Consider the following 461373-nt stretch of genomic DNA (forward strand, 5'->3'; position numbering starts at 1 on the left):
CAATTCCTTGAAAAAGAAGCGAAGAATCTTCAAATGCCCATCGTCGAGCAGAGCAACGCCACACCCCTGGGGACCTGGCTGAAATATTCTCAATTAGAAAAGAAATATGTGGCCGGCAAAATTAAGTTCATCCAACAACATGTCTCGACACCGGAAGCCATTTCACTCGACCTGCTTTGGGATGGCGATGGGCAGAATGACAATGCGGCTCTCACCGTGTTTCGACATCTGGATAATGCGACCGTCGTGAAAGGGTTTGTCGGCGAGGAGCCCAAGACGATGGTGTTACTGGGGTATCCCTTGCTTGAGCGGATTCATTATCTGTTGGTTGCAGGGTATGACGTGTATGGCAATATCGGTCACCAGTTAAATTCCCGCCTGTACATGGATTTTTTGCGAATGGAGGGGGAGCTGGATTTTCTCACCCTGCTCCCGGAACGGACGAGAACCCAGGAATGGAAATACTGGTATCGAGATGCCGGGGATAAGGTCGAAGATTTTGGTGCGGTATATTTCAACAGCATCAATCGTCAGACAGGAATTCAGTATCGCACGGCAGACCATAAATTAGAATTAATCGGGATGGTGCGCGAACGGCTCGCGCCGGTCTTGCACAGGCCCTATGCGATTGAGAATTCTGGTAATGACCACGTCCGTCAACAGCTGGAGAAGTTATCCCACCTCCAAGGAACAGCCGTGTCCTGGTTGCCCCAAAACGCCATCTTATCAATTGGCGGGTCCCATGCTCAGGTGGTGACCCTCATCCATGATAACGGGATGAGCAATGTGTCCCATCTGCTCTTTGAACAAGAACGGCGTTTGCCGGAAGAAGATACCTTAACGGTGGTGCGAGGGTTTTTGGGTGCCTATCCCAACGCTTTTTACCAGGTCGACGAATCCACACTCGAAGAGTTTGTCAGCGCCGTGGAACATCTCGGTAGTGAGGAGGATTATCAAGCTCTGCTCAATCGGTTCGGTGTCAGACGAAGTGATCCTGATTTTTGGAAGCATAGTGATGCCATACAAGCTGCCTATAAAAACGAGTCACCCGTTGAAGCAGGGTTGCTTGACTACAGTCGTCTGGAAAACAGGTAAGACGTGGCGAGGGGATGATCATGCGTTCAACGATGAAGACCACCCCCGGACAGGGAAAAAACAACTCTCGGTTGAGAAGAAGCGTTGTCTAAAAGTTAAAGAGTAACCATGACGATCCAGCGCATAGGTGCTTCACCCCGGCGACCGTGATCGTGGAATTCTTGCCTCTTATCCCCTTAGTTTTTGTGGTGATCGGGAAACTGGAGAGAGGTTTACTGAATATCTTTTTGATATTCGCGTATCCCGCGTTCCTCGTCTAACCGTTGTCGAAGTTTCCTTGCCCAGTAGTCAAATATTTCCAGCACGGGTCCCAGGGAATCCTTTTCGCGCGTCAGGAGAACCTCTGAGCTCATCCGTTTTTCAACATAAGCAACCAACCGTTCCTGGCTCTGTGTATCCAATATCTCGGCCTCAATCGCGGCCTCTCCCTCCAGGGCATTCATGCCGGAAATTTTTTCGGCACCCTGGATCAGGAAATCGTTGGCCAGGGGAAGCAGCGGGATCGATGATTCCAGTGCCGGGCGCTCCAACATCACATCCGTCAAGGCTGCGCGGAGGCGCAGGACCCCGGGACCGGGATCTTTCACGATCACATAGCCTCCTGCCAGTGCGCGGCTCATGCTTTCCTGGAATGCCAGAGCCAATCTCCAGGCGGTTAACCCATCAAGGCCACCATACTCAGAATGTTGGCTGGGAAAGATCACCAGGGGATCCAGCATGATGGTGTTGTAGTCTTTGAAATTGACGCCTGGCTTCCGGTAGGTCCAGGCACCGCTGTCATCCGGGGAAGGACGGAGGCTGTTGTAATCAGTTAAAAAACCGGAAAAATCCAATGATTGGGTTTTTTGCGCACAACCGGGCAGACTGAGGACCACGCAGAAGAGAAAACTCAGCCTCTGTATTTTTGAAAAGGTGTTCACTCTGGTATCCTACATTTCCTTTTGAGATTGAAAGTTGACGAGTATATCTCGTCTATTCCATAAAGACCATATCAAGGCCACATTTCCACTCAACTCCATTTAGAAAAAGAGGGTATCTCATGATGAGAGCATGGCTGGTGGTTTGTGCTGGAAGTCTGTTCCTCTATGGATGCACTGACGTGAAGTATGTCAAGGCCGGTGCCACAGAAGCGGATCTAGAGGCGGATCAAATCGATTGCCGCAGTCACATCCTGATGCCGCCCCCCGGCCCTGGCATTCCCAGTGGTCAAATGGGGAAACCAGGGGTCAGCCAAGGGTTCATCACTCGATCGGCCGAGCAGTCGGCACAACAAGAAGTTGACCAGTGTTTGCGAGCTAAGGGATGGGAGCTGGAACCCCAACCCAAGTAAGTTGCTGAGAGGATGTAAGCGTAATATGGCTGTCGTTGTGAAGAACGACTCGTGACAAAAATTTCACTCAAAAATACGTAAGGATGTAACGAGACTATGAATTCAGCATTGCATGATAAGACCATTGCGAAGGAATTGAAGATCACCGACAAGCAGGTCACGGCCACGGTGAGTCTGCTGGATGATGGCGCCACCGTGCCGTTTCTTTCACGGTACCGCAAAGAAGTCACCGGCGGGTTGGATGAGGTTGTCATTACCTCCATTCGGGACCGCGTGGCGCAGCTTCGAGAATTGGATAAACGTCGGGACGTCATCCTGGCCTCGCTCGAGGAACAAGGCAAGCTGACCGATGTGCTGCAAGAGCAGGTGCAGGCGGCCACGACCATGACCGAATTGGAAGACATCTATTTACCCTTCCGCCCCAAGCGCCGCACCAGAGCCATGATCGCCAAAGAGCGAGGATTGGAACCGTTGGCGTTGAGCCTCTGGGCACAAGATGCCCAATTGAATGTCGAAGCGGAAGCGCAGAAATTTCTGAATCCGGAATTGAGCGTCGAGACGGTGGAGGACGCGTTGGCCGGTGCGCGCGATATCATGGCCGAATGGATCAGCGAAGATCTGCAGGCTCGCGCTTCCATGCGTGCCCTGTATCTGGAACAAGGGACTTTCAAGACCACGGCCGTGCGCGGAAAGGATGTGCAAGGCAGCAAGTATCGGGATTATGTTGAATGGGAAGAACCGGTGGCCAAGGCGCCATCCCATCGTGTCCTGGCCATGCGGCGTGGCGAGGTGGAAGGATTTCTGACCTTTCGTGTGCTGGTGCCGGAAGCCGAAGCCCTCTCAATTCTGCATCGCCTTTTTGTGAAAGGAAAGGGGCCCGCATCGGAACAGGTCATCCTGGCCGTCAAAGATAGCTTTACCAGGCTCCTGGCCCTTTCAATGGAAACCGAAGCCCGCCTGGTCACCAAAACCCGCGCCGATCAAACGGCCATAGAAGTGTTTGCCCAAAATGTGCAGCAACTGCTCATGGCGCCACCTCTGGGACAGAAGACCGTCCTGGCCATTGATCCGGGATTTCGCACCGGATGTAAAATGGTCTGTTTGGACCGACAGGGCACCTTGCGTCATACGGAGACCATCTTTCCGCATCTGGGAACAGGCGGAGCCGCTAAGGCGGGAGACACGGTGGTGGAATTGTGTCAGCGTTTTCAGGTTGAGGCGATCGCGGTGGGCAATGGGACGGCCGGGAGGGAGACCGAAACATTCCTGCGCGCGCTCAAATTGCCATCCGCCATCCCGATCGTCATGGTCAACGAAAGCGGCGCTTCCGTTTATTCCGCGTCTCCGGTCGCCCGGGAGGAATTTCCCGATCACGATGTGACGGTGCGCGGCGCGGTCTCGATCGGGCGGCGGCTGATGGATCCCTTAGCCGAACTGGTGAAAATCGATCCCAAGGCCATCGGCGTCGGGCAATACCAACATGATGTCGATCAGAGCATCTTAAAGCAACGGCTCCAGGATGTGGTGATCAGTTGCGTCAATCGGGTAGGGGTGGACGTCAATATGGCCAGCCCGCAACTGCTCACGGCCGTCTCCGGCGTCGGGCCACAGCTCGCCACGAATATCGTGGCCTATCGACAGGAGCATGGTCCGTTTGCGAGCCGGACGGCATTAAAGAAGGTCCCCCGCCTGGGAGCCAAAGCGTTTGAACAAGCCGCAGGATTTTTACGCATCACCGATGGGGAGCATCCGCTTGATGCCAGTGCCGTGCATCCTGAACGGTATGCCGTGGTCAACGCGATGGCGAAAGATTTAGGCTGCACCGTCAAGGATCTCATGAGGGATCCTGCCAGACAACGCACGATCGATCTCACTCGATACATCACGGAGGAAGTGGGCAAGCCGACCTTGACGGATATCCTCACCGAATTGGCCAAACCCGGCCGTGATCCCCGTCAACAATTTGAAGCCGTGAAATTTGATGAAGGGGTGCAATCCATCGAGCAGGTTAAGCCGGGCATGATCATGTCCGGGGTGGTGACCAATGTCACGGCCTTTGGCGCGTTCGTCGACATCGGCGTGCATCAGGATGGGCTCGTGCATATCAGTCAACTCGCCAACAAATTTGTCAGCGATCCCAACACGGTGGTGCAGGTCAACCAACAAGTCAAAGTCACCGTGCTGGAAGTCGACATTCCCCGCAAGCGCATTTCCCTTTCCATGAAGGCGGCCTCAAACGGGAAGCCCTGAGTCGCGAGGGTCATTTCGCTAAGCCATGTGGCTGTGAGCTGGCCCCAGATTCTTCGTTGCACTCAGAGTTGGCGGCCCTTCTCTTCAGTCAGACCAGACGGGGCGTCAATGGTTTTGGGTCCTTTTGCCGAAACAAAAGGACTTCGTCCTTCGGGGACGAAACCCCGCATCGATCAGTCCTTACAATTTATTCCAGGCGTTCGTTGAAGGTAATCCAACTTCTTTCCGTCATTATGCCTGCGCTCTTCCCTCTTTGATGGAAATTTCTCAAAAAACTTCCCTATGTTTTCCGACGCCTGCCGGTTGGCCCAATGGAGGGACGCTCTTAGCAGCTGGCGGACCTTGTCTGAGCCTTGCGAGTTGGGCCGCTCTTCGGAGTTGGCGTCCCTCCTCTTCAATGAGGCCAAACGGGGCGTCAATGGTTTTGACTACTTTTGCCGAAACAAAAGTGGTTCGGCTGCCGGGCCGAAACATGGCATCTAAAAGACAACTTCCATCCATCTTTGCCGGGAGAACCCCTCAAAAACCCGCAAAGAAAAGTAAGTCATTGCGAACAATCAGGAAGGTGGGAAGGGGCCGGGTGTATCTGCGATTGGAAGGCTAACCCTATCCACTCTCAAACTCTCGCAGAAGAATCACCAAAGAAACGTGGAATGTTTTTGAAGGACAGGGAATTTAAAGGAAATCTTGCGGTAGGGAAGGATGGAAGATCTCGTCACATTATATGAAGGCTTTGATGGGAGGGTAGATGGTTCAAGTCTGATCGTTCCGTAGTTGGGTGAGTAGTTTTTCTATAGCCGCAGAGATGCCAGGGACTTTGTTCTGGGTCACATCCCAAATGATATGAACATTTAATCCAAAGTAGCCATGCGCAATCACATCTCGAAAGGCGGCAGCCTTGGACAATTCAACCTCGGGCATCATCTTGTGGATTTCCGGCGGCAAGTGCTTAGCAGCCTCACCGATAATTTCCAAATTGCGAACCACTGCATCGAAGACCAACTCATTGCTTTGAAATGTTTCCAGTGTCATACCGTTGGTGTAACGGCCCACTTTTTTGGAGGCTTCAAGTATATCTTCCAGAAAAAACGTCCAATCACGCGACACGAATCAAATCCTTTTCAATAAGAGGTCGCATACGTGGCTTCACGGTATCCTCAATAACCAAATCAACACTAGTATGAAAAAGATCCTCCAAATAAAACTTGAGATCCATATAGGCATCGAAGGTGGGGGAGGACTGAAACTCCACGAGAACATCAATGTCGCTACCCTCGTGCATCTCATCACGAGCAGCCGAACCAAAGATGCCCAATTTCTTGATGCCAAATCGGCGTACGATTTCCTCGCGGCCATTTGTTAATAACGAGAGAAGATTCGTGTGGTTCATATCATTGCCTCCATATAAAACCAGGTTCCCTGCCTGCCGAAAAATGATGCAAAGGCATCCCGACAATAATCAAAGTCCTAAAACCGTGTATCGTCATCGTTCTCAGGGAACCTTACCAAAAACGGTTCAGCTTAGCATTAGCCCATCTTTTCGAGCAGAACTTCCGCATGTTTCGGATGGCAAACTCACTCTATCCTAACATCCATCTTTCTCTATGGGTGCCATTCCCGCCTTTAAATAGCGGAACTGCATCGGCTCTTCTCCGTCCTGCCGGCTATTTTCTACAAAATATGTATCCCTGTTTCAGATCAAAGACGAAAGAGCCATTGGTAGGCGAAATTGAAAGAAGGCTTACCTAACCGACCACCTTCCGGTCGGCCAACCGGGTTAACGCCAGAATCGACAGGCAAATTGTTGACCCGACGCCTTCCGGCTGGCCCTAGGAAGGGGCGCTCTTAGTATTTAGCGGACCTTGTTTGAGCCTGGCGAGTTGGTCCGCTTTTCTCAGGATTGGCGGCCCTTCTGTTCAGTCAGACCAGACGGGGCGTCAATGGTTTTGGGTCCTTTTGCCGAAACAAAAGGACCTCGTCCTTCGGGGACGAAACCCCGCATCGATCAGTCCTTACAATTTATTCCAGGCGTTCGTTGAAGGTAATCCAACTTCTTTCCGTCATTATGCCTGCGCTCTTCCCTCTTTGATGGAAATTTCTCAAAAAACTTCCCATGTTTTCCGACGCCTGCCGGTTGGCCCAAGGGAGGGACGCTCTTGGCAGCTAGCGGACCTTGTCTGAGCGGAGCGAATTGGGCCGCTCTTTAGAGTTGGCGTCCCTCCTCTTAATGAGGCCAAACGGGGCGTCAATGGTTTTGACTACTTTTGCCGAAACAAAAGTGGTTCGGCTGCCGGGCCGAAACCCGGCATCTAATCAGTTTGAACAATCAGAAAGGTGGGAAGGGGCCGGGAGTATGTGTAAAGGGAAGGTCTGCCTCCAGGCAGATAAAAGACGAAACGACCGTCACAGGCTCAACCTGGATCATAATAGCCATACACGCGGTTTAACACTTCCGACAGGATCGCTTCATGCTGCGCCTCGGCTTCATCCCAGGTGGAACAGCGGCGGCACGTTTGATCAAGGGCGCCACCAAACACCATTGTTTCAAACAGGAGAGGGGGGCCGGCGAAGAACTGGTGATCAATCCCAAGGAAAACGGTAGACACCTCAATGTCGGCGATCTGTGTATGACTCACAACCCGATCAGCCGTTTCCACCCATTCGCCAAATTCCTTGGCACCAGAGGCCAAAACGACTTCTTGATTACGTAAAATATAGAATCGCATGTCAGCGCTCCAGATCATATTCCACGTCGCCGTGGTCTCTTCCTCGAAAGCACACCCGATATGATGCCAATTTCTGGTCTTCTACATCAACATTCATCTTTGAAATGAAGGTTGCCCCCAGTCAGACTCTAAAAGAAATGGAAGCCAGGTTGCGTCTCATGAGGAATCGATGACAATATTGGTCTCGGTTTTTTAGAATGCCGGAATCATGTTGATCAGGCCCGGCTGTGGCTTGATGACCGTATGTACTCACTCACGAATAGGATGGCACATGACTGAAGAAACGAAGCCCGTGTTTACCATAGAGAAAATCTATGTCAAGGATTTGTCCTTAGAAGTTCCCCATGCACCCGGCATTTTTCTGGAGCGTGACGCCCCACAAATACATATCGAGTTGAAGACGCAACATACCCGTGGGGAAGAGGGCTTGTATGATGCATCCTTGACGGTCACGGTCACGGCCAAGGTGAAGGATAAGGTCATGTTTATCGTGGAAGCGGAACAAGCCGGGATTTTCCGGATTCGCCATGTCCCGGAAACGGAACTGGGCCCGGTGTTAGGCATCGGATGTGCGAATATTCTCTTTCCCTATGTTCGTGAGACGGTCTCTGATGCGGTGACACGGGGAGGCTTCCCGACCGTCATGCTCAACCCGGTGAATTTTGAGGCCCTCTACCACCAACAGCAGCAACAAAAGACTCAAACCGATTCCGTGGCCACGACTCACTGAGTCAGCTTCTACGGCGAAGTGCTTTCTTGAGGGGAGGGGGCAATAGCGTATTTGATCGCCAATCACGAACGGCATGGATTTCTGCAGGAAGAGTTACTAAAGTCAGCCAGTAAAGATGTCATATTGCAAGACCCTAGGAATTGGCTCCCGTGATGGGATCGGTGGGATACGGTAATTTCATGCGAGCCACGACTGACACAGCGCAAAAAAACGATTCCGGCGACCGAAATTAAGCGCAGGGGACTTTCGGTCATTGACAAAGCCTTGAAGAAGGGGCCGGTGCATGTGCTCAAGAACAACGAACCCGCCTATGTCATCATGGCAGAAGATCAATATCGGGAACTGGCGAAGCGGTATCATAAGTCGTACCTGAACCGAATTCGCCGCTCATTGAAGGATCTTAAGCAAGGGCGTGTCCGTCCCCATACAGCCCAAACTCTCATCGACGAACTTCACCTCGAAGCCTAATGTATACGCTGGCCACGACCAGCTATTTTGATCGGCGTGTGGCCAAGTTCACGCGAACTCACCCCGCACAGAAAAAGCCACTCGCCAAAGTTTTCAGAGGATTAGAAGCCAATCTGTTTCAACCTTCTCTTCGCCTACATGCTCTCAAAGGGGAATTGGAAGGACGGCATGCCGTCAGCTTGACTCATGCCTACCGTATTACTTTGACATGACGAATTACCAGAAATGAAATTGTCTTGCTCGATATTGGAACCCATGATGGGGTCTATCGATAAAATGTTCACATGGCCACGAAGGAAAAACCCTCGCAGTTATTGTCCGTCCGTGGGTTTGCCTTGGTACGCTTGCATGTTGATCCGACGCCTGCCGGCTGCCCCAAAGGAGGGACGCTCTTAGTATTCCGCGGACCTTGTTTGAGCCTTGCGAGTTGGGCCGCTCTTCAGAGTTGGCGTCCCACCTCTGAAATGAGGCCAGACGGGGCGTCAATGGTTTTGGCCACTTTTGCCGAAACAAAAGTGGCTCGGCTGCCGGGCCGAAACCCGGCGCATAATTGTTCCCAAATTAATGATCAAGAGAATTAATCCTTAGAGACATCGCAGTGGGCGACTTCAAAGGGTGGCTATTGAAAGAGTTCGTCGGGTTCCATCTTGTGACGATAATGCAGTTGAAGGCCATTCAAGAAATTCCGCAAAATTTGGTCCTGGCATTTGCGATAGTGCTTATGATCAGGTCTGCGAAAAAATGCACTCAGCTCATGCTTGCTTATACGAAAATCAGCCAGAGCCAATATCGACAATATGGCATCGGCTTGTAAATTGAAGGCGATCTTCAGTTTAACGAAAATAATATTATTGTTGAGCCGTTGTTCCGGTTCAGCCTGCGCGCCATCTTTTTTGCCACGCCTATCGTTAATCAAACCATTGAGAAACGTGGCGAACATGATGTCAGGACATTCGACAAAATCCGGATCATCATCTTTTTTTAACCACGCACTCACCTCTGTTCGTGTCACGGTCTGGTTGGCCTGAGCAAAAACATCAATCATTTTGGAATCACTAAAATCCAGGATGTAGCGAATTCGACGAAGGCAATAATTATTGTTCATGTCTGAGTTTCCTTGACTTCATGGTTCACTGTCCCACGAATTGGTGAGAGTTGGATTCGAAATTTTCATCAGCGAACGTGATCGTCTCACCAGTCAGAATGTTCTTTCGTGTTTGAGTATGATTTTCCCATTGAGCAGGACTTACCCCGCAGAGACCATGGCCTTCGCTTCGTCTTCACTGCCTACCATACCTTCAAATTTCAAGATTTGATAGAGTGCAATGGGCTCCCGAGAAAGTTCAACGACTCGAACGCCAAGCGGCTCTCCCTCAACCAAAAGCAGGTTTATTTCTGGGTCAGGATGAGGCGACCAAAGAAACTCGAAAAGAAAAATTCTCTCCCACTTCAACACCATGACGGCCAATAGAGGTGGGGGAGGGAGTGATGTATGAATACAAGACCTAACCCTAATAAAGTCAGTACTCATGCCTGACCCCGCAATCTAGGCTCGGCCTACGGGATGCTGAATCCTGTTTTCTACTCTATCCAACCACTTACAGACCAAGCGCCGCCAAATCCCGCTTTAGCGCAGCCTCCAGTTTTGTCATAGTGTCGACCATCTCTGATTGAATCGTCGGCCATTCGGACTCCGGGCTGCGGTAGCCTCCGTTCTCAAGAACGTGCTTGATCCGGCAGGCGCGTTTGGCCTCGAGACGTTCCCACAAAAGTGTCCCACCGAATGCTTTTTCAATTTCGTCTTTGCGGGCGTGGAGTTGGTCAAAGATGCGTTTGTTTTCCCCTGCCTCGCCGCGATCGATGTAAAGTTCAGCGAGGCCGTATTCCTGGACGATCACATAATTGAAGCCGAGCCCGCGGATGCCCGAGCTTGCTCCGAGCCAATGGTAGGCCCCCGGTTTAATGTTGGCGTGTCGCGTGTGTCTGTTGTGGGCAATGGCCACCAATCCCTGCCAGAATTTTAGGCGCAGTTCGTAGCGTTCTGCCCGTTTCTTTCGTCCCACCTGCCCCTTCTCTCGGAGTTGAACTTGATATTCATTCGCCTCCGGCAGCGGGATGATCTGCTGAACATCGATCAGCCGCTTCTCGCCATCCTGATAGGGGCGCAGCCGAACGCACCGGATGTCGATGTCCCGCTCGCGCAGCCAGAGCACGGCGGTGGTGAGTTCCTTCCCAAAATCTTCGGAAACCAGCATGATGCGCACATCAGGCGCGAATGCTTCTTCGTCTGGTTCCTCCCAGCCCAGAAAAGTGAGCATGCGGGTGCGTGCTTCTTCTGTCGGCTCTCCGATCCTGGCCAGAAATTCTCCATGGATCGACTCGGCACGTTCAAACGTCATCGCCGAAACCATACTGGCATAGCGGATGGCTTGGAGTTCCATGTGTCCGCCGTCATTCGTCCGCTTCAGTTCGATCACTACGAGATTCGCCTGTGTGTCAATTGCGAGCAAGTCGATGCGGCGGCGGCTGTCGTCCCAATCGCTGAACTCCTCCGTGAGCACGTAGAAATCGTCTCCCAGCACTTCGATCTGCGTCCGTAGCAATCGTTGGAGGTCATCGCGTTCGCGCAATTTGAGGTCGGCAAACGACGCTTGGCTGAGCGGGCGGAACGCATCAGAAGTCATTTCGTAAAGTGGCAAGGTAGGTGTCCTAATTTAAAATCTGCTTGGTCTGCCCCGCCGACCGGTGCTGGACGCGGGCGAGACAGAAACTTTGTTGTTTCTGGGGAGGCGGTGAGGTCGGCAATGAGGGCGGAGAGGAGGTGCGCGGCGGTGGCGAGGGTGGTGGTGAGTTGGATTTCTAGTTGGTCGCAGACGGCCATGAGTTCATCCACTTTGGCAACGATACGGAGTTGTTCGGGGAGGTCATCAAACTCCGAAGAGTACAACAAACGGCGCGTATCACGAGTGAAAAAATATGAAGCCAACAGGAAAGTTTTTTCCAACCACTTTCGATTATTAGGATCCCAATCCTCAGGTGTTTAAGGCATCACGAATTTTGCTTTTAACAAGTGTCCAGTCTTCGGTTTTGTTTCTTTGTATTCGCTTCGCTAGTTTCCGTTTTAGGTTTAACTTTGATATGTTTAATGTATATTCTTTATATAAGTCATCAATTAACCGCTTTCCACTTGCTTTTTTAATCCATTCTTTATCCCACAAAGGCAGCAGTTCTTCGTGCTGTTTTTCGCACATTTCTAAAAATTCTTTTTTCCAGTTGGATTCCTCAAAATCTTGTATTTCTGTCTTTAGCCCGGAAAGCCTATTTGATAAGGTTTGAGCCATTTCCTCAAATGTTTTGCCTGCAATATCATTCATTCTAAGTCCAGCACCTTCGGGTGATTTCTTGTCAAATATTTCTTTCGCTACGACTTCATTTAGCTGTTTCATTGCTATTCTCTTAACATTATTAGTAAATGTACCGCGTGATCCAAGATCTGAAACGCCCAACTCAATTAGTTCATCGTATAGCTCTTTTTGCCCTATCAGATAATTTTCTAAACAGTATCTATCCCATTGAAGAATTTTCACCATTGGACTGCTAACAATATTCGTAAGTATTCGATCAAAATCGAAAATAAAACAATTTCTCTTATCCAGTTCACCTTTTTTTTCAGCCCGTTGAAGCGTTTCGATTTCCCTCTCGACTCCGGATCTTCCTCCCAAACTTGTGATTTTGAACCCGTTAATAAGCTCAAAAAAGCCATCTTCTATTAGGAGGGCATCGTGGTCACCTTCGACAAAGATATTTCCCTTCGAAAAAAGACTGTCCGCTGCAGAAGTTCCTAAGCGGCTTAGAGCACTGAAAATTTCATGGTTATCTTTCTCGTATATTTTAGTGGCATCATTATGTGATCTTAGATGATGGACTGTGCAATCTTCTCTATCAAAAGCTGCGCCAAGTATCTCCCCAGAATGCGTGCAAAGAAGAACTTGAATATCATTGTTTTTGATGATTTCATCTGCTATGAAAGAAATAATATTTTTGCATACTGCAGGATTTAGATGCAGCTCTGGTTCGTCTAAAAGAGCGATGCCCCCTGAAGCAAGAGTTCGACGAAGTAACATAAATGTGAGTATTAGACCTTTCTCTCCACTACTCATACCATCAATGTCGAAAACTTTACCTGAAGATAGTTCTTGAATTGCTACCTTTAAAGTTCCCACCGGAGTTATTGATATATGGGAAAGTTCTTTTCCTGGTAGGAGCTTGCCGAGAACTAACCTAAAGTCTTCCGTAATTTCGTTTTGATTTACACCAGCAAGAAATAGGTTATTTACAATTGTCTGTTTTAGACGCTGGTATTTGGTTGATGCTAGGCCTAGGTGAGATTGAATCTGGGTGTTTGCTTCAGCGGACCCAATTTGGATGTTTGTTTCTCCAGAAGGAAATGCTCTGTCTGCAGGGAAGTAGCTAAACAATGCTTTATGAGGGGGGTGCCTTTTTTCAAGTAGGCTAACCATTGTTTGATTTAATTGATTCTCACCGCGAATACCCTGCCTACTTGGATCGATCGTCAATTTAATTGGAAAGGCAATGGGTGTTTGAAATTTCAATACTTCACTTTCAACTCCCTGCGTAATTTGATCAAGTCGTTTCTTCCCTTCTTCAGAGGAGAGAAATTGGGTTAGAGCTAATTGACCTTCATCTTCATTTCTACCCAACTGCCCTCGAAGGATCTCTAAACCTAACTGTTGTTTCGCTGCTAAAAGATAATGAGACTCTTCGGCATTGAGTTCTACTGTCATATTTATTTCAATAGGTATTTTCTCATCTCGAGCGAGGGAAGAAAACTCTAAATAATTATTTAGTTGTGGGTGTGGAGACATTGCCCCGAGGGAAACAAGAACTTGTTGCCCTTCTTGATAATAACGAGGCATAAGCAGGGATTTCACAAGCCGAATTGCTTCCAGAATTGTCGTTTTGCCAATGGCATTTGGACCGACAATGACGTTAGTCGGTTTGTCGAACTCAAAACTAACATCACTTAGGCCGCGTAAGTTTACCACCTTTAGCTTTTGGATCTTCATGTCGGTACCAACGAGTTAGAGGTCTGGTGTTGTAAAAACAGTTTCGGGGAAAATTGGAACTTGCTGATCGGTAACCTGAACTTCATATTTTTTGTTAGTGATACGATGTATGCTAATTATTGCACTTCCCGCCCATGCTACCCAACTCGTTGAAAAATGTACAGAAATTTTGTTCAAAAAATTCTGTCGGTGCGTGTTGATGTGCGGCGTTGTGTTGGGCACAGATCCTTGGCTGGAACTCAGGATGACAATGCAGGGGAGAAGGAATGATTCATAGGAAGATGGGTGCTCGAGTATTCGCAACGATAAGGACGGAACGAAGAGGGATTTCCCCTGATGGAAATCAGAGAAAGAAATTTGATTATGTTTCCTTTCAGAAATAAAGACAGCATTTGATTTCACATTTTCTCCGCGAAAATTCGAGGGCGATTGATCTATATTCTAGAACCTAGAATTGAGGAAATTTCTTTTGAAGTTCCGTTGATTTTATGGTGGCTTTAGTTTGGAATCGCGAGGTGGCATTGAGATTTCAATAGCTGGATTGCCGGGTCTCGTCCCATAGGTGTTAAGCTAAGCCTTGCCCTTGCCCTCTGTAGAGTTTCGGATCGAAGCCCACTTCGAGCATGTCCAGCGTGCTCATCCGTGAGCGCTGTCGATGTTTTCGACAGTGCCTGAGCAGCGACTCAAGCTCTTGGGACAGATAGCCCATGGCGTGGGCCTCCGACCACATGACGAATTGCGCGAGGAGAAACGCGCGTTCCTGGAGCCGCTTGTAGAGCTTCGCCAGGCTGATCTCTTGGCGTGAGGTATTCCACCGGGCGGTGTTGGCGACCGCATGCAGCCGCTGCACCCACACCGCGGCAATCAATTTGCCGTAAAGCTCGCATCGCAAGCGATGAACATTGCCGGTGGCCGACTGATGCACACGCAGAATGGATTTAAATTGTTTGAACAGCAACTCGATCTGCCACCGGAGCGTATACAAGGCCCGGACCATGTCCAAGGGCACCCAGGGCTCCGGCACATTGGTGATCAAGAGCGTCCAGTCGCACATGGCCACATGCCGTGGACTGCCGGTCCGGCCTTGTCGGCGGGCGTGGGCCTTGAACCGCCGGCGTCGGGCCTGGGCCACCTGGGCGGTCACGCGCAGGCAGACCAGCCGACAGGCGCGCGTTTGATTCTTGCCCTGCCCCAGGCACACCAGGCGTTCCTCCGTCGTCCCCGGGGCGGCCCGTAAGACCTGGCCGAGGTCAAGCGGCTCGCCCGTCTGGCCATCGTGCACCGTGGTGTCGAGGAACAAGCGCGTCAGAAAGAAGGCGCCTTTCCTCATCATGGCGTTGACGGTCGCCAGCTTGAAGTAGCCCTGATCGAAGAGCACCAGGTCGGTCGTGTTGACCAGAGCGGGCAGGTGGTCGGTGTAGCGATTATCCGGCACGGTACCGGCGGTGTCCGCCAGAAAGGTCAGTTCGCCCTGCTTATAGTCATACGCCGTTTGAAGCTTGCAATTGGCGGTGGAGGCGTTGCCCCCCGAGCCGGGGAAGATCGCGCCCAGTTGCTCGCTGACATCCCAACTCGAGCTATCCACGAGCAGGACGCGAGCAAACGGCTGGAGCAGGTTCGTGCGGATCGGCACCGGCTGCAGTTTGTGTCGAAGCACGGTGTGCAGACAGTGGCGGAGAAAGACGGCCGCTGAGGCCGTAAAGCGTTGATGTAAGGCTTCGCGACTGATGCGCGAGGAGAGCGCCGCGACCATCCCCTCCAAGGACGGATGCATCATCCCCAGTTGGCCCAGCGTCAGCAGGACGAGAAAGTCATAGGGCGTGAGCCGCCCGTGGCGTTGCTGAAATCCCGTGTGTTTGGCCAGTCGAGTGATCTCGTTTTTTTTAACCCCGCAAACAACTTCGGCAGCCCCCTCATGCTGACGCCCCCCTGAAGCCCTGGCTGCGAGCCAGGCCGAGACACGCCTGGACCCAGGCCGTGGTTAACACCTTAAAGCGCTGATAGCGCTTGAGTCGCCGCCGTACCTCGCCCAGGTCCTCCTTCTGGACGAAGAGCGTGGAGCTCTTGCCCGCCACAGTAAAACTGAGCTGATAGTAGGGCCCATGCTTCTTGGGATTGGAGGGAGCTTTGCACCGGCAGCCCGGTGTCCCGCACACATTCCACTGCTCACTCAGGCTCCCCGGCAAAACCGGGCCCAAGGTGGCCAGCTGCCGTTGAATCCGTTGCAGGGTCTGCTCTTCTCGCGTCATCGGTGCCTCCTCTTAGTTTCTCATTAAACCCGATAGCTCTATAATGCTATCGGTAATATAGCACAAAAAAAGCGCAAGGCAAGCGGAGGAACAAGGAACATCTTTGGCTTAGCTTAACAGCTATGGGTCTCGTCCCGGCAGACGAGGTCCTTTTGTTTCGGCAAAAGGACCCAAAACCATTGACGCCCCGTCTGGCCTCATTGGAGGGGAGGGACGCTAATTGGAGAAGAGCGGCCCAACTCGCCTGGCTCAAACAAGGTCCGCAACGGATAAGAGCGTCCCCCCCCTGGGGCCAGCCGGCAGGCGTCGGATCAAAATTGAAGCGTACCGAGGCAAAACCACAGAGGGCGGACCAACTCGCGGAGTTTATCCTGAGCCTTCGCCGAAGGGCTCGGACACTGCCCGCCTTTTTTCCGGTGCCGGTTGCACCGCTCGGCCATACCACCAGGCCGGGGGAGCTGAGAGAGTAAGGGTGAATTAATTCCCATGGCTCACACAAGGTCCGCAACGGATAAGAGCGTCCCTCCCTGGGGCCAGCCGGCAGGCGTCGGATGAACGGTACGCCTGTTGATTTGAGCGACAGTTCGGTTGGCCGACCTGCAGGTGGTGGGTCAGATGTGAAGAAGGGTGCGTGATGACGGATGAGGAATGGTTGCTGGTGAAAATTGCGATGAGACGGCGAGCTAGAGAAGTTCCCGGAACTGTTCGGAGGATATTTCCGCCGCGTCCAGGATCTGTTTTAATGTGCCCGGTTTGATGACATGCTGGCGAGGAATGATGACGATATGTTTATCGTCGGTCATGGAAATGTGCTTGCCTTCTCGAAGGAGGTAAAATCCTGCACGCTTGAGGACTCTCACGACGCGTTCATGAGAGACCTGCGGGAGTTTGGTCATACCGTGACTTCGACGGTCCGCAGCTTCTTTTGTCGTTTTAAATCTTCAATACTTTCGAGGTAGGTCTTAATGGCATCCTTGATATTATCCAGGGCTTCTTCCTCAGTCTCCCCTTGTGAAACACACCCTTTTAACGTGGGACAATAGACGACATACCCCCCGGCTTCAGGGTCTTGTTCGATAACGATTGGATATTCCATGCTGACCTCCCCATTGATAGCACTGTTGATGTGGCTAAAGTATACCAGAAGTTGCCTTCCGGGTAATTGCAGGCCAAGTTTTGATCTTTCAACTGGGTCATTCATGTGAGTCTGGAGCCTGGCGATGTTCTGCACATATTTCCATCAGCACCATCTTCTCCTTAGCAACTCTCTGTCAGATGTCATTTCTTTGACCGAGAGTCCTGTCAGCAATCGCAGGAATGAGGGATAGGTGGATACCGGGGGTTCGCCCCCGTACGACGAGCCACTTTTGTTTCGGCAAAAGTAGCCAAAACCATTGACGCCCCGTCTGGTCACATTGGAGGGGAGGGACGCTAATTGGAGAAGAGCGGCCCAACTCGCCGGGCTCAAACAAGGTCCGCAACGGATAAGAGCGTCCCTCCCTGGGGCCAGCCGGTAGGCGTCGGATCAAAATTGAAGCGTACCGAGGCAAAACCACGGAGGGCGGACCAACTCGCGGAGTTTATCCTGAGCCTTCGCCGAAGGGCTCGGACACTGCCCGCCTTTTTCCCGTGGCCGGTTGCACCGCTCGGCCATACCACCAGGCCGGGGGAGCTGAGAGAGTAAGGGTGAATTAATTCCCATGGCTCAAACACGGTCCGCTGGCTGCTAGGAGCGTCCCTCCCTGGGACCAGCCGGCAGGCGTCGGAATGTAGGGAAGAATATATTTGGCACTTCCTTGAAAAAAAAGGAGGACTACAGGAAGGATGGAGGGGAAGAAGTGGATCGGAAGGATGGGGTTTATTCGTAGACTTGAAGATGTAGTTTAATTGCAGCTTTTTGAAGAGCACCATCAGCAGTCCACATGCCACACCCTGTTAGTTGAGCGGAAGCCAGGAGATGACAGTCGACCCATCCCAGTCCTGCTCCATACAATTTTTGAGATTCCAGTAAGTGAAGGACTTCGTCATCGTCGGCTATTTGAGCCTTAGAAAGCGCCTGGAGTAACGCTAAGATTTCGGAACGATTTTTTAACATTCCGCACGCCAGTTCTCCAATGACAGCGGAATGGGTTAGGACCAAACTTTCCTGGAGGAAGGATATCAGACGGGGACTTCCTGCTCTGAGATGGTTCACCCAGATGGAGGTGTCGACGAGAATCATGGCTTGGGGATTGATCGCCGTCGCGGAGGCAACTTCAGTTGCCTTTCTGATCCTCCAAGTTGGGCCAAGCGGTGGGCTGCCTCTTTGGAAATAAGCGCCTCAAGCCCTAACCGAACTAATGCGGTTTTTTCCTCAATACCGGTTAATTTCGAGGCTTTTTCTAGCAGGTCATTGTCAATGTTTAAAGTCGTTCTCATATGTATGAATATGCACTATTTATGCATATAAGTCAATGACGCTTTTGATTGTCGACAGAAGGGGATTGTTGCCCCATGAATGATGTCGGGCATGATGTGAAGGTTTGGTCAATGCCGGGTTTCGGCCCGGCAGCCGAGCCACTTTTGTTTCGGCAAAAGTAGCCAAAACCATTGACGCCCCGTCTGGCCTTATTGAAGGGGAGGGACGCCACCCTTTAGAAGAGCGGACCAACTCGCAAGGCTCACACAAGGTCCGCCAAATGCGAAGAGCGTCCCTCCCTAGGGCCTGCCGGCAGGCGTCGGAACATGGGAGAAGAACCGTTGCGAGACTTTTATGCAAGAGTGAGGAGCGGAGGAAGGATGACGCGAGGAATGGGTGGTGGGGTTTCGGACCGGCAGGCGAGGTCAAGGGATTCGGGGTTTCGCCCCCGTGCGGCGAGGTCCTTTTGTTTCGGCAAAAGGACCCAAAACCATTGACGCCCCGTCTGGCCTTACTAAAAGTGGAGGGACGCCAACATTTAGAAGAGCGGCCCAACTCGCAAGGCTCAAACAAGGTCCGCTAGCTGCTAAGAGCGTCCCTCCTTTGGGCCAGCCGGCAGGCGTCGGCTCCAAATTAAAGCGTACCGAGGCAAACACACAGACGGTGGCCCAACTCGCAAGGCTCAAACAAGGTCCGCTGGCTGCTAAGAGCGTCCCTTCTTTGGGCCAACCGGCAGGCGTCGACCCTATAAGACGAACCTTTCAGGGGCTCGTAGGAAAAGTGGCTTGCATGAATGACCGGGGGCGAAGATTAATGCCGGGACGGGACCTGGCTATTTTTTGATAAGGGATGTTTTTTCCTGGTTCGCCATTTACGGATTTTCCCGTCGATATGGTAAATTTCCATAACGGCGATTGGTTGAAATTACTTTGAACAGGAGTTTGGTATGTCGGCACTTTTTCAACCCCTTAACCTTGGGGCGATTCTTCTCAAACATCGGGTGGTGATGGCGCCCCTGACCCGGCTTCGCAGTCAGCAACCGGATGACGTTCCCCACGGGCTGAATGCGGAATATTATGGGCAACGGGCGAGCGACGGCGGGCTCATTATCACCGAGGCGACGGATACTTCTGAACAGGCCCGTGGCTATCCCGGTGCGCCGGGGATTTATACTGCGGATCAGGTGAGGGGCTGGCAAGGGGTGACCGAGGCGGTGCATGCCAAGCAGGGCTTTATCTTTTCACAGATTTGGCACACCGGACGTATTTCCCACAGTTCAATGCAGCCAGGCGGACGGCTGCCCGGCGCTCCCTCGGCTGTTGTTGCGGCCGGCAATCATATGGACCGGCAGGGCAATGTCGTCCCCTTCGAAACCCCTCGCGCGCTGACCCTTGGGGAAATTGAAGAGATTATCGGTGATTTCCGCAAGGCGGCCGAGCATGCGCTGGCGGCGGGATTTGACGGTGTCGAGATTCATTCCGCTAATGGCTATCTTATTGATCAATTTCTCCAGGATCATACGAACCGGCGGGAGGATGCCTATGGCGGGTCCATTGAAAATCGCACGCAGTTTCTGCTTGAGATTGTTGAACAGGTGACGGGGGTGTTCGGCCACGACCGCGTCGGGGTGAGGATTGCGCCGTGGGGTGTGTCGGCCGACATCCGCGATAGTGATCCGCAGGCGCTGTTTTCACATGTCTCGGTGGAGCTTGGTAAAAGAAAGCTGGCGTATCTGCACATCGTGGAACCCCGTGCGAATCAGCGCAGCGATACGAATGCGCTTGATCCCAATGCTCCCGATGCCTCTTCCCGTTTTAAGGGTTTATTCGGCGGACCGGTCATTGCCGCCGGTGGCTTTACTCAGGAAACTGCTGAATCCGTGATTCACGCCCGCCATGCCGATGCCGTGGCGTTTGGCCGGTTATTTATCGCCAATCCGGATCTTCCCGATCGCTTTCGTATGGGCGGTCCTCTTAATCCCTATGACCGCGCTACCTTCTATGGGGGAGATGCCCGGGGATATACGGATTATCCGTATCTTGATACCGCAACGCCTGATTCCTCTCCGAAAACGGTTACTCCCCAATAGACATTTTTCTCACGGTTGGAGGGAGGAGATGCCGGGGGTCGTCCCGGCAGCCGAGCCACTTTTGTTTCGGCAAAAGTGGCCAAAACCATTCTCACCCAGGTCGGCCCCATAAAATCGTGCTGACGTGAGAGCTGGGAGGGCGGCCCAACTCGCAAGGCTCAAACAAGGTCCGCCTCACAAATAAAACGTCAGCCCGGGTAGCCGACCTGAAGGTGAGGAGGCGGGGATTGGTATGTGGAAAATGGTGTCTGTTCGATGATGGATGTCGGGGTGATGTGAAGGTTTGATGGGTGTCGGGGTTTCGTCCCCGAACGACGAGCCACTTTTGTTTCGGCAAAAGTGGCCAAAACCAATCTCACCCAGGTCGGCCCCATAAAATCTTGCTGATGTGGGAGCAGGGAGGGCGGCCCAACTCGCAGGGCTCAAACAAGGTCCGCCTCACAAATTAAACGTCAGCCCGGGTAGCCGACCTGAAGGTGAGGAGGAGGAAGTTTAGAGGGATGCCCGATGATGGATGTCGGGAATGACGGAGGCGGAGCATGGGCTTCGATTAGGAAATGGCAGGATTGGGGAGGAATTGATTGATAGGACTCGCTCAACTTTTCGCCCTGTCTGTCTTCAACCCTGCTCTCATGTTTATGCCGGAGATGGTGGTTTGGCATCCTCTTTCCCAGCCCTGAGCTGGCTAAATGTCTCTTTACCCAAATACCGCTCCAGCTTTTCACTGAGATCGGTTGAAAGACTCTTCATTTCGGCTATTCGACGGAGTTGTGCTTCCATTTTGTTTTGTAAATCCAATCGATGTTGCCGGAACTTCTCGAATGCCCCAATCATTCTTGAGGCCACTTGGGGATTTTTAGCATCCAGTTCCATGAGAAAGTCCGCGACAAAGGCATACCCTGATCCGTCTTCGGCATGAAAACCTTTGGGGTTGCCATGCGAAAAGGTCCCATACAACGCTCGCATTCTGTTCGGGGTGGGGTGTGTAAAGGCCTCATGTCCTGTCAGGTCTTTTACGATCTGGAGAATATTATCGTTCTGTGATCTCGCGAATGCCCCCATCCACTTATCGACGACTAACGCATCATTGGCAAATTGATTGTAAAAATGTTGGGTCACGTCGTCTCGATAGGATTGCGCCTCATCCATATTGATGATGATCGACATAGCCGCATAGCGGTCGGTCATATTGTTGGCCTGGTTATATTGCTTCACGGCCAGCTTGGCCACGTCTGCGTCTCCTGAATGCGACACATACGCGAGCGCGGTGTTTTGCAGACTACGGCGGCCGGCATCCGCACGATCATAGGCCTTACCGGGATCATAGGTGGTGTGGTAAATCTCGAGAAACTTATCGTGAAGCTCACGGCCGATTGTTTCCAGAAATGTTTTTCGTACTTTAAGAATCGCTTGCGGATTAATCACCGTCCGGTTAGGAGCCAGTTCCTGATAGACGGGCAGGCTGAGAGCCAGGCTCATGAGTTCCTGGTCCATATCTGTTCGTTGCAAAATCCTACGAAATGAATCCAGGACATCTTCGCCAACGAGGATGTCTTCTCCGCGTTCGTCACGATCAATTTGATCCATGAGTTTGGTGGTGAGGAATCGATTGCCTGCTTCCCACTGATTGAATCCATCACGGTCATGCACCATCAGATGTCGCAATTGGTCGTCTGTATACGGAGCCTCCAGATTGACCGGAGCGGAAAAATGGCGGAAAAGCGAAGGGACAGAGTCAGATGGGATATTCTCGAAGGTAAATGTCTGTTTCGCTTGCGTGAGCTCCAGCATTCCTTGACTGACATCCTCGCCATCGGGTCCTACCAATCCATATTTCACGGGAATGTGTCTGGGTTGACCGTTTGATTGATTCTGTATGGTTGGGACAATCTGTTCGAGCGTGAGGATGAACATTTGCTTCGCCTGATCCCATGACCAATCGGCTTTCACTGTGGGTGTGCCTGCCTGGGTGTACCAGAGCATGAACTGGCTGAGGTCCCGACCGGAGGCCTCTTCCATACAATGCACCCAATCCTCAACCGTGACCGCTTGCCCGTCGAACCGTTCAAAATACCTATCCGACGCTTTACGGAAATCTTCCTTGCCCAATAGGGTATGCAACATCCTATTGAGCTCCGCACCTTTGCTGTAGACGGTAGCGGTGTAAAAGTTATTGATGGTGACAAATTGATTGGGTCGCGGTGGATGGGCCATCGGCCCGGCATCTTCGGGGAATTGACTCATCCGTAGGCTTCGGACGTTATCGATACGATTCACCGCTTGCGAACCCATATCCCCGGAAAATTCCTGATCCCTAAAGACCGTCAAGCCTTCTTTTAAACACAACTGAAACCAGTCCCGGCATGTCACCCGGTTCCCGGTCCAATTGTGAAAGTATTCGTGGGCAATCACCCCTTCCACGCCTTGATAATCGGCATCGGTCGCCGTAGAAGGATGCGCCAATACATACTTCGTGTTGAAAATATTCAGGGACTTGTTTTCCATCGCACCCATATTGAAATCGTCAACCGCCACAATATTGAACAGGTCAAGATCATATTCACGACCATACACCTCTTCGTCCCATGTCATCGCACGTTTCAGGGAGGCCATGGCATGATCAAGTTTATCGAGGTCTTTTTCATCCGCATAAATACACAACACCACTTGACGCCCGCTGGCTGTCACGAAGGTATCGTCAATGCACGCGAGGTCACCCCCGACAAGGGCAAATAAATAACTGGGTTTGGGGAAAGGATCTTCCCACACCGCATAATGCCGTTGACCATCCATTGGCCCATGATCGACGAGGTTCCCGTTAGAAAGGAGAACCGGGGCCGCAATCTGATCAGCAATAATCTTCGTGGTGTATGTCGCCATATTATCCGAGCGGTCGGGGAAAAAGGTGATTCGCCGGAACCCTTCGGCCTCACATTGCGTGCACCAGTTGCCGCCTGATTTATACAGGCCTTCAAGGGCGGTGTTCTGTTCGGGGTGAATTCTGACATGCGTTTCGAGTGTAAAGGCGTCACCTTTGGGTTGGAGTGAAAGGGACTTTTGATCAACGATGTAGCCTTCGGTCAAATTGGCCTTCTTGGGGATCGCAAGGCCATTGAGTTTCACCTCCAGCAATTCCAGTTCTTCGCCATCAAGGACCAACGGGTGATCATGACTGCCATTTTTCTTCACCTGTAACTTGGCGCTGACCAACGTTTCTCCATCGCGTAGATCAAACGTCAGATCAACATGTGTGACCCAATAATCAGGTTGCGTATAGTCTTTCAGGTATGTCACGGCATTTACTTCAGACACGGCATCATCTCCTATTGTTCATCATCCTCAATATCCGGCTATGGCCAGAGGCTTCATTGTTAACATACCTCACCGCATACGCAAGAGGATAGGCTCACTGTCTTACGCTCTCGCGGTTTCCAAAATGAGTAAGACGAAGTAAGAAGTCGGATGCCTGGCCCTGAAGGTTCGGTGGGACCGCTTCATATGTTCTGCTTTCCACTGGTGGTGGGTAGACAAGGAAGGGTGGTGCAGATTATCGAAAGGTCTGAGCGAATGCTGTAGTTGTCGTCATGGCTTCGCTGGGTCTTCCATTTTTCTTAGGATGATCATGTACTACCGGGCGGGGTGTTAGATAGATGTCGAAGCGGTGTTTTTTTGTTTTGATCGAGGTCTGGGGTTTGATTCCGGCGAGATAATCGGCATAGGCCGGGCGTTTGACGACTACCCGGTTGGTGGCAATCGTGAGGGCTACCTTCAGTAATTCATCGGCATCTCTATCCTGCCCGACGATATCCTGGACAATTCGCATGTCTTTTTTGACGAGCGCCGATTTGTCTTTGAGGGGAAACATGGGATCGACATAAATGACCTCGGGTGCAAACGGGACATGGAGCAAGGCTTGTCGGCTATCCCCACAAGTGAGGGATAGCCTGTCTTTGATGAGCGCGCCAATTTTCTCATCTTCTACGGCACGACGTAATCCGTCTTCCAGGAGTGTGCCGATCATTTCCGATCGCTCGATCATATGCACGCGGCATCCCATCGTCGCCAGCACAAAGGCATCACGCCCCAACCCGGCGGTGGCATCCACAATTGTCGGTCGTTTGCCTTTTTTGATGCCGACCGCTTTACTGATGGCCTCGCCACCGGCGTGGCCATATTTTCTTCGATACGCGGTTTTGCCGGACACAAAATCAATGACCACCGGGGTCAGATCCGGTTCATCCTGATCGATCAATTGCCATTGTTGATCGTGTAATTGAAGACAATACTTCATCTGTTTTCTAGGAATTTCTTTGGCAATGATTTCAGTAGGGAGGATGGGTAGGGGAGTTAACCGAAGAGTCGCGCCGTCATCACGCTGATTTACATGTGTATGTCCGGGTTCATACTTTGGTGTATGACTCTGACGATCACAATACGCTTTTTTCCCGTCTTATAAAAAATGGAGTGGGGGCCACATTCGAACCGGAACAATTCCGGCACAATTTCACTGCAATCCTGTCCCAATGTTGGACTATCGGCCACCTGCATCAGGCAATCTCTGAGGGAAAGGAAATATTCATCCGCCACGTGTTGCCCGAATTGCTGGATCGAAAATTCGTAGGTTCTCTGGAGGTCCTGGTCTGCCTTTTTCGAAAGTTGATACTCACTCATTGTCTACACGTCGTTTTTTGACATCGTTCATAATGTCCTCAACCTTCCGTCGGCTCACACCGCTACGCTCTCCTTCGAGAAGTGTTTTTCGTAACACCTCGATTTTTTCTTGATCCCGCCGGATCAGATTGCGCACGTAATCGCTGGCGTTGGCATATTTTCCCGTCTCAATTTGGCCCTGCACCCAGTCCTTCATGGGATCGGGAACCGACACATTCATTGTTGCCATTTCTTATCCTCCACGTTTCATTCTGGCATAGATGGCCAATCCGTTCCAACCAGTGACACCATGGGTGAGGTGATTCGCAATTGAGAGACAGATTCATTCCTGCCAGAGACTTCAGAAATGGCAAAATGGGCGAGCGATCGGACCGTAAAGACCTGTGCCAAGGCGAACGGATGGGGATGTCGTGAAGGGCTCAGGAGGACACAGGGGGGCGTCAGGGTTACTCGATCGGAATACGGTTTTTGTTCTGCACAAGCCATTGGTCGAATGTTTGCAAGTCCGGATTCAGTCTTCGGCTGAGGTCCGGATCGCGTGCCCCGCAAAACTGTGATTCGAACTCTTGCTTGAACTGAAACATGTTGGCCAAGTCATCCGCGCCGGGAAATCCGAACGTAGCATAGACGGCCGGTTCCACTGATTGATACTGCACCTTCTGTCCGATGGCGCGCGTGAGTGCCGCCGCCATTTGGTCGCCTGTCAAATGCTCGCCGGCAATCCCGACCGTTTTTCCGATCAATTCCCCGCCTTTCTTCAGGATGCCCAGTGCGCCCTTTCCGATATCTTCCGCTGCGACACCGGGAAGTTTTTTGTTTCCCATCGGCAGGGTGATCCTGAGGATTCCGTCCTGACCCGTCTTGGGGCCCATGCCAAAGTTAATCAGGTTCTCCCAATAGAATGAGGTCAGATAAAAGGTTGTCGGCACCCCGCGTTTCAAAAACTCGTCATTCGCCTCACCCTTCGCGTCGAAGTGGGGGACCTTGTACTTTCCCATCAGGGTCGGCATGCGGGTATCTTCGAGCGGAATCCACTGTCTGGTGTCTTCCAGCGTGGACCAGATGACGTGGGACACTCCGGCCTGTTGGGCCGCGTGCGCTTGCGCCTTGGCCTGAGCCAACTCCTTCTCCGGGGAACCATGCTCCCAAAAACTCGTGAGACAGAATGCGCCGTAGGCACCCTCAAAAGCCCGTTTCAAGCTCTCAGGATCGTCTAAGTCGGTCGCCACCACCTCCACCCCCAGGGTTGCGAGAGCTTTGGCCTTGTCCGAATGAATGTCCCGCGTCAACGCGCGAGCAATGAAGCCACTATTCTGGTCATGCACGATTGCACGGACTAAACCGCCACCTTGCGCACCCGTGGCGCCCACCACGGCAATAATTTTTTTGTCTGGCATATTGGATCCCTTCTTATGAGATTAGACGATCGCAATAGATATTTGCTTCACCGATTCAAACCGATCAATTCCGCCAGAGCCTCACCTGCGCAGAATGAAGGGGAATTATACCTCTCGGAACCGTCGTCCGGAAAATCTCAAAAGTCCCGGAAGGGTGTGTTTCTTCTCGCACCTTTTCCCGGCTGGTACGGGAGGTGGAGGCATGTCAGAAGGAAAGTCAAGCGTGGGTTACAAGGTGGTTTCTTGCCCGTCGTCTTTAAAAAATGATCTCCGTGTAATTATTTCTTCTTTTTATCGTTTATTTTTGAATATATCCTCATGGATCAAGAGGCCTATATAGTACATGAAAGACTATCTCGCCTTGCGCATCGCTAAACGATCTGACAGGAACCATTCTTCTTCAGAAGAATCGCGCCGTGGATACCTGTTCACCTCTTCTGCGGGGTGGAGGGAGCCGCTCGGTGACTTGGTAATTTTCCGCCAAAAGATATCAAGAGGTGAGAACCGAAAGGCCCATGAATTAGGTCTAACACATTATTGCGTATTGCAATATCAATCGTTAAGTAAAAGGATTATGCTTGATTGGAGCAAGACGGAATATTATTAACCGGAAAATACGTCGTGGCGTACGGGCCATCGGGGCGTTCTCGATGCTGCTTCGCCTTCCAGAATGTGGTTGATTCCCTATGAACATGGCTATTTTCATTCCCCTCCTTCCGCTGCTCGCCGCCATGCTGATCGGATGGCAGGGCAAACGACTGCAGTCCCATGTTGCCTTGATCGGGATCGTGGCCACGGCCGGGTCCAGCCTGTTCTCTTTTCTGACCCTCTACCACGTCAGTACGCAGGGTCCTATTCACCTCACCTTCTGGTCCTGGGGGCAGGAAGCCGCTCCTTCCCTGACCGTGGGGATGTTGGTCGATCGGCTGACGGCGGTGATGATGGTGCTCATCTCCAGTGTCAGCACAGTCATTCATCTGTATTCCCGCCGCTATCTAGAGGGTGATCCCGGGTACCAGCGGTTTTTCGGATTACTCGGGTTAATGACGTTCACCATCCTCTCATTGGTGGCCAGCCCGAATTTCCTGGTGTTATTTCTGTTTTGGCAACTCTTGAGTTGGGTGTTGTATCTCCTCCTGGCCTTCAATGTTTCTCATGCCCTGGCTTCCGAGTATGCGCGAAAAACCTTATTGGTTCATCGAATTGGAGATGTCAGTTTTCTTTGTGGCCTCCTGCTGATTTATCAATATTTTGGTACGTTCGAATTTGCCGCCGTGTTTCAACAGGCGGCTTCTGATCCTCCCATGATTCGGTTGTGGGCCGGTTCCTCCCTTGAACTCAACATTGTTCCGGTTATCGCCCTGCTGATTTTTGTGGGCGCGATGGCTAAATCCGCGCAATTTCCTCTCCACGTCTGGCTTCCGGATACGATGGATTCCCCGACGCCGGTCTCTGCCCTCATGCATGCCGGGATCATCAATGCCGGAGGGTTTCTCCTGAACCGGTTGGCCCCATTGTACGCACTCTCACCCACGACGCTTCATCTCGTGTTCATCGTGGGGGCCGGCACCGTCCTGCTCGGCGCCTCGATGATGTTGGTTCAGAATGACATCAAAAAAACGTTGGGGTTCTCCACGATGGGACAAATGGGCTATATGATTATGGAATGCGGCCTGGGAGCGTTTGCCCTGGCCATCTTCCATCTCATTGCCCATGGGTTTTTCAAGGCCACCCTGTTTCTGGCTTCGGGCAGTCTCATTCAAGCCGCGCGACATGAACCGAAATTTCCCCCCTCCTCCGATCATCGACCGACCAAGCTGCCGACCGGGCTGACCTGGATGACCGGGCTGAGCGTCACGCTGCTCATGCCGTTGTTCATTCTTCTGGTGGCCCATGGCGTGTTAGAGGTTCCACTTCAGGATGCTCATGGGGCGGTGATTTTTCTCTTTTTCGGATGGGTAACGGCTTCCCAGGCCATTTTCAGTCTCTATCGCCTGCAGGCCGTGGCCTCCTGGAAGGTCGCCGGTGCGATGATCGGGACGTTGTTTTTTATCGGATTCGTGTATTTATGGGCGGGCGAAACATTCACGCATTTTCTGTATCCGGATCCGGGCGTGGCCAACGGATTTTTCCAGGCCGCCGCCTTCCCGCCACAGGTGTTCGATGGGATGATCCTGGTGGCGACGCTGGTGGTGCTGTTTGGCTGGCTGATTATGTATACCACGGCTCGTGGACAAAAAATTCTCAATCCGCATTGGGTGCTCTCGATACGGCAGACCGGTTGGGTTCTCTTCATCAACCGGTGTTATGTGGATGGCCTGTTTAAAAAGCTGGGCTCTGCCCTGCTTCGGTTGGCGGAGAAAGTGGCCTATCGGTATTAGTCTTCGTCTTGGTCAAATGAGAATGTCTTGTGAAGATGTACCTTGTAAATGACTGGTGTCCGCCTTTCTCTTTCGTCCCGGATCTTTTGATGGTGGGGAATTAATATGGAGCGAACCGTGCCAGCGGGGTTGTGGGGAATCGGGTTGGCCGCCATTCTGGTAGCCGGGGGAGTCTTGACCGTATTGGGATGGGACACCGGATCCGATCCCTCCGGCCGTCTCCTTGCCGCCGCCATTCTTCTTGCCTGTTTCTGTGGCCTCCTTGGTCAACAAGGCTCATCACGTGTTTCCGATGATGTGGGGCCCATCCTCCTGCTGGGCGGACTGGGCCTGGGCGGAGTGCTCGGTATGGAGCCGTTCAACCGGATCTTTGTCATCGGCCTTCTCGCCTATACGGGCTTTTTTCTGGCGCGACACATGGCTGCTTCTCTTCAAAAGTCCCTGGCTCTGGTGCATGTTTCGTTAGCCCTGATGCTGGCTGTGCTGGCGATCTTCATGGAGGAAGGACGCGGCGTTGTCGGAGTGCTGTTTCTGGTCCTCACCTTTTTGCCTCTCGTGCCTTTTCATCTGCCCTTTTTGGGTATCCTCCGGTCGTCCCGCGAATCTCTCGGCAGTGTCTGGCTTGTGGTCTGGCTGGCTGCGGGGCTGTCCCAGCTTCAGGACCTGGAGGCCATGCTGATACTCCATGTGGAATGGAAGGGCGTGTTGCCGGTGCTTGCGCTGGTAAGCTCCCTCTATGCCTCCCTGAAAGCGATGGGACATCGCCTCCCTCGTGAAGGCCTGGCCTATGCCACGATCACCTTCCTCGCGTTACTGTGGGGGTTGAGTGGTGAGTTTTCTCATATAGCAGAATGGGGGCTTCCCTTCGGGATGGCGGTCGCATTGTTGATGAGTGCGCTGTTGTGTGCATATGCCTTTTTACACGAACGATACGGGGCCCATCCTCTGAACACTCTGCAAGGGTTGGGTGCCGGGTTGCCGCGTTTTCGGGGCATCTTCACGTTTTTAATTTCTCTGATTATGCTGTTGCCGGTGCTGCCGGTAGTGGCCGCATTCAAGAATATTCCGCCCGACGCCCCTGAGGCACATTTTCTGTTCCCGGTTTGGCTGTTGTTGTTCACGGTGTGGCTTTCAGTCAGTTGGGTCTTTACCACGATGCTGCATCAAACCGCGTTCGGAAAGCCCCGATCCGATGTTCCCCATCGTGATTTATCGGTCTATGAACTCTGGACATTGCTCCTGTTGATGGTCACGGCAAGCATGTGCGGAATGATGGCTTAATACGGTTGAATGTCTGATGCAACACACCAAGGGATGGAGACGATGACAGATTCCACGGCACAGGAAGTCGAGTCATTTAAAGAAATCGAGCGCATCGAGGTCAGGTCGCTGATTCATTTAGCGAGTGAAGCGATTTCCCAGTTCTGGCCCATGCAGACCTTCATTCACCACAATCCGCTTCATGGCCTGGAACATCTACCCATCCACCGGGCGATTGCGGAGGCCGGAACGTTTTTGGGAGGACGGGGATATTTACCCAATCAGGAATATCGTGACCTCTATCGGCAGGGCCGGTTTTTGGAGGAGGCGATTACCGATACCGTTGCACCGTTTGCCGGCAATCATTTTGTCACGATCGGCACGCGGAACATTTCCCACCTCGAAATCTTGCGGATGCTCCTGATTCATGGGACCGGCGCCGTCCCCCATGATGTCCGGAATGCCGTCTTTCTCAATGCGTGTAAAGACCCCCGTGTGAGGGAATTGTTTCTCCGGCTTCAGCCCCGTGGCACGCATGGGGACGCTCACCTGTCCTTCCGCCACCAGACAGATCAGGCCGGAAAGAATCTGGGGACACAGGAGACGTTGGCCGCATGGTGCGATCGGATGTGTGACACGTCCCTTCAGGAAGAGATCAATCAGGAACTCATCAAGTGGTGTGCGGGGTTCCTGGATCAAGGGCACGCTCCCTGGCCCATGCCCATGCGGGAAAAGACGTTTTATGGGAGTTGGAAGGCTTTGGCTCAGCGGGAGGGCTCCGGGTTCCTGCTGGGCATTCCGGATTGGACCAGCAAACTGCAACACCTTCCCGACCGGCCGGAAGATGCCGTCCTCGCCTGTCTCCAGTCCATGGGTGTTCCTCACGATCTCTGGAGCAATGTGTTTACCCTGCACCTGGCCCAGCTTCCGGGGTGGACCGGGTTTTTGAAGTGGCGTGCCGACCAGGTTGACCATGAATGGCAGGCGGCCTTTCCCATCGATCTGGTTCAATATCTGGCGGTTCGTCTCTTTTACGAGCGTGAGTTGGTGCAGCGGGTGTGTCAGGATCGCCTCCGACTTCCGGGCACCTATACGGCTATCCTGTCCTCCATGGAGCATTTCCCTTTTGGCTATGGTCTCTACCGGATGTTTCGTGCCGGAAGGCTGGATCCGGAAATATTTCCCAAATTGGACGAGACTCTATTCAATGCAACCCCGCTTCCCTTGCAAACGCTTGATGGCGTGGGACGTGAAGCGGACGCCAAATGGGGATCGGTCCAACAGGATTTAACGGCCAAAGGAGACACGTTGCTTCTTTGCCATCTGGCCGGATCACTGGGAGTTCCGCTGAATGACCTGGTGGAATGTCCGCCTGAAGTCCTGGATACGCTGCTGGATTGGACCGCCAATTTTCCCGACTCCACGCATGGGCCCCTCTGGCTCCAGGCTTTTGAGATGAGCTATGTGAAAGGCTTCGTCAGGGGCCTTTCTCCCAATTTGGCCATTGTGCATGAAAGTGATTCCAAGAAGGACAAACCCACGTTTTCCAGACCGCCGGCCCAGGCGATGTTTTGTATTGATGTGCGATCTGAGGGGTTCCGACGGCATCTTGAAGAAGCGGGGGGGAATGAAACGTTCGGATTCGCCGGATTTTTCGGCCTTCCCATCTGTTTTCAGAGTTTCGGGAGTGAACAGGAAACCGATCAATGTCCGGTCCTGCTCAAACCCAAGCATGTGGTCAGGGAAATTCCCCGTGCCTCTCAGGGAAAAGCGGCTGAACGATTTCTCGAACGTCAGACTCTGGCCAAGACCGGACATGCCCTGCTTCATGATTTGAAAGAAAATGTGATTACCCCGTATGTGATGGTCGAGGCGATCGGCTGGTTTTTCGGGTTCAGACTCTTCGGCCAGACGATTGCTCCGGCCTGGTACCGGAGGTTCACCTCCTGGTTGAAGCAATGGTTTGCAATTCCGATTGCCACCACATTAACCGTGGACAAACTGTCCAGGGAGGAGGCTGAAGAAATTGTGGCGTCCGAACATCGGGCGACAATTTATCGTCTCTTAATCGAACGCTACGGTCGTCTGGGTCTGGCCGTTCCGCACGATCAAGTGGATCGACTTCGTAGGCAGGCCTTGTATCAGCTTGAAATGGATAGCACGGAGGAAGATTCTCTAGACCGGTTGTTAGGATGGAACGCCAGCGGCCATGAACAGTTTCTGGGAGAGTTGCGAAAGGACTCCGGCATTCATCACCGGGCGGTCAGCCGACGTATGCACCGGATTACCCAGAAAGGGTTTACGACAAATGAACAGGCCTATTATGTGGAAACCGCTTTGCGGATTATCGGGTTTACCACAGGCTTTGCCAGACTGGTCTTGATCTGTGCCCATGGGAGCGAATCGGAGAACAATCCCTATGAGTCGGCTCTGGACTGCGGGGCTTGCGGCGGCAACCACGGCATCTCCAACGCGCGGGCTTTTGCGGCCATGGCCAATAAGCCTCTTGTCCGGCAGCTTCTTGCCCAGAAAGACATCCATATTCCGCCAGACACCCATTTTTTACCGGGACAACATAATACCACCACCGACGAAGTGGAGTTGGAAGATTTGGAGGACGTTCCCGCCACTCACCGGAAAGACCTTCAGCGCCTCCAACACGATCTGGAGCAAGCGGGACGCCGAAACAGTCAGGAACGATTGGGCCGCTTACCGGACGAGAGCGGCACGCCGTCGTTGCCAAAAAGTCTCAGTCTGGCCAAACGACGAAGTTCGGATTGGTCCCAGGTGAGGCCTGAATGGGGCTTGTCGAGACATTCGACATTCATCATCGGCCGGCGGTTATTGACGCGGGGCTTGAATCTGGAAGGACGGGCATTTTTGCATTCCTACGATTACCTCCAGGACCCCACGGGAAAATATCTAGAGATTATTATGACGGCCCCGTTGATTGTGGGCAATTGGATCAACATGGAACATTATTTTTCCACTGTGGATCCCGAGGTATACGGAGCGGGGAGTAAGGTGTACCATAATGTCGTCGGCCGGATCGGGGTGATGTATGGTTCCCAGAGTGACTTGCGCATAGGACTACCCTTGCAGACGGTGTATGATGGTCCCAAGCCTTACCACGAACCGATGCGGCTCTTTGGCATCATTGAAGCGCCTTTGGAACGCATATCTCTCATCATTTCGAGGCACCAACTTTTGCAAAATTTAATCGGAAATCAGTGGATCAATCTGGTGGCCCTCGACCCGGTCACCATGGAGTTCTTTCTGTACCATTCACCGGAGGAGTGGCGGATTATTCTTTAATTCCCTTTTAGAAGGAGTGCGACGTTATGAGCATCAGGCTATACCCCATGAAAGAGATCAAAATCATTCTTGAAGGAGAACATATCCGTTTTGTTACCGATGTGCTGGATCGAATCAAGGCCAGCGGGTATACCGTCTTCAGTGATGTTTCAGGTAAGGGGCACAGCGGATACCATAAGGGTCACCTGATGTTTAATGATACGAGCAGTTTGCAAATGGTCCTGACTGTGGTGCCTGAGGATAAGGTCGAGCCTATCCTCTCGGCGCTGAAGCCCTTCCTCGAGCGGCATTCGGGAAGTTTGTTTGTGCTCGATGCCAGTGTCTTGAGACCCGATCATTTTGAATCCACCAATTCCTAATTCTCCGGGATACTCTAATGTGAAGCATATGGTGGATATGACAACATCCTCCCGCCGGTGCAAATAGAAGACGACAATAACGTATGTCACGCTGGTAGGAGGTATCCTGATTTCCCAAAGATGTGTTATTGAAGGCAGCAAGGTTTGGACGATGGTAGCCTGTGCTCGCATGTATGGTATTTCCTGTTTGCCATGAATCAGTAGAACTGTTGGTCCTGCTAAAGCTTTACATAACATCGAAACCCTCACTCACCCATTTTCCTATCAAATTAATAGCAATCTGTTAAATTTCGGAATGCGGCACGTTCCCTCTGCTGCTGATATTCCGGCCGGGTTGTGGAGTGTCTAAAACGTGCGATGGCTGTGGTTGTCTGCACCGGGTTTCGATTGTTGCAGGGGCTGTTGAAAAAAGCCGCCAGCGGCGTTCTCGCCATTTTTCCGTGCTCACGTACTGGAAGTACGCTCTGCGCGCAAAAATGACTGCGGCCTTCCCTTCGGCATGACTCAGGGCAGGACTGGACGAACCCTTCGAAAACCTCAGAACATGCTTTTTTGAATCGCCCCGAGGCCTCTCATATGCAACGTGTCTGTTGGTCAATAGACCCTTGGAAATTATAATTATTCAACACTTCTTTGTTTCATTTAAGATGACAAGGATATAACGGTCTTGTCCCCGCCGAAGCCGGGAAAAAACGGGTCCGTTTCTTCCCGGCTGCCTGATGCCCCTCAAGATGGCTTACGAGGTTCAGTTCTCAGGCGACCACATGCGGAGCCGGAGGCTGTTGGTGACGACACTGACGGAACTGAAGGCCATGGCCGCACCGGCCAGAATGGGACTAAGCATAATGCCCCAGATGGGAAAAAGTATGCCGGCCGCAACCGGAATGCCCACAACATTATAGATAAAGGCCCAGAACAAATTTTGCTTCATGGTCTTCATGGTCTGCCGGGCCAACTCGATGGCGGATCCGACCGCATGCAGATCATTCCGCATGAGCGTGACATCGCTGGCCTCGATGGCAATATCGGATCCCGCTCCCATAGCGATGCCGATATCCGCTTGGGCGAGGGCGGGTGCGTCGTTCATTCCATCACCGACCATGGCCACGACTTCTCCTGCCGATTGGAGCCGCGTAATTTCAGCCACCTTTCCTTCGGGTAAGACGCCCGCCACTACCCGTGTGATTACGGCCATTCGTGCCACCGCTTCTGCCGTGCGTTGGTGATCGCCCGTGAGCATCGTGACTTGATACCCCAGCCGGTGCAGGCGGTCCACCACCTCGCGAGAAGAGGCTTTCAGCGGGTCGGCAATGGCTATTAAGGCCTCCACCGTACCGTCGATCGCCACATACACGGGTGTTTTTCCTTCTCTGGCGAATCGCTCGACATCCTGTTGGATGGCGCTGGTCCGGATGTCCAACTCAGACATGAGTGCGAGATTCCCTACTGCGACCTTTCGTCCTTCAACTATGCCTACGGCGCCTCGCCCGGTCATCGCTTGAAACGCGTGCACCGGAAATAAGGAGTATTTCCTGGTTGCGGCATGTCGCACGATGGCTTGCCCAAGTGGATGTTCCGACGAACTTTCCACTGAGGCCACCAGACGAAGGATCTCTTGTTCGGTGTATTTCGTGCCGGGGGCGGAGAGAATTTCGGTGACGGCCGGTTGTCCTTCGGTGAGCGTACCGGTTTTGTCCATGACGATGGTCGTGACCTGGCTTGCCCGTTGGAGCGCTTCTCCACCTTTAATGAGTACGCCCAGTTCGGCTCCTTTTCCGGTGGCCACCATGACGGCTGTGGGGACCGCCAATCCCATCGCACAGGGGCAGGCGATGATCAGTACTGACACCGAGGCGACCAGGGCGCGTATGGCGGGGGCGGTATCCGCCATGACAAACCACACCATAAATGTGGCAATCGCCAACGACAGGACTACGGGAACAAAAATCCCGCTGACACGGTCGGCCAGTTTTTGAATCGGCGCGCGTGACCCCTGGGCCTCGCGCATGAGTTGTACTATGCGAGAGAGGACACTGTCTGTGCCTAAGGTTGTGGCGTGATATTGAAACGCGCCGGTGGTATTCATGGTTCCTCCGATCAGGCGATCGCCGGGTTTTTTGTCGACGGGCATGGATTCTCCCGTCAGCATCGATTCGTCGACCGAGCTGGTTCCGGCGAGCATGGTGCCATCCACGGGTATGCGTTCTCCGGGACGGACCAGCACGGTGTCCCCGGTGTGCATGTCTTCCACCGGAATCTGTCGTTCCCGGCCGTCCCGGATGATCCGGGCGGTTCGTGGTTGAAGGGTCATGAGTTTTCGCAAGGCTGCTGATGTTTGGCGCTTGGCTCTTGATTCAAGCGCATTTCCCGTCAGGATCAACGCAATGATCATGATGACGGCCTCATAGTAGAGTTCCGGTGCCATCCCCCGGGTGAGAAAGACCTCTGGCGCGAGAGTAGCCAGGAGAGAAAAGAGAAAGGCCGCGCCGGTGCCAACGGCCACTAAGGTATTCATGTCGGCGGAATGGTGGCGGAAGGCCGCCCAGGCTCGCGTATAAAAATGTCTGCCTGCCCAGGTCATGACGAAGATGGTCATGGCGAGCAGGATTACCGAGAGCCAGGCCGTATCGAGTGCATAGAGGTCGGGTACAAATGATGTGAGGACGGGTGTCATCCATTCCATGATCCATTGCATGAACGGATCGGTCGCCCCACCGTGCGCATGTGAGAGTCCGGAACTCATGAGTGGCATGGAGAGCACCATGGCGACCACCCCGAGTATTCCGCTGACAATGGCCTTGTTGCGAAATGATCGAAATTCCTCCGCTTGCGTCTGTTCCTGTCTGGCCTGCTCATACCGGTCCGTGTGGTCCGGCGGCTTAATCTCCGCTTCATACCCGGTCTGTGTAATGGCCTGTCTAACCAAATCCGCGGTGGTGGTGTCAGGATCGTAGGTCACCTCCGCCGTTTTCAACATCAGATTGACTGAGGCCTGAAGGACGCCGGGTTTCTTATCCAGCGCGCGTTGCACGCGGATTTGGCAGGCGGCGCAGGTCATCCCGCCGACCGAGAGACTCACTTTCCGGGTTTGGGCCATGTCAGGCGGTTCGTCTCGTTTCCTCATGGGAGGATGCGATCGTGTTCTCTCTGTTTTTGCGATGACGGTGTTCATGTCGGTTTCCCTATTCTGTACGCTCGATGCTGATGGGTAAGATTTTTGAAACGAATATTCAGCCATTTAAATAATACGCACTTCCTCGGTTGGCCCCTCATCCCACTGTCACCTTGAGCAACCCTCTCATCCTGGATGAAACGAAGGATCTCGCTCAGCTTAAATGTCATCGGCTGCGCACAGATCCTTCGCCAGAGACTCAGGATGACACAATCAGCAGGACGAGGAGTTCATTTCCCGGTTACCGCATGGATAATTGCCTGGGTTCTTCGGTTTTCTGAATTTGCTTGCCCGCTATGGCCTGGGCCATGAAGAAGTACCAATTGACCCAGACAATCGCGGTCAGTCCACCGATGATGACGATCCATTCGATGGTGCTCATACGACCTCCACACTGAGCCGGGCTTTATAGCCTTCCTCCTCGAGCGTGTGAACAATTTCTTCTGGTGTGATGGTTTGAGGATAAAAGCCAAGGGTGGCCTCGCCAATTTTCACCTGATCAACCTTCACACCCTTCAGGTTTGAAAGGATGTTGGTGATGCCTTGAACACAATGACCGCAGCTCATGCCTTGAATCGCGAGTGTGAGATCTTCCATGGGAACCTCCGTTTGGTGAAATATGTTTGTGTGTGGTGCGTGTCACGTTCTTTGTCCGACACGCCCGTTTGCTTATATAGACGGAGCCCGGATGGAATTCTTACAGTGGGTGGAGTGTTGAAAGCTCAAACGGGAAGAAAATTGAAAAAACAAAGTTGAAGAGGGGAGTGGTAGATATAGGGAGAAGGGGAATTGGGGCTTATTCGCAGGTGCAATTCAAGCAGCCATGCTTACTGCAAATCCCGCAGGAATCTTCCAAGGACTTTCGCAAGGCATGACGCGCTCGATGCAAACGGACCGTGAGGTTATTCGTGGTGATTTGTAAATCCTTAGCGACGGACTTCAGGGATTCTCCGGACAAATCAATCCGACGAATGATGGCGGCATATTCGGGCTTGAGGGTCAATACGAGTCGATCCAGACAGGCACAAATCGTCGGTTGGAGTTCATCCAGCGAAGGGACCTGATGGGTGCCCAGTGTCTCGGTCTCGACAAGAAATGCTTGAAACCTTTTGGTGTCCGTTTCTTTGCTTCGATAATAATCAATCAGCGCATGTCGAAGGATTTGGTAGAACCAGGGGATGATCCGGTCCATCTGTTTGATGGAATGGAAATGGGCCAAAGCTTTCATGAAGCATTGTTGCAGGAGGTCTTCGGCGAAAACAGGATTGCCGAGTCGGCGGGTCAGGAAGGCGTGAAAGGCCTGGCGATGATCAGTGAGCTGCTTCATCACCTCATCGAGGAGGGGATGGTGCCGGGCATCTTTCCCCATTTCAGATGTGGCTTCGGTTCCCATTTGGCGCTCCAGGTCTTCGATCAATCCCGGCGGATTGGACCATATCATGCCCGGCCGGCATTCGGGAAGAACGGTACTTTTAATGGAAGTGATGATTTAAAAAAATAGAGTCCCGCTTACGACCGGCGGGAATGATGACTCAAAAGGGAAAAGGAGAAGGATAGTTGTTCATTCAAAATCGTGAGCGGGTTTGAATGTGTAAGGAAGGCTGGCTTTACCCTGGCCACATTTTCATGATTGACACGGACGACGAACTTCCCAGGCGAGAGGCTCCGGCATTGACCAATGCCACAGCCGAAATCAGGTCGCGTATCCCGCCGGCAGCCTTAACCCCTAACCGTTGTCCGACAATGCCCCGCAGAAAACCCACGCCTTCAATCGTGGCTCCGCTGCCGGTGAATCCTGTGGATGTTTTTACAAAGTCGGCCCCGGCCTTCTCTACCAGTTGGCACCCTATTTGTTGTTCTTCCTTATTTAAGAGTGACGTTTCGAGAATAACCTTGACCAGGATTTTTGAAGAGTGGGCACGCCGTGCGATGTTCACGACCCCCTGTATATCGTCCAGGACGGCTCCATGATTGCCTGCTCGAAGCAAGCCAAGCTGGATGACCATATCCAATTCATGCGCCCCGGCTTCAATCGCCAGTTTGGCCTCATAGGCTTTCACGTCCGGAAGCGTGTTGCCGTGAGGAAAGCCAATGACCGTGGCAATTCGGACCGGAGATCCCGTAAGACACCGCGTGGCAAACGGAACCCACAGCGGGGCGATGCACACCGCCCCGAAGCCGAACGTCATGGCTTCTTCGCAGAGCTGTCGGATCTGGTCTTTGGTGGTTTCTGGCTTTAAGGCGGTATGGTCAATGATTTTAGTGAATTCGTCGCGGGTCATCCTGCAGGCTCCGATGAGATATTCGAGAGGTTGCGGTGTCCCCTCCGAGAATTCGTATGACCTGACCGTGCCGTATCGGTACCCGGATCAGACAACACATATGAGCTGACTGGGCACGGATTACAATGTTTTGCGAATGTTGTCGTAGCCTTTTTTCAGTTCGTCCAGCACTAGTCCCAGGCCGGAGGACACGGATTCGGTGGTCTGACTAGCTTCCTTTTTGACCGCTTCCATCTTGCTCTTGACCTCTTCCCACCGTGTTTCAAGTTTCGCCCATTCATCACGCGCATCGGCTTTGGCCAGGTGGAGTTTCACCTGAACTTCGTCACGCTGACGTTTCAGGTCATCAGCAATTTTTTGAAGCTGTTCTAATGAGTCTGCCATGAACGTCTCCTTTCATTATTCGAACCGTATGAATAATTCTATTCTAGATTAACAAGAAATTAGCCTAAGAGTGTACCCCGTCACATAGGTGAAAGGGACCAACGTTAATCAGCCTTCTACCTGTGATGTGCAGGAAGGCAGGAAACTGGGGGATTTCCAGGCATAGGCGGGGGTGCGTGGCGCCTGGTCCTGTGAAGCGGGAGATTATGTTGGGTCGAGTAACGGGTGACCGGTGCGAGTGGATATTTAATAAGGATCGTTCTGCGCGATCGTGTCCTCAGTCTTCACTTCGTAAGGAACGATATCGCAGGTGCAGCCGTTGACCTTTCGATCCACATACATGGACCAATGACCATCCCGGTTTACATCATGCCAGTAGAATAAGGGCCATTCTTTGGTTTCGACGACCGAATTCCAATGTTCATTATATTCCGAGATGAGGATTTGACGGGCGGTTTTGTAATCCACGATTCCGTCTTTTTGAAGTGAATATTCCCGCATGTAGAGGCCGGTTACAATATTGATATCCTCGTCGACCAGGTAGGCCTCGTCCGGTTCGGGTGGCGGCATTTCTGCTTCGGCTATTTCTCCTCCAACGAGAACAAGAGCTAATCCGATGGCGCATGCTTGAATGGGGATTGTCGTTCGCATGACATCCTCCTTGGCTAGAGGCCCTTTGCCCGACTACCTTGGTGAGTGTGAGCTTCCTAATCCCTTGTTTGGAGCAACTGTTATGCCAAAGAAGAAGTGAGTAATTGTTTTGTTTCGAGGGAAACCAACCTCTTGAGTTGTAAGGAATTAGAATGGTGACGGGGCGATTGAGGGCAGAATGCACTCGTCAAGATTATGCCTTTAGGTTATCCATTTATGCACAATAGTATCAATATTTGACATCTATTGATGGCTTTCACCAGGCGTAAGCTTCGGGAGCCGGACCCCCAGGTCCGGGGAAGATCGTATCGAGCTTTTTTAACACATCCTTGGAAAGAGTGAATTCGGTGGTGCGCATGGTGCCTTTTAACTGGTCCATGGTTCGAGGACCAATGATGGGTGCCGTGACGGCTGGTTGATGAAGGAGCCAGGCCAAGGCGACATGTGCAGGCGCTTCGCCTAGTTCCCGACACAGGGTTTCGTAGGCTTCCAATCGTGGACGGTATTTTTCCACGTTCTTCCGCAGATCCTCATCGGCCCGTCGTCCGCTCGTCGCCGGTTCAAGCGCCCCGGCCAGCAGGCCGCGCGCGACCGGACTCCAGGGAATCAAACCGATGCCGTAGGCTTCACAGGCCGGAATGACCTCAAGCTCAATCATGCGGTCATTCAGGTTGTACAAACTTTGCTCGGCCACCAATCCCAGGAAATTCCGGTGCCTGGCCATTTCCTGCGCTTGGGCCAGATGCCATCCGGCAAAGTTACTACTCCCCACGTATAATACTTTTCCCTCGCGCATGAGTTGTTCCATGGCCTGCCAGATTTCCTCCCATGGAGTATTCCGGTCCACATGGTGCATCTGATACAGGTCAATATAATCGGTTTGGAGCCGCCCCAAACTTGCTTCACACGCCCGCTTGATATGGAGTGCGGATAAACGGGATTGGTTGGGCCAGTCTCCCATCCGCCCGAACACTTTGGTGGCCAGCACGATTTTTTCCCGGCGGTTGCCTCCTTGTGCAAACCAACGCCCGATAATCTGTTCGGTAATCCCTTCCCCCACCTCCCAACCATATACGTCTGCGGTATCGAAAAAATTGATGCCGAGTTCCAATGCCGTATCCATGATGTGTCCACTGTCGGCTTCTGTGGTTTCCGGACCAAAATTCATTGTGCCCAAACACAACCGACTGACTTTTAATCCTGATCGACCAAGATGGACATATTTCATTCAGCCACTCCTCATGAAAGATTTGGGAAACCGGGAAAAAGTTCTTTCACACCCTACCAAGAATACCGAAACTTCTTCCAGAAGATGAGGACCACCAGCTGTGGAAGGGATGCGGTGTCGGGTGCACGGTCCACCCAAGACGTCCCTCCTGTCGATTTTGAATTGGTTTACCATTTGGCGTAAGATGAACCCACCCTTCACGATTGTTGTGGGAAGTCCCATACAAGCAGGAGGTCCTGCAGCGTCATGTCGATTCAATACAGCATCGACAGCACCGATCATATCCGGTTTATCAATGAGGCCTGGTTGCAGTTCGCCTGCCAAAATGACGGAGCACACCTGAGTCGTGCCTATGTCATCGGAAAGTCGCTTTGGGAGTTCATCGATGGGGAAGATAACAGACAGATTCATCGGTTGATTTTGAATACGGTTAGGGCCACACAAAGAGTTCAGGAAATCAAATTCCGCTGTGATTCTTCAGTCTGTCGCCGATATTTTCTCCTTACCGTGTCTCCTCTCCCTGAGGGCGAACTGATGTTCTCAACACATCCCCTTCGTGAGGACTCACGGAGCCCCGTTCCCTTACTTGACCCTGATGTGAAGAGGGGAAGGCAATATCTCAGGATCTGTAGTTGGTGTATCAAAGCTTGCCTCTCGAATCAGAATTGGGTGGAACTGGAAGAAGCTCTTTCCCGTCTTGATCTTCTAGGTGGCGGAATCATGCCAAATCTGACGCACGGGGTTTGCCCCGACTGTCAGGGTACCATTGAGAAGGAGTTGAAAAACCCGAAGTGACCAGGTAGAACAGTGCTGGCTCTGTTCATTGCCATGGAATCCCGTGTGCTCGAAAAAATCTGACATGGTGGTGTATAGTCGTTTAGCGTATTCATGGACAAAAGGACGCAAGTCTCTGTGCCCCGTTGTTCTTTGTGAGATTCATTTTTGGTTAATTGGAGGGTAGTATGGCCGTAAAAAAGAAGTCGATCCGTCAAGCACCTAACAAACGCACTCCTTCTTCCAACAAAAAACAGACGCCTTCTCGCAAAAAAACACCAGCTTCCTCCAAGAAAGGATCAGCCTCCTCCAAAAAAGGGACAGCCACTCGAAAAAAAGTGGGTGCCTCCAGGAAATCGCAACAGCCTCAACGCGCCCGTTCTTCTCGGGCACCGGGAGGCCTGGCCAAAACAATTGAGTCTCTCAATGAACGCCTTGATATTATGCTACCTGAAGTGATGTTCAGGATTGCCGCGATTGAGCACCTCTTAGTGAAGAATCAATTATGCCTGTATGATGAACTGACCAATGCGAGGCAATTTATTCAAGAACAGGAACATACCTAATCGGCATGTCCAGAGCAGGGGCCACTTTCGAATCAGCATGAGAGGCCCGGCCGGCATTTATCCCATGATAAAGAAGGAAAAATTATGAGCGTCGATATTCGTGAAACCATCGGGCATAATATGCAGCGCGATCTTGAAGGTGTAAGCGAAGACACCTCTGTGGTGAATGCGGTGAGTCTTATGGCGGCCAGACGGATTGGGAGTCTCGTTGTCCATCCGGCAGGGCAGGAATCTCAGCAAAAAAAAATTATCGGGCTCATTTCAGAGACCGACCTTATCCGCCTGGTCATAGCCAAGGATCTGACTCCGGCCGGAACGAACGTGGGGCAGATTATGGCAAGCCCGTTACTCTCCATTCCCTCTGATCGAACGATGCTGGATGCCAGCCATTTCATGGAGAAAAATGGGATTCGGCATCTTTGTGTGACAGAAGGAGAAGGGGTTGTCGGGCTGATTTCCGTTCGCGATCTGGTGAAACATTTTGTATATGCTGAGAAAGGGCCGATTCGCGATCTTGATGATGTGTACCGGCCCCTCAGTGTGCTGATGCGGCGTGACATTGAAACGATCGATCGGGAAGCGACACTCATCACCGTCGCCCAGCGTATGACCGACAAGCGGATTGGTGCCCTCATGGTCACGCAGGCCGGCGAGATGGTGGGGATTGTCACGGAGCGTGATCTGGTCTATAAGGGTTTGGCTCAGAACCGGAATCTGACTCAGGCCAGGGCAGGTTCCGTGATGACGCAAGCGCTGATCGATATTGATATCAACCGGACTGTGCATGATGCCAGCGATCTTATGGCCGAAAAAAATATTCGGCATCTGCCCATTACGGAAAACCATGCCATTGTGGGAATTTTGTCTGTGAGGGATCTGATGCGAATGATTTCCGTCAGGGATCGCCCAAGATTTCTCAATCAGCCATCATAATGCTCCTTCCCTCTGGCAGGATTGATTTGACCAAAGAAAGGAGCGCAACCATGGGAAGCACCAAAGGGTATGCGGCGTTGCAAGCCGGCGCCACACTCGAACCGTTTAGCTTTGACCGGCGACCGGTCGGATCGAATGACGTTCTGATCAAGATCGACTATTGCGGAGTCTGCCATTCCGACATTCATCAGGCGCGTGACGAATGGGGCGGATCAATTTTTCCCATGGTCCCGGGCCATGAGATTGTCGGGACCGTGACGATTGTGGGAAAAGACGTCAGGAAGGTTCGGCAAGGTGAGAGGGTCGGAGTAGGATGTTTTGTCGACTCATGTCGCACCTGTCCGGCATGCACCCAGGGTGTAGAACAATATTGTGAACCGGGAATGATTCCGACCTATAACGGGCTGGATAAAAACGGTCACCCCACCTATGGCGGGTATTCCCACCACATCGTTGTCAATGAACAGTACGTGCTGAAAATCCCGGAAACTCTCTCGATGGAAGGTGCAGCCCCACTCTTGTGTGCCGGAATTACGACTTACTCTCCGCTGCGACAATGGGGTGTGGGAAAAGGACATAAGCTCGGGGTCGTGGGGTTGGGGGGGCTTGGCCATATGGCTGTGAAATTTGGAAAGGCCCTTGGAGCGGAGGTCACTGTTTTTAGCCGCACCGACCAAAAGCGGGTGGAGGCTGAACGTCTTGGGGCCACAGCATTTGCTGCGACTTCGCAGGAGGGGACGTTTAGGCGTTTGGCGGCTCAGTTTGATTTTGTCATTGATACGGTTTCGGGCCAGCATGATTACAATGCTCATCTCGAATTACTGAAAACCGATGGCACATACATTCTTGTCGGTGCGCCGAGTGAGCCGATTGCCCTTGGGGCGTTTCAGCTTATCATGCGGCGGCGACGTCTGGTGGGCTCCCTGGTTGGCGGGATTCGCGAGACGCAGGACATGCTGAATTTTTGCGGGGAGCATGGCATCACATCTGATGTGGAAGTCATTCCCATCCAACAAATTAATGAAGCCTATGAACGGGTCCTGCGGGGCAACGTCCGTTTCCGTTTCGTCATCGATATGGCATCGTTACCTGATACGCCAGAATGATTTCGTTTATTTTCGTGTTCGTTCTGTCTTATCGTTTTCCACTTCTCAAAGGAAATCTTTGGGAAGTGAGCCCTGGTGTATGATGAGGCCGTAGTGTCCGGCTGTATGAGTGATGATGCGGTCCCATTGGAAATTGTCTGCAATTGTCTACTATTCCGCCTGAAATTCTTGTTTCCCTGCTGCTTGTGAAGCAATACGCGTTGGGAGAGGGAACCTAGCCTTTATCCGCAAACTTTTTCCTTCCACCAAAAAAATGTTTGCGATTAAACGAATCTCTGGTAATCTTGACCATAAGGGAGATTGCCATGATGGGAATGGTGGTGCATCTCGTTTTTCTTCTGATGTTGGTCTGGCCCACGGACAGTTTGGCCCGCCGCGCCTCTTTCACTTCTGAACAAAAAACACAGCTCTCCAGCATTCAAATAATTCGGGTTTCCACCCTGGCGCTGAGCGAAAATGGCTTTGTGTCCTCGGAGATTATCCTCAACGTGGTCCAACGGCGATTCGAAGAGCTCGGATTTCAGGTGGTCACGGATGCCGCCCAACCGCATGATGTGGAATTCCACGTAATCTGTGAAGAACGGAAGCACGAACAAAGCGTTGCACGCTATGGCGGAGATGCTGAGCTGACCCATACGCCGGACCGGCTCTGGTATGGCCCGGCCTGCCAGTTATCTTATCGCCTGGAGAGGAAGGACCTTGGGTGGCACAAAGAAGTGCGTGCCTCCATTCAGGAGGATTCCGTCCTTCCGCGAGAGGCTCAGGTCGTAGACATCGGAGCTTCTGTCTTTGAACAACTCACATGGGAACTTGAAACACTTGATTTTCCGGTTATGCTACTGAGTGAATGGGGACAGACGCATCGACTGGTGGCCTTGCTCACCGATCCTGAGACACCCCAAACCCGTCAAATGGTTATTCTTGATTTGCTCCGTCAGTTCCCTGACCGGGAAGCCCTTCCTTATCTTCTGAAACGAATTGAACAGGGGCATTCCCCTCATGAATCCATTGCCGCTCTGTCCGGGTTGGGCCATGAGGTGGTTCCGCATCTGCAACACCTGTTTGAATGTCAGGACCAACCGGTCCCGATTCGAGCTGCCGCTGCCAAGGGTTTAGGAAGAATTTTGCGAGCAGACGGGGATGCTGAGGTGATGACGATGTTGCTGAAGTATCTGTCCCATGCTGTGTTGGAGATTAGGTCTTCCTCGGATATCGAATTTCCTGTGCTCACGGAAGTCGTGTGGGCTGTCGGGTCCATTCATCATCAACCAACGGTGAAACTGATTGGCACGCTTCAAGACCGGATCTGGCTCATTTACGATAACTCACCGGAGATGAAGAAGCTGCGGGATGTGGTGAGCGTTGTCCACAAATATTTGGACCCCAGTCAGATTTGAAATGGGGAACGGGAGTTGGACCATATGACCACTAGGAGTGGCTGAAGAAACAAGGTAGATTTTAAGACTGTTGAATCATTTTAAATTCCCCTAGTTCCAGCCCTAACTATTTCATTGCTGAGCAATCGAGAGCAATGCGGAGAGTGTTCAAAAAGCCCGTCCAGTAAGGCATCAGCAAGTTAGCGCGCGGAGCGTACACGCAAGTACGTGAGCATGACAACGAGGCGAGAACGCCGCCGGCGGGCCCTTCGGCCCGACTCAGGGCATGTTTTTTAACACTCTCACTTAGGTTGGTGGAAGAAGGGGCCCCGCCCATTGACCTTTAATGCGCTGCACATCCACAAGATTATTCGGCGGACCCAAATCTGCCATGAGCTTGGTGTCAATCCTGCCATGACCCACAAACAATAGTCGGGGTTCACTCACGCCCGGCGCTTTAAACCAATACCATCCGGGACAGTCAGGTGTTGTGTGATTCCAGGTTGGAATCATGTGGCGCAGGTCACGTTCCAGTGTAGCTTGCACCTGGTTCGCGTCATGCTGACCGATTAATGATCGGATGCCTGCATATAGTGCTTCCGCATGAGCGTATAATGTCATTGTCCTGAGAATCCTTTCTTTTAAACCTTTGTGAAAGATCGCCATCCAACATACGTCATTTTCTTTCCGGGACTCAACTGGTTGCATGATCCGGAAAACATGTGACGCCTCTTTCGGCTCAATGGTTTTGCCAATCAAAAATCTGTCATTTCGTTCGTCCTATCTGACAATGGGTAGAGTGCACGGCATGAGCAGAAATTTGAGCAAAGTGCTTCACGGGAACAACCGCATTGGCTTATTGGGAAATCACACAGGAGGCACCATGGATTGGGTACCCGTGATGGGGTATGTCGCGGAGGCATGCACGACCTTATTGTTTCTTCCTCAGGCGATTCAAATCGTAAAAACGAAACGAACCAAAGATTTTTCCCTGAGTATGTATTCAATGTTGACTTCGGGCTTGGTTCTCTGGAGCGTGTAGGGATTGATCAATCCAGATTGGCCATTCGTCATCGCCATTATGGTGGCGCTGTTTCTAGCTGGTTGGATTTTCATCCTCAAGCTCCGGTACGGGTAGAGTGCAAAGATGCGGAAATTTCACCTTGTTTTAGAATGGTGATGGTCGTGATGAGCGTGACCTATGGCGCATCGGCTTTTCCGGCAGGCAGGCTTGCTGATAGGATGAGTTGCTGCCCCTTGTTAATCGCAGGATGCCTTTTTTAATGGTGGCTGATGTGATGCTTGCCGTTGCCGGCGATGTGGTCGTGGTGATTGGGGTCGCGTTCTGGGGCATCCGGCCATCACACAAGGCCTCCTTGGCACCCTCCTTTTTTTTACCCATCCTGGTGGACGCTGAATTCGTACGATGCTCACCCTTTCAGTTTGACCGGTAACACGGCCGGTATATTCTCCGTAAGAAATATTTGGGTTGGTTTCAACGAGAGAAATGATCTTTGGTTGCGAAGTAAATACCGGCATCGTAGAATTTCCTTGCTCGTGCCTTGTTGAGTGGGTATCAGTGTAGGCCCTTCAAGATATTCTGATGTTTCAGGTCTGGGGTACTGAGGTATTGCATCCTTAGGTCACTCGAGTCCTATGGTCAATCGAATTCTCACAACGTTGCCGTCCTTGTTAACCTTTTTCAGTCGCTTCTACCTGTGATGAGTCCTTTCTCTCTAGAACTGTGAGCTTAGCGATATGATGCTGATTCACGGTCTTCATTTCCGCAACCTAAAAGGAGATGTCTTTGGAGGAGTGGTCGCCGCAGTCATCGCGGTCCCTTTAGCCTTGGCATTTGGCGTGGCTTCGGGGGCCGGTGCTGCAGCGGGCCTGTATGGCGCAATCTTTGTAGGATTCTTCGCAGCGTTGTTTGGTGGGACTCCTGCACAGGCTTCAGGGCCAACGGGCCCCATGACGGTGGTGTTTGCGGGTCTCATGATCGAAATGGCCGACAACCTGCAACTGGTGTATACGACCGTAATTTTAGGTGGTGTGGTTCTGATCGCAATGGGGATGTTAGGAATCGGGCGGTATATCCGTCTTATGCCCTATCCAGTCATTTCCGGGTTTATGAGCGGCATTGGGGCCATCATTATTATTTTGCAAATCGGTCCCCTATTTGGGCATGCGGCTAAACCAGGAGGGGTAATTCCCAATGTGATGGGGGTGGTGGAGTTTCTCACACAACCCGTCTTGCATGCGGTCATATTGGGAGGGATCGCCTTGCTCATCACATATCTTACCCCCCCATCTATCGGAGGAGTGGTTCCACCACCGTTATTGGCCCTTTTGCTCTGTACACCAATCGCGATTGGCTTTTTTCCTGATGCACCGGTAATTGGTTCAGTCCCCTCTGATTTTCCGCCATTGCATGTCCCTGCGTTTGAGATCGAGTTCCTGCCTCTCATGCTAGAAGGGGCCTGTGTCTTTGCCCTACTGGGCTCGATTGACAGTTTGCTCACCTCCTTGGTGTGCGACAACATGACCCGCACTCAGCACAACTCCAACCGTGAACTCATTGGCCAGGGAATCGGCAATATGGTGGCAGGTCTTTTTGGTGGCTTGCCTGGTGCCGGTGCGACGATGCGGTCTGTGGCAAATATTCGATCCGGGGGGCGAACCCCAATTTCCGGTGCCCTGATGGGCCTTGTGCTGCTAGCCACCTTGTTGTGGTTGGGTCCGTTGGCCGAAAAAATTCCGCTGGCGGTACTGGCAGGCATACTGCTGAAGGTCGGGGTGGATATTATTGATTGGCGATTCTTGCAACATATCTGGGATGCCCCGAAGACGGATGTGGGAATTATGATTGTGGTCTTTGTGATTACCGTGGCGGTGGATTTAATCACGGCTGTCGCGGTGGGTGTCGTCCTGGCGAGTTTATTTTTTGTTAAGGAAATGTCTGATTTGCAATTGGCCAATATGAAAGTCATCACAGAGGTGCATGATGAATCACCCCTGGGATCTGAAGAAGTTGCCGTTATGGAGGGCAACGCCGGGAAAATATTGCTGATTCATGTGGATGGTCCGATGAGTTTTGGGTCAGCCAAAAACATGGTGCGTCGCTTAGAGACCGTGCCGGGATTGCGAAAGTTTACCAGTTGTGTGTTGGATTTATCGGACGTTTCGGCAATCGATGGGACAGCCGCATTAGCTATTGATGATATGCTGCGTATCGTTCGCGCCCATAAACAGCATTTGTTTTTTGTGGGGATGCAACCTCACGTGACTCAGGCGTTAGAAGGGTTCCGGGTGCTATCCCATATTCGCCCGGATCATCGCTATGCAAAACGATTGGATGCGTTAAAACATGCGGCGCAAGCCGCTGGCTCCACACATTCCGATGATATTTCGTCCAACTAGTAATTGTCAGCTGACGTTTCCACCCCATGGCTGAATAACATTCAATTTGATGGTCTTCCTCGTGTACTCTTTTCCTGATACACAGGTGAGGAGGTGCGATGTGGTCCTGTCCACCTGGAGCCCTGTTTGTTTTTTCTGGATCTATGGGCACTTGAAATTGTGGTTGGCAGAAGTGGAAGAGATCGTTTGAGCGTTGACGAGGGGTGCTGCCTTCCGCCTCGTCAACCCATGATTCTTGGTCTATTGGGCAGGGATGCTCGGAGTTATTTTTTGCCTTTTTTCTCGGCCCGCTTTTCCTTCATGGTTTTCGCTGGTTTCTTTTTGGTTTCTTTGCGTGCGTCCTGGCTCTTGCCCATGGTGTGCTCCTTGTGTTGTTAGTAGTACGGCTTTTCTATGGTGCCGTTCGGAGGCGAATGGTAGCGAACCTGAGAGAAAAAGTATAGATGGCGTGATGTGGAAAGTTGGAATTTAGAAGGAAATAAAAAGCAGGACAGAGGTTCTCGCCCGAGAACTCTCGTGATTGGGAAATGCTCCTGGTGATGATGGAAACATTGGTGGCCCGCATGGTAAAAGATGAAAAGAACTGGGGGGGTATCCGGCCTTGCTTTTGAAAGGAGCGCACGATGGCTGATCAATGGATGCTGCGCGGTGTCGAGTTTTCCAATTGCAACTGTAGCTATGGGTGTGGATGCCAGTTTAATGCCCCCTCGACGAATGGATTTTGCGAGGCAATGGGCTCGGGATATATTGAAGAGGGGTATTTCAATGACACGCGTCTGGATGGATTGAACTACGTCATGCTCTTGCAATGGCCGGGGGAAATTGCACAAGGAAATGGAACGCAGCAGATTTTCATTGATGAACGGGCGAATGCTTTGCAACGCGAAGCCCTCCGGAAAATATTACATGGCGAGGCGACGACCCCGGGGGCTACTCATTTTTTTGTATTCAATAGTACGATGTCCAACGTGTTGGAACCGCAGTTTGTTCCAATTGATCTTTCCATAGATGTGGACGACAGAAAGGCCACGGTGAATGTGCCGGGCTTGGTCGAGTCGACGGGTACGCCCATCTCCAATCCCCATACCGGACGAGACCATCGCGCCAGGATTAATTTACCGGAGGGATTTGAATACACCGTGGCCGAAGTGGGCAATGGGTCGACGAAGGCTCAAGCCGGAATTGCATTGAATCTGTCTAATAGTTATGGGCAATTTAATATTCTTCACATGAATCAGGATGGAGTGATCAGGGCCTGATTGTGGTGGGATGCGTTTATCCTTGTCGGTTACTCCTTCGTCAGTCATCATCGTAGTTTTTTAACTTACCGGTCAGTTGCTGATTGTTGCAGGGGTTCTTATAGTCCATTTCCATGAGCCCCTCTCCTGCGCCTTCATTTTCTTCGTTACCCACGCGTGATCGAATAACGATTTTCTCAGCCCTGATTGGGGTGATTGTTTTAGCTTGGGCGTATGTCCTGTATCTCTGGGCAAAGATGCCCATGATGAATGCTGACGCGCCTGAGGCCATCCTGCAGTTGCATCCTTGGATGCCAATGGACTTTGTGTTTGTGTATGTGATGTGGGCCGTCATGATGGTCGGGATGATGTTGCCGGGTGCCGTCCCGATGACCCTGTTGTATGCAGGCATGGTTCGCAAAGCCGAGCGGCAGAGCACTCACATGGCTCCGACGGGGGCCTTTGTTGGTGGCTACTTGGCTCTATGGAGTGTGTTTAGTGTGGGCGCGACTGTCGTGCAGTGGGGATTGCATGAAACGGCCATGCTTTCACCCATGATGAAGGCCAAAAGTCAGGTCGTAGGAGCCGCGCTATTGATCCTCGCAGGCATCTATCAAATGACCCCCTGGAAGGCTGCCTGCTTAGATCATTGTCGGGCACCTGCTCATTTTATTAGCGAGTATTGGCGACCCGGCGTGTGTGGCGCGTTTCGTTTGGGACTTCATCATGGTGTGTTTTGTCTGGGCTGCTGTTGGGCCTTGATGGGGTTGTTGTTTGTGGGTGGAGTGATGAACGTGCTCTGGATCGCAATGATTACGGTCTTTGTTTTTTTTGAAAAGATATTGCCCCCTGGTATCTGGAGTGGAGGCTTGGGATGGGTCGCCGGGATCGGCTTGATTGTGTGTGGACTGTGGATGTTGATTGTGACCTGAGGGATTGCCCGATATTGGGATGTGCCTGTTCCGGTTGGACTCGATTACTTTCCTGGTGAATCTTGTGTGACCACGGCCACGCCATCTTTGGTGACAGAAAAGCGTTGACTGTCGTGCTCGATATCGTGACCGATGATGGTATCGGGTGGAATGACGACGCCCTTATCGATGATGGCCCGGCGAATACGCGACCGTTCCCCGATTTTAACATTTTCCATAATGACGGAATCGCGGACTTCGGCATGAGCCTCAATGCGAACATTTGGTGAGAGCACACAATTTTGTAGCAGACTTCCGGAGATAATGCAGCCTCCTGAGATAATAGAATCCAGTGCCATGCCTCTGCGCCCTCCCGTGAACTCATCGGCAAAGACAAATTTGGCTGGCGGGTATTGGCCCTGATACGTGCGAATTGGCCAGACCTCATCATAGAGGTTGAGGTGGGGATCAACCCCGACGAGATCCATGTTGGCTTCGTAGTAGGCGTCCAGGGTACCAATGTCCCGCCAGTACTTGACTTGTTTTTTGTTTTTATCTTCAAAATTATAGGCGAAAACTTTTTTGTTGTTCTGAATCATGTTGGGAATGATATTTTTCCCAAAGTCATGGGCCGTGGCCATTTCGGCATCTCTTCGCAGTTCTTCATAGAGATGGTCTGTGCGAAAAAGGTAAATGCCCATGGAAATAAACGCATGTGTTGGATCATCGGGTAAGTGAAACGGGTTGGCCGGCTTTTCTTCAAACCTGGTGACACGGTTGGATGCATCGACCCCGAGGACCCCGAACTGTCGCGCTTCTTCGACTGGCCATTCAAGGGCGCCCACGACGGCATCCGCTTCCGTCTCCTGCATGAATCTGAGCATGTCAGCGTAGTTCATTTTGTAAAGGTGATCGCCGGCCAGCACTAATAAAAACTTCGGGCGTTCCTGTTCCAGCAGAAACAGGTTTTGATGCACCGCGTCGGCTGTGCCCCGGTACCATTCAGCGCTGATACGTTGCTGCGGTGGGATGGAAAAAATGAATTCGCCCAGCTCCGGGTTGAAAATCGACCAACCTCTTCGGATGTGGCGGTCTAATGAGTGGGATTTATATTGAATGAGCACGGAAATTTTGCGAAGTCCTGAATTGAGGCAATTGCTCAAGGTCACGTCGATGATGCGGTATTTACCTCCAAAGGGCACAGCAGGTTTGGCGCGGTGTTGGGTGAGCGGGAGGAGCCGTTCACCGCGGCCACCGGCAAGGATCATGGTATAAATATCAAGCATGGGTGCCATGATATCAAATGGCCCGGATGGAAGGAATGGGTTGCGTTCTGGCTGTTGCTTGGCGTGCAAGCTCCGAGTTGTGAATGAAAGTTGGGTGAGCTTGAAAAGCCTCGAGTCACTTATGCCGGCTTTGCCGGAGTATTCAGAAGTGCCTTGATGGCCGGCTCGAGATCTGAGGGTTTGGTTGCGGGCGCAAAGCGTTCTTTGACGGCACCGGTTTGGTCCACGAGAAATTTGGTGAAGTTCCACTTGATGGCTTCTGATCCGAGTACTCCCGGTGCCTCGGTTTTGAGATGTTTGAAGAGGGGATGGGCATCCGGCCCATTGACGTCAACTTTGGCAAACATGGGAAAGGTTACTCCATACTGTGTTTGGCAGAACGTGAGGATTTCTTCGTTCTTCCCCGGATCCTGACTTCCGAACTGGTTGCAAGGAAATCCAAGAATTTCCAGGCCCTGGGCGTAATATTTCTGATAGAGATCTTCGAGCCCTTGGAATTGAGGGGTGAACCCGCATTTGGAGGCCGTATTGACGATAAGTAGGAGCTTGCCCTTTTTTGCGGCGAGAGTCTCATCCTTTCCTTGAATGCTTTGGCAGGGAATATCGTAAATGGTGCTCATGGGTTTTGTTCCTTTAACATTATGGAGTTCGAGTGCATGAAGTGCTGCTGTCTTTCACTCTACTCAGTTGATTGGCCCGAGATCGTATCATTTGGATAGAGGTTTGACCATGCGATGTTATCGTGAAGGGAAATTTGACACAATATGGATTGTGCTGTAACCTGTGGTCTGTTCATGTCGATTCGGTCCGACGACGGGAACATCCTATAAATTTTCGGGCCCCGCGATCGTATCGCGACCAGATCCTGCTCGGAGCGGACTTCCCACCTACTTCTGCTTCACCCGGTTTTCTGACCCCGTGTATATACGATCCTTGTAACAAAAGGAATAGTTTTATGTCTGCAACTGCGTTGTCACAGTTTGGTGCGCTTGGTGTGTCTGCTACATTGGTTGGGGTTTTAAATAAACTCGGAATAACTGAACCGACTCCGATTCAAATCCAGGCCATTCCTCCGGCTTTGGAAGGTCGGGATGTGCTGGGTTGTGCCCAGACCGGCACCGGAAAGACTGCCGCCTTTGTCATTCCCATCATTGAACGATTGGCAGATGGTCCGAAGGGCCACCCACGGGCGATGATTTTAGCGCCAACCAGGGAATTGGCTTTTCAAATTCAAGAAACAGTTGATAAGTATGGGCGCGTGCGCGGGATTTTTGCAACCACCCTGGTGGGTGGCGCTGATATGCATGCACAGGTCCGTGGGTTACGGCAGCGTCCGGATATCATTGTGGCCACGCCCGGTCGTCTGCTTGACCATATGTGGCAGGGAACGGTTTCCTTTGCCAAGCTTCAGATGGTTGTTCTGGACGAAGCCGATCGGATGCTTGATATGGGGTTTGCCCCTCAGCTCAATCAAATCATTGAGGCGTTACCGGAATCCCGGCAAACCTTACTCTTCTCGGCTACGATGCCAAATAACCTGGCGGATTTGGCGCGGATGTCTCTCAACGATCCGTTTAAAGCCTTGGTGGCGAAATCGGCCACACCGGCTGAAGGGGTGACTCATACCGTGCATCACACGGCCAATTCCGACAAAACATCCCTCCTGCTTTCTATTTTAAAGGAGACAGAAGGATCGGTCCTCGTGTTTACCAGGACCAAACATCGCGCTGACCGGATCGGGGAAACCCTGGAAAAGGTTGGTTGTCGCGTTGCAGTGTTGCATGCCGGCCGACGGCTTCCTCAACGTCGAGCGGCGCTGGAAGGGTTTCGCCGTGGACGTTTTGAAATCTTAGTCGCGACTGATATTGCGGCCCGAGGATTGGACGTGGACGATATTCAACACGTGATCAATTATGATTTGCCCCATGTGCCTGAAGATTATATTCATCGTATTGGTCGGACGGCGCGTAAGAATACCAAAGGTTGGGCCACCAGTTTTGTGACCGGTGAGGATAATCGTTCATTACGAATGATCGAAAAATTGCTGGGGAAGGCGGTTCCCTGTGCCCCAGGAAGCCGGCCGCCGATGCCGCCCGTTGCACAGGAGAGACGTGGGCCTCGGCCAAATTCCGGTGGTAGAGGTTTCGGCGCTCCCCGATCGGGAAGTCCGGCACGGCATGACCGACCGGCTGGTCGCCGACCGCGTCCATCTACCTTAGCTTCCTAAACCATCACACGCAGCCTCTTTATCTTCATAAAGGGCATCGCGGGTTTTTTCTTGAAGCCCGGGTCAGAATGATCCGGGCTTCATCGTTTTTGAATTGTCTCTATTTCTCCCCTTTTCTTTTTTTCTCATTTTAGTCCAGGTTGTGACCCCAGGTTGTTTATGGGGTTTTTGGCTGATTCGACAATGACCTGCGTTACACTTTTCTGTATGGGAATGTGCAGGGGAGTTGCATCGCACTGCGCCGGTGGCGGTTTAAGGCCAAAAGGGAAACGGCCAATCGCGGAAGCACCGCTGCTAACGATCATACCCCTGGTATTGCCGGTTTATGTCGATGAGTAAAGCCTTTTTGTCGGTCCTCTCGTGACCATCGCAACCGACCTGCTCTTCGGTGTGGCATCTGCTCCACGCACAATCGAAATGACGAAGCTCTTCATGCCGGATAACCTGCCGTTTGAGAAGGGCCTGTGTCCTGGATGATTGAAAGATGAGGACGAAGCTATGCATTTTGCACTAGAATTCGCTGGTGGGGAGGTCTTTTTATTTCAATAAAAGGAGGTAGTGACGATGCTATCCTGGATCCCTCGGCTCACTATTGCTCTTTTGTGTATGGGGCTTATGGCGGGTTGTGCTTCCTATTCAACGGGTACGGTCAATCCACATGTGGCGGAAGCGTTAACGCATGCACAGGAAGCTGTCGATCATGGTGGTATGGGGCATGCCGATGTGGTTGTGACGCATGCGGAAGCTTCCCTTCAACATGCGCAGGCCGCTAAAAAAGACATGAATAATCCTCACCTTGATGCGGCCATTGCCGAGTTAGGGGAGGCCATTGCCCATGGTGAAGCCGGGCATGCTGATGTGGCTACCGGTCATGCCAAATCTGCGGTGATACATTTAAACCAAATTAATGGAATGACACCCTCAACAGAAAGCAATGAAATGGTGCCCTCTTCGGGGTATTATTGAAAGGGCTTTCTGCAAGATGTTTCGGGTGGAAGTGATGATGTGTCGGGGAACCAAGAACCCCGCCTGAAGTGGCGGGGTTCTTGGTTGAAATATTCCCTTAATTTTATGGGGCAGCGGCAGTTTTGACGTCCAATATTTTCACGTCAAAGTAGAGTGTTTTTCCCGCTAAGGGATGATTGAAGTCTAAGACGACCACTTGTTCTTTCACTTCCGTCACGGTCGGGGTGACCATTCGCCCTTGGCCATCTTTTCCTTGTAATTTTACTCCGACTTTTCGTGCATCAGTCGGAATTTGATCAATGGGGACTTCCTGGACGGCCTGAGGGTTGATAGGCCCATATCCCTCTTCCGGGGCAACCGTCACCTGCTTACTCTCGCCCGCCTTCATGCCATCCAGGGCTGTTTCCAGTCCAGGAATGATTTGGTGGGATCCCTGAGTAAACGTCAAAGGTTCTCCCCCCACGTTGGTGTCAAGCACCTCTTTGTTCTCCAACGTCAAGGTATACTCCATTGAGACGGACTTTCCTTCGGAAACGGTCATGGGTGAGCCTCCCTCTTGTGAATCCGCCTGTGCAGATGTGGCCATTGCCGAGGCCACCAGCAAGAAGCTACAGACAATCCGAGCCAATACATGCAGTGCCATGAAACTGATCCTCCGCAAAAAATATTGCTGATATAACAGTTGGCTGGAAATGGGGGCGGTTTAAAACGAGATGGGGAACAACCGTTTGCTTCCAGACTGTTGGTGAACGAATGCAATAATCTATCAGAAATATTTTTTCTTGGCTATGTGATCAGGAAATATTCTGCTGCTTGATGAAAAGATGCCTGGGATTCTTGAAAACCTTCAAATTTGTAATCCGGTGAAGACTAGAGAGGCCGATGGTTCAGGGTAGGCTGGCCCTCCTTCTTCGACTATTCCTGGCCTGGCAACCTCGCTATACTAAGCGGAACAGTGTTTTGCTGTGAGATTTTGATTACGGGAAGGATGTTTCGCTTCCTTTAGACTGCTCTCCTGGACCCGAGGAGGAAAGGCCAAAAATGGAACCCAACGAACGGATGGTAAAAGCGAAGCAACAGGTTGCCCAACATCGGCGGGAATTTTCCTGTCGGGAGGTGGATGAACCTCAAGATGAGCGTGTTCCGCCCGGGCAACATGTGGTGAATAATTTTCCAGTCCTTGATTTAGGCTGTAAGCCGGAGATCGTGCTGGCGGAATGGGCCTTAAGTATTGATGGATGCGTGGCCAATCCGTTGACCTGGGATTGGGAGGCCTTTCAACGACAGCCCCAAGTGCAGTTGACTGCTGATTTTCACTGTGTGACGTCCTGGAGCATGTTGGATAATGAGTGGGGAGGTGTGAAATTTCAACATCTGTTGGAATTGGTTCGTCCCTTGCCCGAGGCGAAGTATGTGTTATTCGAAGCCTTTGATGAATATACGACCAATGTGACTCTTAAGGTTTGCAATGATGATGATGTGCTTCTGGCAACTCATTGGAGCGGGAGGCCATTAACCAGGGATCATGGTGGCCCGGTACGCGTGATCATTCCCAAGCTTTATGGATGGAAAGGCGCAAAGTGGGTCAAAAAAATTACGTTTTCCGAACGAGATGAGCGGGGATTCTGGGAAGTGCGCGGGTATTCCAATACCGCTCTTCCCTGGAATGATGATCGGTATGGTTGAAATGCCGTGACGGGAAACCGTGGTAGAGCGCGTCTCATTTTCTCTTCTGTGGACTCTTCATGTAGTTATGCCCGTGCGTGATCCTTTCTGTATTACCAAAATTGAAGCGTGGCCAATCGCCTTGCCGCTCCTGGCACCCTTTGTCGTGGCATCAGGGGCCATGACGGTGGCTCACAATGTCTTTGTCCGCGTCACGCTTCGAAACGGGGCGTACGGTTTTGGGGAAATGGCACCCTTTCCTGATATTTCAGGAGAGGATCAGGCGGGTTGCCTTCGAGTCTTTCCTCTTGCAGCCAGCGAATGCCTGGGACAATCTGTCACTCATTTCAGAAAATTAGCACAGCAGCTTCGTGAGGTGGCCCGCCGGACTCCTGCCGTGCGATGTGGCCTTGAAACGGCCCTCCTTGATGCATTGTGCCGTGGCATGAGTATTCCCTTGTGGGGACTTTGGGGAGGGGCGGATGTGCGACGACAGGAGACCGATGTTACGTTGCCAATTGGACCACTCGACCAGATGGTAGGCACCGCCCAAGCGTGGTTTGCCAGGGGATTCCGGGTATTTAAAATGAAAGTCGGCTTGGAGGTGGATGAGGATATCCGGCGGATGGAGGCAGTGTCTGCCGCATGTCCCGATTCGAAGCTGGTCCTTGATGCGAATCAAGGTTTTTCATTGGAGCAGGCAAGTGAGTGTATAAGAGCAATAGAGCGATTGCATCTACCTGTGATGTTATTCGAGCAACCGGTTGCCCGAGAGGATGTTGAGGGATTCGTGGCCTTGCGACGGAAAGGAGCGATTCCTCTTGCCGCTGATGAATCGGTTCGATCCGTAGAGGATGCGAGAGGATTGATTGAACGAAACGCCGTGGATGTACTGAATCTGAAGATTACGAAATGCGGGGTGGTGGAGTCTATGGATATTGCCGGGTTGGCGCGGGCTTCAGGACTCGGGCTCATGATTGGTGGCATGGTAGAAAGCCGTGTGGCGATGGGCTGCTCCTGGAGTCTGGTGTTGGGCTTGGGAGGGTTTGAATTTTTAGATCTTGATATGCCGCTACTGTTGTCTGGGGATCCAATTCAAGGAGGGTATCAATATGAGGGACCCGTATTGCACCCCTGGGAAGAATCCGGGCTTGGGATGGAGATGAGAGATGAGCCCTCATCGGTGATCGTCGTTGAATAAAAGGAGCGTTGAGCTAAAAGGCCAAGAGTATTACTCAGTGTTACCATTTCTGGGTTGTGCACGAATATCTCTATCGCACGGGCGGCGGTCCCATTGTCAACAGCTTTTCTTTTAATTAGGTAAGGCAAATCTTTTTTGCCGCAAGTCTCAGGACAAGATTGGTATCCCGTCATAACACGAGCAGGTGTTGTTAAGATGCGGTTTCCGCATTCAATCGTTTCTTGCTTGCCAGAATTCTCATTTACTGGGTAGGATTAATTAATGGTCAGATTAGATACGTTGCTTAAACAGGATGGTGAATAATGGGAATCGGTAACCGAATGATGGGATGGAGCAAGACTCTCGGACTTGTGGGGCTGGCGTGGTTCGTCAGCGGAGGGTTCGTGTTTGGTCAGGATCTGGCCTCCTTTGAACAACGTGTGACCCAGCATACGTTAAAGAACGGGTGGACCTTCATAATTGTGGAACGGCCAGTGGCCCCTGTCTTTGCCTTCATGACGCGCGTCAATGTGGGATCGGCTCAGGAAATCATGGGGCAAACGGGACTGGCTCATATGTTTGAACATATGGCGTTTAAAGGAACACCCCACATTGGAACAATCGATTACGACGCAGAAAAGATTGCGCTAGAGGCATTGGAAGAGGCCTACCAGGCTTATCAAACGGAGAAATTTTCTTCCGATCCTGACCCGGAGAGGGTGGATCGCCTGTATGCGGTTTTTAAAAAACGACAACAAGAGGCCTCTGCCTATGTGGTGAAAAATGAGTTCGGCGATATCATTGAACGAGAGGGTGGGGTCGCCTTAAACGCGTTCACCGGTGCTGATGTGACCGGGTATTTTTATGCTCTACCGGCCAATAAGGTTGAACTGTTTGCCTATCTGGAGTCTGAGCGCTTTCTGCACCCGGTCTTTCGAGAGTTTTATGAGGAACGGGACGTGGTCATGGAAGAGCGTCGAATGCGGACGGAAAGCCAACCCTTCGGCCGGTTGCTCGAACAGTTTGTCGCGACGGCCTATATGGCTCACCCGTATCATCATCCGGTGATTGGCTTTGCCAGCGACATCCAATCCTACACGATGACCGACGCGAAGAAGTTTTATGAGGCGCAGTATGTGCCTACAAATTTAGTAACGGCGATCGTCGGGGATGTGAAAGCGGAGACGGTCATTCCGATTCTTGAAAAATATTTCAATCGAATTCCCGCTGCTCCCTCGCCCCCTCCGCTTCGAATCGTTGAGCCTCCGTCCATCGCCGAAAAAATTGTGAAACTGCAGGATCCTTCCCAACCGTTATATGTCGAGGGGTATCATAAACCCCCTGTAACTCATACTGATCAACCGGTGTACGATGCGATCGACGATATTTTGACGAATGGGAGGACGTCCCGGTTGTATCGATCGCTGATACGGGACAAACGCATTGCGGTTTCGGTCGGAGCCTATGGGGAATATCCAGGTGACAAATACCCGCATGTGTGGATGGCCTATGCTGTTCCTGGCCGGGGCGTGACAAATCAGGCCGTGCAACAGGCCTTACGAGAAGAGTTTGACCGGCTTAAAACCCAGGACGTCTCCGATGAGGAGTTGGCTCGATTTCGCACCAGAACGAAAGCCGGGCTAGTCAGGGCCTTGAATAATAACCTCGGCATGGCGATGTACCTGACTGATTATCAGATGTTGTTTGGCGATTGGCGCGAGTTATTCCGGTCCATCGATCGGTTGGATCAGGTGACCAAGAGCGAAATTCGTCGGGTCGCCAACACAATGTTTCAATCCACGAACCGAATCGTGGGCATGATTGAAACGGTTCCTCCTGCTGATAGTCCTCAAGCAGTCACTTCCGGGGAGGGTCAATCATGAATCGCATCATGTCTCAGCAGTCTGCGGTGTGTGGAGTAGGCCGATGGTCAATCCTGAGCGCGGGATTGGTCGTCTTCGTCATGTTTTGTGTACCCGTTTGGGTGCAAGCGCAGGTGACTAAAGTCGAGGAGTTGCATTTTCCACCCTTACCCGAACTGGTCATTCCTGAACCTGAACGCGTGGTTCTGGATAATGGACTGGTGGTATTGCTGATGGAAGACCATGAGTTACCATTGGTGGGTGTGTCAGCCATGATCAGGACAGGATCTCGGTTGGAACCTGAAGCAAAAGTTGGGTTGGCCTCCTTAACGGGAACCGTGCTTCGCACCGGGGGGACAAAAACTCTGAGCGGAGATGCGCTGGATGAGTATTTGGAGGGGAAGGCCGCCGCGATTGAAACACACATTGGGGACTCGTCGGGAACCGCATCGATGGGTTCTCTCACTGAAGATTTTCCGGATGTGTTGAAGATATTCGGGGATGTGTTGCGGTTTCCCGTATTTGATCCTGAGAAGTTAAAAATTGCTCAAAATCAGGTGATGGCGGGGATTTCGCGTCAGAACGATGATCCCGATGAGATTACGTCACGAGAATTTAAAAAGTTAATTTATGGGAAAGAATCACCATATACATGGGAGCCGACTTACGCCTCCGTGGGATCTATCACGCGAGAGGATGTGATCCGGTGGCATTCGACATACTTTCATCCTAATCGCATCATTTTAGGTGTGAGTGGCGATTTCGAACGAGAAAAGACGTTGGCGCTCATTCAATCGATTTTTGGTGATTGGCCCAAAGGCCCAGAGGTATCGGATGCTCAGGTTGGCATTCAGGCAAACGTTCCGGCTGGTGTATTTTATGTTGAAAAAAACGATATGACCCAAGCCAAAATTGCTATGGGACATCTGGGTATTCGTCGGGACGATCCTGATTATTATCCATTGGTGATCGTCAATCAAATTCTTTCGGGGTCATTTGGGGCCCGATTATTTTATAACATCCGGTCCAAGCAAGGGCTGGCCTACGATGTTCATGGGGGCGTCGGGTTACAATGGGACTATCCGGGCATGGCCATTCTTTCGATGTCGACGAAAACAGAAACGACGGCGAAGGGAATTGATGCGTTAATTGCGGAAGCTCGGAATATGGTCGCTGAGCCTCCTACGGATGAAGAAGTGACGAGCGCGAAAGCCAGCATTTTAAATTCCTTTGTCTTTTCAGTGGATTCTCCCACGAAAGTGCTTGGTAAATACCTGACGTACGAATATTATGGGTACCCTTCAACCTGGCTGAGAGAATTTCGCCAGGGCATAGAAAAGGTCACCACGGCTGAAGTCCGAATGGCTGCACACAAACATTTGAGACCTAAGGAGTTTGCCATTTTGGTGGTGGGCCCTCGTGTAGGCACAAAACCGGCATTGGCTCGTTACGAGAAAATTCAAGAATTGGACATTCGCATTCCAGAGCCTTCTGCCGGAATGTAGATGGTCCGCGCTGCATGTAACGGGAGCTGGATGCCTCTTTGGGATCTATGCTGAATTCAGAGAGGTTCTGAGATGCCGATATTGTGGAGGGCCATCATGGTTCGTACGGGCTTATCCTGTGCACTGCTCCTGAGTATTCTGCTCTCTGGTTGCCAGACCAATCCCTATACGAATCGCTCTCAACTCCTCCTGATGCCGTCGGGGCAAATGAGTCAGATGGGGGCTGCCCAGTATAGTGAAGTGTTGCAGGACCCGAAAGTCGTTATTTCCAAAGATCCCAAAGAAATTGAGCCGGTCAAACGGGTCGCGGCTCGTATTATTGAGGCGGCCAAGCGTTCTAAATACGCGGAGGTGGCGAAAGAATTTGATTGGGAAGTGACTGTCATTAGAGATGACAATATGAAAAATGCCTGGGCTTTGCCTGGGGGGAAAATTGCGGTCTATACCGGCATTTTCCCCATGGCCAAAAATGAGGCCGGATTAGCGGCCATTATGGGGCATGAAGTGGTTCATGCATTGGCGGAACATGGAGGTGAACGGATGAGCCAGGGACTGGTGGCTCAATATGGAATGACCACAGCGTCGATTTTACTTTCGACCCAAGGTCAAAATCCGGCGTTAAACGCGTTAGCCATGCAGGCGATGGGGCTTGGGGTGCAGACAGGAGTGCTGTTACCGTTTAGCCGAAAACACGAATCAGAAGCCGATTATATCGGCATCCTGCTTGCCGGCGACGCGGGGTACGACCCACGGGAAGCGATTCACATCTGGGAACGGATGGCAGCGACTTCTGATGGCGCTCCACCGGAATTTTTATCCACCCATCCAGCCCATGAAACCCGGATTGCCGATCTCACGAAATGGATGCCTGAAGCCATGGGTCTGTATGAAAAGGCTGCGAAAGCGCCTGTGGGCAATCTCCCCCCCATTATGCCATCTCCTGCTCAACCTCCTCCACAACAACCAAACGGGGCTCGTCTCCGTCACTAGCTGTGGAAGGTGTCTCTATGGTGCGGCCTCTTCCTGAGAAGCCGGGTAAAAGTAATCCAAGGTACGGAATGATCGTCAGGCCGGGTTTATTTTGGCCAACAGTGGTTGCCTGCATGATGTTGGCCGGCTGTGGGAAAAGTGAGGCGGTGGTGGAAATCGCCCTTCATCCCACAAACTCCAAGATTCTTTACCTCGCTACCAATGACTATATTTATAAATCCCGTGATGAAGGGATGACCTGGCAGAACATGTCTGCGGGTATGACCCATTCTCGCGTCATTGCCCTGGCCATCGATCCCCTGTTCCCAGCCAATATTGTAGCCGGGACTAAAGGTGACGCGGTGTATAAAAGTTATGATGGTGGCCAACGATGGGTGTCACGGCGGACGGGATTGGATGATGTGACGATTTCTTCTGTGGTTCATCAATTGGTCTTTGCTCCGGGTTCCAGTGCCCATGTTTATGCCGCCACCTCGTTAGGGGTGTTTGAATCAGACGATGGGGGAGAAACCTGGAGTAAGCGGATGGAGGGCATGAAAGAAGTGCTCATGGTGGTGGCACTTGACTGCGACCCCCGGCAGCCTCAAACGCTCTATGCCGGAACAAGTGGGGGAGTCTATAAATCCATTGATGGTGCCCGAAGCTGGAGGATGGTCAATAATGGGCTGGTGGCCTCGGACGTCCTGAAATCTTCCAGGGCACTGGGGGTGACTCGCATTAAGGTTGACCCTCGTGAATCCGATACCGTGTATACTGCCACTCTGAATGGATTATACGTCACCAAGGATGGGGGGCAAGTTTGGACTCGCATTGGAGATATCCTCCCCGATCAAATGTTGAGTGACCTCATTCTCGATCATACCCACCCCCATGTCGTGTATGTGACCAATCGTGACGGTGTCTTTAGAAGTGAAGATGGAGGAATAACTTGGGAAGCTCGAAGTGAGGGCTTGACGAATGTTAATATTCGAGCTTTAGCGATGAGCCCGGTCGATTCCGATGTACTCTATGTGGGCACGAATGGAAAAGGACTTTTTCGGACGGTGGACCGTGGATTGTCATGGAAGGCTGTGCCGCTGGTTGTGGAGGAATCCCTGGGAGGTTTATCCTGAAAGGGAGATGATTTGATATCCTTCCTCTTGAAGATTAAGATCATCATTTCATGGGTGAGTGATCGCACTGATTAGATTGATATCTGGCGAAGAGTAAGGAAAGGTAACTGCTGTGGCTTTTTGGGATTCGAAGCAAGGACGAAATCGTGCGGATGCGGTCTGCTCCTTTTGTGGTCGGGCAAAACCTGGAGCAACGAATTTGATACAGGCCCCGACAAAACTGGCTTGTACGCAATGTCAGGCACCAGGATCGGTGTTGATTTGTGCAGATTGCATCCAACAATGTTCCAAGTTTTTATCAGGCCATAACGAAGGTCCCTCCGTCATAGAGCCGCCAGCGGGTCCCTTGCCGACACCTCCTGAAATCAAAGCGGTGCTTGACCAGTATGTGATTGGACAGGACCGTGCCAAAAAGGTTCTGGCGGTTGCCGTCCACAATCATTATAAACGGGTGTTTAGCGGCAAAGACCTGCCTGATGTGGAATTGGAAAAAGGGAATGTAATGTTGATCGGGCCGACGGGAACCGGTAAGACCTTACTGGCGAAAACCTTAGCGAAAATTTTGCATGTGCCCTTTGCCATCGCGGATGCCACTACGGTGACGGAGGCGGGATATGTTGGAGAAGACGTCGAAAATGTGGTCTTGAAGTTATTGCAGTCGTGCGATTTTAATATGGCCAGAGCCCAAGTGGGTATTATCTACATCGATGAAATTGATAAGATTAGCCGGAAATCTGAAAGCGCATCTATTACGCGGGATGTGTCCGGGGAAGGTGTCCAACAAGCATTGCTGAAATTAGTGGAAGGGACGTTATGTAATGTGCCTCCCAAGGGGGGCAGAAAACATCCCGAGCAGGAATTCCTCAGGGTGGATACCTCCAATATTCTCTTTATTTGTGGCGGTGCGTTTGTCGGAGTGGAGGATATTATTGCTCAACGGACCAATCAGAAGCGAATGGGTTTTGGGGCAGTTTCCGCTAATGGTGAGGGACTGACCTCTGATCAATTAATGGGAAAACTCAAGCCTGAGGATCTTTTAAAATATGGACTCATCCCTGAATTTGTGGGCAGATTCCCGATTCTGGCGTCTCTGAATGATTTGCGAGTGGAGGATATGGTTCGGGTTCTCCAGGAACCGAAAAATGCTCTTCTGAAGCAATATCAAGCATTATTTCAATTAGATGGGGTGCAGTTGGATTTTACCCCTGAGGCGGTTCAGGCCATTGCCACAAGGGCCTCGTCTATGAAAACTGGAGCCAGAGGATTGCGTTCCATTCTGGAGGAAGTGATGCTGGATTTGATGTATGATGTTCCAGCCCTGAAAGATATTAAGCGAGTGGTAATCACTGAAGAGGCGATTGATGGCAAGGGTGTTCCCCAATTAATTTCCTGAAAATAATGCTCTTCAATAGTTGTTTCTCGCCTGGGGTCTGTTGCATTCTTTCCCATTCTGACTTATGCTTATCAAAAGAAATTCATCACGACATTCGGGCCACGTGGTGAATGTTTGAGTGACGGGCCCATCACTGATGTTGTTTTGCCAAGGAATCCGCAAGGAGTCTGATTGGAAGTTAGTCCTAAGTCGCCATCTGGTTTGCGTTCTCGGGCCGTTCCTTCCCTTCTCTTCTCTTCGAACCATGCAAAACAATATCGCATTTAGAAGGAGGGACCCCGATGGGTTCAAAGATCTATGTGGGTGGCTTGCCGTATTCCACGGCAGAGCAGGAATTGGCTGACCTTTTTGGGCAGCACGGCGCCGTGACGTCGGCTAAAATTATTACGGACAAATACACCGGGCAGTCTCGGGGATTTGGTTTTGTGGAAATGGCCTCGGATGCTGAAGCCAAGGCCGCGATCGAGGCGCTGAATGGGACCGAAATGGGAGGGCGTACCCTGACGGTCAATGAAGCGAAGCCTCAAGCGCCACGAACGGGATTTGGTGGTGGCGGTGGTGGCGGAAATCGTGGCGGCGGAGGAAACCGTGGTGGCGGTGGAGACCGTTGGTAACGCACTAAGTCACTAAAGGTTACACTTTAATAGAAGCAGGGGATCCGGTATTGGATCCTCTGCTTTTTTTATACCTTGGGTAATGGCCAGGAAACATTGTAGAATGATTTGACAACTGCCGGACAAGATGACTCGGCAACGGTTTAATGTGCATCACGGCTTTCATCTTCCAACTGAAATAGAATGGAAAGATATATACGATGAGCGATTCTTCAGAATTTTCTTCCCCCAAGGATTCTTCTCCGTCAGGTGGTTCCTCATTTTCAAAATCCTCCCGTCAGTCGGGAATTTCGCCGTTAGCACTCATTGACCAATGTTTGGCATCATTGCCGGAAGGGGATCAACGCATTCCCTTGCTCTATCAACTTCGACACCGGCTTGTTGAACAAACGACGGCTTCTCAACAACAGGAAGCCGACATGAAAAAACTCCAGGGGGTGCTTGAAAAGCTGACGGCCCCGGCAAATCGAATCGGGACGTTGTTGGGTCAGCCTGATGATGGCGTAGCCAGAATTATGGTTGGTGGGGCGGAATACTATGCCAATGTCGATCCCAGGCTCGAGCGAGATGGCTTAAAGGTTGGACATCAGATTTTAGTGAATGAGGCATATGTCGTCATCCGGTCTCTTGGGTATGATCGGAGTGGTCCAATTGTGAAAGTTCGAGAGATTTTAGGCGATGGCCGTCTTCGAATTGATCAAGAGGTCGGCAGACAAGGCATTCTCATTCAACGGGCCGAGGAGCTTGCAAGTGCGGACCTGAAGGTTGGCGATGAGGTTCGATTGGACCCGACTCACAAAATTGCCATTGAACGTTTAGAAAATTCACAAGGCCAATCGCATCTTTTAGCGGAGTTACCAACTGTGCGGTGGGAGCATATTGGTGGCCAGCAGGAAGCCATTGGGGCCATTCGCCGGTCAATAGAATATCCGCTCCTGCATGAAGGGTTGTTCTCCCGTTATCAATTCCAGCAACCCAAGGGTTTCCTACTTTATGGCCCACCCGGCTGCGGAAAAACGCTGATCGGCCAGGCTACGGCTGCGAGCCTTGGACAAATCTTAGCGCAAGAACGTGAAACGCCCACGCCTCATGTAGGAACCCAGGGACAGGATTCTCTCTCGCAACTTCCGCCGATTGAAGGTGGCGTGTTTCTGCATGTCAAAGGTCCTGAAGTTTTGAATATGTGGGTCGGGGAATCGGAACGAATCATCCGGGATTTATTTCTCCAAGCTCGCCAACAACGACTGGCCGGAAAGTTACCGTTTATTTTTATCGATGAAGCCGAATCTATTTTAGGGACGAGACGGGCAGTGCGATCCTACAATGTCTCCAACACGCTGGTTCCGATGTTTTGCGCTGAACTCGACGGGATTGAAAGCCTTTCTCAGGTGGTCGTGATTTTGGCCTCGAATCGTCCGGATATGATTGATCCGGCGGTGCTTCGACCTGGAAGAATCGATCGAAAAATCAAAGTTGGCCGACCTGGAAGAAACGATGTTGGGGAAATTTTGCGTGTCTATTTGACCGCTGATCTTCCTTACGACACGAAGAAATCTGCCGGGGGCGGAGAAGATGATGGGACTCCGGTTTCGCGTATCATCGACGGACTGTTAGAGAATCTCTTTCAGCGGAGCCAGGAGAATCGCGTGCTGGCTATCCGGTTGCGTAACGGCCGGCGGGAAATTCTCTACCGGCGGGATTTATTGAGTGGAGCGGTGTTGGCGGGAATCGTCCGGCGTGCCAAAGAACGGGCCATTGAACGGGCGATTCAAGCGGGTGACCAAGAACCATCGGGGCTGACCCTCGATGATTTACTCATTGCCACCAATGAAGAATTCAAGGAGAGTGAAATTTTTCCCCCTGATGATTCAGCTGAGGAATGGTTAAAACTCTTGGATTACCATCCAGACCAGGTTGTTGGAGTGTCGTCCCTTCAGCCTGGAAAAGACGGAGAAGAACATCGGACCTCTCAAATTGTTTAAACCTCCCTTTCTAACAAGCTCTCAAATGGGACATTCTCAGTTGAAAGATCGGAAGATATGAACCCGATTCGCCTGTTTGGCATTGAGACCGAGTATGGGATTGCGAGGGAAGATGTCGAGACCGCGGATCCTGTGGTGGAATCCATGGAGTTGGTGAGGGCCTATCTTGACGGACATTTTACCCGCCGTTGGGATTATCAGGGCGAACATCCCCATGAGGATCAACGGGGGTTTCGTGTCACCGAGTTAGCTCAGGATAAAGAAGAGGACCTGTTTGCGGAGCAGGATGCCCATCGGCCTTTTTCCTTCCATGAAATGAAAAGTGACCTTGTCCTCCCCAATGGCGCACGATTTTATAATGACCATACTCATCCGGAATATTCCACGCCGGAATGCCGGTCTCTTAAGGATATGGTCGCGCATGACCGGGCTGGCGAACGAATCCTTTGGATGGCGGCACAACGCCGAAACAAGGTCCTTGGCGGACCGATGGTCCAGCTGTATAAAAACAACACGGATTTTCATGGGCATAGTTATGGTTGCCATGATAATTATTTGGTCTCGCGCACACTCAATTTCGAGAATTTGGCTCGCGGGCTCATGCCTTTCCTGGTTAGCCGACAATTGATTGCCGGGGCAGGCAAGGTCGGTCGTGAAGCGCAAGAGCGCGGGTTTGTGCCCGGCGGGTTTCAATTGTCCCAACGCGCAGATTTTATGGAGACCGAGTTGGGGGTGGATACCATGCACAACCGCCCCATTCTTAATACACGAGACGAACCCCATGCGAATCGCGAGCGCTATCGACGTCTCCATCTCATCGTGGGCGATGCGAATATGTGTGAGTATGCCACCGCCTTGAAGATAGGTACGACACGGGTGGTGTTAGATATGATTGCGGGTGGGCTCGTGCCGCCCTGTGAATTAGACTCCCCGGTGCAGGCGATTCAGGCGCTGTCGCTGGATTTTGAATTGAACACGCTTGTGAAGCGGAAAACTGGCGGCATGATTTCTGGGCTGGATATTCAACGGGAATATCTAAATTTGGCCAGAAAGTTCTTCATCGAAATGGATGAAGAGACGACCTGGATTCTTTGCGAATGGGAGCATGTGTTAGACCTTCTCGAGCGGGATCGATTGCAGCTTGTGGGGAAAATCGATTGGGTGACAAAATGGTGGTTACTCGAAACCTTTAGCCAGGCCGAGGCCGTCGGCTGGGACGACCCTTGGCTTGCCAGTCTGGATCTGGAATATCATAATCTGGATCCTGATCGCGGCCTGTTCTTCGGGTTGGAATCCGAAGGTCGAACAACCCCGCTATGTCAGGAACAAGAGATTCAGAAAGCCATGAAGCATGGACCACTCGATACGCGTGGGGGGCTCCGTGGATTGTGTGTCCAACGATTTGAAAAAGACATTGCGTCGATACAATGGGAAGGGGTTCATTTTCGTGGCCAAAATGGGGGACTGCATCTTGATCTGCAGGATCACCTTGAGCCGGTGTCAGTGGCTCGCTGTCGGTCTGTAATTGAATATGCCGCGACTCCATTGGATATGATGAAAGCTCTGACAGGGGAGCAGTAACTTTAGGTGGGATTATTCTAATTTTTGGATATTTCACTTCACCTTAGCAGAATATTTAGCAAAAATTTGGAGTGATTTATACTCCCGGTTAGGAATAATACCTCCATGAATTGGTTGGTAATCTTTCTAGCGAACCTACTGATAGCGGGGGAAAGTCGTCCCCGAACTTCACCGGATGAAAAAGGGAATTTTGAGAATTGTTAGTTGATCTAAGAACCAATAAGGGAGTCATGCCTAACTCCTTTAACTTCCTTGAAAGAAATAGAGTTGTTAGACTCACTGATGGTGGGTTCTGGCTTTCTGATGAAAAAAAAGTATACGAGTATCAACGGTTCACCGCACTCATTCAGGATCTTCAGAGAAAAAAGATAAAAATACTTGATGTTGGATGTGGGAAGGGGCGCATACCAAGAAAATTGGCTGAAGATTCACATATCAATGTCGAGTTCGAATATTCTGGTTTTGATGTGGATCGTAATGACATTAATGAAAACATTGCGTTCTTTCAGTCGGATAACCGGTTCACATTTAACCATATTGATTATATGAATAAAATGTACAGCCCAAATGCTTCGACAAAAGAACCCGTTTTTGACTTTTTAGATGATTCATATGATTTGGTTTGGGCATGGAGCGTTTTTTCCCATTTGGACATTAAAGATTTTGAAATGTATATGAACCTTATTTCTGACAAATTGGTAAGAAATGGTTTTGCCTTTTTTACCTGTTTTAGTCGATATGAGGCAAAGCGCAATCCGGAATTTACGCCAAATTATATTTTTTTGGAGAATAGTGATTTACCTGCTAACGGTGGGAAGCAAGATAATAATAATTTAACTGCCGTTTGCTACAACCCCAGTTGGATTGATGAGTTGTTAATGAAGCTAGGATTAGAGGTCATTATGTCCTGCTATCCTGTTTATGGTGGGAATTTTCAAACAGGTATGTATTTACGTAAAGTTTAATGTATGTTGTTCTGGAAAGCATGAAAAGTTCATGTGGAGGATGAGATTTATGGAAAGCACATATGCATATATCCAAACCGGAGGGCTTGAACGAAAAGAGCAGCCAATCGATCCACTCTCAAAGCCATCTGGACCTGGTGATCAGGAATCAGGTCCTAAAAAGCCGGAAACTGATTCTCCTTCCCGTGATAATCTCATGAAGCGCATGCGCAAGGTGGATCCCAAGCAGGCGGAAAAATATCGCCAACGGACCGGGGAATAAGATGGGACAACAGGGAGATTTTATTCAGATTTTACGAGAACGTGGCTATGCGGTTGACGATTTTTGTCAGCCGTTCAATGTCAGCGGGCCATCAGCCCATGTTGATATTACAACCGGTACGACGGTCTTTGCCATCAAGTATGCAGATGGTGTCCTCGTAGCTGGTGACCGGCGGGCAACGGCCGGCAATGTCGTGATGTATGATCGGACTGATAAGGTCTTGGAATTGGATCGTTTTTCGGTCATGGCCATTGCAGGTGTTCCTGCCACCGCGTTTGAAATGGCAAGAATCTTAGAGCATTCTTTTAAGTATTACCGGAGAAGCCAATTGCAGGATTTGAGTTTTGAGGGAAAGTTGCGAGCCTTATCGACATTGTTGAAAAACAATGCGCCTGCGGCGTTGGCAGGAACCGGAACCGTGGCGCCAATTTTTGCGGGGTATGATCAACTTGAGGGATGCGGGAAGATCTTTTTCTACGACATCTTAGGAGCCGAATTCGAGGCGGTAGAATATGCCGTGTCAGGATCAGGATCTTCTACGATTCGGGGGATTTTGTTTTACATGAATCGGTGGGGGAGTGGTCCCGTGGCTGGGATGAATGAAGAAGACGCCCTGACGTTCGTGCTTCGGCTAATGACCAGTGCTGCAGAGTTTGATTCTGCCACCGGTGGAGTGGACGCGCAGGCTCAATTGTACCCCGTCGTCAAACGCATTTCCCCTGAAGGAGTGAGGACCATTCCCGCCGAACGGTTGAAATCGCTGTTTTCAGAAAAGGTGCTGAATCATGTATGAAGAACCCTATCGATGGATTGAAGCTGTCGCCAATCGACGAAATTATCTGGACGATCAATTCACACAAGGCAATCCATTAGTCGGTGTTTCCTTTGCCCAAGGAATTCTGTTGCTGACTTTTAATCGGGGTACGGAAAAGATCTATGAAATTTACGATCGCATTGCGCTAGGAGGCATGGGGCACCCGGCTGATCTGGAGAAATTACGGTATACCCTCTTGGATATGGCCCACGTGGAAGGGTTTCAACGGTCACCCGCGGATGTGACCGCTTCCCGCCTGATGAAAAATGGTCTGGCCCCTGTCATTAAGCAAGCTTTTGAAGAAATTTTCAAGGCACCCTACATTGCCAAAATTTTGCTGGCAGAAGTCGGGGCTACCCAGGATCGCGACCGCTTGCTCAGCATCAATTATGATGGCATGTTTGAGGAGCAACGCGAATTCGGGTTGCTGGCGGCTTCCCCGTCAATCCGTGGGTGTCTTACTCAGGAATGGAAAAACCATAGTCCTCTCTCTTCTTTGCCGTCGGCGGTGGAGGTGAGTCTCCGGCTGTGGGGGATTGCGAGTCACCTCCAAACCTCGACCCCCTCTTCGGATTCAGAAGAGGGGGCAAGCACCTCTTCGGCAGCCACTTCCATGTCCACCATTCCAGACGATGAGGCCATTGCTTCACGAATTCGTGAAACGCTCTCCAAGGAAGCACTGGAATGTGTATTGCTGGATCGGGAGAGCGGGAAGATGGAAACCTATCGTGTTCTGAGTCAGTCGGAATTACAGTCCTTCATTCCTCCCGTGTTCCAGCCTGCCACCTAATCCTGGCAGAGTGAGATTCCTATGCATAATCGAATCTTCGGCATTGAAACCGAATATGGCCTGCTCATTAAGGCCGATCAACCGGACGTGTCTCCTTCCTGGGTCGCACGCCGGATCATTGAATATTTGTTTGGCCAGAAAAAACATGGCGTGATTGATTGGCATTATCGTGGGCATGATGAACCTCCAGGCAATGGAGGCTTTTTGCTCAACGCAGGCCGGATGTATGTCGATATGGGACATCTTGAATATGCCTCGCCGGAATGCCATTCGTTGTGGGATCTCGTGGCTGTGGACCGTGCCGGAGATTGGCTATTGCAGGACTGTCTGGATGAACTAGGGCTTTCTGAGTTGGTGTCGATCATAAAAAATAATATTGATCATGAGACAGACGCGACATTTGGCTGCCATGAAAACTACCTGGTCACGCGAAATTTTCCCTTTACTTATAAAGGATTAGGGTTACTAATGCCTTTTCTGGTGACACGCCAGGTCTTTACCGGCGCCGGCCGAATCGGGATGGCACGTTCCGTGGATGGCTGGATTAACCTGGACGATATTGAAGGGCGTGGGAGAGACCGGTCACGGGGATCAGCGGCAGAGGGGGTGGTCTATCAAATTTCCCAGCGTCCGGATTACATCGTCAACGATTTTTTTGAATGGGTCCAACACAACCGGGCCATTGTAAATACCCGGGATGAGCCCTTGGCCGACCCCGAACGGTTCCGGCGTTTGCATTTGCTCATGGGCGATTCGAACATGGCAGAAGAGGCCACCCTATTGAAAATGGGTACAACCGGATTGGTCCTGCAATTAATCGAAGAAGGGCATGCCCCACAAGGGTTGGATTTCGATGATCCTGTCCAGACCTTGCGAGCCATCTCCCGCGACCCTCAGCAAAAATGGATGGTCACTCTCTCAACCGGCCAGCACCTTTCTGCCTTGGATATCCAGGAGCAATTTTGGGAAGCCGCTGATAAACACTATGCCGGGCAGGATGAGGAAACAGATTGGGTTCTGGCCCATTGGGAATCGGTCGTGAAGGATTTACACAAAGGGTATCAGGAGGTGGTGGGCCGGGTTGATTGGGCCTCCAAGCTCTCGTTGCTGGAAACCTTTCGGGAAGCAGAGAAATTGGAATGGGACGATCCCTGGTTGAAAAGTTTGGATTTGGAATATCACAATGTCGATCCACAGGCAGGGCTGTACCATGGCATGGCAGAAGAAGGCGATGCGCCGCGCTTTACGACGAATGACCTGGTCGAGTTGGCGAAAGGTCATCCACCACGAAATACCCGTGCGTTCGGGCGATCAGAAATCATTCGCCATATCGTTAAGGAAGGGTGGGCGGATTTCTTAGAGAAGGCGACAGGCCATCATGATCCGCGCCGGCCACCTTATGTCATCAATTGGTCGGTTTTGCAACTTCAGGGGAGTCCGGCTTTTGTCATGGCCGATCCCTTTCGCAGCTATGTGCAGGAAAGCCGCGATTATTGCGATGAATGGTCCTCTCGCCCTTCCATGGAATCTCTCCCTAATAAACCAGATATCTAAAGCTCGGACCGAGTATGCCGGTGGCACCATTTAGTCTGCCGTTTATTAAGTGTTGACGCCTTTACTGCATTATTCGACAGTGATAACTTAAACTAAGGGAAGGCAAGCAGGCGAATGTCAAGGGCGTTATCAAAATTTTTTAACGAAATCATATCTAGGCTAGCTGATCCTTCAGGATAGGAACTCCAGGTAATAAAACAATATGTCTTAAATATCGGTTTTTCGTGGTTTAGTGGAGGATAGCGTGATAGATCGTGGCATCCTGACATGTAAGGATCATTTTTCAAATGGCGCCCTATAATTACCACCAATTTATTGGAAGTTTTTAGCCCGTCTCGAAGGTGAGGGCTGTGGCTCATAATTTGCTCTCTTTATCTTTAGGAAAGGATGAAATCCCTAGGTATGGTTCTGTCCAGTTTGGTCTTGAAAGCCATAACATTAAATGTCAATGGAGTTTATAGCCATGGTAGTTTTGACCTCGCACGAATGAAACCAATTTGTGGGAATGTCCCATCCGCACGATGTCAGGAAGTCGAGGCTGCACCAACGATAACTGAGAGCTTTGTTTTTATGAAATGAATTGGGATAGGTTTATTTTGTGATTAAGGGAGGGAGGACCAAATTCTCAGAGAAAATAGGTAGCTGGCAATCTGGATGAAATTTATGGCGCCTGCGTTATGTCCTCAATCGGGCTTTATTTCATTTCCATGAAAACCCGTTGTCTGTCATTGCAGAGAACATTTGGACTCACGTTGAGGAAAGCCAGTGTCGGTGCGGAAAAAATCCTAGGTTTGATCTATGGTGTTCTTGGGGATGCTGATTGTCGATTGTGTATCCCTACCTGCACTCAAATCGGATTTGTTTTGATTTGAGGAAGTGTATTTTTTCTTTCTGTGCTTTCCATATCTGTAAGGCTGTATCCAAAATATATTTACGCATAGGTTTTTTAGTTATGGGGTGTCGGACTCCTCCACTTGTTTCACTCACCTGGATTGGGCTCTGTTTCTCCCTATGGGTAGGCGTTATTTCGTGTGTAGGCTCAATTTCTTTGCACTGAAGAGTTTCTCTGGTTGGGAACGCCATCGGTATTTGATTGAATCAAGAGAGCTCAATTCGTCCCATTGTTCACGATTTCACATAGAAGAAACACTCAAATGAAAATTAGCCCATTTCTGTTTATTTCAGTCTGTTTGCTCACGGTATCCTGCACGTATAAAAAAGAGGCTGAAACTGTCGATACTCATCAGGTGATTTATCCGGTCGTAGAAGACGCGGAATATAGCAGCAAATATGTCGCCCAAATTCAATCGGTGAATTATGTAGAGATACGAAGTAAGATTAGAGGTTATATTGAAAAAATCTATGTTGATGAAGGGCAACCGGTCAAGAAAGGGCAGTTATTGTTTGCCTTGACCAATAACGTATTTGAAAAGGAATTGCAAAAAGCGAACGCGGCGTATCGAAGTGCCTTGGCAGACCTGAAGGTTGCCAAAGTTGAACTAGCAAACGTGACCGTGTTGGTAGAAAAAAATATTGTGTCTAAATCGGAGCTGTATGTTATTCAAGCCAAGGTAGATGCATTGAAAGCCGACGTGGAAGAAGCGATGGCCAACAAAGAGCAGGAAGCATTAAACCTTTCGTTTTCAAAAATACGAGCTCCCTTTGACGGTTTCATTAACCGTATTCCAAATAAAGTAGGAAGTTTGATAGCCGAAGGAGACATCTTAACCTCACTGTCTGATAATCGTGAGGTATTCGCCTATTTCAACCTTTCAGAAGTCGATTATCTTAATTACATTGCTTCTGGAGAACGAGGGACCAAGGTTGTGAGCTTTGAGCTCGCCAATCAAGTCCTTTATGGGTATGAAGGAACGATAGAAATGATTGAAAGTGAATTCGACAGCTCAACAGGGAATATTGCGTTCAGGGCCAGATTCCCCAACCCCGATGGACTATTAAAACAGGGGGCAAATGGGAAGGTCATTGTTCATAAAATACTGGAAAATGCGTTGCTCATTCCTCAAAAATCAACATTTGAAATCCAAGATCAATTGTATGTGTACGTGGTGAATCAAGACAATGTGCTGGAACAAAGGAATATTGTTTCTAAAATGCGACTGCCAAATTTGTACGTGGTGGAATCGGGTTTGTCTGAAGACGAACAGATCCTGTTCGAGGGTGTGGAGAATGTGATGAATGGAGACAAGGTGCACCCTGTTCATGTTGATATTGCCACCGCCATGCTGTGAAGCAGTCAATATTGAGAAACATTAGATACCTATGACTGCAATATTTATTCATCGTCCGGTTCTCTCCATCGTTATATCTCTTTTCATCACATTGCTGGGCTTATTGTCCTTTACCCAACTCCCTGTTACTCAGTTTCCCGATATTACTCCTCCCGAAGTCAATGTGACGTCAAAATTTATTGGTGCGAATGCCGAGGCGGTGGTCAAGGCGGTGGTGACTCCACTTGAGCGAGCCATTAATGGTGTCGCTGGCATGGCCTACATGGCGTCGGTTTCTGGGAATGATGGCACCAGCCTTATCCAGATTATTTTTAAGGCCGGGACCGACCCGGAGATAGCCGCTGTCAACGTTCAGAACAGAGTGGCTTCCGCCTTGGAAGAGTTACCCCCAGAGGCGATTAAGTCCGGAGTGATCGTCGAAAAGGTACAAAACAGTATGTTGTTGTATATCAACATACTCAGTCTGGATCCCACGATAGACGAAAAATTTCTCTACAATTTCACTGATATCAATGTCCTGAAGGAGCTGAAAAGAATTGATGGCGTCGGTTTTGCTGAAATTTTGGGATCAAGGGAATATGCCATGCGTGTGTGGCTAAGGCCCAATAAATTAGTCATGTACAACATTTCAGCTCTCGAGGTTATCGAAAAATTACAGGCCCAGAATGTAGAAGCTGCGCCGGGTAAAATTGGCGAAAGCTCAGGTAGGAATAAGAACGCCCAGGCCCTTCAGTATGTGTTGAAATATACCGGCAAACACAATACAAAAGAAGCTTATGAAGATTTGGTGTTAAGTAGTACGGATGATGGGGAAATTCTGCGGCTAAAAGACGTCGCAGACATTGAATTCGATTCCCAGGATTATGATGTTCTCTCCAAGGAAAACGGACAAGCCTCCGCTGCTATTGTGTTAAAACAGCGCCCCGGAAGTAATGCCAAGGAGGTGATCAATACGATCAAGGAGAAAATGGAGGAAATTAAATCGACGTCATTCCCTCCAGGGATGGATTACAGCCTCAGTTATGATGTTTCTCAGTTTTTGGATGCCTCCATTCATCAAGTCCTGACAACCCTGGTTGAAGCCTTTCTTCTGGTATCCCTGGTGGTGTTTGTCTTTTTGCAGAATGTTCGGCTCACCATCATCCCTATTTTGGCCGTACCGGTATCTCTGGTCGGCACATTTTTCTTCATGCACATGATGGGTTTTTCTCTGAATCTCATTACTCTTTTTGCGTTGGTTCTTGCCATAGGTATTGTGGTCGATAACGCGATTGTGGTGATTGAAGCGGTTCATGCCAAGATGGAGGGTTTAGGAATTGGAGCCCAGCAAGCTACCGAGGAAGCCATGCATGAAATTAGTGGGGCCATTATGGCCATTACCCTTGTCATGTCGGCTGTGTTTTTGCCCGTTGCGTTTATGGATGGACCGACGGGAATTTTTTACAGGCAGTTTTCTTTGACTATGGCCTGCTCTATTGTTCTTTCAGGGATAACCGCGCTCACACTGACCCCCGCGCTTTGTGCCGTGTTTCTTAAAAATACCCACAACAGCGAGCACCCTCAACCATCGCGACTTCAGAAATTATTTGATGGATTCAATCGGTGGTATGACAATCTTTCTGATAACTACAAAAAACTCATTAGCGCGATAGGGAACAGAAGGATTATCACTTTTGGGGTTCTGCTTGGTTTTTCCGTGGGCACCGGTTTGATCGGGGCGTTTGTTCCCTCGGGCTTTATTCCTAATGAAGATCAAGGGACGATTTATGCCAATGTCACCGCTCCAACAGGAGCGACTCTTGAACGCACGGAAAAAGTTGTCGATGAAGTGCAGCAGATTGCCTCAGAATTAGAGGATGTTACTTCAGTCTCAAGTCTTGCCGGGTTCAGCATCCTGTCGGAAGGTACGGGTGCCGTCTACGGAATGAATCTGATCAGTTTGAAAAAATGGAATGAACGAATGGCTTCCGATAATGAAATTATCAGCCTTCTTGAAGAAAAAACCAAACATATTAAAGATGCCAGCATTGAATTTTTTACCCCCCCCCCTGTGCCGGGTTATGGGAATTCCAGCGGTTTTGAAATGCGGTTGTTAGACAAAACCGGTTCGGGCACCCTTGAGGAATTGCAAAAAACGGCTGATTCCTTTGTCGATGACCTTAACAAACGGCCGGAAATCGCTAATGCTTTTACCACCTTCAATGCACGTTTTCCTCAGTTTATGCTTCATATCGATGGCGAGAAGGCGGCTCAAAAGGGAGTCACGGCTGAAAATGCGATGAATACCCTTCAAGCACTGATTGGCAGTGTGTATGCGACCAACTTCATCCGCTTCGGCCAGATGTATAAAGTCATGGTCCAGGCGCTTCCAGAGTTTCGTGCAGAACCTGATGATCTGATGAAGTTATATATCAAAAATGACACAGGGGAAATGGTCCACTTTTCTTCTTTTCTTCGCGTTGAAAAAATTTATGGTCCTGAGCAGGTGACCCGTTACAATATGTACCCCTCAGCCATGATCAATGGTCAGCCTGCCAAAGGGTACAGCAGCGGGCAGGCTATTACCGCCATCAAGGAGGTGGCTGCCAGTAAATTGCCGAAAGGTTTTGGATACGATTGGGCAGGGTCATCACGAGATGAGGCCCAAATGGGCAATCAGGCCATTTACATTTTTCTGATTTGCTTATTATTTGTGTATCTACTCCTCGCCGCACAATATGAGAGTTTTTTACTGCCCATGCCGGTCATTCTTTCCCTACCCGTTGGGATCTTTGGTGCCTTATTTTTCCTGTTAATTATGGGTTTGGAAAATAATATCTACGCTCAAATCGCGATGATCATGTTGATTGGCATTCTCGGTAAAAATGCCATTCTGATCATCGAATTTGCCATATTGCAGCAGAAACGGGGAAAAACCGCCTTTGAAGCAGCGATTGAGGGGGCCGCACTGCGTTTGCGTCCAATCTTGATGACATCATTCGCATTTATTGCCGGGCTCCTTCCATTGATGTTTGCCTCGGGAGCCGGTGAGATCGGAAACAATACCATTGGCTCTGCGGCGGCGGGAGGTATGTTTTTCGGGACCATTTTCGGCGTGATTCTTATCCCGGGCTTATATGTGGTATTTGCAACGATGGGAGAGAGCAAAAATCGAGAGGAAAGATCGAAAACAGGGAAGGCGTCCCGGTTGAGTTTCAAGTCGAGGTTTAAACTTGCCCGCAGGTTAGCCAAACTTCAATAGTCCCCGTTTCGTCAGGGAACTCAGTCCATTCTCAACGAATATTAGAATTTCTTTTCTTATACGCAATGAAACGTCATATGTATTCCAATTTTATCATTTTATTCCTGGTTCTAATTTTTAATGGCTGCACCGGACTGAAGACCGATCTGGCCATTCAGGAAAACGAAATACCAACAAGCTTTAAGGACAAAACAGATACCACGAATATCGCTGACATCCAATGGAAAGATTACTTTGTTGATCCGCTCCTCCATGAATTAATTGAGACTGCCATAGAGAATAACCTTGATTTGCAAATGGCTTTGCAGCGAATTGAAATTTCGCGTTCAAGTGTCCGGGCAGCCACGGGGGCACTGATGCCGACAATGGGTTTGGGTGTAGGAACCGCCATTCGCCGATACGGACTGTACACCATGGACGGGGCAGGGAACGCGACGACCGACTTTAAATCAGGTCAACAAATTCCTGATAACTTGCCGGATCTTTTTGTGGGCTTACAGTCATCATGGGAAGTTGATATTTGGGGGAAGTTGCAAAACCAGCGCAGTTCCGCAATGGCGAAATTTCTGGCCAGTATCGAAGGGACGAGCTTTGTCGTTTCTAATCTCGTAGCGGATGTAGCCATCTATTATAACGAATTGCAGGCTTTGGATAATGAGTTGGACATCATCAGGCAAACCCTCCACACACAGTACGAATCGTTGGAGGTGGTTGAACTGCAGAAGGAAGCCGGCAGGGCAACTGAATTAGCCGTGGAACTATTCAAGGCTCAAGTGCTCAATACCAGTATTTTGGAAAAAGAGGTCCTGCAACAAATTACGATCACCGAAAATCACATAAACTTTTTGTTAGGCCGCTATCCCCAAACTATAGAACGGACCAAAGGCCAATATTTCTCGGAAATTCCACATGAAATTGCATCGGGTGTTCCTTCACAATTATTGGCAAACCGCCCGGATGTTCGTGAAGCCGAATTGCAGATCAAGGGCAGTAATTTCGATTTGAAAGTAGCTAAGGCTGCATTTTTCCCAAGCTTTAACATCACGGCAAGTTTTGGGTTTCAGGCATTCAATCCCGATTTTTTATTTGTGGCCCCTGCCTCAATCGCCTATACCGCCGTAGGCACGTTGGTCGCACCACTTATTAATAGAAACGCGTTACAAGCACAGTTCAATAATGCCGAAGCCAATCAGTTGACTGCCATGTATCACTACCAAAAAACAATTTTGAACGCCTATGTGGAAGTGGCCAATGAGCTCTCTAATATTCATAACTTGCGAAAAATCAATATTCTGAAAAAGAAACAAAACGAAGTGTTGCGACAATCCGTTGAAACATCACACTTACTCTATAGATATGGCCGGGCAACCTACCTGGAGGTCCTCACTGCACAACGGAATACCTTGCAATCCGATCTCGAATTGATCAATTTTGCCAAGCAACTTCGTATCGCGGCAGTAAAAATTTACAAGGCATTAGGCGGTGGATGGAAATAAAATCCCTACTTATTGGAATCTTTCTTGGATTGAGTTGAAAACACGGTAGGGGATGGATATTTTTAATGTCCTTCGACCAGGAAGATGATGCATGAAAATAGAGGCGGTGTTCTTTAGAGCGTTGTTTGGGGTTATGGTCTTTACGGAGTTGGGTTTGGCCGATGTGTTCGAAGTCAAGGAAGCTGTGGAAGGGGTCATTTGCCGAAAGCTGGCCACGGATTATGCGAACGATTCTACCACCCTTACCATACAAGCCATCGCGCAACTACAAATTTGTCTTGCTCAAACATTGAAAAATTCGACCTCGTCTTCGGCATTACCATTACCTCGAAATTTTGACATTCAACCTTCTCGCTCTTCGACAAGTATTGGCGACACCACGCTTCCAACTCCACCAACTCCTCCAACACCTCCAAAGTCCCTGAAAATTCGATGAGGATTGTCTTGTCGCCCTTCTCTTAAAGTACTGTCCAATTAAGCAAGATATATTAAGAAGGCTAATGGAAATGGTCGTGCAGCCTTCTCCCTTTTGCTGTTGTGTCGTACTCGCCCGAAATCAAGCCACCCGTCAGGCCTATTCCTGTCTATATTGACGATGGTTCCGGCCGAATCCTTGAACGGTTCGTAGATCCCTCCACCGGTTTCTGGTGTTGATTAGAGTTGTCTCTGGAATTACTGTCTTAGTAGAAGTAGGTTTGGCGATCTTCTCGAACCTGATCAGGTACCCGTCGCGGCATTCTCTCCTCGATTTCCATATCCGATTAAAAGCGATTTGACCATTTCATAAAAACCACTCACGGCAATCAGGATCGTCTCGTCGCAGAACTCATAATCCGGCTGATGGAGGCCCGGTGCATGCTCACCAATGCCGAGTCCGAAATGCAGGATAGGGCAAATCTCGGCAAAATGCCCAAAGTCCTCCGACCAGCGGAACGGTTTGGGAATTTCAATGGCCACAATTCCTGCATCCAGACACACGCGCTCCAAGGTATCAACCAAGGCATCATCGTTGACGGTCGCTGGAAAATCCTGCACCCACTCGACTTCCGCAAAGAGCAGTTCCGCTGCGGCACAATCGCGAACACACTGTTCAGCTTCGCGTTGCAAGGTTTGAAGGCTCGCCGCAGAAGCTGCACGCAGCGTGGCACACACGGTCGCCTCTCCCGGTGTAAGCCCAAACGACATGAGCCCCAGCTGGGCATGAGTCAACGTGAGCATACGATAGGGATTGTCCGTGATTCTGCTCAATCGGGGGAGTTCAGCGAGTAGCTGTCCGACCGCATTTGCAGGTGACCGAGCTTGTTCAGGCTCGGCCGCGTGGGACGCTTGACCAAGGAGACGAACTCTCATTCCGACAGATGCACTGGCGAATGTCCCCCTTCGATACACGACATGCCCGCTGGGAAAGCCTGGTAGATTATGCATAGTTATGGCGTAGTCCGGCCGGACCTTCTCAAAATTCGGATCATCGATAATCGCCCGTGCGCCTGCCCCTGTTTCCTCTGCGGGCTGGAATAATAGCACCACTCGGCCACAGCTTGGTGGCGTGCGATGAAGCAGGGGTGCCAGGCCCGCCACGATGGCCATATGTCCGTCATGACCGCATCGGTGGGCGATGTTCGCTCCAGGAACGAGCCATTGGTTTTTGTCTGCTTCTTCTACAGGAAGGCCATCCAGTTCACATCGAATCATCACCGTTGGCCCAGGATGTTGTCCCTCATAAACCGCTGCGATTCCATAACCACCGAGATGAGTCAGGATTTTGTCTGGTGCATAGGAATGCAGAAAGTTTGCGATAAGTGTTGAGGTCATGACCTCTGATCCGGCTACTTCCGGGCAAGCCGCAAGGGAACCGCGAAGGGTGACTAAAATGCCTTCAAGTATGTGGTCATGACGAATGTTCTGCATGTTTTTATTCTATGGTGGCAAGGTGTCTCTGTCCACTGGCCCAGATCAGTTGCAGTCGGAGCATTGGCGGAACGCGGGCTTATCGAGCCCATAATGGGGTACAGATTTCCCGGAATCGATCAACCTCTAATCCTTGATTCACTTTGCGAGGTCGAAATGAGAGCGGAAATAGTCGATGGCTTTGTCGAGGCCTTGTTCTAAAGTAATCCGAGGTTCCCACTTAAGCAGGGTTTTGGCCTTCTCGATATTGGGCCGGCGCACTTTGGGGTCGTCGATGGGGAGGGGGTGTTGCGTAATCGTGCTCGATGAGTTGGTGAGTTTGATCACTGTCTCGGCAATATCCATAACCGTGAGCTCATGTGGATTGCCTATGTTAACTGGGTCATGGATAGATCCAAGGTTAGCTTGAGTTAATCCGAACCGTACCGAATCCTGAAATTCTTGATTCTTTCGAAGTTCGTCCGCCGGGGCCTGGAGAAGGGCAACAATTCCTGCGACCAGATCATCAACGTAACAAAAGCTACGGGTCTGAGACCCATCGCCATACACGGTTAACGGATGGCCTTGTAATGCTTGAACGATAAAATTGGACACCACCCGCCCATCCTTTGGGCGCATCCGTGGACCATAGGTATTGAAAATTCTGACAATTCGAGTATCGAGGCCATGGAACCGATGATAGGCGGTGGTTAAGGCCTCGGCAAATCGTTTGGCTTCGTCATACACCCCACGGGGACTAATGGGATTGACATTGCCCCAATAGGTTTCAGGCTGTGGGTTGACCAGTGGATCCCCATACACTTCAGAGGTACTGGCTAGAAGAAATCGCGCCTGTTTCGCTTTGGCTAAGCCCAAGGCTTTGTGCGTGCCTAATGCACCGACTTTCATGGTGGCGATGGGAAATTCCAGATAGTCCTGTGGGCTTGCCGGTGAGGCAAAATGCATGACGGCATCGACTGGTCCGTCGACATGAAGGTAATCGCAGACATTGTAGTGAATAAATGAGAACTCCGGATGGCCCATGAGGGCACTGATATTCTCTGTGCGTCCGGTAAGGAGATTGTCCAGGCAAATGACTGAATGTCCTTGAAGGATAAGCGTTTCACATAAATGACTTCCTAGGAATCCGGCGCCTCCGGTTATGAATATCCGCATGCGATTTCTCCTTCTATACTTCTGAATTTGTGTGAACCAATGAACGGGAGACCTTGTCCGAAGCTGCAAGAGTGTTAGATAATAGGGTAATGTCTATGCCATTTTCAAACCATTCTCCTTTTTCTTTTCCTCTGTCTCGTCGGGCTCTCTTCAAGCTTGGGGGACTGGCTTCCATTGGCTTCGGCCTTCCTGGATGCGATATGGGGTCGATGTTTGCGGTCCCTCCACGAGAGACCACATATTTTACCTCGAACGATAAATTTTATACCGTGAATTTCATGGATGCTTCCTACAACTTTACGCGGGACCTGGATGTGGAGCAATGGAAAATGGTGGTCAAAGGCGCCGTGGAACGCCCTGTGGTTATGAAGTGGCGTGATTTGCTCAACTGGGAATCCTTTGATCAGGCTGTGACCCTGATGTGCATTGATACGCTTCCAGGCGGGAGTAGCTTGGGGACCGCCATGTGGCGAGGAATTTCCCTCAAAAAACTTTTGCAAAACATCGGAGCTGATGAAGACATTGCCAGGGATGTGATTTTTAGAGCGGCTGACGGGTATTCCGACAGCATTCCATTTTCCAGGGCGATGGAAGATGATGTCATGTTGGCCTATCTGATGAATGGGGAAAAGCTTCCCAAGGATCACGGCTTTCCCGTTCGCCTGATTGTTCCAGGTCTCTACGGGATAAAAAATGTGAAGTGGATTACGGAAATCGAAGTCTATAACGGAGACTACCTAGGCTACTGGCAGCAAAAAGGTTGGACGGATGATGGGACTATTCATATTTTTTCCCGCATTGATAGCCCTGGTCATTATCAGTCGTTACAAGGCCTTCGACAACGCTTGCGCGGGATTGCCTACGGGGGACCGGAGAGCATCAGTGAAGTTCAACTGAGTTTTGATCAGGAGAAAACATGGGTGTCTGCGGAAATCGAACCACCCCTGTCTCCGTTAACCTGGGTGATCTGGAATTATGATTGGAGTCCGCCAAAACCTGGCAAGCACATGGTGTCTGTCAGGGCTATCGATACCAAGGGAAAGATCCAAACCTCGGAAATCACGAGACCACAGCCAGCTGGGGCAACGGGATTGCATTCCATTGTTCTGGATGTACTGAACGCTTAAACGGGGTTGTCAGGCTTTTTAGCCGTCGTGCGAATAGAGAGCTCCTGTAGTTGTTCTAGTGTGACGGGGGAGGGGGCTTCGGTCATCAGGCATTGAGCCTTCTGTGTTTTAGGAAACGGGATCACTTCTCGAATCGATTCCGTCTTGCCGAGTAACATCACCAACCGATCAAGTCCCAGCGCGATGCCTCCATGAGGCGGGGCCCCTGATTCCAAGGCATCTAAGAGAAATCCAAATTTTTCACGAGCCTCCGTTTTGGAGATGTTGAGTAAGTCAAAGACTTTTGACTGAACTTGTGGCGCATGAATTCGAATACTCCCTCCCCCTAACTCAAAGCCATTCAACACCAGGTCATAGGCTTGAGTTCGAATCTTGAGGGGATCGGTTTCCAGAAGCGGGATATCATTTGGGTGAGGAGCCGTAAACGGATGGTGCAGCGCGACATACCGTTTGGCGGCATCGTCATATTCAAACATGGGAAAATCCATGACCCACAAGGGTTCCCACCGGTTTCGGTCAATCAATTGAAGCTCCTCTCCCAGCAGTAGGCGAAGGCGTCCTAAGACTTGATGGACGATGGGCGCTTGATCTGCGACAAATATGAGCAGGTCCCCGGATTTGGCCGAGGGGAGCGCTTCACGTAGGGCATGAGTCTTGAAAAATTTGGCGATGGAGGAATCCAGATTGCCCTCATCATTAATTTTGACCCAGGCTAGCCCCTTGGCCCCGAATTCTTTCGCCGTATCAATCAGATTGTCTATCCGGTTTCGGGTGAAGGCGTTTCCCCCAGGAACGATAAGGGCTTTAACGATCCCCCCGTTTTCCACTGCACTCCGAAAGACTTTAAAATCGCAGGTTGTGGAAAATTGACTCAGGTCTTGGAGCTGAAGATCAAAGCGGAGATCCGGTTTGTCTGTTCCATAGCGTCCCATGGCCTCTTCAAAGGACAGCCGAGGCAGCGGGGTGGGGAAATCAATGCTCTTGGTCTCTTTAAAGACAAGTCTGACCATATGTTCGATCAGGTTCATGATATCTTCCTGATCCACGAACGACATTTCGACATCGATTTGCGTAAATTCTGGTTGTCGATCCAGCCTGAGGTCTTCATCGCGGAAGCATCGGGCCAGTTGATAATAACGATCAGTTCCCCCAATCATAAGAATCTGCTTAAAGAGTTGCGGCGATTGGGGAAGTGCAAAAAAATCACCTGGGTTGACTCGACTCGGTACGAGATAATCCCGTGCGCCTTCCGGTGTGCTTTTCGTTAAAATGGGTGTTTCCACTTCTATGAATTGATTGGCGTGAAGGAATTGTCGCACGAGATGTGACACCTGACTGCGGAGTTGAAGAAGTTCTTGCATCTTTGGCCGTCGAAGGTCCAGGTACCGGTTCTTTAAACGAAGGGTCTCTGAGGTGGTGATGGTATCGTCAAGTGCAAAGGGGAGGGGTTTGGCTTCATTGAGAATGATGAGTGCTGTTGTTCGTATTTCTATGGCACCGGTCGGGATGTGGGGGTTGGCTGATCCCTCAGGTCGCAGCGTCACCTCACCTGTGACGGTGATGACGTACTCATTGCGAAGATGATCGGCTAGTTGATGTACCGTGGGCTCCTTTTCTGAATCAAACACGATTTGTGTGAGTCCGTAGCGGTCGCGAAGGTCAATAAACCTCACTCCGCCATGGTCGCGACGGCTAGCCACCCAGCCTGCCAGAGTCACGGTTTGGCCAACGTGATCCAAGGAGAGTTCACCGCAATGATGTGATCGTTTCAACTGTAGGATCCTTTCCAATACCTGTCAGCTTTTGATGGGAGAACATGAAACCAAGAATATGGAAGTTCAGGTTTTAAATTTGAATCGGCTTGGTGATGTGACGCCTGGTCGGCGGGGCCGTGCTTTGCTTGTGGTGTCAGGAGTCGAGATCGTCTTCTTGCGCCTGATGGGTTTGGAGTTTCCCTGGCGCGGCCAAAACTGACCGGCTGGCCCAGATTTAGGGAGCTTTTCCGTTCTTTTGATCGTCTGATCCTTGGATCGGTACAGCCCTGCTTGGTCGGTCGTTCCCGCAGGCGCTGGGGTGCTCCTACTTCTCATGGAATTCGGGTTTGGTGAACGGGGCCGCGAAGGAGCCGTAGGTCCGGATGTAGGGAATTTTTCTGAATGCTTAATAGGCTGACGAGTGGGCAGCCATGGTCGAGTTTTCCCTGTCGTTCCCGCAGGCGCTGGGGTGCTCTTACTTCTCATGGAATTCGGGTTTGGTGAACGGGGCCGTAACTGTCCTGCAGGTCTTGATGTTGGGATTTTTTCGGCCCTCTTTGCCGGCTGGTGGATAGCCAGACGTGGCGATTCAAGTGCGATGAGTAAATGCCGAAGGTCATTCGCTTCCTTATCTGTCAGGTATCGCGTTTGACCTGGAGGAAGGGTTCCAAGGTTCAAAGGTCCAAACTGAACACGTTTTAAGCGGATTACTGGATGGCCAATTTGTTCAAACATGCGTTTGACTTGGTGTTTACGTCCTTCATGAATGGTAATTTCCACCCAAGAATTCGCTGCCGCTTTTCCAGCTTTTTTTACTTTTGCGGGAGCTGTTGGCCCATCTTCTAACATCAGTCCATGTCGAAGTTTTTGAATTTCTGGTTCTTCTAAGATACCCTTGATTTTTACAAGATAGGTTTTATGGACATGATGTGCGGGGTGAAGACAGGCTTGGGCAATATCACCGTTATTGGTGAGCAGCAGTAGGCCTTCACTATCATAGTCCAAACGTCCGACGGGAAATAACCGGATGGAAGGTTTCGGAACCAAGGCTTTGATCGTAGGGCGCCCAGCAGGATCATGCAACGTGGAGATATATCCCAAAGGCTTATTGAGCATGAGAAACATATCAGGAGGGCGGGATTTTAGGTGGCGTCCTTCGACCTTGATATGGTCAATCGCAGGATCGACTTTGGTCCCTAGTGTCATGACCGTTTCCCCGTTGACGGTGACCAGTCCATGTTGGATAAGTTCTTCAGCCTTGCGTCTGGAGGCGAAGCCGGAACGGGCGATGATTTTTTGTAAACGAACTGTTTTCTCTGCCTGAGCCATACCTATTCCCATTCGATCGTTGCCGGGGGTTTTGAGCTAATGTCATACACCACACGGTTGACCCCTTGCACTTCATTGATAATTCGATTGGACATTTTGCCCAATACCTCTGGCGGAATCACTCCCCAGTCCGCAGTCATGCCGTCTGTACTGGTGACGGCACGAATGGCGACCACTGATTCGTAGGTCCGTTGGTCGCCCATGACTCCCACAGTCTGGATTGGCAGTAAAACAGCGAACGATTGCCAGATGGTTCTTGACAGTGCGGCGCGTTCAATTTCATCACGGACAATGGCATCCGCCTCACGAAGAATTGCCAGGCGCTGTGCGGTCACAGAACCGATGATGCGAATTGCTAAGCCCGGACCGGGAAAGGGTTGCCGCCAAACAATGTCCTCTGGCAGACCTAATTCCAATCCCAATTGACGAACTTCATCTTTAAACAATTCTCGAAAAGGTTCAATCAGTTTAAATTTCATGCGTTTCGGTAAGCCACCGACATTATGATGTGTTTTGATCGTTGCCGAGGGCCCTTTCACGCTCAGACTTTCAATCACATCAGGATACAGTGTCCCTTGAACGAGAAATTTGACTGTGCCTAAAGATACTGCTTCCTGTTCGAAAACTTTGATGAATTGACGACCAATGATTTTTCGTTTGCGTTCCGGGTCTGTTGTGCGCCCTAGTGCTGATAGAAAGGTGTCTCCATGGTCAGCAATGCGAACTTTCAGATGATAGGCAGAATCGAACGTGGTTTGTAATTGTGCCACTTCATTCTTTCGCATAAGGCCATTATCAATAAAGATGCAGGTCAATTGGTCTCCAATTGCCCGGTGAGCCAGGACAGCGGCCACTGTGGAATCCACTCCCCCGCTAAGTGCGCAAATGACCTTGTCGCTGCCGACAGTCTGACGGATGTTTGTCAAGGCTTGTTCGATGAATGACCCCATTGTCCAAGTTGGCTCGCAGTGGCAAATATGACGTGCAAAATTTTGAAGAATAGTTGACCCGTGGAGTGTATGGATGACTTCAGGGTGGAACTGGATCCCAAAGAGCTGCTGGGTATTTGGGGAGGACTTCATCGCGGCGATAGGGGCATGGGTCGTGTGGGCAATTACTTGAAATCCTGGTGGAAGTTGTTGAACGGAATCCCCATGAGACATCCACACAGGAAATGCGGTTGCGGGATCAAGGCCAAGAAATAAATTCGTGTTGTCGTCAATGGTCAGATCGGCTCGACCGAATTCACGATGGGGTGTGGGATTGACGGTTCCGCCACATTGATGGGCGAGTAATTGCATACCGTAGCAGATGCCCAGGATGGGTATGGCAAGATCAAAAATTTGGCTGTCTATTTTGGGGGCATGGGCCTGAGTAACGCTGGCCGGTCCTCCGGAAAAAATAATCCCTTTGGGGTGGTAGTTAAGGATGTCCTGAACCGTCGCCTGCGAGGGGAGGATGACAGAGAAAATGTGGAATTCGCGTATCCGCCGTGCGATGAGTTGCGTATACTGCGATCCAAAATCAAGAATGACAATGGTATCGTGTTGCGAGTGCATGAGCCTGCGAGTTAATTTGTCAACGTGGGAACTGACTGACTTAAGGGCAAGACCAGATTTTAGTCAGCCCGATAATTTGGGGCCTCTTTGGTAATCACCACATCATGAACGTGGGCCTCCCGAAGCCCTGCAGAGGTGAGCTGAAGGAACTGAGCATTCTGTTGAAGTTCTTCGATTGTCCGACATCCGCAGTACCCCATTCCTGCCTTCAGCCCTCCGACTAATTGATAGACCATGACCGCGAGATTTCCTTTATAGGGAACTCTGGCTTCAATGCCTTCGGGAACTAATTTGGAAGTTTCGCGGCCTTCTTGAAAGTAGCGATCCTTTCCTCCTCGTTCCATGGCTCCCAGTGATCCCATCCCCCGGTATTCTTTGTAGGTTCGGCCCTGATACAACACGGTTTCACCTGGCGATTCTTCGGTTCCGGCAAAAAGTGATCCGATCATCACGCAAGAGGCCCCGGCCGCGAGGGCCTTGGTGAGATCTCCCGAGTATTTGATGCCTCCATCAGCAATTAAGGGTATTTGGTGTTCTTTGGCGACGGTGGCACAATCGGCCACTGCCGTTAGTTGAGGGACTCCGGCTCCTGATACAATTCTGGTGGTGCAGATTGAGCCTGGCCCGACTCCAACTTTAATGGCATCTGCTCCGGCCTTAATGAGATCCAGCGTGGCAGCAGAAGTTGCGACATTTCCTGCCATCAGCTCCAGGTCCGGATAGCGGGATTTAATGTCTTTGACTTTGTCCAAGACGCTTTGAGAGTGCCCATGAGCGGTATCGACAACGATTAGGTCAATTCCAGCTTTTGTGAGCCGTTCCAGCCGTTCTTCTACATCAGGTCCGACCCCGACGGCCGCGCCAACGCGCAGACGCCCGTGCGCATCTTTGCAGGCAAAAGGATATTTGATTTTTTTCTGAATGTCTTTAATGGTGATCAACCCTTTTAGCTCAAATTGATCATTCACTACCGGAAGTTTTTCAATGCGATGCTCATGAAGGATTGCCTGGGCTTGGTCTAATCCAGTGCCCTCAGGGGCAGTCACTAGGTTGTTTTTCGTCATAACCTGGGAAACTTTGAGATCCAGACGGTTTTCAAAACGAAGGTCTCGATTCGTTAAGATTCCAACCAATTTGCTATCTTTGGTTACAGGGATTCCGGATATGCGATAGGTCGACATGAGATGGTGAGCATCGCGAATAGTATGATCCGGGGAGATGGTAATCGGAGAAAGGATCATCCCGCTTTCTGATTTTTTGACCTTATCGACTTCTGAGGCTTGCACGTCAGGGGAGAGTGCACGGTGAATAATTCCAATCCCCCCTTCCCGCGCTATCGCAATTGCTAATCGCCCTTCGGTGACGGTGTCCATGGCCGCGCTCAGAATGGGGATATTGATACGAATATTTCGAGTGAGTTGGGTGGAGGGATCTACATCAGATGGAATGATATTTGAATGGCGTGGGACCAAAACCACGTCATCAAAAGTGAGCCCTATTCGTAATTGTTTCTCCAACATGAGTTAGGCCTTGTATCCTGTCCCTTGCCGAAATCTGTATACGGAAAAGTCTTTCATCATAATTTTCTTTTAAAAGTCAGTCAATGTCCTTCTTGTTTTTCCAGATGGGATTGGGAGAACACCCAATACCCTTCAGAATCAGCAGCTAACTGTATTCTCAGCCGAGGATTCGGGTGTGGCCTTAAACTGATGCCAACGGGTGCAGGTATTCCCGTTGGCATCTGGTCAATGTGGGTGGTTGTTTCCTGGGGATGTTGCCAGAGCTATGTGGCTATTCCGCTGCTTCAGGAATAAAGGCCATCGTTTCCTCTTCTTGGAAGTGATCTTCGGCTTCCTCTGCCTGCATGAATTCCTGAACTCGCATATTGCCGCTGTCAACGGAATAAATGTGTCCTCTGGAGTCAGCCCCTATTCCATAGGGAAAGTTGAATTGGCCATCCTGGGAGCCGAAGCCACCCCATTGGGTGATAAAGTTACCGTCCCGATCAAACTTTTGGATGCGTTGGTTGCCGGTATCACTGATGAATACGTCACCTGATTCGTCTACCGCCACACCCCAGGGTGATCGGAATTGTCCAGGTTCTTGTGCCTGAGCGCTGCTGGCATGACCAGGTCCAATTCCACCGCCCCACTTGGTGAGTAATTGAGGGAGGACGTTTGAGCTGGTATCAAATTTTTGAATCCGATGATTCCCCATATCGACTATGTAGACAGTTCCATCGGTTTGATCTACCGCAATGCCTCGCGCAAAATAAAACTGCCCGTCCCCATTCCCAAAGCTTCCCCACTGCATGATAAATTCTCCGGTTTCATCAAACTTTTGAATCCGAAAGTTGGCACTATCGACGACATACAGGTACCCGCGGACTCGGTCGACCGCTACACCCCATGGAGCATTAAACTGTCCTTCGCCATTACCACGGGATCCGAGTTTCATCATGTAATGCCCTAATTTCCCATCAAATTTTTGAATCCGATGGTTATTGGTGTCTGCCACATATACATTGCCATTCCCATCACATGCGATACCGGTTGGATTATTGAAACCGCCATTAGCGGCACCGAAACTTCCCCATAGGAGGATGAAATTGCCATTACGGTCGAATTTCTGAACTCGGTTGTTCCCGTTATCAACCACAAATAATGACCCTTGGCGATCAATCGTCAGCCCGTATAGAGGGCTAATAAATTCTCCTCCATGGAGAAGGGAGGCTCCCCGGCCTGGTTTTCCCCACTTTGTGGCGCAAATATACCCAGATGTATTGAGAAGGATATGGGTGCTGGCCGGAACGGAAACGTTATTGTTGGCATCTTTAAACCAAACGTAGACGGTTTTTGTTCCATCTGTTGGAGAGGTGGTAAAAGGAATCGTGGCTCCAAATTTTTGTTCCGGCTCCACCTCAACCCACCCAGGCATGGTCCCGCTTGGAGTCATGGGGTTTTCAGAGATGAAATAGGCAGCCACCCCGCTATCTACGTCTTTAGCTGAGATGGTGGCGACCATGTCGGGACTATTGGTCATGTAAGCGCCATGGTTTATGACGATGTCAGGATTTTGAGGTGCCGAAATGTCGATCAGAACCGGAATAGCGGTCTGTTCCTCAGAAAGCTGGCTTTCTGCTCCTTCTTCAGTGACCGAAGTCATGGCATAAAAATATGGCGTGTCATTTGTGAGACCACTATGAATATAGGGGGTGGTCACGCCTTCAATCTTTGTTGAAGTTTCTGTAGAGACATTGGGTTCCGTACTAAAATAGAGGTTGTAACTGACGGCATTGGGAACTTCGAGCCAACTAAGGATGTTTTCCGTATCCCCCGGCTTAACGGCAAGGTTGATGGGGGCGGTAAGATCGCTGGAAACCCGTTTTTCTTGTTTGCCACGATTGAGTTCTTCTTCTGTTGGGGCAAACTTGGTTAAACGATGGTTGCCGCTGTCTATTACGTATACATATCCCTCTTTGTCTATTGCGATCCCTGACGGGAAATTCAGCTGTCCTTCGGTTAATCCACGATTTCCCCATGAAGTTAGATAGGTTCCGCTAGAATCAAATTTTTGGACACGGTGATTTCCGCTGTCGACAATGTACACATATCCCAACGGGTCGCAGGCGACTCCCCATGGGGCTTTGAATTGGCCAGGGGCATTCCCTTCCTTTCCCCACTTCAGGAGAAAGTTACCGCGTGCATCAAACTTTTGAATCCGATTGTTCCCCTCATCAGCAATATAAATATTCCCTACAAAGTCAACTGCGAGTCCGCGAGGAAAAAAGAACGCCCCGTCATATCCCCCGTCACGGCCCCACTTGAGCACAGGGGATCCGTTTGGCAGGAATTTTTGAATTCTTGCATTGCTGGTATCAGAGACAAACAGGTTGCCTTGGGAATCGGTGGTAACACCCCAAGGGACATCAAATTTCCCGGCTTCCGCCCCTCGCCAGGCAAAACCAAATTTCCCCCATGCGTTGATAATATTACCTTCTGAATCAAATTTTTGGATGCGATTGTTCCCACTGTCGGCCACATACACCTCTCCTTCTGGTGAGGTGGCGATGCCACGTGGGTAATAAAATTTTCCTTCGCTTGAATCGGGTTCGTCCCCCCAACGTGCAAGAAATTTTCCCGATCGGTCAAACTTCTGAATTGAATGATTGTCTGTATCGCCGACATAGATATTTCCGTCTTTATCAATAGCAATGCCGGTTGGTGATTTGAATTCTCCATCGTCGACGCCTTCACATCCGATTTGCATTACGGAGAGATAGGGGGAGGGAATCGACATTACTTCCTCAGACAATAGACTTTCACCCTCTTCTGTGACCACAGAGATTGCATAGTGGTAACAGAAGTTATTGGCTAAGTCGTTATGTTCATAAGGAGATATCGCTCCTTCAATGCAATTGGCTTTTTCTTTTGTAATCCCAACTTTTGGGATAAAATCCTCATGCCCTGCGACTGGTCTGGTCAGTTCATTTGGCTTAATTTGAACGCCTTTGGTGGTCATGAAATAAACGTTGTAATACAGGGCTTCAGGGACAGGATCCCATGTGAGGGTAATACGCGTATGATCAGGGATCGCACGTAAGTTGTCTGGTGCCTGAGGAATATTGGCATCCTGGTTTTGTCCTGCTCCCCAGTCTTCCTCCCCACTTTCTACGGTCAACAACCTGGTTCGAGATAGCGGGTTTTCAAAAAATAAGGCATCGAGAAGTTTTGTCATGCTGTTCCTCTGAAATTGATGAGTCAATTGTGTATAATTTGAAATTTTGCAATAAATACAACGACTTACGAGAAAAGTCTACCAGGAGAAAAATAGCGAAGTCAAGGAAGGCTTAGCAGGCCCATGACCTCCTAACCTTCTTAGATAACAAGTCAATTGTAAGTTATGACAGATCAAGGAATACTCTTACCTTATTATTTTTGAAGAAAAGTTGATCCATAGGGAACCCAAAAACCTCGCCCCCTTCACCACTCAAAAGTAGGTAAGAAGGCGACAGATATTCAACAGTGCAGTGCTTACGAAGGTTGGCCAATTCCTGATTTAGTGACGTTGGCAGCCTGCGGACCCTTTGCTCCTTCTACCAAGTCAAATTCGACGGATTCCCCCTCCTTTAGGGATTTAAATCCGTCTTCTTGAAGAGCGGAATAATGGACAAACACGTCCTGTCCACCTTCAACTTGAATGAATCCAAAACCTTTTCGATCATTAAACCATTTTACCGTTCCCTTACTTCTCATGATGGCCCTCCCCATTAGAGCACTTGTGGATATAGATTATAAAATTTGTGCGTTCCTAAAAAAAAAGCCGAAAAAGGAGTTCATTCCTCTCTCGGCTTCACGGCGTAATATCCTTTTCACTTCTTTAACCATAATACAAAAACGATGATGGTGTAGCACAGTTTAAAGAATCTGTCAATAAATGACAGGAGGAAATTCATTCCCTACTATTTCGCCTGTAGGGTAATTGTTCCAGATTTGGAATTAATGGCCGAGGGGGCCATGTTGGTTATCCGACATTTTTTATCACTTTTTATTCATCCGTATTGTCCAAGATGTTGATCAGACTTCTCGATCGGTACATTTTTTTTGAGTTACTTCCCCCATTTTTGACCAGCCTCACCGGATTGTGTTTCATCATTTTTACGAAGGAAATGCTACGGCTGGTGGATTTAGTGGTATCTCGAGGAATTAGCTTGGCGGGCTTGGGGTCGATTGTTCTGCATTTGCTTCCTTCCTTTTTAGTCCTAACCTTACCAATTGCCTGCTTGATTGCCTCAATTTCGGCATTTAATCGCCTATCGTTTGACAATGAGGTGACTGCCATTCGAGCCGCGGGGGTTAGTTTCTGGCGGATCAACCTTCCTGTGGCGGTCTTTTCCGGAATGGTATTTCTTTTAACGGTGTACCTTTCTCAATGGGGCCAGCCGTGGGCCAAAGTGTCATTGAAGACTTTGGCCCTGAGCGTCATCGAAGATGAGTTGACTCTTGCTGTTGATTCGGGTGTGTTTAATGAACCAATCCCTGGACTCATGGTGTATGTGCCTCACTCAGAGAATGGCTCTGGCCAAAAGGGCGTATTTATTTCGGATCAGCGTAATCCCGACCAACCCTTGATCATTGTGGCGGAGAATTTTCAAATGTTGAAACAGAGCGAACGTCAGCAGTTTGGTATTCGCTTGTTTAGGGGGGCAATCCATCAAATCCCCAAAGATGCCAATAGTTTTCATCGGGTCGCCTTTGATACCTATGATTTTTGGCTATCTTCACCATTTACGTCAGTGAAAGAAAAAACCAAACGGAAAACCTACCAAGACCTCACTCAACAATTGGAAGAATCGGGTGGAACGGATGCCGGTGCCCTTCGTCGATTAATAGAGTTTCATAAAGACACGGCCTTTCCGGTCGCCACCTTTGTGCTGGGTTTATTGGGCGTTCCGGTCGGAATTGTGTCGAAGCGGTCGGGAAAAGCCGGAGGGTTTGCGATTGGGGTTCTCGTGGTCATCGGGTTTTATCTATTAAATGTGCTGGGAGAGTTTCTCGTGACGACTTTGGTGATTTCTCCATTAGCTGGCGCATGGATGCCAAACATCATCCTGGCCTGCCTGACAGGATTCTTACTATTTCAAGCACGAAAGCAATGATCAAGAAATTTTTCAACCAGATTTAGATCATGAAGAAAATTTCTTGGTATGTGTTTGGAAAATTTAGCCGGGTCTTCCTGATGTGTCTTGTAACGGTGTTGACGATTTATCTCGTCGTGGATTTTTTCGAAAAATTAAGAAAATTTTTAAAATATGATGCGGACTTAACGGTTATTTTTAGCTTTTTTGTCTATCGAATCCCTGAAATTGCCTTTTTACTGGCCCCGCTGGCGGCCCTGATGGCCTCAATTTTGACGGTTGGTGGGCTTAACCGGACTCGTGAAATTACGGCGATGCGCAGTTGCGGGTTAAGTTTTTATCAAATTGCCATTCCCTTTTTTGTTTTTGGTGCGCTCGTGAGTGTCGTGGGTCTGAGTTTGACGGCTGTGTTGATTCCTCTGGCCAATATCAAAGCCGAATATGTCCAATCGGTCCTGATTCAAAATAAACCAGAGCCCCTCTCACTCACTCCGGAAGGTTTGTGGCTCAGGGTGGGACGAAATCACCTTTTGCGTATTGATTCGGTGACAGAGGATGGACATCGTTTGAATGGTATTCACCAGTACACACTCGATGATCGCTTCAATCTCAAGGGAATTCTTGAAGGGGAATGGGCAACATTTGTCGATGAGGAATGGGTGATTGAGCATGTGATTCAACGAACATTTCAGGAAGAAGAACGCATGCAAGTGAATGGCATGCCACGGCAGGTGTTGCGCCTCTCTCTCACGCCTGATGATTTTCAGAATTGGCTATCTCAGTCTCCAGAGCACATGTCGTTGTATGAATTGCATGATTATATTCAGAGAGTAATTGAAGATGGCCATAGTCCTCATCGTTTTTTAACTGATTATTGGGCTCGTTTTGCGTACTCCATCGTTCCTCTGGTGATGACATTGCTAGGGATCTCGGTGAGTCTTCGAGGAAGTGGTGTGCGTGGGGTGGGAGTGGCGAAAGGGCTTGGGCAAACTCTGGCAATTGGATTTTTCTTCTGGGCCGCACATTCCGTGGGTATTGTTTTAGGACGCAATGGAGCGGTGTTACCGATCATTGGTAGTTGGATTGCCACAGCCATGTTTTTGGTCATCGGAATTAACCTTTTTTTGAAGCTAAAATGAGGGAATCGCGATTGCCTTGAAGATTGCTCCGACAAATGTGTGATTGAAAATTTCGTCTTTGTTTGCTGGCACCATTAGTGTTTGTTCCTGATGCTGTGCAATGTATGAATTTGTCAATTTCCCTCATGAACACGCAAGGTTTTTTCTTAACTCCCCCTGTCTTGAATCCGATAACACTTGCACAGAGACAGAGCTTGAAGGGTAGAGGAGGCCCCAATGCTTTCAGGCAGACAGTGGATCGGAAATTTCAAAAACTCACCACTTACATAAGGTTGTGATTATCGGATAACAAATTCAACAGGTGACAAGGGCAAACTATCCGTGAGGGTAGGGCGCAAAGCCAAGAAACCCTGAGAGCGTGGTTGTTTTAGGGTTCGTCTGGTTACCGAACTGTGTTGGTAGGTCCATGCGTTCGTTCATGCGCCCATTCCCTGGAATTGGGCGCTTTTTTTTGGTCACAAGGAAAGGCCGAAATATGGACGATGACGCGCAACATTTCACAGAGCCAGCACTTGGCATCAAAGAGCTCGACTCGTCTTGCCTTGGCTCAGTTAGTCAGGACAAACCAGAAAATGGAGAAGCGCAGGACCGGCTTGATCAGGAACATGTTACTCGGATTTTATTGGAGTTTCTCCCGATCATTCGCCGGATGGCTGGAGTTATGGCGTTCAAGAATCCCTTTTCCCTGGATGTCGAGGATTTGACGAGCGCCGGGGCAATGGGTTTGTTGTCCGCGTTAAAGCGCTATGATCCAACACGGGATATCAAATTTAGAACATTTGCCGAATATCGCATCCGTGGCATGATGTTAGATGAAATTCGGGCAATGGATTGGGTTCCTCGGTCTGTTCGATCCCGTCGAGATCAAGTGCGACAAATTGTTGAAGAACATCTTCAGAAAAACGGGACGCCACCGACTTCACAGGAATTGGCTGCGCTATTGGGCGTTCCCATTGATGAAATAGAGGGAGTGGGAGGGTGTGATCCTCGTCTAATTAGTCTGGACGAGCCGGTTGGGCAAGGAGAAGATGAATGTACGCTTCGTGATGTTTTGCCGGATGTTAACCATCTTGACCCTTTTGTGGCCTGTGCGGACGCAGAAATGAAGGCGGCATTATCAGCGGCCCTTGAGACATTATCGGCACGCCAGCAAGAAGTACTTCAGTCCTATTATCACACCGGATTAACGATGAAGGAAATTGGTCACCAAATGGGGCTTACCGAATCTGGCGTCTGTCGGGTGCATTCCGGTGCACTCCGACATTTACGCATAGAGTTGAAACGTATTGAGGATGGGGGACGCAGTCCGACTCGGCCTAAGAATTTGCGAAAAACGCGTGCAGGCAATGACTAGTTAAATGGTGTGCTTATTAAAGAATTCGTGTCCGCCAATTTGGGCCACTTTTCGGTTGACCTGAGCCCAATGGGGGGTCTTGACCAGTTTGGGATTATAAAACAGCACAGCCCCATCCACTACCTTCCGACCGTCTTGCACAAGCCTCCAGGCTAATAAACTTTCTTGCATTTTTCGATTCGTTTGATCAAATTTCACTTCGTTTGGATTCCGCCCGATCCATGGCTCAAACTGTTTGGCACGAAGAACCGTGCCCTTGACCGTGCCATCGCTGTGGTATTTGTGAGTCATCCGGTTCCGAATGACGGCCGCAACGCCTAACTTTCCAGCAAAACTTTCCCCACGGGCTTCCAGGTAGATTGTTAGGGCGGCTAATGTATCGTCGCTGTGGGTGGAATCCTTCGTCTGGGTCATTTCTAGCGGCAATGATGAGCCAGGCGAAGAAGACGAAAGAACCAAAGCGATATCAGCCGAATTTACGTGAGTAGGGGAGACCGGGATTAAGCATAAAAAGAAGGTTTCTAGGCCAATGATGAGGATAAAAGGCAAAAGTCTTTTGTTTTGTTTCATTTTATCCCTTTTTTAGTGGTGATGGGTTTAAATTGTTTGCGCGTTGTTTTTTTAATAAAGGAGCTAAGTTCAATGTAATGCTTTTTGGATAAAATCTTTCGCAAGGTATATGCCATTGAAGTTTTAGATTGTTCAATGGCTCGTTTCTATGGGAGTCTTGTATTGTAGTGGGGAGTTTGGTGTTAGGCCTTTTGGATTTTTATAAATTACAAGTGGCCTTCCCTACAGCATTATGTCGTGGTTCCGGGACATCATAGACAAGGGGAAACGGTTTTTTTTTAAATAGGCATTGGAAACAGGGAGATTTCGGGATTCTCCTACTGATTAAAAATCCGACAATCTTAAAATTGGGTAATTGAATCAGCGGAAAATGGGGTGAACAACCTGGGAATCTATCGAGAATGCTGCATATTCCAAGATTTTAGTGAGGGAGGAGATCATGAGGGCTTTGTCGGCGAGCAAAAGAGCATGGGAACTGATGGTGTGTTTCGGCGTGGGAGTAATTCTTCTGGTTACGTTGCCGCATTCCAATGGTTGGGCTCAGTCAGACCAAATTCCTATCTTGACTAGTAAGCCTCTCGCGCATGCTAAAGTGTTTTTGAGTGCCGGAGATTACCGGCGAGCGGTGGAGGCTTGCCAAAAAAATATTGACCGCAACCCCTCGGTTGAAGCGTATGTTTATTTGGCCTACGTATATCAGGCAATTGATGGTTATTTAGGATCATTAGCGAAGCAGGAGGATTATGTGAAAGTAGAGCAGTTAGCTTTGAATTTGACCGCACGGGACATTCTTGATCTCATTGATCCGCCAAATGTCATGCCTCGTATGGCGCAAGAGCTTATTCATGAAGGTATTCGACAACAATTTGACGTGACAGCAGCGATGGCCAATCGGTTGAGTCGGACACAGACGGAAGAATTATGGGCACAACAAACCCGGTGGCGCGAATTGAATCCTGATTCATGGTGGACCGGCACACCGGATGAATGGCAGTGGTGAATTCGGTTCCTGTCATTTCTGCGAGTGTTAGAGATCCCTCAAATCATAGGGGGTAGCCCTCATTGCTAGCTAAGCCTGTATGAATGAGTTGACAGTCCGACAAGAGCGGTTTTAGGATGCCATCAGAGCTGGGCATTTTGTCGTATTTATCCAAGGAGGCAGTCAGTGTCTGATTTAGTGGCCAAAGCGGATGCAACGAATTGGGATGGGGAAGTGCTGAAATCTTCAGAGGTGGTCATGGTGGATTTCTGGGCGGTCTGGTGTGGACCCTGTCAAATGGTGGCCCCAATCGTCGATGAGCTCGCACAGGAGTATCAAGGCAAGCTTAAAGTCATGAAGCTCAACACCGATGATGCCCCCGAAGTTGCGGGACAATACCAAATCATGAGCATTCCCAGTATCCTCTTTTTTAAGGGTGGCCAAGTTGTCGAAAAAATTGTTGGAGCAAGACCAAAGCAACAATTTAAACAAATCATTGACTCGCTCCTGGCTCAATCTACTTCCCCTGCCTGATCAGTGGGGCCGATGACTCGGTGTTATGCTGACCGAGCTGCGTATTTCCAATTTTGCTCTCATTGATCAACTTCATCTGGAGCTCCCGCCTGGATTTCTTGTCCTGACGGGGGAGACCGGAGCTGGAAAATCTCTCCTCATTGATGCCCTGGTATTACTTACCGGCGGGCGAGCCTCTGCAGAGCATATTCGGTTTGGTGCTGACGAAGCCCTGTTAGAAGCCTGTTTTATTCTTCCCGCGACACATCATCTCACGATCAGGTTACAACGGGACGGATACCTCCTGCCGGATCAACAGGACCTTATCGTTCGTCGGTTGTTGTCGCGGTCAGGAAAGAACCGCAATTTCCTCAATGGGCAACTGGCCCCTCTTCAAACGATTCAAGACATTGGTTCCCAGTTGGTAGATATCCATGGCCAACATGACCAGCAATCACTGCTTTCCGCTAAGACCCAGCTCAAATTGCTGGATGCATTTGGAAATCTTGAGGATGTCGTAGGTCGCTATCAACAGATGCATCGTGAATGGTTTGAGAAAAAGGCGGCTCTAGATGAATACGTAGAGAAGATACGGGATCAAGCCAATAGGCAGGATATCCTTCAATACCAATATGACGAGTTGGTCAAGATGCAGTTGCAGTCTGGAGAAGAAGAGTCTCTAAGCCAGGAATACCATCGATTGAAACATAGCGGTCGATTAGGAGAGTTATCGAATCAAGCTTTTACTGCGTTACATGAAGGAGAACGATCTGTTCTGGATCACCTGGGTGAGGTGACTGAGCGGGTACAAGAACTTGCGAAAATAGATGCGCAAGGTGAACCATGGGTCCCATTGTTGGAAGCAGCGACCGTGGCGTTGCGGGAGGTGACGGATAATCTTCGAGATTATCGGAATCAGATAGAGTATGACCCGGAGCGAATGGATCTGATTGATAGTCGGTTGGCCGGTCTTCAGCGGCTTAAAAAGAAATATGGAAAGCCGATCGAAGATTTAGTGGAACTTACCACTATCCTGAAGCAAGACTTGGCGTTACTCCAAAATGGAGAAGAGCAAGTGGCGCATTTGCAAGCAGAAGTGACCAGTCGATATGAATCGATGAAGGCCTCGGCTGAAGAATTATCGGCCAGGCGGAAAACAGTTGCGAAGCATTTGGTCAAGGAGATCAAGCAGGAATTAGCGGCTCTGAAAATGTCGACAATGGAGGTGCAGGTTAATATTGAGATGGCCAATGGAGATACCGGAATTGGTTTGACAGGAATGGATCGTGTTGAGATGCTCCTGGCTCCCAACCCGGGAGAACCGCTCATGCCATTGGGCCGAATTGCATCGGGTGGAGAATTGTCTCGAATCATGTTGGCCTTAAAAACCGTGTTTGCGGAGAATGATCAGACTCCCGTCGTTATTTTCGATGAAATTGACAGTGGTATAGGCGGGGAAGCGGGAATGGTCATGGGGAGTCGTTTGCGTCAATTGGCGAAATTTCATCAAGTATGTTGTATCACCCATCTCCCACAGATTGCCTCGCAGGCTCATGCACAATTCGTGGTGGAGAAAACAACGCTAGATGACCGAACGCAGACGAAAGTACATGAAGTCACTGGAGTACATCGGGAAACCGAAATCGCTCGCATGTTGGGTGGTGGCACCCTGACCCCAACCATCAGAAAGACCGCCGGTGAAATGCTGGATCGGGGAAGCAGCCCTCACGTAGGCGTCGGTCTCCAAAAGCCAAGAAAGAAACCTGCCAAGACCTAATCTAATTTTGAATGACCCGGTACATTCAGGTAGCCATTCATGAACGGGTGGATAACTTATTCTCTGTCTGAGAGAATTGTTAAGATTCGGGTTTCTCAAAAACCTCATAACCATTCATTGTGAAGCTAACGCATAGTCTCAGCTAAAAGTCCCGTCGGCACAATGGATGAAAAGTCGTTCGTTGGGAAGATCCAATCGATAAAAAGGTGAACGCCATGCCCTACGACATCGACGACCGCGGTCCTCTTAGTATCGTCGACCTCGATCCGTTAAACCGGCAGATTCTGGTCTTTCATCAAGGTAAAGCGTGTTCACTCGATGCCTTAGATGCAGGGTTGGACCGCAAAATGTCGATCAGTGTGAGATGAGGCCGAAGTAATTGTTTTATTATCGTTTCGTGAGAATGCGGTGAAAGGCATGTTAAACTAGGGTCAATGATGGTTTTAAAAAAATGGATCAGCGTAAATGTTGGAGCGTGGAGGAATGAAGGAGATTGCATATGCTCGATCCAACGGTAAATGACATTGATCAACTGTTGACTGAGACGATCCAGACACTCAAGCTTGAGGAGGTTTCCCGTCACTATCGGGATCAGGGTGAGTTTGTGGCTTTGGAGCATTTCATGCCCACTCAGGTAGTTCAGGAGTTTATGCGGGAAGTAGAGCGCGTGCGGCCCCAGATCAATCGTAATTTTATACCAGGGCATAAAAAGGGGGGAAGTGTCAGCTTTTATCTTCTGCAGCAATCAGCTCCCGCAATTCTTGCGTTCTATCAGCATCAGGGTTGGATTAATCTCCTGAGCCAGATTGCCGGAGTTCCGTTAATGCTGTGCCCTGAAGAGGATCCCCATTCCTGTGCGCTGTATTTTTATACCGAGGCAGGAGACCATATTGGGTATCATTATGACACCTCATATTACAAAGGTGAACGATTTACGGTATTACTGGGTTTGCAGGATCAATCGAGCAGTCGACTGGTCTGCCGTCTCCATACCAAGGAACAGGGTCGAGAGGTTAAAGAACTATCCCTCAGGACTGACCCCGGCACATATATTTTCTTTAATGGCGATAAATTGCATCATGCCGTGACGCCGCTTGGGGCTGGGGAAGAGCGGATTGTGCTGACGCTCCAATACGTCACTAATCCCTCAATGGGGCTGGCTCAACGCTGGTTCTCAAATATGAAAGATGCTGTGGGATATTTTGGATGGTCGGCCATGTTTCGAAAACCTCACCGTTAAAGACTGGTTCCATATCCTTCCTCAGTGCAACCCAATCAACACCACGGTTGTATTATCTTCTCCACCTAATTGGTTGGCAGTACCCACAAGTGTACGACATATGGCTTCAGCGTGCGGAGCTTCCTGGCCGACAATCGTTTGAATCTCCTGATCAGTCAGCATTTTGGTGAGCCCGTCCGAACAAAGCAGAATGAGGTCTGAGGGTTCAAGCGGATAGGTTTGAACGGTGGGTTGTGCCTCAGGATCGATTCCCAGGGCTTTGGTCAACACATGACGAAGAGGGTGTGTGCGAACCTGTTCAGGGGTAATGAGGTTAAGGGCCAAACGCTCCTCCATGAGGGTATGATCTTTTGTCCAGAGCGAGAGCGAACCCTGTCTGAAAAGATATGCCCGGCTGTCGCCGGCATGAGCTACACTGGCCTGAAATCCCGTCGGGGAACGACTGATGGCGACCACGACAATGGTTGTCCCCATTCCTTTCAGTCGTTCATTTTCTGCGGCTTCCCGTCGAATCCTTTCATTCGCAGACTCAAGGCCTTGATTCAGCACCGATTCTAATTTTTCAGGTTGAACGTATTCAGAGGTTTCAGTCGCTCGTTGGGTTCGAATGACATCGGGAATAGTTTTAACCGCAATTTGGCTGGCCAATTCTCCCCCAGCATGTCCGCCCATTCCATCTGCCAATACCCATAGTTGTAGGGTGTTGTCGATCGAAAACGCATCCTGGTTGAGTTTTCTCACCAGACCAATATGTGTCAGTCCTATGCCAGTCCACTTGTTAGATGGTTGCGCTGATGTCATAGAGAAGCAATGAATTCCGGGATTCCATGGCGTTGGGCCAGACGGTTGTAAATAAGGTCGGCCAAAGGCTCAAGGTTTTTGCAATCTGCTTCATTATATCGGATAAGTATCTCTCTAGAGGCCGCTTGTCCGAGTTGCCATTCTTCCCACAGACGGACGGCATCCCACCCCGTGAGTCCTTCCAGCGAAGCCGGGCGATAGCAGCCTATTTCCGTCTCAATCGCCTTCAGGCCACCTTTTAAACCAAGGCGTCTGGCCGAAAAACACAAGTCGATATGAGGATGGTCAAGAATCAAGTCTGGGTATTTGGCCTTCAAAAATGGCAGGTCAAAACCTGAGCCAAAGAAGGTTACGAGAACATCGTAGGAGGCAAATTCGGCTTGCAACCGCTCCCCGGATAAGTTTTCTCCCCGAATGAAGGTTGTCATGCGACCTTTTCCGTAAATACCCACCACCGTAATCTCGCCATCGGGCAATGGGATTCCATTTGTCTCAATATCCAGAAACGCAGCCTGAGATCGAAAGTTAGGATAAAGACGCCAGTGGTCGCGCGCTTTCAGGATGTGGGTAAAGAAGCGGGAATTCTGCGCTTTCCACTGTTTTTGCGCCTCCAGAATGGCCTCATCGTACTGCGCTTTCCGAAACGAAGAAATGCGGGGAGCGAAAGTTTTCTCGAGAAAAGCATCCCATGTGCCAATACCATCCCCCCACCAGAGACGTTCGGTAGATTCTCCAATACCAGGTAAAAAAAGAAATGTGGATTGTAACATGTGTCTAAACAGGAAATGGGCTTAATTCTAACCTTGATTTCACCAAGAGGACAAGCTACATTCGAAGCAATCTTTAGATCGTATTTCATTCGAAACCTTAGAGAGAATATATGGAATTTAGTCCACAGAAAATCAAAATGACCATCGGTGGGATACAAGTTATTGCACAACTGAAGCCGAATCGAACCGCACAGGCTGTGGTTGACGCCCTGCCTGTTGAGGTGCCCGTGAATCAATGGGGAGAAGAGTTTTATTGCAACATGCCGGGTGTCAAGGATTATCGGGAGGTGGCCACCACACAGGTGAAAGTCGGTGATGTGGCGTTTTGGGGAATGGGGGGAATGTTGGCAGTCTTTTTTGGGCGTACTCCCATGAGTCTTGGCGATGATCCGGTTCCGGCTGATCGGGTGAATGTTATTGGAAAAGTGATAGGTGATCCGAGAGTGTTGATGGAGGCCACAGGGGCTTCCCTCATGAAAGTGGAACGGCTTCCTGAAGGAACCTGATGCGACTCAATAAAGTTCGCGTGCATCAGATGGCCGTCTCAGTCATTGAACGATTACAGTCGAGTGGATTGTTGGAAATTCACGGAAAATCTGAAGTGGTCATTCAAAAATTGGAATCAGCAATTGTATCCGAGTTGCAGGTGGAAGATCGGTTGAATGCGGATGTCCGGGAAATGTTGAAAAAATTTGAACGGGAGTTTGCGGAAGGTCGAGCGGATTATCAGAAAATGTTTACGATGGTGAAACAAAAGCTCATCAAAGACCGCGGGGTCATTTTATAGGGCAGACGGAAGAATGTGATTAATGCCTGAACGACTGGATTGATGATGAATACTCCCATCCTCAGCGACGAAAAACAGACACATCTTGCACATGTGATTCTGACCAATGTCACAGAAATGTCCGAGGTGAAGATGATCGGCGATACTGCTCACGCCCTTCGTGAAGTGAAGCGTGTGTTGGCCGAGCACATGAAAGCTGAAGAGGAGTTGGTTCAAAAGGTTCGAGGTCGATTGCAATCGTATTCCCGGCCGGTTCCGGAAGGTTCTCAAGAGTGGGATGTCCTTTATCAAAAAACCTACCAGGAAGAATTACGTAAGCGGAACCTAAGCTGAAGAATTGCTCTTTTCCCCCTCCCTCCAGATTTTTAAATTCCTGTGAGTGTGCCCCAATCCTTTTTTAGCCCTGATTCTTATCCCTGGAACTCTCCAGAGGGCCAATGGTATGGTTTGGTAGGGTCACCCTGATGAATGATCGTGAAAAGACGATTCATGCTCTTGGAGCCGCCACTCTCTCCATTTTACCGGGGATCGGCCATCTATACTTAGGTGTCAAACGCGGGAATATTTTCTTGGTCTGTGGGATTCTTTTAATGATCATTTCCAAGCTTTTCTGGCCGACAGGATGGTTAATTTACATGCAATTTGCCATTCTGGCAGGCTTCGATGCGTTTGCTTTTGGTAAACGCGGGAGAGGATTGTTTTGATATCTGCCAGGTATATGGAGATCGTAGAATGAAGCAAGGCGATCGTCACGTGCTTATCTTTGTCCGATTAAGTCTGGCTCTGTGCCTATTGGTGCCCGGGATAGGATTGACGGCCTCGCTGGCTCAGGCCGCGAATGTGTCAGTGACCGATTTACTCACATCTCCAGGAAAGACCATTCAATTACAGGCGCGCTTAACCAATCCTGAGGCAGAAGGGGAAATCGGTTTGCCCGATCAGCCTTTGGAATTTATTGTTCATGGCCGGACAGTTGGGCAGGCGAATACCGACGCGAAAGGGTGGGCACGGCTTGACTTTGCTCCCAGTATGCGGGGGAATTTACCGATCATTGTGAAAGTAGTGACGACATCGAAGGTGGATGCCATCCAAGGGAAAGGGGTCCTCTTATCCTGGGAACGGCGCCGTCCCATATTGCTGATTGACCTGGCGGTGTTAGTGGAAGGAGAGGTGGTCACGGAACCGCCTCCGCCTGAACTTTATAATGATCCCGGGCTCATATTAGGAAATGCCCATCCTGCAGCGGCTTCGGAATTAGGCAAGCTAGCTGAATTCTATTACAACCTTGTGTATCTGGACTTGACCGGGCGAGGGCATCTTGAAGATATTCAGGATTGGGTGCGGGAGCATCAATTCCCTCCAGGAATGATTAGGATCCTTTCGAAGACGCCCACGGCATTGACCGAACTTATACACGATCTAAAAAAAGAGGGTTGGGAAAAAGTGAGTGGTGGCATTGGGCGCACGGCAGATTTTGCGGAAGTTCTCGTTCAAAATAGGTTGCAAACCGTGATTTTGCCCTTGCCACAGACAGAGGACCGGTTTCCACGCAGGGCCATTGTCCTCAATGATTGGTCACGTGTCCGACGGCATCTTTGATGACGACAGTGAGCAAAGAGCCGGGCGATGAATGATCCGGTGAGGAAGGTTTATATTTCTCGATGCATATAACTTTCTGCTCATGTGATAGATCGTAGGGGGAGATGCTCCGTTGAAAGCCGCACGACCTAAAACCCGTTTTGTGTGTCAGGAATGTGGACATCAAGGCGTCCGCTGGAGCGGCCGGTGTCCAGAATGCGCGCAATGGAATTCCTTACGGGAAGAGGTTGATCGAGATCTTTCAACTCTTCAACAGCGAAGTGTCGCTGGGGGAACACCAGAGGCTGTTCCTATCAGCTCCATCGTGCAGACTCAGGAGTTTCGTCTTCAGGCTGGCATTGAAGAATTGAATCGAGTGCTCGGTGGGGGAGTGGTTCCGGGATCGGTTATCTTGATTGGAGGTGATCCTGGAATTGGTAAAACGACACTCCTGCTCCAAACCCTCGCCTCCTTGGGAACGGCCAGACAGGTCGGGTTGTATGTATCGGGAGAAGAATCCCCTCAGCAAATTAAAATGCGGGCGGATCGCATAGGTATTCAATCGCCCAACCTGTATGTCGCTGCCGCGACATCCCTGGAAGAAATTTTCAAAGTGGCTGAGCAGATGAATCCCGGTGTCATCGTCGTGGATTCCATCCAAACAGTCTTTACCCAGGAGCTCACATCAGCGCCGGGTAGTGTCAGCCAGGTTCAGGAGGTGGGCTGTCGTCTGATGTGGTTTGCCAAGCGGACGCATGTCCCTATTTTTATTATCGGGCATGTGACGAAAGAAGGAGTGATTGCCGGGCCAAGGCTTCTGGAGCATATTGTCGATACGGTGTTGTATTTCGAAGGAGATAAAGGACAGAGCTATCGAATTCTTCGGGCGGTGAAAAATCGGTTCGGGCCGACCAATGAAATCGGGGTCTTTGAAATGAAGGATGAGGGACTGACCGAGGTTGGGAATCCCTCAGAACTATTTTTGACGGGGCGAATCGGACATGGCGCCGGGTCTGTGGTCGTGTCCAGCGTGGAAGGCTCTCGACCTTTATTAGTGGAATTGCAGGCTCTGGTAGCGGAGACGACCTACCCTATGCCGAAACGTATGGCCAAAGGTGTAGAAGTGAATCGGGTGTCGTTGTTGTTGGCCGTCCTGGAAAAGCGACTCGGGTTGCACTTTGCCGGATACGATGTGTACGTAAATGTGGTGGGGGGGCTTCGGATCGATGAGCCAACGGTTGACGTGGGCATCGTATGTGCCGTGCTTTCGAGCTTTCGAGAGTTGGCACTGGACTCGCGATTGGTTGTGATGGGAGAAGTCGGGTTAGGCGGAGAAGTTCGGCCGGTACAGCATGCGGACCTGCGCATCCGTGAGGCGATGAAATTGGGGTTTCAGCGTTGTGTGGTGCCTGAACCGAATCTGAACCAATGGAAACCTGTGGCTGGCATGGAAGTCGTGGGGATTCGTGACATTGGCGACATTTGGGAAACGGTTGTCAGTCATGCCTCATAAATGGTACCTGCAGGCGGACTGTATACGATGAAGGCTACAAGTCGATGGGTTCTATTGCCGATGGTGTTGCTCGTAGGATGTGCCGGAATATTACCAGAATCGTTGCGACTGCTCGAAGACGGGCAAGAGCAACAGGTACTTCAAGCCTTGCGTCAAAAGGAATTGACGATTCTCACCCTACGAGGATTATTTCACGGATCAATTTCCGGTTCCGGCGTTCCTCTTTCTCAAAATATTCTTGGAACGGTTTCGTACGTGCGTCCCGATGTTCTGGATCTGAAAGGGTTTATTCGAATGGGCGTGCCCGTGATGGATTTTCATCGCAAGGGGAACGAGTATGAACTGTATTTTCCCGCTGAAGGTAAGGTGGTCACCGGAAAAGTTGATGATACCCAGGAGCGCACAGCATGGGATCACACCGTGATGCTGAGTATTCGTGCCCTGGATGCCGTGTTAGGAAAGATTTCCGGGGGATCAAGTAAAGAGGCCCGTGTGTGGAAAAGCAACGAACGTTATCGCATTGATCTTCCTGAAAACCAATCCTCAGCCACGGGATCTCAAGACGATTTCACCGTCAGGACCTGGGTGGATGCCCAGACCATGGACCTGATATCTATTGAATATCGACGCTCGTTTGATGATATCGTCGTGTCCGTGGAATGTGAAGATTATCGAGAGGTGCAAGTGACCACTACCGAAGAGAGTTCACCTGTTCGATTGCCTTTTCTTGTGCGGGCGACAGATTATCGACCCAGCGGAGGATCCATTACCCTGCACTTCAAGGAATTTATCGTCAATGCGGCCTCGTAGGTGTCCTTATGCGTCAAGTCACCACTAATCAGCAAGGCGGGAGTCAATAAGTTCTATGCTGTTTTTAGCTCTGGAGTCCGCCACCTCTCATCAGAGTGTGGCCGTCTTTCGCGACGAACAGCTGTTGGGCAGTCTGGACTGTGAGTCAGGCCAATCTCTGACTCCGCAACTCATCCCCACAATCGATCGTCTGTTATCTTCGGTCTCTTTGCATTTATCACATCTTGAAGGTTTAGTGGTGTCCATAGGTCCGGGGACTTTCACCGGATTACGAGTCGGCCTGGCGACCATGACGGCCTTTCGGCTGGCTTTACAGATTCCGTTGGTGGGGGTTTCCACACTGGAAGGGCTTGCCTGGAATCATCCTGTTACCGATCTCCCTCTGCTCAGCACTATCGGTATTCGCCAGGGAGTTGTCTATTGGGCACTGTTCCGTTGGGAAAATCAACAGATGGTGTGCGTGGAAGAGTCTCAAATCGGGGACATCATTGATGTCTGCGGTGCCCTGTCCGAACCCACCATTGTGCTTGGAGATGGATGGATGCAGAACCGAGAGACTCTCCTTTTAAAAGGGTTCTCTCTTGTCGAAGCTCCTTCCGAGGTGCAATGGCCATCGGCCAAAGGGACCGGAATGGCAGGACGGGTACTGCTGGAACGAGGCGTTCTCCTTCCTCAAGGTTGTACCCCACAGTATATTCAGCCATCGTATGCAGAGATATCAAAAGCAAAAAGCGTGAATCCCATCAAGTGAGACTTCTTGGGTATCTGTTCGTGCGACCATAGAGGAGTGAAGGATGTTCACAAAGGACCGGGTCGTGGGTACTGATCCATTTCACAATGAGGCCATTCGATTAGCCACATTGGCTGATTTGGATGCATTGGTGAGTCTGGAAGAGGCCTGCTTTGCCGTCCCCTGGTCGAAAAAAAGTTTTGAAGCCGAATTGCACGGGAATTCCTTCAGCCAAATGCTTGTTATCCCAGGGCCGAAGGAACTGCCGGAAATTCCCTTGCTGGCCTACATCTGTGTATGGGTGATCTTTGAAGAAATTCGCTTTTTAAATCTGGCGGTTCACCCTCATTTCCGTGGAAATGGATTGGCTAAGCAGTTAATTCTACAAGCATTATGCATCGGGAGTGCTCAGGGATGTTGTCGGGGGATGTTGGAGGTTCGGGACTCCAATCAGATGGCCAAAAAGCTCTATGAGTTCTTTAAATTTAAGGAATATGGCAGAAGGAGTTCCTACTATACGAATCCTAGCGAGGATGCTATCCTTATGATTCTGGAACCGATTTCAGGGGAAATTTCCGATAAAAATGATTTAGGGGAAATTCAGGTCGAATGCAAATAGGAGACGCTTGCCGGTTCAATCACTACTAACACGGGAGGGCACCGAAAGTGACGGACGAACAAATCGCCGAAAATTTGCGGTCATCCAATGTGGAGTATCAGGAGTTGGAGGAATCCCATCACCGGTTGGATCTGGAACTCCAGCAGTTATTGAAACATCATGTGTTGACTCCTCAGGAAGAAATTCTAAAAAAACATTTACAGAAAGAAAAACTTGGCAAGAAAGATCGAATGGCTGCCCTGATTCGTGAACATCGTGCCTCATGTGATAATGCCAACACACCTGGATAATCCGAACGGCTGCTTCGCACGCTAAGCCCCACTTTCTAATGGCTGCCTTTTCCCCTACCATGGCCATGAATGCGGTGGTGCATCCCCTTCAGCGCCACATTCGTGATATTAAACGCCGATTAATGATCGTGGGAGCCACGATCATGGTGTTTTTTGTTATAGCGTTTTCATACTCTTCTATTCTGATCGATTGGTTTAAACGGCCCTTTGAAGATGATCTGATTTTTTATGCCCCGGCCGAGGCATTATTTGCCTCCATTAAAATTTCTTTTATGGCGGCGGTGATTGCCAGTGTCCCAATCATTCTGTACCAATTTTGGAAATTTATTGAGCCGGCGTTGCTTCAGAAAGAGCAACGATGGGCGGTGCCGCTCTTCTTCCTCGGGTTGGGGTTTTTCCTCTTGGGGTTGGCTTTTTGCAATATGGTGATCCTCCCGTTGGTCATCGACTTTTTTGTGACGTTTGGCATGGATCGAGCCATTACGCCGGAATTAGCCGTCGGAACTTATGTCGACTTTAACGTCAAGTTTCTCCTGGCGTTTGGCTTTGCGTTCGAAATTCCACTGTTGATTTCTCTTCTGTCTCGTGCAGGAGTCATTCAGGCGTCTGTCCTCATGCGGTTCCGCAAACATGCCGCTCTGGTGGCGTTGATTCTTTCGGCCGTGATTACGCCGGATGCGACAATGTTCACCATGTTATTAATGGCCGTTCCCTTGATCCTACTGTATGAGATAGGCATTTGGGGTGCAAAGGTCTTTGGGCGTGTTCCTCAATCGGCAGGGGAAAAGAGTCAAGCAACTGAGGGGGATGAGGGCGTGGACGATGAAGAAAAAGGCTAAACGGATGGGATCAGGTATCCGATCGACACAAGGACAAAAACCTCTATGGAATTGTCTTGTGGGCACAGTTGCTTCGCTCTGGCTTATGGGGTTTTCCGGATTTGGAGACAGTCGTCCTCTGTTATCGTCGGTATATCCGGTCTCGAATATTCCCTCTCTTCATCCTGATGACTCTGAAAATACCCACCAAGGGTTTGCCCCGAGTATTCAAACCCTTGTGGTAACTCCGGACGGAGTGGTCTATGCGGGATCCTTTGGAATGGGGCTGTTTCGGAGCCAGGATAAGGGGAAATCCTGGGACGCGTTGAATCGAGGTTTGACGGACCCATTTTTACTGTGTCTTACGGTGACTCCAGGGAAGCACATCTATGCCGGGACGATGCGTGGTGGGGTCTATCGTCTTGGGCTCAAGGGTACGACTTGGGAGTCCATTGGAACAGGATTACATGAGGCGGAAGTCAAATCATTCCTGGTTCACGGGGATGCCGTATATGCGGGAACAGGAACCGGGGTGTACCGGTGGGTAGAAGCCGAAAAACAGTGGGTCATCGTCGGAGCCGGATTGGATCGAATTCTGGTTCCTGGTCTGGCCATCATGGATGATGGGAAACTTTTCGCCGCGACTTCTGGCAAAGGGCTTTTTCATCTGGAGACTCAACAGGCTTCTCCCGCTAAATGGGTGGACTCCCAATCCATATTTGTCGATCCACGGGAACGGTTGCCACATCGCTATCTTCGAGTCATTGCCGTCAATGAGGCCCAACACATTTTTTTAGGAACACAGGATGGAGGGATCTTCCGGAGTACGGATCGTGGTCAATCCTGGTTGTCACTCAGCCGGAATCTCCCCAATGATTCAATTAGAAGCATTGTCCCCGATCATGAAGATATTATTGTGGCCACGGGAAATGGAATTTTCCGATGGACGACTGATCAGCAACAATGGGTGGGCATGAACACCGGGTTGACTAACCTGGCTATTCAAAGCCTCACGCTATCGGATGCCGGGGAGTTATATGCCGGAACCAGTAGTGGAGCATTTCGAAGTCAAGACGGGGGTGCGCATTGGACGAATATTAGCCAAGGGTTGGGTGTCCAGTTGGTTCCCAAAGGCCCTTATGAATAAATCCAGGTAACGGAAAGGACGGGAGATGAGCGACGCAACTCAGAAAGATCAGACAATCACTATCCATATTCAGGTGAACGGCGATTCCTGGGGTGATATCCACTTAAGGCTTTTTTCGGATGTCGCGCCCAATCATGTTCAGAATATGCTGAAATTAGCCAAAGAAAAGTTTTATGACGGCACGACGTTTCATCGGGTGATTCCCAACTTTATGATTCAAGGGGGAGATCCCAATAGTAAGGAGCAGGATCGTTCACGCCATGGAATGGGTGGCCCGGGCTATCGAGTCGATGCGGAATTTAGCTCCACGCCTCATAAGCGAGGGACGCTATCGATGGCGAGATCGCAAGATCCTAATAGCGCGGGTTCCCAATTTTTTATTTGTGTAGCAGATTCGAGTTTTTTAGATGGTCAATATACTGTGTTTGGTGAGGTGGTGAGTGGAATGGAGACAGTTGATCGAATCGTCAATGCTAAGCGGGATGCCAATGATAATCCTATTGATCGGATTGAAATGACCATGAGTGTCCCTGAAGCGAATGCCTAAGAAGTGGGGGCGGGTCTGGCCTTGGTGTCTCCTTGGTGGATGGCTATTGGCGGGTTGTGTTGCTCCACCGTTCTATTCCTACCTGGTCTACGAAAATCCCACATCGTTTGTTCGACTTGAAGTTTCCCCTTGGGTCGACACTGATGTTCCTCAGACATTGAACGAGCATCCTGCCACCATGTCTCGACATCAAATGATCGAGGCCCTGAGCGGATTGCGGGTGCGTGAGTATCGTTCAGGCCCCATCCGATGGGTCCGTGGCCTTGCGGATCCTGAGCCGGCGTTCTTGAAGGAGGAAATAGAATTGTTAGCCCCACGTTTACTCGATGGACTAGGGTTAGCTGTTCCCCAGGAACTGGTTACGTTTTACATCAGTCATCCGGTGAATGCTACGAAACGGGAAGTGACCTCGGGAGGGATGTATGTCAGAGATGGGCATCTCCACGTCATCATCAGTAATCACCGAACAACGTATGAAATTCCCCCTGCAGGGCTGATCTATGATCGGCGGTATCCGTTGTTTTCTCTGGCTCCCCTTGATGTAGATTTACTTTATGATTCAGAAGAGACGGTGATGCCAAAAGAGAAAAAGTTTTGGGAAACTATTTTGGGGGATGAGCACAGCGGTGAGATCGTTCTCGATCTTTCCCGATTGTCGATGATGAAAATGTAAACGTCTAATCCTGGGTTGTACCGGTAGGGGATGTAAAGAGGCCGAGAGACAACGATAAGCCTTCCTTAATGAGGTTCTGCATAGAGAAGACCAACGATGATGAAAGAGTCTTTCGTAGGCTATGGGACTATTGGTCATCCCGGAGGTATTTCGTTATTCCAATACGATTATGAGAAGAATTGTCCCTAAAAGTCTGAAAGCTTCTGGCCGGGGGGAGGTCTTGCTTCAAGAATCCGTGTGTAATCGCTTGCGAGATATACGAAAAAAACAGGGAATTTCCCAGGTGGAGTTAGCGGCCCTGGTGGGTCTGACACGACAAGCGGTCTATGCCATTGAAGCCAATCAATATTTGCCAAGCACCAATGTTGCTTTACGGTTCGCTCGTGCGTTGAAGTGCCGGGTTGAGGATATTTTTATCCTTTCAAATCAAGAAGAAATGGTCGAAGCTGAATTCATTGGTGCCCCAACGGCGTTGGGGCACCCGACAAGGGTTAAGCTGGCATACGTTGGATCAAGGATACTGGCCAGGCCGATGGCTGAACTGGGTGATGTGTTAAATTTTGTGATGCCAGCAGATGGTGTGGTTGTGGAGCAGACCAAGAGATCGACCAGTCCCAAAAGGCCATATGTACGCGTTCAATTACTGAATCCTCCGGAAGTCATCAAAAAGGGGATTCTCATTGCCGGATGCGACCCGGCGTTATTTCTAGCCGGGGAGCATGTCCGTAAGGTAAACGCCATGGCGGGAATCACGAATTGGACCATGGGAAGCGCGAACGCGCTCCGTGCGCTTCAACGGGAAGAAGTTCACATGGCCGGCTTGCATCTTGTGGATGTGAAATCCGGACAAAGTAATGTTCCTTACCTGAAACGACATATTCCCGGGCAGGATTTTGTCGGAGTGCGATTTGCTTCCTGGGTTCAAGGTCTCTTAATTCAGCAGGGAAATCCCAAACATATTCGTACTGTTGAAGATTTTGGCCAGGGCGGGATTCGTCTCGTCAATCGGGAAGTAGGAGCCGGCGCGAGATTTCTTTTGGATACGCTCCTTCAAAAATCTGGATTAACCGGAGAGATGTTACTGGGGTATGACAATGAAGTGCCGTCTCATCTCGAAGTGGCTCGTCTGATTCGAGATGGCATAGCTGACGTGGGCATTGGAGTGGAAGCCGCAGCGCGTCATTTTGGTCTTGATTTTATTCCGCTTCGAGAAGAACAGTATGACCTGATTATGCGTCGCGAATTTCTTACATCCCACCCCGTGATGTCTCAATTTCTTGATGCCATGGTCAGTCATCCCTTCAGGCGGGAAATCGAATCACTTGGGGGATACACGGTGACCGAAATCGGAAAAATTCTTCATTGGTAATTTCGTGTCTCCTCCAATGTCTCGGGGAGGTCAGGAGATAGGGCACGGTCGCAACATACCACCGTTTTCTCATGGAATTTGATGTATTGGCTGCATTGCCACCATCACGTACTCAGTTTTTACCATATTTCCCAATAGGGGACAGGGGTTAAGGCAATACCTTCTCATTCGGAAAAGCTGCCAGGTTCAGGTGTGTTGGGCTATGGCTCATTGAGGAAATAGGCCTCAAGAGAGTTCGTGGAAAAGTGGCGGTTAGAATTTTACCGTTGAGAAAGTATTAAGGACTGCAGGTCCTGCCATTGAACACTTTACAGGAAGAACCACTTCTGGCTAGTTTCCAGGATTTAACCAATGGGGGAGTAGGGTCTGGTCGCATTTCGACGATCACGTCAATGATATCTCCCACATCCAAAGTTTTCAGTTGAATCTTTCCTTCTTCTTCAACCTGAACCCATTGAATACCAGAATCAGTCGTAATCAAAAATACGCCTTTGTCCGATTCAATTTTCATAATGGGACTGTTGAACTTCTGGAGTGAGGTTGAAGCTTCGGCATACACCTGTGACCCAGGCTGAAAAAAAACAATCAACCCTAGCAGAAAAGCAAGCAGGTGATGGAGGTTTGGCATAAATTTCTCCTGTTGTTACTTTGAGAAGCCTTTCTCATTATCGCAATATTCTTAGCAGAAAGTCTATGGGGGTTTCTATGGGGGTTGCATCAGGAAATTGCAGACATGTTTGTGATGGCCTGAGCTAGGGCATGGTTTGGATGGGAATTTCTGTGGCCTTGGATTCTTGGATTCGGTAGGCTCGAACCACCGGCTGCTCCATATGCTCTAAGGAAATTATCAGGTGAAATGGTTCAGGAAAGTTTAGTTTGGCCCGATAGCTTTCAAACTCCATGGCGATGGTGATATCGGTTTGAGATGGCCTGGCCGGACTAAATGTGTGGGAATGATAAAATCCTAAAAGGTCGAGATTTTTCGAACGAATGTCCCGCTGAGCCATGGCCATTTCTCTCGCGTCCATCTGAAAGGCGATATCCGCTCGCTCCTCCGGCGATAAACGTTGCAGGTCGGACAATTTAGCTCGGTCAAAGCGTGAAAGTTCTTCTTCGGATAACTCAGCCAGAATATTGGTAATGCGATAGTATTCGGTGATTGTGCTTCCGGTTCCTGAAAGAATGCCACAACATTCATGAGGTGCCAATTCCCGCGCATGGGCTATCATGTTGTTGATAATACTTGACGGAATGGAAAGCATGGACCTAGATACTACAGGAAACTTCCTGGTCCACAAGTTTGGTGATGGTGGGATGGGGACCACAGAGAGGGCAGTCTGGAGATTTTGGACGACCGACCTTTCGGAATGTCATATCAAGGGCATCGTAGAGAAGAAGATGTTTTGCCAAACTTTCTCCAAGTCCGAGGACTTCCTTAATAGCCTCGTTGGCTTGCAAGACACCAATGGTCCCGGCTAAGGCCCCTAATACCCCGGCTTCTTGGCAATTCGGCACAAGGCCGGCTGGTGGAGGCTCAGGATATAAACAGCGATAACAGGGAAAGCCTTCATGGGGTTTAATCGTGACTAATTGCCCTTCAAACCGAAAGATACTCCCTGAAATCAGCGTTTTTTTTGCAAAAAAACAGGCATCATTGACGAGAAACCGCGTGGAGAAATTGTCGGATCCGTCTAGAACGATATCGTAGGCCTCAATTAAGGCAAGGATATTGGTGACGCTGACATGTTCAGGGTAAAGATTAAGAGTGATTTCAGGATTGAGGGCTGATAATAATGTCCCGCCGGATTCAACCTTTGGAACACCAATACGGTCGGTTGTATGGAGAATTTGCCGTTGAAGATTGGATAGGTCCACGACATCGCCATCAGTCAGACCTAAGGTTCCGATTCCGGCCGCAGCAAGATACAAAGCTGCCGGAGAACCAAGGCCTCCTGCCCCAATCACCAGGATTTTGGCATCCTGCAATTTTTTCTGTCCTTTGCCGCCCACTTCCGACAGAATAATTTGACGGCTGTAACGCTGGATTTGAGATTCAGTAAATTCCATGGGAAGCGAAATCCTTATTCAACGACGTTCAGTTCAATCGGATCAACCATGCAGCCTTTTTGACGAAGACCCTGAATCGCCCGGTCAATTTCATCGGTTTCTCCAGAAAATTCCACATCCATCCAGCCTGTGGTCTCACGGACATCGGCCCGTCGGATACTGGGCACGACCTGAAATTCCTGCCCGATTTCATACAGGATGGGAGAAGGAATTTTATCCTCGGGATATCGAATGTGAAAGCGTAATTTGGCCATCATGCACCTCCTGCGATTGCGGGAATGATGGAGACTTCATCTCCGTCTTTCAGTGGGGTGTCTTTGCCGGTTAAAAACCGAATATCTTCCTCATTAACATAGATATTGATGAATCGGCGAACCTCTCCCTGTTCATCATAGACGCGTTCCTTAATGCCGGGATGGGCAGAGCCCAGGTTGTCAATTATTTCCGACACCGTGTTCCCCGCTATTTCCACTTCACTTTTTCCCCCGGTCATGGGGCGTAAGGGAGTGGGGATTCTGACCTTAATCATGCTGACTCCTCTATGGCAAAAGTCTTGATAAAGTGACTGAGACTGGGTGGGATGCGGAAGGGGCGTCCGACGGAATCGACGACCGCTTCCTGAGTTTTCAGTCCGTTCCCGGTAATATAGGCCACGGTCACATCATTTTTTTGAATGCGCCCTTGTTTCACTAATTTGCGAAGGACCCCAATGGTGACCCCCCCCGCAGTTTCAGCAAAAATCCCTTCCGTTTGAGCCAGAAGCTTAATGCCTTCCACTATTTCATCATCGGTGACGGCGTCCATGGCCCCTTGGCTTTCCGCAGCGGTTTTTAATGCGTAGTACCCATCCGCCGGATTGCCAATGGCCAGCGATTTGGCAATGGTGTGGGGTTTCACCGGTTTAAAGAAATCACGGCCCTCTCGAAATGCCGTGGCAATGGGAGAGCAGCCTTCTGCTTGCGCCCCGTTCACTTTCGTGTTCACTGAATCGACCAAGCCCAACTTCTCAAATTCTTTGAGGCCTTTCCAAATTTTTGTCAGCAATGATCCGGATGCCATGGGCACCACGACTTGATCAGGAGCCCGCCACCCTAATTGCTCGACAGTTTCAAAGGCCAACGTTTTCGAGCCTTCAGCATAATAGGGGCGGATATTGATGTTGACGAATGCCCAGTGACGTTCTCCCGCGATTTCGCTGCAGAGTCGATTGACATCATCATAATTTCCTTCAATTTCCACGACATTCGGACGATAAATCAGATTGCCCAGCACCTTCGCGGCTTCCAGGTCTCCGGGAATGAACACATAGCATTTCATTCCTGCCGAAGCTGCATGGGCCGATACCGAATTTGCCAGATTGCCGGTTGAGGCACAGGCAACGGTTTCAAATCCCAGTTCCCTGGCCCGAGTTAAGGCGATGGCCACCACGCGATCCTTAAACGACAACGTCGGATGATTGACGCAATCATTTTTAATGTACAGGTTGTCCAGTCCGAGGAAGGCCCCCAGATTTTTGGCATGAACCAGCGGGGTAAATCCGGCATGAAGACCGATGAAATTAGCGCCTTCCACGGGGAGAAGATCCACATATCGCCAAAGGCTGCGAGGACCGGATGTAATTTTTTCACGCGTCATGACCTGTTTGATGACGGCATAATCGTATTTGACTTCCAGTGGGCCAAAGCATAATTCGCATACATGAATATCCTGCGTAGGATATTCTTTCCCGCACTCCCGACACACTAGAGCTAGCATTTTTTTCATAGCATCATCCTCCCCTTTTAAACGGCGGGGTTTATCCGTTGGTTAGCGTTGTAGCCGATGGTTGAAGTTGGCACGCTTCCTGTTCATAGTCGATAAGTTCCGTCAACGAAGGATTTGGGCCGCAAAGTGCACATGAGGGATTCCGTTTGACGCGAATTTCCCGAAACGCAGTGGTGCGTGCGTCAAAATCCAGAATGCGGTTCGTTAAAGGCGTTCCAATGTTGAGGATGAGTTTAATGGCTTCTGTGGCCTGAATCGTTCCAATGAGTCCGGCAACCACCCCGATGATCCCGGCTTCCTGACAAGTAGGGACAACTCCTGCTGGCGGGGGATTTTTGAACACACAACGATAACAGGCGGATTGATTTGGAATAATGGTGAAGACTCGTCCTTCAAACCGGAGAATTCCTCCATGCACAAGAGGTTTGTTCTCCAGGTAACAGGCATCATTAATCAAAAATTTTGCGGGGAAGTTGTCGACCCCATCAATGACGACATCATATTGGCTAATTAATTCTCGAGCATTGCGAGAAGTCATTCGTTCTTCGTGGATGTTGACCTGGACATCAGGGTTTACCGCCTGAATTTTTTCTTTGGCCGAAACGACCTTAGACCGTCCCACATCAGGGGTATGGTGAAGGATTTGTCGTTGAAGGTTGGAGAGATCAACCACATCACTATCAATCAATCCAATGGTGCCAATGCCGGCTGCCGCAAGATAATAGGCCACCGGGGAGCCCAAGCCTCCCGCGCCGACAATAAAGACTTTCGCTTGTGACAGCTTTTTCTGGCCTTTACCGCCCACCTCCGGCAGTAAGATGTGCCGGCTATATCGAGTAATTTGGTCTTCTGTGAAACTCATATGACCTCTGACCTTTTAGGTGCTGAATGTTGGTTCATCCTCGCTATCCGAGGAGAATGAGGTGAGCATGATCAAAAATAATTATTGGGCCAGGGAATCATTCTCCAATAACCCTTTGCAGAGCACATCTCAGTTATCCTTATCTTTTTGAGGGAGAGAAGTTGCCCTCCTCAAATTCTTCCTTCAGGGAAGGGGATCCGTGGAATTGCACTAAATATTAAAATATTTCTCAATGCTCAGATATCGTTCGCCTGTATCGCAGAGAATAGTGACGACATTCTTATTCGGGCCTAAGGCTTCGGCGACCTTTTGAGCGGCAAATATATTGGCCCCTGCAGATATTCCCACCAGGAGCCCTTCCTTCCTGGCAAGTTGCTTCGTGGTTTGGTAAGCTTCTTCATCCGTCACGGTCATAATTTGATCGATGAGGGACCGATTCAGAACTTTAGGAACGAAGCCCGCGCCGATCCCTTGAATCCTGTGCGGCCCGGGTTCTCCTCCCGATAATACGGGGGAACCGGTTGGTTCTACCGCAATCACCTTGACCGAAGGATTGTTTTCTTTAAACAGTTCTCCGCATCCGGTAATCGTTCCGCCGGTTCCTACCGCAGCGACGAATGCATCCACCTTGCCCTCCAAGGCCTCCCAGATTTCCAAGGCCGTTGTCTTGCGATGAATGGCTGGATTAGCCGGGTTAGAAAACTGGTTCGGCATGAAGTATTCGGGATTTTGCTCCAAAATACTTTCTGCTTCTTTAATCGATCCTCGCATCCCTTCTCGGGCGGGAGTCAACACCAACTGCGCGCCATAGGAGGAGAGCAGGCTGGCCCGTTCCAGGCTCATCCCCTCCGGCATAACCAGAATTAATTTATAGCCCCGAACGGCAGACACCAGGGCTAATCCAATGCCGGTATTGCCGCTGGTCGGTTCCACAATGGTGCCACCAGGCTTGAGCAGACCCTTGTTCTCTGCTTCATCAATCATATTCAGGCAGATACGATCCTTGACGCTGCCGCCAGGATTGTAAAACTCCGCCTTCCCATAAATTGTGGCTCCCCCTGCAGGCGAAAGCCGGTTTAATCGCACTAACGGAGTATGCCCAATGCCATCCGTAATATTTCGAAGATATGCAGCACTCACGCGCCACCGCCCATGAAAAATAAAAATTCGAGTTTATCGCCATCCTTAAGAGAAGTCGTTCCCAATTGCTCTTGATCAACCATCTGCGTATTCAGTTCCACAGCAACGAGTTGCGGGTCAATATCTTTGGTTTTCAAGACGTCTAGCACCGTAGAAACCTCCAGGGTTTCGGGTTTACCATTGATCGTCAATTGCATGCCGTGCTCCAAACGTAAGTACTGAAAATCCCTAAACAAAAAACGTAACAAACCCCTACGAAGGGAGTCAAGAAATGGTGCGATTAGGTGACTTGTCGCAAGAGCGGCACCAGATCTTTGGCACGGCCCTGAAAGGACACGTCCACCAAGGAGGAATTGGGCGTCGGATCCAAATTTAATTCGACCACCAGGGCGCCACCATCTTTGGCAACGGGAGCAAAAGAGGCTGCCGGATAGACCACGCCTGAGGTCCCAATAATGAGAAGAATATCACAAGTTCGCAATGCCTGATAACTGCGATTCAAATCTTCCTGATCCAAGGACTCTCCAAACCACACAATATGGGGGCGCAACAACCCCGAACAATCCGTGCAGGTTGGTGGATAGACCAGAGGCAGATCGCGGTTAGACGAAATCCGGTTGCATTGTGTACAACGCACTTTCCAGATATTGCCATGGATTTCCGAAAGACGTTGCGAGCCGGCCAGGGCATGAAGCCCATCGACGTTTTGCGTAATGAGCCAGAAGTGTTCAATTCGTTGTTCAAGTTCAACGAGAGTTTCATGTGCCGCATTCGGGTGTTTGGTTGCGACCAATTCCCGTCGCCAGTTATACCATTCCCAAACAAGTTTGGGGTCCCGGGCAAAGGCCTCCGGTGAAGCCAGTTCTTCAGGGCGGAAATTTTTCCACAAGCCTTCGGGGCCTCGAAACGTCGGCACGCCGCTATCTGCGGAAATTCCCGCACCGGTAAGAACCGTGACCGAACGGGCCATGGCTATCCGGTCACGCACATCAAGAATTGTCATTCCATTAGACATAAAACTGATTCACATTCAGGGAAATATTGACAACGGCCGTGTTAATTTCTCATGTCTATTTCTTCATGATAGTGATGTTTGGCATAGGTACGTGGTTGGGAAAATTCCCACCCTGGCGGTTTCAGGATTCCGCTTTATTCCTTATAGAGGCGGATGGTGACTTTTTGCCCTTTAATTCTGGTCCGGCCAAGAGCCTTGATGATGCCATGGACATGCTCTTCCGGTACTTTAACCAGAGAGAATTGATCGGAGACTTTGATGGGGCCAATCACATTCGAACTGATCCCGGCCTCGTTGGCAATGGCACCGACCAGATCTCCTGTCCGCACTCCTGCCATTCGACCGGCGTTTACGTGCAAGGTCGCCATACTTGTGGATTGACTGTGACGGTCCCGTCTGCCGACCGGTCTGCCACCACCAGCTCCGCCTCTGAGAACTCTAGGAGCATCCGGGTAATCCGATGGACCCCGCCTTGGCCGTCTGGACGTCTGGGTTGTGTCAGATGCCCGGTCCCGTATCGCAGGAATGTCTTCTTCAACTCGATCGCCCGTCTTTGACCCGTAGGCCAATTGAATCGCGGCAGCGGCGACATCCGCCTGGTCAAATTTTTCGGTGAGGGTGTCGACCACGACTCGGAATTGTTCAAAGTCGTTGGCTTTGAGAATGTCTTGAATGGACACGCCAATCTGTTCCAGCCGCTTAGTTTGAAGGTCGGCCACAGTCGGGAGTGTTCCCATGTCGACTTTTGATTTGGTCAGGCGCTCAATGTTTTGCAGCAGCCAGCGTTCGCGTGATTCCACGAGTGTAATGGCTTCACCGGCGCGTCCGGCGCGTCCGGTTCGCCCGATACGATGAACGTAGGCTTCAGGAGAGGACGGAACATCGTAATTCACCACGTGCGATACGTGAGGAATATCCAGCCCTCGGGCCGCCACGTCTGTGGCGACAAGCAATTCCGTTTTCCCGGCGCGGAACGATTGCATCACGCGATCGCGTTGAGCCTGGTTCATACCGCCATGCAGGCCTTCTCCCCGATACCCCCGGCTATTGAGCATAGAGGTCAACTCATCCACCTCCAAGCGTGTTCGGCAAAAGACCAGTGCGGATTTTGGACCGGACATATCCAGGATTCTGGCCAGTGCAGCCACTTTGTGAGGTCTCGCCACGAGGTAGGCGGTCTGATGCACCCGAGGGGCCACCCCGGACTTGACCGGTTCCTTTATGATCTGAATCTCAATGGGATTTCGTAAATGCTGGCGTGCGATGGAGGCAATCCGTGGAGGCATGGTGGCCGAAAACAGTGCGGTCTGCCTGGTCGCAGGCGTTTGTTTCAGAATGGCATCCAGATCTTCGGCGAAGCCCATATTGAGCATTTCATCGGCCTCATCCAGCACCACAATCTGAAGGTCCTTGAGCTGAAGGGTTTTGCGTCGGATATGATCCAGTGCCCGTCCTGGAGTGGCCACGACGATATCGACCCCGCGTTTCAACGCGATAAGCTGTGGGCGGATGGCCTGTCCGCCATAGACGGCGAGGATGGCGATGTGCTGTTGTTTCCCGTAACGCTGAACAGCTTCGCAGACTTGTATAGCCAATTCGCGTGTGGGCACGAGAATAAGGGCGGATGGGTTCGGCTGCTTGGGTGAATGGGCCAGGCGCTGGAGGAGGGGAAGGGTGAATGCAGCGGTTTTTCCAGTTCCGGTTGCGGCACGCCCCAGGAGGTCCTTTCCGGCCAAAAGCGGTGGAATGGCTTCGCGTTGGATAGGGGTGGGCTCTTCATAACCTAACGCTTCGAGCGTGGTCAGCAGCGCCGCTTCAAGGCCGAGGGCCGCAAAGCCGGGTGAGAAGCCCTTCATCGTAGGAGCTGTGGGTGGGTTGGACGTGTCGTGTTTCATGACGGTTTTGCAACCTTTCTGGATGAGGTCCTCATCTGTGTATAGGCCGACTTGAGCCGGTCTGTCGGTATGTGATGTTCGTTAAAGACGAGAGAAAGGGACGGTTCTGATTGAACCGGCTTCCCTGGGCTGGATGGCCTCATCTTAAAGAGACCGGGCCTTCTTACCGTGTCCTACCCCGCGACCCGCTGGTCCTGTCGCGCCGGGCAGCATATGGTCCCTGACCATGATGACGAAACCGTGAAAAGTCACGACTACTTGTGACTCTTTTTGAGGGATGTCTGCCTGTCGTTATGTGGGGTGGTCGCCTAACGAGCGTTTCCTGTCCATAGTTCTTTTACCAGGAAAGGTAAACCAATTCCTAGCTCCCCTCATTAAAAAGGGTCTTTGGTGGGACCAAAAATATAGTGGGAGAGGGGCGATGAGGGATCTTCTGCACGAAAAAGACTTGTGAATCGGGTTGAATTTTGAGAGATTGACGGGTCTCAGCGTTTCCAGCATTTCAAAACAGCAGTCTGTCCCATCTGTCACGCGTAAGGAGGTTGATATGGTGAAGGTTCTTGGTCTTGTGAGCGGGTTGGTGCTGGGCATCCAGACGACGGTTTGTGCAGGCGTGGTTTTCCATGTCGAGACGACCTTTCCCGATCGGGCAGAAATGCCTTCCCGAAACGATGCGATAACGGTCGACGGGAAGAAACTGAAGATGACGATAAATGATGCGGGGAAGACTCAATCCACGGTCATTTATCGAGGCGATCGGGAGGAAATTCTGCTGATCAATCATGGAGATCACACCTGGCGGGCGATGGACAAAGCCACGATGGTCAATCTCGGTCAACAGATCAACCCGGCCATGGAAAAAATGCAGGAAATGTTAAAGAACATGCCACCGGAACGACGTGCCATGATGGAAAAAATGTTTGCGGGGCAGGGGATCAATCCCGCCATGATGGGCGGGAAAGTCGAGATGCAGGTAAAAAAAACCGGCGAAAGCCAAACCGTCAATGGCTACTCCTGTGTGAAATATGAAACCTGGCGGGAAAAGGAAAAAGTTGCAGAACATTGCGTGAGTGATTGGAAGCAGGTTCCCGGCAGCCAGGAAGCCCAAGGCGTGTTTCTTGATATGGCTTCCTTTTCTCAGGAGGTATGGCAAGGGGCATTCAAAGGCGGCGGAGGTCCAGCGTCGTTTTTTGAATCAATTGGAAAGATGGAAGGCTACCCGGTGTTGACGAGAATTTTCTCCAAGGGAACCGTTGTCACAGAAAGCCGGTTGACCGGAGTGGAGGAGAAGTCGGTGACCGCCAAAGAATTTGACCCTCCCAAAGATTATGTCAAAAAAGATTTCTTGCCAAAAAATCTTCCCTCCCATATGGGGCAATAGCAGCGAAGAATTTGGAAGTTAATGAAGCCGATTTGAGAGAAGAATCTCGCTGAGTCTCAGGTTTTTCGACCTGCGATGAGATCTTTCGAAGATCTGAATGCTCGCGGTCCGGTTCGCACCTATCGTGTTTCTTGGGCAAGGGTGTGGGGGATGAGGCCATTGTCCCTGGTGATAGACTTCTCGCTCAAGGAAATCAGCAATACCTAGGGTCGGTACCGTTTTCACAAACGATCGGTTTGGTATCCGGTTTCGCATTCCCGCTCATTCTGGCAGTTTCGGAATATGAAGAAAACTCCTATCGACATTTGGGTGACGGACCCGCTTTCCAGCTTTCTTGGAAGGCAGACCACCAGTGGCATAGTGCTGTTTGTTGCCGCCTTGGTGGCATTGGTTCTGGCTAATTCACCTTTTGCGGATGCCTATCACCATCTTTGGCACAATGAATTCTCAGTCGGTTTCAATGATTTTATTATCAGCAAGACATTGCATCATTGGATCAATGATGGACTGATGGCGGTGTTTTTCTTTGTGATCGGGCTTGAACTGAAACGCGAGATCATGGCGGGTGAACTGAGGAACCCCCGTGATGCTCTTCTCCCTATCATGGCGGGGGTAGGCGGGATGATTGTGCCGGCGTTGATCTACCTGGCGTTCAATCCATCGGGCGACGCGAACGACGGATGGGGCATACCTATGGCGACCGATATCGCCTTCGCGCTCGGCATTATCTCCCTGTTGGGCAACAGGGTTCCCTTGTCGCTTAAAGTGTTTCTCACTGCCCTGGCCATCGCGGACGATCTTGGTGCGGTGCTGGTCATTGCCGTCTTCTATACGTCGCACATCGACGTCATGAGTCTTGTGGTTGGTGCGGGATTCATGATCCTGCTGGTGACGTCCAATCTGCTGGGGGTCCGCAACATCCTGTGGTATGGACTGCTGGGAATCGGTGGCCTATGGATGGCCTTTCTCTTGTCGGGGGTGCATGCCACCATTGCCGCGGTGCTGGCGGCGTTCACCATTCCGGCCAATGTGAAGATCTCCGACAAGGGATTCGTTTCACACATCAAGGCTTTGGGCGACAGATTCGAGGCGGCAACAAGCAATGACGTGACCCTGGTTACCGATGAGCAACTCCATATACTGGAAGACATTCGCGCAGTGGCCAAGGAAGCACTGACTCCGTTGCAACGTCTGGAGCACGCCATGCATCCTTTGGTGGCGTTTGTGGTGATGCCGGTCTTTGCCCTGGCAAATGCGGGAATCAGCTTTCCATCCGACTTCCTGAATCAATTGGCCAATCCGGTCACCTTAGGCGTGGCATCAGGGCTGCTGGGCGGCAAGGTCATCGGCATCATGGGCATGTGCTACATCCTGATACATTTTCAATGGGCCTCCTTTCCGGAGCAGACAGGCTGGAGCCACCTCTTTGGTGCTGCGATGCTGGCCTCGGTGGGATTCACGATGTCGCTGTTTATTACCGAACTGGCTTTCAGCGATGACGCATTAATCCTCCAAGCCAAATTGGGCATCCTGCTGGCCTCTCTGGTGGGTGGGGCTGCAGGATACTATCTGCTGAAGCGGGCAGGGTGATCTTCTGTATCGACCGTGGATGGTGTGTAGCGAGAGGTTGAAAGGAAGACGGGCTTGTATTTCCCGATCCTAAACACGTCGTGAGCATCATTCAGCTATTGAACGAATACCTCATGATTCGGTTAAGCCGTAATGAAATTCTCATTCTGAGTCAGCGCGAAGGATCTGTGCTTAAAGCAAGAAGCCTCAGAACTCATCGAGATTCTTCATGGAGCCCGCCTCAAGCATATCGTAGAAAATAGAACGATTCTTCCCAGAAATCCAATTTCGTCAAACCCCGCACCCTCCAGCTTCAATTACAAGGTCACGCCCACATTGTAGGGCGGGCTGGCACATCCAACCAGGTTTGGATGGTGCTGTTCACTAAGAATGACGTGAATGTTCTGTAGGACCATTTGATTTTATTGAGACCATGAGGATTCGGTCCGCGGCTTTTCATTTGCGAAGAGGGCATCCGAGAGAGAAATCGTCAGGGGCAGTGTGACCAACAGGACATTCCAATTCCTTAAATCTCTCTGATACCGCTTTGCTGAACAGCTACAGTTATTGCTCTGTGTCTCTTTTGCGCCGTTGTCATTTAGGAGGTATGGAAAAATCCGGATTGGATTTCATCGGGTAAAAAAGTGAATATGCGACGTTCCATGAGGTTGCACTTATCTGGTCTGTCCGGCCATCAATGATGAGGTATGAATACCCTCTTAAGAGTTGATGAGGAATGCAAAATCCTCCTGAATTCGATGGCCCGGTTTATTTCTTTCATAAGGCACATTCCGGCAATCAATCACAAGCATAGTCTTTCTTGCTGGCTATTGTGGGAGCAGGTTGAAAGACTGAGGAAAAAGTATGTGAATGAATTCCTAAATAATAGATAATGTTTGGGCGCGTGAGGGAGGATTTTCACTCGACTCCGACCATGAAATAGAATGGGGCTATGCAGGGAAACATTCCATGCTATGGAGTCGGAAACAAATGCCAACATTTGCATTGGTAATATTATAATAGAGCGCAGTTGAAAAATTTATTCTCATGGCAAATACAGCCAGACGAAGAGACAGCCATCATTAGCTGGAAGGAAACGTTCAAGGAATTCTGTCCAGCAAAACTGTAGCCATTTTAACGCACAGCGGGTATATTAAGCCCGTGAGTCTGGAAAAATGGCAAAAATTCCGCTGGAGGCCATTTTCAATTTTCCCACTGACTTGTCTTAAGACTATTTGTTGCCTCTCTTCCACGATTATTTTTCATAAGAGTCTGCATATCGATCAAAGCATAAAGCCGTTCCTGGCCAATGCTGGGATCTCTCAATTTCAAGATTTTGTCGATTACTCTGCCGGGACGCTTGTGTCCCGCCCTTCCAAACGACATGTGCGCAGACTTTCTCTTGAGGTCGCGGGACAGAAAAAGAAGTACTTTCTCAAGCAAAGCGGTTTTCAATCTTTCCATCTGTTAATGAAATCATGGTGCCGACTTCAAGTGCCTCTTTCGGGCACGGCGCGGGAGCTTTTACTTCTGGAGTTATTTCGAGACCAGGGCATTCCGGTGATGAAGGCAGTCGCCTGGGGAGAACGTACGGTTTTGGGCTGGCCTGTGAGGGGTTTTATTTTAGTAGAAGAGGTGGTGGGTAAGGAGTTTGTGGACGTTTACCGGGGAGCATCCCTACGAGTTCGTCGGCGCCTGTTTCGCCTATATGGTGAATTGATGGGGACGCTTCATCGAATAGGAATCGATTCCAAGGTTCGACCCCAAGATCTCAATTGTATTTCCGATAACTATAAAGATTTTCGAAATTGTTTTGTGGTGATTGACCGCGAGCATGGACGACCTTATTTGATGGGACTTTCAATAGAGCAATGCGGAATTCGCTTGGGTGATATCTGGGCCAAGGGAATGTATCGAATCGGACTGGGTGAACGTAGCGAATTGCTGGCGTTTCTCTCCGGCTATTTCACAGGTGCCGGTCAGCGAAGTGTCCGTGAGGCGCGTGGCGCGATCTCTTCGAATCTGGTAACACGGGCGTCTTGTCGAGCGGCTGAAGTTTTGTATCATACCAATCGTTTTGAGACACTGCGAGCGGGATTTCAGGTCCTATACGGTATTGGCCTCGATAGATTCATCCCTTGACTAATTTCCTGAATTGACCAAGAATCTTTTCTCAGCCGATCGCAGCGTCTGCGATGGGAGATAAAATGGAACAGAAGAAGGTTCGTTCACACTGACATTCGCGCAATCGTAATTCGGAGGTACTTTCATGACGACATCCGCGCAGCATCCCTACCACCCCATCATCTACGTCCGCGGCTTTGCCGCCACTTCGAGCGAAATTGAAGAAACGGTGGCCGATCCTTACATGGGGTTCAATATCGGCTCAACCAAGTCGCGCGTGGCATGGACCGGTGACGTCAAGCGTTTTTACTTCGAGTCGCCGCTCGTGAGGCTAATGGGCGATCACGAATATGAGGATGTCTTCGTGGATGGGGACGACCTCGTGGCAGCCGAGCGTGCCGACCATCCCGTTCCATATCGCTCAATAATTATCTACCGCTATTACGATGAAGCCTCGAAGGACTTTGGGGACGGCAAGACGCCGCCTATTGAGCACTTCGCCAAAGGCCTGGGCACTCTTATTCTGCGCCTGCGCGAAAAGGTCTGCGCGAATAAGGATAACAAGGTTACGCCTAAAGACTTCCGGGTCTATCTCGTGGCTCATTCCATGGGAGGGCTGATCTGCCGGGCTTTTCTGCAGAATACGAAACTTGGCTCAGCGGAGGCGCGCAACGCCGTAGACAAAGTCTTTACCTATGCCACGCCTCACAATGGCATTGACATGCGGATCGTGCGTAATGTGCCGGGTTGGCTCTCGTTCGGCGACATCAATAATTTTAATCGCGACAAGATGGCCGGATACCTCGCGGTGCCCAAGGGGGACGACGTTTCGGTCGTCAAAAATTTCCCGCCTGAGCGCATCTTCAACCTGGTCGGAACCGATGCACGCGATTACACCGTGGCCGGCGGCATTTCGTCGTGGGCGGCAGGGGATGCCAGCGACGGGCTGGTGCGTCTCGAAAATGCCACCACGCATGGGCCGGGCTCCGACGGCAAGGATGTGAGTTCGCCGCGCGCGTTCGTGCACCGCAGCCATTCCGGCCACTACGGTATCGTCAACTCCGAGGAAGGCTATCAGAACCTCACGCGGTTCCTGTTTGGTGCACTGCGCGTGGATGGCATTCTGGAGATCGATGACATCACATTGCCCGTGGAAGTGCAAAAAGCGCACGAAGACGGCAAGAAGGTTCGAGCTTCCTACCAGTTCGAAATTGCGGCCAGCGTGCGCGGCTGCCAGTGGCAGATGACACGGCGCGAGGTGCGGGAGAACTCCGCCATCTTCCGCAGCTATGGGGAACTCTTCCCAGGGAAGGACGGAACCAAGCGCAAGCCGGATCGCACGAAGAGTCCACACCTCTTCTCCATTTTTCTGGATCCAAGTAAGAGCGTCAAAGCATCCAAATCGGTCAGCTTTGCCTTCGACATCAAGGTCCTGGTTCCCGATTACGTCGTGGATGGCCTGCTGTTCATGAAACGCCACTATGAGGGTGGTTTTATCTATCGTCAGTTGATTCTGGTCGAGGCCTTTCCCGATAAGGGAAGTCCGAGCGGATGGCGCATCAAGTATGGCTATCAGGACATGAATCCCGGGAAACCCGGCAAAGATGTAGAAACCCGTCCTCTCATCAAGGGAAAACCGAACGCCGGCATTACCTTCGATATCCCAATCGAGCAGAACGCTCGCCCTGGCCTGGTTGGAACTTTACGCATCGAAGCAAGGCCATGGAGCTGAGCCTCTGATGGTGACTATACTTATCTCCAATTGAGATAAGATTCATGGCTGCGAAGGTAAGGAGTTCAATGCCGATTCAATATGCTGTACGAATCGCCGGGGATTACGATTGGGGCCTTTCAAAAAGGTCCAATCAATTCAAAAATAAGCCAAAATGAAGGGTCGGGTCGGGGAAAAACATTAAACGACTTGGACTGAGAGGATCTTAATTTCCTTGCAACTGAGGAAAAGTTTATTTTTTGGATGAGTTTATGTCTCAAGGATGTACCTGGCTCTTTGGTAGGGGGGCCTCAATCGCAAATGGCCTCAAGTGGGAGGTTCCTCAGGATTGGAAGGAAGACCTTATTGCTGAACGGATAACTCGGGAAGCCCACGTGAGAATGATCACCGGGAGGTTGCGCCAAGAGATGATGCGGATTACCGAGTATCCGACTCCGTACACACGTCTACTTGACACTATGGCGAGTAGCACTCTTGATGGAGGACATCATCGATTGATTACGACGAACTGGGACTATCTGCTACAGCGTGACTTGAACAATTGGATCAATGCAAACAATCAGGGCTGTGCGCCTCGATTTCTTAGTACCCATGGCACGGTTTACCATCTAAATGGTTCCGTAGAACCTGGCGATTTCCAGAATCGAAGTCCCTTCCTGTTAGAGACCGACAGTGCGAGCGTGAGGAATAAAACTTACGAAGCAAATAAGGCCTTGAACTATTTGCTTTGGTCAAATCTGATTGTCATTGTTGGAATGTCCTTCGAATGCGACATGGATCGCGGCCTTTTGGCCACCCTAAGAGCGCATGAAGATGACCTGCCAATTGGCTCAGCACTTTTCGTAGTCGTAGAACCAAATAGAGAAATTCTAGGAACCACGTACAAGAAACTCGGGTACTGTTTACCTCGGGCGAATGGTATTCGAGTGAACGCGTATTTCGCAGAATGGATTGATAGTGGTATGCCTGAACTCGAGCAGGAGATCTTTGTTGGAGAGCGCCATGACGCACGCCTTGTCTAATTGGCAGCGTGGATTTTAAATGAAATTTTGACATGGATTCTTTCCCAACAGGATATTAGGTGATGTCCTCTAAATCTTGCAGCCACTAGTGCGGAAAATGTCTGGTGGACGGTTGTGCGAACCGAATACTAATCTGCAGGATTTACTCGCCACACCCGTCCAGGTGGTTAAGATGACAGTTGGGTGAAATTTAGATTTTTCCTTATTGCTTTTTTCCTGTGTGGGTTGGAGGGGTCATGAAGCGCGTGATGACCATTGTCCTGTGTGTGTTGTTAGGGATTTTCTTTGTTGTGGCAGGAGGAGCCAAGCTCATGTGCAGTGAGTCCCAGGTTGAACATTTTGCGCAATGGGGGTATCCCTTCTGGTTTTTGTATTTGATCGGGATCATTGAAGTCGGCGGCGGACTTTGTTTGTTTATCCCGAAGACGCAATGGTATGGCATGGTGGTCCTGAGCATCACCATGGTGGGTGCCGCGCTGACACATTTGAGGGCTGGAGAAATGGGTGCGGTGCCCGTTCCACTTGTGCTGCTCGGTCTTCTGCTCCTGTTGGCTTGGATGACCAGGGAACCGTCCAGGAAGAATGGAGCCAATCAATGGCCTCACCAAAAATGAATTGCCTGAAGCTTCATCAATATTATGACCGCACAAAATTCTTCAAGAAATTTCTTGAGTTGTTTATTCACATTTCAGTAGGGATTCGTTTGTCAGGAACTCTGCTGTGTTGGCTGTGCCTGCATCAAACGTTGGGCTTGCCAAGCTGTGATGTGTTTGAATAACTCGCCGCTGACCCATCAATGCAGGGGCTTTTTGTGCTGCCCCATTGGTGGTTGACCACTCACATTTTTCGGACTCCTTTTTTCTTTCCTAATCTTGACCCTTCAAGCGGTCATTTCCTACCCTCAGTAACAGGCAACATTGACCATTTTTTCCATGTGCAGAGGGAAGAGAATAAGGAGGTCTGATCATGAAACCCACATTTGGACTCGCGCGATCGGTCTTTTTGAGAAAATTCCCGGTAGCTGTCACAGCTATGACCATGATGATACTGGCGTGCACGGTTGGGATACTGCCCGTGCATGCTGGCCAACATCCGCATTCCCAAACGCTCCGTGGCACTGTAGAGGGCAATGGCCATGCGCAACGCGGATATAAGGTCTCGCTTTATGCGGCTGAGGCAGGTGGCCATGGGAAGGGTCAAGTGCTTGGAACGGCTAGAACCGATGGCGACGGGAAATTCAAGATCCGCTACCGGGTGCCGCATGGTCAGCAATTCGTCCTCTTCGTCATTGCTGAATACGGCCCGGTCATGCTGGCCGGTGTCATCGGCACGGGCCACCATGTGTACGACGCCGTGGTGGTCAACGAACGCACGACGGTTGCCACGGGAACCGCTTTCGCTCAGTTCGTCGACGTCTGGAAAATTCACGGTAATACTTACGGCATGATCAACGCCGTGAAGATGGCGGAGAACATGGCCAATCCGGAAACCGGAGACATTGGCGAAGTGCTCTTCAATACACCAAATGGAACCGAGACATCGACATACCCGACCTTCAATTCCCTCACCAACGTAGTTGCGAGTTGCGTCGCGGATAACACCAACTGTTACTCCCTGTTCATGGCGACGACACCGGAGGGAGGACCCGCGCCGACCACGGTGTTGCAAGCCGTCGCCAACATCGCCAAATATCCGTCGTATCCAGGTTATCCGACAGATACGGACGATCCGCTCTATCAGCTGTCGCTATTGGATCCGGTCAATCAGCCGGCATTGATGAAACGTCCAACCAGCTGGCTGTTGTTCATTAAATTCAACGGGGGGCAGCACAACATCTACGATCCATTCAACCTCATGAGCGGCCCTGGCCAAATTGCCTTTGACGAAGGCGGCTTCGCCTGGATCAACGACAACTATCGTCCGACATTCTCAAATGAAATTGCCTGTGCCGGGCAGCGCCTGATTAAAACGTATCCCTGGGGTGAGACCTTCCCCGGATCGCCGTACTTCGGCGGTGGTCTCAGCGGGGCGGGGTTTGGCATCGGGCTGGACCCGCATGGCAAGGTCTGGGTGGGCAATTTCGGATTTGAGGCGCCGGCCTGTGCGGATACCACCGTCGACCCTCTGCCTGACCCGGCATTAAAGATTCCAGCCGCCCATGATAGCGTCTCGGTGTTCCGTCCCGATGGCAGCCCGATCTCCGGCTTCGATGGCTTCACTAAAGGCCATATCTGGTGGCCCCAGGCCACCGTCTCAGACAAAAAGGGGAACATCTGGATTGCTAACTGCGGAAACGACACGGTCACATTCATTCCAAAAGGTAAACCTGGCCATGCGAGGAACATCGCGTTCCCGGGTGGACGAGGAGCAGAAGGCATCTACGCCCCCACTATCCCGGATACGGAGCCGGATTCGGACGCGCCACTTCTCAAACCGTTTGCCATCGCGATCGATCCGAAGGGCCGCGCGTGGGTAACGGCCAACCAGGTCGGATATGTGGCCGATTCCGGCACGGCCGATCCAACCGAGGCGATTGGCGGGGTCTACCGCGTGTCGTCCGATGGCACAGTGGAGATGCTTCCGAACCTCAATGCCAAATCCGAGCCGGTGTTGTCCTGGCCGATGGGAATTTCCGGCGACAGCCAGGGAAACATGTGGGTCTCTAACTCGAATTCGGTGAAAGTGCCCTGTGTCGACCCACTCGATCCTCAGGACGGAATGGATGGTCCTTCAGTCACTCTGTATCCCGCCGATGACAGCGCTCCCTCTACTCATATTGGTGGCGGTCTGACGATTCCCTGGGGCAACGCGGTCGACGGAAATGACACGCTCTGGGTGTTTAATTTTGGACAGAAACCAACCCGCGATGTCGATGAGAACACGGTGTGGCCGGATACGCCGCTCTCGCATTTTTGCGGTGCGGATCCCAGCAAATGTCCCTCGGGTAAAGGCACGGGCGATCCTATCTCACGGGACCCCGGTTACGTCAGTGACGCGTTGGATCGGGTCACAGGTGGTGGTATCGATCCGTCTGGCAATGTCTGGCTCCTGAACAATTGGAAAAAGACCGGTCCTTTCGGGCCGGTCTATAACACCAACCCAGGGGGCAATTCCTTCGTGATCGTTCCCGGCGCGGCCGGACCCGTCAAGACACCATTGATCGGGCCACCGCAATCATTTGATCAGCGAGGCCACAGGAGAGACCACCGCAGAGGCCATCGGAGCCACTCACCTCACCAGGCATATGACCGGGATTGATCATCTCGATGCGTGAAAGCGTTTGAAGGTCACGCGAAACCTTCATTGGTTATCGTCCTGCGTCGGCGCTCTACCCCATTTCATGATGGGGTAGGGCGCCGAAGTTCCAGCCCTCCCTGCCCTTTTCCCCCGTTCACCACCGGTGATGTCATTTCCTGGGGCCACTTGAGGCCTTTCTTTTCTTGGCTCACGACGAGTGCCTCTGTCCTCGCTTTTCAGTGAGGCTACCGAATATGCCCGATTCGAGATGATTTTCGTGAACTCTCACCTCTCATCGTATTTACTCAAATGATATTCCCATGTACAGGACTGTGAGCGTGGGTGGTCACAGACTGGTATAGGGGTTGGGCGAACGGAGGCGGTTTTCCAAAGCCGATCTTCCTAAAACGTTGTGAGTCATGCCACATGTTTCTGAAATGCAGAACGTGAAAAAATTTTTGACAAAAAAAGAGAAAAATGTTACCCAGGCGAAAACTATGCCTCTTTAGGTTGACGTAACCGGTAATTCAAAAAGAACATTCCTCTCACTGTATCTCTCTGGGGAGGCTTTCATGTATAGGCATTTTCTTTTTGGACTCATGATCTTCGGGAGTATGTTTGGTGCGATCAGCGCACTGTCATCTCAGTCGGCAACCGCGCAAGCCACCGACACGTCCCCGGCCGGCATGGTGGCGTACTTTTCGACGCAAAGCGAATGTCCCGATGGCTGGGAGTCGGCGACCTATTTGCAGGGACGTCTCGGCCTGGGGACAACCGATACGGCCGATTGGACGCTCCTCAAGCAAGTGGGCACGGCCCTTGAAAATGAAACAGCCCCGTCCCACGACCATCCGTTTGGCGTGACGCTGAGTCTTCCTCAAAAAACGGTCGATACGGGTTACTGCGGTGGAAGCACCACGGGGGGCGCGAAGAAGGGAGACTATACGGTTAACGGTCCTGCTTTGAGCGGCGACACGGGTCTCCCCCTGTTCCAGATTCTTGCGTGCGAGAAGAAAGACAGTGGACAATCGCCGCCACCGACAGACGACTACGGCACGTCGGCGCTGGCCTTCTTTAATCTCAATTCCTGTCCAACCAACTGGCAGCCGGCGATCGGCTACCCACAGGGCTATCAGGTGACCTGGAGCGGACCACAAAATTATAAGGTGGTGATCACCTTTGACGGCACGGACAGCGATAAGGATGGTGTTCTCAGGGGACGGGGCTCCGACCCGTCGAAGATCGCCGGAGGCAAAACAAACGAACTGAATTTTTGGAACATGGTCGTTTTCCAGAATAATCAGACAAAGGCCACCTATACGTGGAACACACAAAAATCCCGTTCCGACTTCAACTTCAACTATGCCCTTGCCGGTCAAGAAGTGTACGCCTCCGTGCAGTACTCTGAAGAAAACGGTCTGAATGCGGGTATCACGGGATCAGGAGCCACCGACTATAACTTTTTTTCGAATCAAGCAGCCGACGGAATCTGGCTCGTCCAAGCAGGGGAAAATAATCAGGCCGCCAAAGGTCCATTGGGGAACACACAATTCACGGCGCGAGCGTCATCGTCATCCGTCGATGGCTATTTTGTCATGCCCTTCGAAGCGCCGCCCGATGGGACCGTCGGAACCCTGGTTGGCAATCCCTATTCCAACGGTGAAGAGCGTACCCATACGCATACCCTGACCTCAAGCATCAATCTCGATACAAGACAGTATGAGCTCGCGCCCTGGCCCGCTAGTTGCTCAAGCCTGACCAGCGACGGTAAGCACTCGTTTAGCGGTAAGACAGAGGGGGTATTCAATAATGTGCCATACACCCAGCTCCTCCTGTGCGAACGGGAACCGAATTTTTCATCCGCCAATCCGCCGGCTGGTGTTCCAACCAACGTGGTGACGTTCTTCGGTAGTCAAAATTGTCCCTATGGCTGGAAACCGAGCCCGACGGGTAGCGGTCGCTTTCTCGTCGGCCTACCCGACGGCGGAAACGAGGATCAAGCGTTCGGCGGCGGGAATCCGCTGCAAACGCCGGGCGATCGGCCTCAGCATACCCATGGCCTCAAAGGATCGGTGTCGATTTCGGAGCAAAAGGTCGCTCTGGCATCGGGGACCGATTCGCCAGTCTTTGGTCATGACGGGACGTACGACTATAGCGGGTCGACCGACTCAAGCGATTTTGGCCTCCCGTATTTGGCCGTGGCGAATTGCCAGCCATGCGTCGTCAATGATTCCAACCCGGTCTGCCACGAACAGGCGCAGAGCAAGGAATAAGGATTCTCAACCCATACGATTCTGTTTAGCGAAGAGGAGCGGAAATGGCAGTGATCACGAACATCACCATCGGGAGGAATTGCATCGACGATTCTTTTGTTGACCCGGGAAGCGCCGGTCTCCAATGCGCTCACGCGAAATCTGTTTGGGGTGGGGAAAAATCCGGCCAGTTAAAATCTCGCCAGCGAGCTGTGAACGCTCAACGGGACGGGGAGCCGGTCCACTTCTTGGAGAGTATTTTATGCAGACCTTGATGTTTTCGCGTACGGGGCTCATGGTTGTTTCGTGTATTTTGGGCACGGTCAACGCACTGTCACCGCAGTCGGCCAGCGCGCAAGCCACCGACACGTCACCGGCCGGCATGGTGGCATTCTTTCCGCAAAGCCAATGTCCGACTGGATGGGAGCCCGCACCCTACGCACAGGGTCGGCTCCTGCTTGGCGTCACCGACTCCACGATGTACGACCTGGCCAAAACAGTCGGTACGCCCCTGACGAACCTCACAGCCCCGGCCCATCAGCACGACTTCACCGCTTCGGTCAGCCTCCCCGAGAAGCAACTCAATACCGGCGACTGCGGCTCGTTTGAGCACGATACCCAGCATAGGACCGACACTACGCACTACTACACCGTCAAGGGGACGACCCTCAATGGAGGGTCCTCCGACCTTCCGCTGTTCCAAATGCTCGCGTGTGAGAAGAAAGTCAGCGGTCAATCCCCGCCTCCAACCGACGGGTATGGAACCTCAGCGCTGGCCTTTTTCAACCTCCAGTCCTGTCCGGCCAACTGGCAGCCGGCCGTCGGGTATCCCCAAGGGTACCAGGTAACGTGGAACGGACCGCAGAACTACAAAGTCGTGATCACCTTTGACGGGACGGATAGTGACAAGGATGGTGTTTTGCGGGGACGTGGATCCGACCCGTCGACGATCGCAGGAGGCAAAACGAACGAACTGAATTTTTGGAACATGGTCGTTTACCAGAATAATCAGAAAAAGGTCGCGTTCACGTGGAATACACAGAAAGCCCGCCCCGATTTCAACTTCAACTATGTCCTTGCCAGCAAGGAAGTGTACGCCAACGTGCAGTTCTCTGAAGAAAACGGCCTGAACGCAGGTGTCTCTGGGGCAGGAGCCACTCAATATAACTTTTTTTCAAATCAACCAGCCAGCGGAATCTGGTTAGTCCCAGCGGGAAATAATAATCAAGCAGCCAAGGGTCCGTTGGGGAACAATCAATTTACCGAGAGCACGCCTACATCCACCGTTGACGGCTATTTCGTCATGCCATTCGAAGCGCCTCCGGATGGAACCGTCGGAACCCTGGTTGGCAATCCCTACGCGAATGGTGAGCAGCGTTCGCACAGCCATGCTCTCACCTCAAGCATTAGCCTGGACTCGTATCAATTTGAGAAAGGGGTTGGGGTATGCCACGATCTGACCAGCCCCGGCACCCACACGTTTAGCGGATCGACTGTCGCCACATTCAACAATGTCCCCTACACTCAGCTCCTGCTCTGCGAACGGGACCCCACCTTCTCCACACACAATCCACCCACGGTGCCCTCCGACGTCGTGACGTTCTTTGGCACCCAAAATTGTCCCTATCCCTGGAAATCAAGTGCCACGGGATCCGGGCGTTTGCTCGTAGGTCTGCCAGACGGCGGCACCCCGAACGAGGCCTTCGGGAGCGGGAAACCGCTGACGGCTCCCGGCACCAGGGTTCCACATACGCATGGCCTGAAAGGATCGGTCACGCTAGACGACCACGAGAAGGTCGCCCTCGCGATTGGGACCAATTCAGCTCATTTCGGCATGACCGGGACCTACGACTACGGCGGAACCACCGATGCGGGGAACTTCGGCTTGCCCTACCTGACAACTGCAAATTGCCAACCCTGCAGTGGGCCGAACGATGCCAATCCGGTTTGCAGCGAACAGGAGGCGCAGGGAAAGGAATAAAAATTCCCGTCACACGAACTCGGCTTCATCACGGAGGAGGAGAGGACATGACGGCAGCGATCACGAACATCACCATCGGCGTGAATCTCATCGACGATTACCTGTTGACCCAGGAAGCGCCGGTCTCCAATGCGCTCACGCGGAATCTGTTCACGGTCGTGCAAAACCCGGCCAGTCAAGATCCCACCAGCGAACTGCTGACCATCGATGGGGACGGCGATCCAGTGCATTTCTACCCGGACCCTACGTCCCAATCGGGCTGGACAACGGTGAAACTCGGGGCCACGGCACCCGATAACACCGGCCCCTGCAATCGTCTCGTCGGGTTTTATCACCAGGGTACCCTCAACGCCCTCTGCTACTACCCCCTCAAGACGGGGGCCGGAAGCAGCGCGGTGTGGATGCAATCGTCCGTGGCCGGCACGTGGACCCCCGCCTCGTTATCCGCCACGGCGAAGAACTGGATCGGCTACACCTATCAGACGGATCAGTACGTGGACACCGACGGCCATGCCTATTTGTACGGGGTTACGGGCAACGTCACCCCCCACGCCTTCTTTGTCTTGACCTATTCCACCGATCCGCAAACCGGCACTCCACAATGGATGCCGATCGCCGAGCGGTACCCGACACAATTCATCCCGGAAATTTCCGATCCCGACACGGCGGCCTTTCGCCTCACCGAAGGGACGGGCGGCAGCGGGTCGGTCACGGTCCTCTGGGTCGATGGCAGCACCATCTCGCATGAGGACGCGACGGTGACCTGGTCAGAACAGAACAACCAGCAGACGGCCACGTTTACCTGGAGCGAGCAATCGTCCACGTTCAACCCGGGGAAAGGCACGCTGACCGCCGACAACCTCTATGCGCTCCCCGGCGAACTGGGCAGCGGCCAGCTACTGCTCCTCGATGCGACCAACACGCTCTGGCTCGTGGCGAATTTCTATGCGGCGCAACCGTCGATCACCCAGTTGACCGGGCTTGCGAATCAACCGAAGAGCGCGACGGCGGTGGGGGTGGGCGTCGACAGCAGTCAGACCGTGACCATCTTTGCCATCGAACCGGGCAGCAACTATCTGTGGTATCTCCAGCAGACGGGGAGTGGCTCGCTCACCTTCGGCAGTTGGGTGCAGTTGGGCGGCACGCTGCTCACCCTGAACTGCCCGGCCTACATGCGGGCGGGGCCGGAGCTATTCTCGGCCGGGCTCGCGACGGATCCGCAGTCAGGGGCGAGCGCTCCCGCGGTCTTTCACATGGATCAGAACCTGCCCGGCGGGCCCCAGGGCAATGGCGATTCCCCAGGCACACAGGTCTGGTCGACCCGCAAGGTTTCCGCGCCCCCGGCGCCGGCCAACACGACGCCGACTCAAACGGCCACGTATTCCATGGAGTTGGCGGGGTTTGATGCGGGCAACAATCCTGTCGCGGCCGGCACGGTGACGGTGACGGCCGATCAGGCGGTCACCGTGGTCTGGAACAGTTATGCCTATCATATCGGCCCTACCACCCCGCTCACCGTGGAGTTGGACGAAAGCGGGCAGGCCACGGTCCTCTATGAAGCGGTGGGCCTGACGCCGCCGGTCATCACCTTCACGGCGGTGGATGCCAGCAACCACATCACGGGCTCACGGTGGTGCCGGGGTGATGTGGTCCAATACATCCAGGCTCTGGACGGGACGCCGCTGGCGCCGCTGCCGGACTCGGTGGCTCCGCAACTGCAAACGGTGACCGGCACCGATCTGATCAATCAGGGCTTAACGGGGGGCGCCTATTCCCAAACCGACACCGCCAACACGGCGGCACAGGCGATCAATTCCTCCGGAAACTGGATGAGCCAAAACCCGACGGACTCCACGGGGCAGGGGGCCATCGACCTAAACCAGATCAAAACGCCGCATTGGGAGATCGACTTCGCCCATCCGGAGGGCCCGCGGTTCCGTGTGCTCACGGAAGAGGAAGCGCGTGATCTGTTGCGCAACCGGCGGGCCACCGGCCAGTTAGGCTCATCCGGCAGCATCTTCGGAGATGTAGCACATTTCTTTAAGCACGAGTTCGATCAGCTGACCTATTTTGCCGCCACGGTCACCGACGGAGTCCTCAATATCGTCTTCAATGATTTGGAGCCGTTCGTCATCTCGACCATCAAGCAGGCCGGCGCGGCCCTCGAAACCATCTTCTCGAAAATCCGGCAACTGGCGGATGAGATCTACAAGGTGCTTCAGGAGGTCATCGCCTGGTTGAAGATGCTCTTTGATTGGGACGATATTCTCAATACCCATACGGCAATCAAGTACGCCGTCAATCAAACCTTATTCACCAATCTGATGACCGTGGTCGGCGATGCGGAGAACGACCTGTCGAAGTGGTTCTCTTCCCTCAAGTCGGACATCACCAATGTCTTCGACAATATCGAAAGCCACTTCGACAATTCGACCAGCTTCAATAATTTTGCGAACAATGCCCAGACAGGGGCAGCAACAGCCACGAACACCAACGTGCTTGCGGGTACGACGACGCTCAACACCAACCAGCAGCATGCGTCGAAGTGCAATTATGTCTACAGCCGTTCGAAGACCTCCTTCGGAACCATAGGCGCCGTGGCGCCTGCGGGAGTGCCACCCGGCCTGGTCGGGAGCGATCCGACGACGGCCATTATTCAGGCCATTCAAACCAGCATCATGGATCCGACAAACGCCAATGGGCAGTCGCTCTATACGGTCTACTCACAAAGCCTGCTCAATTTCATAACAGACACCTTGAGCGATCCCAGTAATTTTTTGGATCTCATTATTCTCCAATTCCTGGAAGCCGCAAAAGATCTCGTGCTCTTTGTGGTCGATGCCGTGGAGGCGGTCCTGGAAGCCATCCTCAATCTGCTCGAGGATGCGCTCGAGGCATTCCAAAGCATGATCACAGATTCAATCGACATCCCGATCATCACGTGGCTGTGGAAGAATGTGATCACGAACGGCGACGAGTTCACCTTGCTCGATCTGTTCTGCCTGATTCTTGCGGTGCCCGGTACCATCCTCTATAAAATTTTGTATGGGGGCTCAAACGCGTCGCCTCCCTTCACCAGCACAACCCTCGATGAATTGCAGCAAAGCCAGTTAGCTTGGCCGTCCATCCCGGCCCTTTCGGACAGTGGTGTCGAGTGGTCAGCGCCGGTCGGATATACGCCTCCCTCCAAGGAGGTGTTGGAGCCTCTGGGCATTCTCGCGGGACTTTCGTATATCGTCACGGGATGGTGCGCCATGAATATGGATCTCAAAGCGGCTGCGGGGGAGGACGATGCCTCAGCCCGAAACTACTCGATTCTTTCGGTTATTCTTGCGGGCTTTCAGATTGGTTCAACCGCTCCATATTCGGTTTTCGGCAAATCGTCGGGTGATTGGACGCAAGCCGACAGGTGGACACTCAACGCGTGGTTTACCGGGATCTTCCAGGCGTCGTGCGATGCCTGTTTCGTTGCGCTTTCCACGACCCACACGGCAACCGAGTTTGTTGATGGAGCCGGGCCGGTGGGTGACACCGCTATCGGTGTGTGCCAGGAAGCGGTCGGCATTGTGACCTGTATCTACCAAAGCCAATCGGGATCTGGATACTCCGGTTGGGACGCCGCCGGCAACGTCATTGGGCCGATTGACGAGAGTCTGAAGTTTATGCTCGATTGCGGTCCCGAAATCCAGACAGTTCTCATTTGTTTAGATTTGATCCTACCAATCGGAGTGTGTGTGACCACCTGCAAATCAGCCGAAGATGGTTAACCCGGTCCAGATCCGAGTTCCGTAAAGTCGGGGCCTGCTTCGCAGGTTTTCGACATTGCCAGCTCAAGCAACAAGGGTTGTCTGGAACATAACACATCAAGATCTCTATCCATCTTCATCCATTTTTTATCAGGAGGAGCGGACATGACGGCAGCGATCACGAACATCACCATTGGCGTGAATCTCATCGACGATTACCTGTTGACCCAGGAAGCGCCGGTCTCCAATGCGCTCACGCGGAATTTATTTGCGGTGGTGCAGAATCCGGCCAGTCAAGATCCCATCAGCGAACTGCTGACCATTGATGGGGACGGCGATCCAGTGCATTTCTACCCGGACCCTACGTCCCAATCCGGCTGGGCGACGGTGAAACTCGGTGTGACACCGCCCGCCAACACCGGAATCTGTAACCGCATCCTGGGGTTCTACCATCAGGGCACCCTCAACGCCCTCTGCTACTACCCCCTCAAGACGGGGGCCGGAAGCAGCGCGGTGTGGATGCAATCGTCTACTCCAGGCACCTGGGAGCCTGCCTCATTGTCCGGCACGGCGAAGAACTGGATCGGCTACACCTTTCAGACGGATCAGTACGTGGATGCCGACGGCCATGCCTATTTGTACGGGGTCACGGGCAACGTCACGCCCCACTCCTTTTTCGTCCTGACCTACGCCACCAACCCGCAAACCGGCACCCCACAATGGATGCCGATCGCTGAGCGGTACCCGACACAATTCACCCCGGAAATTTCCGATCCCGATACTGCGGCCTTTCGGCTGACGGAAGGGCCCGGCGGCAGCGGTTCGGTCACGGTCCTCTGGGTGGATGGCAGCAATATTTCGCACGAGGAGGCCACCATCACATGGACGCAGCAGACGCCCACGTTCACCTGGACCGGGCAGTCCGGGACGTTCAATCCCAACAAGGGCGCCCTCACGGCCGAAAACCTCTATGCCATTCCCGGCCCGCTCGGCAGCGGCCATCTGCTGCTCCTCGATGCGACCAGCACACTGTGGCTCGTGGCGAATTTCTATGCGGCGCAACCGTCGATCACGCAGTTGACCGGGCTTGCGAGTCAACCGAAGAGCGCGACGGCGGTGGGGGTGGGCGTCGACAGCAGTCAGACCGTGACCATCTTTGGCATCGAACCGGGCAACGATTATCTGTGGTATCTCCAGCAGACGGGGAATGGCTCGCTCACCTTCGGCAGTTGGGTGCAGTTGGGCGGCACGCTGCTCACCCTGAACTGCCCGGCCTACATGCGGGCGGGGCCGGAGCTGTTCTCGGCTGGACTCGCGACGGATCCGCAGTCAGGGGCGAGCGCTCCCGCGGTCTTTCACATGGATCAGAACCTGCCCGGCGGGCCCCAGGGCAATGGCGATTCCCCAGGCACACAGGTCTGGTCGACCCGCAAGGTTTCCGCGCCCCCGGCGCCGGCCAACACGACGCCGACTCAAACGGCCACGTATTCCATGGAGTTGGCGGGGTTTGATTCGGGCAACAATCCTGTCGCGGCCGGCACGGTGACGGTTACGGCCGATCAGGCCGTCACGGTGGTCTGGAACAGTTATGCCTATCATATCGGCCCTACCACCCCGCTCACCGTGGAATTGGACGAAAGCGGGCAGGCCACGGTCCTCTATGAAGCGGTGGGCCTGACGCCGCCGGTCATCACCTTCACGGCGGTGGATGCCAGCAACCACATCACGGGCTCACGGTGGTGCCGGGGTGATGTGATCCAGTACATCCAGGCCCTGGACGGGACGCCGCTCGCGCCGTTGCCGGACTCGGTGGCTCCGCAACTGCAAACGGTGACCGGCACGGACCTGATCAATCAAGGTTTGACGGGAGGGGATTATCAGGAAGCCGGCCCGGCTAACACCGCCGCGCAGGCGATCAATTCCTCCGGAAACTGGATGAACCAAAACCCGACGGACTCCACGGGTCAAGGGACTATCGATCTGAACCAGATCAAAACGCCTCATTGGGAGATCGACTTCGCCCATCCGGAGGGCCCGCGGTTCCGCGTGCTCACGGAAGAGGAAGCGCGTGATCTGTTGCGCAACCGGCGGGCCACCGGCCAGTTAGGCTCATCCGGCAGCATTTTCGGAGATGTAGCACATTTCTTTAAGCACGAGTTCGATCAGCTGACCTATTTTGCCGCCACGGTCACCGACGGAGTCCTGAATATCGTCTTCAATGATTTGGAGCCGTTCGTCATCTCGACCATCAAGCAGGCCGGCGCGGCGCTCGAAACCATCTTCTCGAAAATCCGCCAGCTCGCGGATGAAATCTACAAGGTGCTTCAGGAGGTCATCGCCTGGTTGAAGATGCTCTTCGATTGGGACGATATTCTCAATACGCATTCCGTGTTTAAAGAATGTATGAATCAGACTCTGACAAACCTAAGTGGCTCCATCACTTATGCGCAAACAGTCGTCCAGAAAAACTTTGCGGAGGTGCAGGCAGAAGTAAAGGAAATCTTCACCAATCTCGAGTCGAAATTCGAACTGATCCAAGGGCAGAGCTATAACGACTTCGCGAATAGCGCTTCGGAAAGCCAAAACACCTTGGCCGACCCGAGCACCCAATCGACCCAGCAGCAACATGCCTCGAAATGTAACTACGTCTACAGTCGTTCGACACCCTCATTCACCGGGGCATCGGCCATCTCGCTGAGGGACCTGGGAGGCACCTTGGGCGACAGCGACCCCACGACCGTCATCACGGACGCGGTGAAGCAATACATCTATAGCGGCAATACTTCGGACCAAAACACGCAGCAGTTCAATTCGACCAATGCCACGCTGCAGAATTTTGTTACCGGGAAGATCACTAATCCCAGCAGCCTATTCGACCTCATCATCGTGGACTTGTTGACTGCGGCGGAAGATCTGGTGCTATTTATCATGGACGGCATCGAGTACGTCATCGAAGCGATTCTCTCGGTGGCGGCGTCCGCCATTAAAGCGTTTTCCGACCTGATCAACCAGCCCATCGACATTCCGATCGTCACTTGGCTGTGGAAGAACGTGATCACGAAGGGCGACGAGTTCACCTTGCTCGACCTGGTCTGTCTCATCTTTGCCGTACCGGCGACCATTCTCTACAAGCTTGTCGCCAGCACGCTATTAAATCCGAACGAAGCACCCCAAGCTCCGTTTTCCAGCAGCGACGTCACCACGATCCAGACCACCGGTCTCCCTTGGCCCACCATACCCTCCGAGGGTGTGCCGACAATGGCAGCGCGAACGTCGGACAGCTCTCAATTGTCTGCAAAGATTATGGCCAGTCTGACCGCCACCTCTTCGTTTTTTATGGGCCTTGGCTACCTCATGACCATGGTGAGCGATTACAAAGCCTACCAAAGCCAACAAGAAGGCGCTTTTGTCCCTTCACCCAAGGCCACGTTTTACTCCTACTTGAGCCTATTCTTTCGCTCAATGACATTTGCAACCGGTGCGCCGGGCAGCGTGTTTGCGAAACCCTCCTCCCAGTGGGCCATAGCCGATCGATGGACCGTGGGGCTGTGGAGCACACGGGGAGCGTTGGTCCTGGCGGATCTCGTGTATTGTGCCTTGTCCGTCTACAAGACAGGGGCAAAGTGGGTCCCGGTCTACGGGCCGGCGCTCAAATCCGCTATGGGCGTGCTTCATATTGGTATTGGGGCTGGGGCCAGCTACTATCAGCTGAGCGACAATAACTATAGCGATTGGGTGCCCATTAACAACTTTCTCCGACCGATCCCCAGCTGTTTCAAATTCTTGTTCTACGATCCACCGGAATCAGGGGTGTGGGCTCCGATTCCATGGTTACTCGTCATTGATGCCGTCGCCGGCGTCGGAGCGACCGCCACTCAGATCGGCGCCGCGGTGTATAAATTCCAGAATTCGAACTAGGGTACAGAAAATCAGGAGTGATTGCCTTGATAGGTTCCTGGCTTTGAAGAGGTTGGAAATGATTCTGCTCCCTACTTTCTGAACTTGAAATTGAAGGCCACCTTACCAACGGGACTGGAAATGTGTTACCAATCAAAGTGACACTAGGGGCCGGTGTGCGCGGTTGTGAGGAACACATTTTGTGCTGCGAGGTGTTAGGAGAACTCCGCCCTCTTGGGTAGCTGAAGAGCTGTTTTGCAGAGACGGACCATTTTAAACGCAAGCTATGCGTACTGGAAATGGAAAGCGAAGCCTCTCTTTTCCTGCCAGTTTTTCATACCCCCGCCCCCCATACCACGGCTTTCCTCAAAAATGGCAGCATTGAACAGTGAAGGCTGTTCGACTGACGGTCTGTCTTATTTGAAAGTATTCATGGAAGTCTCATATCCGGTTCCTTAATTCCTACGATGCTGGATGTTGTCCTCTACGAACCCGAAATTCCACCGAACACCGGGAATATCATTCGGTTATGTGCCAACACCGGATTCGGTTTGCATCTGATTCATCCGCTGGGTTTTGAGTTGGATGATAAGCGGGCGCGTCGGGCCGGGTTGGATTATCATGAATTGGCCAGGATGAAGGATTATCCCACTTTGCAAGACTACCTGGACGCTCAAAAGCCCTCACGAATTTTTGCGATCACTACAAAAGGACAGCGCCCCTATCATGACGTGGCCTTCCAACCTGGTGATGCTTTGTACTTTGGCCCCGAGACGCGGGGCCTGCCTGCCCATATCCTGGAAGCCCTTCCTCCGGACCATCGGTTGCGCATTCCCATGCGGCCAGACTCTCGTAGCCTGAATTTGAGCAATGCGGTGGCCGTGGTGGTCTATGAGGCGTGGCGCCAGTTGCAGTTTTATGGCGCCAAGTAAGCTAAAGGTCCGTAGGCGAGAGAGGCTAATTCTGCTAGAGTAGAGCCTTTCATTTTTGGCATTTCTCGGAGGAATCCTGAAACGAAGAATGTTGCTGGGTTCTAGGGCTGTTCGTCCTAGGCACAGACCCTTCGCTTCCAATTCAGGATGACCATGTTGTTGAGATCTCATAAATGCTTAAACTGGCCGCCAGATATCTAAAGTATCACACGAATTTTTATCTATTAAGAAAGGTCATCGGATGAAGGAGATTTTGTTTGTGGGGGCGGGTTCGGTTGGGGGGTATTTCGGTGCGCATCTGTCTCGCCACAATCCGAACGTGTCGTTTCTCCTGCGCCCGCGTTCCAGGGAGGCAGTTGCTAAAAACGGGCTGACCATCCGGAGCGCGATTGGTGAGAGCTTTACCGTGCATCCCAAGGTGGCTTCGGATCCCAAGGAACTGCCCAAACCGGATCTGATTGTGTTGGGGATTAAAGCCTATGACCTGGATGAGGTAATGGATCAGATAGAGCCGGTGCTGAAACCGGATACCACCATTCTGACGTTGCAAAACGGGGTGACGATTGAGGATACCCTGATGGCCCGGTTTGGCCGTGAGCGGATTGTGGGCGGGGTGGCCTTTATCTATTCCAGGATCGCCGAGCCCGGAGTCATTGACCATTATAAAAAAGGGATGCTGGCCATTGGTGAACCGTTGGGGATGGAGACCCCCAGACTTCAAGTCATACTGGAATTATTTAAAGGTGGAGGACTTCCCTGTTTCATCAATCCTGATATCCGGCGCGCGAAATGGGAGAAAATGTGTTGGAATTGTGTGTTTAACCCCTTGACGGTATTGCTGAATGACCGGGTGGCGAAAGCCCTGGATCATCCGGAGTTCCAACCGGTCATCGCGACCATCGTGCGAGAAGTTTCGGCCGTGGCCATGGCGGCGCACCGTGTGCCGTTGGATGAGGATATGCCGCAGAAGGTCGTTAAATGGGCTCAAGAACTTCGTGATATCCATACCTCGATGTATGATGATTGGTTGGCCGGACGGCCCACTGAGATTGATGAGCTGAACGGTTTTATTAGCGAGCAAGGCAAAGCATTTGCCGTGCCCACTCCCATGAATGACATGTTAACGGCCTTCATTAAGGCAATGACTTTATCCAAGCCTTCTGTGGAGGCTACGATAGAGGTAGGCGGGGCCATCATGCAGTCTCTCCAGTTGACGCGAACGACGCTGGCCCAACTTCCTGCGGCGCATCAGATTTCTGAATTGCCCGCATTGATGCCCGGCATGAATATTCGTGGCGTTAAACTTCAAGCGATACTTGATGTTGTGACGATTGATGTGGGAGCCGACCATGTGACCTTTGAGTCGCAGGATGGAAAATTTTCGGCCTGTCTGACGATAAAGCAAGCCGTGGAGTTTGGCATTCTGGTGTATGAAATGGATGGCGCGCCCTTTCCCACCGAACGCGGCGGGCCGTTCCGGCTAGTTACCCCTGGCTTGGGTGACTTGTGCGCCAATGTGAAACAGGTCGGCAGCATGGTCGTTTCCAAAGGCCTGGTTTCTGATAGTCGTCCACCTCAAGTCTGTCCCGAGAAAGAGTAGGTGTGTCTTGATGCAGCCTTCGCACAGTGTTCCCCTTGTCTATAATCTGTTTCCACGCCTGGCCGGTCCTTGTGGTCGCTGGGTTGCTCATGCGGAACGAGCCGCAAGCATGGGATTTAACTGGCTCTTTGTGAATCCCATTCATCTCCCAGGATTTTCGGGGAGTTTATATGCGATCAAGGAATACGATCTCTTGAATCCGGCATTTTTACCGGAAGGGACTCAGGGTCAGCGTCTAGATGTGTTGCGGCCCACGCTTCAAGATATCGCGCAATGTGGCCTGGCGCCTATGGTGGATTTGGTCTTAAACCACACTGCTATCGATTCCTCTTTAGTGTCCCAACACCCCGACTGGTATATGCGGGATGAACACGGAAAAGTTGAAAACCCCTATGCGGTTGATCCGGATGATCCCAGCAAGAAAACGGTGTGGGGCGACTTAGCCGAAATTGACAATCGGCATTCGCCGGACCGTGAGCATCTCTGGGAGTTTTGGGGGCAATTGGTCGACCGGTATCTTGAGCTGGGCTTCCAGGGTTTTCGATGTGATGCGGCCTATAAGGTTCCAGGTGAGTTGTGGAGTTTCCTGATTGATCGGGCGCAACGGGTGAATCCGCAGGCCGTTTTTTGGGCGGAAAATCTGGGCTGTACTCTGGAGCAGACGCGGGCGCTTGGAGACGCGGGGTTTCACTTTTTTTGTAACAGCTCCAAATGGTGGAACTTCAAGGATGCCTGGTGTTTAACCCAGCACCGTGAATTTCAGAATATGCCGTCCATTGGATTTCCCGAGTCCCATGACACCCCGCGCCTGGCGGCTGAGTCTGGAGGGAATGAGGCGGTCCAACGGCAACGCTATGCCTTTGCCGCGCTGTTTTCTACCGGCCTCATGATTCCGATGGGGTATGAATTCGGATTTCAGAAGTCGTTGCATGTGGTGGAGACCACCCCCGATGATTGGGAATCCCCCCGATGGGATTTGCAGGATTTTATCCGTGCCGTAAATCACTGGAAATTAGAAGTGCCGCTTTGGCAGGGGGAGGGGGAGCTGGTTCAACGGTCGATGAGCCACTCCAATCTGTGCGTTTTGGAGCGGCGGTCGTTGGACAATTCCCACAGTTGGGCACTCCTCTGCCTCAATACGAATCTCTATGAACCGGTTGATGTAGCTATCGGTGAGTTGGGCACTCTACCGTCTTCTCCCAGAATGTGGCGTGTCAGCTCGCTCGATCAGCATCCTGGTTCCCAATCCCTGCCTGAGCGGGTCGTGTTTCAGCCAGCCGAAGTCATTGTGATTACAGACTTTTAAGTGTGGTCTTGAGATTGCAACTGAATAGATGGGGCCGTAAAATGCTCCTTTCTTATTCACAGGGTTTTATTATGGGATTTTTGGGAAAGGACGAGAAGGTATGTCAGAGCGGACGTTAGCAATTATTAAACCTGATGCGGTGGCCAAGCATGCGATTGGTGATATTGTCCGCCGGTATGAGGAAGCCGGGTTATTTCCGGTTGCTATGAAAATGATGCGGTTATCCCAAGGGATGGCAGAGGGGTTCTATGCTGTCCATCGAGAACGCCCATTTTTTAAAGACTTGACCACCTATATGAGCTCTGGGCCAGTGGTGGTCGTGGTGTTGGAAGGAAAGGATGCCGTCAAAAAACACCGTGATCTGATGGGGGCAACCGATCCCAAGAAAGCCGATCCTGGCACCATTCGGGCTGCGCATGGCGCTTCTATTGAGGCCAATGCGGTGCATGGGTCCGATTCTGCGGAAAATGCTCTAATTGAGATTCGGTACTTTTTCGCGGAATCCAATCTAGGCTAGTGAAAAGACCAAACTAAATTGGTTGGTGCTCAATGACCTTGGCATGATGCCCGCCGACATCGGCGGGCATACCTGTCTCTTCTTATAGATATAGTGTATTGGTTTTGGGCTCATGTCCCTCTGCACGTATACACCTAATGCCGTATGAGAACCTGGCTAACAATTTGTAGTCTGGCCCTGTGTCTGGGGCTCTTGGCCGGGTGCGGACGGACACGTCCTCCACAGGGACCACCGGTGAGTGGTGCCATTCCTCCTCCTGCTGTCGAATCCGTACCGGATCGTGATGAAGGAGGCGCGCCATCCCTACCCGGAGTCTCTCCGGATATTCAACGAATCCATTCACAACTCTTTCAACAATCGAAAGCATATTTTGAGGAGAAAGCCTATCCTCAAACCATCAGCGGGCTCACGCGGCTGCTGGCGCTTCTTCCTGCAGAATCGATTGAAGTCCAAAGCCGTTGGTTGCTGGCTCAATCCTATCGTCAGGTGGGGGAATGGGAGTCCGCCAGAGATCAATACCGCACGCTTGCCGTTGCGGGGAGTACCAATCCCTATCAGGCTGATGCTCAGTTGCAATTCAGCGAACTTCAACTTTTACTTGAACAATTTGCGATGCCTCCTCTCGATACTCAGGCCATACGGTTAACTCTTGAACAATTGCCGGCCAGTGGAGGGTTTGACCAGGGAATTAAAAAGATGAAAGCCGATGGAATCACCACCCTGTTGATTGATTTGGGTTGTGAGGGAGCCGGATTCCACACCGATCAATCGCGGACGTCGAAGGCGCCTCGGCATCTGTTTGATCTACAATCGCTCTTGCGCTCATATGTGGAACGAAGTCATCAGGTGCATCTGTTGGTGTACGTGGGAGTGAATCTGCGTTGTGTCGGCAATTGGCACGATTCTCCTTTGCCGGAATGGCGAGACCGCACCTATAATGTGACCACCCGTCAGGCTCAGGATTCCAGATTTTTTGATCTGTTTCATCCAGAGTATCAACGGTTTCTCGATGACTTTCTGGCACAACTTTCCGGGGAGGGTGTAGACGGTCTGGTGTTTCTCGACGATTATCCCATGGGGATGTATGACGGGATATCCCGTTCGGGGTTAACCCGTTTTCAAACCGCATTCGGTGTGAGCTTTGATCCCGTGCGTGCCTTCCAAGCAGGGTTTGATCCTCTCAAAGCATCGAAGGTGTCGAGTCGATCAACACAGGGTACAAACGCGTTTGAAGAAGATTCCGCGTTTTGGCGATGGGCCGGGTGGAAGGCTCGCGAGCGATTGACGGTGGTTGAACAGTTGATGGGCCAACTTCGCAAGCGCCATTTGACGGTTCAATGTGGTCTGGAACTCCACCCGCATGGATTGACCGATCCGGTTCGGGCTTTAGTGGACTATGCCCAGGATGCCATGGAAGCCATCCGGCGCCCGTTTTCCTTTTTCTTTGTGCGACCGGAAATCGATCGTCATTCATCGTCCGATCAACTGTCGGCGATTGAGAAGCTCCGGCGCATCTCAACAAAGGCTGTGTTGACCCGCTTGCTTCCTGTGCTTGATGATCCGCGGCGGGTGTGGGTGAGTATGCCGGCGGAGAGAGGAAAGCGCATTGCGCCGGGAACAGCCGGGGGCAGCGCGTCACTTCTTGATGAGTTTCCTTCGGGAATTGGTATCGTACACGATATTCGCGCCTTTTCTTGATTTTTCTCTGATGTCTCTGGCCCATAGAGGTGGGTGCACCCACTCAACCTCGTGCATGGGAGGCACACACATATGAACGCCATCATCGTATTGAACAAAAGGGGGTTGTAATGGAGCCACAGGATTTACGTTTTCACAAGGAGCACGAATGGATTCGCGTTGAAGGGAACAAGGCGACGTTAGGCATCAGTCAATTTGCTCAGGATGCCCTGGGGGATGTGGTCTTTGTGGACGTTCCTAAAGTAGGAACCTCATTGCAGGCTGAAGATCAGTTGGGCGAAGTGGAGTCGACCAAGGCCACCTCGACGATTTACACGCCGGTGACCGGAAAAATTCTTGAAGTCAACGCAGAGCTTCAAGACCATCCCGAACTGCTCAATCAGGATCCCTATGGAAAGGGGTGGATCGCGGTGCTGGAATTAGCCAATCCCGGTGAAGTGGATGCGTTGATGACGCCGGAGCAATACACGGCATTTTTAGCCTCACAGGAATCATGACCGTGTCTCCCCGCATCGTGATTGTCGGATCAGGCCCTGGTGGGTATGTGGCCGCGATACGTGCCGCTCAATTAGGGGCTACGGTGACGATCCTGGAAGAACAGGTGCTGGGGGGGGTGTGCCTGAATTGGGGCTGTATTCCCAGTAAAACCCTGTTGGGCTTTATTGATCTCGGTGAACGGGTTCGGCATGCCCAGCCGTTTGGCCTCAACATTGAAGGGCCTGTGACCTATGATCTTGCCCGCATGGTCGCGCGCAAGGAGGAAGTGGTTCGCGGGTTGGTGAAGGGGATTGGCACGTTATTGAAGCAGTGGAAAATAACGCACGTGCCGGGGCGGGGCGAATTAGTCAGTAACCGGCAGGTACGGATTACCCACCCTGATGGGTCTTCCTCCACCCTTGATGCCGATGCCATTATTCTTGCCACCGGTTCTTCCTGGCCTCAACTGCCTCAGTTTCCTATTGATGGTCAACGCGTGCTGACCAGTAAAGACGCGTTGGATTTAACGGAGATCCCCAGGAGCATGGTGATTGTCGGCGGCGGGGTAGAAGGCTGTGAGTTCGCCTGCCTGTTGAGCGGGCTGGGATCGGAAGTGAGCGTCGTGGAAATGATGCCTTCGGTGCTGCCTCTCGAGGATGAAGATACCATCTCCACCATGACCCGTGAATTGAAGAAACGCAAGATTCAACTTTATCTCAATACGCAGATTTCCAAATGGACCGCAGTTGATGAAGGCGTGCGAGTGACGCTGGCTTCGGGAGAAGAGCTGGTTGCCGGCCACCTGCTGGTTTCGGTCGGGCGTCGTTTGAACTCCGGCCAATTAGGGCTGGATCAGGTTGGGGTTGAGATCGGAAGCAAGGGTGAAATTCTGGTCAACGAAAAAATGGAAACCTCCGTTCCCGGTATTTATGCGATTGGAGATGTGACGGGAAAATTCATGTTGGCTCATGTTGCGTCGGCTCAAGGAAAGGTGGCGGTCTCAAACGCGATGGGCCGGCCGCAGGCCATTAATTATGATGTCATTCCTGCGGGAATATTTACCTTGCCGGAAATCGGGCGAGTCGGGCTGACCGAGGCCCAAGCCCGCGAACGTGGTTTGGCCGTCGCGATCGGGCGATTCAAATATGCCGGTCTCGGAAAAGCCCAGGCTGTCGGAGAGCCATTTGGCCATTTCAAAGTGATTTCGGATGAACAGACCAGGAAAATCCTTGGCGTCCATATTATCGGTGCCCATGCGGCGGACCTTATTCATGAAGCCGCTATGGCGATGCAGGGTGGGTTGACCGTCGAGGATCTTGCCAACATGATCCATGCTCATCCGACCTTTTCGGAGGGGTTGATGGAGGCGGCTGAGGATGTGGAGGGCATGGCGATTCATCAGGTGCGAAAGCGGTAATAATGCCGTGAGATGTGGTCACTGATTCAGCATGAATGACGTTGAACCAAAGAGATTGCGAGCCGGGTCGTTGCAATGGCCTGATATGCATTCAGGCGAATTTTCCTGTAGAGGCTCTCTTCTGTTGAAATTGGCCTTTTTGGGGGCAGGCGTGTGTTTCGTCTATTGGGTAGGGTGGCCGCAGTCAGTGCTTTCTCCAGGCGTTCCCCTCGAAAATTCAAGTGTTCTCGAATCACCCACATTCCTTTCCGGTTCCGCTGACCATCCTGTCGAAGTTGTGAACGTGGCGCCTCATTCGGGGAGAGACGTCGTATACCCTCCTCAAGTGATGGTGGAAGGGGAACCGGGACCAACCCGTGAAATTGCGGGGGTGACCGTGGATTTGAACGATGGCACCTTAGCTGAATTAGAGCATCTTCCTGGCATTGGACCGGTCCTTGCCGGACGAATTGTGGCGCACCGAACTTCCCTTGGAGCATTTCGACACATTGAGGACCTGGTACTTGTGCCGGGTATTGGAGAAAAACGGTTGGAGCTACTGCGCCCCTTTGTCGGTGTAGGACCCTCAACCAAGGCGATAGGTATCGGGAGTTAATTTTTCACTTTCACACAGCGTGGCTTATAAAATGACAACTTCAGAAATTAACCGGCAACTGGATCTGATTCTTCGGGGAACCGTGGAGGTCATTCAGCTCGACGAATTAAAGGCCAAATTAGCGGAGTCACTGAAGGAACAGCGTCCTCTCAATATTAAAGCCGGATTTGATCCCACGGCGCCGGACCTGCATCTGGGCCATACGGTGTTAATTCAAAAACTCAAGCACTTTCAGGAGTTAGGCCATCAAGTTATTTTTCTCATTGGCGATTTTACGGGCATGATCGGCGATCCGACCGGCGTGTCGGAAACCCGTGTAGCGCTGACGAAAGAACAAGTGCTGGCCAATGCGAAAACCTATGAACAACAAATTTTTAAAACGCTGGATCCTCAGAAAACCCGTATCGAATTTAATAGCCACTGGATGAGTGGCATGCGGGTCGAAAAAATGGTGGATTTGTGTTCACATTATAGCGTGGCGCGGATGTTGGAACGGGACGATTTCTCAAACCGATACCGGGATCAAAAACATATTAGCGTGCATGAATTTCTGTATCCCCTGGTTCAGGGGTATGACTCGGTGGTGTTGGAAGCCGATGTCGAGTTGGGTGGAACCGATCAGAAGTTTAACCTGCTCGTCGGGCGTGATTTGCAGCGGGATTACGGACAAAAGCCGCAGGTGGTGCTCACGATGCCGTTGTTAGAAGGCACCGATGGGGTCCGGAAAATGAGTAAGAGCTTTGGAAATTATATCGCCTTGGAAGATCGTCCGGCAGACATGTTCGGCAAGCTGATGTCTATTAGCGATGAACTGATGCTTCGGTATTACGAACTCCTGACGGTTAGCAATTTGGATAAGGTCAAGCGGCAACATCCGATGGAAGCCAAAATGGCGCTGGCCGAGCAGATCGTTCGTCAATATCATGGAAGTGATGCTGTGGAAGAGGCCAAGGCAGATTTTAAACAGCGATTTCAAAAGCGGGATTTTCCCGATGAGCCGGATGCCCATGTGAAACTTTCACCCACGGATTTTAATAACTCGCAAGATTATTCCCTGTCTGTCGTGGACGTTTTGATGCGGACCGGCTTAGTGCCCAGTAAATCTGAAGCCAGACGGCTCGTTTCCCAGGGTGGGGTCCAGGTGGACGGAGACAAGCTTGCCGATCCCAACGGGATGATGACCTTTGAGCCTGGCCGATCCTACCCGATGAAAATTGGCAAGCGAAAATTCGCAATTATTGAATTCACTGAGTAGATTTTTTCGGATGTATCCAGAAGTGGCTGGGTTCCACGACAGAGGAAACACACCAACTATTCAATTCTTCTTGTACCTTGACTAAGCTTCAATCCACACCTAGAATGCGAATCCTGACCTCGTGAGCGGGCGTAGCTCAGTGGTAGAGTCCTTGCTTCCCAAGCAAGTTGTCGGGGGTTCAAATCCCCTCGCCCGCTCCAATTCAATACACCCATTCCTTCCTCTTCCTCTGGTTTAGCGTTCTGGTTTTTTCTGGTTTTATCAGGCCAAAAAATTACAGGGCCTCTGATCACGACCAACCCCGGATATCATGGCGGTACTTATCTTTTGTGCCGGAAACATACATTCCGCCTTCCCCTCTAATTGGGATATCCAATACTCTTAATGCCATCTTAGCCTGATTGTACCAATCCCTCATTGGGCTTTTTGTTTTTCACGCCTCAGACCATTGCTTGCCCTTCAATCCCTTTCCATTCTCTCAGGATTGTGGCCGGATCAGGCCAACAAACAGTGGTTTGTTGGTGCGCAATAAGTGCGCGGGTTCAAAATGGCAGCTCTAGTTCAAATAGGGAATTGTAGGGGTGTGGCTCAGGGGGTTCACTCAATCCTGAATGGATAAGCGGCGCACCTGAGTAGGTGAGCCGACAAATTTCTTTCAGGTTGGAGGAGGAATTTCTAATGCAATGGGGTCTGCAGAACTTACCGGATGCGGTCGTTGTTCGAATATTTGGTTTGCCCGATCATTCTCTTGGAGAGATGTTTGAAAAGGCAGCAGAACGAGCGATGAGTCTGAATAATCGAAAAGTCCTCGTTGATTTTTCTGATGTGGAATCCATTGGTCCGATGGGGCTGACCTTGTGTGCGTATGGACTCTATCATCTTCAGGGCTTAGGTATTCCTGTTGCGCTCATTCAACCTCCGGCCTCGCTCCTTCCTATTCTTTCCATGCATGGGATAAAAGAGTTTCCTGTAGTTTTTAGTCATGAATGTGATGCCAGGGCGATAAATTAAGCCTCCTGAATTTCTGCCCTAGGCAATTTCTTCAAGCAATTGCATATTCCCTGGCCGCAAGGGATTGAGACCACTCTGAGATACAGATAATAAAAAAGGGACTTGGCCATGCCAAGTCCCTTTTTCAGATTACGCCTGCCTTACGAATTAGAGTTGCCGTAATGCATTCACTCTCGCTTCAATCGGCGGGTGAGTGGCAAATATTTGCATGAAACTGTGTGATTTGCCAGAAATTTTCATCGTTGCCAGGGCATCTTGGGAGCTATAATCAAATTGGGTACGTTGCACCCAACGATCAATGCCCTCCAGAGCAGAGATCATATGTTCTTTGCCTACCGTGTTGGCTGCGAATCGGTCTGCTGCAAATTCCCGACGGCGGGACCACCAGCTAATCGGAATCATCGCCAAGACGGAGAGAACGATTTGCAAAGCGATATACACTCCAAATCCTAGAGCCTCATTCCGTTCAGCCACCTGCCGATAGATAAATCGGCTGATAAAGTAGACAAATGTATTCATCAAACCTGCCAACACGGTAGTGGTAAACATATCCCCGTTGTAGACATGGCCCATTTCATGAGCCAGGACGGCTCGAACTTCACCTTCATTAAGATTGTTGAGCAGACCGGTTGAGACGGCCACCATGGAGTTGTTTTTTGTCGGCCCGGTGGCAAACGCATTGGGATCCGGTGATTCATAAATCCAGACCTCCGGCATCGAAATACCTAACTTTTCAGATATTTTTTGGACTGTGTCATACACGAGTCTTTCAGCCTGGGAACGGGGTTCCGTAATTTGGGTGCAATCAATAAAAGCCCTGGCCATTTGTTTGGAAAAGGCCAGACTGATGAAGGCACCGCCAAATCCGATGACAAAGGCCCATAACAGGTCCTGTTGGGCCAATGATCCACGGAGATCAATCCCGAAGGCCGGCAGAATCATCTCCGATAAAACGGTGAACGAGATTGAGAGGGTGATAAAGATGAGGATATTGGCAATTAGTAATAAACCAATTCCTTTAAATTTTTTCATAGACAATCTCCCTTAATTGTTCCACATCCACTGGTGGAAAAACGCTAATGTGTTCGACTTCATGAAAGATTTTCCTGTTCTCTTCACGATTGTCCTAAAAAACGACTGTTAGGGCTCAACATGTTGGAAGATAACACCTTTTCCTTGAGAGTCAAGAGTGGGAAAGACGTGACCCTCGGATGAAAAACCGTTATGATATCTTTCCGGATGAATAGATCATTTTTCATGGGTATCCATTCTGAATTTTATTATACACGATTGATATTGAGTCTTGTTCTGGTGATGGGCTATTGGAGTCTTTCCGATGGCCTTTATGCTCAAACCTCAGAGTCTTCCCTATCTTTGGTGGAGGAACCCTTCGGACAACAGGTGATGATCAGTATGGAAAGTTACGCTTTTACGCCATCCGAATTTGTGGTCAAAACGGGCTCACCGGTGACACTGACTCTGAGTAATCAGTCATTTTTAGTTCCTCACAATTTTTTGCTGGATGATCCTAGCGGCATCCGTCGGGTGGATGTGGATATTTCCAGCGGCGACACTAAGGCCGTCACTCTCACTTTGACCGAGCCCGGCATCTATCCATTTTATTGCGATAAACAGCTCCTGTTCTTTCCCACGCATCGTGAGCAAGGGATGGAAGGCCGTCTCATCGTCCGCTAGCTCCCATGCGCCTTTCTCCATCGGATCAACATCTTCTCGGTGACGTGCTCAAACGGGTTTCCCGCTCCTTTTATTTAACCCTCGCCATTCTGCCTCGTGCCGTTCGTTCGCAAATTGGTCTGGCCTACTTGCTGGCCAGGGCTGCGGACACCATTGCCGATACAGGGGACTTAGAGGATGGGGTTCGTCTGGAATGTTTACGTCATTTAAAGGGGCAGTTGTGGGGAAGCCTCCCTGATCTGGCGCAGATCAAAAAAATCCAGGGGCAAGTACTTACCCAACAATCGAATCCCGATGAGCGTCGCTTATTGGAAGAATTAGAGGGATGTTTCCGAATTTACCAAAAATTCAGTCCAAGCGATCGGTCCCAGATTGCGCAGGTTCTTTCAGTCCTGATTGGAGGAATGCAATTTGACCTCCACCAATTTCCTCAAAAAACGGATGGGGAGGCGGTACGAGCATTACAGGCAATACACGATTTTGAATATTACACGTATGCGGTTGCGGGATGCGTGGGTGAATTTTGGACGAAAATGGTATGCAGTCACCTACCGGGATTTCGTGGATGGGATCAGTCCTGCATGATTCCCTTAGGCATTCGCTATGGGAAGGGATTGCAGATGGTGAATATTCTTCGGGATTTGCCACGGGATTTGAGGAATGGGCGGTGCTATATTCCTACGGTGTTGCTGGATCAGGTGGCTCTTGCTCCTCATCAGCTACTCGATGAAACTTCTGTTCAGGCATTTCGCCCCCTTTTCAGAAAATTGATTCAAGAGGCTCGAGATCATTTAGATCAAGGTTGGCGCTATACGATGGCCATTCCTCGCATGGAGGTTCGCCTGCGATTGGCCTGCATGTGGCCGATTTTGATTGGGATCCGTACTTTGCAACAATTGTCGGTCTCACCGCTCGTGCTGAGTCCGAACTCACCCATCAAAATTGCGCGGGGCGATGTCTATCAAATCGTGGCCTCCACGGGACTCACCGGTGGCTGTGGCACGGTGGGTACGGCCTATTGGGGATATTGGAGGAAGCGTATTATCTGATTTATTCTTGTTTCGGTGAGAGAAGTTTTTCCCCTTTGAGAAAGACTCCGTAAATCGCCTGAGTTGGACAGGCATCCAGACAGAGACGGCACGACTCCATGCATCGTGACGAATCGAACTTGTAGGGAGGCGTCGAGAGCCAGGCTCCCGTCGGACAAATGGGAATGCAAATCGAATTATGAGTACAACGGTCCGGATGTCGGACCAAGTGGTCTCTTCTCACCATCATAGGCTTCACTCCTTCAAAAAGGGCTCCGGAAAACATTTCAAGCATATTCATTGCGATTGATGATTCTCCTTCTCCCATTGTTTGACCAATTCCTGAATGCGTATTTTAAGCTCAGGAATTCGATCAAGATTGTTATCAATGGCGTTCAGAATATTTTCTAACCTGGCCATGCGTCCAAGCTCCTGATCCAGACGTGTCAGGTGATCGTATTCCTTAAACGCGCCCGCATGAATGGACTCAAGATGTGGACGAGCGGACATGAGTCCCGCTGTGACCATTTGTGGCTCGTCATGCACGGGTGCGGTGACAATAAAACGGCCTTCGGATAAAAGGAGGACGGTATGGGGAGCATGCCCGGGAATGGGAAGGACCTGTTCAATGGTGGCTCCAACCCCCTGTTCCCAGGAGGAGATCCAGCCGGGAAAGGACTTCAAAAAGGCTACTTTCCGTAAGTTGGCTTTCCATTTCTCTTCATTGCCCATAAGATGAAGACCATGTGCCAGGTTGTGGCGCCAGGGTTATGAGACCAGTAGTTTCTTTGTGAGAAGACAAAAACTTAGGATTTGACTGTGGGTAATGAACCATTTTTTCCTGGCATCAGGAGTCGTTCCACGATTTCTCCTTTGCCGATATGTCGCTCCATGATTTCGGTGACATCGGCTTCCTGGCCAACCCAATACCAGACGCCTTCGGGATAGATGACGACGCTTGGTCCATACTCACATTGGTCCAGACACCCGGCTTTGTTTGCCCGGACAATACCTTTTAACCCTAACCGCTCGACTTCTTTTTTGAAAAACCCATGTAACCCGACAGAACCCAGGGCAGCACAACACCCTCGCGGATCTCCCTTTGGCCGTTCATTGACACACACGAAAATATGATGGGTAAATTTACTCATAATCTTTAAATTTTCATTAAAATGACCGAACAAGGAAATTGGAAAACAAAGAGCCGATCTTACCTGAGGGTTCAGGAAGCTGTCCAGGTCATCGGGCAATATTGACGGGAGAACCCTCGTATTCATTGAACAAAATGTACCTGATAGATTCACCAGGGTGCAGGACGGAGGCAAGGCTTGCAGAGAGGCGAAGGGAAAAAGATTATGGTGATTGGGGTCCCAAAAGAAATTAAGGATCATGAATTTCGTGTAGCACTGACTCCTCATGGTGTGAAGGAATTGTGTGGCCGTGGGCATCGAGTCGTGATTCAAGAGGGGGCCGGGGAGGGGAGTGGGTTTGGGGATGACCTCTATCGGCAAGCCGGTGCGGTTCTGGCTCCAACCCCACAAGCCACCTACGGAGATGCCCAACTAATTGTGAAGGTAAAAGAGCCGCATTCCGAAGAATGGCCTTTTCTAAGAAAAGATCATGTTGTGTTTACCTACTTGCATTTGGCTGCCTCTAAAGCCTTGACGGAGGCCCTGCTGAATATCGGGTGCGCGGGTATCGCCTACGAAACGACTGAGGATGCAAAAGGGCAATTTCCGCTCTTGTATCCCATGAGTGAAATTGCCGGTCAAATGTCGGTCCAAATTGGTGCACATTATTTGGAAAAACAACGTGGAGGTTCCGGGGTCATGTTGGGTGGGGTGGCCGGCGTTCCCCCGGGAGAGGTCGTCATTCTGGGATCAGGGGTTGTGGGGGCATCAGCCGTGAAAATTGCCTTAGGCATGGGAGCGAAGGTCACGGTGTTAAGTCTGGATTTATGGCAGTTACGCATGCTGTATGATCGCTATCCTGGTCGTCTTGTCACGGTTGCGTCCAATCAGTCAATGATTCACCATTTCCTCACCCTCGCGGATCTTGTCATTGGGGCCGTGTATCTTCCTGCGGCGCGAACGCCTCGAGTGATTACGCGATCTATGATTTCTGACATGAAACCCGGATCAGTTCTGATTGATGTTTCAGTTGATCAGGGTGGGTGTGCGGAGACGACCCATCCGACCACGCATAGCGATCCGGTTTATGTTGTCGATGGAGTCCTGCACTATGCCGTCGCAAATATTCCTGGGATTGTGCCGTATACATCGACTTTAGCCTTGACCAACGCCACGCTACCTTTTATAGTCCAGCTTGTTGAGGAAGGTTTGGAAGGTTCCCTGCGTAACCATCATGGTTTGCGAAATGGATTGAGTGTGTTGAACGGTCGCGTAACATGCCAAGCCGTTGCCGATGCCCATGGATTACCATATGAGCCCCTTCCTTCCTGACGTTTCGTAGTGATCGGGGCGTAGCGCAGACCGGTAGCGCACCGCGTTCGGGACGCGGGGGTCGGAGGTTCAAATCCTCTCGCCCCGACCAGTTATCAATATTCCACTGGTCGGTTTTCTCCTACAGTGGTTTTCTGTTTTCGACATATCCACCCACAGCGAAAATGTCTTACACCCAAGAAACTTGGGAAACATTCGCCCTGGAGGGTTCGAAACCTTGTAGGCAGGTTGGACCACAAATAACCAACAATTTTTGTGTCATGAATGAAGAGGTTTTCTGCCTTTTCGAAAAATGGACAAATTGATGAGATGGAAAGCCTAGCATTTATTATAGGAATCGTCGGACTGTGTACGGCAAGTGTGGCGCTCTGGTCTGTTCGGCGACTTCATCAAGAGGTATTACGCCTGAAGCGTGAGCAATATTATCTTGAGCAGAAAGTGGGTGCACTCCCTGGAAGGATTGAGTCTGCCGTAGAACCATTACGCATCCAGACGGCGCAGTTGGCTCGAGGCCAACGGGTGTCCGATACGTTGATTCGAAATGGCCAACTGTATTATGAGATTTCCAGTGATGAGGCGGTCCAATGGCTGGTGCAACCTTCCACTTCATCGAATATCTTTGTGTTGGATGTCCGCACAAATGCTGAATATGCCAAACAGCGAATTCCGGGAGCCAAACTCATTCCTGTTGAGGATTTAGAAATGCGGTACCAGAATGAAATCCCGATTAAATTTGATAAAATCCTGGTGTATTGCGCGGGTGGTGATCGGAGTCGGCTTGCCTGCGATTTTCTGAGTCGACAGAATTATCCCAATATCTACCTTTTGAAAAATGGATTACAAGGGTGGACGGGACCCATGGAAGGGGATTCGAGTGGATCTCTCATTCAAATATTGTCTAAATCACGGGTGTCTTCACCTTCTGTTGGATAGATTAAATTATTCATTTTTTGGGGAATGCGAATTATGCCGTCAGATTTAATTGTCCTGAATGTGACAGGTCCCTTTCGGGAGCCACGCGAGTTGGCCTTTTCCTATGATTATTCCATTCAGCGGCCTGACTGGGGAACCGCACAGGGAGTCAGGGTAAAGGTTTCGATTGAACTGGAACTGGACTATTTGAAAAATTCGATCCTGTCCATCGCCGGCGGATCGATTGGTCAACAGCTTCGGATCAATCAAATCCTTTCGCGAGCAATTTCCGATAAAAAACTTGAGATTGCTGATGCGGATGGATTGCTGGCCGATCGGCGGGATGTGATGATAGGGCCTTTTGCCGATGACTCTATTGCTCTGTTTCGGTTGCTTGATGAGTGGATGAAGGCGGAACAGGCTGTCCTGCGGAAGACCATCCAGGAAAAGACAGGTCTCTGAGAGTCAGGGAAGCTTGAGGAGGGAAGAGACCCTTGGTCTCTTCGCGCATCACTGTGCTAGAAGACGCGTTGGTAGCGTTTTGAATAGACGCCGGTGTCGTCTTCGCCAAATCCCAGGGACGCACGCTCCGGCGAATTTTTGTTGTACAGGTCAATCGCATAGTGGCCTCTGACATTTTCCATGGCCACTTCGTATGGAATGGAGCTGGGATAAAACTCTCCAGGGGCATGAGCCCCTCGGCCCAAGGCCTTGGCTGATTCGGTCACCCCATATTGAACATCCGAAAAAATATAGATATCGGCAATGGCGAGTTCACCGAGTTTGTCTCTGGGTGTGGTGGGTGGCAAAAGGGTATCCAGCGAATTATTCAGACGGGCTTTTTGGAAATATTGCAACAGCGCGACGACCTGACTGTCTGTGGTGGCCGGAGGAACCAGAATCGTGATGGCTTTCATGTCTGTGACGGTTCCGGTGGTTTCATATGTCGGGATGAGATCAGTCGATACAATGTTATGGATGCGCACCGGAGTATCAGGTGTCGCCCGGGTTCCCTCATTGGGCATATTTTTCGATTTAGGGATGATCAACGTGATGAACAGCCATAAACCAAAAATGACGCCAAACACCACGATAAGGGGGTGGATACCTACCCGTCGGCCCTCTGTCGGTTCTTCTTCTTGGCTCACGTTTCCATTCCTTTGATGCGTTCGGATGTGTGTGGAGTTTGACGCTCCAGGTGTTTGGCCGCATCCCACCATTTGTCGAGTTGCGGAAGTGTATAGTCGCGAAGATCCTTTCCTTCCAACGTCGCTTGTGATTCAACGAAATGAAATCTGGAGATAAATTTATTGGTGGCGCGGCGTAATGCCTCTTCAGGGTTGACTCGAAGGAACCGGGAGACATTTACTAACGCAAAGAACGCATCGCCTACCTCTTCTTCGATGGTGTTTTGAACAGGCAGATTTGATGGCCGAAGAGTCCCTTCCTGAGTCCGTGGAATACTTTCCGCAACGGCCGTATATAATTCATTCAACTCTTCTTGGAATTTTTCCAAAGCCGGCTCAATCCTCTCCCAATCAAATCCTGCACGAGAGGCCCGTTTTTGAACTTGAAATGCCCGCTGGAGGGCTGGAGCAATTTTGGGAACTCCCTGTAAAACTGACTGAGGTTCAGGTTGGGTGGCTTGTTCTTGTTTTTTAAGTTGATCCCATTGCCGGCTCACATCTTGTGCTGTTGTGATAGGAGTAGGATCGGTGGTCAGTTGGAAAACGTGTGGGTGGCGTCGAATGAGTTTATCGGCTAAAGCGTTAGCCACATCATCAAATGAAAAATGGTTCTGTTCTGAAGCAATTTGTGTATGAAACACAATCTGAAGTAAGAGGTCTCCTAATTCTTCCTTTAGAGCGGAAGGCTTCCCGGTATCTATGGCCTCCAGCACCTCATATACTTCCTCAAGGAGATGGGGCTTTAAGGACTGGCTGGTTTGTTCACGGTCCCAAGGGCAACCGTCCGGTCCACGCAATCTTGCCATGATTGCCAGTAAATCTGACAAACATGTTGTCGGAGGAGCGGAGGGGGAAGGCTTTGAGGATGGTTGATTCATGTAGTTTTCAAAAAATATGAGTATGGCGCGAGGGCATTATACCCGTTTTCTTTCTCAGTGTAAGTCCTTGATTCTTGATAGAGCCCATTGGTTAGTGCTACTGTTTTCTCACTAGAGGAGGTGTTCTATGAGCGAAGAAGAACAAGGTTTCGTAATTCGGGATAAACGAGGGCGATCGGAGCCGGAGGCTTCCCCACCCCCGGAGGTAAAGACTTCAGCGGCGGAGCCCGTTTCTTCGGCGGAATCACCCCATGCACCTCATCCTCCATTGTCATTTTCATCGTTTGTCTTTTCTCTCGGAACCTCTTCTCTCATGTTGATGGGAGAGACCTTGGATCCTCAACAGCCCCCACCTCCCGTGAATCTTCCTCAAGCCAAGGAAATTGTTGATATCTTATCCTTACTGGAAGAGAAGACCAAAGGAAATCTGTCGTCGGAAGAAGCGTCCGTCTTAGGAGATATGCTCTATACCCTGCGGATGAAATATGTCAGTTTAACGTCAGGTAAGGGCAGTATGGTTTCCCCCTAATTGCTGGCGAACCCTTTTCCTTCCCACAAACTTCCGTGCGAGTGCTTCTTCTTTCGGCTTTAGGCAGACAGGCAGATCGACAGTGGGTATGTGGTCGCACCTTGCGAAGATACCGTTCTTGATCAATAATGATCATAGTTGTCTAGCCTTTGGGTGTTATTCTCCGACTGACATGCCGTGAACCTTCTTTCAGAACCGCTCACTGAATCCCGGAAATTTCCTCGAACGGGGCCACCGTCTGCGTCCATCGAGTCGGGTATCCCCTCTCACAGTTCTTCATCAAAACAGAAACGGCATCATTATAGACCGGTCTGGATTGTGCTGGTCTTACTCCTACCCTGTCTGGCCCTCACTCTCTATTACGCGCGGTATGGCTTATCAGGCCCTCTGCAACCGGATTCGATTCTTCCGAGTCCCAGCTATGCCCTGGTGCTATTTCTGGTGTATCTGGATAGCGTGGGGTTGGTGGCGCTCACCCTCCTCTTGTCTCGAAACTTAATTCGAGCTTTTTTCGAGAAGCGGCATAAGCTGCTGGGGAAGGGGTTCCGGTCAAAGTTGGTCGCGGCCTTTATCGGCTTTGCCCTGATCCCCACCGTGCTACTGGCCTTGGTGGCGAGTGGGGTCATCAGTGAAGTCATCGACGTGTGGTTTAATGATCAGATCATGCATGTCTTACGGGATTCGGAAGAAGTCGCGCATCTCTATCAGGAGGAGCGTGAGTCATTAACCGCGGATACGGCGCGCGCCATCAGTAAAGAAATTTTCCGGGAAGATATTTTAAAACCGGAACATCGGGAATTATTGCGAGCCATCATGGCCCGCATGCAACAGGAATATCATCTAGCGGGGGTGGAGGTCTTTTCGCCAAAAATGGAAACCCTGGCCCGCATGATGGATCCAAAATTGTCTGATGCGGTGTTGAGCCTCCCTGTGGGGCAATTGGTGCTCCATGTATTAGATACGGGTCAGCCAATGTCATCAGCCCAGGAAGCTCCGGTGGGGAAACTGATTCGGGCGGCAGCGCCGATTCGAGGGAATGGTCAAGCGGATCGGGTGTTTGGCGTCGTGGTGGTGTCGTCCTATGTGCCGGAAGCTTTGGTGATGAAAATGGATGGGATTGCCAAACAATTTGAGGAATATCGCCAGATTCTATCCATGAAAAATCCGATCAAGGGGGGAGCCTACTTATTTGTGGCTGTGGTGACTGTCCTGATTTTATTTGGCGCCACCTGGTTTGGGTTTTATGTTGCCCGAGGGATTACCGTCCCCATTCAACGATTGGCTGAAGGGACCGAGGCGGTTGCCAAGGGTAATTTGGATGTGAAAATCGACGTCAAGGCGACGGATGAAATCGGGACGTTGGTCCAATCGTTTAATCGCATGACGGCTGATTTGCGTACCAGTAAAACCAGTTTGGAAGAAGTGAATATGTCACTCGTACGATCCAATGTGGAGATCGACCAACGGCGGGCCTACACCGAAGCGGTGGTGGAAACCATTGCTGCCGGAGTGCTATCGATCGATATGGCCGGTCTGATCTCTACCGTTAACCCCTCTGCAGAGCGGATTATGGGAGTGAAGGGAGACGATTTGCGCGGACGACCGGTCCATGACGCGTTCAAGTCCTTCAACCTGCAATTGTTTCAGAAAGCCTATGACCAGATGCTCCAGGAACAGACGGAAAGTGTGTCCATGGATGGCCAGATGGAAACACCCAACGGCCGCCTCTTGACCGTAGGCCTTAATATTTCCAGAATGCAAAACGAGGCGGGCTTGGACCTGGGCTTTGTGTTTGTCTTTGAAGATCGGACGGAATTCATTAAAGCGCAGAAAACAGCGGCCTGGCAGGAAGTGGCGCAACGCATTGCCCACGAAATTAAGAATCCGTTAACCCCGATTCAATTGTCTGCACAACGATTGCGAAAAAAATACGCAGAAAAATCTACAGGGTTTGATGAAATTTTCGATCAAGCTACCGGGGTCATCATTAGCGAAGTTACACGCTTAAAGGGGATGGTCGATGAGTTTTCAAAATATGCCAGAATGCCCCTTCCTCAGATGCGGAAGAGTTCGCTCCATGACATTATTGAGAAAGTGATCTCCCTCTATACAGGGGCTCATCGGGATATTGAATTTCTTGTCGAACTGGATGAAGGCCTTCCATCCCTGAATTGCGACCCGGAGCAGATGCACCGGGTGCTGGTCAATTTATTTGATAATGCGATTCAGGCCATGAATGATCACGGCCGTCTTTGGGTGACGACCGAGTGCGATTGGCGCCGGCATCGGGCCGTAGTCAGAGTGGCAGATGAAGGGATTGGTATTCAGCCGGATGATCATAAAATGTTGTTCGTGCCGTATTTTTCAAAAAAGCGAACGGGTACAGGGTTGGGATTAGCCATTGTGCATCGTATAATCTCCGATCACAATGGGACCATTCATGCCGAGAATCATCATCCAAAAGGTGCGTTATTTACATTCGAGTTGCCGTTGTAGGGGAGGAGAACGTCAGTGGCTGGACTGTCTTTTCTCCGGAAGGGTCGTTTTGCAAGACACACGTGAAGGACCACTCATTACACACCCGATGGAGGTCGTATTGTGGCCGAGACCATTTGCCTGATTGATGACGAACCAGCCATTCTCAATACCTTAAGCAGCATTCTTGAGGATGAAGGCTATCAAGTCCTGGTGGCGAAGAGCGGCCTGGAGGCGCTCAAGATTGTCCGAAGTGAGGTCCCGGACTTGGTCATTTTGGATATCTGGATGCCGGAGATGGATGGGCTGGAGACGTTGAAGCGATTGCGTACCCAGTTTCCCAACATCTTAGTTGTGATGATGTCCGGGCATGGATCCATTGAAACCGCTGTTAAATCCACAAAACTGGGCGCTTATGATTATTTAGAGAAACCCTTAGATTTAGAAAAAGTCACGATTTTGGTGCGAAATGCCTTGCACCAACGCAAGCTGGAAGAGGAAAACCTGAATCTCAGGATTCAGGTGGAACGGCGATTTGAATTGGTGGGTTCTTCCCCTGCTATGGAGCGGCTTCGCGAACTGATTGCGATGGCGGCTCCAGCCAATAGTCGTGTGTTGATTGCCGGGGCCAATGGGACAGGGAAGGAACTTGTCGCCCGCGCCATTCATTTGCAGAGCCCACGGCATAATCGTTCCTTTGTGGAAATCAATTGTGCCGCGATTCCGGAAACGTTGATCGAGAGTGAATTATTCGGTCATGAAAAAGGGGCTTTCAGTGGCGCCAGCTCAATGAAACGTGGCAAGTTTGAGCTGGCTGACGGGGGAACTCTGTTTTTAGATGAAATCGGGGACATGAGTCTGGCCACGCAAGCCAAAGTGTTGCGTGCCCTTCAAGAGCAACAATTTACACGGGTTGGCGGAACAAAACTTATCAATGTCCAGGTCCGGGTCATTGCTGCATCCAATAAAGATTTGTCGGAAGAAATTGGAAAAGGGACCTTCCGTGAAGATCTCTATTACCGGTTAAATGTTCTGCCGATTGTGGTTCCGACCCTGAAGGAGCGTCGTGATGATATCCCTGAACTCGCGCAGCATTTTTTGCGACTTCATTCGGAAGAGCAGGGTATAAAACCGAAAGAGTTCAGTCCGCAGGGCATGGAGGCGTTGCAACGGCATGATTGGCCTGGAAATATTCGGGAACTCCGGAATTTGATTGAGCGTTTACTCATCATGGTACCGAAGACAATCATTGATGCTGCGGATGTTGAGATGTTTCTCCAGGGCCGGGCGCCTAGCGGAGTGCCCTCTTTGGCCGTGGGGACCAACTATGACTCACTCCGGGAAGCCCGTAATGCCTTTGAGCGTGAAGTCATTTCTCTAAAACTCAGGGAGAATAATTGGAATGTCTCCAAAACCGCTGATGAATTGAAAATCGAGCGTAGTCATTTACACAGAAAGATTAAGTTACTTCATGTTGAACTCCGGCCCGAACATTAAGCCTCGCAGGACTCCTTCTCCCTCTTCTACTGAAACGTTGTCTCCCGGATCTTCCCATCCTTTCCAGATTGAAAAACTGGTGGCAGGCGGATTCAGTCTCGGACGACTGAATGGCCAGGTGGTGTTGTGTGCCGGTGGCATTCCCGGTGAATCCGTAGAGGTGGAGATACTCAGTCGGCGCAAAGGCGTGAGCCAGGGGAAGATACTCCAGGTCCAGGATCCGGCTGAGAGCCGGGTAGTTCCACCCTGTCCGGTCGTCGGGCGATGTGGGGGATGCCAGCTCCAGCATGTGCAATACGAAGAACAACTGTCTCAAAAACGATTGATTCTGGAAGATACCCTTCGTCGGATTGGAAAAATTTTCGATGTACCGATTTTCCCAGTGATCCCGTCTCCGAGGCCCTATGGCTATCGGCAGGTCCTGCGCATGGGAATCGGGGATGGACCGGACGGATTATTCCTGGGATTTTTTGAATCAGGGACTCAGCAACTGCTACCGGTTGACACATGTTTTTTGGTGGACGATAAAATGCGATCGGTTATTGATGCTGTCCGGTCTAGCCTTCGCTCCTTGGTTATTGATGGGATGAATTTGGAGAGTGTGGAAATCCGATGGTCCCAACTGGAAGAGGTGGGGCTGTTGGTATTCCGCGGTCGAGCCGTGACCAAAGAACATGTCGAGCGTCTGATGAATGTCTGTTCTGAGATTCCCAACATCAAGGGCTGGATTTATGAACGCGCGGATGCACCAGAACATGATTCGAGGCACCGTTTGCGGCATCAGCCCATTGTGCGAGGAGCGGATCATGTCTGGGAAGCCTTCCGAGGATTGCGCCTGAAAATGGGGTATCGATCATTTATGCAGGCCAACTGGAACGTCTTTCAATTGTTGGGGAAGATGGTAGGGGAGTGGCTGGGTTATCTGAAAGGGCAACGAATTTTGGAGTTGTATGCTGGAACCGGCCCTTTAGGTCTCAGCCTCGCGAGCCAGGGTGCTCACGTGACCTGTGTGGAGGGGGATCCGTTTGCCATCCACGATGCCCGTGAGTCCCTGCGTATTAATGAGATTACAGGGTGTCGTGTGCGAATCAGTTCGGTCGAATCCTATCTCATGACTGTCAAATCCGGCGCCTACGATGTTATCCTCCTGGATCCTCCGCGTGCGGGGCTCAATCCAAAAGTTGTGGATCGCTTGGGAGTCTTGCAAGTCCCCAGACTGTTCTATCTTTCTTGCGACGCCCCGTCATTGGCCCGGGATATTAAATCGTTATGTGAAAAGGGCTATACCATTCAGCGCATGCAACCCTTTGATATGTTTCCCCAGACGGCACATCTCGAAACATTAGTTGAATTGACGCTTTCAGCACCTGAACCGGTCGACGGAGATTAAGGATACGCCATGGCCACCTATCGAGAAGCGGGAGTAGATATTCAACGAGGCGATGAATTTGTCAAACGAATTGGTCCTATGGTTCGGTCCACCTTCCGTCCTGAAGTCTTGGGAGATATCGGAGGGTTCGGGGGCCTCTTTCGATTTCCTTCCGACCGCTATCGTGAGCCGATTCTGGTGTCAGGGACGGATGGCGTCGGGACCAAGGTCAAGATGGCCACCTCGATGAATCGACATGATTCGATCGGAATTGATTTGGTCGCGATGTGCGTCAACGACATCATTGTGAGCGGAGCGGAGCCGCTCTTTTTCCTGGATTATCTCGCGACGGGTCATTTAGAAGTGGAAGTCGGAGAAGCGATTATTCAGGGAATTGCCGAGGGATGCCGCCAAGCCGGTTGTGCCTTAATCGGTGGAGAAACCGCAGAAATGCCGTCATGTTACCCGAAGGGTGAATACGATCTGGCCGGTTTTGCGGTAGGGGTGGTGGAACGGTCCGAGATGTTGGGCCCGGAAAAAATTAAACACGGGGATGTGTTGATTGGAGTCGGGTCGAGTGGCCTTCATAGTAATGGCTATTCTTTGGCGCGTAGAGTGGTGCTTGAGCTGAAGGAGTGGTCTCCTGAGACACGGGTACCCGGTCTGCGTGGCACGGTCGGAGAGGCGTTACTCAAGCCGACTCTTATTTACGTGAAACTGGTCAAAGCCTTATTGTCGAAGAGCCGATTACATGGTCTGGCGCATATCACCGGCGGGGGAATAACCGGGAATGTGCCACGCGTCATTCCGGAGTCCTGCCAAGCGGTCATCGATCGAAGCACGTGGGCGCCACTCTCGTTGTTCACAGTTCTTCAAGAGGCAGGTGCCATTGATCAAGACGAAATGTTTCGCGTGTTTAATATGGGCATTGGTCTGGTCGTGGTGAGCCCCCATGAAGAAACCAGTCGGATATTGGACATAGTTCAGGAACAAGGGATGACAGGCTGGGTCATTGGAGAGGTTCGAGAGCGGCCGTCTTCTGAGCCAAAACTTTATTATTCGCATTAGAAGGTTGAATCTGTGTCGCTTGCACTTGGAGTCTTAATCTCCGGCCGGGGATCAAACCTTGTCGCAATTCTAGATGCCATTGATCGGGGCGCATTGGATGCGACTCTCAAGGTCGTAGCCAGCAACAAGCTCAATGCTGCGGGGATGGAGCGGGCGAAAGAGCGAGGCGTTCCTACGATCTATCTAGATCCAAAGCCTTTTGCCCAGGAGACCAACCCTCGCGAAGCCTATGATCTGGCCATGGGTGCCCTTCTTCGGCAACATGGAGTGGAATATGTGGCCCTGGCGGGATATATGCGGATTGTGACCCCCGCCTTAATTCGGATGTACCCATCGAAGATTTTTAATATTCATCCCTCGCTCCTGCCGGCGTTTCCAGGACTCGATGCGCAGCGCCAAGCCTTGGAGTGGGGAACAAAAGTGAGCGGTTGCACGGTGCATTTGGTGACGGAAGGGGTCGACGAAGGGCCGATTATTGTGCAAGCCCCCGTGCCCATTCTTGAAGGGGATACGGTTGAATCCTTATCCGCTCGTATATTGGAGAAAGAGCATGAATGTTATCCTCAAGCTCTTCAATTGATGGCACAACAACGATTACATCTGGAGGGGCGTCAGGTTCACATTCTTTCCAATGACGAATCGATTAAAGAGAGGATGAGTGGATCGGGAGACACACAAAAAAAATAGATCAGCGATGGCAACACGACTAATAGTCAGTTATAATCCTTCGATATTTTTCAATTCATAAGACTTTCTTTTTTCCAACGCTGCATATAGCAGGAATCTCAAGTGTGGGGGGCTAGCTCAGTTGGGAGAGCACTACGTTCGCAACGTAGGGGTCGCGGGTTCAACTCCCGTGCCCTCCACCATTTTTATTTGCGTCTTGCCCCCCGGCAACTCAATTCGCGGGTTCCGGTTCGAGAATTCTCTTCTCACTTCCACCAGGTTTTAAAAATTTCCTCATTTCTATTCGAAACCAGATAGATCCATTTCTCACCTGACGTCCTGTTGTGTCTTTCCAATCGCGACGGGATTCCCATCAATTTTCGGGCACTGGTCTTCTGAAAGCTAAAACCTCCTTGTCGCAAATTTTCTTTTGGTAAAAATGCGCCAGGAGGATGCTCATTTGCCTGAGGGCATTCTTTAACTTTTCTTCAACGGTGATTGTGTGTGTTGGCAGTTCTTTCGTCAACAAACTGCCAATGGTGGACGGCTTTTTTGATAACCTGCGTTTGGAAATTCAGGTTCGGGATAGAAAATGAAAAGGGCATTATGCTTTAATCTGCATAATATTAGTTAACTTTATGTAGTATTATGCGATTTTCTAAAAAAAGCGAGTATGCCTTGCGGGCCATGACCGAGCTGACTCAAGAGTTCGGGCATGGACTCGTGCAACGGAAATCCCTGGCTGAGCGGCAGAATATTCCATTGGGTTTTCTGGAAATGATTTTGTTGTCGTTGAAAAACGCCGGGCTCATCGGGAGTCGTCGTGGTGCCCATGGCGGGGTGTTTTTAATTAAGTCGCCACGGGAAGTGACATTGGGGCAGATTATTCGCCTTCTGGATGGTCCGCTAGCACCAATTGCCTGTGTGAGTCAGACGGCCTATCAGAAATGCCGGGATTGTCCCCATGCGGCAACGAAGACATGTCCAATTCAGCGCATAATGCTGGATGTTCGGAACGCAATCGCGTCGGTCCTTGATCATTACACTTTGGAAGATTTTGTATTTCCCCAGAAGGGAGGGGCACTACTCAATCTGAAAACACCACCAGTGTCAGGTGCAACACAGAAGAAAAAGAAGTCGTCGGATAGTCAATTTTAGCCAGTCTTTTTTTGCTGTCGTCATGCGGCAAGGTCAACGATAAGAGGAACCTATGGAAACTCATTGGCGTAGTGTGGTGAAAGGCATAAGTTGGCGGGCAGTGGGTACCTTGGATACCACTCTCCTGGTGTTTATTTTTTCGGGTGAACTCCTTCTTGCCGCTTCCGTTGGCCTGACGGAATTGGTCACGAAAATATTTTTATATTGGGTCCATGAGCGAGTCTGGCAAAAAATTCACTGGGGGCGGATATATCCGACAACCAGTTCTCCATAGTTTCTCCATGAATGATATTTTTTTCCATCACAAAAGGATAAATGATATGGCACGGCAAATACTGATGAGTGGGGCGCTGATGGCTTTCCTTGGTGTCGCAATTGGCGCTTTTGGCGCGCATGGACTCAAGCCATTTCTTTCGGAACAGATGTTGGCGGCCTTTGAAACTGGTGTCCGGTATCATTTGATCCATGCCTTGGCCATTCTTGGTGCCGGATTGAGTCTGGCGAATGTTCCCCTTCGCCAGTTCAGATGGGCAGGTTGGGCCTTTTCCCTGGGCATCGTGTTGTTTTCAGGAAGCCTGTATGTCATGTCCATTTCCGGTGTGCGCGGATTGGGGATGATCACGCCTTTGGGAGGCCTGTGTTTTCTGGTGGGATGGGGCTTGCTTGCGCGAGGGTATTGGAAAGCCTTTCCCGCTGAGAACACTCCATTCTCTCGGCCGGATGGTACCTAGTCGAGACCTCCTCTTGCTCTGATTAGGGCGTTGGTGTTTCTGTCTGAGGCAATGTGTTTTTGACGATAAATGGCGGGCTGGTCTCTCCCATATAAAGCGTTCGATGGGGAAAAGGAATTTCAATGCCATTCTGGTCAAAGGCTTTTTTCAGACGTCGCCGGTATTCTCGCCCGACTCCCCATTGCTCGATGGGAATGGTTTTGATTCGAGCTTTGATGACGACTTCCGATTCCCCAAAAGCATCTACGCCCATTATTTCAATGGGTTCCAGGATTTTCCTGCCCAATTGCTCATCTTGTTGTAGGTCTTTTCCGATCTCGCGCATGATTTCTGTCACGCGGTCAGTGTCCTCTTTATAAGCCACGCCGATATTCATGACATAGGCTGACCAATCTTTCGTCATATTGGAAAGGGTCGTGACGGTGCCATTCGGGAAAATGTGGACCGTTCCCGCCTGGTCGCGTAGGGTAATGGTTCTAAAGCTGATGGCTTCGACTAAGCCACCGGTTCCATTGACCACGGCCACATCCCCGATCCGAACCTGGTTTTCTAAAATAATAAAAAATCCGTTAATGACATCTCGAACCAGATTTTGGGCTCCAAAGCCGACGGCCAGTCCCACGATGCCTGCACTGGCGATAATGGGTGTGATATCCAACCCTATTTGATCCAAGCCCATCACGACGGCAACGACCCAAACCATTGTAAGACAGATGGTCAGAAGCAAGCCGATGAGAGTTTTAACCCGTTTTTCACGGGCCAGGCGGTCCTTATCATTATTTTCCCTTATTGTGAGTAAAAAGATTTCGAGTCTGTGCAGGCCGAACCGAACCGCACGTATCCCGACATAGGCAACCACGAGGATAAGGAGAAGGCGCAAGCTTCCTTCCATCATGACGAGCGATTTGGCTGCGAGAAAGGGAGTGAGTTTTTCAAAAACAAAAGATTCCATCCATGACCTCCTTAAAGAGAAAGAAAATAGTCAATTGGTGAAGGACTGTTTCAACTCGGGCCAATCGAGAGGCGGAGCCAGAGAAGAATGCCTATTCTTTCAAGGGACCGGAGCATTGGCAAGCCGGAAGGGACTGCGTTGCCATGTATCTACAATCCGGGCTGAAGAATTTGAGAATGAAGTCAATTGTAGGGGGGGCGAGCGACTTTTTTTTTCACGGAGACCTTAGGCCACATATTTTAGGGCTCTCCCTTGACACATGGGATCTTGGGTGGTAAAAAACTCAAAATAGGTCGTCAAGGACAATGAAGTCCAATGGTCGGCCTCCATACAATAGAATAACCCGGACAATGAAGTCCTCAGCCAAAAATTTGGTTGGGGATTTTTTTTTGCCTTTTTAGCCCATGACCTCTCTTTGGAGTTGGAGAAACCCCAAAAATTTTGGTCAATGAAGCGTGGCTGATCATGACCGAGGCAAGGTGGCGTGGAAAATTTTGGTCGTGTTTTGGCGAGTGCGACCTCAAAAACATGGAGGGCTACATGATTGGAGACCTAATGGCTGGAATCACCTTTCACCACTCATCTAAGAGTCGAGGACATGGAGGGCTGGTCAGCGTCGGTCTTGCGCTGCTTGCGATTATTGGCGGATTGAGCGTGAGTGAGGCGGCGGTGCTCACCAAGGAGGATTTCAAGCTCTATGGGTATGTGGAGGCGTCCTACACTCAAAATTTCAACTTTCCCAAAAATTCCGGGGCCAATGCGAATCAGTTGCGCATCTTTGATGGGGACGCCAATTCCTTCAGGCCCAATATGGCCCAATTGGTCTTTGAGAAGGAAGCGACGAACGGGAGCAATGCCGTCGAGCGTGCCGGCTTCCGCCTCAAATTAGATGTGGGTGAAGATGTGCAATTTACAGGCGGGCGAACCGGGGATGATGTGGATTTCCAGGAAATGTATGTCCAGTATGTCGCCCCGCTGGGCAACGGGTTGGATATTCGGATTGGACGAATGAATTCCCTGGTTGGCTACGAAGTCATTGAGAGTCCCTACAATAATAATTATTCCCGATCCTGGTTGTTTGGATTGGGTCAGCCCTTCACGATCACCGGCATTCGTGTGGCCTATGCGGTCAACGAGAAGCTTTCCTTCTCCATGAGTGCCCTGAATTCCTATACCGGGTTGACGGAAGATAATAATACGGCGAAATCTGTGGAAGGGTTGGTCTCCTATCACCCCACGGAACAACTTGGATTGAATGTGTATGGCATTGTGGGAAAAGAGAGTTCGAATACGAGATCCGGGTCAGGGAAACGGGTTCTGGTCGGGGGGTATGTGACCTTCCAGGCTACCGATCAATTAGGCTTTGTGGTGGAGGGGTATTATGCCAATCAGGAAAATGCAAGTGCGATCAGCTCGGGCAAAAATGCCCGTTGGGATGGGGTAGCCGGGTATGCCATTTATGATTTCAATGACCAATGGGGCCTCCGGTTTCGTGGAGAAATTTGGGAGGATGCCGGCGGCGATCAGAGCTGCTTGGGGACGGCCGGATCCGGCGGCAATTCAAATGTGTGTACCGTTTCTGCCCCGATAGCCCAAACGCTGTGGGAGAACACGGTGACGCTTCAATATAAGCCGGCGCCCTCGCTGATCACGCGATTGGAATTTCGCTATGACAAATCCAATCAAAATGTCTTTTTAGATGGAAAAAATAACTCAACCAATAACCAACAAACACTGGCAGTTGAAGCCATTTTCCTCTTTTAAGAAGAGGTAGAAGGAGCAAAGACGATGAATGTCTCTATTCATAAAGCCAGTAGAGCCATATGTTCGGGATTCATGTCTGTCCTGGTATTGAACGGTTTGGGCTCATACGTGTGGGCCGAGGAGGGAGGCGCGTCGCAACTCAATGCCGGCGACACGGCTTGGGTGTTGATATCCTCGGCGTTGGTGTTGGCCATGATCATTCCCGGATTAGCGTTGTTTTATGGTGGGATGGTTCGTAGTAAAAATGTATTAAGTACGATGATGCATAGCTTTATAGCGGTCTGTCTCGTCAGTGTGGTGTGGGTATTTTGGGGCTATAGTTTTGCGTTTGCTCCCGATGTGGGAGGGATCATTGGGGGACTGAAGTGGTTGGGATTAGCCGGGGTGGGACCCGAACCGCTTGAAGGTTCGACGATTCCCCATTTAGCCTTTATGGTGTTTCAGCTCATGTTTGCGGCGATTACGGTCGCGCTCATTAGCGGAGCCATTGCCGAGCGAATGAAATTTAGCGCCTTTGCCTTATTTGCGGTGTTATGGGTCACGTTCGTTTATGCCCCCCTGGCTCATTGGGTATGGGGGGGAGGCTGGTTGGCTGAGTTGGGGGATTTGGATTTTGCCGGCGGGACGGTCGTCCATATTAGTTCTGGCGTGGCTGCGTTAGCCTGCGCCCTTGTCTTAGGAAAACGCCACGGATATGGTACCGAGAATATGAGCCCTCATAACCTCCCGTTTACGGTCATCGGGGCCAGTTTACTGTGGATCGGGTGGTTCGGTTTTAACGCGGGAAGCGCCTTGGCGGCTAATGGGGTTGCGGCCAGCGCCTTTGTGGCCACTCATGTGGCGACAGCCGCAGGAGCGTTGGCCTGGGTCGGAGTGGAGGGACTCTATCGAGGAAGATCAACGGTGTTGGGCGGGGCTAGCGGCGCAGTCGCGGGGCTAGTGTCTATTACGCCAGCCGCCGGCTATGTGGGCCCCATCGCGGCGATTGTGATTGGTTTTGGAGGAGGCGTGGTGTGTTATCTCGGTGTATTTTTAAAGCATAAACTGGGCTATGATGATGCCTTAGATGTGCTTGGCATCCATGGAATCGGAGGAACCTGGGGGGCAGTGGCTACCGGGTTATTCGCCAGCATGGGTGGAGGCACCGGGCTCTTTTTCGGGAATCCCGGGCAGGTCGTTATTCAGTTCATTGGAGTCGGTGCAACCTGGGTGTTCTCATTTGTCGGCACCTTTCTTATTCTCAAGCTCGTTGACGGCACGATCGGGTTACGCGTCAATCGGGAAGAAGAGGTGCTTGGATGTGATCTGACCCAACACCGGGAACGGGCCTATGGGTAATATCAAAAAGAGGTGAAGTTTTCGAGAGCAAGTGACGGTCAGATGGTCCGTCGCCACCACGAATGAAAAGATTTTTCAGCGTGTCTTAATCCAATGGAAGGATGGTTCTTATGAAGCTGATTCAAGCCATTATTAAACCTTTTAAATTAGATGAAGTGAAAGATGCCTTGATCGAGTTGGGTATTCAAGGCATGACTGTCACCGAAGTCAAGGGATTTGGTCGTCAAAAAGGACATAAAGAGACCTACCGGGGCACTGAATATCAGATTGAATTCGTCCCAAAGATTAAACTGGAAATCGCCTTGGCCGATGAGCGGGTGGGGGAAGCGCTGGAAGCCATTATGCGTGCTGCCAAAACCGGCAGTATTGGGGATGGAAAAATTTTCGTGTCCGAGCTGCATAGTGTCATCCGTATTCGTACGGGGGAATCAGGCGAAGGAGCGGTCTGACCATTGCCACCCTATCACACCACGTGTTTACTCGAGGAGGGGAAATGAATCTGTTCGTTCCAAGCTCAACGATGGGAAGGTTGACCGGATTGGTCTTATGGATGAGTCTGAGTCAGCCCTTTGCTGTTTGGGCAGGTGAAGACGGTTTGTCAAAAATTGATACGGGGGATACGGCCTGGCTTTTAATGTCTTCTGCGCTGGTGTTATGTATGACGCTTCCCGGACTGGCCCTATTTTACGGCGGGCTGGTTCGCAAAAAAAATGTGCTCGGAACCATTATGCATACCATGGTAATTCTTTGTTTAATCAGCGTGATTTGGGTGTTGTGCGGATACAGTTTAGCCTTCGGTCCTGATATTGGAGGGTTAATCGGGGGACTGGAATGGGTGGGGCTGAATGGTGTGGGATTGGATCCGAGTCCGACCTATGCGTCAACGGTGCCGCATCAAGTCTTTATGTTCTTTCAACTCATGTTTGCGGCCATTACGGTCGCACTCATTACGGGCAGTGTAGCCGAGCGAATGAAATTTAAAGCCTTATTGTTGTTTGCCGTCTTATGGTCTCTCCTGATTTATACCCCATTGGCACATTGGGTGTGGGGTGGAGGGTGGTTAGCCAAGCTTGGAGCCTTGGATTTTGCCGGCGGTGCAGTGGTTCACATCTCTTCAGGGTTCGGGGCGTTGGTCTGCGCGGTGATGCTTGGGAAACGCAAGGGGTTTGGGGCAGATCCGATGCCCCCGCATGACTTGCCGATGACCATTCTGGGAGCAGGACTTCTCTGGTTCGGGTGGTTCGGCTTTAACGGGGGGAGTGCGCTCGGAGCCAACGGTGTGGCTGCGGCCGCGTTTCTCGCCACGCACACGGCCGCGTCGGCAGGGGGACTCAGCTGGATGGTGGCTGAATGGGTCCATAGGGGTAAGCCGACCGTGTTAGGGGTCGCTAGTGGGGTGGTCGCGGGTTTGGCCACGGTGACTCCGGCTGCAGGATTTATCGGGCCGATGTCAGCCCTCTTGATTGGGTTGGTTGCCGGCACCGTCTGTTATGTTGCGGTCGTGTGGAAAATGCGGTTTGGCTATGATGATTCCCTGGATGTTGTCGGTATTCATGGCGTGGGCGGATTGATAGGCATCCTGGCTACAGGGTTGTTTGCCTCAATCGGAGCCCAGGGTTTGTTTTTCGGGAACGCCGGACAGTTCGGTATACAAGTCGTATTGGCTTTGGTAACCTTGACCTTTTCTGTCATTGGAACCTATCTCATTCTTAAAATCGTGGATGTGACAGTCGGACTGAGAGTCTCCGCCCAGGACGAGGAAATGGGATTGGATCTTAGTCAACATAATGAGCGAGCCTATTCCTAAAGCAGGAGGGATGTGGATGAGCATGATTCGGTGGAACGGTCATTGTCTCTGATCCACTTCTGATGAGTGCCTGGTAGTGGTTGCGGCGGTGAGAGCGTGGGATTACTTTTATAAACAGATGTGCTTGCGAAGGAGGTATTGAATGACCGCGAAAGAAGTGTTGGATTTTGCGAAAAAGAACAAGGTGGAAATGGTCGATGTCAAGTTTGTCGATCTCATGGGTACCTGGCAGCATTTTTCGATTCCCACCTCAGAATTGACGTTGGATTTATTTAAAGAGGGCTCAGGATTTGATGGATCCTCTATCCGTGGCTGGCGCATGATCCAAAATAGCGACATGCTGATCGTGCCTGATCCGAACACCGCTTGCATGGATCCGTTCACGGAAATCCCGACGTTAAGCATCGTGGGGGACGTGCAAGATCCGATTACCCGAACCGTCTATGAGCGGGATCCCCGTGGAGTAGCCCTTCGCGCGGAACAATATCTCAAGAGCACCAAAATCGGGGATGTGTCCTTTTGGGGGCCTGAAGCCGAATTTTTTATTTTTGACCATGTGTCGTTCGATCAAAACAGTCACTCCAGTTATTACTTCGTCGATTCGGAAGAGGGCATCTGGAATTCCGGGAAAGACGGAGAGAACCTCGGGTCTCGACCGCGCCATAAGGAGGGATATTTCCCCGTGGCCCCTGTCGACTCGCAACAGGATATCCGGTCGGAGATGTGCCGGGAAATGGAAAAAGCCGGGATCAAAGTGGAGAAACATCATCATGAAGTGGCCACGGGCGGGCAAGCCGAAATCGACCTTCGATTCGATACCCTGGTCAAGATGGCCGATCAGATGATGATGTACAAATATATTGTGCGAAATGTCGCGCGTCGGCATAACAAAACCGTCACTTTTATGCCCAAGCCGCTCTACGGGGATAATGGCACCGGGATGCATACCCATCAGAGTATCTGGAAAGACGGGAAACCATTGTTTGCCGGGAAGGAATATGCGGGGGTCTCGCAGATGTGCCTGTATTATATCGGCGGCATTCTCAAGCATGCGCCGGCGTTAGCCGCGCTCACCAACCCGATTACGAACTCGTATAAACGGCTCACCCCGGGCTTTGAAGCGCCGGTGTTGCTGGCCTACTCCAGTCGGAACCGATCGGCGGGCATCCGGATACCCATGTATTCGCCAAGTCCCAAGGCCAAACGCATTGAGGTCCGGTTCCCTGATCCCTCGTGCAATGTGTATTTGGCCTTCAGTGCCATGCTCATGGCCGGGTTAGACGGGATTCAAAATAAAATTCATCCGGGCGAAGCCATGGATAAGAATCTCTATGACTTAGAGCCGGAGGAATTAGGGAATATTCCCTCATTGCCGTCCAGTCTGGAACAGGCATTAAAGGCTCTTGAGGATGACCATGAATTTCTCTTGAAAGGCGGAGTGTTTTCCGAGGACCTGCTTGAAGCCTGGATTGCCTATAAACGGACCAATGAAATCGATGCCATTCGAGTCAGACCACACCCGTATGAATATGCTATGTACTTTGATTGCTAAGCGCTGAAAAATGGCCTTCCCCACATTCTTGTGGGGAAGGCATACGGTTTATACTCACGCCCGGGCAAGTCAGATGAAGGAGATAACTATTTCCTTTTGATTCCCGGGCGTTACTGTTTGGGAAACCGTTGAAGGAATTGTTTCCGGATTTTCGTCATTCTGGTGTGAATGGCATGCTCCAGATCGTCGGCTCCCTGAAGCCAGTTTGTGGTGAGCATCCCGAGGCGGCGAGCTAAAAACACCATTTCATCAGAACCGGATGGTGGCAGGACAAGATCCTGGGCATGGCCGCGGACTATTCTGAGTCCATCAATGAGTTGTCGAAAATACAGATAGTCGTCTTTGAGCTGAGCTCCGTCTTCAAGAGTGAACAGGCCTTCCCCGCTCAGGTGATCGATGGCCTCCAGCGTATTGGGCGTGCGAATGGAAGGATGGTCGTGGCCGTGCATGAGTTGGAAATATTGCACGGTATACTCCACATCAAGCAGGCCACCGGCTCCGTATTTGACATGCGTCGTTCCCGGCTGGACCAGCTCTTTGATTTGACGCTCACGAAGATGGAGGGCCGTCTGAAGATCCCACGGGTCGGGAGCATACACAAATTGGTCACGATGCCGTTCAACGGCTTTTCCTACCGCACGATTTCCAGCAAGAAAACGGAGTTTGAGTAACGCCTGCCGTTCAAAAGGAGCGGCTCCACCTTCAGGCGCATAATAGCGCTGAATTTCCTGGAGGGAATTGGCGAGGAGGCCTTTTTCTCCATGCGGGCGCAAGCGGGTATCCAGGTGAAAAATGCCTTCCTGCTTGGCTTCAATCCATTGGAGAAATTCCTGCGCCCAGCGTTCAAAATAATCTGAGGATTTCTGGTCCGTCTGGCCTCGCGAGGGTTTGCCCGGCATGTGATAGACGAACAGAATTTCGATATCCGAGGCATAGCCTAATTCGCCACCACCAAGTTTTCCTAATCCAAAAATCGCCATAGATGGAGGAGCGGAGAGGGAGGCTTTCGGATTGATCGCCTGTTGAGAATGCAGAAGGGCCTGGTTGAGAATGACATCAGCAAGATTGGTCAGGGCCTGGGAAAAGTCGGGGAGGGGACTATTTTCCAGGAGATGACGCATGTCGATTCGAAACAGCTCTTCGTCTTTCCATTGATTCAAACGTTGTTTTTTGTGGACAGGAGTTTTGGCTTTCAGCAATAACGGCTCGATGGCCCTGGTGAGTACCGATTTTGATCGAATCAGGGGGCCTTTTTGATATTGATTCATCATGGGCAACAAATTGTCATGTTGCCGTCGGAGTAAATCCTCCCACAGGTAATCACTGCTGCCAAAGAGTTGAGCCAGTCGTTCCAGCGTGGAAGCCTGGCTCAGCTTGGTGAGATGCGAGGGGGAATTGGCCTGCTCTAACCAGAGATCCAGGAATTGATCAAAATGATCGAGCGCTTTCCCGGGGTCCGGTGCCCACCTCAGATAATGGGTGAATTCTTTGAGTAAGGTGGCCGCCGTTCGTAGTTCCTGTTGTTCGCCTTTTCCCTGAATTTTTCCGCCCTGGCGTCCGCGGACGTAAAGACGGTTGCGGACGCGGTGGTTGGCGACTTCAATCTTGGCTTTCACAATATAGATCCCGCGCATGGCCAGGGCATTGGCAAAGGTGTACAAAAACGCCGGCGTATCGGTTGAGCTAATATCCAGAATGGTTTCATGACCGCCGCGCGGGTTGGAAAATGTGATGTGGACCGGATGGACCAACTCCGTTGGTTTTTGACGCATGTTCTCTAAATTTTCAACGAGCCGGCGATTCACCTGTCGACGGGCCTGCCGGATCTGATTCTTTTGAAGAAGGACGAGAAGGGCCGTCACCATCTCTTGAAACTCACGTTGTTCGGGTTCGGCAAATTTCAGATCTTCAAGAGCCTGCACATGAAAGACATCCACGACAATTTTCCGGGTCAACCCTCGAGTCGCTTGTGAGGAGGAGCCCGTGGAGGTATGGCCTTGCAATGATGATGTTGAGGGAAAAGTTGGAGACATCTTTTCTAAAGACGTAAAAATCGTGGCCTCTCGAATATCCAGCCCAAAGGAGGATAAGACGCCACAGAATGTGGCAAACTCGGAAAAATAATCGTAACCCACCAGCGTCAGTTGAAATTGCCGGGTGGGCAGGGTCCGGATCGAGATCGCACAGGGTCGTTCAAACGTGAGCTGGTTCGCCAGGACTAAATGTTCCAGGATGGCGGCGGGAGGAAAGCTTTCAAAATAATCCGGGTCCATCTGCTGGACAAAATCTCTGATTAAGGCCGGACGAAGATCAGGACATTGGGTTTGATACGACTGGATCCGCTCTGCTTCGGTCATGGTGCCCGAGTATACTGAAAAAATGTTGGATTGTAAGGTCGGACGCGCTCCCGTATAATTTTCTTTTTTCACGATGACTGCTTTCAAACCACACGCAGCTTCCGAAGAGGATCCTCCCGCAGCCCGCCTTCCCGATCCCACGCCTTTACTCCTGGCTTCAGGACTTATCACTCAAGACGTAGCCCGGATACTTCAGGCCTATGGCCTACAGGATTGGAAACGCGCCGACCAGAACCTTCAGGCCATGGCCGGGGAACCGGTCACCCGGAAAGCCCTGGCGACCATTCTGCCCGCCGTGTTACGCAGTGTTGCGCGTACGGCGGATCCGGATCAGGCCATGAATGAATGGGAACGGTATGTCGACTCCGGTATCCAACGGCTTCAACTCTTTCAATATTTAGCAATGGTCCCGCATGTGGTCGAAGTGATGGGCACGGCATTCGGGAATAGCCCGGCCATGGCGCAAACATTTATCCGTGATCCGTTACTCGTGTATTGGATCGAAGATGATGGGGTCCTGCGCCGGCGGATGACCCGGATTGCCCTTGAGGCCAACGTGCAGGCCGCCCTTGGTACCGTAACGAGTTTCGAGGCGAAATGTGAAGCGTTACGGCGGATGAAGCGGCGCGAAATGCTCCGAATCGGGATTCGCGATTTGTTGGGCATCGCCACGCCCGTAGAAACCTATACCGTGTTGTCGGATCTCGCCTCCGTAGTTATTCAGGCGGTGTATGAACTGGTGAGCCAGGAATTAACCAAGCGGTTTGGCGATTTTGGAGAGGGAGGATCGACCGGGAAAAAGGCTGACGGTTTTTCCGTGCTGGCAATGGGGAAACTCGGAGGCTGGGAGCTGAATTACAGCTCGGATGTCGATCTTATTTATGTGTACCATGCGCCCGAAGGGAAGACGGAAGCGGGGAGGGGACAAACCAGTATTGCTCGTGTGCTGTATTGTGAGACTCTGGCCAGGGAACTCACGGCGGTCTTGACGGCGCCGACAGCCGAAGGCGCCTTGTTTCGAGTCGATCTCCGTCTCCGTCCGGAAGGAATGGTCGGGCCGTTGGCCTCCTCCCTTGAGGATGCCCTTCATTATTACGCGGGTCGAGGCCGAACCTGGGAACGTCTGGCCTTTCTCAAAGCCAAGCCCATTGCCGGCAATCTCCGTGTGGGGCAGGCCTTAATTAAGGGGCTGACAGACTTTGTGTATGGGAATGAAGAAGACGAAGGGCAGGTCTTTTCGGCTATTCATTCGCTCCGGTCACAAATCATTTCCAAAATGATTCGCCGGGGGGAAGTCGACCGACATGTCAAGCTGGGCATCGGAGGCATTCGGGAAATAGAGTTTATTGTGCAAGCCCTTCAACTGCGTTGGGGACAGGCGTATCCTAAAATACGCGATCGGCAAACACTCAAAGCATTGGTGAAGTTGACGCACATTGAGAAACTGACGGCACAGGACGCTCGCCTGCTAAAAGAGTCGTATGTGTTTCTAAGAAATCTTGAGAACAAACTTCAAATGGTTCATGAATTTCAAACGCATCTGCTTCCGAACAAGTCCGAAGAGATTGCCAAATGTGCCGTCAGAATGGGTTACCTCAAACAGGCCACCGTTGCCCAGGCCATGGAAGCGTTCCTGAGCGACTATCGTCGACATACCACCAGGGTGCATCAGTTGTACGAACGCATTCTGTGCTCGTCACCCTCCTAGCGAATCCGGCATATACCTTTTTCACACTTCGTTTTCTCTGGGTGTTTCTAGCAGCAGGAGGAATGTCAGGTGTGAATCAGTCCAGAGGGGTTGAAAACGATCCAGGGATTGTTATCTCTTATAGTGAGAGGAAAATTTTACATTTATTCATTCTTTTTTCGGGGAGAAGCCAATGGACCTTAACCGGATGACGATCAAATTACAGGAAGCCCTGCAGGCTGCCTCGGGGATCGCGATGCGACGAAGCCATCAAGGGATTGACGTGGAGCATCTCCTGCTGGCCTTGCTGGAGCAATCCGGTGGATTGGCTCACCCGATATTAGAGCATACGGGTGTCTCGCCCACCGCCGTCAAAAATGCCGCAGAACAAGCGCTTCAGAAGGTTCCTCAGGTTCAGGGCAGTGGGGCACCTCCAGGGCAGGTGCATCTCTCTCCTCGCCTGGCAAAGGTGCTCAATCAGGCGGAAACGGAGATGAAGGAACTGCGGGATGACTACCTGAGTGTCGAGCATGTCATCCTGGCCATGGTAGCCGAAGGAGGCGTCTTTACGTCCATGGGACTCAAGCGGGATAAGGTGCTCGCCGGTCTCCAGGAGGTGCGAGGCAATCAACGCGTCACCAGCCAGGATCCGGAAGGGACCTATCAATCACTAGAAAAATATGGGCGTGATTTGACCCGATTGGCCAGCCAGGGCAAATTGGATCCGGTCATCGGCCGGGATGAAGAAATTCGTCGGGTCGTGCAAATCCTGTCCCGCCGCACCAAGAACAATCCGGTCCTGATCGGTGAACCTGGAGTGGGAAAAACTGCCATTGTCGAAGGACTGGCACAACGGATCATTAAAGGGGATGTGCCCGATGGACTTAAAAATAAACGCTTGATCGTGCTCGATATGGGTGCCCTGGTAGCGGGTGCCAAATTTCGCGGGGAGTTTGAGGAGCGATTAAAAGCCGTCCTCAAAGAAATTCAATCCTCTCAGGGACAGATCCTGTTGTTCATCGATGAGTTGCATACAGTTGTGGGGGCCGGAGCGGCAGAGGGGTCCATGGATGCCGCCAATTTGCTGAAGCCGATGTTGGCCAGAGGGGAACTCCATCTGATTGGCGCTACCACTCTTGATGAATACCGGAAACATATTGAAAAAGATGCGGCCTTGGAGCGGCGGTTCCAACCGGTCGTGGTCGATCAGCCTTCGGTGGAAGATACCATCTCCATCCTGCGCGGGTTAAAGGAGCGGTATGAAGTCCATCATGGGGTGCGCATTAAAGATTCGGCATTAGTGGCAGCCTCCCGCTTATCCAATCGATATATCGGTGACCGGTTTCTGCCTGATAAAGCGATTGACCTCATTGATGAGGCGAGTGCGCGCTTACGGACTGAAATCGACAGCATGCCCGCCGAAATGGATGAGATCTCTCGAAAAGTTCTGCAATTGGAAATTGAACGGGAAGCCTTAAAGAAAGAAACCGATGCGGCCTCTCGCACCCGGTTGACCACGATCGAACAGGAGTTGAAAGGCAAACAGGAAGCCCTGAAAGACTTAAAAACCCAGTGGGATGCCGAGAAATCGTCTGTCGGGAAATTACAAACGATCCGGCAGGAGATCGAGGGTGCCAAACAACAAATCGAGCAGGCTGAGCGGCAGTATGACCTGAATCGTGTGGCGGAGTTGCGCTATGGGACATTGCCCAAACTGGAAAAATCCATGAAAGACGAAGAAGAGCGGCTGGCCAATCAACAGGGGACGAGCCGACTGCTCAAGGAAGAGGTCGATGAAGATGACATTGCCGAGGTGGTCAGTCGATGGACCGGCATTCCCGTGAGCCGGCTACTTCAAGGCGAAGTGGAAAAGCTGCTGCACCTCGATGAATGGTTACACAAACGCGTCATCGGTCAGGATGAAGCGGTCAAGGCGGTGGCCGAAGCCGTGTTGCGCGCGCGGTCCGGCATCAAAGATCCCAATCGACCCATCGGTTCGTTCCTCTTTCTGGGCCCGACCGGCGTGGGTAAAACCGAGTTGGCACGGGCGCTGGCGCATACGCTCTTCGATAACGAAGCCAACATGGTCCGTATTGATATGTCGGAGTATATGGAAAAACATACCGTAGCCCGATTGATCGGCGCTCCTCCAGGGTATGTGGGGTATGAAGAAGGCGGCCAGTTAACCGAAGCGGTGAGGCGCAAACCCTTCTCGGTCATCCTCTTCGATGAAATTGAAAAGGCGCATCATGATGTTTTTAATGTCCTCCTCCAAGTCCTAGATGACGGGCGGTTGACCGACTCACAAGGCCGAACCGTGGACTTTAAAAACACCGTGCTCATCATGACCTCTAATCTGGGCAGTCAGGAGATTCTAGAGGCCCAGCAACGGAATATGGACTACGAAGGCATTCGCGCGTTAGTGCTCAAAGAAATTCAACAGCATTTCCGTCCGGAATTCTTAAACCGGGTCGATGAAATCGTCGTCTTCCATCCGTTAAAACGGGAAGAGCTTGCGCAAATCGTGGAAATCCAATTGGAACGCCTCAGGGTCAGATTAGCGGATCGGCGAATGTCACTGGAACTCTCTCCGGCGGCCCTGGCCGACCTGGCTGCGCGGGGCTACGACCCGGTCTACGGAGCCAGGCCGTTGAAGCGCCTGCTTCAACAGGAAATCGAAACGCCGCTCTCACGCCTGATCATCCAGGGGAAAGCCATGGATGGGCAACGGATCGTGGGCGAGATGGTTGATGGCAAATTCGTCCTCACCGCCCGGGAAAATGGAGAGGCCTAACGCCACTCCATCAATCCCACGGGGGGTATAATCGTGGCTCCCCGTGGGATGGTTCTCTTCAATGGATTCCGGTCCAATCACCTGCCAAGATATTCAATAAACAGCATGAGGAAATAGCCACCGGAAGGAATAGCGAAGGCCTTCAAAATGGGTTGTTCAGCAAACGGGCAAAACGCCCCTTTCCTAAAGTGCTGCACCCCGCTGATGACCTTCTGTATTTGAACTTTTCGTGCAGAGCCTGAACTCGTGCTCAACATGGATGTCAGCTCATTGAGAACGCGTCCCCTGGCGTTCTCAGCCGTTTGCCGGAAATGGAAGGCTGAAAAAATGGCCAGCCCGATGTTGCTCCCTATCACAAGAAGAAGACTGATCGGAAGATCCCAGTCATCAAAAAATGAAGAGCGTGACACAATCATGACCAGGACGATGATAAAGGGATAATAGATTAAGGTCCCGACCACTTCTGTGAGCTGGCCACAGAACCGCAGACTCTGTTGGATATGGGCCAGGGAAATGTTCAGTGCACTGTGGAACCAGGGTTCCCGGACCGAATCCTGAATGGGCCATTGAACCCCTCGTTGTAATGCCCAATCCACCATCCGGGCGCCAAGCCGTGTAGCATACACCACAAAAAACACCAGGAGCCACATGGTGACCACGCTCAATAAGAGAATCACCTTATCCCAGATAAAACACGTGTCACCCCGGCAAGGGGTGGTGGGAAATCCAATGAGAAAAAAGATTGGAAAGGCAAAAAGAAACAAGTAGACGATCGTTTGAACGACCACACGAGATCCCGCGCATTTGAGGCTCATTAATGCCGTATAGACTTCCCAGCATTCCCGAACGGTATTTTTGGGGGATACGCGACTCCCTATAGGATCAGGGCCGAATTCCATCCATTTTTTCCATTCGAACCATCCTGAACATTGCCCTGGATGGAGTTGAAATTCCTCTTCCATTTGACGAAATTTGGCCTGAAGGGTTCTGTATCCCCGGCAAAGGAACAAGAGACTCAAAAAGAACGCGGCTAACCGGAGTACTTCGGTGGGCCAAGCACTGATGCCTTCCAGCCAGGCAAATGGTTCTCCATCCTTGAGTTGGTCTGTGATGGACACCAAAAGCAAGGAGTACATACCGACGATTGCGGCCAAGAAAATCCAAAACATGTGGGACTTGCATGTGGTCTTGGCAAGAAACACGGCTCTCCGGCTCATGGCCGCATAAATCACCCAACCACCTAATACAATACATCCCAGCAGTAAGAACGTCCGCAAGCTAATGAGGGGGGCCGGCTTTCCCTTTTCAAAATCCGGTCGTGCAGCATGAATGGTGCTGGGGTCCGCACTCAGGTCGTACGCGCCTGTCAGTCCGACCTCGAAGACTCTCGGCGTTCTTTTATAAGAGTGGGTGTCTGGTGAATCGTCGCATGTCCCATGAGAAAAAAAGGAGGAAGCTGTCCGACATACGGTGACGGGGTCAAGAGCCAGCAGCGTGGATAAGAATAACGAGGTTTGATAGGCATCACGAAAGGGGGGAATCGAGCCCTGAATCTGGGGATGAAGGCGTAGGCCAAAATGGGAAGCAATCAGAAGATTCCGCGTCCATTGATATTGGGCCGGATGGAGGAGACGGGTATCAAGATCGGTGGTAAAGAAAATGACCCCGGGAAATTCCTTCCGTAACGCTTGGAGGAGCAGCAGTTTGTCATAGACATCTCCTGCCAAAATGCCCATGGCCTTAAAGCCCGGACAGATGGGCCACGATCCTTCCCCCACATTGTCCATACAGCGTTCACGAATCTTTTGATCTTCGACTTTAATTTGTAAGGCCAAACGCCTCAGGTAATCGAATTGCGACGGGCCTTCCGGGCGTTCAAGACCTCTATTGCGGAAATTTAAAAAGTTTCCGGAATCGGTTCCGTCACCCTTGGAGTTTCCGTCAGAGCCATTCATATTCTGGGGAAGCTCACCGTCAATTCCACGAAGATAGCTAAAGCGATGGGCCCAATCCGGCCAGTCGACGTCTCCTAAATTTTCAATTTTGGATATCAGATCAAGATCCGGAGTCGTTTTCGTCACCTCAAGAAAGGTCAGAGGCAATTTCCGCCCATAGAGCGTATCCCACTCGCCGATCAAGGCAATATGATCATGTCCATTTTGAAGGTTCACCCTTCGTTTGGTTAATTCCTCGACGAGTGTTCTAGCCAGTTCTTCATCTGTTCCGATGACACGATGCACATCAAAGTTCAAGGACCTCATATACTCCCAGCACGTGGCTTCACTCACACATTCTTCTCTCCCAAGAGGGAAACCTTCAAATAGAACGGCATCAGACGCCGTTGCAGAAAAGGAAAGGTATTCAATCGCGTGCGAACCCTCTGTTGGAGAGGTGGAGGGAGGTTCCTGACTCCGCTTTGCGAGCACTTCGCCGATCATGGCGCGTAACGTTCCGGAATGAAAGGGCCCTAAAACCGTAAACGACATGGTGGGATCAGGTGAATGTTTACCTTGTTGATTCTTTCGAAAGTCCGGTTCTGGATTTTTGACGAATGCCACGAGGCCTTCCAGGGACGCCAAGGGCTTTTTCTCCAGGTCCTGATCCTTGACCCATAAGACCAGGACATTGTTTTTTTGCTTGTTCTGTGGTTTAAACCATTCGAGAGGCACATCAAGGGTGGGACAACTTTCATCCCAGCAGGTATCATTTCCTTTAAGTTTTGTGCGGTCCCACCCAAAATATCGGAAAAACTCTCCTTCTTCGGGGATATACCCGGCCTCCCCGAGAGCGGACACCACCGCGTAGCGATGGCGTAACCGGTATTCTGTTCCGGAAGCAAAGGGAGTCCCTTCTGTCACGACGATCAGGACTTTGAAGTTTGGTTCGGTTGTCCCTATGGTCTCCGTGATCTCACGCAACTGAATGCCTAATTTATGATGATCCTTGGTCCCGGAACCATTGAGGGAATCTTGTGATGACGGGGCCTCAGACTGAGATGGGTTGGCCTTGGGTTCGGCATTTTTATGAGCCTTTACCGATGCGAAAGGGTCCTGCCAGAGCCGGCTTTGAACCCGCTTGTCCCCAACGATCAACGACTTGCCTTGTTGTTCATTAACGGGTCGTTCACTTCGAAAGGGTTGTTGGTAATACAGAAATCCTCCAAGCACGGTTAGCAGAATCAATAACCCCGTAACAGGAATTTTTGAGTCATCACTTTTTTCAAAAGACATGATTCACTCGCAAGTTTTCCCTGGAATCCGATACCTGTCGGATAAGGCATTTCGGCTTCAGTTCATTGCTGAGGGAAAAGAACATCTGTGTGGTTGGACAACTCAAAACGTCCTCCATTTGATAAAAAATGACAGCCACTCTCCCGTTCCTGCCTACTGGAAACTCAAGATTCATGCGAGCGCAACGGAAGGCTCCTCCGTCACTGGCTGATCACATGACAAACCAGCGGGATTATAGAAAAAGAAAGAAACAAAAGGAACGCCAATGGAAAATGGAATATGTGTGGAGTGGGAGATTGCGTATCCAATCAGATACGATCCTGTATCCGATCAGATACCTAATGGAGAAATTCTTTGATGAAACGCGCGTTCATTATTTATATAGGGAGCCCATTAGTGATATGGCCACAATACGCCAGGAAAACCTATGGGGTCTGTCCTAATTGAAGAAGCATGTGTCGTGAGTTTCATCGTCGGAACGATTCGCAAGCACGTCAATCCATTATCGACAATGACAAGGCCTAGGCTCACATCAGGTGGCTATTTCGGCATGACGGCCTTAATCACGAAGCCGCAAGGCGGTCAAACCGCCAGCCCCACAGCGCTCATCATTAGTGAACCGATAACTAGGGAGGGCCTACACGTTTGAGGATGACCAGCAGAGGCATGGAGCCTTCTAGAGCTTATCCTGAGAGTCACGTTGAAGGGCTCGAGCCATCATTTACGTAGGATCCCGAAAATGTAGGGAAGAACAACCTCCGGGTCACCGGTTCAAAAATGATCTGTGTGAATCGCGAAAGATGTCTCTGGCAAGAGGATTATTCCTTTTGCCCGGTTTTTTTAATGATGTGGTATCCGAACTGGGTTTTAACCACGGGGCTCAGACTGCCATGCCCCAGGCGTTTGACCGCATCTTCAAAGGCCTTGACCATTTTGCCGGGACCAAACCACCCAAGATCCCCACTTTTGGAACCACTGGGGCAGGTCGAGAATTCTTTCGCCAATTCGGCAAATTTACCACCGGTTTTCAGGCGTTTTCTCAGGTCGTCGGCCAACCCTTTTTCTTTCACTAAAATATGACTCGCTCTCCACTCCATACATTCTCCTTTCAAGCCCTGAATCAAAATCTGCTAAACATCACCACTTCCTATTGACTGTGTAAATTATACGATGCCCCATGAAAATATGTCATCTCAAATATTTAGAGGGACCAGATCTGTCAGGCTGATTTGCGCCTCATGGGTTAGAGCGTTTGGAGGTACCGGATCCAGGTGGAGTAAAGACTTCGTTCAGATCACTAAAGGAGCCTCCTGGAGTCGGCCCGCCACTGATGACGTATATACGGCCATCCACTACCGCAGACCCGAGGCCGTGGCGTCCTGTCGGCATGGGTGCCATGGTTTGCCAGGCGTCACGCGCCGGATCATACGCCTCGTTTTCACGAAAGGTCCCCTCTTCCTTTTCGCCGCCGAAGACATAAATCCGACGGCCAACTTCGGCCGCGGTGATCCCACTGCGGGCAGTCGGAAGATCTGAGGCCCGCGACCAGCGGTCGGTGACGGGATCGTACACTTCCATAACAGCGAGATTTTGCCGATAGTCGCCGTTTACTCGTCCGCCGATTGCGTACACCTTACCGGCCACGGTTGCGGCCGCAAGATGATCGCGAGGGGTCGGCAGTGGCGTGCGCACAGTCCAGGTATTGGTTTGGGGATCGTAGACCTCGACGGCTGAGCTATTGGCCTTCCCGTCGTAGCCGCCGATGGCAAACAGTTTTCCGTCGTGCGCTGTCACGGACAAGGCCCCGCGAGGAGTCGGCATGGGGGCGCGCTCCGTCCAAGTGTCCATGGCTGGATCGTAGGCATACACCGTGGCAACCGACTGCCAGACGCTGAGTCCCGCCTGCTTGTAACCGCCAATGACATACAGCTTCCCGCCTGCCACCCCGATACCCAGATGGTGTAGGCCGACCGGCATGGGCGCTTTGGCCGTCCATCGGTCTGTGGCAGGATCGTAGGCTTGTAGGGATGAGGTGATCCCAAGATTGATAAAGTTACTCAAGCCGGGCTGCTCAAAACCGCCCACGACGTAAATTGTATTGTTCAAGGTCGCGGCTGCCACCTCAGTCCGCTTCGTGGGTGCCGGGGTTGCCGTCTGCCATGCGCCCTGGTCCGTCTCGGACTGTACCGATTGCGCAAATACCGGGAGGAGGATGAGGCAGAGCGCAGTGAAAAACGGCATGAGAAAGGCCGAAGTCCTCATCATGGGAACGTGGCATCGAAGAGTCGATATTATCAAGTCACGCATAGCGGGATTATACCCAATCGAAGAATAGAAAATCTTCGATATACGCAATGCTCCCAGCCATCGGTTATGGAAAAGGTGGCATCCCGCAGCATGCTGAAAAAATCTGCCAGCGGCAGTGGTGTTTAGACAAGGCAGCCTCCCATCTCTCCAGTCTGCTTCATGGAAGGCCCTGGAATGTTCCCAATAGTTCGACGCCTGCAGGCTGGCCCACAGGAGAGACGCTCTTCTTTTCTAGTGGACCGTGTATGAGCCCGGCGAATTCATTCATCCTTCCCCCCTAGCCTCTCCTGGCCTTGTGGCATGGCCGAGCAGTGCAGCCGGCACCGGAGGAAAGGCGGGCAGTGTTTGAGCCCTTCGGCGTTGGCTCAGGATAAACTCCGCGAGTTTGCCTGCCGTCCGTGGGTTTGTCTCGGTACGCTTTAATGTTGTTCCGACGCCTGCCGGCTGGCCCCAGGAGGGACGCTCTTCTCAGGTTAGCGTTCCTCCCCTATAATGTGGCCAGACGGGGCGTCAATGGTTTTGGCTACTTTTGCCGAAACAAAAGTGGCTCGGCTGCCTGGCCGAAATCCGGCATCAATCAATTATTCGCATCGCTTCGAACATTCCCAATCGGGCAGCGATCTTTTTCTCATTCGTTGTAAGGAGGTTTTATGTCAAAGGGGCACGATAGGGTCGGTGGAGTGGGCCTTCTCCTATCACTACGACATCCCAGAATTGCGGGAGGTGAAACAATTTTCATTCTTATCCATCCTTTTAAAAATAAAAACGCTAATCTCCATTCCCCTCTATATTCAGCTTCAAGCCCCATTCACCGATAAAGACAATAAACGCCACATTCCGACATCCCAGTCTCACAGTGAAAGCCGATACCTATGGACCAAGCCACCAGAACACGCATCGAACACAATATCTTTCCTCTCGCGCATCAAGCCTGTGAACCATGGGAAACATTTCCGTGGCACACAGGCCGGGGAGGAGCCATCGATACGCATGTGGCACATTCATCCCAAGCCCTGGCCATTGATGTCTTCGGAACTATCAAAACCTCATCCGATTGTGATGTGATTCTTGATGCGCTGGCAACCAACCTTGGGGTTCCGGCCGGCGGTCACTGGAACATCACCCTGGAATCGCGCGTGCGCCCATCATTGCTCAATGAACCTCGCCCGACGCAAGTGGATGTCTATGCGGAAAGTCCCAATTCGGTGATTCTGTTTGAATGTAAATTCACCGAGCAGGATGGAGGCGCCTGTTCGCAAACGGTACGGCGCAATGGCTCTATCCCGTGCCAGGGAAACTATATGCAGAAAAGCCTTCGCGGAATTACCATGACCAGTCGTTGCCCATTAAGTGATAAAGGCATCCAATATTGGGACATCATTCCGAAGGTCTTTTATCTCGATGCCGAAACTGATTACCAGCCCTGCCCATTCGCGGGAGCGGCCTACCAATGGATGCGCAATCTGGTGGTGGCCTATAAGCTGGCACGGCAGAAAAACAAGCAACCGGCGGTAGTTATCGTCTATGCAGACAATGCGGATCTGCCCATGGCCAAAAAGGTCAAATCCCATGAATGGGGAGAATTCACGCAGATGGTCAGACAGGATCAGGTAGCATTACACGTGCGTTCGTATCAAGAGATTCTCACGCTTGCACAGGAGATAGCCAGAGCCGATAGTGGCGAGAACACCGTATGGATAGCCTTAAACGAATGGGTCAACAGAAAAATATCAAAGATCAATGGAACCCGGAGAAAAGCAAAAAGAAAAAACCGCTCTCAACCCGCCACAATGTCAGTGAATAGAAGATAATCACACCAGCCACTCCACCGGAATAATTTCGCCTGGCCGCACCCCCGCACCTATCTTCCCGCCATCGTCCTTCCGACGTTCCTCTGTTTTTCATAGAAATTGCTGAAAGAATCGTTATGGTCCGACGCCTGCCGGCTGGCCCCCCGGAGGGACGCTCTTCGCATTTAGCGGACCTTGTTTGAGCCTTGCGAGTTGGTCCGCTCTTAAAAAAGTTAGCGGCCCTCCGCCTTCATGAAGCAGACGGGGCGTCAATGGTTTTGGGTCCTTTTGCCGAAACAAAAGGACCTCGCCGTCCGGGGGCGAAACCCCGGCAACAATAATCGCAGAGAGACAACACGGTTGCCGTGATTGCGGGCCGGTCTTACCAGATACCATTCGTATGGGCTACAGTATCTTATGGAAGGAAATATTGATTCCTCATTCCGAACCAGTGGGAGGAACCAGCAGGGAAGTCGGTCCTACCTTACCCAGGGAGATTTTGGATGTTTGCTCAACGATCAACCATTTCGTGTGTGGGGGCGGCGGCGCCTCTAGTTGTGTGTCTGGCGCTGCCGGGAGTCATCTTGGCCCATAATGGACCACCAGAGAACAAGCCGGGCCAGCCGATTCATGACATTCTCCCGCACATCGAAATCCTGAACAATAAGATATATGCCTCCACCGACCCCGACGCGATGGGGCAGTGTGGTGGATCCAAGATGAGGGAACAAAAATTCGCGGGTGCGGACCGGTTTGTCCCGGTCCTGTATGGGGTCGCGTACTGTGACCGGGAAACGGGCATTGTGTGGGAGACCTCCCCTTCGATGAAGGCCTTTACCTGGGCCGGGGCCATCAGCCATTGTACCACCCGCGAGGTGGGGGGACGAAAAGGCTGGGCGTTGCCCATGCGGGAGCAACTGGCGAGTCTGCTGGATATCAATTCGGTGCTGTGCCTAGGTGGGGGTCTCTGTTTGCCGGATGTCCATCCGTTTCAAAACGTGCAATCGGCCAACTATTGGTCAGCGTCGACGACCGGGGGAACTCCCACATTCGCCTGGCTCGTGAACTATTTCCTGGGCGGTGTATTCGTCATCAAGTTGGAGGGAAAAGGTCTCGCATGGTGTGTGCGGGATGGACAAAGCTCCGACGGGCAAGGACTAGCTGCGATTGTGGAACCCCACCATGACCATGAAGTGCTTGAAGTCATGTGGTAATTAGGCTTGAAAAGTATAGGGGACAGAGCCTCCCTTCCTCAAATTATAAAAAATTCTCTAATTTCTTGTTGGCTCTTCGCTCCTCCCTCTTTCATGGTCATCAATGAAAGTTTTGTCTCTATGGTCGGACGCCTGCAGGCTGGCGCACAGGAGGGACGCTCTTAGCATCTGGCGGGCCTTGTCTGAGCCTTGCGAGTTGGGCCGCCCTCTTCAGAGTTGGCGTCCCTCCTCTGCAAGGAGTCCAGACGGGGCGTCAATGGGTTTGGGGCCTTTTGCCGAAACAAAAGGACCTCGTCGCACGGGGACGAACCCCCGACATCTTCGAAGAGTGAGAATGTGGAAGGAGAAACAGGAAGACAAAGTAGATGCTGAATGTCACCCGATATTTTTATTTTTTTACAAAAATTCAACCTGGCCTTGCATTTCTTCTGCATCCAGGACCTGAGTTATCAATAGCAATCCCTGTATCATCTCGCCTATGGATATTCCTTGAGGTGCGTACACGATTCCACTATGGTTTTTGCCAGCCGCGTGGAAACGAAGGAAATCGTCATCTTGAGTGACGATTACTCTGTTATCACGTTGAGCCCGCGTAAAATGTTCCGCATCAGAAGCACTCAGCATGTCAGTTTCCTTCACAGCGAGGATGTCTACGCCACGCTGTCGTAATCCAAGTATAACCGCTTGGCTATGTGCTCATCTGCATAAAACCGGATCTTTTGGCTCACCGAAGCTTTTCTTTCAGTTTCGAAGGAATCTCCTGTCGCAACATTGCAATAAAGGCCTTGTGCTCAGTGATATCCCGGTCAATTTCCTCCCTGCGATCAAAATAGTACGCCAACGCCGCATAGACATCTGCTAAGGTCAGCCCATATTCGTTCGCGATTTCATCTGCACTTTTACCAAAGCTCTCATGCCAAATCACCACATTCTGCACGGTAATGCGATGTCCGGCAATGCGTGGTTTTCCCCCCGCTATTTCAGGCGTGCACTCGATATGCTGATCCAACGTTCTGGTATTCATGAATATTCTCCCTCTGTCCGAAGTTGTAAATTTTGGCAATCTACCAGACTTCCTTATTGTAAGCTAGAATTGGGGTTAATAGGAAAAATTCCTCCCGTAAGGTCATGCCCATAGCAAAGCCCAAGACCCTGAGCCTCCTTAAAGCCGAGCCCATCCTCTCTTGTTTTCAAATAGATCTCGGCGGAAGCCCTGCAAGGTTCGTTTTAGTCCGACGCCTGCCGGCTGATCCCAGGGAGGGACGCTCTTCGCATCTGGGAGGCCTTGTTTGAGCCATGCGAGTTGAGAGTCACTTTTATCTAACTTCACCTGGCCTGGTGGCATGGTCGAGCAGTGCAACCGGCACCGGAGAAAAGGCGGGCAGTGTTTGAGCCCTTCGAGGTTGGCTCAGGATAAACTCCGCGATTTGGGCCACCCTCCGTGGATTTTGCCACGGTACACTTTCATTTTGATCCGACGCCTGCCGTCTGGCCCACAGGAGGGACGCTCTTAGCATCTAGCGGCCATTGTTTGAGCCCTGCGAGTTGGGCCGCTCTTTAAAGAGTTGGCGTCCCTTCTCTTCAATGAGGCCAGACGGGGCGTCAATGGGTTTGGCCACTTTGACCGAAACCAAAGTGGCTCGGCTGCCGGGCCGAATCCCGGCATCTATCAGCCAGCAACGAGTAGGCGTGATGAGGAAGAAGTTTAAAACGATTGATAATTCTGGAGCGGAAAATCAGCCCGGCGGATGGCCGGATCGCTATTCCCCCAAGAACGCGTTCTGACTACTTTCGGGAATTCCTATTTGATATAGATCACGCCCGTCCCGGTTTTTCGCGAATGGCTGCCTTGGACATGCCCTTCAGTGCTCCCTTCAGATTTTTAAGCGGCACTTCCGGCACGAGGCTAATGACTCCACCCTTTTCTACAACCTGCAAACGTTGTTGAGAGGTCAGGTGAAGTTTCTCGCGCACGTCCTTGGGAATCACAATTTGAAATCTCGGTGAAATCGTGATCGTAGCCATATCAAGTCTCCTTATCAATTCATGATCGGCCATGCTATCGACATTCGGTTGGCTAGTCGAGCGCGGGGTCTTTCGCAAAGACTTGTCTGCGTCTCATAGTGAAAAAAATTCATCCAGATAACGAGAGTTAACTCAATGCCATTGGAATGTATCTTTTATGAAACTGCAACACTGCCAATCGGTTGAATGAGACGGTAAATGCGTGGGTCAGGCGAAAGAGGCCTAAGGGCGTAATTTCAGGATATACTGCCGGCGGGTTGGGCGTTTTTGATGAGAACGGTGGGTTGCGGATTGTTTGGGGGGACAGGTAAGTGTTCGGTTTGTAAAAGGGTGATATGCTCATCCATTCCCCATCGAGCGTGATACAGGCAATCTTCAATGGAATGCCCTGTGCCCGAAAATCCTTCGAGATCGGGAGAATAAAATCCGAAAAATGTGGGATCGTCGGTTGCTTCAATGATGAGAGAATAGGGTAAATCAATCATAGCCTGTTCCTTTATTGCTTGATCCGGGCAGCCTTCAAAATGGCATGACATGTTCCCGATGGGACCTCTTTTTTACCATGATAATCGACGCGAATGAGTTTGTCATGACCACGTTTCTGATAATATCGAATGGAGCCTTTCTCTTTTAACAAGGAGAATCCCTGTTTTTCTAATAATCGGACAAGTTCTGCAAATGTCATTGTGGCATCCTCACTGATCCTATCAAGAGAACGATACACCTTCAAGGCTGTACCTTAAAGCGTTCAACGCGTAGTCATAAACAATAATCTGATTCCTAAGGTGGAAAATGAATTTCGGTGCAGGCAGTAATAACTGCTGCTACCACATCTCGCCTGACTGTCCGAGGGAAGTCATCGAACAGCAGAACAAATAAGAAGAGGTTCTTCCATTATAACCTTCAAGTCGGGCAAGCGTGGCGGCGTGCCAATCAGCGGCCCCTTGATCCGACGCCTGCCGGCTGGCCCAAGGGAGGGACGCTCTTATCCGCTAGCGGCCCTTGTGTGAGCCCTGCGAGTTGGGCCGCCCTCTTCAGAGTTGGCGTCCCTCCTCTGCAATGAGGCCAGCCGGGGCGTGAATGGTTTTGGCCACTTTTGCCGAAACAAAAGTGGCTCGTCGCAGGGGGGTGAAACCCCGTATGTAAGGAACACAGTGGAAAGAGGAGTTAGACTGAAACTTCGACGTATTCGACTTGGCAACTGGGAGGTGGGAGGGGTTGGCCATCGGCCTGTATTCCTTCAAGATGGAATGCAATCGCTTCTCGTATGAGTGTTTCAGTTTCATCCAGGGTCGCCCCAGTTGCCACACACCCAGGTAAATCCGGCACATACGCCGCAAAGTTTTCAGGCGATTTTTCAATCACAATGGCATATCGCATACGGTCCTCCTACTTTTTCCAGCCGGTTTGTTCATTCACCCTTTTCCTCTATGCATCCCTGGCCTGGTGGCATGGCCGAGCAGTGCAGCCGGCACCGGAGAAAAGGCGGGCAGTGTTTGAGCCCTTCGGCGTTGTCTCAGGACAAGCTCCGCGAGTTTGCCCGCTGCCGGTGACGGTGAACCGCGGAGGACACCCGAAGGGCCATGCCACGGCCAAAATGGTTTTGGCTACTTTTGCCGAAACAAAAGTGGCTCGGCTGCCGGGCCGAAACCCGGCATCTACGCAACACACATTGATTCTTTCCCAAATTCATGTTCGAAATACTTAAGGCTTCATCGCTTCGCCCTGTGCCGCCTCAAATAACGCATTGCACTCCTGCTCCAGAATCCCCCCAATAACCTTCGTATTCCGAAAAGGAGTCCTTCGTGCCACCTCCTCAGACCGAATATCGATTTGCCGCCACCCATGTTGTTGGAGAAACGGAATCGACGTGCCAAAGTAGACAGTGGCCATGCCCGCCCATTCGATCGCACTCTGACACATGGGACAGGGTTCAGCAGTTGTATACAAATCGAGGGCTGTCCAATCGACCGGTGCATGGGCGGCCGCACAACGATTGATCACATCGATTTCGCCGTGAACGATAGGATTGCGGGAAGAACGGTTGTACCCTTTCGCGAGGACTTCTCCGGTTGTCCGTCGAACGATCACGGCTCCGAAAGGATACTGGGGGACCTTCTGCGCCATAACAATGGCCAGGCGCATGTACTCATCGGGGCTCATGGCCTGTTGAGTTTTCCGCATTTATTGGGGAAGGGCCACGGTTTCCTTCTGTATTTCCTGAGATCCATTTCCACCGTTGTTTGCTAGTGGGTAGTTAATTATTCCACAAAAGGGTTGATCTCTTTTTGCCTAGTCGTTATCGGGCATCTATCTCTTTTCTCTCACCCGATCAAAACCGAAGAAAAACGAAAAGAAAAAGTCCCTCCCACTTCAACACGATGGCGGCTAAGACAAATGGGGTAATGGAGAAGGAAGTGAAGGGCTAGGGGCAAGGTAGGTGATGTGTGAATGCAAGACCTAACCCCGATGACGACAATGGAGCCAATTTCTACATACGGTCACGCAGGTTGGTAATGCAGCACGAGGAGTTGGCTGGAATTCAGGGGGAGCGTCGCGTAGGTTCGGCCGTCATTATCCACAAATTCCACTTCAAACATATCTGGTCCAAGGGATTCCACCACGGTCCCCACTTGTCCTCGCAGCAAGCTGCTCTCAGGAATATCCTTAGTCAAGGCGACCACATCCAGGACACAAATATCTTGAATCATGAGGTAATCTCCTTCCTATAGGATATAGCATGAGGCGAATCGTGGAAAGTCCTCATCACGGCGAACGATCCACAAGCTTCGAACAGTTACTGGCCCAGCGGGGCCGTGTACTGAAAAGTCTAGCGCATACCGCTTTCCATAGTCATCTGAACCGAGGAAAGTGGCTTTTTCCCTCTGTACGACTTCAAGTAGCCTTCGACGAACCTCTTCTGCCGAGGCGGCAGTCCATCCCAAGGCGCTCTGAAAGACACGGGCTTTGTGTTGACCTCGCGGATGTTCACGGCTGAGACAATAGTCGCGAAGCTTTCTGACATCCACAATAGCCCTGGCGGCATTAGAGAGTTTCATGGCAAAGGTCCATCTTACATTGCCTGGGGGTCATCAGTCTTCCAATTGACCCCTCTTTGTGTGCGTTCATCCATTACAATGAATTTTTTTAATTGTGCTCATTCTACGGCCTGGGGCTGGTAGAGGTACTTCAGGAAGCCGGAAAAGAACTTGCCGATATCTTCTTGCTCGCCGAGGTAAAAAATAGCAAATCAGACTTTTCCCTTCGCATTGAAGTTGGTTGCCTTTTTTGGGAAATTCGGAGGACCTTTAAAATCTTGTTCCGATAGAGGATGTCTGGAAGATTTTTGCCCTTTAAAAGGAGCATAAGGGGCTCCATCACTCCTAATGTTTTTTCCATGATCCTCAACAGCCTTAATGAAAACCGGAACTAGCTCAGCCAATACCGGCACAGCGCTGGTGAGAGACCTCCGGTTTGCTCTGGATTGATCTTTAGAAGCACCATGAAAAATCTGGTTCCTTAGAACGTAAAGCCGCTCAAAAATTTGTTTGAGATAATTATCTATTTGGCCTTTTCTTAAATTGTTTTCAGCTGACCTTACAGACTTTTCTATTAAGCCCCAGGCAGGATGTGCCTCCAAGTCTTTAGCGGATAATTGCTGGGTCCAAATATCCTTCAGAAGAAAGATGTTCTCTAACACATCATCCCTAAATTGTTTGTTGGGGTTGGAGTGGTAAGTCAAAACTTTAACCACATGAGGTGAACTGGAGACATCCTCCAGGAAAGACTTTAGGCATTGCAGTTCAGTTATATTATATTTTTGAAACTTTTCTTTAATTTCCTTTCGCTCCTTCGGTTGACCATACAACGCATTCAAAGCAATCCACCAAAATATAAATTCTCCATCAAGATCTTTCTTGCCATCTTTTGCGCAGCCTCTTGCGCGTTTCTGCCAAGACTTTGCCCGATAAACCCTCAAGAAGGTCTCTTCCTCATCCATATGAGATTCCCCCACGGAGAAAATTAGATCATTGGCTATAATAGCCTTCCAACAACCAACCCCAACACACTTATCATTCCACCCACTCCTGCACTCATGAGGATTGTAAGCCACCAGCGAGTATCCTTTTGATGCTCTAAGGCCCGAGAGTGCAGGTTGATTGCTGCATTGATCAAGGTGTTAATATCCGCATTTGTCAGAGGATTTCGAGATATCCTTTTTCTTTGCTCTTCAGACAATTGAAAAAACTCTTCTCGTGTTAATTTTTTCTCCCCATCTATGTCATACAATTTTTGGTAATTTCGACGCCAAACCAAAGAGGCTTTCATTCTTTCAGCATCCAGGCGGAAAAATTCCGGATGTTCAATGAAAATCTGTTTCCAGTGTTCCGCCTTATTCTTTTCTCCAGAAATTCTATCCGCCCATCCCTCAAAATCAAGTTTATAAAATTTATAGTTGCCCATTGCCTGAATGGCTGAAATTACCTCGGCCAGTCTATTGGGTTCGTTAAGGTATGGAGAATTTGCCATCACCAACTCCAATTGGGAAAATTAGATTAAGCATGGGGAAAAAGCGGTACCAAGTTCCATACTAGTATTCCAGTTGTGCATATATCAGCTCGCCACCTTTTTGTCGTAGGTCAGTCCAAAGATCGTATCCGTCATCCATCGTTTGAATGATTCGTTGTCCATGAACTGCTTGAACAACTCCGTATCATCCTTGAGCACGGCCGTCATGACGCGGGCCAGGGCCTTGTCGTGTTCGATGCGGGCGTTCTGCTTATCGGAGTTCTTTTTGGCGTTCTGGTAGGCCGTGTCCGCCGCAACACGATTGGGTATATCTTCAGTGATTAATTTGTGCACACGGTCGGCGTCGCTCCAAGGGATATTCCCGAACTGATCGTTGAAGGTTTTGATGATATTGGAGAGCCGATCCAGTTCAGGATCCGGCTTGCGCCCACCGCCGGCCGTCGGCACCGGCTCGATCTCCGCATCGGTGTCCGGTAGCTGGATCTGCATAGCCGCCTGCTTCTCGACACGGTAGCTGTCCATGTCGATGGCATCAAGTATGCCCCTAGAAAGATCCTCTTCCACGGGTGCCGGCAACTTTGGAACGAGGAAATTCAGAAAGATCGAAAGCTTTTCCCACTCGGTGCTAGTGTATGGCAGAACCTGGGCGAGGAAACCGTAGGTGCGGGTAAAAGCTTTTGCTTTGCCTTTGAAGTCCACCTGGCCGTCCTCGTCCAGCTGCTCTTTGTAGCCAGCGACGCAAGCGTCAAGGATTGGATCGAGCTGGTCGCGATCCGCGCCAGAAAGATACAGTCTTACCAGTTCATCGATCTGGGAGTCTGTATAGACCTGATAACCGTCGAGCGTGGCCTTCAGGTCATGCAACTTATTAGGGTCGGTCTCTTCTGCCAGAATTGTGGTGCGGTAATAGTCCGCAAACGCCTTTTGAATCGTGTCGGCGTCATTCATAAAGTCGAGCACAAAGACATCATGCTTTTGGGGGTGTGCCCGATTCAGACGCGAGAGCGTCTGGACCGCCTTGATGCCCGACAGCACCTTGTCCACATACATGGTGTGCAAAAGCGGCTCATCATAGCCGGTCTGAAATTTATCGGCACAGACCAGAAAGCGATAGGGGGCTTCCTGAATCTTGTCAGCAATCTGATTGGATGGAAATCCATTCAGCGAGGCTTCGGTAATCTTTGCCCCGCCGTAGTCATGTTCACCTGAAAAGGCGACGATGGCCCGATGGGGACTCTTGCACTCAATCAGATAGTCGTGGATGGCATGGTAGTACTGAATTGTACGGTCGACGCCGCTCGTCACCACCATGGCCCGTGCCTGGCCGCCGATCTTGTTAAGCGCCAACACCTGCTCGTGAAAGTGATCCACCATGATCTCGGCCTTAAGCCCGATCGCGTGCTCGTGGCTCTCCACATAGCGCCGGAGTTTTTTCTTTGCGCGCTTGGTGTCAAATTCGGGGTCGCTTTCAACTGTCTTCATCAGTTTGTAGTAGCTATTCACCGGGGTGTAGTACTTGAGCACGTCAAGGATAAAGCCCTCCTGAATGGCCTGCTTCATCGTATAGCTGTGAAAGGGGCGATGCTTAACCGTGCCGTCCGCCTGTGGATCGGGTTCTCCAAAAATCTCTAACGTCTTGTTCTTGGGTGTGGCGGTAAAGGCGAAGTAGCTCGCGTTGGGCAGAAGCTTTTTGGCTTCAATAAGGCGATTGATAGTGTCCTCGAGTTCCTCCTCGTCATCGGGTGTGGCGCCGGCTACCGAAAGTGAAAGGGACATTTTGGCGGAGGTACGCCCGCCCTGGCTCGAGTGTGCTTCGTCGATAATAATGGCGAACCGTCGCCCGCGGTGTTCGCTGCCAATTTCATCCATGATATGCGGGAACTTCTGCACCGTCGAAATAATGATCTTTTTGCCCTCGGCCAGGAACTTCCGCAGGTTACCCGAATGCTCGGCATGCCCGACGGTCGATCCCACCTGCGCGAACTGCTTGATGGTGGTTTTGATCTGCTGGTCGAGAATGCGTCGGTCGGTAATGATAATGATCGAGTCGAAAAGGGTTGTGTCGTCCTTGTGCAGACCAATCAATTGGTGCGCCAACCAGGCGATCGAGTTGGATTTGCCACTTCCTGCTGAATGTTGGATCAAATAGCGCTTGCCCGCCCCATGCTGCCCGGCATCGGCCAACAATCTGCGCACCACGTCGAGCTGGTGGAAGCGCGGCCAGATTTGAACGGCCCTTTTTTTACCGGTCTTTTCATCTTTTGTTTCGACAATCTGGGCGTAGTTTTCGATGATGTTCGTTAGCCCGTCGCGCGTGAGGATGCGTTTCCACAAATAATCGGTCTTGAGCCCATTCGGATTAGGCGGATTCCCGGCGCCATCATTCCAGCCCAGGTTGAAAGGAAGAAACCACGAGGCTTTGCCCTTCAGGTGCGTGCAGAAGCGTATCTCGTGGTCGTCCACGGCAAAGTGCACCACACAGCGTCCGAATTCGAAGAGCTTCTCACGCGGGTCGCGATCCCGCTGGTATTGCTGGACGGCATCAGCAACCGTCTGCTTGGTGAGGCTGTTCTTCAGTTCAAAGGTCACGATCGGCAGGCCGTTGATGAACAGCCCGAGGTCGAGGGCAAGCTGGGTTTCGTCCCGGCTGTAGCGGAGTTGGCGTGTGACGCTGAAGCGGTTGGCAGCATAGCGCTTCCGGGCTTTTTCGTTCCCTGGTGATGGCGTGCCACAGAAGAGATCTAGGTGGTATGCCCCATGCTTGACCCCGTTGCGTAACACCTCAATGGTGCCTCGCTTGGTAATCTCGCCCTGAAGGCGGGCCAGGAATTTACGCCGCGTTGGGCCCTCTTGTCCAAGATTGAGCGCCTCAGCCGCCTCGGGCTGCGTCTCCTGCAGGTAAATGGAGAGCTGGGCCAGATCTAGGCAGTATTCCCGGTCATAGTTCTCGGGCATGCCCCCGATCCACCCGACCCCATAAGTAGCCGGCCGTTCGAGCATCTCCTCACCCGGTTTTGGGGGATCACAGGGATGACCCGTCAGTGCCGTACAGATCAGCCGCTCAAGGCCGCGTTCGCTGGTGTCAGTGGGCATGCATGGCCTCCATCGTGGAAGGGGCACAAGGCCAGGCGCACCATCTGCGGAATTGGAGTCCGCGCTTGGATTTGAGCCGGTAACCAACGGAAATCACGACATCCAAGGTGAAACACCTGACCGGCTTGTCTGAGCCGCCAATATGCAAATTTTGCATATTGCTTTTTGGGGTAAGCTCGCCTTCCTTGAAGACATGATTGATATGTTTGGTGATCACCGACCGTTCACGTTGAAATAGAGGGGCCATTTGCTGCTGAGTCAGCCAGCCAGTATCCTGAGCGAGTTGAACTTCGAGGCGAACCATTCCATCCGGCGATCGATAAAAGACCACATTGCCCCCAGGATCTTTGCCAGGCCTTTTGGAAGCGTTGGCAGGCGTTTGAGCGGAGCCAGTTTTTCGTCCCTTGGGTTTAGTCGGCAAGGATGGCCTCCTCGGAGGTCCCGGCGATATCATCAAAATCAGTTTCTTCCTCAATATCACCTTGCTCTTCGACCTCCTCCCTCAATTCGTCTATTTCAGGTTCAACTGATTCATCCTGCAGTTGGGCCGCTACCCCGCGCACATCGAGTTTGCCGGTGACTACATCGGCGATCAGGGTAATGCGGTATTCGCGGAGGAGTTCGATCTCGCGTTCGACTCGGCTGATTGCAGATTTAAGGCCGCTAAGGTTCACTGCCAAACCAGCGACGATTGCGATTTGCTCGTCGACCGGTGGGGCTGGAAACGGTATCGGATTGATATGGTGGTTATTGATCTGAGGAACACTTGAGACATCGGCCAGATCCGCAAGTGTCCGCGTCTTTAACAACAGAGCAACGTAATGCGGATCAAAACGTTCGCTGATCTCCCAACACATCAAATTGGGGTCAACGAGACAAGCCAAGTCGACAAGTGCGACCCGGTTCGTATAGATGGCGCCGCCCCGTTTTGGAAATACAAGCAGCGAGCGACGAGTCGACCTTCGAGTCAAGGACCTCTTCACATATAGCCTGCTATGGGTCAGCCTGAGCGAGTCATCAACAGCGCCGAGATCGCTCACCTTCAGGTACATGGAGTTGCCAACGCTGTCTTCGGTGAGTTCGTTGTCCAAGACTGAAGGTGTCGAATACAGCCTTCCCACATACTTCCCTCGAAGCACCTCCCAATGCTCTGGCACGTCCCCCAGCCAATCCACGCCGGAGGGTTTGAGGCGAACATTGGAGTCAAGGCCGCGGGTGACGGCGTGGTGGATGATGGCCTGCTTCTCCTCCTCCAACAGATTGATTAACTTCTGCTTGGCCCGAATATACCGCCGAATCTTCCGATCATAATGGTCCAGGAAGCGAACGATCGCGAGTTGTTCGGAAGAAGGGGGAACCGGTGTCTTTATACCCAGGAATGTGGAAGGTGGGATCGTGTTTCTAAGGCCCGAGTAAAGTGGACTCAGCAACTTCCGGTCGTCCATTGCGATGTAGAAGGCCTCTACGAATCGGGCGAGCTGACTGTTGCGGCATTCAAGAATCGTATATGCACCAGTGATCATTCCGTTATGCTCAGAAAGTCCGACAGTCCTCGGTGTCTCCGGGACATCAAAAAGGCAAAATACAAAATCTCCTACTCTTACCTCTTGACTCGTACCCATGTCCGTGGAGAACTTGCCGCGCATCGTTGAGATATCGCGCACGATCACGCCGGCCTTTGTTAGTGAAAGTAGCTCATAGTCACTGTGGCGTTCTCCGACCAGAATCTTGCGTCTTCGCAGGAACGCCCGGTTCGGTAAGAGGTCCCAATGAGCCGGAATCTCGCCTACCCAGGGCAGGCCAGAATCTTTCATGGTGGGATAGAGACTGAGGTTGGCGATCATTCTGCTGTTTTTTTTCGAACTTCGTGGTTTTGAGGGAGCTTTCTCTGAATCAGGCCAGTGTGGGAGGACGATAGATGGAACGGCCCACTCAGCCATTGCGTATCAGAGTTCATCATGTTCCCACCTCAACGACAGCGCTTTTGGTTGAGTGCTGAGAACTAGCCACAGTCGGCGTCAACTCCCACTTCGGTGGATACCATTGAGGCAAGGGAATTTTTCGTGCCACAAACCTCTGCTTGATACGCATCCGGCCTGACGCGCCTTGAATATCTGGGTGTACGATACGTGCATACTTGCTAAGCTCACAGAACAAGTTTTGGCAGTCGATCAGCTGCAATGGGCGCCCCCACAGGTTTTGAAACTTTAATCCCAGCCGTGCAAACTCGGATTCTGCAAGTTCGGACATCATTCGAATAATGTCGGCCTCCGAGAGCCCTGCGGTGTCCGCGAAGCATTTCCGGATGCCATCTCGTGCTCCCGGTCCCGCCACAACGAATTCCGTCTCCGGGAAGTTAAGCAGCGCGCTATAATTCAAGTCGATTGTTAACTGGAAGGCTAGAAAGTCGCCGAATGATGGACAGCTACGAAGTATATTGAATGCCTCTCGGAGGGATCGCACCTGCGCGAGTCTCTGGGGAGTTCGATCCTTCATCATGTGCTCAATCAAGCGGAGGTGATTTCGATGCTTGCGGCGGCTCCCGAACGCGGGAGACGGCATAATATAAGCTGCTGAATAGATGCGGTCGCCACGTTCCATGAGGCGATCGAGGGCTGTTGCGTAACGTTCAAAGCTAAACTTACGCCAGCTTGGCGGCCCTACGGCATCCGCCAGTTTCTCCCAGGTATCTATCCGATTGAACAGTTTGAAGAGTATTGCCCTGAAGAATACTTCGCTTTGGGATTGCTCCCCCTCGTAAAGGACACGTCGAATTAGATACTGGCTAACTCGATCTGACGCACGATAGACATTCGTAAATCGGTACCGGGACAGAACTGGATCATCCGTCCACGGTGGCGAATACCCTTCCACGCGGCGCATAAATACAGCCTGCCGAAGTGAAGCAAATCGCCAATATGTGTCATACGCTGGAGTCGTAGTCACAAAGCGACTGGGTCCAACCTTGATTCTTCCCTTCTGCGATTGATCTCGCCCGCGGATAAGTGAGGTCTGCGGTTTCAAGCTAGGCGTTTTTAGAATCATCTGGTCTTTTCTTTTCATACGCCAGCTTCTTGCTGTGGTGACAGGTAACTGAGTGATCGGCTTGTTAGGTCTAGCTTTACGTGGCCACCCGCGTTCTCACGGAGAAGGCGAAAGACCCGATAGCCCTCGAGAATAGCCTTCTCCCATTGCCAGAGCGGGACAGTATCGACCTCGAAACCCGTTATGAACTCTTTTACTGTTTTCAGGAGGTCATAGTCGACGTGGTCGATACCGTCGAAAAAGCTGAGCTGTTTAGCGCGACTGAAAATGATAGCCGCGACGGCCTCCTCGAGAATTACTGCGCGGGCTCCATCCTGTCCCTCGTCCTTCTTCGAGCTGCTTTTGCGCTTACATTTCAATAGGGCGCGAATTACTGGGGACCATCCCAGATAGGCAACATGCGAAAAGTGGAAGATGTCGTGGTATCGATAGCCGTCTGGATCTTCGATATTGTCGGTGAGCCGGTCGCCGAGGTTGATGCCATTACATCGAAGCATTAGGACCTTCTGAGTGTTCCGCTCACGCTCTCTAAACTCGATTTCGAGGCGTCGGGGTAACTGCTCCTCCTCCGGGAATTTCTCATCGAAGAGCTGCACGTATCTCTTCTCGGTAGGCCATCTGCTTGAGGTCTTTCGTCCGTTGTTCTGTGCGGCTTTACAAAGATCGACGCTTGCTTCCACTGCCACACACTGGAGGAGGCTCCATACGCGCTGCAACAGTTGAGATGATAGCGGCACGTCGGACATCTGCCCCTCAGACAACGCGCGAAGGACATCACCAACGGAAGCACCAAATTGCAAGAATAGGTTGAGGGACGTTGCGCCCGTTGCGTTAGACACCTTCCCCTGGCGCGGCAAGCTAGGGAGGACTCCGGGGGCAACGACATGGCAGAGTCGGACGAAATACCAAAGAAAGTCGCCGACCTCTTCGTGCATGCGATGCCGGTACACGGGATAGGCATTTCGCTCGCGGTTCTCCTTTTTCAGCTCGGTGAGCACACTTCCGGCTTCTCCCATCAGTCCTGTGGCAAGCAGAAGGGCGTGATCTTCTCGGTCCACGAAACGATCGGAACGTTTCGCTGCTTCAGCAAAATCCATTAACCACCAGCTGCCGTCAGTCGACACTTCCGTCTTCCCCCATGTCACGTTGTTTTGGGCCGTAATGCCCCTGGCTTCTCAATCATCGGCTTTCTTGTTTCGTGAGAACTCAAGCGGCACTCCTTGCAGTCCCCAGCGACCGGATTCCTCAAGATAGTTGACAAACGCCTCGGAGATGGCTGTGGACAAGATGCGATGACCTTGTGTTGAGCAGCACAAGTCTTCACTGGTTTTTTTGTAGGGTCGAAAGCCATTTGGAATCAAAACAGCGGCGTCACCGTAGTAAACGAACATGCGCGATACCAGCATCCTGTCCACGCTGGTATCGTGCTCGATGTTTCTAGGATTCGGCTTTCCATCATCAAGGCTGTGATGTGAATTAACCTGGATCCACTGCTGCCCTTGGGAGTGGTAAATGTTGTCGCCGTAGAGCTGCTTCAAGCTGCCGTTTAGCATCGGACGCTTGCAGGCGAAACGCGGGTCATTCCAGTAAGTGTTGAAGTCGAGGATCTCGTCGACTCTCATCGCGTAGATTAGGTGGCCAGCGAGGTCGTACTTCCCCTTTGCTCCCGTGCCGATGATCCAGTCGCCGACCATAGCCTTGGCCCGGAGCTGGGGCTTGCAGGTCGCTAATGTGCAGTACCCGAAGAACGGGTTTGGTGCGAATCCATAGTCACGGGCGACGATGTACGAAAAAATTTTCATCAGCAACTATAGTGTTTGAGGACCCATTCTCGACTGCGCAGTTTACCTGTGATTGGGTCATCCCACTCCTGTATCTCTCCGTTGATCGCGGCGACAATCCGGTCTCCTTGCCATCCGACGATGGCGGCGTCACCACATTTGTTAAGTGCCTCTGGGATGTCGGACGCAGTCGCTCCTTGAGCGAATACTCCGACTACAGTCTTGGCCTGTGCGACAGCTTGCTCAATCTCCCAATTCACCCACCAGCTGTCGGCCGTGTCGGGGGTGATGAGCACGACCAAAGTGCTGGCCCATTGGATTCTGGGTGCGAGGATTTTCTGCTTGATGTAATCCTCGCTCCTCGCCTTATTGGGTTTCTCGCTGTTGATTGATCCGTCGCGGACGTCCATGCCCGCTCGACCGATGAGGACCTTCAGTTTTGGGAGTAAATCATCGTCTTCGTGGACGTGAGAGATGAAAACATTCTTCTTGTCAGCCATCGGTGCCTCCGTGGCCACGCAGGTCGGCGAAGACATTCTGAAGGCCGGCTAGAATCAGCTCGATGATGCGCTCGGTGGAGCGGGTAACGGCAAGTTCGCGATTCTCAGCGAGTTGGAGCCCGTTGGATAGGAGGGCGAATCCCCCGTCGTGCAGACGTTGGAAGATGAAATCATACTCGTCCCAGGGGATGCCCCTTGTTTTATATAGCTCGCGCAGTTCGTCCGAAAGGGGGACCATCCGGTGGTAGTCCCAGGTCAGCTTTGGTGGTTGGTGCCCTTCGAGCGCCTCGACCACCAAGTGAGCACAGCCACCAAAAGCCCCTACAAGAAAGACCGGCTGTTTTGCCTCGAGACTGAGGAGGATCTCTTCCAGGACGCCGGGCATTCGACCGCGATACACATCTGATTCGGAGCCAATGCGGCCTCCGAGAACAACGCGAGCGTTGACGTTCGCGACCTGCCGAGCTCGCATTTCCGTGAGTCCCCGAGCCCAGGCAAACCGCTGGTTCAGGTTGTCCACCGGCACTTCATTGCAAACGGGATCGGTGAACAGGGGGTCAAGCGTTTCGTCTATGTCTTCAGGGCGTTGGCAGAGGATCAACTCGACCAGAGGCCCGAGCCGGGCCTGCGAGTGAACAGTCTCGAATGATGGCCACGGCAGGTAGTTGATGAGCTGTGGGACAACAGTTGCGTTTGGATCTACGGGTGAATCCCGGAGTTGTTCGACAACGGGGTCGCGAAGAAGGTCTGCGAGTCTTATCGTGTAGCCGTCACTGCCGAGGTGCCCCCCGTAGACTAGCCGAATCCCCGAAATTAGAAGATAGCGCGAAACCTCGAGAAGAGCTGCTTCAAGATGGGCAAGTCGTAATCCGAAGCGCGAAAGGTCCTCGGCCGCCGATGTAGAAAGCGCTACCAGGAGCGACTTCGTGTTCAGGTCGCGCTCCTGAGCATGGCGTTCTAGCGGAGTTTCGACGCGAATTCCTGTCTTCTCAATGATGCTGAGTTCCTCCGAACCAAGGGGGGGGTCCGGATAGAGGATGACTTGATCAGGCTTGCGGTGGACTAGCGTCAGAAGCTCGGGCCCAGCCGGCAACACAACATCGCCAGGGTGCTTTCGCCGTTCTAAGCTTTCCGCCGAATAGACTTGTCTCAGGGCTTCACGAAGTAAGAGGTCAATCACATCTTGCGCATCGCCTTTCCAGCGCACGACTGGCACGTTGCCCACGTAAGGGAAGCTCCGAACTTCTCGCTCCTGAACGGCGTCGACGACAACGACTGGCCGTTGAAAGTGTTTGGCCAAGAGTACCTCACGGCGGCACCACGAGCGCGAGGAATAGGAGTCAGTTAGCACGGCCAACAAAGCTGCGTCCCGCACTCCCCCTTCGATCTCCTTCGCGAAGCGTGAGCCCACCTCGATGTCGCCGCTGTCAAACCATGTCTTCTGCGGTTGGTTCGCGGTGAGATGCGCTAGGAGCGACTTGACGACTCTGGGCTCAGTTTCGAGATCGAGTTTGGTGTGGCTCAGGAAAATCGTCAGCGGAGGCGCGTCTTCAGGCGACGGATGAGATTGAAGGCGGCGGAGCAGCAGTTGAATGATCCGCCTCGCAATAAAACGTCGGCGCTCCTCCACGCTATTGATCGCCCACGCGCGTAGGAAGTTGAGATCCTCCAAGCGTGCATCGATTGGCCACCCGTGCCGAGTGAGCTGAATGGGCATGAATCGGTGTGAGGTGTTAGCGTTGCAGAGCTCGCGTAGCCTGACAACATAATTAGCCCAAGTTCGACCAGTTGTTGACGGCCGATGAGCATGCGCAGCGAGATGGTCGTCGGCGAGGACCACAACTAGGATGCGATCGGCCTCAGCTGCGAGGTGGGGCTCCGGCACGCTGTTTGTCCCATCAAAGGGTATGAATACCGTTGGGATCCGCAAGCCTGGCACCGCCGGATCATCGTTGAGGGCGGAATAAAGGTATTCGGACAGTTCCGCTGCTTCCGTGGAGGCGGTGTGGTACTCGAGCTGTACGAGGATCGGGGCTTTCACTGTTGTGCCCCTGCTGGTGTCCGAGTCGTCACGGGTCTACTCCTACTGTCTCCAAAAGTGGTGATTGTTGTCGTACCAGGCTTAATCATAGAAACGTACTTGGGCTAGGCGGAATTAACGATCCACTCCCCAAATGATCTCCCTCTGCAGCCCCTCCGTCTCCTTTCACATCGCCCGGATGTCGGCAACGATTTGTTTTAAGGGGCATAGCGGCTGGAGTTTACAGAACTTTACTGTCAACACCTTATAGTCCTTCGAAATAGGTTTTGATTTTTTGCGCCATTAATACCCGGCGAGTATTTAAAAATTGTGGGTAGTCATCTACGGTCATTTTTTCTACCCCTTCGGGAATGCAGTTCATGTTCAGATTTTTTCTCAGTTCTTCCTGATCGGTGATGTTCCCATATCGTTTTTTCCCACTGTTGCACTGATCTATAAGCTGCCCGAAGTAGATTTCCGGTTCTTTGTGCCCAATGGCAATGTTGATTTCACTTTGCGCGACGACGTAATTGCCAATCTGATTGTATTGACCTCGGGTTAGGCCACTTTTTTTAAGGTATTGTTTGGGGAAGAGGTGATGTACATCGGATTTCACCTCGATTAGTTCCCGTACCGTAATGTCCCGCGACAGAAACCCGAGATCGTTCAGTTTAACCTGAGCAGCCTGGAACAGCCGGAAGTAGGGACTGGATGCGACCGAAGTATTCATGGCTTGAGGAAGGGCTGATTCCCAAAAGGCATCGGACAGTTCCCCACGAATGAGATTGTCGGCATAGTCGGTGATGCCTTGGCTGTGGATTTGGCGAATATCGTAATCAATGGCGGATTCCGGCGATGATGAATAACGACCTGTCAAAACGGAAAAGACGAACCATCGTCGCACCAAACGTTCGATTTCGGCGTTTGGTGTATTCAGGTCGCGCAAGGTGAGATAGAGGATATAGGCGAAGTTGAGAGCATTTTGCGACCCAATCATGACTGCATCGACAAACCCGGCCGATCGAATAATCATTAGGAATCGCTTAAAATGTGTCTCGTTCATGAATCGCAACACGGCAGATTTCAACCGCGTAAAGGAATCTTCAACAATCGTTTCCTCGAACTGTTTAGTTTCAAAGTTCCGTCCGGAAAGGAGAGCCACCAGGTCTTGCATTTTCCCCCGGCGAAACTCTGTTGCAAATGCCACTCGGAGCATGTCGGTGTAAGCCGGGTCGTAGATGTCGTCATTCTCTTTTTTGAGCCAGGACATCTGAGAAAAATAATCGGTTTTCGCAAAGGTTGGGTCATTCTTTTCGATGATGCCATGAAAATCCGGGGCGATGGCCAAATGACAAAAATAGTCGATGGCTTTGCGTAGCGTGTTGCCTCCATAGGTTTCATTGACTGAAATCTTGGACATCGCGAAATCGGCCTGGCTCAGTTCCGAGCCTGCCGAGTTAACGCGGATGAATATTTCTGCGACGGTTTCGATGTCCAGGTCCTCTGCCAAATCGATGACGCCGACGTGGTTGTTCACAATCTTGCGAAGTTTTTCCAGCGTGGAGAATAGGGTGTCTTCGTCGACGCCGGGATTAGCCGCGGTATAGGCTTTGGTAATCTGTAGTAACTTGGCATTGGGGGAGAACAATTCAGCAACATCCGCGAGCCAGGACACGTCTTTGCGGATGGCGGGGTTTGAAACTTCGAAACGCTCTTCTTGAGGATGAAAGGCGATACGGATGTTGATGGTTTCATAGTCTTTGGTGAGCACCTCTCGACCAAGCAGCGAAGCCATTAATGCCGTGACACGCTGTTGGCCATCGATGAGGATGCGCTTACCGGCTGATGGGGTGCCATCCTTCAGCTTGACTGTTGGATTTCGCCAAGCGATCAAGTAGCCCACGGGATAGCCCTGATACAGGGAGTCCAATAAATTGCGGACTTGGGTAGCCTGCCAGACAAATGGCCGTTGAATTTCCGGTATGGCAATTTCTCCGGACTTGACCCAGGTGAGCAACGTATCAATGGGATGTGGAGTAACGGAATACCGTTGGGTGGACATGTTTACGTGCCTCCTCCAATGATTTCGGACAGCAGGCCTTCCGTTTCTTTCTCCAAAGCCAAAATGTCAGCTCGAATTTCTTCCAAAGTTCGCAATGGTTGTGGTTTATAGAAGTAGCGAGTGAAGCTGACCTCGTAACCGGTCTTCACGCTGTCTGGAACATACCAGGCGTCGGCGGCGTGGGGGAGCACTTCGCGTTTGAGAAATGCCTCGATGCCACCTTCTTCCAGGAGTGGTATCTGTTCGGTGTCGCGCAGATCGGGATCGGGCTCGTATTCCACAATGGCAGGCTTACCCTGGATAGTGGCTGAGAATAATCCACGCAGCGGGTCGAGTTTGGTTCCCTTCTTGTGGATCTTCTTAATAACCGGCTCTGCGTCGTCTGCTCGTGTCTCGGTCTCTTTAAGCGCCTTGATCTCCTTCGGGGTGTAAACTCGGTTTGACTCGATTCCCTTGAGGCGCAGGGGCCTTTCGACTGTCACCTTCCAGTAGCCGAAGGCGGCGTTGGGGAAGATCTTCGATTGCTCGGTTTCTTTGAAGTCGATAAAGGTGTCACAGATTTGCTGGATGTCATCATCCGATAGTTCACAATTCTTCTTTCCGAGATTTTTCCGGAGTGGCTTGAACCATTGCGTGGCATCGATGAGTTGTACCCTGCCTTTGCGATGTTCGGGCTTGCGGTTGGTGACCACCCAGATGTAGGTGGCGATGCCGGTATTATAGAACATGTTGAGGGGTAGGGCGACGATAGCCTCCAGCCAATCGTTTTCGATAATCCAGCGCCGGATGTTGCTTTCACCTTGGCCTGCGTCTCCGGTGAAGAGCGAACTACCATTGTGGACTTCAGCTATCCGGCTACCGAGCAGGGTGCCGTGCTTCATTTTACTCAGCATGTTGGCCAGGAACAGCATCTGCCCGTCACTGGAGCGGGTAATCAGTGAGTACTCCGGATCGTCAGCATGTTCGATGATAAAGCGCGGGTCTTTGATGCCCTGCTTGCCGCCCATGCGTTCCTGGTCGCTTTTCCAACTTTTGCCATAGGGTGGATTGCTGAGCATGAAGTCGAACTCCTGCGATCGGAACGCGTCATTGGCCAAGGTCGAATGTTCCGGACCACCTATGATGTTGTCCGCCGCGTCACCTTCGCCTTTCAGTAGCAGATCGGCTTTGGCAATGGCGTAAGTTTCGGCGTTGATCTCCTGGCCGTAGAGATGCGTGGCCACTTGTTTACCATGGGCGGTGGCAAGTTCCTGCAAGGTTTCTTCTGCGACGGTCAGCATACCCCCGGTGCCGCAGGCGCCATCATAGAGCAGGTAGGTACCGGACTCGATCTCATTTGCGATCGGTAGAAAGATCAGTTTTGCCATGAGTTTGACCGCATCGCGCGGAGTCCAGTGCTCTCCCGCCTCCTCATTGTTTTCTTCGTTAAATCGCCGCACCAGTTCCTCGAAGACCGTTCCCATCCCATGGTTGTCGAGGCCGGGGTGTTTCACCGTCCCATCGCCGTTCAGTACCGGATTTGGGCTGAGATTGATATCGGGCGAGAGGAGCTTTTCGATCAGCGTGCCGAGTGCGTCAGCCTTTGAGAGGCGCGGGATCTGATTGCGAAATTCAAATTTTTCGAGGATGTCTTGTACGTTCGGCGAGAAGCCTTCCAGATAGGCCTCGAAGTCGGCCTTTAGCTGTTGCTGGCTGGCGCGTGCCTTGAGATCGCGGAGGGTGAACTTGGATGTGTTGTAGAAGGCTTGGCCAGCTGCCTGCCGCAGGGCCTGGTCTTGATGAACGATCTTCGCTTTGTCGAGCGAGGCCTTCATATCGAGAACGGCCTTTTTGCTGAGTTCGAGAAGCGAATCAAGGCGTCGCAGGACAGTCATCGGTAAGATCACATCGCGGTACTTGCCACGGACGTAGAGGTCGCGGAGTACATCATCGGCGATGCCCCAGATGAAGTTTGCGATCCAGCTGAGCTGTCCTTGCTCCATTGGTTCCCTTTCTTATTTCACGCGGCGATTTTTAGGGTGAGTATAATTCTGTCTCTCTCAACATGAATTGCTTCGGCAGTTCTACCATCCACATAAAAAAGGTAGTCTGCGAATCCATGCCTCTGTTCAAAAGAAAAATTTCGAATGACTACGCTGCGATCTGCGGACAAGTTGCCGTGATTGGCATCTGGACTGATCCATCCTGCCTGAGTTAGGAGGACATCATTTTTTTCGCGGGCGTGTTCTTCAGGCGTGGGCATAAACCTGTTGGGGGTTATTCAGGTAATGGCCAATGCGTTGGGCATGATGGATTAAGTCAACTACATGGAAATGTACCTCAGACCAGAATTTAAGTACAGAAAAAACTTTTGCATTGAAGGCTTTAGGTTTGATTCACAAAAATGGGGGGAGATCTTTTTTGGATTAAATTCAGAGAAAATTATTTCTCACAAGGTTCTTTGGAGCATCGCGAATGGGATTGAAAAAATGTGGGCGTGAAGCTTTTAAAATTCTTTCGCGATATTTCGTGGGGGATTGGCCTAGATTATGAGAACTAGGATTGAGGAATTTCTTTGGAAAATACGGGGATTTGATGAGAGCTTAATTTATAGGCAGGAGGAGGCATTGAGATTTCAAGGGGGGGAAGACGGGGTCTCGCCCCCGTACGGCGAGGTCCTTTTGTTTCGGCAAAAGGACCCAAAACCATGTTGGCCGTGGCATGGCCCTTTGGGTACCCTGCGCGGTTCACCGACACCGGAGGCGGGCAAACTCGCTGCGCTCAGACACTGCCCGCCTTTTTACCGGTGCCGGTTGCACTGCTCGGCCATGCCACCAGGCCAGGGGATCAGTGAAGGGAAGCGGACCAACTCGCAGGGCTCACACAAGGTCCGCTCGATGCTAAGAGCGTCCCTCCTTGGGGCCAGCCGGCAGGCGTCCAACTATAGAAGACGAACCGTCCAGGCACTTCCATAAAAGAGAGAAGACGACAGACATTACCGAGTGGAGAAGATGGATGGCTGCGGACGAATGGTGGAGATATTGGAGAGAGTCAAATCGGATGGCGGGTCACGAACACTGGCCTTACGCGAGGGTGGTGACTTCCACTTGCAGCCGCTTCTGTTTGGCCTCGTTGACAATCACTTCTAAACGGGCCGCAATATCATCTTGAATCCAGTCGGCACCACACATTGAACAGCGTAAAGCCGGCACCCTTCGGACCACGACAATGCCAAACTCTAACTCGGCCGTAAAGGTGGTTGTACCGGGCTTTTTTATGCCACCACAGAGCGGACATTGAGATGGTAGGTGTTGTCGGGTCAACGATTCCTCCGGGTTCTTAAATCAGGATTAAAATGCTCCTGGTCTGGGCGATAGACAGTAATAATGTATCCCTGTTGACTGACTGAATCAAGGGCAACGACGACATGGATGGGCTCATCACCCTTCCACCCGAAGAGTAAGGCGCTTGGGAATGGGGTGTCATTGGCGTAATCTTCAATTTCTTCACCTGTAAGAAGAACGTTGAATACATCTTATCGCGCAATGCCTCGCTCGAGGATCCTCTCCAGGGCATGACGCTGCCATTCGATTCGACCGTTTTCAATGGCCGCCTGAAGGATATCCCGGTTCAGATTCTTCTCCTTACATACCGACTGATGCCACGCCCGTTGCGGGCTCTATCCGGTTTTTTTTGATTGAGCTTTCCGGTGCGGTGCGGTTGTTTTTCTTTGTGAATTCTTTGCTATCGTCTTTTTCTTTGGTTGGGTCGCTCGATGTTCTTTAACAATATCGACAATTTTGCCATCTCGAAAGATATAGACTGGCGTGTTGGTGTCAAAGCCTAGTTGTCTCGCGTTTGCCGCCGCGCGTTCTAATGCCACGCCCACCTTGGCCAGATCCGGGTCTTTGATTTTTGGCTGCTTGTTGGCCATTGGGTTCTCCTTCCGAGTCAACATATTCCGGTCTTTCCAATGCATTATCGTAGAGAATCCATGTGTTCACAAGTGGTCGATATATCTGCTGGAAATTTCGCCACCCTGCCAGGAACCTTCTTCGAATGATGTTTTCCGCGACGGCATGCCCGCCCTGGGACACACGGGCCGCCACGCGGGCTATGGCCATTTCGGAGTTGGGAAGTTTCAGGAAGATGAGTTTGACAAAATAGCCTTTCTTCCTCCACTGAGGGATGAGACGGGCATACCGAAGTCCACTCAAGGTGGTTTCAAAGGCAAAGCTTTCTCCACGACGGACGCATGCGATAATTTCTTGAACCATGAGACGGCCCGCCTGGAATGTTGCAATTTCCGGGTTGAATGGAGAGAGTCCTTCCGCAATAAGATCCACATTGATGAAGCGTGGACAGGCAGCTTCTTTCGGAAGGAACTCGCGGGCAAACGTGGTTTTTCCGGACCCATTGGGGCCGGCAAGGATCACAATTTTTTTCTTGGGTGTGTTCGCCATTTACGCTGAGTACACAGAGGAATCAAAACATCATGCTATCCAAGCCTTACACAAAAGTACAGAACTTGTGTTGATGGAATTATAGAGGGTATTTTTGTAAGACGGAATTTTCCCGTCGGTTGGGTAGAGCATCAGCTCGGTTGGCTGACCTGAAGGTGAAAAGTGGGGGATTGGCATGTAGGAGAAAGGTGTTTGTTTGATGATGGCTGTCGGGGGTGATTTGAATGTTTGATGAATGTCGGGTCTCGGCCCGACAGCCGAGCCACTTTTGTTTCGGCAAAAGTAGCCAAAACCATGTTGGCCGTGGTGTGGCCCTTCGGGTCCCCTTGTATGTTTGTTTTTCCTTCCTCGCCTGGTAGCGTGGGAAGGCTTGTGACGCGGTGGCCACTTCGTCACAAGGGCCGGGTACGATCGCGAGGTGCCCAGAATGTTCTTCGTCGCGCAGCAAGATCCTCCGGCCATCATTGGTGTTCGAACGGTTGGTTGGGCCATGGCGCCCGCATACAAGGAGGAGTACACGATGACACCCACCACGACCACGATTGGGATTGATGTCTCCAAACAGTACTTGGATGCCTTTTGTCGGCATGATCAGCACACTGTACGGGTGCCGAATCATGCGCAAGGCATTGTCGCCTTGTTGGCCTGGATTGGCCAGAGAACGGCTCGGCCCTTGATTGTGATTGAGCCAACAGGGGGCTATGAACACACCTTGCAGGCGATGCTGCTCGACCAGGGCCTTTCGCTGGCGAAGGTGAATGCCAGGCAAGTCAGAGAATTTGCCCGCGCGAAGGGGCAATTGGCGAAAACGGATGCCATTGACGCCTCTGTGCTTGCTGCCTATGGGCAAGTGATGGCCCCCAGAACAGTAGTGGGCACATCTCCCGAACAACACGAGCTCGCTCAATTGGTCAAGCGCCGCCGCCAGTTGGTTGAGCTCGCGACGATCGAGAAAAACCGATTGGAAAAAGTGACCGATGATCTGGCGACACAATCTATTCAACGAATGCTGTATGTCCTCAAAGAAGAAATCCAGGCGATGGATGCTCGGATGGCCAAGCTGCTGAAGAATCACCAGTCCTTCGCCAATACTCATGACGTGGCTAGGCAGATCAAAGGCGTTGGGCTCATCACGTTGGCGACCTTGCTGGCTGAGCTTCCCGAGTTAGGCCGGATTGGGAATCGACAAATAAGTAGTTTAGTCGGCGTGGCGCCTCATAATGTCGATAGCGGGACGAGGCGAGGCACCCGCCATATTCATGGCGGGCGGGTCCACATCCGCTGTGTGCTCTATATGGCGGTCCTCAGTGCGATTCAGCATGATCCCAGCATGAAACGGTTCTATCAGCATCTCGTGGAACAAGGGAAGAAGCCCAAAAAAGTTGCGCTCGTGGCGGTTATGCGAAAAATGCTCGTCAGACTCAATGCCAAAATGCGTGAGTATTATCTCCAGGTAGACGGAGCTCCATGGCAGGTGCAAGGAGCCTAGGGAGAGGTCACGTGACTTGACTTTCAACACGGTTGCTGCGCGGTTCACCGGCCCCGGAGGCGGGCAAACTCGCTGCGCTCAAACACTGCCCGCCTTTTTCCGGGACCGGTTGCACTGCTCGGCCATGCCACCAGGCCAGGGGAGTCCATCGGGAGACTGTGGACCAACTCGCCGGGCTCAGACACGGTCCGCTAGCTGCAAAGTGCGTCCTTCCCTTGGGCCAGCCGGCAGGCGTCGGACCATACGAGACGCATTTTTTTGAAAATCCGATAAAAGAGGGAGAAGTGTAGGAATGAGGGAGACGATTGAGATGGATGGTTGAAACGGATAGCAGGGCTGATAGAGTCGAGGTGGTCGAAATGAGGGAACAAGCTGAGGGAGAGGGGATGTGCATTAAAACTTGCGTCGAGTCCAATACCCTGGTTTTCGTTTAAGATGCATGACGGCAAGTATTTGAACCGTAGCTGATTGCACTCTATAAACCACCGCATAAGGAAACCGGTGAAGAAGGAATCTCCTTGTTCCGTGCGAATAAGCAGGCCATGCTCCCGGGGTTTCGGATATTCGAGCCACTGCGTATTGTACTTCTTGAAAAAATAACCCGACTATGCCTGGTGCTTGTTCCTCATACCAGGTGTGAGCTTGTTTGAGTTCAGCGAAGGCGTCCGAATGGAAGATGATGTCGCCATCATTTTCCATGTGTTATCCGACGTTGGACCTCTTCCCAGGTAATAGCAGTGGCCACGCCATTGTCCAAGTCCGATATTCGTTGTTGAATTTCCTCCTGCCATGCCTGCTCTACCTCGGCTTCCTGGACGGGATCCAGGCTTTGGATGAGTTGCTGGGCTACTGCGGCCCGTTCCTGGACGGGTAACTTGAGTGCTTGTTCCAGTATGGCTTGGGAATGTTGTCGCATACACTTTCTCCTTCGTTCCTTTGTGCGTTTTCGAGAATTCCTCCTCTCAGAGCTTTAGGAATATCCTATCCTACTGCACCCTTAGGAAAAAGGGTAGATGGATTCTGGGAGGTTTGATTCTCGATGATTGATGCCGGGCATGAGGGTGCGGTCTGCCCGAAGGACCAAGCTGAAAGAGTTGTCTGATTGGGATTGTTGGGGGTGTTGTAAAGAGTTGCTGGGGGACGGGGTTTCGCCCCCGTGCGGCGAGGTCCTTTTGTTTTGGCAAAAGGACCCAAAACCAGTGACGCCCCGTCTGGCTTTATTGAAGGGGAGGGACGCTAATCTGAGAGGAGCGGACCAACTCGCCGGGCTCAGACAAGGTCCGCTAAATTCTAAGAGCGACCCTCCCTGGGGCCAGCCGGCAGGCGTCGGAACAGAGGAGGAGGCTTTTTAGGGCCTTTCCAGCAAGAGGGAGGAGCGCAGGAAGGGCCGAGTTGGGAGATATTGAGACGGATGGCGGGAATGAGGGAGGGGCGTCGCGTTTCGATGTTTTGAATTTGGGAGGGGCACCGATCCTTCGCCATGCCTGCCGTGAGCGTAGATGGTACGCTTCCCTTGGTTTCCCTTTTTTTATTCTGCTTCCTTATTGGCCGAGATTGATCTCATACCGTGTGCTGCGGCCGCCACCTACCAGGGTGAGTGCGCCTTGTGCCACCAGGTCCTGTAAATCCCGTGTGGCTGTCGCTTTGGAGGTGTGGGCGATGGCCATATATTTTTTGGCATTGATCCCGCCTGTGAATCCGCTTGGTCCTTCTTCTAACATCCGGCGCACCACCTGCATCTGTCGTGAATTGAGTTGGTCTTGTAGTCGATCGAACAATCTCGTTTTTCGCAAGGTGAATTCAATCTGCTCTTCTGCCTGCTGTTGCGCAGCCAGTGCGATATTCACAAACCAGCTTATCCAGGGTGTGATGTGGTTGGATTGTTGGGCTTTCTGCAAGGCTTCATAATAGTGTGCGCGGTTTGCCTCAATGGCACGAGAGAGGCTGAGCAGAGCCGGCCGCCCGAGACCTTGCGATAAGGCTTTTTCCGACAGGGCGCGCCCGATGCGGCCGTTTCCGTCCTCAAACGGGTGGATGGATTCAAAATAGACATGGGCGATGGCGGAGCGTATCAGGGGCTTTTTGATGTCCTTCTTGCCCTGTGGGCCGGTGTTATTAAACCAGGTGATGAACCGCGACATTTCTTTGGAAACCCGTGTTGAGGGCGGGGCTTCAAAATGAATGCGGGGTTTTCCGATCGGGCCGGACACCACCTGCATGGGCTCCGCATGGCTTCGCCATTTCCCGACGGTGATGCTACGACTGCCTTGTATGATCATGCGGTGCCAGGAACAGAGTGTGGCTTTGGTCAGAGGCCCGGCATACCTGGTGCGTACATCCGTCATTAGCGCGGCGGCCCCTTGCGCCCGTTGATCCCGCACCTGTTCGCCAGGCTGTCCCAATCCCAGATTTTTCCGGATGGAGGAGAGGACATCCTGACGACTTAAATATTCGCCTTCAATTTCTGATGTCTTGAGAGCTTCCACGACCATCATCTCGATGATGGCTTCCGTCTGCGTCTCTTGCGGTATTCCGCTCAACAGGCCGCTGGCTCTCCCTGTTTTTTCGGCGAATGCCAGTAAAGCGTCTTCAACGGTGGTAAGGTCGTATTGGAAGTCCGGCCAGTCCGGTTGTTGCCAGTTATAGGTCATGAGCCGATTATAACAGGTATTCGGCTCAATAACGTCAAGTAAAGTGAGCTGAATAGGCCTTTTATTCGGCTCAGCCCGTGAAGGGACATTTTTAATGCATTCCGGGGTTTCGTCCCCGGACGACGAGCCACTTTTGTTTCGGCAAAAGTGACCAAAACCATTGACGCCCCGTCTGGCCTTATGGGAGGGGAGGGACGTCAAAGATAACAAGAGCGGACCAACTCGCTCCGCTCAAACAAGGTCCGCCAGCTGCGAAGAGCGTCCCTCCTGAGGCCAGCCGGCAGGCGTCGGTTGAAGAGAAAAGGAGGGTTTGCATAAAAGGAAGGATTACGCCGAAGGATGGATTGAGAAGATGTTTGCGGGTAGGGCGTCATTTCGCATAACCGACAATACTGCATAGACTTTTTAGGACCTTTTCCATGCATGCCGTTTTGATCTTTCCGATGTGCTTGACGATGTTTTGGTCTGAGAGGGTAAATACCTTATCCACTCGTATCCAACTGGGTTTGGGCAGAGTACCATCCACGAGATCTATTGCAGTTAATGGGATGGCAGGTTCTTCTTGAGGGACAGTGGTAACGGCCAAGGCAATAAAATCCCCATGGTGATCGGGTGCTGTCAGGACGAGGACCGGACGCTTTTTTGAAGAACTTAAATCGGCATAAGGAAAGGGAATCAGAACAAGGTCATAGGCGCTACACGTCATTCCAAACCTCATCCTCAGAATTGTCCCAGGCATGTTTCATGGCCGGAGTCTGGGCGAGCTTGAGTTCCTCAGCTAGCCTGTCTTTGAGCCCATGTTTCAACTCAATGTACCCGATGAAATCTAAGACTTCCTTCGCTAAAGGTTCTGGAAGCTTTTGAATTTCTCGCATGATTTGTTCGGCCGTTGACATGGCGTGCTCCTCATTTCCTCTGTCAGGGATACGTTGTACGACCAATGTACCCAACCCATTGATTAAAGTACAGAATTTTGTAGAGCCTTTTTTAGAGCCGGGGAGCGGCCAGACAGCCGAGCCACTTTTGTTTTGGCCAAAGTGGCCACAGCCATTGACGTTCCCTCTGTCCTCATTGGAGGAGAGGGACGCTAATCAGAGAAGAGCGGCCAAACTCGCCTGCCTCAGACAAGGGCCGCTTGATGCCAAGAGCGTCCCTCCCTGGAGCCGGCCGGCAGGCGTCGGATCAAAGTTAAAGCGTGGCGGTGGAGATCTATGGAGGGCAGGCGAACTCGCAGGGCTCAATATTTTAAAAACAGAAGAATAGGAGTTTTGTTTTAGTGCCAAGGCAAAGATCTTTCCCTGCGCTTAGGATGACATTTTTTGGAGGAAGTTCTGAAACGGTTTGCAGGAATGACGGATGATTCTTAGCGGCAAGGAACGGTTATTTATTGGACGGCTTGGAGCTGGAGGGAGAGCGTGTGTTCTTTGCCGTTGCGTCGGATGCCGAGTTTGATGCGGTCTCCGACATTGTGCCGGTCTAACATTCGAGCGAGGTCATCATAGGTTCGTAGCGTCTCTCCATCAATGGCGGTGATCACGTCACCTAATCGAATCCGTCCGTTTGCCGTTTCTTCTAAGCCTTGCAGGCCCGCCTTGTCCGCCATACTTCCTGGAAGAACTTTGGCAATGACGATGCCTTTGATCCCCCAGCGGGCGGCGATGGCATCCGGGATGAGTGAGATGCCCAGGCCGGGACGAATGACTTTTCCATGTTGAATGAGTTGCGGGACAATACGTTTGACAATGTCGACCGGCACCGCAAAGCCAATGCCCGCGTAGGCTCCACTGGGACTGACAATCTGGGTGTTGACGCCAATGAGTTTCCCGGCGCTGTTTAAGAGCGGTCCACCGGAATTGCCGGGGTTGATGGCCGCATCGGTTTGGATCGCGCCCTCAATCGTCCGGTCATTCACCGATTTAATCGAACGTCCCAGGGCACTGACGACCCCGGTGGTGAGGGTGTGATCTAGTCCGAAGGGATTGCCGATGGCCAATACGCGTTGACCGACCCGAAGGTCCTGGGAATTTCCGATATCCAAGGGCATGAGTGTGTCGGTCTTGCCGGTGATCTGGAGCACGGCCAGATCATGATCAGGGTCGACCCCGATGATGCGTGCGTCACGAGTGGATTGATCGTCCAGCACCACTTGTATGGAATCCGCGCCATAGATGACGTGGTAATTGGTGACAATATGTCCCTGCCGGTTCCAGATGAATCCGGATCCCGACCCCTGCGGGACTTCGAATGTATTGAGCGACCAGATATCCCGACGGACAGCCGTATTGGTGATGTAGACCACCGACTGTGCCGCTTTTTCAAAGACGGCAATGGTGTTGAGTTCTTCTGGACCAAGCGATTGCTGGGCGACGAGGTATAGATGCGAGGGCTGGGCGGAAACCGATTGCGCCTGTTTCGGGACGAACGCCTCGCCCATGGCGGTGTGTGGCAAAAGAAGCGTGACGAACAGGACCGGGAGGAGAAGCCCCTGCCATTCGGTGGAGAGCCGGTATGGCTGGTCGCTGGGTATTTCCTGGCGAGGATGGATGGTCCGGGGAATATGGTGAAGACGCATACGAAAGTGTTTCCCGGTTCGGTTCTATTCTCCCATGAGCTGGAGGACCAGATTTCTAGTTCGTGGTCTGGTATCAAAATCGATCAAAACGACTTGTTGCCACGTGCCCAGGGTTAAGGCACCATTGACGAACGGAATGGTCAGCGAAGGCCCCTGTAGTTGACCGCGAAGGTGGGAGTGGCCGTTATCTTCTCCGGCGTTCCGCGTATTATGTTCTAATTGAGGATCAGCCGGTATGGTACGGTTCCAAAAGTTTTTCGTATCGGCACGAATGCCTGGCTCATCTTCGATGATCATGACCGAGGCCGTCGTATGTTGCACGAAGAGGGTGAGTATTCCACCTTGAAGGCCGGACTCTGCGAGTATGCGTTGAATGTGCTCTGTGAGGTTCTCGATGTTCGAATCGCCGGTCATGGAAATGTTGAGGGAGTGAGTGATGACGGACATGGGCATCCTTAGCACGAGACGGTTTGTAAAAATTGTTGATCGGCTGGTGAAAGGGTGCCCCCGCGCGCCTGTCGTAAAACCGACGTGAAACGCCCTTCTCTGGTGAGCCGGCAAATGAGATCCAAGACCTCTTGACTGACGATCCGCTGGGAGGTGAGTTGACGGAGATAGGTGAAGGCGGCGGCAAAACTTTCTTCTGCGCGCGCGTAATAATCTTTTCCTCGCCGGTGATTGCTATAGGCTTCCAATTGTTCGCAGGCGACTAAGATTTCCGCGAGTTGGTGTGTCCAGGCGGCGGCGCGTTCGAGTTTTTCCGGGTAATAGTAGTACAACATGATGCGTTCCATCCAGGGCGACCAGGGGATGTCGATTGTGGCGATGGCCGTTTTCACCGGACGGAGATATTTTTTGAGGCGTCGGGCAAATCCCAACCGCATGTCGATGTGATCTTTGACCGCAGGGGTGAGCTTCACGCCTCGGGCTTGGAGTGCGGCTCCATACTGGGCGATGAAGGCGTGCGATTCACGGCCATAGGGGGTGTCGGGATAGCGGGTGCGCCATTCCCGCGGCCGGGTCGGGATCTTCTGTTCCTTGGCCCATGACCAGATTTGGCCGAACAGGACCGGATCAAGCCCGGCTCGCCCCATATCATGCAGCAGACAGGCGGCTTCAAATTGACGGAGTCGGGAGAGTGGATATCCTAAGGCGGCAGCGACCGCCACACACATGCGTGACGTCCGGAGCGCATGCGCTTTGTCATATCCGGGAATCATGCGATCGGGTCGGGTGGGATGCGGTCGGTCGTACCATTTCAGCAGCGAGACCACCTGCGTGCGGGTGAGAACGGTGTGGGTAGATTTCAATGTTTGCCGGGAAACAACGGCTAGAATGATATAATCCTCATGACAAAAAGCGTAAGGATTATGCAGTGTATAAGAGTGTGGCAGGATATCCCAGGCCTGGGGAGCTGTCAAGAAACCGCTGGGGCACCCAACATGGGACGGCTATCCGATAACGAACCACTACGATGCCAATTTCCCCGGATGGCGGGCCGGGTAGGGCGAATGACTTCTGCCGTCTGTGCTTCCCTGCAGTCCATGGAGGGTTGGAGTCATTCTTACATTTCCAACGGATTTCGGTATGATGGAGAAGTAATTTTCATGGTTCCCATTCCTCACGTCACACACACAACGGTTAGGGTATCTGCTCATCCGAGGAGAGTCATGTAGTGCGATGGTCCGGCAAACAGATGTTCTGGTGGGGCGCATTCGCTGCCCTCATCTTGACGATTGCGCTGATCGTGCTTCCCTTGTTTTTAAATCCCGATTATCTGAAGAATCTGGCTCTGCAACAAATTCAACGCACGTTTGGTTCGCACGTGACGGTGGGACAGACTTCCTTCGCTCTATTTCCCTCTCCGCATTTTTTGGTTTCGGACATTGTGGTTCAGGAGCAGCCTGAGTCGCATGCGGTGTTTCGTGCGAAATCCATGAGTTTGGACTTGGGAATCTGGCCGTTGCTCATGAAAAAAATTGTGGTGCGGGAGTTTTTGGTAGAGTCTCCCGAAATTGAATTGCGTCGTGAGTCAGGGGGGGAATGGCGTTTTCTGAGCTATGCCAGCAATGATTCGCCCATTGTGTCCTTAGCGGAATTTCTGGTGCTGGGAAAATTTGAGGTGACGGACGGCAAAATTATCGTGATTGATGAGTCACCTCGAGATAGCGTTCGAGGATTTGTTATTGAAGATGTGGCCTTCGTCTCTGAGACCAGTCATGAAGGGTCCTCAATTGACTCGACGTTCGATTTGTCTGGAAAAATCCGTCAGACCGAAGAGTTGGCGCCTTTTCGCATCAAGGGGGAACTTGAAGCGCTTTGGGAGACTCCGCTGCATTCCGTCATCAACGAGCCGGTTGGTTTTGAGCAGATTACCTTCTCCGGGAAGGTGAGGGCTGATGACTTGGAGATCAAGCAAATTGGGGAATTCCTGCCGAACGGTCAATCGCTGGTGGAGGTCCCCGGTACGCTGTCGGTCAAGTCTCAGGTCACCTGGGTCCAGAATGCGAAAACTTCCCGACTTTCTCTCTCTAAAATTAACCTGTCCAGTTCTTTTATTGATTTGGATGGTTCGGCCAATACTGAAATGCTGGAAGACGGACATCATATGATGGGGTTCTCCATGCGATCCTCCAATGTTGATCTCGACATGATTCGACAATATCTGCCCAGGACGTGGATGCCGGATGACCTGCTGCCCGTATGGGGCACAGGCGAGTGGGGAGGCGGACTGAATATTGCCGAAGCACGGGTCACCGGCTCCACGCGTGAAGATGTGAGGACTTCCGTCACCGGCACGTTTCGTTTAACCGATGGCTATCTCCGTATTCCTGATTGGCCTACCACCGACCACATCCAAGGGACGGTGGTGGTGGAACCCGATCGAATTCAATTGTCCGAGGTGCACGGCATTTATGACGGTATTCCGGTTGAAGTGACGGAAGGCCTCTTTTTGTTAAAAGAGTCAGGCCCGTGGGGGAATGTGGGCATTCAAGGGCCTGTACCTGCGGAGAAGGTTCGGCAGGTCGTGACGCAGTTGGGAGCGCCAACCGATTTTGGTCTGTTGAGTTCATGGAAGGTCTTGGATGGCACCGGCCTGCTTCGCCTGCAGTTTACCGGGAATCTTTTGGAATCTCCCGGATTGATGTTCCAGTCTGGTGAGTTTAATCCTGAGGGCCTGGTGATTCAGATTCCGGGTCTTCCTCATCCTTTGACTGAAGGCCACGGTACGATTATTTTTTCCCGGGAGAGTACCGTGTTTCAAGGCATACAGGGAAATGTGGGTGCCTTCCCGCTGGCGTTGAATGGGACTATCAACTATCAGGGAGTCCCCCGGTTTGATCCGCTCACCATTCAGGGCGGGTTTGCCGGTGAGGACCTGTTGCCGGTTTCCGAGACTCAGGCGACATCACCTGGGATGCAAATGACCGGTCCGCTTACCGCCTCGGTCATTCTGACCGGTCCGACCGGTCATCCCAAATTGAAAGGGTGGATTGATGGGCGAGACGCTCTCATTGCCGTACCGTCTCTTTTGCGGAAACATGCGGGTCAGGATGGACGCCTTGAGTTTGAGGGACAGTTCCGTCCCGGGAGTCGGGTGCATTTTGAACGAGTGGAACTGATCATGCTGCCTCTTCGTCTTCGGGGACAGGGGACCATACGGTATCGCCCGAAGGTTACCTGGGAGGCCCGGTTTGATTCCGGACCGGTGTATTTAGGTGTGCTGCCGGAAGGCATCCGTGTCCTGGGAGATATCATCCAGTCAGGAATTCTCGAAGTTCAACTGAAAGGCAGCGGACGCGGAACCGATTGGACCCAGTGGAACACCAAAGGTTGGGTCGCCTTAACCGAAGGGGTCGTGGCTCTTCGCGGGATGACCGATCCAATTTCGAATTTGTTTGTTCGACTGAAAGTGGATGAGAATCTGCTTGATCTGAAGCGCATGGAGTTTCGCCTGAAAAATAGTGAAGCCGTCATCACGGGATTTATGAAAAACTGGAAAACCACACCGATCGTCAGTGTCCTGTTTGACTCGCCTCAATTCGATATTGATTTACTGATTCCCAAGGAAGGACGATCAGCCATCCGGGATGGGATCGAGTGGTTAGCAGCGCATGGATCGCTGGAAGGTTCTGTGTATATCGACCGTCCGAGCTATAAGACGCTTTCCGGAAAAAAATTATCGGGCGTGTTGAGGATTCATGACAATCTGGTGTCAGTGGATAAAGTGCAAGCGATGGTGGCGGAACATGGCACCGTCGGGGGGCGGTTCTTTGTTCATCTTCCTGAAAATCGACCGGCCGCCATGCGCGCGTCATTTCAGGCGAAGGATTTGCCTTTTGAGAACGTCTTGAGTCTCTTTGGCGAGGAACGTCGATGGATCACCGGAAAGATGGCTGTGCGAGGCATGCTCCAAGGCCATGGGCGGGATGACCGCGGCATCATTCCCACTCTCAATGGAAGTCTTGAAGTTTCGCTGGGCGAAGGCTATATCCGTAAAGGCACTATTGTCCCGCGAATATTGACGCTTTTAAATTTACCGCATGTCCTCAGGGAAAAAGTTGATCTTGAAGCGAATGGATTTCCGTTTACGACCGTGAGCAGCAAACTTACGGTGGAAGACGGTGTATTTTCCACCAAAGATATGTTGATACAGAGTCCAATCATGAAAATCTCGGCGGCAGGCATGTATGACTGGAAAGGTGATCGGCTTGAAGGCATTTCCGCCGTCAGCCCTTTTGGGGCCTATTCGGATCTCTTGAAAGACCTTCCTCTCTTTGGACGAATTTTTTCCGGAGATCGGAAGGGCATCGCCACAGCGATGTTTTCGATTGCAGGACCGTTGGGTGAGCCGGAGGTCGAGTATCTTCCCATGGAATCCGTGAAAACAGGGTTGACCGGTTTGGCCCAATTGGCGTTTGATGTTTTGAAAAATACATTGACTCTGCCCTATGATTTATTGAAAGACTCTAAGGGGGACGAGGATTCCCTCTCTCCTGAGTCCAAACGATCCGGCGTACCCGGTCCCTTGTGAGCCGCGTATCTTTGCCGATGGGAATTCCGGATGGACATTGAGAGAAAGAGGGAAGGTTTATGAACATATTGAGGTGGCGAGAACAGATCGAGTGAAAGGAAGCCAGGATGATTCCAACGGTTGAATGGAAAAATAATCATGTCGTGATTCTGGATCAACGGGCTCTCCCCGGAGAAGTGCGATTTCTTCATTGTGGCACCTATCAGGAGGTGGCTGAAGCGATTCGGAATTTGAGCGTACGGGGTGCGCCTGCCATTGGAGTGACGGCGGCTTTGGGCATCGCCTTAGGGGCCCGGCAATGTGAGGAGACTCAGCATGAGCGGTTTTCCGGCTATATGGAGGAGGTCTGTCGCACGCTGGCCGCGACGCGTCCGACCGCCGTGAATTTATTCTGGGCCGTTGACCGAATGAAACGTGTGATGACGGATATGTCCAGTGCACCTGTTCAAGAAATCCAAAAACGATTACAGGAAGAAGCTCTGGTTATTTTGGAGGAGGACCTTCGGGTGAACCGGGCCATTGGCATGTTTGGCGCCGCAATTATTCGTGATGGAGATCATATTCTCACGCATTGTAACGCCGGAGCCCTGGCAACGGCAGGCTATGGAACGGCTTTGGGAGTGGTCAGGGCGGCCTGGGAGCAGGGGAAAAAGATTCGGGTCTTTGCCGATGAGACCCGACCCGTTCTCCAAGGGGCCCGTCTGACGGCCTGGGAGCTTCAGCAGGATGGTATTCCCGTGACGTTGATTACCGATAATGCGGCGGGGGCACTGATGCGACAGGGCCGGATTCACTGTTGCGTCGTGGGGGCTGACCGGATTGCTGCCAATGGCGATGTGGCCAATAAGATCGGAACCTATTCGGTGGCGGTCTTAGCGCATGCCCATGGCATCCCTTTTTATGTGGCCGCCCCTTCATCGACCATTGATATGGAAACAGCGGATGGGAACGGTATTCCCATTGAAGAGCGGAGCTCGTCCGAAGTGACCTCATTGCATAGTGGGCAAAAGATTGCTCCTCACGGTGTGGAAGTCTGGAACCCGGCGTTTGACGTGACCCCGGCCGACTTGATTGCCGGTATCATCACTGAACGGGGTATTTTTGCTCCACAAGCCTTATCCGAACATTTTTCGTCGACCTGTTACTGATCGGGGGCACCGTCAAAAGATACGACTTAAGACTTTAGACAGATCAAGGAGATTATACGGTTTGGCAATAAAACCTGAAAATCCGAATTGGCTGGCATGCGCCATGACCGGGTCGTTGGAATACCCGCTTGAGACAATCACCTTGGCATCTGGATCATAGTCTTTAATGAGGCGCAACGTTTCCTTCCCTCCCATTCCTCCGGGTATAGTGAGATCAAGAATGGTGGCCACATAGGGATTGCCGTCCTGAACGGCACGAGTATAGAGCGCAATGGCTTTCAGCCCATCGTCGGTATAGTCCACGTCAAATCCGAGGTGCTCGAGCATTTTCCCTAGCACATCCTGGATGTCCTCTTCATCATCCATCACTAAAATCCGTCCGGTTCCTTGCACGAGGCTTTCCGGTGTTTCCTCGTTTTTTGTTGACAGGGAGGTTGAAGCGGGGAGATACAGGGTGAAGCATGTGCCGTGGCCGAGAGAAGAGGTCACGGTCACATGCCCTCCATGTCGTTTCATGATGGAATAGGTTGTGGCGAGGCCCAGCCCGCTCCCTTTTTGTTTGGTTGTAAAGTAGGGATCAAAGATTTTTTGGAGATGGTCGTCAGGAATGCCGATCCCTTGATCAGCGACGGACACACAGACATACTTGCCGGATTTGAGAGGGAGGGTGGATTGAGCGTTCACCAGAAATTTCTTTGCGACGACGCTAATGGTGCCTCCCTCCGGCATCGCTTGGTCGCTATTAATCACAAGATTTTGTATGACCTGACTGATTTGTCCTTCATCGACCTCAACCGGCCAGAGGTCATCTGGAAGATGCGTGGTGCATCGGACGGCAGAGCCTCGTAGGGCAAATTGAATCGTGTCGGTAATAATTGAGGCCACCGATGTCGTGCTTTTAACCGGAGCCCCTCCTTTCGCAAAGGTCAGCAGTTGCTTGGTAAGGTCCCGCGCACGCAAACAGGCTTTTTCTGCCGCCTCCAGTCGTTCAATAACCTTCTCTCCGTGGGGGGGCGTATGTTTGGCCGTGACCATTTTGGCCAGCCCGATATTGGCAAACACGGACGTGAGAATATTATTGAAATCATGCGCAATCCCGCCGGCCAGTAACCCAACAGACTCGAGTTTGGTGGCACGTATGCGTTCTTCCTCCAGGCGTTTCCATTCCGTAATGTCTCGAGTCACAATCACGCCCACGACCGTCCCGACGCTGGTTCGGAAGGGATGGATGTGACTTTCAAACCATCGCCACTCCGACTGTTTTGTTTGCAACCGGCACACCATATCAATTTCCTGAAGTGCCTTGAGATGAGAATGAAAGGACGCAGACAAAGGCCCCCGTTCTTCGGGATGGACAAAGTCAAAAAAACTTTTTCCCAGCATGTCGGCAGCCCCATAGCCCAGGACCTTGAGACAATTTGGTGTGACGTACTGACATTCACCTGTCGCGGTGGTTTCAATGATCAAGTCATAGGCATGTTCCACGATGGCTCGATAGCGCTGCTCACTATCCCGCAAGGCATCTTCGGCTTTTTTACGTTGGAGTTCACCTGCCGCTCTAGCTGCAAAGAGTTGAATGATGGATTGCGCCACATGAATGTTGCGAATGGCCATCGGGCTAAAGATAAACAGGAGCCCGATAATTTGTCCTGTCCGGCCACGGAGGGCCGTTCCCAAATAGCTGATGATCGACCATGACCCGAGAGGGGAGTCGGGAGGAAAGAGCGGCGATTCCAAATTGTCCCCATGGCATCCTTTGACTTTCAAAAGTTCTTCAAAAATCCTGGGAGGTGGCGTCCAAGGCATATTCTCGCCAAAGGTCCCGTTGGACCAAATGGCGACAGTTTGGGTGAGCGGGTGAGTCGGCGATTCCAATTCCGCTAATATGGCATAGGGCACATTTAGGGCCTGACAGAGGTCTCTAACTAAAAATCGCAAAAACGCCATGCTGCCGGGAGCCGGATCACTTTGGGCTATTTTTCGCAGTGCTTCATCAATCCGTTTGCGTTCTGTAATATCCTTAACCACAGAAATGGCACCCCATTGAATGCCATTGGAGTCGAAGAGGGGGTAGCATGAGACCAGAAAATCCCCTGGGAGAGAAGGAAACTGTGTTTCCACCACCGCAGACAGGGCGCCTGCTAACACCGTTTCCCATGGCGGAGGGTTTTTGGGGATGGTCGCTCCATAGTAGGGTATGCGGTAATGTTGTCCGACCAATGGGCCGATTTTTGGTTGGACCTGGTCACGAATGGCTCGATTGGTCCAGACAATCGTCCCTGCGCTGTCTAAAATCATGACATGATCCGTGAGGGCATCAAAGGCCTGCTCCCATTTCTCGACCGACTGCACAGGGGTGGTTATTTTTGAAGCCCCTTGAAGGTTCTTAGTCATGGTGTCTCAGCAGCGCCGCCGCCTCCTGTTCGCTCATGTGTCTCCCGCATCTGATATCGCTACCAGACGACTTTCGCGAATAATTCTGCCAGATGGGGATCGACACTTTTGCCCGCTTCCTGGCGAATTTTTTCTCGTGCTTCCGGGACGGGCATAGCCCTTTGGGAACCATAGCCGGTCACGAAATGATCGAAGATATTCGCCAGCCCGACAATGCGTGCCGACAAGGGAATTTGTTCGCCGATTAATCCATCCGGATATCCGGACCCATTAAACTTTTCATGGTGATGGAGGATGATCTGTTCGACACAGGCATGAAATGGAAGGCCCTTCATCATTTTGCCTCCGATGGCGGGATGGCATTTGAGAAGTTCCTGGTCTTGTTCCGTCGGGGAATGAAGTCCGGAAATGAGGTGATCATGGATGCCGATTTTCCCGATGTCATGGAGATAGGCCCCGAGTTGTATGCCCTCCTGCTCCTCCTTGGTTAATTGAAGATGCTCAATGAGCAGAGCGGCATAAAAATTCACCCGGCTTCCATGTTGAATCAGCTCGGGGTGTTTGGCTGCCAGGAGGGTTTTAATATTGGCCAGGGCGGATTTGACATCGATCCCGGAAGCCCAAAGGCTTCCAAATGCTTGCAACGCGGCTTGAAGGGAGGAATAACGGCGACGGCGATCGAGCGTGTTATTGATTGTGTCAAGCAGCTCGGCAACATTGAATGGCTTGAGAATATAGGCGGCCACCCCGTGGCGGATGGCTTCGATGGCGGATTGGAGTGTGCCATATCCGGTGATGATGATAATATCCACATCTTTCCCGTCTTTCCGAATCTGAGAAAGAAGATCGTTTCCTGACAGATCAGGGAGTTTTAAATCGAGGGTGATGAGATCAATGGGGTGGGTTTTGAGAATTTGATGCGCAATTTCAGCCCGATCAACCGTAAAGAGATTGAAGTAGGGAGAAAGAATTAATTTTAAGGCCTCGCGCGGACCTTCCTCGTCCTCAACAATTAAAATATTTGCTTGAGGGACGGAGGATTCAGTACCAGTAGTTTCCATCAACGACTCCTTTTCCAAATGAAGCGACCCATGAAGACAGTAAAAAAAATAAATAGTTCATGAGAGCGTAACTGTTCGCTTCTTAGGATGAAGTCGGAGTGATTTCCTACTCCGTGTGAGGATACCATCATGTTTAGTGGCGATTCACCTCCTGACGACAAAACCGGTTCTCTCCAGCCGAGAGATGAGGAGGGAACAACCGGGGATAGGGAAAAAGAGCCGTCATCTTATAAATTTTCAGATTTTAAATGAAATACCCGATCTTTGACTGTCAGATCTTGAAATAATTGGTTGAACAAATCTTTGGCGACATGATTGGTGAGTTCTTCCACATCCTTGGGATTGAATGTCACGACGCTGTTGGTCCCATTCGCGCCGAGCACCATCCGGACAGTGCTGCCATCCGCCGCATTTTTTGCTTCAAAGGCCACGCGCATTTTGACCTCAATATCCGTAAAGCCAAACCCGCTTTTCGCATTCGTCTCCAAGACCAAAATATCGCCTGTCAGGGTGACATCGGCCGGAGCACTTTCCGCCTCGGTTTCAGATGTTGTCGCCCGGGAGGCTTGCCACTTTTCCTGTTGAAGGTATTCCAGGGCAAGATCCGCCATCCCCTCGCCGAGGTCCCCATTCCAGGCATTAAAGTGAGTTGCACCTCCCCAAAAATGCGTCCGGGACCCAAGACGAGTTTTCTGTGGTCGTTTATCCTGAAACGGTTCCACCAGAATGGTCAGATCTTCGTGAGGGTTGGTCGTGACCTTCGTTGTGGACGGGAGGGCATGGGGATCAAAATTCACGGTTTGCCCGGACCCACCACATCCTACGACCCCTAGGCTGGCAATGAACACCATGATAAACCACTTGGCTTGCGTCTTCACTCGTGGAACCTCCATGTATAGAAAGTGAATATCAGATGAGCGTTTATGCTGTGACGGGAGAGGGATGTTGCTGCCGATACCCTACCATGTCTGCACCACACATCCATCCTCAATGTTGGAAAGCGTAAGAATAATAAACCTGCAGGATTTTATCTAGTCTTGCGTTGATTGTCAGTCATGAGCATGAATGAATGATTCCAGCACAATGCCACCTTATGATGAAGCATGATCTGTCTTGACATTGCCGTAAACCACTTGACACTATCATACCTGGTTTGATTGTTAATCCAAAGGAAATTCTTCATGTGGAAGCATAATTTTTTGTTTCGAGCCGAAGGGGCGGTGCCTCTGGAGCAGACCGAAAACGAGTTATTTCATGATACGGACCCGGCCCTGGATAGTTCAGGCTTGCAGATGGATAAATATATTTCCGTCTGGCTTCAAGGGGATGGCGATGAGACCAAGCCACTGGTCTATACGACGGTGTATGTTCGAACGGCCACGTTAGATCCCGAGAAAGGGGTTGGATTCCTTCAGCCGCTTCAAGGACGGACCCACCAAATAAAATCCATGTTGTCCTCCGCGCAGAAAATGTATCTTCGGCAGTGGTTGTCGAGTTCCTATCCCCCAGCCTGGGAAGAGTCTGATGACCACTTTCAGTCAATTTTTTCAGAACCCTGACCTCCTCCTCCACGCTGGAGGACGATCGATTTGTGCAATCGGACTGTTGATAAATCGGTTTCTCGCTCACCCTGGTGGCGCGGGAACAGGTCGAATTTTTTTGTGAAGGGATTCAAAGGTATTAGTCGTGGACCTACAGACACAGGTTGTGATCGTCGGTGCTGGTGGCGGGGGAGCTGTCCTGGGCCTTCTCTTAGCCCGAAAAGGGATTGCCAACATTGTTCTGGAACAGGCTTTGGGGCCTCCGCAGGGCTTGCGGGGGGAGATTCTTCAACCCAATGGACAGCAAATTCTTCAGGGGCTCGGCCTCTTAGACCAACTGCCTGTTCATGCCTACAAACCGGTGAGATTTTTTCATTTCCGTCAAAGTGGAGGAACGCGGCTCTGTACCATTGACTATGGGATGTTGCCGCCGCCTTTTAATCGGGCGCTGGTGATGTGGCCTCATGTCGTTCATCACACCATTCTCGACGCTCTGCGCCGGGAGAATCCAGAGGGACTTCGGTATGGGGCAACCTTTCAGTCCCTTATCCGCAATGGCAAAGGCATCGTAGGCGTCAAAGCGGACATAGGGGGAAGCCCGGTTACTATTGGATCTCAATTGGTGGTTGGGGCAGACGGACCGTTTTCTGAGGTTCGAGGAGCCCTTGGGATTCCCACGGCGCTTCATCGATATCTCGACAGTTATCTTGTGGCCATGTTGGAATCACCAGGTCCACTTGAGGAAGCCCAGTATTATGTGGGCAAAAAATCTATTCTGGGAATTTTTCCTGCGGCCGGTCAAAAGGTCTATGCCTTTTATATGGTTTCGTCGAATTCTCTGAATCAGGTCAAGGCCGATGGGGTGTCGGCCCTTCGGGAAAAATGGAAAACCATTGCTCCGGATCTTGCCCCGGTTTTTGACTCCTTACTGGATTGGAATCAGACGACCTATATGGGAACCGGGAGGGTCCGGGCGAAAACCTGGGTTCAGGATGGGGCCGTCGTCATGGGTGATGCCGCGCATGGGATGAATCCACATGCCTCCCAGGGACGGATGCAGGCGATGGTCGATGCCGTCACCCTCGCGGAAGTCCTTGAGGAATGTCACCGGACCGGAAATTGGTCGACGTCCGCTCTTAAGCGGTTTGAAACACAACGGCGCCCACAGGTCACCATGTTGCAGCGCCTGGCTGATGAAGAGGTCTTTTTCTGGAATACCGGAAATCCTCTCCTAGGAATGCTGCGAGACCGTGTGTTCTCTACTATGGATAAAAATCCGCGTTTGCAATATCAAGTTTTGACGGCCACAGCAGGGCTGCGGACCACATCACCATTTGGATGGGTGGATCGGTTTCAAGCTGCAGGATTGTTACCCGATCCCCGGGCCCATCAGATTCCCGATCATGCCCGGTCTACATAATTAACTTCGGAGTCCATCTTCGTCACTCATCATTTTTCCAATATTTGGTCTGTATCCTATGCCAACCACAACGTTGCAGTCGCTTGAACTTCCCGAGGACCTTCGGGAAATCCTTGAACAATATTTAACGCAGCTTCAGAAGGATTGGGGTGCTGATTTAGAAGGAGTTCTCCTGTATGGAAGTGCGGCCAGGGGAGATTTCATTGCGGGCCGGTCCAATATCAATTTTTTGGTGCTGGTCCGGAAACTTTCAGTGAGCGGGCTTCAGCGTGCAGGGCAATTGCATCGCCAATGGGGTAAGCACCATATCGTCGCACCACTGGTGATGACACAGGAGGACTTGTCCCGATCATGTTATCTGTTCCCCCTGGAATATTTTCAAATGCAAGAGCACCATGTGCTTCTGGTAGGGAAAGACCCATTCGGTGCCGGGCAAATTGATGGGACACAGTTAGGATGGCAATGTGAGCAGGAACTCCTGGCCAATGTGTTTCGGGTGCGGCAACGGTTTGTCGAAGGAGAAGGACGAGCGGAGGCCATCCAGGCTTTGCTGATTCTATCCATTACTGCCGTTCTCCCCTGTGTGCGAGGAATTCTTCGGGCCTTAGGACACCCCTCAAAGAGAAAAGATGTGCAGATTCTTGAATGCCTCCCTTCTGCCTTGCAGTTTGAACCCACGGTCCTCCTCGAAATGCTTCAGATGAAGCGAGGCATCAATAGTCCGGGTTCCCTTGAATGGCCAAAGGTGTATGATCGATATCTTCAGACTTTGGAGGACTTGTGCAAACGGGTTCAGGCGGTTCGTCAGAATAGGGGGCTATGACCATGTATGAAAAGCGGTTTGTCGGTCCGCTCATCCTGCTACTCCTGCTGGTTTTCTCTGCACCCTCGATGGGAATGACTCCCAAGGAACAAAATCTCCCAACCCCACTGGGATATGTGAGTGACTATGCCAACCTGCTTGATGAGGAATGGCACAAACAAATTCGATCAGTGTGCAAAGACCTTGAATCCTCCTCCGGCATTGAAATGCTGGTGGTGACTCTCCCAACCATTAGCCCTCTTGCCCATGCCCAGGAATATGCCTCACGCCTCTATGAAGCCTGGCGGATTGGTACGGCGCAACAGGAGCGTGGCATTCTGCTGCTGGTAGCTGTCAAAGAACGCCAGGCCGTGGTGGTGGTTGGAAAGAACCTTTTGCCGATCCTCACTCCACAACAATTGGATGAGATTTCCCTCAAGCATTTGCGCCCCATGTTTCGTTCCGGAGAGTATGGGATCAATATCTACAGATCTGCCGTATCCCTTTCGACGTTGGCCGCGCGGGCTCCTATTCCGAAGGACAAACCCACCCCTCAGCGATCAGCCGCTTTTTGGTTGAACATCGGGGTAGTGGTGATGATGTTGTATGCGTTATGGCGGTTCACCCGTCCCGAACGGCGTCATCCCTTTCCCCGTTGGAAAAATGGAGAGTATTGGGGAACGGGCCAGGGGGGATTTGGTGGAAACTTTGGTGGATTTGGCGGAGGAACGGGTGGCCAGGGCTTACGTTGAAGGGGCTGGACTGAACCTATCGACCATCCCTTTTCTCATCATGAATTATGTGGGTGGATTTTTGGGACCGTTTTCTCGAAATCCGGCTATGTGATGCTCCAACCCTCTCCATGGATTTTTTGAGACTTCTGGAAATGAAATTGTTGGGAAGGTCGATCACGACTAGAAATCCGATATTCCCAGGCCAACTTTATGCCGGCCTGGGAGGATATGGTTTATGACAACATTTTATGATTTTCAAACGTTAACGATCGCACGACAATTTCACCATTTTCATAAGAAATAATGCGACGGGTGGCCGGAAGATCTGAGTTGCCGACCCTGATGTGTGTATCTGAAAAACTGTCGACATTTTTCAGTGACCGGTCTTTTGGTGAAAAATAATAGACCGTATATCGGGTGGTGAGGTGATGGTGATCCTGGGTGACTGCACTATCTTCGACGTTGATGGTAAAAGCAGCTTGTGGCATGTTTCGGTTGATCTGCGTTATGCGGTTGTCCTTCACCCTGTACCAGGAACCCATGCCATCTCCATGAATGGTGATCCGTTGTCCCAAAGGGTGCTGGTCATCTCCCTCTAAAGTCAGGGTATGTTTTCCGTCTGATTCCTGAAAGGTTCTGGGCCCCCGGTGCACCGCAATCATTCCAATTTGGTTTTGAGCCCAGGTTTGTAGTTCCGCATCATCGATGACCACCGTCACATCCCGTGGTCCTTTCACGGTCACAGTCCCTTTGGTTTCTTTCCCGTTGACATTAACCCGAAGGTCGGACTGAAAGCCCTTGAAGTCAGGTTGCCATCGGGCCGTTTTGGCAAAGGCCGCTTGTAGCAGTTCGCGGGCCTTTGGATCATCCTGGACCTCGGTGGTTGGTTTTCCTTCTGTATTCTTTTCCATGGCGAAGACTCCTTTTCCTGTGATGTCGGTATGTGACCAGGCTGATTGAGCGAACACTGAGGATCATTATAAGGATCTCAGAAGAGGTCGACAACCGTTTAGATGGAGTGAGATTCGGAGGACTCTTGCAATCCTCAGCCTCCTTGGTTGTATCGGGAAATTTGTCGTGGCAACAATTACATTTTCCAAAAACCCTCTGTCAGAATCTCATCTTTGCTAAAGGTTTCACTCTTTCCCCGGATGCATATAAAAGGCTAAAAAAGTGGGAGATAAAGGTACGTTGAAAAGAAGGTGGTGTTCGGCTAGGCTGCATCCATAATTTTTTATCTGAGGAGAGAATTACGGGCATAGATGTCCGTGTTTTTCATCCCTTTTACAGAGATGTTTCGCTTGCTTCCACCCCCAAGAGGCATTGCGCATGAACGCCGCAGAGCAACAGGTAAATGAAGTCCGAAAACTCAAACGAAGTGAAGCCCATGGTTGGCTGATACATCTTTTCCAGGTCATGGTTGTGGTGGGTCTGTTGTTACCCACTTTCGCGTTGCCAACAGTATGGGCCGAAGATGTCCCCGATGTGATTGGGTTGAGTCAGGGGGCGGCGGAGTCGGCCATTATGGGAGCGGGCCTGACGGTAGGAACCATTACGAACAGTAGTCATGCGTCGGTGCCGGCGGGGAGTGTGATCAGTCAAACACCGGCAGGCGGCACGAGTGTGACGGCCGGTAGTGCGGTCAACCTGGTGGTCTCGACAGGCCCGGCGCCGGTCACGGTGCCGAATGTGGTGGGGAGTGCGCAGGCGGCGGCGGAGTCGGCCATTACGGGAGCGGGCCTGACGGTAGGAACCATCACGAGCAGTAGTCATGCGTCGGTGCCGGCGGGGAGTGTGATCAGTCAAACGCCGGCCGCCGGTGCGAGTGTGACGGCCGGTAGTGCGGTCAACCTAGTGGTCTCGACAGGCCCGGCGCCGGTCACGGTGCCGAATGTGGTGGGGAGTGCCCAGGGTGCAGCCGAGTCGACCATAATAGGAGCGGGCCTGACGGTAGGAACCATCACGAACAGTAGTCATGCGTCAGTGCCGTCGGGAAGTGTGATCAGTCAAACGCCGGCCGCCGGTGCGAGTGTGACGGCCGGTAGTGCGGTCAACCTGGTGGTCTCGACAGGCCCGGCGCCGGTCACGGTGCCGAATGTGGTGGGGAGTGCGCAGGCGGCGGCGCAGTCGGCCATTACGGGAGCGGGCCTGACGGTAGGAACCATCACGAACAGCAGTCATGCGTCGGTGGCCTCGGGGCGGGTCATCAGTCAAACGCCGGCCGCTGGCACGAGTGCGGCGGCGGGCAGTGCGGTCAACCTGGTGGTCTCGACAGGCCCGGCGCCGGTCACGGTGCCGAATGTGGTGGGGAACACCCAGGCGGCGGCGCAGTCGGCCATTACGGGAGCGGGTCTGACGGTAGGAACCATCACGAACAGCAGTCATGCGTCGGTGGCCTCGGGGCGGGTCATCAGTCAAACGCCGGCCGCCGGTGCGAGTGTGACGGCCGGTAGTGCGGTCAACCTGGTGGTCTCGACAGGCCCGGCGCCGGTCACGGTGCCGAATGTGGTGGGGAGTGCGCAGGGTGCGGCCGAGTCGACCATAATAGGAGTAGGTCTGACGGTAGGAACCATTACGAACAGTAGTCATGCGTCGGTGCCGGCGGGGAGTGTGATCAGTCAAACACCGGCCGCCGGCACGAGTGCGGCAGCCGACAGTGCGGTCAACCTGGTGGTCTCGACGGGCCCGGCGCCGGTTACCGTGCCGAATGTGGTGGGGAGTGCGCAGGCGGCGGCGCAGTCGGCTATTACGGGAGCCGGCCTGACGGTAGGAACCATCACGAACAGTAGTCATGCGTCGGTGGCCTCGGGGCGGGTCATCAGTCAAACGCCGGCCGCCGGCACGAGTGCGGTGGCGGGCAGTGCGGTCAACCTGGTGGTCTCGACGGGCCCGGCGCCGGTCACGGTGCCGAATGTGGTGGGAAGCACCCAGGCGACGGCGCAGTCGGCTATTACGGGAGCGGGCCTGACGGTAGGAACCATCACGAACAGCAGTCATGCGTCGGTGGCCTCGGGGCGGGTCATCAGTCAAACGCCGGCAGCCGGTGCGAGTGCGGCCGCCGGTAATGCGGTCAACCTGGTGGTCTCGACGGGCCCGGCGCCGGTTACCGTGCCGAATGTGGTGGGGAACGTTCAGGCGGCGGCGCAGTCGGCTATTACGGGAGCCGGCCTGAAGGTAGGAACCATCACGAACAGTAGTCATGCGTCGGTGCCGGCGGGGAGTGTGATCAGTCAAACGCCGGCCGCCGGCACGAGTGTGACGGCCGGTAGTGCGGTCAACCTGGTGGTCTCGACGGGCCCGGCGCCGGTCACGGTGCCGAATGTGGTGGGGAGCGTTCAGGCGGCGGCGCAGACCGCGGTCACCAATGCGGGCCTGACGGTGGGAACCATCACGAACAGTAGTCATGCGTCGGTGGCCTCGGGGCGGGTCATCAGTCAAACGCCGGCCGCTGGCACGAGTGCGGTGGCGGGCAGTGCGGTCAACCTGGTGGTCTCGACGGGCCCGGCGCCGGTTACCGTGCCGAATGTGGTGGGGAACGTTCAGGCGGCGGCGCAGTCGGCTATTACGGGAGCGGGTCTGACGGTAGGAACCATCACGAACAGTAGTCATGCGTCGGTGGCCTCGGGGCGGGTCATCAGTCAAACGCCGGCCGCCGGTGCGAGTGCGGCCGCCGGTAGTGCGGTCAACCTGGTGGTCTCGACGGGCCCGGCGCCGATTACCGTGCCGAACGTGGTGGGGAACACCCAGGCGGCGGCGCAGTCGGCCATTACGGGAGCGGGTCTGACGGTAGGAACCATCACGAACAGTAGTCATGCGTCGGTGGCCTCGGGGCGGGTCATCAGTCAAACGCCGGCCGCCGGTGCGAGTGCGGCCGCCGACAGTGCGGTCAACCTGGTGGTCTCGACGGGCCCGGCGCCGGTCACGGTGCCGAATGTGGTGGGGAGCGTTCAGGCGGCGGCGCAGTCGGCCATTACGGGAGCGGGCCTGACGGTAGGAACCATCACGAACAGCAGTCATGCGTCGGTGGCCTCGGGGCGGGTCATCAGTCAAACGCCGGCCGCCGGCACGAGTGCGGCCGCCGACAGTGCGGTCAACCTGGTGGTCTCGACGGGCCCGGCGGTGCCGAATGTCGTGGGAAAAACCCAGGCAGCAGCTCAAACCGCTATTACCACGGCAGGGTTGAAGCTGGGTACGGTGAACTCGACGAACAGTCCGACAGTTCCTATTGGGAGAATCATCAGTCAGACTCCCGCACCAGGAACCAGGGTGGCGGCAGGTAGTGTTGTGAATTTGATCGTCTCCCTTGGAATCGCAGTTCCGAAGGTCGTGGGCTTGCCGCAGGCCGCGGCGCAATCCGCCATTTCCGGTGCAGGCTTGACGGTAGGGACGGTGACGACAGCAAATAGTGCGACCGTGGCGATTGGTTCGATCATCAGTCAAAATCCGACTGCGGGAAGCAATGTGGCGGCGGGCAGTGTGGTAGACCTGGTGGTATCGCTAGGGGCTCAGATACCGAATGTCGTGGGATTGAAACAGGCTGCGGCCAAAGAAGCCCTTACCACGGCTGGGCTAACAGTGGGAATTGTGACGACGGCCATTAGTGCCACGGTGCCGATTGGCGACGTTATGAGTCAAAAGCCGGGCGCAGGGACCAATGTGGATCCAGGAAGTGCAGTCGCCCTGGTTATCTCGTCCGGGCAGCCGGTTTTTCTCATGGGCGTGCAAAATGATCCCAAGACCGGACCACTCGTAAATAGTCTTTACCGGCTTCGCACTAATGGGGTGGTAACCAAAATTGGAGATCTGACGCATCGTACGCATGGCTTGGCCTATGTCGGGACCACCTTGTATTCCGTCGAGGAACTGTCTCTTTCTCCACAGCCAGGGGCGCCGCTAAATTTGTATCGGGTGAATCCGGGGAGCGGGGCTTCGCTGGCCAAGATCCCACTGTCATTGTCCACAGGCGAATCAGTAGAGGGCGGGCGAGGGCTGGCCACGGAGCCTGGGACCAATCAACTATGGGGCTTACTCGTGGTCAGATCCGAAGCAAATAATATCCGCCGGTTAGTAACGATTAATCCGACCACCGGCCTGGCGACCCAAAAGGCCAAACTCTTCGGAAACTTTATGGATCTGGTCTTTGATGCGGCTGGAACGCTCTATGCCATCACGGATAACCGGCCGGTGCCAAGGGGGGCCAACGTACTTCCGGCCAGAATTTATAGGGTGAATAAGACGACGGGGGCCACGACGGAATTCCTGGATGTTTCGGCCGGGGCCGTGGCGGGGCAATCGAATTTTCGAGAAAGTGAAACGATTGGGGTCGGACCTTCATCCGACCTATTGTATCATCTCTCCGGTCAGCATAAGGTAACTCCAGGATTCACCAAGAATATTTTGTTTGAATCGATCAATCTGACCACGAAAATCAGAAAGGCGATGGCGATCACGGGTCCCGACTTTTTTGTGACAACCGCCTTGACCCTGGTGCCACCCACAGGTCCTCCGGCCTTGGGAGACCTGGATGCGTCGGGCACGGCCGATCTGATCTGGCGCAATCAGAATGATGGCAGCACCGCGATCTGGTTAATGAACGGAACGACGATCGCCGCCTCGGGCTTTCCAGGGGGGGTGCCGAAGGTTTGGCAGATTGCGGGCGTAGGCGATGTCAATGGCGATGGTAAGGCAGACGTCATCTGGCGAAATGGTTCGAGTGGCACGGTAGCCGTGTGGTTGATGAACGGGGTGTCGGTGACGTTCGTGGGTTTTCCCGGAAGCACGTCGACAGCGTTTGAGATTGCCGGTGTGGGCGATGTCAATGGCGATGGCAAAGCCGACCTGGTCTGGCGGAACACCACTGATGGCAGCACGGCCATTTGGTTGATGAACGGGACCGCTATTGCTTCCTCCGGTTTTCCGGGCGGAGTGTCTTTGGCCTGGCAAATCGAGGGCGTGGGCGATATGAATGGGGACGGTAATGCCGATGTCATTTGGCGCAATGGAATCAATGGGGGAGTAGCTGTGTGGTTGATGAACGGGGTGTCGGTGACGGCAGTCGGCTTTGTCGGAGTCGCCCCAACCGCTTTTGAAATTGCCGGCGTGGGCGATGTGAACGGCGATGGCAAGGCCGATCTGATCTGGCGCAATCAGATTGATGGCAGTACCGCGATCTGGGTAATGAATGGGACCGCCATAGCCACGGCAGGCTTCCCGGGTGGAGTGCCCGTAGCCTGGAAAATTTCTCAAGTCGGTGATGTGAATGGGGATGGCAATGCCGATGTTATCTGGCGCAATGAAAAGAGTGCCATCGTGGCCGTCTGGCTAATGAACGGGTTATCAATTTCGACCGTGGGTTTCCCAGGCTCCGCTCCCTCAGATTGGGAAATTCAGTAGGCACGGATTCCGAGCTGATCCGTTTACCAGGCTCATAGGGATAAGGTGGAACGCGTAAATTTCCACATGGTGCATTTTTTATCAAATTTCATTTCTCTCTTGCTCGTGCAGGTATCTTTCGTCCACGTAGTTTAATACACGACCGGACCCCCATTAATGTGATGAAGGTTCAGCACCAAACAGGGTTGAATCTAACCCCTCAGAGGTTACATAGATGTCACAAGTTGATATTTTTGTGGCTGCCGGTTTTCGTAAGCCTCGTTTTCCTCACCTTTATTTTCCCAGCGACAGCAAGTGCCGTAGAAGTTCCTAATTTAATCGGGATCCCACAGGCTACTGCAGAGTCAGATATTACGAATCTCGGTCTCACTGTGGGAGTTGTGACGGCTGCCATTAGTGGTGGGGTGCCCATTGGCAACGTTATCAGTCACGATCCGGCGGCCGGGATTAATGTCGTACCGGGCAGTCAGGTGAATTTCGTGATTTCCGGAGTGGCAGTGCCTAGTGTGGTGGGGTTGGGAGAGGTCGCGGCCCAAACCGCTCTTACAGATGCGAGTCTCACTGTAGGTACGGTGACGACGGCCAATAATGCCACGGTGCCGATTGGGAACGTCATCAGTCAGAATCCGGCGGCCGGGACCATTGTGTTTCAGGGTAATGGAGTGGCCTATGAGGTGTCTCTGGGTATTGCGGTGCCGAATGTGGTGGGCTTACCCCAAGGCACGGCACAATCGGCGATTAGCAGTGCGAGTCTGACGGTGGGGACGGTGACGATGGCCAATAGCCCGACGGTGGCCATTGGGAACGTCATCAGTCAAAATCCCGTGGCAGGAACCAATGTGGAAGCGGGCAGTGCGGTGGCCTTGCTGGTGTCTCTAGGCGCCTCGGTGCCGAATGTGGTGGGGTTGGCAGAGGCTGCGGCACAAAGCGCCATTACAAATGCGGGTCTCACAGTGGGCACCGTGACTTCGGCTAACAGTGCCACCGTACCTATTGGGACTGTTATCAGTCAGAATCCCGTAGCGGGGGGCAATGTGGCACCAGGCAGTCCCGTCGACTTTGTGGTGTCCCTGGGTACCTCGGTGCCGAATGTGGTGGGTTTGACGCAGGCGGCGGCGCAGTCGGCCATTACGGGAGCGGGTCTGACGGTAGGAACCATCACGAACAGCAGTCATGCGTCGGTGCCGTCGGGTAATGTCATCAGTCAGAATCCTGGGGCCGGAAGTAATGTGGCGCCAGGTAGTGCGGTGGCATTGGTGGTGTCCATGGGGCCTGCGGTGCCGAATGTGGTGGGCTTGACGCAGGCGGCGGCGCAAGCGGCGATAACCTCGGCTGGTCTGACGGTGGGAACGGTCGGTTCGACCAATAGTCAGACGGTGGCCATAGGGAGGGTCATCAGTCAAACTCCCCCGCCGGGAACCAGTGTGACAGCGGGCACTGCGGTGAACTTGGTGGTTTCCCTTGGTACTGCGGTCCCGAATGTGGTGGGCCTGGCGCAAGCGGCCGCCGAGACGGCGATTACGAATGTTGGTTTGATAGTGGGCACCGTCACGCAGGCCGGCAGTGCGACGGTGGCCGCGGGTAATGTCATTAGTCAGAATCCAGGGGCCGGAAATAATGTGGCGCCAGGTAGCGCAGTGGCGTTGGTGGTGTCCCTGGGGCCGGTAGTGCCGAATGTGGTGGGTTTGATGCAGGCGGCGGCGCAAACGGCGATAACCTCGGCGGGTTTGACGGTGGGCACCGTGACAACTTCCACGAGTGCTACGGTGCCCATTGGGAGAGTCATCAGTCAAACCCCCGCGTCAGGAACCAGTGTGACGGCGGGCAGTGCAGTGAACCTGGTCGTTTCCCTTGGCGCCGCCGTGCCGAATGTCGTGGGTTTGGCGCAGGCGGCCGCGCAAACCGCCATAACCGGTGCGGGCTTGACGGTGGGGACGGTGACGACCGCCACGAGTCCAACGGTGGCGATTGGCGCCGTCATCAGTCAAAATCCCATAGCGGGCGCCAATGTGGCGCCGGGCAGTGCGGTGAACTTGGTGGTATCGTTAGGAGCCCAGGTGCCCGATGTCGTGGGCTTGACGCAGGGCATCGCTCAGACGGCTTTGATCACGGCGGGCCTGATAGTGGGGACGGTGACGCCGGTTTTTAGCGACACGATCCCTCTCGGAAATGTGATCAGTCAAAATCCCACAGCAGGGATGAAGGTAGCACCGGGCAGTTCGGTGGCCCTGGAGATTTCATCAGGGCCCCCGGCTTTTCTGATGGGCGTGCAAAATGATTCCCGTACCGGACCGCTGGTCAATAGCCTCTACCGCCTTCGCACCAATGGGGTGGTAACCAAAATCGCAGATCTGACGCATCGCACGCATGGCTTGGCGTTTGTTGGATCTATGTTGTATTCCGTCGAGGAGTTGACGCTTGCGCAACAGACTGGAACTCCGCCGAAGATGTTTCGGCTCAATCCCGATACCGGTGCCACGCTGGCTACGATCTCCCTGTCGTTGTCCACGGGTGAATCGTTAGAGGGCGGGCGCGGGCTGGCCACGGAACCTGGGACCAATCAGCTGTGGGGGTTGCTCGTGGTCACGTCCGAAGTGAACAATGCCCGCAGATTAGTAACGATAAACCCGACGACGGGCCTGGCGACCCAAAAGGCCAAACTCTTCGGAAACTTTATGGACCTGGCTTTTGATGCCGCTGGAACGCTTTATGCGATTACGGATAACCGACCGGTGTCCGGGGGAGCCGTGAATCCAGCCAGAATTTATACGGTGAATAAGACGACGGGGGCCACGACGGAATTCCTGGATGTCTCGGCCGGAGCGGTAGCCGGCCAACCGAATTTCCGAGAAAGTGAGACCATTGGGGTGGGGACTTCATCTGACCTGCTTTACCATCTTTCCGGGCAGCATAAGGTGACCCCAGGATTTACGAAGAATATTCTGTTTGAAACGATCAATGTAAATAATAAAGCCAGAAACGAGATAACGCTTACGGGCCCGGACTTTTTTGTGACGACGGCCTTGACCCTGGTTCCACCCATGAGCCCGAGCCTTTCAACCTTGGGAGATCTGGACGCGTCCGGTACGACCGACCTGGTTTGGCGGAACACTGCTGATGGCAGTACGGCGATCTGGTTGATGAACGGAACGAGAATCGCCGGTTCCGGCTTTCCAGGGGGGGTGCCGCTGGCTTGGCAGATCGGGGGAGTGGGCGATGTGAACGGCGATGGCAAGGCGGATGTCATCTGGCGAAATGCCACCGGTACGGTGGCCGTGTGGTTGATGAACGGGGTGTCGGTGACGTCCGTGGGCTTCCCCGGAAGCACGTCGACAGCGTTTGAGATTGCCGGCGTGGGCGATGTGAATGGTGATGGCAAAGCCGACCTGGTCTGGCGCAACACGTCTGATGGGAGTACCGCCATCTGGTTGATGAATGGGACCGCAATTGCGGCTTCCGGTTTTCCGGGCGGGGTGCCGCTGGCTTGGCGCATCGCGGGCGTAGGCGATGTGAATGGCGATGGCAAGGCGGATGTCATCTGGCGGAATGCCGCTGGCACGGTGGCCGTCTGGCTGATGAACGGATTTAGTATCTTGGGGGTCGGCTTTTCCGGTAGTGCTTCAACGGCGTTTGAGATTGCCGGCGTGGGCGATTGCAACGGGGATGGCAAAGCCGACCTGGTTTGGCGCAATCAGAGTGACGGGAGTACCGCGATCTGGTTAATGAATGGGACCGCCATTGCCATGGCGGGTTTCCCGGGCGGAGTGCCATTAGCATGGAAAATTTCTCAAGTTGGTGATGTGAATGGGGATGGCAAGGCGGATGTCATCTGGCGGAATGCCACTGGCACGGTGGCCGTTTGGTTGATGAACGGTTTGTCAATTTCCACTGTGGGGTTCCCCGGTTCGGCTTCCTCAGTCTGGGAGATTCAGTAGATATGCATTCCAGTCGGTTGGGGACACCAGGCCACTGTGTTGAGAGGATGACACGCGTAAACCCCTTCATGTTACAATGAGACTTATTTTTCCTTGCTCCTGATGAGTCACCCTTTAGTCACCTGATTTACCACACAACCGAACCCTCCCCCATTGCAGAGACAACGAGACCCCCTTCTTTAAATTCAACGAAATAAGCAATAAGAACCCATGGGGCAGGTGCATGCGGCAGCCTAAACAGGCGAGCCTTGGTCGCCCTGTAATGGGCTCGATTCTTGCTGAATGGAGTTAACGACATGAACGTGATGAAAGTTCTGCACCAGAATGGTTTGAATTTTAATTTGACCTGCCAGAAATTGGAAAAAGGTTTCACGTCGATCCTTTTGCGCCTGGTGGTTCTCGTGAGTCTGCTTTTCCTCACCTGTGCCTTACCGGCGACGGCAGGAGCCGAAGAGGTCCCTAATGTTGTCGGAAGCCCACAAGCCACAGCAGAGGCGGCTATTACCAGCAACAATCTGTTAGTGGGAGTCGTAACGCCGGTCAATAGCCCCGCGGTGCCCATCGGCACGGTCATCAGTCAAGATCCAGCGGCAGGAATCAATGTGGTACCTGGCAGTCCTGTGGACCTCGTGATATCCGGAGTGACTGTGCCGAATGTGGTGGGATTGGCGCAGACTGTGGCCCAAACCGCCATTGCGGCGGCAGGTCTCACGGTGGGAGCAGAGTCGACAGTCAATAGTGGCACGGTGCCCATCGGTGACGTTATCAGTCAAACCCCCGCGGCGGGGACCAATGTGTTGCCGGGTAATGCCGTAACCCTGGTGGTGTCCCTGGGCACAGCCGTGCCGGATCTGGTTGGCATGTTGCAAACGGCCGCAGAAACGGCAATTACCACGGCCAACCTGACCGTGGGACCGGTAACGACGGCTACCAGTACGACGGTGCCGGCTGGTGCGGTCATCAGTCAATCCCCGGCAGCGGGGAGCAATGTCCCGCCGGGTAGTGCGGTGACTCTTGTCGTGTCCCTTGGGGCCAAGGTGCCCAATGTGGTGGGGTTGACTCAGGCCGCTGCAGATACCGCCCTCACCAAGGCAGGTTTGACGCTGGGAGCGGTGACGACGGCTACCAGTGAGACGGTGCCCGCTGGGACCGTCATCAGTCAATCCCCGGTGGCCGAGTCGAATGTCGCTCCAGGTACCGCTGTGTCCTTGGTGGTATCCCTGGGGGTAGTGGTGCCAAAGGTGGTGGGCTTAACACAAGCCGCAGCGGAATCGGCGATTACCACGGTAAGCCTGACGGTAGGCAGGGTCACGAAGGCCAATAGCTCTAGCGTTGCGGCCGGCAGGGTCATTAGTCAGAATCCGGCGGCAGAGGCTAAGGTGAAGGCAGGCAGTGCTGTGGATTTGGTGGTGTCCCTTGGGGCCAAGGTGCCCAATGTCGTCGAGATTTCAAAGGGTAGTGCGCAAACAGCTTTGAGTTCAGCCGGGCTGAAAGTTGGTAAGGTGACCTCGGCCAACAGTCAAACTGTGGCCGTAGGGAATGTAATCAGTCAAGATCCGCCAGCAGGGTCAAATGTGGCTCCAGGAAGTGCGGTCGATCTGGTGGTGTCGCTGGGGACAGCGGTACCCACTGTTGTAAATAAATCACAGACTGCGGCGCAAACGGCCATTACCAACGTAGGCTTGACGGTGGGGAATGTAACATCAGTCTTTAGCGAGAAGGTTCCTATCGGAAACGTAACCAGTCAAACTCCCAAAGGTGGGGAGAATGTGGATCCAGGTAGTTCCGTCGAATTAGTCATTTCCTCGGGCCCGCCGGTTCTCCTCATGGGTGTGCAAAATGATCCCAAGACCGGGCCTCTGGTGAATAGTCTCTACCGCCTTCGTACCGATGGGGTAGTCACCAAAATGGGGGATCTGAAGCACCGCACGCATGGCTTGGCCTATGTCGGGGCCAACTTGTATTCCGTAGAGGAGCTGACGCTTGCGAAACAGGCAGGGACTCCGCCGAATCTGTATCGGCTCAATCCCAGCACTGGGGCCACCTTAGCTACCATTCCCTTATCGCTGTCTACAGGTGAGTCCTTAGAGGGTGGGCGCGGGCTGGCCACGATGCCTGGGAGCAATCAATTATGGGCCTTGCTCGTGGTCACGTCTGAAGTGAATAGTTTTCGGCGGTTGGTGACTATTAATCCGACGACCGGGCTGGCCACACAAAAAGCGAAACTCTCCGGAAACTTCATGGACCTGGCCTTTGATGCCGCTGGGACACTTTATGCGATTACGGATAACCGACCGGTGTCCGGGGGAGCCGTGGCGCCGGCCAGGATTTATACGCTGAATAAGACGACCGGCGCTCCAACGGAATTCCTGAATGTCTCGGCCGGCGCGGTGGCCGGCCAACCGAATTTTCGAGAGAGTGAGACCATAGGGGTAGGGTCGTCGCCAGATCTACTCTATCATCTCTCCGGGCAGCATAAGGTGACCTCTGGATTTACCAAGAATATTTTGTTTGAGCAGATCCATCGAACCACGAAGGCCAGAACGGCAATTCCGCTCACGGGTCCGGACTTTTTTGTGACGACGGCCTTGACCTTGGTGCCATCCACGAATTCGAATTCGAGTACCGGTCCTCCGGCTTTGGCCGATCTGGATGCGTCCGGCACGACTGATCTGATCTGGCAAAACAGCAAAGATGGCACCACGGCCATCTGGTTGATGAATGGAACGACGATCGCAGCGACCGGCTTTCCAGGCGGAGTCCCTGCGGTCTGGCAGATCGCAGGTGTGGGTGATGTGAACGGCGATGGCAAGGGTGATGTTATCTGGCGCAATGGTAAGAGTGGCACGGTGGCCGTGTGGTTGATGAACGGGGTGTCGGTGACGTCCGTGGGTTTTCCCGGAAGTGCGTCGACAGCGTTTGAGATATCCGGTGTGGGCGATGTCAATGGTGATGGGAAAGCCGACCTGGTCTGGCGTAACACAAATGACGGCAGTACGGCGATCTGGTTGATGAACGGAACGAAAATTGCGGCCCCTGGATTTCCTGGCGGGGTGCCGGTAGGCTGGCAAATTGCAGGGGTGGGCGATGTGAATGGGGATAGTAAGGCGGATGTCATCTGGCGCAATGGGGCGAGCGGTACAGTGGCCGTATGGCTGATGAACGGGTTAGGTATTGCGGGGGTAGGTTTTCCCGGAAGCGCCTCCCCGGCGTTTGAGGTTGCGGGCGTGGGCGATGTCAATGGTGATGGGAAAGCCGATCTGGTCTGGCGTAACACAAATGACGGCAGTACGGCGATCTGGTTGATGAACGGAACGAAAATTGCTGCCCCTGGTTTTCCAGGTGGTGTACCGGTAGCGTGGCAAATTTCTCAAGTCGGCGATGTGAATGGGGATGGCATGGCTGATGTCATCTGGCGCAATGGCTCGAGTGGGACCGTGGCTATCTGGCTGATGAATGGAGTTTCAATTTCGAACGTGGGGTTCCCGGGCTCCGCACCATCCGACTGGGAAATTCAGTAGACATTGGTTGGACCCGACCCCCAACCGGCCCATTCATACGTACGGAATCCGCCATCATCTCCAGTTCTTCCAATGGACAGGAAGGTATTGCGGGGGTATTCATGGAAAGGCAAGTGCAGCCGAGAGTATGAATTTAAACTCCGGTGATGCCATAATGTTCAGCCAATTGTTGTCGTATGGAACACACAACGTGGACACAATGCAAATCCAGCCTCATGGCGACTTGAACCTGGCTCACCGCGCCACCTGTCGAAGACTCAATTCGTTCGTTTTGCAACTGGGAGTGCTGGTATGTCTGCTGTTTCTCACCTGTGCCATGCCTATGACCGCAAGGGCTGTAGAAGTCCCCAATGTAGTGGGGAGCACACAAGCTAAGGCTGAGGAGGCCATTACCAAAGCCAATCTGAGGGTAGGAACTGTCACTTCGGCGAAGAGTGTGACTGTCCTGCCGGGTACCATTATCAGTCAGGATCCGGCAGCAGGCATTAATGTGGTTCGACGCAGTCGGATTGATCTGGTGGTTTCTGGGGTGGAGGTTCCTGACGTCGTTGGCCGGAAACAAGCTGACGCCCAAAAGGATCTGACCAAAGCAGGCTTAATCATAGGGAGGGTGACGACGGTCAATAGTACCGTTGTGGCGGAGGGCCGAGTCATCAGTCAAACTCCCACGGCCGGAACCAAAGGGGCATTTGGCAGTCCGGTGGACCTGGTGGTGTCTCTGGGCGCCAGAGTACCGAATGTGGTGGGGTTGACGCAGGCGGACGCGCAATCGGTGATTATTACGGCCGGTTTTACCGTGGGAGCAGTCACGACGGCCATTAGTGTCACAGTGGTCCCGGGCAAGGTTATGAGTCAGAAACCTGGAGCCGGAACTAAGGTGGCGGCGGGCACTGCTGTGGCCCTGGTTGTGTCCGTTGGGGCAAAGGTTCCCAATGTTGTTGGTCATACGCAAGCTGAGGCCCAGAAGGCCATTACCACCGTGGGCTTAACTGTGGGGACGGTGACGATGGCCAATAGTGCCGCAGTGGCGGTGGGTAAAGTCATTAGTCAAAACCCAGGGGCGGGCACGAATGTGGTGCCAGGTAGTGCTGTAGCGCTAGTCGTGTCGTTGGGGACCGCCGTGCCCGATGTCGTAGGCTTGACACAGAGCAGTGCTCAAACGACCCTGATCGGCGCAGGCTTAACTGTGGGGACCGTGACTGCGGCAAATAGCGAGACCGTGCCTAGCGGCACCGTCATCAGTCAAATACCCGTGGCAGGAATAAAAGTGACCCCAGGCAGTTCCGTTGCCCTGGTCATTTCTTCCGGACCGCCGGTATTTCTTCTTGGCGTACAAAATGATTCCAAGACCGGGCCGCTCGTAAATAGCCTCTACCGCCTTCGCACCAATGGGGTGGTGACCAAAATTGGAGATCTGACGCACCGCACGCACGGTTTGGCCTTTGTCGGGTCTACCCTGTATTCGGTGGAAGAGCTGACGCTTGCGAAACAGGCAGGGACCCCGCCGAATCTGTATCGGCTTAATCCCGACACCGGCGTCCAGTTGGGCAAGATTCCTCTGTCGTTATCGACGGGAGAATCTCTAACGGGTGGGCGGGGACTGGCCACGGAGCCTGGGACTGGGCAACTATGGGGCTTGCTCGTGGTGACATCCGAAGTGAATAGTTTCCGCCGGTTGGTGACGATTAATCCGTCCACGGGCCTGGCCACGCAAAAGGCCAAACTGTTTGGAAACTTTATGGATCTGGCCTTTGATGCGGCCGGGACGCTCTATGCCATCACGGATAACCGACCGGTGCCCGGGGGGTCGCCTGTGTTACCCGCGCGGATTTATACGGTGAATAAAACGACGGGCACGGCAACCGAATTTCTAGATGTTTCGGCCGGAGCAGTGGCGGGACAACCGAATTTTCGAGAAAGTGAAACGATTGGGATAGGGCCTACGTCGGATCTGCTGTATCATCTTTCCGGGCAGCATAAGGTGACCTCTGGATTTTCCAAAAACATTCTGTTTGAAGCGATTGAACAGACCACCAAAGCCAGAACCGCAATTCCGCTTTCGGGCCAGGACTTTTTTGTCACGACGGCCTTGACGTTGGTGCCAATCAGGACTGCTCCGGCCCTGGGAGATCTTGATGCCAATGGCAAAGCGGATTTGGTTTGGCGCAATACTTCCGATGGCAACACGGCCATCTGGTTGATGAATGGAACGACGATCGCCGCCTCAGGCTTTCCAGGCGGGGTGCCGGCAGCCTGGCAGATCGCTGGTGTGGGCGATGTGAATGGCGATGGCAAGGCAGATGTCATTTGGCGAAATGGTTCGAGCGGAGGTGTGGCCGTGTGGCTGATGGATGGGTTAACCATTCTCTCCACAGGATTTCCTGGTAGTGCCTCGCTGGCGTTTCGGATCATGGGCGTGGGCGATGTGAACGGGGATGGCAAGGCGGACCTGGTTTGGCGTAACACGACTGATGGGAGTACGGCCATCTGGTTGATGAATGGGACGGCTATTGCCGCCTCCGGTTTCCCTGGTGGGGTGCCGGAGACATGGCACATTGCCGGGGTTGGGGATGTGAATGGGGATAACCGGGCCGATGTCATTTGGCGGAATAGCACCAGTGGAGGTGTGGCCATGTGGCTAATGAACGGGTTATCGGTGACAGGCGTGGGCTTTCCCGGAAGTGCGTCGACAGCGTTTGAGATCATGGCCGTGGGCGATGTGAACGGCGATGGCAAGGCGGATCTGGTTTGGCGCAACACGACTGATGGGAGTACGGCCATCTGGTTGATGAATGGGACCGCTATTGCCGCCTCCGGTTTTCCTGGCGGGGTCCCAGCCGTTTGGCAACTAGCAGAGGCGCGGGATGTAAACGGGGATGGCAAGGCGGATGTTATTTGGCGAAATAGGACGAATGGGATGGTAGCTGTGTGGCTGATGAACGGCCTGACTATTTCCGCCGTGGGTTTCCCGGGATCGACCTCCACAGATTGGGAGATTCAGTAGCTCATAAATTCCCGCAATGTAGGGCCTTATCGAGAAACCAGGCAAAGGGCTATTCGAAAATGGACTATTGAGTAGGATCTGAGAATGGATTGAAGAAGTTACTGATAGGACTTGGCGCACCGCATGCCAATGTAAGGACTTTTCTTTTCAGGATTTTCTCGCGCCCGATAGGTTGACCGGGCAAAAATCGAACTCACACTCCAGGATCCTCCACGATGCACTTTCATGGACCCGGAGTCCGGTCCGCTGGGATTGTGGGCGAGGCTTGGTTGACTGTCATAGGGTGAATACCAGTCGAAGACCCACTCTGATACATTTCCAGCCATATCATGAACACCAAATGGGCTGACTCCATTCGAGAAGGTTCCAACTTCTAACGGGCCGGCTTTTCCTCGATCCAAAGCCGTTTGCATCCAATCAGCCCATTTTGCAATGGATACAAATGGTTTACCTGCCCAATAATCCGCTGTGTTGGTTCGTTGAGGATCCCACGTATTTCCCCAAGGGTAGGCATAGCCTTGAGGTCCTCTGGCAGCCAGTTCCCATTCTGCCTCGGTTGGGAGGCGTTTACCCGACCAGGTGCAATAGGCCGTCGCATCATACCAGGTCACTCCGAGTACCGGATGGTCTGGTTGGTGGAATCGTTCATTCTCCCAGAATGCGGGGGCGTCCCGACCTGTGGATTCAAGAAATTCACGGTAGCGGCGATAGCTGACCTCATATTGATCAATATAATAGGCATTGAGGCTCACCTGACGTTGAGGAATTTCTGCTTGAAAGGCATTGAACTGGACTCCAGCAAAATCTTTCAGAAAGCCAGAAATTTGGTCCTCGGTACTTCCCATCCTAAATTCTCCTGCGGGAATCAAGATCATGGGGTCGGCCTTCTTGCCTGACAGGGCGGACTGAACGGTATCCGGTAAATCCTGTGGATGTAGCCGTGCTTCAAGGACAGCCTCAGGTTGAGATTCGATCGGTTGATCGCTGGTCACTGGCTGTGAGTCAGGAGACTTCTTGAACATATTCTCAAAAAATCCGAAAAACCCGGAACTCTCGTTCGGGGGTGAATCAACCACAGGAGGAGTGGGGGGAGAAGTGAAAGCGGGAACGGTCCCAGTTGATGGCGATCTTTCAGGGGTCGCTGACGGATTGTTTTCACCATTTGGAACAATTTGTGGTTGCGCAATTTTCGCCTCTAGTTCCTTACGCTCCTTTTCCGCAGCGACTCGTCGTCGCTCTTCTTCAAGAGCTGCCAGGCGACGCGCTTCCGCGGCTTCCTGTCGTTGTTCTTCCTCGGCGGCGAGTCGGGCCTTTCTGGCATTCAAGGCGGCCTCTTCCTTCAGTCGAGCGACTCGTTCCCGCTCTTCTTCCAGAGCTGCCAAGCGACGCGCTTCTGCGGCTTGCCTGCGTTCTTGCTCCTCGGCGGCGAGTCGTGCTTGTTCGGCTTTCAATGCGGCCTCTTCCTTCAGACGAGCTTGTTCGGCCGCTATTCGTTGGGCTTCGGCCAGTTGGGCCTGGCGGGTTTGTTCCTGCCTGGCCAAAGCCACCTTGCGTTCCTGTTCTTCGGCCGCCATTCGTTGGGCTTCGGCCAGTTGAGCCTGGCGGGTTTGTTCCTGCCTGGCCAAAGCTTCCTTGCGTTCCTGTTCTTCGGCCGCCATTCGTTGGGCCTCGGCCAGTTGAGCCTGGCGGGTTTGTTCCTGCCTGGCCAAAGCTTCCTTGCGTTCCTGTTCTTCGGCCGCCATTCGTTGGGCCTCGGCCAGTTGAGCCTGGCGTATTTGTTCCTGTTTGGCCAAGGCCTCCTGGCGTCGCTGTTCTTCGGCCATTCGTCGGGCTTCAGCCAGTTGCATTTGACGCGTGAGTTCTCGTTGGGCCAACGCTTCTTTGCGCCGCTGTTCCTCGGCCTCAATTCTGGCCTGTTCCTCGGCCATTCGTCGGGCTTCAGCCAGTTGAGCTTGACGTGTGAGTTCTTGTTGCGCCAAGGCTTGTTTTCGTCTCTCTTCCTCCTCGGCCAGTCTGGCTTGTTCGGCTTCCGCTCGCCGTCGTTCCTCTTCTGCTACCATTCGCTGGGCTATGGCCAGTTGAGTTTGAAGTTCTCGTTCCTGTTGTGCCAAGAGTTGTTTGCGTCGTTCCTCCTCAGCCGCCAGCTTGGCTTGTTGGGCTTCTAATTCGGCCTGTCGTTGAGCTAAGAGGATGGCTTGTTCATGACGGGCCTTTTCCGCGTCCACCCGTCGCCGTTCCTCCTCGGCAGCCACTCGTTTAGCTTCGGCAAGTTGCGCTAAGGCCAGTTGGCGTTGTTCTTCCTCCGCGGCCGCCCTGGCCTGTTGGGCTTCTAACGCGGCTTCTTGTTGAGCAAGGAGGGTCTCCTTTTCCTGGCGTGCCTGTTCGGCAGCCACCCTCCGCCGCTCTTCCTCGGCCGCCAGTCGTTGGGCTTCGGCCAGTTGGGCCAGACGCGTTCGTTCCTGTTCCGCCAATTTTTTTCTTCTCTGTTCCTCTTCTTCGGCCACCCTGGCTTGTTCGGCCTTTAATTCAGCTTGTTGTTGAGCCAACAGGGCCGCTTGTTCCTGGCGGGCCTGTTCGGCAGCCACCCTCCGCCGCTCTTCCTCGGCCGCCAGGCGCTGGGCTTCGGCCAGTTGCGCTTGAAGATCTTTCTCTCGCTGTCGCTGTTCCTTCAACGTTTGGAGAGCCTGTAGTTCAAATTTTTCCCGTTCTGCCTCTAACGTGGCCGCCTCTTCTGCCAAGGATTTTTGTTTTTGAGCTTGCTCACTCTTTCCGGATGGTACCTTGTTATTGAAGACATCTAGGGGATTTCCAAAACTCTTTAAGAGTCCGACAATTGTCTCGATCGTCCCTGGAACAGGATTGCTTGAACCTCCTTGGCGATTTGGGCTATTCGCAATTTGAGGCCCGGAGGATTTTTTTTCGGGAATAAACACAAATTCTCCCTTATCCGGACTTAACCCCCACATTTCCGGTCTTTGCGCATGTTTATGGGTGAGAGCTGCCGATTGCACATGCTCATCGAGAAAGGTGAAGAGTTCGGATGTGGGAATGATGCCATCGCCGTTCAGATCCCCACGGCCTTTCCCGATGCCTTCCAGAAGATAATAGGTGAACACACTATGTTTCCACTTCGGTCCGGCTAAGGCTTGTTGCCCGGTTCCGCCTGCGGTTATCAATTGGCGGGCAGGTTCACTGGTAATCATCTCCAGATAATGGCCGGTCATTGGGGGAAACGAACGCTGATTCCGGCCGGCAATGCCTCCATAACAAATATCAATGAGAAATAAGACCTGTTTTGCCGGAAGGGCCTCAGACAGTTCACGAAGAATCTCCACGCTGATTGCCGTGTCTTGAAGAAGGCCCGGTTCGGTATCGACAGGCATCATATAGCCCACCGGTTGTTGCTTGTCCTTGCCTGGAGTTTCTCCAATATGACCCGCAAAAAAGATAAGGACCCGATCATTTTTTTGTACCCGGGTAAGAAGGTTCTGGCGCAACTCGCGAAGAATTGCCGTTCTGGTGGCTTGAGTGTTGTATAGTGATGTGACCTTAAATCCCTGCCCCTCGAGCATACGGGCCACGGATTTCGCATCATCGACCGCATAGGCCAGACCGGCGAGATTCAGATATTTATCAATTCCTATAATGACAGCCCAGGCGCTTCCCTGAGTCTCGGCTACATATTGGGCAGGAGTTTTTCCGTTTACCGCATTGCTTCGTGGATCTGCCTGCGCCTGTACCGGGATGAACAATGTGATCAAGGCAAATACCAAGAAAGAGAGGAGAAAGAAGCGGGGATGGGCAAGGAATCCTCTCCTCGGAATGGAACTATATAAAACGGAATCCAACACGGGGCACCGGCTCCTGTGACGTATGTGTATTTTGTTCAAGAAAATTCTCAGAATAAAACGGACAATGGCCAACTCTCTTTTTGCCTTAGGTTTTCTCAAGGGCTCCCGATCTCGTTGCGGCAGATCACCATAGGGTCAAGAATTGGAAAAATGTGTAGCAGGATTTATAGTGGTCTTGTGGCGTTGTCAGATCTTGAGACCAGTTTACTGGGTCTTGCGTCAGAGATGCGAGTGTTGACTTCGTGTCTGGTTCAAAATTCAAGGGACGTTCCGTTTCTTCATGCAATCTGACGGTCTTGGCCCTAAATAGAGGCCACTATGTCTAATGGGGGGAAGGTGGAGCCGGTGGCCCAGGGAAATATGCATTGACTTCATGGGAAAGAGTTTATACGATCGCCTGGTTTTCTCTACTTCGGCAACATCGCATTTTTTGGATATGAATCCATCTGATAGCCACATAAGCTGAATGAGGGAGTGAATTTAAACCCTCCTTTTGGACCTGTGGTGTTGAGCGTACCATCCCCCAAACCCATTGTTAAAGTCGATAACTGTGCGTGGGCAATTGTGCCAAATCCTTTGTTCAGGATCGTTAGGGAAGCCTCTTTTGGTTTATTCTAATTTATGAGGAGCAATAATGACCTATTGGCTCATGCAGCACCCTTTGTTTAGACGAATTCGGCCGTTGGCCTGTTTCTTTTTGTTGGCAATGCTCGTCATCAGTCAATCCGTCACTCATGGTAAAGAATTGAAGGATGTAATCCCTGATCTTTATGGGGGGGATGGGTTTCAAACGGATCCAAATTTTGCAGGCAACCGGTCCAATGATTTCGGTAATTCGGTGTTTAATTCATTTAATGAACTGACCAATGGCATCGGTGCACAAACAGGGCAATTTGCGGTGAACTCAACGGTGGCGGCGTATCGGTTTGATGTTGAGCGTGGAGTGCCTGTCGAGGTCACCAAAAGCCTTGGACCACTTTTTGCGGAACGGGCTGACACCTTGGGTAAAGGAAGATTTGATTTCCAGGTCGTTTGGTCAAACGCCAATTACAAAAAATTTAATGGACAGAAACTGTCTTCTCTCAGTGAAGATGTTTCTCCTACCGCCGGGCCTGGAACTCCGCCGAATGCCCCAGGGTTGGATGAGCTGTTACAAGTTAACCTGGACGTCAAAGTGATTACCAATTTTGTGGGATTTTTTGGCACATATGGGCTGACGGATAATTGGGATGTCAACATTTTGGTTCCTCTCATCAATAACCAGATCAAAGCAAAGTCGAAGGCGACCATGCTTGATGCCAACGGCGTTCCTTGTACTCAAGGTGGAAATTGTAGTGGTATTTATGTGATCAATGGAACGGCACCCGGCACGGGAGACCCTTCAAAAGACAGTTCTTCGGGGAATAAAACCGGGATCGGGGACGTCCTTCTTCGAACCAAATATAATTTTCTGAAAAATCATGAAATCTTACCCGATTTGGGGGTACGTGGGGGCGTTTCTTTTCCAACGGGAAATGAAGATAACTTCATGGGAGTCGGAGAATACAAATTTGAAGGGTTGGCTGTGGCTTCTAAATATTATTCATCCCCGATCGGAATGATTGGGCCTCATGTGAACACGGGTTTTGTGCTGGTCAACAACAAATCCGAACTGAATCTTTTTACCTATGTGGCAGGGTTTGATCTAGCTCCCATTCCGGTTTTTGCTTTCTCCCTTGATCTTCTGGGCCGTCATGAATTGGATGATAAGGATAAAAGTGGAAAGGACATTGTGGACTTGGCTCCCGGGTTAAAATGGGCCCCTTATCCCAATACGTTGCTTCAGGCAGCAGTCCAGCTTCCCCTCAATAAAAATGAAGGCCTCCGGCCGGATGCGGTCTGGACATTGGGACTTGGAGGAACGTTCTAAGGTATTGAATCGTCACCCCTTTGGCTGCTGCCTTTTATAAGGATGCTTTAGGACAGGAAGGGATTTGGAAGAAAATAGGAATATGGGAGAATCGAAGTGCTAATCGATATCTTGTGCAAGGCGAAACCCGATCTGGATACTTCGCGAGTCGGCGTTGTATCCATTTCGAAACGAAGAACGCAAGGATATGGGATCGTTAGTCCAGCCACCGCCTCGCCTCACTCGTGTTCCACAGCGTCCGTTATTCGCCTCTAACCAGGCCAAACCATTTGTTGGCGCACGGTGATAGTCGTCATGCCAGCAGTCCTGGACCCACTCCCATACATTTCCACTCATGTCCTGAAGCCCGAGACCGTTGGCTTGTCGGGTTCCAACCGGCTGCGTTCTTCCAGTACTGTTTGTGTTGAACCAGGCATAAGTACCAAGTTGTTCTTGTTCTGAGGTTCCCGCCCAAATTTCGTCTTCTGCTCTATTTTTGGCAGCGTATTCCCACTCAGATTCTGTTGGAAGTCGATAGCGAAGGCCGGTCCCCTCCGATAACCATTTGGCATAATCGCGAGCATCTTCCCACGAGACATTAATGACCGGGCGCTTTTCACGTCCCCACCCCTCATCTCCAGGAAACGCCCGATCCGTCGCCATGGCGAACCGGTCATATTCTTCGAATGTGACCTCGAATCGCCCCAAAGCAAATTTTTTGATATGGACCTTTCGTAGCGGGTGCTCGCTTAATGTATCCTCCCCCCGGCTATCACCCTGTTGAAATGTTCCGGCAGGAATTGCAACCATTTCAGGGTCCAGATGGATGCTCACCACCGGAGAGACGACTCTCAGTATGGCCATTTTAAAATCCTTATTCTCCTCCGCTAACCATGTGCCTAACCCACCCAATAGCATAACGAACACCCCTATGAACCCTGCTATCTTCAGCCATTGTTTCTGACGCTTGGCAAGCTGGTATTGTTTCTTCAGCATGGACACGGTTTCTGCATGTGAGGATTCGTGTGGGTTCAGGCTTGGCGCTCGGCCCTTAGGCGAAGATGTTCCGACTGGATACGTTTGTCGTCCGGGACGGTCAGGCTTTGTGTGATCAGCCTGGGGGGTGGAAGATTTTTCCGCAGGTAGGGTTGATTGGTTTTCGTCGTTCATGGTGTGCGCAATCTGAGCATGCACATGCGAACAGATTTAAGTCGCTATAGGGACGGTTCTTATTCTTCTGCGACTTTTCGGTCAATGCTGTCAGGAAATGACCAGTTTCTCCGTTAAAGCCTGAAGCCGTATTTTATAATTTTTTAAAAAGACGATCCTCATTTCACCGTATTTTAACAGATAGCCCCCTGAACGAAAGCTTTGTTTCTTAATGTAAAAATTTAATAAGCATTACACAAGGGCGGTCCCGCAAATTTTGATAAAAGGTTAAATTCCTAGATTATTAGAGGAATGAGGTTGTTTATCCTGACTTTCGAGGATCAGGAGGTAAGTGTCAGTTTCTGACACATCAGAATATTTTGAACCCTTGTGTCGGGCTTAGCGCGTTGGAAAAGGGCTGAAGGGACTAATGGAGTCTTTACCAGGATAGGAGTGCGGGTGCTTCTTTGATACCGGTACTTTTGCACCTCTGCCGAATCTTGGGAAACGTATGTTGTGTGGAGCTGGCGAGAGGAATTGAACCTCCGACCTGCGGTTTACAAAACCGCTGCTCTACCGATTGAGCTACGCCAGCTCGGCGAATATAAGGACCATCATACCAAAGGATGAAGCAATCAACCAGCATGAATACATAAAAAATTTTCCAACCAACCCTGCTTCAGGTCATTTGCAGCATGACTTTTCGTATGCCACTCTGGTCCGCTTTTTCCATGGCCAGAACGCCATCAAAAAGTGGATAACGGGCATGGATGAGCGGGTCGACCCGGATGTGACTTGTTTCCAGTAAGCGGATGGCCGGAGGGAAAGGACCGCAACGAGATCCAATTAAGGATATTTCCTGAATAACAAAATCCGCCATATTCACAGACACATTTCCGTGATACGTGGATTTGAGGACAAGTGTTCCCCTTGGCCGAATCAATTGCATGGCTGTGGAAAGCCCTTCGGGGCTTCCAGTGGCCTCCACAATCATATCTGCGCCTCGAGAAATATCAGTGAGGTGGGAGGTTATTCTGATTCCCATGTGGGTGAGCCACGCGTCATGGTCTGAATGGCGACCCAACAGGGTGACTGCGCATCCTGATAACACAAGAACTTGTGCGCACAGGATCCCTAACTTCCCATCTCCGATGACAACCACCCGGTCTGTTGGTTTAATTGAGACTAATTGGGGAATTTCACAGGCTGCGGCCAGGGGTTCAATAAAGACGGCCTGGTCATCGGAAATAGAATCAGGCACAACAAAAAGGTTTTCAACAGGCAGGGTCAGGAAATCGGCAAAGGCGCCATCTCGACCTTGGATTCCTAAGGTGGTGCGATGAGGACAATGAGTGGGATGTCCATTGGTGCAGGTTTCACAAGCCCGACAAGCGGCATTGATCTCTCCCACAACTCGTTTCCCAATCAACGCGGTATCCGGAGCCTCATCGACTATCCCGACAAATTCATGCCCCAAGACACCTTCAAAACCCATATACCCTTTCATCAGCTGTAGATCAGTGGAGCAAATTCCCGCTTGGATGACCCTGATTCTGGCTTCCCCATGTGGTCGCGGTGGAAGGGGAAGGTCTGGTTGAAATTGAAGCCTCTGATGAAAAACCAGTCCCCGCATACGGTTGTTCCTCCATGAAATTGCCTAGATCATGGACACAATAGGAACATAGCAAAAAATGCTGGCACTCTTCAGCAATTTCTATGAATATTTCAGTAAGACGAATTTCCCCGGTATGGATAGCTATTTCTCCTTCAGTTTGATGAAACATCTTCCGTCTTGTCAGGAAAGGTTTCTGGATTTCGGTCGATAATGTGAAGGTGTCGGGAGGAAGGACTGTGGGATGCCTGTCGAAACAGAAGGAGAACAATGATGATTGCCGGTATGGCCTCTGCACTATCTGGAATTCAAACTGGAGGAAGAATACTCAGCGTTGGCGCCCATAATACTGCCAATGCACAAACAGAAAGTTTTAAACGAATCCGTGCTCTTCCTGTAGAATCGTCAGCCGGTAATGGGGCGAGGGTTACTTGGCAAACAGATGAACGCCCTGGCCCACAATTTCTCTCAAGTGTAGATTCGATCAGTCTTCGGGAAGGATCTAATGTCGATCTAGGGAAAGAAATTATTTCCAATCTGCAAGGGGTGAATCTCATAGAAGCTAATATCGCCAGTACCAGAATTCAGGACAAAATATTGGGCTCCCTCTTGGATATTACCGGGTAATTCCTCCTGCCTCATGTAACCACTTATCATTCGATCGAGCCTCCACTTCAACTACTTCGTTCTTTTTAATTCTCGTGCGGTATTTTCGCCGGTGTTACGCTCATGAGAATGACGAATTTTTGCATTTTCATCAATCCATATAGCCAGTTCTGAAGGTGTTTAGGTCTTCGAAGGGCGCTTATATTCTTCATTAAAGCAAAAGCCTTGACAAGATGGATGAGACTCTGTCAGTCAGAGAGGTGTACGAGTGCCAGAAAAAACTGGGGATTTGACTTTGAACGTGGGAAAACAATTATTGTAGAATCAAACGGTTATACGAAGTGAGGCGAACTGTCTTGGGGAATTTCTTGAGAATGCGAAGGGTTGTGAGATAGAAATTTTCCTATTCACTCCGTTTCTATTAAATTTTTTGAACAGGAGATCGGGATGATGCACATGTCACGGTGGTTTGCTGGCGCTGCCCGGCCGTTTCGAATTGCCCCTCCATGGGGGGTTCTTTCTTTATTTTTAGGACTGGGGATGGTAGGTGGATTTTTTGGAAATGGGTGGTTGGTTCCCGCCCAGACGCAAGCGGCTATACCCGGAGCGTTTATTGAAGGTTTTTCAGAAATTGTTGAAAAGGTCGGTCCCGCAGTTGTCAATGTGGCAGTGACTGGTGGTGGAGGTGGACCATCCAGAGGCTTACCTCCCGGGCCGTTTGGTGGCCCTCCAGGCGGCGGCCCTCCCGGTGGTGGTCCCGGTGGCCCTCCAGGCGGCGGCCCTCCGGGTGGCGGTCCCGGCGGCCCTCCAGGAATGAGTGCGGGGTCTGGAGTGATTATTGATTCTCGCGGATATATTTTGACGAATAACCACGTTGTGGAGGATGCAAGCGATATCAAAGTGTCCTTTCATGATGGACGAGAGATGTCAGCAACAGTTGTGGGAACCGATCCAAAGACTGATTTAGCGGTCATTAAAGTCAAACTTGAAAATGGCCCTCTTCCTTCAGTGGCCTGGGGAGAATATGAATCCCTTCGTGTTGGAGATGTGGTCCTGGCCCTTGGGAGTCCATTTGGATTACGCAATACGGTGTCTTTGGGAATTATCAGTGCCCTGGGGCGAGGTAGTGTCGGTATTACGGAATATGAAGATTTCATTCAGACAGATGCCGCCATTAATCCCGGAAATTCCGGTGGGGCCCTGGTAAATATGAAAGGGGAGCTCATCGGGATCAATACGGCCATTTTCTCCAGGACGGGCGGGTCCGAAGGAGTCGGATTTGCCATCGCAGTTAGTATTGCCAAGGATATTGCCGCAAGTCTGATTGAAACAGGGAAGGTGGTAAGAGGATGGATGGGAGTGGCCATTCAGGAATTAACACCCGCCTTAGCGCAATCTTTCCAATTACCTGAAGGTCGACAGGGCGGGGTGTTAATCAGCGAAGTGCATGAAGATGGCCCTTCGGCAAAGGCCGGACTCCAGCGGGGCGATGTCATTCTTGAATACGGAGGAGAAGCCGTCAAGGATGTGAATCATCTTCGTAATATTGTGGCTCGAACGAAGGTGGGAAAGAAAAAAGAAATTAAAGTGTTACGAGAGGGCAAGGAGACGATCCTGACCCTGGAGTTGGGCGAGCGGCCCTCCGATCAAGCATTGGCAAAGACTGGTCCGGTAGAAGAAGAAAAAGCTCCGGCCATGGAAAAACTCGATAATGTGTTGTCGGGAATGACGGTCGCACCGATTAGTGGGGAACACCGGAGTGAATTCAATATTCCGGAACACATTAAAGGTGTGGTTGTTGCGAAAGTTGAATCAGGCAGCGCCGTGGAGGCAGCTGGGATTCAACCCGGTGACGTCATTCAAGAAGTGAGTCGCGGAAGTGTGAAAACGATTGACGACTTCAAGCAGATTGCGTCAAAAATTGCCAAGGATGAGTTGGCCGTTCTACTGGTCAACCGGCGAGGCAATAATCTGTTTATCGCAGTGAATCCTCAATAAGGGATGTAAATTCGGAGGGGGGCGGCGTGAGCCCCCCTCGGAATTTTGGGATACACAACAAACATGGCCAAACAAAGCAAAATGGGTTCCTGGTTTGAAGAGAAAGTCTTCAAGCCACTGGAAGACAAAAAAATGCCCGTCATGGAGCATTTGCACGAGTTTCAATGGCGGCTCACACGGGCAGTCATTGTCATGGCCTGTGTCTTTGTTGGGACATTTTTTTATGCGGATACGCTAGTGTCCTGGCTACGGATTCCCCTGCAAAATTATTTCATTTTAGATTCCTGGGAATGGATGCCATCGGATTTGCCAAAAATTCCTTTTGTTTTTCTCTCCCCGGCTGAGGCCTTATGGCAAAATGTGAAGGTGGCCGGATTATGTGCATTGGTTTTGTCGACGCCGCACTGGCTATGGGAAGTCTGGCAATTTGTTCTTCCTGGCTTGCATGCCCAGGAACGTCGATTTGTCGGGCCTTTCACTGCCATTAGCACGGTGGCCTTTTATCTGGGATTGACCTTTTGCTTTTTTGTGGTGTTGCCCTTCGCGTTGCACTTTTTGATTTCCTATGGGCTGGCTTCGGGATTTATTGCACAAATATCTATTGCCAATTATGTGGGTTTTATTCTCTGGTTTATGTTGGTTTTTGGCCTGATTTTTGAAGTTCCGCTCGCTCTGACCTTGATGGCTAAATTAGGGTGGGTGGATGCTCCTCTATTACGAAAATACCGGAAATGGGCATTTCTGGGCTCCTTTCTCTTTGCGGCAATTCTGACACCCACCCCTGATCCATTTAACCAATGCATTATGGCCATCCCGATGTATTTCTTTTATGAAGTGGGGATTATCAGTGCCCAAGTTTTTGGCAAGAAAAAAGGCCCGGAAGGTGAGGATGCTGCGGCACCCGCTCCAGCCACGGGCCCACCGGCCGTTCGGCGTCCCCCATTAGCCCCCCAACCTGTGGGAGCCGGATCTGGAGGGGACGAGGAATATGTCGATGTCCCGGATTCTGGTCCTCGATAATATTTACGCCGGTGGGGACTTCTGATGATACGGGTAGCTGCCATTTTGATCAGTAGCAAGATACAGTCAGGCCAAAGCCACGATGAAAATCGGAAACCATTGGAACGGATCTTGACGAACCACCAATTGACCCTTTTATCCTATGATGTCCTAGCCGACGATCGTCAGGCCATTTCTCGTCGATTAGTCACACTTTGTGAGACAACGGCTCCTCACATCATTTTGACTCTTGGGGGAACGGGGGTGCGACCAACAGATTGGGCTCCAGAGGCAACTAGAGACGTGATTGAAAAAGAGATCCCTGGAATCGGAGAAGCCATGAGGGCTGAAAGTCTTAAAAAAGTTCGGACTGCCATGCTCTCACGCGGAACGGCTGGAATTAGGGGGACAACCCTGATTTTAAATTTGCCGGGTAGCGTAAAAGGTATGCAAGAGAATTTAGATATGGTGTTACCGCTTTTAGAGCATATGGTGGGGAAAATGGGAAACGTGGCCACCCAATGAGATTGGCGCAAGGCCGTATTTATATTATCCAAAAAATTATCGTATTGAATGTATGTGGAGGGATTCATGGCAACTGAGCTGAATATGATTCAACCATCCTCAAGTTCGAGTGGGGATGTCTGTACCTATATGTGGGCCTGTGCAATCTGTGATGAAACCGAGACTTGCCAAAAGGACCGTGAAGGTCATAGTCGCTGGTTGGTTGGAAAACGGATGGAGCGTATCGATTACAAAATTTTGGTGATGAGTAATAAAGGCGGGGTCGGGAAAAGTACGATGACGACGAACCTGGCCATTAGTCTGGCACTTAAAGGGTATGAAGTAGGGATTTGCGACATGGATATTCATGGTCCCAATATTCCAAAAATGGTAGGAGCCGAAGGTCAAAAGCTCAAAATCAGTACAGGCGGCGGGATTATTCCCCATCAAGCCTACAATTTGAAAATTGCCTCGATGTCCTTTCTTTTGCAAAACTCCGATGATCCCATCATTTGGCGGGATGCGTATAAGTTTGAATTCATTAATCAACTGTTGGGTGGAGTCGAATGGCAGGACCTCAATTTTCTGCTCATCGATCTTCCGCCCGGGACCGGGAATGAATCGGTGACGACTATTGACCTCATTGGTGACGTCACAGGCTGCGTGATTGTGTCCACTCCGCAAGAAGTGGCTCTCTTAGACTCTCGAAAATCGGTCACTTTCGCCAGAGACAGCGAGATTCCTATCATCGGCATCGTGGAAAATATGAGTGGCTTAGATTGTCCCCACTGCCATCAATCCATTGAGTTATTTCGAAAAGGGGGTGGCGAAGCCTCAGCCGCGGACATGGGTGTCCCCTTCCTCGGTCGTGTGCCACTGGATCCTGAAATGGTTCTTCAATGTGATCGTGGTGAACCCTATGCTCTGTTTCATTCAGATCTTCCCACGGCTGACGCTATTCATGGGATTGCGAACAAAGTCGAGGAGTTCTGTAAGAAGAAAGATTCCCTGGTGAAGGTATCGGCTAGACCGGCTCCATTTAAGAAGGCCTAACCGGCAACTGAAGCAGGGCGCGAAGTGTTCTCCTAACGATCTGACTATTTGATCAGAACGGCATAGGATAGTCGGATGACCAAGAGTTGAATTATTTGTAGCGACCGCCATGATAAATGAATAAGCAAATAATTTTTTGCGTTACTGTGGCGAGACTCTGATTAGGGTGCAGGCGCTTGTAGAGAATCACATTCACCTTCCACATGATTAGGCAAGATACATGGATCAGCTTACTTCGCTAGGTTTAGCCCAACAGACTGTCCTGGATGCGGCGCATCCCCTGGGCTGTGAAAAAATCGGACTCCTTGATTCCCTGGGTCGGGTTTTGGGAGAAGACATTCTCGCCCCGCGATCCAATCCGCCATGGGACAATTCGGCTATGGACGGCTTTGCGGTCCGGTGGGCTGACATTAAGCAGGACTATGCCATCACACGCATCCCGGAATTGAACATTGTAGAAGATGTCGCGGCAGGGGCAGTGGCTACCAAAACCGTCGGTCCAGGGGAAGCGATTCGGATTATGACCGGGGCCCCTATGCCGGCCGGAGCAGATACCGTTGTGCGAGTGGAATACACTGAGCCTTCCGGCACGAAGGTTCGAATCATGAAGGCGGAAGCCGGGCAGGGCTCCAACATCAGGCCAAAAGGGGAAGATGTCATTGAGGGAGAATGTATTATTCCGAAAGGGACCCAACTGCGTTCAGGGGAAATCGGCATGTTGGCCATCCTGGCTAAATCGTTTGTCCTCGTGTCCCAGCGTCCTCGAGTGGCTATCCTTTCTACCGGGGATGAGCTGGCAGATCTGGATGAATCATTTGATGAGCATAAAATCGTTAATTCCAATAGTTACGGAATTGCTGCGGCTGTCCAGGAATCCGGTGGGATACCTGTTCTTTTGGGAATTGCCAAGGACGACCCTGATTCCTTAAAAGACAAAATTCGCCAGGGTCTCACCTGTGATATTTTGGTGTTATCCGGCGGGGTCTCCATGGGAGATTATGATTTTACCAAGCCTGTGTTTGCGGAACTCGGAGCAGACATGAATTTTTGGAAATTGGCCATTCGCCCGGGGCAACCGGTGGCCTTTGGGAAAATCCAGGGGAAGCTTGCGTTTGGCTTGCCCGGAAACCCCGTGTCTTCCATGGTCACGTTTGATCAACTCGTGCGCCCGGCCATGTTGAAAATGGGCGGGCATCGAAAGTGGGAACGGCCCGTTGTCAGGGCACTTTTTCAAGAATCGTTTTCCAAGCATACGGATCGGCGACATTTTCTCCGTGGCATTCTTCAACACGAAAATGGCGTTCTTACGGTCAGGACGACCGGTGGGCAGGGTTCAGGAATACTCACCTCAATGGTCAAAGCCAATGGATTCATTGACGTACCGGAAGAGGTCGAATCTCTTAAGCCAGGCGATTCAGTAAATGTCCAATTATTATCGCGGAACTTTTAAGCAATATACGCATTATTATCTATCATTCATGCCGCCTATTGGAAATTATTCGCTCTCCTGGAAGGAAGTATAGGGTTCATCATGACACCTCCCATTTTGGGTTTTGTTGGCCGCTCCAACAGTGGCAAAACGACTCTCATCGAACGATTGATTCCCGAACTGACGCATGCGGGCTATCGAGTAGCCACCATCAAGCATGCCGGGCACGGATTTGACCTGGATACCGAAGGCAAAGACAGTTGGCGTCACAAACGTGCAGGGGCCAGCGCGGTTATCGTCTTATCCAAAGGTAGCTTGGCCATGTTTGCTGATGTCCCGGAAGAACTTCCTGTCGATCAAGTTCGGGACCGTTTCATTAATAGAGAAATCGATTTAATTATTGCCGAAGGCTGGAAAAGCCACGGCTTTCCCAAGGTCGTCGTCGTGCGTGAGCAGTTACAAGAAGTGGATGTGTCATTGGATGGCTTGTTGGCGGTAGCCTCGATGAAACACATTGAATGTGCGGCACCCTGGTTTGATCGGGACGACGTCCAGGGCCTGGCGCAGCTGATCATGAAACAGTTCCCCCTGCAAAGGGATTCGTAACCTCCATGGGAAAAGGCCTGACCCTCATTGCGGCCACACTTCTGGTGCTGGCCTTAGGAGGCGCTGCGGCAATCCCGCTGACGAATCAGCCTACTTTCTGTGCGAGTTGTCATACCATCAAGCCCTCCTACGACTCCTGGATTCGGTCCAGTCATAAAGATGTCACCTGTGTTGATTGCCACGTGCGTCCAGGCATCTCCGGGTTCATTGAGGATAAAATCTTTGCCGGAATAGAAGACGTCGCGATTACATTCTTCGGAACCCCGACCGACCCGCACAATCTGAAATCCCACGTGACTTCCTCCGTGTGCATCAATTGTCATCGAGCCATCTTGCGGGTGACAGAAGTCTCCGTTCGTGATCTTCCCGCACCAGTGAAAGATGTGGGATTGATTATGAATCACCGGGAACACATGGAGGCCTTTGAGAAGCGTGGGAAAGGGGAGGGGTGTACGACCTGTCACGGGCGTGTCGTCCATGGATCGCCGATTAAAGCGTATCCCATTGTGATCCCGCGCGGGCACGTCAAACTCGATGACCAACCCCATGAACCAGATCATCCAAAAGACTCGGTGCTCTGGAAAGCCAACATGGCCGATTGCCTTCGTTGTCATGATGGGGAACAACGTTACGAAGGCGAAGTGCTGAGTAATCGCTGTGAAACCTGCCATTTACCCGATAAAATCGGTGGGTTTTTGTTTTAATGCCTGCCTCGGGTTCCAACGCTTCTTCTGTGGTTGAAGTTCGAAACCTCACCAAACGGTTTCAAGGCTTTACGGCCGTCGATAATATTTCTTTCGACATCAAAAAAGGTGAAATACTCGGTCTGCTGGGGCCGAATGGTGCTGGCAAAACCACCACGATTCATATGTTGTTGGGTTTGATCACACCAACCGTCGGGAGCATTCACATGTTTGGCCTGGATTTGGCCACACATCGAGAAACTATTCTTCAACAGGTGAATTTTTCCTCCACCTATATTTCGATGCCGTTTTCCTTAACGGTAGAGGAAAACCTGAAGGTCATCGCGCGGCTCTATGAACTCAAGCATATTCAGCAGCGTATTGATGACATTGTCAAAAAGTTGGAGATGGAGGATATCCGGCATCGCCTCACAAGAAAACTGTCTTCAGGCCAAATGTCGCGGCTCACCTTGGCCAAAGCCATCATGACCGAACCAAAGGTTCTGTTTCTGGACGAGCCTACAGCCAGTTTGGATCCTGATATTGTCAATAAAATTAAATCGTTTTTAAAAGAATACCAACGCTCTGAAGGATTGAGTATTCTCTATACCTCGCACAACATGCGGGAGATGGAGGAAATGTCCGATCGGATCATCTTCCTGCAACGAGGGAAGATTGTGGCAGAAGGCACCGCCCCGGAAATCATTCAACGCTACGGCCAACGAGATCTGGAAGAGGTCTTTTTAAAGTTGGCCAGGGAACAGAACGGCCCATGAGTCTCGGTCGTATCCTCGCTTTATTATCGCGTCATATGTATCTCTACAAGCGAAGCTTTGCCCGTTTGCTGGAGATTTTTTATTGGCCGTTTTTAGATCTCGTGGTGTGGGGATTCATTACGATTTATCTGGAAAAGGTCGGGATGTCGCTGCATGGCGCCGTCTCCTTTTTTCTTGGAGCATTGATCCTCTGGGATGTATTGTTTCGCGCGCAGCAAGGCATTGCCGTCTCATTTCTAGAGGAAATGTGGGCTCGAAATCTGATGAACCTGTTTGCCAGTCCGTTAACGGTCGGAGAATATCTCGTCGCGACCATGACCATGAGTGTGCTCAAGGTGACGGCCGTAGGCGGGTTGATGATGCTCTTTGCCTGGGTGTTTTATTCCTACGATATCCTCCAGATGGGGTTCTCGCTACTTCCCTTCGTTCTCAACCTGGTGATATCCGGCTGGATCATTGGGGTGCTTACCACTTCCATCATTATGCGCTTCGGGCAGCAGGCCGAAGTGCTGGCCTGGGGCATGGTCTTTCTTTTTCAACCCATATCTTGCGTGTTTTACCCCATTGAGGTTCTTCCGCCTGTGCTCCAGTCGATTGCCTGGATGGTCCCTCCCGCGCATATCTTTGAAGGGATGCGTGGAGTCCTCACCACTGGGGATTTACCTGTGATGCATTTACTGTGGGCGACCGGCCTCAATTTTGGGTTTCTTGTGATCATCGTGGCATGGTTTTATCACACCTTCAGTATCTGCAAAGAGCGCGGTATGCTTGTCCGGGTAGGGGAATAAATTTTTCAAAACGGACCAAACATCTTCCTTCATTTTCCCCCTGTCCAACGGACAGGAAGCAAAGAACAAATGGGTTGCAATCCATTAATGCTTCCCTGGTTCCTATTATCATCATGGGGATGTGCCATTCGCCCATGATGAATTTCAATGGAATGCGCAACTTGAATTAATGTGCAGAGCGGTCATTCTAAAACTTTCCCGTCGGCCTGGAACTCTGCCTCCGGAGCAAATTCCCGATTGTGCAATGTGCGGCGATTAGTTCCAATCGCGAGGGCCAGCGCAACGACAATCACCATCACCGCGACTCCGAATGTAATCTGCATACCCGTGGCAACGGCCTCGGGATGTGGAGTTGTGATGTCGATCGTTGCCGATGCATAAGCGAACACAGCGCCCATTACCGATGCACCCGTGATGCGTCCGAGATTGCGCGCTAGATTAAGCATTCCGGAAGTCACGCCACGCTGGTCAGGGCTGATATCTGTCATGACGGCAGTGTTGTTGGCGGTCTGGAACAACCCATATCCGCCGGTGATGAGCACGATGGGGACAATGTAGCCAGGGATACCGTATGTCGTCGACATCATGGATAAAATGAAGGAACCAGCCGCCATTCCGATGAGCCCGACGATGGTCACGCGTTGCGCGCCAAAACGGTCCGCCATGCGACCGGCGGGCACCCCAGTCAGTGCGGCGACAAGCGGACCGACTGACAAAACGAGTCCAACCATGGCCGCATCGAGCCCGAGCGCACGAGAGAGATAGAATGGTCCGACCACGAGCGTCGCCGTCACCACGTTCGTGACGAGTGCGCTCATGGCAAGGCCGGCACTCAGCACTGGATCGCGAAACCACGCCAATTGGATTAAGGGCGATGCGGCTCTCCTCTCAGCGAGTACGAAGAGGCTGACCCCAAAGGCCGCAGCCAACAGGAGAGCGATGTTGAGGGCACCGAAACTGCCGCGCCCAATTGTCACGGCGAGTGCATAAGCCGCGAGCGTCAGTGCAAGCAGCAGCGTACCCACATGGTCGAGTCCGGCCCGATCCGTCTTCGGCTCCAGACGATCAACGGGCAAGTAATGATGTGCGAGAAGAAAAGTCAGGATACCCAGGGGTAGGTTGATGAGGAAGATCGCCCGCCAACCGAACCCGGCAATCAAAACCCCGCCGAGCGATGGGCCGAGAGCGGTCCCAATTGCGGACATGGTTCCGAGCAGGCCCATGGCACTACCGGTCTTTGCCTTTGGAACTGTCTCACCGACAAACCCCATTGAGAGAGCCATCATGATGGCCCCTCCCAGGCCCTGCGCCGCCCTCCCGGCAATCAGCAACCAGAACGTGGGCGCGGTTGCGCAGAGAACCGAGGCCACCGTGTACAGGAAAATTCCGGCTAATAGCAGCCGTCGTCGGCCAATGATGTCACCGAGCCGTCCGACGCTGACGATCAGAGTCGTGGCGGCAAGGAGAGACGCGAGAATCACCCATTGGACTTCCTGGAAGGAGGCGGTGAAGGCCCGTGTCAACGTCGGCAACGCCACATTGGCGATGCTCGTGTCGAGTGAAGATAGCAACATGGATAGGGAAAGGGCGATGAGCGCCCACCGAACTGACGGTGTCTGTTCTGCACTTCCAGTTACGATCACATCTTGTGTTGCAATGGTTGGCTTCAACATAGGCTCCCACTTTTTGGCAACTCCCGATATGTTGCTACCCAAAATATACCCTCAAGTTTGATATGGCGGAAGACGCACCACTTGCACTTTATTCGTGCGTGTGACGCTACATCAGGAATAAACTGTGCTAAAATCAATGCATGTCGACCCCTGATTTCAACCTGCTTGTCACGCTTGATGCGGTGCTCGCGGAAGGGAGTGTGGCGCGCGCGGCCCAACGGTTGCGGCTGAGCCCGTCGGCGATGAGCCGGGCGCTGGCGCGATTGCGTGAGACGGTTGGCGATCCGCTGTTGGTGAGGGCCGGACGCAGCCTCGTTCCCACACCCCGCGCGCTCGAACTCCGCGAGCGGGTGAGGCAACTCGTGCAGGACGGAGAAGCCGTTCTACGGCCTGCCGAGAAACTCAACCTTAAACAGCTCGTCCGGACGTTCACGCTCCGGACCGGCGAAGGTTTTGTGGAGAACTTCGGACCGGTCCTCATTGCCCGCATCGGCGAAGAAGCTCCTGGTGTGCGGTTGCGCTTCGTGCAGAAGCCCAACAAAGACAGCGCGCCCCTTCGCGACGGGACCGTCGATCTGGAAACCGGCGTTGTGGCCGATACGACTGCTCCGGAGGTGCGCGCGCAGGCTTTGTTCCGAGACCGGTTTATTGGGGTCGTGCGAATGGGGCATGCGCTGAGCAAGGGGAAGATCACGCCCTCCCGTTATGCTGCCGGGAAGCACATCGTCGTCTCACGGCGGGGTCTCGACAAGGGATCGGTTGATGAAGCCTTGGAGCCATTCGGGCTGGAGCGAAAAATTGTCACGATCGTCGGTGGTTTTTCGACGGCGCTGGCTCTCGCCCGAGCCTCCGACCTGATCGCCACGGTTCCTGAACGACACACAGGAAACTTGCGGGCCGGGATGTATAGTTTTCCCCTTCCGGTCTCTCTACCGGAGGTCACAGTTTCCCTGCTCTGGCACCCGCGCCTGGATTCCGATCTCGCGCATCGCTGGTTGCGCGGCCACGTTCGGGATATCTGCGCGCCGATCCGCTGAAGGTGAAAATTTTCTGAAGTCCACCCGAGCATGATTGCCGATTGCCTACCGGATCAGGTGCAAACCATCGAGGTAGGGGCGCAGTCCTGAAGATACTGTTGGTTACACGACTGTTTGCTCTTTTCAAGGTGGAGACGAATGATGATCGACTAACAACGGGGGATGGATCTGAACTGAATGGTGAGGTTAAATCTGCTGTATCAGAGCGAAAGCGGGAAGTCTGAGAACGAACCGGAAAAACTCACTGTCTTGGTGATTTATTCCCTAATGGGTTATCAAGGTATTTGGGGCACGAAGTGGGGATCCTGAATTTTTGGAATCATGCTCATTCCTTCTTGTGTGGCATGGTCATTTTCATCGATACTCGAATCGGACCTGACCAATCCTTCGGTATCCTGACCGAAAGTTTGTCCCTTGCCCTCTCCTCCTAGCAACTCCTCTCCTAACTGGCCTTCATCCACAAACCGCGTACGAAAGACATGCGGCAAGTGCTGAATATTGTTCGTTTGACCAGTATCCTCTTTTTCGAATTCCTGAATTATCCTGCGACTTCCTGCGGTATCCTTCCATTGCTCAAAGTCATGTCGACATTGCTCCAGATCTAATTCGCACCAGATGAAATGCTTATCATCCATTGTGCTGAGATAGAGATCAATCTGCTCATCATTAACCGTATGGTGAGAGGCACATCCACCAAGGAGTACGAAGAAACCCACAAGGCCAAGCGTACAAATATTTCGCATTTCCCCCTCCGATAGCTCATCCTATCGGTTGGATTCGAATTTCCTATACGCACGAACTTAGCGCTTCATGTGAAGATCGCGCAGTTCAGAGGTGAACTGTTTTCGTTTTTCTTTTTTTCTGTGGTAATAATCGGGAATTTTAGGTCTTTTTTTTTAGTGGTTAAGTCAGAAAAGTCAGGCAATACGGAAAAGGGGGTGAGGGCATGCCCCCTATTAGTGAGTGCTTTGTGCAGTGTGAGAATTGAAGATGATTTCTTGAAGGAGTTGCAGGCACTTTCTTTTCGTTTTCATCTTGTGTGTTTCTGGGTTTAATCCTTCGGTTAGCCCAGCATCTCATTCATAGGCTGTCGTGGCGCCGGTCCAAGACTGAGGAAGGGGGAAACAGTTTTATAGTAATGGCTCCGTTCTCAGAGAAGTAGTTTGTTCTTGATAGAGAAAACGGCGGATTGGAAAAGTCAATAATTTCCTGGTTATCGGTCACGGGCGAAGGGTCTGTGCCACGGTTGACGATGATCGACTTTTTTAGAGTCTCGTCGGACCTTTTCCTGAGCGAATTCGAATGGATCTGGATGACATGGTTAGCCAGGGCTTGTTTCGCCCTTCAACCTCTTCAATCGATCTTCTTTTAATTCAATCCAGAGCGACTTTTCTCTCTCCACCGTGACGGAACCTGGTTTAAAGCCTTTGCCTTTCCTGACAAACTTCCGCAGAGTATAAATCACTTCGCCTTTCCCGCTCTTTCGCAAATTACTAAACCAGAGGGTCAGCGTCGCCGCATCCTTTAAGGTCTCCGGTGGCACCGTGGCGCCTTTCTCCAACCGGACAACCACATGAGAGCCTGGTGTCCCTCGTGCATGGAGCCACAGGTCATCCGCATTGGCGACCTTCAATGTCAGATGATCATTATCCTTGGCTGTTTTTCCGACTAAAATCGGGAGCCCGTCGACAGAGGTATATGTCCGGTAGGCTTGGGCTGGAGCCGGTTTGCCTTTGGATGTTCGAGTGCCAGAAGGAACCGAGTGACCTGGTGTTTTCCTGGGTTTCGGTGGGAAATCGGGATCTATGATCCCTTGTCCTAGCTGAGCCAATTTTGCCTCCAATCGAACTACCTCCTGGTGGGTCTGGTCCAAACGGGGTTGGAGATGTTCCTGAGCCCCGATGTATTTATGATATTTTCGAAAGTAATCTTCCATATTCCACACGGCATCTTTAGCCGGGTCAAGAGGGAGAGTCAGAGTGGGCAAGGCGGGATCATAATAATCAACCATGGCGATGCTCTCCTGTCCATTTTTGATTTCATGGAGATGACTTTTCAATAGTTCTCCATACCGGGCATATTCCCGAAACCGCTCCGTCTTTTTGAAATCTTCTTGTAAGGCCTGAATTTTTCTTTTCGCATGCTTCAGCGCCTTTCGAGCCTGAAACAGTTGCTGTTCAAGAATGGCATCCTGGCCTTCCTCCTGTTCTTGTTGGCCATATCGGGCTTCCAGTTCAGCCGACACCGGAAATATTTCCCTAAACGCTCCTTTTCCTTCAGTAAAGGATTCAGAAAGCGGTTCACTCATTTCGCCTTCCTGCTGAATAACGATCCCGTTCTGAGGGACCCGTCCAGCCATGGAGGGGGGAGGGAGAGCCTCCGGCGGTTTCACCGGCTTCAATGTTGGGGGCGAATAGCGCTCTCCGACCTTCACACGCGATTCCCGTAATGACCGCAACGTCAATTTTTTCTCATTCAACAAATGCACATTCGCCTGATTGCCGATCAACGCAATCACCAAAACACACACCTCCTCGGCTTTCACAATGGTGATAAACACAATCCGGTCCCCGGGCTCCTGGCTGATCTTCACAATGCGCCCACCCTCCACGTGGGAACGCAGAAAAGAACAAAAGGGTGGGGGAGTCGGCGGATTCTCAAACTTCTGAGAGGTAAGATGCAGGCGGGCAAACCGGGGTTCCACGCACACGAGTAAGGTACTCGTCTGTCCTCGTGTTCGGACATCGAGGGTGAGGGTAAGGAGCCGGGGTTGGTGGATTTTCTGGATGAACCCACCGACAAGAGCCCGGTTCAATTCTCCGACAATAGACTCACATTCAAAAAGGGAAAGAGCCATAGTTTGGCTGACACCATCCCTTATTCTGGATTCTGGCCAACCAGATAGGCGATCCATGATGGATCGGAATCACCTTTCTGCACGCGATGATAGGTGCCTGTCCCTTCATTTGCCTCTGCATTGAGGCCTTCCCAGAGAAAGTGCACGTCTTTAAAACCGGCCTCTTTCATGAGTTCTGTGACTTCGGGAATCGTCCACAAGCGCCAATCATAGACAAAGGCATTGCGAAGCTCACTGCCATCCCGAAAGAGAAAATGAATCCGGGTTGTACAGAAATACGTGGAGGGTTCAAAGACATCCTGATCCCACACAAAGATGAAATCGCCAATGCCGTCATCAACCGGATTGTCGATGTCTCGATGTTCCTCTTGTTCCACCTGTGTTTCGCTGCCCCCCCAGATATCCAGCATAAACAACCCGCCGGGCTGAATCGATCGCCTGGCATTCCTGAAATATTCTAAAAGGGTCGGGCGGTCACGAAAAACCATATAACTAAAATTCATGGCGACGGTCAGTTGCGAGAGGGGGTGTTGGACGTTCAAGACATTGTCATTCACCAATGTGAGCCGCTGCTGTTGCTCGGGAGTCAGATGAGAAACGTTGTGTTTGATACCCCAATTCAGTGTAGGCCAATCCAGGTCAATACCCAGGGCATGATTGTCGGGATGCCTGGTCACGAAATGGGAGGATAAAAAGGCGGTTCCACAGAAATCCTCCCGAAAGTGGCGAAGGGGAGTGTTGGTATAGCTCTCGAAATATTCGGTGAGGAACGGCATGTCAAGTTCAGGGCTTTGCACGCTCTTTTGGTAAAGAAGATGGGGATCGGCTAATTGAGCCATTGAAATTGGTTGGGAAGAGTCATATTCAGCAGAACTCATGGAAACCTCATTTCTATTATGAGAGTGAATTCATTTTAAGATTTCGCCAAACAGTCGGGTGGGGTATTATTGAAATCAGGAAACCCTCAATTGATGGCTTGTTGTGGTTTGCAATCTTACGGGAATGGGGTGGTCTCTTTCCAGAGATATGGCAGGAACAGTTGAATCACTTCAAACTCATTCCATCTTCGACCTTTTCCGCTCTATTAGGTGTATTAGTCCCGGGGTGAGGAAAGGAGAAAAAAGAATTTTAAAATTACCTGTTCCGGTTGAATAGGCTCTAATCCAACTGCATGGTTCCTTGTTACATTTAATTCTGTGGTTTCACACAATATCGAAAAGGAAAGTTTTTATGGATGTGACATCGTTAGCCATTATTGCGAGCGGGGTATTTGTGGGTATGGGTGCTTCCTTCACCGGCCTTGGCGGCGGATTCTTGATGGTTCCTCTTCTCCTTTTTCTAGGCTTCACGGCACAAAAAGCCGTTGGTACCTCATTCGTCGGGATCCTGGTGATTGCAGTCTCGGCCTTGATTGCCCACGGTAGGCTGGCTAACGTGGATTACAAATATGGCCTCCTGCTCGGCCTGGGAGGAATCATCGGGGCACAAATCGGTGCTCGCCTTATTGAAGGTGTCCCCACTGACATGTTCAAAAAAATCTTTGCTGTTATTCTCATCGGCCTGGCGATATATCTGTTTGTAAAAAAGTAGGTGCAGGGGGAGTCACTAGCCACTGAACATCAGAAGCAGTACCGGGGGTCGTTTATTTTCGCTATTGAATCTCTCGTGAAGGTTACATTCATTTTTTGTTGGAATGAAATGTTTCCACAAGTGGCTCTTGCCAATCCATCATATTTAATAGTAACTATTGTTGGCATGGTTTCTCATGGGCTACATCTTTGATTGTAGCCCGCATGGCCGGTTTTATCCTTTCAGAATGAGTTTTGTACTTCTTAGGACTCGACACCATCCGTCGTGATACGTTTCCCCTGATAGGTTTCGATGTATCTTTGGAGCAAGCGTAAGCATTTGGTGTCCGACTGTCTGTGACGCAAGAACAATTTTAGTCCGGTATGGAATCGATGGTTCTAGAAGGATCCCAATGATTGAGCAGTTTTTCCTGCAGTCTCTTTTATTACTCGGAACAGCCGTGGTCGTTGTGGTTGCATTCCACCGGCTGCATATTCCTTCGCCTCTTGGTTATCTGCTCGTTGGCCTTCTGCTCGGTTCGTACACCCCCGGGCCGGTGATTGAAGCCCAGCCCATTCGCGCACTGGCAGAATTCGGCATCGTCTTTTTATTGTTTACCATCGGCCTGAACTTCTCGATGCCGCAGATCCATGCCTTGCGTCATCAGCTACTGGGTCTTGGCACGGGACAGGTCCTGCTTACGACGATCGCGGTGGGCCTCCTGGCTTGGCTCGTGGGGATGCCCATTGCGGCGGCCTTCGTGGTGGGAGCGGTCTTCGCTCAGTCCTCCACAACCATTATCAGTAAGCAACTCACTGATCAGGGAGAGGAGCATAGCCGGCATGGACGGTTGGGAATTGCCATGTCCGTCTTCCAGGATGTTACGGCAGTTCCTTTCGTGGTCGTCATCCCTGTGCTCGCTATGGCGAATACGGAGGTCGCGGTTCTGGCCAGCTCGCTCGGAATGGCATTTGCGAAAGCGGCCCTGGCATTCGGATTGGTCTTTCTGGCCGGACGATGGGTCATGCGCCCGTTGTTTTATCTGGTCGCGGAGCTCCGCTCTACGGAAGTGTTTACCCTGACAGTGCTGTTTGTGTCATTGGTCTCGGCATGGACCACGAGTAGCCTTGGCCTGTCTATGGCGTTCGGTGCGTTCCTGGCAGGCATGATGCTGGGTGAGACCGAATTCCGACATCAGGTGGAATCGACAATTCGTCCTTTCCGCGACGTATTGCTTGGTCTATTCTTCATCGGGATCGGTATGTTGGTCGACCCGTCGACAATCCCTGAAATTTGGCATTTGGCCTTGGCGGGAGCCACGGTCTTGTTGCTCATCAAGACCTTACTCGTGGCACTGATGGTACGCATTGCCGGAATGGACGCGACGACGGCCTGGCGTACCGGTTGGCTGCTGGCTGTGGGAGGTGAGTTCGGATTCGCTTTGCTCTCTATCGCGCTGGACGTGGGTGTAATCCAACCAAAAATCGGGCAGATTGTGCTGACCTCTGTATTATTTTCTATGATTGTTGCTCCATTTCTTATCCGGTACAACCAGGTGCTGGCTCGCTGGTGTGCCCCTCGTCCTGCCCGAGAGGGAAAGGATGCGGTGCCCCAAGTCAGCATAGAAACAGTCGGACATCTTCGCGATCATGTCATCATTTGCGGGTACGGACGCATTGGCCAGAGTGTGGCTCATCTTCTGGAAGAGGAACAGATTCCTTTTGTGGCATTGGATCTGGATCCGTCCAGGGTAAAGGAGGCGAATATCGCAGGCGAGGGAGTTTTTTACGGAGATGCGTCCGAACGTACCATTCTCGAAGGGATTGGTGTCGGCACGGCCCGGCTGGTTGTGATCGGGCATGCAGATGTAGCCTCGGCCCATAAAACTCTGCATCACCTTCGGACTCTACGTCCGGATCTTCCGATCATGGTACGCACCCGCGATGAAACCCACGTCGAGGAATTGCGTGCGGCTGGCGCAACAGAGGTGGTGCCGGAGACGCTGGAAGCCGGTCTCATGATCGCCGCACATGCTCTCGTGTTACTGGACGTGCCCATTTCCCGCGTGGCACGCCGAATGCGGGAACAGCGCAAAGGGCGTTATCATTTATTACGTGAGTTCTTTCTGGGCGATAGCCTGCTGGCTGACACGCGGGAAGAACACAACGTCGACCGTCTTCGACCGGTGGTGCTACCTCCGGACAGTTCCGTTGTGGGACACTCATTACATGAACTGAATCTTAAAGGCGTTGCGATCGCTGCTTTGGTGCGGCAAGGACAACGGCAGCTCATGCCGTCAGGTGAAACCAGACTGGAGGCAGGGGATGTCGTAGTGTTATTCGGCTCGCCTGATGATCTCCAGCGCGCCGAGCGCGCCCTGTTTGGATAAGGTGGGGAGATCTCCCACAGTGGATTGGTGTCGAACCGTAACTCCACGCGGCACAGGGAAATCTGCTTAGAACATCTTTTGACCTTTATGGCCATTTCTTTGACAAACCGCTACATTTTTAGCATATTGCTTTCGGTACTTCATCGGACTAATAGATGTTAATTGTTGTGAGGTAATCTTATGGCAACATGGCTTATTCCGGCACTTAAAGCCGTTCTTCCACATATCGGGACAATCATTTCGGCTACCGCACCAGCGTTTACCAAGAAAGACTCCGCCCCTACAACCGATCAGACACATTTGTTGCAGCAACAGATCAGCGAGTTACAAACAGCCGCCTCCCAAAACGCCACACATGTCAAAGAACTCGCCGAACAATTGCAAAGTACGGTTGCGGCAATCGAACACGCCGCCTCAGTGGCCACATCTAATCAGCAACGCGCCTTGCAAATCAGTCTTGCGGCGATCGCCATATCTGCTATCTCCCTCTGTGCCGTCCTCTTGCATGTTCTTTTCCTTTAAGGGGCTGTCCCGGTTCATTAAAAGTATCGGCCATGTAAGTTTCAACCACTTGTTCCACCTCTGAAGCACCTGCGCAAACACGTTTTTCAAGGCACTACCTCCAAACTAGAAAACGCGGCACATCGTATCTCTATAACCAGGGAAATACGTATTCATAGCCCGACTTCCTTTTATGAACAGGAGGAAGAAATGGCAAAGAGTAATCGAACCAGGGAAAAGAATATCTATTTTAGAAATTCAGGAATTAAAAGGGATAGGTGTTTCATAGTGGTTACGGACGGCAGGTTGCACGCTGACCAGTGGCCTGGTTAAAGAGAACCGGCGGGGAATATGTCGTCGCGTGAGTGGGATCAGCCTGTGTTTGATTGTTTGAATCTACATGAATATCGATCGGATTCGACGCAACAGAATGAGAGGAAAACGGAAGAAGGGGACTGGCTAACAAGGCTCCAGGAGTCGGCGCAATGGAGTCGGCCTTGGAATCTACAAACGAACTAAACCGACCTTGCTCCGCCACACATTTGGTGCCATACAGAGTCGTCACCGGAACCAGATTTTGCGGCAAGGGCACAATGGTACTACTCAGGAATTGAACTGGGGATTCAATGTTGACCCTGCCGTTGCCCCCGAACTGCGAACGCGCGTCTAAGAATGTAAATGGGTCCATCACGATCGCCGAATTGGCGGTGAGGGTGATATCACCTCCAGATCCTGCAACGGCGGTACTCAATATTTGACTATTTTTGAGTACGATAAAGTCTGGGTCGAAATTGATACTTCCGGCGGACCCTGATCCTTCCCTAACTCGGCTAGTCACCTGACTGTTGATCACATCAATGCGATTATCGGCCGTGAGTTTAATATTTCCACCCACCGCCGACCCCGCCTCTGTTGTCACAGAAGCCTTGTCAAGCAGGATTGAGTCACTGGCAGTAATGAAAATATCTCCGGCATTTCCCGTGCCGGTCGTGGATGCACTAATAGCGGCTCCATTTTTCATTTTGATCACGGGGGCCGTAATCCGCAAATTCCCTCCTAATCCAGTTCCTTCCGTGCTACTAAAGATTCCACTTCGAACACCTCTGGTTCCCTCAAGAATTCCCACTCCTTTTGCCAGGAATCTTTCGGTCGCCACTACCTGAATATTGCCTCCTGCTCCCGCGCCAATCGCATCCTCGCGGGGAATACTGCTGGCGGAAATTTGCCCCCCGCTCTTGATTTCTATCGTTTTCGAAGTAATGTCAATTTGACCGGCTTGACCAGGCCCATCGGTTCTGCTTGAAATAATACTTGGCAGGGGTCTTCCGATGGCATCAGGGAATGGGGCCATGCCAGATATAGTCAAATGGTCGGCTGTGAGAAGGATTTTCCCACCCCCCCCTGCATTGTCCAGCTGATGATTGAGGGTCCCATTTGCAATTTGAGCTCCCTCAGTAATTATGAGATTTTTTGCCGAGAGAATGATATCCCCAGCCTGATTTGTCCCACTCGTTCGGGCAACAATGCTGGTCGGCCTGATCGTCCGCCCATTGGCTTCAGGAAAGGGATCTGATCCTATAGGGTTTTCTGGAAATTCCGTACGCAAAAGATATCCTGAGAGAGTTAAGCTGTCATGAGCGGTAATCGTCACGTTGCCCCGCTGAACTCCCTGAGTGCTAGATTGAGTTTCAGCGCTGATATCGGCCCCATCACGAATGACAATAGTATTGGCAGTCAGTGAAACATTCCCGGTTCCTGCCGGTCCGATAACCCCAGCGCGGATGGTGGTTGGAGCCCAACCGAATTTTCCTGATCCTCCAACCGTTCGCGCGCCGGATAGGATTATTGTATCAGCTTTAACAGTGATATTCCCTGCACGTGGACGCTGTTCTTCTGGCATGTTGGCAACGATTTCCTCTATGGCATCCGTTATGGGTATCACTCTCCCGGAGGATGACGGGGCTATGATTTCCGCCCCATCTTTCATCACGACATTTTTCGCTGAAATCGAGATATCGCCAGCATTACCAAGAGGTAAATCCGCTAGCCGATTGTCGTGTTCCTCTGCGCGTGCAATAATTCGACTTGATATTTCCTGGGTTTTGCTGGTGTTATTGATTTCTGGATCATATACGCTCATGAATCCGGAGAGAGAAACGTTTTCTTCTGCCGTGATACTCACCCGGCCGGCATGACCACTTCCCCGGCCTCTGGTTCTTGATGAAATCCATGCCCCATCCAGCATCTCAACATTTTTGGCCGTGATAGAAATGTCACCACCATGACCGGGCCCCTCTGTCCCACTAGAAATCTCACTTCTAAAAATTGTCCTGTTCTTGTCCACTTTTTCGTACGCACCTGACAATCGAATCGTATCTACGACGTCAAGGTGTATGTTTCCACCAGCTCCCGCTCCATTAAGAGCCGCATTGGAGATGAGGCCTCCGCCGTCAACAAATAGATTTTCTGCACTGATGTGAATTTCGCCTCCGCGATTCACGCCCTTTGTCTGAGCACGAACTGCACTCTGAACGACGGTTCGGGGGTTAAGTGTGTTTTGTGGAAGAAGATTCGGTGGAAACTCCGTTCGAACCGCGGTTCCCGAGATGACAAGATTTTCCTTTGCCTTTAGCTGGATACCCCCAGTTTTTTCTATTCTGGTTATGGATTCCGTATCCGCCGTGACGCCCCCTCCATCTTTAATCGTGATCTTGTCTGCTTCCAACAGAATGTGCCCCGCCGAGGCCGGGCCAGTCGCGCTGGCTGTTATCTCACTTGGAATAATGTCGAGGACCTTTCCGTCCAATTCCGCTCCAGTAAGGTCCAGCATGGCCGCCTTAATGTTCACGGTCCCGGCCGATGGAGCATTATCGAGCCTGTTCATGTCCGGTTGCTCCTGTCCTATTGAGGCGACATGTATTTTCGCCCCATCCAGGATCCGGACAGTTTGACCGGTCATGTTAATCGTTCCGCCGGAACCCAGAAGTCCATTCCCGGGAAGAGTCAATTCACTTGCACCCGCAAAGAGACCAGATGAGGTGATGCCATTGACTTGTGTGCCTGAAAGAAGAACGTCTCCTGTAGCCGCAATAAAGAGTTTTCCTGCATCGCCGTTGCCTCGCCCAAAGGTGCCGGCCGAAATGCGAGCCCCTTCACTTATAGTGAGATCCCCGGTCTGCACCGTGATGGTACCCGCCCGACCTGTTCCCACTGTGTTGGCAAACAAGCCGCTCACGGCCTCTTCCTCAGGCGAAAAATCAGTCAAGCGATTATCACTCCCTGATAGGATGACCTTGCCATCAGGGGCATTGACCATAATGGTTCCCGCATCCCCTTCCCCTCGGGTGCTCACTGACAGGTTTCCGCCATCAGTCAACTTCACAGAGCTTGCACTGATCGTAATCGTTCCCCCCTTTCCGCCGCCTTCTGTTTTGGCAAATATTCCGCTCGGGGTGTCCGTTTGCGCACCTGTACCCGCTATCAGGACATTCTCGCTTACGGCAATATCGACATGGCCACCGTCTTGCGCTCCCAGCGTATTGGCACGGATTTGGGATTCATGGTCGAGGACCAATCGACCACCCCGAATCAACATCTTGCCACCATGCTCTCCGCCGGCATCTATGACAGACTGGTCTGAGATCCTGATAGTGCCACCCGACCCCATGGTATGCCCATGAATATTGGATGTCTGGTCAAAAGTGTTCGCCAGGATTTCTCCCGGCGAGCCGACACTAGCCAGGGCAATCTGCCCTCCGGGTGCAGTGAGATTGCTTCGGCCAATCGTGATGTCTCCGCCTATGAGCGAAAGCGGTTGGCCTTCGGATATCGACAACGTGCTACCTTCGACCGATATGCCGGCTGGATTCGGACCGAGAAATCCAAAGGCCGCAATCGGAGCAATGCTGAGAAGAGAATCCTGAGCACCGGGCAGGGCGGTGAACTGGGCCCCATCTTCAAGCCGCACATAATCAGCGGTCGTAAAATGGGTAGCCCCGCCCACATTCAAGGCAGCATTGGGGCCGAAGACTATTCCCGCGGGATTCATTAAAAAGAGATTTGCATTGCCGAAACCTTTGGTTTGAATGGTTCCAAAAATATGGGATGGATTGCCGCCGGTGACGCGACTAAGGATGTTTGAAGTCGGAAGTCCCGAATCGTTCAGGAAGTTGGCAATATTGTCCGTGGGAACACCAAAATCCCCAAAGCTATGGAAGAGATTACTTCCGCCACCCGGTCTCGTTCCACCGGTAATATCATGTTGAACCGCTCCGCCGGGAAGATGCCTCGGCGCACTGACCTGAGTATTGAGTCCGGATGAAGTAATGGGTGGTGTTTGAGCTTGAGCCGGACTTCCATCCACAATCACGAAGGTCCCAACGGATAAAAAGGCAACGAGTATCCTTCGCAATTGTCTGTGGAAGATTTTGAAAGGAAAGCGAAGCACTCGGTTCAGTCCTGACTTTTCTTTCCGGTCGAAGGTGATACTATTCTATTCCGTTTGGCTTAGGAATCAAGTGGGCTTATAAATGGAACGATCCGATCCGTGCCTCACGGGATCAGAGTTTACTGCCCGGAGGTTTGGTTACAAGCAAAGGTTCCTGATTGTGCCTGATACCCTTTTGAGGGAATAAGCCAGGATATGTAAAGGTAATAGATGCGGCATTCTCTTTCAGAGGTGGGGAGTGTACCCGGGAAAGTAAGCTTTTCCTTCTTTGTTTGGTGTTTTTTTAAGGTTTTAAAAACTGTTTCCAGTGAGGGGGGAGACAACCGAAGTGAAATATTCCCTCCCCATTCACCTGGATCTCGCTCAATAGAAAACAGGGAAGGAAGAAAATTTTGGAGTTGACTAAGACAAGCGCTAAAGATGCCGTATGGGAAGACCTGCTATTAAAAACAGAGCGGTGACAGGGCGTGAAATTTTGAATTATCGCGAAGCGAGTTCACGAGCATGAGTAATATTGAGATTGCACATCGGACGAACCCGCAGAACTTCCACTGGTACGACTGCAGCGGTTTTTCTCACAGGGGCAGAGAAAATTCCTTTCTGGAAGTCCTATGATCTTGCTAAGCCTGACTTCATCGGCCAAGAATGTCGCATTGCGATAGTTTTTCAGTTTCTCTGTTTGTCATTTGTCTAAAGAGTGGAATCAACTCATTGAAAGAAATACCCAAATTTCGTTCAGAAAAATTTCAGTGAGATGAATCGTGTACTTTGAGGACTGGTGAGCAGAGGTTTTGGAGAAAAGTAGCATTCTTCTAATGATGGATGATGGCATGGCAGAGGGAATGAGAGATCTGCCGATTTTGGTTTATGTCATGATGAGTTTGACGAACCGGAGCTTGATCTTAAGGGATTAGCATTGTATGACGAGGGACTGATTCAGCATCATTTTTCCCATCCCCATATGCTCCCTTGGGACATTCCCTGTCTTTCTATGTTGAGGCATCCAAATCCCGGAGCTGCGTCAGTTATAATGATGAAGGTGACAATTGGATAATAGCTCAGGATTTGAGAAAGGAGAGGTCGTGAAACTTTCTTGCCACTGTTTGCTTTATTTAAGACCTTGGTTGAGACTAGTAGGCACAGTACAATCCCTAAAACCATACAATCGGAAAGGAGATATCCTCTGAAAACACTCCAGTGTGTCATTTTTATCTATATCGTCTTGCTAGGCACTGTCACATCAGGAACCGAATTTGTGAATGAACCGATCCGGATGGAACATTTTCCTCCCTATTATTATCCACATGAAGCTGTGGTCTGGGCCGGTGTTCCCATAGAGTGGATTAATGCCACCGCGTCTCCTCATACCGTTCAACATGACGATTGTGGGACAGAGAAGCCGTGTCTGTTTGATTCCGGAAAGGTCGCACCGGGGAAAACATATACACTTTCTGGGCTACCCCCAGGCCGCTATTCATACCACTGCCAAATCCATCCGATTATGGGCGGTATATTAATCGTCGAAGATTCGAAAGGCAGAGATTTGCCTCCGCAATAAGGTTGCACTATTTTTCCAGTTTGTGACAATTGTTTTTTTTCGTTAAAAAAGATTGACGATTCATTTTTACCAGGAGTCAATATGCCGAATTCAACCTGGATCGATGTGGGTGGTGTGGAAGATTTAAAGCATCAGCCGGTGCAGCAAGTGCTGATCGGACGAACCCCAGTGGCACTAACTTACCGCAATGGACAGTTTGGAGCGATCAATGGCACGTGCAACCATGTAGGTGGGCCGTTGGGTGAAGGAACCTTGGACGGGGAGTACGTGGTCTGCCCCTGGCATTATTGGAAGTTTCATTATCGAACGGGGAAAGGGGAACCGGGGTATGAAGAAGACGCGGTGCCGGCCTATGAGGTGAAAGTAACGGAGGGGCGGGTTTTGATTCGGTCCACGGCGATTTCGAAGCGAGCTCGAAAAGCACATAAACCCCATCCTCTGGCTAGAACTCCTCACAGGGAGGAAGGTCCGATTCGTGTTCTCGGACTTTCCACGACCGTTATGACGCCTGATCATCCTCGCTACAGTACCTCAGAAGATTTGCTTGAAGTCGGTCTGAAGCATGCCTCGGACAATCTTGATTGTGAAACGCGCTTGTTGCGTCTTCGGGATCTGTCCTTTCGCCCTTGCGAGGGTTTTTATTCCAAATCATCACGGGCCTGTACCTGGCCCTGTTCGATTACGCAGATGGATCCACAAGATGAGATGGACCAGGTCTACGAGGGGCTGGTGCATTGGGCTGATGTCATGGTGCTGGCCACTCCCATTCGGTGGGGGGCGGCCAGCAGCCTTTATTTCAAGATGGTTGAGCGGATGAACTGCATACAGAATCAAGAAACGATTTCAGATACACATCTGCTTCATAATAAAGTGGGCGGGTTTATCATTACGGGTGGGCAGGATAATATTCAGGCTGTGGCGGGACAACTGCTGGGGTTTTTCGCCGAAATCGGTGTGCAGTTCCCGCAGTTTCCCTATATTGCCCATTCCCGAGGATGGAGTGCGGAAGACATGCAAAATAATATGCGATATGTGCAGAAGTCCCAATCACTCAGGGAGGGCGCAACTGCCCTGGTAGAACGCTGTGTTCAAATGGCCAGCGTGATGATACATGGGAATTTAGGCGAATGCCGGACGGCGAGGGGCGGGCGAAAAGCCCACGAACTAGACACCAGGGCTCAATTGCATGGCTCTACAGACGCCGAAAAAAATCCAGTGGCCAAACCGGATTGAGTTTTGGGTAGGAGAAAATAACTTTTCTGTCAACTTCGAAGTCTGATCCAATCTTGTTTTGTATTGGACAACCTGCAACCCACCAATTGTTTTTGTGTCGTAAAGTATCTCGGCTTCTAAGGGATTTCAAAGTATGATGTTGAGGCTTTTTACATCAGTGCAGTGAAGTTGAATGCCTGCAACATTCCCTCACGGATCCCGTGAGTCTTTTCTTCCGGTAGAGTTCGTGTTTGCCAGAATTCTGATAAAACCCTTTCATTTGGTGGAAATTTTGGGTGAGACACGAATCTTCGCCGGCTCACACTTATTCACATTTGCATGTCTGTCTGAAGGCATAACCGTTGCATTATATAGCTTTGGGTTAAATTTAATCTTTTTTCTCAAGATTCATTGGGAAATATTTAAAGTTTCGCTTCAACGCTTTATAATAGCAACCCTTTCGTTCTAACGAGATGTTTTTTTCATGTACGCGTCCCAATCCCTCCATACGCCTCTTGATCAATTGTTCAGTTTTTATCGGAAACAGGTAGTGGTCTTTCTGAAGCCGTTAGTGCTGGAGTATTATCCCGATCTTTTTGAACAACGCCAGGATGAATACCGGAAGATGATGGAACTGAGTGCCAAGATGACCGTTGTGGGACATGCCTGCGCGGAAATTGCGGGATTTCCCTATGATGCGCGTCGGCAAATGATTGGCAGTTTGTTCGGGGGTTGTTGTTTCCTTGCGGATAGCTTTATTGATGACTTTGGCTTGGATGTTGCTCATTCCTATATTGATCGGATGGATGACCTTTTGACCAAGGGTTGGTTTGAGATTCAAACGGATCGAGAAAAACTGTTTTATGTGATTATAGCTCGTTTGTTTGCTGAACGGGATGTCTTGGATCCTTTACTTCGGCAAGCCATCCTGCTGCTATTTCAAGCGCAAAAACGGGATGTGACCTTCCGCTCTGATCCTGAGATCATTCGCTCACGTCCCCGCCGAGAACAATTGCGGGTCTTACGGGAAAGTGCCAGGAACCGAAGCGGCCATGCTATTTTAGTTCTAACAGGATTTTTAGTCCCAGCGGTTCCTCTGCATTATTTAAGTATGATCTATCTCGCAGGCTCCTTGATTATGCATATTGACGATCACGGGGATTGCTATTCAGACTTGCATTATCATCGGGTGACCTATCTCAATCAGGTTGCCGACCCCGAACGCACTCTTCGTCGGATTTTTCAAGGTCATATTGCCCGTTTGCGTCAGGGGCTACCAGAAGGTTCGGGGCGGGATTTGCTGATTGCCTTTTTGACAAAATATTTTGCGACCCGTCTCAAGAAACATCGTTTGCAAAAGACACATCGAGAGTTGGCCTGGGCAGTCTATGATTAAGCCCCCAGGAAGAAGGATCAGGACCGTTTAGGAAATGGTGTGTCCGGTTTGTTCCATTTTCACAGAGGCAAACGTTTAAGGAAGAGGAAGCCCGGTGGTCAGGCGTACAGAGAGTTATGGGACGTTCTCCTGAGGATGCATCGGGAACCACAGAAGTGTATTGGGGGGATGTGTTTGCTATTGCCCTTCAGGAGCTACGATCTCAAGGAAAGGTCAGCGATGCGCGCGCGCTGTTGCGAATTGATGGCCAAGCGGAAGCGGCCATGGCCCCGTATCAATTCGATCCTGTTTATGGGAAACTTCATCGTCGGGGATGTTCGAATATTGCTGACGATTCCCGATCGGCTCTTTTCGCCAGATGGAGTATGGGGTTAGATGAACAGGTTCTGGCTTGTTCCCATTGCCGTCCGCACCCATATCCTCGTGGCCAGGAAGCACAGGACGTAACGTTGGATATTTTATTTGGTGTGATCTCCATCCTGGATCAGTTCGGGACGGTTCTACGGGAACGTGGCAAAGAATACCGCACTTCCAGTGACGGGCAAGAACTTGAACGAAAGCTTGAAGATTTATACAAAAATCTTGATCGGCAACAAAAAGACACGCTTGGAGTCATGTTACATTCCATGGATCAGATGGTGAAATTCTTGCGAGAGGCAGATAGAAACCTGAGTCAGGTGAACGACAAGCCTGGTAATGGGAACGTCCAGACGAATGGTCATGGTATGGCGAAAAAGAAGGCCAATGAGACCGGAACGATGAAACCCAGGAATGGAAACGGCAAGCGTCCGGTGCGTCGCCAGGATTCAAGGAAATCGAAGTAATTAAGGGCGGTATGGCCAGGTCAAATTAAGGGGAAGCAATGTATTAAGGGGAACGCCCTTATTTATATACCCCGGTTTCATTTTTTACTAAAGGTGATAGAATGGCGGCCAATATGGTTCTTCGAATTAAACTTGGTCCCTTTGTCTCGTTTGAGATTGAAGGGGAAAACTGTGAAGAAATTTGTCAATCCTTGAAGGGGTTTGAACAATTGAATGAACGGATTGATGCAATGTGTAGTGATCTGGCCGAGCGGGTCTATCCGGATGGGATGACGACTCAGCAGACAGGACAGGAGGAGTCTACGTGAATTTCAAAGGCCAACTGGGTATGGAGAGTTGCCCGGATTTTTCTGTCCAGGCTAAAACCGAACCAATCGCCTTTGCCACAAAGGTCAAAGGATCTTTTGTCGCGCAGGTGAGTTCAATTTCGGTGCAGGTCAGCGAGATCCCGATCAATCTTTCGATTCCGTTTCTCCGGCGGGCCGGTGGAATCCATACGGTGGCTTCGATTGGCAGTTTTGATATAAAGCTTTCTCCATTTACCGTCGCGGTTGAAGGAGCCAATGTGCAATTAGCCGGGGTCCTGGGCACAAAAGGGATCACGACGCAACTGGAGGGAAAGGTTGGATGTAAATCCAAGCTAAGCTTCAATGGCAAACTCTTCGGGAAGATTGCCAATTGTTCCGTTGATCTCCCGGACGATGACTTTGAGGAACACGTCGACACAATGTAGATTTCATCGTGAGCAAATGATAGAGAAAGGTTAGCCGTGCCGGTTCACACTGCACCATGTCGTCATACCCATCCGACCTATCAGGTCTACCATCAGATCGTCTGTCAGCATCAAATTGAAGTAGAGGTCTGGCCGGCCAACGCTGAAGTGTATTTTCGTGATGAACGATATGGCGATCCTGTGAATACCCAGGTCCGATTTCAAGCTTCGGTATATAACGGGATGAGCAGTAAGGTGAATTGGGCCGTTCAGGATCCTGCAGGAAATCCAGGGTCTGGTTCGATCGATCCGACCGGCTTATATGTCGCTCCTCCGAAAGGCAGCCTTGCTCATGGGACAACTGACATTATCATCGCCACTGCGGCGGAAAGCCCTTTTCGGAAAGCCTATGCTTTTGTCACTTTGATGGGAAATGGACCCGAGCCGCTTCATCAACCAACACTTGAAGTTTTCCCAAAGCAGGCGTATCTCTATTATCCTCAAGGACATGACAACGCCTATATTGATCAGAGCAACACTCAACAATTATTTCGGGCGACCATTCGGCACAGTTCAGGGGCGACTGTCCAATGGCTTGTGGACTCAGTGGTGCAGGGCGGGGCGGGGACTGCTCCCTGGTTTCTCTATCAACTCAACGGATCGGGCTCTTCCAAAGTTGTGACAATTTCGGCTCGATTACAAACCCAACCGGCCATCATCGATGAGGCCAAGGCGATTCACCTAAACTATAGCTGGCCAGGACTGGTGTAGCATCAGCCAAGGAAGGGCATTCATATGGGCGATATAAAAATTAAAGAAGCAAAAAATCTCGACAAATTGCGGATCAGTGAACTGAGCAATGTTGATCCGCTAGTGATCAGCGAAGTTCGGAATATTGCCCCGGCCGCTGTTCACATTAAGGAACTGAATCATATTGATCCCCTGACTATTGAATCTCTTCGAATCGACGAAATTCGCAATCTGGATCCGATACGTGTTGAACAGTTCAATGTGACCAATCTGCCAACCGTCAATTTGTCACTCCGGCAGCTCCCTGCTGTTGATATGAATATCCGGCGCTTGCCCCCTGTGTCGATCGGACTTCATCAGGATTTTTGTCTGCCTTCCAGCTATACGTTACGCGCGCGGGTGTTAGGGATTGAACTCCTCCGCCTCAACCTGGACGGGCGGACCATGGTTTCTCCACGAGATAGTGTCAGGCGGGAGCAATCGCGTATTCCCGCGCAAAGTTTTCCTCAGGTGGCGACTGCCGGCAATCCGGCTATTCCATCTCGATCGATGACTAAAGGTTCACGGGTCGTGGCCACGGGATCACCTTGTCAGCCCATCCCTCCCTCTCATCAGCCAATGCACGGGACATTCACGGAACGACCAATAAAAGGTAAAGATGGTCTCAGGCCGGGAGGTAAATTCGGAGGAGGGAGACAAGCCCCTTCGGGTGGGTTGAAAGTGGGAAATGTGCCTTCTCATACTTTTCCGATGATCAAACCCCGATCTCAGATGGATTTCATGGATAGTGCTGTCAGCAGCGGGGAGAATTAACCCATGTCCTGTTCGCATTCGCATTCCTCATACTCAACATACAAACCCGATGGGGCGACCACATTGGGACAGACCACTGGTCAGGCTCTTGGCCTTGCCTTCCATCTGGTCGGCGCTGGTGCCAAATTTTTCCGGCAATTCATGCACGGGGTTATCTGGCAGGATCCACCTTGTTCCCACGGATGCGCATGTACCATGCGTCAGGGATGTGGACCGGTTGTCCAGCACCATTACTGTGTGCAATGCCAGCCTTCACCCTGTACGTGTCATTCATGTTGTTAATCCGCACAATGTCTTTGGAGTCATGAGCATGAAGTCCGGAAGTAAAGCCACGGCCGGTAAGAACAGTAAAAAGAACCCGCAACCCCGCAGGTCTCCAGCTCAAAAAACGTCGACAGCCCAAGCCTCTGCTCATACGGATCAACGTATCAACTCTGAGGATTCGGTGTTCGGGCATGGTGATCAAATAGGCACGACGTTTGCCAAAGGATTGGATCTGGCTGAAGCGGGTTTAAGTTTGGGATTGACCCTCATTAATCGTTTTGGAACGATAATGCAAGATTCCATGATGGAGAAATTTTCCGGAGTCATGGGTACGGCCACGGCTTCACCTCAGGAATCCGCTCCTCCGACCTCCAGCCCACGCGATCCGGCTGCTCCAATGTCTTCCTCGGAACAATCAGAAGGTATCGAACCACAGGACCCTGCCTATTACATCGCCAATCGGTTGCCGCTGACACCAGGGCAATCCGTGCAGGTGTCATTTTCTATAAATAATGATTCAATGGATTCAGCCAAGAACGTCAAGTTGAAAGTCGACGGGTTTATCGGATCGACTCAAGGTCAGGTATTTCCCTGCAAAGGCTTCACGGTCAACCCTGGAACGAAAACGATTAATCCGATGGATTTTGAAAAATTTGTGTTGAAAGGTGTCATTCCCGATGGGCTTCCTCCGGACATTTATCATGGACGTATCCTTGTGGTTTCCGAACAGGCCATTGAAATTCCGGTGAAATTATTGGTGACGTCGGCAACGTAAAGGGAAAAGCTCTTGAGTGAGAGTTGTTCTGTCCATATGGATATTTTCTGGGAAAACCTATGACGTACGATGTGATTGTGGTCGGCGCCGGACCGGGAGGGAGCAGTACTGCCGCGTTTACGGCACGGAAGGGGCTGTCAACCTTAATCCTTGATCGAACCGATTTTCCCAGGGATAAGGTCTGTGGGGATGGGTTGACCCCTCAAGCGTTGTACTGGCTTGACCAGTTGGGCTGTATCGACGAAGTGCTGACGCACACCAAATCCTGTATTAAGACGTGTGACCTCTTTATTAACGGCGAATTACTGCTGACCGGGGGATTTCCGAATTCCACTCAATATCCGGATTTTTGCGTGTTGTTGGATCGCCGCCGTTTTGATCATATCCTTCTTCAACATGCCGTGGACTCCGGAGCCAAATTTCAAGCGCATTCCCTTGTTCGGGAGATTCACCAGAAACCCGATCATGCCCGTGTTGTCCTGGATCATAAAGGTCAACGCACGGAAGTACAGGGGAAAATTGTTATCGGGGCAGACGGCGTGAGCTCCGTCGTGTCACGCTCTATGGGGAACGTCTTAAAAAATGGAGCGACGGCCCTTTCTCTTCGTGCCTATTACCAAAATGTGGATGCCGAAGGCGCCCAAATAAAGGTGTATTTCGATGAGCGGTTTTTTCCAGGGTACGCGTGGGTGTTTGTGGATGATGATGGCTTTGCGAATATCGGGTTGGGGTACGCGTTTGATAAGCCGTTTCCCATGATCCCGAATCTGAAGCAGGTGTTCCAGGATTTTCTTGACCATGATTTGGGTCACCTCTTGCGTCATGCCTCACGTTGCGGAGCTGTTTCAGGTGGGGCCGTCTCATTTTTTAAACCCAAGGCCATTGTGGCCGATCGGGTGATGCTGGTGGGTGATGCTGCGAATCAAGCCGATCCACTCAATGGCGGAGGCATTCATAAAGCGATGGAAGGGGCGTATTTAGCGGCCGAAACTGCGCATCAGGCCGTGTTACAAGGAGATTGTTCCGTCCGCGTTCTTCAACAATACCAAATGCAATGGGAACAACAATTTGATTTGGACTGGCGAACGGGAGAATTATTTTTATCCGTGGCCAAAAATCCCGATTTGAAAGAATTCTGCTTATTTGTTCTTGCCAACATTGCTCGCATGACCACCCATGACCGGCAATTTCAAGAATTCTGTAGCGGAGTGTTCAGTGGGGTTCTTTCTCAGAATATTTGTCTTGTCCCGCAAGCGTTGTTTCATGCCATGCCCCGCAATCCGGCGGCCTGGTTGGCTATGTTACAATTAGACGAAAAAGGAGTGGTGACCGGGCCTTTAAGTTTAGCCACCGACGCATTGACCAGTAGTGCGAAAGCGTCAAGCCGTATGCTGATGAATCCCTGGCAAAGTTTAAACTGGAGCCTCGAGGTGATGACCAAAGTTCTTCGATTGGCCAGAGGCCATGCCGAAGGATCATTGACGCCGACGGGAACCGCATTGACTAAATGCCCCATTTGATTACCGGCAGGGAATCCCTCCCATCCGGAGAAAGGCACACACCATGGCCACCGTTATAGGATCCGTTAACAAACTGATTAATCAGACTTCCACGCAAATTCTGGAGAATCACATTCCTCAAAAATTGGCCGACATGATCAATACCGTGGTCAATACGGGTTTCCAGGTTGTGGAAGATGTGTTGAAGATTACCCAGGATTTGACAAAAGCATCGGACTCTAACGAAGGAGATTCCTAATGCATCACCATTCACCGCATTGCTGTGTCCCGACGTCCCACCATTCGTCACCGCATTGTCATTCGACTGGTTATCGCAGCATGGCTCCAATGGGGTACCCGGTCCTGATGCCAATGCCGTACTACCCCTCAGTCGGTTATGCCGGATACGGATGGGGTGGGCAGGCCACGCATTCCATGCCTCTTCCTCAAGAAGTCAGTGTGGATAGCGCAACCGGCATGAAGGAAGTGTTCATCGGAGGAACGACCAAGGCCTCATTGACCCTGGAATACGCGCCGGATGGCGGGGCGACTTCCCCCTTGGTCAAGGTCACGGTTGAAATCGATGGAAGTATCTCAACCTGGCAGGAAACCTCCATGACGGACGGCTATCATGTGAAATCGCAATTGTTATCCATTGAGCCAGGTGCCAAAGTGACATTGGAAGTAAAAGAAGCGATGGCCCGATTGCGCTGGTGCGAAACAATTTGCTGTTGATGTTGTTCGATTGAGGATGACTCAATCGTCGGCTTATTTTTTGTGAATGGCTGTTTAATTTGAGGCAAGATTAAGGAAGGTCACGCCAATGAATTACACTCAACCGATGTATTCTGGAATTCCCACTCATGCGCACCATGGACCTGGTCACATGTCCGGACCGCTTTTTCAGCATGGGGGCGCTGGATTTTGTCCTGGTTGTTGCCATCCCAGGGCTAAATGCTGTTGCGGGCATCGCGAATGTCGGAAGGAAGCCAAGGAATTGCTTGTAGAAGCAGACACTAATGTGGATGGAAAGACGGATTCCCATTCCATGGTCCTCCAGCGGGTCCGGGCAATGGCCATGTTTGCAGCTCCGGTTGAACTGTCAGTCGACGATACAGTCGGCAAGAATGCAGAGACGAAGGCTGCCGTGGCTCCAATTGTCGGCGAGGTGGATGTGCGAGGAAAAGCGGGAATAGGAAAAGCTTTTATCGGAGGCGGATGTTGCGTGCATCTATCCATCGAGTATACTCCGACGAATGCCGCATCAACTGCCCCAGCCCTGGTCATGGTCGCGGTACAGGACAGCGAAAAAACAACTCTGGGATGGGTGAAACAGGCTGAGCCTCAGGATGGCTATGTCATTAAGGAAGGCATTATCACAACCAAACCAGGCGCTCATCTGACGGTCTTGGTCGTCAACATGACCGCCAGGGTTCGATGGTGTGAAGTCTTTAGTTGTTAATCGGTTTAACCAGGAGCATAACAATGGCGGCAACACCAAAAAGTTCTTCAAAAGGAAAAAATGTCGGCGCAGCCAACAAAGCCAAAGTGGAATTTCAGGAATATAAAAAACGAATTGAACATGCTCCGGCCGCAGAACACGGCGGCCCTCAGTTCGGCACGGGCGCGACAGGAATGCCTCAAATGCCTATGGGATGGCCTTTCCCCCCTATGACTGGTTTCATGCCTCAGATTCCTCATTTGAATCCGGCCTTGGGACAAACGGTCAGCGAGACAAGTGGGGAAATTGCTGATCGGGTAGGGGAAACCTTGAAATTGGGAATGGATCTTTTGAACTCGGGGTTGGGTGTCGGATTACGATTCCTTCAAGGGCTAGCTGGCACTGAATACCATCACGGAGATGCTGGGTGGGGCCATGCCCACGGTGCCGGCAACTCTTCTCATGGATCTCACGGATACGGGTGCCAAATGACCTGTGGCTGCGATTGTGCGGATTGTTGTCAGCACTCAGGGTGCGCATCCTCCTGCTGTTGTTCTCCCAGCGTCGGCTCGTGTTGTTGAACGTCAGTTTTGGAAAAATCTGAGCAAATTTCTTCTTCTGCCTCTAGCCCGGAGTTTCCTGTGACTCCGGGTTTTTTTATTTTTTTTGTACCATAACACCCGCATCTTTCTCATGAACAAGATTCCGGTTCTGTATCCATGAGAAATCATCAACCCGCTTCCGACATTTCCTGGACTCGTGACGCGATCCTCTATCAGATTTTTCCGGACCGGTTTTCGCGAGATAGCCACGAGACTAAGTCCGGACCTGGTATCGTACCCTGGAGATCCAAGCCCACAGCCCACGGGTTTATGGGGGGTACTCTCCGGGGAATCACTGAACGTCTCGATTATCTCTTGGACCTTGGTGTGAATCTTATTTATCTGGCGCCCATTTTTTCTGCCTCGGCCAATCATCGATACAATACTTACGATTACTTTAGGATTGATCCTCGTCTTGGTACATTAGCAGACTTTCAGGGATTGTTGTCCAAAGCTCACGCCAATGACATTCGCGTATTGTTGGATGGCGTATTCAATCATTGCGGCCGGGGCTTCTTTCCCTTTTATGACGTGATGGAGCGTGGTCAGGCATCCCCCTTCACATCCTGGTTTTACATCACACAATTTCCGGTCAATGCATTTGGACCATTTAATTATCGGGGCTGGCAAGAGCGGCCCCTCATGCCTATTCTCAATTTAGCCAATCCTGCCACACGACGGTACTTTCTTGAGGTGGCAGCATATTGGACGAATCAGGGTATTGATGGATGGCGATTGGATGCGGTGGCTGATGTCCGGGGACATCGATTTTGGAAAGCGCTCTGGCAGGAAGTCAAAACAATTAACCCCTCCGCGTATATGCTGGCGGAAATCTGGGGTCCCGGTCGCTCCTGGATTCGGGATGGACAATTTGACGGAGGAACGAACTACGTATTCCGTCAGATCGTGTTGGACTATTTTATTCAAGGTTCCATTTCAACCAGGAAGTTTGTGTCCCGCGTGAGCAAACTGCTTCGGATGTATCCATGGAAAAAGACCTCAGCGATGGTGAACCTGTTAGGGTCCCATGACACTGAACGCCTTTATACCGTAGCTCAAGGAAATATTGAACGGCTGAAGTTAGCCCTGCTGTTTCAGTTTGTCTTCCCAGGGATACCGGCAGTGTATTATGGGGATGAAATCGGGATGGAAGGAGAAAAGGACCCGGACAATCGTAGGGGCATGGAATGGAATCAGAGCAAATGGAATGACGAGTTGCGGGATTTTACCAAGCGGCTTGTCGCAATCCGGAAATCTCTTCCAACGTTACGACAGGGGGATTGGAAGGTAATCCAGGAATTCCAAGATCAACAGTGCTGTGTATTTCTGAGAAAGACGAAAAGAAGCGTTGTGTTTATCCTTATTCATAATGATGATCATCCGGTCTCCATTCAGATTGATCTCGCCCCGTGGGTAGGGAAGACCGCTCGATGGCTTGAGGACCACCTCACGGGAAATAAGTTCAAGTGTGAAAAGGGAAAGGTGGTCTTAGCCGATTTTGGACCACGTTCAGGGATGATACTGACTCCTGTGAGCCAGGCTGGTGCGTGAGAAGTTTATAGTAGTAAATGAAATTCCCGGATACTCAACAATGGTCTGGTTACCCGTGGTTTCTCCACATTCGGCCGTCTTTGGCCAATAAGGCATCGGCTTCGGGTGGTCCCCAGCTACCCGAGCTATAGGGACGAATAGCATGCGAACCCAGGCTCTCCCATACTTTGACGATGGGATCGACGATACTCCAGCCCACTTCGACGCTATCGCTTCGCTGAAAAAGTGTCGCGTCTCCAGCCATCACGTCGTGTAGAAGCGTTTCATAGCCCGTGCTTGGGGCATCACCGAAATATTCCGCATATTGGAAATCCATATCTACTGTCCCTACCTGGACTTTGGGTCCGGGTATTTTCGCTCCAAAACTTAAGGATATGCCTTCATCCGGTTGAATGCGAATAACCAGCACATTCGGCGTGAGTCGGTCCACAGGAGTCTTACGAAATAGCATCAGTGGAGCCGATTTAAATTGAATGACCACTTCGGTGACACGAGTGTGTAATCGTTTCCCGGTCCGAAGGTAAAAGGGCACGCCTTCCCAGCGCCAACTTTCAATGCCTAAGGTCATGGCGGCAAACGTTTCGGTCAGGGAGGCTGGATCGACATCCTTTTCTGTCCGATAAGGAAGGACGCTATGACCATTAATCGATCCGGCTTCATACTGTCCGGCGACTGTTGATTGCAAGACCTCTACGGGGTTCATGGGCTGGATGGCGCGAAGGACCTTGGCTTTCTCGTTCCGAACTGCTTCAGGATCAAACGTATTGGGTGGCTCCATCGCTACGAATGCCAAAATTTGCAAGAGGTGATTGGAGACCATATCGCGGAGCGCACCGGCTTTTTCATAATAGGCCCCGCGATGCTCAACGCCTAAGGTTTCCGCCACAGTAATTTGGACATGATCAATATATTGACGGTTCCAGATGGGTTCAAAGATGCCGTTCGCAAAACGAAATATTAAAATGTTTTGTACGGTTTCTTTTCCCAGATAATGATCGATCCGATAAATCTGACTTTCATCTAACACCTGTTTCAGAGCTTGATTGAGCGATCGGGCCGATGGCAAATCATGGCCGAATGGCTTTTCAATCACAATTCGCCGTGAAAATTCTTTGCGATACTCCACTAATCCTTTGGCCCCAAGTTGTTGCACGATTTCCGAAAAAAATGTCGGAGCCGTGGCCATGTAATAGAGGTAATTCCCCTGGGTCCCGTGTGTGGTATTTAATTGTGTCAGCAGAACCTGAAGGCGTTCGTAGGTCTGAGGATCCCGGAAATCCCCTGAAAGGTAATGCAGACGATCAAGGAGCCATTCTTTGATCGTGGCATCGATGGGACGGGGACACAATTCATCGATATCTTGACGGATCTTCTCCCGAAAGTCATTCGTATGCATGGGGATCCCATCTATCCCAAGAATGGCAAACTCTTGAGGAAGATGGTGGCTTGATGCCAGGTTATATAAGGCGGGGATCAATTTTCGCTTCGTGAGATCTCCCTGGGCACCAAAGATGACAAATAATGTGGGTGGTCGCGTCTGGCCATTACCCCGCTGTTGGAAGAGGGGACTCTCTTTTAAGTCTTCTGCTTGATCAAAAACAGGATGGGACGGTTTCACTGGTCTGCTTGCCTTTCCGGAAGTAGCATTCGCCATTGGTGTCCATGGAGGAAATATTCCAACGAGGGTTGGATCTTGATTCCTAAGATGGTCTTTTCATGATAAAAAAGGCTGCGATAATGGGACGCAGCCTCCAAAACCGTGACCAACATACTTTTTACTATACCATTTCCAGTAGTAAGCGCTATCCATAAGTAACTCTCCTCTACCATAAGGAAATAACGAATTCATGCGTCATCTGAATGGAGACCTCCTTCAGTGAACCATCCCTGAGAAGTTAGACCGACTGGCGAGCCATGTTGGGTTTATCAATGGGGAGGGTCCTGTTTCCGGAGTAGTGCGGCTTCTCTTCTATTGTCCCAGTGCGGCATCAGGTGGTTTCTGGGCAGAATGATTTGACTCAGAACCCCATGCTCGACATATGGGACTATGGTATGATGATTTGAAAAGGATCTTTTTTACTCTGTCCTGTTTAGGCCTATGCTGCCTCCCCGAGCTTTCTCTTTACTCCTCTCCAGAGCAGGATTTTTGTCAGATGCCTTGACACGTTCAAAATTATTTCCTAGCTATTTGATTGCGTTGGCACTCGTAATATTACTTGGGGATTACGTAGCAGGTCCGACCATTCAGTTTCCCATTTTGTATCTTATTCCGGTGTCTCTCGCCTCCTGGTATAGTGGATTTTTCTGGGGACTATTCTTTGCGGTAACGATGTCTCTTATCCGCTTGTATTTTTATGGCATGCTATGGCCCATTCATCTGGCCATGTTTGATGCTTCGATCAACACCATTATCAGGATCCTGGTGCTAGGTGGTATGGCATTTTTGGTCAATCGAACCGCCGAGCAAACACGAGCCTTGGCCCAAAGGGTCAACGTATTGGAGGGGTTTCTCCCTATTTGTAGTTTTTGCAAAAAGATTCGTGATCAGAACAACATCTGGCAACCGCTCGAACAATTTATTACTGATCGATCTAATGCTCAATTTACACATGGGTTTTGTCCGGAGTGTGGCCAACGCCATTATGGGGATATTTTGAAAATGGGTGATCAACCGACAAAAGAATCCTGATTCTTAGGATAGGGGCATCCAATAAGAGCGAGAATATGATCGGCATTATTTCTGATACGCATGGACTTGTTCGCCCTCAGGTGATTGAGGCGTTGACCGGAGCTGAATTGATTATCCACGCCGGAGATATCGGAAACCCTGACGTCCTGAAGATGCTGGAGACGATCGCTCCGGTGATCGCTGTTCGTGGAAATAATGATCATGACCCTTGGGCTGAGGAAATTCCTCTGACGAATGTCGTCGAACATCAATCATATTTATTTTATGTCTTGCATGAACTGGATGACTTGGATTTAGACCCTGTCGCCTCGGAAATTTCTGCTGTCATTTTTGGTCATTCCCATCGTGCCTCTGCTGAGAGACGCAAGGGAGTACTCTACCTCAATCCTGGCAGCGCCGGTCCTCGTCGATTTACTCTTCCGATTACCGTAGCCTGTCTTCATTTGACGGATGCCGGCCTTACCCCTGAAATTATTGAGATTGAAAATTAAGTCAGAGAGGAGGAGAAATGGTGAGTCTTCTGTGAGCCGCCTTGTCCACTCTTGTGAAATGGTTAAGATTTGGGTGGGGTTACCGATTGCTCTCTGATCAAGGGGATATTGATGTGCAATACCCCTTGAGGACATGAAAATGGTACGCGGATGAAAACATGGGGATGAAAGTCTTGGGTTAAAGCCTTAATCTATTTAAGAGAGTGAATGCATGATTAGGTTTCCAAATATAAACGAAGGGTGTTTTCATGTCCCAAGGTGACATGTCCGACTTTACATTCTCCACTCAGGGAACAGGTTCGTTTGATTGCCAGCACGACGGCCGGGCTTTCATCTGAGCGATAAATGACATCTTCAATGCGAATCTCTACTGCTTTTTCTTGATCTTCCTGGTCTAAATATTCGGTTTCACCCATGGACAACCCCTTGTTAATTATGAACGATTCGGCGTGTGCGTACTATCCAATAGACCAAGAACCGTGCCAGAAATCGCTGATAAAGAAATTGCTAAAAGGCTTGAAAAGCAGGAGAGTTTTACCTGATTTGTCCTGTGTGGATTTTGACACCGGGCAAGGTCTGCCCGGGCTAGGTAAAAAAGATTTGCTGAATCTCTTCTGGATGATGACACAGGGAGGGAGAGGAAAGGTTTCTCAGTTTACTCCTGATTGTTATGCGTCCAAGGATTCAATGTATCGGTTAAAGACCCAACCTTCGAGATCTTGTCCGGACGAAAGTGCGCTTGGATCTACATCCACTTTTGTCCATCGATCCTGTTTCTCCAAAGCGAGGAGTTTCGTTCCCTTGGTGAGGGGAGAGGCCACAATGTCATATTCCGAACCGGGACCGGAGCGAATATTTAACGCAGATGCCATCACCTGATACCAATCACCTTCCTCCTGTGATCTTCCAATTACCAATGCACGGATATGGTCTAGAGGAAAAGCGGGGCCCGGATCTCGCTTCCGATCAGGGGCAATGTCGTCATGTCCAAGAATATCCTTTAAGGCATACTGTGAAACCAGTATTTTGGCTAGTTCCACCGCAATGAGAATTTGTTTCTCGGAAAAGGCATGCCACCATTTCGGCTCGGTGTCTAATTTATGGGTAGCAAACATGGCCTGGGATTTTGGATATGATTTCCCAAACCACGCCGTCAATTTGGTTCCCACTGCGATTAATGGCCCGGCATTATCCATTTCAATCCCAATCGAATGCTGATTAAGGCCTGTTAGGCCATCCCAATGACTCACCCCCGCATGCCAGGTTTTTGTGATAAAGGGTGCAAGCTGGGTAATTGTTCCATCCCGGCCTACGACCAGATGGGCTGAGGCTTTTGCTAGGGGGTTTGTCAACCAGGCAATCGAGGATTGGGAGCTTCGTCCGGCTGTATAATGAAAGACCAAGTAGGACGGTTGGAGAGTCCCACCCTTATTTGGAGTCTCTAGGTAGTTAACCTTGTTTCCCTCTAACCGGTGGTTTACAAGACGAAACAGTGAAGATTCAGGGGCAGTGGCCAGTTGCCCTCGACTGGACGACCCCGTCCTTGATGAGCTTGGAGTGGAATGTTTGCGAGGGGTTTTTCTGGCAGGAGCCATGCTCACTTTCCTGTTTTAAGAATTTTTGAGCCTCCTGGGTCGGAAGGATCCGTCACGAGGGACAGGATGACTGATTCAATTCCAAGAAAATTACGTCAGAGAGAGCTGTCAACAATATTGCATGAATATCGATAATAAGAATTGAAAGTGCAAATTCAACGATGGCAGCCTTTATGAATGCGCGGACACCTTACGTCTTTGGCTTTTGTCTGGTCGACGATTTTCCTGTGACGGGCAAGAGGACGGATTTCCATTTTTGTGCCATGCCCTGGATATCGGTGAGAAATGTCGGGGCGGAATGGTGTTCACCAATGTGTCGAACCAGGGCGCTCCCAATAATGACCCCATCTGCAAATCGCCCAACTTCTCCGGCCTGCTCAGCCGAGGCAATTCCAAATCCCACTGCCACAGGTTTTCGTGAGGTTCGTTGAAGCTGATGGACGCTTTGGCGCACGCGACTGAGATCGGTTAACTTGGCACCCGTAATACCGGTGAGAGAGACATAATAAATAAATCCATGTGATCGTTGTATCACAGCACGCCGTCGTTCCGCCGTGCTGGTGGGAGCCAGCAGGAAGATATTCACAGGTCCTCCCGAAGCCTGGGCGGCGTGATAAAGAATGTCAGATTCTTCCGGTGGCAAATCCGGCACGATGAGTCCATCCACCCCTGCTTGAATGGCATTGGCACAAAAATCTGTGATCCCCATGGCCATGAGGCTGTTGTAATAGGCCATCAAAATAAGGGGAATGGACGTCTTCTTTCTCAGGTTTGTGACAGTGGCAAGGATTTTTTTAAGGGTAGTCCCTGAATGAAGGGCTCGTTCTGCCGCTTGTTGAATCACCGGACCATCGGCGATGGGATCTGAGAATGGCACACCCAGTTCAATCAGGTCGGCACCGCCCTGTTCCAAAGTTAACACCAGAGATTCGGTCATGGCTAGGTTTGGATCGCCAGCCATAATGTAAGGGATGAGGGCTTTTTCACCCTTGGAGTGGAGCTGTGCAAATGTGTCTTGAATGCGATTGCTCATACCAAAAGATTTCATAGATGCCTGATGCCTTCCTCTCTTCTATTTCCCTAAACACCGTGGCGTGCGTCATGCCATCTTCTAGAGAGGAATGCCCCGCATTTTAGCTAATTGTTGAACGTCTTTATCTCCACGCCCGGAGAGATTCATGATTATGATGTGGGACTTTTTCATCGTTGGCGCCAGCTTGACGACTTCTGCAACGGCATGGGCACTTTCCAGCGCGGGAATGATGCCTTCTTCCTTGGCGAGTAGGTCGAAAGCAGCTAAGGCTTCAGCATCTGTCGCGGAGGTGTACCGGATTCGTCCTGTATCATGATGGTAACTGTGTTCAGGACCGACTGCCGGATAGTCCAATCCCGCAGACACCGAATGTGTGGAGTTGACTTGACCATCCGCATCCTGGAGGAGATAGGTCATCGTTCCGTGCAAAACGCCAGGTTTCCCTCCTGCAAAGCGCGCGGCATGTTTTCCACTTTTTATCCCGTAGCCCCCGGCTTCCACGCCGACCATTTTAACCTGCGTATCTTTGACGAACGGATAAAATAATCCAATGCTATTGCTGCCGCCGCCAACACAAGCGACAAGACAGTGAGGTAAACGACCTTCCAATGCCAGGATTTGCTTGCGGGTTTCTCGACCAATCACGGATTGAAAATCCCGGACCATCATGGGGTACGGATGAGGGCCCAGGACCGATCCAAGCAAATAGTGGGTCGTGCTCACATTGGTCGTCCAGTCACGCATCGCCTCACTAATGGCATCCTTGAGTGTGCGGCTCCCGGAATTCACACCCGTCACTTTTGATCCAAGTAACCGCATTCGGAAGACATTTAATGCCTGTCGTTCCATATCATCGGTGCCCATGTAAATTTCGGCCTCCAGACCGAACATGGCGGCCACGGTGGCGACCGCTACTCCATGTTGCCCGGCACCGGTTTCGGCAATGATGCGTTTCTTTTTCATTCGCCTGGTGAGCAAGGCTTGTCCTACGGTATTGTTGATTTTGTGCGCACCGGTATGACAGAGGTCTTCTCTTTTGAGGTAAATCTTGGCTCCACCGAGGGTTTTGGTGAGACGTTCGGCGAAGAAGAGAGACGTCGGACGACCGACATACTGTTTCAGACAATCCCGAAGCTCTTGTTGGAAGGGTTGGCTTGCTTTGGCCGCATGATACGCCTGTTCCAATTCATGTATGGCGGGCATCAGGATTTCCGGAGCATACTTGCCTCCGAATTGCCCGAAGCGCCCGAGTTTATTAGGAATGATTGCCATGAGATGTCCGCCTGCAAAAGGAATAAAAAAGAAAGGAGTATAGCGATGGAACGGTTAACACACAAGACGAACCGATTGGATAAATTTCCGAATTTTTGCCGGGTCTTTGTGCCCAGGGCTCTGTTCTACACCACTACTCACATCGATTCCATAGGGTTGAACTTGGCGAATCGCATCTTGAACATTTTCAGGAGTTAATCCTCCTGCCAACAGCATGGGAACTGCTTTGGCCACTTCACCGGCAAGCGACCAATCCGTCGTGTGTCCGGTTCCCCCGTAAGCGGTATCTGAAAATGCATCAACGATAAATCCTCTCACGCCTATCCGTCCTTTCCATTCTGCCAATGCAAGGTAGCTACTTCTATCTCGCAGCCGAATGGCGCGTATCACGGGACGCTGTAGCGATTCACAAAAACCGGGAGTTTCATCACCGTGCAGTTGTGCCAGGCCCAATCCGCAGTCATCGAACACGCGCTTCACCGTATCGAGATCATGATTGACAAATACACCAACCGGAACGACGAAAGGGGGGAGGTTGGCAATAATCTGTTGCGCGATAGCCGGTTGGACATATCGAGGGCTTTGAGCGTAAAACACAAAACCCAATGCGTCGGCTCCTTCTCGAACGGCGATGTCGGCATCCTCCTGATTCGTAATGCCACAAATTTTTATTTTAGGAGACATAGGAGCGTTCGCTGTTTGTCAGGGAAATTCTCAACCATCCCGCTGTACCGCTTCCATTTAATTTTTCTGTCTTGGCTATACAAGCCCTACTTCATGTTCGACGAGACTCTCGATAAAGAGACCAGGACAAAAGGGGTTTCCCCAATCGAATCCTAAACCCAACGAGTCGTGGATGTTTCTTTTTGGGCAGATGCCGGGGGGTGTAATAATTCCTGAATTTTTAACTGAATCGAGTCTGCCCGCAATAATGACTCACCGATTAACATGGCTTTGGCTCCTGCTTCCAGTATCCGCTCGACATGAGACCGGTTGTGGATTCCACTTTCACTAACAATAAGAATGTCGGTCGGCATTCGTTTTGCCAGTCGCTCGGTGACACCCAAATCAGTCCGAAAGGTTTTCAGATCCCGGTTGTTGATGCCAATCAGTCTGACCAATGGCACCCGTTCAAGGACGGTATCTAATTCCCGCTCATCATGGATTTCAATGAGCACATCAAGGGATAACTCTTTTGCGAAAGTGAAAAAGTCTTCAAGCTGGAAGCGATCCAACGCCGCCGCAATCAGTAACACACAGTCGGCTCCATAGGCCCGCGCTTCATAAAACTGAATCTCCTCGATCATAAATTCTTTATTGAGCGTGGGAAGTTGAACCGCCTCTTTCACATTGTGCAAATACTCCAAGTCCCCTTGAAAGAAATCACGATCGGTGAGGACGGATAAGGCACTTGCTCCATGATCACGATATTGAGAGGCGATGATCACTGGCTCAAACCGATCGTGAAATTCCGGCCGCATCAGTCCTTGACTGGGTGAAGCTTTTTTGACTTCGGCGATTAATGCGGGAGCTGCTGAAGTCGACCCTGTCTCCAATGCCTGAATGAAACCCAGTGGTCTGGTTCGATCTACAATGCGGCCCTTGAGTTCAGCCAGGTAGCCCCGGCTCTGTTTTCGACGCAATTCGGCTTTTTTATGTTCGAGGATACGAGAAAGAATCATGCCGCCAGCTTTTTGGTCAGGGAAATGAGTTTGTCCAACCTTTCAAATGCGGCTCCGTTGTCTATCACACGACCGGCCTCTTCGAACCCTTCTTTTAGCGATGTCGCCTTCTGGCAGGCGATAAATGCCGGCGCGGCATTCATGAGAACGATATCCCGTTTGGGGCCTTTTCGTCCTCGAAAAATATCGCGAATGATCTGGGCATTATCTTCCGGTCTTCCTCCCAATAGTTCTTTGGGCGAAACCGGGTGAAGGCCAAAATCTTCCGGCCCGATGGAATAGCTCAGGACGCGTCCTTTTTTTCCTTCGGAAATCCCTGTGCGGCTGGTTAAAGAAATTTCATCTAACCCGTCCATTCCATGAAGGACAAAGCAATGTTGTGTGCCCAAACGCAACAGTACTTGAGCCAATTTTTCGTTGAGAGTGTGATCATACACACCCAGAATCTGTATTGGGGCCCGGGCCGGATTAGCAAGCGGTCCCATGATATTCATCAGCGTGCGGATCCCCAACTCTGTCCGGGGTTTGGCGCAATATTTCATGGCTCCGTGATAGAGGGGTGCGAAGAGAAAGCCAATCCCAATTTCATTGATGCAATCGGCAACTTTTTCAGGAGACAAATCGATATTCACGCCCAGGGCGGCCAACACATCTGCGCTCCCTGATTGAGAGGACACCGAGCGATTCCCATGCTTGGCAACGGTCATCCCTCCTCCAGCTACAACAAATGCGGCAGCCGTAGAGATATTGAACGTGTGACTTTTGTCCCCACCGGTTCCACACGTATCCACCACCTGAGGATCGGTAATAGGGATTCGAATCGCCCGTTCGCGCATGGCTCGAACCGATCCGGTGATTTCATCAATGGTTTCGCCTTTCATGCGCAACCCCATTAAGTACGCGGCAATTTGAGCTTCAGTGGCCTCTCCTTGCATGATCTCCCGCATAGCTTCCTCGGCTTCAAGCTCTGAGAGGTCGAGGCCCTCGACTAATTTGGCAATATGGTTTTTGAGTATGGGCATGTGAACAGGCTTATGAACAGATGACTTGGGGGCTTTAATGGTCGGTTGAAGAGCAGACGGGCATTAATAAAAAATTCCGCAATAGATCCATCCCTGCCGTGGTGAGAATCGATTCAGGATGAAATTGCACGCCTTCCGCTCCGGTTGGGATATGCCGGAGTCCCATGATTTCGCCTTCCACGGTTTCGGCCGATATTTCAAATTCCGTGGGCAGGGTTTCACGCTTGACGATTAAGGAATGATATCGGGTGGCTTCAAAGGGATTCGGGAGGCTTTCAAAAATTGTTTTTCCATCATGATGGACCATGGAAGTTTTCCCGTGCATGAGTCGGGGAGCCCGAATAATTTGACCTCCAAAGGCGTAAGCCAGAGATTGATGGCCGAGACAGACACCAAATAAGGGAAGACGGCCGGCAAAATGCTTGATCGTTGCAACGGAAATGCCCGCCTCGTTGGGCGTGCAGGGGCCTGGTGAAATTAATATTCGCTCCGGTGCCAGGCGGTGAATGTCTTCGATTGTGAGGGCATCATTTCGAAAAATCTGGAGGTCGGCTCCCAACTCTCCAAGATATTGGACAAGATTGTAGGTAAAGGAATCGTAATTATCGATGACCAGGATCATAAATTTCTTTTCTAGCTCTTTTACGCTAGGCCGTGTTCAGCCATTTCAATGGCTTTCATCATGGCGCCGGCTTTTGTTCGAGTTTCTTCATATTCACGGGTAGGGTCGGAATCGGCGACAATTCCGGCGCCGGCCTGAATATAGGCTTTCTGCCCTTGAACGACGACCGTACGAATATTGATGCAGGTGTCCATATTCCCAGAAAAGCTGAAATACCCGACCGCTCCCGCATAGGGCCCCCGACGAGTGGGTTCCAACTCTTCAATGATTTGCATGGCTCGGATTTTCGGTGCACCAGATACGGTACCGGCTGGAAAACATGCCTTCATGACATCATAGGCGGTGTATTGCGGATCTAATTCTCCCTTGACTTGAGAAACAATGTGCATGACATGGGAATACCGTTCAACTTTCATGAACCGCTCAAGCTTGACCGTTCCGGCTTTGGCCACCCGGCCCACATCATTCCGGCCTAAATCCACCAACATGACATGTTCGGCTAATTCTTTGTGATCGGATAGAAGATCCTGTTCCAAGGCCGCGTCAGCTTGCGGCGTCTGGCCACGGGGACGGGTCCCGGCGATGGGCCGCACCACAATATTGCCTTCTTCGCATCGTACGAGGATTTCCGGAGAAGATCCCACGAGCTCGATTCCTGCAATTCGTAAATAGAACATGTAGGGCGAGGGATTGAGCACCCGTAAGGCTCGATAGATCTCCAGGGGATTCGTATGGATGGTGGTCTGCCATCGTTGGGACATGACGCCCTGAATGATGTCGCCAGCCTGAATATATTCTTTGGTCCGAATCACCATTTTTTCAAAGTCCTCAGGGCTCATATTCGATTGAAATTTGAGTGGCCCACGTCGAGTCGGGGGCGTTGGGCGCCTGGTCGGTTTATGAAGCCTGGCAATGATAAATTCAATCCGATTGATGGCATCCTGAAAGATCTGGCGAAGGTGGGTCTTCTTCGTGGAAGTAATATGAGCGTTGGCCACGATTTTAAGGGTATGGGCAATATTGTCAAAAATGAGTAACGTGTCCGTAATGCAAAATGCAAAGAGGGGAGTCTTGATCCCATTTTTCGGTCGAGATGGAATCGGTTCAAACGATTGAACCACGTCATAACCCAAATAGCCGACCGCACCGCCCACAAATCGTGGCAAACCGGGAACGACAACCGGGTGGTACTCTGCCATAGTATTTTGAATATGGTCCAATGGATTCCCCTGCAGCGGAACCCGATGCTGTTTCCGACCTTGTTGGGTGACGACTTCGCCATTCTCCTCCCACAACATGACGGAAGGATTACTACCCAGGAAGGAATATCTTGCCCAGTTTTCTCCCCCTTCGATACTTTCAAATAAGAAAGCATTGGCTCCCGTATTGATTTTGGAAAATGCCGACACAGGCGTCTCGAAATCTGCCAGAATTTCTCGATAAAGTGGGACAAGATTTCCTTGTGCGGCGAATTGGCAGAATTCGTCAAAACTCACTGAATAATAAGCATTTTTCATGGTTTGGACGGTACCATACGGCCTATAAGGTGTCAACGAAAGCGGTGGAGAGACACGCGGTTTTCAGAGGGAGGGATAAGAAAAGGCCGGAACCGGAAGAAGAAAGCTTCCTGAAGATTCCGACCTAATCTTAATAAATGCGTAGAGGTGAAATTACTGACCGTTGACGATGAGCTTTTGTCCAACGTGAATGGTGTTATCGGTCAACTGATTCCAGGATTTGAGATCATCAATGGATACGCCATATTCTTTGGAAATCCGGTAGAGGGTTTCTCCCTTAGCCACAATATGTGATCCATCGCTAGGACCTCCAAGAGTATCCATCATAGGCGAATCCAAAGGAACGTTGTCTCCCAAGTTTAAGTCCGAATCAAGTTTCGTCATATCTGAGTCGTTAAAGTCCAGATCATTCAGCCCAAATTCAGAGATCGAAGGTTCGGAAAGTTTCAAATCATCAGATTTTTCCATCCCTCCCTCTCGCACACGCGAAAGTTCGTCATGGGAACGATTGAGTTGATCTCGTAATGCTTCTAATTCGGCATTTAAGTCCCGATTTTGCGATTCCATTGAGCTCATTTGTCGTTGCGTGTCCTGATACTTCACATTTAATTCGCCGGTCCGTTTTTCCTCTTGCGCCAAAAGTCGTTGAAAGTTTAACGCACGAGCCTTCTCGGCCTCGAACTTTTCTGTACTGACACATCCAGACAGGACCCCGCTACAGACTAATACTCCAGCCACAATTTTCAGATATCCACACCAGCCCGATGGTTGGGGATCTTCTTGACATCCCCCGAACAATGGTTGCGTCATGTTACGCATTCCTCCTCTGAGGTTCATATTTATCCCTTCTATAGGGACAATGGTCAATATAATATAACGAGAACGCGAAGATCTCCACGGTCTAGTCACCTTTTGCTACACAATAATTCCGAATAAGGATAAAGTCAAACAACTATTTTTCACACCAGCAGAAGTTCCGAAACACCACGATTCATTGACCATAGAAAAATGGCTGTGATAATTTCACTTACAGAATTTTTTCGTCCTTTTCTATGACCCCTCCATTTTTACATTCTTCCGATCCTTCGGTGATGCACATCGGACAGGTTGCTCTTCGCCTGGCTCGTCCTCTTGCCCTTCAACAAGCCTGGATGGGGGATCAAAACATTCTACGCCAGCTTCTCGCCTGTTGGTTTATTGTTGATGAAAAAGATGTCCCCTTATCACCAAGAATTGTCGGTCAACCGGGTGTTGGAAAGACCACACTCGCCATGGCGGCGACTCAGGAGCGAAAGCAGGAACTCTTCATTTATCAATGTACCGCTGATACCAGACCCGAAGATCTCCTTGTCTCCCCCGTCATTTCTGAAGGAGGCACGATTACCTATCAAGCCTCGCCCTTGGTCACGGCCATGCTGACCGGCAATGTCTGTCTTCTTGATGAAGGCAACCGGATGAATGAAAAGAGTTGGGCCTCCCTTGCCTCACTGCTTGATCATCGACGATCAGTCGATTCGGTGGTGGCGGGTGTTCAAATTCATGCGCATGAGAATTTCCGGTGTTGTGTCACCATGAATGAAGATGCCTCAACCTATGAGGTGCCGGATTATATCCTGTCCCGCCTGCAACCGACCCTGAAAGTAGAATTTCCTAACAAGGAACATGAGTTAGCCATTTTGCGATATCACCTCCCGTTTGCGTCTGCGGAATTGATCACGCTCACGGTGAATTTTCTTCAAAAAGCGCATCAACTGGATCTCCCGTTCTCCATTCGGGACGGGATGCACATGGTGCAATACGCCATGAAACGGATGGCCCAAGACCCTCACCATCCTGTGGCCCGTGATCCGGCTTGGCAGGAAGCCCTGATCAATGTGTTGGGAGAAGAAGCCCGGGATCTGGATGTGTTAGCGAAACGCCGATCCCAGACATTGCACGGGCAAGCTCTCCCAAAAGGATTAGGGGATTTCTTCTTTGAGGAGGACAATCCTCTGCACCCGGACCAATAGTCAGCTCTGTAACCCTGGGCGACACCGATGAACGGCCCATTCTCTAATTCTTGAGTGGAAAGGGCTCCCCCGTTTTCCTCCAGAACGCACTATGACTCTCGCCGCGTTGACCCCTGACAGGATCTTTGCCTTATCTTCCCATATTCACGTCTTGCCTGTGGTGCATGGAAGTGGAGATATGGCTCATATTGTGCGCGAGATTATTGTGTCGCGCCATATTGATTGTGTGGCCCTTCCTCTTCCGCCATCTGTGCAACCCCTCGTAGAAGAGGGGATTAACCAATTGCCAATCATCAGTCTGGTGGTCCTTCCTGAACAAAATGACGCTGGAACATCGAGCTGTTCCTATGTGCCCATTGATCCCTGCCAACCGGTCATCATGGGGATTCGATCTGCCATGTCTGAAGAGATCCCGCGAGCCTATGTTGATCGGGAGGTCCAACACTACCATTCCGTCTCCTGGGTCGGGCCTGATCCCTATACCCTAAAGACTGTCCCTTTGGCAGCCTTCTCGGCTGCCACCATGCCTTTTTTGCCGCCTCCTCAAGACCAGTCCTCTCGTTGGGAACGAATCCGTTGGATGGCATTTCGACTGCATGAACTCGAACTGGACTTTTCTGCTGTACTTTTTCTTTGTCCAATGACAGATTGGCCCTGGTTGCGTCAGGCCTATCACGAGCGGATGCCGTATATTCCACCCGAACAGAGAATGGGCCTTCCTGAGTGGTGGAAGGTCGAGCCGGCTTCGCTCTACTTTGGGTTGAGTGAATTACCCTATGTCACGCAACTGTATGAACAGCGACGGGAGGAGGCCCGAGCCGACACGCATTTGGCTATTGTTGGCATGAAAGAACTGGTTTTGGAAGCACGAGCCCGGTGGATGGCGTCTCGTTCCACGACCATTGCGCAAGAGACTAATTGGGTCACCCCGCAATTATTACAACGCTATTTTCAATACGTGCGGAATCTGACGCTTCTCGAGCATCGTCTTAAACCGGATTTGTATACCTTGGTCCTAGCCGCAAAACAGATGGCTGGTGATGAATTTGCCCTCAGATTATTGGAAACCGCCAAAACCTATGACTACCAAACTCAACCATCCGTACTGGATACTCGGCCTGCTGTGTTGCTGGGAATTGGTGAACTTCAGGATCCGGATGGAAACATTCTGCCGGCTGTGAATCGTTTGCAAGGAGATCCCTTAGTTTGGCGCCGTGTCACCCTCAGGCCCGATCCTCCAAGGCCCAAAACACAATCTTGGGCACAACAATGGAATCCTTACCGGCAGTGTTCCTGGCCTCCGGAAGATCAGCGCATTGAATCGTTTGCGGCGCATGTTCGTCAGCATAGTCGACAGATCTTGGGTGCGGATTTGGGAAGAATTGAACGATTTACTAACTCACTGGAAGATGGAATTGACCTGCGGGCGACTTTGCGCCAATGGGCCATTTCCCCGAACCGGTCGGTGCGCGATGTTCATGTTAAAGTGGTTCCTCCTGTGCGCGGAACTATTGAAGCGTTGGTGTTTTTCTTTGAGGTGCCGGCTGATCCTCAGACGTTTTCCTGGCAAACGACCTGGTATGCCGAACATCAAGAAGAATCCACCCTCAGTTTTTACGCGACCCCCTTTACAACAAATCTGGTCGGACCGGGAATCGGGGAGGCATGCTATGGCGGAGCGCTTTTCCTGTATCCACCACGACTCATTCCTGATATATGGGAAAATCCCGCATTTGATTTTGCGACGTCGCTTGAGGAACGGTTGCTTGCGGGAGCCTGCGCCTATTCACAGGAACCCTTTGTGGCTGTCGTCTCTCCGGTTCCGCTGACTTCAGTCTGGAGAAAAATTGCCAATCGTTTCGGCCGGAAGCTCCTCCCCATTCCTTTGCACCGGTTTTCAGGTCAAACGATTGCTCGTCTACGACGATTTCATGTGCTAAATGGACACGACATCCGAAGTTATGCAGCCAAGTTTATTCGAGAATAATTCTGGCGAGACGGAAGAAGAGAGTTCGACCAAGACTCCTCACTCTCCTGCTGTGCCATCTATAAAGGTTAAACAAAGGTTGGAAGAGTTAAAACACGCCATCCGTCGGCATGATGAATTGTATTATGTTCAAAGCCGACCCGAAATCTCTGATGCTGAATATGACCAGCTCTTTCGGGAGCTTCAGGACTTAGAGAGCCATTACCCGGACCTCAGGACACCTGATTCGCCAACCGAGCGGGTCGGAGGAACACCACTTGTCCAATTCAGTAAAATTCCCCACGAATTTCCTCTTCTCAGTTTGGATTCGGAAATGGATGAAGAGAGTGTATTGGCTTTTGATCAGAGAGTTTGCCGGGAACTGGAAGTGAGCCAGCTCAGCTATACGGCTGAGCCCAAATACGATGGGTTATCTGTTGCACTCACTTATGACAATGGCATGTTTGTTCGAGGGGCCACGAGGGGAAATGGTGCAATAGGGGAGGACGTGACGCACAATCTTCGTACCATACGCGCCTTACCATTACAGTTAAAAGAATGCGGGACCTATCCCTCCCGTGTGGTGGTGCGGGGGGAGGTGTTTATGAAGCTCCCCGATTTTCACCAATTAAATCGACGCTTAACTGAGCAGGGGGATGAACCCTTTGCCAATCCGCGCAATGCGTCATCCGGAACATTACGCCAATTGGACCCGGCCATCACCGCGACTCGCCCGCTGACAATCACCTGCTACGATTTCATGAGTCCCGGGCCAGGAAGGCCTACCACTCATTTTGAAGCTGTCACATGCCTGGAGGCATGGGGATTACCCATTCCTCAATTTCGCCGGCACTGTCCCTCCATTCAAGAAGCTATAAAGTTTCATCGTGAGATGTTTGAACGACGGGATGTTTTGCCTTTCGAAATTGACGGCATTGTCATCAAAATTGACCGGTACGATTGGCAAAAGACTCTTGGCGAAAAATCACGCAGTCCCCGATGGGCCATCGCCTTCAAGTTTCCTCCAAGAAAAGAACTGACCAAGGTTCAGGAGATTGCCATGTCGGTCGGTCGGACCGGGGCACTCACCCCCATTGCCTTACTGGACCCGGTGGAAATCGGTGGTGTGACGGTGAGTCGAGCCTCCCTGCATAACGTGGAAGAAGTGGCTCGAAAAGATGTGCGGGTGGGTGATACCGTCAAGGTCGAGCGAGCAGGGGACGTCATTCCGGATGTGGTGGAACGAGTGCCTGTACCGGGTGAAGAGCGTGGGGCTCCGTTTCAACCGCCAGATATATGTCCGGTTTGTCAATCACATACCATTCAGGAAGGGCCAATTCTGTATTGTACGGGCCAAACGGTGTGTTCGGCGCAACTCAAGGGATCACTTGAACATTTTGGGTCAAAGAGTGCTTTAAATATCGAAGGGCTTGGAAAAAAAACGGTAGCACAGTTGGTCGACAAGGGCCTCGTAAAGAAGTTGTCCGACCTGTATACATTAGACGTAAACGATATCCTTCTATTGGAAGGTTTTGCAGCCAAGTCCGCCAAACAACTTTTAGGAGAAATTGAAAAGAGTAAGAACGTTCCCTTCGGGCGCCTTCTGATTGGACTCGGAATACGTCATGTGGGCACTCACATCGCCAGAATTCTGGCCAAGGAATTTGTTTCGCTCGACAATTTGAGGAGAGCTACCGAAGGGGAGCTTTTGCTAATTCGTGACATTGGACCGGAGATTGCTGCGAGTGTGACTCATTTTTTTCAAGAACCACGTAATTTGATTGTTTGGCAACACATGGAATCATTGGGAGTTCGGGTTCAACAGGAAGCCAATGTGGTAGAGCCTCATGCCCAACCGCTAAGGGGAAAGCTTTTTGTGCTAACCGGAACTTTAAAAGGTTATTCCCGTCAGGAGGCGAAACGCAGAATTGAAGAGTTAGGTGGACGTGTCACATCCAGCGTCAGTAAACAGACAGATTACCTTGTCGCCGGCGAAGACCCCGGCTCTAAATATGACAGCGCCACAAAATTAGGCGTGCGAATTATTGACGAAAATGAATTCTTTTTATTCAGTCAATCAGGGAACCTTGAACCCTCACCCTCCAATGAGTGAAATTTCTAACGAATAATCTAAGAGGGTTTTTTTTCACCAGGAAAGAATGAGTGACCCAAAAGGGATAGACCAATCTCTCGGCTGGAAATAAAAAGGGGAGACCACATTTACTTTTAGCTGCAGGAAAAAGGAAGAAACCGAGAAGGTGTTATGAGGATTCTGAAGACACGGTGGACGGTTCGGTGGGAGGGGTTTCCGGAATAGGTTCTTCCTTGATGATCTGTACGCTTTTGATTGAGCGTTCATCTGCGTCATGGACCACGAGGAGGCAACCGTCAGTTTCAACTTTTTCGCCAATGGCGGGAATATGTCCTAACTCTTCCAGGATGAGCCCGCTAATGGTATTTTGCTCTTCTTCATCTAATTCGACCTTAAGAAATTCATTGATACGTCGGACTTCAGTCCGGCCATCCACTAAAATTTGATTTTTCCCCGTCCGGCGAATCCATTCTTCGTGAAGATCGCCTTCATCCAGAATTTCTCCTACCACTTCTTCAAGGAGATCTTCAACGGTAATTAAACCCATCACTCCACCAAATTCATTAACCACAATCGCAATATGCCGTTTTTCTTGTTGGAATTGCCGCAATAAATCATCAGCCGTTTTGGTAGAGGGAATGAACAAGGCAGGTTTCGCCAATGATTTGAGGGTAAGGTTTGTATGACTTTGAGCCAGTTCCATCAGGGCATGATTGCGATAGAGAATGGCGGTGATATTATCGTGATTCCCTTCGTAAATGGGGATCCGTGAATATTTAGCTTTAAATAACTCTTCCCGTGCTTCTCCCAGTGTTTGATTGCCATCGAGGGCGAACATATAAATTCTGGGAGTCATTGCATCTTCAGCCGTCACGTCATTGAAATCAAATACGTTTTTAATCATTCTCACTTCATCCGTCTCTAAGACTCCCGCTTTACCTCCGGCATCGAGCATGATCTTCAGTTCTTCTTCCGTAATAAACGGCACGGTTAACCCACGACCCCCAGTGAGTTTTAAAATAAACGGTTCCAAGAAATAGAGAAAAGGAAAGAATAATTGTTCTAGGAGATAGATGGGGTATGCCAGTAATTGGACGGCCGTTTCTGAATATTTTGCACAGAGCGTTTTGGGTACAATCTCCCCGAACAAGAGCACCATAAAAGTTAATATCCCCGTTGCCACAGCGACAGCCTCAGAACCAAACATCCGAATGGCAATCAGCGTGGCCAGAGATGCCGCCAAAATGTTGACCAAATTATTGCCAATTAAAATAGTTGAGAGTAGGCGCTGTGGATTTGAGCGTAATTTCAGGGCAAGTTTTGCCCCTTTATGACCTTCATCGGCCAAGGCTTTCAACCGGCTTTCCGTTATTGAAAAAAAGGCGATCTCGGCGCCGGAGAAAAAGGCTGAAAGTCCTAGACAAATAAGGACGGCGATGAAATCCATAGGGGGATTAACGAGCTCCGACGTGACAAAGAGATGACGTTACAGCACAAATAGCTGCAAGATCTTGTAGTCTGGTCTTTGAGGAAGTTGGTATCAGAAGTGTTTGAGAGGGATTCATAATAAGGCCAAAAGTCTCATGGTTTATGAGATATTTTGAGCCATCACTATTTGCTTGGGTCCAACGTACCATAGGGGATTGGTTTAAGGCAATTTTACTGGATGAATTATCAGATTAACTCTTTTTTTTCAGTAGGTTACCTGGATCAGAAGTGGGTCGAGATCAAATTGTCTTTCCAGTTCTTCCGCCACGAATTTTGCCTTTTCCTGAGAGGGAAATGTCCCAACCTGAACACGGTGCCATTGTCCGGATGGAAGGTCCACGGTCGTCAATCGTATATTGGAATAGTGGGTGGCCAGTTGTTCCCGCATGGAGACTGCTTGGGTTAAAGTCGTGTAAGAGGCTACCTGCACCCAATACATAACAGACTCTCCATTCGACAATTGGCCCGAACCTGCGCTTGGAGATTCGAGAATTGTCAACCTGACGTTCTCCGTTCCTTTTCCAATCATGGCCAACTCCCGAGCAGCTCCATAGGACAGATCAATAATCCGACCACGAATAAAAGGACCACGATCATTGATGCGAACGGTCACGGATTTCCCGGTTTCGACACTTTGAACGAGGACCCGTGTTCCAAAGGGAAGCGTACGATGCGCGGCAGTGAGTGCCCACATGTTATAGGGTTCACCATTGGCAGTCGGATTACCATGAAAACTTGGGCCATACCAGGAAGCCACTCCCTGTTGAGAAGTTTCTGAGATCATCGGCTCAGTACGGGAATGGCCACCTCCTGCGCATCCGGTCATGAGCATGAAAGTCAGGATAAGACAAATCCTTTTGACTGGAATACCACTATTCATGACCCGTATTCCCCGCCGGAGTATGAAGGGAAGGTGTTTTTTTCGAATTGGATAACCTTGGGAACCGCATGAGTCCATGGACTCATGCAATAGCCATGGATTTCTAGGGAGCCTGGTCCATCGTTCGGCGGTCGACAAAGCGGTAGCTCTGTCGATTGAACACCGGATATACGGAAAATATCGGGGTTCCAAAGGGTACAACCGCACTGTCAATGCCTGGGCTTAGTTGAAGATGAAGATTCACAAAATTAAAACTCAAGCCTTCTTGCCAAGGTTGAGATAAATTGTGCACATATGACTCAACTTTATCGGAAGCGTACGTCCTGGTCATGAGGCCCGCTCCCCCTTGTAATCCATAATCAGATAAATCTGGTGCACCTTGAAGGAGGAGCGAAACCATAGAGGCATCAAACCACACCTTGATGTTACAACTGACTTGGATAAATGGCCCCAAACTCCCGGTGTGTTCTAGCACGGTCATGGGATAGACCAATTCTGGTGGGAGAGAAGGGTCGGTTTGAGAGGCTTGAATGATAAACTCTGGGTCCTTGATACCCGATACAGAGAAAAAGATAAGATTCGGATCGTGGAGGTCCACATCCAGTACTTGGCCGTCATGGTAACTGCATAATTTGCCCATCTCATAGCGTAAAGGAAATGAATACCCCATTTTTCCATAGAAAATTCGAATCCCTGCTTCCAACGGATCTTCCGGGCTTCGACTAATTTTTAAATCAAATGGTAACACAATATGAAAAGCATTGGTCCGGGCATTAATAAATGGAGCGCAGGCACCGGGAAATTCTTTATGGATCGCAGGATTGTCCGGTTCAAACTTTTTCGCCGTTCCACCAAAATGCTGGGCAGTTTTTGCCTCTTTGGTTAAGCGGTATTTTTCCTGATAATAGGCTGAGGCGCGTTTTTGTGCCGTTTCAAGAAAATATTCAGGGATATCGGTTTCGACGACTAAGCTTTGTCGATCTGAGGATTGTGACCGAGCCACCTTCATTGCTTCGTTGTATCGATGAAGATCACTCTGCGTCTTCCTGATCAAATGCTCAAGGTCACGGCCTAATTCAGGATCGTTATAGCGTGTGTGTGGTAGTAGGTGGTAGGCTTTTTGCAGTAATTCCAACTTCATTGTGTAACGTTTTGGTTCAGCAGAAAAGACCGTCGCTATGGCCATTAACAAATTAAACTGTTCTTCAGGAATGAGGGCTAATTCGGTCAGGTCGTTCTCTCTTACAAATGCTAAACCTAACGGACCAAACGCTTCCTCCTGACGTAGATGGAGGGTAAGGAGATAGTTGAGATAAGCGCGAGCGTCTTCTTGTGTCATAGTGAATCCTTATTTTACGGGACGGCATTTTAAGGTAAGTTTGTCATTGGAGCAAGGTATCGTGTGAAGTTTATGCCAATTTGAGGAATCCCCTTTTATGTTGATGACAATGAGAAGCAACAAGTTTGAGCTAACAAGAAAACAGCGTGTTCGGAAGAAAGGATTCAATATGCAACAAGACTTTTTGCAAAAACCCAGAGGTGCCGTCCTTATCCTGGGATGGATTATCGCCTGTCTATTCCTGGGAATCGGCGTGACGTTTGTCTCGGCGGAAGATTCAGCGGTCAAGAAACCAGGACCGGTCGCAGCTGGAGGAGAGGATTTTTCCACTGAAAATCTGAATAAACAAATTACTGATTTAGAAACACAAATACAGAAGCTCCGCGATCAAAGCATCGAGCTACAGGAAAAAACTCGAGCCAAACTTCAAGCCCAACTCGATAATTTCAAAAAGCAACAAGATACCCTTATTCCTCGTATTGAGCAACTCCGTGACAATAGTGAAACAGCTTGGCAGGACATCAAGGAAAACATTCAAAAGGCCATTGAAGATCTCAAACTTTCCGTCGACTCCATGAAAAAGTAGAGATGTGCCGTGCTCTCAGTTTATCTCCACTTTGGCAGTACATCACTTGCCAGGGACCTTTCGCTTTTATATCCTTCCTTTACATCCTTCTTGTTCCCTTTTTTATAGCCTCCGCTAAATTTGAAAATGGCATTGATAGGAATGTCTTTTTACCCTGATCCCCTATGAGAGTATCCCCCATGGTCCAACACACGGAACAGGTCCTGGAATGGCCTGTTTTAATTGATTGCCTTGCCAAGGAAGCCTCCTCCTCGTTAGGGGAGGGCTGCTGTCGTACCCTCGCCTTTGCATCTGACCTTCATTCTGCAGTTATTCAACAACAAGAAACATCAGAAATGGTTCACATTCTCCAGGGCCCTCATCCCCTGCCTTCTTTGGTGTTCCCCGATATCCGGAATGTGTTGGCACGGGCTCAAAAAGAAGGAATTCTGGAGGGGCCGGAACTGCGAGATATTAGTTTGGTCTTAGGTCTTGGGCATACAATCAAAGAATACTTGCAGATTCATGGCTCCACGTTCCCGAAGATCAGAACTCGTTCCTTGAACCTTCAAGATCTGATATGGGTGAAGCAAACAATTGATTCATGCATCGATCTCAACGGCCAGCTGCGCGAGTCTGCGAGCCCGGAACTCTATCAATTGGTACGAAAAAGTCAGGGTCTTCGTCAAACGATTCGGCGACGATTGGAAACGATATTAGCTTCTCAAGAATATGAGGATCTTCTTCAAGGACAGTACTTTGCTGAACGTGAGAATCGATATGTGATTCCGATAAAAGCTGAACGACAACAGGCTGTCAATGGAATTGTTCACGATATTTCCAGTAGTGGGGCCACGGTGTTTGTTGAGCCCCGCCATTTGGTCGAATTGAATAATTCTATTAAATTTGTTGACTTGGAGGTGGCTCAGGAAGAACGGCATCTACTGCAAGATTTGTCCAGCCGTGTGGCAGAACATGTCTCAGCCATTCATGGAAATTTGTCCTGCCTGGCCGATCTTGATTGCCTCATGGCCAAAGCACGATTAAGCATCAAAACGCATGGCTCTCCCATTCTTCTTAACCAAGAACATTGCATTGACTTGCAACAGGCCAGACATCCACTCTTGGCGTTGACCAAGGAGCAGGTCATACCCAATTCCATTCGGATTGAAGACGAGACCAAGGTTCTCATTATTTCTGGACCGAATGCGGGTGGAAAAACGGTGTCATTGAAACTGGTAGGATTGTTCGCGATGATGGTGAAAGTCGGTCTTCACCCAACTTGTGGCCCAGACTCCAAGATGGCACTTTTTGAGCAGGTGTATGCGGACATTGGAGATTCCCAGGATCTCAGTAACGATGTATCCAGCTTTTCCGGGCATATTCTCAATATGATCGCCTTATTAAAAAATGTGGAATCGTCTGGGGAACCAACGAACCGGGATGCGCTTGTACTTCTGGATGAAGTGGGCAGCTCGACGGATCCTATTGAGGGTGCCGCATTGGCCGAAGCACTCTTAACCCGTCTTTGCGAATTAGGATGTACGATTGTCGCGACCACTCATTATCCCAGCTTGAAAACCCTTCCCTTTCGGAATCCTCATGTTCGGAATGCCAGCCAGGAATTTGATATGGTTACTCTCGCTCCGACATACCGGCTCATAGACGGAATTCCCGGAGGGTCTTCCGCCTTGGATATTGCGGAACGTTTAGGGTTGGATTCGACAATAATTCAGTCTGCCAAATCTTTAATTCGAGGGCAGGATTTCGATCTTGATGCCATCTTCCGAACTCTACAGAACACGCACACTCGATTGGAACGTGAATGTGAACAGGCTCAATATCTTCGTCAGGAAGCGCAACGCTTGCTTGAGGAGGCGCAAGTAACGCGCAACCAATTGAAGGCACAAGAACAGGAAGATCGCCAACGATATCGAAAGCAATGGCAACAAGAATTTTCCAAAGCACAACGGCATCTGAATCAAATCGTGAACGACCTAAAAAAGGACAAAACTCTTTTGAAGGTGAAGTCTATTCAGCAAACCATAGGCACATTGAATCAGGAAATACTTTCTCACCTCCCAAATAATCAATGGGTATCATCTGAGCCACTGCATGAAGGGGACCTGGTAGAAATTAATGCACTGGGGACTATAGGGGTCTTGCAGGAAAGTCTTGAGGGGAAAAGACAGGTATCCATTCGTGTGGGTACCCGGACAATTAAAACAGCCCCTTCTGCCATACGTCGAGCGATACCCTCTTCCGACAATAAACCCTTGTCGGGTCAACAGCAATTGAGTGGGAGGCGGGCTCTCCCCACAATTTCCACGGAGTTGGGTTCCCCAGCCTCCAACCAGGAAACAGGCCTCTATCAACAGGAATTAGTTATTCGTGGGTTCCGTTTTGACGATGCGATGGAGATGACGCTTGCGGCCCTCGACCATGCCTTGGTCACCCAAGCCAAATATCTTAAGGTCATTCATGGCCAGGGCTCTGGCGCACTCAAAACAGGAATTCGAACTCTTTGTCAATCCTCTCCCTATATCCAAAGCTTTCGAGCGGGTGATCCCTCCGAGGGAGGAGACGGTGTGACGGTGATCGAATTACGATAAAGGAATCCGTGGAGCGTGATTCTTGAGTCCAATCTGTACATTTCGGATAAATCCCTCGTGCTTGGGTCGGCGCAAGGGGCTCCCTTTTGTTAGCGAATGGAATTCATCTTTTGTCAGATTGGCCAATGAAGGTAATTGCGGGTGTAATGTCCAGGGAAACGGTTGGAATCCTGCCTCAGTAGTGGGATTTGCATTTACGTTAAACGGACAAATATCCAAACAATCGTCACAACCAAATATTCTATTGCCTATTTTTTTTCTCAGCTCTGCTGGAAGATCATCCACACTACCACGGTATTCAATCGTCAAATACGAGATGCATCGTTCCGCATCAAGGAGATAAGGTTCCACAATGGCTCCAGTGGGGCAAGCCTGGATACAGAGCGAGCAGGTTCCACATAAATCCACGGCGGGCTCATCACCATCCAATGACAGGGTCGTTAGAATTTCTCCGAGTAACAGCCAGGACCCAAAATCGGTGGAAACCAGATTGGTATGTTTGCCAATCCAGCCGATGCCGGCCTCTTGAGCCCATGCTTTTTCCATGATGGGACCCGTATCCACATAGCTCCTCGTCTGAATATCCGGTACGTGTGAGTGAAGGAAGCTTTCTAATTGTGTCAATCGGTCCTTCATGAACCCGTGATAGTCTTTTCCCCAGGCATATCGGGCAATGCGTCCAGAAAGCTTTGACTCATCTGGAGTATGATCGGTGTAATAATTCATCCCGACCATTACCAGTGATTGGCAACCTGGAAGCACTTCTGCCGGGTTGGAACGGCGTTTCGGGTCCTTGGCTATCCATTCCATAGTTCCATGAAATCGCAAGTCAAGCCAGTTTTTTAGGCGTCCCCATAACCGCAATGTAATCGGTTCTTCCGCAAGGGGAATCGTACTTTGAGCCGGAGGGCAGGGCGTGCTTGGAAGAGGCGTTGGTATGCGAGCAATTCCTACCGCATCAAAACCTAAGCGGCGGGCCTCTTCTTTGATTTGATTCGCCAGAATTGACCGAGGAGTCATGAGTACTCCTCCTTCTCAAGCAAAAAACGAGATTTATTTCTGTCCAGGGGTTCCCGGATTAGCAGGAGGAACATTGTTTACGCAATTAAACATCACCATAAATCTTCCTGTACATTGCTCAGTTGTGCAAGCTTGACAGGATCCGACAATCGACGTTTTCCAGTCGGTTTGCTTCTCGTTAAATTGACAAGAAGTCCCCCCTCCTTGGGAAATATCAACCCAGGGTTCGGGATACTCGGGAAACTGGGCAACAGCACAGCCATTGGGAATTGGAACACGGCATTCAGCCTTTGTCTCGCCTTTCACCATGCCAATGGTACAATTCGCTTCCGTCCGTGACCGGGAATCAGCTGCTTCCCCCTTATTGATAATCCCCAACAAGCCGTTCCCGGTAATGGGAAACACCATAATTGCCCACATCAATAGATGACTGGTTTTTTGTTGGGAAAATCTTATTTTGATTGTGCTTAAAAACGAATTCATAGCGACCTGTAGCTGGGTAAAAGGGTGTGGAAATCTGCACGAATACGACTGGGGAGTTCTGCAAAGATGGATTTCCTTATACCACATCACCCAAACAACCTGTCAAAAATCTATCCCTTATGCAGACTAATTCTGGGTATTGCAAAATTGTATGATGAGGTCTGAACGGGGAAGGAATAAAGGTTCAGGAGTAGAAAAGCCCCCTGGAAGATTCAATCCTCCAGGGGGCTTTTACTATATCTGTAAGCAGGATTTTAGAATCCGCCCATGCCGCCCATGCCGCCCATGCCGTGGTCATGGCCGCCAGGCATCCCAGCCCCTTCTGGCTTCGCTTCTGGGATTTCTGTCACCATAACTTCCGTGGTGAGCATGAGGCCTGCCACACTAGCAGCGTTTTGCAACGCACAACGTGCGACCTTGGTTGGATCAATTACACCAGCCTCAACCATATCCACAAATTCTCCGGTGCCGGCATTGTATCCTCGGTTTGTGGTTTCGCTTCGAACTTTTTCCACAATGATGGATCCCTCAGCACCTGCATTGATGGAGATTTGTCGAATAGGCTCTTCCAGGGAACGCTTGACGAGGTTCACTCCGACTTGTTGGTCGTGATTTAATTTCATCTTATCCAAAGCAGGAACGCAACGAAGAAGAGCCACGCCTCCACCAGGAACAATGCCTTCCTCTACTGCAGCCTTGGTCGCATGAAGGGCATCCTCTACACGAGCTTTCTTCTCCTTCATTTCGGTTTCGGTCGCGGCGCCTACGTTAATGACTGCCACACCACCAACCATTTTCGCTAATCGCTCTTGTAATTTTTCCCGATCGTAATCGGATGTGGTTTCCTCAACCTGCGTCTTAATTTGCTTGACTCGACCTTCAATCCGCTTGGGATCCCCGGCACCTTCCACAATCGTGGTATTATCCTTGTCAATGTTCACTCGTTTGGCGCGTCCAAGGTCTGTCAGCTTCACACTTTCAAGCTTGAGGCCTACTTCCTCAGAAATCACCTGTCCGCCTGTCAGGGTGGCAAGATCCTCCAGCATGGCTTTCCGTCTATCACCAAAGCCAGGAGCCTTCACCGCTGCCACATTCAATGTTCCACGAAGCTTATTGACCACCAACGTTGCCAGAGCTTCGCCTTCGACATCTTCAGCCACAATGACCAATGGTTTGCCCATTTTGGCTACCTGCTCAAGAATAGGGAGCAAGTCTTTCATGGCACTGATTTTCTTTTCAACGATTAGCAAAAACGCATCTTCCAAGGAAGCTTCCATCCGGTCTGCATTGGTCACGAAATAGGGAGAGATGTACCCGCGGTCAAACTGCATTCCTTCAACTACATCTAATGACGTAGTCATGGATTTGGCTTCTTCTACGGTGATGACGCCATCTTTTCCCACTTTATCCATTGCCTCGGCGATCAGGTCACCAATGGTGTGGTCGTTATTCGCAGAGATTGAACCAATTTGAGAAATTTCTTTTTTGGTTTGGCAGGGCTTGCTAATCTTTTTCAGTTCTTCAATTGCGACTTCAACGGCCTTGTCAATGCCTCGCTTAAGTTCCATGGGATTGGCGCCTGCGGTGATATTCTTGACGCCTTCACGGTAAATGGCTTGTGCTAATACTGTCGCGGTGGTTGTTCCGTCACCTGCGATATCACTGGTTTTGCTTGCCACTTCCTTAACCAATTGAGCCCCCATGTTTTCATAGGGATTTTTTAATTCGATTTCCTTGGCCACCGTTACGCCGTCTTTGGTAATTGTTGGGGCGCCAAACTTCTTATCGAGAATGGCATTCCGGCCTTTAGGTCCCAATGTCGTTTTTACGGCATCGGCTAATTGGTTCACTCCGCTCAAAATAGACGCACGTGCCTTTTCACTGTATTGCAACTGCTTAGCCATACAAATCCTCCTTAGAAATCATTTTTGTGGTGTGGAATACAACTCAAAAAACTGGGTTTGAACGTGACGGCGGCGTTAATTTTCAAACACGCCCAAGATATCTTCCTCTTTTAAGATTAAACAATCATCATTCTCAACCTTGATTTTGGTTCCGGAATACTTGTCAAACAACACCTGATCGCCAACCTTCACATTTTCTACGTCAGGGCCTGCGGCTTCGATAGTGCCTCTTTGGGGTTTCTCACGAGCCGAGTCTGGTACGTAAATTCCCCCTGCGGTCCGTTCCAATTCTTCAGTGTAGGCCACGAACACTCGGTCTCCTAAAGGACGGAATCCCTTCGCACTGCTTCCCTCTTTTGATTCCTTCTTTTCCTTCTCTTTTGTGGCTGCCATGTCTGCCTCCTTTTTTTGTTTGTTGCCCATTAAATGGAAAAATGGTGAGAACTGTAATCAATTGGGATTACGCACACCTTCCTGAATTTTTTATAGATGCGGCATCTTGAAAGGAGAGATAAGTCCGCTTGATTTGAAGTCAAGAGGGAAAGGCAAGATTTTCAACATGGAAGAGTGTCGGGCATGCTATCTTTAGGGAAAGCATACATTCAGGATCTGCTGGCATGCGGATTTCCATACGTATATAAGCTTAAAACCCTATTTCCGGAGATGTTCAAAATCCTGAATGTCTTTTTTCATAAGTTCTCGCAACTTCTTAATTATCTTGGCCTCAAGTTGACGGGTCCGCTCTTTGGTAATCATATATTTTCTTCCCAGGTCCTCTAAGGTCACAGGGGATTCCGAAAGGAGTCGGTTGCGAAGTATGTCCTCCTCTCGCTCCGAAAGGGTTTTTGCAAATTCTGCCAATTTTTTTCGGAAGAGGAGTCGCAGCTGCGAGTCACCCAACTGATCGTCAATGGGAGGTTGAGTAGAGGGAAGGAGGTCATGAAACGTGCCTTCCCCCTCAGCAGTCATTGGCTGATCCAAGGAAAGTTCCCAACTTCCCAGGCGTTGATCCATTTCCACAACATCTCGTTCACGCACATTAAGGCGGTCAGCCAGTAATTTAGGGTCGGGGACATAGCCTTGTCGCTCCAATTTGGCCTTTTCACGACGAAGATTATAGAAAAGGCGTCGTTGTTCCTGGGTCGTGCCTATTTTGACAAGACGAAAATTATTGAGGAGATATCGCAGTACAAAGGCTCGAACCCACCAGGCGGCATAGGCATAAAAGCGAACATTTTTTGTAGGATCGAATTTCTTCATGGCCTGCAAAAGCCCGACATTCCCTTCCTGGATAAGGTCCATTTGATCAATTCCGGCAAGACCATATTCTGAGGCAATGGACACACACACACGCAGGTTAGCTAAAATTAATTTCACTGCAGATTCTCGTGTCCCTGCTGTTTGATATTCATGAAAGAGTTGAAGCTCTTCCTCTTTCGAAAGGAATGGATACCTGCGGACTTCGGCTAAATAACGACTGAGCGTGGTCGTCGGAATAAGTGCGGTTGAGACCGAATCCCAGGTCTCCTTATTCTCAGGTGCCTCCTCACTTTCCGGTTGGTTCTCCGGTTCCCCGGCTCCATCGAGGAGTATTTCTTCATGAACCTCTTCGTTCGCCAGCTTAGATGAAGAGTCTTTCTCTGCAACGTCGATCACATCGGAAGACTGTTTTTTTGATAATTTCTGTTTCATGCTTTGGCTTACTGATCAAGAAGGCAGGGTCGCTACATTCTATTGTTATTGTAATGAATTTTTCTTGGATCACCAAACACATTCGCGAAATTTTCTAATTTCAAGGTAATAACCAGGCTTTCAGTAGTTTCATTTCAGAAAAATATTGGCAATGTCTGGTGAAACTTTTTATAGTTGGGTCATGACTGCAGGCTTGAAAAATGAAAAAAGAAAGGACTTTCCATGCTCTTGACAGAATCATGGTGAAAGACGTTTTCCATTCACTCCGTTCCGGGCATTGGCCAACTCTCCTTGGTGCGTGGCTCCACTTCGAAATAAGTTTTATGGTGTGGCTCCTTATTGGGGCCATGGGCATCGCCATATCTGAGGAATTTGCTCTCTCGTCCTCTCAAAAAGGCTTATTAGTCGGGACCCCATTGCTAGGGGGGGCATTGCTTCGAATTATTGTCGGACCGCTAGGAGACCGGTTAGGGGCCAAAGTCGTGGGATTGGGCATTCTGGGCTTGGAAGGCATCGGGTTGTTGCTGGGGTGGCTGGGAGGAACCAGCTTCGAGTCTATGCTGGGAATTGGCCTTTTTTTAGGATTTGCCGGAGCCAGTTTTGCGATTGCCCTGCCTCTGGCCAGCCAAGCCTATCCCTCAGCGCATCAAGGGTTGGCCATGGGAGTCGCAGGTATTGGAAATAGCGGCGTGCTATTAGCTGCGTTTATGGCCCCGCGCCTTGCTGAAACACTTGGTTGGCATCAGGTTTTCGGCATTATGCTCCTACCTGTTATGGGGACAGCTTTCATCTTTTTCTGGTTGGTTCAATCGGCTCCGGTAACGAATGAAACCGACTCCTCGACAATAGACAGCATCCGTGTACTATTGCGAAAAGGACTTCAGGATCCGGTCATGTACTGGTTGTGTTTTTTATATGGGGTGACGTTCGGAGGGTTTGTAGGGCTTTCGAGTTATCTCCCAATTTTTTTTCATGATCAATTTCAGATGGATATGGTACAAGCTGGAACATTGACCGCCTTTTGCGCTTTAACGGGAAGCGGTGCCCGCCCTCTGGGAGGATTGCTTGCTGATCGGTTCGGGGGGTTAACCTTATTGCAAGGGATTTTTCTTATAATAACCGCCCTATGCCTTGTCTCCGGGAATCTTGATCATTTTGTCTTGACCTATATCATTATTCTCCTAATGATGTTTTGTTTAGGATTTGGCAATGGAGCCATTTTTCAGGTGGTTTTCAATAGATTTGAATCCATAATGGGGACGGCTTCCGGCTTTATTGGTGCGGCAGGAGGTCTTGGAGGATTCCTCTTACCATCTGGGTTTGGATGGTTAAATGAAATTACCGGAACCTTCTCTTCTGGATTTTTCGCCCTGGCCCTTGTTTCAGGATTAGCAGGCATTAGTGTTATGATAGGCCAACGTTCGATCTGGTTAGGCAAGCCAAAATTCGTTCCAGACAGTTAACAAGCTGAAGTTGAAACGTTTGACCGTCAAGTGAGTCACCCATGAAAAAAGAAACAGCCTCAATGGACAAGCCTGAATTTCACACCATTGCTGAAACCTTAGAGGATATCCAAGCTGGTAAATGCATCATCCTTGTTGACGATGAGGATCGGGAAAATGAGGGCGACCTGGTTATGGCTGCTGAAAAAGTCACGCCTGAACATATTAATTTTATGGCAAAATACGGCCGTGGGTTAATTTGTCTGGCTCTCACCCCAGAGCGAGTTGAGGAGTTGAAGCTTCCCCCCCAGGCGAATGAAAATACCGCACCTTTCGGCACGGCTTTTACCGTATCGATTGATGCCGCCAAAAATATTACCACCGGAATCTCGGCCGCTGATCGAGCCACCACCATTCAGTTGGCCGTTGACCCAAAAGCCAAGCCAAGCGACTTTGCAAGGCCTGGGCACATTTTTCCATTGAAAGCTCATAAAGGCGGAGTATTACGCCGAGCCGGACAAACCGAAGGGTCTGTTGATCTTGCCCGTCTGGCTGGACTGTATCCCGCAGCAGTTATCTGTGAAATTATGAATGATGACGGCACGATGGCTCGGGTTCCTCATTTAATGAAATTTGCAAAGCACCATGGCCTTAAAATCATCACAGTGAAAGATTTGATCCAATATCGGTTACATCGGGAGACGTTTGTAAAACAGGTCGCCACAGCAAATCTCCCTACACGCTTTGGTCATTTTCAGTCGGTGGTTTTTGAAAACGAACTTGATACCGGAACTCACATCGCCCTCGTAAAAGGGGAGATCGATAACCTTCCAACCTTAGTGCGAGTCCATTCGGGCTGCCTGACAGCCGATGTTTTTGGATCTTTGCGATGTGATTGCCGTGAACAACTCCATAGGGCAATGGAAATAATTGAACGGGAAGGCAAAGGGGTTTTGCTGTACTTAAATCAGGAGGGGCGGGGAATCGGACTCACCAATAAAATTCGGGCTTACCACCTTCAGGACCAGGGAAGTGATACAGTGGAAGCCAATTTGCAACTGGGGTTTAAAGCTGATTTGCGGGATTATGGAATTGGCGCCCAAATTTTAGTAAATTTAGGTCTCAAAAAAATCAGACTCATCACCAATAATCCAAGGAAAATTGTGGGGATCGAGGGTTATGGCTTGGAAGTCGTGGAACGCGTGTCCATTGAGATTGTGCCCCAGGAGTCAAATGTCCATTACTTACGCACGAAAAAAGCCAAATTAGGTCACCTCTTGAATAATGTGTAATGGGGACTTGCGGTTCCCACTGGCAAGTGGTACACACTGATCGCCCCTCTCTCACTTTTAATAATCAGGGATTGAGTCTTAAGGAAACACTTAACTAGCATGGTGAATCAGGAGCGTCGTGGAAATGAGGTAGATTGTCAGGTAGCGATCGTGGTTAGTACGTTTAACGAGGTCGTGACCAGCCGCTTATTGGCTGCAGCTGAATCCACCTTAACCCAGTTAGGAACCCCACCAGACCACAGGCAGGTCATTCGAGTTCCTGGGGCATTTGAGATTCCATTAATTGCAAAAACACTGGCCCAATCTCATCGATTTGATGTTGTTATCTGTTTAGGGGCAGTGATTCGCGGGGAAACGCCACACTTCGAATATATTTGTGCAGAGACAAGTCGCGGGATCGGCCAAGCATCCCTGGATACTGGAATTCCTATTATTTTCGGAGTACTGACTACTGATACCGTTGATCAGGCAATGGAACGTTCCGGTCAACCTGAACGGAATAAAGGGGCGGATGCCGCCCGCACGGCTTTGGAAATGGCCGTTTTAATGAAGCAGTTGAGTAAGACCAGCATCCGCCAGTCTGGCTTTTTAAGAGAATCCACAACATCATGACTATGACGGTCCCATCAGGTACACCACCAGCTAATCAGGCTCAGGGTCGGCCATCCAGGCGTTTGGCCCGTCAGCTTGCATTGCAAATGCTTTTCCAATACGAATTTCAAGATCAAAACCCATCATGGCAAGAAAAGTTTTGGGCAAGTCAATCAGCATCACCGGAAGTCCAAACATTTACCTCGAATCTCTTTCGTGGGGTCATTACGAATCAATCTGAAATTGATGAAATTATTCGTGATTTTGCCATCGATTGGTCCTTGCAACGTATGCCGGTTGTGGATCGGAATATTTTGAGATGTTCCATTTACGAATTGTTATGGGAGCCTGATATTCCGGCCATGGTGACCATCAATGAAGCGGTTGAATTGGCTAAACTTTTTGCGGATGATGAGGCCAGGCGATTCGTCAATGGTCTTTTAGACCATGTTCTCCGTGCTGAACCAAAGCTTGCCATCAAGCGAGGCCAAATTCAACAGAAAACCCCAGCGCCGGAATTCTCTGATCCATCACCTACCTCCTAACTGTCCTTTCCCATGATTGACCGCTACACGTTACCCCGTATGGGGGCCGTTTGGACCCAGACCCACAAATATGAGTTGTGGTTGGAGGTCGAACTTGCCGTGTGTGAGGCCATGGAAAAAATGAGACAGATTCCTCCTGGCGTGGCAGCCCGCATTCGAAAAAAGGTCAAGGTCAATCCTTTACGAATCGCGGCTATCGAACAAGTCACAAAACATGATGTTATTGCCTTCCTGGAATCCGTGGCGGAGCAGGCAGGGAATGACGGACGGTTTTTGCATGTTGGGCTCACCTCTTCGGATATCGTCGATACGTCTCTTTCGTTGCAATTAGTGGAAGCTGCCCAATTGATTCGTGAGGATGTCAAAGCCTTGCTTGGTGCCTTGCGGGATTTAGCTTTTGCGCATCAGGATACGCTGATGGTGGGGCGTTCCCATGGGATCCATGGAGAGCCTATTTCCTTTGCATGGAAGGTCGCCATTTGGTATCAGGAGTTTCAACGGCAGCAAATCCGCTTAGAGGCGGCGTTCGTGGACATTGCTGTCGGCAAGCTTTCCGGGGCCATGGGCACATTTGCCCATCTTTCTCCCTCAATCGAAAAAACCGTTTGTCAACGGTTAGGGTTGAACCCGGCGCCTATTTCAAATCAGGTGCTTCAGCGGGACCGGCACGCGGCCTTTCTTTCGGTCTTGGCACTGATGGCAGCGAGTATTGAAAAAATTGCCATTGAAATTCGTCATTTGCAAAGAACCGAAGTTCTGGAAGCTGAAGAATACTTTGAGCCAGGCCAAAAAGGCTCTTCCGCCATGCCCCATAAACGGAACCCGATCAGCTCGGAAAATTTATGTGGTCTTGCCAGAGTAGTGCGAAGTAACAGTCTGGCTGCCATGGAAAATGTTGCCTTGTGGCATGAACGGGACATCAGCCATTCATCTGCTGAGCGGATTATTCTTCCGGATAGCACGATTTTGATCAATTACATGCTGGTCCGGTTAACGAACATGTTATCCAAACTGGTGGTTTATCCTGAACGGATGATGGCCACTCTGAATCAAACCGGTGGACTGATCTATTCGCAACGAGTGTTACTGGCGTTGTTAGATAAAGGTGCAATCAGAAAAAACGCCTATGAGCATGTGCAGCAACAGGCAATGGCTGCCTGGAAAGGGGCAGGAAGTTTCCAATCTCTTATAGAGGGGGATCCCTTTATTGCCAAACACTTGAGTGCAAAAGAGATTGCAACCTGCTTCAATCCCAGAGCCTATTTGCGAAACCAGCAGCAGATTTTTAGACGGGTGTTTGGAATGAATCCCCAAAGCCAGCGATCAACGCCACCCCGAGCCACTCATCCAAGAAAACCCTCCAAAAAGAGGAAGACAGAATGACTAAGGGAGATATGTTTTACGAAGGAAAAGCCAAAAAAATTTTCCTGACCGAAAAATTAGACGAAGTCATTCACTACTTCAAGGATGATGCGACCGCCTTCAACGCGCAAAAACGGGGGACGATTCTGGAAAAAGGGGTGGTGAACAATAAAATCTCCGCCACGCTTTTTCAATACCTTGCTGAAGCGGGTACTCCCAGCCATTTTATTGAGCAACTCAATGATCGGGAAATGTTAACGCGACGAGTGAAAATTATTCCAGTTGAAGTTGTGGTGCGTAATCGAGCCACCGGCAGCATTGTCAAACGCCTGGGGTTAGAAGAAGGTTTGATCATTGATCCCCCATTAGTCGAATTCTTCTATAAAGACGATTCGCTGGGCGACCCTTTGATTTCCGAGGACCATATTCGCCTGCTTAAATTGGCCACACCCCCGCAAGTTGAAGAACTCCGACAGCAGGCACTCAAGATCAACGAAGTGTTAAAACCTTTTTTTCAGAAAAGGGGCATGATGCTGGTGGATTTTAAGTTAGAATTCGGATTGTGGAACGGTCAGATTATTTTGGCAGATGAAATTTCCCCGGACACGTGCCGTTTTTGGGATATTCAAACCGGGGAACGCATGGATAAGGATCGTTTCCGAAAAGATCTGGGACGGATTGAGGAAACCTATCAAGAAGTTCTCAAACGAGTTTGCGGATAATTGGCATTATTTCGAGTAATGCGCTCGTTCTTTGGCAAAAGCCACCTTGGCAACAACCCTGGCTGTGACGTCAAGCCTTTATTCACCTAATGCGTGGCGGGTCTTCTGTGAAATCATGAAAGCCAAAATTTACATTACGCTCAAAAACGGAATCCTGGATCCTCAAGGTCGAGCCATTCAACAATCGCTTCAAACTCTTGGTTTTGACACGGTTGGAGAGGTCCGCATAGGGAAATTCATCGAGGTGGATCTTTGCGATACAGACAGGACATCTGCAGGAAATAGTATAAAAGAGATGTGCGAAAAACTCCTTGCCAATACCGTCATTGAAGAATATCAATACGAGATCATTGAGGCGTAACTGATGGTCTCCCGGTTGTCTCTCTTGATTAAATTCGATTTTTTCCCGGCTGAGCTCCCTCGTCTCAGTAGTAATGACACAAGGGGGAGTTCAATATGAACATCGGTATCATTGTATTTCCCGGCTCCAATTGTGATCGTGATTGTGGATATGTCCTTTCGAAGATCATGAAACAAACTGCCCATTTTATTTGGCATCAAGAGCGATCCCTCAAAGGCATGGATGCCATTATCCTGCCAGGAGGCTTTTCTTATGGGGACTATCTGCGCACAGGTGCCATAGCCCGATTTTCTCCCATCATGGACGCGGTTGTTGATTTTGCTGGGCGGGGAGGAATGGTCTTGGGCATATGCAATGGATTTCAAATGCTTTTAGAGCTTGGAATATTACCCGGTGCCATGTTGCGTAACCGGGATCTTTCTTTTATTTGTGAAGACCGCTATATACGGGTAGAAAACGCGAATACTCCATTTACCAATCACTGTGAACCCGGACAGATCCTGAAGTTGCCGATTGCCCATGCTGAAGGAAATTATTATTCGAACCCTGTGACGTTGTCCGCCTTGCAGGCCAATGCGCAAATCGTTTTTCGATATTGTGATCGTGAAGGCAAAGTCACATCCCAAGCCAATCCCAATGGATCGCTGGATAGCATTGCGGGAATTCGTAATGCGGCCGGGAACGTTCTGGGTCTGATGCCTCATCCAGAGCGAGGCGCAGAACACCTTCTCAATAATGAGGATGGGTTGTATATTTTTCGATCAATGATTTCAGCATTGGATAAACACAAAACACCCCAAACTGTATAACCTACATGACACTAATCAGTCAGTGCATTCCTTGCCTGTTGAGACCACCATGGAAGTTTTTCCCGGAATTACGATGACCTCAGACATTTGCCACGGGAAACCATGTGTGGCAGGCACCGTCGTTGACGTGGCCACCATTGTCGGAACCCTTGGCATTGGAAAATCATTCGATGATGTTCAAGAAGCGTTGAATCTGACATATGAACAGATCCTCACGGCATTGCGATATGCTTCGTATGTGACGGACCATTTACCCCTTCGCCTTCCTTCAGGGCATTAACCCACAGGACAGTATGATTGTATTTATGCTAAATTACCTTTCATCAAAATAACGGCTTTCCTAGCTTTCCCATTTACATATCTGAAAACGTTGAGGAAATGAACCTCATCGGTTTGTTTCTAAACTTTTAGTATCATATTTGGTTTTTGACCTTTCTCCTCCGCTGTTTACCTATTGAGAAAATCAAACCTCAGGATAATTGACTTGTTATGACACAGGACTCAAAGGCCTCGCCGCACATCTCTCTTACCTCAAAAATTATTGAACAGCATGGTCTGTCCGAGGATGAGTATCAGCAAATCCTCAAGCACCTGGGTCGTGAGCCGAATCTCACTGAGTTGGGCATTTTTTCTGTAATGTGGAGTGAACACTGCAGTTATAAGAGTTCACGCATTCATTTGAAACGATTTCCGACCGAGGGGGAGCGTGTGGTTCAAGGGCCTGGGGAAAACGCTGGCGCCGTGGATATTGGAGAGGGACTTGCGGCAGTCTTCAAGATGGAATCGCACAATCATCCGTCATATATTGAACCGTTTCAAGGGGCGGCCACCGGTGTCGGGGGGATTCTACGCGATATCTTTACCATGGGAGCACGCCCGATTGCGTTATTGAATTCCCTGCGATTCGGTGAATTGGACCTGCCAAAGAACCGGCATATCCTCAAAGGAGTCGTTTCCGGGATTTCTTCCTATGGGAACTGCATGGGGGTGCCCACGGTAGGTGGGGAAATTACATTTAACGATATTTATTCAAAAAATCCACTGGTGAATGTCTTTTGTCTGGGCATCGTAAAAAAAGATCGTCTCCTGCGGGGCTTAGCCAAAGGTGCCGGAAATCAAGTGCTTTACATTGGTGCCAAAACAGGACGGGACGGGATTCATGGCGCCACCATGGCCTCTGATAGTTTTGATGATGCCTCAGAAAAAAAACGTCCCAATGTACAAGTTGGAGATCCATTTCTAGAAAAACTATTACTTGAAGCGTGCCTTGAATTTTTGGAACAGGACTTGTTGGTCGGGATTCAAGACATGGGGGCTGCTGGGCTCACCAGTTCGTCCTGCGAAATGGCCTCCCGCGCCGGAACCGGTATTGACATGGACTTAGTTAAAGTCCCTCGCCGTGAACCGCACATGACTCCCTATGAGATTCTGTTATCGGAATCTCAGGAGAGGATGTTGCTGGTGGCTCAACCTGGCAAGGAAGAGGCAGTTCTTGCCATCTGCCGGAAATGGGGCATTGATGCCGCAGTGGTCGGACGTGTGACGGATGATGGATTCCTTCGAATCAGAGAAGGCCATAAGATTGTGGCTGAAATACCCGCTCATGCCCTCGCAGAGGAAGGTCCACGCTATGAACGTCCTGCCTCGCCACCTCAGTATCAGGAATTTTTGCAGTCCTTAAATATTGACGCTCTTCCTGACGTTAAAGACCCTGCTGAGGTATTACTGAAACTCTTAGCTTCACCAACCATCGCCAGCAAACGTTGGGTGTTTCGGCAATATGATCATATGGTAGGAACCAATACCGTGGTGTGCCCGGGATCCGATTCCGCCGTAGTTCGCATAAAAGGAACCTCCAAAGCCCTGGCCATGACGACGGACGGCAATAGTCGCTTTTGTCTGCTGAATCCCTATTTGGGGGGAGGATTAGCGGTTGCTGAAGCCGCGCGGAACTTGGTCTGTGCGGGCGCCCAACCGATCGGGGTCACCGACTGTCTGAATTTCGGCAACCCTGAGCGTCCTGACATCATGTGGCAATTTATCATGGCCGTCGAAGGGATCGCCGACGCCTGTCGAACATTCGAAATTCCTGTTGTGAGCGGGAACGTCAGTTTTTATAACGAAACGAATGGACTCTCTATCTATCCCACCCCGATTGTAGGAATGGTCGGACTCATTGAGCGCCCGGAAAACATTATCACTCAATGGTTCAAGCAATCAGGCGATCAGATTCTCCTGCTGGGAGAGACAAAGGAGGACTTGGGCGGGACGGAATACCTCAAGGTTATCCATTCCCGTGAACAAGGCAACCCCCCCTGGTTGGATATGGACCGGGAAAAGGCCCTCCACTCCTGCCTTCTTTCATTGATACAGGATGGGCTGGTGCAATCAGCGCACGATTGCTCGGAAGGTGGATTACTCGTGACCTTAGCCGAGTGCTGTCTGACTCATCCTTCCGCCCCATTCGGGGCAACTGTTATACTGATTCAAGATCGCCTGCGTCTAGACGCCCTGCTTTTTGGAGAAAGTCCTTCACGGGTTGTCATTTCCATAAAACCCGAGAATATTAAGCGAGTAAGAGAATTGGTTGAAGGCTTCGGAGTCCCGAGCATAGAATTGGGACAGGTCACTCAGGAAAATATGGACATCACTGTCCGTGGAGGCAATGACCAGCCCGTGTCTCAAATAAGCCTGTCCCTTTCCGAAATGGGAAGTGCATGGCACCACAGTCTCGCACGCCAATTAGGAACAGAAGAATCGTGATAATAGTTTGGCCCTGGATGTATTGGACATTTTCGGCCCTTCTTGTTGATCAGGTAGATCTGTTCTATGTGAGGATCTCATGAGAAAGTTGCCCATGGTGTCGGACATGCCATCTTCAGACGGGTTTCATGAAGAATGTGCTGTCTTCGGGATTGCGGGGTCGAAGGAAGCCGCCAATCTGACCTACCTTGGCCTCTATGCCTTACAACACCGAGGGCAGGAAGGCTCCGGAATTGTGTCTTCGGATGGAGAGCAATTCTTTCAAAAAAAAGGCCTAGGCCTCGTTGCCGATATTTATTCAAAGAAAACATTACGCGAACTTTCAGGCACCAAAGCGATCGGCCACAATCGATATTCCACGGCTGGGAGTGGACAGTTGCAAAATGTTCAACCCTTAACCGTTAATTTTGCATTTGGAAATTTGGCGTTAGCCCACAATGGGAATTTAATTAACGCGGGTGTGCTTCGTGGTGAACTCGAGGCCTATGGCGCTATTTTTCAATCGGATTCCGATAGCGAGGTCATCATTCATTTAATCGCCCACTCAAAAGGGGATACCATCGTCAATCGGGTGATTGACGCACTAAGCCTAGTCCGAGGAGCCTTTTCTTTGGTGCTATTGACTGATAATCATTTAATTGCAGCCCGCGATCCGTTTGGTTTTCGCCCGCTCTGTTTAGGACGTTATAAGGGCAGTTGGGTTGTGGCCTCCGAGACCTGCGCATTCGATCTGATTGATGCCAAATTCGTTCGTGAAGTTGAACCAGGAGAAATCGTCGTCATTCACGATTCAGAAATGACCTCATATCATCCGTTTCTGGAACGACCGCATGCCCAATGTGTATTTGAATACGTCTATTTTGCCAGACCCGATTCAAAAATTTTCGGCCCTCATGCCGTGTACCCCGTTCGCAAAGCCTTTGGACGTCAATTGGCCAAGGAATGTCCAGCGGACGCAGACATGGTTATTCCGGTTCCCGATTCCGGTGTTCCGGCGGCCTTGGGCTATGCCGAAGGGATGGGGTTACCGTTTGAGATCGGACTGACCAGGAATCACTACGTGGGACGGACCTTCATTGAGCCGGAACAAGCCATTCGTCATTTTGGGGTAAGGCTAAAATTAAATCCCGTTCCCGATGTCTTAGAAGGAAAACGGATAGTCGTCGTGGATGACTCCCTAGTTCGAGGCACCACCAGCCGAAAAATTGTCAAAATGCTTCGGCAGGCTGGTGCTCGAGAAATTCACCTGCGCATCAGTTCACCCCCAGTCATTGCCCCATGTTTTTATGGCATTGATACGCCGACACAAAAGGAACTCATCGGAGCAAATCTCAATATTGAGGAAATTCGTCGTTATGTCACGGCTGATAGCTTAGGCTACCTTAGTCTAGAAGGCATGTTAGCAATGGCTCCCGGCTTTTCTAATCATTATTGCAATGCCTGTTTTACGGATAATTATCCCATCATGTTGACAAAAGCCGAACAACTTCAACTCGGCTTATTCGAACCAGATCAACTCTCTCACTCCTAAATGTCTTTCTGTTTTGTTGCCGCCCCAAAAATTCATGTGGTAGGCTTTCAGGGATGGGAAGATTGAATCTCTCGTTATATGCCTTATGAGGCACCATGAACAGGAGGAACCTATGAAAAAAAATATTCATCAGGTACTGATTGTAGCCATATTAATACTGGGTACCAGTTTCATCTCACACGCGGGAAGTTTTTTTAAAGTCGGTGAGTCCGCTCCAAATTTCTCACTGACGGGTCTGGATGGACAAACTCTATCTCTTGACCAGTTTAAGGGGAAGGTCGTGGTTCTAGGACTCTTTCATATTTGCGAGCCGTGTTTAATCCAAAGCACCAATTTGCAGAGGGTCCATGAGACCATAAAAGACAAGCCTGTAGCGGTAATCGGAGTCAATTCCTCTGGAGACTCCATGGCCGATGTCAGGGAATTCTTACAAGGATTCCCGGTGAAGGTGACGTATCCCTATCTCCTAGACCCCGAGAAAAAAACAGACAAACTTTATGGCGGGGGAAAATTTATTCCCAACGTGTATGTTATTGATCAACATGGCCTCATCCGTTGGCAGCGCGTAGGGAATTTCTTTACCGACGGTACATTAGCCGGACATGAAGCAATTCTGCAGGAAGTGGAGAAATTATTGGAGTCACCGTCTACTCCCTCGACCATGTAGGTTGAGGACTCTTTTTACGCATTCTTGAACCGATGTTAGGGCACTATGGACGAATTAGAAGACGGAAAACAAAAATTTCTTGAGATAGTGAATACTCTGGATTCCTCTGTGGAAGTAGTCATCCCGACCACTCCTTCGCGCAGTCTTTTACTCATTTCCCTTACGAAGGGCCCCAATCGTAAATTTATTACAATCCATGAGGATGATATGTTGGACCTTCCAGAAGAATCTGGCGTTCAAACCAAAATAACAACTCTTCTTCAAGAAACCCTGGAAACCTTATGAAAACCATTCTACCCAATATTTCTGAATGGTCCTGGTTCTGTGAAGAAAAACAGATTAATTTTAACGGACATTTATTAGCCGTGGGGGAACATCGGATACTAGTCGACCCCCCATCCATGAGCGCGGGTGATATGGCCATGACGCAGCGGGGAGGGTCTCCGGATTATATTATATTGACTAATCGGGATCATGAACGGGAAGCGGCCAACTTCAGGAAAACCTTTAAATGTCAGGTGATGGCTCCGGAATTGGATGCCAAAGAAATGACGCTGCCCATTGATAAAACCTTCAAAGACGGTGAATTGCTTCCAGGGGGAATTTGGGTTGTTCAACTTTCCGATCAAAAATCTCCAGGGGAAAGCGCCTTATTCTTGCAGCAAGGCAAGGGTGTGCTTATTGTTGGAGATGGAATCATTGGGGATCCAGCAGGTGCACTACGGCTATTACCTCCAGAGAAATATGAGAACATCCTCCTAGCCCGTGAAGGTCTTCGTAGGTTATTAAAATATACGTTTGACAGTCTCCTTGTTGGAGATGGCACTTCCATTCTCACTGGGGCAAAGCCCGCACTTGAAGACCTCTTGGTAGACAATTGAATCAATCAATATTATAAATGGCATGAAGATTTTTTCTGTCCTGTGACGCCGAGTGACTATGTATGGCCTGGTCTCAATCCGCCAATCTCAATTCTTTAGGCAATCAGCACTTTTCGAAAGGCTTCTATACCGAAGCTTTTCAATATTATGCGCAGGCCCTGGAGGTTGATCGTCAAAATGGAGACCAACGATCTTTGGCCACCACACTGGGCAATCTTGGTAATATTTGCGCAGTGAGTGGTCGCCGGGAACAAGCCAGAGCGTATTATAGTGAGGTGTTAGAACTTCAAAAAATTCTTGGTGATGATCGGGGAATTAGTACGACTTTAGCCAATTTGGGGAATCTTTCGGCCGATGCTGGAGAATGGGAACGAGCCCAGGCCTATTATTTAGAGGCCTTGGATTTAATGAATCAGTTGTCCGACTATGCCGGAAAGGCAGTTTTACTTTCTGATTTGGGATTAGTTGCGAGGGAAACCGGCAAGGAAGAAGAAGCGCTCGCCTACTATCAAGAATCATTAATCCTGATGCGTCGGGTCGGAAATGAGGCCGGGCAATCCGATGTCTTTCGTATGATGGCGCGGTTATATTTGAGTCAACGACGATTTGAGGAAGCGCAATCCTGCACCTTGACCAGTCTGGATGTCGCCAGGCGGCTGAAGGATGAACTCCGTATGGGCGGTGCCTGGTATGTTCTTGCCAGTTGCCATGAGGCCCAAGGCCAATGGAACCAAGCCGTGCAATACTTACAAAAAGTCGTTCGTATAGACCAAAAATATCAATTACCAAAACTCACCGAAAATACCCAGCGATTACAAGCCTTAGAATCTCGTCTGAGCGCCAAAACCGGACACACTTATGAGTGAGACTTCCAACCCTTCAACCCTATGGCCAGAGGCCAGGACCTATCTTGTGAAGGAAATTCACGGGTGGTTAGATATCCACTCGACGGATGCCCTAACCCTCCCCCTACCAGATGAGGACTGGTTGCTTGAAATCACTGCTGACGGCAAACTTGTGTGCATGGCCGGGTACGATCTGGATGATATGAAAAGCATGCTTTCGGATGGAACGCCCGAAGATTTAGGAACGGACGAACTTGCGAAACAAGCTAAATTTTATTTGCAACAAACGGTTTCCAAGCACCGTCCAAAACTCCTGCGCCAAGGTTTCAAGGAACGAATTGAGATGAATGAGTCGCATGTGGCCGCACATTATGAACGCCCGGTCGATTTAGGGAAACTGATCGATCTTCATCAGCAAATTAAGACCTGTCTGACCCTGTTTCCGGCTTCACACTAACGACCCATCCGCCTCCAAGGTCAAGCGACTTACCCACACCAGTCTGATCATCGTGAAACAGCCCCCAACGTTTATCACATCATTCAAACAATTCCGAGACGTCGCCTATGCCTTTCGATTGCCACGGATTATTTTTTCCGCACTAGAGCTCAATCTATTTACCAAGATGGAAAATCGGGATTGGACGATTTCCAAGTTAGCCAAGCATCTAGGTGCGAGCCAACGTGGCCTGGGAATCTTATGCCGGAATCTTTCCAGTGCAGGGTTATTAGTCAAGTCTCAATCGGGATACCATCTTACCCCATTTTCCAAACGCTATCTCCAAGAATCCAGTCCGGACTTTCGGGGAGACTATCTGGGACTTATGCAGCGTCAATGGAGCGAATGGTCCCATCTGACAGAAGTCATACGTGTCGGTCAGCCATGGGACAGCAAGGAACCGGAAACCACGGAATATCGACGGTCGTTTTCCTGGGCCATGCATCATCGCTCCCTCCAACCGGCCAGAGAGGTCGCACAACAGATTTCTCTAAAAGCGGCTCGTTCCCTTCTCGACTTAGGCGGCGGGCCCGGGACTTATGCTATGGCGTTTTTAGCGCTGAATCCAATCCTTCACGCCACAGTGATGGATCGGCCTGCTGCTCTGGATGTGGCACGTATGCTGGCGGAACAGTCCTCCTTGGGAAATCGTTTGACCTGTCAAGCTGGTGATTTTTTAACTGCACGGATTTCCGGCACCTATGATGTTGTCTGGTATTCCAATGTTCTTCATATCTATTCTCCGGCAGACAACCTGAAAATTTTCAAAAAAATCAAACGAATTCTCAACCCTGGCGGACGGCTTCTCATCCAAGACACATTTTTGGAGGACCAAAAAGAACTTCGGCCTCTTGAAGCAAATCTCTTTGCCGTCTCCATGTTACTTTATACTGAGCAGGGCAATACCTATTCCGTCCGAGATGTTCGAGAGTGGCTTCAACGAGCCGGACTCACTCGTTCTCGGGTTCTCCATCTGAAAGAGGGAACCGGAGATTGGGATGGGCAATTGATTGAAGGGCGACTTCCGCGCACTGGTTAACGTGAATTTATTGTTCCTTACTCCGTACTCAACGGTCATATAGCTTGCTGAGTATGCCTTGTGGAGAGATTCCGTTCCTCGCGTGGCTATACAAGTCAACCCTCCACCCTATGACTGCATACATTGATCGGATCCTTCATCCGGTGTTTCAATCCATGTTATCGGTGTTCCGGATTGGGCAACACACTCTGCGTTGGAGAAACTGATGTCGGTGCTGGTGAGCTTGGGAGGTTCACAAGAAAAGTGGCTCCCCCTCCTCTCACACTTTGTACCTCAATACTTCCACGATGTTCTTGAATAATTTGATGTGCAATGGCCAAACCCAAGCCTGTTCCCTCATGTTCCTGACTCAAGTGTTTTGTTGTAAAAAAAGGATCAAAAATATGCTCGATGTCTTCCGGATTAATCCCTCTTCCGGTATCTTGAATGTCCACCTGCACCCAATTCTGAGCCAGACCTGAGCCAATTATTCGAGTTCGAACTGTCAACACGCCACCCTCTGGAAGCATGGCTTCCACGGCATTAAACAATAGGTTAAGAAACACCTGCTTTAATTGTTGCCGGTCGGCAAATACCTTTGGCAACCCATGGGCTAAATCTGTTTCGACAACAATCAACTCGTGAGAAGGACGAATCCTGAGGGTATACAAACAGGATTCTACAATATCATTAAGGTCTTCTTCCTTGAGAAACGGTTCCATCGGTTTGGCATAATCCAAGATCTCCCGCGTGAGCCGTTCAATTCGGAACACATCTTCTTTGACTACCTTGCTGAATCGTACGAGAAACTGCTCATCATCCTTTCGTTCAGGTGCCAGATCCACAAACGCTTTGATCGACGTCAGTGGATTTCTAATTTCGTGAGCTAATCCGCCCGCCATGGTCTCCAGAGAACGAAGCCGATCAGTCCGACGAACTAACGACTGTGATCGCTTAAGCTCTTCATACAGCAAGGCATTGTCTAATGCCACGGAAGCTTCCTGTGATAGGGTCGTCAATAAATCCAAATCCTGGGTCGTATACCCGCCGCCACTTTTCGTATTGGGCCCAAACACACAAAACCCTAAAAGGCGTGTTTTGTTAACCAAGGGCAAACAAACTTCTGTTCCAATGTCCGCGAGTTGCGCGATGACGGCTTCAGAGTCAGAGTTGATGGTAGAGAGTTCCAATTCATTGATGACAAAACAAGACGTGCCTTGTCTCCACATTTCTAACAAAGTAGGAGTTTTTTGCAAATAGAGGACAGGAAGATCATTGGTGGATTTCCCAAAGCTGGATACCGGTCGATAATCCTGACTGCTGGAACTTCGTAGATATAAGACTCCCCATTCCAATCCTAATGTGGGACAAATGGATTCCACGATGGTTGCCGTCAAATCTTTTAATTCCAGAATGGAGACGAGTGATTTAGAAAAATGAACGACCGTTTCATGTCGGTCATATCGTTCTTTGAACAATGATTTCGTGATTAATGTTTTGGCTTCCCGTTTCAAAGAAGACGCTCCAAGCACCAAGATAAGCAATACGCTCAATTCCACAAAAGAATAGGCGATATTGATTTCCCCAAAGTACAGACTTTGCCCAAGAAGGAGGATCGGATAAGCAGGGAAGGCTACGAGGGCTAACAGAAGGCTTCCCGTAATGCCTCGTTCAACAGCCGTTCCGAGATCCATGAGCCGGTATCGCAGGAGTGTATAGGCTACGACCGACGTATAGACAGTCAGAAGAATTGTCCCGTTCGGAGGGATCTCAATCCCATACCAAAGAGGAAAAGTCGTCACTCCCCCTGCATACGCAATGACTGATCCGATGGTGAGAAGGTAAAACCGCGAACGTTCAGGACCAGTTCTGCTCCGTGCTCCATGGTAGAGCAACCATGTTCCATAAATAGTTGATAGGCCAAACCCCAGTAGATAGAAATGAAAAAAAGGCCCGGGCTTCGGCCAAAAGAGAAAATCACCAACAGGATGAACATCGGCCACAAAATAGGAGGTGAAATTTGCGAAGAAATAAATGAAACTGGTTCCCCATCCAAGACGGATAATCCATCTGTTCGATTCCACATCATCTAATAAGGTTAGGACGTGCCACAGATAGGCGGCGGGAAGAAAGATTGCTCCGACCATCAGCAAGCGAACAAAGAAAAGAGCGAGATCGTGGGAGGACCCAAGCTGCCAGGCGCAAAAACCATATCCCCAAATGGCGGCAGCTAAACAATACAGGGCATAGGCTTGATGTTTGGGACTTCGAGGGTTTTTAGCGTAAACAATAAGGCCGGAGGCCGTGGCGGCGAGACCATTCAGGAGTCCGCTGAAGGCGTAAAAATTCACGTCAAAAACAATGAAAGATAGTTGATTAAACTAGATCATTGGCTATGTACATCATTTAGAAAGGCTATTGGACAATAAACGCATCCAGAAGTCAAAAGGGTTGGCAATTTGATGCCGGAGGGCATCTCCTCTTGTGCCTCCGTGAATGGCACGGTCCTTTCCCCTTCATGCGTGATCAATGTCATTGATGCGTCGCCTGCGGCGATGTGGTACTCCTGAAATATATTTGCAGAACGGGGAAGCCTTATGCCACTTGTTTCAAGGCTCCCGGCAGGGGTGTTAGTCTTGGGGATTGTTTTTTATTCAGGATCATTGGTCTTTGCGCATGCGCGCAGACGATTGGTTTCTCTAATACGATGAGATAGGCTTGTCCTGCAAACGTTGAAAAAATCCCCGCATTTGCACCGCCCAAAGTATTGATGATCCATTCCCATTGTGTTCGATCAAAAAAACAAAATTGCCCTTCCTTTTCGGCCTGTCTGATTTTTCCGTAATTATTCAAGAGATCCCGTGCTTCCTCCCTTTGCTGTGGGAGGGCCGCATTGCTGACCAGGCTCTGGTAAATCCCGGAAAAATCCCCATTCGGTTTTAAATTGGATATGACCATTCGTCCGCCTGGAGCCAGGATTCGATATAGTTCCCGCAAAGCCGCACCTGGATCCTGAACATATCCAATCACTAAATTAGAGACAATTCGGTCAAATTGGTTGTCGGGAAAGGGGAGCGGCTGACCTAAATCGACTTGTGCCCATGATTTTGTGACAGAAGGTGTTGAAGAGATCTTGGTATGTTGCCATTCGGTGGTGGCTGCGACCATCGCTTCATGGGCGCGCTTCAATGCGTCAGGAACGACATCAATTCCCACATACTGAATGGACTCCTCCAGGCACGAGATTCCAGGAGAAATGGTGGAGGCTAGCCCATTCACAAAATACAACCCCGCATTGCCATTTCCACACCCGGCATCCAGAATTCTTTGGCCAGGAGTAATGGGGCCCAAGGCATGAAACGCATGGTCGAGGAGTTTCACATAATCCCGGCATTTGGCAACCGACTGAAAATGGCCCAAGTAATCCTGCCAAAAGCCTGCCCCGACGTCGGTCTCTGCCTGTTGTTGTTGCGCAATTTTTTCTCGTCGATTTTGACGTCCCAAGTCTAGTCGATTGGGATTGTGGATCGTCTCCGAAGAAGGGGTCTGTGCGATATGGTTTTGGCACTGTGCGATGAGTTGTCGATAAGTTTCACGTGCTATTTTGGGGTTTTCTTGTAGACGATGCAATGAATTAGGCACCACAATCCATTCTTCAAGACGTCGACCCAATGCGTTTCGAAACGCCTGTAGATCATCGGAGGCCACCCAGGCATCTTTTTCGGCCGAAACCAGTATAACGGGAGAGGTTACCGATGCCGCATCAGTCAGGGTGTGTTCAAGCGTGACAAATTGGTTCGCAATAGCATCCCCCAAAAAATGATTTCCCACATTAAAACCCAAAAAATTCGCTGACTCAGGGCACTGTCCCTTACCATAGCCGGCGAAGAGATCTTCCTGATGAACCGTGGCAGCGGAGCGTTCCACATTGACAATGCCCATGAGCATGATCAAAAGGGATACTGATGGACATTCAACCTCGGCTTTGAGGGCGACTCGTGACGCTAAACTTGAGGCCACACCGATTATTGCTGAGGCCGGCCAATTTGTCCTGACGTAACGGATCACGGTTTGAAAATCATCCTTCATTGATGAAAGACATATTTGATGGTGCAGCCCATCACTTTCGCCGATATGATTGGTATGGTCATAGCGTACGACATGAAATCCATTGCTGGCAAAGTAATATGCCAAGGTCAGATAATCCCGCTTCGTTTCCCCGTATCCAGGGGCAATAACGACCACAGGTCCTTCTGTTGGATTTCCTTCAATTGGTCGGTCATGGAAGGCACGAATCCTCTGCCCATTGCTTTTTTCAATGGTGAGACGATTACTGCGCACGCCCTTTTTTGGGGGATGAATGGACTCGGCCTTGAACTCTTTTTCCTGTTCACGAGGATCAAAACCAGGAACTGAATCCGAGCTTTCTGGCGTAACGTGCCCATACGCCACGAGTCCCTCTCCTTGATTGGGCAGGAATCTGATACCCGTCGAAGTTGAACAATGTAAAAAAATATTTGTTGTCCCTTCCCAGGCGGTGTGACCTGTTTCCACATGGATATCTTTGATCATGCCCTGGATCGTGGTCAGGGAATGGTCCTGACCCGAACTACGATATTCCCACTCAATGATCTGCGATAGCTCAATTGGAGGAAACCCGGTCAAATGCAATCGTACATTGTGCTCGTCCCATTCAATTAAATACCCCTCCCAAGTCCCTCCAAGGCAACGCAAAGAGAAGGGAAGTGGTGAATGCCTACGAACTCCAGAAAAGTCAGCAGGAAATACTTCCTCACTGAGCTGCTGTAACCCAGCAAATGGATTCTTTGAAGTCATACCCGCCAACTCTGGTGTCAATGTGCTCATGCGATCCCTCCCTTGAATTTAAGTGTTAATACCTAGATTTCGACGCAAAGCTTTCCTTGGATCTCAAAAGATCCTCACGTCGGCATCAGCCTGTGATAGAAGAGGGGTGAGAGATGGAACGACTTACATCGTTTCGGTCATTGATACGGGTGGATGGTCCACCATGGAGTTGGTATCAATTCAACTCTCTTAGATATGACACTAGAGCAACCTGAATGCCAGAATTTTCTGACAAAAGACGAAGAACCATTTTTACGAGAAAACCTTGGACTTTACTAGGAAAATTTTGCCTGAATGGTTTTTTTTAGAGCCACGGCGCATATTTTCTTGGCTTTTATCTGTCGATCCACTGACGATAAAATAAAAAGAGCGTTGATCTCCTGACAGCCCACTTCGCTTTTTCCATTGACACTCTTTCCTCTCCTACCTAGAATTCAAGAAAATTGAGAGGAGGTTCGCATGCCACACGAATCCGCCCCATCCATCCGCAACGTGGTCATTACTTCCTACCCTGGGGTAGGAAAGACCACCCTCTGTGAAGCACTGGCCTTTTCCACTGGATTCATCCCAGCCATGGGGACCATTTCCCAGGGAAACACCATTGGTGATTTTGAACCCGAGGAAGTCCACAGACACCATTCCATCAGTTCGGCTATCTGTCAGTTCGAGTGGCAGGGGACAAAAATCAATATTATTGATACACCGGGAATGAGCGATTATGCCTTTGAGATTCAATCCGCCCTCAGGGCGGTGGATGGTGCGGTGCTTGTTGTAGGAGCCAGTACCGGACTTCGGTCCGAAATCGAACGAGTCTGGGATCTCATTCAGGAACACGAAACTCCCTGTCTCCTGTTTATTAATGAGCTGGATAAAGAGGGAGCGGACTATCGCTCGATTTTGGCGGAGTGTGAGAAAACATTGGGATTCACCGGAGTCCCAATCACGATCCCGGTTGGAGAGGGGGCCATGCCGACCGGGGTGATTGATCTCATTTCGAGGAATGTCATCACTCCGCTTTCCGGCACGACAAAAATCCAGCAAACCGAGATTGTTGCAGAACATCAACCCATTGCGAATGAATTCCGGCGCCGTGCCATGGAACAGGTGGCAGAAACGAATGATCAATTGGTGGAGAAATATCTCTCCCAGGGTGAAATCTTAGACGAAGATTTGCGTGATGGTCTGACGATCGGCACATTGGAACGGAAGCTTGTTCCCGTGTTGTGCGGATCGGCTATTCACAATATTGGAACAACATCCTTGCTGGCTGCAGTACAACGGTTTCTCCCATCCCCTTCCGACCGTTCCAGTCTCCATCCACACGTCGGGCAGCAACCCCAGACACATGATGAAGGTCAACGAAAATCTGATCCAAATGATCCGTTTTCAGCCTTCGTTTTCAAAACCACTATCGATCCTTTTATGGGCCGTCTTTCATTTGTGCGAGTGCTGTCCGGAACCTTACAGGCAGATTCAGGGTTTTATAATGCCTCCCGGCAGACCAGGGAGAAGGGTGGGCATCTCTTCTTTTCCATTGGCAAGAAACATCACCAGGTTCATCAAGTTTCTGCGGGAGATATTGTGGCAATCGGTAAATTAAAGGACACTCAAACCGGTGACACCATTTGTGATGAACGACATTCCATCATATTCCCATGCCTGAAAATATCACGCCCGGTCATGTCTTATGCCTTAGAAGTGAAAAGCAAGAATGAAATTGACAAGGTCAGTTTAGGTCTTCATAAGTTAGTCGAAGAAGATCCGTCACTTGAGTTTCTAAGGAATGAAGAAACAAAAGAAATGTTGTTGAGTGGGGTAGGGCAGGGTCACATTGAGGCCACTTTAGATAAGCTGAGGCGCAAGTATGGAGTGGAAGTGGATTTGCATATGCCGAAAGTTCCCTATAAGGAGACGATCCATCGGATGGCTCAGGCGCAAGGGAAATATAAAAAGCAAACCGGTGGGCATGGACAATATGGAGATTGTTGGCTACAAATTGAACCTCTTCCGCGTGGGACCGGATTTGAATTTCACAACAACATTGTTGGTGGTGTCATTCCACGAAATTTTATCCCTGCAGTGGAAAAGGGCGTGATCGAAGCACTGCAGCATGGTATTGTTGCCGGGTTTCCCATCGTGGATATCCGTGTGGCTGTCTATGACGGATCTCATCATCCCGTCGATTCTTCCGAGATGGCCTTTAAAGTGGCAGGATCAATGGCCCTCAAGCATGCCCTGGATTCTGCTCAAAGCACCCTTCTTGAACCAATCATGTCGGTAGAAGTCCTAGTTCCGGATGATTTGGTGGGAACCGTGATTGGAGATCTTAACTCACGGCGGGGACGCATACAGGGAATGGCGACGAAAGGACATAATCAAATCGTGAAGGCCTTTGTGCCTCTGGCGGAAATGCTGAAATATGCTCCATCCTTAACGTCGATGACTTCCGGAAAGGGCACTTATGTGATGGAATTTTCGGGTTACGAGGAAGTTCCGAAGGATTGCCTAAATCGAATAGTGGAAGAACATAAAAAAGAAAAAGAAGCCGTTTCCTCACACTAATTCCTTGATGATAAACAGAGAGAAACGCTATGGCAGCGTTTTGATTACAATGAAAAATGCCCTTGTCTTTCGGATAATTCGAAGTAAAACCGTTTGACCCGGCTTTACTTTGGCCACCGCTTCAGAAAATTGCGTGACGGTTCGAACCGTTTGCCGATTAACCTCGTTGATTAAATCTCCTTCTTGAACTCCCTCAGAGTTGGCGAGGCCACCCGGTTCAACTTTGGTCACGAGCACACCCACAGTTTCTTGTAGTTCAAATTGCTCGGCAAGTGCAGCGGTAAGCCCCTGGACATCTAGTCCTAAGGTGACTTCTGATTTTTGTAAGGGGAGTGAGGCCAACATGGATTTTTCCTGCCTTTCGGCCATCGGTACGAGGTAGGTCATTTCCTTGCCGTCCCGTAACACAAGAATTTTGGCGTTCTCACCAGGTCCGACTCGCGCCACAAGTCTAGACAGTTGGTTGGGCGAATCAACCGGGCTGTCGTCTACGGACACGATGATATCCCCTGGTTTAATTCCGGCCACATGGGCGGGATCGTGTTCATAGACTTCGTTGACGAGAACCCCATGGCCTTCCTTAATCCCAAATTGTTCCGCAAGTTCTTTGGTGAGAGATTGAATCCCGACACCAAGCCAACCGCGGACCACTCGCCCCTGGGACACTAATTGATCGACCACACGTGAAACCATGTCGGCGGGTATGGAAAATCCGATTCCTTGTGCCATATGGATTATGGCGGTATTAATCCCGATCACTTCACCTCGAAGGTTAAAGAGCGGTCCTCCTGAATTACCAGGATTAATTGCCGCATCCGTTTGAATGAAATTTTCATACCGGGATAAATTGAGGCGTTCCCTTCCAATCCCACTCACAACCCCTAGGGTCACTGTGCGATCTAACCCCATCGGATTTCCCACAGCCAACACCCATTGCCCAACCTTTAAGGCATTGGAATCTCCAAAATGGGCTGCAGGAAATTTTCGGTCAGCTTGAATTTTGAGAACCGCTATGTCTGTTTCCTTGTCGCGTCCGATGACCTGAGCAATCATGTTGGACATATCGGATAGCCGGACATCTGCCTCCGTGGCGTCTTCCCCAACAACATGATTATTGGTCACGATGATTCCATCTTCCCGCACGATGACACCTGATCCACTGCCTTTAGAGAATGGCGCACGTCGCTGAAACCCTTGTCCCTGAGCTATCTCATGGATTGGTGTAATATTGACCACCGTAGGAGTCACCCGTTCGGCCAGGCTGGTGATGGCCTGTTCGATATCTCCAAGAAGTTCTAGCCCCCGAAGTTCTTTGGCTGTCTGGCTAATTGCGGGTGACGGAGCAATAAACAAAAGTTGGCAAGATAATGAAAATACGAGTGAAAAGTGACCTAATTTCATCCTAAACCTTATATTTCATAACGTCGGATAATAAATATTATGTTAAGTAGAAGTTAGATTAATTTTACTTTCGGTTCCCTGCCTAAGACGGTGGATGTTTTCTTTATGACTGATGAATATGATTGCCATGACTCCCAAAGAAAAAATGCAAAAATAGAAGTCAGAAGTCAGGAGAAAGACCAAAAATGGGAACGCACCAAATGCTATCAGGGCTCCACCTGATGAATATCCGAAGCCCCATACCGCTCCCAACCAAATACCAACAAGAAGCCATCCAATCAACGGATGAATCCCTATAATGGCCCCTAAGGCTGTGGCTACTCCTTTTCCACCTTTAAATCGTAGAAAAATTGAAAAAACATGACCAAGAATGACTGAAAAGCCTATGAAAAGAATCCATAACCAAGGAAACCCCATTGAGCCTGCGACAACCGTCGCGACCGTTCCTTTCCCTAAGTCACCAATTAGGGTAAGTATACCTACTTTTTTCCCTGATACCCGCAGGGTATTGGTGAATCCGATATTATGGCTCCCCCGATTGCGAGGATCTTCCTTTCCGAAAATACGAGAGGCGACGAGGCCAAATGGGATAGATCCTAAGAGATAGGCGCCAACCACTCCTAATAAATAGAATTCCATCTCCTATCGACTTCTGAGCACTCCTACCAATATTGCGGACTAATTTTCTTAAAAATTTGCATGAGATATCGCCAGCCGGAAAAAATGGAGAAAAACAAGGCAATATACAGCAGTCCGGTCCCAATCGTAGCCAGTAGACCCTCGCTTTGAACCCAGACTCCCTGAAGAATAAGGCAAAGAATTCCTCCGATTTGCCCGATCACTTTGAATTTCCCCAGAGAGTCGGCTGGAACCACAAAGCCTTCTTTCGCTGCGACCACCCTGGCTCCCGTCACAATCATTTCACGCGCAATCATAACGATGGCCAACCACACAGCTACTCGCTGAAATTGCACAAGAAGAATAAGTCCTGAAGCCACCAGAAGTTTATCGGCAACTGGATCCAGCAATTTCCCTAAATTGGTAATTTGCCCGCTTTTTCGAGCCAAATACCCGTCAAGAAAATCTGTGAAAGCGGCACACGCAAACACCAGTCCGGCTGCCAAGGCTCGTTCAGGGCTGGATTCAGAAAAAAACCAAACGAAAACAGGAATTAATAAAATCCGCAAAAGAGTAAGAGAATTAGGAAGATTGAGATAGGCTTCTCCCATAATTACATTATTTCGTTCAGATTTTTCTTTTACTACTGCTTCCGATTGATTCATGGCAACTCTGATATTTATTGCTGAAATATCAAGTAACAGGCGAGATTTCTCCCTTTCCTGTTACCTGCCAAATCGCTTGAATTTGTTCCAATAATCCGCGCAATTCACTTAACCGTATCATATTTGGCCCATCCGATAGGGCTTCCTCAGGACGAGGATGAACTTCCATAAAGAATCCGTCACATCCAGCAGCGGCTGCCGCTCTGGCTAACGGCGCCACAAATTCCCGTTGTCCTGAAGAGACCGTTCCTCCGCCACCAGGCAACTGCACGCTGTGAGTTGCATCAAATACCACCGGATATCCCATATTTCTCATGACGGGTAATGAGCGCATATCGACGACAAGATTTTGATAGCCGAAGCTGGCCCCTCGCTCCGTTAGGAAAATTTTTCTGGTCCCGGCGTCTTCAAGTTTATGGACAACATTAGCCATATCCCATGGAGAAAGGAATTGCCCTTTTTTTACATTGACCACCCGGCCTGATTTTGCCGCAGCAGAGAGTAAATCTGTCTGTCGACATAAAAATGCCGGAATTTGCAACACGTCCACGACTTCCGCAACCTGAGAAACGTCGTGGACTTCGTGAATATCCGTGAGGATGGGTATCCCTAATTCACAATTGATTTTCTTGAGAATTTTCAATCCTTCTGTAATGCCTAACCCCCTGAATGAAGAAACCGATGTGCGATTAGCCTTATCATAGGACGCCTTAAATATGTATGGGATACCAAGATCTTTGGCAATTTCCGCAATCGCTGCAGCTGTCTCGATGACCAACTTCTCGCTTTCGATCACGCAAGGCCCTGCAATTAAAAAATGGGGGGAACTTCCGCCAACGGAGAACGGGCCAATGTCGACTTGAGTTGGCTGAGCCATGATCATTCCTGTTCGTTAGGTACCGAATTTTTTTTGAAGCGCGGCGCCAATAAATGCCGTAAAAAGAGGATGAGGAGCACATAGTCGGGACTGAAACTCCGGATGGAACTGTGTCCCCACAAACCAGGGGTGCCCTTGTAATTCAATGATTTCTACCAGCCTTCCGTCAGGTGATGTCCCACTAATCGTCAGACCCTTTGAAGTTAAAGCTTCCAGGTACTCATTGTTGAATTCATAGCGATGGCGGTGTCGTTCACGAATCTCCGTTTGCTCGTAGGCCGCAAAGGTAAGGGTATTGGGAATTAATCGACAGGGAAATCCTCCCAATCGCATGGTTCCGCCCTTCTCTTGAATGGATCGTTGCTCAGGAAGTAGGTCAATGACCGGATATGGCGTATCAGGATTGAATTCCGAACTATTGGCATTCTGAAGTCCACCTAGACTTCTGGCAATTTCAATCACCGCACATTGCATCCCCAAGCAAATGCCAAAGAATGGAAGATTTCTATCTCTGGCATACCGGATCGTATTAATTTTCCCTTCGATCCCTCGAAGCCCAAACCCTCCTGGAATTAAGACTCCGTCCACATCAGCTAGCAGGCGTTCGGGGCCGTCCTTCTCAATGTCACCCGATTCCACCCAATGAATATGAACGGCTGTTTCATCTTGTAATCCGCCATGAGTCAAGGCTTCCGACACACTTTTATAGGATTCCCGAGATTCTACATATTTACCAACCAGTGCAATGGTAACTTCATGTCGTGGCCGCTTAATCTTCTGGACTAAAATATCCCAATCCCGAAGGTTGGGTGGCCGCGTTTCAAGATGCAGTGAACGGACAATAAGTTCATCCAATCCTTCTTTTCTCAGGATAATCGGCACTTCGTAGATGGAATCCACATCTTTGGCTGTGATGACAGAGCCTTTATCCACGTTACAAAACATGGCAATTTTATCTTTGACGCCAGGAGGGAGAAATCTGTCAGTCCGACATAACAGTATATTGGGTTGAATGCCGATTTCACGAAGCTTATTAACGGAATGTTGAGTGGGTTTGGTTTTGAGTTCTCCAGCAGTTCCAATATAGGGCACCAGGGTGAGATGAATATACAGGACGTTTTCCCTACCGACCTCATAAGGCATTTGCCGAATCGCCTCTAAAAACGGCAAACTTTCAATATCTCCGACAGTTCCGCCAATTTCCACGATCACCACATCCACGTCATGGGCCACATTAAGAATTGTCTGCTTAATGGCGTCCGTAATATGGGGGACGACCTGAACGGTCGCTCCGAGATATTCTCCTCTTCGCTCCCTTTGAATCACCGACTCATAAATCCGTCCTGTCGTACAATTATTTTCTCGATGCAACTGGACCGTGGTAAATCGTTCATAATGACCCAAGTCTAAATCTGTTTCCGCTCCATCATCGGTAACATAGACTTCCCCGTGTTGATAGGGATTCATGGTACCCGGGTCCACATTAATATAGGGGTCTAGCTTCAAAAAGGTAATAGTCATGCCACGGCTTTCTAATAAATGCCCGATGGCCGCAGATGACAAGCCTTTCCCTAATGACGAGACCACCCCACCTGTTACAAAAAGAAACTTACTCATGATTTTTTTCGGTTGGTTGTATGATGACCCACATGTCCTCCCTCTAAGACGATTTCCTCTTTCGACTCCACCATATTGCTCTATCTGTTTTCAACCCTCTGTGTTGCCCCCACCGGTCTGACTTTCGGCTCAAAGGGTTTCTTCGATAGAAGATCTTCCGCAGCCATGATATCCTCAGGAGTATCTATTCGAATAGATTCGTGTTCTGTTTCCCACACCATTATGGGAAGGCCATGCTCTAAGGCTCGCAGTTGTTCTAATTTTTCCGCATCCTCAAGATATCCCGTTGGCAACTCGGCAAATCGTAGTAGATCCGATTTCCTGAAAATATACACTCCCAAGTGCATATACGCGATATGATTATTCCCAGAAGTCATTCCATCGCGCCAACAGGGTATCGGACTTCGTGAAAAATACAGGGCTTGACCGTGGATATTGGTCACCACCTTTACGATTGACGGATTGGTTAGATCCTGAGAGGTGTGTATTTGTCGTTTCAAGGTCCCTATTCCCGTCGGAGAAGACACAAAAGGATGAATGAGATCATCAAGCAGCCCAGGGTGTTGAGGAATTTCATCGGCTTGCAAATTGACAATTACGTCATATTTTAATTGAGAAACCACTTTCGCCACCCGGTCCGTTCCTGTTCGACAGAAATCCGTTACGCGACAGACTTCTCCACCAAACTTCTTGACCTCTTCTTCGATGGATTCCTGGTCGGTGACAATCAGGATTTGCCCTACATGTGAAACCTGTTGAACCGCTTCATAGACGTGTTGGATAAGTGGCTTTCCGGCTAAGAGAGCGAGTGGTTTTCCCGGAAATCGAGATGATCCATGGCGAGCGGGAATACACAGACTGATGAGTGAGTCAGTTGTGGCCATGGAGTAATGCCTCTTGAAGTTGTGCTTGCGTCACTGTGGCAGTACCGACCATGCCCACGACAATACCGGCGGCTTGATTGGCTAAGACCGCAGCCTCAGGAAGTGAGGCTTTTGCACTCAGTGCTAAGGCAAGAGTACTGATAACGGTATCGCCTGCTCCGGTCACATCATAGACCTGTCGGGCCACAGCCGGAATGCTCCAGGAATTGCCTGTATTTTCAAAAATACTCATTCCCTCCTCTCCCCTCGTAACAACGACTGCCCGGCACTGCAAGCGTTGTTGAAGAGCAACGCCGATTTCATCAACCGGAACATCCTGGCTTGGGAGGAACCCTGCAGCCTGTTTGGCTTCGAGATGATTGGGTGTAATCACCGTCACTCCCTGGTAATAGGCCATATGTTCCACCTTCGGATCCACCACAATCGGTACGTTAAACTGAACAGCTAGGGTATGAATGGCCTTCATCAGTTCAACGGTGATCATGCCCTTCGCATAATCAGAAATCACCAGGCAGGAGGCTCCAGGAAGTCGGGAAGCCACATGTCGTATCATTTTTTTTGTCTGTTGGGACGAAATGTCATGGCGTTGCTCCACATCAAATCGAACAATTTGCTGATTGTGCGCAACCACTCTCGTTTTTTTAATTGTAGGACGACCGGAATCAACAAACACACCGGAGGTAAATGGGGACGATTGTCGGATGTCAGCAAGGAATTGTTTCCCAACATGATCCGCACCGACCACGCCACACAATTCAGCCTGCCCGCCTAATGTCAGAATATTATGATACACATTCGCTGCCCCACCCATTCGGTACGATTCAGAGTCCACATGAACAATCGGTACAGGCGCTTCAGGGGAGACACGATGCACCTTGCCCCAGACGTAATGATCTAAAATGAGATCTCCAACAACCAGAATGCGGGCGCGAGAAAAGCGTTGAATATACTGTTTGAATTTCCGAGCGGAAATCGATGGGACAACGGATAGCGATTTCATCCTTGAATCAGTACAAGGCTGAAGTTTTGGTTGGGTCAAGTGATTTTGTGCTCACTATTCAATGAGCTTTCCGATTCGTTCCCATCGGATCCAATCGGTCCAAGCTCCCTGCCCATTCCATGACCAATACACGAGAAAGGCTCTGCCTTTAATCTTATCCATTCGCACAAATCCCCAAAAACGGCTGTCCAAACTTTGGTCGCGGTTGTCACCCATCACAAAGTATGATTCGGGAGGAACGGTTAAGGGACCAAGATTATCGCGAGGATTGATACGACCATCAATAATTCCGGGATCAACTCTCTGCGTAAACCCTTCATCCAACAATGGCTGTCCATTCACGATTACGTGTTTATTTTGAATATGAATGGTATCACCGGGGAGTCCGATCACCCGCTTTATGAAATCCTTGTTTTCATCTTCAGGATAGCGGAACACAATAATATCTCCACGCGAGGGAGGATCAAAATTCATCACGATCGTCGAAGAAAAACACGTCACCGGTGGAAACGAAACCTGAAACTCACAGTCTTTCGGCAACTGAAACCCATAGGATAGCTTGGAAACAAGGATATGATCGCCAATCATCAAGGTCGGAATCATGGACCCTGATGGAATCTTAAAGGCCTGGACCACAAAGACTCGAATGGTGAGAGCCAGAACAATAGCAATGATTAAGGCCTCGGCATATTCTCGAATAATCGACTTCTTGGAAACCTCACCCTCCTGGGAACTTGAGGCAACCGAGGATTCCTCTTGAATGTTTTTTTCGGAAGATTCGGTCATTTTAGGTTGTTGTGGATCTTCTGTGGTCATCAGCGGTTCAGTTCGGATCGGTCTTTAAAATGGCCAGAAAAGCTTCCTGAGGGACTTCGACTCGTCCTAATTGTTTCATTCGTTTTTTTCCTTCTTTTTGCTTCTCCCACAATTTGCGTTTTCGGGAAATATCTCCACCATAACACTTGGCCGTCACATTTTTCTTGAGTGCGCCAATCGTTTCTCTGGCAATAATGCGTTTGCCAATCGTCGCTTGAATGACAATTTCAAACATTTGCTTGGGAATGAGTTCTTTCATTTTTTCGGCTAATTGCCGCCCCCGACTTTGAACTTTATCTTTGTGGGCGATAATGGAGAGCGCGTCCACCGTCTCACCATTCAGCAATAAATCCAATTTCACCAGATCAGACTCGCGATAGCCCAGCAATTCATAGTCTAACGAGGCATACCCTTGAGTCCGGGATTTCAATCGATCATAAAAGTCTAACACAATTTCATTGAGCGGGATTTCGTAGGTTAACATGGACCGGGTTGGATCCAGATATTGCAGCCCGATTTGAATGCCTCGACGCTCCTGGCACAGTTGAAGGACATTTCCGATATACCGCTCCGGCGTAATCATCGTGGCTTTAATATAGGGCTCTTCAATTCGTTCGATCTGCGAAGGATCCGGGAGTTTTGAGGGATTATCGATGACCAATGTTTCGCCTTTGGTGGTTAATACACGATAGACGACAGTTGGGGCGGTACTGATCAGATCCAGTCCATATTCCCGCTCCAAGCGCTCTCGAATAATTTCCATGTGGAGGAGCCCTAGAAATCCACATCGGAATCCAAATCCCAAAGCCAGGGAGGTTTCCGGTTCATAGACAAAGGAGGAATCATTCAGTTGCAACTTCTCTAGAGAATCCCGCAGATCCTCAAACTTGGCATTATCCGTCGTGTATAACCCGCAAAATACTACCGGTTTGACATCCCGGTACCCGGGAAGGGCAACGCTTGTGGGCCGCTTTGAATCCGTAATGGTATCACCAATTTTGGTGTCGGATAGCTCTTTCATTCCGGCACAAATATACCCGACTTCCCCGGGCCCCAGCCGACTTACCTTGGTTCGTTTCGGAGAAAAAACGCCCACCTCCAGGACTTCAAATTCACGTCCGGAAAACATTAATTTAATCATCATATTTGGGGTGACTTCTCCGTCCATGACTCGAAGAAGCACCACGGCTCCCTGATAATTGTCAAACCAGGAGTCAAAAATCAGGGCCTTTAGGGGTTGATCAATGGACCCGATTGGAGGCGGAATGACCTTCACCACACCTTCAAGCACCTCCTTGACCCCTCGTCCATCCTTGGCACTGACTAAAAAGGCTTCCTCACTCGACAATCCCAATACATCTCGAATTTGGACCTTTACGCCCTCCACATCCGCACTCGGTAAATCGATTTTATTAATGACGGGAATAATTACTAAATCATTCGAAATCGCCAGATAGGCATTGGCGATGGTCTGGGCCTCAACCCCCTGAGTGGCATCAATCAACAGAAGGGCTCCTTCACAGGCAGCCAGGCTCCGCGATACCTCATAAGCAAAATCGACATGGCCGGGCGTATCAATGAGATTAAATTGATAGTCTTGCCCATCCGAGCTCTTAAACCGCGTTGTGACCGCATGTGCTTTAATGGTGATCCCGCGCTCACGTTCCAGATCCATGGCGTCCAGATATTGGGCACGCGCCTCACGTGGCGACACGGCACCGGTGATTTCCAGAAACCGATCAGCAAGGGTGGATTTGCCGTGATCAATATGAGCAATAATCGAAAAATTGCGGATGTGTGTTTGAGGGAAGGCTTTACTCATTCGAAGTGACCGTGATTGTAATGTGACCCTAAAAGGTTGTCAAAAATTGATGGATTCCGCTAGGTTATTGTCTTTAACCGGACCAGAGATCAAAAAATGTCCCACACAGCATTAGAAAAAGACGATTGTGAGTACATTTGGCACCCTTTTACCCAAATGCAGGAATGGGAGGGCCAGACTCCTCTCATTATCAGACGCGGAAAAGGTTCTTATCTCTATGACATGGACGGCAATGCCTATCTTGATGCCACAGCATCGATCTGGGTCAATGTCCATGGCCATCAACATCCCCGCATTAATCAGGCCATCCGTCGGCAACTGACCCAGGTGGCTCATACGACGCTACTAGGGCTTTCCAACCCACCAGCCATTCAATTGGCGAAGGCACTTATTCGCCTGGCTCCGAAAGGCTTACGAAAAGTCTTTTATTCAGACAACGGTTCAACGGCTGTTGAAGTTGGGGCAAAGATGGCTATCCAGTACTGGCAACAATGTCCAACGCCCCAGCCACAAAAAACTCGATTTATCCATCTAGGCCTATCCTATCATGGGGATACAGTGGGAAGCGTGAGCCTCAGCGGAGTCGAACAATTCCGTAGACCTTTTTCTTCCCTCCTCTTTCCAAGCCACGCCATTGAACCACCTCACTGTTATCGATGTCCCCTTCATATGGAGTTTCCCCAATGCCAGCTTGCCTGCCTCGATTCTCTTGAAAAGCTTCTGCACACATCACATCAAGAAATTGCAGGCCTTATTCTTGAGCCCATGGTGCAAGGAGTCGCCGGGATTATTCCCTCCCCTCCAGGTTACTTGAAACGCGTTAGGGATCTATGCACGCGCTACAACATTTTATTCATTGCCGATGAGGTTGCCACCGGGTTTGGACGAACAGGTTTAATGTTTGCCTGTGAGCATGAAGAAATAACTCCGGATATTATGGCCATTGCCAAAGGATTAACGGGAGGGTATCTACCCTTGGCTGCCACGTTAACCACAGCCGCCATTTATGACGCGTTTTTGGGAGAAGGGCATGAAGGCAAAACTTTTTTCCATGGACATAGTTACGCAGGAAATCCTTTGGGCTGTGCGGCAGCTCTTGCTAACCTAAGCATTTTTAAGAGCGAACGCACACTTGCAAAGCTTCAACGAAGAATCCCAAAATTACGAAAGGCCCTGGAGTCGTTGAGCGACGATCCTTGGGTGGGCGACATCCGTCAATGTGGCTACATGGTCGGGATTGAACTGGTTCAAGATCGAGCTAATAAAAAACCGTTCCCTCCGGACGAACGCATCGGTCAGAAAATAGCCATGACTGCCAGAACTTTGGGGATGTTGATCCGTCCCATCGGCACAATTATGATTCTCATGCCTCCACTTTCCGCCAGCGTCAAGGAACTTGAGCAAATGGTATCGATTCTAAAACTCGCTATTTCAGTTGTTCGTTCATCCCGCCCATCTTTCTCAGTTCAAACCTAGATGAGTTCAACAGTTTGGCCAACGTGCAACTCACATCGGTCCACCGCTCGCCCTTGCTTCACAAAAATCTCGACATGACCATTACTATTGATTAAGGCTTCCGGGATTCCCATGGCGCCTTCTCCATAATGGGTCTTTATTCCATTAATGAGTGCATCCCCAATTTTTAAACCGGAGTATTCCTTCTTGGTGACTGATCGAAATGTTTCGATATCGGCCAGGGTGATATTCGTCATGGCATTACCAAAATGGTCGACATAGACAATACGCCCATGAAGGGCCTGCTGTTGCATACGCGGGGGATCTAGGGGAAGCGTGACATAATCATGAATGAGTCGTCCGTAAGAACCAGGAACCTGCCCCTTCGTCAACCAGGCGGCAGAGGGTGCAAACAAATCCCGGCCATCAAACGTTCCGCCCGCAGAATCTAATCGGTATTGTTTATTCTCAATCGATCGAACTTCAACCGACGTTTCCTCTTGGAGCACGTAACTCAGAACACCATTATCCGGAGCCAGGAAGAAATGTCTGGAGGTTGAAGCCAAGATTGCCCGTCGGGAACTCCCGACAGCAGGGTCCACGACCACCACATGCACCGTTCCATCTGGAAAATATTGATAACACGATTTCAAAAAAAACGCGGCCTGTTCAATCCCATGCGCCGGGATTCGATGCGTCAGATCGACGATGCGAATTTGAGAATTAATTCCGAGCATTACGCCCTTCATACTTGGGACAAAATAATCGATATCTCCAAAATCAGTGACCAATGTAACTAAGGAAATTGGGGAAGTCATGATTATAGCTCCTCAAAACAAATGGACTGGATTTGGTATTCAATAACCCCGGCAGGTCGATGCACTTCAACGATATCTCCGATCCGATGCCCAATCAGCGCACGCCCAATAGGCGATTGAACCGAAATGGAACCATTTTTGATATCGGCTTCTTCTTGTCCCACCAGGGTATAACGTTTTTCCTCCTGAGACTCTAAACTGACAATGGAGACTGTGACGCCAAACACAACCGTATCACTCTGCCCGCTGGCTATTTCCACCACTTGAGCCATGCTGAGTTTATGCTCAAGCTCAGCCATCCGTGTATCAATAAATTGCTGCTGCTCCTTGGCGGCTTTATATTCGGCATTTTCTTTGAGATCACCATGTTCACGAGCCTCGGTAATGGCCTGAATGTTTTTAGGGCGATCTTCCCGTCGCAGCCTGGCCAGTTCCGCCTGCAGTGCTTCATATCCTTTTTTTGTGATAGGAATTTTCATGAAACCACACTCCCCTTTATTAGATCCTGAAACTCGGATGGTTCATAATCCATCATCGCAGTCGGTCCTATTTGGCTTACCCGGCTGGCAATCCAGAATGATATTCCTGCAGACAGCGAACCTCTATGGATGTTTTCTTCATCGCCTCTATTCCCGATATGGCTGCTTGCGCGGCTTGAATGGTCGTAAAGTAAGGAATCCCGCCGAAGACAGCCGCTTTGCGAATTGGGGCGGAATCATCCTGGGAAGAGGCACCACCTACCGTATTTACAACTAAAGACAGCTCTTTGTTTTTGAGTAAATCCTCGATATGGGGGCGGGCTGCATTAAGTTTGTTCACCGTCACTACGGTGATCCCATGTTTCCGCAAAAAGGCCGCAGTCCCCTTAGTCGCATTCAGTGAAAATCCGAGTTGCGACAGTCGCTGCGCGATAGCAAGTGTGGCGGGTTTATCCCCATCTTTCACGCTGAGAAGAGCAGTCCCTGCCAAAGGCAAAGGCATTCCTGATGCGGCTTGAGATTTTGCAAACGCCCACCCGAAGCTTCGATCAATCCCCATGACCTCGCCCGTGGAACGCATTTCTGGACCCAATAATACATCAGAGACACCGAGTTTCGTAAATGGAAAGACGGCTTCCTTAATGGCAATGTGCGAAAAAAGCGGCGACTGCGTAAAGCCTAAGTCTTTCAAGGTTCGTCCAGCCATAACTTTCATCGCATGTTTGGCCAAGGGCACACCAATGACCTTACTTACAAAAGGGACCGTGCGAGAAGCGCGAGGATTCACCTCCAGGATATAGACCGCCCCACCCTTGACCGCATATTGGATATTCATTAAACCCGTCACCTGTAACTCCTTGGCCAAAAGAATGGTTTGGCGATTGATCGTCTCAAGAATATCGGCACCAAGGGAGTGGGCAGGTAATGAACACGCTGAATCTCCTGAATGAATGCCTGCCATTTCGACATGTTCCATGATGGCAGCCACCACGACGTCTGTCCCATCTGCAATGGCATCCACATCAACTTCTATGGCGTCTTCAAGGTAATCATCGATTAACAAGGGATGTCTTCCCAAGTCCATGTCATGCCGCTGAAGGTATTCATCCAACGCGTCAGCATCATATACGATTTGCATGGCACGCCCCCCCAATACATACGAAGGGCGTACCATGACTGGATAGCCAATATTGACGGCAATAATATGAGCTTCATGCGAGGACCGTGCGGTACCGTTTTGCGGCTGCAGGAGATTCAATTCAATCAATAGATCACTAAACCGTTTTCGATCTTCCGCGCGATCAATCGCATCGGGTTGTGTCCCCAAAATTCTTACCCCTTCTTGCTCTAACGGAACGGCCAGCTTGAGAGGCGTTTGTCCACCGAATTGTACGACGACCCCATCCGGACGTTCGGCCAGGATAATTCGCAAGACCTCTTCTTTCGTCAAGGGTTCAAAATAGAGGCGATCGGAAATGTCATAATCCGTACTGACTGTTTCCGGATTGCAATTGACCATAATGGTTTCAATGCCTTCTTCTTTTAGGGCCATGGCGGCATGCACGCAACAGTAATCAAATTCAATGCCTTGCCCAATTCGGTTCGGGCCTCCCCCTAAGATCATGATTTTTCTTTTTTGGGAAGGGCGGGATTCACAGGTTAAACCGGACGTGGAATAGAGATAAGGGGTATGTGCCTCGAATTCGGCCCCACACGTGTCGACTCTTTTAAAGACGGTGCCATAGCCGGATCCCCTGCTCTTTCGCCACTGACGAATGGTATCTTCTTCTCTCCCGATGAGTTGCCCAAGCCGTTGATCGGAAAATCCAAGGCCCTTCGCTTGTTCAAGGAGAATCAGCAGAGTATCAGGGCATCCTTTGGGGATGTCGTGTGAACGATCGGTCTTAAATTCTTCCTTGCTTTTGCGAACCCATTGGGCTTCAAATTCTACGAGTTCTTCAATTTCATGTAAAAACCAGCGATCAACCCGAGACAATTGATACAGCTCATCCACCGACATCCCTATTCGGAACCCATCAGCCAGAAACCAAAGGCGATCGGCAGTGGGGATTCGAACCTGAGATTGGAGGCGGTCATGTAGTGGATGATCCGGTCCGGCAGTGTCTTTTTTCCCATCAAGCCCGTGCAACGACATCAACCCATACCGGTCTGTTTCAAGTGACCGAATCGCCTTCTGCAAGGCTTCTTTGAAGGTGCCTCCGAGTGCCATGGCTTCTCCAACGGATTTCATATGCGTGGTCAGCACTCGATCCACCCCATCAAATTTCTCAAATGTAAACCGTGGAATTTTCACGACCACATAATCAATGGTCGGCTCAAAACAGGCTTTCGTCACTTGGGTAATATCGTTGGGAATTTCGTCCAGGGTATACCCGATGGCCAATTTCGCAGCGATTTTGGCTATCGGAAACCCCGTTGCCTTTGAGGCCAAGGCGGAACTTCTGGACACGCGAGGATTCATCTCAATAACCATCAAGGCCCCATTGTCCGGATTCAAGGAAAATTGAATATTGGACCCGCCGGTATCCACCCCGATTTCTCGAATAATACGTATCGCCGCGTCCCGCATGTGCTGATACTCTTTATCGGATAAGGTCATGGCGGGGGCCACCGTGATACTGTCACCTGTATGCACACCCATCGGATCAAAATTTTCGATGGGGCAGACAATGACCACATTATCTTTGGAGTCCCGCATCACTTCTAATTCATATTCCTTCCATCCCAGAAGAGATTGTTCCAGCAAGGCTTGTCCAACGGGACTGGTCACAAGAGCCCAATCAATGTACTTATCAAATTCTTCACGGTTATAGGCAATATTGCCCCCTGCTCCTCCCAGAGTAAATGATGGGCGGACGATAGCGGGAAATCCAATCGTTTGAAGAAGCTGTAAGGCTTCCTCTCTTGAGCGAAATGACCCGCTTGCCGCTACATTTAATCCAATACGTGCCATCGCCTGTTTGAATAATTCCCGATCTTCGGCCTTCTGGATCGATTCATAGGAAGCTCCGATAAGTTGCACTCCGTGTTTTTCCAGAATCCCTCGCTTCACTAATTCCATAGTGACATTCAGAGCGGTCTGCCCGCCCATGGTCGGAAGCAGGGCATCAGGATGCTCTCGCTCCAAAATCGCCTCCACCACTTCTGTCGTAATCGGTTCCACATAGGTTCGGTCCGCGAGATCCGGGTCGGTCATAATGGTGGCAGGATTACTATTGACGAGGATGACTTCAAAGCCTTCCTCCTTCAGTGCCCTACATGCTTGCGTTCCAGAATAGTCAAACTCACAGCCTTGACCAATGACAATCGGTCCGGAGCCTATTAATAAAATTCGATGGATGTCATTTCTTCGTGGCATGTTGGGCTCTCAGGATTTTAAATCCGATTCAGATGTCGGTTTTTTGAGCGGGGATTCAGGTACTCCAGGCGGTAATCCCTCAGGATGATAAAATTTCATGGCTTGGGGAATCCAGGCTTCAATTCGGTTAATCCGGGTCACATCCGAAGGGTGAGTGGATAAAAATTCCGGAACGGCATTTTGTGTACGAAAGCAAAATTTTCCGATCATTTTTCTCGGGCACCCGCTCATGCGTTCCCAAAACGGCACCGCTTCCCGCGGGTCATATCCGGCTTTGGCCATCAATTGCAACCCGATAAAATCGGCTTCAGTTTCCTGTTCACGGGAATTGGGAAGGGCCACACCCACCCCATAGGCACTCATAGCTCCAATAGCAAGACCTGGGTCGACGCCTCCTGCGGCGGCGCCAGCTAAAGCTCCGAGTTGACCAATTTGTTCCAGAATTCCACGACTGTATCGCTCGGCTCCATGCCGTTGCAACGCATGGGCAACTTCATGGGCCATGACGGTCGCCAGCCCGGCTTCTGTTTTTGTGTATTTCAAAATTCCGGTAAACACTGCCACTTTGCCTCCAGGCAAGGCAAAGGCATTCACTTGATCATCATCCTCAATGACGGCGAATTCCCAGACGTATTCCGGTTTATTGGCTCCCTTGGCAATGCGTTGCCCCACACGGTTCACCATTAACGTCACTTCCGGATCTCTGCTTAATGGTGCCGACTTCAGGACCTCGCGAAATGCCGTAAGTCCCAGGGCAATTTCCTTTTCCTCCGAAATATAAATTAATTGATCTCTAGCTGTTCCTGGAGCCTTTTGACAAGCTACGCTCAGCAATAGAAGCGCACACACCGTACTCGCCACCAGGCATTGAAATCGGTTTCCAGAAACGGGTGGATCGTTGGTCATAGGCAAAACATTCCTCAAATCAGCAAACAGCAAACTTTACGGCATCCACATGTACAGCATTTGTGGTGTCCCTCCCGTCAATACCTTGAAAAGAGAATGCGTATCGACTTGGGGAAACCTGATAGGCTCAATCTGAGGAGGATCGAATTGCGAGTAGATATTCTGTTGAGTTCCCCCTCCCCTGGTATAGGTCACGACTTTGGCCGCTTCCAATTTCGCTTCTTTTTTGGCCAGATCGAGAGCCTCATCCAGATACCCGATGTTATCCACAAGGCCCTGGTCTCTGGCGATATCGGCGGTAAAAATCCGGCCATCGGCTAACGTACGAATGTGCTCCTTGCTCAATCCGGGTCTTCCCTCTTCAACCACCGCAAGGAACTGCTCATACAAATGATCAATCGCCCCTTGAAATATTGCCCGCTCTTCATCATTCATCGGCCGAAACGGAGAACCCATAGCTTTCTTCGGACCCGAAACTATCGCGGCTGGTTGAACCCCCACTTTTTCCAACAGACCTTCGGCATTCATTGTCACCATAATAACCCCGATACTTCCGGTGATAGTCGAGGGATGGGCAAAAATATGGTCAGCCGCCATCGCGATGTAATAACCGCCGGAAGTACCCAAATCCATTATAGAGGCAATGACCGGTACTGAGCGTTTTTTCTTAAAGACTTTCAGCTCATGATAGACCAAATCTGATGCGGTGACCGATCCTCCTGGAGTATTGATTCGAAGGACGATGGCTTTGACGTGTTCATCCTTTTCAGCTTTGGTCAATTCCTCTTTGATTCGTGCGGGAAGACTGGGTTCCTCCAAGATACCCGATGATTTGCCTGTTGTGAGCATGCCAGAGATATCAATCAACAATACCTTATCCTCTCCTTCACCAGACAGAGTGACTTCATGGAGTTTTCCTCCACCGGGAAGCAGATCGATGTGAATGCACCCGCTGACCAAAAATAGAATAAGAATCAGGAAGCCACGAGTCATTATCATTATCCACGGCCTTTCATCATTTCCAAAAATTGTCCAAATACATACGATGAGTCATGGGGGCCTGGAGAGGCTTCAGGGTGATACTGAATAGAAAGAATCGGACTCTCTATTCCCGCCATTCCTTCACAACACCCATCATTCACACTTCGATGCGTAATTTCCATCCGTCCAACGGCAGAGTCAAATTGTTGAGACTTCAACGTCGTACACCCATCTTCCTTGTGAGGAAGGCCAACGGCAAAATTATGGTTTTGCGAGGTAATTTCAATCTTTCTGGTGCGAAGATCCATGACTGGATGATTGGCCCCATGATGCCCAAATGTGAGTTTATGTGTGTGCAATCCCAAGGATAATCCCAATACTTGGTGCCCCAAGCAAATCCCCAGCAACGGTTTCCAGCCCAAGAGCTGCTTGACGGTTTCTATCGCATAGGGAACCCCTTCGGGGTCTCCTGGTCCATTGGATAAAACGATTCCATCTGGATGCAGCCGACGGATTTCCTCGGCTGTCGTCGAAGCTGGCACAACTCGAACCTGACATCCCAGATCCACAAGGCTTCGTAAAATATTCTGTTTCACGCCAAAATCCATGACCACCAGTTTCAAAGGTGTCTGAGCGATGTCCTGAGGAACAATTGATGATTTACCACGAGGCGAGTCCATCACGATGGATCGCTCGGTCCATTCGTAAGCCTCCGAACAGGTGACCTCTCTAACCAAATCACGTCCAATCAGGGAGGGAACGGCCTTAGCCTTTTGCCGTAAGGCATCGTCATCGGAACTTAAATGGGAAATGACTCCCATTTGTGAGCCGTGATCACGGACATGACAGGTCAGGGCTCTGGTGTCTATCCCTTGAATCGCCACAATACGATGCTCGATTAAGTATTCCTCGAAGGATTGCCTGCTCCGCCAATTACTCCGACAACTGGCTGCTTCACGCACAATAAACCCTTCCGCCCAGACGCGATGGGACTCATTATCCTCCGGGGTGACCCCATAATTCCCGATTTGGGTGGAGGTCATCAGGACGATCTGCCCTTTATATGAAGGGTCGGTTAAAATTTCTTGATACCCCGTCATGGCAGTATTAAATACCACTTCTCCAAGGGTTTCGCCTTCGAATCCGAGGGCACGTCCTCGGAATATGGTTCCATCGGCTAACGCTAAAACTGCGGGCTTCATGGTCTTTCCTTTATCATCTTCTCATTTCCGTCGTACGACCAAGAGTAATTATGATCGAGCAGCCATGGAGTGGAAAAAGAGAATTTTCCGAACCTTGACAATAAACAGTGAGGCCGCCAGACCAAAATTCACCAAGTGACAACCTCGCACAATCATATGAAGGCGAAAAAATTTCGCATAGGCAATATCTTTATCCTCTTTCGAGATCGCCGCAAATGCCTCTTCCTGTAAAGCCATGGCTTGGGGACCAAGGACCACAAGAATGCTAAACGTTATGAGAGCCATTCCAGCCAGAAGCCACCATTCCACTGAAGGGACGGCAAACATCTCGGAGGGATTTTTGCCAAATGCCAGGAATCGAATCCCGGCCACCACACTCAACAAAAGCAAAATCCAAACATTCATCAAGACAAAACCATCAAAAACTCTCCGTAAAAAATGCCCAGCCGGTTCCATCCCGAAGGAATTAAATACAGCCGGAATCACCAACCCAATTATGACAACCAAACCGCCAACCCATAAGATTAAGGCGCATAGTTCAAAAAGAAAACCCACTACCCCCCAATTGATCCGCTTCATACGCATGAATTAACGGGCATCATAGACAATCTTGCCATCAACCAATGTCATCTTCACTTTTCCCTTCACTTTCCAACCCCCAAATGGCGTATTCTGACTTTTTGATAAAAATTTGTTGGGATCCACCACCCACTCTTCCTGAGGATCAAACACCACGATATCCGCATAGTCACCTGGTCGAATGCTTCCAACAGGCAGATGAAAGAGCTGAGCAGGAGATCTGGTCAACTTCTCAAGTGCCTGCTCAAGTGATAATACCCCCTCATGCACTAAGCGGAGGGTTAAGGGAAGAGCGGTCTCAAATCCCACGATCCCAAACGGCGCCGTATCAAATTCCAATTGTTTTTCTTGAAGAGCATGGGGGGCATGATCGGTGGCAATGACATCAATGGTGCCATCAACTAATCCTTGCTTAAGCGCTTGAACGTCTTCATCCGTTCGCAGTGGTGGATTCATTTTAGCATTGGAATTATAACAGCGAACGGCTTCTTCAGTAATGGAAAAGTGATGAGGACAGACTTCTGCGCTCACCGGTAACCCCTGTCCTTTGGCATGACGGACCAGTTCCACCGAACGGGCGGTGCTCAAATGGGCCAAATGCACATGGACTCCCGTAAGATCTGCCAGAGCCAGGTTCCGAGCCACCATCACCTCCTCTGAGGCATCGGGAATCCCAGGCATCCCGAGTTCGGTCGACACCATGCCCTCGTTCATACATCCGCCATCGGTTAAGTGCAGGTCTTCGCAATGGTCCACAACAGGAATTCCAAAAGCCTTGGCATACTCCAGCGCTCGTCGCATGACCAAACTATTCATCACGGGCCGTCCATCATCCGAAATGGCTACACAGCCGGCCTCCACCAACTCACCAATATCCGCAAGTTCTTCTCCTTCGGATTTTTTGGTGATTGCACCGATCGGGAACACTCGTGCTTTACCGGCCTTTTGTCCTTGGGCCAACATAAATTTGGTAATGGCCGCGTTATCATTCACGGGCTGCGTATTCGGCATACAACAAATAGTCGTAAACCCTCCGGCCGCAGCTGAGGTTGCTCCTGTCGAGATGGTTTCCTTGTATTCAAAGCCGGGTTCCCGTAAGTGGCAATGCAGATCGACAAGGCCAGGAGCCACAATCCATCCATTGGCCTCAAAAATGGTGATCGATGAATCCTGACTAAGGGGGTTCGTCAGTGGAAAACCGACTTCAAGAATGTTTCCATCTTGAATGAGTACATCTGCACGTCCATTCACGTGGCCAGGGTCAATCACGATTCCCCCTTGAATACACAGGAGATGAGAAGTGGTGGGATGTTGTCCGGTCTTTTTGGTCATGTTGTCCGATCATTCGTTAAGGGTTGAGCGTTCACCAGATCCTGACAATAAATACATAAGGGCCATTCGCACAGACACCCCATTGGTCACTTGATCCAGAATTACCGCGACCTTGCTATCAGCGACGGAAGGCGAAATTTCCACGCCACGGTTCAGAGGACCGGGATGCATCACAATGGCATCCTGTTTGGCGAGCTTGAGTCTTTCTGGGGTCAAACAAAACAGTTTGGCATATTCCCGAAGGCTGGGAAGTAACGCCTGCCCCAACCGCTCACGTTGCAAGCGTAGCATGATAATCACATCCGCTCCGATTAATGCCTCATCTAGGTTGTAAAAGACGGTCACACCGAAATGTTCGAGGCCGATGGGGATCATGGTTGGTGGTGCCACGACTCTCACCTCCGCCCCGAGTTTGGTCAGAGCAAGAATATTGGAGCGAGCCACGCGGCTATGTGCAATATCGCCAACAATTACTACCATGAGCCCCGAGATGCGACCTTTTTTTTCTTTTATGGTAAAGACATCCAAAAGTGCCTGAGTGGGGTGTTCATGCCACCCATCTCCCGCATTAATCACCGATGATTTGACCGAACGCGCAAGGTTTTCTGCGGCACCAGGAGATGGATGGCGCAGCACAATAATATCTGCCTGCATGGCTTCAATATTTCTGGCGGTATCGACTAAGGTTTCGCCTTTCACCATACTGCTGGTAGAAGGCGAAAAATTAATGACATCGGCACTCAAACGTTTAGCGGCCAATTCAAAAGACGTTCGCGTACGGGTACTGGGCTCAAAAAACAAATTCACCACTGTTTTCCCACGCAAAGCGGGAACTTTTTTAATATCCCTCCCCCCAACTTCTTTCAGGGATTCGGCTGTCGTCAGAATCAGTTGAATCTGCTCGGCTGATAAGGCCGCAATAGTTAATAAATCTTTGCGTTCTAAACCCATAATTACGGTGTTAAAATGGATACCCGATCGTCCTGTCCTAATTCCTCAAAAAAGACCTGGACGTTTTCTTCCCTGGCAGTCGGAATGCTTTTCCCGACATAATTCGCACGAATGGGAAGCTGTCGATGCCCACGATCGACAAGCACAGCCAATTGAATTTCTGCAGGCCGCCCCAAATCCATCAACCCGTCTAAGGCGGCCCGAATAGTTCGTCCCGTAAACAGCACGTCATCGACCAGCACAATTTTCAAATTGGATATATGGAAGGGAATTGTCGTTTTTCGTATTTCCGGCTGATCTTTTCGAATGGAGAGATCGTCACGGTACAACGTGATATCCAACTCTCCAAGAGGCACGTCCCGTTTTTCGATTTGCTGGATTCTGGCCGCAAGTCTTTGGGCGAGAAATACTCCGCCTGTGCGGATCCCCACCAAAGCTAACCCTTCAATACCTTTGTTCCGCTCAAGAATCTCATGACTAATGCGCGTTAAGGTTCTGGACATTTCCTGACCATCCATTAAGAGACGTTCGTGGGGTCGTGGAGAAGTGTTCATCTTAATGGACCGCTATCACGCCTCATCAGGACAAAAAAAACCCTTCTCAGAAGAACATGAGAAGGGAACACATGAAATGGCCAATTAGTGGCCGGCATCTCTTTTTCTCCTTACCCACCTCACCGGATGGGTTTTAAAGGTTTCCCCATACTATTCGCGAAAGGTTCCGCTGTCAAGATCGGAAAAGGCATGTTCATCCAGAGGAGCAACCAACATTTAAAATATTATGGTAGGGATCCTTGAAACAAATTCGGAGCAGGATTGTGAATAATCCAGGCTGTCAGTTCAGGATTCAACCATCCATGGGGAAGAATCGTTTGGTGAATCCGGAAGGGAGGCAAAGTAGATCCTGCGGCGGAATGGAGAATCTGAAGCCCTTGGCTCCGGAGGTACCCTTCTAGAACAGGGGGACCGGCCACGCACCCGACACTACCCTCAGAAAGAGAAGTCTTTAAAAACTTCACCCAAGAGTCGATCATCGTGTGATTGGAATAATCTGAAAAGGGAATCCAGAGAAAAATCCAATCATATCTGGTCGGCAATGTTTCCAACATGTGCCGCTCAAAGGGTAAAAATTGAAAATTTGGGAACCACGCCAACCGATCCATCCTGGAAAGCCTATTCCAAATAGATTGGGCATGTTTTTGCGCAAAATGTGGCCACTTGTACCAAACCGTATGAATTTGAAATTCCTGGTATTGAAGACACGAACCCAATCCTGCTTCGCAAAGTGAAAGCAAGACCTCTGTGGCGTTAGATCTGGCGCGAAAGAGGTCTTGGTGTTCTTCAAGAAAATCATCTAGAAAATCAAAAACAAAAGGTTGGCTTTCTTGTTCGCCAATCATTTCAGACTTCTGTGGATAGAGGAGGACAGAGGAGAAGGCTTCCACGGGAGTAAGTAGCGGCATCCTCATGGGGAAGGCGTCCCGCCAGGTGCCCTCGAGCGGTTGACAAGAAACCGAATGGTTAAGCTTGGATAGCTGCCAGGATGGTCTAATGGTCAATTTCTTTCGTTCGCGGCCGTCAATCAACCATAAACCCTCGGTCGTGACTTCCACTCCCCGATTGTCGGAAACCGGAAGACCTGATTCGGGTATTCGGTTAAACGATAGGCCAGAGGGATCATCCCACCATGTGACTTTTTGAACCATCTGGTTTCGGACCGTGACGCAAAGATGCTGTTCCTCATCCATATACCGAACTGGGAAGGCAGACGCTGGAAGCCAGTGGACTTCATGCGACCGTTCAACATCCAAAAACACTTCCAGCGGGGATTGGCGGGAAGAAACGGAAGGGGTAAAAAAGAGGCTGAAGAGTCTGAACGCTGCTTCGGAGGGATATACCGGAATACCGCTGTAGTGCAAGGGAAGTGCCCCGTTGATGTTTTGATCGTCGTAGAGACCTCGGATGAATTCGAAGGTCGCACTACCGGTTCCCGGCAACAGGGATAAAAACAATTCCACCACTGGCAGGTAATCTATTCGACTCCATTCCATCCGGCTCATACATGACATGAACTTTGCTTCTTCAAACGATCCATTTGGCAAGACATAAAAGGCGTCTTTAACCTGGCGAATCGTGGCTTGCCCGTCACCATGAAGGACGACATCCTCATCACGATAAAAAAAACGGACCATCGCCAGGTCGGAATTCAAGGATCGGGCTGCCATCTGACGCAGGTCGTCCTGCGTGATCCGTTCCCAACCTTGCCTCCGAGATAAATCCAGGGAAATGGTATTGACCAATCCTTCCGGTTTAATCCCGACCCATTGTCCCCAATCCAATCGTAGACGGGCAGATGCCAGGGAGAACCCACCCGATGGCTTTTGTTCCCACAAACATTCATGGAGGGGATTTCCATCTGGATCTACCAGAAGAATCCGTTGCCCATGCTTGCCATAGAACACACAATGACCAGTGGTTTGCTCTATGATCTGTCCACCAGCCGACTTCCATTCCTGTCTATAGATCTGATTGGCAGAAAAGCGTAGGGCTTGTGGATGATCCAATATGCTTTGAAGGTTCATGATGAGGAATGAGAAATGTCAAAAGGCAGATCGTCTCTGAGGACAAAGATCCAAAACGGGATCATTGTGAGAGAAATTGTTGGGACCACGGCATCGAACCGATCGGGCTCTTACTCCCGGATTTGACCGGAACCGTAAACAACGTATTTGGAACAGGTTAAATCCTCTAACCCCATGGGCCCACGAGCATGGATACGGGTTGTGCTAATCCCAATTTCGGCCCCTAACCCAAACTCATAGCCATCGTTCAAGCGCGTCGAGGCATTGATCATCACGGTACTGGAATCCACCTCTCGCAAAAATCGTAAAGCCCGATCATAGTCATTAGTCAGAATAGAGTCCGTATGGCGGGAACCGTATTGATGTATGTGATCCATGGCGCTCTCTATGTCCTTCACCACTTTGATCGCCACAATTAAGGATAAAAACTCTTTCCCGAAATCGTCATCCTGGGCGGGCTTGGCCTGAGAAAGGATCTGACAGGTTTTCGGACATCCACGTATTTCGACCCCTGCCTCAATATACTCATCGGCCAACGGTGGCAAGATTTTCTTAGCCACTTTCTCATGAACCAAAAGTGTTTCCATGCTGTTACAGGTGGAGGAACGTTGAACTTTCGCATTAAAACTGACTCGTTGGGCCATGGCCAGATCCACATCCGAATCTACATAAATATGGCAAACCCCTTTGTCGTGCTTAATCACCGGGATGGTGGCATGCTGAGTGACCGTGTCCATTAGCGTATTCCCACCGCGAGGAATGATGAGATCAACAAACCGGTGGCTTTTGAGTAGAGCAAGAACAACCTCACGGTCAGTCTTGTCGATAAAGGTAATCGCTCCTTCTGGAATTCCTGCCTTTTGGGCCGCCTCCCCCAGAATGGTCGCAAGAGCCAAATTGGAATGGTGTGCCTCGGACCCCCCACGTAGGACGCAGACATTGCCGGATTTGAGACAGAGAGCAGCCGCATCAGCGGTCACATTGGGACGAGATTCATAGATAATCCCGATCACCCCAATCGGCACACGCACTCGACCGACTCTCATTCCATTGGGTCGTTGCCAGAGCCCCATCGATTCGCCAACCGGATCCCGCAATTGCGCAATCTCGCGAATGTGTAATGCCATATCGGCAATCCTGGATTGTGTTAGGCGAAGCCGATCCGCCATGGCAGTTTGTGAGGAATTTTCTTCGAATGCTGAAAGATCTTTTTGGTTGGCCTCAAGAATGGCTTCCTCTCCAGTCTCTAAGGCATCAGCCATGGCCATTAACGCTGCATTCTTTTTCATGGCAATCAACCCACTCAATGGGCGGGCAGCCTGTTTGGCTCGTTGAAGTAAGGGTTTCAGGTATTCCTCTGGGGAGATTTCTTCTTCCGCTGAAACTTCAATATCATTTTGAGATTCATCTGTTGGCATAGTCTTATGTTTTTCCATGGTAGAAGCCTGTGGCGGATAAACGAGGTGACAATATTATGAGCGGAACAGGGTTGAGAATACCTGGCAGTTCCAAAAACCGTCAAGGAAGTGAGGTTTGGAGTGGATGTTCAAATGTTTCGTCCTGAATCAACATTAAAATTTATGCAATCATAGATCATAGAGTTGGCTTTGAGCAGCTCATAGATTCAACTGTTAACCTACCTCACCACTTCTGAAGCCTCTGCCGAATTTGCTATCAAGAGTTGACGCTCCTTTAGGCAGGAAAACCGGAAAACGCTCATTTTTCGAAATCAGTCCCGAGCCTATCCCAGTCCCGGTATAAGTAGACAAGAAACGGTTTCCTGAAATGCGTACCTACAGCTAAAGCACAATGAATGGTGCAGGATATGAGCATCGACTTGAAACCCGGAGGCAGATGGTAGATCAATACATACAACCCATTTCTATGATAAAATATCTTTTGACTCCGAAAGGGGAAGGGATGTCATCATGGTAAAAGGAAAAGTAGCCCATCTTTCGTTCCCGGCACTCACATTCATTTCGTTCAGTTTATGTCTTTTTCTCTTCCCATTGGAAAGTTCGATGCTTGAGGCAGCTCTGAATGCCAATGAAGACGTGTTGTCCGCTGGGGATCTGATACCAACGGACAATACGACCATAAAAAAGCCTATTGACGTAAGAAAGCCACAAGGTTGGGAGAAAAGGTTATTGGGAGAAACATATTCTCAAAATACTTTTCAAAATAACCGATTTCAATCGCAAAATAGCTCTCTGCTTCACCTGAAATCCCCAGGAAAACTGCCAGGCATCGAATTAGGAGTCGAAATGCATAGCATTAAGGCTTTTGAATCCATTATCCCCTCAGAGAATTTACCAAAAGGTCTGGATCCCAAGCAGGATAAACCTCTTCTTCTTCCTCCCTCCATCAGTAGTCCGGATTACAATGGAGGATTCATCCGGTTCACCTGGTAGTGAAATTGCTTCACCTCACCAACATAAGTCTCCGGATAACCCGAAAGCAAAGTCAGAATGGCCTAAAAAAAGCAGCTCCTAGGAATTCTCCAAAACAGGAAAAAGTTGCGGAACTGATTGGAAAAGGAAGAATCCTTTATGGTATAAAAACAGGTCGAAGTTAAAGGTTCTATGAATGTGCCGAGGTAGCTCAGTTGGTAGAGCACAGCCCTGAAAAGGCTGGTGTCCGCAGTTCGATTCTGCGCCTCGGCACCACGAAAACAAAAACTTCCCCTGTTCCCTCGCCTACTCACATGAAACTCATAACCCTCCTTCCAATTAGATCTCCTCTCAATGTTTCTGGGTCGTTGTTGATTCTTCTATTCTCCCTGGGAATGCTAGGGCCTCAAGCCCCATTTGCCGCTGAAGGTAATGGTAAACAATTGGCCCAAGCCTCTTCTCAACCTTCCCCTCTCCCCAAAACCAGGACTGTTGTTGCGGACTTCTTGATGATCGATGGCGCGTTTTATGTGGTTCGTGGGGAACGTGGAGAAATTCGAATAGAAGTCACCACGGAAACTCAAGTGACGGAGTCATTCACCTTTGGCGATCGCATAAAAGCAATTCTCTTACCAAACGACAAGGCAGTTGCCATAACAAAAGCCCAATCAGGCGAACCGATTGGGACACAAAGTAGAGTTCCCGGCACCACGGCTCCCCCTCCTCCATCTACTCCCTCTTCAAGCACTAATAAGCCAGAACCGACAACTCCCCCTACAACTGTGTCACCGAATGTGCGGATCATTATTGCCGACATCCTAATGGTGGATAAAAATTTTTATATCATCAGAAGCGACTATGGAGAGATTCAAATTGAAGTGACACCCCAAACCAAGTTATCAGAATCCTTCGAGTTTGGGGATCGAATCAAAGCAAGAGTTACCCCACAGGATAAAGCATTATCCATTGTTCGTGCGACTCCAGATGAATCCCCCGGCATTCGGTTGGAAGAAGGGCTTTTACCCTCAATTCCGACGGCACCTTCCATCGTGATTCCTCCAGAATCAGAATCAATTCCCTCCAAAAATGACACATCAACACCTGCGCCAAAGACGCCTCCAAAATTTCGTACGGTTGTGGCCGAGGTTTTAATGATTGATGAAAACATGTATATAGTCCGAGGCGACCGTGGAGAAATTCGTATCGAGGTTACTCCCCAAACATCCATTTCAGAATCCTTTAAATTTGGAGATAGGATTAAAGCCAAAATTTTACCAAATGATACTGCACTATCCATCGAACGCGCTAAGCCAGATGAATCCCTTGGGACTAAGATGCCCTAGAGATCAGATTTATTTTTCCGCGCATATTAGATCATTTCACCTCCAAAGATCTCACAAATGATGGTCCCTGTTTTTGGGGTCACCCCCACGCGCATTAATCTCACACCTGGATATTTTGAAGAGGGAAGAAATCCGGAAGGTCAAGGAATGCGAAAGGACTAAAATAAAGGGAATAATGCCAGAAAAATGTTATCCGAGAGAGGCTGAAGATCAACTGAAATACAACAGAGGCACGAATTAAATATCCACTTGAGACATTTTCCCTTCACGCTTCATAACCTGCTGAAGGATGTTCCTATAGGCTCGAATACGCTTCACATATTTGACAGGCTCCCATCCACGGGCATAACGATGTGGCAGATCCTGGTAATATTCTTTATGAGCCAGGAGGGGAAGAATGCTTTTAAGGTCCTCCCACTGATCAGAGTTTTTACCTAGGCGCTTAGCAAGCAATCGAGCATCGTTAATGTGTCCCATGCCGACATTGTAGGCGGCAAGGGCAAAAAACATGCGATCTGGCATTCGAATATTGTCAGGAACCCGTTTTTGCAAATAGGATAGATAACGGGCTCCACCGGCAATACTTTTTGAAGGGTCAAGCCGATTTTTGATTCCCAGATCCGAGGCAGTGGACCGTGTAAGCATCATGATTCCTCGCACCCCTGTGGGACTAACTGCCTTGTGGTTCCATTGAGATTCTTGATAGGCCATGGCTGCTAATAACATCCATGAAATCCCTGATTTTTTTTCAGCCTGCTGAAATTCTTCCCGATAAGAGGGAAGCCTAGTCTCAATATGGCGCAAAAAGGTCTTTACCTCATACGACGGCAGCTTCGTTCCTAATTGGGCGGTCCGCTCCTGATGGGAGAGGTAATTTCGATCATGGTGGGGAAGCTCCCAAAGGATCAACATCCCGAGCAATAAGACCAGGACCAGACTGATTTGTTTACCAACCTGTTTGATCGTTTCCATGATCATGATTATTCCTTCCGCGTCTTCAACGAATTGTCATTCCAAATTTCAATTGGGGTTTTTATGAAAGAAGATCCACGTCGGATTACAGGAATAATATGATGGTGGCATAAAGAGATGAATTAGGCAAGAAGAGTTTTTCTTATTTCCCTTTATAAGAGACGAAATCAAATACCTTTCTGTTGGCAAGCATTATGTAAGGGGTTAGGTTTAGGGTCTTTCCATTATAAATAAGAAAATAGGAAATTTGACCATATAACGAACAAGAACCTCCTAAATCCTTTCGGATAATTCAATCTGAATATTAACAGACCCCTGGTCCAATTCACTGCCTCTACTTTATTTTTTTGCAAAGACTCCGGCATCGCAAGAAAAATACTTAATTTGCTTCAAGGGAATGATGGTGACTTCCTTGGGAGTATCAATTTCAAGAATTTCCATGTCATCGCTGATGGTATGGCGAATCGCGTCCTTGAATTCTAATTCTTTATTATCAACAAAAATGACTTTGACCCAATACTGCACAGTGTACTCCTTTCAATAAAATCTTATGCCATGTGTGCATCTCACGTCAGTGCGACCGAGTTCATTATTGGCCCAACTCATGGGAACGAGCCGTAGCAGCTTCGACGGCATTCATTAAGGTCGCCCGTATCCGCCCGATTTCCAATTGTTGGAGTCCGGCAATTGTCGTCCCACCTGGTGAAGTCACCCGATCTTTGAGTAAAGCAGGATGTTCCCCACTTTCGAGTACCATCTTGGCTGCCCCTAAAACCGTTTGTGCCGCAAGCACCGTGGCAACGGTCCGTGGAAGGCCCATCCGCACTCCACCATCGGTGAGTGCTTCAATCACCAGGTAGATATACGCGGGACCGCTTCCGCTCAAACCCGTAACGGCATCCATTAAGGATTCTTCTACCGTGACCACTCTGCCCACCGATTCAAATATGGATTGAGCCAGCAGAAGATGCTGGGAGGGTAGACCTGAACTCCCGGCTAAAGCCGTTACCCCCTCCTGGATGACTGCCGGGGTATTGGGCATCGCACGAATTAGAGAAACATTTTCCCCGATATGCTGTTGTATGCGAGCCAACGGATAGCCTGCTGCGACAGAAATCACTAAATGCTTCGGAGAAAGCTGATCTTTGATCTCCGAAAGCACGATATCCATAACCTGAGGCTTCACACAGAGAACAATGATATCGGCTGACTTCACTTCATCAGCGTTATGAGATCCCACCTGGACTTGAAATGTCTTTTGGAAATGTTCTAATCGGATTGAGGAAATATCGGTCACCGAAATATTGGCAGGAGACGCAAGGTTGGCTTTCAAAATGCCGGTCACCAATGCCTCACACATATTACCTGCTCCTAAAAATGCCAACTTTGGTGACTGTGACATGCGCCGAGTATAGCCGGAGACTGATAGGGGTTCAACTTATCCCCAGGAAATATTAATAAAATCCTTCAGTCTGCGTATTCCCAATCAAAACCCCTGAGGACTTTTTTTGTGACGAATATTGATATCGAGCAACTAACTTTTCAATAAAGCCTCTGCATGTGGCAGGACGATCAGCAGCTTGCCAAAGCAACCTGGTCAAAAGTTTTCACGACGACATTGGGTTGCCCCTTGCTTAATGTGAGGGGTATATTAAAAAATCCTGGAAAATTCGTTTAGAAACATTTGTTTCGTCCCTATTTCGCCTACGTTGCCATCCACAATGGTCAAAAATTAGAAGCCAAGGAGGTAAGGTATGAAAGCCTGGCCTGTTTTCTTGATTTTCGCAATGTTGTGGGTTGATGGCACTCAATCCGACGCCCGGCAGATTTCTCCGACCACTGAGCAAAAAACCAAATTAGAAACCGCCCAGATTGTGTTGGTCGAGGTCCTCGCCCTAACAGAAAAAGGGAGGTATGATGCCCAGCCCTTGACTGCCACAGTCAAGAAGCGTTTTGAAGAAATGGGGTATACAGTCACCACCGAAAGGTCGCAGCCGCACGATGTGGAAGTGAAAGTAAAATGTGAAGAACAAAAAACATTGACCGGCACCTCTCCCAGCGGCGGGGACGTGGACCTGGCCGATGCGCCTGATCGGCTCTGGAAGGGGCCAGCCTGTCTGTTGACCTATTTTCTCCAACAGAACGATTTTCAATGGAAAAAAGAGGTCCGCACGAACTTTGCCGATGCCAGGCAGGCCGCCCAAGAGGCCCAAGCTGAAGATGCCGGGAAATATGCGATGGAGCATCTCAATCAAAGGCTTATGGAATTTGACTTCCCTGTCCTGCTCTCCGCCGAGTGGGGGCAAATTGATCGCCTGCTCAAACTGCTGGATAATCCCAATACACCAAAATTGCGGAAAGTAAAAATCCTTTCGGTCCTCAGTGACGCTCATGCGGAAGAAGCGCTTCCCCAACTGACCAAACTCCTCGAGTCCACGGACTTACAGCAAGAAGCCATCAATGCGCTCTCGGGTGCCGGAATCGAATCTATTCCATTACTCATCGATTTATTCCAAACCAGTCGTCAATCGAATCTGCGGGCCGAAGCGGCGAAAGCCTTAGGGATTATTGCTTCCAAGTCGGGAGATCCCCGCACAATTCCCCCCTTGGCGCATTACGTTTCCGAAGTGTTACCTCATATAAAAACCTCAGAAGATATTAATTTCCCCTTGCTCACCGAAGTGGTCTGGGCAATTGGAAAATTGCGATGGGGCCCCTCGATCAAGCCGATTTCGGAACTACAGGATAAAGTGTGGTTGATTCATGACAATTCGAAAGAAATGGCTGAATTGCGAGAGGCCACTAGTTGGGCCTATAAAGCCATAGCGTTACAGGATGCTGCGATGTTGCAAACTTATTAATCATAGGCTCGACAATTCTGAGAAATTTTTGACGATTTCCTGTTAACCAAGTCATACACCATGAGGGTCATGATGGTTGGGAATTTGCGATCATACGCAGTTAACACTTCACATTGTACAGTGGGAGGTCAGGCATGAGGGCATGGGCAACATGTGGATTCATTACCATAGTTTTGCTCGTTGGGCTTTTCGGCTCAGAGGGCTTGGCCAGGCGGACGTATCTCGACGCAGACCAAAAAGCGAAACTCGACGCCATTCAAACCATTCTGATTCATGTCCTGGCGTTGACAGAGCATGGGAAAGTAGATGGGACCGTCATAGAAGATGTTGTACGACAGCGATTGGAAGAATTGGGGTACACCGTCGTGACCAGTCGGGATGTTCCATACGATGTGAGGGTAAACGTCAAATGCGAGGAACAAAAAACATGGTCAGGAACCACTCGGGCCGGCGGCGATGCCGACCAAATCGGGTCCCCCTCCCGTCTTTGGAAGGGGCCGGCCTGTCTTTTTTCCTATCAGTTGGATGGACGAGACCTGGGTTGGTACAAAGAAGCGCGAACCAAGTTTGAAGATTCCGGCCAAGCCGCCCAGGCCGCGAATGCACCACAGCCCGGTCCCTATGCCATTCAAGAATTAGCCAAGCAAATTCGAGAATTCGATTTCCCCGTTATGCTCGCTGCGGAATGGGGACATAATACCCGACTTTTCAAGCTCCTCAATAACCCTCAGACACCAAATAAACGAAAGATTAGAATCTTTTCCTTAATGCCTCAGGTGGAATCCCAACAATACATTCCCTTACTGAAAGAACTCATCCAAGATCCTGAAATAGCGGAAGAAGCTATCGTGGCCATGTCCAGCGCGGGAAGCGAAGCTATTCCCATCCTGACAGAAATTTTTCACACCCAGACGGACTCGGCGATTCGAGCGGCCGCAGCCAAAGGGTTAGGGGAAATTGCCTCGCTGACCGGAGATCCCACCATCACCCCCCCCATGCTTGCCTATGTTGTTGAGAATCTTTCACACATCAAGACATCTTCGGACATTGATTTTCCTGTTATGACAGAAGTCGTGTGGAGTTTAGGCAAACTGCGAAACGCAAAAGCAGTTGCCCCCATTTCTGAGCTGGAAAACAAAATTTGGGTCATTCATGACAATTCGAAAGAAATGGCCGAACTGCGGGAGGCCACGAGTTGGACCTATAAACAAATCGAAATGGATTCGCAAATCCAGTAGCCCCGCTCATCTTGAGGCTTAACGGCTGACGTCATGAAACCGGTTCTCTCTCAGCCCCCGGAGATTTGGGTGCTCCTTATCGTACTCATGATCCCATATGCGGGAAACGGCCTGGCGCAAGTACCTGGAGAAGTTGGGGGGATGGATCGCCTGGAGCAACAAGCTGAAAATGCTATTGCGAATGGTGATCCTGAAGGCGCCGCCCTCTCCATTGGAAAGGCCGCGCTCATGGCAAAACTTCTCGCTCAAAAGGAAGAACACCAACAGACTCGCATGCTGTATCAGGCGGAAGAAACCCTCTTTAGAGGCCAAGAACAGGGCTATCGTGCTTTCGCCCTCTTTGAACGAGCGGGCGGTCAGCCACCGGCCTCCAAGGGTGTCTGTCAATATCTCTCCCATGCTGCTGAAAAGGTGAAACAATCACAGAATGATCTCAAAGCCTTGGCGGATTTCACCAATGAATTGTTGAGGGATCGTCAGCAAAGGCACATCGGAAAGACCCAAGAATGGGAAAGACTCCTCCAAGGCCTGGAGCAAGACTTGTCCTGTTAGCCTTTAATCGGCCTGACCAGCTAAATTCATCTACCGCAACAAAAAATTCTTTAAAGAGATCAAGAAGACTGTGTGTTAGCGAGAACAGGCGTTGGGAACGCTCTGACTCTGTGACGAATCCGGTTCGGCACTGAACATGGATTGAGTAAGTAGACGGGCGATTTTCTTGGAGATGACGTCCTGCATGACTTTGCTGGCACGAATCCGCGCTTCCTTTTCGGTCACATGCCCTTCCCGTCCCGTCTCTGAAATCACACCGATGAGTCGATGCGAAGGGTTTTCATAGATATCGATATCGCCACACCAGCGCACATATTTGAACAAGGGATCCGGCAAATTTACCGTCCAAAATCTTCCCTGCCCAACAATAGCCAGGTCCGCAATCTCAGAGGCCTGTGAACTGGCGGGACTGCCTAATAAGCCTTCTTGCTTGAGCCCCTCCAATATCGCTCGTTCAAGGTCATCATGGTATTCTCCCTCAATAGCCACCGAGATGAGCAAATTTTTGGCGACAAAATCCATAAATTCTCGTTGGATTTGTGAACGGGTATAGGATGAGGATATACCCTCTCCACTGGCCCGAATGACCCGCAAATCCGTGTTCATCACCTTTCGTTGTTGCAGAAGAACAAGAGCCTGTTTATATCCTTGAATGCGATGAAGTTTTTGAGGATGAGATCGACCTTGCGCGACCAAACGTTCAATCGTGGCATCCAGATCACTAAGGCGTTCGACCAGGAGGGTCTCCGTGTGGTGTCGGTCCAAGCCCGCTAGGACGAAAAACTGTTGATCGAGGCTTCTGTACCAGGCATCCAATACCTTGACATTTTCAATGAGCTTGGTTGTCGTCACCTGAGTCTCCTGATCAATTCGCAAGGTCCGATGCGTCGAAGATTGATTATTTGTTTCGGTCAGGGAATACGATTCCTGATCCAGGGACTTGGCTTGGACGTTAGCAGAAAATATTCGTGCCACTGCCGCATACGCACGTTTTTCCGCCTGGTCACGGGTAGACCCTTCCCCCATTCCGACTAAATACCGATCGGCAGGATAGGCCTTCTGTGGGGTCAGGATCCATTCGGGAGGAGGTGGCGTATTTCCAAACCAGCATCCGGACAATATCAGAGCACCAATGAAGGGAAGAAAATATTTGACCCACATCACAAAAATCCTTTTATTCCAAAAACTGTCGGAGCAACAACCGAACCTCTCCGCTCCGAAAATCCAGTTGGTCGGTATTCGGCGGTCCAATGACCCGTCCCTGCCGATCAACCGCGTTCACCATGAGGTTATAGGATCCCGCTGGAATCCACAGGCGGGTTAAGTGAATTTCTCCCGGCAAAGTCCGCCATGAGCGGATATCGGCTTCTTCAGTCATTAGCACGAAAATTCGAGCCAGAATAACCGCGACGAGCCCAACCCAATCTTGTGAATTTTTGGATACCGCGGACCGGGCGCCGATTCCTATTCCTTCCGCCGCTGCCATTTTCATGGCGGTTCGAGCCACAGCCCTCAAAACCAGAGTGGCATACTCGTCATCCAAATTCTTTTCTGCGACGGCATCAATATCGTACACGCGTTGGGAGCGCGCGTCGAAGGTCGTCGTTCCATCTGTCAGTTGGATGGTGCTGTAGGCAATCTTCGTATGTTGTGGAACGAGCCGAGGTAGGGCCACACGAGCAATTTGCCCGTGGATTCCATAGATCAGCGCCTCTCCTTCTCTGTTTGATCGTGTGCTTTGTCCTCCGACCGATTTAGCCAAGGCAACCAACGCCAGCGCATCCAGGCTAATGGGCACGTCTATGAAAAGGTCCTCTTTTTGGGGACTTCGACCATAGTAGCTCACCACGATCAGTTGAGCCATATCGGCATCATACGGTGAGGGGGCCTCATCGACCATTTCAGGATATTTCGCCCGATACTCCTCAAGATCTTCTGACAAATGGAGAATGTCGGCTACCCGCATCAGGTCTGTCTTCAGACCATCCGGGAGTGGCATCTTGGACCAGGACTGAGTCTCGTCATAAATGGTTTCTGCTTTGCGATACGCCACATAGGCATTATTCAGATCCCCTGCAATTTCATACAACACCCCGGTCAGATAACGGGCAAACGGATCCTCCTTGTACGCATCGCCTTCTACCCGGTCACTCAAAACATTGAGCCGGTGGTCGATTCTGCGTGCTTCGACCAATGCCTCATTCCAATTTTGTAACAACGCATAATTCAATCCCATAATGACGTTGATCAGAACATGTTCAAAGGGTTCCCCTTCAAAAGGAAGTTGGGTCTCATTGATGAGAATCGCCGAAGCCTGATCCCGGAGCCGTGTTGTATACAGTTCCTCAACCAGTAGATAGGCTTCTTCCAAGACCGTGTTGCTCTCTTCATACCGACCGGCCAAATGCAGGACCATTCCCTCGTCCATCAGATAAAGAAGCCGGTTTTTACGTCCATAGTCATCTTCGGCTTCTTGAATCAGGGTGACGGCCTGGTCAGGGTTGCCCGCTTTGAGACTGTGGTCGACTTCCTTATAATGGGAAAATGTTCCGTTGCATCCCGCGAGGAGAAAAACAAAACCGAGCAGACCAAGGCGCCACCACGACCAGCAGTTCGCCTCATGGAGCCGGCAGGAAAAAGGAGATTTGGGTAAAAAATTAAAACGTTGAAGAAAGGCTGAATGAGGGTTACACAAGAACCACGAAGGATGAAAATGGCTCACCGGAGGACATTGCGTTAAAACAGCAGACGTTTCCGTTCGACGACTTTTTTGATTTTTTTCTGTCCGTACCAGGATTTCACATTGGTTTCCAAATTAATCAAATCTAAATCAACCTGATAATAGATTCCCTTCACGCCATCGGATTCATCAACAATCGTACTAATGGTTCCCTTCATCATAAAATCCGCTCCCAGTTCCTGGCCTGGACGTTTCTGAGTATCTTCCCGGGCATGAACGGCTTGTTCCTGCCGTTCCTGGCGAATTTCTTCGCGATCACTTTTACTCGCCACAAATAGCACCCTTTGAGAATTGGTCATCTCCCGTTCCAAATCCGTGATAAAGGTGCCCACATTGATATGTTCCTGGCTTTTGTTCAGAATGGTCCCGACGATGACCGTGGGAACCCGATTATATTGGCTGGAAAAGTTTTCCAACCAGGGTTGGCTGACCATTTCTTTCATCATCGCTTCCGCAACTAATTTGGAATCGGTATCATTCCACCGACCACTAAAATCGGTCACGAGCCCGGGGTCCACCCTGGTCACCTTTTTTTCTTTTCCGCATCCGCCCAACAAGAGAAGAGAAAGGCAGGGAACAACAATCGCGCAAGATTTGATCAATCGGAGTAAGGGGAGCAAGGTGATTCCTTTGATATTGATAAACCAAGAAGGCAAAATGTCGTCAATTAACCAGGATCAAAGCCCTCCCGGGCGCTTGGCTTCTTCCTCTTCCAATTTTTTAAAAGCCTTTTCAGCGTTCTTGCGCACAAAATCCCGAACCTCTTCGTCCAGTTCCTGCGCTTCTTGTAACGCTTCTTTCATTTCCGCAAAAGACAGCTTGGTCAACACATAATAAGTGGAGGTCTCGTCGTCCTTGTAACGGTCAATGGGGCGAACTCCATTTAAGGTTACGGCTGAAAAAGTCTTGACCGCTCGTTCTATGTTTTGCTCTTCGGTTGATTTGGTGAAATTCCCCCCGGAAGTTGAAGCGGCATAGTCTTGCATGAGATAGGCCGTATAGGTGCGAAAGGTTTTTGCCAACTCGGCGCGTGCGCGATTTTCAGCCGTTTCCCAAGCGAGTGGTTCATTTTTCACACCGACCACCGCCCCGACACCATAAATAGACTTAGAGTCATCGGCATTCATGACACCCGATCCTTCCTTGACCCAATTGGGAGGACCTCCACATGCCGCAAGCATAATAGCAAGAAGAGCATACCCTCCGATGCGGAGAACAATCCGACGCATTTCATGGCCTTGTTCAATCATTAGGGTAACCTAACCTTTTTTGAGAAAATTTTTAACAGAGTTTCCTGTCAGACGGGTCAAGAAAATGCTAGCATCGGACCTACAACCTGTCAAGAAAATTGGACTTTTTACCGTCTTACTCTGTTTTACCTCGAATTTCATTCATCATCATTCGAGATATGCAGAAAACCAAGGAGGATGTATTGTGGCTGATGTAACAATTGAAGATGGCATTATCCGGGTGAAAGACCTGGACATTCAGGATGCAAAAGCCGCCAAAGTCCTGGCGGAATATCCGGAAGCCAGATGGGCGGAAATCACCAGGCGTGCGGTAAAGATTGGCCTGGGCTACTTAAAAGGAGGGGCAGAGCCTTGACCCTGCCCCTCCATCCTCCAAATGGCCTTACTGCTATTTGGTTAATGATGAATGTCACGAAAGGAAAACAACCTTGTCCGGTTTGTTAACGGTACCAGGGTTAGAGATTTGAGGATGCAGCATGGGTTCCTGCTTGCTGGGCATGGGCGATAAACCTGTTCAACTGATCATCCCCAAGTGAAATAGGTATCTCAACCAGCAAGGGATACTCGTTCTGAATTAATTCCTGAAAGTGGGCCTGTTGTTGAGATTGGACTCCTAATATCGTCCCGAAGGCCTGGACATACTCCCCGTGACCTTGGGCTATTTCTTGAAGGAGCGTGTCATAATTAACCGCCACAAAGGCTCTGGCATGTTCCCCATGTTTGACAAGCCCATCTTCTGTCCACCAGGATTTGCCGGAGGTGGAGGACAAAACATTGGTGGTGGCATCCGAAGTGGTATCGGATGTCGCCTTGATGGAACAACCGGATGAAATTCCCAACAGAAAAACCCCTAATGCCGCAAGACCTTGAAACGTTTTGAAGCCTGGTATCATGATTATTCTCCTTAACTTAATTCATGAACATGACATAGCCGGCAGGACACTTTACAATTGAATATTCGTCGGATCGAGAACATCAAAATTTTGACATTTTTCATCCTGAAACACAACTCCTGTCTGGTGTGATCTCTCCGAACATTCTTGAGACACATTGAGATAGACATAACCCTATGTTTACCCCTGAGGATCATCTCGAATTAATACGTCGTGGAATTTCCACATTTCAAGTGGAATCACAACTACAGCGTTTGCGTCATGGAGTCCCACCGATCACCATCATCCGTCCATGCCGGGTGAACGATGGTATTATTCAACTTGATCCCGAACACTTCCCGCAGTATCAACAACAATTTGAAGCCGCCCGGCAGGCGGACCGAGTCAGTAAATTTATTCCTGCGTCCGGAGCCGCCACTCGTATGTTCAATGACCTCCTCAAATTTTTGTCCGAAGAGGCCTCATCGGAATCCCCTTCCCACCAGGCATCAACTCTTCCCCATGCTGTCGACCAGGCATGGACCCGCTTGCAGGATTTTCCATTTATATCGGACTTAGAAAAGTATTTTCATGGGCAGGGGCAACCCCCTCCTACCGATCAGCACACACACGATCTCAACACGATTCTTCAGGCGGTACTGAAAACGCCGGGACTTGGCTATGCCGAATTGCCTAAGGCGCTGCTCTCTTTCCATCGATACGAAGAAGGCCCGCGCACCGCACTGGAAGAACATATTTATGAAGCCCTTAGATATCAGCCTGATCCAATCCATTCAATTAAAATTCATTTGACCGTTTCTCCTCAATATGAACAGGCCATTGAGGACCATCTCCACACCATCCGACAGACCTTGGCCAGAGAGGGGTGGAAACTCGATTGCACGGTTTCCTTTCAAAAACCGTCAACCGACACCATCGCGCTGGACACTGGCAATCAGCCATTTCGAGCTGAGGACGGCACTCTTGTTTTTCGACCGGGAGGGCATGGTGCCCTATTGGAAAATTTGAATGACTACCAGGGAGACATTGTATTCATTTCCAATATTGATAATGTCGTCCCCGACCATTTGAAAGATCCGATCGTGGCATGGAGAAAGGCCTTGGGAGGCTATCTGGTTGATCTTCAACAACATGTGTTTCAACATATCGAACAACTCAGCTCAGTACCGACAGATGCAAAAAGTGTTCACCAGGCCGAAGCCTCTATCCTGCAAGAACTCCTTCTCCCGCTTCCCCAATCGTATCGAGAATTGGCACTTCCCGATCAAGCCACATTATTAAAACAGTATTTAGACCGTCCCATCCGGATCTGTGGTGTCGTACCCAATACGGGCGATCCGGGCGGAGGACCCTTTTGGGTCGCCCACCCTGAGGATGCCCCATCCAGGCAAATCGTCGAGCAATCACAGGTCAATCCGGATTCTGAAGCTCAGCAAAAGTTATTTGCCTCTGGAACCCATTTCAATCCGGTTGATATGGTCTGCGGAGTCCGTGATTTTCAAGGCAATCCGTTTAACCTTCTGGAGTTCGTCGATCCCGGAACAGGGTTCATCGGCATGAAATCCTACCAGGGACGTCCACTTAAAGCCCTGGAATGGCCAGGCTTGTGGAATGGAGGAATGGCGCATTGGATCACCATTTTCGTAGAAATTCCCCGCGCCAACTTTAACCCCGTCAAAACCTTTCTTGATTGGCTTCATCCTGCCCACCAACCTGAGACGAATCAGAAGTAACCACCACACGCGTGGGTGAACATCCTTTTCGTTTCTCTTTGTTCCTTTCCGATATGTAACCGTACATCTACCGCATGCGTGGCCGGTTAAGATGAAGAAGTCTCAGACCGAAAGCTAATGGAGGTCATGACGCTCTGACCGGGCTGACTCATCCCACACCTGGAAAATTTTTATGAATGAACAGGAATTTTTCTCCATTTGGCAAAATTTTGGATTTCCCTGTAAATCTCATCCGTGGCACGGTGTCGAAATAGGAGCAGAGGCACCATTCACCGTCACGGTTTATGTCGAAATTGTACCCACGGACACCGTTAAATATGAATTGGATAAAAAATCAGGCCATTTGCGCGTAGATCGGCCTCAGCGCTATTCCAATGTGTGCCCTACGTTGTACGGATTAATTCCTCAAACCTATTGCGGTCAATCAGTCGCGGAATTCAGCGCCGGTTGTACCAATCGGCCTGGCCTCGTCGGCGATCTAGATCCATTAGACATTTGTGTCCTGACGGAGAAAAGCATTATCCATGGAGACGTGTTGCTGCAGGCTATTCCCATAGGTGGCTTGCGTATGATCGATGGGGATGAAGCCGATGATAAAATTGTGGCGGTCCTCAAAGGCGATGCCCTCCATGAACAATGGACAGATATCAAAGCCTGTCCGGTCCACTTTGTCGAACGCCTCATGCATTACTTCCTGACCTACAAAGATGCTCCCGGCTCGCAAAAAAAGAATTGCGAAATCACGCATGTCTATGGTCGAGAGGAGGCCCATGAGGTGATTCGTCGGAGTCAACAGGATTACGCCGCCAAATATGGACACATACAGGCCCAGCTCGCAAAACCCCGCCACGCTCTTAATTGAGATAACCAGTCCCTCTCAACCCATTGAATTTCCCCCATCTCGTTTTTCAAAAAATGGCAACCAGCTTTCGGTCAGCGACGGTTCTCATATTCATCGCCTCCGATCCTTATTCACTTTCCATCTCTTTATCACGGACTTTCATTCCTACCCTCTTGAAGCAACGAGCCAAGGGCAGCATAATGGACTTGTCAGCCAATTCGCTGAGAAGACACGTTCTTGGTGGTGTTCTAAAATGCGTAACTAAGGAGGAACAGACCTAATGAGTGAAAATATTGAAACCCTGCAACGATCAACCCGCGTCATTCCTCCCTCCCCCGACATCACAGCCAACGCTCATATTCAGGATTATGAAACCGCGTACATGCAGTCTGTCGTGAACCCGGAAAAGTTCTGGGACGGCATTGCCAAAGAACTTCACTGGTTTTCCCCCTGGAATAAAGTGTTGGAGTGGAATTATCCCTGGGCTAAATGGTTTGTGGGAGGCACCTGCAATATTGCCTACAACTGTCTCGATCGCCATGTCCAAACCTGGCGAAAAAACAAAGTGGCCGTCATTTGGGTCGGAGAGGAAGGTCAGGAACGAATCCTGACCTATGGCGAGTTATATCGGCAGGTCAACAAGTGCGCCAATGGTCTCAAAAGCTTGGGCCTCAACAAGGGCGACAGGGTCATGATTTATCTCCCGAAAATCCCCGAGCAAATCGTCGCCATGCTGGCCTGTGCCCGCATCGGGGTCATTCATTCGGTGGTCTATTCCGGCTTTAGCGCCACGGCGTTGGCCGCACGCATAGAAGCGTGCGAGGCGCGAGTGGTCATCACCGCAGATGTGGGATATGACCGTAGTAGAAAAATACCCCTTAAGCCGGTCGTTGATGAAGCGGTCGCTAAATGTCCCTCAGTGGAAAAAGTCATTGTCGTCCAACGAGAACAATCAGCCTCCCCTCTTCAGGCTCCCAAAGAATTGGATTGGGAGGATTGGCTCAAAGATCAATCACCAAAATGTGAGGCTGAGGCGTTAGACTCCGAAACGCCCTTGTACATCCTCTATACCTCAGGAACCACGGGAAAACCTAAAGGCGTGGTCCATGTCCATGGCGGCTATATGGTGGGTACTTATATCACCACGAAATATGTCTTTGACCTCAAAGATGAAGATGTCTATTTTTGCGTAGCCGATCCGGGGTGGGTTACCGGCCACAGCTACATCGTCTATGGTCCGCTCTTAAACGGCGCCACGATTTTAACGGCAGAAGGTAAACCCGACTATCCCAATCCCGGGCGCTGGTGGGATCTCATTGAACGCTATGGGGTATCGATCTTCTATACCACGCCGACGGCTATCCGGCTGCTGATGAAATTTGGCGAGGACTGGCCAAAAAAATACGATCTCTCTTCCCTGAAAATTTTAGGATCAGTGGGCGAACCCATTAATCCGGAAGCCTGGGAATGGTTCCATCGCGTGACGGGTGGCACCAAACCCATCATGGATACCTGGTGGCAAACAGAGACCGGCATGATCATGGTCACACCCCTCCCCTGCGTGCCACTCAAACCCGGCTCAGCCACCCGTCCGTTTTTAGGCATCGAAGCCGATGTCATGGACCGCAAAGGCAACACCGTAGAGCATGGTGGAGGATTTGGCGTCATCAAAAAACCCTGGCCGTCAATGATGCGGACCATTTACAAAGAACCGGATCGTTATCTTTTGTATTGGAATACCATCCCCGGCGTCTATACCGCAGGCGATGTGTGTCATAAAGATGAGGACGGCTACTTATGGTTTATGGGTCGAGCTGATGATGTGGTAAAAGTCGCTGGAAACCGCATCGGGACGGCAGAAGTCGAGAGCGCTTTAGTCAGTCATGAAGCGGTTGTGGAAGCCGCCGTTATAGGCAAACCGCATCAGACCGCCGGGGAACAGATCAAAGCCTTTGTCATCTTGAAGCAAGGGCAGGAAGAAACGCCCGATCTTATTAAAAGTTTGCAGGACCATGTCTTACAGGAATTGGGCAAGATCGCCGTCCCCCGGGAAATTGAAGTGGTCCCCTCGCTTCCCAAAACCCGCTCCGGCAAAATCATGCGCCGCGTCTTAAAGGCCAAGGAACTCGGTCAGGATCCCGGAGATATTTCTACATTGGAGGAGTGAAGCCAAATTATTTCATTCTTCATTTTTCGAGAAGCTCTTTTTTCCTGATCCCGCTGATTTCTAATCAGCGGATTGACCACCGCTTCCCTGTATGGAAGCGATCGGAAACTGAAAAACGAAATTAAAACTAAGGTCAGCAAGAGAACCTTGGCAGCCACGGTATTGAGCGGGATGAATATCGGAGAGGGATGGCGATGCCCATCGAGAATGTGGCCATTCCAACCTTGATCCAAGACCGAATATAGAAATGTAGATAATTCCTGGTAGCGGAGAAACCGTTTAAAGGAGTGACAGAAATATGAGTGCGGCGGACCCCGCCATTCCGTGCATCAATCCTACAAACAACGTGCAGTAGGGAAATGCGGTTGAATGTGAATGTTGATGGTCCGTCTTTCGGTGATTGATTTTTCCCCGGTGGGATTGGGCATGAAGGTGCGGAGGCTGTTGATGGTGTTCATGAACATGTATACGCTCTTGTATGATTTTCCGTAATACATCGCCTCCCAGTCCTACCAGCATGGCGCCAACGACCAATTCCAGCCAGTTAGCCAATCGCTCCGGAACCGCAGATTCCGAAAGGAACACCATCGAGCCACACAACAGTAACGTGATAGTGTGACCCAGCCCCCATGTTAGTCCCTGCTTAAGGGTGTGGGCCACACATTGGGTTTTGGTCGCGAGTGTGGCGACAGCCGCCGCGTGGTCGGCTTCCATGGCAAGTCTCCTTCCAAGAAGGAATCCATGCCTCAATAAAATAAACATCAGCGAATGACTTGTTTTTTTGAATTTTTGATCTGTGAAGTCACCCAGTCATACCAGTGTTGAAGTCCCTCGCCAGTAATGGCTGAAAGCTGAAACACCTGAAGTTTGGGATTCACCTTATGAGCAAATTCCAGGCATGTTTTGACATCAAAGGTGAGGTGAGGCAGAAGATCGATTTTATTGAGGATCATGACGCTCGCATGCTGAAACATGTGCGGATACTTTAACGGTTTGTCTTCCCCTTCTGTGACCGAAAGCACGACGACTTTAGCCTGTTCCCCTAAATCAAATAGAGCAGGACAGACCAGATTGCCGACATTTTCAATTAGTACCAGTGAATTGGATGGAGGCTGCAACGTTTCCAGTCCTCGTGCCAGCATGTCGGCCTCTAGATGACATCCGGCACCGGTATTAATTTGTACGACCGGACACCCCGCCTTTCGTATGCGCTCCGCATCAAATAGGGTTTCCTGATCCCCCTCGATCACCGAAATGGGTATGGCATGCTTCAAATCATGAATCGTGCGTTCAAGAAGTGTTGTTTTTCCTGAACCCGGCGAACTGACGAGGTTGAGGGCCACAATATTTCTATCGAGGAACCATCCACGATTCCGTTCAGCCAGCCGATCATTTTTCTCTAAAATGGCTTGTTCCAGGTGAACAGTGGTTTCGTGTCCCTGTTGATGGTCATGGTGAGTATCAAGCCCATGCTCGTGATGGTGGTCATGGTCACCATGGGAATGTGAGTGATAGGAATGCGAATGGGCGGTTTTATCGGTAGGCTCGGTTTGCAAGTTCGTCACTCTCGGATTGGCTGAATCGGAGCACCCGCATGTCGTACACATCAGGCTGTCACCATGTGTTTCACAAGCAGTTCCTCTCCCGTGAGCCGCGTGATGTCGACAGAACCACACGGACATCGGCCGTAAAGTTCCTCGAGTTCAAAATGCGTTCCACAGGTTCGGCATTCAGCTGTTCCCGGAATTTCAAGGATCTCCAAGTCAGCGCCTTCCACCACGGTTCCTTGACTGACAATGTCGAAACAAAACCGGATGGCTTCGGGCAATACCGCACTGAGTTTACCGATGGCGATCGTCACTCGCCTCACCGGTTCTCCACCAGCCTTTTCTGTGACAATGGACACAATATTTCGAGTGATCCCTAATTCGTGCATGCGAACCGGTCCAGAACAGCGGATTTTCCACTGGCGGTCAGGTCAAAAAGAGCCGTTAAGGGTTCATCCCACAGCCGCTCCGTGAGATCGGCTTTCAGTTTTTCGAGATTGAGAGAGTCTGAAGGCGTTTCCCGGTCCGATCCCACCTGCTCCAGGAGGTCGAAAAATTGTGCAGGGACAAATCCCTTTTTGAGTTCCACGTCAACCGTTCGATCGTAATGGGTGACCCACCAACGAAATTGCATGTGCTGATTACATACAGCAGGTTGGTGAGGATCGAGTAATTGAAACCGCTTTCGACTCACACACCGTGTCACAAACTCGATGGCATCACGGACACCAGGACCCGGATGGGCGCTGACAACGAATAAACCCCTTCGATCCCATAATTGCTCATGAGACAGAGCCCAACCCGCCGCCTGCATCGCGCGATACCCGACGTTAGCTCCCCACACCGCATTGTCCTGATGAAACGCAAGAAGCCCCGCATAGGTCAACCGTTGGAGTTGCCCGTCTTCAAGGATTTCCAGTATTTCAGGAGTCAATAATTTCATGACTATTCTTCTCTAGCAGATTCGCGGCAATTGATCCCCCACCAGCGTATCCACAATTCGTGTACCTCCGAAGGTAGTGGCAAGTATCACGATTCCCGCCGGTGAGGCGTTGACCCTCCCGATGATGGCGCTGTGTTTGCCTAGGGGATGGTCCCGCATGGCCTTAATAAGTTCGTGAGCGTTTTCATAAGGGACCACTGCCACAATTTTTCCCTCATTGGCCAGGTACAGGGGATCAAGGCCGAGAATTTCACAGGCTCCTCGAACGGATTCTCGAATAGGCACCTGGGGCTCGTTGATCTGAATGGACACGTTCGAGGCGGAGGCGTATTCATTCAGGACCGTGGCCAATCCGCCGCGCGTGGCATCCCGCAAACAATGGATCTGGGAACAGACATCCAGCATATGGGAAATCAGATCGTGGACCGGCTGAGTGTCGCTTTGAACACCGGCTTCCAGGGCCAATTCGTTTCTGGCAAGAAGAATGGCCACCCCGTGGTCACCGATAAATCCATTGGTGATAACGGCGTCTCCCGGTTGAGCATTGGTCGCGGCAATGGACACACCTTCTCGAATGACGCCGATTCCTGCGGTATTAATGAAGAGCTTGTCTGCCGAACCTTTTTCGACGACTTTGGTATCTCCCGTCACGATGGCCACGCCGGCGCGATCAGCCGCATGCTTCATGGCTTCGACAATGAGAGTAAGTGTGTCCAAAGGAAAACCCTCTTCAATCACCAGCCCGCATGACAAAAATAGCGGGCGTGCTCCACTGACCGCCAGGTCATTGACCGTCCCGTTCACGGCCAATTCGCCAATGTTGCCCCCCGGGAAAAATAACGGATCCACGACATAGCTATCCGTCGTAAATGCCAGCCGATCACCATGTTGGAGTAATTCTCTCAACGGAATGGTGGCCTGATCTTCTAAGGTATCGAGAAGAGAATTATTAAAGGTTGGAACCAGCAGGTCCTCGATAAGTGCCCGCATGGCTTTTCCTCCACTCCCATGAGCCATGGTAATCCGTTCATCGTTAGTGGTTCGGTTCAGCATGGGCTTGGTCTTGACGAAAGCAGGTTGAGGAGAAGTAAGCGATTAAAGATTCACCATATTCAACTGATTTTTTAGATTTTCCATTTTCTCACACGGGGCTTTTTGCCGGATGTAAATCTTCTTCAGGAATCCAGCCGTAATGATAGTAGGCCGCACAGGCGCCTTCCGTCGAGACCATCAACGCTCCCAAGGGATTCTGAGGAGTGCATGCCGTGCCAAATACCTTACATTGACTCGGCTTAATCACCCCCTTCAACACTTCCCCGCATTGGCAGGACGTGGGATCGGCAATTTTCAAATTGGGAAGAGGAAATTTTCGTTCAGCGTCAAACGCAGAAAATTCCTCACGGACCCTGACCCCGGAATGATCGATGGATCCTAATCCCCGCCATTCAAAAAACTCTCGCAATTCAAACACCTCTTGAATAGCCTGTAACGCTTGCGTGTTCCCATCAGGAGGAACAATCCGTGTATATTGATTTTCCACTTCACAGCGTCCCTCCGCCAATTGTTTAAGCACCATCCACACGGATTGTAATATGTCCAATGGTTCAAACCCGGCGATGGTGATGGGCTTTCGATAATACTCAGCAATAAATGAGTAGGGCTTCGTTCCTATTACCATGCTTACATGACCCGGGCCTAAAAACCCGTCCAAGTGAAGATCAGGAGAATCCAGGATGGCCTTGATCGTGGGAATGATCGTGATGTGATTGCAAAAGATCGAGAAATTGTTAATCCCTTCTTCTCTCGCCTGAAGAAGGGTCAGGGCCGTGCTGGGAATGGTAGTCTCAAAACCAAGACCGAAAAACACCACTTCTCTTTCAGGATTCACTCGGGCGAGATTCAAGGCGTCCAATGGTGAATAGACCATGCGCACATCGGCTCCCTCGGCTTTGGCCTGTAGGAGATTTTTCTTGGAGCCGGTCACTCGCATGGCATCCCCGAATGTGGTCATGATCACTTCATCCCGTTCGGCCAGGGCGATACAATCATCAACGCGGCCACGGGGAAGGACACAAACCGGACAGCCCGGTCCGTGAATGAACTCCACTTCCTTCGGGAGCATTTTATTGAGGCCATAGCGAAAAATCGTGTGTGTGTGCCCACCGCAGACCTCCATGATCCAGATGGGCCGATCGAGACAGATGGGTATCCGTTTCACCAGTCCCTCAATTTCCTGGATAAGGATCCGGGCTTTTTGGGGATCACGAAATTCATCGACAAATTTCATAGCTTCTCCTCATTTGTGGCCGACGCGCCGCGATGATCAGCAAGAAGGGTGTGCACGAGATCCCAAAGGATGTGATAGATCAGGACGTGACATTCCTGGATCCGGTGAATGCTCTCAGTAGGCACAACCAGGCAATGATCAATTGCAGAAGAGGTTGCCATGGTTCCTCCAAGTCCCCCGGTGAGGCCAATGGTGGTCACCCCCATCTCCTTAGCTTTCCTAAAGGTCCGCATAATATTTTCGGAATTGCCGCTCGTGGACACGCCGATCACCCCGTCCCCGGCCTTTCCCTGAGCGATCAACTGGCGCACAAAAATGTGATCAAACCCCACATCATTTCCTACAGCGGTCATCATGGCCTGATCGGCCGCAAGATTGACGGCAGGAAGCGCAGGGCGCCCGGTGGTCACTGGATGCAAAAATTCGACGGCAATATGGGCGGCATCACAGCTCGATCCGCCGTTGCCCATCGTAAACAGCCGTCCCTCATGCCGGTAAATGTCCGCTACGGCCATGGCAGCGGCCACGACTTTTTCGCTCTGTGCGTCAAAAAATGTTTGGATGACTTGGGTGCTATCTTGCGATTTCATTCGCACCGATTCAAGTAATCCGGATTTTACGGATGCCGAATCTTTCGAAGACGGCTGCAGGAAGGGATAAAGAGAGGCTAATATTTTTTGATTAGACATGCGGCCATCCTTTAGGAGGTATTTGACTGACGTATCGCCTGGATTGCGGTTTGCACTTCTCCCATTTCAGTCAGCAACTCTATTGTCCGCTTAGCTTCCTTTTCGTCAATCCGACTCATAGCAAATCCCACGTGAATCAGCACCCAATCCCCGACACACGCCACAGGAGAATGCTCCTCATCGACAATGCAGGCGATATTCACTTCCCGTCGAACCTCACCCACGTTCACGATCGCGAGCTTATGCTCCACATTGCTGATTTCTACAATTTGCCCGGGTATGCCTAAACACATGTGGATCGAACCTTATTGGTCTCTGGCAAGGAACGAGCTGCGGCAATCGCGGCCTGTCCAAGGGCAATGCCACCATCGTTCATTGGAACCTGTTTGTGCGAAAGGACGGTGAATTCTTCTGCCTCCAACTTGTGTTTTACGAGTTCAAATAATACCTGATTTTGAAACACGCCACCTGAAAGGACCACCGTGTGATGCCGGCCGTGACCGTCAGGAGGGTGTGAGCATTGGGTGACCATGCTGCAAATCACGTTGGCAAGTCCTTTATGAAACCGTGCGGCCATGACGGGAACCGGTGTATGGAGGATTAGATCGCCTAGAAGCGCTTGCCACATTCCTAACGGTTCGACATAGGGCATTCCAGAGGATTTCAGGCGCGGAATGGAAAATGGATATGCTAACGATTCGTCTTCATGCCGAATTGTTTCGTCGTCCACCAGAGCTTCCATCTCCATGGCAGCCTGCCCCTCATGCAGAACTTGCTCTGTGCAAATACCCATTGCAGCGGCGGCGGCATCGAACAACCGACCGCAAGAACTCGCAAGTGGGCTATTAATCCCATGGCTCAGCATGCGGTCCAGCATCATGCGAGGTTTCCTCTCGAAAAGATCAAACAACGGCAGATCAGAGTAGTTCATCGCAAACTCCGCCCACCCCATTTCTGCCATCACATGCGCATAGGTGTTCCGCCACGGTTCCTTTATTGCCTGAGTTCCGCCGAGCATTGGCACGGGCTTAAAGGACCCAAGACGAGTGAAGCCCCCATAATCCGCCAGCAAAAACTCTCCGCCCCAAATCGTGCCGTCTTCTCCATAGCCCAATCCATCCAAGATAACGCCAAGGACCGGTTCAGTCGTTAAGCGAACTCCGTTTTCGACCAGACAGGCCGCGAAATGAGCATGGTGATGTTGGATTTCAAGAATCGGGAGATGGCTACCGTTGGCTTGGGCCCGTCCCAGCTTGCTCGACAGATATTCCGGGTGCAGATCAACCGCAATACTATCCGGACTATGTTCAAACAAACGTTGGTAATGGGAGAGGGCCCGTTGATAATCGGCATAGGTCAAAGAATCCTCCAAATCTCCAATGTGATGGGAGAGCAGGGCTTGTCCATCTTTGAGTAAGCAGAAGGTGTTTTTAAGTTCACCACCCATAGCAAGGATAGCAGGAGAATGTTCGAAGCCCGAAGGAAGCCAAATGGGAGAAGGTGCATACCCTCGACTCCGTCGCAGCACCCGTGGAACCTGATCCATGACTTTGACCACCGAATCGTCAATACGTTGGGCAATCCCCCGATCATGCAGAACCACAAATTCGGCAATGTCTTTCAAATGTACGTTGGCCTGGTCATTGTCGATCCACTGGGGTTCTCCGGCATGGTTCCCGCTGGTTAATACAATAGGATGAGTCATACAGCGAAGGATTAAATGGTGAAGCGGTGAGTTGGGTAACATACACCCATATGTCGACATGCCGGGAGCCACTCCCGGTGCAAGGGTCATCTCCGGATGGCGCTTGAGGATGACAATGGGTGCGGCCGCGCTTTGCAAGAGTTCGGCTTCCCTCTCCCCTACCACACAATACCGTCGTATGGCCTCCAGGTCGCGTGCCATCAAAGCCAGCGGTTTTCCCTCCCGTTGTTTCAAGGCACGAAGCCGTCTGACCGTCTCTTCTTGGGTGGCATCGCAGGCAAGTTGAAAACCGCCTAATCCTTTAATAGCCAGAATATGGCCTTTCCGGAAAAGACTGCAGACCGCATCGGCCTCATCAAGTTTCATATCGGAATGTACCGCTAGAGGTTTTCCGTCTATCCGTTCAAGCCACACCTTCGGACCGCATGCGTGGCAGGCGATCGGCTGGGCATGAAACCGTCGGTCTTGGGGATCGTGATATTCTTTCAGGCAGGCCTCGCACAAGGAAAATTCTTTCAGTGTGGTGGAAGAACGATCGTAGGGAATACCTTCCTGAATCGTCAGTCGGGGCCCGCAATGCGTGCAATTTGTAAAGGGATAGCGGTAGCGCCTGGCAAAAGGATCCAGTATTTCCTTCACGCACTCCGGGCATGGGGCGGCATCCGGCACAATGCCCGTCAGGACAGCACTTTTGTTGCTTCCGGCAATGACAAACGTGCCTCCAGGGATCTCACTCAAGGAAATGGCCATTGTGAAGATTTCCGTAATCTTTGCGAGTGGTGGAGGATTGTGCGTCAGATCATGAATGAAATGCCTGAGGTTATCTTCCTCGCCGGCCACCAGAATTTGAACACCGTTTCCATTGTTGGAAACATGACCTCGAAGATCAAATCGTTGAGCCAGTTGCCAGACCTTCGGACGAAAACCGACACCCTGGACCAATCCAGACACTTGGATATTGAATGCCTGTTCGTTTGAGGTTCTCACCGTGACTGTTTCCATCATATTAGCCAGGCTCCGTCAATGTCCCACAGTTCAGCAAAATCATGCGTCGGGTATTGAAGGACTGTGAACCCGGCCAGGACCCCGGAGATATTTCCGCACTGGAGAACTGAGTTCTCTCTACTCTTCACACAACACAGTGTCCCTGTAGAGTAACGCTTACCGCGACCGACAGTGGGCATTCTTGTCATCGATCCTGCATTTGGTGACGCTCGCTCCACCAGCGTTGAATACGTTCATACTCCAGGCACCTCGTTGACGGGGCACGAAACCAAAAAATCCGTGGACCGAGACCATCATGGCGTGCGTCACAGTCTCGCCGTCAATGACCCTCCCTTCAAGTCCCCTGGTAACAGCTGGAAGCAATTTTGTGCCACTGATGCCTACGACCATCTGAGGGGGCCGACGGCCGGTGAAGCTCAACACCTCACCCACGTGAATATGGGCGGTGAGGACGAGGTCTACCGCCGGCGGTAAGCGGCCTGCCAGGTTTGAGGCAGTCAATGCGTCCTGAGTAGTCACATTGATATCTTCCACAGCTACGGGTGGAATCATCTGATTGCCGCACGCATCGGTCTTTGGCTCGGAGACGATCCTGTGAGCCGGCCGCAAGGCCCAGATGGGACGGTGACTGAGGAGCCAGGTGAGACCCTTTGCGAGCTTCGCTGCCCGTTCGAAATCTTGCGCATAGCGATTGACCACCACGTTTGCCGAGAGCGAAGTGTCATCGGCCTGTACGGTATCCATGACGACCAACTGCAGTTCTTCGAACTCCAAGGCATAGGGATCACTGAAGTCACTGCAGGCTGCGAACTCAAAAGGGTCGAGAAAACGAACGTACCCCAGTCCGGCGCGCTCACATGTCTCGTGGTCACCCCGTACGAAGACGATGGGGGCCGACTCAAGCATCGGTATTCCCGGATCGAAGAACTCCGCATTCCAGGTCGCCATGCGCATACCCGGACTGTTGTATGGACTGCCCTGGCAATTCCCGCAACCATCGGGGCACTTCTGTTCGCGATAGATATAATCTCCCAACTGAATAATCAGATCCGGCTGCCACTCCGCTACACGCTGTGCAACCTTGGCGAACTCCCAATCGTCGGGGTCGCCACAGTTCTGGAATCCGTCGTCGAACGCACTCCCCCCCTTCATGCGACAGCCGGTGTCTCCGACTACCGCGATTCGCTGTGGATTCCGAGAAACCGGGCGCAGGTCACGACCGGCAACTTCGATTCGGTCGGTCTCATGGGGCACGAGGAGTTCACAGACCAGAACATTAAAATCCGAATTCGGTTGCGCACGCACTTTCATTCGCGTAGGGCGGCCATCGAAGTAGGCGAAGGGGCAATGCTCACCTTCGGTAATGGCGCGCACGAGTCCGCGGTGAGGTGGCACACCCTGCACCCACACATTGCGGACTTCTGAGTCAGTATGGGCGGAAGCAGATTCGAGCCCAGCCGAGCCCAGCCACGCGTAGGCCACGAGTACCAGGAATTGAAGCTTTGACGGGACTGCCCGATGACGCCACCACCACATCCTTTACCTCCAGGAACATAAGGTAAGCACCTATGCCCTAAGGTACCTCTCAATGGAGCCCATTTCAAGATGTACGTCATTTCGAAGATATGCGTATTGAGCATAGGCAAATCAGCGCCGAAAATACCCATCCTTACAAATGGCGAAAAATATACTTCGGGAAAATTTTTCCCCATAGAGGAAGCCGTATAGTTTAGGGTTTCCATGAAGGGTTTCTGATGCAAAGGTATACCATACTGGGCGTGGGTACCCCCGACGATGCAGGCCATACTGATAATGTCGGCTATTTGTGGTTTATGGGCAGGGCAGATTATGTCGTGAAAGTCGCCGGGAACCGGATCGAACTGCAATAGTCAAAAGTGCTTTCGTCAGCCATAAGGCGGTGCTGGAAGCCGCCATGCTCACCTCAGTCGGGCTATTTTTTCCCTATCTACAAAAATTTAATCCTTGAACAGTATAGTCTGACGAATAGATAACAATTTTGGTCAAGCAGGAGATCAATGCTTGTAGGTTCTTCAGGATCGTTACACTTCCAAAATAATAGAAAGAAATCATTGGCTTTTCGATGATTCTGTCTAGACTTAAAAATTGCTCTTAATATCGTCTATTAGTATGATGGCTGGATACGAAATTTCATAGTCTCAGGCTCTTCTCAAGATGAAGATGGAATTATTCCCCACCTCGTCACCCTGCTGCCGACGATCCACGTTTTTTTACCCTTGTAGTTGACTATACCCACTATATGGAACCCGCCCTGAAAAATCCTAACCCCTACGAAAACGTGGATGATTCTCCCAATTTGGAAATCATCGCCTCCATTGTTGACCGTCTTACATTCGCCTCCCACCAAAACGATATCGCCGTTATAGCTGACCTTGTTGTAAAAAATCCTAAAGATGAAGTTTTTGAAGATCTAGAGTTGTCTCTTAAATGTGACCCCCCTTTGTTTTCCTCAAAGATCTGGAAAATTGACCGTCTTTCTCCCAAAGCAGAAGTCAGAATTCGTGATCGGTCGGTGCCGCTGGCAGGAGCTTTTCTGTCGAATATCAATGAACGCATGCGTGCTGAAGTGAAGCTCACTCTTTATAACGGCGACGAAGTACTTTGTGAAAAACAGCATACATTGATTGGGCTTGCCAAAAATGAATGGGGCGGAGCAGCTCACATGCCAGAACTCCTTGCTGCTTTCGTCCTGCCTAACGACCCCGCTGTAAGCTGGGTACTCAAGCAAGCAGGCGAGACATTGCGACGGGCTGGTGAGCAACCCGCTTTAGACGGTTATCAATCACGGTCACGTCAGCGAGTGTGGAAAATGGTGGCAGCTATATGGACTGCCATTTCATCGCGCCGTCTTGTATATGCTGAGCCGCCAGCAAGTTTTGAGCTTGATGGACAAAAAATCAGAACCCCGAGCCAGGTTTTGGAGCATGGTCTAGCAACATGCCTCGATAGTACGGTCTTTTTTGCCGCTGCACTGGAGCAGTTTGGACTAAATGATGTAATTGCCTTTACTAAAGGCCATGCCATGTGTGGTGCCTGGCTACAACCGCAGCAGATGCCTGCACTCAGCACTGACGATTGCACAGAGCTACGGAAATATATCGCCCTCAAAGAACTTGTCATTTTTGAAACCACACTGGTGGTTAATGAACCACCGCAACCATTTTCAATGGCGATAGCAGAGGGTGACCGCCGTATTTCGGAAGGCAATGAGCAGGACTTTGTTTATGCGCTAGATATAAAACGCGCCCGTCACCAGCAGATAACTCCACTAGCAGCTTTTTCTACCAAGAATGCACCAGGAAATGCGGAAGAAGAAGGCGGTTTAGTACAAGGTCTTGAAGCTGCACCAGAGCTTCCTGCGTTTGACCTTGGGATAAACGAAACCCCACTTCCGGATACGCCTGAAACACGACTAGATCATTGGAAGCGGAAACTTCTGGATTTGACGAAAAGAAATAGGCTTTTAAATCTTAAATCTTCAAATACGGCAATTCGCTTGCATTGTTCGGATCCTGCCGTGCTAGAAGACAAGCTTGCAGAAGGAAAAAAGATTACCGTCATTCCAATGATTAGATTATCCGGTGAGCAAAATGAGCGTGATAATGACATGTTTATAAAACGCACTGGAAAGGATTTTTCAAAGCAATTCATCGAAGAAGCACTTGAGCGTGATGAAATTGTGTCCGATGCACCTCAATTGGAACTTGATGCTGGATTGGTTCAGCTCTACCGCAAGTCAAAATCCGACATGGAAGAAGGGGGGGCAAACACACTTTATCTTGCCTTGGGCGTTTTAAGATGGAAACAATCAGAGCATGAGGAACGAACCTATCGAGCTCCTCTAGTTCTCGTGCCCGTTAAACTTGACCGTCGAAGTGCGGCTTCCAAGGTAAAAATCATTCAGCACGAAGATGAGCCTGTATTTAACATGACCTTGCTTGAAATGTTGCGCCAAGACTTTCAGCTCCGCTTACCTGAGCTGGAAGGAGAGCTTCCTAAAGATCACGCTGGAATAGATGTTCCGCTGATCTGGGAAATTGTCAAAAGAGCCGTTAGAGATATGGCGGGATTTGAAGTAATTGAAGAGGTAATTTTGAGCACGTTCTCATTTTCAAAATACCTCATGTGGAAAGATTTAGCGGATAGGACTGAATCTTTGAAACAAAACCAATTCGTTAAGCACCTTATTGATAAACCCCGTGATCCCTATGAACATTCAGCTTCATTTTTACGGTCTGATCAAATTGATGAAAAAACAAATCCTTCCGAACTATTTATGCCCTTACCGGCGGATAGTTCTCAAATTGTAGCTGTTCATGCATCGGCTTTAGGGGGTGACTTCATTCTTGAGGGACCACCCGGCACAGGAAAGTCACAAACAATTGCTAATATTATTGCTCACAATCTGGCCCTTGGCCACAAGGTTCTTTTCGTGTCAGAAAAAATGGCAGCCCTGGAGGTAGTCTACGGCCGTTTACTTGAAAAGGGGTTGGGCAATTTTTGTTTGGAGCTGCATTCAAATAAAGCAAACAAACGGGAGGTTCTCAACCAACTAGGCAAGTCCTGGGACTATCGAAGTGCCCATACTCAAACAGAATGGCATAAAGAAGCTGAGCGACTTACAGCACTCCGCAATGATTTAAACGGTTTGGTAAAAGACCTCCATACACCTGGTCAAACAGGGATTAGTCCTCGTGCTGCCATTGCGCGTGCTGCACGTTGGCGGGATATTCATCGTTTTCGACTTGACTGGCCAGGCGGACTTAACTCAGACAGGGCTCAGAATACAGTTGGACTTACTCACTTAGAGAATATTGCTAAACGCTTGGGGCAAAGCTATAAAGAGCTGGATATCCAGGATAAAGTGACGTTTGCAGATATTTCACAATGTGATTGGTCCAATGCATGGCAGGGCCGTTTGGTTCAGGCGGCACAACATCTCCTAAAAACAATTGATCAGTTACTGAAATCATCTGCTACTTTTACAATTGATGCTGGATTGACAGAACCTAAACCAACGATTTCAAAATTCCAGGGACTGTCTTCAATTGCAGCAACAATTCCGTTGGCTGCCGCTCACAACTTGGAGTTTGCTTTAGGCTCGGATAACGTATCTGTGTTTGCTTCCTTCGCTACTGCTTTGGCTTCTTTGAAAAAATACCAATCCGAAAAAACGCAGCTATCTTGTTTTTATCCCGATGATCGTATTGCAGGTGCTTCGGTAGACAAGTGGAATGTTGATTGGATAAAAGCAATTTTACTGCCATGGCCCTTTAGACCTATACAATGTTGGGTGTTTGCTGGCAGGTGGAGGAAGGCATTCTCACTTTCTTCTCGTCCGAAACCAGAGCAGGACTTACCGGTCCTAATGAAACTGAAATCTACCCGTCAGCAGATGGACTCCGCCGCCTCGGAGCTCCCTGATAGTGCGCTGTGGAGGGGGTTAGAAACAAACATCGAAAAGAGTACTGAAATCCTTCAAGGAGCAAAAAGACTTCGGGAAGGGATGGCACGATTAACGAGTGATGTTCAGGGATTGCCGGCACTGCGAAAAGCCGTTAGACGTTTGTGCGTTGAGGAACGCGAATTGTTGCAGCCGGGAATGCCTTTGTCAGAGGCAGCATCACGTCTAGTATCGGATATGGAAGCCTTTGAATCGGCGTTGCAAGGCTTTGAGCAGGAAGCGCAGAGCAAGGATAGGTTAAACGAAAACATTCTAGACCTGCAATCCAGGGCACAGGGGCTAATAGATTTACAGCCTCGTATCAATTCCTGGTGCCGGTGGCAGGCTGTCTGCCGCGAGGCAAAAGCAGCAGGGCTTGGCACTTTAATATCAACTCTGGAAACTGGGCTAATAGAGCCTGGTGATTCAGAAGACGCATTCCAAACAGCCTACTGTATCTGGCTTGCCGGCGAACTTATAGATGCCCGACAAACGTTAAGAACATTTTCCTTCATCGAACACGAAGAAATAATTAACGCCTTTCGAGAGCTTGACCAGAGACTTTCAGAGCTATCTATTGCGTATATAGGGGCAAAACTAAGCGAGAATATTCCCAACCATGATGAAAAGGACAGACCTCAAGGTTACGGCATCCTCAATCGAGAATTACAAAAAAAATCTAGACATATGCCTACCCGTAAGCTTGTAGCAGAAATGGGTGACGTGATTACGGCGCTGACTCCATGCCTCCTTATGAGCCCGTTGTCAGTCTCACAGTTTCTTGCGGCAGAGAATCAATTGTTTGATCTAGTTGTCTTTGATGAGGCTTCGCAAATAACCGTCTGGGACGCAATTGGCACCATCGCTCGAGGGAAGAATGTAATTATAGTAGGTGATCCAAAGCAAATGCCGCCAACTAACTATTTTAATCGTGCTCCTGGTGAGGAAGAGGGTGACGAAAACGACATTGAAGACCTAGAAGCCGGCATGAAAGTCTCATAGCTTTTTCAAACCATCGTTATTACAGGGGAGACTTGGTTACTTTTCCATCCTCGGAAATAAAAAAGAGCGCAGTTTCTTTAGTTAAGGTGCCGGGGTTGTATCAACGTGGCCGTGGGCGCACTAATCCTGATGAAGCCAAAGCTGTTGTTCAGGAAGTCGTCCGTCGGTTGAAAGACGCTGAGTTAAACAAATTTAGCATTGGCATTGTTACTCTCAATTCTGAACAGCAGCGGCTTATTGATGACCTACTGGATCAAGAGCGAAGGACTGACCCTGATCTGGAATGTTTCTTTGGCGATAATGCTCCAGAACCGGTTTTCGTGAAAAACCTTGAAACAGTGCAGGGTGACCAGCGAGACATTATTTTATTGAGTGTCGGATATGGCCCAGATGCACCGGGAGCAAAAACCATGTCAATGAATTTTGGTCCGTTAAACAGGAAAGGCGGTGAGAGACGGCTAAATGTTGCGATCACACGAGCAACATCTGAAGTAGTTATTTTTACTAGCTTTGATCCTTCGATGATTGATCTTACGCGAACGCCTGCTCTAGCTGTCCGAGACTTAAAACACTATCTGGAGTTTGCAGACAGAGGTCCGTCGGCCCTTGGAGAAGCTATTCTTAGTGTTGGCGGCACTGATCTATTTGATTCCGATTTTGAAGAAGCCGTTGCAGAGCGACTTCGTAAGATGGGTTGGACAATCCATACGCAGATTGGTGTTTCAAAATTTCGCATTGACCTTGGTATCGTTCATCCAGATCATCCCGGAAAATATTTAGCGGGTATAGAATGTGATGGAGCCACATATCATAGATCTCCCTCAGCCAGAGACCGAGACCGGGTCCGTCATGCTGTTTTAAATGACTTGGGATGGAAACTTCTAAGAATCTGGTCAACAGATTATTGGATTGATTCTGTGGGTACAGTAAATAAAATTCATGAGTCCCTGACCCAGTTGCATTCTGCAGACCGGGGAAGAGAGCAGGAAAGCAATAAAGAAAATGAGGGCAGAGAGAGCGACCGAATCAAATATCCAGAAACTCTTCCAGAAGAAGTGTCTTCTAAGGTAGAAGATTTCAAAGAGGACAAGAAAGACCTTTTCTCTACCCACCAAATTCAGAGCCCAGTTACCGATGAAGAAATTGAGTTCAATGGGTACCAGGCTCCTTATGCCTCTTGGCGAAAAACCGCCCTTCCTGACCCTCGCTCTGCTACCTTGGAGGAAATCATAAACGGGCTCCTTGCCATTATTTCAGTTGAGGGACCAATGGTTTGTCATCGTGCTTACTTTATTTATGCCAGACTATTTGAGAAAGCCTCCCCTCCCCTTGAGGGAGTCCCTAATCCAATTCGCCAGAAATTTAATGCAGCAATTAGAAAAGCTATAAGGCAAGGAAAGCTTGAAGATCGTAATGAACACAATGCGGAGGATGATGTGTATCGTTGGATCGTTCGTAGCACTGGGACCCCCTCTGTAATAGTACGTAAACGGGGAAACCGAGAATTTAATGAAATCCCGCCTTCAGAATTAGGGGCAGTGCTAAGTACCTTCATCGCCAAACCACCAGCAAAGACACAGATCAACTTCTTCAGGCTGTATTGGAGCGATACGATTTCGGACAGATGACTTCCAATCTGAAAGAGAACTTGTTGAAGATAAAGGCCCGCTATTTAGATTAGGATTTGGTAAAAGTCCAGTCATTTATACAACTAGTCTTACTCATCTTTTTGTAATAACTACGATGAGGGCCCAGATCCGGTCTCAAAACAAGGTTTTTCAGAGTGACTCCGACCCCACCAAAACCAAACAACTTTTCCTCCTGAGTTTAATTAGGTAGAAATTGAAGGGTTTTTTACTTTTCGCTATTAGGTATCCTCCATTTTTCACTATCCTTACACACGTACTTTCCTGAGTTGGGATTCGGTAGTAGGCGCTTATAGAATCCTGGCCTGCGCAACCGATAAGCCTGTTGGATTTCAATTGCACTAAATTAATGGTATGGACGCTCCTGTTATAGCGCTGCGGCATTATACTAGCCGTCACAGCACTTTATGAACAGGAGGGACTCATGCACAACATCACAGCGATTGGCCTTGATTTGGCAAAACATGTGTTTCAGGTACATGGAATGGATCAGGAGGGGCAAGCCGTGCTGCGCAAGAAAGTACGTCGCGCTCAGGTGCTGAAGTTGTTTGCGACCTTACCGCCGTGTCTGGTGGGGATGGAAGCGTGTGGGAGTGCGCACCACTGGGCCCGAGAGATCAGCGCCCAGGGTCACCAGGTGCGATTGATTCCCCCGCAATATGTCCGCCCTTTTTTAAAAACCAATAAACATGATGCCGCGGATGCCGAAGCCATCGCCGAGGCATTGGTGCGGCCCACCATGCGGTTTGCGCCCATTAAGAGCGCCGACCAACAGGCGGTGCTGATGCTTCACCGGTCCAGAGAGCTCTTGGTCAAGCAACGCACGATGCTCATCAATGCCGTACGAGGGCATTGCTGTGAGCTGGGCCTCACCGCTAGCCAGGGGGCCTCGCGGGTCAATGATCTCATTGTGATGATTGAAGACTCGGATGATGTTCGTCTCCCAGCGTTTGCCCGCGAAGCCCTTGGTGTCCTCATCGCCCAGCTTCAGACGGTGAAGGAGGCCATCCGGAAGCTGGAGAGCAAACTGCAAGCCTGGCATCGTTCCCAACAAGCGAGCCAACGCTTAACGACCATTCCGGGTGTGGGTGTGATTACCGCGACGGCCCTGGTGGCCACCATCGGTGATGGCGCGCAGTTCAAATCGGGGCGACACCTGTCGGCCTGGTTGGGCCTCGTCCCCCGGCAACATTCCTCGGGCGGGAAAAGCCGGTTAGGGCGGATCTCCAAGCGCGGCGACGGGTATGTCAGGCGTCTGCTCGTTCACGGCTCTCGAGCGGTGTTGCGTTGGCAACGAGGGGCACCCAAGCAACCCTCACCATGGATTGGGAAGTTACTGACAAGGCGGCCGACTAATGTGGTGCTGGTGGCCATGGCCAATAAAACGGCCCGAACCGTTTGGGCCATGATGAGAGATCAGCAGACTTTCAAGGTAGCGGCTTAGAGAAACAATACGACGTCAGACGAAGCAGGAAGTGCGAGGGTAAAAAGAACGTGATGGCGAACAAGGGAGCCAGGAGAGATTCAACCCGAGGTTTTGTCCGAGCACAGAGCTCGATAAATTGACTGGGCGTCTCTCCACCGCCCTTCTTCAGAGGCGGATTCCATCAAGGCCAGCGGTCACAAGACCGCGCAAACAGGCCGGATACATGACGGCAATCCTGATTCGCTGGTTTCGTTCAAGAACCCTTGCATTCTCGGGAGCGTCCATACATGACAATATCGACTGATGCTCACTTTCATCGTTTCTTCGCACGCATTGACCTATCAGGAAAAGCTGGAATAATAGCCTTATAGAGTGAAAGCTTGTGACTCAACTCTTATTGTGCACACGATGTTATGAACGACATGCCAAATCTGACTTCATTTGATAGCCCTGAAAATTCCGCCATCCGTTTTGTTCTGGGTGGGGAAATCAAAACATTACCCTACATTGATCCCTCTATGACTATTTTGCGCTATCTGTGTGAAATAGGGAACCGGACCGGAACGAAAGAGGCCTGTGATGATGGAGGTTGCGGGTCCTTTGGATTTGAATGAATTTGTTCTGGAATTAGCGCAAGGCTTTGAATGGAAAGTCGTTCATGGTGGTCCAAGAGAATTGGGAGTCTTTCATTGGAGGCCCAGTGCGAAATTACGCGTACAGATGTCTTCCTTTTCTATGGGTTCAGCTTAATTCGTATTCCTGAAAAGTGCTTAAACCTTCCTGACTACTTAAAATCATGCGCCATTGAAGCGACCAGACCATCCCTCAATTTTAAGTCTTCAGGAGCGGGTCCTCTATTTTGGATTGGCTTCTTCTTGCCATCGGATGATCCATTAAACCTTTCTAGAACATCAATGCCGGAGCCCCGAGAAGTGACCAGGGGAAGGTATTAATTTATCCCTATCGCAATCCGATAAATGGGAGTACCAGCGCCATGGTCTTACAAGGAAATTTGTAAAAGGCTCGTCAACAGTCAAATGAGCTACAGCAAAACAGGAACAAGGAAGGACAAAGACCAATACGCAGATTCTGAGGATTGCATATACTGTCCTTTGAGAAAGCTTGTCTTCTGGCCTATCGTGTTTCTTCTTTTTGTGTTCAGTCCTGTTATCTTTTCTTCAAAAATTTCGAATACATCCTCAAATCCTCAGATTGAATCGTCCCCACCTGTCCCCAAACAAGCCAGCCCTCAAGAGATCGTCGGGAAGGATTCTTCATTTCAACACGTTCAACTTCAGAACCCGGCTTCTAAAGAATGAGCAGAAATTCTTTGTAAGTTAAAAAGAATTTCAGAAAACCCGTGACATTCCAAGCCTCAAGTTATCTTGTAGATTCTTTACGAGTGCCAGTCCTAATTTGACAGTTTTCAACTCTTTTTCCATGTGTTGTGTCTACGCACTCAATGGCCCTAACCATCGGTACAGTTTCAGTGTTTAGTAGAAATGCTTTTTCCTCTAAAAGACTGCAAACCCATTTCTGGCATGCCTTGTAACGAGGTCGAACCCTCTTTTCTGATGTGGCCACTGTTGATGCTTAATTAAGGTAAATAACTGCTCGGTAACCCCATGCACTCGACTGAGTTGCTTACCGCGGCATGGCCCCTTTTCGTCTATTGATTCGACCACGTCAAAGAATTTACCTGATACTCTCGCCGGAACCAGAAGGGATCAACACCTGAACCTCCTCTTCTACCACTAACCGTGAAGCAGCAACCCGATGGCAACTATTTCTTCACTTCCCAGATCGAGTTCACAAAGTGGTTGTTGGTATCAAACAGATGCCTTACGATCCGGCACCCATTCTTTTCAGCTAACATTTCAATCTCTAATTGCGTGTATTTATAGGAATGCTCGGTTTGCATCGGTTCCCATGCCTCAAAATGAAACTCCTTATCCAGTGTCTCAATGTACACAACCTGCTCACGGGTACTGTAAACAAAGCTTTCGACCGCATGAGATTGTGGATTATACTGGCCCTGTTGGACATACCGTTCTTTCAAAAAATTTGCCCCTAGTTTCTGATTGATGACATCAAGAAGATGCAGGTTGAATCTTTCGAAGACTCCTGTTGAATCATTATAGGCTGCATACAGGGTCTTCGGGTGCTTCATGAGATCGAACCCGATCATGATATAGTCCCCTTCATTCAAACATTCCCGCAGCTTTCCAATAAACTCCTCGGCCGCCGGCAACGTAAAATTCCCAATGGTCGAACCCAAAAAGAGCACAAAGTTCCGGATCCTCGATTGCTCACCAATCGCGCGGAGTCCATCAAAATAATCGGCGGCCAGTCCTGTCACCGACATAGGCCCTTCTCCAAATCGTGACTCAAGAGAAGATAGAAGTGTCTTGATTGCGCCCTCGGAAATATCAATCGGCACATACTCGAATATCAGCTGGCTCTGTATGCAGTGCTGAAGAAGAATTTGGGTTTTTCCTCCATCTCCGGCCCCCAGTTCAATCATTCGAAAGGTCTGATTCCTGAGGATATCGGTGATCGCCTGTTTCTGCTTGCTGAAAATCTCATATTCACATTGAGCGGGTTGATAGCCCTTAAGTTGGGTGATTTCGGTAAAGATTTCGCTGCCTCGATCATCGAAAATCAGCCACGATGGCAGGCATTTCGGACTTTTCGACAGCCCTTTCAACACAGTTTGAGCGAACAGGTCATCAGATGGCGGTGCTGCAGCTCCCGATCGGAGATTGTGAAATTGAAATGACATTAGCTTCCTTCTTCCATGGTAAAAATGATTGGTATTTGCTCCCCCTGCTCAGGCTTGCTAGTATGAAGTCGCCCACCCTTTATACATCCTTTTTAATTTTTTATCTTCCCTGATGAGTGTTTCTTTCGTTCGCAACATGTCTGACCTCGAATACTGCGAGGCCCAAGAGATCTTTACGCAGTTCCTTCAGCAGGAGAATCTCGATCAGTATGTCGCGCACATGCCCAAATGCCTGAAGCCGTTCGAGGATGTCTTAGATCAGGCGATGGTTGAGGCCTATGAAGACCAGTCTTCATCTTCCACGGCACATCTGTTTCTCCAACAGATTCTCTATCGAATCAACCGATTGAAACTGTTCTGGTATGACGACCTTGAGAATTATACGAATGAGGATTCAGAATTCCTTCACTCCATACGGAAAAAGATTGCAACCGCCTGGCAGGCCTGGGAAGCTCAGAACATCGATCTCTCTGCCTTAAAGGGACTGGACATCGAGGCCGCGCTTCGAGAACGTGCGGCAGAAGATCTTAACCCGGAACTCTCCCAAGCCGGGGCCTTCTATCGCAACGACATGTCCCCGGTGGGGTACCGTCAATTGTTGGCCATCGCCTCTTTAGATGGTTTGGTGGAAGCAAGTCAATTGTCACGAGTAATTGGCGGTGTTGGGAATGAAATCCAAACGATGCTCACGAAGATTCTCTTTGAGGAGTATGGGGGGGCCAAATTAGAGAGAAAACATACGTCGTTTTTTTCGGCGATGCTGAAGGAATTGGGTATGGACCCCACGCCGGAAGCCTACTTTGACATCGTGCCATGGGAAGTCCTAGCCAATATCAACCACAGCTTCACCGTTTCCGAACGCAAAAAATATTTCTTACGGTATATTGGCAGTCTTCTCTACTTTGAGATCTCTGTTCCTGCCGCATTCCAACATTATAAAATCGCCGGAGAACGGCTTGGCCTCAGCGAAAAAGCGATCGGCTACTGGGATATCCACATTAAGGAGGATCTTCGGCACGGTCAATGGATGTTGAATGAAGTCGCCCTTCCCCTGATTACTCGGTATCAAGATAGCGCGTGGGAAATTGTGATGGGCTATGATCAGCAACGATCCCTCAGCACACGCGCCGGTCTGGCTATTGCCAAGTCCGTCCAACAAGCCGAGAACGCCTAATCGTATGTGCTGCCTGTCAACCCGGCAGCTCTCCAGACCAGAGAACAGTCCCAAAGACTCAGCCTTTTCTCTAAAGAAGGACAGGCATCCTTCCCGCCAATCAGGTCAAAACTAATTTAATTTATTCATTTTCCCAATCTATAAAACCGCTCCTTCACAATTTTGCCGTCAGAATATGTATCAAAGGTCTCTCCCATGGAATCGCCGAGTTCTGCCAATCTCGTGTCGGGATGAGGGTGAGTCTTAAACAGTAAGGCGACGCTGCTGTCATTGAGACCCGCATGACCAATTTCCTGTAACACCATGGGCAGGCCATATGCGTCATAGCCGGCCCTGGTGGCCAGGACCACCCCAATCCTGTCGGCCTGATATTCGGCATCTTTATCCAACCCACGAGCCATCACCTCCGCTCCACTCCCGATAGCATTATTCACAGCCTGCTTGGCTTGTTCATTTTTCATTTTGCCAAGTTTTTGGGAAAACAGGCTGCTTCCCATCTCAATCGCTTGGCTTTGTTTAATAATGGTCAGCTGATGCTGTTTGATAACATGACCGATCTCATGCCCCAGGACTCCAGCCAACTCCGCTTCAGAATGAAGTTGTGTATACAAACCCTTCGTCAGAAAAATAAATCCCCCTGGCGCCGCAAAGGCGTTGATGTCTTCGGAATCAATCACCCCAAAATACCAATCCAGGTCCGTTCTTCCACTCTGTAAACTGAGCCATTTCCCAACTTGATTGACATACCGCTGCAGGCGTTCATCCTCGACCAGGGGGGCCGCTCCAAGGAGCCGTCCGGCAATCTCTTGCCCTATGGCTATTTCCTCTTCGGTGGAAGTCCCTTTGACCAGATCGGTCAAGTCTGTCAGCGAAGGAGCTTTCTTGCCGGTTTTTTTCTCCGGAGTACCTTCCTTTGTTTTTCCGATGGTGGTTTCATTCGGCTGCCCCAATTGTTTGAGAGCATCACCCAGATCAAAGGCATGAGTCATGGTTGCCACCCCGGAGAACACACATATCAGAATGAAAGCACGCAGAAGGAATCCTTTCGGGCCAGGAATTGCCTGTTGCTTGTGGAATATCAGAGAAACAGGCCGTAAAGATTCAGAGGGTAGACAGTTCTTCATAGTATGCTGATTGCTCATTTTTTAATTCCCGTCTGTGGGCTGAATGAACGGAACTTTTTGTACGGTTAACCCTGCCTGATTAGCAAATTCTTGTGCCTGTTTCTTTGAAGTCTTATAGGTTTTCAGTTTCTGCAGTTCATGTTCATTAAACTTGGCCTCTTTTAATTCCTCTTCATTTAATCCACGCACCCCCGTGGCGGCCACAACATTTCCACTCCCAGCTCTCCCGGTAGCCAGGCCTAAAAGTCCTGAAGCTTCCGTCGCGGCCGAAACATTTTCCGCGGAGGCCCCCCGACGAATATATAACATCCTGACCCATCCGGTCCGGCCTTTCCGGGATACCTTTAACCATCCACCCTTCCTGCTCATGATCTCTACGGTGTCGCCTTCCTTTAATGATGTCACTTCTTGAGCATCTTTAAAGGGTTCGCTCATGACTTGGCAGGATCGGATGGCTATCCCCGGATCCGTAGCGTTTCCCCCTGCAGGAAAGACCCAAATAAGGACAATTGCCAGGAAGGCTACCCAGTTTTTCATCAACGTGCTCCTTCTTGCATGGAACCGACCAAGCGGTTCCCGGTTAACCACTACCTGAGACATGGGGCCTCAGGATAACGGATCATGATGTAATCACAAGCGGCTGGTCTTTGAGATTCACCATGGCTTTCACCACTAATTGTTGCCAAGCCTCCAGCCTCGATTTCTCATCTCCATACGTTAGAGGTCCTTGGCACCATCCGAGCTTACATCCTATTCTATCGTTTTCACAGATGCTGCGAGCAACTTCTCGAACCAGAGATACCGTCTGTTCGCCGGATTTCCCCACCTCCCATGGCTTTGTTTCCACATGATTTTCCACCCAATAAATGAGAAACATATTTTGAAAGGCTTTTTCAATGCCGGCAGGTTTCCGCGAAAAGGCTTCTATCGTAAACCCGACTTTTTTGCCATAGAGACCCCGCTTTAACAGGGTCAGGAACCTTGCTTCCGAAATTTCTTCCAAACTCTCCGGTTGAAGGACCACCACCACGGTATATTGCCAACCGTCCACACCCTCTTCCACATTAATCCAGACATATTTTTCCATGATTGTGGCTTCGGCATAGGCATACACCCGCGCGAGAGAAAAATAGATCAACCCTGCCGTGATGGGTGCGGTTAAATCAAGATAGTAGGTGGTGAGATTCAAGCTCGCGAAGGTAAAGGCCATCAAACCCACTTGCGAACCGGCAAACACCATATCAATGGCTTTACGTTTGACCCCGGTTAAAAATGCCAACGCCGTGACCCAAATAAGACCAAGCGCCAGAGCGGTAAAGAGCCAGGGATTCTTCGGTTGGGTGATCCAATCTCCATTCTTGATATTCCCGATCGCGGTAGCCAGAATTTCCACACCGGGATGAATTTTCTCCATAGGCGTGGGCTTGGTATCGAACAGTGCAGAGGCAGTGGACCCGATAATCACAATTTTATTCGTGAATTCATCCGGCGCCCGCTGCCCGTCTCTCCGCAAGAAATCGTCAAACACTTCGCTGAAGCGGACAGACCGGAAGGCCCCAAATTTCCCACGCCAGTTCAAATACACATCTGAATCATCCGGTAGTCTCCATCCCAGGGTTTCCCCCAGCTTTGCTGGAAGGGAAGGCACACGCCACCCATAGTGATCCCGATAGATAGGGTACTGTCGAACAATGCCATCCCGATCAGGATAAACATTGTTGGTGCCCATTCTTCCACTCTCCAGAATGGCGGTGAAGGCGGGCAGAACCAGGGCAATTCCTTTCTCGTCTTGGGGTTTCCCGGGAACGGGTTCTATGCCGGGAATCATGGAAGGGGTCACCTTGCTGAGCTCATCGTTCGTTGACGATAACCGCATCATGGGGAAAAATGTATTTTCCGTACCACTGACGACGTCATTGAAATACGAGTCGGATGCTTTATTGAATACATCCGGATCACTAAATAAAATATCAAACACCACGGCTGAGGGTTGTTGCTCCTGTAGTGTTTCCAGAAATTCGGCAAAGACCTGACGGGGCCATGGCCACCGGCCATATTCTTGAGCCATAGCCTCCAAACTGGCTTCATCAATATCGACAATCACAATGTCGGGATCGGCTTTGTGAAACAACACCCGGTTCTTCATGATCGCATCAAAGGTTTTCAGCTTCATTCCCCGAATCAGTTCAACGGAGCCGGCATCCAAGATCACGAGAACGCTACAGAAAATCGCCAGATAGAGATAAAAATGACCTTGGGATTTAGTGACAAAGCGATACCCGATCTGAATGAGTTTTTCGATAGAAAAGTTCTTCATCTCTTGAGCAAGACCTTAAACCTGTGTTTGGCCTGAATCGCTGTCATCTCACGGCACCCACGACTTGGGTTAACAAAAAAACAGAAATTCCGCAGGAGTGATCAGAAAGGTAGGAATTAAAACATTCAAGTAGAAATGGTAGCCAACAACTGAAGAAATGTACAGAGGAAACATGGGGCGGAATTTTTAATGATTTGTCCAAATTTCCGTCAAAAGATATTCCCTTCCATTTTTTGTAGTATAAGCATTCTCTCAATAGACCATGCCGATTTCATTCGATTTCACGGCTGAACAAGCCTTTAGGTTGCGGAGGGGCAATCCTCCGTCCTTGGCAGGATTCTTCCCTCTTTTTCTCGATTTGTTTTGTTGTAAATTCGGCGTATAATGTTTTTTACCCTTTTCGGTCTCATCCTTCATTAAAACAAATGGCACCAAAAGGCCGGGGAATTTGCCGATAATGGATGAAATTTTGGTGGGGGCCTTTCATTCAGTTTCTGCCAGGGCGGCAGGCTTCATATCATTTGGGGTAATGCCTCTCTCTACCTCATTGTCATTTTCATCGGGGGGGGGGGGGGGTAGAAGGAGGGACTGCTGGCGGAATTAAAACGCCCACGTTCGGAATTATCGGAAGGTTTGTGTGTATTGCCTTGCCGCATCGTCAAGACGTGAATTTTTTGCCAGGGTGCCAACGATAGTCGTTCACCGGGCTCTGGCTTTAATTTTTCTCGCCATGTTCCTAGTAACCCTGTTCACGCATTTCTTATCCATGGTTGAACCTCATCCGTTTCTCTCTCTTGTTTGAGGTCGCGTCGGCCTTGGGAACAACCGGGTACTCCATTGGCGATGGCGGCGTGCTAATATTTCAGTCATGCCCGTTGCGCTCTGGAGAATTCATTTGTGGGTAAAAAATTATGCCCTTGATCGGCGTGACGCAACGCATCCAATCGAAGGTCGTATCGCTGTTCAGGGCCAATCTGATCCAAGACCCCCAATCCTTCCAGAACTTTAAGCACTCCCGCTTTAATTCCAACAAAGTAAAGATTCTGGCGATGGGCCTGAACCATACGCAGCATATCTTCAATGGCAAGAGCGGCAGTTCCGTCAATGGCCGAGACATCCGACAGGTCGAGAAGGACATGAGTAAAGTTGTTGAAGCCTTTTATCGACTCCAGCCGGCGTACCATATTTTTAGCGGATCCGAAACTCATGGGTCCATCCACGTGGATTAAGACAATTCGCCCATTATTGCGTTCAAGAATGGCCTTTTCCTCCGGCCCAAAAGGTATTTCGGTTGTCGGCGCGCTGATGATCCGCAAATTTGCCAACTCAAGGTCGGCCATCCGCTTTACAAACAACAGACTGGCCAGTACGATTCCCACGCCAACAGCGGTGATCAAATTCACGAGAACCGTAATGACCAGCACCACTCCCATGATGATCACATCTGTTCGTGGGGCCTTGAGTAAGTGCCTGAGAAATCTCCAATCAATAATATCTAATCCCACTTTAAACAAGATGCCGGCTAACACGGCTAAGGGAATCTTTTCCGCTAAGGGCCCCAATCCGAGTAACATGGCCAATAAGACCAACGCGGTCAGCATCCCTGACAGAGGGGTACGACCGCCGCTCCGAATATTCGCCACGGACCGCATCGTCGCTCCTGCTCCGGGAAGGCCACCAAATACCCCTGCCACCATATTGCCAATTCCCTGACCAATCAATTCACGATTGGAATCATGTTGGGTCCGAGTCATATTGTCACACACCAGCGAGGTCAGGAGGCTATCGATGCTGCCCAGGAGAGCCAGCACAACCGCTCCTTCGGCCATGATGACAAAGGCATGAGGCTCAATATGAGGAAAAATTAGAGAGGGGAACCCCTCTGGAACATGCCCGATTAACGGCACCTGGGGGAAAAACATATAGGCGGCAAAGGTACCCAGGCATAATGCGAGTAGTTGGGGAGGAATGAATTGACTGATTCGTACCGGTGTCAAATACATAATGGAGAGGGTGACGACACCAAGAATCGCTGCCTGAGGCAGAGGATTGGCCAAAAACTGAGGAATGGCCATCAGATTTTCGACAATTCCCTCAGGTCTGGCTTCTAATCCGACAAGCGGTCCCACCTGTAAAATAAGAATAATGCATCCAATTCCACTCATGAATCCGGAAATAACCGGATAGGGAACAAGCGCAATATAATAACCAAAGCCAAGTAAACCGAAAATAATTTGTAATCCACCACCCATAATCACCACAGTAAACGCGAGGGCGGGATTGTCAGAAAACTGAACGAGTATACCCGCCATGATGACCGTCATAGGGCCGGTGGGGCCGGAACATTGCGCAGGTGTTCCTCCGAACAAGGAGGCAAACATGCCGACAAAGATGGCGCCATACAGTCCGGCAATCGCACCGGCACCGGAGGCCACACCAAATGCCAGCGCCAAGGGAAGGGCGACGACTGCAGCGACCACACCCCCATATATATCTCCTCGAATGTTCTTGAAATGCAGTCCATGAATCATGGGCATCGTCTCTCTTACTCCTTCATGAATGAGGTTTTTCGAAACCATCACCTATCGCAACTGAGCGAACTAGCGTGTTGAGGCGCATGGACTGTTGACTGATCTGAGAGGGGAAAAATGGGTATCTAAACGGTAGATGTTCTTTACAGTACATAATTCAGAGAACATTATGGGCAATGAAAAAGAATTGATCTGTGAATAGGAGGCGTTCTTGCCCCGCCTTTCAGCAACTGAATTTCCAATAGCCGGAATACGACAAGGGGGCCCACATCTAGCTTTGAACCTCTATGTGGATAAAATAACGGGAATCAGGAGGAAATGGCAGAGGGGAAAACCTGACAAGATACTGCACGCAGGGGATGGGAATATTTTCAATCGAGGGAACAAATGGGGGATTAGTGAAGGGGATTTCCAGGCGTCAGCACACCACAGCTCAGGGCAAACTGAACAAGGTCGGCACGACTACGAAGCCCGAGCTTTTCCATAACCCTCGCTCGATAGGTTTCAACCGATTTGATACTGATTCCCAATTGATCGGCAATTTGTTGATTGGTAAAACCTTGAGCGACCAAACCGAAAATTTCACGCTCTCTCGGGCTGAGTTGTCCCAGTAACCCAGGCGCCTTGTCGGTGAGACTTTTTTTTGATGCCCCGCGAAGATCCTGCCCCACCCCTTTCCCCACAGTCCAGTCAACATAGGTCTTTCCTTGGGCAATGGTGCGGATCGCTCTTAATAATTCTGTGTCTGCCGCACTCTTGACGACATACCCGGAAGCCCCGGCAGCAAGGGATCCGCGAACGTAGCCGCTTTCGGTGTGCATGGTCAGGACAAGAATGTAACCGGAAGGACAACATTTTCTCAGTTCACCGATCGTATCAATATGCATGTGACCATTCATGGCCAGATCCATCAAGATGATATCAGGTAATAGGCTTTGAACGGCCTCAAGGGCCGCAGGGGCTTCTCCGGCTTCACCTACGACTTCCATGTCCGGTTGCCCATTGATCAAGAGACGCAATCCCGATCGTAAAACTGCATGATCATCCACGATAAAAATGCGAATCTTCACGCCGTCTCAGCCTTTAAAGGGATATTGACATAGATGGTGGTTCCGGTTCCCGCAGATGATTCAATGGAAATCGAACCATTGAGCAACAGCGCTCGCTCCCGCATTCCATGCAGGCCCAGATGGGCACCTGCCGCAGCTCTCCCGACAATCGCTTCCGCGTCAAACCCCTGACCATTATCTTCCACAATAAGTCGAATCTGGGTAGGGGTTTGCTGCAGAAGGATCGACACGGTGGTGGCCTTTGCATATTTTGCTATATTCGTCAGCGCCTCCTGAACGATTCGATACAAGGCGGTTTCCACTGCGGGAGACAGGCGATTCTTACTTTGCCAATTTTGAGCCACATCCACCTCTATGCCATATGTTGAACTAAATTCTCCTCCATAGCGGGCGATGGCTTCCTCCAGTCCAAAATCATCCAGCACGCTTGGACGCAAACCTTTTGCCAGTCGCTGAACTTCCTGCAGTGTCGTACTCGTAATCTTTCGTAGATCGTTCACCCGTGCTGCCATTCCATCTGAACGGGCATCATTCTCAGCTGCGCGGAGTCCAACAAGAAGGGAGGTCAGCGATTGGCCAATTTCATCATGTAATTCCCGGCTGATCCGTCGCCGCTCATCCTCCTGGGCCGTCATGATTTTTTCCAATAATTGGCTATGAAGCGCTTCAGCTTCTTGAAGCTTTTGGTAGGCCAAGGCATTCTGAATGGCAATAGAGGCCACTTGTGAAACCCCGATCATGGTTTGCTGATCAAAACGTGTAAAGCCACTCGTCTTCTCTTTGTTATGTACTTCAATACATCCCAAAAGGGTATCCTTGGCATCGAGAATTGGAATGCTTAAGGCTGAATGAATTTCAAATGCCTGTCGGAAATCCTGCTCAATCTGTCTGTCCTCATGCGCTCGATTCGTGAGATAGGCAGTCTGATGGAGGAGAAGCCAGCCGGGTAATCCCTGCCCAGGGGACCACGAACGATGACAGAGTTTCATTGTCTGACCGTGAAAATATTTTTCACACACCAGCTTTTCCCCCAAAACCAACCCGGCAAACCCGGCATGAGCCTGGACGAGTTGAATGGCTTCTGTCACTAATTCGTCCAGGAGCGTTTCCAGAACGAAAGTGGAATTCAATTTTTCACTCAGACGCAGCAGGGCTCGAATAACATCTTCTTCTTGTTTTTGTTTGGTGAGATCCCCCATCACGGTGGCAAATCCCTGAAGTTGATCAGTTTCATCACGTAAGACGGTGATGCCAACATGGCCCCAAAATTTTACCCCGTTTTTTCGCACTAACCATTGCTCCTTCATGACACTTCCCGAAGCCCTGGCCTCATTCAGAAAATGAGTTGGTTCGCCGGAATCAATGGCAAAAGGTGGATATAACAGGGAATGAGGCCGACCCAGAACATCCCCTGCGAGATAGCCGAAAATGTGTGCGGCCCCTGCATTCCAACTCGCGATGTTCCCCTCCGGATCCAGCATTACTATTCCGTAGTCCTGGATGCTTTCGGCGACCAAGCCAAATCGATCCTCACTCGTCCGAAGGGCTTCTAGCGCCCGCCTCCGTTGAAGAGCCAAGAGGGTAATCGCCCAAATGGCGCCAATACAAAAGGCTCTGTTCGTGATGGGAAATCGAAATGGCCAACTCAAGGATGACGGTGCCCCGCTCAAGGTGGAAAATGTGAGGCCAAACCCTATGATCGTGAGTGCGGTGCATCCAATGGCCACAACATAGACCATCCTTCGTGGTAACCGTTGTGTGGCAAAGAACACCACGCCCGTGTACAACATTTCTTCCGCAAATCCCCGTGGAAGAAGGAGATCAAACGTGAAAACCCCACCAGCCAGGATAAGGGTTAAGACAAAATCTTTGGGGTTGTATAATTGGCTTGAATACATAAGGAGAAAAACCTGCTCTCCTCATACATTGGCGGTTTCAGTGAATGCCTGAGTGGGGATCTACCCGGTTCGTGGACGATCGATGGCACTACAGCAGCCGCACCAGGCGCAAATAATTTCATACAGCTGAACGATTCCCCACAACGTTGCGGGAATAACGATCACAAAGAGGGTGACGACTGCAAACAAACGCCAAAGGGGATGTTTGGTTTTTTGTGGAAGATTTTGGGACATGAAATATATAAGAAAACTATAGGAGACCGCGTTTTTCGAGATATTCTCGATTGATCATTGGGGCGGGCTTTGCGGGAAGCATCCCGCTTGTTTGTAACAAGCGTTCAACATATTTTCCAATCAAATCGGATTCTAAATTGACCGTATCCCCAATTTGCTTGAGCCCCATGGTGGTAACTTTGGCTGTATGCGGAATGATGGCTACGGCGATAGAACGTTCCGAGACCGCATTGATGGTTAAACTAATTCCATCCACGGTAATTGAGCCTTTTGCCACGCAATAGCGCATAATTTCCTCTTGAGCTTCAATGGTGAGTTGAATCGAATTCCCATCTTGTTGTCGAGCACGTAAAAGACCAATTCCATCGACATGGCCCGTGACTATATGCCCCCCCATCCTGGCATTGAGTTTCATGGCCCGCTCCAGATTAACCGGTGTTCCAACGGAAATGGTTCCTAATGTTGTGCAGTTCAATGTTTCGGTCGACACATCCACCGAAAAGCCCAGGTCGCCCACTTGACTGGCCGTTAAGCAGGCACCGGCGACACTAATACTATCACCCAGTTTCAGATCTTCTAATGTCAGAGAAGCCAAAATGGAAAACTTTGCACCTGTCAACCCTTTATTAATCGACTGAATTGCACCCATTTCCTCGATTATTCCGCTAAACATATTCCACCAATTTTGGTTATTGGATATGACTGTCTTTATTGAGGAGAACTTTTTTCACGATCACAACAAAGACCACGATCAGGACTACGACACCGAGGGACGCCACAATCCCGATGATAAGATCACCGGTTCCCATTTCTTCATTCATGGTGTTCGACTCCTTTGCCTGCCCATCAGGAAAAAGTTCATTATAGCACAACCGGTTTTTTGATCCCTATCATCGTGACACCAAAAAATGCCGCCGTCAGTAATAATAAGCTTCCAATACAGAAAAACCCGCCTCCATAGCCTAGGGCATGGATAAGTATTCCCGCTAACAGCGGTCCCCCCGCATGCCCGATATCCATAATGGTCCCTCGTAATCCCATACCAGCCCCCAGATCTTTTCCTTCTGAAAAATCAGCAACCAGGGCCGTGGTCGAGGACGTCACCACCGCCTCCCCAAATCCAAACGTTCCGGCGACCACTAATAAAAGAATATACCCCTGAATGTGCGGAATAAACATCACCATGAGTCCGCACAGGCACAGTCCTCCAAAAATCAGTGGTTGCCTGGCCCCACGATCGGAGATCCGGCCCATCACCGGTTTGGCGATAAAGGAAGTCAACGCCTGCACTCCAAACAAAACCCCGATTTCTGCAGCGTTCAACCCAATGAGCAAACCATACAGCGGCAAAAACGCCATCAGCGTGCCGTTTCCCATCATCTTGGCCGCTTCCACGGTACTCGTGATGAGAATGGGTGGAATCTGACAGACCCGGCGGAGGCCTTCGCGCATTTCCTTCCATATGGTCGAGGAGGAATGTTGATGAACTCGCGAAGGTGCCTGAGTCGGAGGGATCAACCAGAAGAAGACCAAAGCTAACAATCCAAAGACACCGGCTAAAAGAAACGTGGGCGAGAATCCATATTGATACACGACAGCACCGCCAATCATCGGACCCAGTAGCCCACCGCCTTGGGTCGCCGAAGTATACCAACCAAAGGCTTCGCCTCGCCGTTTCGCAAAGAGCTCTGCCACCATCGCCAAGGCCAGCGGCGTAAACATGGCTGTTGCCAATCCATGAACCAATCGGAGAGCCCCTAATGTCCAGAGATCTGAGGTGAACGGATAAAGAAAGGGCGGAAACGCAAAGGCCAGCACTCCTCCTAACATTAACCGTTTTCGATTGACTTGGTCGGAGAGCAATCCCATCGGAAGCTTGAGTATCACTCCGGTCACTGTCGAGACAGCCACCAATAGGCCGACAAGAAAAGGTCCCGCACCAAGGCTTTCCACAAACAACGCCAAGGCCGGTCGACGCACCATGTCATAACTGACAAAACTACAAAATCCGACAAGACTAAGAAAGAGAAATGCCTTGGAATCTTTCATATCAGAGAGCGAACAAATTCGTGAGCCGGTGGAAGAAAACCGTCATTGAGGAAAAGAACCGAAGGTTGAAACGGTCAAACCTGACCCGCCAGAATCTTTGAGGAATTTAAAGACCGACAGGTGGTCAGCTCGATTGCCTCAGAAGGCCTTAGGGTTTCAAGGGGGACACCCACGTCAGCGCAAGGGTCTCTTGCCGGCCAGAACTGAGCGTCACTTTGGCTTCCTGATACCCCAACACCGGATGCCAGGCCCCGACTGTATGTGTGCCCTCTGGAACATCCGTCAAACGGAACACCCCATGGTCATCGGATACGGTCACATACGGATTGGCTGCCAGCAGGAGCCAACCTTGCATGAATCGGTGTTGATCACATTCCAGCTTGATAATACTGCTACCCCGTGTTTTGAGTGGAACCGTCGCCTCCCCTCCTTCTCCCAGATTGGGTAAATGGAAAAGTGGCAGGCGTCCCTTGTCCAACATCTCCCATCCGCGAAGCTGGTGAAGAATCGGATCACGCATGGCTATCCGGAGGGTTTGTTCGTCCATGGCACCGATGACTTGTGGCGCAAATTGACAACGGTCCACTGTCACGACCGGACCTTCTTTCGGTACGGGTTTGCCACGCTCAACCTCTTGAAGAAACACGATCACATCCGCCAAGCGTTGTTTGGAAGACACCCGGACTTCTGGAATATGAATAACACCATTTTTGTCAGAAATGGTCTGACAGAATTCTGGATGGCTTCCCATGGTGACTTTATGGGTCTTGGCCGATGGAACAATTCCAGAAAATTTCATCACACCGGAAATTATCCCTCCACCAGCAATCTCCTCTTCCTGGTAGGCATGCACCGTCTGTTGGCTCATCAGGGCACACCACATCACACCCACCATGATCAATGATAGGAATGGATAGTTTCTTTCCTGGCCTTTGACCCGATTGCCATTCATGACACAAATCTCCTCACCTATAAATTTTATCCTTAAGAAGCCTCTTGGACTTCCAACGCACATGGGACGGGTTAGTGGGGGATAACCTCTACACATCGTTGGAGGGAACGAGGATCATTAAATCTCTCGGAGAGTCTCACATTCAGTGACTCAACCATCCAGATTAGCCTCACTGAATTCAAGTGCATTTGGTCAATTTTTCCACAGGTTGGTACATCAAAAAACAACGGTACCTGGCATTTAGACCAAAATGCTTCGTCGTGATTCCAACACTCCTTGGAACAAAATGTCATATCCACTCGAACGGACGCAATATGGCCTTTTGTTTTTTTTCCAAGGAAACGATCGTTTTTTTTCTGTATCTCTTGAGATATTTTCTCACAGAAATCATCTTGCCGTTTTATATGTCAGGCTGGCAAGAGTAAAGAACTCTCATTTTTGTTAAAGAACTGAGGATATTGGTTCTGTGAATTATGCTGATAACCTGAAGGCTTATATCACAGGACCACACCCGTATAAATAAACGTTGAGGTGGATGTGGGTAATCCTTCAAAATAATGAGGGAGGAGAATATTTTGATCGTCCGGAAACCGGAAATCTTTTGCCAAATTCCCGGCATTAGGATCCCACGCAATCAAAGACCAAAAACTTATGAATACTTGGAATGAGGAGGATTTCAGGAAGGAGAGACTGAAGATAATGCGTCCTGTTCGGACTGGCACACTGAGATGAGTTCATTGATTTGGAGATTATGAAGCAATTCTCCGACACATCCCTGCGGCTGAATCCAGGTTATGCGGCGACGTAATTCTTTGAATTGATAGGAGCACAACACGAGAAGACCTAACCCAGCGCTATCGACAAATGTTAAGCCCTTGAGGTTGAGAATCAGGTGCTCTTCTTCCGTATGGCAACATTGATTAATAATGGCTTTGACATGCCATCGGGAATGCATATCCAACCGGCCATGAAAATCCACGACGGTGGCGCCTCGAATTCCGCGTATAATGACTTCAATGGCCATAATCGAAACCTTATCGGTCCAATATGCCAGACCTTAACAACGGGTGTTTCCTGCCTTCTCGGCTTCCGCGATCCATGGTAACCCCACAGAGCACGGTTCGTTTTCTTTTGTTCGACCTGTATCATATTAGTGTTTTCACCCACCGACTCCTGCTACAATTTCACCATCCATGCCACCAGCCATTCATCCCGTTGATCTCATAGAAATTCTCCGCCAGCACCGGTTGACTCCGGCGATTGTCTTTTTGACATCTCGCCGGGCCTGCGATGAGGCCATTGATACTTTCGCCCACAGTTCAGCCAGGATGTCCTCTCAACGCTCAGAGGCCATCCGGGAATTTCTGGAGAAATTCACCAAAGACTTCCCGAGTATTACCCATCACCCCCTCATTCCGGTTGTGCAAGAATTTGGAGTTGCGGCTCATCACGCAGGACATCTCCCATCCTGGAAAATTGCGATTGAAGAACTCATGCGCCTGGGATTGTTGGATGCCGTGTTTGCCACAACGACCTTGGCCGCCGGGGTCGACTTCCCGGCACGTACCGTCGTCATTACCCAATCCAGCGTCCGTAAATCGCAGGATTTCACGGATTTGACGAACAGCGAAATTCAACAATTGGCCGGACGCGGAGGCCGCCGAGGAAAAGATTTGGTGGGAGTCGTGGTCATTACCCCCTCCCCGTATATTGACTTGCACATCCTTGGAAAAGGACTCACAGGCTATCCGGAACCGATTGACAGTCAATTCGTGGTGTCCTACCCCATGGTCCTAAATCTGCTAAAGGCCCATTCGCTGGATCAAATTGAGGGGCTGCTCGCTAAAAGCTTTGCGCAATTTCAGCTGAATCAACGATCCGGCATTCATCAAGATCATCTGGATCAGATCAAAGAACAATTGGAACCCTACGGGCCCAGGGAATGCGCCGATTGGATCACCCAATGGAAGGGCTTTGATCTGGCCCGTCGACGCAAAGCGCACCGACATCCCATCGTCACCAATGACACGCCATTCTTGACTGCTTGTCTGCCGTTTCTGACTCCAGGTCGCCTCATCGGACTGCCGAAAGGTCCGGCGATTATACTTCGTCAGTATCGAAGCCGTGGAACCTTTGCCCCTATGTTATCCGTGATTCGGGCCAAAGGCACGTTGGGTGAGTGTCCCGCTCATTCGGTCACTCAGGTTTACGACCGGGTGTTTGAGTTTCAGCCCTCTCGCACTATTCCCTGGTGTCAGCCACAGGTCCTCTCTCAACTCAAGAAAGAGCTTTCCCAATTGCCCACGCGTCTGCCGACAGTCCCCATATTGCCGGAAACCCAGGAAACAGACGACCCGCTCCTTGCAGAAATATTAACAGAGGAATTTCCCTGTCCCACCTGCCCGTCCCATTCGGCATGTAAGAAAGACTTTCCCCTGGCTTCGAAACTCCGACAGAAATCCCAGCAATTAACCAAAACGATTCAAGCACTCCGTGACGGATTGTGGCACCGATTTCAACAAAAAGCCGATGTGCTCCACAAATTTGGATATATCACCGCCTCCTCGCAACTCACTGCTGACGGAGAGTGGGCTCGACTCATTCGTATTAACCATTCCTTGCTCATAACAGAACTCATACGTATGGATGCCTTCTCAGGCATTGCTCCAGGATTGTTGGCAGGCATCATGGCGAGTATTTCCCATGATGATGATCGTCCGGGATCCTACATGCGGCTCCCATCCGGCCTGGCTACGATGTTGACGCAAGTGCGGGCGGTGGCTGATTCATTGAGTCCGTATGAACCCCCACCCTTGTTACGCTCAGATGTCGCCGCACTGGTGGAAAGCTGGATCGGGAATCCTCAGCTCACTTGGGCCTCACTGGTTCGCTCCACATCCATGGCTGAAGGGGACGTGTATCGCCTCTTAGCCAGGACTTTGGAATTTCTCTCTCAAATATATGGACTCAAGATCACTCACCCGGGCTTGGCCGATACCGCCCACTCCGCGATGGTGACCATGCGACGGGAAGTCTTGCAGGAACTTCCATAGCCAAAGATGGGGACCCAACGCCATGCATTTTGATGATCTCAAACATGAACTCCAGAGTTTACCGGTGAAATATTTGCATCATATGGCCAAAGGCCGCATCCATCGACATTTCCGTCTTGGAAAACATCGGCTTGTGGAATTAATGCTGGCTTTCCCTCCCGACCAGATTCTGGCCATTGAAACTGAGTTACAACAAATACTGACTACTCGACAGGAACGACTGGCCGCACAGGAAGCCCGCGCGGCTGCCCGCCCTCAAAAGGCCGCTTCGCCCTTTCAATCAAAAAATAGACAAATGAAGGGAAAGCCCAACTTCGACCATTCCCAGCCATCGATTACGCTTCAGGAAATTTTAAAGGGGATCGGGGTTCCTGAGCCTCAGCCTTTTGTTCCAGATCCATGGCAAACCGAAGCCGTGGAGCATCTGGCACATTCCGATGTTATCGTCAGTGCTCCGACGGGAAGTGGAAAAACCTATGTCGCCATACAAGCGATCAAACAGGCTATGGCACTCAACCAAACAGTGATTTACACCTCTCCACTGAAAGCGCTCTCGAATACAAAATTCATGGAATTCACCCAACTCTTTGGACCGGACCAAGTCGGGATATTAACCGGAGACCGGAGGGACAATGCCCAAGCTCCGCTATTGGTAATGACGACCGAAATTCTAAGAAATTTATTCTATGATGCCGCTAGTGGGGAGATTGATTTACGATTGCATACTCTGGGGTTAGTCATTCTGGATGAATCGCAGTACCTCGCTGATCCAGAACGAGGGGTGGTGTGGGAGGAAACGATTATCTTGTGTCCCTCACAGGCACGGCTCCTCCTCCTCTCTGCATCTATCGGGAACCCTCAAGATTTGGCCGAATGGCTACAGGCCATCAGGCCTATTCCCTGCCATCTTATCCGACATGCCAAACGATCCGTTCCTCTTCGAGGGCTGTATCTCCATCCCACAGGGCAACTCGTTCCATTATTCAAAAACCAGGATATTCTCCAAGGCAAAGGCTATATCTTTCATCCAGACACCAGACAGCTGTTCACCGAATACGAAATTAAACCATTTCGATAATTTATGAATTAGTGGGAAAAATTACATCGCCTGTAATCTCAAGTGTGACATTAAATTTCAAGGGACCAGAAACTGTGCCGAAATAAACACATGTTGTGGTAATAAGTATACGATTCCGTCATCATTCTATTGCTTTTATTGTTAATTTTAAGGAAATAACCCATATCCATAATTATTATTTTTGAGCATGAATTTTGCGTTAATAATACTGAATTCCTAAAATGTTTTTTAAACTTCGATTTCCAGGCTCAAAGATGAAGACCAGATTTCTTGCTTCCACATGTATCAAGTATTTCCTCGTAACCTTACTTCCAGTCATTTTTATTGGCTGTCAGAGTATTCAGCCAAAATCACCTGGGGAGTTGGCCATGGAGGATCAGGAATTCCTGGGAATTTGGGACGCCTATAATCAATGCGTAGATGGTTCTGATATTCAAAGCATGCAGGCCAATCTTTCCGTGTTAGCCTCTGCACCTAAACCGATCTCACTGGATGATTCTCCTATTCCTGTCCCCGCCTTTTTAAAAAAATTATCGACAGCGAGGGGTTCCCGTTTGGCAGTCGATCCACGGGCCATGGCTGCCTCATGCTCAATCCACCTTGCAGAAGTTGCCCAATTGTCATCAGACTGGCCAACGGCTCTGCGCACCTTTCAGAAAATCATAGTAGATTATCCAGAATCTCAATATGCATTCTACGTCAGCAAGGCCAATCATGCGTTAGAACAATTGACCACCATTCGGCCCGTCTCACTATCTACACAGGAAGTCCTGGTACAATAAAAATCGTTCCCTCCTGGTTCACTCACTCAAGCCTTTTTTTGCTTCGGTCGTCCGCTTCACGCTATCTTTCGTAACGGTCCTCCCTTTAAACATTTTCATAGGTTCATACTGGCACTATCTGGCTGGAATCTTGATGAAAAGAAAACCAGAATAAGCTAGAGGAGTTGCTTGCTTTTTGGCTTATTGGGCTGGCAAATATCACATTGGCACATGTTGCGCAGTGCGGTGTAGGAATAGAGCCCGGTATCATGTCCGTCACTCCATTTAAATCGAAAGGCATAGCGCCCAACCGGCTCCATATCCTGCAATAAAATAAGAAGGGGGATAGAGTCCGGCTTGAGACGCAACTCACCGGTCCATTCGTCCGTGCAAGCTGCACAGGGGCAATGTTGTCGCAAATACCGAACCGGATAGATGCCCTTATGCCCATCACTCCAGGTAATGCCCAACACCCCGTTTTCCAGCCATTCCATATCTGTAGGTTCAAGTGACGATTGAGAATTCATACCCGATTATCCTTATGAGTGGGCATCCTTCGACACCCATTGTTCAAATGTTGGGAGAGCTTTTCCGACAACTGCCTGGAAATAGGCTTCAATAGCTTCTTCCACTTCAATACGGACCGTTCCAATCGCTTTCAATCGAGATAGACTGGCCATGGGGAGTCGTCGAGCCTGTTCAATAAACGCCAGGCTTCCTTTAGAAATGGATAATAATCGGCCTACCCCCTCTTGACCACAGCCGTTACAGACCATCCCACCTAATCGAGGGGAAAACCACTGAGACATTTTGGAGGAGGCCATATTTCCGCATTCAGTACAACGATCAATTTGTGGACGAAAACCAGTATAGCTCAGCACATGAATTTGAAATAATAATGTGGCGAGTGCCAGGTCCCGGTCAGGAAGCAGACTTTCCAGGCCATAAACCAGTGCTGAATACATCTCAGGATTGGGATCACGATCCGCCGTAATCATCTCCACCATACGTACCATCTTGGCGGCTGCAGCCATTACGCCCAAATCTTCTCGTACGGCTTTAAAGTTTTTGACAAGATCTATTTGACTAATTTGTCCCAAAGCGTCAGGGGTTTTCTGGAACAGGGTGACATCAACAATCCCAAAGAGCTCAAGAACCCCGCCAAACCGTGTTTTCATTCGGCGAGCACCACGAGCGGCGCCACGAATTTTACCTAGATCAGGGGAATACAGGGTAACAATTCTGTCAGCATCACCCCAGCGTTGGCTTCGAATAATGACCGCGCGGGTTCTTAGGAGCGGCATGAGAACTCCACGAGGACTCTCTGCACGTCAGACGTGAAAACTACTGTGATTACCACCCATGTTCATCCATATCCCAATTCGCTCAACATCTGCACATTATCGCGCCAGCCCTCCTGCACTTTCACCCACATGCGCAAATAAATCTTCATACCGAACAGTCGCTCCATATCTATCCGCGCACTTTGGCCAATCTCTTTGAGGCGCATGCCTTTTTTCCCGATAATGATTCCTTTTTGACTGGTTTTTTCCACCAGGATAACGGCCCGAATACTTGTCAGGCCTGGTTCTTCCTGAAACTCCTCAATCATGACACCCACTGCATACGGCAATTCATCGTAGGTCTGTTCTAGAACTTTTTCACGAATGAGCTCCGCAGCCATATGACGCATAGGCTGATTGGTCAAAAAATCTTCGTCATACATCAATTCCGGACATGAGGGCAAACACGCAAAGGTTAATTCAACTAATTGGGGCAGATTAACCCCGGTCTTAGCGGAAATGGGGATAATTTCACTCCAGGGAAACCACGTGCGGTATTGATCAATGAGAGGGAGCAGCCTGGATTTGGCGACAGCATCGGCTTTATTTAATAATAAAAATACTCCCTGAAATGGACGTTCTTGATGGGCTGTGGTCACCTGCTCCATAACCTGTCGGTCTCCGGGGCCTGGCAAAACCTGACTGTCCACAATCATGTAGACCACATCAGATTGAGTCAGGGTGCCTAACGCTGATTGCACCATCTGTGTATTCATTCGATGGTGAGGCGTATGGAGGCCTGGCGTATCAATGAGAATGAGCTGGCCTTCCGGGTAATGCCCGACTCCTAAAATGAGGTTTCGCGTAGTTTGTGGTTTATCAGAGACAATGGCGATTTTTTCGCGAACCAATGCATTGAGCAACGTCGATTTGCCGACATTGGGTCGGCCGAGAATGGCTAATTGACCTGATTTCATCGAATAACTTTTAAGTATGGGAAAACGGAAGAAACATCAATGCATGAGTATGAAGGGTTGGAGGGGCCTGGCGCAAGAAGTCTGGCCGCTAAGGTCTGGCCGTAAATGAGGATGGGACCGGCTCCACAAATTGATACACCACCTCTCCCTGCCGGACCATGCCCAAACGATTACGGGCCAACTCTTCCAGTCGTTGCGGATCCCGCTGAATACGGGTGATATCTTCTTCGAGCAGGGCATTGATATCTTGTAATTGCTGGATTTGTTCGGTCAAATGCTCACGCGTTTCTCGCATATGAAAGTATAAGGGCAATCCATCAGAATTAAAAAACATGGTCCCCGCCATTACACTCATCATCAAAAATGCCCCAACCATGGGAAGGCGATCCAACAGATCACCCCCAAACCCGGTGGACGTCCGTTTTTTATTATTGGGACGCATACTTGAAAATCATGCTTGTACTGGCAGAACGGCTTTCCCGCGATATAAAGCAGATGAGCCTAATGTCTCCTCAATTCTGAGTAGTTGGTTATATTTTGCCAGACGATCGGTCCGAGACAGGGATCCTGTTTTAATCTGTCCGGCATTTAACGCCACAGCTAAATCGGCAATTGTCGTATCCTCAGTCTCGCCGGATCGGTGGGATACGACCACTCCATACCCGGCCCGCTGAGCCATGCGCATGGCTTCAATTGTTTCCGTGAGCGTGCCGATTTGATTGACTTTGATCAAGATCGCATTCGCAATGCCTTCACGAATTCCTCGTCCCAAAAACTCGACGTTGGTCACAAACAGGTCATCGCCAACAAGCTGGACTCGATCACCTATGTGATCCGTGAGTTGTTTCCAGCCTGTCCAATCACTTTCATCAAGCCCGTCTTCAATTGAGACGATCGGGTACTCCTTCACTAATTTGGCATAATATTCGACCATGTCCCCCGAAGACATTTTGGGTTTAACCCCATGACGCACATGATACGTCTTTTTCTCAAAAAACTCGCTGGCCGCCGCATCAAGTGCCAACACCACATCTTTCCCTGCTCGATAGCCGGCTTGGTGAATCGCTTGAACAATAAAATCCAGGGCTTCTTCATTTGATCGAACAGCCGGGGCGAATCCACCTTCATCCCCCACCGCCGTGCTCATGTTTTTTGATTTTAAGATGGCCTTGAGATTGTGGAAAATCTCCGTTCCCATCCTGAGGGCTTCCCTGAAACTGGTCGCCCCCACCGGCATGATCATGAATTCTTGGAGGTCCAGACCATTGTCTGCATGAGCGCCTCCATTGATAATATTCATCATGGGCACCGGCAATTCTCGAGCCGAGACTCCACCAAGATAGCGAAATAAGGGAATTCCAAGTTCCTGTGCCGAGGCCCGGGCCACGGCTAACGACACGCCAAGTGTCGCATTTGCCCCTAACTTGGTTTTCCCCTTGGTTCCATCTAGTTGGATTAAGCGGGAATCAATACTCACCTGGTCCTGGGCTTCCATGTCTCTAAGAGCCGGGAGTATATGCTTTTGAATTCCGGCTAAGGCTTTAGACACTCCCTTGCCCATCCATTGTTTTTTATCCCAATCCCGCAACTCCAAGGCTTCGCGTGTCCCCGTGGAAGCTCCGGAAGGAACAGCAGCTCGACCAGCCATGCCGCTGGCAAGATGCACATCCACTTCAATTGTTGGATTCCCGCGAGAATCCAGAATCATCCGTGAGGTAATGTTCTGAATAAGGCTCATAGAAGCTGTAATTCCTTGTAATGGTGAGTAATGGCGACCTCTTTATCTTGTACCCTGAGTCGAGCCTTAGATCAAGGCGTGAGATGCTGTTTCAACAGAGTATTGACCTTGCCAGGATTGGCTTTTCCCTGCGACGCCTTCATCACCTGTCCGACTAAAAATCCTAACACCGTCTCCTTCCCACCACGATATTGCTCCACTTGAGTTGAATGCTGGGTCAGCACCTCTTTAATCAGTGTTTCCAGGATACCTTCATCGGAAACCTGGACCAGGCCCTTCTCTTTGACCAATTGATCCGGAGATTTTCCACTACCATAAAATTCCGGGAAAAGATCTCTGGCAACTTTTAAACTAATGGTTCCCTCTTCTACCAATTGTAAGAGTTGAACCAATTGTTCGGGGCCTACCGGGGAGGATTCGGGAGGGGTATTAGCGGTATTGAGCTCACGAAGTAATTCGCCCATCACCCAGTTACTGACCGTTTTGGGATGGGGAAAGAGTTTCACACAGGCTTCAAAATAGTCGGCTAAGTTTTTTGAATCCGTCAGAATCTTCGCATCGTACTCAGGAAGATGATATTCCATCACAAACCGTTTCATGCGAACAGCCGGAAGTTCCGGAATCGTCTGGCGCAGCGATTCCATCCATTCCGCATCCACGCTAACGGGGAGCAGATCCGGGTCGGGAAAGTACCGGTAATCATGGGCTTCTTCCTTACTTCGCATGACAACCGTTTGTCCTTTCTGCACATCCCACAGTCGGGTCTCCTGACGAATCGTTTCACCTTCGGTTAAGGCCTCAGTCTGCCTGGAAATTTCAAATTCCAAGGCCTCTTTGGCAAAACGAAAAGAATTAATATTTTTCAATTCGACCTTGGTTCCGAGACGGTCCTGGCCCCTGGGACGGAGGGACACATTGGGCTCACAACGAAAACTTCCCTGTTCCATGTTTCCATCACAGACCTCCAGATAAACCAAGAGGTCATGCAGGGTTTTCAAATAGGCATCAACCTCATCTGATGAATGCAGATCGGGTTCGGTGACAATTTCTAACAATGGAGTTCCCGCCCGATTTAAATCGACACCACTGCCTTCCACAGGCACATCATGGACATTTTTCCCGGCATCTTCCTCCAAATGTGCCCGGCAAATGCGCACGCGTTTTGACTCGCCGTTGACCGAAATGTCAAGCCATCCTGGTCCGCAGATCGGCAAATCATACTGCGAAATTTGATAGCCCTTCGGCAAATCAGGATACATGTAATTTTTTCGGGAGAATTGATTCGTCAGCTTGATCTCGCAGTGAAGCGCGAGTCCGGTCCGCACGGCCATTTCCACCGCGCGGCGATTCAGCACCGGGAGACTTCCAGGCAACCCCAGACAGGTTGGACACACCTGCGTATTCGGAGGAAGTCCGAAGGAAGTCGGACAGCTACAAAACAATTTCGTCTTCGTTTGGAGTTGGGCATGCACCTCAACTCCAATGACAGGTTCATAAGCCATAACGCAGCAGAGCCACTCCTCTCGATTTCGTCTTTTTTCGAATCTTAATCCAAGGATTTCATTTCACGTTCACGGCGCATGGCATCCCGACCCGCGTCTAACGCTTCTCGCACGGCACAGGAAATTTCTTCCACCAGTTCACGGCCACGACCGACGACATCTTCCACAGCATCCGTGGCCCGCTCCTTAATGTCTCGCAAATCTTCACTCGTGCGTCGCGCATACCCCGTAATTCGTTCTCGGGAATCTCTTCCCGGCTGAGGGGCTAACATGATCGCCGTCACAGCTCCCAATAGCGCTCCACTTAAAAAGGCCAACGCAACCGAGCCTGCTGATGCACCTGACTGATTAACTGCCATAGGATGGCCCTCCTTTTTGTTCTTTATGTATACGTTTCTTCATCGTCGAAGTCGCTGCTTTGAATCCGGCAAGTAAACTGGTAACGCCCACAGCAAGGCCTCCCCCTTTCTCACGAACGGTCTGATGGACATGACTCACGGTTTCCCCAACATCTCCAACTGCATTCAAGAAAATAGTGGCACGATCAATACCAAGCTTGGCTTGATCGGTAAGAGCTAAAAGGTTTTCGTTGGTTCCCTTGACGTCCTTCAATAATCCCGGCAACTCATGGTTCAAGCGAATAAGTAAACGTTCGGATTGCCCAACCGTACGTTTCACTTGAAGAATCATCGGAACCAGATAGCCCACCAAGACGACAAAGGCCACGGCAATGATGATCGCTGCCAAATCCACCATATCTCGCTATCCTTTCAAGACCGAATCACTGGCCGTTTCACTCGCCAGTCGGTAGCTTGTTCATAGGCATAGGCTGCACGCAAAACCATGGCTTCCTCAAAGGGACGACCCATCAGTTGTAATCCAATGGGGAGGCCGGTTTTACTCAATCCACAGGGAACGGAAATTGCGGGAAGTCCAGCCAAGCTCGCAGGAATGGTATAGATGTCGGATAAATACATCTGCAAGGGATCGTCCAATCGTTCCCCTAATTGAAAAGCCGGCGTCGGCATGACTGGACTCACCAGCAGATCAACTTCCTGGAACACTGCCTCAAATTCCCGTTGAATCAAGGTGCGAACCGCTTGGGCTTTTCCATAATATGCGTCGTAATACCCGGCACTCAGCGCATAAGTCCCCAACATAATACGCCGTTTCACTTCAGGCCCAAAGGCTTGAGACCGAGTGCTCCGATACATCTCTGCCAGCTCTCCCGACTCCTTGGAACGAAACCCAAACTTGACGCCGTCATAGCGAGCTAGATTAGAGCTGGCCTCTGCCGTGGCGACAAGGTAATAGGTCGCAATGGCCTGTTCCGTGAAGGGCAACGTTACCTCCCGAATCGTTCCGCCCAGCTCCTGCAACACCAGGATGGCATCTTGAACTTTCTCGGAGACTTCAGCATCAAGTCCTTCAGCAAAATATTCCCGTGGCACTCCGATAATAAGTTTTTTGACGTCTTTCTTTTTCACGGATTTGGTGAAATCCGGGACGTCACGATTAGCGGACGTGGAATCCATTGGATCGAATCCGGCAATGGCATTCAGCAGGATAGCAGCATCAGTCACGGTTTTGGTAATAGGGCCGATTTGATCCAGAGATGAGGCAAATGCGATGAGCCCATACCGGGACACACGCCCATACGTTGGCTTCAACCCCACCACCCCGCAACAGGCCGCTGGTTGTCGGATCGACCCTCCGGTATCGGAACCCAAGGCTGCCACACATTCATCTGCAGCCACCGCGGCGGCCGATCCTCCACTGGACCCTCCCGGAATATACTTTTGATTCCACGGATTCCTGGACGGCCCGAACGCTGAATGTTCCGTGGACGAACCCATGGCAAATTCATCAAGATTGGTTTTGCCAAGAATCAGGGGTTGGTGAGGTCGAAGACCGCCCATCACGGAAGCGTCATACGGCGGAACAAAGGTTTCCAACATTCGAGATCCACAAGTAGTCCGGATCCCCTCTGTACAAATATTATCTTTAATGCCTAATGGCATGGCCATGAGCGGCTGTGTTTTTCGCCAGGCTTTCAAGCCATCATCAATCGCTTTGGCTTGCTGAAGCAGAGTCTCTTTCGGTGTCAGGGTAATATAGGCTTTAATTTTTGGTTCTACTTGACTGAGTCGCAACAAATAGGACCTGGCGATATCCATCGCACTCACCTCGCCAGCGGTAAATTTCCCCTGAAGCTCTTTTAGCGTAAGTTTAAATAGAGACATACAAACCAGAATCTGTGATCAGTGGATAAATAGGGATATGGCACGAAAACGGCCTTTAACCGGAGCAACCCGTTTCATACGGGATTGATTACTTTGCTTTATTCTGATGATCGACTTGGATAACTTGAGGGACGTGCCGTTTGGCTTCTTCGTCATTAAATAATTCATAACAAAAAATAATGACCTTATCGCCAACCACTCCCAACCTGGCAGTGGGACCATTTAAGATGATCTCACCTTTGCCACGGGCACCAGGGAGCGCGTAAGTCGAAAACCGCTCTCCGTTATTCAAATTGGAGACCATCACCGCTTCATAGGCCATGATTCCCGCTCGATCCATGAGGTCCTGGTCAATCGTTAAACTACCCTCATAGTCGAGACTGGAATCGGTAACGGTCGCCCGGTGAATTTTACATCGTAACAATTGTCGATACATATTAAATCCTAATTTGTTTAGTCCTGCTCGGAAACGAGCGTTTTTGTTTAATCAGGTCGCCCTTATTTCACTAAAATATTCGGGACCACAAAAAATCCATTATGTGACAATGGGGCATTGGCCAGGGCCTTTTCCACGGACAAGCATTCGCGTGGGGTATCCTCACGTAGCACCGGTTCCTCATGAACAACAGAAGCCGTGAGAGGAACACCTTCCGTCGACACCCCTTGCAATTGATCCACATACGCTAAAATATGATTCAATTGTTCCGCAAACACGGGTTTTTCCGCCTCCGTGAGATCTAAACGGGCTAATCGGGCAACATGTTCGACTTCTCTTTGAGTGATGGAGGCCATATCTGATCCTTATGAGCGCAGGAATTTAAAAACCATGCTGAAACATTGCAAGCAAAAACCACATGCCACCACGTATTTCTACCATGAAATTCTCATGAAAAGCTACTTAAACAAAGGATCGAAGCCGGGGTGGGAAAGGGAGTGACCAGGAAAATCCAGAGAAAGAACTTGAGGCAATCACAGATCCAAGGTGGTTGCCGGGGAAACCAGAAAGCCTTCATCCGCAAAGCTCACATAACGCCCATCTCCAATCACAATATGATCCAATACCCGGATACCCAATATTTCCCCTGCCGCCATGAGTCGACGGGTCAAGGCATGGTCTTCCTCGCTGGGCTGCGGGTCACCACTTGGATGATTATGGACAAAGATGACTGCCGCCGCAGATTCTCGTACGGCCAGGTTGAACACTTCCCGCGGATGAACAATACTTACCGTCAAACTTCCCTCGGAAACGGTGACATCTCGAATAAGCCCATGCTTGGCATCTAACAACAGTGCCTTAAAGACCTCATGCCGAAGGTCTCGCAACAAAGGATAGTAGTGCTGATAAATATCCTGGCTATGGTGAATTCGCAATCCTGCCGTTAACGGGATCGCTAAGGCCCGTTTCCCCAACTCAACTGCTGCAAGAATCTGGGCGGCTTTTGCAGGACCAATACCCGGGACAACACACAGTTCTTGCAGACTTCGATTGGCTAAACCTCGTAGTCCCTTAAGGCGCGTCAGGAGGTCCAATGCCACATCAACCGCCGAGGAATCGGGGCGACCAATTCGTAAGAGAATGGCCACCAGCTGAGCATCTGATAATCTCTGAGCTCCCTGGCTTAGGAGGAGTTCGCGGGGACGTTCCCTTTCCGGCCAGGATTGAATCCCTTTTTTGAGTTGCGGTTCATTCATACTCGTCATGCCAGTGGGGCCCATACGAACATGCGTTGAACTATACGCAGCTATTTTTTACCCCGTCAAAAACCATTTCCCCACCCTGTGATAGAGATTGTTGAGGTTTCCAAAACTATGATATCGTCCACTCGCCATGAAACCCTCTTCTATCCGGATCGTTGCAGGAGAATTGAAAGGTCGAACTATCCCTACCCTTCCGGGGCGAACCACCCGTCCGACCTCCCAGCGAGCCAGGGAGGCCCTCTTTTCTATCCTGGGTGGCCAGATTCAGGGTGCCACCGTGGCCGATCTGTTCGCGGGGACAGGAGCGGTGGGACTGGAAGCCTTAAGCCGTGGAGCGACCAAAGCGCTCTTTGTTGAGCAAAATCCTTTGGCCGGAGCGAGTATTCAGCGGATGCTTTCCCAATTTAAGATTGCCTCATCAAGCCAGGTCCTCATTGAGGATGTGTCACTCGCCATACAAAATTCAATTTTGGTAGGATGGCGTCCGTTTGACATGATATTCATGGACCCGCCTTACCGGCTCCCGAATGTACAACAAATCTTGCATCACTTAGAGGAAGCGGATGTCATGGCCCCGACCGGTCGAATCATTTATGAACATTTCCATAAAACCACCCCCCCGATTCCTCTTGGAAATTGGGCGCTCATCCGAACCGCTCGCTATGGGGATACGGCCTTGACGTTTTACCGACCTGTGCCCCAGACCGAAAAAGATTCTGACCTATGACCATTGGCATATATCCAGGCACATTTGATCCCATTACCCGAGGGCATACCGACGTCATTGCTCGAAGCCTCAGGTTGGTTGAGCAGTTGGTCGTGGCGGTAGCCCCAAACCCTCGGAAAGCTCCCTTGTTCGACCTTGACGAACGAGTACAATTGGCCAAAATTGCCACAAGCGACCTGAAGGGAGTCACGGTTGAACCGTTTGATGGATTACTGGTGAACTACGTGCGGGAACGTGGGGCCTTGGCCATCATCCGGGGGCTACGAGCCGTGTCGGATTTCGAACATGAATTTCAAATGGCCCTGCTGAACCGAAAACTTGACTCTAACCTGGAAACCGTCTTTTTGATGTCGAGTGAGGAATATTCGTATCTCACTTCCAGCATGGTCAAAGAGGTTGCCTCGGTTGGTGGTCCCCTTCACCATTTCCTTCATCCCGAGGTTGCCGAATGCCTCCAGGGCCGAATACGGAGAAATGCCAAATGAACCTTGCCTCAAGAACGACCCGTATTACCCCCTCCCCTACGTTGCAACTCTCCGCAACCGTGAAAGCCCTGGTCGCGAATGGGCAACAGGTCTTCGATTTTACAGCCGGAGAACCTTCTTTAGACTCCCCCGAGGAGGCCAAAGAAGCAGCCTACGAAGCGATTCGCTCAGGCTTTACCAAATATACGGCCGTGACAGGCATTGATGAATTAAAAGAAGCTATCATTGAAAAATTTCAGCGGGACCAGGGTTTAACCTACTCGCGATCTCAAATTCTGGTGTCATGTGGGGCCAAACACACATTATTTAATATCGCGCTGGCCTTATTTGAAACCGGGGATGAAGTCATCATTCCCGCTCCGTACTGGGTCTCGTATCCCGAACAAATTCTCGTGGCCGATGCCAAACCTGTCTTTTTCCCCACTTCCGAATCCTCAGGCTATGCCATTGACGTGAAGGCGCTGGAAGCGGCAGTGACCGACCGCACAAAAGCGATCATCCTGAACTCTCCGTGCAATCCGACCGGCAGCATGTATGATCGACAGACCTTGGAGGGCATTGCCCAATTAGCCCTCCGACATAACCTGCTCATTATCTCTGATGAAATTTACGAAAAGATGATTTATGACCAGCATCAACACCACAGTATTGCCTCGCTAGGCCCGGACATCGCCAGAAACACCATTATTGTGAACGGGGTATCAAAAACCTATTCCATGACAGGATGGCGAATTGGATACGCCGCCGGCCCGGAGAGGCTGATCAAAGCCATGGGAGACATTCAAAGCCAAAGCACCTCAAACCCCAGCTCCATTTCGCAAAAGGCCGCCGTTGGGGCTCTCCGAAAGTCTGATGCCTTTATTCAACATATGGTAAAAGAGTTGGATATTCGACGAAAAGCCATTGTGGAGGGGTTAAATAGGATCCCGGGCATTTACTGTCCTATGCCTTCAGGCGCCTTCTATGCATTTCCAAGTTTCACTCAACTCCTGGGCCGACGCTTCCAGGGAGAATCCCTGTCCACACCGTTGGCTTTTGCCAACTTTTTCCTCAAAGAAGCCCAAGTCGCGTGCGTACCTGGAGAACCATTTGGGAGTTCCGGGCATTTACGATTTTCGTATACCGGAACATTAGAGGTGATTGAGGAGGGATTAGACCACCTGACCAAGGCCGTGGCTAAACTTGAGTAGCCTAACTCTCCCCGCTCGGCAGTTAGTTTTTCCATAATTCCATTACCACGAAACCTTGACCTGAACAGAATCAGCCTTATCCTTATGAACATATGTGTACAAGTCCCTTTAATTGACGTTTACTCTCTGGAGGTATGCCGTGCCCATTTATGAATATCAATGCACCGGTAGCGGTGAACGATTTGAAATTCAACAGAAAATGTCAGATCCTCCCATTCAAACCTGCGATCAATTGTCCTGTGGTTGTGGCAAAGTCGAACCGGTCACAAAGGTCATCTCAGCGCCCGCCATCATGTTCAAGGGAAAGGGCTGGTATGTCACGGACTACTCGGACAAACTCAAAGAGCCAGAGAGTAAATCGGAGAACAAAGGGAAAACCGCTGACACCGGCACGTCTGAAACTAAAACCGACAACAAGACCAATTCGACCAGCTCTGATAGTGGGTCCGGTTCCACACCATCTACATCCGCACCCGCCACATCTTCTACCGGGTCTTCGGGATCAGGAGCAGGTTCAACTTCAGGATCGGGGACATCCTCAAGTTCGAGTGCCTCCACCGGATCCGGGACGACCTCTTCATCCGATAGTAAGCCCTGATTTGTTTCGCAGATGCATTGCCCCGGGCATCTGCGCAACAGCTCTGACAATAACCGGAATTATTGCACGACGATAACCAGCCAAATTTTCACGCCCTGCCCCCGATACCCTCTTCAAAAATCTCTCCATCTGGAATATGTCAAAACCCGGCCCTTTCCCCATAAAAATCCGACGTATCCTGCCCTTCGGCAGAAGAAAAAATGAAAGCCATTCGAAATGGCAATACCGGTTAGCCACAAGGGAGTTGCGACTCTTGACAGCTCCGCTTACCCTCGTTACTCTCATCAGGTTTACCCGTAATTCCTGCCTCTTCGGCTACTCTGGCCGAACCGAGGGTCATCCTTTAAACGCTAGAGGGAAAAGCATGAAGAAGATGTGTGCAAATGGTTTGACAAAAATTGTTGGGGTCCTGTTCATCTCCGGCATCTGTATCCTAGGTGTGTCTTTGGAACAGCATGCCCTTGCTGCTGGAAAAGATTCCTTCCGCGTGGGTGTCCTTGATCCTCAGACCGTGATCGAAAAATCGAAGGCCGGAAGCCGGGCCCTGGCTGCGTTAAAAGAACATGCCCAAGCCAGAGAAACCGTGATGAAAAATGATCAAAGAGAATTAGAGACCCTTCAGGAGGAACTTAAAGCTGGAGAGTCCAGAGATTCCAAGCTGAGTGAAGAGGATCAAAAACGCAAACAAGAACGTTTTGCCCAAAAGTATCAAGCCTGGCAAAAACAAGGTCAAGATTTCCAGAATGAACTCGGCCAAAAACAAAAAGACCTGGTCCAGGAATATATGAAAAAAATCGAAGAAGCGACCGCAGCCGTTGCCGCACGCCATGGCTTCGATGTCGTCATTGATAAAGGAAGCGAAAACACGCTAAAAATTGTGCTGTACAATAGAGATGGGTTGGATCTCACTAATGAAGTCGTCAAAGAATTTGACCGTCGGTTTAAATAACGAACGACTAAGAGGAAGCGTTTGAACATTCTCCCCTGTGGGTTAGACTCACAGGGGATTTTTGTATCTGGAGGGTGGACTCAAGGATCAGATGTATTCAACCGTCAAGGAATCACCGAATGCGAAATTTTCTAAAAATGCTGGAATAAATAATGTGGCTTCAGTGCGTCATGCCTCCAACAGCCTCTTCCTCAGACTGATAGATGGGAATCACTTGTGGCAAATTAGCACATTCGAGCAACTCTCTCACATGTGTCTGGGGACTCACGATACTCAACCGAATTAGGTCCGGCTTCATCCGATGGTACCAGAGAAACATCTGCCCCAACCCGATAGAGTCAATCCAGGTAATATTCGAGAAGTTGAGAATAATATGGTGGCACCCTAACTCCTGAGCCCCAAGAATAGCGACCTCAAGCCCAAGCTTCGAGTCATAATCAAAACGACCAGATAACTCCAGAACCTTCGTATCCCGGCAAACATGTTCTCTGACGGTGAGCATGCCGTTTTTCCTCTTACTGATTCTTTCGGCATTTACAGGGTAAAAATTCACCCTTGGGAGATGAGGTCAAAATTGGCAGATCCCGACCGGACTTTGAGGTACCATGCCAGGCGCACTCACCTCATTCCACATACTGCTCCCGGTTCAAGACCATCACTTGTGTGGCGACAGACCACTAGAGACCAACCCCGTGGGAAGTTGAGGGCTTTGACACAATACCCACTTGGGGACTTCCCCTCCTTTGGCAGATGCAACGAAAAAAATCCATGGAGATTCGAAGGAAGCCAAGTGTGTAGAAACCCGGGTAGCTGGCTCCTCTGCCTAAATGAAAATCAAAAAAGAATGGTCTTTTTTGCATCATTTCAACTCAAGGGTGATGATGGTGTTCTTGTTAGGGGGATAGTCCCTGACAAGCTCAGAGCCCTCACTTGTGAAAATATGCACCTTCCCGCCATAACTGTTACCCGGTATCGATACGCTGACGGTGTTGCCGGAAATTTTAGCGTGTATGGTCTTGTGTTTGTTGGTATCGCCGGCGTCCACCAGAGTGAAAAAGGTGTTCGCGGTCGCGTTTTGCTGGGGGTAATAGAATATATCCAGATGAGGCGTGGCTTGGCTCCAAGTACGGTCATTCCCCTGATACATATTGCCTTTGACAATCAAACTGTTGGCCTTCACAAAAATCGGCACATGCTCCCTCACCACATCGACCTCGAGCCATTGTTTACCCGAATGAACAGAGCCGTTGTAGTAATCGATCCAGCTGCCCTCCGGCAGATACACCGTTCGGATGGGTTCTTGATCATGAATGGGCGCGACGAGTAACGAGGGGCCAAACAGGTATTGGTCCCAGATAGCATAGGTGTGCTCGTCATCGGGGTACACGCCCGCAAGCGGTTTCATCAGGGTTCCCTGCTCCGCCGCGGTATTCAGCAGTGAGTAAATATAGGGAATCAACGCCATGCGCTCTTTGAAAACCTGACGGTATAGGTTCTGGAATGATTCCGAGTATCGCCAGGGCGCCCGATCGTTGCCGCGACCACTGGCGCCGTCCAGCTTAATCTCAAAAAACCCTGTCCATAGGCCAAATTGAATCCAACGCAGATAAAGGTCCTCACTGATGAGGCCCGTATTGCCGGTGAACCCTCCGGCATCTGTCCCCCAATTGGGAAAACCCAGATAACTGGCGCGAATGGAGTTGGCCATATTGCTGCGTAAACCCTCCCAATTTGTCATGACGTCCCCTGCCCAGATCGCACTCAAATGGGGCTGCGTGCCATGTACCGCCGCGCGAGCGAAATTAAACTGGTCTTCTCCCCAGTAATCGGCCAGCGCCTCATGGGTATGTTTGGCATAGAGCCAAATAAATTTGCTGCGGCGCTCCAGAATCGGCGTCCCATCGTGCCAGCTTTCGTCATAGGGAAAGCTCTCATCCGCCCGATCCATTTTGTGTCCCTGCACACCAACGTTGTACTGCAAGTCCGTTAAGCGCCGCGTAAATTCGCTAACAGCCTTGGGGTTGCTGAGATCAAAATATCCTTTATGCCCTGCCATGCGCCCTGGGAAATTCTGTTCACCAAAAGTCATCGGCGCAATCCAGGTCATCAAATGGATGTGGTAATCCTCATGTAAGACCTTTATCCACTCCCCGGGGTTGGAGAAATCACGACCGAAATTCATGTCCGACCAACCATGTGCCCCATCGCTATAGGGGCGATCGACAAATAATCCCGTGAAGGGAATTTTCATTTCAGTGAAGCGTCTGGTGTCATCAATAACATCCTGCTTGCCTCGCTTGTGGACATCACGCCAGATCACGGGGCCGGTACCCCAGAGCGGAACATGTTTCGGGGCCCCAATGAGCTGGTAATAATTAACCAGCGCATGATCCAAGGTTGGTGCATCCAGAACATGCCAATTAAACTCTCTGGCGGCGTGGTACAACTCGGTCCGGCCATTCATCGCAAATTGATAACGGCCCTCAGCGAACGTGTTGAAAAAGCTCACATACCCTTTCGTACTAAAGAACATGGGTGAAACCGCGGTGGCATAGTCGGAACTAAACCGGTTGTGTTCTCCAATCGCATTGACATCTTGTACCAAACCGCGCAAATCCGGGCTTTTTTGATTATACGGCTCGGTAGTTTGTTTCACGCCAAACATATGTCCGCCGAGATCTTCCATAAAAATGTTGACATGGGAAAACCAGTCAGCATCACTGGAGAAATGCAGTCCTGCCTGATCGGCTTCAATATCAATGATGACTCTGGAATCCTCCATGGATTCGATTTCTTCCTCGTTTGCCACATCCCGGTAAGTCAGGTGCAAACGATAGAAACTGTTACTTTTCCTGTTGAGCTGGACCTCATCCCAGGAGTGGAAATCCAGCATGATATCCTGAATCACCATGATGGGTTGTTGACCCCGAAAGACCACCAATGTGTTCTTCTTTTGCTCAATCGTTAACGGGATAGGGTCGGCAGCACATGCCAGGTTGCCAAGCAATAACGCAACCAGGAAAATTTGAAGGAATTTCAACATTCCTCTTCGGTAAAACTTCGTCCATCCCATCCAAGGCATTCTCGGTTTCCAATTTCAGCAACCTTAACGACTTGGCTTTAAAACCCAAAATCGGGAAAGGAAAGGCAGGAAAGTAAAGAAATCTCACTAAGGGGAACAAGATTGAAATCTTTATCCTCTGGTTCAGTGTTATGGGAGGACGAACATGGACGTCCTCCCGGAAAACGGTTCACGCGAGAGCTGAAAAAACGCGACGTACCAACTGTGCGCTTGACGGGGAAGCGTACACCTGACTGGTGTGAATAGTGGAAACCAACAAGCGAAGAAAGACGGTCTTAAAAAACCCCACCGCAACCACTATGCGGAACACCAAAAGAAAGTCTACGAATGAAATATCCTTTGGACCTTACAATGGGAGTTTTTTGTAGAGAGGGCAAGGAACCTGGTGGTGAGCAACGTGTAGAGTCTGGAAAGGGAGTGTGAAGCTCAAAGCGGAAAATAAAAGGGAGGCGTGATGCTGGTGTGGTCAGAAGGATTTTCCTGGGGCGGCTGACCGGAATAGCGCAAATTGATGCGTTCTTTGCGATGGGTGGTTTCCAACTCCCGGAGTTCTTCTTCTAAGACCTTGAGCTTTCTGGCATATTGAGCCTGACAGACCGAAATGGCGGCTCTTTTCCAGGTGAGTAAATGGATATCTTCGATGATATTGTTCACGTATTCCCAGAAGCGTTTTTCTTCTCTGTACCGGCCTGCCCGGGTGATCTCCCGATTAAAGGCGCTTTTACGGGTTTGTCTGCGAACTTCTTCACATTGTTTTTGAAAATTGGCGTGTAGCAGTTCCAGAGCGTAGAGCAACTCACCCCGCTCATCGCGTTGACGGGTAAGAAGATGGCGTTTTTTTGGATCCAGTTCCACACAGGCACCCTGAAATGAAGAGGTAAGACAGGATGGGAAGTCTAGCAAAATTCTTCAAAAAATCCATGTACCGATTAAAGTATGTGACCTCGTAAGTCCCACAAGATATTGGAATGCCCAGGCTCCATTCTTTGTTCTGCAGGAACCATAAAAAGCCCTCAACCGCCGATGGAAATGAGGGGTTAGAGGAACGCGGAAGGTCAAATCACCAGGATACTCATCCCGGAAGAAGGAATTCCGTTGTGCCACAATGGCCGGGTAATCTTTCCTGCGGCGTGTTCAGCGTTCGACGGTCTGGCCCATTGCCGGTCGCTTTACTCAAGATCGGCAACAATGTGCTTGGTGACGAGGGTGGAAATTTCCTGGCGGGATGTTTCTTTTTTGTGGGTGTTGTGGGTGATGGTGCGCCCGGCTGGAATCGAACCAGCGACCCCCGGCTTAGAAGGCCGGTGCTCTATCCAACTGAGCTACGGGCGCCCCGTTAGGAAAATCGCATAGTTGGTGAGTTTGAGTCAACGACCTTGGACGCTCTTATGCCCATGCTTTTGACTTTCAACTGACACATCAGATCTTCCCAGTCTGACGGACCACTAAAGTCCTGCCGATTCGTAAACAGGGAATAGGGCTTACGGCAGAGGAGTGGGAGAACCTTCACCGGATACGGAGGGGGAACCAACGTCCCCTGCCTGATCACCGAGGAGTTGGTCAATGATTGTTTGAAAATTTGTCAGGGGTTGTACTCCACGGACAATCGTTCCGGTGATGGAGTCTTCTGAGCCACTTTTCCCGATAAAGAACGATGGGGTTCCTCTAATTCCCGCAGCTCCACCTTCATCCACATCCTTCTGAATATTCACTTCGTATTTGCCGCTATCCAAGCATTCCCCGAAAGTCGTGGCATCCAGTCCGAGGTCCGCCGCATACTGTTTCAACGCGGAAACGGTGAGATCTTTCTGGTTTTGAAACAACGCATCATGCATCTCCCAGTATTTATTGAATTCTCCGGCGCAGCGTGCGCTTTCATGAGCCTTTTCCGCCTCCTGATGAATGCCGCTCAAGGGGAAATCTCTGAAGACATACCGGACTTTTCCTGTATCGATATACTCACTTTTGAGCACAGGGAAGACCGTCAATGAATACCGTCGACAAAATGGGCATTGATAGTCCGAGAATTCAACGATCGTCACCGGCGCATCGGTTTCCCCCAGCATCGCACCCCCGGTCACGCCTACGGTGCCGGTGCCTTTCTCCGGACTTGGCCGTTTTATCGCACTCTGAAGGATGCTCTTAATTTCAGCCAGATCCTTCTTCACCTGCTCCATATCTTCACGAAGGACACGCACATCGTCTTCAACCACGGCCCGGCTCAATCCAGGGTTGGTCATGAGCAAACCTACACACATCAGCAGACCGATCAGCCCTCGGGCAGACATTCGCTGCCGTTTCGAGTGGTTCTCCTGCTTCTCAATTTCCTGAATTCGTCGATCCATGGTCGCCTTTCAAAAAATAGTTGCCCATTCATCGCACGGGCTATCATGCGAATTTCCTCACGATCCATCTCGATCAAAATCCACTCCCAAACAGAAGGTAACAAATCCAGATTAGAAGATCGAGGGACTCCATTCCATTGATCAACCCGGATTGCACAAACACTGGAAACCGAGTTTGACAAAAATTTCCTTGACTTTTTTTGTCGACCGATCAAAAATCATCCGGTCTGTTCTGCCCAGGTCGATGAACTATCAAACAAGAGAAAATCTGCAATGGGTGGATCAATCGCCGGCAAATAGCAAAGCCTTAACAGGAAAAAATTATGGCATATGGCCCAGACAAAAATACCATGTCCGCATGAAACCCGGAGCAAGGTATCCGTTTAAATGATGAGTAAACACTATCTCTTACCACGTCGGAATTTGCGATAAAAATAAAACGGACTCATTTTTCTCCTTGCAGAAATGTCTAATTTTTCTATGCTCCCCATAGCAAGGACTATCAAAACCTTGGCACATGGCGATCGGTTTCGTTTTGAAAAAGGTAAAGTTAAACTATCACTTTAAAATGAGAAAGTAAGGAAAGATGACCCTAATAAGGACGGTGCGATTCATCATGACGTGTGGGCTGATCCTGGCCGTGTTGTCCGCCTGCGCCATACCCTCCAAGAAGGCTTCGGATCCCCTGACACCCACCGAGCAATTGTTAT

393 protein-coding genes, 6 tRNA genes, 2 pseudogenes and 1 riboswitch (2 of these 402 only partly in view) are annotated in these 461373 nt (G+C 50.5%); of the genes and pseudogenes, 203 read left to right on the forward strand and 198 right to left on the reverse strand.

All coding sequences use genetic code 11. The annotated features are described in order from the left end of the window. On the forward strand, positions 1 to 1095 hold the final stretch of the coding sequence (locus tag ACWHYD_RS08275; protein WP_447965429.1) for a fatty acid cis/trans isomerase. It extends 1263 nt beyond the left edge of the window; the window shows 1095 of its 2358 coding nt (coding positions 1264–2358); its start codon lies off the left edge, out of view; its stop codon occupies positions 1093 to 1095. Positions 1096 to 1307: 212 nt separating this feature from the next. Here the strand turns inward: ACWHYD_RS08275 and ACWHYD_RS08280 are convergent, their stop codons facing one another. After that, positions 1308 to 2015 carry a DUF3313 domain-containing protein gene (locus ACWHYD_RS08280; RefSeq protein WP_447965430.1) on the reverse strand — a complete coding sequence of 236 codons (708 nt, stop codon included), beginning with the start codon at positions 2013 to 2015 and terminating at the stop codon, positions 1308 to 1310. 119 nt (positions 2016 to 2134) lie between these two features. Between ACWHYD_RS08280 and ACWHYD_RS08285 the strand changes: the two genes are divergently transcribed. Together ACWHYD_RS08285 and ACWHYD_RS08290 are read left to right on the forward strand one after the other, a co-directional pair. Then, positions 2135 to 2425 carry a hypothetical protein gene (locus ACWHYD_RS08285; RefSeq protein WP_447965431.1) on the forward strand — a complete coding sequence of 97 codons (291 nt, stop codon included), beginning with the start codon at positions 2135 to 2137 and terminating at the stop codon, positions 2423 to 2425. 96 nt (positions 2426 to 2521) lie between these two features. Next, positions 2522 to 4675: a Tex family protein gene (locus ACWHYD_RS08290; protein ID WP_447965432.1), complete on the forward strand. Its 2154-nt coding sequence runs from the start codon at positions 2522 to 2524 to the stop codon at positions 4673 to 4675. Positions 4676 to 5428: 753 nt separating this feature from the next. On the opposite strand, the gene ACWHYD_RS08295 is transcribed toward ACWHYD_RS08290, so the two are convergent. The 3 genes from ACWHYD_RS08295 to ACWHYD_RS08305 form a co-directional block, all read right to left on the reverse strand. After that, a complete protein-coding gene (locus ACWHYD_RS08295) occupies positions 5429 to 5782 on the reverse strand; it encodes a HepT-like ribonuclease domain-containing protein (protein WP_447965433.1) in 354 nt (117 codons plus the stop codon). Further along, positions 5772 to 6065 (reverse strand): nucleotidyltransferase family protein, encoded by a 294-nt coding sequence (locus ACWHYD_RS08300; protein ID WP_447965434.1) that lies wholly within the window; start codon positions 6063 to 6065, stop codon positions 5772 to 5774. The genes ACWHYD_RS08295 and ACWHYD_RS08300 overlap by 11 nt, the downstream gene beginning before the upstream one ends. Positions 6066 to 7086: 1021 nt before the next feature. After that, a complete protein-coding gene (locus ACWHYD_RS08305) occupies positions 7087 to 7401 on the reverse strand; it encodes a hypothetical protein (RefSeq protein WP_447965435.1) in 315 nt (104 codons plus the stop codon). A 271-nt stretch (positions 7402 to 7672) separates the two neighbouring features. Between ACWHYD_RS08305 and secB the strand changes: the two genes are divergently transcribed. The 3 genes from secB (at position 7673) to ACWHYD_RS08320 (ending at position 8811) form a co-directional block, all read left to right on the forward strand. Continuing rightward, positions 7673 to 8131, forward strand: a complete 459-nt coding sequence (gene secB / locus ACWHYD_RS08310) for a protein-export chaperone SecB (protein WP_447965436.1) — start codon at positions 7673 to 7675, stop codon at positions 8129 to 8131. A 213-nt stretch (positions 8132 to 8344) separates the two neighbouring features. Continuing rightward, the gene (locus ACWHYD_RS08315; RefSeq protein ID WP_447965847.1) at positions 8345 to 8599 is read left to right on the forward strand and encodes a prevent-host-death protein; all 255 of its coding nucleotides are present in this window, start codon (positions 8345 to 8347) and stop codon (positions 8597 to 8599) included. Then, positions 8599 to 8811 (forward strand): type II toxin-antitoxin system RelE/ParE family toxin, encoded by a 213-nt coding sequence (locus tag ACWHYD_RS08320; RefSeq protein WP_447965437.1) that lies wholly within the window; start codon positions 8599 to 8601, stop codon positions 8809 to 8811. Before ACWHYD_RS08315 ends, ACWHYD_RS08320 begins: the two co-directional genes overlap by 1 nt. Positions 8812 to 9218: 407 nt before the next feature. Here the strand turns inward: ACWHYD_RS08320 and ACWHYD_RS08325 are convergent, their stop codons facing one another. The 10 genes from ACWHYD_RS08325 to ACWHYD_RS08370 all read right to left on the reverse strand — a co-directional run bounded on the left by ACWHYD_RS08325 (position 9219) and on the right by ACWHYD_RS08370 (position 18353). After that, positions 9219 to 9704, reverse strand: coding sequence for a DUF1456 family protein (locus tag ACWHYD_RS08325; RefSeq protein ID WP_447965438.1), 486 nt, complete (start codon positions 9702 to 9704; stop codon positions 9219 to 9221). Between the two features lie 493 nt (positions 9705 to 10197). Continuing rightward, a complete protein-coding gene (locus ACWHYD_RS08330) occupies positions 10198 to 11298 on the reverse strand; it encodes a DUF4268 domain-containing protein (RefSeq protein ID WP_447965439.1) in 1101 nt (366 codons plus the stop codon). Beyond that, on the reverse strand, positions 11280 to 11585 hold the full coding sequence (locus ACWHYD_RS08335) for a hypothetical protein (protein ID WP_447965440.1): 306 nt from the start codon (positions 11583 to 11585) through the stop codon (positions 11280 to 11282). Before ACWHYD_RS08335 ends, ACWHYD_RS08330 begins: the two co-directional genes overlap by 19 nt. A 46-nt stretch (positions 11586 to 11631) precedes the next feature. Beyond that, entirely contained in the window at positions 11632 to 13686 is a 2055-nt protein-coding gene (locus tag ACWHYD_RS08340) for an ATP-dependent nuclease (RefSeq protein ID WP_447965441.1), read from the reverse strand. Between the two features lie 565 nt (positions 13687 to 14251). Further along, on the reverse strand, positions 14252 to 15559 hold the full coding sequence (locus ACWHYD_RS08345; protein WP_447965821.1) for an IS4 family transposase: 1308 nt from the start codon (positions 15557 to 15559) through the stop codon (positions 14252 to 14254). A gap of 40 nt (positions 15560 to 15599) precedes the next feature. Further along, positions 15600 to 15935, reverse strand: coding sequence for a DUF6788 family protein (locus tag ACWHYD_RS08350; protein ID WP_447963655.1), 336 nt, complete (start codon positions 15933 to 15935; stop codon positions 15600 to 15602). Positions 15936 to 16618: 683 nt separating this feature from the next. Next, on the reverse strand, positions 16619 to 16831 hold the full coding sequence (locus tag ACWHYD_RS08355) for a type II toxin-antitoxin system HicA family toxin (RefSeq protein WP_447965442.1): 213 nt from the start codon (positions 16829 to 16831) through the stop codon (positions 16619 to 16621). After that, on the reverse strand, positions 16828 to 17031 hold the full coding sequence (locus ACWHYD_RS08360; protein ID WP_447965443.1) for a type II toxin-antitoxin system HicB family antitoxin: 204 nt from the start codon (positions 17029 to 17031) through the stop codon (positions 16828 to 16830). The genes ACWHYD_RS08355 and ACWHYD_RS08360 overlap by 4 nt, the downstream gene beginning before the upstream one ends. Positions 17032 to 17793: 762 nt before the next feature. Further along, positions 17794 to 18156, reverse strand: coding sequence for a type II toxin-antitoxin system VapC family toxin (locus ACWHYD_RS08365; RefSeq protein ID WP_447965444.1), 363 nt, complete (start codon positions 18154 to 18156; stop codon positions 17794 to 17796). Next, entirely contained in the window at positions 18153 to 18353 is a 201-nt protein-coding gene (locus ACWHYD_RS08370; protein WP_447965445.1) for a type II toxin-antitoxin system VapB family antitoxin, read from the reverse strand. The genes ACWHYD_RS08365 and ACWHYD_RS08370 overlap by 4 nt, the downstream gene beginning before the upstream one ends. Before the next feature lie 926 nt (positions 18354 to 19279). Between ACWHYD_RS08370 and ACWHYD_RS08375 the strand changes: the two genes are divergently transcribed. After that, positions 19280 to 20422, forward strand: a complete 1143-nt coding sequence (locus ACWHYD_RS08375; protein ID WP_447965446.1) for an alkene reductase — start codon at positions 19280 to 19282, stop codon at positions 20420 to 20422. Positions 20423 to 21058: 636 nt separating this feature from the next. On the opposite strand, the gene pepN is transcribed toward ACWHYD_RS08375, so the two are convergent. From pepN to ACWHYD_RS08400, 5 genes are all read right to left on the reverse strand, one after another. Next, a complete protein-coding gene (gene pepN, locus ACWHYD_RS08380) occupies positions 21059 to 23734 on the reverse strand; it encodes an aminopeptidase N (protein WP_447965447.1) in 2676 nt (891 codons plus the stop codon). 235 nt (positions 23735 to 23969) lie between these two features. Continuing rightward, positions 23970 to 24713, reverse strand: a complete 744-nt coding sequence (locus ACWHYD_RS08385; protein ID WP_447965448.1) for a class I SAM-dependent methyltransferase — start codon at positions 24711 to 24713, stop codon at positions 23970 to 23972. An 89-nt stretch (positions 24714 to 24802) separates the two neighbouring features. Then, positions 24803 to 25093: a type II toxin-antitoxin system RelE/ParE family toxin gene (locus ACWHYD_RS08390; RefSeq protein ID WP_447965449.1), complete on the reverse strand. Its 291-nt coding sequence runs from the start codon at positions 25091 to 25093 to the stop codon at positions 24803 to 24805. After that, positions 25086 to 25322, reverse strand: a complete 237-nt coding sequence (locus ACWHYD_RS08395; RefSeq protein ID WP_447965450.1) for a type II toxin-antitoxin system ParD family antitoxin — start codon at positions 25320 to 25322, stop codon at positions 25086 to 25088. The genes ACWHYD_RS08390 and ACWHYD_RS08395 overlap by 8 nt, the downstream gene beginning before the upstream one ends. Before the next feature lie 217 nt (positions 25323 to 25539). Further along, entirely contained in the window at positions 25540 to 26490 is a 951-nt protein-coding gene (locus ACWHYD_RS08400) for an NmrA/HSCARG family protein (protein WP_447965451.1), read from the reverse strand. A 686-nt stretch (positions 26491 to 27176) separates the two neighbouring features. Here ACWHYD_RS08400 and ACWHYD_RS08405 point away from each other — a divergent pair. The 4 genes from ACWHYD_RS08405 (at position 27177) to ACWHYD_RS08420 (ending at position 33805) form a co-directional block, all read left to right on the forward strand. Next, positions 27177 to 28871 carry a proton-conducting transporter transmembrane domain-containing protein gene (locus ACWHYD_RS08405; protein ID WP_447965452.1) on the forward strand — a complete coding sequence of 565 codons (1695 nt, stop codon included), beginning with the start codon at positions 27177 to 27179 and terminating at the stop codon, positions 28869 to 28871. Positions 28872 to 28976: 105 nt separating this feature from the next. Next, positions 28977 to 30152: a hypothetical protein gene (locus tag ACWHYD_RS08410; protein ID WP_447965453.1), complete on the forward strand. Its 1176-nt coding sequence runs from the start codon at positions 28977 to 28979 to the stop codon at positions 30150 to 30152. Positions 30153 to 30194: 42 nt separating this feature from the next. Beyond that, positions 30195 to 33446 (forward strand): DUF2309 domain-containing protein, encoded by a 3252-nt coding sequence (locus ACWHYD_RS08415; RefSeq protein WP_447965454.1) that lies wholly within the window; start codon positions 30195 to 30197, stop codon positions 33444 to 33446. 26 nt (positions 33447 to 33472) lie between these two features. Then, positions 33473 to 33805, forward strand: coding sequence for a P-II family nitrogen regulator (locus ACWHYD_RS08420; RefSeq protein ID WP_447965455.1), 333 nt, complete (start codon positions 33473 to 33475; stop codon positions 33803 to 33805). A gap of 745 nt (positions 33806 to 34550) precedes the next feature. On the opposite strand, the gene ACWHYD_RS08425 is transcribed toward ACWHYD_RS08420, so the two are convergent. The 8 genes from ACWHYD_RS08425 to ACWHYD_RS08460 form a co-directional block, all read right to left on the reverse strand. Further along, complete coding sequence (locus ACWHYD_RS08425) at positions 34551 to 36977, reverse strand: heavy metal translocating P-type ATPase (RefSeq protein WP_447965456.1); 2427 nt, start codon at positions 36975 to 36977, stop codon at positions 34551 to 34553. 241 nt (positions 36978 to 37218) lie between these two features. Beyond that, positions 37219 to 37359 (reverse strand): hypothetical protein, encoded by a 141-nt coding sequence (locus ACWHYD_RS08430; RefSeq protein WP_447965457.1) that lies wholly within the window; start codon positions 37357 to 37359, stop codon positions 37219 to 37221. After that, positions 37356 to 37574: a heavy-metal-associated domain-containing protein gene (locus ACWHYD_RS08435; RefSeq protein ID WP_447965458.1), complete on the reverse strand. Its 219-nt coding sequence runs from the start codon at positions 37572 to 37574 to the stop codon at positions 37356 to 37358. The genes ACWHYD_RS08430 and ACWHYD_RS08435 overlap by 4 nt, the downstream gene beginning before the upstream one ends. Positions 37575 to 37773: 199 nt before the next feature. Further along, positions 37774 to 38418, reverse strand: a complete 645-nt coding sequence (locus tag ACWHYD_RS08440) for an RNA polymerase sigma factor (protein WP_447965459.1) — start codon at positions 38416 to 38418, stop codon at positions 37774 to 37776. Between the two features lie 166 nt (positions 38419 to 38584). Next, a complete protein-coding gene (gene deoC, locus ACWHYD_RS08445) occupies positions 38585 to 39259 on the reverse strand; it encodes a deoxyribose-phosphate aldolase (protein WP_447965460.1) in 675 nt (224 codons plus the stop codon). Between the two features lie 120 nt (positions 39260 to 39379). After that, positions 39380 to 39643: a hypothetical protein gene (locus tag ACWHYD_RS08450; RefSeq protein ID WP_447965461.1), complete on the reverse strand. Its 264-nt coding sequence runs from the start codon at positions 39641 to 39643 to the stop codon at positions 39380 to 39382. 246 nt (positions 39644 to 39889) lie between these two features. Then, a complete protein-coding gene (locus ACWHYD_RS08455) occupies positions 39890 to 40294 on the reverse strand; it encodes a hypothetical protein (RefSeq protein WP_447965462.1) in 405 nt (134 codons plus the stop codon). 256 nt (positions 40295 to 40550) lie between these two features. After that, on the reverse strand, positions 40551 to 41522 hold the full coding sequence (locus ACWHYD_RS08460; RefSeq protein WP_447965463.1) for an aldo/keto reductase: 972 nt from the start codon (positions 41520 to 41522) through the stop codon (positions 40551 to 40553). A gap of 246 nt (positions 41523 to 41768) precedes the next feature. Between ACWHYD_RS08460 and ACWHYD_RS08465 the strand changes: the two genes are divergently transcribed. From ACWHYD_RS08465 to ACWHYD_RS08485, 5 genes are all read left to right on the forward strand, one after another. Further along, a complete protein-coding gene (locus ACWHYD_RS08465; protein WP_447965464.1) occupies positions 41769 to 42317 on the forward strand; it encodes a PAS domain-containing protein in 549 nt (182 codons plus the stop codon). A gap of 167 nt (positions 42318 to 42484) precedes the next feature. Then, the gene (locus ACWHYD_RS08470; protein ID WP_447965465.1) at positions 42485 to 42862 is read left to right on the forward strand and encodes a hypothetical protein; all 378 of its coding nucleotides are present in this window, start codon (positions 42485 to 42487) and stop codon (positions 42860 to 42862) included. A gap of 84 nt (positions 42863 to 42946) precedes the next feature. Beyond that, positions 42947 to 43795 (forward strand): CBS domain-containing protein, encoded by an 849-nt coding sequence (locus tag ACWHYD_RS08475; protein ID WP_447965466.1) that lies wholly within the window; start codon positions 42947 to 42949, stop codon positions 43793 to 43795. Between the two features lie 50 nt (positions 43796 to 43845). Then, entirely contained in the window at positions 43846 to 44901 is a 1056-nt protein-coding gene (locus tag ACWHYD_RS08480) for an NAD(P)-dependent alcohol dehydrogenase (protein WP_447965467.1), read from the forward strand. 305 nt (positions 44902 to 45206) lie between these two features. Then, complete coding sequence (locus ACWHYD_RS08485; RefSeq protein WP_447965468.1) at positions 45207 to 46298, forward strand: HEAT repeat domain-containing protein; 1092 nt, start codon at positions 45207 to 45209, stop codon at positions 46296 to 46298. Between the two features lie 285 nt (positions 46299 to 46583). On the opposite strand, the gene ACWHYD_RS08490 is transcribed toward ACWHYD_RS08485, so the two are convergent. Next, entirely contained in the window at positions 46584 to 46898 is a 315-nt protein-coding gene (locus ACWHYD_RS08490; RefSeq protein ID WP_447965469.1) for a hypothetical protein, read from the reverse strand. 280 nt (positions 46899 to 47178) lie between these two features. Between ACWHYD_RS08490 and ACWHYD_RS08495 the strand changes: the two genes are divergently transcribed. The 5 genes from ACWHYD_RS08495 (at position 47179) to ACWHYD_RS08515 (ending at position 51867) form a co-directional block, all read left to right on the forward strand. After that, on the forward strand, positions 47179 to 47319 hold the full coding sequence (locus ACWHYD_RS08495; RefSeq protein ID WP_447965848.1) for a PQ-loop domain-containing transporter: 141 nt from the start codon (positions 47179 to 47181) through the stop codon (positions 47317 to 47319). A 241-nt stretch (positions 47320 to 47560) separates the two neighbouring features. Further along, on the forward strand, positions 47561 to 47731 hold the full coding sequence (locus ACWHYD_RS08500) for a hypothetical protein (RefSeq protein ID WP_447965470.1): 171 nt from the start codon (positions 47561 to 47563) through the stop codon (positions 47729 to 47731). A gap of 304 nt (positions 47732 to 48035) precedes the next feature. Then, a complete protein-coding gene (locus tag ACWHYD_RS08505; RefSeq protein ID WP_447965471.1) occupies positions 48036 to 49697 on the forward strand; it encodes a SulP family inorganic anion transporter in 1662 nt (553 codons plus the stop codon). A 623-nt stretch (positions 49698 to 50320) separates the two neighbouring features. Beyond that, positions 50321 to 50956 carry a DUF1326 domain-containing protein gene (locus ACWHYD_RS08510; protein ID WP_447965472.1) on the forward strand — a complete coding sequence of 212 codons (636 nt, stop codon included), beginning with the start codon at positions 50321 to 50323 and terminating at the stop codon, positions 50954 to 50956. 113 nt (positions 50957 to 51069) lie between these two features. Continuing rightward, the gene (locus tag ACWHYD_RS08515; RefSeq protein ID WP_447965473.1) at positions 51070 to 51867 is read left to right on the forward strand and encodes a DUF2182 domain-containing protein; all 798 of its coding nucleotides are present in this window, start codon (positions 51070 to 51072) and stop codon (positions 51865 to 51867) included. A 44-nt stretch (positions 51868 to 51911) separates the two neighbouring features. On the opposite strand, the gene glgC is transcribed toward ACWHYD_RS08515, so the two are convergent. Both glgC and ACWHYD_RS08525 read right to left on the reverse strand, forming a co-directional pair. After that, positions 51912 to 53132, reverse strand: coding sequence for a glucose-1-phosphate adenylyltransferase (gene glgC, locus ACWHYD_RS08520; protein WP_447965849.1), 1221 nt, complete (start codon positions 53130 to 53132; stop codon positions 51912 to 51914). Positions 53133 to 53251: 119 nt separating this feature from the next. Continuing rightward, positions 53252 to 53752, reverse strand: a complete 501-nt coding sequence (locus ACWHYD_RS08525) for a glutathione peroxidase (protein WP_447965474.1) — start codon at positions 53750 to 53752, stop codon at positions 53252 to 53254. Positions 53753 to 54087: 335 nt separating this feature from the next. On the opposite strand from ACWHYD_RS08525, the gene ACWHYD_RS08530 reads away from it, so the two are divergent. Both ACWHYD_RS08530 and smbP read left to right on the forward strand, forming a co-directional pair. Continuing rightward, entirely contained in the window at positions 54088 to 55359 is a 1272-nt protein-coding gene (locus tag ACWHYD_RS08530) for a DEAD/DEAH box helicase (protein WP_447965475.1), read from the forward strand. 564 nt (positions 55360 to 55923) lie between these two features. Then, positions 55924 to 56325 (forward strand): small metal-binding protein SmbP, encoded by a 402-nt coding sequence (gene smbP, locus ACWHYD_RS08535; RefSeq protein WP_447965476.1) that lies wholly within the window; start codon positions 55924 to 55926, stop codon positions 56323 to 56325. Positions 56326 to 56428: 103 nt separating this feature from the next. Here smbP and ACWHYD_RS08540 read toward each other — a convergent pair whose 3' ends face one another. Next, positions 56429 to 56968, reverse strand: a complete 540-nt coding sequence (locus tag ACWHYD_RS08540) for an FKBP-type peptidyl-prolyl cis-trans isomerase (RefSeq protein WP_447965477.1) — start codon at positions 56966 to 56968, stop codon at positions 56429 to 56431. A 398-nt stretch (positions 56969 to 57366) separates the two neighbouring features. On the opposite strand from ACWHYD_RS08540, the gene ACWHYD_RS08545 reads away from it, so the two are divergent. From ACWHYD_RS08545 to ACWHYD_RS08635, 19 genes are all read left to right on the forward strand, one after another. Then, on the forward strand, positions 57367 to 58011 hold the full coding sequence (locus tag ACWHYD_RS08545) for a sulfite oxidase-like oxidoreductase (RefSeq protein ID WP_447965478.1): 645 nt from the start codon (positions 57367 to 57369) through the stop codon (positions 58009 to 58011). 73 nt (positions 58012 to 58084) lie between these two features. Beyond that, positions 58085 to 59191, forward strand: a complete 1107-nt coding sequence (locus ACWHYD_RS08550) for a mandelate racemase/muconate lactonizing enzyme family protein (protein ID WP_447965479.1) — start codon at positions 58085 to 58087, stop codon at positions 59189 to 59191. A 302-nt stretch (positions 59192 to 59493) separates the two neighbouring features. Then, the gene (locus ACWHYD_RS08555; protein WP_447965480.1) at positions 59494 to 61053 is read left to right on the forward strand and encodes a M16 family metallopeptidase; all 1560 of its coding nucleotides are present in this window, start codon (positions 59494 to 59496) and stop codon (positions 61051 to 61053) included. Beyond that, a complete protein-coding gene (locus ACWHYD_RS08560) occupies positions 61050 to 62537 on the forward strand; it encodes a M16 family metallopeptidase (protein ID WP_447965481.1) in 1488 nt (495 codons plus the stop codon). Before ACWHYD_RS08555 ends, ACWHYD_RS08560 begins: the two co-directional genes overlap by 4 nt. Positions 62538 to 62633: 96 nt before the next feature. Next, on the forward strand, positions 62634 to 63527 hold the full coding sequence (locus ACWHYD_RS08565) for a M48 family metallopeptidase (protein ID WP_447965482.1): 894 nt from the start codon (positions 62634 to 62636) through the stop codon (positions 63525 to 63527). 17 nt (positions 63528 to 63544) lie between these two features. After that, positions 63545 to 64639 (forward strand): WD40/YVTN/BNR-like repeat-containing protein, encoded by a 1095-nt coding sequence (locus tag ACWHYD_RS08570; protein WP_447965483.1) that lies wholly within the window; start codon positions 63545 to 63547, stop codon positions 64637 to 64639. Positions 64640 to 64751: 112 nt separating this feature from the next. Continuing rightward, positions 64752 to 66032 carry an ATP-dependent Clp protease ATP-binding subunit ClpX gene (gene clpX / locus ACWHYD_RS08575; RefSeq protein ID WP_447965484.1) on the forward strand — a complete coding sequence of 427 codons (1281 nt, stop codon included), beginning with the start codon at positions 64752 to 64754 and terminating at the stop codon, positions 66030 to 66032. A 281-nt stretch (positions 66033 to 66313) separates the two neighbouring features. Then, positions 66314 to 66646, forward strand: a complete 333-nt coding sequence (locus ACWHYD_RS08580; protein WP_342346768.1) for an RNA recognition motif domain-containing protein — start codon at positions 66314 to 66316, stop codon at positions 66644 to 66646. A 200-nt stretch (positions 66647 to 66846) separates the two neighbouring features. Next, positions 66847 to 68628: an AAA family ATPase gene (locus ACWHYD_RS08585; protein WP_447965485.1), complete on the forward strand. Its 1782-nt coding sequence runs from the start codon at positions 66847 to 66849 to the stop codon at positions 68626 to 68628. A gap of 57 nt (positions 68629 to 68685) precedes the next feature. Next, on the forward strand, positions 68686 to 70209 hold the full coding sequence (locus ACWHYD_RS08590; RefSeq protein WP_447965486.1) for a proteasome accessory factor PafA2 family protein: 1524 nt from the start codon (positions 68686 to 68688) through the stop codon (positions 70207 to 70209). Positions 70210 to 70439: 230 nt separating this feature from the next. Further along, positions 70440 to 71174 (forward strand): class I SAM-dependent methyltransferase, encoded by a 735-nt coding sequence (locus ACWHYD_RS08595; protein WP_447965487.1) that lies wholly within the window; start codon positions 70440 to 70442, stop codon positions 71172 to 71174. A 49-nt stretch (positions 71175 to 71223) separates the two neighbouring features. Further along, positions 71224 to 71436: a ubiquitin-like protein UBact gene (locus tag ACWHYD_RS08600; protein ID WP_447965488.1), complete on the forward strand. Its 213-nt coding sequence runs from the start codon at positions 71224 to 71226 to the stop codon at positions 71434 to 71436. Between the two features lies 1 nt (position 71437). Further along, the gene (locus tag ACWHYD_RS08605; protein ID WP_447965489.1) at positions 71438 to 72229 is read left to right on the forward strand and encodes a proteasome subunit alpha; all 792 of its coding nucleotides are present in this window, start codon (positions 71438 to 71440) and stop codon (positions 72227 to 72229) included. After that, the gene (locus tag ACWHYD_RS08610; RefSeq protein ID WP_447965490.1) at positions 72222 to 73040 is read left to right on the forward strand and encodes a hypothetical protein; all 819 of its coding nucleotides are present in this window, start codon (positions 72222 to 72224) and stop codon (positions 73038 to 73040) included. Before ACWHYD_RS08605 ends, ACWHYD_RS08610 begins: the two co-directional genes overlap by 8 nt. Positions 73041 to 73061: 21 nt before the next feature. Beyond that, on the forward strand, positions 73062 to 74594 hold the full coding sequence (locus ACWHYD_RS08615) for a proteasome accessory factor PafA2 family protein (protein WP_447965491.1): 1533 nt from the start codon (positions 73062 to 73064) through the stop codon (positions 74592 to 74594). A 1154-nt stretch (positions 74595 to 75748) separates the two neighbouring features. Continuing rightward, the gene (locus ACWHYD_RS08620) at positions 75749 to 76843 is read left to right on the forward strand and encodes an efflux RND transporter periplasmic adaptor subunit (RefSeq protein ID WP_447965492.1); all 1095 of its coding nucleotides are present in this window, start codon (positions 75749 to 75751) and stop codon (positions 76841 to 76843) included. A 31-nt stretch (positions 76844 to 76874) separates the two neighbouring features. Further along, positions 76875 to 80084 (forward strand): efflux RND transporter permease subunit, encoded by a 3210-nt coding sequence (locus ACWHYD_RS08625; RefSeq protein ID WP_447965493.1) that lies wholly within the window; start codon positions 76875 to 76877, stop codon positions 80082 to 80084. Between the two features lie 77 nt (positions 80085 to 80161). Then, positions 80162 to 81580 carry a TolC family protein gene (locus ACWHYD_RS08630; RefSeq protein ID WP_447965494.1) on the forward strand — a complete coding sequence of 473 codons (1419 nt, stop codon included), beginning with the start codon at positions 80162 to 80164 and terminating at the stop codon, positions 81578 to 81580. Positions 81581 to 81671: 91 nt separating this feature from the next. Beyond that, positions 81672 to 82016: a hypothetical protein gene (locus ACWHYD_RS08635; protein WP_447965495.1), complete on the forward strand. Its 345-nt coding sequence runs from the start codon at positions 81672 to 81674 to the stop codon at positions 82014 to 82016. Between the two features lie 281 nt (positions 82017 to 82297). On the opposite strand, the gene ACWHYD_RS08640 is transcribed toward ACWHYD_RS08635, so the two are convergent. Next, positions 82298 to 83488 carry an amidohydrolase gene (locus ACWHYD_RS08640; protein ID WP_447965496.1) on the reverse strand — a complete coding sequence of 397 codons (1191 nt, stop codon included), beginning with the start codon at positions 83486 to 83488 and terminating at the stop codon, positions 82298 to 82300. 138 nt (positions 83489 to 83626) lie between these two features. Further along, entirely contained in the window at positions 83627 to 84643 is a 1017-nt protein-coding gene (locus ACWHYD_RS08645) for a UDP-glucuronic acid decarboxylase family protein (protein ID WP_447965497.1), read from the reverse strand. Positions 84644 to 84738: 95 nt separating this feature from the next. On the opposite strand from ACWHYD_RS08645, the gene ACWHYD_RS08650 reads away from it, so the two are divergent. Then, the gene (locus ACWHYD_RS08650) at positions 84739 to 85770 is read left to right on the forward strand and encodes a molybdopterin-dependent oxidoreductase (protein ID WP_447965498.1); all 1032 of its coding nucleotides are present in this window, start codon (positions 84739 to 84741) and stop codon (positions 85768 to 85770) included. Here ACWHYD_RS08650 and aspS read toward each other — a convergent pair. From aspS to ACWHYD_RS08680, 6 genes are all read right to left on the reverse strand, one after another. Further along, positions 85767 to 87542: an aspartate--tRNA ligase gene (gene aspS / locus ACWHYD_RS08655; RefSeq protein ID WP_447965499.1), complete on the reverse strand. Its 1776-nt coding sequence runs from the start codon at positions 87540 to 87542 to the stop codon at positions 85767 to 85769. The genes ACWHYD_RS08650 and aspS overlap by 4 nt on opposite strands. A gap of 66 nt (positions 87543 to 87608) precedes the next feature. Next, positions 87609 to 88853 carry a pseudouridine synthase gene (locus tag ACWHYD_RS08660; RefSeq protein ID WP_447965500.1) on the reverse strand — a complete coding sequence of 415 codons (1245 nt, stop codon included), beginning with the start codon at positions 88851 to 88853 and terminating at the stop codon, positions 87609 to 87611. A gap of 2 nt (positions 88854 to 88855) precedes the next feature. After that, a complete protein-coding gene (guaA, locus tag ACWHYD_RS08665) occupies positions 88856 to 90412 on the reverse strand; it encodes a glutamine-hydrolyzing GMP synthase (RefSeq protein WP_447965501.1) in 1557 nt (518 codons plus the stop codon). A gap of 59 nt (positions 90413 to 90471) precedes the next feature. Then, the gene (gene guaB, locus ACWHYD_RS08670; protein WP_447965502.1) at positions 90472 to 91932 is read right to left on the reverse strand and encodes an IMP dehydrogenase; all 1461 of its coding nucleotides are present in this window, start codon (positions 91930 to 91932) and stop codon (positions 90472 to 90474) included. 271 nt (positions 91933 to 92203) lie between these two features. Beyond that, the gene (locus ACWHYD_RS08675) at positions 92204 to 95149 is read right to left on the reverse strand and encodes an SMP-30/gluconolactonase/LRE family protein (protein ID WP_447965503.1); all 2946 of its coding nucleotides are present in this window, start codon (positions 95147 to 95149) and stop codon (positions 92204 to 92206) included. 296 nt (positions 95150 to 95445) lie between these two features. Next, the gene (locus tag ACWHYD_RS08680; protein WP_312641881.1) at positions 95446 to 95667 is read right to left on the reverse strand and encodes a cold shock domain-containing protein; all 222 of its coding nucleotides are present in this window, start codon (positions 95665 to 95667) and stop codon (positions 95446 to 95448) included. 314 nt (positions 95668 to 95981) lie between these two features. Between ACWHYD_RS08680 and ACWHYD_RS08685 the strand changes: the two genes are divergently transcribed. From ACWHYD_RS08685 to ACWHYD_RS08695, 3 genes are all read left to right on the forward strand, one after another. After that, positions 95982 to 97070: an LptF/LptG family permease gene (locus ACWHYD_RS08685; protein ID WP_447965504.1), complete on the forward strand. Its 1089-nt coding sequence runs from the start codon at positions 95982 to 95984 to the stop codon at positions 97068 to 97070. A gap of 29 nt (positions 97071 to 97099) precedes the next feature. Next, positions 97100 to 98188 carry an LPS export ABC transporter permease LptG gene (gene lptG, locus ACWHYD_RS08690; RefSeq protein ID WP_447965505.1) on the forward strand — a complete coding sequence of 363 codons (1089 nt, stop codon included), beginning with the start codon at positions 97100 to 97102 and terminating at the stop codon, positions 98186 to 98188. A 299-nt stretch (positions 98189 to 98487) separates the two neighbouring features. Further along, a riboswitch (cyclic di-GMP riboswitch) is annotated at positions 98488 to 98578 on the forward strand. Positions 98579 to 98663: 85 nt separating this feature from the next. Continuing rightward, the gene (locus tag ACWHYD_RS08695; RefSeq protein WP_447965506.1) at positions 98664 to 99542 is read left to right on the forward strand and encodes a sigma-70 family RNA polymerase sigma factor; all 879 of its coding nucleotides are present in this window, start codon (positions 98664 to 98666) and stop codon (positions 99540 to 99542) included. Here the strand turns inward: ACWHYD_RS08695 and ACWHYD_RS08700 are convergent, their stop codons facing one another. Continuing rightward, positions 99543 to 100112, reverse strand: a complete 570-nt coding sequence (locus tag ACWHYD_RS08700) for a cell wall hydrolase (protein WP_447965507.1) — start codon at positions 100110 to 100112, stop codon at positions 99543 to 99545. Positions 100113 to 100551: 439 nt separating this feature from the next. Between ACWHYD_RS08700 and ACWHYD_RS08705 the strand changes: the two genes are divergently transcribed. The 4 genes from ACWHYD_RS08705 to ACWHYD_RS08720 all read left to right on the forward strand — a co-directional run bounded on the left by ACWHYD_RS08705 (position 100552) and on the right by ACWHYD_RS08720 (position 104621). Further along, positions 100552 to 101112 carry a hypothetical protein gene (locus ACWHYD_RS08705; protein WP_447965508.1) on the forward strand — a complete coding sequence of 187 codons (561 nt, stop codon included), beginning with the start codon at positions 100552 to 100554 and terminating at the stop codon, positions 101110 to 101112. Between the two features lie 165 nt (positions 101113 to 101277). Further along, positions 101278 to 101625, forward strand: coding sequence for a thioredoxin (gene trxA / locus ACWHYD_RS08710; protein ID WP_342346792.1), 348 nt, complete (start codon positions 101278 to 101280; stop codon positions 101623 to 101625). 25 nt (positions 101626 to 101650) lie between these two features. Further along, on the forward strand, positions 101651 to 103381 hold the full coding sequence (gene recN, locus ACWHYD_RS08715) for a DNA repair protein RecN (RefSeq protein ID WP_447965509.1): 1731 nt from the start codon (positions 101651 to 101653) through the stop codon (positions 103379 to 103381). A 499-nt stretch (positions 103382 to 103880) separates the two neighbouring features. Continuing rightward, a complete protein-coding gene (locus ACWHYD_RS08720; RefSeq protein WP_447965510.1) occupies positions 103881 to 104621 on the forward strand; it encodes a HalD/BesD family halogenase in 741 nt (246 codons plus the stop codon). Positions 104622 to 104642: 21 nt separating this feature from the next. Here the strand turns inward: ACWHYD_RS08720 and ACWHYD_RS08725 are convergent, their stop codons facing one another. Together ACWHYD_RS08725 and ACWHYD_RS08730 are read right to left on the reverse strand one after the other, a co-directional pair. Then, positions 104643 to 105422, reverse strand: a complete 780-nt coding sequence (locus ACWHYD_RS08725) for a Stp1/IreP family PP2C-type Ser/Thr phosphatase (protein WP_447965511.1) — start codon at positions 105420 to 105422, stop codon at positions 104643 to 104645. Next, positions 105419 to 106192, reverse strand: a complete 774-nt coding sequence (locus tag ACWHYD_RS08730) for a ribonuclease H-like domain-containing protein (protein ID WP_447965512.1) — start codon at positions 106190 to 106192, stop codon at positions 105419 to 105421. Before ACWHYD_RS08730 ends, ACWHYD_RS08725 begins: the two co-directional genes overlap by 4 nt. A gap of 110 nt (positions 106193 to 106302) precedes the next feature. Between ACWHYD_RS08730 and ACWHYD_RS08735 the strand changes: the two genes are divergently transcribed. The 14 genes and pseudogenes from ACWHYD_RS08735 to ACWHYD_RS08800 all read left to right on the forward strand — a co-directional run bounded on the left by ACWHYD_RS08735 (position 106303) and on the right by ACWHYD_RS08800 (position 117073). Further along, positions 106303 to 106698: a cyclophilin-like fold protein gene (locus ACWHYD_RS08735; RefSeq protein ID WP_447965513.1), complete on the forward strand. Its 396-nt coding sequence runs from the start codon at positions 106303 to 106305 to the stop codon at positions 106696 to 106698. Then, a pseudogene (locus ACWHYD_RS08740) lies at positions 106698 to 107312 on the forward strand (DUF507 family protein). The gene ACWHYD_RS08735 and the pseudogene ACWHYD_RS08740 overlap by 1 nt, the downstream one beginning before the upstream one ends. A 131-nt stretch (positions 107313 to 107443) precedes the next feature. Beyond that, a complete protein-coding gene (locus ACWHYD_RS08745; RefSeq protein ID WP_447965514.1) occupies positions 107444 to 107683 on the forward strand; it encodes a hypothetical protein in 240 nt (79 codons plus the stop codon). A gap of 28 nt (positions 107684 to 107711) precedes the next feature. Then, a complete protein-coding gene (locus tag ACWHYD_RS08750; protein ID WP_447965515.1) occupies positions 107712 to 108578 on the forward strand; it encodes a hypothetical protein in 867 nt (288 codons plus the stop codon). A 112-nt stretch (positions 108579 to 108690) separates the two neighbouring features. Further along, positions 108691 to 110070, forward strand: coding sequence for a DNA repair protein RadA (radA, locus tag ACWHYD_RS08755; protein WP_447965516.1), 1380 nt, complete (start codon positions 108691 to 108693; stop codon positions 110068 to 110070). A gap of 27 nt (positions 110071 to 110097) precedes the next feature. Beyond that, the gene (locus tag ACWHYD_RS08760; RefSeq protein ID WP_447965517.1) at positions 110098 to 110880 is read left to right on the forward strand and encodes a hypothetical protein; all 783 of its coding nucleotides are present in this window, start codon (positions 110098 to 110100) and stop codon (positions 110878 to 110880) included. 55 nt (positions 110881 to 110935) lie between these two features. Then, complete coding sequence (gene tsaB / locus ACWHYD_RS08765; protein ID WP_447965518.1) at positions 110936 to 111631, forward strand: tRNA (adenosine(37)-N6)-threonylcarbamoyltransferase complex dimerization subunit type 1 TsaB; 696 nt, start codon at positions 110936 to 110938, stop codon at positions 111629 to 111631. A gap of 43 nt (positions 111632 to 111674) precedes the next feature. Then, positions 111675 to 112229 carry a ribosomal protein S18-alanine N-acetyltransferase gene (gene rimI, locus ACWHYD_RS08770; RefSeq protein WP_447965519.1) on the forward strand — a complete coding sequence of 185 codons (555 nt, stop codon included), beginning with the start codon at positions 111675 to 111677 and terminating at the stop codon, positions 112227 to 112229. Positions 112230 to 112276: 47 nt separating this feature from the next. Next, positions 112277 to 112519, forward strand: coding sequence for a DUF465 domain-containing protein (locus ACWHYD_RS08775; protein ID WP_447965520.1), 243 nt, complete (start codon positions 112277 to 112279; stop codon positions 112517 to 112519). Between the two features lie 38 nt (positions 112520 to 112557). Continuing rightward, a complete protein-coding gene (gene tatC, locus ACWHYD_RS08780) occupies positions 112558 to 113358 on the forward strand; it encodes a twin-arginine translocase subunit TatC (protein ID WP_447965521.1) in 801 nt (266 codons plus the stop codon). Then, complete coding sequence (locus tag ACWHYD_RS08785) at positions 113342 to 114484, forward strand: hypothetical protein (protein WP_447965522.1); 1143 nt, start codon at positions 113342 to 113344, stop codon at positions 114482 to 114484. Before tatC (ACWHYD_RS08780) ends, ACWHYD_RS08785 begins: the two co-directional genes overlap by 17 nt. Positions 114485 to 114509: 25 nt before the next feature. Beyond that, the gene (locus ACWHYD_RS08790; RefSeq protein ID WP_447965523.1) at positions 114510 to 115031 is read left to right on the forward strand and encodes a peptidylprolyl isomerase; all 522 of its coding nucleotides are present in this window, start codon (positions 114510 to 114512) and stop codon (positions 115029 to 115031) included. Further along, positions 115024 to 115704 carry a hypothetical protein gene (locus ACWHYD_RS08795; RefSeq protein WP_447965524.1) on the forward strand — a complete coding sequence of 227 codons (681 nt, stop codon included), beginning with the start codon at positions 115024 to 115026 and terminating at the stop codon, positions 115702 to 115704. Before ACWHYD_RS08790 ends, ACWHYD_RS08795 begins: the two co-directional genes overlap by 8 nt. Positions 115705 to 115825: 121 nt before the next feature. Next, positions 115826 to 117073, forward strand: a complete 1248-nt coding sequence (locus tag ACWHYD_RS08800) for a substrate-binding domain-containing protein (protein ID WP_447965525.1) — start codon at positions 115826 to 115828, stop codon at positions 117071 to 117073. 277 nt (positions 117074 to 117350) lie between these two features. Here the strand turns inward: ACWHYD_RS08800 and ACWHYD_RS08805 are convergent, their stop codons facing one another. The 11 genes from ACWHYD_RS08805 to ACWHYD_RS08855 form a co-directional block, all read right to left on the reverse strand. Beyond that, the gene (locus ACWHYD_RS08805; RefSeq protein ID WP_447965526.1) at positions 117351 to 117701 is read right to left on the reverse strand and encodes a hypothetical protein; all 351 of its coding nucleotides are present in this window, start codon (positions 117699 to 117701) and stop codon (positions 117351 to 117353) included. 124 nt (positions 117702 to 117825) lie between these two features. Continuing rightward, positions 117826 to 118335 carry a M67 family metallopeptidase gene (locus tag ACWHYD_RS08810; RefSeq protein WP_447965527.1) on the reverse strand — a complete coding sequence of 170 codons (510 nt, stop codon included), beginning with the start codon at positions 118333 to 118335 and terminating at the stop codon, positions 117826 to 117828. A 4-nt stretch (positions 118336 to 118339) separates the two neighbouring features. Next, positions 118340 to 119140, reverse strand: a complete 801-nt coding sequence (gene moeB, locus ACWHYD_RS08815) for a molybdopterin-synthase adenylyltransferase MoeB (protein WP_447965528.1) — start codon at positions 119138 to 119140, stop codon at positions 118340 to 118342. 14 nt (positions 119141 to 119154) lie between these two features. Next, a complete protein-coding gene (locus ACWHYD_RS08820) occupies positions 119155 to 119397 on the reverse strand; it encodes an NIL domain-containing protein (RefSeq protein WP_342346816.1) in 243 nt (80 codons plus the stop codon). After that, positions 119394 to 119669 carry a ubiquitin-like small modifier protein 1 gene (locus tag ACWHYD_RS08825; protein ID WP_447965529.1) on the reverse strand — a complete coding sequence of 92 codons (276 nt, stop codon included), beginning with the start codon at positions 119667 to 119669 and terminating at the stop codon, positions 119394 to 119396. The genes ACWHYD_RS08820 and ACWHYD_RS08825 overlap by 4 nt, the downstream gene beginning before the upstream one ends. Continuing rightward, positions 119666 to 120904, reverse strand: a complete 1239-nt coding sequence (gene thrC, locus ACWHYD_RS08830) for a threonine synthase (protein ID WP_447965530.1) — start codon at positions 120902 to 120904, stop codon at positions 119666 to 119668. Before thrC ends, ACWHYD_RS08825 begins: the two co-directional genes overlap by 4 nt. Before the next feature lie 31 nt (positions 120905 to 120935). Next, positions 120936 to 121766, reverse strand: coding sequence for a HesA/MoeB/ThiF family protein (locus ACWHYD_RS08835; protein ID WP_447965531.1), 831 nt, complete (start codon positions 121764 to 121766; stop codon positions 120936 to 120938). 210 nt (positions 121767 to 121976) lie between these two features. Beyond that, on the reverse strand, positions 121977 to 122906 hold the full coding sequence (gene cysK, locus ACWHYD_RS08840; protein ID WP_447965532.1) for a cysteine synthase A: 930 nt from the start codon (positions 122904 to 122906) through the stop codon (positions 121977 to 121979). Further along, a complete protein-coding gene (thiS, locus tag ACWHYD_RS08845) occupies positions 122903 to 123103 on the reverse strand; it encodes a sulfur carrier protein ThiS (protein ID WP_342346820.1) in 201 nt (66 codons plus the stop codon). Before thiS ends, cysK begins: the two co-directional genes overlap by 4 nt. Positions 123104 to 123186: 83 nt before the next feature. Beyond that, positions 123187 to 123921 carry an SIR2 family NAD-dependent protein deacylase gene (locus tag ACWHYD_RS08850; protein WP_447965533.1) on the reverse strand — a complete coding sequence of 245 codons (735 nt, stop codon included), beginning with the start codon at positions 123919 to 123921 and terminating at the stop codon, positions 123187 to 123189. A gap of 134 nt (positions 123922 to 124055) precedes the next feature. Then, positions 124056 to 125816 carry a DEAD/DEAH box helicase gene (locus tag ACWHYD_RS08855; RefSeq protein ID WP_447965534.1) on the reverse strand — a complete coding sequence of 587 codons (1761 nt, stop codon included), beginning with the start codon at positions 125814 to 125816 and terminating at the stop codon, positions 124056 to 124058. 547 nt (positions 125817 to 126363) lie between these two features. Between ACWHYD_RS08855 and ACWHYD_RS08860 the strand changes: the two genes are divergently transcribed. From ACWHYD_RS08860 to ACWHYD_RS08965, 22 genes are all read left to right on the forward strand, one after another. Then, the gene (locus ACWHYD_RS08860; protein WP_447965535.1) at positions 126364 to 127197 is read left to right on the forward strand and encodes a DUF4412 domain-containing protein; all 834 of its coding nucleotides are present in this window, start codon (positions 126364 to 126366) and stop codon (positions 127195 to 127197) included. A 282-nt stretch (positions 127198 to 127479) separates the two neighbouring features. Continuing rightward, positions 127480 to 128787, forward strand: coding sequence for a Na+/H+ antiporter NhaA (gene nhaA, locus ACWHYD_RS08865; protein ID WP_447965536.1), 1308 nt, complete (start codon positions 127480 to 127482; stop codon positions 128785 to 128787). 1140 nt (positions 128788 to 129927) lie between these two features. Further along, positions 129928 to 130908, forward strand: coding sequence for a lipopolysaccharide kinase InaA family protein (locus tag ACWHYD_RS08870; protein WP_447965537.1), 981 nt, complete (start codon positions 129928 to 129930; stop codon positions 130906 to 130908). Between the two features lie 127 nt (positions 130909 to 131035). Beyond that, entirely contained in the window at positions 131036 to 132622 is a 1587-nt protein-coding gene (locus ACWHYD_RS08875) for an esterase/lipase family protein (RefSeq protein WP_447965538.1), read from the forward strand. A 251-nt stretch (positions 132623 to 132873) separates the two neighbouring features. After that, complete coding sequence (locus ACWHYD_RS08880) at positions 132874 to 133644, forward strand: SIR2 family protein (protein ID WP_447965539.1); 771 nt, start codon at positions 132874 to 132876, stop codon at positions 133642 to 133644. 236 nt (positions 133645 to 133880) lie between these two features. Next, positions 133881 to 134258 (forward strand): DoxX family protein, encoded by a 378-nt coding sequence (locus ACWHYD_RS08885; RefSeq protein ID WP_447965540.1) that lies wholly within the window; start codon positions 133881 to 133883, stop codon positions 134256 to 134258. Between the two features lie 352 nt (positions 134259 to 134610). Next, complete coding sequence (locus ACWHYD_RS08890) at positions 134611 to 136902, forward strand: hypothetical protein (protein ID WP_447965541.1); 2292 nt, start codon at positions 134611 to 134613, stop codon at positions 136900 to 136902. Between the two features lie 551 nt (positions 136903 to 137453). After that, a complete protein-coding gene (locus tag ACWHYD_RS08895; protein ID WP_447965542.1) occupies positions 137454 to 139154 on the forward strand; it encodes a hypothetical protein in 1701 nt (566 codons plus the stop codon). A 241-nt stretch (positions 139155 to 139395) separates the two neighbouring features. Continuing rightward, entirely contained in the window at positions 139396 to 141114 is a 1719-nt protein-coding gene (locus ACWHYD_RS08900) for a hypothetical protein (protein ID WP_447965543.1), read from the forward strand. Positions 141115 to 141161: 47 nt separating this feature from the next. Further along, positions 141162 to 144881, forward strand: a complete 3720-nt coding sequence (locus tag ACWHYD_RS08905) for a hypothetical protein (RefSeq protein ID WP_447965544.1) — start codon at positions 141162 to 141164, stop codon at positions 144879 to 144881. Positions 144882 to 145025: 144 nt separating this feature from the next. Further along, positions 145026 to 148778: a hypothetical protein gene (locus ACWHYD_RS08910; protein WP_447965545.1), complete on the forward strand. Its 3753-nt coding sequence runs from the start codon at positions 145026 to 145028 to the stop codon at positions 148776 to 148778. Positions 148779 to 149224: 446 nt separating this feature from the next. Then, positions 149225 to 149689: a tRNA (uridine(34)/cytosine(34)/5-carboxymethylaminomethyluridine(34)-2'-O)-methyltransferase TrmL gene (gene trmL, locus ACWHYD_RS08915; protein ID WP_447965546.1), complete on the forward strand. Its 465-nt coding sequence runs from the start codon at positions 149225 to 149227 to the stop codon at positions 149687 to 149689. 241 nt (positions 149690 to 149930) lie between these two features. Then, entirely contained in the window at positions 149931 to 151289 is a 1359-nt protein-coding gene (locus tag ACWHYD_RS08920) for a 2-dehydropantoate 2-reductase (protein WP_447965547.1), read from the forward strand. Positions 151290 to 151299: 10 nt separating this feature from the next. Further along, complete coding sequence (locus ACWHYD_RS08925; RefSeq protein ID WP_447965548.1) at positions 151300 to 152595, forward strand: alpha-amylase family glycosyl hydrolase; 1296 nt, start codon at positions 151300 to 151302, stop codon at positions 152593 to 152595. A 100-nt stretch (positions 152596 to 152695) separates the two neighbouring features. Next, entirely contained in the window at positions 152696 to 153112 is a 417-nt protein-coding gene (ndk, locus tag ACWHYD_RS08930; protein ID WP_447965549.1) for a nucleoside-diphosphate kinase, read from the forward strand. Positions 153113 to 153256: 144 nt separating this feature from the next. Continuing rightward, positions 153257 to 154810 (forward strand): tetratricopeptide repeat protein, encoded by a 1554-nt coding sequence (locus ACWHYD_RS08935; RefSeq protein WP_447965550.1) that lies wholly within the window; start codon positions 153257 to 153259, stop codon positions 154808 to 154810. 110 nt (positions 154811 to 154920) lie between these two features. Further along, positions 154921 to 155307 carry a glycine cleavage system protein GcvH gene (gcvH, locus tag ACWHYD_RS08940; RefSeq protein ID WP_447965551.1) on the forward strand — a complete coding sequence of 129 codons (387 nt, stop codon included), beginning with the start codon at positions 154921 to 154923 and terminating at the stop codon, positions 155305 to 155307. After that, complete coding sequence (gene lpdA, locus ACWHYD_RS08945; protein ID WP_447965552.1) at positions 155304 to 156704, forward strand: dihydrolipoyl dehydrogenase; 1401 nt, start codon at positions 155304 to 155306, stop codon at positions 156702 to 156704. The genes gcvH and lpdA overlap by 4 nt, the downstream gene beginning before the upstream one ends. Before the next feature lie 31 nt (positions 156705 to 156735). Further along, positions 156736 to 157299: a ComEA family DNA-binding protein gene (locus ACWHYD_RS08950; protein WP_447965553.1), complete on the forward strand. Its 564-nt coding sequence runs from the start codon at positions 156736 to 156738 to the stop codon at positions 157297 to 157299. Between the two features lie 31 nt (positions 157300 to 157330). Further along, a complete protein-coding gene (tyrS, locus tag ACWHYD_RS08955; RefSeq protein ID WP_447965554.1) occupies positions 157331 to 158554 on the forward strand; it encodes a tyrosine--tRNA ligase in 1224 nt (407 codons plus the stop codon). A 125-nt stretch (positions 158555 to 158679) separates the two neighbouring features. After that, positions 158680 to 158754 (forward strand) — tRNA-Gly (locus tag ACWHYD_RS08960). A 478-nt stretch (positions 158755 to 159232) separates the two neighbouring features. Beyond that, complete coding sequence (locus ACWHYD_RS08965) at positions 159233 to 159565, forward strand: STAS domain-containing protein (RefSeq protein ID WP_447965555.1); 333 nt, start codon at positions 159233 to 159235, stop codon at positions 159563 to 159565. 147 nt (positions 159566 to 159712) lie between these two features. On the opposite strand, the gene htpX is transcribed toward ACWHYD_RS08965, so the two are convergent. Then, positions 159713 to 160597, reverse strand: a complete 885-nt coding sequence (htpX, locus tag ACWHYD_RS08970; RefSeq protein WP_447965556.1) for a protease HtpX — start codon at positions 160595 to 160597, stop codon at positions 159713 to 159715. Between the two features lie 225 nt (positions 160598 to 160822). On the opposite strand from htpX, the gene ACWHYD_RS08975 reads away from it, so the two are divergent. Both ACWHYD_RS08975 and ACWHYD_RS08980 read left to right on the forward strand, forming a co-directional pair. Beyond that, positions 160823 to 161260 carry a cupredoxin domain-containing protein gene (locus ACWHYD_RS08975; protein ID WP_447965557.1) on the forward strand — a complete coding sequence of 146 codons (438 nt, stop codon included), beginning with the start codon at positions 160823 to 160825 and terminating at the stop codon, positions 161258 to 161260. A gap of 5 nt (positions 161261 to 161265) precedes the next feature. Then, positions 161266 to 162309 (forward strand): phytoene/squalene synthase family protein, encoded by a 1044-nt coding sequence (locus ACWHYD_RS08980; protein ID WP_447965558.1) that lies wholly within the window; start codon positions 161266 to 161268, stop codon positions 162307 to 162309. Between the two features lies 1 nt (position 162310). Here the strand turns inward: ACWHYD_RS08980 and ACWHYD_RS08985 are convergent, their stop codons facing one another. The 3 genes from ACWHYD_RS08985 to ACWHYD_RS08995 all read right to left on the reverse strand — a co-directional run bounded on the left by ACWHYD_RS08985 (position 162311) and on the right by ACWHYD_RS08995 (position 163439). After that, positions 162311 to 162589 carry a hypothetical protein gene (locus ACWHYD_RS08985; RefSeq protein WP_447965559.1) on the reverse strand — a complete coding sequence of 93 codons (279 nt, stop codon included), beginning with the start codon at positions 162587 to 162589 and terminating at the stop codon, positions 162311 to 162313. Then, positions 162586 to 163020: a hypothetical protein gene (locus ACWHYD_RS08990; protein ID WP_447965560.1), complete on the reverse strand. Its 435-nt coding sequence runs from the start codon at positions 163018 to 163020 to the stop codon at positions 162586 to 162588. Before ACWHYD_RS08990 ends, ACWHYD_RS08985 begins: the two co-directional genes overlap by 4 nt. Before the next feature lie 74 nt (positions 163021 to 163094). Then, positions 163095 to 163439, reverse strand: a complete 345-nt coding sequence (locus tag ACWHYD_RS08995) for a (2Fe-2S) ferredoxin domain-containing protein (RefSeq protein ID WP_447965561.1) — start codon at positions 163437 to 163439, stop codon at positions 163095 to 163097. A 204-nt stretch (positions 163440 to 163643) separates the two neighbouring features. Here ACWHYD_RS08995 and ald point away from each other — a divergent pair, with 204 nt between their 5' ends. The 4 genes from ald (at position 163644) to ACWHYD_RS09015 (ending at position 166124) form a co-directional block, all read left to right on the forward strand. Beyond that, positions 163644 to 164750, forward strand: coding sequence for an alanine dehydrogenase (ald, locus tag ACWHYD_RS09000; protein WP_447965562.1), 1107 nt, complete (start codon positions 163644 to 163646; stop codon positions 164748 to 164750). A gap of 14 nt (positions 164751 to 164764) precedes the next feature. Then, positions 164765 to 164841 (forward strand) — tRNA-Pro (locus ACWHYD_RS09005). 173 nt (positions 164842 to 165014) lie between these two features. Then, the gene (locus ACWHYD_RS09010) at positions 165015 to 165683 is read left to right on the forward strand and encodes a rhodanese-like domain-containing protein (protein ID WP_447965563.1); all 669 of its coding nucleotides are present in this window, start codon (positions 165015 to 165017) and stop codon (positions 165681 to 165683) included. 33 nt (positions 165684 to 165716) lie between these two features. Continuing rightward, positions 165717 to 166124: a hypothetical protein gene (locus ACWHYD_RS09015; RefSeq protein ID WP_447965564.1), complete on the forward strand. Its 408-nt coding sequence runs from the start codon at positions 165717 to 165719 to the stop codon at positions 166122 to 166124. A gap of 56 nt (positions 166125 to 166180) precedes the next feature. Here ACWHYD_RS09015 and ACWHYD_RS09020 read toward each other — a convergent pair whose 3' ends face one another. Both ACWHYD_RS09020 and mazG read right to left on the reverse strand, forming a co-directional pair. After that, complete coding sequence (locus ACWHYD_RS09020) at positions 166181 to 166810, reverse strand: hypothetical protein (RefSeq protein ID WP_447965565.1); 630 nt, start codon at positions 166808 to 166810, stop codon at positions 166181 to 166183. After that, the gene (gene mazG, locus ACWHYD_RS09025; RefSeq protein WP_447965566.1) at positions 166807 to 167727 is read right to left on the reverse strand and encodes a nucleoside triphosphate pyrophosphohydrolase; all 921 of its coding nucleotides are present in this window, start codon (positions 167725 to 167727) and stop codon (positions 166807 to 166809) included. Before mazG ends, ACWHYD_RS09020 begins: the two co-directional genes overlap by 4 nt. A 127-nt stretch (positions 167728 to 167854) precedes the next feature. Here mazG and ACWHYD_RS09030 point away from each other — a divergent pair, with 127 nt between their 5' ends. The 10 genes from ACWHYD_RS09030 (at position 167855) to ACWHYD_RS09075 (ending at position 177220) form a co-directional block, all read left to right on the forward strand. Next, entirely contained in the window at positions 167855 to 168256 is a 402-nt protein-coding gene (locus ACWHYD_RS09030; RefSeq protein ID WP_447965567.1) for a DUF1844 domain-containing protein, read from the forward strand. Positions 168257 to 168433: 177 nt separating this feature from the next. Further along, complete coding sequence (locus ACWHYD_RS09035) at positions 168434 to 170752, forward strand: sensor histidine kinase (RefSeq protein ID WP_447965568.1); 2319 nt, start codon at positions 168434 to 168436, stop codon at positions 170750 to 170752. Positions 170753 to 170854: 102 nt separating this feature from the next. Then, the gene (locus tag ACWHYD_RS09040) at positions 170855 to 172228 is read left to right on the forward strand and encodes a sigma-54-dependent transcriptional regulator (RefSeq protein ID WP_447965569.1); all 1374 of its coding nucleotides are present in this window, start codon (positions 170855 to 170857) and stop codon (positions 172226 to 172228) included. Continuing rightward, entirely contained in the window at positions 172203 to 173618 is a 1416-nt protein-coding gene (rlmD, locus tag ACWHYD_RS09045; protein ID WP_447965570.1) for a 23S rRNA (uracil(1939)-C(5))-methyltransferase RlmD, read from the forward strand. Before ACWHYD_RS09040 ends, rlmD begins: the two co-directional genes overlap by 26 nt. A gap of 9 nt (positions 173619 to 173627) precedes the next feature. Next, complete coding sequence (purM, locus tag ACWHYD_RS09050; RefSeq protein WP_447965571.1) at positions 173628 to 174665, forward strand: phosphoribosylformylglycinamidine cyclo-ligase; 1038 nt, start codon at positions 173628 to 173630, stop codon at positions 174663 to 174665. Between the two features lie 12 nt (positions 174666 to 174677). After that, the gene (purN, locus tag ACWHYD_RS09055; protein WP_447965572.1) at positions 174678 to 175352 is read left to right on the forward strand and encodes a phosphoribosylglycinamide formyltransferase; all 675 of its coding nucleotides are present in this window, start codon (positions 174678 to 174680) and stop codon (positions 175350 to 175352) included. 106 nt (positions 175353 to 175458) lie between these two features. After that, positions 175459 to 175534 (forward strand) — tRNA-Ala (locus tag ACWHYD_RS09060). Positions 175535 to 175979: 445 nt separating this feature from the next. After that, positions 175980 to 176489, forward strand: coding sequence for an RrF2 family transcriptional regulator (locus ACWHYD_RS09065; protein ID WP_447965573.1), 510 nt, complete (start codon positions 175980 to 175982; stop codon positions 176487 to 176489). Between the two features lie 52 nt (positions 176490 to 176541). Then, positions 176542 to 176763, forward strand: coding sequence for a DUF2061 domain-containing protein (locus tag ACWHYD_RS09070; protein WP_342348133.1), 222 nt, complete (start codon positions 176542 to 176544; stop codon positions 176761 to 176763). Positions 176764 to 176809: 46 nt separating this feature from the next. Then, complete coding sequence (locus ACWHYD_RS09075) at positions 176810 to 177220, forward strand: DUF423 domain-containing protein (protein ID WP_447965574.1); 411 nt, start codon at positions 176810 to 176812, stop codon at positions 177218 to 177220. Positions 177221 to 177242: 22 nt separating this feature from the next. Here ACWHYD_RS09075 and ACWHYD_RS09080 read toward each other — a convergent pair whose 3' ends face one another. After that, positions 177243 to 178172 (reverse strand): mechanosensitive ion channel family protein, encoded by a 930-nt coding sequence (locus ACWHYD_RS09080; RefSeq protein WP_447965575.1) that lies wholly within the window; start codon positions 178170 to 178172, stop codon positions 177243 to 177245. Positions 178173 to 178712: 540 nt separating this feature from the next. Here ACWHYD_RS09080 and ACWHYD_RS09085 point away from each other — a divergent pair. The 5 genes from ACWHYD_RS09085 (at position 178713) to glnA (ending at position 184633) form a co-directional block, all read left to right on the forward strand. Then, complete coding sequence (locus ACWHYD_RS09085) at positions 178713 to 179936, forward strand: porin (protein WP_447965576.1); 1224 nt, start codon at positions 178713 to 178715, stop codon at positions 179934 to 179936. A 24-nt stretch (positions 179937 to 179960) separates the two neighbouring features. After that, a complete protein-coding gene (locus tag ACWHYD_RS09090) occupies positions 179961 to 181274 on the forward strand; it encodes an ammonium transporter (RefSeq protein WP_447965577.1) in 1314 nt (437 codons plus the stop codon). Positions 181275 to 181384: 110 nt separating this feature from the next. Continuing rightward, complete coding sequence (locus tag ACWHYD_RS09095) at positions 181385 to 181723, forward strand: P-II family nitrogen regulator (protein ID WP_312641712.1); 339 nt, start codon at positions 181385 to 181387, stop codon at positions 181721 to 181723. A 44-nt stretch (positions 181724 to 181767) separates the two neighbouring features. After that, positions 181768 to 183081, forward strand: coding sequence for an ammonium transporter (locus tag ACWHYD_RS09100; protein ID WP_447965578.1), 1314 nt, complete (start codon positions 181768 to 181770; stop codon positions 183079 to 183081). Positions 183082 to 183223: 142 nt separating this feature from the next. Further along, positions 183224 to 184633, forward strand: coding sequence for a type I glutamate--ammonia ligase (gene glnA, locus ACWHYD_RS09105; RefSeq protein WP_447965579.1), 1410 nt, complete (start codon positions 183224 to 183226; stop codon positions 184631 to 184633). Between the two features lie 110 nt (positions 184634 to 184743). On the opposite strand, the gene ACWHYD_RS09110 is transcribed toward glnA, so the two are convergent. Beyond that, on the reverse strand, positions 184744 to 187062 hold the full coding sequence (locus ACWHYD_RS09110; RefSeq protein WP_447965580.1) for a [protein-PII] uridylyltransferase family protein: 2319 nt from the start codon (positions 187060 to 187062) through the stop codon (positions 184744 to 184746). A 1-nt stretch (position 187063) separates the two neighbouring features. Between ACWHYD_RS09110 and ACWHYD_RS09115 the strand changes: the two genes are divergently transcribed. Both ACWHYD_RS09115 and clpB read left to right on the forward strand, forming a co-directional pair. Further along, complete coding sequence (locus tag ACWHYD_RS09115; RefSeq protein ID WP_447965581.1) at positions 187064 to 188698, forward strand: [protein-PII] uridylyltransferase family protein; 1635 nt, start codon at positions 187064 to 187066, stop codon at positions 188696 to 188698. Positions 188699 to 188870: 172 nt separating this feature from the next. After that, positions 188871 to 191471 carry an ATP-dependent chaperone ClpB gene (gene clpB / locus ACWHYD_RS09120; protein ID WP_447965582.1) on the forward strand — a complete coding sequence of 867 codons (2601 nt, stop codon included), beginning with the start codon at positions 188871 to 188873 and terminating at the stop codon, positions 191469 to 191471. A gap of 77 nt (positions 191472 to 191548) precedes the next feature. Here the strand turns inward: clpB and ACWHYD_RS09125 are convergent, their stop codons facing one another. The 3 genes from ACWHYD_RS09125 to ACWHYD_RS09135 all read right to left on the reverse strand — a co-directional run bounded on the left by ACWHYD_RS09125 (position 191549) and on the right by ACWHYD_RS09135 (position 196966). Then, positions 191549 to 194701: a hypothetical protein gene (locus tag ACWHYD_RS09125; RefSeq protein ID WP_447965583.1), complete on the reverse strand. Its 3153-nt coding sequence runs from the start codon at positions 194699 to 194701 to the stop codon at positions 191549 to 191551. A gap of 818 nt (positions 194702 to 195519) precedes the next feature. After that, the gene (locus ACWHYD_RS09130; RefSeq protein WP_447965584.1) at positions 195520 to 195798 is read right to left on the reverse strand and encodes a peptidylprolyl isomerase; all 279 of its coding nucleotides are present in this window, start codon (positions 195796 to 195798) and stop codon (positions 195520 to 195522) included. A gap of 139 nt (positions 195799 to 195937) precedes the next feature. Then, positions 195938 to 196966: a Kelch repeat-containing protein gene (locus ACWHYD_RS09135; RefSeq protein WP_447965585.1), complete on the reverse strand. Its 1029-nt coding sequence runs from the start codon at positions 196964 to 196966 to the stop codon at positions 195938 to 195940. Positions 196967 to 197880: 914 nt separating this feature from the next. Here ACWHYD_RS09135 and ACWHYD_RS09140 point away from each other — a divergent pair. Further along, entirely contained in the window at positions 197881 to 198819 is a 939-nt protein-coding gene (locus ACWHYD_RS09140) for a PGN_0703 family putative restriction endonuclease (protein ID WP_447965586.1), read from the forward strand. Positions 198820 to 199301: 482 nt separating this feature from the next. Next, positions 199302 to 200012 (forward strand): Lcl C-terminal domain-containing protein, encoded by a 711-nt coding sequence (locus ACWHYD_RS09145; protein ID WP_447965587.1) that lies wholly within the window; start codon positions 199302 to 199304, stop codon positions 200010 to 200012. A 396-nt stretch (positions 200013 to 200408) separates the two neighbouring features. Here the strand turns inward: ACWHYD_RS09145 and ACWHYD_RS09150 are convergent, their stop codons facing one another. Beyond that, entirely contained in the window at positions 200409 to 200651 is a 243-nt protein-coding gene (locus ACWHYD_RS09150; RefSeq protein ID WP_447965588.1) for a DUF5615 family PIN-like protein, read from the reverse strand. Positions 200652 to 200736: 85 nt separating this feature from the next. Beyond that, positions 200737 to 201036, reverse strand: a complete 300-nt coding sequence (locus ACWHYD_RS09155; protein ID WP_447965589.1) for a DUF433 domain-containing protein — start codon at positions 201034 to 201036, stop codon at positions 200737 to 200739. Between the two features lie 581 nt (positions 201037 to 201617). On the opposite strand from ACWHYD_RS09155, the gene ACWHYD_RS09160 reads away from it, so the two are divergent. After that, positions 201618 to 201797 carry a hypothetical protein gene (locus tag ACWHYD_RS09160; protein WP_447965590.1) on the forward strand — a complete coding sequence of 60 codons (180 nt, stop codon included), beginning with the start codon at positions 201618 to 201620 and terminating at the stop codon, positions 201795 to 201797. A 30-nt stretch (positions 201798 to 201827) separates the two neighbouring features. On the opposite strand, the gene ACWHYD_RS09165 is transcribed toward ACWHYD_RS09160, so the two are convergent. The 22 genes and pseudogenes from ACWHYD_RS09165 to ACWHYD_RS09270 all read right to left on the reverse strand — a co-directional run bounded on the left by ACWHYD_RS09165 (position 201828) and on the right by ACWHYD_RS09270 (position 223510). After that, on the reverse strand, positions 201828 to 202037 hold the full coding sequence (locus ACWHYD_RS09165) for an AbrB/MazE/SpoVT family DNA-binding domain-containing protein (RefSeq protein WP_447965591.1): 210 nt from the start codon (positions 202035 to 202037) through the stop codon (positions 201828 to 201830). A 236-nt stretch (positions 202038 to 202273) separates the two neighbouring features. Next, positions 202274 to 202522: a type II toxin-antitoxin system HicB family antitoxin gene (locus ACWHYD_RS09170; RefSeq protein ID WP_447965592.1), complete on the reverse strand. Its 249-nt coding sequence runs from the start codon at positions 202520 to 202522 to the stop codon at positions 202274 to 202276. Between the two features lie 11 nt (positions 202523 to 202533). Beyond that, entirely contained in the window at positions 202534 to 202722 is a 189-nt protein-coding gene (locus tag ACWHYD_RS09175) for a type II toxin-antitoxin system HicA family toxin (protein ID WP_447965593.1), read from the reverse strand. A gap of 482 nt (positions 202723 to 203204) precedes the next feature. Further along, positions 203205 to 203417, reverse strand: coding sequence for a type II toxin-antitoxin system HicB family antitoxin (locus ACWHYD_RS09180; protein ID WP_447965594.1), 213 nt, complete (start codon positions 203415 to 203417; stop codon positions 203205 to 203207). 324 nt (positions 203418 to 203741) lie between these two features. Beyond that, complete coding sequence (locus ACWHYD_RS09185; protein ID WP_447965595.1) at positions 203742 to 204200, reverse strand: nucleoside deaminase; 459 nt, start codon at positions 204198 to 204200, stop codon at positions 203742 to 203744. A gap of 338 nt (positions 204201 to 204538) precedes the next feature. Further along, the gene (locus ACWHYD_RS09190; protein ID WP_447965596.1) at positions 204539 to 204748 is read right to left on the reverse strand and encodes a DUF4926 domain-containing protein; all 210 of its coding nucleotides are present in this window, start codon (positions 204746 to 204748) and stop codon (positions 204539 to 204541) included. A gap of 15 nt (positions 204749 to 204763) precedes the next feature. Next, positions 204764 to 205096, reverse strand: a complete 333-nt coding sequence (locus tag ACWHYD_RS09195) for a DUF6883 domain-containing protein (protein WP_447965597.1) — start codon at positions 205094 to 205096, stop codon at positions 204764 to 204766. A 191-nt stretch (positions 205097 to 205287) separates the two neighbouring features. After that, a complete protein-coding gene (locus tag ACWHYD_RS09200) occupies positions 205288 to 206037 on the reverse strand; it encodes a hypothetical protein (protein ID WP_447965598.1) in 750 nt (249 codons plus the stop codon). Positions 206038 to 206072: 35 nt separating this feature from the next. Further along, positions 206073 to 206567, reverse strand: coding sequence for an N-carbamoyl-L-amino acid amidohydrolase (locus ACWHYD_RS09205; protein ID WP_447965599.1), 495 nt, complete (start codon positions 206565 to 206567; stop codon positions 206073 to 206075). Between the two features lie 84 nt (positions 206568 to 206651). Then, positions 206652 to 209660, reverse strand: coding sequence for a type I restriction endonuclease subunit R (locus ACWHYD_RS09210; RefSeq protein WP_447965600.1), 3009 nt, complete (start codon positions 209658 to 209660; stop codon positions 206652 to 206654). Then, entirely contained in the window at positions 209650 to 210081 is a 432-nt protein-coding gene (rhuM, locus tag ACWHYD_RS09215; protein ID WP_447965601.1) for a RhuM family protein, read from the reverse strand. The genes ACWHYD_RS09210 and rhuM overlap by 11 nt, the downstream gene beginning before the upstream one ends. Further along, on the reverse strand, positions 210071 to 211504 hold the full coding sequence (locus ACWHYD_RS09220; protein WP_447965602.1) for a hypothetical protein: 1434 nt from the start codon (positions 211502 to 211504) through the stop codon (positions 210071 to 210073). The genes rhuM and ACWHYD_RS09220 overlap by 11 nt, the downstream gene beginning before the upstream one ends. 112 nt (positions 211505 to 211616) lie before the next feature. Then, a complete protein-coding gene (locus ACWHYD_RS09225; protein ID WP_447965603.1) occupies positions 211617 to 212606 on the reverse strand; it encodes a nucleotide kinase domain-containing protein in 990 nt (329 codons plus the stop codon). 113 nt (positions 212607 to 212719) lie between these two features. Continuing rightward, positions 212720 to 213829, reverse strand: coding sequence for a pyrophosphatase (locus tag ACWHYD_RS09230; protein ID WP_447965604.1), 1110 nt, complete (start codon positions 213827 to 213829; stop codon positions 212720 to 212722). A 51-nt stretch (positions 213830 to 213880) separates the two neighbouring features. After that, positions 213881 to 214507 carry an Nmad2 family putative nucleotide modification protein gene (locus ACWHYD_RS09235; protein ID WP_447965605.1) on the reverse strand — a complete coding sequence of 209 codons (627 nt, stop codon included), beginning with the start codon at positions 214505 to 214507 and terminating at the stop codon, positions 213881 to 213883. Beyond that, positions 214507 to 214986, reverse strand: a complete 480-nt coding sequence (locus ACWHYD_RS09240) for a TIR domain-containing protein (protein ID WP_447965606.1) — start codon at positions 214984 to 214986, stop codon at positions 214507 to 214509. Before ACWHYD_RS09240 ends, ACWHYD_RS09235 begins: the two co-directional genes overlap by 1 nt. Further along, entirely contained in the window at positions 214979 to 217027 is a 2049-nt protein-coding gene (locus tag ACWHYD_RS09245; protein WP_447965607.1) for a TIR domain-containing protein, read from the reverse strand. The genes ACWHYD_RS09240 and ACWHYD_RS09245 overlap by 8 nt, the downstream gene beginning before the upstream one ends. Before the next feature lie 244 nt (positions 217028 to 217271). Beyond that, positions 217272 to 219068: a GmrSD restriction endonuclease domain-containing protein gene (locus ACWHYD_RS09250; RefSeq protein ID WP_447965608.1), complete on the reverse strand. Its 1797-nt coding sequence runs from the start codon at positions 219066 to 219068 to the stop codon at positions 217272 to 217274. 2 nt (positions 219069 to 219070) lie between these two features. Then, a complete protein-coding gene (locus ACWHYD_RS09255) occupies positions 219071 to 221050 on the reverse strand; it encodes a type I restriction-modification system subunit M (protein WP_447965609.1) in 1980 nt (659 codons plus the stop codon). 1080 nt (positions 221051 to 222130) lie between these two features. After that, positions 222131 to 222370 carry a type II toxin-antitoxin system MqsA family antitoxin gene (locus ACWHYD_RS09260; RefSeq protein ID WP_447965610.1) on the reverse strand — a complete coding sequence of 80 codons (240 nt, stop codon included), beginning with the start codon at positions 222368 to 222370 and terminating at the stop codon, positions 222131 to 222133. After that, positions 222367 to 222570, reverse strand: a pseudogene (locus ACWHYD_RS09265) (DUF4258 domain-containing protein); the annotation flags it as partial. The gene ACWHYD_RS09260 and the pseudogene ACWHYD_RS09265, both read right to left, overlap by 4 nt. 313 nt (positions 222571 to 222883) lie before the next feature. Then, the gene (locus ACWHYD_RS09270; protein ID WP_447965611.1) at positions 222884 to 223510 is read right to left on the reverse strand and encodes a zeta toxin family protein; all 627 of its coding nucleotides are present in this window, start codon (positions 223508 to 223510) and stop codon (positions 222884 to 222886) included. 520 nt (positions 223511 to 224030) lie between these two features. Between ACWHYD_RS09270 and ACWHYD_RS09275 the strand changes: the two genes are divergently transcribed. Then, entirely contained in the window at positions 224031 to 224999 is a 969-nt protein-coding gene (locus tag ACWHYD_RS09275) for an IS110 family transposase (protein WP_447965612.1), read from the forward strand. 393 nt (positions 225000 to 225392) lie between these two features. On the opposite strand, the gene ACWHYD_RS09280 is transcribed toward ACWHYD_RS09275, so the two are convergent. The 8 genes from ACWHYD_RS09280 to ACWHYD_RS09315 form a co-directional block, all read right to left on the reverse strand. Next, a complete protein-coding gene (locus ACWHYD_RS09280) occupies positions 225393 to 225698 on the reverse strand; it encodes a type II toxin-antitoxin system RelE/ParE family toxin (RefSeq protein WP_447965613.1) in 306 nt (101 codons plus the stop codon). Further along, positions 225688 to 225915: an addiction module protein gene (locus ACWHYD_RS09285; RefSeq protein ID WP_447965614.1), complete on the reverse strand. Its 228-nt coding sequence runs from the start codon at positions 225913 to 225915 to the stop codon at positions 225688 to 225690. Before ACWHYD_RS09285 ends, ACWHYD_RS09280 begins: the two co-directional genes overlap by 11 nt. Before the next feature lie 625 nt (positions 225916 to 226540). Then, positions 226541 to 227650 carry a Fic family protein gene (locus ACWHYD_RS09290; protein WP_447965615.1) on the reverse strand — a complete coding sequence of 370 codons (1110 nt, stop codon included), beginning with the start codon at positions 227648 to 227650 and terminating at the stop codon, positions 226541 to 226543. A 370-nt stretch (positions 227651 to 228020) separates the two neighbouring features. Continuing rightward, positions 228021 to 228356, reverse strand: coding sequence for a type II toxin-antitoxin system PemK/MazF family toxin (locus ACWHYD_RS09295; protein ID WP_447965616.1), 336 nt, complete (start codon positions 228354 to 228356; stop codon positions 228021 to 228023). Further along, positions 228346 to 228546: a DUF2281 domain-containing protein gene (locus ACWHYD_RS09300; RefSeq protein ID WP_447965617.1), complete on the reverse strand. Its 201-nt coding sequence runs from the start codon at positions 228544 to 228546 to the stop codon at positions 228346 to 228348. The genes ACWHYD_RS09295 and ACWHYD_RS09300 overlap by 11 nt, the downstream gene beginning before the upstream one ends. A gap of 488 nt (positions 228547 to 229034) precedes the next feature. Next, positions 229035 to 230222, reverse strand: coding sequence for a S1C family serine protease (locus ACWHYD_RS09305; RefSeq protein ID WP_447965618.1), 1188 nt, complete (start codon positions 230220 to 230222; stop codon positions 229035 to 229037). Between the two features lie 24 nt (positions 230223 to 230246). Then, positions 230247 to 230669 (reverse strand): secondary thiamine-phosphate synthase enzyme YjbQ, encoded by a 423-nt coding sequence (locus tag ACWHYD_RS09310; RefSeq protein WP_447965619.1) that lies wholly within the window; start codon positions 230667 to 230669, stop codon positions 230247 to 230249. 8 nt (positions 230670 to 230677) lie between these two features. After that, complete coding sequence (locus ACWHYD_RS09315; RefSeq protein ID WP_447965620.1) at positions 230678 to 231643, reverse strand: hypothetical protein; 966 nt, start codon at positions 231641 to 231643, stop codon at positions 230678 to 230680. 254 nt (positions 231644 to 231897) lie between these two features. Between ACWHYD_RS09315 and ACWHYD_RS09320 the strand changes: the two genes are divergently transcribed. Both ACWHYD_RS09320 and mtnA read left to right on the forward strand, forming a co-directional pair. Further along, a complete protein-coding gene (locus ACWHYD_RS09320; RefSeq protein WP_447965621.1) occupies positions 231898 to 235257 on the forward strand; it encodes an AsmA family protein in 3360 nt (1119 codons plus the stop codon). Between the two features lie 107 nt (positions 235258 to 235364). Continuing rightward, positions 235365 to 236405 carry an S-methyl-5-thioribose-1-phosphate isomerase gene (gene mtnA / locus ACWHYD_RS09325; protein WP_447965622.1) on the forward strand — a complete coding sequence of 347 codons (1041 nt, stop codon included), beginning with the start codon at positions 235365 to 235367 and terminating at the stop codon, positions 236403 to 236405. Between the two features lie 12 nt (positions 236406 to 236417). Here mtnA and ACWHYD_RS09330 read toward each other — a convergent pair whose 3' ends face one another. From ACWHYD_RS09330 to ACWHYD_RS09340, 3 genes are all read right to left on the reverse strand, one after another. Then, positions 236418 to 238799: a PAS domain S-box protein gene (locus ACWHYD_RS09330; protein WP_447965623.1), complete on the reverse strand. Its 2382-nt coding sequence runs from the start codon at positions 238797 to 238799 to the stop codon at positions 236418 to 236420. A gap of 59 nt (positions 238800 to 238858) precedes the next feature. After that, positions 238859 to 239860, reverse strand: coding sequence for an HD-GYP domain-containing protein (locus ACWHYD_RS09335; protein ID WP_447965624.1), 1002 nt, complete (start codon positions 239858 to 239860; stop codon positions 238859 to 238861). Positions 239861 to 240087: 227 nt separating this feature from the next. Continuing rightward, positions 240088 to 240738: a hypothetical protein gene (locus ACWHYD_RS09340; RefSeq protein WP_447965625.1), complete on the reverse strand. Its 651-nt coding sequence runs from the start codon at positions 240736 to 240738 to the stop codon at positions 240088 to 240090. 303 nt (positions 240739 to 241041) lie between these two features. Between ACWHYD_RS09340 and ACWHYD_RS09345 the strand changes: the two genes are divergently transcribed. The 4 genes from ACWHYD_RS09345 to ACWHYD_RS09360 all read left to right on the forward strand — a co-directional run bounded on the left by ACWHYD_RS09345 (position 241042) and on the right by ACWHYD_RS09360 (position 244375). Continuing rightward, positions 241042 to 241419 (forward strand): hypothetical protein, encoded by a 378-nt coding sequence (locus ACWHYD_RS09345; RefSeq protein ID WP_447965626.1) that lies wholly within the window; start codon positions 241042 to 241044, stop codon positions 241417 to 241419. Between the two features lie 127 nt (positions 241420 to 241546). Beyond that, positions 241547 to 242821, forward strand: coding sequence for an FAD-dependent monooxygenase (locus ACWHYD_RS09350; RefSeq protein WP_447965627.1), 1275 nt, complete (start codon positions 241547 to 241549; stop codon positions 242819 to 242821). A 58-nt stretch (positions 242822 to 242879) separates the two neighbouring features. Further along, positions 242880 to 243644 carry a hypothetical protein gene (locus tag ACWHYD_RS09355; RefSeq protein ID WP_447965628.1) on the forward strand — a complete coding sequence of 255 codons (765 nt, stop codon included), beginning with the start codon at positions 242880 to 242882 and terminating at the stop codon, positions 243642 to 243644. After that, positions 243641 to 244375, forward strand: a complete 735-nt coding sequence (locus tag ACWHYD_RS09360) for a TPM domain-containing protein (protein WP_447965629.1) — start codon at positions 243641 to 243643, stop codon at positions 244373 to 244375. Before ACWHYD_RS09355 ends, ACWHYD_RS09360 begins: the two co-directional genes overlap by 4 nt. 215 nt (positions 244376 to 244590) lie before the next feature. Here the strand turns inward: ACWHYD_RS09360 and ACWHYD_RS09365 are convergent, their stop codons facing one another. Next, positions 244591 to 245268 (reverse strand): DUF3386 family protein, encoded by a 678-nt coding sequence (locus ACWHYD_RS09365; protein ID WP_447965630.1) that lies wholly within the window; start codon positions 245266 to 245268, stop codon positions 244591 to 244593. Positions 245269 to 245686: 418 nt separating this feature from the next. On the opposite strand from ACWHYD_RS09365, the gene ACWHYD_RS09370 reads away from it, so the two are divergent. From ACWHYD_RS09370 to ACWHYD_RS09385, 4 genes are all read left to right on the forward strand, one after another. Further along, positions 245687 to 250750 (forward strand): PASTA domain-containing protein, encoded by a 5064-nt coding sequence (locus tag ACWHYD_RS09370; RefSeq protein WP_447965631.1) that lies wholly within the window; start codon positions 245687 to 245689, stop codon positions 250748 to 250750. Between the two features lie 224 nt (positions 250751 to 250974). After that, a complete protein-coding gene (locus tag ACWHYD_RS09375) occupies positions 250975 to 254685 on the forward strand; it encodes a PASTA domain-containing protein (protein WP_447965632.1) in 3711 nt (1236 codons plus the stop codon). A 296-nt stretch (positions 254686 to 254981) separates the two neighbouring features. After that, positions 254982 to 258206, forward strand: coding sequence for a PASTA domain-containing protein (locus ACWHYD_RS09380; RefSeq protein WP_447965633.1), 3225 nt, complete (start codon positions 254982 to 254984; stop codon positions 258204 to 258206). Between the two features lie 199 nt (positions 258207 to 258405). Further along, positions 258406 to 261210 (forward strand): PASTA domain-containing protein, encoded by a 2805-nt coding sequence (locus ACWHYD_RS09385; protein ID WP_447965850.1) that lies wholly within the window; start codon positions 258406 to 258408, stop codon positions 261208 to 261210. A gap of 98 nt (positions 261211 to 261308) precedes the next feature. Here ACWHYD_RS09385 and ACWHYD_RS09390 read toward each other — a convergent pair whose 3' ends face one another. Beyond that, positions 261309 to 265061, reverse strand: coding sequence for an SUMF1/EgtB/PvdO family nonheme iron enzyme (locus tag ACWHYD_RS09390; protein ID WP_447965634.1), 3753 nt, complete (start codon positions 265059 to 265061; stop codon positions 261309 to 261311). A gap of 634 nt (positions 265062 to 265695) precedes the next feature. On the opposite strand from ACWHYD_RS09390, the gene ACWHYD_RS09395 reads away from it, so the two are divergent. Then, entirely contained in the window at positions 265696 to 266970 is a 1275-nt protein-coding gene (locus ACWHYD_RS09395) for a transporter (protein ID WP_447965635.1), read from the forward strand. 99 nt (positions 266971 to 267069) lie between these two features. On the opposite strand, the gene ACWHYD_RS09400 is transcribed toward ACWHYD_RS09395, so the two are convergent. From ACWHYD_RS09400 to ACWHYD_RS09410, 3 genes are all read right to left on the reverse strand, one after another. After that, positions 267070 to 268119, reverse strand: a complete 1050-nt coding sequence (locus ACWHYD_RS09400) for a formylglycine-generating enzyme family protein (protein ID WP_447965636.1) — start codon at positions 268117 to 268119, stop codon at positions 267070 to 267072. Between the two features lie 498 nt (positions 268120 to 268617). Next, positions 268618 to 268693: transfer RNA gene (locus tag ACWHYD_RS09405), tRNA-Thr, on the reverse strand. A gap of 84 nt (positions 268694 to 268777) precedes the next feature. Next, positions 268778 to 269731 (reverse strand): MDR/zinc-dependent alcohol dehydrogenase-like family protein, encoded by a 954-nt coding sequence (locus tag ACWHYD_RS09410; RefSeq protein ID WP_447965637.1) that lies wholly within the window; start codon positions 269729 to 269731, stop codon positions 268778 to 268780. 249 nt (positions 269732 to 269980) lie between these two features. Here ACWHYD_RS09410 and ACWHYD_RS09415 point away from each other — a divergent pair, with 249 nt between their 5' ends. From ACWHYD_RS09415 to ACWHYD_RS09460, 10 genes are all read left to right on the forward strand, one after another. Beyond that, positions 269981 to 270337, forward strand: coding sequence for a hypothetical protein (locus tag ACWHYD_RS09415; RefSeq protein ID WP_447965638.1), 357 nt, complete (start codon positions 269981 to 269983; stop codon positions 270335 to 270337). A 426-nt stretch (positions 270338 to 270763) separates the two neighbouring features. After that, positions 270764 to 272314, forward strand: coding sequence for a Do family serine endopeptidase (locus tag ACWHYD_RS09420; RefSeq protein WP_447965639.1), 1551 nt, complete (start codon positions 270764 to 270766; stop codon positions 272312 to 272314). A gap of 63 nt (positions 272315 to 272377) precedes the next feature. Then, the gene (tatC, locus tag ACWHYD_RS09425; protein ID WP_447965640.1) at positions 272378 to 273334 is read left to right on the forward strand and encodes a twin-arginine translocase subunit TatC; all 957 of its coding nucleotides are present in this window, start codon (positions 272378 to 272380) and stop codon (positions 273332 to 273334) included. Between the two features lie 24 nt (positions 273335 to 273358). After that, positions 273359 to 273838 carry a MogA/MoaB family molybdenum cofactor biosynthesis protein gene (locus tag ACWHYD_RS09430; protein WP_447965641.1) on the forward strand — a complete coding sequence of 160 codons (480 nt, stop codon included), beginning with the start codon at positions 273359 to 273361 and terminating at the stop codon, positions 273836 to 273838. 66 nt (positions 273839 to 273904) lie between these two features. After that, on the forward strand, positions 273905 to 274870 hold the full coding sequence (locus ACWHYD_RS09435; RefSeq protein ID WP_447965642.1) for an Mrp/NBP35 family ATP-binding protein: 966 nt from the start codon (positions 273905 to 273907) through the stop codon (positions 274868 to 274870). Positions 274871 to 275090: 220 nt separating this feature from the next. Next, a complete protein-coding gene (locus tag ACWHYD_RS09440; protein WP_447965643.1) occupies positions 275091 to 276320 on the forward strand; it encodes a molybdopterin molybdotransferase MoeA in 1230 nt (409 codons plus the stop codon). Positions 276321 to 276401: 81 nt separating this feature from the next. After that, entirely contained in the window at positions 276402 to 276905 is a 504-nt protein-coding gene (gene mobB, locus ACWHYD_RS09445) for a molybdopterin-guanine dinucleotide biosynthesis protein B (protein ID WP_447965644.1), read from the forward strand. Positions 276906 to 276910: 5 nt separating this feature from the next. Beyond that, positions 276911 to 277609, forward strand: coding sequence for a cytochrome c3 family protein (locus tag ACWHYD_RS09450; protein WP_447965645.1), 699 nt, complete (start codon positions 276911 to 276913; stop codon positions 277607 to 277609). Then, the gene (locus ACWHYD_RS09455) at positions 277609 to 278364 is read left to right on the forward strand and encodes an ABC transporter ATP-binding protein (protein WP_447965646.1); all 756 of its coding nucleotides are present in this window, start codon (positions 277609 to 277611) and stop codon (positions 278362 to 278364) included. The genes ACWHYD_RS09450 and ACWHYD_RS09455 overlap by 1 nt, the downstream gene beginning before the upstream one ends. Beyond that, complete coding sequence (locus ACWHYD_RS09460) at positions 278361 to 279152, forward strand: ABC transporter permease (protein ID WP_447965647.1); 792 nt, start codon at positions 278361 to 278363, stop codon at positions 279150 to 279152. Before ACWHYD_RS09455 ends, ACWHYD_RS09460 begins: the two co-directional genes overlap by 4 nt. A gap of 182 nt (positions 279153 to 279334) precedes the next feature. Here ACWHYD_RS09460 and ACWHYD_RS09465 read toward each other — a convergent pair whose 3' ends face one another. Continuing rightward, positions 279335 to 280825 carry an MFS transporter gene (locus ACWHYD_RS09465; protein WP_447965851.1) on the reverse strand — a complete coding sequence of 497 codons (1491 nt, stop codon included), beginning with the start codon at positions 280823 to 280825 and terminating at the stop codon, positions 279335 to 279337. Between the two features lie 140 nt (positions 280826 to 280965). Between ACWHYD_RS09465 and ACWHYD_RS09470 the strand changes: the two genes are divergently transcribed. Beyond that, positions 280966 to 281862 carry a LysR family transcriptional regulator gene (locus ACWHYD_RS09470; protein ID WP_447965648.1) on the forward strand — a complete coding sequence of 299 codons (897 nt, stop codon included), beginning with the start codon at positions 280966 to 280968 and terminating at the stop codon, positions 281860 to 281862. Positions 281863 to 282137: 275 nt separating this feature from the next. Here the strand turns inward: ACWHYD_RS09470 and ACWHYD_RS09475 are convergent, their stop codons facing one another. From ACWHYD_RS09475 to ACWHYD_RS09485, 3 genes are all read right to left on the reverse strand, one after another. Continuing rightward, a complete protein-coding gene (locus ACWHYD_RS09475; protein WP_447965649.1) occupies positions 282138 to 282605 on the reverse strand; it encodes a hypothetical protein in 468 nt (155 codons plus the stop codon). A gap of 578 nt (positions 282606 to 283183) precedes the next feature. After that, positions 283184 to 284719, reverse strand: coding sequence for an Rqc2 family fibronectin-binding protein (locus tag ACWHYD_RS09480; RefSeq protein ID WP_447965650.1), 1536 nt, complete (start codon positions 284717 to 284719; stop codon positions 283184 to 283186). Between the two features lie 20 nt (positions 284720 to 284739). After that, the gene (locus ACWHYD_RS09485) at positions 284740 to 285597 is read right to left on the reverse strand and encodes a class I SAM-dependent methyltransferase (protein WP_447965651.1); all 858 of its coding nucleotides are present in this window, start codon (positions 285595 to 285597) and stop codon (positions 284740 to 284742) included. A gap of 352 nt (positions 285598 to 285949) precedes the next feature. Between ACWHYD_RS09485 and ACWHYD_RS09490 the strand changes: the two genes are divergently transcribed. The 3 genes from ACWHYD_RS09490 to ACWHYD_RS09500 all read left to right on the forward strand — a co-directional run bounded on the left by ACWHYD_RS09490 (position 285950) and on the right by ACWHYD_RS09500 (position 289199). Then, positions 285950 to 286309 (forward strand): sulfite exporter TauE/SafE family protein, encoded by a 360-nt coding sequence (locus ACWHYD_RS09490; RefSeq protein WP_447965652.1) that lies wholly within the window; start codon positions 285950 to 285952, stop codon positions 286307 to 286309. A gap of 391 nt (positions 286310 to 286700) precedes the next feature. Continuing rightward, positions 286701 to 288677, forward strand: coding sequence for a cation:proton antiporter domain-containing protein (locus tag ACWHYD_RS09495; RefSeq protein WP_447965653.1), 1977 nt, complete (start codon positions 286701 to 286703; stop codon positions 288675 to 288677). A gap of 180 nt (positions 288678 to 288857) precedes the next feature. After that, complete coding sequence (locus ACWHYD_RS09500) at positions 288858 to 289199, forward strand: hypothetical protein (protein ID WP_447965654.1); 342 nt, start codon at positions 288858 to 288860, stop codon at positions 289197 to 289199. Positions 289200 to 289470: 271 nt separating this feature from the next. On the opposite strand, the gene ACWHYD_RS09505 is transcribed toward ACWHYD_RS09500, so the two are convergent. Then, a complete protein-coding gene (locus ACWHYD_RS09505; RefSeq protein ID WP_447965655.1) occupies positions 289471 to 293625 on the reverse strand; it encodes a two-partner secretion domain-containing protein in 4155 nt (1384 codons plus the stop codon). A 1255-nt stretch (positions 293626 to 294880) separates the two neighbouring features. Here ACWHYD_RS09505 and ACWHYD_RS09510 point away from each other — a divergent pair. The 15 genes from ACWHYD_RS09510 (at position 294881) to ACWHYD_RS09580 (ending at position 307022) form a co-directional block, all read left to right on the forward strand. After that, a complete protein-coding gene (locus tag ACWHYD_RS09510) occupies positions 294881 to 295183 on the forward strand; it encodes a cupredoxin domain-containing protein (RefSeq protein ID WP_447965656.1) in 303 nt (100 codons plus the stop codon). Positions 295184 to 295264: 81 nt separating this feature from the next. Next, positions 295265 to 296416, forward strand: a complete 1152-nt coding sequence (locus ACWHYD_RS09515; RefSeq protein WP_447965657.1) for a Rieske 2Fe-2S domain-containing protein — start codon at positions 295265 to 295267, stop codon at positions 296414 to 296416. 463 nt (positions 296417 to 296879) lie between these two features. Then, the gene (locus ACWHYD_RS09520) at positions 296880 to 297791 is read left to right on the forward strand and encodes a hypothetical protein (RefSeq protein WP_447965658.1); all 912 of its coding nucleotides are present in this window, start codon (positions 296880 to 296882) and stop codon (positions 297789 to 297791) included. A 116-nt stretch (positions 297792 to 297907) separates the two neighbouring features. After that, positions 297908 to 298615, forward strand: a complete 708-nt coding sequence (locus ACWHYD_RS09525) for a hypothetical protein (protein ID WP_447965659.1) — start codon at positions 297908 to 297910, stop codon at positions 298613 to 298615. Positions 298616 to 298716: 101 nt separating this feature from the next. Continuing rightward, the gene (locus ACWHYD_RS09530; protein WP_447965660.1) at positions 298717 to 298923 is read left to right on the forward strand and encodes a hypothetical protein; all 207 of its coding nucleotides are present in this window, start codon (positions 298717 to 298719) and stop codon (positions 298921 to 298923) included. Then, complete coding sequence (locus ACWHYD_RS09535; RefSeq protein ID WP_447965661.1) at positions 298920 to 299348, forward strand: hypothetical protein; 429 nt, start codon at positions 298920 to 298922, stop codon at positions 299346 to 299348. Before ACWHYD_RS09530 ends, ACWHYD_RS09535 begins: the two co-directional genes overlap by 4 nt. A 36-nt stretch (positions 299349 to 299384) precedes the next feature. Beyond that, positions 299385 to 300098, forward strand: coding sequence for a hypothetical protein (locus ACWHYD_RS09540; protein ID WP_447965662.1), 714 nt, complete (start codon positions 299385 to 299387; stop codon positions 300096 to 300098). A 24-nt stretch (positions 300099 to 300122) separates the two neighbouring features. Further along, positions 300123 to 300890: a hypothetical protein gene (locus ACWHYD_RS09545; RefSeq protein ID WP_447965663.1), complete on the forward strand. Its 768-nt coding sequence runs from the start codon at positions 300123 to 300125 to the stop codon at positions 300888 to 300890. Positions 300891 to 301200: 310 nt separating this feature from the next. Then, the gene (locus ACWHYD_RS09550) at positions 301201 to 301929 is read left to right on the forward strand and encodes a hypothetical protein (RefSeq protein ID WP_447965664.1); all 729 of its coding nucleotides are present in this window, start codon (positions 301201 to 301203) and stop codon (positions 301927 to 301929) included. A 59-nt stretch (positions 301930 to 301988) separates the two neighbouring features. Continuing rightward, entirely contained in the window at positions 301989 to 303449 is a 1461-nt protein-coding gene (locus tag ACWHYD_RS09555) for a geranylgeranyl reductase family protein (protein ID WP_447965665.1), read from the forward strand. Positions 303450 to 303492: 43 nt separating this feature from the next. After that, positions 303493 to 303687 carry a hypothetical protein gene (locus ACWHYD_RS09560; protein WP_447965666.1) on the forward strand — a complete coding sequence of 65 codons (195 nt, stop codon included), beginning with the start codon at positions 303493 to 303495 and terminating at the stop codon, positions 303685 to 303687. Then, entirely contained in the window at positions 303687 to 304163 is a 477-nt protein-coding gene (locus tag ACWHYD_RS09565) for a hypothetical protein (RefSeq protein WP_447965667.1), read from the forward strand. Before ACWHYD_RS09560 ends, ACWHYD_RS09565 begins: the two co-directional genes overlap by 1 nt. Positions 304164 to 304251: 88 nt before the next feature. Further along, the gene (locus ACWHYD_RS09570) at positions 304252 to 304890 is read left to right on the forward strand and encodes a hypothetical protein (RefSeq protein WP_447965668.1); all 639 of its coding nucleotides are present in this window, start codon (positions 304252 to 304254) and stop codon (positions 304888 to 304890) included. A 23-nt stretch (positions 304891 to 304913) separates the two neighbouring features. After that, the gene (locus ACWHYD_RS09575) at positions 304914 to 305450 is read left to right on the forward strand and encodes a hypothetical protein (RefSeq protein ID WP_447965669.1); all 537 of its coding nucleotides are present in this window, start codon (positions 304914 to 304916) and stop codon (positions 305448 to 305450) included. Positions 305451 to 305588: 138 nt separating this feature from the next. Further along, positions 305589 to 307022 carry a glycoside hydrolase family 13 protein gene (locus tag ACWHYD_RS09580; RefSeq protein ID WP_447965670.1) on the forward strand — a complete coding sequence of 478 codons (1434 nt, stop codon included), beginning with the start codon at positions 305589 to 305591 and terminating at the stop codon, positions 307020 to 307022. A gap of 49 nt (positions 307023 to 307071) precedes the next feature. Here the strand turns inward: ACWHYD_RS09580 and zwf are convergent, their stop codons facing one another. Beyond that, positions 307072 to 308640 carry a glucose-6-phosphate dehydrogenase gene (gene zwf / locus ACWHYD_RS09585; protein ID WP_447965671.1) on the reverse strand — a complete coding sequence of 523 codons (1569 nt, stop codon included), beginning with the start codon at positions 308638 to 308640 and terminating at the stop codon, positions 307072 to 307074. A 540-nt stretch (positions 308641 to 309180) separates the two neighbouring features. On the opposite strand from zwf, the gene ACWHYD_RS09590 reads away from it, so the two are divergent. Beyond that, a complete protein-coding gene (locus ACWHYD_RS09590; RefSeq protein WP_447965672.1) occupies positions 309181 to 309711 on the forward strand; it encodes a hypothetical protein in 531 nt (176 codons plus the stop codon). 35 nt (positions 309712 to 309746) lie between these two features. Beyond that, a complete protein-coding gene (locus ACWHYD_RS09595; protein WP_447965673.1) occupies positions 309747 to 310202 on the forward strand; it encodes a metallophosphoesterase family protein in 456 nt (151 codons plus the stop codon). A gap of 215 nt (positions 310203 to 310417) precedes the next feature. Here the strand turns inward: ACWHYD_RS09595 and ACWHYD_RS09600 are convergent, their stop codons facing one another. From ACWHYD_RS09600 to ACWHYD_RS09645, 10 genes are all read right to left on the reverse strand, one after another. Next, positions 310418 to 310618: a hypothetical protein gene (locus ACWHYD_RS09600; protein ID WP_342346702.1), complete on the reverse strand. Its 201-nt coding sequence runs from the start codon at positions 310616 to 310618 to the stop codon at positions 310418 to 310420. 252 nt (positions 310619 to 310870) lie between these two features. Beyond that, on the reverse strand, positions 310871 to 311797 hold the full coding sequence (locus ACWHYD_RS09605) for an N-acetylmuramoyl-L-alanine amidase (protein ID WP_447965674.1): 927 nt from the start codon (positions 311795 to 311797) through the stop codon (positions 310871 to 310873). Positions 311798 to 311987: 190 nt separating this feature from the next. Next, complete coding sequence (gene trpA / locus ACWHYD_RS09610) at positions 311988 to 312845, reverse strand: tryptophan synthase subunit alpha (RefSeq protein WP_447965675.1); 858 nt, start codon at positions 312843 to 312845, stop codon at positions 311988 to 311990. A 63-nt stretch (positions 312846 to 312908) separates the two neighbouring features. Next, positions 312909 to 314102: a tryptophan synthase subunit beta gene (gene trpB, locus ACWHYD_RS09615; protein ID WP_447965676.1), complete on the reverse strand. Its 1194-nt coding sequence runs from the start codon at positions 314100 to 314102 to the stop codon at positions 312909 to 312911. Between the two features lie 54 nt (positions 314103 to 314156). Further along, positions 314157 to 314786 carry a phosphoribosylanthranilate isomerase gene (locus tag ACWHYD_RS09620; RefSeq protein ID WP_447965677.1) on the reverse strand — a complete coding sequence of 210 codons (630 nt, stop codon included), beginning with the start codon at positions 314784 to 314786 and terminating at the stop codon, positions 314157 to 314159. Positions 314787 to 314938: 152 nt separating this feature from the next. Next, positions 314939 to 315784 carry an indole-3-glycerol phosphate synthase TrpC gene (gene trpC / locus ACWHYD_RS09625; RefSeq protein ID WP_447965678.1) on the reverse strand — a complete coding sequence of 282 codons (846 nt, stop codon included), beginning with the start codon at positions 315782 to 315784 and terminating at the stop codon, positions 314939 to 314941. Then, positions 315781 to 316800, reverse strand: a complete 1020-nt coding sequence (gene trpD / locus ACWHYD_RS09630; RefSeq protein WP_447965852.1) for an anthranilate phosphoribosyltransferase — start codon at positions 316798 to 316800, stop codon at positions 315781 to 315783. Before trpD ends, trpC begins: the two co-directional genes overlap by 4 nt. Positions 316801 to 316840: 40 nt before the next feature. Beyond that, positions 316841 to 317428, reverse strand: a complete 588-nt coding sequence (locus ACWHYD_RS09635) for an anthranilate synthase component II (RefSeq protein WP_447965679.1) — start codon at positions 317426 to 317428, stop codon at positions 316841 to 316843. Positions 317429 to 317448: 20 nt separating this feature from the next. Further along, positions 317449 to 318945, reverse strand: a complete 1497-nt coding sequence (gene trpE, locus ACWHYD_RS09640; protein WP_447965680.1) for an anthranilate synthase component I — start codon at positions 318943 to 318945, stop codon at positions 317449 to 317451. 153 nt (positions 318946 to 319098) lie between these two features. After that, positions 319099 to 319755, reverse strand: a complete 657-nt coding sequence (locus tag ACWHYD_RS09645; protein WP_447965681.1) for a LysM peptidoglycan-binding domain-containing protein — start codon at positions 319753 to 319755, stop codon at positions 319099 to 319101. Between the two features lie 242 nt (positions 319756 to 319997). On the opposite strand from ACWHYD_RS09645, the gene ACWHYD_RS09650 reads away from it, so the two are divergent. The 3 genes from ACWHYD_RS09650 (at position 319998) to ligA (ending at position 325033) form a co-directional block, all read left to right on the forward strand. Further along, complete coding sequence (locus ACWHYD_RS09650; protein ID WP_447965682.1) at positions 319998 to 320954, forward strand: AAA family ATPase; 957 nt, start codon at positions 319998 to 320000, stop codon at positions 320952 to 320954. 91 nt (positions 320955 to 321045) lie between these two features. Beyond that, positions 321046 to 322941 (forward strand): hypothetical protein, encoded by a 1896-nt coding sequence (locus ACWHYD_RS09655; protein ID WP_447965683.1) that lies wholly within the window; start codon positions 321046 to 321048, stop codon positions 322939 to 322941. After that, positions 322895 to 325033, forward strand: a complete 2139-nt coding sequence (gene ligA / locus ACWHYD_RS09660; protein ID WP_447965684.1) for an NAD-dependent DNA ligase LigA — start codon at positions 322895 to 322897, stop codon at positions 325031 to 325033. The genes ACWHYD_RS09655 and ligA overlap by 47 nt, the downstream gene beginning before the upstream one ends. A 148-nt stretch (positions 325034 to 325181) precedes the next feature. On the opposite strand, the gene ACWHYD_RS09665 is transcribed toward ligA, so the two are convergent. The 3 genes from ACWHYD_RS09665 to ACWHYD_RS09675 form a co-directional block, all read right to left on the reverse strand. Further along, positions 325182 to 326459, reverse strand: a complete 1278-nt coding sequence (locus ACWHYD_RS09665) for a hemolysin family protein (RefSeq protein WP_447965685.1) — start codon at positions 326457 to 326459, stop codon at positions 325182 to 325184. A 246-nt stretch (positions 326460 to 326705) separates the two neighbouring features. Further along, entirely contained in the window at positions 326706 to 327380 is a 675-nt protein-coding gene (locus tag ACWHYD_RS09670) for a septal ring lytic transglycosylase RlpA family protein (protein WP_447965686.1), read from the reverse strand. A gap of 103 nt (positions 327381 to 327483) precedes the next feature. Beyond that, a complete protein-coding gene (locus ACWHYD_RS09675; protein ID WP_447965687.1) occupies positions 327484 to 328719 on the reverse strand; it encodes a hypothetical protein in 1236 nt (411 codons plus the stop codon). A gap of 169 nt (positions 328720 to 328888) precedes the next feature. Between ACWHYD_RS09675 and ACWHYD_RS09680 the strand changes: the two genes are divergently transcribed. Together ACWHYD_RS09680 and ACWHYD_RS09685 are read left to right on the forward strand one after the other, a co-directional pair. Continuing rightward, the gene (locus ACWHYD_RS09680) at positions 328889 to 329305 is read left to right on the forward strand and encodes a hypothetical protein (protein ID WP_447965688.1); all 417 of its coding nucleotides are present in this window, start codon (positions 328889 to 328891) and stop codon (positions 329303 to 329305) included. Positions 329306 to 329484: 179 nt separating this feature from the next. Further along, positions 329485 to 331896: an endonuclease MutS2 gene (locus ACWHYD_RS09685; RefSeq protein ID WP_447965689.1), complete on the forward strand. Its 2412-nt coding sequence runs from the start codon at positions 329485 to 329487 to the stop codon at positions 331894 to 331896. Here the strand turns inward: ACWHYD_RS09685 and queG are convergent. The 5 genes from queG to ACWHYD_RS09710 all read right to left on the reverse strand — a co-directional run bounded on the left by queG (position 331888) and on the right by ACWHYD_RS09710 (position 336995). Further along, entirely contained in the window at positions 331888 to 332916 is a 1029-nt protein-coding gene (queG, locus tag ACWHYD_RS09690) for a tRNA epoxyqueuosine(34) reductase QueG (RefSeq protein ID WP_447965690.1), read from the reverse strand. The genes ACWHYD_RS09685 and queG overlap by 9 nt on opposite strands. 33 nt (positions 332917 to 332949) lie before the next feature. Further along, a complete protein-coding gene (locus ACWHYD_RS09695; protein WP_447965691.1) occupies positions 332950 to 333324 on the reverse strand; it encodes a hypothetical protein in 375 nt (124 codons plus the stop codon). A 329-nt stretch (positions 333325 to 333653) separates the two neighbouring features. After that, positions 333654 to 335303, reverse strand: coding sequence for a chaperonin GroEL (gene groL / locus ACWHYD_RS09700; protein ID WP_447965692.1), 1650 nt, complete (start codon positions 335301 to 335303; stop codon positions 333654 to 333656). Between the two features lie 75 nt (positions 335304 to 335378). Then, positions 335379 to 335696 carry a GroES family chaperonin gene (locus ACWHYD_RS09705; RefSeq protein WP_447965693.1) on the reverse strand — a complete coding sequence of 106 codons (318 nt, stop codon included), beginning with the start codon at positions 335694 to 335696 and terminating at the stop codon, positions 335379 to 335381. A 258-nt stretch (positions 335697 to 335954) separates the two neighbouring features. Further along, on the reverse strand, positions 335955 to 336995 hold the full coding sequence (locus ACWHYD_RS09710) for an RNA polymerase factor sigma-32 (protein WP_447965694.1): 1041 nt from the start codon (positions 336993 to 336995) through the stop codon (positions 335955 to 335957). Between the two features lie 239 nt (positions 336996 to 337234). Here ACWHYD_RS09710 and ACWHYD_RS09715 point away from each other — a divergent pair, with 239 nt between their 5' ends. The 16 genes from ACWHYD_RS09715 to ACWHYD_RS09790 all read left to right on the forward strand — a co-directional run bounded on the left by ACWHYD_RS09715 (position 337235) and on the right by ACWHYD_RS09790 (position 352341). Further along, a complete protein-coding gene (locus ACWHYD_RS09715; protein WP_447965695.1) occupies positions 337235 to 338458 on the forward strand; it encodes an MFS transporter in 1224 nt (407 codons plus the stop codon). Between the two features lie 41 nt (positions 338459 to 338499). Further along, the gene (locus tag ACWHYD_RS09720; RefSeq protein WP_447965696.1) at positions 338500 to 339729 is read left to right on the forward strand and encodes a bifunctional 3,4-dihydroxy-2-butanone-4-phosphate synthase/GTP cyclohydrolase II; all 1230 of its coding nucleotides are present in this window, start codon (positions 338500 to 338502) and stop codon (positions 339727 to 339729) included. 102 nt (positions 339730 to 339831) lie between these two features. After that, positions 339832 to 340341, forward strand: coding sequence for a 6,7-dimethyl-8-ribityllumazine synthase (gene ribH / locus ACWHYD_RS09725; protein WP_447965853.1), 510 nt, complete (start codon positions 339832 to 339834; stop codon positions 340339 to 340341). Beyond that, on the forward strand, positions 340338 to 340865 hold the full coding sequence (gene nusB / locus ACWHYD_RS09730) for a transcription antitermination factor NusB (protein WP_447965697.1): 528 nt from the start codon (positions 340338 to 340340) through the stop codon (positions 340863 to 340865). The genes ribH and nusB overlap by 4 nt, the downstream gene beginning before the upstream one ends. A gap of 12 nt (positions 340866 to 340877) precedes the next feature. Beyond that, positions 340878 to 342248 carry an adenylosuccinate lyase gene (purB, locus tag ACWHYD_RS09735; protein ID WP_447965698.1) on the forward strand — a complete coding sequence of 457 codons (1371 nt, stop codon included), beginning with the start codon at positions 340878 to 340880 and terminating at the stop codon, positions 342246 to 342248. Beyond that, the gene (gene purC, locus ACWHYD_RS09740; RefSeq protein ID WP_447965699.1) at positions 342245 to 342949 is read left to right on the forward strand and encodes a phosphoribosylaminoimidazolesuccinocarboxamide synthase; all 705 of its coding nucleotides are present in this window, start codon (positions 342245 to 342247) and stop codon (positions 342947 to 342949) included. Before purB ends, purC begins: the two co-directional genes overlap by 4 nt. A 115-nt stretch (positions 342950 to 343064) precedes the next feature. After that, positions 343065 to 343310: a phosphoribosylformylglycinamidine synthase subunit PurS gene (gene purS / locus ACWHYD_RS09745; RefSeq protein WP_447965700.1), complete on the forward strand. Its 246-nt coding sequence runs from the start codon at positions 343065 to 343067 to the stop codon at positions 343308 to 343310. A 95-nt stretch (positions 343311 to 343405) separates the two neighbouring features. Beyond that, positions 343406 to 344119, forward strand: coding sequence for a phosphoribosylformylglycinamidine synthase subunit PurQ (gene purQ, locus ACWHYD_RS09750; RefSeq protein ID WP_447965701.1), 714 nt, complete (start codon positions 343406 to 343408; stop codon positions 344117 to 344119). Positions 344120 to 344168: 49 nt separating this feature from the next. After that, a complete protein-coding gene (locus tag ACWHYD_RS09755; protein ID WP_447965702.1) occupies positions 344169 to 344399 on the forward strand; it encodes a DUF433 domain-containing protein in 231 nt (76 codons plus the stop codon). A gap of 209 nt (positions 344400 to 344608) precedes the next feature. Beyond that, positions 344609 to 346882, forward strand: a complete 2274-nt coding sequence (gene purL, locus ACWHYD_RS09760; RefSeq protein ID WP_447965703.1) for a phosphoribosylformylglycinamidine synthase subunit PurL — start codon at positions 344609 to 344611, stop codon at positions 346880 to 346882. A gap of 79 nt (positions 346883 to 346961) precedes the next feature. Continuing rightward, positions 346962 to 348413 carry an amidophosphoribosyltransferase gene (purF, locus tag ACWHYD_RS09765; protein WP_447965704.1) on the forward strand — a complete coding sequence of 484 codons (1452 nt, stop codon included), beginning with the start codon at positions 346962 to 346964 and terminating at the stop codon, positions 348411 to 348413. A gap of 112 nt (positions 348414 to 348525) precedes the next feature. Continuing rightward, positions 348526 to 349080, forward strand: a complete 555-nt coding sequence (locus ACWHYD_RS09770) for a peroxiredoxin family protein (RefSeq protein WP_447965705.1) — start codon at positions 348526 to 348528, stop codon at positions 349078 to 349080. 281 nt (positions 349081 to 349361) lie between these two features. Next, positions 349362 to 349961: a hypothetical protein gene (locus ACWHYD_RS09775; RefSeq protein WP_447965706.1), complete on the forward strand. Its 600-nt coding sequence runs from the start codon at positions 349362 to 349364 to the stop codon at positions 349959 to 349961. Between the two features lie 62 nt (positions 349962 to 350023). Beyond that, entirely contained in the window at positions 350024 to 350827 is an 804-nt protein-coding gene (locus tag ACWHYD_RS09780; protein WP_447965707.1) for a tetratricopeptide repeat protein, read from the forward strand. After that, on the forward strand, positions 350820 to 351263 hold the full coding sequence (locus ACWHYD_RS09785; RefSeq protein WP_447965708.1) for a hypothetical protein: 444 nt from the start codon (positions 350820 to 350822) through the stop codon (positions 351261 to 351263). The genes ACWHYD_RS09780 and ACWHYD_RS09785 overlap by 8 nt, the downstream gene beginning before the upstream one ends. Positions 351264 to 351315: 52 nt before the next feature. After that, on the forward strand, positions 351316 to 352341 hold the full coding sequence (locus tag ACWHYD_RS09790) for a methyltransferase (RefSeq protein WP_447965709.1): 1026 nt from the start codon (positions 351316 to 351318) through the stop codon (positions 352339 to 352341). A gap of 158 nt (positions 352342 to 352499) precedes the next feature. Here the strand turns inward: ACWHYD_RS09790 and ACWHYD_RS09795 are convergent, their stop codons facing one another. Beyond that, positions 352500 to 354671: an ATP-binding protein gene (locus ACWHYD_RS09795; RefSeq protein ID WP_447965710.1), complete on the reverse strand. Its 2172-nt coding sequence runs from the start codon at positions 354669 to 354671 to the stop codon at positions 352500 to 352502. Between the two features lie 244 nt (positions 354672 to 354915). Next, on the reverse strand, positions 354916 to 357186 hold the full coding sequence (locus tag ACWHYD_RS09800) for a methyltransferase domain-containing protein (protein ID WP_447965711.1): 2271 nt from the start codon (positions 357184 to 357186) through the stop codon (positions 354916 to 354918). 459 nt (positions 357187 to 357645) lie between these two features. On the opposite strand from ACWHYD_RS09800, the gene fusA reads away from it, so the two are divergent. Beyond that, positions 357646 to 359748 carry an elongation factor G gene (fusA, locus tag ACWHYD_RS09805; RefSeq protein ID WP_447965712.1) on the forward strand — a complete coding sequence of 701 codons (2103 nt, stop codon included), beginning with the start codon at positions 357646 to 357648 and terminating at the stop codon, positions 359746 to 359748. Positions 359749 to 359775: 27 nt separating this feature from the next. On the opposite strand, the gene ACWHYD_RS09810 is transcribed toward fusA, so the two are convergent. The 9 genes from ACWHYD_RS09810 to lepA all read right to left on the reverse strand — a co-directional run bounded on the left by ACWHYD_RS09810 (position 359776) and on the right by lepA (position 369448). Next, positions 359776 to 361149 carry a Do family serine endopeptidase gene (locus tag ACWHYD_RS09810; RefSeq protein WP_447965713.1) on the reverse strand — a complete coding sequence of 458 codons (1374 nt, stop codon included), beginning with the start codon at positions 361147 to 361149 and terminating at the stop codon, positions 359776 to 359778. A gap of 42 nt (positions 361150 to 361191) precedes the next feature. Next, positions 361192 to 361788, reverse strand: a complete 597-nt coding sequence (gene plsY / locus ACWHYD_RS09815) for a glycerol-3-phosphate 1-O-acyltransferase PlsY (protein ID WP_447965714.1) — start codon at positions 361786 to 361788, stop codon at positions 361192 to 361194. A gap of 23 nt (positions 361789 to 361811) precedes the next feature. Beyond that, positions 361812 to 362432, reverse strand: a complete 621-nt coding sequence (gene pgsA / locus ACWHYD_RS09820; RefSeq protein ID WP_447965715.1) for a CDP-diacylglycerol--glycerol-3-phosphate 3-phosphatidyltransferase — start codon at positions 362430 to 362432, stop codon at positions 361812 to 361814. Positions 362433 to 362460: 28 nt separating this feature from the next. After that, on the reverse strand, positions 362461 to 363309 hold the full coding sequence (gene kdsA, locus ACWHYD_RS09825) for a 3-deoxy-8-phosphooctulonate synthase (protein WP_447965716.1): 849 nt from the start codon (positions 363307 to 363309) through the stop codon (positions 362461 to 362463). A 15-nt stretch (positions 363310 to 363324) separates the two neighbouring features. Then, complete coding sequence (locus ACWHYD_RS09830; protein WP_447965717.1) at positions 363325 to 364926, reverse strand: CTP synthase; 1602 nt, start codon at positions 364924 to 364926, stop codon at positions 363325 to 363327. Positions 364927 to 365006: 80 nt separating this feature from the next. After that, positions 365007 to 365810, reverse strand: a complete 804-nt coding sequence (gene kdsB, locus ACWHYD_RS09835) for a 3-deoxy-manno-octulosonate cytidylyltransferase (RefSeq protein WP_447965718.1) — start codon at positions 365808 to 365810, stop codon at positions 365007 to 365009. Beyond that, entirely contained in the window at positions 365797 to 366810 is a 1014-nt protein-coding gene (gene rfaE1 / locus ACWHYD_RS09840) for a D-glycero-beta-D-manno-heptose-7-phosphate kinase (RefSeq protein WP_447965719.1), read from the reverse strand. Before rfaE1 ends, kdsB begins: the two co-directional genes overlap by 14 nt. Before the next feature lie 54 nt (positions 366811 to 366864). Continuing rightward, the gene (lepB, locus tag ACWHYD_RS09845) at positions 366865 to 367626 is read right to left on the reverse strand and encodes a signal peptidase I (RefSeq protein ID WP_447965720.1); all 762 of its coding nucleotides are present in this window, start codon (positions 367624 to 367626) and stop codon (positions 366865 to 366867) included. A gap of 7 nt (positions 367627 to 367633) precedes the next feature. Continuing rightward, the gene (gene lepA, locus ACWHYD_RS09850; protein ID WP_447965721.1) at positions 367634 to 369448 is read right to left on the reverse strand and encodes a translation elongation factor 4; all 1815 of its coding nucleotides are present in this window, start codon (positions 369446 to 369448) and stop codon (positions 367634 to 367636) included. Between the two features lie 96 nt (positions 369449 to 369544). On the opposite strand from lepA, the gene bioA reads away from it, so the two are divergent. Continuing rightward, a complete protein-coding gene (gene bioA / locus ACWHYD_RS09855; protein ID WP_447965722.1) occupies positions 369545 to 370924 on the forward strand; it encodes an adenosylmethionine--8-amino-7-oxononanoate transaminase in 1380 nt (459 codons plus the stop codon). Here the strand turns inward: bioA and ACWHYD_RS09860 are convergent. The 12 genes from ACWHYD_RS09860 to ACWHYD_RS09915 form a co-directional block, all read right to left on the reverse strand. Further along, positions 370921 to 371721, reverse strand: a complete 801-nt coding sequence (locus tag ACWHYD_RS09860) for an SAM hydrolase/SAM-dependent halogenase family protein (protein ID WP_447965723.1) — start codon at positions 371719 to 371721, stop codon at positions 370921 to 370923. The two genes, bioA and ACWHYD_RS09860, sit on opposite strands and share 4 nt — an antisense overlap. A gap of 2 nt (positions 371722 to 371723) precedes the next feature. Further along, positions 371724 to 372200 carry a transcription elongation factor GreA gene (gene greA, locus ACWHYD_RS09865; RefSeq protein WP_447965724.1) on the reverse strand — a complete coding sequence of 159 codons (477 nt, stop codon included), beginning with the start codon at positions 372198 to 372200 and terminating at the stop codon, positions 371724 to 371726. A gap of 76 nt (positions 372201 to 372276) precedes the next feature. Continuing rightward, positions 372277 to 375579 carry a carbamoyl-phosphate synthase large subunit gene (gene carB / locus ACWHYD_RS09870; protein WP_447965725.1) on the reverse strand — a complete coding sequence of 1101 codons (3303 nt, stop codon included), beginning with the start codon at positions 375577 to 375579 and terminating at the stop codon, positions 372277 to 372279. Positions 375580 to 375588: 9 nt separating this feature from the next. Next, entirely contained in the window at positions 375589 to 376485 is an 897-nt protein-coding gene (locus ACWHYD_RS09875; RefSeq protein WP_447965726.1) for a M48 family metallopeptidase, read from the reverse strand. A gap of 36 nt (positions 376486 to 376521) precedes the next feature. Then, positions 376522 to 377478, reverse strand: a complete 957-nt coding sequence (gene sppA, locus ACWHYD_RS09880; protein ID WP_447965727.1) for a signal peptide peptidase SppA — start codon at positions 377476 to 377478, stop codon at positions 376522 to 376524. A 5-nt stretch (positions 377479 to 377483) separates the two neighbouring features. Continuing rightward, positions 377484 to 378668: a glutamine-hydrolyzing carbamoyl-phosphate synthase small subunit gene (gene carA, locus ACWHYD_RS09885; RefSeq protein WP_447965728.1), complete on the reverse strand. Its 1185-nt coding sequence runs from the start codon at positions 378666 to 378668 to the stop codon at positions 377484 to 377486. Between the two features lie 48 nt (positions 378669 to 378716). Further along, complete coding sequence (locus ACWHYD_RS09890) at positions 378717 to 379253, reverse strand: DUF4149 domain-containing protein (protein ID WP_447965729.1); 537 nt, start codon at positions 379251 to 379253, stop codon at positions 378717 to 378719. 3 nt (positions 379254 to 379256) lie between these two features. Next, on the reverse strand, positions 379257 to 380579 hold the full coding sequence (locus ACWHYD_RS09895; protein ID WP_447965730.1) for a dihydroorotase: 1323 nt from the start codon (positions 380577 to 380579) through the stop codon (positions 379257 to 379259). Between the two features lie 9 nt (positions 380580 to 380588). Continuing rightward, entirely contained in the window at positions 380589 to 381530 is a 942-nt protein-coding gene (locus ACWHYD_RS09900; RefSeq protein WP_447965731.1) for an aspartate carbamoyltransferase catalytic subunit, read from the reverse strand. Positions 381531 to 381532: 2 nt separating this feature from the next. Further along, complete coding sequence (pyrR, locus tag ACWHYD_RS09905; protein WP_447965732.1) at positions 381533 to 382084, reverse strand: bifunctional pyr operon transcriptional regulator/uracil phosphoribosyltransferase PyrR; 552 nt, start codon at positions 382082 to 382084, stop codon at positions 381533 to 381535. 224 nt (positions 382085 to 382308) lie between these two features. After that, a complete protein-coding gene (locus ACWHYD_RS09910) occupies positions 382309 to 384111 on the reverse strand; it encodes a hypothetical protein (protein ID WP_447965733.1) in 1803 nt (600 codons plus the stop codon). 110 nt (positions 384112 to 384221) lie between these two features. Beyond that, the gene (locus tag ACWHYD_RS09915; RefSeq protein ID WP_447965854.1) at positions 384222 to 385478 is read right to left on the reverse strand and encodes a glutamate-5-semialdehyde dehydrogenase; all 1257 of its coding nucleotides are present in this window, start codon (positions 385476 to 385478) and stop codon (positions 384222 to 384224) included. A gap of 654 nt (positions 385479 to 386132) precedes the next feature. Between ACWHYD_RS09915 and ACWHYD_RS09920 the strand changes: the two genes are divergently transcribed. The 3 genes from ACWHYD_RS09920 to ACWHYD_RS09930 all read left to right on the forward strand — a co-directional run bounded on the left by ACWHYD_RS09920 (position 386133) and on the right by ACWHYD_RS09930 (position 387844). After that, the gene (locus tag ACWHYD_RS09920; protein ID WP_447965734.1) at positions 386133 to 386522 is read left to right on the forward strand and encodes a hypothetical protein; all 390 of its coding nucleotides are present in this window, start codon (positions 386133 to 386135) and stop codon (positions 386520 to 386522) included. A 179-nt stretch (positions 386523 to 386701) separates the two neighbouring features. Continuing rightward, positions 386702 to 386777 (forward strand) — tRNA-Phe (locus ACWHYD_RS09925). Positions 386778 to 387085: 308 nt separating this feature from the next. Next, positions 387086 to 387844 (forward strand): hypothetical protein, encoded by a 759-nt coding sequence (locus tag ACWHYD_RS09930; RefSeq protein ID WP_447965735.1) that lies wholly within the window; start codon positions 387086 to 387088, stop codon positions 387842 to 387844. Positions 387845 to 388081: 237 nt separating this feature from the next. Here the strand turns inward: ACWHYD_RS09930 and ACWHYD_RS09935 are convergent, their stop codons facing one another. The 3 genes from ACWHYD_RS09935 to proC form a co-directional block, all read right to left on the reverse strand. Next, entirely contained in the window at positions 388082 to 388816 is a 735-nt protein-coding gene (locus ACWHYD_RS09935; RefSeq protein WP_447965736.1) for a transglycosylase SLT domain-containing protein, read from the reverse strand. Positions 388817 to 389155: 339 nt separating this feature from the next. Beyond that, positions 389156 to 389341: a hypothetical protein gene (locus ACWHYD_RS09940; RefSeq protein ID WP_447965737.1), complete on the reverse strand. Its 186-nt coding sequence runs from the start codon at positions 389339 to 389341 to the stop codon at positions 389156 to 389158. Between the two features lie 64 nt (positions 389342 to 389405). Further along, entirely contained in the window at positions 389406 to 390218 is an 813-nt protein-coding gene (gene proC, locus ACWHYD_RS09945; RefSeq protein WP_447965738.1) for a pyrroline-5-carboxylate reductase, read from the reverse strand. Between the two features lie 352 nt (positions 390219 to 390570). Between proC and ACWHYD_RS09950 the strand changes: the two genes are divergently transcribed. The 3 genes from ACWHYD_RS09950 to ACWHYD_RS09960 all read left to right on the forward strand — a co-directional run bounded on the left by ACWHYD_RS09950 (position 390571) and on the right by ACWHYD_RS09960 (position 393467). After that, entirely contained in the window at positions 390571 to 391677 is a 1107-nt protein-coding gene (locus ACWHYD_RS09950; protein ID WP_447965739.1) for a HEAT repeat domain-containing protein, read from the forward strand. Between the two features lie 134 nt (positions 391678 to 391811). Next, positions 391812 to 392915, forward strand: coding sequence for a HEAT repeat domain-containing protein (locus ACWHYD_RS09955; RefSeq protein WP_447965740.1), 1104 nt, complete (start codon positions 391812 to 391814; stop codon positions 392913 to 392915). A gap of 33 nt (positions 392916 to 392948) precedes the next feature. Beyond that, positions 392949 to 393467: a hypothetical protein gene (locus ACWHYD_RS09960; protein WP_447965741.1), complete on the forward strand. Its 519-nt coding sequence runs from the start codon at positions 392949 to 392951 to the stop codon at positions 393465 to 393467. A gap of 75 nt (positions 393468 to 393542) precedes the next feature. Here the strand turns inward: ACWHYD_RS09960 and ACWHYD_RS09965 are convergent, their stop codons facing one another. Genes ACWHYD_RS09965 through ACWHYD_RS09980 form a run of 4 tightly spaced genes read right to left on the reverse strand, consistent with a single transcriptional unit; the run spans position 393543 to position 397457 of the window. Continuing rightward, complete coding sequence (locus ACWHYD_RS09965; RefSeq protein ID WP_447965742.1) at positions 393543 to 394628, reverse strand: LPP20 family lipoprotein; 1086 nt, start codon at positions 394626 to 394628, stop codon at positions 393543 to 393545. Positions 394629 to 394641: 13 nt separating this feature from the next. Beyond that, positions 394642 to 396189 carry a COG3014 family protein gene (locus ACWHYD_RS09970; RefSeq protein WP_447965743.1) on the reverse strand — a complete coding sequence of 516 codons (1548 nt, stop codon included), beginning with the start codon at positions 396187 to 396189 and terminating at the stop codon, positions 394642 to 394644. Positions 396190 to 396203: 14 nt separating this feature from the next. Then, entirely contained in the window at positions 396204 to 396827 is a 624-nt protein-coding gene (locus tag ACWHYD_RS09975; protein ID WP_447965744.1) for a penicillin-binding protein activator LpoB, read from the reverse strand. A 57-nt stretch (positions 396828 to 396884) separates the two neighbouring features. Further along, positions 396885 to 397457, reverse strand: a complete 573-nt coding sequence (locus ACWHYD_RS09980) for a hypothetical protein (protein ID WP_447965745.1) — start codon at positions 397455 to 397457, stop codon at positions 396885 to 396887. Positions 397458 to 397641: 184 nt separating this feature from the next. Between ACWHYD_RS09980 and ACWHYD_RS09985 the strand changes: the two genes are divergently transcribed. After that, positions 397642 to 397812, forward strand: coding sequence for a hypothetical protein (locus ACWHYD_RS09985; protein WP_447965746.1), 171 nt, complete (start codon positions 397642 to 397644; stop codon positions 397810 to 397812). 100 nt (positions 397813 to 397912) lie between these two features. On the opposite strand, the gene ACWHYD_RS09990 is transcribed toward ACWHYD_RS09985, so the two are convergent. Continuing rightward, positions 397913 to 398350, reverse strand: a complete 438-nt coding sequence (locus tag ACWHYD_RS09990; RefSeq protein WP_447965747.1) for a DUF3015 family protein — start codon at positions 398348 to 398350, stop codon at positions 397913 to 397915. A 176-nt stretch (positions 398351 to 398526) separates the two neighbouring features. Here ACWHYD_RS09990 and ACWHYD_RS09995 point away from each other — a divergent pair, with 176 nt between their 5' ends. From ACWHYD_RS09995 to acs, 3 genes are all read left to right on the forward strand, one after another. Next, entirely contained in the window at positions 398527 to 400083 is a 1557-nt protein-coding gene (locus tag ACWHYD_RS09995; RefSeq protein WP_447965748.1) for a DUF4301 family protein, read from the forward strand. A gap of 172 nt (positions 400084 to 400255) precedes the next feature. Beyond that, positions 400256 to 400945 carry an inorganic pyrophosphatase gene (locus tag ACWHYD_RS10000; RefSeq protein ID WP_447965749.1) on the forward strand — a complete coding sequence of 230 codons (690 nt, stop codon included), beginning with the start codon at positions 400256 to 400258 and terminating at the stop codon, positions 400943 to 400945. A 259-nt stretch (positions 400946 to 401204) separates the two neighbouring features. Then, positions 401205 to 403091, forward strand: a complete 1887-nt coding sequence (acs, locus tag ACWHYD_RS10005) for an acetate--CoA ligase (RefSeq protein WP_447965750.1) — start codon at positions 401205 to 401207, stop codon at positions 403089 to 403091. Between the two features lie 279 nt (positions 403092 to 403370). Here acs and ACWHYD_RS10010 read toward each other — a convergent pair whose 3' ends face one another. From ACWHYD_RS10010 to ACWHYD_RS10055, 10 genes are all read right to left on the reverse strand, one after another. Further along, positions 403371 to 403805, reverse strand: a complete 435-nt coding sequence (locus ACWHYD_RS10010; protein WP_447965751.1) for a hypothetical protein — start codon at positions 403803 to 403805, stop codon at positions 403371 to 403373. A gap of 47 nt (positions 403806 to 403852) precedes the next feature. After that, on the reverse strand, positions 403853 to 404698 hold the full coding sequence (gene hypB, locus ACWHYD_RS10015; RefSeq protein WP_447965752.1) for a hydrogenase nickel incorporation protein HypB: 846 nt from the start codon (positions 404696 to 404698) through the stop codon (positions 403853 to 403855). Further along, a complete protein-coding gene (locus ACWHYD_RS10020; RefSeq protein ID WP_447965753.1) occupies positions 404698 to 405027 on the reverse strand; it encodes a hydrogenase maturation nickel metallochaperone HypA/HybF in 330 nt (109 codons plus the stop codon). Before ACWHYD_RS10020 ends, hypB begins: the two co-directional genes overlap by 1 nt. After that, entirely contained in the window at positions 405015 to 405581 is a 567-nt protein-coding gene (locus ACWHYD_RS10025; protein ID WP_447965754.1) for a hypothetical protein, read from the reverse strand. The genes ACWHYD_RS10020 and ACWHYD_RS10025 overlap by 13 nt, the downstream gene beginning before the upstream one ends. 12 nt (positions 405582 to 405593) lie before the next feature. Further along, positions 405594 to 406634: a hydrogenase expression/formation protein HypE gene (gene hypE / locus ACWHYD_RS10030; RefSeq protein WP_447965755.1), complete on the reverse strand. Its 1041-nt coding sequence runs from the start codon at positions 406632 to 406634 to the stop codon at positions 405594 to 405596. Between the two features lie 88 nt (positions 406635 to 406722). After that, on the reverse strand, positions 406723 to 407868 hold the full coding sequence (gene hypD, locus ACWHYD_RS10035) for a hydrogenase formation protein HypD (protein WP_447965756.1): 1146 nt from the start codon (positions 407866 to 407868) through the stop codon (positions 406723 to 406725). Then, positions 407865 to 408557 carry a D-sedoheptulose-7-phosphate isomerase gene (locus ACWHYD_RS10040; protein WP_447965757.1) on the reverse strand — a complete coding sequence of 231 codons (693 nt, stop codon included), beginning with the start codon at positions 408555 to 408557 and terminating at the stop codon, positions 407865 to 407867. Before ACWHYD_RS10040 ends, hypD begins: the two co-directional genes overlap by 4 nt. 11 nt (positions 408558 to 408568) lie before the next feature. Then, positions 408569 to 408850: a HypC/HybG/HupF family hydrogenase formation chaperone gene (locus ACWHYD_RS10045; RefSeq protein ID WP_447965758.1), complete on the reverse strand. Its 282-nt coding sequence runs from the start codon at positions 408848 to 408850 to the stop codon at positions 408569 to 408571. Then, positions 408841 to 411267 (reverse strand): carbamoyltransferase HypF, encoded by a 2427-nt coding sequence (gene hypF, locus ACWHYD_RS10050; protein ID WP_447965759.1) that lies wholly within the window; start codon positions 411265 to 411267, stop codon positions 408841 to 408843. Before hypF ends, ACWHYD_RS10045 begins: the two co-directional genes overlap by 10 nt. Before the next feature lie 156 nt (positions 411268 to 411423). After that, the gene (locus ACWHYD_RS10055) at positions 411424 to 412803 is read right to left on the reverse strand and encodes a metallophosphoesterase (RefSeq protein ID WP_447965760.1); all 1380 of its coding nucleotides are present in this window, start codon (positions 412801 to 412803) and stop codon (positions 411424 to 411426) included. Between the two features lie 218 nt (positions 412804 to 413021). Here ACWHYD_RS10055 and ACWHYD_RS10060 point away from each other — a divergent pair, with 218 nt between their 5' ends. The 5 genes from ACWHYD_RS10060 (at position 413022) to ACWHYD_RS10080 (ending at position 421437) form a co-directional block, all read left to right on the forward strand. Next, a complete protein-coding gene (locus ACWHYD_RS10060; protein WP_447965761.1) occupies positions 413022 to 413156 on the forward strand; it encodes a hypothetical protein in 135 nt (44 codons plus the stop codon). A 389-nt stretch (positions 413157 to 413545) separates the two neighbouring features. Then, on the forward strand, positions 413546 to 417751 hold the full coding sequence (locus ACWHYD_RS10065) for a DUF4011 domain-containing protein (RefSeq protein WP_447965762.1): 4206 nt from the start codon (positions 413546 to 413548) through the stop codon (positions 417749 to 417751). Positions 417752 to 417783: 32 nt separating this feature from the next. Further along, on the forward strand, positions 417784 to 419379 hold the full coding sequence (locus ACWHYD_RS10070; RefSeq protein ID WP_447965763.1) for an AAA domain-containing protein: 1596 nt from the start codon (positions 417784 to 417786) through the stop codon (positions 419377 to 419379). A 442-nt stretch (positions 419380 to 419821) separates the two neighbouring features. Beyond that, entirely contained in the window at positions 419822 to 420841 is a 1020-nt protein-coding gene (locus ACWHYD_RS10075; RefSeq protein WP_447965764.1) for an IS110 family transposase, read from the forward strand. A gap of 404 nt (positions 420842 to 421245) precedes the next feature. Further along, positions 421246 to 421437: a hypothetical protein gene (locus tag ACWHYD_RS10080; RefSeq protein WP_447965765.1), complete on the forward strand. Its 192-nt coding sequence runs from the start codon at positions 421246 to 421248 to the stop codon at positions 421435 to 421437. Between the two features lie 1169 nt (positions 421438 to 422606). Here ACWHYD_RS10080 and ACWHYD_RS10085 read toward each other — a convergent pair. Continuing rightward, positions 422607 to 423605, reverse strand: coding sequence for an L-histidine N(alpha)-methyltransferase (locus tag ACWHYD_RS10085; RefSeq protein WP_447965766.1), 999 nt, complete (start codon positions 423603 to 423605; stop codon positions 422607 to 422609). A 136-nt stretch (positions 423606 to 423741) separates the two neighbouring features. Between ACWHYD_RS10085 and ACWHYD_RS10090 the strand changes: the two genes are divergently transcribed. Then, complete coding sequence (locus ACWHYD_RS10090; RefSeq protein WP_447965767.1) at positions 423742 to 424779, forward strand: iron-containing redox enzyme family protein; 1038 nt, start codon at positions 423742 to 423744, stop codon at positions 424777 to 424779. A 125-nt stretch (positions 424780 to 424904) separates the two neighbouring features. Here the strand turns inward: ACWHYD_RS10090 and ACWHYD_RS10095 are convergent, their stop codons facing one another. The 11 genes from ACWHYD_RS10095 to ACWHYD_RS10145 form a co-directional block, all read right to left on the reverse strand. Further along, entirely contained in the window at positions 424905 to 425768 is an 864-nt protein-coding gene (locus tag ACWHYD_RS10095) for a M48 family metalloprotease (RefSeq protein ID WP_447965768.1), read from the reverse strand. Positions 425769 to 425924: 156 nt separating this feature from the next. Next, positions 425925 to 426440 (reverse strand): SH3 domain-containing protein, encoded by a 516-nt coding sequence (locus ACWHYD_RS10100; RefSeq protein WP_447965769.1) that lies wholly within the window; start codon positions 426438 to 426440, stop codon positions 425925 to 425927. Between the two features lie 82 nt (positions 426441 to 426522). After that, positions 426523 to 428220: a CHASE2 domain-containing protein gene (locus ACWHYD_RS10105; protein WP_447965770.1), complete on the reverse strand. Its 1698-nt coding sequence runs from the start codon at positions 428218 to 428220 to the stop codon at positions 426523 to 426525. Positions 428221 to 429086: 866 nt separating this feature from the next. After that, complete coding sequence (locus ACWHYD_RS10110; RefSeq protein WP_447965771.1) at positions 429087 to 430757, reverse strand: SulP family inorganic anion transporter; 1671 nt, start codon at positions 430755 to 430757, stop codon at positions 429087 to 429089. A 389-nt stretch (positions 430758 to 431146) separates the two neighbouring features. Continuing rightward, positions 431147 to 431821: a response regulator gene (locus ACWHYD_RS10115; RefSeq protein ID WP_447965772.1), complete on the reverse strand. Its 675-nt coding sequence runs from the start codon at positions 431819 to 431821 to the stop codon at positions 431147 to 431149. Next, positions 431818 to 433719, reverse strand: a complete 1902-nt coding sequence (locus ACWHYD_RS10120) for a sensor histidine kinase (RefSeq protein WP_447965773.1) — start codon at positions 433717 to 433719, stop codon at positions 431818 to 431820. Before ACWHYD_RS10120 ends, ACWHYD_RS10115 begins: the two co-directional genes overlap by 4 nt. A gap of 250 nt (positions 433720 to 433969) precedes the next feature. Continuing rightward, positions 433970 to 434626, reverse strand: a complete 657-nt coding sequence (locus tag ACWHYD_RS10125) for a riboflavin synthase (RefSeq protein WP_447965774.1) — start codon at positions 434624 to 434626, stop codon at positions 433970 to 433972. A gap of 16 nt (positions 434627 to 434642) precedes the next feature. Then, positions 434643 to 434774 (reverse strand): hypothetical protein, encoded by a 132-nt coding sequence (locus ACWHYD_RS10130; protein ID WP_447965775.1) that lies wholly within the window; start codon positions 434772 to 434774, stop codon positions 434643 to 434645. Between the two features lie 40 nt (positions 434775 to 434814). Then, positions 434815 to 436002 carry an MFS transporter gene (locus tag ACWHYD_RS10135; RefSeq protein WP_447965776.1) on the reverse strand — a complete coding sequence of 396 codons (1188 nt, stop codon included), beginning with the start codon at positions 436000 to 436002 and terminating at the stop codon, positions 434815 to 434817. A gap of 148 nt (positions 436003 to 436150) precedes the next feature. Further along, positions 436151 to 436954 carry a hypothetical protein gene (locus ACWHYD_RS10140; RefSeq protein WP_447965777.1) on the reverse strand — a complete coding sequence of 268 codons (804 nt, stop codon included), beginning with the start codon at positions 436952 to 436954 and terminating at the stop codon, positions 436151 to 436153. A gap of 676 nt (positions 436955 to 437630) precedes the next feature. Further along, a complete protein-coding gene (locus tag ACWHYD_RS10145; protein WP_447965778.1) occupies positions 437631 to 437978 on the reverse strand; it encodes an STAS domain-containing protein in 348 nt (115 codons plus the stop codon). Between the two features lie 169 nt (positions 437979 to 438147). Between ACWHYD_RS10145 and ACWHYD_RS10150 the strand changes: the two genes are divergently transcribed. The 3 genes from ACWHYD_RS10150 to ACWHYD_RS10160 all read left to right on the forward strand — a co-directional run bounded on the left by ACWHYD_RS10150 (position 438148) and on the right by ACWHYD_RS10160 (position 441867). Then, positions 438148 to 440007, forward strand: a complete 1860-nt coding sequence (locus ACWHYD_RS10150; RefSeq protein WP_447965779.1) for a hypothetical protein — start codon at positions 438148 to 438150, stop codon at positions 440005 to 440007. Between the two features lie 22 nt (positions 440008 to 440029). After that, positions 440030 to 441085, forward strand: coding sequence for a DEAD/DEAH box helicase (locus ACWHYD_RS10155; protein ID WP_447965780.1), 1056 nt, complete (start codon positions 440030 to 440032; stop codon positions 441083 to 441085). A gap of 254 nt (positions 441086 to 441339) precedes the next feature. Beyond that, positions 441340 to 441867: a hypothetical protein gene (locus tag ACWHYD_RS10160; RefSeq protein ID WP_447965781.1), complete on the forward strand. Its 528-nt coding sequence runs from the start codon at positions 441340 to 441342 to the stop codon at positions 441865 to 441867. A gap of 155 nt (positions 441868 to 442022) precedes the next feature. Here the strand turns inward: ACWHYD_RS10160 and ACWHYD_RS10165 are convergent, their stop codons facing one another. The 12 genes from ACWHYD_RS10165 to radC all read right to left on the reverse strand — a co-directional run bounded on the left by ACWHYD_RS10165 (position 442023) and on the right by radC (position 451281). Further along, complete coding sequence (locus ACWHYD_RS10165; RefSeq protein WP_447965782.1) at positions 442023 to 442373, reverse strand: gamma-butyrobetaine hydroxylase-like domain-containing protein; 351 nt, start codon at positions 442371 to 442373, stop codon at positions 442023 to 442025. Positions 442374 to 442385: 12 nt separating this feature from the next. Continuing rightward, complete coding sequence (gene recO, locus ACWHYD_RS10170; RefSeq protein ID WP_447965783.1) at positions 442386 to 443150, reverse strand: DNA repair protein RecO; 765 nt, start codon at positions 443148 to 443150, stop codon at positions 442386 to 442388. A gap of 62 nt (positions 443151 to 443212) precedes the next feature. Continuing rightward, positions 443213 to 444106 (reverse strand): GTPase Era, encoded by an 894-nt coding sequence (gene era, locus ACWHYD_RS10175; protein WP_447965784.1) that lies wholly within the window; start codon positions 444104 to 444106, stop codon positions 443213 to 443215. An 88-nt stretch (positions 444107 to 444194) separates the two neighbouring features. Beyond that, the gene (locus ACWHYD_RS10180) at positions 444195 to 444548 is read right to left on the reverse strand and encodes an FtsB family cell division protein (protein ID WP_447965785.1); all 354 of its coding nucleotides are present in this window, start codon (positions 444546 to 444548) and stop codon (positions 444195 to 444197) included. A 9-nt stretch (positions 444549 to 444557) separates the two neighbouring features. Then, positions 444558 to 445844, reverse strand: a complete 1287-nt coding sequence (gene eno / locus ACWHYD_RS10185) for a phosphopyruvate hydratase (protein WP_447965786.1) — start codon at positions 445842 to 445844, stop codon at positions 444558 to 444560. A gap of 71 nt (positions 445845 to 445915) precedes the next feature. Beyond that, the gene (gene gatB / locus ACWHYD_RS10190; protein ID WP_447965787.1) at positions 445916 to 447346 is read right to left on the reverse strand and encodes an Asp-tRNA(Asn)/Glu-tRNA(Gln) amidotransferase subunit GatB; all 1431 of its coding nucleotides are present in this window, start codon (positions 447344 to 447346) and stop codon (positions 445916 to 445918) included. Between the two features lie 44 nt (positions 447347 to 447390). Next, positions 447391 to 447705, reverse strand: coding sequence for a YtxH domain-containing protein (locus ACWHYD_RS10195; protein WP_447965788.1), 315 nt, complete (start codon positions 447703 to 447705; stop codon positions 447391 to 447393). Further along, the gene (locus ACWHYD_RS10200) at positions 447695 to 448102 is read right to left on the reverse strand and encodes a DUF948 domain-containing protein (RefSeq protein WP_447965789.1); all 408 of its coding nucleotides are present in this window, start codon (positions 448100 to 448102) and stop codon (positions 447695 to 447697) included. Before ACWHYD_RS10200 ends, ACWHYD_RS10195 begins: the two co-directional genes overlap by 11 nt. A gap of 14 nt (positions 448103 to 448116) precedes the next feature. Further along, positions 448117 to 449589 (reverse strand): Asp-tRNA(Asn)/Glu-tRNA(Gln) amidotransferase subunit GatA, encoded by a 1473-nt coding sequence (gene gatA / locus ACWHYD_RS10205; RefSeq protein WP_447965790.1) that lies wholly within the window; start codon positions 449587 to 449589, stop codon positions 448117 to 448119. A gap of 88 nt (positions 449590 to 449677) precedes the next feature. Then, positions 449678 to 450025 carry an aspartate 1-decarboxylase gene (gene panD, locus ACWHYD_RS10210; RefSeq protein WP_447965791.1) on the reverse strand — a complete coding sequence of 116 codons (348 nt, stop codon included), beginning with the start codon at positions 450023 to 450025 and terminating at the stop codon, positions 449678 to 449680. 62 nt (positions 450026 to 450087) lie between these two features. After that, positions 450088 to 450381 carry an Asp-tRNA(Asn)/Glu-tRNA(Gln) amidotransferase subunit GatC gene (gene gatC / locus ACWHYD_RS10215; protein WP_447965792.1) on the reverse strand — a complete coding sequence of 98 codons (294 nt, stop codon included), beginning with the start codon at positions 450379 to 450381 and terminating at the stop codon, positions 450088 to 450090. A gap of 177 nt (positions 450382 to 450558) precedes the next feature. Further along, complete coding sequence (gene radC / locus ACWHYD_RS10220) at positions 450559 to 451281, reverse strand: RadC family protein (protein ID WP_447965855.1); 723 nt, start codon at positions 451279 to 451281, stop codon at positions 450559 to 450561. A gap of 136 nt (positions 451282 to 451417) precedes the next feature. On the opposite strand from radC, the gene rsmD reads away from it, so the two are divergent. The 5 genes from rsmD (at position 451418) to ACWHYD_RS10245 (ending at position 455236) form a co-directional block, all read left to right on the forward strand. Beyond that, on the forward strand, positions 451418 to 452014 hold the full coding sequence (rsmD, locus tag ACWHYD_RS10225; RefSeq protein WP_447965793.1) for a 16S rRNA (guanine(966)-N(2))-methyltransferase RsmD: 597 nt from the start codon (positions 451418 to 451420) through the stop codon (positions 452012 to 452014). Further along, positions 452011 to 452499 carry a pantetheine-phosphate adenylyltransferase gene (coaD, locus tag ACWHYD_RS10230; protein ID WP_447965794.1) on the forward strand — a complete coding sequence of 163 codons (489 nt, stop codon included), beginning with the start codon at positions 452011 to 452013 and terminating at the stop codon, positions 452497 to 452499. Before rsmD ends, coaD begins: the two co-directional genes overlap by 4 nt. Continuing rightward, positions 452496 to 453689 carry a pyridoxal phosphate-dependent aminotransferase gene (locus ACWHYD_RS10235; RefSeq protein ID WP_447965795.1) on the forward strand — a complete coding sequence of 398 codons (1194 nt, stop codon included), beginning with the start codon at positions 452496 to 452498 and terminating at the stop codon, positions 453687 to 453689. Before coaD ends, ACWHYD_RS10235 begins: the two co-directional genes overlap by 4 nt. Before the next feature lie 139 nt (positions 453690 to 453828). Next, positions 453829 to 454287 (forward strand): FmdB family zinc ribbon protein, encoded by a 459-nt coding sequence (locus tag ACWHYD_RS10240; protein WP_447965796.1) that lies wholly within the window; start codon positions 453829 to 453831, stop codon positions 454285 to 454287. A 364-nt stretch (positions 454288 to 454651) separates the two neighbouring features. Beyond that, complete coding sequence (locus ACWHYD_RS10245; RefSeq protein WP_447965797.1) at positions 454652 to 455236, forward strand: OmpH family outer membrane protein; 585 nt, start codon at positions 454652 to 454654, stop codon at positions 455234 to 455236. 160 nt (positions 455237 to 455396) lie between these two features. Here ACWHYD_RS10245 and ACWHYD_RS10250 read toward each other — a convergent pair whose 3' ends face one another. The 5 genes from ACWHYD_RS10250 to ACWHYD_RS10270 all read right to left on the reverse strand — a co-directional run bounded on the left by ACWHYD_RS10250 (position 455397) and on the right by ACWHYD_RS10270 (position 460663). Further along, the gene (locus ACWHYD_RS10250) at positions 455397 to 455738 is read right to left on the reverse strand and encodes an STAS domain-containing protein (protein WP_447965798.1); all 342 of its coding nucleotides are present in this window, start codon (positions 455736 to 455738) and stop codon (positions 455397 to 455399) included. 357 nt (positions 455739 to 456095) lie between these two features. Beyond that, positions 456096 to 458147: a TIM-barrel domain-containing protein gene (locus ACWHYD_RS10255; protein ID WP_447965799.1), complete on the reverse strand. Its 2052-nt coding sequence runs from the start codon at positions 458145 to 458147 to the stop codon at positions 456096 to 456098. 597 nt (positions 458148 to 458744) lie between these two features. Beyond that, positions 458745 to 459173 (reverse strand): hypothetical protein, encoded by a 429-nt coding sequence (locus tag ACWHYD_RS10260; RefSeq protein ID WP_447961944.1) that lies wholly within the window; start codon positions 459171 to 459173, stop codon positions 458745 to 458747. Positions 459174 to 459573: 400 nt separating this feature from the next. Further along, positions 459574 to 459650 (reverse strand) — tRNA-Arg (locus tag ACWHYD_RS10265). Between the two features lie 149 nt (positions 459651 to 459799). Then, complete coding sequence (locus ACWHYD_RS10270; protein ID WP_447961945.1) at positions 459800 to 460663, reverse strand: DsbA family protein; 864 nt, start codon at positions 460661 to 460663, stop codon at positions 459800 to 459802. 586 nt (positions 460664 to 461249) lie between these two features. Here ACWHYD_RS10270 and ACWHYD_RS10275 point away from each other — a divergent pair. Further along, positions 461250 to 461373 carry the 5' portion of a hypothetical protein gene (locus ACWHYD_RS10275; RefSeq protein WP_447961946.1) on the forward strand. The gene runs 503 nt beyond the window's last position, so the window shows 124 of its 627 coding nt (coding positions 1–124); its start codon is at positions 461250 to 461252; its stop codon lies off the right edge, out of view.

The organism is Nitrospira sp. Ecomares 2.1 (genome assembly GCF_965152585.1).

Coding starts and splice junctions, on each gene's coding strand:
- ACWHYD_RS08285 (WP_447965431.1), top strand. CDS start 2,135: ATGATGAGAGCATGGCTGGTGGTTTGTGCTGGAAGTCTGTTCCTCTAT.
- ACWHYD_RS08290 (WP_447965432.1), top strand. CDS start 2,522: ATGAATTCAGCATTGCATGATAAGACCATTGCGAAGGAATTGAAGATC.
- ACWHYD_RS08300 (WP_447965434.1), bottom strand. CDS start 6,065: ATGAACCACACGAATCTTCTCTCGTTATTAACAAATGGCCGCGAGGAA.
- ACWHYD_RS08305 (WP_447965435.1), bottom strand. CDS start 7,401: ATGCGATTCTATATTTTACGTAATCAAGAAGTCGTTTTGGCCTCTGGT.
- secB (WP_447965436.1), top strand. CDS start 7,673: ATGACTGAAGAAACGAAGCCCGTGTTTACCATAGAGAAAATCTATGTC.
- ACWHYD_RS08320 (WP_447965437.1), top strand. CDS start 8,599: ATGTATACGCTGGCCACGACCAGCTATTTTGATCGGCGTGTGGCCAAG.
- ACWHYD_RS08325 (WP_447965438.1), bottom strand. CDS start 9,704: ATGAACAATAATTATTGCCTTCGTCGAATTCGCTACATCCTGGATTTT.
- ACWHYD_RS08340 (WP_447965441.1), bottom strand. CDS start 13,686: ATGAAGATCCAAAAGCTAAAGGTGGTAAACTTACGCGGCCTAAGTGAT.
- ACWHYD_RS08350 (WP_447963655.1), bottom strand. CDS start 15,935: ATGACGCGAGAAGAGCAGACCCTGCAACGGATTCAACGGCAGCTGGCC.
- ACWHYD_RS08355 (WP_447965442.1), bottom strand. CDS start 16,831: ATGACCAAACTCCCGCAGGTCTCTCATGAACGCGTCGTGAGAGTCCTC.
- ACWHYD_RS08360 (WP_447965443.1), bottom strand. CDS start 17,031: ATGGAATATCCAATCGTTATCGAACAAGACCCTGAAGCCGGGGGGTAT.
- ACWHYD_RS08365 (WP_447965444.1), bottom strand. CDS start 18,156: ATGATTCTCGTCGACACCTCCATCTGGGTGAACCATCTCAGAGCAGGA.
- ACWHYD_RS08370 (WP_447965445.1), bottom strand. CDS start 18,353: ATGAGAACGACTTTAAACATTGACAATGACCTGCTAGAAAAAGCCTCG.
- ACWHYD_RS08375 (WP_447965446.1), top strand. CDS start 19,280: ATGTCGGCACTTTTTCAACCCCTTAACCTTGGGGCGATTCTTCTCAAA.
- ACWHYD_RS08385 (WP_447965448.1), bottom strand. CDS start 24,713: ATGAAGTATTGTCTTCAATTACACGATCAACAATGGCAATTGATCGAT.
- ACWHYD_RS08390 (WP_447965449.1), bottom strand. CDS start 25,093: ATGAGTGAGTATCAACTTTCGAAAAAGGCAGACCAGGACCTCCAGAGA.
- ACWHYD_RS08395 (WP_447965450.1), bottom strand. CDS start 25,322: ATGGCAACAATGAATGTGTCGGTTCCCGATCCCATGAAGGACTGGGTG.
- ACWHYD_RS08400 (WP_447965451.1), bottom strand. CDS start 26,490: ATGCCAGACAAAAAAATTATTGCCGTGGTGGGCGCCACGGGTGCGCAA.
- ACWHYD_RS08405 (WP_447965452.1), top strand. CDS start 27,177: ATGAACATGGCTATTTTCATTCCCCTCCTTCCGCTGCTCGCCGCCATG.
- ACWHYD_RS08410 (WP_447965453.1), top strand. CDS start 28,977: ATGGAGCGAACCGTGCCAGCGGGGTTGTGGGGAATCGGGTTGGCCGCC.
- ACWHYD_RS08415 (WP_447965454.1), top strand. CDS start 30,195: ATGACAGATTCCACGGCACAGGAAGTCGAGTCATTTAAAGAAATCGAG.
- ACWHYD_RS08420 (WP_447965455.1), top strand. CDS start 33,473: ATGAGCATCAGGCTATACCCCATGAAAGAGATCAAAATCATTCTTGAA.
- ACWHYD_RS08425 (WP_447965456.1), bottom strand. CDS start 36,977: ATGAACACCGTCATCGCAAAAACAGAGAGAACACGATCGCATCCTCCC.
- ACWHYD_RS08430 (WP_447965457.1), bottom strand. CDS start 37,359: ATGAGCACCATCGAATGGATCGTCATCATCGGTGGACTGACCGCGATT.
- ACWHYD_RS08435 (WP_447965458.1), bottom strand. CDS start 37,574: ATGGAAGATCTCACACTCGCGATTCAAGGCATGAGCTGCGGTCATTGT.
- ACWHYD_RS08440 (WP_447965459.1), bottom strand. CDS start 38,418: ATGATATGGTCCAATCCGCCGGGATTGATCGAAGACCTGGAGCGCCAA.
- deoC (WP_447965460.1), bottom strand. CDS start 39,259: ATGACCCGCGACGAATTCACTAAAATCATTGACCATACCGCCTTAAAG.
- ACWHYD_RS08450 (WP_447965461.1), bottom strand. CDS start 39,643: ATGGCAGACTCATTAGAACAGCTTCAAAAAATTGCTGATGACCTGAAA.
- ACWHYD_RS08455 (WP_447965462.1), bottom strand. CDS start 40,294: ATGCGAACGACAATCCCCATTCAAGCATGCGCCATCGGATTAGCTCTT.
- ACWHYD_RS08460 (WP_447965463.1), bottom strand. CDS start 41,522: ATGAAATATGTCCATCTTGGTCGATCAGGATTAAAAGTCAGTCGGTTG.
- ACWHYD_RS08465 (WP_447965464.1), top strand. CDS start 41,769: ATGTCGATTCAATACAGCATCGACAGCACCGATCATATCCGGTTTATC.
- ACWHYD_RS08470 (WP_447965465.1), top strand. CDS start 42,485: ATGGCCGTAAAAAAGAAGTCGATCCGTCAAGCACCTAACAAACGCACT.
- ACWHYD_RS08475 (WP_447965466.1), top strand. CDS start 42,947: ATGAGCGTCGATATTCGTGAAACCATCGGGCATAATATGCAGCGCGAT.
- ACWHYD_RS08480 (WP_447965467.1), top strand. CDS start 43,846: ATGGGAAGCACCAAAGGGTATGCGGCGTTGCAAGCCGGCGCCACACTC.
- ACWHYD_RS08485 (WP_447965468.1), top strand. CDS start 45,207: ATGATGGGAATGGTGGTGCATCTCGTTTTTCTTCTGATGTTGGTCTGG.
- ACWHYD_RS08490 (WP_447965469.1), bottom strand. CDS start 46,898: ATGACATTATACGCTCATGCGGAAGCACTATATGCAGGCATCCGATCA.
- ACWHYD_RS08495 (WP_447965848.1), top strand. CDS start 47,179: ATGGGGTATGTCGCGGAGGCATGCACGACCTTATTGTTTCTTCCTCAG.
- ACWHYD_RS08500 (WP_447965470.1), top strand. CDS start 47,561: ATGGTGGCTGATGTGATGCTTGCCGTTGCCGGCGATGTGGTCGTGGTG.
- ACWHYD_RS08505 (WP_447965471.1), top strand. CDS start 48,036: ATGATGCTGATTCACGGTCTTCATTTCCGCAACCTAAAAGGAGATGTC.
- ACWHYD_RS08510 (WP_447965472.1), top strand. CDS start 50,321: ATGGCTGATCAATGGATGCTGCGCGGTGTCGAGTTTTCCAATTGCAAC.
- ACWHYD_RS08515 (WP_447965473.1), top strand. CDS start 51,070: ATGAGCCCCTCTCCTGCGCCTTCATTTTCTTCGTTACCCACGCGTGAT.
- glgC (WP_447965849.1), bottom strand. CDS start 53,132: ATGCTTGATATTTATACCATGATCCTTGCCGGTGGCCGCGGTGAACGG.
- ACWHYD_RS08525 (WP_447965474.1), bottom strand. CDS start 53,752: ATGAGCACCATTTACGATATTCCCTGCCAAAGCATTCAAGGAAAGGAT.
- ACWHYD_RS08530 (WP_447965475.1), top strand. CDS start 54,088: ATGTCTGCAACTGCGTTGTCACAGTTTGGTGCGCTTGGTGTGTCTGCT.
- smbP (WP_447965476.1), top strand. CDS start 55,924: ATGCTATCCTGGATCCCTCGGCTCACTATTGCTCTTTTGTGTATGGGG.
- ACWHYD_RS08540 (WP_447965477.1), bottom strand. CDS start 56,968: ATGGCACTGCATGTATTGGCTCGGATTGTCTGTAGCTTCTTGCTGGTG.
- ACWHYD_RS08545 (WP_447965478.1), top strand. CDS start 57,367: ATGGAACCCAACGAACGGATGGTAAAAGCGAAGCAACAGGTTGCCCAA.
- ACWHYD_RS08555 (WP_447965480.1), top strand. CDS start 59,494: ATGGGAATCGGTAACCGAATGATGGGATGGAGCAAGACTCTCGGACTT.
- ACWHYD_RS08560 (WP_447965481.1), top strand. CDS start 61,050: ATGAATCGCATCATGTCTCAGCAGTCTGCGGTGTGTGGAGTAGGCCGA.
- ACWHYD_RS08565 (WP_447965482.1), top strand. CDS start 62,634: ATGGTTCGTACGGGCTTATCCTGTGCACTGCTCCTGAGTATTCTGCTC.
- ACWHYD_RS08570 (WP_447965483.1), top strand. CDS start 63,545: ATGGTGCGGCCTCTTCCTGAGAAGCCGGGTAAAAGTAATCCAAGGTAC.
- ACWHYD_RS08580 (WP_342346768.1), top strand. CDS start 66,314: ATGGGTTCAAAGATCTATGTGGGTGGCTTGCCGTATTCCACGGCAGAG.
- ACWHYD_RS08585 (WP_447965485.1), top strand. CDS start 66,847: ATGAGCGATTCTTCAGAATTTTCTTCCCCCAAGGATTCTTCTCCGTCA.
- ACWHYD_RS08590 (WP_447965486.1), top strand. CDS start 68,686: ATGAACCCGATTCGCCTGTTTGGCATTGAGACCGAGTATGGGATTGCG.
- ACWHYD_RS08595 (WP_447965487.1), top strand. CDS start 70,440: ATGCCTAACTCCTTTAACTTCCTTGAAAGAAATAGAGTTGTTAGACTC.
- ACWHYD_RS08600 (WP_447965488.1), top strand. CDS start 71,224: ATGGAAAGCACATATGCATATATCCAAACCGGAGGGCTTGAACGAAAA.
- ACWHYD_RS08605 (WP_447965489.1), top strand. CDS start 71,438: ATGGGACAACAGGGAGATTTTATTCAGATTTTACGAGAACGTGGCTAT.
- ACWHYD_RS08610 (WP_447965490.1), top strand. CDS start 72,222: ATGTATGAAGAACCCTATCGATGGATTGAAGCTGTCGCCAATCGACGA.
- ACWHYD_RS08615 (WP_447965491.1), top strand. CDS start 73,062: ATGCATAATCGAATCTTCGGCATTGAAACCGAATATGGCCTGCTCATT.
- ACWHYD_RS08620 (WP_447965492.1), top strand. CDS start 75,749: ATGAAAATTAGCCCATTTCTGTTTATTTCAGTCTGTTTGCTCACGGTA.
- ACWHYD_RS08625 (WP_447965493.1), top strand. CDS start 76,875: ATGACTGCAATATTTATTCATCGTCCGGTTCTCTCCATCGTTATATCT.
- ACWHYD_RS08630 (WP_447965494.1), top strand. CDS start 80,162: ATGTATTCCAATTTTATCATTTTATTCCTGGTTCTAATTTTTAATGGC.
- ACWHYD_RS08635 (WP_447965495.1), top strand. CDS start 81,672: ATGAAAATAGAGGCGGTGTTCTTTAGAGCGTTGTTTGGGGTTATGGTC.
- ACWHYD_RS08640 (WP_447965496.1), bottom strand. CDS start 83,488: ATGCAGAACATTCGTCATGACCACATACTTGAAGGCATTTTAGTCACC.
- ACWHYD_RS08645 (WP_447965497.1), bottom strand. CDS start 84,643: ATGCGGATATTCATAACCGGAGGCGCCGGATTCCTAGGAAGTCATTTA.
- ACWHYD_RS08650 (WP_447965498.1), top strand. CDS start 84,739: ATGCCATTTTCAAACCATTCTCCTTTTTCTTTTCCTCTGTCTCGTCGG.
- ACWHYD_RS08660 (WP_447965500.1), bottom strand. CDS start 88,853: ATGGCTCAGGCAGAGAAAACAGTTCGTTTACAAAAAATCATCGCCCGT.
- guaA (WP_447965501.1), bottom strand. CDS start 90,412: ATGCACTCGCAACACGATACCATTGTCATTCTTGATTTTGGATCGCAG.
- guaB (WP_447965502.1), bottom strand. CDS start 91,932: ATGTTGGAGAAACAATTACGAATAGGGCTCACTTTTGATGACGTGGTT.
- ACWHYD_RS08675 (WP_447965503.1), bottom strand. CDS start 95,149: ATGACAAAACTTCTCGATGCCTTATTTTTTGAAAACCCGCTATCTCGA.
- ACWHYD_RS08680 (WP_312641881.1), bottom strand. CDS start 95,667: ATGAGAAGTAAGGGAACGGTAAAATGGTTTAATGATCGAAAAGGTTTT.
- ACWHYD_RS08685 (WP_447965504.1), top strand. CDS start 95,982: ATGTTGATCAGACTTCTCGATCGGTACATTTTTTTTGAGTTACTTCCC.
- lptG (WP_447965505.1), top strand. CDS start 97,100: ATGAAGAAAATTTCTTGGTATGTGTTTGGAAAATTTAGCCGGGTCTTC.
- ACWHYD_RS08695 (WP_447965506.1), top strand. CDS start 98,664: ATGGACGATGACGCGCAACATTTCACAGAGCCAGCACTTGGCATCAAA.
- ACWHYD_RS08700 (WP_447965507.1), bottom strand. CDS start 100,112: ATGAAACAAAACAAAAGACTTTTGCCTTTTATCCTCATCATTGGCCTA.
- ACWHYD_RS08705 (WP_447965508.1), top strand. CDS start 100,552: ATGAGGGCTTTGTCGGCGAGCAAAAGAGCATGGGAACTGATGGTGTGT.
- recN (WP_447965509.1), top strand. CDS start 101,651: ATGCTGACCGAGCTGCGTATTTCCAATTTTGCTCTCATTGATCAACTT.
- ACWHYD_RS08720 (WP_447965510.1), top strand. CDS start 103,881: ATGCTCGATCCAACGGTAAATGACATTGATCAACTGTTGACTGAGACG.
- ACWHYD_RS08725 (WP_447965511.1), bottom strand. CDS start 105,422: ATGACATCAGCGCAACCATCTAACAAGTGGACTGGCATAGGACTGACA.
- ACWHYD_RS08730 (WP_447965512.1), bottom strand. CDS start 106,192: ATGTTACAATCCACATTTCTTTTTTTACCTGGTATTGGAGAATCTACC.
- ACWHYD_RS08735 (WP_447965513.1), top strand. CDS start 106,303: ATGGAATTTAGTCCACAGAAAATCAAAATGACCATCGGTGGGATACAA.
- ACWHYD_RS08745 (WP_447965514.1), top strand. CDS start 107,444: ATGAATGATCGTGAAAAGACGATTCATGCTCTTGGAGCCGCCACTCTC.
- ACWHYD_RS08750 (WP_447965515.1), top strand. CDS start 107,712: ATGAAGCAAGGCGATCGTCACGTGCTTATCTTTGTCCGATTAAGTCTG.
- ACWHYD_RS08760 (WP_447965517.1), top strand. CDS start 110,098: ATGAAGGCTACAAGTCGATGGGTTCTATTGCCGATGGTGTTGCTCGTA.
- tsaB (WP_447965518.1), top strand. CDS start 110,936: ATGCTGTTTTTAGCTCTGGAGTCCGCCACCTCTCATCAGAGTGTGGCC.
- rimI (WP_447965519.1), top strand. CDS start 111,675: ATGTTCACAAAGGACCGGGTCGTGGGTACTGATCCATTTCACAATGAG.
- tatC (WP_447965521.1), top strand. CDS start 112,558: ATGGCTGCCTTTTCCCCTACCATGGCCATGAATGCGGTGGTGCATCCC.
- ACWHYD_RS08785 (WP_447965522.1), top strand. CDS start 113,342: ATGAAGAAAAAGGCTAAACGGATGGGATCAGGTATCCGATCGACACAA.
- ACWHYD_RS08790 (WP_447965523.1), top strand. CDS start 114,510: ATGAGCGACGCAACTCAGAAAGATCAGACAATCACTATCCATATTCAG.
- ACWHYD_RS08795 (WP_447965524.1), top strand. CDS start 115,024: ATGCCTAAGAAGTGGGGGCGGGTCTGGCCTTGGTGTCTCCTTGGTGGA.
- ACWHYD_RS08800 (WP_447965525.1), top strand. CDS start 115,826: ATGGGACTATTGGTCATCCCGGAGGTATTTCGTTATTCCAATACGATT.
- ACWHYD_RS08805 (WP_447965526.1), bottom strand. CDS start 117,701: ATGCCAAACCTCCATCACCTGCTTGCTTTTCTGCTAGGGTTGATTGTT.
- ACWHYD_RS08810 (WP_447965527.1), bottom strand. CDS start 118,335: ATGCTTTCCATTCCGTCAAGTATTATCAACAACATGATAGCCCATGCG.
- moeB (WP_447965528.1), bottom strand. CDS start 119,140: ATGGAATTTACTGAATCTCAAATCCAGCGTTACAGCCGTCAAATTATT.
- ACWHYD_RS08820 (WP_342346816.1), bottom strand. CDS start 119,397: ATGATGGCCAAATTACGCTTTCACATTCGATATCCCGAGGATAAAATT.
- ACWHYD_RS08825 (WP_447965529.1), bottom strand. CDS start 119,669: ATGATTAAGGTCAGAATCCCCACTCCCTTACGCCCCATGACCGGGGGA.
- thrC (WP_447965530.1), bottom strand. CDS start 120,904: ATGAAAAAAATGCTAGCTCTAGTGTGTCGGGAGTGCGGGAAAGAATAT.
- ACWHYD_RS08835 (WP_447965531.1), bottom strand. CDS start 121,766: ATGAGTTTCACAGAAGACCAAATTACTCGATATAGCCGGCACATCTTA.
- thiS (WP_342346820.1), bottom strand. CDS start 123,103: ATGCAATTGACGATCAATGGTAAACCCGAAACCCTGGAGGTTTCTACG.
- ACWHYD_RS08850 (WP_447965533.1), bottom strand. CDS start 123,921: ATGTCTAATGGAATGACAATTCTTGATGTGCGTGACCGGATAGCCATG.
- ACWHYD_RS08855 (WP_447965534.1), bottom strand. CDS start 125,816: ATGAAACACGACACGTCCAACCCACCCACAGCTCCTACGATGAAGGGC.
- ACWHYD_RS08860 (WP_447965535.1), top strand. CDS start 126,364: ATGGTGAAGGTTCTTGGTCTTGTGAGCGGGTTGGTGCTGGGCATCCAG.
- nhaA (WP_447965536.1), top strand. CDS start 127,480: ATGAAGAAAACTCCTATCGACATTTGGGTGACGGACCCGCTTTCCAGC.
- ACWHYD_RS08875 (WP_447965538.1), top strand. CDS start 131,036: ATGACGACATCCGCGCAGCATCCCTACCACCCCATCATCTACGTCCGC.
- ACWHYD_RS08880 (WP_447965539.1), top strand. CDS start 132,874: ATGTCTCAAGGATGTACCTGGCTCTTTGGTAGGGGGGCCTCAATCGCA.
- ACWHYD_RS08885 (WP_447965540.1), top strand. CDS start 133,881: ATGAAGCGCGTGATGACCATTGTCCTGTGTGTGTTGTTAGGGATTTTC.
- ACWHYD_RS08890 (WP_447965541.1), top strand. CDS start 134,611: ATGAAACCCACATTTGGACTCGCGCGATCGGTCTTTTTGAGAAAATTC.
- ACWHYD_RS08895 (WP_447965542.1), top strand. CDS start 137,454: ATGTATAGGCATTTTCTTTTTGGACTCATGATCTTCGGGAGTATGTTT.
- ACWHYD_RS08900 (WP_447965543.1), top strand. CDS start 139,396: ATGCAGACCTTGATGTTTTCGCGTACGGGGCTCATGGTTGTTTCGTGT.
- ACWHYD_RS08905 (WP_447965544.1), top strand. CDS start 141,162: ATGACGGCAGCGATCACGAACATCACCATCGGCGTGAATCTCATCGAC.
- ACWHYD_RS08910 (WP_447965545.1), top strand. CDS start 145,026: ATGACGGCAGCGATCACGAACATCACCATTGGCGTGAATCTCATCGAC.
- trmL (WP_447965546.1), top strand. CDS start 149,225: ATGCTGGATGTTGTCCTCTACGAACCCGAAATTCCACCGAACACCGGG.
- ACWHYD_RS08920 (WP_447965547.1), top strand. CDS start 149,931: ATGAAGGAGATTTTGTTTGTGGGGGCGGGTTCGGTTGGGGGGTATTTC.
- ACWHYD_RS08925 (WP_447965548.1), top strand. CDS start 151,300: ATGCAGCCTTCGCACAGTGTTCCCCTTGTCTATAATCTGTTTCCACGC.
- ndk (WP_447965549.1), top strand. CDS start 152,696: ATGTCAGAGCGGACGTTAGCAATTATTAAACCTGATGCGGTGGCCAAG.
- ACWHYD_RS08935 (WP_447965550.1), top strand. CDS start 153,257: ATGAGAACCTGGCTAACAATTTGTAGTCTGGCCCTGTGTCTGGGGCTC.
- gcvH (WP_447965551.1), top strand. CDS start 154,921: ATGGAGCCACAGGATTTACGTTTTCACAAGGAGCACGAATGGATTCGC.
- lpdA (WP_447965552.1), top strand. CDS start 155,304: ATGACCGTGTCTCCCCGCATCGTGATTGTCGGATCAGGCCCTGGTGGG.
- ACWHYD_RS08950 (WP_447965553.1), top strand. CDS start 156,736: ATGAATGACGTTGAACCAAAGAGATTGCGAGCCGGGTCGTTGCAATGG.
- tyrS (WP_447965554.1), top strand. CDS start 157,331: ATGACAACTTCAGAAATTAACCGGCAACTGGATCTGATTCTTCGGGGA.
- ACWHYD_RS08965 (WP_447965555.1), top strand. CDS start 159,233: ATGCAATGGGGTCTGCAGAACTTACCGGATGCGGTCGTTGTTCGAATA.
- htpX (WP_447965556.1), bottom strand. CDS start 160,597: ATGAAAAAATTTAAAGGAATTGGTTTATTACTAATTGCCAATATCCTC.
- ACWHYD_RS08975 (WP_447965557.1), top strand. CDS start 160,823: ATGGGTATCCATTCTGAATTTTATTATACACGATTGATATTGAGTCTT.
- ACWHYD_RS08980 (WP_447965558.1), top strand. CDS start 161,266: ATGCGCCTTTCTCCATCGGATCAACATCTTCTCGGTGACGTGCTCAAA.
- ACWHYD_RS08985 (WP_447965559.1), bottom strand. CDS start 162,589: ATGAATATGCTTGAAATGTTTTCCGGAGCCCTTTTTGAAGGAGTGAAG.
- ACWHYD_RS08990 (WP_447965560.1), bottom strand. CDS start 163,020: ATGGGCAATGAAGAGAAATGGAAAGCCAACTTACGGAAAGTAGCCTTT.
- ACWHYD_RS08995 (WP_447965561.1), bottom strand. CDS start 163,439: ATGAGTAAATTTACCCATCATATTTTCGTGTGTGTCAATGAACGGCCA.
- ald (WP_447965562.1), top strand. CDS start 163,644: ATGGTGATTGGGGTCCCAAAAGAAATTAAGGATCATGAATTTCGTGTA.
- ACWHYD_RS09010 (WP_447965563.1), top strand. CDS start 165,015: ATGAAGAGGTTTTCTGCCTTTTCGAAAAATGGACAAATTGATGAGATG.
- ACWHYD_RS09015 (WP_447965564.1), top strand. CDS start 165,717: ATGCCGTCAGATTTAATTGTCCTGAATGTGACAGGTCCCTTTCGGGAG.
- mazG (WP_447965566.1), bottom strand. CDS start 167,727: ATGAATCAACCATCCTCAAAGCCTTCCCCCTCCGCTCCTCCGACAACA.
- ACWHYD_RS09030 (WP_447965567.1), top strand. CDS start 167,855: ATGAGCGAAGAAGAACAAGGTTTCGTAATTCGGGATAAACGAGGGCGA.
- rlmD (WP_447965570.1), top strand. CDS start 172,203: ATGTTGAACTCCGGCCCGAACATTAAGCCTCGCAGGACTCCTTCTCCC.
- purM (WP_447965571.1), top strand. CDS start 173,628: ATGGCCACCTATCGAGAAGCGGGAGTAGATATTCAACGAGGCGATGAA.
- ACWHYD_RS09065 (WP_447965573.1), top strand. CDS start 175,980: ATGCGATTTTCTAAAAAAAGCGAGTATGCCTTGCGGGCCATGACCGAG.
- ACWHYD_RS09070 (WP_342348133.1), top strand. CDS start 176,542: ATGGAAACTCATTGGCGTAGTGTGGTGAAAGGCATAAGTTGGCGGGCA.
- ACWHYD_RS09075 (WP_447965574.1), top strand. CDS start 176,810: ATGGCACGGCAAATACTGATGAGTGGGGCGCTGATGGCTTTCCTTGGT.
- ACWHYD_RS09080 (WP_447965575.1), bottom strand. CDS start 178,172: ATGGAATCTTTTGTTTTTGAAAAACTCACTCCCTTTCTCGCAGCCAAA.
- ACWHYD_RS09085 (WP_447965576.1), top strand. CDS start 178,713: ATGATTGGAGACCTAATGGCTGGAATCACCTTTCACCACTCATCTAAG.
- ACWHYD_RS09090 (WP_447965577.1), top strand. CDS start 179,961: ATGAATGTCTCTATTCATAAAGCCAGTAGAGCCATATGTTCGGGATTC.
- ACWHYD_RS09095 (WP_312641712.1), top strand. CDS start 181,385: ATGAAGCTGATTCAAGCCATTATTAAACCTTTTAAATTAGATGAAGTG.
- ACWHYD_RS09100 (WP_447965578.1), top strand. CDS start 181,768: ATGAATCTGTTCGTTCCAAGCTCAACGATGGGAAGGTTGACCGGATTG.
- glnA (WP_447965579.1), top strand. CDS start 183,224: ATGACCGCGAAAGAAGTGTTGGATTTTGCGAAAAAGAACAAGGTGGAA.
- ACWHYD_RS09115 (WP_447965581.1), top strand. CDS start 187,064: ATGACTGCTTTCAAACCACACGCAGCTTCCGAAGAGGATCCTCCCGCA.
- clpB (WP_447965582.1), top strand. CDS start 188,871: ATGGACCTTAACCGGATGACGATCAAATTACAGGAAGCCCTGCAGGCT.
- ACWHYD_RS09125 (WP_447965583.1), bottom strand. CDS start 194,701: ATGTCTTTTGAAAAAAGTGATGACTCAAAAATTCCTGTTACGGGGTTA.
- ACWHYD_RS09130 (WP_447965584.1), bottom strand. CDS start 195,798: ATGGAGTGGAGAGCGAGTCATATTTTAGTGAAAGAAAAAGGGTTGGCC.
- ACWHYD_RS09135 (WP_447965585.1), bottom strand. CDS start 196,966: ATGATGAGGACTTCGGCCTTTCTCATGCCGTTTTTCACTGCGCTCTGC.
- ACWHYD_RS09140 (WP_447965586.1), top strand. CDS start 197,881: ATGGACCAAGCCACCAGAACACGCATCGAACACAATATCTTTCCTCTC.
- ACWHYD_RS09145 (WP_447965587.1), top strand. CDS start 199,302: ATGTTTGCTCAACGATCAACCATTTCGTGTGTGGGGGCGGCGGCGCCT.
- ACWHYD_RS09155 (WP_447965589.1), bottom strand. CDS start 201,036: ATGAATACCAGAACGTTGGATCAGCATATCGAGTGCACGCCTGAAATA.
- ACWHYD_RS09160 (WP_447965590.1), top strand. CDS start 201,618: ATGGGTTTGGCCACTTTGACCGAAACCAAAGTGGCTCGGCTGCCGGGC.
- ACWHYD_RS09165 (WP_447965591.1), bottom strand. CDS start 202,037: ATGGCTACGATCACGATTTCACCGAGATTTCAAATTGTGATTCCCAAG.
- ACWHYD_RS09170 (WP_447965592.1), bottom strand. CDS start 202,522: ATGATTGATTTACCCTATTCTCTCATCATTGAAGCAACCGACGATCCC.
- ACWHYD_RS09175 (WP_447965593.1), bottom strand. CDS start 202,722: ATGACATTTGCAGAACTTGTCCGATTATTAGAAAAACAGGGATTCTCC.
- ACWHYD_RS09180 (WP_447965594.1), bottom strand. CDS start 203,417: ATGCGATATGCCATTGTGATTGAAAAATCGCCTGAAAACTTTGCGGCG.
- ACWHYD_RS09185 (WP_447965595.1), bottom strand. CDS start 204,200: ATGAGCCCCGATGAGTACATGCGCCTGGCCATTGTTATGGCGCAGAAG.
- ACWHYD_RS09190 (WP_447965596.1), bottom strand. CDS start 204,748: ATGATTCAAGATATTTGTGTCCTGGATGTGGTCGCCTTGACTAAGGAT.
- ACWHYD_RS09195 (WP_447965597.1), bottom strand. CDS start 205,096: ATGAAACTCTCTAATGCCGCCAGGGCTATTGTGGATGTCAGAAAGCTT.
- ACWHYD_RS09200 (WP_447965598.1), bottom strand. CDS start 206,037: ATGGATGAGGAAGAGACCTTCTTGAGGGTTTATCGGGCAAAGTCTTGG.
- ACWHYD_RS09205 (WP_447965599.1), bottom strand. CDS start 206,567: ATGGCAAATTCTCCATACCTTAACGAACCCAATAGACTGGCCGAGGTA.
- ACWHYD_RS09210 (WP_447965600.1), bottom strand. CDS start 209,660: ATGCCCACTGACACCAGCGAACGCGGCCTTGAGCGGCTGATCTGTACG.
- ACWHYD_RS09220 (WP_447965602.1), bottom strand. CDS start 211,504: ATGATCGCCAACCTCAGTCTCTATCCCACCATGAAAGATTCTGGCCTG.
- ACWHYD_RS09235 (WP_447965605.1), bottom strand. CDS start 214,507: ATGAAAATTTTTTCGTACATCGTCGCCCGTGACTATGGATTCGCACCA.
- ACWHYD_RS09240 (WP_447965606.1), bottom strand. CDS start 214,986: ATGGCTGACAAGAAGAATGTTTTCATCTCTCACGTCCACGAAGACGAT.
- ACWHYD_RS09250 (WP_447965608.1), bottom strand. CDS start 219,068: ATGTCCACCCAACGGTATTCCGTTACTCCACATCCCATTGATACGTTG.
- ACWHYD_RS09255 (WP_447965609.1), bottom strand. CDS start 221,050: ATGGAGCAAGGACAGCTCAGCTGGATCGCAAACTTCATCTGGGGCATC.
- ACWHYD_RS09270 (WP_447965611.1), bottom strand. CDS start 223,510: ATGGCGAACACACCCAAGAAAAAAATTGTGATCCTTGCCGGCCCCAAT.
- ACWHYD_RS09275 (WP_447965612.1), top strand. CDS start 224,031: ATGACACCCACCACGACCACGATTGGGATTGATGTCTCCAAACAGTAC.
- ACWHYD_RS09280 (WP_447965613.1), bottom strand. CDS start 225,698: ATGGAAAATGATGGCGACATCATCTTCCATTCGGACGCCTTCGCTGAA.
- ACWHYD_RS09285 (WP_447965614.1), bottom strand. CDS start 225,915: ATGCGACAACATTCCCAAGCCATACTGGAACAAGCACTCAAGTTACCC.
- ACWHYD_RS09290 (WP_447965615.1), bottom strand. CDS start 227,650: ATGACCTATAACTGGCAACAACCGGACTGGCCGGACTTCCAATACGAC.
- ACWHYD_RS09295 (WP_447965616.1), bottom strand. CDS start 228,356: ATGACGTGTAGCGCCTATGACCTTGTTCTGATTCCCTTTCCTTATGCC.
- ACWHYD_RS09300 (WP_447965617.1), bottom strand. CDS start 228,546: ATGTCAACGGCCGAACAAATCATGCGAGAAATTCAAAAGCTTCCAGAA.
- ACWHYD_RS09305 (WP_447965618.1), bottom strand. CDS start 230,222: ATGCGTCTTCACCATATTCCCCGGACCATCCATCCTCGCCAGGAAATA.
- ACWHYD_RS09310 (WP_447965619.1), bottom strand. CDS start 230,669: ATGTCCGTCATCACTCACTCCCTCAACATTTCCATGACCGGCGATTCG.
- mtnA (WP_447965622.1), top strand. CDS start 235,365: ATGATTCCAACGGTTGAATGGAAAAATAATCATGTCGTGATTCTGGAT.
- ACWHYD_RS09330 (WP_447965623.1), bottom strand. CDS start 238,799: ATGACTAAGAACCTTCAAGGGGCTTCAAAAATAACCACCCCTGTGCAG.
- ACWHYD_RS09335 (WP_447965624.1), bottom strand. CDS start 239,860: ATGGAAACTACTGGTACTGAATCCTCCGTCCCTCAAGCAAATATTTTA.
- ACWHYD_RS09345 (WP_447965626.1), top strand. CDS start 241,042: ATGTGGAAGCATAATTTTTTGTTTCGAGCCGAAGGGGCGGTGCCTCTG.
- ACWHYD_RS09355 (WP_447965628.1), top strand. CDS start 242,880: ATGCCAACCACAACGTTGCAGTCGCTTGAACTTCCCGAGGACCTTCGG.
- ACWHYD_RS09360 (WP_447965629.1), top strand. CDS start 243,641: ATGACCATGTATGAAAAGCGGTTTGTCGGTCCGCTCATCCTGCTACTC.
- ACWHYD_RS09365 (WP_447965630.1), bottom strand. CDS start 245,268: ATGGAAAAGAATACAGAAGGAAAACCAACCACCGAGGTCCAGGATGAT.
- ACWHYD_RS09370 (WP_447965631.1), top strand. CDS start 245,687: ATGAACGCCGCAGAGCAACAGGTAAATGAAGTCCGAAAACTCAAACGA.
- ACWHYD_RS09380 (WP_447965633.1), top strand. CDS start 254,982: ATGAACGTGATGAAAGTTCTGCACCAGAATGGTTTGAATTTTAATTTG.
- ACWHYD_RS09385 (WP_447965850.1), top strand. CDS start 258,406: ATGCAAATCCAGCCTCATGGCGACTTGAACCTGGCTCACCGCGCCACC.
- ACWHYD_RS09395 (WP_447965635.1), top strand. CDS start 265,696: ATGACCTATTGGCTCATGCAGCACCCTTTGTTTAGACGAATTCGGCCG.
- ACWHYD_RS09400 (WP_447965636.1), bottom strand. CDS start 268,119: ATGAACGACGAAAACCAATCAACCCTACCTGCGGAAAAATCTTCCACC.
- ACWHYD_RS09410 (WP_447965637.1), bottom strand. CDS start 269,731: ATGCGGGGACTGGTTTTTCATCAGAGGCTTCAATTTCAACCAGACCTT.
- ACWHYD_RS09415 (WP_447965638.1), top strand. CDS start 269,981: ATGATGATTGCCGGTATGGCCTCTGCACTATCTGGAATTCAAACTGGA.
- ACWHYD_RS09420 (WP_447965639.1), top strand. CDS start 270,764: ATGATGCACATGTCACGGTGGTTTGCTGGCGCTGCCCGGCCGTTTCGA.
- tatC (WP_447965640.1), top strand. CDS start 272,378: ATGGCCAAACAAAGCAAAATGGGTTCCTGGTTTGAAGAGAAAGTCTTC.
- ACWHYD_RS09430 (WP_447965641.1), top strand. CDS start 273,359: ATGATACGGGTAGCTGCCATTTTGATCAGTAGCAAGATACAGTCAGGC.
- ACWHYD_RS09435 (WP_447965642.1), top strand. CDS start 273,905: ATGGCAACTGAGCTGAATATGATTCAACCATCCTCAAGTTCGAGTGGG.
- ACWHYD_RS09440 (WP_447965643.1), top strand. CDS start 275,091: ATGGATCAGCTTACTTCGCTAGGTTTAGCCCAACAGACTGTCCTGGAT.
- mobB (WP_447965644.1), top strand. CDS start 276,402: ATGACACCTCCCATTTTGGGTTTTGTTGGCCGCTCCAACAGTGGCAAA.
- ACWHYD_RS09450 (WP_447965645.1), top strand. CDS start 276,911: ATGGGAAAAGGCCTGACCCTCATTGCGGCCACACTTCTGGTGCTGGCC.
- ACWHYD_RS09455 (WP_447965646.1), top strand. CDS start 277,609: ATGCCTGCCTCGGGTTCCAACGCTTCTTCTGTGGTTGAAGTTCGAAAC.
- ACWHYD_RS09460 (WP_447965647.1), top strand. CDS start 278,361: ATGAGTCTCGGTCGTATCCTCGCTTTATTATCGCGTCATATGTATCTC.
- ACWHYD_RS09465 (WP_447965851.1), bottom strand. CDS start 280,825: ATGTTGAAGCCAACCATTGCAACACAAGATGTGATCGTAACTGGAAGT.
- ACWHYD_RS09470 (WP_447965648.1), top strand. CDS start 280,966: ATGTCGACCCCTGATTTCAACCTGCTTGTCACGCTTGATGCGGTGCTC.
- ACWHYD_RS09475 (WP_447965649.1), bottom strand. CDS start 282,605: ATGCGAAATATTTGTACGCTTGGCCTTGTGGGTTTCTTCGTACTCCTT.
- ACWHYD_RS09480 (WP_447965650.1), bottom strand. CDS start 284,719: ATGGCTCTTTCCCTTTTTGAATGTGAGTCTATTGTCGGAGAATTGAAC.
- ACWHYD_RS09485 (WP_447965651.1), bottom strand. CDS start 285,597: ATGAGTTCTGCTGAATATGACTCTTCCCAACCAATTTCAATGGCTCAA.
- ACWHYD_RS09490 (WP_447965652.1), top strand. CDS start 285,950: ATGGATGTGACATCGTTAGCCATTATTGCGAGCGGGGTATTTGTGGGT.
- ACWHYD_RS09495 (WP_447965653.1), top strand. CDS start 286,701: ATGATTGAGCAGTTTTTCCTGCAGTCTCTTTTATTACTCGGAACAGCC.
- ACWHYD_RS09500 (WP_447965654.1), top strand. CDS start 288,858: ATGGCAACATGGCTTATTCCGGCACTTAAAGCCGTTCTTCCACATATC.
- ACWHYD_RS09515 (WP_447965657.1), top strand. CDS start 295,265: ATGCCGAATTCAACCTGGATCGATGTGGGTGGTGTGGAAGATTTAAAG.
- ACWHYD_RS09520 (WP_447965658.1), top strand. CDS start 296,880: ATGTACGCGTCCCAATCCCTCCATACGCCTCTTGATCAATTGTTCAGT.
- ACWHYD_RS09525 (WP_447965659.1), top strand. CDS start 297,908: ATGGGACGTTCTCCTGAGGATGCATCGGGAACCACAGAAGTGTATTGG.
- ACWHYD_RS09530 (WP_447965660.1), top strand. CDS start 298,717: ATGGCGGCCAATATGGTTCTTCGAATTAAACTTGGTCCCTTTGTCTCG.
- ACWHYD_RS09545 (WP_447965663.1), top strand. CDS start 300,123: ATGGGCGATATAAAAATTAAAGAAGCAAAAAATCTCGACAAATTGCGG.
- ACWHYD_RS09550 (WP_447965664.1), top strand. CDS start 301,201: ATGAAGTCCGGAAGTAAAGCCACGGCCGGTAAGAACAGTAAAAAGAAC.
- ACWHYD_RS09555 (WP_447965665.1), top strand. CDS start 301,989: ATGACGTACGATGTGATTGTGGTCGGCGCCGGACCGGGAGGGAGCAGT.
- ACWHYD_RS09560 (WP_447965666.1), top strand. CDS start 303,493: ATGGCCACCGTTATAGGATCCGTTAACAAACTGATTAATCAGACTTCC.
- ACWHYD_RS09565 (WP_447965667.1), top strand. CDS start 303,687: ATGCATCACCATTCACCGCATTGCTGTGTCCCGACGTCCCACCATTCG.
- ACWHYD_RS09570 (WP_447965668.1), top strand. CDS start 304,252: ATGAATTACACTCAACCGATGTATTCTGGAATTCCCACTCATGCGCAC.
- ACWHYD_RS09575 (WP_447965669.1), top strand. CDS start 304,914: ATGGCGGCAACACCAAAAAGTTCTTCAAAAGGAAAAAATGTCGGCGCA.
- ACWHYD_RS09580 (WP_447965670.1), top strand. CDS start 305,589: ATGAGAAATCATCAACCCGCTTCCGACATTTCCTGGACTCGTGACGCG.
- ACWHYD_RS09595 (WP_447965673.1), top strand. CDS start 309,747: ATGATCGGCATTATTTCTGATACGCATGGACTTGTTCGCCCTCAGGTG.
- ACWHYD_RS09600 (WP_342346702.1), bottom strand. CDS start 310,618: ATGGGTGAAACCGAATATTTAGACCAGGAAGATCAAGAAAAAGCAGTA.
- ACWHYD_RS09605 (WP_447965674.1), bottom strand. CDS start 311,797: ATGGCTCCTGCCAGAAAAACCCCTCGCAAACATTCCACTCCAAGCTCA.
- trpA (WP_447965675.1), bottom strand. CDS start 312,845: ATGAAATCTTTTGGTATGAGCAATCGCATTCAAGACACATTTGCACAG.
- trpB (WP_447965676.1), bottom strand. CDS start 314,102: ATGGCAATCATTCCTAATAAACTCGGGCGCTTCGGGCAATTCGGAGGC.
- ACWHYD_RS09620 (WP_447965677.1), bottom strand. CDS start 314,786: ATGTCTCCTAAAATAAAAATTTGTGGCATTACGAATCAGGAGGATGCC.
- trpC (WP_447965678.1), bottom strand. CDS start 315,784: ATGATTCTTTCTCGTATCCTCGAACATAAAAAAGCCGAATTGCGTCGA.
- ACWHYD_RS09635 (WP_447965679.1), bottom strand. CDS start 317,428: ATGATCCTGGTCATCGATAATTACGATTCCTTTACCTACAATCTTGTC.
- trpE (WP_447965680.1), bottom strand. CDS start 318,945: ATGAAAAATGCTTATTATTCAGTGAGTTTTGACGAATTCTGCCAATTC.
- ACWHYD_RS09645 (WP_447965681.1), bottom strand. CDS start 319,755: ATGACGCAACCATTGTTCGGGGGATGTCAAGAAGATCCCCAACCATCG.
- ACWHYD_RS09650 (WP_447965682.1), top strand. CDS start 319,998: ATGACCCCTCCATTTTTACATTCTTCCGATCCTTCGGTGATGCACATC.
- ACWHYD_RS09655 (WP_447965683.1), top strand. CDS start 321,046: ATGACTCTCGCCGCGTTGACCCCTGACAGGATCTTTGCCTTATCTTCC.
- ligA (WP_447965684.1), top strand. CDS start 322,895: ATGGACACGACATCCGAAGTTATGCAGCCAAGTTTATTCGAGAATAAT.
- ACWHYD_RS09665 (WP_447965685.1), bottom strand. CDS start 326,459: ATGGATTTCATCGCCGTCCTTATTTGTCTAGGACTTTCAGCCTTTTTC.
- ACWHYD_RS09670 (WP_447965686.1), bottom strand. CDS start 327,380: ATGAATAGTGGTATTCCAGTCAAAAGGATTTGTCTTATCCTGACTTTC.
- ACWHYD_RS09675 (WP_447965687.1), bottom strand. CDS start 328,719: ATGACACAAGAAGACGCTCGCGCTTATCTCAACTATCTCCTTACCCTC.
- ACWHYD_RS09680 (WP_447965688.1), top strand. CDS start 328,889: ATGCAACAAGACTTTTTGCAAAAACCCAGAGGTGCCGTCCTTATCCTG.
- ACWHYD_RS09685 (WP_447965689.1), top strand. CDS start 329,485: ATGGTCCAACACACGGAACAGGTCCTGGAATGGCCTGTTTTAATTGAT.
- queG (WP_447965690.1), bottom strand. CDS start 332,916: ATGACTCCTCGGTCAATTCTGGCGAATCAAATCAAAGAAGAGGCCCGC.
- ACWHYD_RS09695 (WP_447965691.1), bottom strand. CDS start 333,324: ATGGTGTTTCCCATTACCGGGAACGGCTTGTTGGGGATTATCAATAAG.
- groL (WP_447965692.1), bottom strand. CDS start 335,303: ATGGCTAAGCAGTTGCAATACAGTGAAAAGGCACGTGCGTCTATTTTG.
- ACWHYD_RS09705 (WP_447965693.1), bottom strand. CDS start 335,696: ATGGCAGCCACAAAAGAGAAGGAAAAGAAGGAATCAAAAGAGGGAAGC.
- ACWHYD_RS09710 (WP_447965694.1), bottom strand. CDS start 336,995: ATGAAACAGAAATTATCAAAAAAACAGTCTTCCGATGTGATCGACGTT.
- ACWHYD_RS09715 (WP_447965695.1), top strand. CDS start 337,235: ATGGTGAAAGACGTTTTCCATTCACTCCGTTCCGGGCATTGGCCAACT.
- ACWHYD_RS09720 (WP_447965696.1), top strand. CDS start 338,500: ATGAAAAAAGAAACAGCCTCAATGGACAAGCCTGAATTTCACACCATT.
- nusB (WP_447965697.1), top strand. CDS start 340,338: ATGACTATGACGGTCCCATCAGGTACACCACCAGCTAATCAGGCTCAG.
- purB (WP_447965698.1), top strand. CDS start 340,878: ATGATTGACCGCTACACGTTACCCCGTATGGGGGCCGTTTGGACCCAG.
- purC (WP_447965699.1), top strand. CDS start 342,245: ATGACTAAGGGAGATATGTTTTACGAAGGAAAAGCCAAAAAAATTTTC.
- purS (WP_447965700.1), top strand. CDS start 343,065: ATGAAAGCCAAAATTTACATTACGCTCAAAAACGGAATCCTGGATCCT.
- purQ (WP_447965701.1), top strand. CDS start 343,406: ATGAACATCGGTATCATTGTATTTCCCGGCTCCAATTGTGATCGTGAT.
- ACWHYD_RS09755 (WP_447965702.1), top strand. CDS start 344,169: ATGGAAGTTTTTCCCGGAATTACGATGACCTCAGACATTTGCCACGGG.
- purL (WP_447965703.1), top strand. CDS start 344,609: ATGACACAGGACTCAAAGGCCTCGCCGCACATCTCTCTTACCTCAAAA.
- purF (WP_447965704.1), top strand. CDS start 346,962: ATGAGAAAGTTGCCCATGGTGTCGGACATGCCATCTTCAGACGGGTTT.
- ACWHYD_RS09770 (WP_447965705.1), top strand. CDS start 348,526: ATGAAAAAAAATATTCATCAGGTACTGATTGTAGCCATATTAATACTG.
- ACWHYD_RS09775 (WP_447965706.1), top strand. CDS start 349,362: ATGAAAACCATTCTACCCAATATTTCTGAATGGTCCTGGTTCTGTGAA.
- ACWHYD_RS09780 (WP_447965707.1), top strand. CDS start 350,024: ATGGCCTGGTCTCAATCCGCCAATCTCAATTCTTTAGGCAATCAGCAC.
- ACWHYD_RS09785 (WP_447965708.1), top strand. CDS start 350,820: ATGAGTGAGACTTCCAACCCTTCAACCCTATGGCCAGAGGCCAGGACC.
- ACWHYD_RS09800 (WP_447965711.1), bottom strand. CDS start 357,186: ATGAGCACATTGACACCAGAGTTGGCGGGTATGACTTCAAAGAATCCA.
- fusA (WP_447965712.1), top strand. CDS start 357,646: ATGCCACACGAATCCGCCCCATCCATCCGCAACGTGGTCATTACTTCC.
- ACWHYD_RS09810 (WP_447965713.1), bottom strand. CDS start 361,149: ATGAAATTAGGTCACTTTTCACTCGTATTTTCATTATCTTGCCAACTT.
- plsY (WP_447965714.1), bottom strand. CDS start 361,788: ATGGAATTCTATTTATTAGGAGTGGTTGGCGCCTATCTCTTAGGATCT.
- pgsA (WP_447965715.1), bottom strand. CDS start 362,432: ATGAATCAATCGGAAGCAGTAGTAAAAGAAAAATCTGAACGAAATAAT.
- kdsA (WP_447965716.1), bottom strand. CDS start 363,309: ATGGCTCAGCCAACTCAAGTCGACATTGGCCCGTTCTCCGTTGGCGGA.
- ACWHYD_RS09830 (WP_447965717.1), bottom strand. CDS start 364,926: ATGAGTAAGTTTCTTTTTGTAACAGGTGGGGTGGTCTCGTCATTAGGG.
- kdsB (WP_447965718.1), bottom strand. CDS start 365,810: ATGGCCACAACTGACTCACTCATCAGTCTGTGTATTCCCGCTCGCCAT.
- rfaE1 (WP_447965719.1), bottom strand. CDS start 366,810: ATGAAATCGCTATCCGTTGTCCCATCGATTTCCGCTCGGAAATTCAAA.
- lepB (WP_447965720.1), bottom strand. CDS start 367,626: ATGACCACAGAAGATCCACAACAACCTAAAATGACCGAATCTTCCGAA.
- lepA (WP_447965721.1), bottom strand. CDS start 369,448: ATGAGTAAAGCCTTCCCTCAAACACACATCCGCAATTTTTCGATTATT.
- bioA (WP_447965722.1), top strand. CDS start 369,545: ATGTCCCACACAGCATTAGAAAAAGACGATTGTGAGTACATTTGGCAC.
- ACWHYD_RS09860 (WP_447965723.1), bottom strand. CDS start 371,721: ATGACTTCCCCAATTTCCTTAGTTACATTGGTCACTGATTTTGGAGAT.
- greA (WP_447965724.1), bottom strand. CDS start 372,200: ATGAAAATTCCTATCACAAAAAAAGGATATGAAGCACTGCAGGCGGAA.
- carB (WP_447965725.1), bottom strand. CDS start 375,579: ATGCCACGAAGAAATGACATCCATCGAATTTTATTAATAGGCTCCGGA.
- ACWHYD_RS09875 (WP_447965726.1), bottom strand. CDS start 376,485: ATGACCAACGATCCACCCGTTTCTGGAAACCGATTTCAATGCCTGGTG.
- sppA (WP_447965727.1), bottom strand. CDS start 377,478: ATGACTCGTGGCTTCCTGATTCTTATTCTATTTTTGGTCAGCGGGTGC.
- carA (WP_447965728.1), bottom strand. CDS start 378,668: ATGAAGCCCGCAGTTTTAGCGTTAGCCGATGGAACCATATTCCGAGGA.
- ACWHYD_RS09890 (WP_447965729.1), bottom strand. CDS start 379,253: ATGCGTATGAAGCGGATCAATTGGGGGGTAGTGGGTTTTCTTTTTGAA.
- ACWHYD_RS09895 (WP_447965730.1), bottom strand. CDS start 380,579: ATGACCAAAAAGACCGGACAACATCCCACCACTTCTCATCTCCTGTGT.
- ACWHYD_RS09900 (WP_447965731.1), bottom strand. CDS start 381,530: ATGGGTTTAGAACGCAAAGATTTATTAACTATTGCGGCCTTATCAGCC.
- pyrR (WP_447965732.1), bottom strand. CDS start 382,084: ATGAACACTTCTCCACGACCCCACGAACGTCTCTTAATGGATGGTCAG.
- ACWHYD_RS09910 (WP_447965733.1), bottom strand. CDS start 384,111: ATGAACCTTCAAAGCATATTGGATCATCCACAAGCCCTACGCTTTTCT.
- ACWHYD_RS09920 (WP_447965734.1), top strand. CDS start 386,133: ATGCTTGAGGCAGCTCTGAATGCCAATGAAGACGTGTTGTCCGCTGGG.
- ACWHYD_RS09935 (WP_447965736.1), bottom strand. CDS start 388,816: ATGGAAACGATCAAACAGGTTGGTAAACAAATCAGTCTGGTCCTGGTC.
- proC (WP_447965738.1), bottom strand. CDS start 390,218: ATGTCACAGTCACCAAAGTTGGCATTTTTAGGAGCAGGTAATATGTGT.
- ACWHYD_RS09950 (WP_447965739.1), top strand. CDS start 390,571: ATGAAAGCCTGGCCTGTTTTCTTGATTTTCGCAATGTTGTGGGTTGAT.
- ACWHYD_RS09955 (WP_447965740.1), top strand. CDS start 391,812: ATGAGGGCATGGGCAACATGTGGATTCATTACCATAGTTTTGCTCGTT.
- ACWHYD_RS09960 (WP_447965741.1), top strand. CDS start 392,949: ATGAAACCGGTTCTCTCTCAGCCCCCGGAGATTTGGGTGCTCCTTATC.
- ACWHYD_RS09965 (WP_447965742.1), bottom strand. CDS start 394,628: ATGTGGGTCAAATATTTTCTTCCCTTCATTGGTGCTCTGATATTGTCC.
- ACWHYD_RS09980 (WP_447965745.1), bottom strand. CDS start 397,457: ATGATTGAACAAGGCCATGAAATGCGTCGGATTGTTCTCCGCATCGGA.
- ACWHYD_RS09990 (WP_447965747.1), bottom strand. CDS start 398,350: ATGATACCAGGCTTCAAAACGTTTCAAGGTCTTGCGGCATTAGGGGTT.
- ACWHYD_RS09995 (WP_447965748.1), top strand. CDS start 398,527: ATGTTTACCCCTGAGGATCATCTCGAATTAATACGTCGTGGAATTTCC.
- ACWHYD_RS10000 (WP_447965749.1), top strand. CDS start 400,256: ATGAATGAACAGGAATTTTTCTCCATTTGGCAAAATTTTGGATTTCCC.
- acs (WP_447965750.1), top strand. CDS start 401,205: ATGAGTGAAAATATTGAAACCCTGCAACGATCAACCCGCGTCATTCCT.
- ACWHYD_RS10010 (WP_447965751.1), bottom strand. CDS start 403,805: ATGGAAGCCGACCACGCGGCGGCTGTCGCCACACTCGCGACCAAAACC.
- hypB (WP_447965752.1), bottom strand. CDS start 404,698: ATGTGTACGACATGCGGGTGCTCCGATTCAGCCAATCCGAGAGTGACG.
- ACWHYD_RS10020 (WP_447965753.1), bottom strand. CDS start 405,027: ATGCACGAATTAGGGATCACTCGAAATATTGTGTCCATTGTCACAGAA.
- ACWHYD_RS10025 (WP_447965754.1), bottom strand. CDS start 405,581: ATGAAATTATTGACTCCTGAAATACTGGAAATCCTTGAAGACGGGCAA.
- hypE (WP_447965755.1), bottom strand. CDS start 406,634: ATGCTGAACCGAACCACTAACGATGAACGGATTACCATGGCTCATGGG.
- hypD (WP_447965756.1), bottom strand. CDS start 407,868: ATGAAATTTGTCGATGAATTTCGTGATCCCCAAAAAGCCCGGATCCTT.
- ACWHYD_RS10040 (WP_447965757.1), bottom strand. CDS start 408,557: ATGTCTAATCAAAAAATATTAGCCTCTCTTTATCCCTTCCTGCAGCCG.
- ACWHYD_RS10045 (WP_447965758.1), bottom strand. CDS start 408,850: ATGTGTTTAGGCATACCCGGGCAAATTGTAGAAATCAGCAATGTGGAG.
- hypF (WP_447965759.1), bottom strand. CDS start 411,267: ATGATGGAAACAGTCACGGTGAGAACCTCAAACGAACAGGCATTCAAT.
- ACWHYD_RS10055 (WP_447965760.1), bottom strand. CDS start 412,803: ATGTGGTGGTGGCGTCATCGGGCAGTCCCGTCAAAGCTTCAATTCCTG.
- ACWHYD_RS10060 (WP_447965761.1), top strand. CDS start 413,022: ATGCAAAGGTATACCATACTGGGCGTGGGTACCCCCGACGATGCAGGC.
- ACWHYD_RS10065 (WP_447965762.1), top strand. CDS start 413,546: ATGGAACCCGCCCTGAAAAATCCTAACCCCTACGAAAACGTGGATGAT.
- ACWHYD_RS10075 (WP_447965764.1), top strand. CDS start 419,822: ATGCACAACATCACAGCGATTGGCCTTGATTTGGCAAAACATGTGTTT.
- ACWHYD_RS10080 (WP_447965765.1), top strand. CDS start 421,246: ATGCCAAATCTGACTTCATTTGATAGCCCTGAAAATTCCGCCATCCGT.
- ACWHYD_RS10085 (WP_447965766.1), bottom strand. CDS start 423,605: ATGTCATTTCAATTTCACAATCTCCGATCGGGAGCTGCAGCACCGCCA.
- ACWHYD_RS10090 (WP_447965767.1), top strand. CDS start 423,742: ATGTCTGACCTCGAATACTGCGAGGCCCAAGAGATCTTTACGCAGTTC.
- ACWHYD_RS10095 (WP_447965768.1), bottom strand. CDS start 425,768: ATGACTCATGCCTTTGATCTGGGTGATGCTCTCAAACAATTGGGGCAG.
- ACWHYD_RS10100 (WP_447965769.1), bottom strand. CDS start 426,440: ATGAAAAACTGGGTAGCCTTCCTGGCAATTGTCCTTATTTGGGTCTTT.
- ACWHYD_RS10105 (WP_447965770.1), bottom strand. CDS start 428,220: ATGAAGAACTTTTCTATCGAAAAACTCATTCAGATCGGGTATCGCTTT.
- ACWHYD_RS10110 (WP_447965771.1), bottom strand. CDS start 430,757: ATGCCCATGATTCATGGACTGCATTTCAAGAACATTCGAGGAGATATA.
- ACWHYD_RS10120 (WP_447965773.1), bottom strand. CDS start 433,719: ATGTATTCAAGCCAATTATACAACCCCAAAGATTTTGTCTTAACCCTT.
- ACWHYD_RS10125 (WP_447965774.1), bottom strand. CDS start 434,626: ATGTTTAGCGGAATAATCGAGGAAATGGGTGCAATTCAGTCGATTAAT.
- ACWHYD_RS10130 (WP_447965775.1), bottom strand. CDS start 434,774: ATGAATGAAGAAATGGGAACCGGTGATCTTATCATCGGGATTGTGGCG.
- ACWHYD_RS10135 (WP_447965776.1), bottom strand. CDS start 436,002: ATGAAAGATTCCAAGGCATTTCTCTTTCTTAGTCTTGTCGGATTTTGT.
- ACWHYD_RS10140 (WP_447965777.1), bottom strand. CDS start 436,954: ATGAATGGCAATCGGGTCAAAGGCCAGGAAAGAAACTATCCATTCCTA.
- ACWHYD_RS10145 (WP_447965778.1), bottom strand. CDS start 437,978: ATGGCCATTGAAGTCATTATACGCGGAATTCGAGGCGCCACCGTCGTG.
- ACWHYD_RS10150 (WP_447965779.1), top strand. CDS start 438,148: ATGCCACCAGCCATTCATCCCGTTGATCTCATAGAAATTCTCCGCCAG.
- ACWHYD_RS10155 (WP_447965780.1), top strand. CDS start 440,030: ATGCATTTTGATGATCTCAAACATGAACTCCAGAGTTTACCGGTGAAA.
- ACWHYD_RS10160 (WP_447965781.1), top strand. CDS start 441,340: ATGAAGACCAGATTTCTTGCTTCCACATGTATCAAGTATTTCCTCGTA.
- ACWHYD_RS10165 (WP_447965782.1), bottom strand. CDS start 442,373: ATGAATTCTCAATCGTCACTTGAACCTACAGATATGGAATGGCTGGAA.
- recO (WP_447965783.1), bottom strand. CDS start 443,150: ATGCCGCTCCTAAGAACCCGCGCGGTCATTATTCGAAGCCAACGCTGG.
- era (WP_447965784.1), bottom strand. CDS start 444,106: ATGAAATCAGGTCAATTAGCCATTCTCGGCCGACCCAATGTCGGCAAA.
- ACWHYD_RS10180 (WP_447965785.1), bottom strand. CDS start 444,548: ATGCGTCCCAATAATAAAAAACGGACGTCCACCGGGTTTGGGGGTGAT.
- eno (WP_447965786.1), bottom strand. CDS start 445,844: ATGAGCCTTATTCAGAACATTACCTCACGGATGATTCTGGATTCTCGC.
- gatB (WP_447965787.1), bottom strand. CDS start 447,346: ATGGCTTATGAACCTGTCATTGGAGTTGAGGTGCATGCCCAACTCCAA.
- ACWHYD_RS10195 (WP_447965788.1), bottom strand. CDS start 447,705: ATGGCAGTTAATCAGTCAGGTGCATCAGCAGGCTCGGTTGCGTTGGCC.
- ACWHYD_RS10200 (WP_447965789.1), bottom strand. CDS start 448,102: ATGGTGGATTTGGCAGCGATCATCATTGCCGTGGCCTTTGTCGTCTTG.
- gatA (WP_447965790.1), bottom strand. CDS start 449,589: ATGTCTCTATTTAAACTTACGCTAAAAGAGCTTCAGGGGAAATTTACC.
- panD (WP_447965791.1), bottom strand. CDS start 450,025: ATGTATCGACAATTGTTACGATGTAAAATTCACCGGGCGACCGTTACC.
- gatC (WP_447965792.1), bottom strand. CDS start 450,381: ATGGCCTCCATCACTCAAAGAGAAGTCGAACATGTTGCCCGATTAGCC.
- radC (WP_447965855.1), bottom strand. CDS start 451,281: ATGAATGAACCGCAACTCAAAAAAGGGATTCAATCCTGGCCGGAAAGG.
- rsmD (WP_447965793.1), top strand. CDS start 451,418: ATGAAACCCTCTTCTATCCGGATCGTTGCAGGAGAATTGAAAGGTCGA.
- coaD (WP_447965794.1), top strand. CDS start 452,011: ATGACCATTGGCATATATCCAGGCACATTTGATCCCATTACCCGAGGG.
- ACWHYD_RS10235 (WP_447965795.1), top strand. CDS start 452,496: ATGAACCTTGCCTCAAGAACGACCCGTATTACCCCCTCCCCTACGTTG.
- ACWHYD_RS10245 (WP_447965797.1), top strand. CDS start 454,652: ATGAAGAAGATGTGTGCAAATGGTTTGACAAAAATTGTTGGGGTCCTG.
- ACWHYD_RS10250 (WP_447965798.1), bottom strand. CDS start 455,738: ATGCTCACCGTCAGAGAACATGTTTGCCGGGATACGAAGGTTCTGGAG.
- ACWHYD_RS10255 (WP_447965799.1), bottom strand. CDS start 458,147: ATGGTGATTCAGGATATCATGCTGGATTTCCACTCCTGGGATGAGGTC.
- ACWHYD_RS10270 (WP_447961945.1), bottom strand. CDS start 460,663: ATGGATCGACGAATTCAGGAAATTGAGAAGCAGGAGAACCACTCGAAA.